This is a genomic window from Pontibacter actiniarum (assembly GCF_003585765.1).
Classification (GTDB): Bacteria; Bacteroidota; Bacteroidia; order Cytophagales; family Hymenobacteraceae; genus Pontibacter; species Pontibacter actiniarum.
The window spans coordinates 631,668-1,093,040 of record NZ_CP021235.1 but is presented as its reverse complement, the minus strand read 5'-3'; the positions used below and the strand labels follow the sequence as shown (position 1 = coordinate 1,093,040).

Below are 461,373 nucleotides of genomic sequence, written 5' to 3'. Positions count from 1 at the left end.
GCTGTTGCCTCTGTCCGTCAGAACCACCTTGTCGTTTCCAGACTCCCGTACCTTATCAACGGCAAAGCGCATGGCCTCCCCAGACAGGAACTGGCCTTTTTTGATGTTCACCACCTTGCCTGTTTTAGCCGCCGCCACCAGCAGGTCTGTCTGGCGACACAGGAAAGCCGGGATCTGCAACACATCCACATATGCTGCGGCCATGGCAGCCTCGTCGCTTTCGTGAATGTCGGTTACGGTGGGCACGTCAAACTCCTTACCTACCTTCTCCAGAATGCGGAGAGCCTTCTCATCGCCAATGCCCGAGAAAGAATCCAGGCGGGAACGGTTGGCTTTGCGGTATGAGCCTTTAAATATCCACGGAAGCTGCAGCTTATCAGAAATGGTTTTGATGCGCTCAGCTATCTGCATGGCCATCTCCTCCCCTTCAATGGCGCAAGGGCCGGCCATCAGGAAGAAGTTGCCGCTGTCTGTATACTTCAGTTTCGGTATCTCGAACATAGTTTCTGTACGTTTATACTTGCCTTGTCGGCCTAGCAAAGGTAGCTAGGTAATTATAAATTAGGAATGATGAATAACGAATTAATAGGCGCGCAGGCAAAAAATTAAGCCTTACTCCGCTGCCTGCTTCTGCAGCAGTATAAACAGCTCACGCCCCTGCCTCGGCGGTATGGAGTTGTAGGCTGTCTCGAAGTGCAAAAAATCGAAATAAGGGCTGAAGTACGCGCGGTACTCCTCCCGGTCTCCGCCAAAGGGTGGTCCCGGGCTGGAGAAGGCGGTATCAAAGAGCAGGCCCATGAGCTTGCCACCCGGGTAGAGGAGCTCTGCGCATTTACGGGCATAGTTTGGCCGCAGGTCGGGAGGCAGGGCACAGAAGAAGGTCTGCTCCACTACCAGGTCGTACTGCCCCTCCAGGGAAAAGAAATCCGCCTGCAGCAGGTGCGCTTTCGGAAAACCAGGCACACGGCTTGCGAATTGCTGTAACGGCGCCTCCGCCAGGTCAGCAACATACACCTGCGTAAAGCCCAGGTTATGCAGGTACTCAGCCTCATAGGCGTGGCCGCAGCCCGGAATTAAAATCCGCAGTGCTTTGTTTTGCAGCTGATCAAAATATTCTCGGAGCGGTGCCGTTATACCTCCAACGTCCCAGCCTGTCTGGCCTTGTTGGTAACGCTGCTGCCAGTATGCTGCGCTAAATTCTTGGTTCATCTATCTACAATTATAGAATCAAATTTATATATTTGATTTTTGCACTAACACCGGTTCCGGTGCCAGCTATAAAACTAACGTTTAACCTTTAGCTAGTCAAACACAAACACTATATAACATATGTCAGCGAATACTCCTGAAAATAGAAGCAACCGCAAATTATTGATCGGAGGCCTCTTGGTGGTGCTTATCAGCATTAACGGCATTCTGATTTACATGAACTATCAGAAAAAAGAGAAAACAGAGGAGCAAGCCGAAATCATCAACGTAAAGAACAGCGAGCTGGAGAACCAGATCAAGATTTACGAGGCACTGAAAGCTGATTTTGAACGCCAGAGCCAGGAGCTGCAGTCGATGGGGCTGGAGAACGACTCCCTCGAAACGAAAATTGCCGCCATCACAGCCGACCTGGACGAACTGCGCGGTTTCAGAAAAAGAAGCTATAGCCTGGCCGACCAGCGCCGCTTCCGTGACAGAGCCACCGCTTTTGAGCAGCAGCTTAAGGAAAAAGACGCCCAGATCGCCAGCCTTAAGCAGGATAACGAGGTGCTCTTCACTGAGAACACAGACCTTAAAACCACGCAAACCCGCCTGGCCGACAGCCTGACCACTATGCAGTCCACCAACGAGGTGCTGAACGAGAAAGTGCGGATGGCTTCCAGGCTGGAAGCGAAGAACCTGAACGTGAACATTATTAACCAGCGCGGCAAAGAGAAGGAAGACGACGACAATGAGTACCGTGCCAAGCGCGTAGACAAGCTGCGTGTGGACTTTAAGCTTGCCAAAAATGATGTTGCCAAGAAAGAGCCGAAAACTGTTTACATGCGCCTGATTGAGCCGGACGGCGCCGCGCTCTACAACCTGACCACCGGTTCAGGAACGTTCCAGATCGACGGAGAAGACATGTACTATACCGCCAAGCGCGACTTCGTTTATGACAATACGCAGCAGCCGCTCAGCTTCACCTACGACAAAAACGCAGCCTACAAGAAAGGGCAGCACACCGTAGAGCTTTATGCAGATGGCTTCCTGATCGGGAAAACGACTTTTGTACTGAAGTAGCATTCGGTTCAGCCAAGGATACAGAAAAGCCCCTGCCGAAAACGGCAGGGGCTTTTTATTTTTAACGGCCGAGCCTGAATTGTAAAAGGCATGCTCCGCATAACACAAAAGCTTACCGGGCAGTGCATAAAAAAAGCCCTTACCTGCGGTAAAGGCTTTAGTCCATCGTTCACATATATTTACTCTAACGTATTTATTAGAATATATTATTCTACAAACATCTTTCGGTCCTGAATTACTTTAAAACTCTCTACCATCTTCACCGACTCATGCACGTCTTCGGTGAAGATAGCTATAAAGGAACCGGGCTCGGCATGCTCCAGGGCAAAGGCAATGGCCCGCATTTCCTCCGGAATCTGGTGCACGGCCTTTTCTGGCGCGGCGTCTTCTATCCCTTGTAGCACCGGTCCCATAATCTCGTCTGCTGTCTTGCCGCGCAGGTCTGAGTCCAGCCTCACGATTACCTCATCAAAGATCTGCCCGGCCACCTGCCCGATCTCATAGAAGTCCTCCGGCCTGCGGTCTCCGACAGCGGCGACGATGCCGACCTTCTTCGTCGCCTCCAGGGCATCCATGTACTCGCCGATGGCTTTCAGGCCGCCAACGTTATGCGCGTAGTCCACCAGTACCTCAAAATTCGGAAACTTAAACAGGTTCATACGGCCTGGCGTCTTACTCGGTGACGGGATGAAGGTGCGCAGCGACGTTTTGATATCCTCCACCTCAAAATGAGAGATATAGCCTGCCAGCGTCGCAGCCAGGATGTTTTCGATGTTGAACTTCGCTTTTCCACCGAACGTGAGCGGCACATCGGCCACACGGTCAATCCTGATTTTGTAGCTGTTCTTGAAGATCGAGATGTAGCCGTTCTCATAGACTGCGGCCAGCCCACCCTTGGCAATGTGCTTCAGAATGCGCGGGTTGTTTTCGTCCATACTAAAGAATGCCACCTTGCAGCTTACATCCTCCGCCATGGCATACACCAGGTCATCATCTGCGTTAAGCACGGCATACCCGTCTTTGCTGACACTTTTCGGGATAACGGCTTTGACTTTGGCCAGGTCTTCCAGTGTATAGATATCGCGCAAACCAAGGTGGTCGGAGCTTACGTTGGTCACGATGCCAATGTCGCACTGCTCAAAGCCAAGCCCGGCGCGCAGGAGGCCTCCCCGGGCGCATTCGAGCACGGCAAAGTTCACGGTTGGGTCCTTCAGCACAAATTCAGCGCTGTAGCTACCAGTTGTATCGCCCTTTTCCAGCAGCTTATCCTGGATGTATATTCCCTCTGTGGTGGTATAGCCTACCTGATAACCCTTGTGCTTAACCATATGCGCAATAAGCCTTGTGGTCGTTGTTTTACCGTTTGTCCCCGTTACGGCAATAATCGGCACCCGTGCAGGCTTACCGTGAGGGAAGAGCATGTCTATTACCGGCTCAGCCACGTTGCGCGGTAATCCAAAGGTCGGCGAGATATGCATCCGGAAGCCCGGTGCAGCGTTCACCTCCAAAACCGCCCCACGGGTTTCGTTCAGCGGAATGGCAATATCAGAGGTCATTACATCAATACCGCACACATCCAGCCCGATCAGGCCGGCAATGCGCTCAGCCATCAATATGTTATAGGGGTCCACCAGGTCTGTGACGTCTGTAGCCGTACCACCGGTACTTATGTTGGCCGTGCTCTTCAGGTAGAGCACCTCCCCTACCGGCAAAACCGACTTGGTGGTCAGGTTAAGGCTTTTGAGTATGTTCTTGGTGTGTTTGTCGATCTTTATCCTGGTGAGCACCTTCTCATGGCCGATACCGCGCCGTGGGTCCCTGTTCTCTCGGTCGATGAGCTGCTTGATGGTAGAGGTGCCGTCGCCGGTAACCATGGCGGGTGTGCGCTTCGCGGCTGCCACAAACTTCCCGTTGATCACCAGCAGCCTAAAGTCGAAGCCTTGGATATACTGCTCCACCATAACCAGCTGGGAGTGCTTCCGGGCCTCTGTAAAGCCTTTGTGCGCATCTTTCGCATTCGTGATATTGATCGTGGCTCCTTTGCCGTGGTTGCCATCCAGAGGCTTAATAACGATAGGATAGCCTAACCAGCTGATCGCACGCTTCAGCTCTTCCTGCGAACTGACGGTGGTGCCGCGCGGCACAGGAATGCCCGCCTCTTCGAGGATGTCCTTTGTGGCGTTTTTGTCACCTGCTATCTCCACAGAGAAACAGGCGGTCTTACAGGTCATGGTGGCCTGGATGCGCTTCTGGTTCACACCGTAGCCCAGTTGTATCAGCGAGTGGCGATTCAGGCGAATGTACGGAATGCCTCTGCTCACGGCTTCGGATACGATGGAATAGGTGCTCGGGCCAAAATACTCGTCCTCCCGGATGTCGTGCAGGCGGGTAATGTCTTCGCTCAGTCTGTACTTTTCCCCGCTTACCAAGGCGCGCGTAATCCGCACAGCGGCGTAGGCGGCGTACTCCCCCGCACGCTCCTCCTGGTAAGAGTACACCACCGTCATGTGGTCTTCTTCGTGGGCGGGATAGCAGCGGCCGTAGCCACTCTCCATCCCGGCCAGTGTCTGTAGCTCCAGCGCTACGTGCTGCACCACGTGCCCAAAGGTTGTGCCTTCGGCTACGGCGTTAAAAAAGCCGCCCTCGACGCCCTCTGCCGCCCTGTGGCGCTGCATTCCCGGGAACATCTTTTTTAAGCGGGACAGAAAGTGAGGGACTTCGTTCGTATACTTCTGGCTCAGTTCTTCCAGGGCCAGCTTGATAACAATAAGCTTGGGGTGCTTTACTGACCAGTAATTTGGTCCGCGCATCACGCGCAAATCTATGATTTTCATGAGTTTGGATTCGCTGAATGGGCTTTATCTCTTATACAGGCTTTAACAGCCATAGTCATGTGTTAGGGGTTGGTCTCCACGCTGGTGTTGTTACCTTCAAACGGTACAATTCTGCTATATAGGCTTTTGTCTATTCAATAGGTTTATTGGCCGTTTCAGCGGGAATCGGCTTTTCTTTAAAGGCAACCGGTACCCCACTGGGTTTAGGAGATTACGGATTTTAGTGCCAAAAGATTAAGCGCAGGCAATAATTTTAAACAGCATGAAAAGTGCTGTACTGCTGAGGGCAGATGAAGGAAGGGAAAGGGCTGAAAACAAAAAACCCCGCTAAAAATTTAGCGGGGTTTTGAGGTAACGAGCGGATTCGAACCGCTGTAGCAGCTTTTGCAGAGCTGAGCCTAGCCACTCGGCCACGTTACCGTGTTGCTTGATTGGAGTGCAAATATACGTAGAGAAATATACTTGTCAAATTTTAACGCGTTATTTTTTGCGTATGATTCCCTCAGGGGCAGCTATACCTTGTGGGCCAACAGGTTATATATTCATTTTTTTTCGCTCCTCTACTGTCATTTGCCTTTACAGCATTAAAAAGAGAGAACCTCTCCTCCTCAGTAACTTTACGTAATAGTTTTCGTGCGTCTATCCCTACACTACTTTAAAAAACTTTCGCGATATTCTTCTAGCCTACTAGTATAGCATTGTGCTCACATGTGCAGTGAAAGCCACTGTCGCGTCAAGTCAATGGGCCAGCCTCATGAGCAAAAACAAAAAAGCCCCGGATTGCTCCGGGGCTTTTCGTTGTATAACAAGCTTAAAGATTAATTAAGCGTTGTTCTCTTCTTCAGAAACTTCGCCTTCGTTAGAGTCTTTTGACTTTTTAGCCGCAGCCTCTAATTTCTTAACACCAGCTTCTTTCTCGTTCTCCAGCATTTGCTCTTTCAGGGCAGAAAGTGCGTCCAGGTCACCCAGTGTAGAGCGATCTGCCTCTTTCTGTACTTTAGGAGCTCTTGCTTCTTTCTTCTCACCTGCTGGCGCAGCTTTCTTCGTAGCTTTAGCCGCTCTTGGAGATGGCTCTACTTCAGTGTGCGTTGCAGTATGAGAAAGGATGATCTTACGATCTTCTTTAGAGAACTCAGTTACTCTGAAGTCCAGCGTTTCGCCAGCCTCTACCTGAGAACCGTCTTCTTTCGTCAAACCTTTAGGGAATGAGAAGCCTTCGATGCCGTAAGGCAGCTCAAGCACGGCGCCTCTGTCTGATTTCTCCAGAACTGTAGCTTTGTGTACAGAACCGATGTTGAATACAGACTCGAACGTATCCCAAGGGTTCTCCTCCAGCTGCTTGTGGCCCAGTGCCAGTCTTCTGTTAGGAACGTCCAGCTCCAGAACAACTACATCCAGGTTTTCACCAACTTTAACGAACTCAGATGGGTGCTTGATCTTCTTAGTCCAAGACAGGTCAGATACGTGTACCAGGCCATCAACACCTTCTTCCAGTTCCAGGAACAGGCCGAAGTTTGTCAGGTTACGAACGATACCAGTGTGTTTCGTACCGATAGCGTATTTCGTCAACACGTCCTCTTTTGTCCACGGGTCTTCAGTAAGCTGCTTAATGCCCAGAGACATTTTGCGCTCCTGACGGTCCAGTGTCAGAACTACTGCCTCAACCTCGTCGCCTTGCTTGATGAAGTCCTGTGGGTTGCGCAGGTGCTGTGACCATGACATTTCAGAAACGTGGATCAGACCTTCAACACCTGGCATCAGTTCCAGGAATGCGCCGTAGTCAGCCACGTTAACGATTTTGCCTTTAACTCTAGAGCCAACCTCAATCTCAGCAGGAAGTGCATCCCACGGATGTGGTGTAAGTTGCTTCATGCCCAGAGAGATACGCTTCTTGTCTTCGTCGAAGTCAAGAACAACGATGTTAACTTTCTGGTCAAGCTGCAATACTTCCTCTGGGTGGTTGATACGGCCCCAAGAAATATCTGTGATGTGAAGCAGACCGTCTACGCCACCAAGGTCGATGAACACACCGAAGTTTGTCATGTTCTTGATAACGCCTTCCAGAACCTGACCTTTTTCCAGGTTGTTCAGGATAGCGGCACGCTGCTGCTCCAGGTCTTTCTCGATAAGTACTTTGTGAGATACAACCACGTTGTCGAAAGCGGCGTTGATTTTCACAACTTTCACTTCCATTTTCTTGCCTACGAACACGTCGAAGTCGCGGATCGGCTTCACGTCGATCTGTGAACCTGGCAAGAAGGCCTCCACACCATGGATATCCATGATAAGACCACCTTTGGTTCTTCTCTTAACCACACCCTCCAGAACGTTGTCGTTCTCAAGCGCGTCGTAAATTCTAGCCCAGGCGCTAACGATTTTCGCCTTCTTGCGAGACAAGATAAGCTGACCGTTTGGATCTTCCTGGTCTTCGATAAATACTTCCACCTGATCGCCTGGCTTCAGGTCCGGCATGTCTCTGAACTCAGAGATAGACACAAGGCCATCAGATTTGAAACCGATGTTCAGGATTACGTCACGATCAGTAACACCAACAACAGTTCCGGTAACAACCTCCTGCTCCTGTACAGTAGTCAGGGTGTCGTCATACATTTTTTCCATTTCGGCTTTCTCAGCTTTGCTGTAGCCAGCACCGAAACCCTGAGACTCAAACTTGTCCCAGTCGAAATTTTCTGGAGAATTACTCATATTGATTTTGCTGCTCTTGGGTAGCCACCGGCTTAGAGCAATGTGGCCGGTTTGGTTTAGTTATACATACCCTGGCACCTGCCCGGGCTCACTCATTCGAATGAACCGCAAAATTAATAAAATAATTCGAGAAACACCATATCTCCTGTATTTTATAACTCTCTTTTGGTAAGCAGGTTGAGGAAATAAGCCGAAGCGCCGGAGAACTTAGTGGCGTGCACTTACCACCTAAAAGCGCTTTCGCCCCGGCTGGCTGTTAGCTGCACTGCTTTGCACGGGCACTACCAACACGTACCGGGCGGCCCTGAAGCTGAAAGCAGAAGCTTGTGTCTCCAGCCCTTACGCCATTCCCACGACACTCCTTTGGCGGGTAAACACCCGGTTAAGCCAGGGCAAGAAACAGCGGGCTCCTTGGCAGCCATTTGATGCATGGCACTCCCTGCCAAAAGCCCAGCAATGCAAATCAGCACATAAACTAATACTGCAAGCAAAGGCAACTTAACCGATTGTTTATAAACAAGCTACATTAACACAGCTAACGCATTTAGCACAGTTTTAATCCAGTTAGTTTTCCACCCCCAGGTATACTTTCCAGTCGCTGTTTTTATGATTGAGGTGAAGCTGCAGAAAGGTTTGGAGCGACGGACGCGTAGGCTTGCGCAGGAGTTTCAGCCCGGCCTCTTCTGGGGTGCGGTCCCCCTTGCGGGCGTTGCAGCGGGAGCAGGCCGTAACGAGGTTCTGCCACTTGGTCTGCCCTCCCCTACAGCGCGGCAGCAGATGGTCCAGGGTAAGGTTTTTAACGGCGCCGCAGTACTGGCAGGCATAGCCGTCGCGCCGCATAACGTTGTGCCGGCTCAGGGCAATACCGTAGTAAGGCACGCGCACATAGCGCTGCAAACGGATAACGGAGGGGACCGGATACACTGCACTTATGGAGTGCAGGAACTCGCCATCGGATTTAGTGACCATCTCTGCTTTGTCGAGGTAGACCAGCAGAAAAGCTTTCTGCACAGAGCAGACAGCAATGGCACTGAAATCCTGGTTCAGGATGAGGACTTTCTCTTTCATAGCCAATTTCTGGACGTACGCATAGCTTTTACGGATTTAACCGCCACTATATAGCGTAAGTTCAAAGAAATCAGCAGGTTTTACAGAGAAATTCTCTTGATAATGCGGAGGGTATGGGAGTAGCGTTTACGCCCGGCGTTGTAAATTCCGTTGTGGTCCAGCGTATCGATGCGCACCTCGCCGTGGGCATGCATAATTTTCTGGCCCTCCAGCACGATGCCGACATGTATGATGCGCCCCTCATCGTTTGAGAAATACGCCAGGTCGCCGGGCTGCGCCTGTGTCACGAAGTGCACTTCCTCGCCGTGCGTTACCTGCTGGTAGGCATCGCGGGGCAGCTGATACCCGCAGATGCCGAACACCTGCTGCGTAAAGCCAGAGCAATCGATGCCGAGAATCGATTTGCCGCCCCACAAGTAAGGCGCTTTGAGAAAGAGGCGGGCCACCTCCAGCACCTGCGCCTGCGAGGCTGTTGCTGCAGTATCAGAGGCAGTGCCGCGGAAAGGATACTGCTCTTCATTTACCCGTATACTCTCACCGTCGAAAAAAGGGAGGTAGCTGCCCAACCCGATTGGCACAGGGGCATCGGCACAGCTAACGAACTGCAGCAGCTCCATGGCCCGCGGGTGCTTTGCCTGCTTCCACTCCTTGTAGTAGGCGGCAGAAACCGGAGTATGCTGTTTAAAGTCAATCCAGCCACGGTACCCGTCTGCAGCTAATTCCAGCTGCAGCCAGTTATCCTCACGCCCCACCACCTCGTAGCACTCGCCAAAGACCAGTTGCGTTACAATTTCAGCCTTATCCGAAGTACCGGCGCGCATCGGCACCACACTCAGCATACCTATTCCGTATTCCACGCTATTTAATTTTTGAATGGGTGAATGTGTGATTGAGTGAAGTATAGCTGAGTATGTGATGAGTTGATCGTGGTCTAAGTATAAACCTTCTGCTTCTTCGAGATATCAGAGCCAGAATTCATACTTGTACTCCCTCATCCACTCAACCCCTCATTCACAATTATCTTTAGTATCCGCTACGAGCCATCTCGCGCTTCACATCCTTCTCTTTAATATCCTGTCGCTTGTCGTACAGCTTCTTACCACGCGCCAGTGCAACCTCAACTTTAGCAAAGCCGCGGTCGTTTACAAAGATGCGGGTCGGTATAATCGTAACACCTTGCTCCTCGGCTCCCTTCTCCAGCTTGCGCAACTCGCTCTTGTTGAGCAACAGCTTTCGGGCACGCATGGGCTCGTGGTTGTAGTGGGTTCCCTCGGTATAGGTAGAGATGTGTACATTGTGCAGCCACAGCTCCCCGTTCGTAAACACACAGTAACCGTCCTGCATATTCACTTTGCCCTCGCGTATCGATTTGATCTCGGTCCCCTTCAGCATCACACCGGCGGTATACTTGTCGATGAACTGGTACTCGAAAGAGGCCTTGCGGTTAACGATGTTTACGTGCTTCTTTATTCTGTCTTTATCTTTCGCCATTTATACTTGCTTCGGCGCCAAAATTTTGGCTAGTTTTTCTTTTTTCAAAATTTTCTGCCCGGTTTCTCCATCGGCCACCAAGCGCTCTCCCACACGGGCCCTGTAACTACAGATCACCTCATGCCCCTCATGCTTCTGCAGGGTGGCTATAAACTCCACTTCCTCCCCTTCAAAAGCGGGGGCTTTGTGGTTGATCGTCAGGAAGGTGCCTATCCCCTCTTCATCCGCACCTTTTATGTCTAGCACAAACAGCCTCCCGGCCCACTCCGCAGCCTGTGCCAGTGCAAACGTGGAGCAAACGGCATGCACCAACCCGTCGTCGAAACGCGCAAAGTCTGCCGCCGTTACCTGCTTTACGTATACTCTGGTGTCTCCGGGTTTTATCATGGCTGCTCGGGTTTTAATTTTCTGCAATTGTCATCCCAAAAGCATCAGCATTAACCGGGGCTCCTCCACGCTGCCGGCACCAGTACCGCAGGTCCTGAACGAACCTTTATCCGGGATGCTTTACTAAAACTTTAGCCTCGGCTCAGGGCTAACGTACTGCGTTGCAAAGTCGCCCTTAAGGTACTGGTAGTGAGCGGCAATGGCAATCATACCTGCATTATCGGTACAATACTGAAAGGCAGGGATATACACATTCCAGTTGTACTTCTCGGCATATTGCTGCAGCGTTTGCCGCAGGCCGGAGTTAGCCGATACGCCACCTGCGATGGCCACCTCCTTAACGCCCAGGTCATTCGAGGCTTTCACTAACTTCTTCAGCAGTGTTTTGATGAGCGTTTTCTGTACGCTGGCACAAATGTCGGCGATGTTTTCCTCTACAAAGCTGGGGTTCTCCTTTGTTTTATCGCGCAGGAAGTACAGCACAGAGGTTTTAATGCCGCTGAACGAGTAGTTATACTCCGGCATGTTGCCCACCGGGAACTCAAAGGCATCCGGGTTGCCCTGTGCGGCCATTTTATCCAGCATCGGCCCTCCCGGGTACGGCAGCCCCAGCATTTTGGCCGTCTTGTCGAAGGCCTCTCCCACGGCATCATCCGTCGTTTGCCCGATGATTTCCATCGTAAGATGGTCCTTAACCAGAACAATTTGTGTGTGACCACCGCTAACAGTTAAACATAGGAACGGAAATTGCGGTGTGGGTTCATCGATGAAGTGAGCCAGGATGTGCGCCTGCATGTGGTTGACCTCGATGAGAGGGATACCCAACCCCAGTGCAAAGGACTTGGCAAAGGAGCAGCCGACGAGCAGCGCTCCCAGCAGGCCGGGCCCGCGTGTAAAGGCAACTGCATTTAGCTCACTTTTTTCTACATTTGCCTTGAGCAGAGCCTGCGTAACCACCGGTATGATATTTTGCTGGTGCGCTCTGGAGGCTAGCTCTGGCACAACACCGCCGTATTGCTCGTGTACAGCCTGTGTATTGACAATATTCGACAACACCTTTCCCCCACGGATGACCGCGGCGGAGGTTTCGTCGCAAGAGGATTCTATCGCTAAGATTGTAGGTTCAGTCATTTTTGGAAAAAGAACAGTCAACAAATTACTTCAAAGTTATAGGAAAAGCTATTCTAAAAATAGTTTTGGGGCTGTTCCTGTTTCTTTTACTGCTGTTTGCCGCCGTTTTTGTTGCCATCCGCTTCCCAGCGGTGCAAACAAAGGTAGCGCAACGAGTGGCAACCTACCTATCTGAAGCCACCAAACATGAAGTAACCATTGGGCGGGTGGATATTGAGTTCTTCAGCAACGTCGTGCTGGAGCGGCTGCAGGTGCAGGACAACCGGAACAAGGAGTTGTTCTACATCGGCCGTGCAGAGGCGGAGATCGACGCTTTCTCCATCTTTAACCTGAACACGCTGACGATAAGCAGCCTTGAGCTGCAGGAGCCCCGGGCTAACCTGGTGCAGTACGCCGGCAGCGACACCTTAAACCTCAGCAGCTTTTTCAATGCCCTTGGTGATCTCTTCGTGAAGGACACCACCAAGCCTGCCGAGCCGTTCAACTTCCAGTTGGGTGAGCTGATCATCAAAGACGGGCAGTTTACCTACGACGACTTTAACGACCCGCGCACAGACTTTGGCATGGACTACAGCCACCTCTCCATCACCGGGCTTAACGGCAGGTTTAATGAGATACAGTTGGAGGACACGATCAGCGTGAGTGTGATGGACCTGCAGGCGGTGGAGACGCGCTCCAACACGCGGCTCCACAACCTGGACACCCGCATGACCTATGCCGCAACCTTTTGGGAGTGGGACGCCCTGGACCTGCAGATAAACAAAAGTAACCTGCAGCACTACGTACGCTTCGACTATAACACCTTCAGCAACTTCACAGAGTTTATAGACAGTGTCACGATGACAGCCGACCTGCAGCACTCCAAAGTGTACTCGCAGGACATTGCTGTGTTTGCCCCCCAGCTGCGCGAGTATAACGAGAACCTGCAGGTAAACTCCCTCAACCTGAAGGGCAAGGTGAAAGACTTTGCCGCCACGGACGTGGACCTGGCCTATGGAGAGCACACGCACATTGTTGGCAGCGTTTCCGCCGACGGCTTACCAAACGCAGAAGAAACCTTCGCCAACCTGCGCCTGAAGCCCTCCACCATCAATGCCCGCGACATCAAGCAGTTCCTGCCTCAGGAGGCGTATGAGATTGCCGCCCGCCTGGGCACCGTGAAACTCGAAGGCAGGTTTCTGGGCTTTTACAACGACTTTGTTGCCAACGGCGACTTTGCGACAGCACTGGGCAACCTAAAATCTGACATCAACCTAAAAATAGACGACAACACCCGCACCTCTTCTTACAGCGGCTTTGTAACCACAAGGGGCTTTAACCTGGGCCGCCTGCTGGCTATCGAGGACCAGGTGAAGACGATCTCGATGAGCGGCCGCCTCGAAGGTTCCGGCTTTACCCTGAGCAGCGCCAACGTGAAGGCAAACGTTAATGTGGAGCAGCTGCAGCTAATGGGCTATAACTACCAGAACATCAAAGCGGACGGCATCCTTAACAGGCAGGTTTTCACTGGGGAAGTATCCATCAACGACCCAAACCTTATTTTTACGGCAAACGGCGAGGTGAACCTGGCGGAGCAGCGGAAGGCTTTTAACATGGTGGCAGACCTGGAGCGCGTAGACCTGCAGGCGCTTCAGCTGACCCAGGAGCCGCTTATTATCAGTGCAGAGGCGAACCTGAACTTTAAGGGCCTCAAGCTTGACGAGTTCGAGGGAACCGCCCAGTTCGACAGTGCGTACGTCAGCTACCAGGGGAACCGCCTGCCGCTGGACTCCGTGCTGATTCGCTCGGATATCACGGAGAACGAGCGAAGCCTGTACTTGTCGTCTGACCTGCTGGCGCTGCGCGTAAACGGCAACTTTGACTACACGACCCTTATTGCCGACCTGCAGGCGCTGGTTCAGGAGTACAAGCTAAACTTCGAAAGCGACCCTGCCGCTACTGCAGCCTACTACAGCCGTAAGCCAAACACAGCTGTAAATGACTACGCCGTAACCTACAGCATGCAGCTAAAGCACGCGAACCCTCTCCTCGACCTGTTTCTCCCGGAGCTGAGCATTTCGGATTCCGCCACCGTGGAGGGCTCCTTCCGCCACAGCAGCACGGCCATACTGGAGCTTTACGCAGCGATAGACACGATCCAATACCAGGACTATGCGCTCTATGGCAACGCCATTGAACTGAACACCTCAAAGCTACAGCAAAACCCCGATGTGCTGGCATCCGCCCTGTTTACCTCGCAGCGGCAGGAACTGCCAAGCGCCGGCAACACCCAAGACTTTTTTGTGGAGGGCATCTGGAGCGAGCGCACCATACAGTTTGCGACCAGCCTGCGGCAGCCGGAGCAAAACAACCGCGCCCTGATTACCGGTGACCTGAACTTCCTTCAGAACCAGGTGCAGGTCGTGTTCGATGAGTCAAACATCACGCTGCAGCAGAACCCCTGGGCCTTTGTGCCGGGCAACACCATCTATATAAGCGAGGGAGGGCAACAGCTGGAGTTCGAGAACTTTGCGCTCGTTAACCAGAACCAGGTGATTCGGGCGGAAGGAACGGTATCCCGGGACCCGGACAGCAGGCTGGTGCTGAACGTGGAGAACTTTAACCTCAACAACCTGAACCCGCTGCTCTCCATGAAGATTGCCGGAGAGGTAACGGCGGAGCTGGTGGCGCAGGACATCTACAACAACGCCAAGGTAAGCGGCGCCATGCAGGTTGACTCCTTTTACCTGGACCAGGTGTACATCGGCAACATCGCTGGCAAAACCGACTGGAGCAAGGCACGCGCCCAGGCGACGGTAGACGTGGGTATCGAGCGCAACAACATGAAGGTCCTTTCGCTCTCCGGCAACTATTACCCGCAGGCAGAGGAAGAGCAGCTGGACCTGCTGGCCGTAATGGACAAGGCCAACCTGAAACTGGTAGAACCGGTGTTGCGCGGGCTTTTCTCTAACCTGGACGGCGACATGGAGGGGCGTATCCGGGTACTGGGCAGCCTCGATTACCCTGTGCTGAAAGGATCGGTCATGGTTTCAAACGGACAGTTCACCTTTGACTACCTGAACACCACCTATCGCTTCAGCGACCGCATCTACTTCGGGCCAAACAGCATCAGCTTCCGCAATGCCCAGCTACAGGACCTCTATGGCAACAAAGCCACCGTGAGCGGAGGTATCGCCCACGACGGGTTCCAGAACATGGTGATCGACCTGGAGGCGCGCTACCGCAACTTTATGGTGCTGAACACCACCGAGGAGCAAAACGAGCTCTTTTACGGCACTGCCTTTGCCACAGGCACAGCCAGCGTATTGGGCCCCGCTGAGAACCTGCAGGTGAACGTAGACGCCCGCAGCGAGGAGAACACGCGCATCGTACTACCCCTGGACTACCAGACGACGGTATCGCGCAAAGACTTTATCAAGTTTGTGAACCACAACAACCGCGACAGCACGGGGGTGGAAGTGGCCGTGGAGGATGAAAAGGTAGACCTCTCGGGCATCAACCTCGACTTTAACCTCGATGTAACCGACGACGCCTATTTCGAAATCATCATCGACCGCACCACCGGCGACGTGATCCGCGGCTCCGGCAACGGCGACATCCAGATGACGATCGACACCCGGGGCGACTTTAACATGTATGGCACCTTTGAGATTACGCAGGGCGCTTATAACCTGAACCTGCTGGAGGGCCTGGTAACCCGGGAGTTTAAGGTAGTACCCGGCGGCACCATTACCTGGAACGGCGATCCAACGGCGGGCATAATGGATATTACCGCCCACTACACCCAAATGGCGTCTTTTGACCGCCTCGTGCAGACAGAGATTTCCGGGCGCTACCCGGTAACGGCTGTCATTGAGTTGGAGGGTCCGCTCCTGGCACCGCAGATACAGCTGGGGCTAAGTTTTGACCAGCTCCCCCAGCAGGTTCAGACACAGATGTACTCCCTCATCAACTCCATCAAGAGTGATGAGAGCGAGCTGAACCGGCAGGTGTTCAGCCTCCTGGTGCTGCAGCGCCTCTCGCCACAGGGTACGCTGGCCTTTGACAGCAGCGTGGGTGCCGGGGCCGTTGGCGGCAGCCTGGGCAGCTTGTTGTCCGGCCAGCTCAACAACCTGTTTAACAGCATCGACAGCAACCTGGAGATAGACATTGGCCTTGGCAACATCGGCCAGGACGCGCTGGCATCGCTGCAGGTGCGCCTGAGCTATTCCTTCTTCCAGGGCCGGCTACGGGTAACGAACGAAACGGGCTTTGGCAACACGGCAGAAAATGCGCAGGGCAACTCCTACGTCGGCGACTGGCTGCTGGATTACTACATTTCGCAGTCGGGCGAGCTGCGTGCGCGGCTTGAGTACAACTCCACGCCAAACATTTACACGGGCCGCATCACCCAGAGCCAAAGTATAAGTGTGCTCCATACCAAGCGCTTTGACAACCTCCGGGAGCTTTTCGGCAGCGAAAAGCGGGAGCGCCGCCGGCAGCGGCTGGAGATGGAGCGCGAACGCATCATCCTTGACTCCGACCCGCGCCTTGAACTATAAAGTACAGCCCGCCCTTCACCGGCGGGCTTTTTTCGTGCCTTTGGGTTTACCGCCTGCACATTTGTTAAATATATTTCTAATTTTGTGATGGAAGGTATAAGGTATGGCAACGAAAGTAAAACACGTTAAGAAGAAAAAACTAGGCAGCTATCCGCATCTCATGGTGGTGTTCAGCATTACGGTGGCCCTCTTTGTCATCGGCCTGTTTGGCTTACTGTTGATACACGCAGGCAAGCTGTCGGAGAAGGTGAAGGAGAGCATCGAAATGCAGGTGTACCTGGACCGTAACCTGACACAGGTGCAACTGGTGCGCCTAAAGAAAACCTTTGCCGCCAAGGAGTACGTTGCCTATCAAAACGACACGGCCCAGGTGCGCTACATCTCCAAAGAGGAAGGCGCCAAAGCCTTCCTGGATGAGACAGGCGAAGACTTCATGGCCTTTCTGGGGGAGAACCCCCTGCGCGACGCCTACACCCTTCGCATAGACGCCGACCACTCCAGCTCCGCCATGCTTAAAAGTATAAAGCTGGACCTGGAGGAAATTGACGGGGTGCACGAGGTGCAGTACGTGGAGAGCCTGATCGAGTCCATCAACGCCAACATTCAGAAAATCAGTATCATCCTGATCGGCTTTGCCGCCATACTGGTGCTGGTGGTTACCATCCTGATCAACAACACGATTAAGCTTGCGTTATATTCCCAGCGCTTTTTAATAAGAAGTATGCAATTAGTGGGAGCAACTTCGTTCTTTATCCAGCGCCCGTTCCTGAACCGTGCTGCCTGGCAAGGCGTGGTGAGCGGCATCCTGGCTTCGGTGCTGCTGTTTGTGCTCATGCAGTATGCCTACACAGAAATTACCGAGTTGCAGCTGCTGCGCAACGATGAGCAAACGTACATTCTGATGGGCGCGCTGGTGGTGATTGGCCTTATCATCGGCTTCCTGAGCTCTTACCGCTCCGTGCGCAAGTACCTGCGCATGTCTTTAGACGAACTTTACTAAAACAATGGAGGATAACAAAAACAGACTTGCGTTCGGCAAGAAGAACTACGTCCTGATGCTGGTGGGGATCGCCCTGCTGGCAATTGGCTTTTTTATCATGACCCTGGACGATGAGCTCTATGGACTTGGTTTCCTGGGCATAACCCTGGGCCCGCTTGTAGTGTTGGCAGGATTTGCCGTTGAATTTTTCGCCATCATGGCCAAGGATAAATCAGAAGAGTAGATGAGTGTATGGCAGGCTATTATATTAGCCATTATTGAAGGTTTAACGGAGTTCTTACCGGTATCCTCTACCGGGCACATGATTATCGCCTCCAGCCTGATGGGCATCAACGAGCTCCCCATTACAAAGATTTTCGAGGTAAACATTCAGTTTGGGGCCATCCTGTCGGTGGTGGTGCTGTACTGGCGCCGCTTTATGCAGGGCATCGATTTTTACAAGAAGCTGCTGCTGGCCTTTATCCCCGCCATTGTGATAGGCTTCGCTCTGATGGACCTGATCGACGCCATGCTCGAAAGCGTAGCCGTGACTGCGGTGATGCTGATGGTGGGTGGTGTGGTTCTGCTTTTCGTGGATAAATGGTTCAGCAACGCCACCAGCGAAAAGGTGACCTATAAGAACGCCCTTGTAATTGGTTTCTTCCAGTGCATTGCCATGATACCGGGGGTGTCGCGCTCAGCAGCCTCTATTATCGGGGGCCTGTCGCAGGGTGTAAACAGGAAAGCCGCGGCCGAGTTCTCTTTCTTCCTGGCTGTGCCAACCATGCTGGCGGCAGCTACTTACAAGCTCATCAAAGACCTGCTAAAGCTGGAAATATCTGACCTCCTTAAATTTGATCTCGTAAAAATTCAGAACAGCTTTGAAGTACTTAACCAGGATGACCTGAAGCTGCTGCTGATTGGCAACATAGTGGCCTTTATCGTGGCAATGTTCGCTATCCGCTTCTTTATCAACTTCCTGACCAAGTACGGCTTCAAAATGTTTGGCTATTACAGAATTGCGCTGGGAATTACCCTGCTGGCCCTGCTGGCGCTCGGCGTAGACTTAACCGTATAACTATGCAATACGATTTTGCCGCTGGCGAAATACTACTTATAAACAAGCCACTCGACTGGACCTCCTTCGACGTGGTGAAGAAAGTTCGCAACACCATCCGCGTGAAGAAAGTAGGCCACGCCGGCACACTGGACCCCTTGGCCTCCGGGCTGCTTATACTTTGCACTGGCAAATTCACGAAGCGCATCGATGAAATTCAGGGGCAGGAGAAGGAATACACCGGGATTATACGCTTGGGGGAAGTCACCCCTTCCTACGACCGCGAAACCGAGGTAACCGAAACACGCGACATCACGCACCTGACAGCAGAGGACATCAAAGCCGCCGCCCATACCTTTGTGGGGGCGATTGAGCAGATTCCGCCTATCTACTCTGCGGTGCAGATAGATGGCAAACGCGCCTATGACCTCGCCCGCAAAGGCAAGGAGGTAGAGCTGAAGCCGCGTGCCGTTACCATACACGCCTTCGAAATCACCAGTATCAACGGCCCTGAAGTTGCCTTTAAGGTAGTATGCAGCAAAGGCACCTACATACGCAGCCTAGCGCATGACCTGGGCCAGAAGCTGGGCGTTGGCGGGCACCTTTCCAAGTTGGAGCGTACCCGCATCGGGGAGTATAAGCTGGAGGATGCACTCACCATTGAAGACATCGTGGCAATCAGGAAAAAGCAGCTGGAGGAAGCGGATGGAAGTAGTTCGTGATATAGCTGACTTTCCGCAGCTGAGCCATGCTGTGGTAACAAGCGGCACCTTTGACGGCGTGCACGTGGGCCACCAGAAGATTCTGCGCCGCGTAATAGAGCGCGCGCGCCAGAGTGATGGCCAAAGCGTGGTGATCACCTACTGGCCCCACCCCCGCCTTGTGCTGTTTCCGGAGGATAACAACCTGAAGCTGCTGTCTACCATAGAAGAGCGAATTGAGCAGCTGCGGAGCTTTGGCATAGATTACCTGCTGATTATCCCCTTCACCAAAGAGTTTTCCCGCACCTCGTCCCGCAGCTTTATTACCGACATACTGGTACGCGCCATTAACACCAAAGTGCTGGTTATTGGCTATGACCACCGCTTCGGCAAGAACCGGGAGGGCAGCTTTGAGCACCTGAAGGCCCGTTCGGCACAGTACGGCTTTGAGGTGGAGGAAATTCCGCGCCAGGATGTGGATGACATCGGCGTGAGCTCCACAAAAATCCGCCGGGCTCTGGAGAGCGGCGACATTGAGACGGCTAACCGTTACCTTGGACGCCACTACAGCATCACCTCCGAAGTGGAAGAAGGGAAAAAGCTGGGCCGCACCATTGGCTTCCCTACGGCCAACATGGCCATGCCTCCCGCACACAAGCTCATCCCCGGAAATGGGGTGTATGCCGTATGGGCAAAAGTTGGCGGAGAGCGGCACGCGGCAATGATGAACATTGGCCTCCGCCCTACAGTGGATGGCAAAGAGTTGACGCTGGAGGTGCACCTGCTGGATTTTACCGGTGACCTCTACGGTAAAACAATGACGGTCGAGTTTGTGGACCAGTTGCGCAAAGAGCGAAAGTTCGAGGGCCTCGAAGCCCTGCAGGCACAGTTGGTAAAAGACAGGCAAGCCACAGAGCAGGCCTTGGCCCACCACTAAAAAAAGCTCAGCTACTCTCCCGCAGGTAGCTGAGCTTTTGCTTTTATACCGCAGGGCAACCCTCTTTCAGCAGCCCCTTTACCCATATAGCCGTATAGCTTCCTTACTCCCTACAAGGGGAGCCCATACTTTCACAGGAATATTTAGCCTCAAGCACTGTAGATAGCCTGACCCTGAAAACTGCTTACCCAAACATGAAGGAGCTAATATTAGTCTATGATTTGCAGGATGAGCAAACGGTACAGACACAGCTGGTACCTTTGTTTAACGCCTCCACTGTAAAGCTAGAGCCTTTTTTCCCTAACCACTCCTACCAGTTTCCGGAGAGCACAGTTGTTACCTACCTGAGTGATGACGCCCTGGTAAAGCTGGTCTCCGTGCTGATGGGCCAAGGGTGTACCTTTAGCTTTCTCCCCCACCCCCACATGGCCGAGGCGACCCAAGGACTGGGCCTGGAGAGCGATTTGGCACAAGCCGTTGCCGCAGTTGAAGGAGCCACGAAAGCTGTCGGCTCCGACCTCCTTCTCTGCAACGGCCGCCCCGTGTTTAACAAAGTGGTTATAGGCAGCAGCCTGAGCTTAATGACGGGAAGCCTCTCCAAAAGCGGTGTTGCCTCACTGATGGAGAAGGTTGTGAGCACGTTTAGGCAGAGCAGCAGTATCATGCCCAGGCACTTCACCCTCACCTCGGATGAGAAGCCCCCTTTGCAGACGGCGGCGGTGGGCGTGGTGGCCGTTCTGCACGCAAAGAACTCCATTCTCGCCCGGACACTGTCAAAGCTCTCCTACACCAACGACGGAAGGCTGCATGTCCTGGTGCTGGCTCCGCGCAGTGTGCTGGAGCTGCTCCGCTTCTACGTTTCCTCTTTATTCGCCAGGAAAAACGCAAACCGCCTTCCCTCCTTCGTTGGCCACATTAAAGCCAAAGCCATCACGATAGATAGTCCCGCACCCCTGGACTACTCCCACGATAACGTGCTGATGAGCGCCCGAAGCATTGAGCTGGAGGTGTGCCCGAATGCTTTCAAGCTCATACCGACAAGGCCGTTGGAGGAAGAAAACCAGGCGGGCGAGCCTACAGAAATGTACCGGGTCGACAGGCTGCCGAAAGGCGAGGCATACTTGAAAGAGATAGTTGCCAAGCCACTTTCTTTCATCAGCCACGCCTCCACCGAAGAATTCCGGGACCTGTTCAACGTCCTTCGGCAGAATGCACAGGTGTCCAAGTCGTTTCTCACCCTCATGGTGCTCTCGACGCTGCTGGCGTCCCTTGGCTTGTTCTCTAACTCCTCACCGGTAATTATTGGAGCCATGATCCTGGCCCCGCTTATGGCCCCTATCATCTCCCTGTCGATGGGTGTGCTACGGCAGGATAAGAAACTGGTGCTCAACAGCGTAAAAACGATCGGCCTGGGGCTGCTGCTTAGCTACCTGGCCGCCGTCCTGCTGACCCTTATGTCGCCGCTGCACGCGATGAACCCGGAAATTGTGGGCAGAATTAAGCCTAACCTGCTTGATCTGGGCATTGCCCTGGTCTCCGGGGTTGCGGGTGCTTATGCCCACGCCCGGGAAGACGTTGCCAAAACGCTTGCCGGCGTGGCGATTGCTGTTGCCCTGGTCCCGCCGCTGGCGGTTTCGGGCATAGGTATAGGCTGGGGCGACTGGTCTGTCTTTACAGGAGCGCTGCTACTCTTCATCACCAACCTTACAGGCATTGTGCTGGCGGGCATTGTCACCTTTATGGTCCTCGGCTTCAGCCCCTTTCACCTTGCCCGCAAAGGCTTGCTTGTTTCGCTGCTGCTGGTGTTGCTGGTGAGCGTGCCGCTGTGGTTTGGCTTTTCCTCAATGCTGCGCGACAGGAGCATCGTAAACTCCCTGGAGGGCTACCATGTGGGAGACATTACCATCAAGGACGTAGCAGTACTGCAGGGCACCAAACCTGTAGTACTCAGTGTGAGGCTTTTGGCAGAGGAACCAGTATCTGCGCAGGACCTCGACTATATCAAAGAAGTAGTGCAGGCAAAGCTACACCAGGAAGTAGAACTCGAGGTCATTATCAGTCTGCGCCGCTAACGCACAGGCCTCCCTGTGGGCGCTGCTGCCGTTGTACGCTGGAGCCGCGGCAGCGCCTGTTGGTCTTGGTGTAGGCTACCGCTGAAACTGGCCTAACCTTTCCGCCGTTTCAACCGAAAAAGGGAAAGCCGTACTTTTATATGGCTATTTTTCTATCTAACTTACCTACAAGCATAAAAATGGCCCGTGGCCGGGAGTCTGCTCCGCCACCGGCACTATATCACTACCACAACACCGTACTATGATAAATAAAACTGTTAAAAATGCACAGGAAGCGCTACAGGGCGTACAGAGTGGCATGACCCTGATGCTGGGCGGCTTCGGACTGTGCGGCATCCCTGAGAACGCCATCCAGGAACTGCTTCGCCTGGGCGTGAAGGACCTTACCTGCATCTCGAATAACGCAGGTGTGGATGACTTTGGCATTGGCTTATTGCTACAGCAGCACCAGGTAAAGAAGATGATCTCGAGCTATGTGGGCGAGAACGCTGAGTTTGAGCGCCAGCTGCTCAGCGGGGAACTGGAAGTAGAGCTGATCCCGCAAGGGACGCTGGCAGAGCGCATCCGTGCCGGCGGCGCAGGTATACCGGCCTTCTTTACCCCTGCCGGCTACGGAACTGAGGTAGGCGAAGGCAAGGAAAGTCGCGAGTTCAACGGCAAAATGTACCTGATGGAAAGCTGGCTGAAAGCAGACTTCTCCTTCGTGAAGGCCTGGAAGGGCGACACGGCGGGTAACCTCATCTACAAAGGCACTGCCCGTAACTTTAACCCGATGATGGCTGCCGCAGGCAAAATTACCGTGGCCGAGGTAGAAGAACTGGTGCCTGCCGGAGAGCTGGACCCGAACATGATTCATACCCCGGGCATCTATGTGCAGCGCATCTTCCAGGGCGAGAAGTACGAGAAACGCATTGAGCAACGAACGGTAAGAACTGCTTAACCCAAACAACGAAACGATGGCTTTAGATAAACACGGCATAGCGAAACGCATCGCAAAAGAAGTAAAAAACGGCATGTATGTGAACCTGGGCATCGGCATTCCGACGCTGGTGGCCAACTACATTCCGGACGGCATTGAGGTGGTGCTGCAGTCGGAGAATGGCCTGCTGGGCATGGGCCCCTTCCCAACCGAGGAGCAGGTGGACGCCGACATGATCAACGCCGGCAAACAGACGATCACCACGCTTCCCGGCTCCTCTATCTTCAACTCTGCCGAGAGCTTTGGCATGATCCGCGGAGAGCACGTGGACCTGACGATTCTTGGCGCCATGGAAGTATCTGAGAACGGTGATATCGCAAACTGGAAGATACCGGGCAAAATGGTAAAAGGCATGGGCGGCGCCATGGACCTGGTTGCCTCGGCTAAGAATATCATCGTGGCCATGCAGCACACGGCCCGCGACGGTTCGTCAAAACTCCTTCCGGAGTGCACACTACCGATTACGGGGATTCACTGCGTAAAGAAGATCGTGACAGACCTGGCAGTGCTGGAGGTGGTAGAAGGCGGCTTTAAGCTGCTGGAGCGCGCCCCGGGAGTGTCTGTTGAAGATATAAAGGCGGCGACCGCGGGCAAGTTGCTTGTGGAGGGCGAGGTACCGGAGATAGAAGCCTAACCTACCCCCCTGACGCTGACCGGAAAAGCGCAGCCGTTTTGCCTGCGCTTTTTTGTTTCTTTTATCAGCTGTATCTTTGTACTATCTGGAGGTGCGGGTATATTATACCATTCCTATACTATCCTCTCGTATACAACATATAGCGTTTAAAAAACTACCCATAACTAATGAGTGAAGAAGAAGAAACTAGCTTTGAACATAGATTGCTGCTCCGCCAGCTGGAGCTGAAGGATTACAGGGAGGTGAAGGAGATTATGGAGATCGTTTACTCCAGCATTGACGGGGCCTGGACCCGCAAAGAGTTCTCTAACCTCCTCAAGAAATTCCCGGAAGGGCAGATTTGTATTGAGGACAATGGCAAAGTGGTTGCCGCTGCGCTGAGCCTTGTGATTGACTACGATGAGTATGGCGACAAGCATACTTATGACCAGATTATAGACAAGGGCTCCTTTAAAACCCACGACCCTGAAGGCGATACCTTGTACGGCATCGACGTATTTGTGCACCCGGAATACCGAAACCTGCGCCTGGGTCGCCGCCTCTACGATGCCCGCAAGGAAATCTGCGAGAAGCTGAACCTGCGCGGCATTATTGCCGGCGGCCGCATACCTGGCTACAAAGACTACGCTAACAAGCTCACGCCAGCCAAATACATCGAAATGGTGCGCAACAAGGAGCTTTCTGACCCGGTGCTTTCATTTCAGCTAAGCAACGGCTTCCACGTGCGCCGCATTCTGAAAGGCTACCTGCCTGACGATAAGGATTCGAAGGCCTACGCGACGCTGCTGGAGTGGATCAACGTATACTTTGAAGAGAAGGAAAAGCTGATTGGCGGCAAGAAAACAGTGGTTCGCATTGGCATTGTGCAGTGGCAGATGCGCGCCGTAAAGGACCTGGACGACTTTATGCAGCAGGTGGAGTTCTTCGTAGACACCGTCAGCTCTTACAAATCCGACATCGTGATGTTCCCGGAGTTCTTCAACGCACCGCTGATGGCGCTCACCAACGAGGAGTCTCCTTCTGAAGCCATCCGAAGTATGGCCGAATACACCGAGGAGATTCGCGAACGCATGGTGCAGCTGGCCCTGTCCTACAACATTAACATTATTGCGGGCAGCATGCCGGAGTATTACGACAACAAACTGTACAACGTAAGCTACCTCTGCCGCCGCGACGGCACCTACGATGCGCAGTACAAACTGCATGTAACGCCGGATGAGTCGCATTACTGGGGTATGCGCGGAGGCCACAAGCTTAAAATATTTGATACCGACATCGGCAAAATAGGCATCCTGATCTGCTATGACGTAGAGTTCCCGGAACTGGCACGTATGTTATCCGACATGGACATGAAGATACTCTTCGTTCCTTTCTGGACGGACACAAAGAACGCGTACCTGCGTGTGCGACTCTGCTCCCAGGCCCGCGCCATCGAGAATGAGTGCTACGTCGCCATAACCGGTAGCGTAGGCAACCTGCCGCGGGTAGAGAATATGGACATTCAGTACTCGCAGTCAGCCGTCTTCTCCCCTTCTGACTTCGCCTTCCCGCACGACGCGGTGATTGCCGAAGCCACCCCAAACACGGAGATGACACTGATAGCCGACCTGGACCTGGACCTGCTCAAGGACCTGAACACCGCAGGTAGTGTACGCAACCTGAAGGATCGCCGAAAAGACCTCTACAACCTGAGCTGGGTGACGAGGAAGGATGAGTAAGTTAACAGTCTATTTCTAAAGAACAAGGCCGCTGCTATACTATAGCAGCGGCCTTGTTCTTTAGAGAAGATAAATTTAGCTCGATTAAATGAGCTTGTTCCTTCGCCTGCGTTCTAAGTTAACAGCGACAATGACTCCAATAACAAAAGCAATGCCCCCACCAACAGCTAAGTATTTTATCAAATTAGGGCCTGTTGGTCTTAGGCGGGGAGTAAAGCTGTTTACAATTTGTATGTTATTAAGTAGATCTAGCTCAGCTTCTAGTTCAGCCTGTTGCTCATACATTTCTAACCCCTCTCTATAAAGATTTGTAGGATCGATTGGCTGACCATACACAAACCCGTTTACAGGCCCAGTAGGCGAAACTACAGTGGTCTTTATACTATCTATAGAAGCAATAGACTCTTTCAATTTGGCAATCTTTCCTTCAATTTCCCGTTGTCTAACATTTTTCTTGCTAGCAAAGTATGGATTATTCTCAAGGTAGGTTACAAGCGCTGGCCCTACAACCTTAAAAAGCTCGTTACTGTACATGGACACCTGAACCTCAAACGGTGAGCCAATCAAGACACTATCTTCTGCAATTCTCTCCTGGTCTAAGTTAAAGAATTCTAGCTCTTTAATTTGCATGGCAGCATCAACCGTAATATCAAGTTCCCTGGCCACTGCTTCATTATTATCCTCCTCAACCATTACAGAAAGCCTTTTAAATTGGTTCTCGACAAACTGGTTTCGGATCTCAGCTAAAACCAACGTCATGGAAGAAGTGTAGTAAGGTTTAGCTGTTTTGTAAATAGAGTAGCCAATCCCAATACCAACCAATACAAACAGAACAAGCAGCAAAGCCCTCCTAATCATCACCCTTAGCACAAACTTTACATTCTTTGAAAACGCTTTGAAGCCTCTACTGATTCTATCAAGTACCAACCTAAGGTCTACCTCATCATGCGAATAAGACCATTCTTCTTTTAGTTTGTTCTGCATTACAACATTAATATATAATATAAATACCTATAGTTAAATCCATAAAAGTAGAGGCGACTGAAGAAGGTGAGCAGCTGTGCTAGTCAAGGAATCTCAAAGTGATGACCGTCAAACCCACTCTACAGATGAATAAAGCAGCAGTAACTTGTTCCTCCATGTTTTGAAGATTAAGGACAAATGTAGTTAGAATCTATTTTTAAATTTATCAAAATGAGGAGTAAAATATTACCTTTGCCGCAGATGACAAGTTTAAGAATCGAGTAACTGCGTCCCCGCTTTGAGACTACATAAGTTCCTGCCTAAAGCACTTCTAAAATACCCATATCGACGACAATAATTTCGTTTCAGTAACACAAAAAAGTTGAAGCTAGCTTGCTGCAAAAAGATTTATATAGTTCTGTTATTCTTAGGAGAATGTTTGAGGTCGCGAGAAAATAAAGCAATGTTGTAACAGTTTGGATAGACACAATTGACATTAATCAATTAGCTTTGTTGATTGTACCCAACTGCAGTGAAGAAGACTTGTGTACGCAACGAATCAAGTACTGCCCGTGTGAGAACTGAAGTCATAAAAGATTAACAGGAATATTAGTTGAGCTTTCTTAGAAACATACTTAATAAGATCAGCACTTTTGCTACAAGTGAATACAGGCCTTTGCTTGAAAACTTCTTTTCTCTTGGATTGATTCAAGGAGCCAATTTTTTATTGTCTATCATTACATTCCCATACATAGTGCGAGTTATAGGAGTAGAACGGTTTGGCATTATCACTCTTTTGCAGACCATTATGCTTTACTTTGTTGTGCTAACAGACTATGGATTCAATTTATCTGCGACCAAGGACATCTCAGTCAACAGAAAGAACATAACCAGAGTCTCCAACATCTTTTCTGAGGTGATCGCTACTAAATTTGTTCTATTGCTCCTATCCTTTTTAATTCTTTCCAGTTCTTTTCTACTATTCCCAAGCTTTAAAGAATATTGGTTGCTAACACTGTTCAGCTTTACTATTGTTTTAGGGCAGCTTCTACAGCCTACTTGGTTTTATCAAGGAATAGAGCAGATGAAGTATATCACCTACATTAACATCCTAAACAGAGCTTTATACGCGTCTGGAATTTTTGTTTTTATAAGTGAGCCACAGGATTACCTTTATATAAACCTAATAAATGGAGTAAGCTTAGTTGTTGGAGGTGTAATAAGCTTAATTATCGTTTTCAGAAAATTTGGTCTGCAGTTCTCTTTCCCTTCGCTTACTCGAATTAGAAGACAGCTGGTAGATGCTTGGAGTATCTTTTTTGCAACTATCATTATTTCTGTTTCTAATAACACCAACATTGTTATTCTGGGTATTTTCGCCAGTCCGCTTATTATAGGATACTATAGTATTGCAGAAAAGGTATTTCAGATTATGCGAACTTTCGCCGCAATCTTATATCAGGTAGTTTATCCTAGAGTATGTATTCTTGCTCAGGAGTCATTTGAGGCGTTGGCTAATTTCCTGCACAAATTATTAAAAGCCATAATGCTGGTGTTCATACCACTGTCTCTAATAGTCTTTGCCTTTGCAGATCATATTGTACTATTTATAGCCGGAAAGTATATAAGTGAAGCGGCTTTAGTTCTAAGAATTATTTGCTTTGGACCATTTATGGCTGCTTTGAATATTCCAGCTAGTCAAACAATGCTAGCATACAAGCTTAACAATTTATATACTGTAGTACTATCAATTGGAGCCGTCATCAACGTGGCGTTAAACTTCACCTTAACATACCATTTTAAAGCCGTGGGTACAGCCTCTAGCATTATGATAACGGAAACTATAAGCACAGGCCTTTTGTATTATGCTCTACATAGAAAGCACCCTCACTACACTTTCTTTCTAAATAAGGCTCCTATGAAAGGAGCAAAGTTATAAGCCACAAAACGTGTACCCTGAACGTAGAAACAAATCATAAATAAATATTCCATGATATCAAATATCGCTGGCGTTGTTGTCCTTTATAACCCTGAAGCAGATGTGTTTGATAATATATCAACCTACTATAACAGCTTAGACAAGCTATATGTGGTTGATAACTCTGAGGTTCCATCAGAAAAGTTGTTGCTTAAATTAAAGAAAAGCTTTTCAAAAGTAGAGTATCATCATCTTGAAAATAACCAGGGTATAGCCAAAGCCTTAAATGTTGCTGCTTCAAGAGCGTTTGAGGAAGGATTTGACTGGCTACTTACAATGGACCAGGATAGCCAAGCCAGTGAAGGCATGGTACCTACACTATTGGAGGTATGTGCTAAAATTCCAAAAGAGAGAATAGGTATTATTGCACCCAAATATATTCTTGAAACAGACTCTTCAGAGCTAGACCAGAACAATATACAAGAAGTTGATGTAGTTATCACTTCTGGCAATTTACTAAACATGTGTGCTTTTAAAGAAGTAGGGCCTTTCCGAGAAGACTTCTTTATTGACTATGTCGACCATGAGTATTGCTTACGCCTCAAATTGAGCAATTACAAAGTAATAAAGAATAACAAAGTTATCCTTTATCATAAGCTTGGTGAATCTAAAAGTCACTCCTTTTTGGGTTATCAAGTAAATGCTTCCCATCACAACTTTTTAAGAAGGTATTATATAACACGAAACCGTTTAGCTGTATTAAAAGAGTTTAAGTCACGATTTCCTCAGTATTATAGGAATGAAAGTACTAACAATATCAGAGAGCTTGTTAAGATTATCCTTTTCGAAAAAAACAAGGTAAGTAAAGTTAAAAGTGTTGTTCAAGGATACAAGGACTTTTATAGCAACAAGTTTGGGAAGTACAATGGTTAAAGCTACAGGAGAACCTCTGGTTTACATCATTTTGGTTAACTATAAAAATTGGCAGGATACGGCAGAGTGCCTTGAGAGTCTCTTTAAGCTGTCTTACCACAATTATAAAGTGGTGGTGGTAGACAATGATTCAAAGAATAATTCTGTTACATATTTAAAAAATTGGGCAGAAGGGCTGTTGTCGGTTTCGTATGATGAGCAATTCTATACATCAACCCCTATTTCTTCATCCCCTATCAGCAAACCAATTTCCTATATACATGCAGATTCTGAAAGTATACATACCCTAAATTCAATTGAGAAAAGGTTACTTCTGATAGAATCAAAGAAAAACCTTGGCTTCGCCGGAGGTAACAATTTAGGCTGCAAACTTGCACTTGCTCACAATGCCGACTACATCTGGCTCCTGAACAATGATACAGTTGTAGAGCAGGAATCTCTCACTCACATGGTAGCAAGGTTTGAGGTTTCAAAGTCTAAAAAGGAGCAGCTAGGCATGTTGGGTTCAAAATTATTGTATTACCATACCCCTAATCTCATTCAGGCGATTTTGGGAAGATATAAACCATTTACTGCTAGCACCGAACATATAGGATTAAACAAAGCCTCCTGTACCACATTTGATAATCTTAAAATAGAAGATGATGACTATGTAGTAGGAGCCTCCATGTTCGTCTCTGCGGAATTTGTCAAAGAAGTAGGCCTTATGTCTGAGGCTTACTTTTTGTATTTTGAAGAAATAGACTGGGTTAAAAGAGGCGCTGCAAAAAATTTTAAGATTGACATTTGCTTAAAAGCCAACATTTACCATAAAGAAGGGGCTGCAATTGGCGGAAGCACAAAAGAGAACAATAATAAGAGTGAATTATCAGACTTTTATAGCATCCGCAACAGGTTGATTATCACAAAGAAGTATTACCCTAGGTTCTTATATCCAGTCTACTTAAGCCTAATAGCTGTTGCTGCTAACAGGGTTCGAAGAAAGCAGTTCAGCAGAATACCTTTGATTCTGAAAGCTTTTAAATCTTTCAAAAAAAATACGCTTTGGAAAGCTCAGATAGACTAGCCTTGCCAGCCCTTAGGAGAAGGGTAGTAGTCTCCACTTATATAATAAAGCTACTAATCTTCGGGCTTTTATATAGTGGATTTATCACAAATTTTTTATCTGTAACACAAATAAACTCAGGAACATTACTAATAGATTTATTGGTAGTACTCTTGCTTTTACACTTATCGTTTAAACTTATAGCTGGCTACTATATAAAACTGAGAATCAATAAAGTATATTTTTACTTTCTGATATTCTGGCTACTGCTACTACTTCTTTCCACTATCAAACTTTTTTTAATAGATTCTACGCCAATAACAGAAGGGTTTCTAGGAGTACGTAATAACTTATTTTATATGGCTCCCTTATTGTATATTCCACTTTTTTTCAAAAGAACTTCTTCAGTTACTGATATACTAAAGCTATTTTTACATTTAGGGCTTTGTCTTACTGTCTTCTCTTTTGTACAGTTTTTCTTGTCCTCGAAGTTACCAGACTCATTACTAGTTCTTAGGGGGGAGTCCGTCTTTGGCTTCTATAACACAGATATAGTTCGACCAACAGCTCTCCTTGGAAATACGATAATTTATGCAAGCTTTACACTGGTCTTGTTTGCATTCTATCTTACTAGGTACCTCTACCATCGTAAAAGAACACACCTGTTCATTATCTTTATGATTGGTTTAGCTAACTTACTTACGTTTACTAGAGCCTCAATTGTAGGTTTAGTAATAGTAGTCCTTGTGTGTGTCTTCCTAAAGTATGCTAGACCCACGTTACTTTTTACAATCAAGATAGTGTGTATCATATTAACGCTATCAACCATAGTCTCTATAGGCTTTTACCTAAATAAGAACTCCTTCTTAGTTCAAAGGCTTACGGGCAAAGAAGCGAGCACCCAAGGATCTACAAACGAACACATTACCCAAATTAAAAACGCTGTGCTATATCTCAAAGAGCACCCTATAGCTGGCGCAGGTGTTGGTTCTCAGGGAGCCAGCGGAGACCCGTCAAAAAAAATCATAACTGATGGTTATTGGTTTCAGGTAATGCTTGAAAACGGGGTTCCGTTAGGGCTACTCTATGTTTTGTTCCATTTTATCTGCCCATTATTTGCGCTTACCTCATTTTATAGAACAGAAGACCTGCTATTGAAAAAGCTTTGTATGGCCTTTGTGGCTGTCAGTGCATATTTCTTTGCTGCCAGCTTCTTAAATTCTGGATTCGCAGGAAGAGCCAACTACATAAGTTATTGGCTTATTTTCGGTACTTTGATAGCACAATACATAATTGTAAAAAAGAGCCAAAATGCCACATCTCGTTATTGATGCTAGGATGATAAACGCATCTGGGATAGGTGTGTATCTTAAAAACCTCCTTCCTATTATCTCCAAGGAGTTCAAGTTGACTTTGCTTGGTGATGAGAAAGATTTAAAACTATACTGTAATTCACCAGGCACAAATGTAATAATAGCCTCAGCTCCAATTTACTCCATTAAGGAGCAGCTACAACTCGCAAGAAAAATACCAAAGTGTGACCTTTTCTGGTCTCCTCATTATAACATCCCACTATTACCTATAGCTGCGCGCAAACGTGTAACAACTATACATGATGTATATCACTTAGCCTACCAGCATACCCTTACGTTGCCACAAAAGGCGTATGCAAATTTTTTCATTCGAGCTGCTGTTAAACTTTCTAATAAACTTATCACAGTCTCTGAGTTCTCTAAAAGTGAGATTGTCAGATACACTCAAGCCAGCAGCGAATCAATTTTTACAATCCATAATGGAGTAGACACTGAAAAGTTTTCAGAAAAACGCCAGATCAGCCATAAACTGTTGAACAAGCAAGCTTCCAAATATATTTTATATGTAGGCAACGTTAAGCCTCATAAGAACTTGGTAACGCTACTAAAAGCATACTCGCAAATACAACAATATGACGTTAGCTGTAAATTATTAATTGTTGGTAAAAAAGAAGGGTTTATCACATCTGATAACCAAATTGCTACGTTGTTGAAGCAAAATACCATTCTCAACGAGGGTGTAGTCTTCACAGGCTTTGTTGAAGAGGATCTTTTACCACAACTTTATCAAAATGCCGTTGCTCTGGTTGTCCCCTCCGTTTACGAAGGGTTTGGCCTCCCTTCTTTAGAAGCAATGGCCAGCGGTTGCCCTGTGATTGCGTCGACAGCTGCCAGTATACCCGAAATATGTGGGGATGCTGCTATGTATTTTGACCCACTAGACCATGAATCTCTCGCCGATAGACTTAAATGTGTTCTTACTTCAATAGCCGAGAGAGAAATATTGGTTACAAAAGGTTACAGTAGAATTAAATCTTATTCTTGGCAAAAATCAGCAGAGAAACACACTGCTACTTTTAAACAAGTTTTAGAGGCAAACTTATAGGTTGTTTTAAAGCAAACACAGATGTTAATCACAAAGAAGGGATACAAACTAAGTAATAGTCAGCTTCTAGATTTTGGTATAATCGGGTTCATCTTGACTATGCCTTTTAAAATACAAATAAATTCTTTGTTCCTTATAATTTCTGCATTATTATGGATTGTTAGCGGTCGTGCATTATCTGACCTTAAGTCATTGCTGAAATTCAAGTTGTATCAATTATACATCCTCTTATACTCCTTGTACATAGTTGGCCTCTTGTATAGTACAAATATGCAAGCTGCATTTTCGGAATTAGAATTGAAGGTTTCGTTGCTGTTACTTCCCCCAATCCTTCACAGTCTGTTTTCACAAGGCCGTGCTAAAAATCGCTATTTATTTATTTTTGTACTTGCCTGTTTTATTGCCGCAGTAAGCAGTCTTTTCATGATCTTTTACAAAATCTATTTTTTGGACATGTACAGACAACCTAATCAGCCACTTCAGATTGATTGGGTATATTTTTCTTTCCATTTACCCAAGCAAATCAACTTTCATGCCCCCTACTTCAGCATGTATGTTATGCTTAGTATATTCATTCTTGCCCATTGGATTCTTAAAGAGGTAAATAATGGCCAAACTTGGAAAATCCTCTTAGGGTTGGTTACAATTTTCTTCTTTTTTACTTTCAACGTTCTTTTATCTTCCCGTACTGCACTCGTATCAGGCACCATTATTTTGCTTATCGGAAGCATTGCTTACTTCTTTTCAAAAAAGAGATACAGCCAAGCTGGCTTAGTATTGAGTTTGTCTTCTATTTTGATTTGTTCACTGTACTTCAACACACCATATTTGAGAAGGAAACTGGAAGGAGGAACTGGTATAACACAGCGGCAACAGCTTTGGCGTGCTGGATTTGAATTGATAAAAGACACCCCTTTTATAGGTGTAGGACCTGGTGATACAAAAGATCGGCTTGCTGTACAGTACAGTAGAATGGGGCTCAGTAGTGAAGCAAAGAACCGGCTAGATCCTCACAACCAGTACATTCAAATGTTTCTCGCATTAGGCGTTATGGGTATTTTAGTGTATACAGTATGTCTGCTTTACCTTCTCTTTACTTCGCTAAGAAATAGTTCTTATCTGCTCACTGCCTTTGTTTTGCTCTACATTCTTTGTGGTACAACAGAAAGTGTTTTTAATTCGCAAAAAGGAGTAGTTCTATTTGCATTCATTGCGGGCGTTCTTGCATTCAGAGAACGCGAAGTACAGTTTGAAAGCTCCTTTTCTTGAAAACGGCTCCCGTCCTCCTTTTAATTTTACACCTTTAGTAGTTCTCTCACTTAACGTTGATGCAAAAAGCACCTTTCAAAATCGCCATAGTACACGAGTGGTTTGTAGAATACGCTGGGTCCGAGCGCGTAGTAGAGCAACTACTACAGGTATATCCAGGAGCTGACCTTTTCTCTGTGATCGATTTTATGCCTGACCACCTACGTAACCACATTCTCCATAAAAAGGCAACTACTACCTTTATTCAGAAGCTACCATTCGCGCGGAAGCACTACAGAAACTACCTAGCCCTAATGCCTTTAGCTATAGAACAGTTGGATGTTTCAGCTTATGATGTAGTAATATCAAGCAGCCATGCAGTGGCGAAAGGTGTAATCACTCATGCTGGGCAGGTACATATCTGCTATTGCCACTCCCCTATTCGTTATGCCTGGGATTTGTATCACCAGTACCTGCGGGAGTCAGGATTAGCAAAAGGACTAAAAGGTTTCATAGCAAAGTCTATGTTGCACTATGTAAGGATGTGGGACTATACCACTGCCAACAGACCTGATCATTATATTGCTAACTCGGGCTACATTGCACGTCGTATAAAAAAGGTCTATAATCGAGAGGCCAGTGTCATTTACCCGCCAGTTGATGTTGAGAACTTCTCTGTGTCTACAAAAAAAGAAGACTTTTACCTTACAGCTTCCAGACTAGTACCTTATAAAAAGGTGGACTTGATTGTCGAGGCTTTTGCAAAGCAGCCTGATAAAAAGCTAATTATAATTGGTGATGGCCCGGACGCAAAAAAGATTAAGTCCAAAATTACTAACAACATTGAATTTATGGGATATCAACCTTTTGAGGTACTGAAAGATCATATGCAGCGTGCCCGCGCCTTTGTTTTTGCTGCAGAAGAGGACTTTGGTATTATTCCCGTAGAGGCTCAGGCCTGTGGCACACCAGTGATTGCTTTCGGTAAAGGAGGCGCATGCGAGACAGTAGTAGAAGGGGTTACAGGAGTTCTGTATCGGGAACAGCACGTGACGTCACTTATAAATGCCATAATAGAGTTCGAGTCTCGCCTCCCAGAGTTTTCACCATCAGTTATTAGGCAACATGCAGAAAGGTTCAGTTCAGCTACTTTCAAAGCTAATATAAAAGCATTTGTAGAAGAGCATGCATCTTAGCGCAAGAGCCACCGATACACCTTTAGTGGTTAGCACTATCGCTATCTCAGATAAGCACCATCTGTCACAAAGTTTTAATCTACACCTTTTATAGAACCCTCCAAAGGAACTTGTTATCTTTGAGCCTGTCTTAAATGACAAAGCTTATGCCTGTCCGTTATTCAAAATATATAAAGCTGATCCACATCATAGGAGATGTTGCGGCAATCGCTATCTCCATAGGTGCCGCTTTTGCACTGGATTCCACAAAGGAGCAACCTTCTTACCTTATTTCATTACTATGTTCGCTACTAGGATGGTTTATTTGTACCGTCTTACTTGGCACATATCATATTTACCGTACCACGACCCGAATTCGGGTTGTGGTAACGGCATTAAAGGCACTACTTCTATACGTTGTTTTGCTTGAAGCAGGCCTTAATATTTCCGGCACCCAATTTATTGAAAGGCACACACTTGTTTACCATTACTGTGTCCTAGTCGGCCTCATCGTACTCTGGCGAATCTCAGTTACTACAGCGCTACGAATCTACAGGCGAGAAGGCTATAATCTTCGCAAGGTGATTATAGCAGGACATAATGAGATGGCTCAGGAGCTAAAGCACTTTTTTAAGGCACATCCTGAGTTTGGCTATAAGTTTCTAGGCTCTTTCCACAATAACACTGACACGAATGATCGTCAGTATATCGGAAAAATAAGTGACATAGAAGAATTTGTAAAGAAAAACGAAGTTGATGAAGTGTACTGCTGTCCATTTGACCTAACAAGAGAGGAAACTTCCTGGCTCATAAATTTCGCTGATAATAATTTGTTGCGCGTGAAGTTTTTGCCCGAGCCAGGAAGTTACACACACCAGCAGTTCAAAATTGATTTTTACGATATCTTACCTGTTTTGATAGTGCGAAGCATCCCGTTGGACGACGCGATAAATCAATTTTTCAAAAGATCATTCGACATCGTATTTTCTCTTACAATAATCACTCTGCTCCTTTCATGGCTATTGCCTGTGCTAGCACTTCTTATCAAGCTTAACTCAAAAGGGCCTGTGCTTTTTAAACAAGTACGTTCAGGTCTGGATAATAAGCCCTTCTACTGCTTTAAGCTGAGAACGATGTATGTAAACACGCGTTCCAATTCACAACTTGCAAAAAGAGGGGACTCCCGCATTACCCCCATTGGTGCGTTCCTGCGGAAGACGAGTCTGGACGAACTACCTCAGTTCTTTAATGTGCTTTTAGGCCAAATGTCCATTGTTGGCCCACGACCGCATATGCTAAAAGCTGATGAAGAATATGCAATGGTGGCAGAAAAGTATAAAGTGAGGCACTTCGTTAAACCCGGCATTACTGGTTTGTCACAGGTTAGAGGATACCGAGGTGACACAACAGAGACATATCAGGTACGGGGCCGTATAAGGTTAGATATTTTTTATCTAGAAAATTGGTCTTTCTATTTGGACCTGAAAATCATCTTCTATACCGTATATAACGTTATCAAAGGAGATAAACACGCCTTTTAGCCTAATCCGGCTAACTTAGCCGAACTCTGTTCGCCTCTCCCTCCCACCTTTGCTTCACTTTTAGTAACTTCGCGGGGAAACCTGCAAAAGCATGAGCAAAGAGAAACCATCTATACCGAAAGGAACCCGTGACTTTGGCCCGGCAGTCGTGGTCAAGCGCAACTATATTTTTGGCGTTATAAAGCGCACCTTCGAAAAGTTCGGCTACCTGCCGCTGGAAACACCGGCCATGGAGCAACTGTCGGTGCTGACAGGCAAGTATGGCGACGAGGGCGACCAGTTGATCTTCAAGATCCTGAACTCCGGCGACTTCCTTGCCAAAACAAAACCAGAGGACGTGGAGCAGGGGGCAAAGCACCTGACACGCAAGATATCAGAGAAAGCGCTGCGCTACGACCTCACCGTGCCCTTCGCACGCTTCGTGGTGATGAACCGCAACGAGATCAATTTCCCCTTCAAGCGGTACCAGATCCAGCCGGTATGGCGGGCAGACCGTCCGCAGAAAGGCCGCTACCGCGAGTTTTACCAGTGCGACGCCGATGTGGTAGGCACCAATTCGCTGCTTTGCGAGGCGGAAATCGTGCAGATGATAGATGAGGTCCTGACATCGTTGGAGCTGAAGGACTTCACAATAAAGATAAACCACCGTGGCGTACTGGCAGGCATAGCCGAGGCTATCGGTGAGAAGGGCCGTGAAGGAGACATTTGCGTTGCCATCGATAAACTGGATAAAATCGGCCAGGAGGGTGTGCGCAAAGAGCTCCTGGAGCGCGGCATTGCGGAGGAAGCCGTAAACAAGCTGGAGCCTCTGTACAACCTGTCGGGCTCAAACGAGGAAAAGCTGGAGCAGCTACAGTCGCTGCTGGGCAACACAGCCGAAGGGCAGCGCGGCCTGAACGACCTGCGGGACGTGTGGCAGTACCTCAGCCAGCTTGGCAGCGGTGCCCTCTCCACACAAAATCCATCCGGGCAACCGCGCCTGATGCTGGATGTAACCCTGGCCCGCGGCCTCTCCTACTACACCGGCTGCATTTTCGAGGTGAAGGTAAACAACGTGAGCATGGGCAGCATCAGCGGAGGAGGACGCTACGATAACCTGACCGGCATGTTCGGCATGCCAGGTGTGTCTGGTGTCGGCTTCTCGTTTGGCGTGGACCGTATCTATGACGTACTGGAAGAGCTGGGCCTGTTCCCGGGCAGCAGCCAGGTAGGCACGAAGGTGCTGATGGTTCAGTTCGATAAAGAGTCAGAGCTGTACTCCCTCCCGCTCCTGCAAAAGCTGCGCGATGCCGGTATAGCCTCAGAGCTTTACCCGGAGGCTGCCAAGCTGAAAAAGCAGATGAGTTACGCGGACCAGAAGAATATCCCGTTTGTGCTGCTCATCGGTTCAGAGGAAATAAAAAGCGGCAAGTTACAGCTGCGCGATATGAAGACAGGAGAGCAGCACGCACTGCATATCGACGAAATCATTGCCCAACTTAACTCCTAAACACCCACATGGCCCAGATACACTATATTTCCAGTGAATTCCTAAGCCTGGAAACGATTGAAAACATCCTGAAGCAAAACTATACGTTGGCGCTTTCGGAGGATGCTGAAAAGCGCATTTTACGGTGCCATGAGTACCTGCAGCAGAAAATCACCGGCACAGACCGCAGCATTTACGGCATCAACACCGGTTTCGGATCCCTCTGCGACAAAAAGATCTCCCCTGCCGACCTCGAGCAGCTGCAGCGTAACCTGGTAATGTCGCATGCCTGCGGAACAGGCGCCGAAGTGCCACAGGAGGTGGTAAAGCTTATGCTGCTGCTCAAGATACAGTCGCTGGCTTACGGGCACAGCGGGGTGCAGCTGCAAACGGTAAAGCGCCTGATAGACTTCTTTAACCGCGATATCTTCCCGGTGGTGTACCAGTTGGGTTCTCTGGGTGCCAGCGGCGACTTGGCCCCGCTGGCGCACCTAAGCCTGCCCCTCCTGGGCATGGGCGAAGTACACTACCAGGGGTACAAGCTGGCAAGCCAGCATGTGCTGGAAATGTTCAGCTGGGAGCCTATCGCCTTGAAAGCCAAAGAAGGGCTGGCCCTGCTGAACGGCACCCAGTTTATGAGCGCCTACGGTGTTTATACTTTGCTGATGGCCAAGCGCCTTTCCCGTCAGGCAGATGTTGTCGGTGCACTGTCGCTGGATGCGTTTGATGGCCGACTGGAGCCGTTTAACCAGCTTATCCACCAGGTGCGCCCACACAAGGGCCAGCTGCAGACGGCCGAAGCCGTGCGTCAAATTCTGGCCGGGAGCGCAATGGCCACCCGTGAGAAGGAGCACGTACAGGACCCTTACTCCTTCCGCTGCATGCCGCAGGTACATGGCGCTTCCAAGGATGCCCTGGCGTACGTGGAGCAGGTTTTCCTGACGGAGATCAACGCCGTGACCGACAACCCCAACATTTTCCCGGACGAAGACGAGATCATCTCAGGCGGTAACTTCCATGGGCAGCCCCTGGCGCTGGCGCTGGACTTCATGGCCATTGCCGTGGCAGAACTGGGGAGTATCTCAGAGCGCAGAACCTACCAGTTGATTTCCGGTCTTCGCGGTTTGCCTGCATTTCTGGTGGCCGAGCCGGGGCTTAACTCCGGCTATATGATCAGCCAGTACACCGCCGCCTCTGTCGTAAGCCAAAGCAAGCAGCTGTGCTCCCCTGCCTCCGTAGACTCTATCCCGTCCTCTAACAACCAGGAAGACCACGTAAGTATGGGCGCCAATGCGGCCACCAAGCTGTACCAGGTGGTGCACAACACGGAGCGGGTATTGGCAATAGAGCTGATGAACGCCGCACAGGCGATGGAATTCCGCCGCCCGATGCAAAGTTCGACACCGCTGGAGCAACTTATAGCGGACTACCGGACCGTGGTACCGTTTGTATCCACTGACAGGGTGCTGCATGATGACATCCAGCAGAGCATCGCCTTCCTTCGGGAACGTGCCTTTTAGTTTTACAGACTTCTAGCTCAAGTATAAAAGCCCCTGCAGCCATCGGTGCAGGGGCTACTTTTTTTGAGGCACAATAAAACTTTTCTGCTGTACTTTAATTAAATAACTTCGTAGAGGCTTCAGAAAGAACACTGTTGAAATACCTGCTAACCATATTTCTTTTACTTATCACTCTTCCCGGCTGGGCACAGGGCGAATGCTTTCAGGCCATACAGGATGGGCAGCCGGTGGAGGTAATCTGTGCCGGGAAACCCGTTTTCTTCCGCGACTGCAATACCAACCAGGACCCGAGCGCCGTCATCTTCTACTCCCCCGGCCCTGGCGCGTTTGATCCCCAAAATTATAGCCAGGATGACCTGCTGGAGGGCGAAGAGTCCGTCACCCTGGCACAACCCGGTACTTATAGCATCACCCAGGTCATCAACATCGCAGGGGCCGGCGGCACAAAAGTTTTCGAAAAAACATACGAGGTAAGGGGCGTGCCGGAGCCAAGCTTTACCTTCCAGAGCTGTGCCAGCGGCGCCGTGTCCTTTACCGTGACCGACACAAACTATGATACCTATACCTTTGATTTCGGAGACGGGGCCACAGCGGCGGTTGCGGCGGGTGGCACCGTGCGCCATACCTACACCTCTCCCGGTACTTACAGCGTTACCCTCAGCGGCAGCTACAACACCGCCGGCAGCTGCGGCAACACCAGTACCCAACGTGTAAGCGCACTCCCCCTGCTAGATCAGGACAATCCCACCCAGCTCGAGAAGCTAACCGTACTGGAGCAGGGCGCTAATGGCAGCATTCAGCTGGAGGTGTCCGGGCTTGTTCCCGGCTACTCTTATATTGTGGAGCAGTACACCGATGATTTCAGGGACCCGTTTAAAGAAATCAGCCTGATTGAGGGCTTTAACAGCAGCACGCTAACCCACACAGTTAATGATGTTAACACGAGCGAAGGCACCTGGTACCTTGTGCGCCCTTTGGATGCCTGCGGAGTGGTTTTCATCAACTCAAATATTGTGAGTGCCATTTCGCTGGGCCTCACCACAAACGAAGAGCAGGTAACACTGCGATGGGAGAACCTGCCGGAGTTTGCACAGTATGAGGTATACCGCAACGGTACTTTACTAGAAACCTTACCTGCCAGCACGCTTTCTTATGTTGATAACGAGGTTACCTGTGGCCAAACATACAGCTACTACATTGTGGGCACAGGCACAGACCCGGAAGGCGATTCATACTCCTCGGTGTCAGCCACCGTGCAAACTGAAGTTACCTCTACGGCAGTGCCGGACCAGCCCTACCTGCTCAGCAGCTTTAACCTCAGCAACCAGGTGGAGCTTACGCTGCAAACAAACGAATCCGGAGGGCTGGTAACCCTGGAGCGAAGTATAAACGGCGCTCCCTATAAGCAGCTGGCAAGGGTGCCGCAGGTAACATATACCGATGCTGCTGCCAGTCCCCAGCCCGTCTGCTACCGTGCAACCTTCACCAACAGCTGCGGCAACACCTCCGCCGTGAGCAATGTCTCCTGCCCTGTCATTTTACAGGCGGAGCAGCAGACTGACGGCAGCGTACAGCTTGGCTGGACGCCCTATACCGGCTTTCCCGGGGGCGTACAACAGTACACCGTGGAGTTGCTGAACGCTGATGGCACCGTTGCTCTCAGCTACCCCGCGACAGGCACCAGCTTTACAGACAGAACCCTCAGCGATGAACTACAGGTTCTCCGGTATCGGGTCAGGGCTACATCGCCCGCGGGCACAGAGGTTTCATACTCTAACCTGGAGGAGATTGAACAGGATGCGCTGCTGTACATTCCGAGTGCCTTTACGCCCAATGGCGACGGGCTGAACGATACCTTCGAAGTGAAGGGAAAGTTTTTCAGCAGCTATCTGCTCCGCATCTACAACCGGCTCGGTAACGTTATTTACGAGGGCACGGAGGCCGACCCCGCCTGGGACGGAACCGAAAACGGGCAAAAAGTCCTGACCGGGGCTTACGCATACGAAATTACCGTGCAAACCAGCTTCGGCACCACCAAACAGCGAAGGGGCACCGTAACGCTGCTGCGGTAGGCTATTCTGCCAGCCGGGCACCTATGATCTGGCTGTACTTTAGGCTTCGTATCTTTAATGCCGTATATTTGCATAGAAGCACAGGAGCCACAAATGGCGGTGCCACCTCTTACTCTAAAATAAAAAACTATGTTTGATATGTTCGGCATGATGGGCAAGATTAAGGAAGCCCAGGCCAAAATGAAGGAAGCGCAGGAAAAGCTGAAAGATGTTACGGTAACGGCAGAGTCTGGTGCAGGTTTGGTGAAAGCCACGGTAAACGGACAGCGCCAACTCCTCAAAATCGAGATTGATGAGTCGATCATGAACGTGAGCGACCGTGAGATGGTAAATGATTTAGTGGTAGCAGCCGTGAACAACGCCATGCTGACTGCCGGTGAGCGCGCGCAGGAAGAGATGCGCAAGCACACCGAAGGCCTTATCCCCAACATCCCTGGCTTAGACCTCGGCAGCTTTGGCCTATAACCCGATGCATGCGGCGGTCGTGATCCTGAACTGGAACGGCCTGCGCTATTTACACCAATTCCTGCCATCGGTAGTGGCTAACAGCGGCAACTGCGAAATTATAGTTGCCGACAACGCCTCTACCGATGGCTCTATTGCTTTTTTACAGGAACACTTCCCGCAGGTGCGCCTCATCCTGCTGCCCGAGAACTACGGCTTCTGCGAAGGCTACAACAAGGCCCTGCAGCAGGTGGAGGCAAAGTATTACGTGCTGCTCAATTCTGATGTGGATGTTCCCCCGGGCTGGACGGAGCCGGTACTGCAGCTGATGGAGCAGGACCCGGAGATAGCCGTTTGCCAGCCAAAGATCCTGGCTCAGCAGCACCCCGGCTTTTTTGAATACGCCGGCGCCGGTGGCGGCATGCTCGATGCCCTGGCCTACCCTTTCTGCCGTGGCCGCCTCTTCGAGACGCTGGAGGAGGACAAGGGGCAGTATAACGATGTACAGGAGGTATTCTGGGCAACAGGTGCCTGCATGTTTGTGCGGGCAGACGTATACCGGCAACTCGGGGGGCTGGAGCCGGCTTTTTTCGCCCATATGGAGGAGATAGACTTTTGCTGGCGCGCCAAGAACGTCGGGTATAAGGTAATGTACAACGGCCACAGCCAGGTATACCACGTGGGAGGCGGCACGCTGCACAAATCAAACCCGCGCAAAACGTACCTCAACTTCCGCAACGGGCTGGCGCTGCTCTACAAAAACACGCCCTCAAAAGAGTTGCTCTCCAGCATGATGCTGCGCGTGTTACTGGACTGGGTAGCAGCCTTCAGAATGGTGCTGGCCGGGCAGAAGAAAGACGCACAGGCCGTGTTAAAGGCCCACGCCGACCTTATCCGCAACAGGAGTTACTGGCGCAGGCGCAGAAAGGAACAGCAGCCGAAGGGCAATTTCCCCCACATCAGCGGCGTTTACAAAGGCAGTATAGTTTGGAAGTACTTTATACAGCAGAAGCGGACGGTGAAGGACCTATAGGTCCCAGACGGTGTTTCGCTCGCGGCGCAAATGTTTGCGTACATTCATCCAGAAGGCCAGCATCAGGTAGAGGAGCACGGGAGAGCCCATCGTCAGGAATGAAACGTAAATAAACGTGAGGCGGATGCTACTGGAAGCAAAGCCTAGCTTCTCCCCCAGCATCGTGCACACGCCGAATGCCTGTGATTCGATATAGTACTGAAGCCGTTTCATTTTAATCAGGTTTAAAATCTAAATTATACGTTGTTCACGAGACATCAAAATAGAAAGACGCCAAATCAGTGAGCTAGTATAACCCAAAACGATTGAACAAGGTTTATGGTGTATACAAATTTACGGCGAAAGCAAAAAACAGGATATGCAACAGTACAAAAAAAACAAAAATTTAATCCTCTTCCTTACACTTTCTCTTAGCGTTGGCGGCACCGGCTGCACCCTGCAACGCATGGTAAAAACAGCCGAAAAGGGCCAGCAAATCACTGTAGAGCCCAACCCGCTGGCTGCCAGCGGCCAAAACGTGAACTTCGAACTGAAGGCGCAGGTACCGGAGAAACTTATCCGGGAAGATGAAGTGTACAAACTGGATGTGTACTACGAGTATGGCCCTCAGCAGCAGCGCGAGAATATCGGAACGTATAACTTTTCTTTCGGCGAGTTTCTCTACGAGGACAAAAAACCGACCATCACCAAACAGCTTTCCTTCCCCTATGACCCGGCCAAAGCCAAAGGGCGCCTGATGGTGCAGGGCCGCGCCATCGATAAGGAAGACGACGATGTGGCCTATACCGACCCAAAGCAGGTGGCCACCGGCATCAACACCACGCCCCTGCTGCTCGTGCGCAGCAACGAGTTTACGTTTACCAATGACAAGTACAGCGAAACCGCCGATGGGCCAGGCAAGCTGATGTTCTACTTCGAGGAGAACGGCGCCACCCTGCGCAACTACCTGGGCTCCAACCTGCAGGCACTGGAGCAGTACGCCCTGGATAACGTGCCGGAGCAGAAGATCAAGATCACAGCCATGCAGTCGCCGGAGGAGAAAGGCAGCAAGCTGGCTGCAAAGCGTGCCCAGGAGCTGGAGCAGTATTACCGCCAAAAGGTAAAGGCCCTGGACTACAGCGGCAAAAAGGTAGAGATCACCACGGAGGTGAAAGAGAGCCCGCTGGCTGCTTTAGCAGAAAAAGTGGAGGCATCCGCCCTGCCGAAGGAGCAGAAGCAGGAAGTGCAGGCTATACTTGAGAGCGACAGAAGCCAACAGCAGAAACTGCAGGCCCTGCAGCAGACAGCGGCCAATGGCTACCTGCAGCAGTATATTTACCCGAGCCTTCGCGCCGCCGAGGTAGAAATCAACTACAACCGCAGCCGCAAACCTGACTACCAACTGTACTTGCTGGCCCAGAAAATTGCCGATGAAGAGGTAACCGCAGACGTGCTTACGGAAGAGGAGCTGCAGCATGCCGCCACCTTAACGCCGCTGCTTGCCGAGAAGCGCAAACTGTACGAGGCAGCCGTAAAGACAACCGATAAGTGGCCCGCCTACTATAACCTGGGCGTGGTTTACAACGAGATGGCCCGAAAGGAATACCGCAAAGAGGCTAAAAAGGCGCTACTGGAAAAGGCTATCCAGAACCTGACCTACGCCGGCTTCCGCAACCCCACCGCCAAAGTATACTATAGCCTGGCCAGTGCCTACCATCAGCGCGAAGAGTTCCTGGAGGCCCTGCAGTACTACGACTACGCCATTAAGCTGGGCGGCGAGGAAGAGCTGCTCCAGCGCATTTTTGCCGATAAAGCAGCCCTGGAAATAGAGATCGGCCAGTACGATGACGCCATCGAAAGCCTTAAGTATGCCGGCGACAGCTATCAGACCAACATGAACCTGGGCCTGAGCTACCTCCTGAAAGAAAACTATGAAGGGGCCGAGGGTTTTTACCAAAAGGCACTGGAGCAGCAGCCGGACGATGGGCTGGCCTACTACAGCCTCGCACTTATCGGCGCACGCACGCAAAACGAGCAGATGCTGGAGCAGAACCTGCGCCGCGCCGTAAACGCAGACAAAACCCTCATGCAGAAGGCCATAGATGATGTTGAGTTTGAAGCCTACCGCGATAAGCCAGCCTACAAAGACGCGCTGATTCGTTAACAGTAGATGCAGAAAACACACCGGCACATTGTAAATTGTCAGAGTTCTCTTAATTTTACCTTCTGAACCGAGAATTAAACATCATATATGCGAAGTATACAGTTTAGAGAAGCCCTGCGCGAAGCGATGTCTGAAGAGATGCGCCGCGACAAGAGCGTGTTTCTGATGGGCGAGGAAGTTGCCGAGTACAACGGCGCTTACAAAGTTAGCCAAGGCATGCTGGACGAGTTCGGGCCGGAGCGTGTGATTGACACCCCTATTGCCGAGCTTGGTTTTGCCGGTATCGGAGTGGGAGCCGCCATGAACGGCCTGCGCCCTATCATTGAATTCATGACCTTCAACTTCTCGCTGGTGGCCATCGACCAGGTGATCAACTCTGCCGCTAAGCTGATGTCCATGTCAGGTGGCCAGTACGGTGCCCCGATGGTATTCCGCGGGCCTACCGGTAGCGCCGGCATGCTGTCTTCTCAGCACTCGCAGAACTTCGAGAACTGGTATGCCAACACTCCTGGCCTTAAAGTGGTTGTTCCTTCAAACCCTTACGACGCCAAAGGGCTGCTAAAAGCCGCCATCCGCGACAACGACCCTGTGATTTTCATGGAGTCTGAGCAGATGTACGGCGACAAAGGTGAGGTTCCGGAGGAAGAGTATATCCTTCCGATTGGCGTAGCCGATATCAAGCGCGAAGGCTCTGACGTAACCATCGTTTCTTTTGGTAAGATGATGAAGGTAGCCCTGGCTGCTGCTGAAGAACTTGCGAAAGACGGTATCAACGCCGAAGTGATTGACCTGCGCACCGTTCGCCCGATCGACTACAAAACGCTGATTGAGTCTGTTAAGAAGACAAACCGCATGGTCGTTGTAGAAGAAGCCTGGCCACTGGCGTCCATCTCTTCGGAGATCGCTTACCACATCCAGAGCAACGCATTCGACTACATGGATGCGCCGGTGAAACGCGTCACCTGCCGCGACGTGCCGCTTCCGTATGCTCCTACGCTGATCGACGCTTCGTTGCCGAACGTAGAGCGCACCATCGAAGCAGTTAAAAAAGTAATGTACAAGAAAGCCTAAGTATACTTTATACTTGCTTTTGATAATACAGGCGGCGGAGCTACAAGCTTCGCCGCTTTTGTTTTAACAGGCCTCTCCCAGCATGACCAAAGCAGAAACCTAAGTATACATCTCACTTGCCACCACTCAAGATCAGTGGTTCAAAATCCATATAGACGCTAGTTAGGCCTTCAGCAGCGCGATGCCCGAGGGCAAGGCCTCGCGGCCGTGAGCGCTCCAAAGCCTGGGGTGAAACGATGAAGAAGTGGGAACTGGAGGATAAGCAGGAGCTGGAAAGGATAGCTTGGTTGAAGATGCAAAAGCAGAGGCAGCTACTGGCACAAGCGGACGCTTGCGCCAGAAAGGTGCAAGTATAGCCAACGCTGTAGCAGGTTTGGCTTTGCGAGCCAGTTGAGTCACAGACTCAACATCATAGTAAGACACGAGTTGAAAACTCGCGCCAGCAGGGAAGTATAAACTACAATCAACAGAGGCAGTAACAGGGCCAGGTAAACTATTTCAGGTATCAACTGAAAGTGTGGCTTTGCAGGCCAGTCGAGTTGCAAACCAGACATAATTGTAAAACACAAGGCTGAAGGCTTGCGCCACGGGATGAGGACGAAAACTACCGTTTCCAAAGTTAAGCTTTCCTATCTTTGTGCCATGCGTGCACGATTTATACTTGCTTTCCTCCTGCTCTTTAGCCTGCCTCGGCTAAGTATGGCACAAGCTCCCTTAGATACCACATCCGTTAACAAAAAGCGGCTGGTTGTGCTAGGGTCTACTTTTGCCATTGGCTATACAGCTATGCTCGTATCACTCAACCACGCCTGGTACTCTAATGAGCAGCGCACGGATTTCCACTTCTTTAACGACAACAATGAGTGGCGGCAGATGGACAAGGCAGGGCATTTCTGGAGTGCCTTCCACGAAAGCCGGGCAGGTATAGACATGCTGCGCTGGGCAGGGGTGCCGGAGAAAAAAGCGATCCTTTACGGAGGCATGTTAGGCGTAGCGCTGCAAACACCAATCGAGATCTTTGATGGTTTCCAAGCCGATTACGGAGCCTCTGTAGGTGACATGGTAGCCAACACCGTTGGTTCTGCAGCCGTGGTGGCCCAGGAGCTGGCGTGGCAGGAAATCCGCATTATGCCCAAGTACTCCTTCCACACTACGAGGTATGCAGGCATGCGCCCGAACGTACTGGGGAGCAACCTTGGGGAGCAGGCCCTGAAAGACTACAACGGCCAAACCTACTGGCTTTCGGTAAATGTAGCTGCCTTTCTGAAAGAGGATTCAAGGTACCCCAAGTGGCTGAACATAGCCGCAGGCTACGGGGCACAGGAAATGTTGTACAATGACCCCGAGGCAAATGCTGCCGCAGGCTTACGGGCATACCGCCAGTTCTACCTCAGCCCAGACCTGAACCTGATGCACTTTAAAGGCCGCAGCAAAGTATGGAACACCGCCCTTTACGTGCTCAGTATCATCAAAGTGCCCGCCCCAACGCTGGAGTACAACAAAAGAGACGGGGTAAAGCTGCACCCGCTGTACTTCTAGGCTAAGCCCCTCTCCTTTCATCATAGTCCTCCACAATTCGTATCTTTGTTAAACAGGTTAGCCCAAAGCCGCCGTTTTATACTTACAGCGCTTACCAAGGGTTAACCAGCAACCAACGTAGAATAACGAAACCATGAACGTAGGAGATAGAGTGCGCCTGATGTCAGGCCGAGAGGAAGGCATTATTACGCGCCTTTTAGACAATAACATTGTAGAAGTAGCCATCGACAACGACTTTACCATTCCGGTGGCCAAACGCGAAGTGGTGGTGATAGCCGCCGAAGAGCAAACATACATGCGCCAGGACGAGAGCGCACCGCAGCCAACGAAGCGGAAAGAGCCTGTGGCCCCGGTACTGGCGGCACAAGGTATCTACCTGGCGCTGGTGCATCAGTCGGATGAGCTGCTGGCGGTGACGGTGGTAAACAACTCTGACTACGATGTGCTCTTTACCAGCGGCGAAGAGCGCGAGAAGAGCTACCGCGGTCTGCAGAATGACAAGCTGGCCCCAAAGGCAACCCGCGTCATCACGCACTACCACCTGAAGGAATTTGAGAAATGGCCGAACCTGCTAATTCAGTTTATCCAGCACCGCAACGGTAGCCCGACTATTTTTGAGCCAGTGGTGAAGCGCGTCCAGTTTAAAGCAAGCTCCTTCTACAAGAGCAAGCGCACTGCTCCAGTGCTGAACAAGGAAGCGTACCTGTTCCAGCTCGACCAGAAGCCGGTAAGCGTTGACCCGAACAAGATCAAAGAGCAGCTGTCGGAGGCCGTGGAGAAGAGCGAGAACTATAAACTCGCAGCCCCGGAGCACGAGGTGGACCTGCACATTGAGAAACTGGTGGAGGACCACAGCGGCATGAGCAACAACGCGATGCTGAAAGTGCAGCTGGAGCGTTTCCAGGATGCCCTCGACAGAGCCCTGGCCTCAAACATGCACGAGATTGTGTTCATACACGGTGCTGGCAATGGCGTGCTGCGCAAAGAACTGCAGAAAGCCCTGAGCCGCACGCCGGGTATCAAGTATTTCGAGGATGCCCGCAAAGAGAAGTTCGGCTACGGCGCTACGCTGGTAAGGCTGAAATAGTTTGGTGAGTTCTGAGTCAAGATTTCTAAGTGCAGAGTAACAAATATTTTGCAACTCAGAACTCGTGACTCAGAACTAAAACCGAACCGCTGAGGATTTATTGTTATCTTTGCCACATAACAAAGTATCAACGGCAAGCCGTCTTATCGCTGCCCTATCGGGGGGAGAGGAAAGTCCGGGCAACACAGAGCATCCTACTTCCTAACGGGAAGGGTCCTGCGCAAGCGGGATACAGCCAGTGCCACAGAAAATAACCGCCAGCCTAGTGCTGGTAAGGGTGAAAAGGTGCGGTAAGAGCGCACCAGCGGCTGGGTGACCAGTCCGGCTGGGTAAACCTTAGGAGTTGAAAGACCAAATAGGCTGACAGCGCCTCGCTTCGGCGGGGCTAAGGGCTGCTCGTCCGATGTCAGTGGGTAGGTCGATGGAGCCTGTGCGCGAGTGCAGGCCTAGATAAATGATAAGACGCACACCTTCGGGTGGAGCGACAGAACCCGGCTTACAGGCTTGCTGTTGATGTTTTGTTTATACTTCTAGACTTACTATTTCAAGCGCGAGCGCCCGCTTGTGCTCAATCCATCTATCATCTGCACTTCTTTTATACTCTAGATACAGGCAGTTAAACCAACTCCATCTTCATCAACATCAAATGCTGGTAGAGCGGCAGAACATAGAGATGAGTTTAGCGCCAGTTACAAAAAGGCATTACATGACGCCATAAGTTACACCGCCAAACTTGCGGCATGCAGGAACACAGACAAATATAAGTTGGCACCTGCAAGGTTAAGAATTGCGCGACCGCTAAACTTTCGGCATGTAGAAACAGTGTAGGCACAAGCGGACGCTTGCGCCATCGTGTGGCATAATACAACATAAAGCGAACACGGAATTTGCAGCACCACGCTGCTAAAGCAAGTATAAAACAGCATTTATACTTACAATTCATCAAAATCCTGCATCTCCTTCTTGTCATCCCGTAAATCCTGATTCAGACATTTTTCCTTATTTTTACAGGAAGCAAAACGAACAAAGAATGGCAACAGCGAAAGACCCGGCTCTGGAGATACAGGAGCTGACGCAACAGATAAACCACCTGAATTACCAATATTACCAGAACAGCGTTTCAGAAGTGTCGGACTATGACTTTGACCAACTGCTGAAGCGGCTGGAGGCACTGGAGGCCCAATACCCGGAGCTGCGCCTGCCGCACTCCCCTACCCAGCGCGTGGGTGGCACCGTTACCAAAAACTTTGACACGGTTTACCACAAGTGGCCCATGCTCTCGCTCAGCAACACCTATTCAGAGGAGGAACTGCGGGAGTTTGACAAGCGCGTGCGAAAAGTAGTGGGCGATGAAGTGGAGTATGTGTGCGAGCAGAAATTTGACGGGGTAGCGATCAGCCTGACCTACGAGAACGGTAAGTTTGTACAAGGCGCCACCCGTGGCGACGGCACCCGCGGCGATAACATCACGGCCAACGTACGCACCATCCACGATGTGCCGCTTCAGGCGCATGGCGAGGGCTTTCCAGAGCTTTTCGAAGTGCGCGGCGAGGTGTTTATGCCTTTCCAGGTGTTTGAGCAACTGAACGTGGAGCGGGAAGAAGCCGGGGAGCAACTGCTGGCAAACCCACGCAACGCCACCTCCGGCACGCTTAAACAGCAGGACTCTGCGGTAGTAGCCAGCCGCAAACTAGGATGCTTCTCCTATAGCTTCCACACGGATAAAACCTTGTTCGACACACATTCCGAGAGCCTTCAGGCCATACAGAAATGGGGTTTCAAAGTTTCCGAAACGTGGCGCAAGTGCGGCAGCATAGACGATGTAATGGCCTACATCAACGAGTGGGAAACCAGACGCCATGAGCTTCCCATTGCCACAGACGGTGTGGTGGTAAAGGTAAACAGCTATGCCTTGCAGGAAGAGCTTGGCTTTACCTCTAAAAGTCCGCGGTGGGCGATTGCCTATAAGTATGCGGCAGAAAACTCCGCCACGAAACTGATTGATATCCAGTACCAGGTAGGCAGAACCGGAGCCGTAACGCCAGTAGCCTTGCTGGAGCCGGTAGCTTTGGCAGGCACAACCGTAAAGCGTGCCTCTGTGCACAACGCCAACGAAATCCAGCGCCTGGACCTGCGCCTGGGCGATACGGTGTTTGTAGAAAAGGGCGGCGAGATCATCCCTAAAATAACAGGGGTTGACCTTGACAAACGCCCTGCCGACAGCCAACCGATCCTCTACCCTACCCACTGCCCTGCCTGCGAAACCGAGCTGGTGCGCTCCGAAGGCGAAGCCAACTTCTACTGCCCGAACGACAAAGGGTGCCCGCCGCAGATCAAAGCCAAGCTGGAGCATTTCATCTCCCGCAAAGCCATGAACATTGATGGCCTGGGCCCTGAAACCATTGAGCAGCTGTATGCAACCGGTTTGGTTACCAACGCCGCCGACCTCTACGACCTCACGTTTGAGCAGCTGGTACAGCTGGAGCGTATGGGAGAGAAATCTGCTAACAACATTCTCAAGAGCCTGGAGAAATCGAAGGAAGCGCCCTATGACCGCGTGTTGTTCGCCCTGGGCATCCGCTTTGTGGGCAGCACCGTGGCTAAAAAACTTGCTCAGGATTTGCCGGATTTGGAGGCTTTACGAGGAGCTACTTTTGAAGAGCTGGTTGCCATCAACGAGATTGGAGAGCGAATTGCCCGCTCTATACTTGCTTACTTCCAGGACCCGGACCATGTGCAGCTAGTGGAACGGCTAAAAGCCGCCGGGCTTAACTTTAAGTCCGAAAACAAAGCCCCGGAAATCCAGAGCAACAAACTGGAAGGCCAGACATTCGTTATTTCCGGTGTGTTTGAGAGCGTGAGCCGTGATGAGTTGCAGCAGCTGATCGTCAGCCACGGGGGCAAAGTGGTAAGCTCAATTTCAAAGAAGCTCTCCTACTTAGTGGCCGGCGATAAAATGGGCCCTTCCAAGCTGGAGAAAGCCGAAACGCTGGGTATTAAAATTCTTTCGGAGGCCGAGTTCCTGTCAATGATTGGGTAGAGAGCACTTCTGAACAACCATAAAAAAGGCGGCACCCTAAAAGAGTGCCGCCTTTTTAGCAAACAAACAACAAACTCTTTCAGGAAATACGTTTTCGGCGAATATCTGCATAACCAAGTATAAACACCAGCAAGCCCGCGCCCATACTTAGCAGCACCTCTTGTGAGAACATGTTCGATACCTCAGGCCCGGTCGGAAAGGCACGAATGGTGACAAAGGGGTAGGCAAAGGGGTAATAGTGAATGTGCTCCCAACGCATCGCCACTACCACCGTAACAATGGCCACGATGCCCACGCCCATACTTAAGGCAAAGCTGCTCCAGCGCATACTCAGCCAGAACTGCACCGCAATAATCACAAAGCTGGCCAGGAACAGCTTAAGCACAGTAAAACAGACGATGCCGAGTCCGGCCATACTTTCAAAGCCAAGGCCGGGGCGCACAAGCGTCAGGAACAGGCCTCCGGCCAGGTAAGCCAGTAAAAATACCGCGTTGCTCAGCAGCACCAGCCCCACCACTGTGGTCGCTTTTGCCGTGTAAATGGTGCTCTTTGGCAGCGGCAGGCTGTACAGGTGCTTCCACCCGTTGGATTTATGCTCAATGCCGTTCGTCAGGCTTGTTAGCAGCGCAATAAAGATAGGCATCAGCAGCAGCGTGTAAATACCAAAGTTCTGCTTTGCGAACTGGTGCCAGGCATTCTGCCCCTCCTGCACCAGGTACTCCCCCTTCGACCAAAAGGCAATCACATACATACTGACCAGGGCACAGGGCGCCAATATGGATAACCAGAGGGAGAAGGTGTTTTTAAGTTTGAGCGCTTCGGCACTCAGGCTGCTGCGGTAGTAAGTTATGGCATTCATAGTTTACTGGATGATTGGATTCTTTACAATGGTTAGGTACTTGAGCCAGTCTTGGAGCCGGGTTAGTGAACGGCATCGGGCGTCGCCTCGCCCTGGGTGATGTTAAGGAAGAGATCCTCCAGGTTTAGCGTGTTTGTACTGAGACTGTACACATCCAGCCCGTTCTCGACCAGCAGCCGGTTTAGCAGCGCCACCTGCCGCTTATCCTGCACCTGAACGCTTACCACATCGGCTTCCTGCGGCAGTAACGGGTACTGGTGGTCCAGGAGCAGCTTGTGGGCAACGGCGTTGTTGCTCGTTTCGAGGCGCAGCACATTGCTCTGGAAGGCCCCTTCGTACAGGTGCTGCAGGCTACCCTGGTACAGGGTGGCCCCCTTGTCGATGATGGCCAGTTCGGTGGCGCACTTCTCAATTTCAGAGAGCAGGTGGCTGGACAGGAAGATCGTTTTCCCGAACTCCCGGTTCAGGCGCAGAATCAGCTCCCGCACCTCCCGGATACCGCTGGGGTCCAGCCCGTTGGTCGGCTCATCCAGGATCAACAGCTCCGGATCGGCGAGCAGCGCGAGCGCGATGCCCAGGCGCTGGCTCATGCCCAGCGAGTATTCTATTGTTTTGCGGCGGGCGTCCTGGCTCAGCCCTACAATTTGCAGCACTTCGGCAATGCGGCTTTTGGGCGCGCGCACCATGCGGCGGTGCATCTCCAGGTTATCGTAGCCGGAGAGGTGGCGGTAGAGCGTGGGCATCTCGATCAGAGCGCCGGTGCGGCTCAGGATGTCAAGGCGCTGCTCCTTCAGGTCCTGGCCGTGCAGCAGCACCTCCCCTTTCGGCACGGGCAGCAGCCCCAGCAAAATACGGATGGTGGTAGACTTACCGGCTCCGTTAGGGCCCAGAAAGCCGAAGATAGCTCCCTGGGGCACCCGCAGCTCCAGGTTCTGCAGCACCGGCCGCTTGCCAAAACTGTAGCTGAGGCCGTGGGTTTCAATGATGTAGGGTTTCATAGTTCGAGGGGTTAGGCATGGTGTCTCTACAAATGAGAAACTTATTTAACCTTTAAAAAAATAGAATATACCAACGCCTTTAAACCATAGACCAAGTATAAGCCCGCATGCCGAAGCCGTTTTATCCCCTAAATCCCACGCTTGGTAGCCACATTCAGCATATTTGTATAGAGATAACCCGGGCTAACATGTAAAATGCCTTACTTTATTTATCTTTAGGGTAGAGAAAAGGCCGCCGCTGACGCACACTTGGCAGCTGGCCTGAAGCAAAAAACGATACTCCCTTGCCAAGCACTGCCGTTGTTCTACCCGAAGTGCCCATGAAAAAGCGCTACGCCATTTCCCTGCACATGATCACCTGGCTGCTGTTTGGCGCCTGGGTGTTTTACTTCCTTTACGGCAACAGCACGCTCTCCTTTGGCAAGGTGCTGGATGTGCTGACGGGCATGCTCTTCAACATCCTCATCTTCTACTTTAACTGGTACGTACTGATACCGAAGTACCTGGCCCGCAACCGCATCCTGCTGTATGCGGCCGCCGTGCTCACGACCCTGCTGGCTATTGCCGTGGTGCGCGCACCGCTGGACTTTTTCGTTTTTGAGGAGTATAACAGAGAAATGACCGCCCTCTACAGCTATGAGCGCATCGTGCAGTACATGATGGGCGGGCTGGTGCTGATCTTTATTTCCTCGGCGCTGAAGGTAACGAGCAACTACATCCGCAACGAGCGCCGTAACAAGGAGCTGGAAACGCAGAAACTGACGGCCGAGCTGGCTTTTCTCAAGTCACAGGTAAACCCGCACTTCCTGTTTAACACGCTCAACAACATTTACTCGCTGGCCTACAAGCAGCACCCCGAAACGCCCGACGCGATCATGAAGCTCTCGCTGCTCATGCGCTACATGCTCTACGAAAGCAACGACACGCTCGTAAGCCTGGAGAAGGAAGTGGATCATATCAATAATTTCATAGATTTGCAGAAGCTGCGCCTGCGGGAGCAGACAAGCATTAAGTTTAACATACAAGGCAACCTGGAGGGCAAGCAGATAGCGCCGATGCTGCTCATGACGCTGGTGGAAAACGCCTTTAAGCACGGCCTGGTCAGCAAGAATGAGATCGGTATCATACTGAACCTGGTGGTGCTGGACGACTCGCTTCTCTTCAGCACCATAAACAACACCAGCCAGCACAAGCGGCGCGAGTTCGGCGGCATAGGCCTGGAGAACCTGCAGCGCCGCCTTAACCTGCTCTACAGCAAGCGCCACGAGCTCACCTCCGAGGAAAAGGAGGGGACCTTTTACGCGACCCTGAAACTATACTTCAAGCCCACAAACAAGATAAAACTATGACAGTCCGATGCATTGCCGTTGATGATGAACCGCTCGCCCTCGATATTATCGAGAGCTATGTAAACAAGCTGCCCTTCCTTAAGCTCGTTAAGACCTGCTCCAGCGCCACAGAAGCCATGCAGGTGCTGCAGGAGGAACAGGTAGACCTCATGTTTCTGGACATTGAGATGCCGGAGCTGACTGGCATTCAGTTCCTGAACATCCTCAAGCACCAGCCGCTCATCATCTTCACCACGGCCTACCCCGACTATGCCCTCGAGGGCTTTAACCAGGATGCCGTGGACTACCTGCTTAAGCCCATCCCCTTCGACCGCTTTCTGAAAGCCGTGACCAAGGCGCAGGAAAGGCTGCAGCGGGGCAACGGCAAAGCAGCGGAGGCCCCGGCCCCTGTTGCCCAGGCGCCTGCCCCCGAGCATGACTTTATGTTTGTGAAGGCCGACTACAAGACCATCCGGGTAGATTTCAGGGACATTCTCTGGATTGAGGGGCTAAAGGACTATATCATCATCCAGACCAAAGACCAGAAGATCATCACGCTGCTCTCCATGAACAAGATGATGGACAAGCTGCCGGACACGAAGTTTCTGCGCGTGCACCGCTCCTTTATCGTATCGCTGCAGAAGATAGACAGCATAGAGAAAAGCCGCATCCGTATCGGCAGTAAAGAGATACCCATCGGCGAAGTGTACAAAGAGCATTTCCTGAAGTGGGTGGAGGAGAACAACATACAATAAACCGGAAATAAGTAACGGAGCGGCCCCGGAAGCACTTTCGTTTGGTAAGTTGCACATCCCTTGCATCAAGCGTGTAACATCATTTGCAGATTCCAATACATAGTTCGTAATTCGTAGTTCATAACTGATGACGATGATTAGAGAGAAACTGAGAGGAACGGGTGTGGCGCTGGTTACCCCGTTCACGAAAGAGCTGGCGGTGGATTACGATGCCCTGCGCAAGCTGCTGGACTTTGTGTTGGATGGCGGCGTGGACTACCTGGTGATAAACGGCACTACCGCTGAGTCTGCCACGACAACGGCCGCCGAAAAGACGGAGATCCTCAAAACTGTGAAAGAGCACGTAAACGGCCGGGTGCCGTTGGTGTATGGCCTCGGCGGCAACAACACGCAACAAGTGCTGGAGTTATTCGGCACCACAGACTTAAATGGCATTACGGCTATCCTTTCGGTAAGCCCCTACTATAACAAGCCTTCGCAGCAGGGCATTTACCAGCACTTTTTGCAGGTGGCCAATGCTTCGCCGGTTCCTGTGATACTCTACAATGTGCCGGGCCGCACCGGCAGCAACATGGCCGGCGACACCACTGTGAAGCTGGCAGCCCACGACAACATTATCGGCATTAAGGAGGCATCCGGCAACCTGGAGCAGTGCATGTACATTGCCAAACACAAACCGGAAGGCTTCATGCTCGTCAGCGGCGATGACCTGCAGACGATTCCGATGACAACTTTTGGGGCCGAGGGCGTGATTTCGGTACTGGCCAACGCTTTCCCGGGTAAGTTTAACGACATGGTTCATCTGGCGCTGGACGGCAAGTATAAAGAGGCCTCTGAGCTGCTGTTGAGCTTTGTGGATATGAACCCGCTGATGTATGAAGAAGGCAACCCGGTAGGTGTTAAGGCCGTGCTGGAGCGCTTTGGCGTGTGCACGGCGCAGGTAAGGCTCCCGATGATGGAGGCCACCTCCGGCCTGAAAGACCGCTTGTACAAGCTTCTCTAAGGCGAGGCGCTGAAGTATAAATCAAGGCATCATAAAAAGCAGGCGGCCTGTTCTTTCGCAAAAGAACAGGCCGCCTGCTTTTTATGATGCTCCTCGGCTCCTTCGGGCCTAGTCGCAGCTGTAGCTGTACTCTACCCTCACCACCTTTTTGTCACCGAAGCTGATTGTAGCCTCAGTCGGGTAGCCCTGGCTGTTGTTAACGTACTTAGTGGTGTAGCTCTGCGCCTTTACCTGAACCGTGTCGTTGGGCACAGTGGCTGTGAAGCTGCTAAAGTTATTTAGATTGGGATGGCCGATAGCCGGTCGCTTGTGCAGGAAAGCGGGCGTGGCAGAGAGCGGAGAGCGGCTGGAGTCCTGCTGAAAGGTGGCATTGTACAGAGCTTTGCCATCACGGCCTTTCACGATAACGTTGACCGGCTTTTTAAGTGGGTAAGATTGGCTGAAACCTCCATTCTGCTGCTGCTTGTTATCCAGGTAATAGTAGTCCGTGCCCGATGTCAGGCGGCCTTGCTGGTCGTAAGAGGCTTTGAAGGCGGCTAGATGGTGCACTACCCCCAGGCCCAGCACACGCTGCACCTCATACTTGGAGAGGCGTCCGTCCGGCCTGTAGCTAAAGGATGTGAAGTCCATCTCCTCACCGGAAGGCTGCAGGTGATGCTCCTTCACCAGCTTTCCGGCCGTGTTGTACTCATAGGTGCGGGTAGTAACCAACTCATCCGCCTCGTAACGCTCTGTTTTAATTATCTGGTTCAGCTCGTTGTACGTGTACTTTGTAACAGCAACTCCGTCATCCGAGCGCACCACCTGCTCCTGCAGGTAGCAGAGGTTCTGTGGCTCCGGCGTAGGCTTGGCGGTAGGAAGCTCCTCCTCGCCGCAGGCAGACAGTAGCGCCAGCCCCAGGAATGGCAGCAGTAATCTTGTTTTCATAAGCACGCTCTTGTAAGGCTACGAAGATACGGCTTCGCCGCCTTTTATACTACCGGCAACTTATATTTACGCCCGTCCGTCGCCACCGCACGTTCCGCGCCGCCTTTCACGGCCTCCAAAGTACAACACGCTGCTTTTTACCACCCGTTGACCAAGCTGTCCCGGCTGCCGACCAAGGCCTGGTAACCTCGTTGCAAGGCTCGCGTATTAAAAGCAAAGAAAAATTTATCATCAAAAAAACCGCTTCTATTCGCCGTACAGGGCATTCTCCATCATCTTAGAAAAATAAATACAGATTATTAAAAATAAAATGAACACTTTTACGAGTGTAAACGTCTTAGTTGTACAATTGAAAATAATATGAACACAGGAAAAGTAAAATTCTTTAATGACGAGAAGGGTTTCGGATTCATTAAAGATGACAGTACAGATCAGGAGTATTTCGTACACGTGACTGGTCTAATCGATGAAATCAGAGAAAACGACGAAGTAACTTTTGACCTGAAAGAAGGAAGAAAGGGACTAAACGCTGTAAATGTTAAACGCGCTTAGTTTGCATATACAAGTATTAAGGAAAAGCCTGACACCTACGTGTCAGGCTTTTTTGTTTAGCAGGGGCAGCAAAGCGACAAGCGTTGCTTTTGCTTTCCGTTGGAGGCCCCCTCCGCTCCTGCCGCAAGCCCGGATGTGTTTCCTACTCTTCGTAGCGGTCGGCTATACTTACGTTCGCGATCTCAGCCAGAAGCCCGGCTATGTTTTGGGCCGCCTCCTCCAGAAACGCCTTCCCTTTCTCTGCAGTCGCCGCCTTAGGGTTCCCGACACCCGTATCGGCTGTTACCATGGACCACTGCCTCTCTGCCCAGGCCCAGCCTTCGCGAATGCCTTTGATCCTGGACTTCCGCTCCTTGCCCTCTCCTGCCTCTTCCAGGGGCAGCACCAAGTCGGGCCTCAGGTGCAGCAGCAGGCTTGTCTCCATTTCATCGGCGTGGTCGCCGGGGATGTCGAAGAAGGCCTTTCTGTCTGCCGCCTGAAACCAGAAGCAACTCACCAGGAACATTTCCGGGTAGCGCAGGCCCAGCTCCCGCAGCATAGGCTTAAAATCGTTTCCGCCGTGGCTGTTAAGCACGAGCAGCTTTTTAATCCCCTGCCGGTTGAGTACGGCAACAAGGTCATCCAAGATGGCCAGCTGTGTGCTCGGGTTCAGGTTCATGTCCAGCTTAATGTCGGCCTGGCCGGTGTTCACGCCGAAAGGTATAGTGGGCAGCACCATTACCTTGGTGCCGTTTTCCCAGGCTATCTTGGCTGCCGCTGCCGAAACAGCATCGGCCTCTATCACATCGGTAGCATACGGAAGGTGGTAGTTATGGGCCTCCGTAGCGCCCCAGGGCAGTACCGCCACATCTATCTGCTGCTCTTTCACAGCTTTCCAGTTCGTTTCTGCCAGTATGTAAGGTCTCATCGTTTTCAAACTTTGGTACATACAAGTATACCGCTTCGCCACGGGAGTAGCAAACGCGATAGGAAAGGCTACGGCTGTCAGGCACCTCACGAATCCTGTTTTATAGTTTAAGAGGTATACTTGTACCAGCTCTCGGTTTTTATTTGTAGCCGAGCCATCCCGCAGCAGTGCCGTCAGCCCAACATGGCCGGCACACCCAGGAGAAGAGGAGGCCCCGCAAGGCTGCTCCGGTAAGTACTGCGTTTTCTTCTGCTCTTAAAGAGAGGAGGTTACCTACCGAAGACAGGCAACGGCACCTGCCACACCTTACGTACAACCAGGTATACTTCTCACAAAACAAACTTAAGACATGCCATTTATCAAAACAGAAGACAAGCAGAAAGGCGAACACGTGTACCTGCATTACCAGGACTGCGGCGAAGGACAGCCCGTCATCCTGATCCACGGCTGGCCGCTGAGCCACCGTATGTGGGAGAGCCAGGTGCAGGCCTTGACAGACGCCGGTTTCAGGTGCATCACTTACGATCGCCGCGGCTTCGGCGAATCGGACCGGCCCTGGTACAACTACGATTACAACGCCCTGACCATGGACCTGCAGGCACTGATACAGCGACTGGACCTTTGGAACTGTGTGTTGGTCGGTTTCTCCATGGGTGGCGGCGAGGTGGTGCGCTACCTCTCGATGTTTGGCAGCGAACGCGTCTCCAAAGCAGTGCTCATCAGCTCCATTATTCCTGTCGTGAAAAAAACAGACGACAACCCGGATGGTGTACCGGAGGAAACGCTGAATGAGATCATGGATTCCCTGCAGAGCAAGCGCGTGACGTTTCTGGCGGAGTTTGGCAAGCAGTTTTACAGCTACAGCAGCAACAAGGACAAACTAAGCGAGCAGCAGCTGCACTACGACTGACTCATCGCCGCCCAAGCCTCCCCAAGAGCCACCACCGAAACCGCCAAGGCGTGGGCCAACACCGACTTCCGATCCGAGCTACCAAACGTAACAGTGCCCACGCTCATTATACATGGCGATGATGATCAGATCGTGCCTATTGAAACCAGCAGCGAGCAATCCTCTAAAGAAATCCGCGATAACAAGTACGTCGTCATCAAAGGAGGGTCGCATGGGCTTTTCGTAACGCATAAGGAGCAGCTCAACAGTTACCTCCTGGACTTTCTGCGCCAGTAATTAACTCAACATGTTACTGCCTTTGCTGTAGCCTCCTCTCCTGCTGTGAGGCAAAGCAGCATGAGGCGGCTTTAACTAAACTAAATGCGATGACACAAGACCAACAACTACGCGAACAACTGGTAAAACTTATGCGCGGTGGCCAGGCTTTCCGGCCACGGGAGGAATTGCTGCAGGGAATAACAGTGGAAGAGGCAGGCAAGCAGTTTGACAACGTGCCCTACACCATCTGGCAACTGCTCGAGCACCTGCGCTTTGCGCAGCACGACATCCTGGACTTCTGCCGCAACCCCAACTATAAGGAGCCCGCCTGGCCCGACGACTACTGGCCCCGGGAAAAGGCCCCGGCAGACCAGCGTGCGCTGGACAAAACGCAGCAGGCTATTGCCCAGGACCTTCACGAAATGGTGAAGCTGGTGCAGGACTCTGCTAACGACTTGTTCACGCCAATTCCGCACGGCGATGGGCAGACGCTGCTGCGGGAGGCAATGCTGGTGGCAGAGCACAGCGCCTACCACCTGGGAGAGATCGTACTTCTGCGCAGGCTTTCCGGGAACTGGGACTAAGCGAGTTTGCCTATGCCACGGTAGCAGGCAAGGTACAGCACGAAAAAAGGCACGCCTGCGCGTGCCTTTTTGGTAAGGTTCGTATAAAATCCGGGTTTTACAGGTTCTTCACCTGAGACTGCTCAATAGCGCCGCTGGCGATTTGCTGCAACTCAGCTTTGTGGTTCAGCACCTTGCCATACACAGCTTTCATTTGTGGCGTGCTCAGGTTAGCCAGTGCCTCAGAGCTGTCGATTTTGTTGTCGATCACGCTGTTAAGCGCGGCCATAAAAATCGTGTGCAGCTCATCAGCAGTCAGGACGTGGCCCATTGGCTGTGTTTCCTGTGCAATGATCCAGCCCAGGCGGGAGGCAGCCAGTCTTTGATTAGGGGTGCCGTGGTGCCCGGCAGAGGTAAAGCTACAGTCACCGATGTTGTAGAACAGCTCGAAGAACTCAGCAGCTCTTTTCCAGTTATAGGTGGCGCCACGCTTATGCGTCATGTAATAACTGGAGAAAACGTCGGCTTCCAGCTCTGTTTTGCGGGTTGCCTCCGGTGTTGACACGCGCTGGCCGTACCATTTGGTGTAGTTGTTAAACTGTACCTGGTGGCCCCACTCGTGCGCCAGAATACCGGCGAAAGTCACTTTCTCATCCACACCGGCATCAGTCATTACCTGCACAATACCGTCTCCGATCACAATCAGGTCACCTGTGGTTGCAAAGCCGTCGAACGACAAAAGCGGAGATGTTTTGAACGCCTCGCTTGGCTCTATTACGTTAGCGATCAGGTAATCGGCGTTACCGTATGCCTGCGCCTCGTTTAGGGTAGTGAAATTAAGGTACACGGCAGCAATCGCATCCCTGTTTTGCAGCGTGCTGGTGTGCTGGCCTTTTAGTGTAATCTCGCCCGGCATATTCCAGAAAGACTCCAGGTTACGCTTGTGCTTAGCGGCATAGTTGGTCAGGTGGCCATCAACGCCAAAAGACTGGTTGGACGCATCCACGTACATGTACAGCTGGTTTAGCTGCGTCATCAGGTCGTACCATTCCCACTCCAGGGCACCAAACTGCCGGGCGTACGGGGTAATCGAGCTGTTGAAAGGGGTAGTACCGCAGGCGCTTGGCTCAACGGCATCGCTGCCGTAGGTGGCAAGCAGCCCCTTGCTAAAAGCATCATAAGAGCAGTCAAACTTTGCGCTAGCGAGAGCAGAGGCATCGATACGGAAATTACCCTCTCCGGCCACCAGGTTGGTGGCAGACGCAGACTTGAAACCAGCCTGAGGCTCTACCAATGCACCCGCATCTTCTTTATCGCAAGACACAGTAAGGAACCCAACACCGCCGCAAAGCAGTGCCATTGTAAATGTTCTTAATTTCATAAGGTGAGATTTGTATTGATTTACAGTATTAATTGTAATAAGGTGTAATTAGTTCTAAGCTAGGATAAAAAAATCTAAATAACAAAGGATTATAAGCATAATTGCGTATAATTTTATCCACACAGAATAAAATAGCTGTCCAAACCAGAAGCTATGAAGCATTGCACTGATGGCGCTAATGAATTGCTTAGAGCTAAACAAAACACAAGTATAGCTACTGTTATAAAGTACCAAACGAGGCAGTCTTTGCTGCATTGCTTGCAGTAGCGGGTGTTCCCTCACGAGCCACACCTTAAAGCAGCAGAAAAACGGAAGCCGCTAGCTAGTTGCAGGTGTAGGTAAAGCGCCGCACCGACCGCTTACCATCCTGGTACACAGATACGACCTCTTCTACCTTGCCATCGGGTGAGATTGTAAAATGGTTATCGTAAGAGCCCTGCTTCTGTGGGTTCCCGTTTTCATCATAGCGGGTTGAGCTGGCGATCAAGTAGTTTGAAGAAGCCCCTGTACCGGTACGGGTTTTATTTTCGCCAATGCCTCCTATGTATGGGTTAGCATAGCTACTGTAGGTGAAACGGTCTTCGGCAAATTTCTTCTCATTGCCATCCAGGTACTCCATGCGGGTCATCTGACCATCCGTATAATGGTAGTTACGGTGCCTTGTAATAACAGTGAAATCTAACCCATTGTTGTAGTACCGCTCGGTAAGGAGCTGGCTACCGGCATTATAGGTAAAATCACAGTACTCCTGCACCTTTTCCGGGTTGTTGCCTGAGTAAAAAACCTCATACCTCACTACATTGCCTTTGGCATCATGAAAGAATTTTTGGTAGGGGCTGAAAGGCCCTTCCTCAGCAACAGAGAGTTGAGTTTCAGTAATGCTCCCCCGCTTGTCATAAACATACTTCAAGAAAAGGGCTTGGGTGATGGTATCGCGCCCTCCTACCGCAAACTTTATCTGGCTGCCGGACAGCACAAGCCGCAGCTTGTCGTCGTACGTGTAGTTGGTATAGCTGGTCTGCTGTTCGTCTTCCATGCTCACCTTAGAAACGTAGCATGCAACTGCCGGGGCAGGGGTATCTTCTTCTTTAGAGCAGGAACTGGTTGCAACAAGTAGCAGGATGGCTACCAGGGCGGGTAAGTATGTTTTCATCTTCTTGTAAGGGTGCAACGTACGAAAGCCCAAATATAGCACAGCAGCAGCAACTAAAGCAAGGCACAAAAAAGCCTGCCACAGAGTGGCAGGCTTCTGAATACCTAAAGCACAAAAGTGCCTAGTAGTTTCTTCCGCCGTACTCGGTGGTGCCGCGGTTAGAGTTGTGGGAGGTGTCGCCTGTGGAACTGCCACGGCCGCCGTAAGTGCCGCTGCCCATGGCCCCATAGCCACTGTAGTTGCCAGACGAGGCCCCAAAGGTGTTGTTACCGAAACCGCCGCCGCGGTGCCCGCTTTGGTAGCCGGTGCCGCCGCCATAATTACGGCCGCCGTAGGTACTGCCCATGCCGGTGCCGCGGCTCTCGCCGTAGTTTCCGGTATCGTAGTTGGGAATGCCCCGGTTAGAGTTCGGGAACGACTCGCCCATGCCGCTGCCGTAGCCTGTGCTGCTGCTTCTGTCGCGGCCGCCGGAGTAGTATGGCTGGTCTTCCTGCCTGTTGCCTCTGCGCTCCGGGGTGTTCAGGGTGTTGTAGCGGTCTGAGGTGCCGTCGTAGCTGGAGATGCCATAGCCTTGGCGCATATCGCCTAGGCTGCGGCGGTCGCTGCCGTAGCGGTCCTGATCTTCCCTATCGTTGGCACGGTAGTTCCTAAACCGGCTCCAGTCTCTTCTGTCGTTATCGTTGTAAGGCATGTTACGGTCGTTGTCGCGGTCTCTATAGCCACTGTAACGGTCGTTGCCCATGCTGCTATAACCGCTGCGGTCGTTGTTTTCGAAGCGTTCGCGGTACTCTCTTTCAAAGCGGTTGCGCATGTCGCGGTCCATGCCACCGCTACGATCCATGTCCCGGTCACGGTACCTGTCACGGTCTCTGTCTCTATCACGGTCATAGCCGTAGCTGTTATCTCTGTCTAGCCTGTCGTAGTCATAAGCTCCCCAGGTGTAACGGTCTCTGTTGTCTCTTTCCATAGCGTTTTTAAATTTAGGTTATACAATGGTTCCCTATTTTTTAACGGCGACATGGCGGCATAGTTTAGCTCTTTTCCAGATGGCCAAAAGCAGAAATAACAACGTTGCTTTTTATGTCCCATATTATGGACGCGGCAGAAAACCCCGAGTCGAGCAATGAGGTAAAGCTGAGCAACACACCCTTTCGTGGCTCCCTGCTGCAAGTAGCACGCTGCAGGAATACCGGCTTATTAGCACAAAAGAAAAAACGAAAAACATGCTGAACAAGCCCTTCCACACCGCCACCTGGTTTCACCTCGCAAACGCGCACAACCTGCCTGGCCCACTGGAGAGCAGCTTTGCCAGCATTTTCCTACTAAAAAATTAGCAGCTATAGGAATGCACAGACAGAAGTTTATATATTTATTTCAAAATATATACCTCAATCTCCTTTCAAAACCAAGACCATACAATGAAACAAACCCTAGTACTGCTCCTGCTGGCCTTCGGCCTGAATCTAACTGCCCAAGCCCAGGGACAAGCCCCGGCAGAACCTCCTGGCCAGGTAAACAGCCAAACCTACGAATATGTAAAGGTGTTCGTGCAAAGCAAACTGATCCGCAACGGCTACACGGCTAATTTGATAAATGGCCGCAGTGACGACGGAAACAGCATTGTAGATGCCACAGGCAAAACACAAGAATTTTCTTCAACCGAGGCCATACTGAACCACTTAGGGAGCCAGGGCTGGGAGTTTGTAGCGTACGTTCCCGATGATGAAGGTAAGCTGTCGCCTCGCCGTTACCTGATGAGAAGGCTGACTAACAGCCCCCTCTAACACGCTCCCCTTTCCAGCCAGGTTCTCCGCTACAGCAGGGAACCTGGCTGAACCACGCATTGGTTCAGCCTTCTCTAAGCTGCCAAAACGGCCTCCGCGAATCTGCTCGCACGCCCCTGCTGCACGCCACGCTGGCGCGGCCAAATTCTCCAGGCACAGGTAAAACAGCCGAAGGTACACTACCACCTTCCCAACCACCTGCTGCTCAGGCAAAAGTATTAGTCTTTGTTTTGACATAGATATAGAAAAGGCTATCTTTTGGCTATGAAGAAACATCGTCTCCTTTTCCTGCTGCTCATGCTACTGTGCTGCGGCCACACAAACTTTGCCGCTGCCGACACGCCACGTGTTACGATCGGTGCTGAACGCCTTTTCACGCCGGACTACCTGCACCTAATAAAGGGCAAGCGCGTGGGCCTGGTTACCAACCACACCGGTTTACTGCCAGACGGCCGCCATCTGGCCGATGTGCTCCACCGGCACCCCGACGTAAAGCTAACGCTGCTCTTCGGACCGGAGCACGGCATCCGGGGCGATGCCGATACCCATGTCGCCAACAGCACCGACGCCAGCACCGGGCTGCCGGTGGTTTCGCTCTACGGTAAAACCCGAAAGCCTACCCCTGCCCAGCTAAAGGAGGTAGATGTGCTTGTGTTTGACATTCAGGATATCGGGGCTCGCTTCTATACTTACATTGCCACCATGAACCACGTGCTGGAGGCCGCCGCAGAAAACAACATTCCGTATGTGGTGCTGGACCGCCCCAATGCTATTGGCGGGGTTTATGTAGATGGCCCGGTCGGAAAGCAAGTCGGCGAGCCGGTTACCGGCCCTGACCAACTGCCAGTGGCTCATGGCATGACCGTCGGAGAACTGGCCCTGATGTTTAACGGGGAGCGCGCCAAACAACAGCTGCCGCAGGCAAGCCTGACGGTAGTGCCCATGCAGCACTACACACGCCAGCAGTGGTACGACCAAACAGGCTTGCCCTGGGTAAAGCCCTCCCCTAACATGCTTACCCTCACCACGGCCGCTGTGTATCCTGCCACCTGCCTGCTGGAGGGCACCAACGTTTCAGAAGCGCGCGGCACCCTGCACCCTTTCGAGCGCATCGGCGCAGCCTGGGCCGACGGAGAAAAGCTGGCCCGCCAACTTAATAGCTACAACCTGAAAGGCGTCCGCTTCAGGCCGGTCCGCTTCACCCCGGACAGCATTGTAGACGGTGTTAAAATATATCCGCCCAAGTTCCTGGGGCAGACCTGCGAGGGCGCGGAAATGGTGATAACAGATCGTAACGCGTTTGCGCCAGCCAAAGCCGGTGTTTACATTCTGCACGCCTTACAAACGCTCTACCCGCAGCAGTTGGAGTGGCGCGAAGCACGCATGGACCGCCTTTGGGGAACTCCCCTGGTGCGCCAGCAACTACAGTCCGGCAAGAAACCCGCTGCTATCGTAAAAGAGTGGAACCGGGGGCTGCAAGCCTTTCAGGAGGTACGGCAGCAGTATTTACTGTATAAGTAGAAGCCAGGTGCAGTCGTAGCATAAGCGGATGCTCTCAGCGGAGAAGCCAAAAGAATCGCTTCAAGCAGAGGCTGTAAGTATGGCTTTTCCGGCCGCATTGCAAACACAACGCAATAATTGCACACACGCCTAATACCTGCGCCGGTACCGGGCCTGATAAAGGAAGGCACAGGCGCAGGTATTAGACGTCACACAGATTCAACAGGAATTAATAATATGCTGTTATATTAGCTAAACAACCTTGTTCCTCTTCCCATGAAAAAAAGCAAAACGCTCCTGCTGGCCCTGTTCAGCTTCGCATCCACCACGCTGCTGGCCCAGCAGCAAAACAACTGGACCTGGGGCGGCCCCCTCGACCCCGAGCAGGCCAAGTATGATGTAAAGCACTATACCCTGCGGCTGGCAGTAGCGCCACAGCAAAAGCGTATCTCCGGCTCCGTCGATGTGCGCGTGAAAGTGTTGGAGCCGACAGACCTTATCCGCCTTAACCTGATTGATGCCTACACGGTGGATGCCGTAAAGGTAAACGGTAAGAAAGCTGGCTTTACCCGCACTCCCGATGGGCTGGATGTACAACTGCGCAAAAAAGTACAGCCGGGGCAGGTAGTAACGGTACAGGTTGGTTATGCCGGCCTGGCACCGGAAGCCGTGCGACCGCCGTGGCAGGGTGGCTTTACCTTTGCGCAGGATGCCAATGGCAAGCACTGGGTAGGACTGTCCTCCCAAAACGAGGGAGCCAAGATCTTCATGCCCTGCAAAGACCATCCCTCCGACGAGCCCGACGAAGGTGTTACGCAGTACATCACCGTGCCTGCAGGCTATGTAGCCGCCGCCAACGGGCTACTGCAAGGCCAGACACAGCAAAACGGCTCTGTTACCTACCACTGGCAAAGCAACTACACCACCAATAACTATGGCATTAACTTTACTGTGGGGGATTTTGTGGCACTACAGCGGGAATACACCACCATCGAGGGAAATAAAATGCCGATGGTCGTTTACCTTCTGCGCCAGAACGAAAGCAAGTTACCGGAGCTAATGGATGTGCTGGAAACCAGCCTGCGAACACAGGAAAAGTACTTCGGCGAATACCCTTTCTGGAAAGAAAAGGCCGGTGTGGTCGAAACACCCTACCTCGGCATGGAGCACCAGACCATCAATGCCTACGGCAACAAGTTCCGCTTTACAAAAGTGGGGCAGACAACGCATGACAACCTGCTGTACCATGAGCTGGGGCATGAGTGGTGGGGCAACAAAGTGAGCGTGCGCGACTGGGCTGACTTTTGGATACAGGAGGGCCTTTGCTCTTACGGCGATTGGCTGTTTGTAGAGGAGCATGCCGGCCACGAGGCTTATCTGAAGCACGTGCAGCAGGTGGCCAGGAGCATCCCTAACCGAACGCCCATCATCCAGCGCGAAAACATGGATTCAGACGAGGCTTACCACGGCGAGATCTATACCAAAGGGGCACACGTCATGCACTCCCTTCGTTTCCTGTTGGGCGAGGAGCTCTTCTTCAAAACCATCCGGGGCTTCCTCTCATCCCCTGCGCATACTTACGCCAACCAGGTAAAAACGGCAGACCTGCAGCAGTACATCACTGAGCATACGGGGCAGGACATCGCGCCTTTCTTTGACCTGTACCTGCGCACAACCGAGGTGCCCGAGGTGCTGGTGCAAAAGCTTGGCGCCGACAGCTACGCCATCAGCATCCCTAACATTAACTTTGCCCTGCCAATGGACGTGCAAACCGATACCGGCACACAACGCCTGACGCTTTCCAAAGAGCCGCAACAGGTGAAATCTGCAGCCCCTCCACTGGTAGATGCACAGGGCTGGTACCTGAAGCGGATACGCACGGAAAAGGGTACACTCTAGAACACAAGCACAGCCGCAAAACAGGCGGCTGCGCTTGTGTTACGTCCAGATAATCGGACAGCCTTAGCTATGCTCCCACAGGTGTGGTTGGTGCTGCTAGCCAACAGCCCCGGACAAAGGAAACAGCCTCTGGGGCAGCTGGGGGTAGATTTCATGGCCTTTCGAATCACCTGTCTGCTTTATCGCCGTATGAGGATCATACATGAAGACAGCAAAGAAAACCATCTTCTACTTTTCGTTAGTGGCAGGCACGCTACTGATCCTGGTCACCCTGCTTTCCCTGATCTACAACGTGGGCTTGTGGTACTTGAAGGTATTGGACTTCCCGAGGGTGCAGGTGTTACTCGGCCTGCTCCTGCTGCTGCTGCTTTTTGTTGCGTCCAATCACCGCTGGAAGCTTCCGTCGGTGCTGTTCCTGGCGGGGCTTTTGGCAAGTATAGCGCTGCAGGCCTATTTTATTCTGCCCTACACCCCGCTAGTCGGAACAACAGTCGCATCCGTGGCTCCCGCTGCTGTGGAAAAAGACAGGCGCTTCAGCTTGCTGCTTGCCAACGTCTGGATGAAGAACAGACAGGTTGAGACGCTTCTCTCCATCATTCAGCAGTCGGACCCGGACATTGTGCTGGTGATGGAAACCGACAAGTGGTGGATTGCGCGCCTTGCTCCTCTCCGGAAAGAATACCCTTATCAGGTGGAGTACCCGCTGGATAACACATACGGCATGGCACTTTATTCCAGGATGCCGCTGGAGAGCACACAGGTCAGGTTTCTGGCGCATCAGACGGTGCCGTCCATCCACACAAAAGTTATACTTGATGCAGGAGCTGTGTTTACCCTCCACGCCATGCACCCTGTGCCGCCCAAGCCAAGCAAGTACCCGGATAATGTCGGAGATGGCGAGAATGAGGTAGCGCTGCTGAAAGTTGGAAAAATGGTGCAGCAGCGGCAAACTCCTACCATCGTGGCCGGCGACTTTAACGACGTGAGCTGGTCAAACACGTCCCGCTTGTTCGGCGTTAAAAGCAGGCTGGGCAACGTGCGCATCGGCAGGGGGCTGTACAACTCGTTTGATGCCACTTCCAACATACTCAGATGGCCACTGGACCAAATTTTCGTTTCTGAGGAGTTCCGGCTGGTGGAACTGCGCAGGCTTCCTGACTTCGGCTCTGATCATTTTCCTTTCTACGCAGAGCTGGCACTGCCAGAGTAAGGGCTCGGATTAGTCAGGGATATTTCTATCTTTGTTAGGCAAGTATCTCCCACTCTTCCACCCCCTGCACATGAAAAAACTGTTACCGATTCTGCTCCTGCTGCTGTTGGCAGCGAAGGAAGCTACCGCCCAACAGGCACCCGCTGTTTTGCCGCTCCGGGAAAGGGCAAGCCTGGAAGACGACTTGCTGCGGGAGCGCCTGGAGAAGCTGCTGCCCGACCTGATGCGCCGCGCCGGCATAGATATGTGGCTGGTGGTGGCACGGGAGTACAACGAGGACCCGGTGGCCAAAACCATGCTGCCCGCCACCTGGCTGGGCGCACGCCGCCGCACCATCCTCCTCTTCTATGACCGGGGCGCAGCCGGAGGCATTAAGAAGCTCGCTGTGGCACGTTACAACATCGGCAACCTAATGCAAGGCGTCTGGGCTCCGGAGCAGGAACCAAACCAGTGGAAAAGGCTGGCTCAGCTGGTATCGGAACGCAGCCCCCGCAAGGTTGGGCTCAACTACTCTCCCCTCTTTGCCCACGCCGACGGCCTCACGAAAGCCGAGTACGACAGCCTGCTGCACTACCTGCCGCCCGCACAGAGGCAAGCTGTGGTGTCGGCAGAAGGCCTGGCTGTGGACTGGCTGCAAACAAGAACAGCCCGCGAGCTGGACCTGTATGAGCAGATCAGCCGCATCGGGCACGACATTATCGCAGAGGGTCTTTCTGAGCGTGTGATACACCCGGGCGTAACGACCACAGAAGACGTTGTTTGGTGGTACCGCGAGCGCGTAGCCGAGCTAAAGCTGAGTAGCTGGTTCCACCCGACCGTAGACCTGCAGCGCGCCAACCCCGGCGCCGGCGACTCTCAGCGCTCTTTTTCAGAGCGCCCTGGTGTGGAGGTCATCATGCCCGGGGATTTGCTGCACGTGGATTTCGGCATTTCCTACCTCGGCCTGCATACAGATGTGCAACAGCTGGCTTATGTACGCAGACCCGGTGAAACAGAGGCACCAGTATACCTGAAGAAAGCCCTGGCCGTTGGCAACCGCCTGCAGGACATCCTGACCTCCAAGCTCCAAGAAGGCAAAACAGGAAACCAGGCGCTAAAGGAGGCACTGACGCAGGCGCAGAAGGAAAGGATTGCCGCCAGCATCTATTCTCACCCTATCGGCTACCACGGCCACGGTGCAGGCCCGGCCATAGGCATGTGGGACATGCAGCAAGGCGTGCCGGGCACCGGTGATTACCCCTTGCGCCACAACACGGCCTACGCCATTGAGCTGAATGCCAAGGTAAACCTGCCCGAGTGGAACAACAAAGAAATACGGGTGATGCTGGAAGAGCAGGCGGTACTCACCCCAAACGGCTTGCGCTACCTGGGCGGCAGGCAAAAGGAGCTGCTGCTGATACCTCGCCCTGCGGCACATTTACAGCACTAGCCTCTGTTTCACACTGCCTCCGGTGCCAATGGAGAGAGGAGGCTAAAAGCGAAGAGGCTCCTGTTGTGCAGGAGCCTCTTCGCTTTTGGTAAGTGTTATATCTTTTATTTTATTGTTGATAGCTATTTCTGCGCTCAGCCTGGGTTTCCAGGGCCTTAAGCTCGTGTTCAGCAGCTTTTAGCCTGTTCTTGGCCGCTTTCTCCCGTTGCTCTGCCTCTTCGGCATAGCGCTCGGCTTCTTTTACTTCCCGCTTAAGTTCGTTTACGCGCCGCTGCTGGGCCGCAACTTCCGGGTCGTTCGACACGCTGCTGTTTCCTGAGAAAACAGAGCACCCAACCAGAAGCGGGAAAAGCAGTATCATGACACCGGAAAAAAAAGACTTATATGTACGTTCTATCATTTCTTCATGCTTTGGTTATTACACTTATTCTTACGGCACAGCGCAGCTTACAGTTATTCCACCGCACCCGGGAGAAAGCAACGGGTGCAAAATATCTTTACAGGATGAAGCCCGAACTGCGCAGAAATACCGCCCCTCAAAGCCGCAGTGAAACAGGCCGCGCGGGGGCTTACTGCCCTGCTCCACCACAAACCGCAGACAGCACTACAGCCTTGCGGCAGTTTACGTATAACATGCACCGCCTGTAAACGCTTGCCTATGAAACAGCTGATCTTCATACTTGCTGCCCTTTCTATACTTGCGGTGCTGGCAGTCAGCACAGGCACAAGGAGTTGGAAGCCCCCTGTTGCCACAGAAGCCCCGGAAAGGTTCAGGGGCGTGAACTGGGTAGCCGGCGACACCGTGACACAGGAACAGCTGCGGGCGCTGCAGCTCCACCACGTCAGCTGGATTGCGCAAACGCCTTTTGGCTGGCAGCACAGCTACAACTCGCCGGAGGTACGGTTAACCAAGGGCAACAGGGCATACTGGGGCGAGCGCGACAGTGGCCTTATCCACACAACCCGCCTGGCAAAGCAACTTGGCCTCAAAACACTGCTCAAGCCCCACATCTGGCTCACAGACCGGAGCGAAGGCAAATGGGTTGGCGCTATACAAATGCAGACAGAGGCAGAATGGCAGCAGTGGTTCTCCAGCTACAGCAAGTTTATACTTCACTACGCCATGCTGGCCGAGAAAGAACAGATCGAGGCGCTGTGCATCGGAACGGAGCTGTACTTGCCTGCCGTGGAGCGCGAGCAGGACTGGCGGCAGCTTATACGGGAGGTGCGAAGCGTTTACCACGGCCAACTGACCTACGCTGCGAACTGGTACAAGGAGTACGAAGAGGTAAAGTTCTGGGACGCGCTTGACTTTATTGGTATACAGGCTTACTTCCCGCTCACGCAACAGCCAAACCCCAGTGTGGCACAGCTCCGGCAGGGGTGGCAGCCGCACATGGCAGCCATTGAAGAGGTACAGCAAAAGTATAAGAAGCCGGTTGTCTTTACGGAGGTTGGCTACAAAAACACCCCCGATGCCGCCATTGAGCCATGGCAGTGGCCTGACCGGCACGCAACCGCACTGGAGCTGTCGGAGGAGACACAGGCCAACGCGTACGAAGCGCTTTACCAGCAGTTCTGGCAGCAGCCCTGGTTTGGCGGCACCTTCATCTGGAAATGGTACCCCCGCCTGCGTACGCACCACCACGACCACCTGGATTTCACCCCGCAGGGAAAGCCGGCCGGCAAAGTTATGGCCCGGTGGTACGACCGGTAAGCTACGAGAGCACGCCCTGCGCCTGCCAGCGCAGGCGGTAGGCATTCATGGCTGTTTTGCCCAGCTTGCTGATGAGCCTGTAGTTGACCACCGCCCCCACCGGGGCACCGATCAACGGAACCATCTGGGCCATCTTTGCCAAGTCGATATAGTCACGGTACTCCTGCTGCAGGCTGCGCCAGTCAAACGCGTCGATGTCTTCGGGCAGCGTCAGCTTTTGCGTTTTCCAATCGGCTATGTGCCGGTAAACCTTCCGGCGGTGCTCTTGCGAACTGAAAGCGAGCTCGAAGATGTGCAGCAGGTACACCCGCTCCCGGTAATCCTTTACATCATAGCCGTAGATGGCGGCAACGTCATACAACAACTTTAGCTTGAGCCCGAGCAGCAGCGGAAAATCCACAAGGCCCAGCAAGATGCCGCCAGCCCCCGTAACGCCCCCCTCTGCCGCCCCCGCATGTTGGTAGTACTTTATCCGTTCCCGCACCATTGCCTCCCGAAGCTCCAGCCCCACCTGTGGCATAGGCTTCGGCGCTATATAGCCCGCCCCAAACAGCACCCCCCGAATCATCTGCTTGATAGCCGTCGTGACCGCCTGGTGCACCTTTTCAGGTATAAAGCTATTGAGCTTTACCTGCGCCTTTCGGGCTAAGGCATTGAACATGGATGGGTAGCGCAGCATTTCTTCCTGCCATTCACGCAGCTCATACAAGGCATGCGCTTCATAAGGTGTGGGCATAGGGTTTGAGTTACAGGTTCCAGGTTATGAAATACGAGCGTTGAGATGCTTATGGTGTGCGCATGTAAAATATAAATTCAGCCTTACCAGAACGCAGCCGTACCACCCGGAACACTCCTAAACCGGAGGTGAAAGTATAAAGCATCTAAACGAGGCGTATGAGCAACTGAGAAGGTATACCTGAAGCCCCCAAAAGAGCGCTCACACCAACCCGATACCCCACGACACTACCGTTCATAAAAAAAGGCCGGCATATCGCCGGCCGTTCTTCTATTTCTATTGGTTCTGTTGCTGCTCTGCTTGCTCGGCGGCCTCCTCTGCCGCTTTCCGCTGCGCCTTTTCTCTCTTCCTGAAGAAGCCCCTTAGCAGGAAGTTGCTTTGCAGCGCCTCCATGTTCTCGTCAAACTTTTCGGTGCTTGTTTCCAGGTTCTGCATTGTTCGCTGCAGCTGGTTGGCAAACTGCTCATCGCTCAGGAGTACCCCAACGGCGTTGTTCTCATTGTTCAGCTTAGCGCTCGCCTCCTGCAGGTTCTGCGTCATCTGGGCGGCAGACTGCGATGCGTTTTCCAGCTGCGCCATCGTCTCCTCCAGTTTGTTAAACACAGTAGTGTCTGTTAACAGTTCGGTGGCCAGGCTGCCTTTGGTATTCAGCTTGTTTGTAAAGCGGCTCAGGTCGCGCGAGGCCTGCACGGTGTTCTGAGAGGTCTGCTCCAGGCTGGCGATCAGGCTCTTGAAGTTCTGGGCCAGGGTGGAGTCTGTAAGCAGTGTGCCAATCGTTCCCTCGCCACGCACCAGCCTGTCGCTTATCTCGCCGAAGTTGCCGGTGATGGTGGTCAGGTTCTTGTTGTTCTCCTGAAGGGTTTTCATGATGTCATCGGTGTTCAGGTTTGCTTCAGAGGCCAGAATGTCCCCGTCCTCGATAGGTTCGGCAGCAGGCGTTCCGCCGAAGATTTCGATGATCTTGTTACCAATCAAGCTCTCCGAACTGATGCGCGCTTTAGAGTTCTGGCGGATGTACTTCTGCGCCTCCTGCTCTATGCTCATCGTTATGGCCACCTGAGACTCGCCGTAAAAGTCAATGTTTTTCACCGTTCCCACCTTCACTCCCGAGAACCAGACATTGTTGCCTACCTTCAGGCCTTCCACATCGTCGAAAACGGTTTTTACCGTAATGCTCTCAATAAACCTTTTCTGCTGGCCGCCCAGCGTTAGTATCCCCACCACAAATATGACGATGGCGATCAGGACAAACATCCCGACCATTATAGCACGTTTATTCTCTGCAGTATTCATTAGCTAGTGTACAAAGTTGTAGTCATAAAACATCTTTACCCGTTCATCCTCCGTGTTAAACACCTCGTCGAAGGTGCCCTGGCGCTGAAACTGCCCCTCCAGCAGCATCACCATGCGGTCGCCCACCGAGCGGGCGCAGGTAAGGTCGTGGGTAATAATAATGGCGGAGGTGTTGAAGCGCTTCTGCACCTCGTTGATCAGGCTGTTGATCTCCATACTGGTGATCGGGTCCAGGCCTGCCGTCGGCTCATCATAGAGCATGATTTCAGGCTTCAGAATCAACGTACGGGCAATGCCGATGCGCTTGCGCTGCCCGCCCGACAGCTCCGACGGCATCTGGTTTATCGTCTGCAGCAGGCCCACGGCCTCCAGCACAAAATGGATCACCCGGTCTCGGTCTCCGGCCGTCATGGACTTGGAGTGGCGGATAAGCGGAAACTCCAGGTTCTCACGCACTGTCATACTGTCGTAAAGGGCACTGTTCTGAAATGAGAAGCCAACCTTTAGCCGCAGCTCATCCAGCTCCCGGGCCGACAGCTTGTCCACCTGCTTGCCCAGCACCCTTACCAGGCCTTCGTCCGGGTTCAGCAAGCCCGAAATGATTTTGATCAGCACTGACTTTCCGGTTCCGGAACGGCCCAGCACCACCAGGTTCTCCCCTTCGTACAGGTCCAGGTCCACGCCCTTCAGCACTTCAAAGTCGTCAAAAGCCTTCTTCAGGCCCCTGATCTCGATGACTTTGTTCTCTCTGTTTATCTTTGGATTGAAGTTCTTCATAGTTCTGCTTACATCGCTCTGAGCAAGTTAATTACCTGCAGTGCCAGCAGCTCCTCTATAAACACCATAAACATGGCTGTTACCACTGATGAGTTAGCTGCCTTACCCACACCTTCCGTGCCTTTAGATGAATTGTAGCCCTTGTAGCAACCCACCATGCCAATGGTAAACCCGAAAATGAACGACTTTATAATGGATGAGAACACATCCAGGAAAGTGATCGCGTCGAACACCTGCGTGATGTAGGTGGCAAAGCTGGTCAGTTCGTTCTGGCTTACGTTGAGGTAGGCCCCCAGTAACGCCACCAGAATGGTGTACATGGCCAGTGCCGGGATCATAAAAGTGGTTGCCAGCACGCGCGTTACCACCAAAAAGTTAAAGGGGTTGGTGGCCGATACCTCCATAGCGTCGATCTGCTCGGTTACCCGCATAGAGCCTAATTCGGCCCCGATGTTGGACCCCACTCGCCCGGCCGCAATAAGCGCCGTTACCAGCGGCGCCAGCGCCCGCACAATAGCGATGGAAACCAGCGAGGGCAACCAGGAGGTGGCCCCGAACTCTGCCAGCGAGGGCCGCGATTGGTTGGTGAACACAATACCGATAATAAAACCGGTAAGCGAGATGAGCGGCAAAGACCTTACACCTATCTCATAGCACTGCCGCACGACCTCTTTCAGCTCATAGGGCGGGACTAAAACTTCCTTAAAAAAGCGGATATGGAAGGCATAAATTCTATACAGTTCCAGAAAAAGCCGGTCCATCCTGCGCGTCAGGACGTATTTCCGTTTCTTTCCGGTATCTGCCTTACTTTCTTGTAATCCCATTAAGAATCTCTTGTTCAGTATTTACCGCAAACTTATCACGTATAGCTTTACGGGTGGCCAAATTTAAAAATTAAATATAGCGATACATATTTACATGACCAGCTCGGTGCATGAATATACCTATACGCCTTTTGCCCCAAACAGTGTTTGCCCCGGCCTGAATAAATATTTACTTTCCAAGATAAGTATAGGCTGCACTTCTACCAGTACCACTGGTAACACCAAACGGCACCTATTATAACTGCTCAACGCACGAAACAGCTAAACTGCCTTTCGCCACGTAGACAGGTAGAAAAACCAAGACTATGAAAAAAGTACTCTATAAAACACTTGCCATGGGGGCACTCTCCGGAATGCGGTCGATGGCGACCCCGGCGCTGCTGAGCAGAGCACTGTGCGAAAACGGAGCAGAGGGCCTGGCGCGTACGCCGCTGTGGTTTCTGCAGCACAAAACTGTAGCCAACGTCCTCTCGGGCCTGGCTGCCACAGAGCTTTTGGGCGACAAAGTGCCCAACGTCCCCGACCGGATCAGGCTGCCGTCCCTGTTATTCAGAACGGCCTCGGGCGCACTGGTGGGTGCGGCATTGTACCTCAACAACCATAGAAAGCCAGCCAAGGGCGCTGCCGTAGGTGCAGCCGCAGCCTTTGCCGCCACCTATGCCAGCTTTTACCTGCGTAAAAAGCTGGGTGAGAAAACCAGCATCGCCGACCCGGTTATCGGCTCCATAGAGGATGCGCTGGTACTTAGCAGCGGGATAACCGCCGCAAGAATGTAACGTTTCCCTTGCCCCCAGCCCCTCCGCAAAGCAGCCCCATGCATCCGGGGCGCCTGCAGGAAAACGGCGGCACCTGTACGTACTTGCCCCTAAATGCAAGGCCTCTGTACCTGTGCGCCTGCGAAGCATTTTCTTTTATACGGATACGCGGCTGCCGTCCTTGCCGTTAGGGTAAGGGCGGCAGCCGCGTATTCAATCTACTTCAGGCTGTTTCCGTAAAACTGCAGCAACTGCCTTGACAAGGGGCTGCGAAATAGCTATACTTAACCAGACATTTAAACAACACTATGCCCAAGATTCTTATCATAGACGACGAGCGGGCCATCCGAAGTACACTCAAGGAAATTCTCGAGTTCGAGAACTATACTGTGGATGAGGCTGAAGATGGAGAAAAAGGACTCCAGTTACTCGGAAAATCAAAGTACGATGTGGTACTCTGCGATATTAAAATGCCCGGCATGGATGGCATTGAGGTACTGGAGAAAGCCATGGAGGTAACTCCCGACTCTCCGTTTATTATGATATCCGCCCACGGCACCATTGATACAGCCGTGGAAGCCACCAAGAAAGGTGCCTACGATTTCCTGCAGAAGCCACCAGACCTCAACCGCCTGCTGGTAACGGTGCGCAACGCGCTGGACAAATCGCACCTGGTGACGGAGACGAAGATCCTGAAAAAGAAGATCTCCAAGACCTACGAAATGGTAGGTAACTCCCCTGCCCTCTCGCGGGTAAAGCAAGCCATTGAGAAAGTGGCCCCCACCGATGCCCGTGTGCTTATAACAGGGCCAAACGGATCGGGCAAGGAGCTGGTGGCCCGTGCCATTCATGAGAACAGCAACCGCAGCAACGGCCCCCTCGTGGAGGTTAACTGTGCGGCCATACCCAGCGAACTGATCGAGAGCGAGTTGTTTGGCCACGAGAAAGGTTCTTTTACCTCGGCTGTAAAGCAGCGCATCGGAAAGTTTGAGCAGGCCAACGGCGGCACGCTCTTTCTGGATGAGGTAGGCGACATGAGCCTCTCGGCACAGGCAAAGGTGCTGCGCGCGCTGCAGGAGCACAAAATTACCCGCGTGGGTGGCGACAAAGACATCCAGGTGGATGTGCGCGTGGTGGCGGCAACCAACAAAAACCTGCTGGAGGAGATAGAGGCGAAGAACTTCCGGGAAGACTTGTACCACCGCCTGGGGGTGATCCTGATCCATGTGCCGCCGCTCAACGACCGGCGCGAAGACATTCCGGACCTGGTGCAGAAGTTCCTGAACGACATCGCCAACGACTACGGCAATAAGCCCAAAACCATTACGCCCGAGGCCCTGGAATACCTGAAAGAGCTGGATTGGCGTGGCAATGTCCGTGAGCTGCGCAACGTGGTGGAGCGCCTCGTCATCATGAGCGGCCCTGAAATTACCGCCGAAGATGCCAAGGCCTACGCCCGCCCCGTGGTGGCGTAACGGCCAGGTTAGGTTTAAAAAGAAGACGCCCCCTGTGCTGCTTGCACAGGGGGCGTCTTCTTTTTCCAGGCTTACAACATTACTTCCTCTTCAGCCTGCAGCAGTGTTTATACTTTTTGCCGCTGCCACAGGGGCATGGTTCATTGCGCCCGATGCGCTTGCCGTAGGGGTTCAGCAGCTCTTTAAAGTTAAGGCGGAAGCGGCGTTTAGGGTTCTGGTCAAAGACCTGCGTTAGCAACTGGTACAGCTTTGGGTGCTTTTCGGCCAGCTGCCCTGGCTTTTCAAAGAAGTACTCTGTTGCTACGGCAAAGAACTCCGCCTCGCTGGTCGCGCCGTAGTTGTCGATGTCGGAGTTGCCCTGCTCAATCTTCTTTATTTCGCGGTACATAAGCTCCTGCCATGGCTGCACCAGCTCATCGGGCAGGTAGGCCGCCGGCGTACCGTCTATTTGCCCATCCGCCTGGTCCAGCATGTGTGCAAACTCATGTATGCCCACATTTTTCCTGTCGGCCATGTCGTTAAAGCCGCGCTCCAGGGCTGGTTTGGAAAGGGTAACGTAGTGGTCGTTCTGGAAAGGGTTCACACGGCCCAGCACCTCACTTACCGCCTCGTTCTTCTCATTCTTATACTTCTTGATGCTGCCCGGGAAGACCAGCACCTCCCCCAGGTTATGGTACTCCCAGTCGCGGAAGCCAAAGATGGGGATGATGGCGCTCGAAGCCACCAGCACCTTGGTCAGGTCGTCTACCTGCACATCTATACCGGTGATGCGCTTCTCTGACAGAAACAGCTGTAGCATCTTTTCGAAGTGCCGCTTGTCCTCCTCCGTCTTCAGCGTGTGGTAAAACCCTACGCGGTCCTGGAGTATTTTACGCCACTCTGCCGGAAACTCCTGCTGGAGCACCTTGCTGCGGCGCCTCTTCTTCCGGGTGGCCCACCTGTAAAAAAGCAGGCAAAGCCCCGCTACAAAAACAATAAAAGCGATGTATCCCATGAGCAGCTAAACGAGAAGCGGTTAGGAAAGATGCTAACCCACGAGCAGATTGCAGCCCCGGATGTCTGAATTGTCAAAGCGGCCGAGCACCTCAAAGCTCCCGTCTGGGTGCAGCCTGCCGATGTCCTTTGTTTCGATGAAGGCGCAGGAGTCCACGTTGGCAAGGTCTATAACGTTAATGCCGCCACTCCGGAGGTCCGGCCGGATGTCGAAGGGGTCGTTCAGGTCGCGGAGGAGCAGGCGCATAGTGTAGCCGGGCCAGAAAATTCCCTCGCCCCTGGAGTAGCCCTGCGAGAGCAGCTCCGTCATACCGTACTCCGAATGGATCGCATCTACGCCAAAGCCCTGCTTTAGCCGGGCATGCAGCTCTTCGCGGATCATCTCGCGGTGGCGCCCTTTCATCCCTCCTGTCTCCATCACAGCCACACCGGAGAAGTCCTCCTGCCCCTGCAACTCCTTGGCCAGGTCCAGGAGCGCATACGAAACGCCCAGCAGCAACACCTTTTTGCCACGCCCCTTGGCCTGCCGCAGTGCCTGCAGCAATTGGTCGTGGTTGTGCAGGTAAAAGCCCTCTTCCTGCTGCCCTGACTTTTTAATAAAATAATCGGCCATGGCCACCAGCGAGGAACCGCCCTGCTGCAGGTAAGAAGGAAGCAGCGCCAGGATGACGTACTCCTGCAGCGGCCCATAAAAATGCTCGAAAATACGCTCCGATACTTGCTGGTACAGGCCCAGGTCCGCCACCAGGTGGCGGCTGCGCGTTTGCTGGGTTGTGCCGCTGCTGTAAAACACCGCCTCCGGCTCAAACTCGCCTGTTGTTACCTGCTGTTCCTTAAAAAACTCGATGGGCAGAAAAGGGATCTGCTCCAGCGCCTGCACCTCCTCCGGGTTTACCTTCAGATTTTCGATGTACCGCCTGTAGACGGGATTGTGCTTAGCCTGAAAACGGAAGAGCGCCAAAGCCGTAGAAATAAAATCAAATGGCTCCTGCTTCCGCAGTAGGCTGGTATGGTGATGTTTAAAATCCATTGAATACAACAAATCCTATATTTCCTGCGTTTGATTTAGTAAATTTAGCTTCATTTTCCGACACTCCACATGAAATACATGCTAAAGTACGGCGCACTGCTGCTAGTAGTGGCCCTGATCGCTGCCGGATGCCGAGAGGAGCCCAACTATAGCGATGTCCCTGAGATTACGTTTGACCGGGTAGAGCAGTACACGTTCACCAAGAACAAGGTAACTTTCGACTCGCTCGTGATCGCTGTGGACTACCAGGACGGCGACGGCAACCTGGGCCTGAGCCGCGGCGAAGGCGGGTCGCAATCCGGCCCCGACTTTGAGCCGCCTTTTAACCCAGGCTCTCAGTACTTCGACAACTTTATAGTAAACCTGCAGGTGAAGCGCGACGGCGAGTATGTTAACTCACCGGTCAACTTCAACGGCCGTTTCCCGAGGCTGTCCAGCGATGAGAAAGAGGAGGCGCTGGAGGGCGAAATCCGCTACACCATCACCAGCTTTACGACAGAAAGCTACCCTTTCCGCGACACGGTCCGCTTTGAGGTGTTTATTTACGACCGCGCGCTGAACAAAAGCAACGTGGTGTACACCGACGACGTGGTGCTGTACCAGGGCCAGTAAGTATAGAAGCCCCCCCGGGCACATGTAAGCTCGGCGAAGCAAGTATAAACAACGTATAAAAAGAAAGCCCCGGCAGCTGTAAACAGCTGCCGGGGCTTTCTTTTTATACGCCTGCTCCCTTAGTAGATGGTAGGGAAGGCTTTCGGATCTGCCTCGTGCATGATCTCATACACCGTTTCAAACACATCCTCCGGGTTTGGCTTGGAGAAGTAGTCTCCGTCTGAGGAGTAAGCCGGGCGGTGCGGCTGCGCCGACAGGCACTGCGGCTTAGAGTCCAGCCATCTCCAGGCTCCCTGCTCATCCACCACCTGCTGCATCATATAGGCTGAGGCTCCTCCCGGTACGTCCTCATCGGCAAACAACACGCGGTTGGTTTTGCGGATAGAGTCCGTAATCACGTGGTCCACGTCAAACGGCAGCAGTGTCTGCACGTCTATCACCTCTGCCGAGATGCCGAACTCCTCCAGTTGCCTGGCGGCCTCCAGCACAATGCGGCACATCGAGCCGTAGGTCACGATTGTGATATCGGTACCCTCGCGCAGCGTCTCCGGCTTACCAAGCGGCACAGTAAACTCGCCAATGTTGTTCGGAATACGCTCTTTCAGGCGGTAGCCGTTGAGGCACTCGATCACAAGCGCCGGCTCATCTGCCTTCAGCAGGGTGTTGTAGAAACCGGCCGCCTGCGTCATGTCGCGCGGCACGAGCACGTGCATCCCTCTAATGCTGTTCAGGATCATCCCTATCGGAGAGCCGGAATGCCAGATCCCCTCCAGTCGGTGGCCGCGCGTTCGCACAATCAGTGGCGCTTTCTGGCCTCCTTTGGTGCGATACTGCAGGCAAGCCACATCATCAGAAAGAATCTGAATGGCATATAATAAATAATCCAGGTACTGAATTTCGGTGATCGGACGCAGGCCGCGCAGTGCCGCGCCTATCCCCTGCCCGATGATGGTGCACTCGCGGATACCAGTATCCGTTACACGCAGCTCACCGTGTTTCTCCTGCAGGCCGGCAAAAGCCTGGTTTACGTCGCCGATAAAGCCTACGTCTTCGCCTATGGCAAACACCCGCGGGTCGCGCTCCAGCATAGCGTCAAAGCATGCCTGCAGCACCTCACGGCCATCCACTACAGGCGAGTTTTCGTCGAACTCAGCCTTTACCTCCTCTATTTGCAGCGCAGCCTCCTCAGACTGGCTGTACAGGTAGGAGTTAAAACGGTCGGCGTTCTCGCCCATGGCCTGCTCCAGCCAACCCACCAGCTCGCGCTTGGCCTGGTTGTTCTCATCGCGCACATAGCGGAGGGCTTTGCGAACGGCTCTAACCGCGTCGCTACGGATAGGGTTAGTGGTTTTGCGCAGCTCCTCGGTAATGGTAGCCACCTCCGTGATGTGCTCGCTGGCAGCAGCCAGGTTGTCCAGCAGGTGCAGTGCCTCCTCGTGGTCCGCCTTGATAGCGCTGGCAAAGGCATTCCAGGCTTCTCCACGCGCGGATTTCACCGTTTCCTTGGCCTCGGCCTCTATCTGGTCCAGTTGCTCGGCGCTGGCAATGTCGCTGCTCAGGATCCACTCCCGCATCTTCTTAAGGCAGTCGTAGTCAGCCTCCCACTCCAGGCGCTCCTTGGACTTGTAGCGCTCGTGTGACCCGGAGGTAGAGTGGCCTTGCGGCTGCGTCAGTTCCTCCACGTGCACCAGAACCGGCACATGCTGCTCGCGGCAAACGCGAACGGCCGCCTCGTAGGTTTCGCAGAGGGCGGCATAGTCCCAGCCCTTTACTTTAAATATCTCGTAGCCCTGCCCGTCCTGGCTCGTGCGCTGGAAGCCTGCCAGAATTTCGGAGATGCTGCCTTTGGTAGTCTGGTACTCCGCCGGCACCGAAATACCGTAGGCATCGTCCCAAACGGATACCAGCATCGGCACCTGCAGCACGCCTCCCGCGTTGATGGCCTCGAAGAACATGCCTTCGGAGGTAGAGGCGTTTCCGATGGTACCAAAGGCTACCTCGTTCCCATTTACGGAAAAGTTTTTCAGATTCTGGAGGCCTTCGTTCTGGCGGTACAGTTTAGAGGCATATGCCAAACCTACCAGGCGCGGCATTTGTGCCGCCGTGGGCGAAATATCCGAGCTGGAGTTTTTCTGCTCCGTCAGGTTTTTCCAGTTCCCCTCCTCATCCAGGGAGCGGGTGCCGAAGTGGCCGTTCATGGCGCGGCCGGCCGTAGATGGCTCCGCCTCCACATCGGTGTGGGCGTATAATTGTGCAAAGTATTGCTGCAGCGTCAGCTCCCCAATGGCAAACATAAAGGTCTGGTCGCGGTAGTAGCCTGAGCGGAAGTCGCCGTCCCTAAAAAACTTAGCCATAGCCAATTGCGCCACCTCTTTGCCGTCTCCGAATATGCCGAACTTGGCCTTGCCCATAAACACCTCCTTGCGGCCGGTGAGGCTGGCCTGGCGGCTTTCCCAGGCGATACGGTAGTCGCTCAGGATTTCTTCAGCAGTTAGTTTCTGAGTTATAGATGCTTCAGCAGTTTGCATGTCGTCTCGATTAAACTAAAAAAGTGTTTTTCCCATCAAAAGTACTGAAGATTCCACTGATTTCAAATTTGGGCGGATATCAGCAGCATCTGGCACGGGATTGGGTAACGTATGTTTGAAAAAAGAAATTTGTATATTTGTTTTGCACTGGATATAACAAAGCATACTTTGCGAAAATTTTGCTTTTACCAGTTTATGATAAGAAAGCTGTACGCATTAACTTTACTATGTCTTATATTTGTGAGTTACACAACAAAGGCACAGGGAAAGCTTATTTTTGAAAAAGAAACCCATGACTTTGGTACGGTAGCAGAGGGCACTCAGGCTACTTACGTATTCCGGGTAAAAAACGTCGGCAAGGACCCTGTGGTTATCCCGGCGGTGCAGGCCTCCTGCGGCTGCACTACCCCCACCTGGACCAAAGAGCCGATCCTGCCCGGCAAAATTGGCATGATTAAAGCTGTGTATAACACAACGGGCCGGCCGGGTCCGTTTCACAAAAGCATCACCGTTTCCTCCAATAACTCTGAGGAACCAACGCATGTTTTGTACATTAAAGGCGAGGTTGGCCCGAAAGATTTAAAAACGGCTTATACTCCGGAACAAAAGGCACTGTCTCCGCGTTTGGCAGTCGGAAGTACAAGCCACAACTTCGGAAAACTTGAAAAAGGACAAAAAGCAGTGGCTAAGTTCAAGATCAAGAATACGGGCCGCCAGCCGCTGATCATCCAGGGCGTGAAGAGTGCTTGCAATTGCATTACGTACCGCACCTCCGTGTCAGAATTAAAAGCCGGCGAAGTGGCCACCCTGGAACTAACGTATGTTCCTGCGGTGTTAAAGGAGCAAAAAGAAATAGTAACCGTTCTTTCGAATGATATTGTCGTGCCGAGCCTCAAGCTAACGCTGAAGGCAGATGTAGTAGAGGGCCAGGCACCTAAAAATATGTTAAGGGAAGGCGCACAGCCGACACCTTTCAGATAGTTTTTTTCATAGTTTTATTTTGTACTAATGGCAGTGATTTTATCGCTGCCTTTTTTCATTTTATACCTCCCCCCGCAGCGAAACCGGCGCGCCATGCCGTTGCACTGTTTCCGCACAATTACCCGCTCCAAATCAAACACTTACAGCACACAGAGGCAGAAACGTTTTATTTCTGTAAACTAATGGTATCTTTGCGCAGCTAAACAAAAACCTGTTACTTTTTAAACTGATCGCAACATGATAATTGGTGTTCCGAAGGAGATCAAGAATAACGAAAACCGTGTAGGGGCAACTCCTGCCGGTGTGATTGAATTGGTGCGCAATGGCCACACCGTTTACGTACAGTCTACTGCCGGTGAAGGCAGCGGCTTTATGGACGATGACTACACGGCTGCCGGTGCTACTATCCTGCCAAGCATTGAGGAGGTTTATGGCATCGCTGACATGATCATCAAAGTGAAAGAGCCGATTGAGTCTGAGTATAACCTGATTAAGGAGAACCAGCTTCTGTTCACGTACTTCCACTTTGCTTCTCACGAGCCTCTGACGAACGCCATGATCGAGCGCAAAGCAGTTTGCCTTGCCTATGAGACAGTAGAGAAAGCAGACAGAACCCTTCCACTGCTGGTGCCAATGTCAGAGGTGGCTGGCCGTATGTCGGTTCAGGAAGGTGCCAAGTACCTGGAGAAGCCGCTGAAAGGCCGTGGCATTCTGCTGGGCGGCGTACCGGGGGTGCGCCCTGCCAAGGTGATGATCCTGGGTGGCGGTGTGGTAGGTACCAACGCAGCTAAAATGGCTGCCGGTATGGGTGCCGACGTGACTATCCTGGACAACAACCTGCAGCGCCTGCGCTACTTGGATGACATCATGCCAGCCAACGTGAACACCTTCATGTCGAATGAGTACAACATCCGCGAGCTGCTTCCAACGCACGACCTGATCATCGGTGCCGTGCTGATCCCGGGTGCCAAGGCTCCTCACCTGATCACCAGAGACATGCTGAAGGAAATGCGCCCAGGCACAGTAGTGGTAGACGTAGCCGTTGACCAAGGTGGCTGCATTGAAACATGCAAGCCAACCACGCACCAGGACCCAACTTACGTAATCGACGACGTGCTGCACTACTGCGTGGCGAACATGCCGGGTGCCGTGCCTTATACTTCTACCCTCGCGCTTACCAACGCAACGTTGCCTTACGCACTGATGATAGCTAACAAAGGCTGGAAGAAGGCGTGCGCAGATAACGCGGAACTGAGAAAAGGCCTGAACGTGGTACACGGCAAGGTGGTTTACCCTGGCGTTGCTGAGGCGTTCGGTCTGGAGTACACTCCTGTAGAGAGCATCCTTTAATCACAGAAGATAGTATTGTCCGGGGCGCCTTTTTGACCATGTCAGAAAGGCGCCCTTATTTTTGCCCGACATGAAGCAGATCGCCTACTACCTGAAAACCTACTACCGGGAGGAGTTCAAATGGAGCTTCTTTCTGGCGCTGGTTGCGTTCCTGGGGCTGTGCCTGTACCTAAACTACAAGTACGACTTCGAGAACAGGTACCTCGACAGCTTCCTGTACACCAGCGAGCACATCCCCCTGATGATCGGGTTTTATGCCTTTGCCTATGTCAGCGCTATCCTGCTGTACGCCTTTTTCTACCGGCGCACCGACTTTCTGCGCAACCCCGCTTTCTGGAGCGTAAGCATACTGGCGCTGGTGATACAGGGGGTGAACAGCTCCTTTTATTACCTGAACCCTGTTTACAAGCAGCTTTTCGACAGCAACACCTATTATTTTGTGCGCAAGTGCAGCAACAACATCATCAGCGAGTTGATCTACTTTTTACCGCTGGTAGTGTTCTGGTTTATGAATGACCGGCACCGGCAGCCGCTCTACGGCTTTAGCAAAGGCAAACTAGACCTGAAGCCATACTTTACGCTGCTGCTCTTTATGCTGCCCCTTCTGCTGTGGGCCTCGTTTCAGGATGATTTTCTGCGTAGCTACCCCAGCTACCATCCCCGCCGCGACACGTCCGATGCCTTCCTGAGCCACTTCTGGACCTATGAGGTATTCTATGGCCTGGACTTTATCGGAACGGAGTTCTTTTACCGTGGCTTTATGGTGATGGTGCTGGCCCGCTACCTGGGTGCGGGCGCTATCATGCCCATGGTGGCCGTTTACACCTTCATGCATTTCGGGAAGCCTATGGGCGAGGCAATCGGCTCGTTTTTTGGAGGAGCCATACTGGGCATACTGGCTTATTACAGCCGCTCCATCTACGGAGGCATCATTGTCCACCTGGGAGTTGCCTACCTTATGGAGCTGACGGCTTTTTTACAACATCTTTTTAGAAAAGGACTTTAATGTTTGACGCTTCTTTAAAACTACTACTGCGCCGCCTGGGCTTGCTACTGGCGCTGTACATGCTGCTGCGCATTGTTTTCTACGCCTTTAACTACCACGCTTTTACTGAGGCAGGCGTAGGCGAAACCATACTGGCCTTTTTGCACGGCCTGCGCTTTGACGTAGCCGCCATCTTTGCCGTTAACAGCGTTTTTATCCTGCTCTCGCTGCTGCCGGCAGGCAATACCCTGCACCCCAGGTACCAGCGCATGCTCAAATGGGTGTTCCTGCTTTCCAACGCCCCCTTTATTGCCCTGGCGCTGGTGGATGTGGAGTTCTTTAAGTTTATCGGTCGGCGCTCCAGCAACGAGATCGTTGCCATTACAGAAGATATTGCAGGGCAGCTGGGGCAGCTGATCAGTTACTATTGGTACCTGCCCCTGGGCTTTGCGCTCCTTCTGTACGGCCTAGCCAAGGTATATCCAAAAGCACCGGCCCAGCCAAAGCCGCAGCCCAACGTATGGGTGCGCAGTCTGCGCCTCCTGGTGGTAGCGGCCTTTGTTGTGTTAGGCATCCGGGGAGGCCTGCAGCTGAAGCCGCTGCGCCCGAGCCATGCCTTCGTACTCGATTCTGCCGCACTGGGCCATGTATCCCTCAACAGCCCTTTTACCTTTATCAAAGGGGTGGGCCAGACCAAACTGGAGGAGAAACACTACTTTGGCACAGACGAGGAGCTGCTGGCGGCCCTGCAGTTTAACCCACAGCAATATGCCGCCCCCAAAAGTGCCCCTAAAAAAGACAACGTCGTTATTATAATTCTTGAAAGCTTTGCCGCAGAGTATGTAGGCGCCCTCAACCAGGGGCAGGGCTACACTCCGTTCCTGGACTCCCTTGCAGCACAGGGCGTTCTCTTCGAAAACGCTTTTGCCAACGGGCGCAAATCCATTGAGTCGCTGCCATCCATACTTGCCGGCGTGCCTTCGCTCATGCAGGATCCCTTTATCACCTCCCCTTACCAGGCAAACAAACTCTACGGGCTGGGTACGCTGCTGCAGCAGGCAGGCTACCGTACGGCTATGTTTCATGGGGCGGCCAACGGTTCGATGGGCTTCAGCGATTTCTCGCGCCGTGCCGGTGTGCAGGAGTACTATGGCCTGGACGAGTACCCGGATGAGCTGCGCAGCCGCGATTTCGATGGGCAATGGGGCATTTTTGACGCTCCTTACCTCCAGTACGTGTCTCGCAAGCTCACAGAGTTTGAGCAGCCTTTTATGGCCACGCTCTTCACGCTCAGCTCCCACCAGCCCTATACCATTCCTGACAAGTATAAGGGCCGCTTTCCAAAAGGCGAACTGGAGATACACGAATCTATCGGCTATGCAGACCAGGCACTACGAGAGTTCTTCGCGACAGCGGCAAAACAGCCGTGGTACAGCAACACGCTCTTCATCCTCACCGCCGACCACACGCAGAAAAGTATAAACCCGGCTTACCAGAATGAGCTGGGGCACTACCGCGTGCCGCTCCTGCTCTTCCACCCGGGCAAAGACCTAGGCAACATCAACGAGGAAAAGATTGCCCAGCACGCCGATATTCCGGCCACGGTGGTGGATTACCTGAACCTGCCGACCAGCAAGCTGCTGCCGTTCGGCCACTCGCTGCTCGACACGGCAAGCACGGGGCAGGCTATTTTCTTCAACGGCAACGCCTACCTGCTGGTGCAGCCCGAGGTGGTAACGGAACTGCAGGCAGACGATGAGGTCCGCTTTTATACTTTCAGTGACCTTGCCCCTGCTCCCGCCCCAGCCCCTGCGGCTGCGCAAAAGCTGAAGGCCCAGCTACAGTACTTCCGCAACGGCATGGTGAACAACAGGCTGTATTTCTGGGAGGACTAAGTGTGCTTTGAGTGGCTAAGCAAAAGAATTCTTGACTAAGTGACAGAGTGGCTGAATGAATCAACGAAACTGTAAATCATGACATTCCAGCGGCCGCAGCTTTCAAAGCCCCTGTTTCGGCTGGTCAAGCGTATGAACTCATAACGCATAGGAAGGTATCCCCTGCAGCGGCTCATACTTTCGGGTCTCAAAATCGACCTGCCAGCAAAAATGCTGCAGCCCGTTGGTGATGACCACATAGGGTGCCTGCAGCGTTTGGTTGTACACCGACACCTGCTTTACCACCTCCTGCGTAATAGGTACATGGGCCGCTTTGCACTCCACCAGCAGGTGCGGCTGGCCCTGGTTGCTGTACACGCACAGGTCAGTTCGTTTCTGCAGTTTATTGTAGCTCATGCCGCGCTCAATGCTGATGAGGCTTTTGGGGTAGCCCAGGGATTGGATCAGGTAGTGTACCATGTGCTGCCGTACCCACTCTTCCGGAGTCAAAACCACGTTTTTACGCCGAAGTATATCGAAAATCAGATAATTAGCGTCAGATTTCGTAACTTTGTAGTCAAATGGGGGTAAATTGAGAGCATCCATGCCGCAATTTAGCCATTTTCTGACGCACCCGCCCCAGTAGCCCCTGCTGCCAAGGCGGTTTTTTTTGTACCTAATCAAAAATAGTAACTTTATGAAGACTAAAGAAGAAATCGTAAACGACTGGCTGCCCCGCTACACCGGTGTGCCACTCGAAGAGTTTGGAGAGTATATCCTGCTTACCAACTTTATCAACTACGTGAGAATGTTCGCCGACCGTTTTGACGTAGAGATCAAAGGCCTTGATAAGCCCATGCAGACGGCCACAGCCAACAACATCACCATCGTGAACTTTGGTATGGGTAGCGCTATGGCAGCCACTGTGATGGACCTGCTTTCTGCCATCAAGCCAAAGGCAGCCCTTTTCCTGGGCAAGTGCGGCGGCCTGAAGAAGAAAACGCAGATCGGCGACTTGATCCTGCCAATTGCGGCCATCCGGGGCGAAGGTACCTCTGATGACTACCTTCCACCGGAAATCCCTGCCCTGCCGTCTTTCCGTCTGCAGCGTGCCGTGTCATCCATGATCAAAAAGCATGAGATGGACTACTGGACCGGAACGGTGTACACAACCAACCGCCGCGTATGGGAGCACGATGAGGACTTTAAGGAGTACCTGCGACAGATTCGCGCGATGGGTGTGGACATGGAGACAGCCACTATCTTCACCGTTGGCTTTATCAATGAGATCCCGCACGGCGCACTGCTGCTGGTGTCCGACAACCCGATGATACCGGAAGGTGTGAAGACATCTGAAAGTGACAAACTGGTTACCTCCAACTATGTGGAGAAGCACCTGAGCATCGGCATCGACTCCCTGCTGGAGTTGATCAACTCAGGCGAGTCTGTGAAACACATGCGCTTTGAATAAGCTACCCTAACCATGATCAACACCCTTAAAACATTTGCCGCCGCCATACTACTTGGCGGCGCTTTGCTTAGCGGCTGTACCAGCACACAAACAGGAGCTGAAACGGCCGACCTGATCGTGTACAACGGCAACGTGTACACGGTGAACGATAACTTCGACAAAGCCGAGGCTTTCGCCGTGAAAGACGGCAAGGTACTGGCCGTAGGCACTTCGGAGGAGATTCGTGGCAAGTATAGCGCTACCGAAGAACTGAATGCGGAAGGCAAAACCATCTACCCCGGCCTGATCGATGCGCACGCGCACTTTTACCGTTACGGCCTGGCCCTGCAGTCGGCTGACCTCGTAGGTACGGCGTCTTTCAGAGAAGTAGTGCAGCTGGTGACGGAGCAGCGTGAGAAGTACCCCAATACGGAGTGGATCACCGGCCGCGGCTGGGACCAGAACGATTGGGCCGTAAAGGAGTTCCCGAGCAAGGACACGCTGGACCAGCTCTTCCCGAACACACCGGTTATACTTACCCGCATCGATGGCCACGCTGCCCTGGCAAACCAGAAGGCACTTGACCTGGCAGGCGTCACCCCCGAAACCAAGATGGTGGGCGGCCTGGTGGAGGTTAAGAACGGCAGGATGACGGGCATTCTGGTAGACAACGCCGTGGACCGGGTAACCTCCAAGATTCCGGATGCCTCGGAAGAGGAAAAGCGCCAGGCCCTGAAAAATGCCGAAGCCAACGTTTTTGCCGTAGGACTTACCTCGCTGGATGATGCCGGGCTGGATAAATCTACAGTAGAGCTGATGGACGACATGCACAAGAGCGGAGACCTGCAGATCCGGGTGTATGCCATGCTGAACCCTACCCAGGAAAACCAGGACCACTATTTCAAAAACGGTCCTTACAAAACCGACAGGCTCAACGTACGCTCGTTTAAGATTTACTCTGACGGTGCGCTGGGTTCGAGAGGGGCTAACCTGATTGAGCCGTACGCCGATAAGCACGGGCACTACGGCTTTCTGCTGGCTTCGGAGCAGGAGTTCCGTGACATAGCCAAAAAACTGCATGAGCACGGCTTCCAGATGAACACGCACGCCATTGGTGACTCTGCCAACCGCCTGCTGCTGGATATCTACGGAGAGGTGCTTGGCGGTAAGAACGACAAGCGCTGGCGCATTGAGCACTCGCAGATCATCAACCCGGCCGATATGGACAAGTTCGGCAAGTACAGCATTGTGCCATCGGTGCAGCCGACGCACGCCACCTCCGATATGTACTGGGCGGGCGACAGGCTGGGTAAAGAGCGCCTGAAGCACGCCTATCCGCTTAAAGAGCTGATGGAGCAGAATGGCTACCTGCCGCTTGGCACCGACTTTCCGGTAGAGGACATCAATCCTTTTTACACGTTTCACGCTGCGGTAGCCCGCCAGGATGCCAAGAACTGGCCGGCGCAAGGCTTCCAGATGGAGAACGCCCTGAGTCGTGAGGATGCGCTGCGCGGCATGACCATTTGGGCAGCCAAGTCTAACTTTGAGGAGGGCGAAAAGGGAAGTATAGAGCCGGGCAAGTTCGCGGACTTTATACTTGTGGACCGTGACCTGCTAACCGTAAAGCCGGAGGAAATGCGCGGCACCCAGGTGCTGAGCACCTACTTAAACGGCAAACAGGTGTACAAAAAGTAAACCGATTTGCTGGAGCGCACTCCAGGCAAGATAAATGAAAAAGCCGCTGCAGATATCTGCAGCGGCTTTTCATTTTAAATAAGTAAAGTATGGTACTGCTAAGCACTAGTAACCTGGGCACTTGGCCGTTGCGGCTCCAGCGACTTTTTGCCCCGCACCAACAGCAGGAAAAGCAGACCAAGGGCAAAGAAGGTGATGAGCGCCAGAATGCTGTAGCGCATGGAGCCTGTAAGCTGCGCAATGGCACCATAGGCCAGCGTGCCCAGCACAATCGAAACCTTCTCCGTCACATCATAGAAGCTAAAGTATGAGGCGTGGTCGATGGTCGTAGATGGAATCAGCTTGGAATACGTTGAGCGCGACAGCGACTGTATCCCCCCCATCACAGACCCCACGACAGCGGCCAGGGCATAAAACTGCAGCTCGCCTTGCGTAAAATAGGCCCCGATGCAGATGCCAATCCAGATAACGACAGCCACAATAAGCGCTTTTATGTTCCCGTACCTAGCCGAAAGTTTAGCAAAGGCATAGGCCCCGGCAACGGCAACCAACTGTATGATCAGCACCGTCAGGATCAGCACCTCGCTTGGCAAGCGCAGCTCCACCTCCCCGAATATCGCCGCCAGGTACATCACCGTCTGCACGCCCATGTTGTAAAAAAAGTAAGCCAACAGAAAGCGCTTCAGTTGCGGCAGCTCCTTTACCTGGTTCAGCACGCCCTTAAGCTCTTTAAAGCCGTTCAGAATCCAGCTGCCTTTTGGCTTACGCTGGTACACGTTACCGGGCAGATGGTAAAAGGAGTACTGGGCAAAGCCAATCCACCAGATGCCTGTGCTCAGGAAGGCAATGCGCGGAGGCAGTGAGGTATTATCGGCGGCAATGCCAAACCAGCCGGGTTTCATGATCATCATCAGGTTAAAGACCAACAGGATAACACTGCCGACATAGCCCATCGAGAAGCCGCGCGCACTCAGCCGGTCGTACTGGTCTTCCGTAGCGATTTCAGGCAGGTAGGCATTGTAAAACACAATGCTACCGCTAAAGCCGATGGTCGCCAGCACAAAAAGTATAACCGACACTGTAAAGGTTTCTTTGGTAAAGAAGTACAAGCCGGCGCAGGAAAGGGCACCCAGGTAGCAGAACAGCTTCAGGAACAGCTTTTTTCTTCCACTATAGTCTGCTATAGCCGTCAGGAAGGGGCTCAGGAAGGCGATAATCAGAAAGGCAGACGATATGGCATAGGTAAACAGCACGGAGCTATCCAGCGAAAACCCCAGAAAATCTACCACCGAAGTGCCATCCGGCTTTCGGGACACGGCACTGAAATAGATCGGGAAGATAGTAGAAGTGATGACCAGCGAATAAACGGAGTTGGCCCAATCATAAAAGCACCAGGCTCTCGTAACGGTTGGATTGTTCTTTTCCATCCTGTAATAATAGCAAAAATCCGCCTTTGTTAGGCTTCTGCTGTGCGCAAGAGCGATAAAAAGCAGAAGCAGGCTACTTTTGTTCCCGCTGTTGGAGTAACTTCAGTACCAGTTCCCACAGGTGCTCGTAGGGCACGATCTCCACCTCGGTGAAGGCGTCTCCGGGCAGAGGGGATGCCTCCAACTGCACGAGCAGCTTCTCGCCCCGCTCCCGCGCCGCTCGTGCCTCCTGCTCCTGCAGGGCCACCTGCAGCAGGCGCAGGAACAGCCGCGGCCGCTCGGCCTTCTCCCCCTTCAGGTACTTGACCCGGTACTTGCGCACCCGCTCGGCCTGCTGCTCCAGGTCCGCCTGCGGCAGCACGCTCAGCACGTCCAGGATCAGGATGGCCAGGTTAAAGCCCGACTTGTCCCTAGAGAGGATGGCCAAGTCACTGATAAAAGGCGCATCCAAACCTGCCTCCTTTACTGCCTGTCCGGCCACCAAAGTATAAAACCTCCGGTACAGCTCCCAGCGCTCCTGGCTGTTTGCCTGTAGCTTCGCCATGTGATCTTCGGACGTCACATCCTGCAGCAGCGCAGCTGCCTGCTCATAGTCCTTATTATGCAACGTCAGCAGCAGGTAGTTTTCCATAAAAGCAAACCAATTCGTGGAGAACCTCCTGAAGTGTGCCTGATACTCTTTTGCTAGCATTAGGCCTACGCTATACTGCCGGCTCTGAAGCAAAGCATATATTTTGATAAAAAGGTTGTAGTGAACACTATACCAGCTTGAGTTCACTTTCCCCTCCTTTACAAGCACCTCTGCGCGTGCGATTTCCTCGGCTATTTCTGCATACTGGCCAGTTTGTTCCAAGTAAAGAATGCTTAGCTTGTTAAAATAATAAAAGATTAGAGAGGAGCCCGACTGCTGCCAGAGTTGCTCCAGGCGAAGCACCGCCCCTGGCAGCGATTCAAAGAGATGTGACCTTTCTGAAATACCGCTACGAGCTTTTAACATAACGCTTTCATAAAGGAGAAGCGCCTCCCTTTCACAATTTTCAACCGCGTAGCAAGCTCTAAGTTGCTCACTGCAGCGATTGTAGTTCTTATAGTCGCTCAGGCTGAAATAAAGAAGCTTCATTTCTTCCAGTATTCTCACTTTCATGCTTACAACTTCATGCTCTGTGGCAACGCGCAAGGCCTGCTCGAGCACCTTTACAGACAGCTTCAATTCTGAAAGGGCTCGCAGTCCGAACGCCTCTGTAAGCAGGGTCGAGCATTGGTACATAGCCACATGGGCTTGTTTGTAGCCTTTTTGAGTGAGGTCGAGGAAACGGAGGTGATTGTACAGTTTTTTCTTGAAGCGCGACTTCAGCATGCGATAGCCACTGGTCAGCTTCACACTTCCGTATAGTCTTCGCGCAGCTTCCTCGTCGGTTCTGACTTCGCCTGCTGCAAGTATGTTAAAAAGTTTCGTCTCCAGCAACGAGTCATCCTGTAGACTTAGCAGAGAGTTAGGGCTAGACCCAAGCTCTGTTACAACCTTTGTTAACCTCTTAAGCTCTTCCATCTGCAGGTTACTTTTCTTGCTTTTGAAGAACTGAAAGCAAATGCTCCCACAGGTGCTCGTAGGGCACGATCTCCACCTCGGTGAAGGCGTCTCCGGGCAGAGGCGCGGCCTCCAGCTGCCCGAGCAGCTTCTCGCCCCGCTCCCGCGCCGCCCGTGCCTCCTGCTCCTGCAGGGCCACCTGCAGCAGGCGCAGGAACAGCCGCGGCCGCTCGGCCTTCTCCCCCTTCAGGTACTTGACCCGGTACTTGCGCACCCGCTCGGCCTGCTGCTCCAGGTCCGCCTGCGGCAGCACGCTCAGCACGTCCAGGATCAGGATGGCCAGGTTGAAGCCCGACTTGTCTCTGGAGAGGATGGCTAGGTCACTGACAAAAGGAGCATCCAAGCCAGCCTCCTTTGCTGCCTGCCCGGCCACCAAAGTATAAAACCTCCGGTACAGCTCCCAGCGCTCGATACTTACAGGTGCGATCTTGCTGAAATAGCCATTGCTCATTACATCCTGCAAAAGCTTGGCTGCCATGCTATACTTCCTACTGTGCAAAGCCAACAGAAAGTAATTCTCCATGTAGGCAAACCAGTTGTAGGAGTCGCGCTGCAGCAGTTCAAGGCGCTCCTCTGCCAGCTTTAGCCCCTCCTCGTACCGGCGGCACTGCAGTAAGGCGTAGACAAGGATATAGCTGTTATACCTTTCGCTGTACCAGTGCTTGTTGAACTCTCCTCTTGCCAAAAGTTCTTCTGCCTGCTGTACAGCAGTTGCTATCGCCACATAGTTGCCAAGTTGCTCAAGATATATGATGCGAATCTTATGTAGATAGCTGTACACTAAGGATGACTGGCTCTTTTGCCAAAGCTTCTCTAGCTCTTCGATGGCGGTAGGTATTGCTTCTACATTACTCGCCCTTTCAATCGTAGACTTCTTTAACAAGAAACGTGTTCTTTCGAATATCGCATTTGCTTGTCTCTCCAGTCCTTGAACATAATAAGCCATTTGGAGCTGTGCATCGAGTGTCTTGTATTCATCAAAATAGTTTAAATCGACACAAGCAGCCTTCATTTCTTCAAGAACTGTTACTTGAAGATCGATCAATCCATTCTCTGTTGTTAATTGTAGTAAATACTCAAGGATTTTAAGGGCAGGCTTGTACTCTGATAAAGTTAACAGTGCTTTTACCTCTGTAAGTTTGGCATAACAGGTATACCGAACCTTATGAATGCTACCAATTTGATCTTCTGGAAATGATAGAAAGTAAAGATGGTTGTACAGTTTCTTTTTGAATCTTGACTTTAACATCCGATAGCTACTTGACAACTTATTATGTCCATAAAGTGCTAGTGCAGCATCTTCATCTGTGTCAACCTCTCCTGTAGCAAGCATATTATAGAGTTTTGTTTCAAGCTTTCTATCGTCCTGAAAGTCAATCAGCGGCTGAGCAACCGCTGAGTATCTGGTGATATAAGACACAATGTTTTTTAGCTCCTTCATTAGTTGTAGCAAGAATAGGCTCTATATGCATTAGTACAAATGCTAAAACAACACAGTAGTACAAAGACTTTTTACTTGTACTCGTTCTCAAGAATAACAAGAATATGTTCCCACAGGTGCTCGTACGGCACAATTTCTATTTCAGCATATGCATCACCTGGGGTAGGTGCTTCAGATAACCGGTGATACAGCTTTTGCCCTTTCTTTCGGCTACTGTCCGCATCAAAGTCTTCTGTTACAGTAAGAATCAGTAGTCTTAAGAAAGTTTTACTTCTTAAACTGAAGGAATCTTTTAAATGCGTAAGAATATACTTCTTAAGGCTCTCAATGCGATAAAGCAAGGCCTCAGTTTCTTTCTTCTTTAAGAAGTACACGAACTGAAGGATGAGTATTGCTACATTAAAACCTTGCTTATCTTTACTATATTCAGGAAGGTATATTAAGAAAGGGTTTTTCCCGGACAAGCACGCACCGTCTGTCTCTGAAAGTAGCAAATTGTAAGCCTCATATAAGCTCCACCTTTCTTTTGCTGCTGCAGATAACTTTAGGTAATTAGAACTATTCTGAACTCTCTGGAGAATTGAAGAGGCCAACTCATACTTAGCACTATGTACAGCTAAGAGGAAATAGTTTTCCAAATAAGCGTACCAATTGGGTGTATTTTCTTTTAGCTCGTGTAAATACTCAGAGGCATAGTGTAGACCACTATTTAACTTTCTCGCTCTGAGGTGAGAATAAATAAGCTCAAACTTATTAAACAGTCTGTTAAACCTAAAGGTATTTATTTTACCTGATTTGATCTTATTTTCTGACTCTATGGTTAAGTCTACAATTGCTTCAAAATTACCGAGCATTTCATTGTATATTAAACTTGCTCTATAGTAAGCATTAAATGCCTCAAAAGAGTCAATCATGCAGTAAATATCATAAAGCCTTTTCAAGTCGCTTCCGAAGGTGGTTATTTGACTTTTCCTTAGCTTCACAGACCTTTTCGCATTTAGTTTTAGTGATTGATAAATTGTCTGTGCTTCGCGCTCGTACAGTTTTATTTTGAGCAATCTGCTTAGATCATCTCTACAAGATTTAAAATCTTTATAGTTACCACTCTCAGTGTAACAAGTTAACTCTAGCTCAGTAGCGTCAATCAAGCAATTATTGAACTCATATTTGATAGCTACTTTTTTTACCTTACCAACTAAATATAAAACGAGGTCAAGTTCATTTAGTCTGAGCAGGGCGTGAGCATGGTGAAGTAGCTTTATGCACTCAAGCTCTGCCTGATGAACTTTTCCTACTTTGTACTTATCAAAATCAACAAAGAATAAGTTATTGTACAACTTCTTCTTCAACCTCACCTTTAGCATCTTGTACCGAACGTCGTTTGGGTTCGTACCATAAAGGTCTTTGGAAGCTACATAGTCATTATTGTACACATTATTTAATGTGTTCTTTAAAAGTGTCGACTCTTTGCCCTGCTTTAGTTCAGATAAACCTGAAGAACTGTTGTTTACTATATGCTTACTTAGCTCTGCCAGAACTTTAATCTCATTCATATTAGATAAGATTTATCATATTTATAATTACTAAGATTCAGGTTACCTTATCGGTAAAGTAAGTTTTTTTATCTTTATAAAAGCTCTGTTATTGCCAAGTAAAGCAAAGTAAAGGATTTGTTTGTTACTTTTATCTATTTTAAATCTAAAATTAGTTTTATAAAACTTCTCTATTATAGTTATTAAAAAGCTTCAATCAAAATATTCTACTTACCTAACACTTTTGCTATAGTTACTTTAATATACATTCTTTCCTTTGTACAGCAGACAAATGCGCTGATCTTTGTATCAGTTATACATTAAAACTAAAAAAAACACAGCAATGGTATCTCTTTTAATCACTCTGCTAATCTCTCTGACTACACCTCAATCAGATACACAAACTACTTCCACTTCAACCACTTCTACTAACCAGACAATCTCTACATTTGGAGGTGCTTCTACATGGAATGAGGCTACAGACTGATTTTTCCCTAACTTGCCTCAAAAAGCTTTTAGCCAAAGGGTAAGTACATGAGGAGAATTAGCCTAGCATTCGTTTGCTTCCTATTACTTTTTACTTTCTGTAGTCAACCAGAGCGGGCGCCTGAAGAGGTACGCGTGCGGTTAGCAGCTGACCCGGAAACGCTGAGCCCTATAAGCTACAGCAGTTCCGGCGCGCTACAGATCATTAACCTGCTGTTTCAGAGCCTCCTGAGCGCTGACCTGGGTACAAATGAGATCAAGCCATTCTTGGCCTCAGGCATGCCCACGGTGGAGCGACAGGATTCCTTGACCCTCTTTACTTACACGATAAGAGATGAGGCGACTTGGACCAACGGCACCCCTGTAACAGCAGAGGATGTGGCTTTTACGTTGAAGGTAGCAAAGGCCCCGTTACTAAATAACGAAGGCCTGAAGCCGCAGCTGGAATTCATTCAGGATATCAGAATGGACAGGGAGAACCCGAAACGCTTCACGTTTGTGTGCGCCGGGTACGCCCCGGAAATGGAGTTGCTGACAGGTGACTTCTTTATTCTTCCGGCTTACCTTTATGACCCTGAAAACCTGCTGCAGCACATTGCTGTGGCCACATTGAGCGGAGATCTTTCTGAGCTAGAAAACGATGAGCAGCTAAAAGCGTTTGCTGCCAGGTTCAACGCGCCCGACTATGGGCGCGACCCAAACCTGCTGCAAGGCAGTGGCGGCTATATTTTGGAAAACTGGAAAAACGGACAATACCTGACGCTGACGCGCAAAAAAGAATGGTGGGGGAATAATACATCTAACACACAACATCTGACAGCCAATCCGCAGCGCGTCAGTTTTCAGGTGATTCCAGACATGACCACAGCCCTGCTGGCCCTCAAAAACAGGCAGCTGGATGTGTTGGAAAGTATTCCTGCTGCTGAGTTCGAGCAACTGAAGCAAAACCAGAGCTTCCTGAAGGATTACGCCCTGCACGCCCCCGACGCCTATGAGTTTATGTACGCCGGCATCAACTCACGCCTTCCAAAGTTTGCTGATAAGCGCACCCGACAAGCCATTGCGCACCTGCTCGACGTGAACAGCGTCATTAAAGTCACGCAGCAAAACTACGCGACACCTACCGTGGGTTTGATTCCGCCTTCGGTTACAAAGTTCTACAACACCAGTTTACAGCCTTACACATTCAGCCCTGCCAAAGCAGCGGAGTTACTGAAGGCAGCAGGCTGGCAGCGGGAAGAGGACGGCTGGTACCAGAACATCCATGGTAAAAAAGAACGGCTAAGCCTGGTGGTGGATTACCGCGCTGGTAACACCAGCTTTGAGAATGCCGCCATTATCCTGCAGCAAAACGCCGCCAAGATCGGTATTCCGGTGCAGGCGCAGGGCCTGGAGGGCAGCTTGATGAGCCAGAACTCCAAGCAGCACCAGTTTGAAGTCTTTTTCAGGTCGCTTTCCGGCAACCCTTTCGCCTTTAACTTCAAACCGCTGCTTCACACCACGTACGCCGAGGTAGGCGGCCTCAACTTCACCGGCTTTGGCACTCCCGAAAGCGACCGCATCCTGGACCAGATAAGCAACACAGTTACCTCTGAGGCTGAAATGGCAAAGCTGTTAAAACGACTGCAGGAGATTATGTACACGGAAGCTGCCTTCATCCCAATGTATTATGAGAAGGAGCGCCTGGCCATCCACCGTCGCTTTGCCAACCCAAAGATATCCGGCCTGAAACCAAATTACGACGTCAGCGCCTTCACTTTAAAAGAAGAGTAAGCCCTGCACAACATGCGTTCATACTTGCTCAGGAGACTACTACTGGCGCTGCCTGCCTTTTGGCTGTTGGCTACGGTGGTGTTTTTACTGAGCAGGATGTTACCTGGCTCTTTCGGAGAGGAACGCATACTTGAGACCGAAGCTGGCTTCTACACAAAAGGGAATGACAGCAGCCGACAGGCGGCCTATGTACAATACCTGCAGAAAACGGGGCAGGACAAGCCTCTTTTTTACTTCAGTCTTTCTCCCTCCCCTCTCCCGGACACGCTGTACCGAGTGTTCCCGGAGGCGAGACGCCAGCAACTCCAACGGCTAACCTTCAGGGGCGGCTCCTGGCCTGCCGTGGCTGCCTTCGACGCAGCCGTTCAACAGCTTGTGCAGCATGCCAGGCAAAACGGGCAACACAACCTGGAGCCGCACCTGCAGGTACTCCGCTACAGTACCGACTCGCACAAATTACGGCTTGCGCTTAAGGCCCTGGCAGGCACCGACACAGATGTTACCACCCAGGCGCTTACCCGGGCAACAGCCACTAAGTTTGGCAGCGTAGAATCACACTTTAGCACTTACGGCTTTCTGCTCCCCACGCCGCGCTGGAACGGCACCGACAACCAATACCGCACATGGCTAACCGGGCTTTTCTACGGAGATTTTGGGCGCTCCTACCGCACCAACAGGCCCGTTGTGGAAATGCTGTGGGAGGCAATTGGCAACACGTTCTGGCTCCTGCTGTGCAGCATGCTTTTTACACTGGCCCTTGCACTGGAACTTAGCGTACAGCTGTCTAAGAGAAAAATGAAGTGGCTGCGGCGCATGGTGCTTCCCTCGCTCTTCGTGGTGGACAGCATTCCACTGTTCGTCTTGGCGCTGCTGCTGCTGGTGCTCCTGGCCAACCCGGACTTTCTGCAACTCTTCCCGGTGTACGGCATGGGATACTTTGCAACAGAGCCGCTGCCGCTCTGGCAGCGCCTGGGGCAGTGGCTACAGTTCATGGCACTGCCCATTATTAGCATGGTGCTCGTAAACCTACCTTACCTTACCAACCAGATTTACACGTCGCTACAAGCCTCCCTAAATGCCAACTATACGCGCACGGCCAAGGCAAAGGGGCTGCCGGAGCACCTGGTTATCCGCCGCCACGCGCTTCGCAACGCGCTGCTCCCTGTTATTACCATCGTCTCGGATTTTTTGCCGGCCCTTGTTGACGGTTCCATAATCATCGAAACCATCTTTGCCATTCCAGGCATTGGCCGCCTGCTGGTGGAATCGGTGCTGGCGCGCGACTACCCCGTCCTGACCACGATTGTGCTACTTGTGCTGGCTGTACGCATGCTGGCCTATGCCCTGGCTGAGGCAGCATACGCCTGGGCTGACCCGCGCATAAAACAGAAACTGGCATGAGGAAAGTATGGCAAAGTATAAAAACGCTCTGGAAAGCGCACCTGGGGTTTAAACTGGCTGTGCTTTACCTGCTCCTGCTGCTCACGTTGGCGCTGTTACTGCCGTTGCTGCCCCTAAACTTCGGCCCAAACTACCTGGACCTGGAGCATGCCTTCCTTTCGCCTTTCTCTTCTGAAGCGCTGGCGTCAGGACATGTGTTCGGAACGGATAATCTCGGGAGGGACCTGCTGGCAAACATGCTGTACGGCGCTCGCACCGCTTTCTTTATCGCACTGCCTGTGATGTCTTTGGCAACATTACTTGGCCTGCTTCTGGGTACCGGAGCCGGCTTTTACGGGGCCAACGGGCTGGTGCTGCCGCGCCACAGGCTCCTGTTCTTTGCCCTGGCCCTGCTGCTGGTGCTGTACTACGGGCTTTACCTGCCGCTTTACGTGTTTAAACTAGGAATGGGGTTAGCTGCGGCAGGCCTGTCTGTTGCCTTTCTGTTAGTGGCTATCGCCCTAAGCTGGGCTGCCACGGCTCTCCTGCTAAAGCGCTTTCCCTTCTGGAGAAAAGCAAACGCCGTTCCCGTGGACCAGTTTGTGCTGCGCCTAACGGAGGCGTTGAGCAGTATTCCGCGTTTTGTGCTGATCCTGGTGCTCGCGTCGTTTGTGCCTCCTTCTGTCGCGTTACTTTCCCTGCTTTTGGTGCTCACCCTCTGGCCCTCCGCCGCGCGTCTTGCGCGTGCCGAGATGCTGCGCATCAAGGGTCTCCCCTATTTTGAGGCGGCCCAAAGTATAGGAAGCTCGCCCCGGCGACTGCTCTGGCGGCACGCTTTGCCTAACCTGCTTGGCCCTGTTCTCGTGGCTTTTACCTTTGGCCTCGGAGGCTTGCTGGCACTGGAATCCACCCTTTCTTTCCTTAACATCGGCGTACCTACCACACTTGTTAGCTGGGGCCGTACCATCTCAAACATCCGGGGCAACACCTCTGCCTGGTGGCTGGTGGCTCTTCCGGGCGGCTTGTTATCGCTAACTGTGCTGGCGCTTTATACATGCAGCCACTATCTCACCAAAGAATTCAGAACAAAAAGCAAGGGATAATATGTTACCTTTTAACGCATAAATTCCACTGAACACCTCTCTTACATTACCAAGAACGGCAGTCAACCAACATCAACCCGAAAACCACAACTCAAACACCCAAACTATCAATGTTACTTTTGCCGTTTAATATTCCTGTTCCTGCAGGAGGGGCATGCTTATACTTGTAGCGTGTTAGAACCCAAAACCCCCAATCGTTCACATGACTACAAAGATCATCCCTTCACCCCAGATGTTGGTTGAGGCCTGCTTCAACAAAGCAGGCGTACCTCCCATTGCCAGCATAAAAACGACCTCCCTGGAGGACGAACCTGCAGGCTACGCTACCATTGACGGCAACATGGTCACTCATATTGCCGGATCAGATGCGGTGAGCAACGGCGCTGGCATTTTCATCGGCGATTACTTTGTTGGCATTGCTGACACGTACCAATCTGTAAGTATAACACCCTTCGTGCGGTACTAGCAGAGGATAAATTTACTATAATCCCCTTTACCCCTTTATAACAAGTTGGTTAAATAGAATTTGTTGGTTGTTTGTGTTTAGATTAGGCAATTAGCCCTGTAGTCCCCCCTGCAGGGCTTTTGCTGCCTAAGCCCTGTTACACTCTCAAGCAGCCACTCCAAAGCCTTCTCCCGATCAAAGAAACGCGCTGTAGAAAGGTTAACCTGCGACTGCGTGTCGATGTGGATGTTGCTACTGATCGCCTCTGTGAAAATGTCCGGGTTTGTGATGCGGGCAAAGCGCTGCACCCTCACCTGGTTCACCTTGGGCATAAAGCAACTCTTCAGCCAGGCCTCATCACCAGCTCTAAAGCCGCGCAGCCTCCGGGTGTCGACCACCAGCAGTACCGTTTGTTTCTGGCTGAGTGTGGCAAGCAAAGCGTTCAACCCCTCCTGCAGCTGCCTGCTTGTAACCGCCTGGTGCCAGATCATCTCAGCCATACTTAAAGCCTCACTGTACCGGATAGTATAGCAGCTATTATCACTGATAAGCATAGATTGTGTTTGTTTCCCCCTGCCCATATAAGGCATAGCTTACTGATACGCAGAAAAATTAAAAAGTTCGGCCTAGGCCAAAAATTGTAAGCTATTTAGGCTTTTTAACAAACTTAATACTGGTATTATGCTGCATTCCGTCTTTTTTCTCAGTCGCTGCACCGCCACCGCCATTAAAGGCAGTAACTTAAACCATGGCAAAGTTACCTACAGCCGCTAGCCATAGCGGCTGACACAGACGAGCAAAGGCTGTGACAGGAAAGAGTAGCCAGGCCACAGCCACCGGCCTTCATGCACCAACTTGCTATAGTTATACTTTGTTTTACTCAGGCGCACAGAGCAGCGGTTTAGGAGCACCTTTACGACCAGCTAACTGTCAGGCGTTTGCAGCACACTTCCTGCTTCTATAGCAACGTATAGCCTTATAGCCTCTTTTGAATAATTTTATAGTTATTTATTCAGTTTTTCAATAAATAATATACTTATTTAAACTTAGCATCGTATAAGGATAAAATATCATAATTCACACTCAGCTTATAAAGAAAGGGAGGCAGCATGGGAACAGTCAGGCACATTCTGCAGAAAAAAGGGAACAGCGTGTTCGCAGTCGCCCCCACCTCCACTGTGTACAGCGCCCTGGAACTGATGGTAGAACGGGACGTTGGCTCTCTATTGGTGACGGAAGATGGCCGTTTCGCCGGTATTTTTACGGAACGGGACTACGCCCGGAAAGTGATACTGAAAGGGAAATCGTCCAGAGAGACCCTTATCCGCGACATCATGAGCGAGCACCCCGTCACCGTAACACAGGACACAACGGTTGAAGCCTGTATGTCGCTTATGACCAGGCGCTACATCCGCCACCTGCCTGTGGTGGAAGAAGACCGGCTGGTAGGCTTAGTCTCTATAGGAGACATCGTGAAGTACATTATCGAGGAACAGAAGTTCATCATCGAGAACCTGGAGCACTATATTACGGGCCACTGACCTGCCGCAACAGTTGCTGCGGCCAGAGGGGCTCTCACAAATATTCGCAGGAGGCGAGAGGGAAATGTATGCTTTAGAAGAAAATAACACGCTGTTGTGGCCGCTGCTTGTCTATGGCGCCATCGTGCTCAGCCTGGTGGGGCTCATCCTTGGCCTCTCCTATGTGCTGGGCTCGCGCCACAACGACCGCGCGACCGGCGAGCCTTACGAAGGCGGTATCGTGAGCGAGGGCACGGCGCGCACCCGCTTTTCATCCCAGTTTTACCTCGTCGCCATGCTCTTTGTCATTTTCGATGTGGAGACGGTTTTTATACTTTCCTGGGCCATCGCTTTTAGAGAGCTGGGCTGGTACGGCTATGCCGGTGTCGCCGTCTTTATGCTGATGCTGGCGGTAGTGCTGGTCTATGAGTGGCGCAACGGCGCGCTGGACTTTGGCCCTGACGGCCGCAAAATACTGGCCGCCTACAAGCGGCTGATGCAGAAGCCGGCAGCCTGATTCTTACTATAGCAGGCTCAAACACAATACGGACTCCTTAACCCACAACGCCCATGAAATGGTGGCTAAGCAAACCCGATGACCCGGTAAGCGCAACCAGCGGCACCAGCTCCTACGAGGAGACGGTACAGCAAAGCGTGATGCTGAGCACAATGCAGGACCTGCTGGCCTGGGGCCGCAAGAATTCGATGTGGCCCTTCCACTTCGGCCTCTCCTGCTGCTTCGTGGAGATGGCCACCAGCATGACACCCAAGTACGACGTCGCGCGTTTCGGGGCGGAGGTGATACGCGGTACGCCGCGCGAAGCGGATGTGATGATCATCGCCGGCACTGTCTTCATTAAAATGGCGCCCATTATCAAGCGGCTGCATGAGCAGATGATGGAGCCCCGCTGGGTGATTTCCATGGGAAGCTGCGCCAACTCCGGAGGGATGTTCGATATCTACAGTGTGGTGCAGGGGGTAGACAAGTTCTTACCGGTGGATGTTTACGTTCCCGGCTGCCCTCCCCGACCAGACGCCTTTATGGAGGGGCTGACGCTTCTGGCCGAGTCAGTGGGCAAAGAAAAAAGGCCGCTGAGCTGGACAATCGGTGAGCAGGGCATCATCCGGCCCGAAAAACCAGACGTGAAGGAAAGGCGGCAGGAGGCCAGAGCAAAAATGGTAAAGTTTAGGTCTCCGGATGAGGTGTAAGCTATGAATTAGTAAGGTATAGCACAGTACCCGGCAACGGCGGCAGGTGAGGCAAAGAGAGCGAAGCAAGCAGCGTTGAGGGCAGGCTAGCTATACAACGAGAGTTGATTGGGAGCAAACGGAGTCGCACAGTATCAAGCGTTACCTGTTCTCTCGGCAATTCCTAAGAGCAAAAAGGCACTCCTTATCAAAAAGAGGTTACTTATCATAAATAATCAACCGCAGAAAGAGTAGCATGAGGTAACATAGTACGGGCATTTTTCAGACTTCACCCATGGAAAACGGGAACAGCACATTAGCGCAACTGCAGACGCGTTTCGGGGCGGATACGTTCACCCCTCAGGCAACAAAGGATGATTTCCTCACCCTCTGGATGCCACACGACAAGATCGTGGACGTGCTGACCTTCCTGAAGAAGGAGCTTCCGCAGCCCTTCCTCCTGCTCTACGACCTGACGGCGGTGGACGAGCGAACCCGCAAAAGAGAAAACGGCCATGCGCCGCACGCCTTTACGGTTATCTACCACCTCTTCTCCTTCGACCGCAACTCGTTTATCCGGCTGAAAGTTGGCTACCGCGATGAGTTTCCGGTAGTGCCCAGCATCAGCAGCCTGTGGGCCAATGCCAACTGGTACGAGCGCGAGGTGTACGATATGTTCGGCATCCGTTTCGATGGGCACCCGCACCTGTACCGCATCCTGATGCCCCGCACCTGGGTAGGCCACCCGCTTCGCAAGGAGCATCCGGCACGGGCCACGGAAATGGGTCCTTTCGCGCTTTATGACGATAAAGTGGACCTGGAGCAGGCTGCCCTTCAGTTTAAGCCCGAAGAATGGGGCCTGCAGCGCCAGAGCGAAGACAGTGATTTCATGTTCCTCAACATCGGCCCGCAGCACCCGGGTACACACGGCGTTTTGCGCATCGTGCTGCAGCTGGATGGCGAGGACATAGTGGATGCCATTCCCGATATCGGCTTCCACCACCGGGGCCAGGAGAAAATGGCCGAGCGCCAGTCGTGGCACACCTACCTCCCTTACACCGACCGGGTGGATTACTTGGGCGGCGTGATGAATAACCTGGCCTACCTGATGGCCGTGGAAAAACTGGCCGGTATCGAGGTGCCGGAACGCGTGAAGGTGATCCGGGTGATGCTGTGCGAACTCTTCCGCATCGCCAGCCACCTGGTGTGGTACGGCACCTTTGCCCAGGACGTGGGGCAGCTCTCGCCGGTGTTCTACATGTTCACCGACCGAGAGAAGATCTTTGACATTGTGGAGGCGGTAACCGGGGGCCGCATGCACCCGAACTGGTTCCGCATCGGCGGCGTGGCCCAGGACCTGCCCAAGGGTTGGGAGACGCTGGTACAAAACTTTCTCAACTACTTCCCGAAACGCCTGAAGGAGTACGATAACATGGTGATGAAGAACAGCCTGTTTAAGGCGCGCACCAAAGGGATCGGCATCTTTACCCTGGAGGAGGCCATTGAGTGGGGCGTGACCGGACCGAACCTGCGCGCCTGCGGCTTTGCCTGGGACTTCCGCAAAAAGCAGCCCTACTCCGGCTACGAGCTATTCGATTTTGAGGTGCCCACTGCCAGCAACGGCGACTGCTACGACCGCGCCGTGGTACGCGTGGCCGAGATGCGCCAGAGCCTGCATATAGTAGAGCAGTGCCTGAAAAACATGCCCTCCGGCCCCTACAAAGCCGATCACCCGCTTACCACGCCACCCATTAAGCAGCACACCATGCACGACATCGAGACCCTGATCACGCACTTTTTAGGCGTGAGTTGGGGCCCCGTGATGCCCGCCGGGGAAGCCATGAGCTGCATTGAGGCGACCAAGGGAGCCAACGGCTACTACGTCACCAGCGACGGCAACACCTCCCCTTACCGCCTGCGCATCCGCACCCCTTCGTTCCCGCACATGCAAATGCTGCCATACATAACGAGGGGCTACACCGTGGCAGACCTGCTGTCTATACTTGGTGCAATGGATTACGTGCTGGCGGATATTGATCGCTAAGTGAGGTTAGAGTTGAACGTTATGAGTTACTACAGATTAAACGCTGGTGCGAGCTTGTAGCTCGAACCGCAAACGCTTTCCTACCTGTGCTGGTACGAGCTATAAGTTCGCACCAGCACAGGTAGGAAGGAAGAATTGAATACAAAGTCTCCGCTGGTTTGGGCCTGAGACGTTCAAACCAGCAGGAGCACAAAATAAAGAGTCGTATTTCTAACGTCCTGATACTTAAAGCAACCATATGCTAACCGCCGAGGAAAAACACCGGATCGACCATGAGATAAGCCTGGTGCCAGCACGCAAAAACGCCGGCATAGAGGCCCTGAAGATTGTGCAGCAAAGCCATGGCTGGGTTTCAGACGAGAGCCTGCAAGACGTGGCGGAGTACGTGGGTATGTCAACGGCCGAGCTGGACAGCGTGGCGACCTTCTACAACCTGATCTTCCGAAGGCCAGTGGGCCGGCATGTGATTCTTCTATGCGACAGTATCAGCTGCTACGTGATGGGCTACGAAGGGCTGCGCGACCACCTGTACAACACGCTGCAAATACAATACGGCCAGACCACAGCAGACGGCCGTTTTACGCTGCTCCCCAACTGCTGCCTCGGCACCTGCGACTGTGCCCCCGCCCTGATGATTGACAACGACCTGTACCGCAACCTGACGGTGGAACAACTGGATGAGATCCTGAGCAAGTATACCTAAACCAAAGCGGGCACTTATGGAGAAGCCCCTGACCCAACACATTGTACCCGGCCGAAAGCCTCTCAGCTTAAAGGAGTATGAGAAAGTAGGCGGTTACCAGTCTGTGCGCAAGGTGCTGCAGGATATGGCACCCGCTGAAGTACAGGCGCTGGTAAAAGACGCCAACCTGCGCGGGCGCGGCGGAGCAGGCTTCAACACCGGCCTGAAGTGGAGCTTTGTGCCCATGGGGCCAGAGGCAGCCACACCCAAGTACCTGGTGGCGAACGCCGACGAGATGGAGCCCGGCACTTTTAAGGACCGCCTGCTGCTGGAGGGGAATCCGCACCAGTTGATCGAAGGGATGATTGTGGCAGCCTATGCCATACAGGCCAGTATCTCCTACGTCTTCTTACGGTGGGCCTACAAACTGGCGGCACAGGAAATCACACAGGCCATACACGAAGCCTACAAGGCCGGCTACCTGGGTAAAAACATACTTGGCACCGGCTTTAGCCTAGAGATGCACCTGCACACCGGGGTGGGCCGCTACATGTGCGGCGAGGAAACGGCTTTGCTCAACGCGCTGGAAGGCAAGCGGGCGAATCCAAGGGCCAAACCGCCTTTCCCGCAGGTAAGCGGCCTGTTTGGCAAGCCCACCATCGTTAACAACGTGGAGACGCTCTGTAACCTGCCGCACATCATCAACAACGGTGCAGAGTGGTTCCGAAAGCTGGGGCTGACGGAGGATGCTGGCACCAAGCTCTACGGCGTGAGCGGCCGCGTGAAAAAGCCCGGCTGCTGGGAGCTCCCCATGGGCACCACCATCCGGGAGATACTGGAGGATTACGCCGGCGGCATGCAGGACGGGTACCTGTTCAAGGGCTTGCTTCCTGGCGGGGCCTCTACTGATTTTCTGGTGGAAGAGCACCTGGACCTGCCCATGGACTACGGCGCTATACAGGCGGCAGGCAGCAGGATGGGCACCGGCACCATGATCATTCTCGACGACCAGACCTGCCCCGTTGGCTTTGTGCACAACCTGCAGCACTTTTTTGCGCAGGAGTCCTGCGGTTTCTGCACCCCCTGCCGCGAAGGGCTGCCCTGGGTTGAGAAAATATTGTTGGCGATTGACAAGGGCGAAGGCAAACCGGAACACCTGCTCACCCTCGATTTCCATACCAAATACCTCGGCCCCGGCAACACCTTTTGCGCGTTGGCGCCCGGTGCCATGGAGCCCCTGCAGAGCGCTCTGAAGTATTTCAGAGAGGATTTTGAACGGCACATTCACGAACACCACTGTCCCTGGAGCAAGAGCAAAGCATGGCAACCATCTATATAGACAACAAGCCCTACGAAGTAACGGCGGGAAAGAACCTGCTCGAAGCCTGCCTCTCTCTGGGCCTCGACCTTCCCTACTTTTGCTACCACCCCGCCATGGGCTCCATTGGTGCCTGCCGCCAGTGCGCCGTAAAAATGTACAGGGATGACAACGACACCACAGGCAAGCTTTTTATGTCGTGCATGGAGCAGGTGCGCGACGGCATGCGGGTTTCTATCGCAGACCTGGAGGCCAGGGAGTTCCGGGCCCACGTGATCGGCTGGCTCATGACCAACCACCCCCACGACTGCGCCGTGTGCGACGAGGGCGGCGCCTGCCACCTGCAGGACATGACCGTGATGACGGGCCACAACTACCGCGCGTACCGCTTCGACAAGCGCACCTACATTAACCAGTACCTCGGCCCCTTCCTCAACCACGAAATGAACCGCTGCATCCAGTGCTACCGCTGCGTGCGCTACTATAAAGACTATGCCGGCGGCAAAGACCTGGATGTGTTTGCCGCCCACAACCATTTATACTTTGGCCGTGCCGAAGACGGGGTGCTGGAGAGTGAGTTCAGCGGCAACCTGGCAGAGGTGTGCCCCACCGGAGTATTTACCGATAAGACGCTAAAGCAGCACTACACCCGCAAGTGGGACCTCACCATGGCCCCATCGGTGTGCCACCACTGCAGCCTCGGCTGCAACACCATTGCCGGCGAGCGCTACGGCACGCTGCGCAACATCACCAACCGCTATAACGGAGAGGTAAATGGCTATTTTCTGTGTGACCGGGGCCGTTTTGGGTATGAATTTGTGAACAGCGCCGCCCGGATTCGTAAGCCTCTGGTGCGCAGCCAACTCCCCGAAGCCACCGACAAGTATACCGCTCTGAAAGCCGCTGCCTCTGCAATAAAAACCGGGCGGGTAATCGGTATCGGCTCACCGCGGGCTTCTGTGGAGTCGAACTACGTGCTGAAAAAGCTGGTGGGCGAAGGCAACTTCCACCACGGAGCCTCAGATACCGACTACGACCTGGCAAACCTGACGCTACAGCTGCTGCAGGATGGCGCCGCCCGCACCCTGTCTCTGCGGGAGGTGGAGAAAGCTGACGCTGTGTTTATACTTGGGGAGGACCTTACCAACACCGCTCCCCTTCTGGCCCTGGCTGTCCGGCAGTCGGCCAGGCAAAAGCCCATTCTGGAGGAGGTGGCCAAGGCGAAGATCCCGGTGTGGCAGGATGCCGCCGTGCGCGAGTTGGTACAGGCGGAGCAAGGGCCGCTTTTTATCGCGCACTACACCCCAACCAAGTTAGACGAGCTGGCCACCCGCACCTATGCTGCCGCCCCCGATGCCATAGCCCGCTTTGGCTTTGCCGTCGCCCACCTCATCCACCCCGATGCACCGGAAGTAGAGGGGCTCTCTGAGGCTGAGGAGGAGCTGGCACAGCAGATAGCCGAAGCCCTGACCGAAGCGAGCAAGCCGCTGATCGTCTCCGGCACGTCCTGCGGCAACGAGCGTGTGCTTAAGGCCGCCTCCAACATTGCCACCGCACTGGTTAGCCGGGGAAAGGCAGCCGGAATAAGCCTAGTGGTACCCGAATGCAACAGCATGGGGCTGGCGATGCTCGGCGGCCACAAACTCGAATCCGCCTTCGAAGCGGTGCTGCACGGCTACGCTGACACTGTTATCATATTGGAAAACGACCTGTACCGGCGTGCGGACGCATCCACAGTTACCGACTTCCTCAACAGCTGCAGGCAAATTATCGTGCTGGACCACCTGCACAGCGCCACCACCGAAAAAGCCGACATCTTACTGCCGGCGGCACCTTTTTCTGAGGCAGACGGCACTCTGGTTAACAACGAGGGCCGGGCCCAGCGCTTTTTCCAGGTACACCCGACCGCAGAAGAAATACAGGAAGGCTGGCACTGGCTGGCCGAGCTCGGCACCATCATCGCGGATGAACAGATCAGCAACTGGCAAGGCTACGACGACATCATTAAGGCCATCTCGGAGGAGGTGCCGGCACTACGGGGGCTCCATAAAACAGCACCGCCTTCCGATTTCCGCATCGCCGGTCAGAGAATCCCGCGTGCGCCCCACCGCTTCAGTGGGCGCACCTCCATGCACGCGGGCAACCACGTGAGCGAGCCGAAACCACCCGAAGACCCGGACTCCCCGCTTTCCTACACCATGGAAGGTACCAGAAGCCAGCCCCCCTCCGCTATGATTCCGTTCTTTTGGGCCCCTGGCTGGAACTCGGTGCAGGCCACCAACAAATACCAGCAGGAAGTAGGCGGCCACCTGAAGGGCGGCGACCCCGGCACCCGCTTGCTTGAGCCAACCGGGGCAGCGTCGTACTCCACTGCCGTGCCGCAAAAGTTTATGCCGCTGGAGGGTCACCTGTACATGCTGCCGCTGCACCACACGTTCGGCTCCGAAGAGATGAGCAACCACGCCCCGGCCATTACGGAGCGTATTCCTGATCCTTATGTCGCGGTCAACGCAGCAGATGCGGCCCGCCTGAAACTAAGCGAGGGCGACCTGCTGGGCTTTACGATAGAGGGAACCAGCTACCGGCTACCCATTAAAACAAGCCATACCATCCCGAGCGGCACCGCCGGCCTGCCCAACGGTTTACCCGGGGTATCATTTAGTGCTTTGCCTGCCTGGGCCATACTTAACCGAAACATCCAATGGAAACAGCAACCCCAAACTATTTTCTGATCATCGGCGGCGTACTGTTCGTGATGCTCAATGTGGCGGCAGCCCTTATCTGGGTGGAGCGGCGCCTGCTGGCCCTGTTCCAGGACAGGTACGGCCCGAACCGTGCCGGCCCCCTCGGCCTGCTCATTGTGGCGGCCGACTCCATCAAGCTGTTCTTTAAGCAGGACTGGATCCCGCCTTTTGCCGATAAGCCCGTGTTTATACTTGCTCCGGCCATTGTGGTGGTTACGGTGCTGATGAGCTTTGTGGTGATTCCGTTTGCGCCGGGCATCGTGGTGGCCGACCTGAACATTGGCCTGCTCTTCTTCCTGGCCATGTCGTCGATGGGTGCTTACAGTGTTATACTTGGCGGCTGGGCCTCCAACAACAAGTACAGCTTGCTGGGTGCCATGCGTGGGGCGGCGCAGATGATCTCTTACGAAGTGTTTATGGGCCTGGCGCTGATGGGGGTGGTGCTACTCAGCGGCTCCTTCAGCCTGGTAACCATTGTGGAGGCGCAACGGGGGCTGTGGTTTTTCATCCCGCAGCTTATCGGCTTTGTGATCTTCTTTATCGCCGGCATTGCCGAAACGCACCGCCTGCCTTTCGATATCCCGGAGGCGGAGAGTGAGTTGATTGCGGGCTTCCACTCGGAGTACTCCGGTATGAAGTTCGGCATGTTCTTCATTGGCGAGTACATGGGCATCACGCTCATCTCCTGCATGATCGTGACCTTATACTTCGGTGGCTGGCTGGGCCCGGATTTCCTGCCGCCTATCGTCTGGTTTATACTTAAAACGGTCTTTTTCCTGATGATCTTTATCCTGCTGCGCGCCTCCATGCCCCGGCCCAGGTACGACCAGTTGATGGAGTTCGGCTGGAAAATCCTGCTGCCGCTCACGCTGCTGAACCTGATGGTAACGGCTGGGGTGGTGCTGTGGCTCTATGAGTGAGTTTTGAATAAGTGAATAAGGATAAATAACGGCACCTCCGGATTTGTAGTCCGGGAAAAGCAACGGCAGGAGCTGTGGGCAAGCAAGCGGGTTGCAAATCCGGAACAGCAGAAGTGCACCAATAAAGCTTACAGGCTGCTGGTGCGAGCCTGTAGCACAAAAGAAGAAAACAGCCTCACGTCGTCCTTCAGACATGGGAGCGTCTTATACTTAAAAACGAAAGGAGCAGCTATGTTTAGTTTGTTGCGCAGTATGTGGCTCACGTTTCTGCACGCTTTTCACAAGCGGGAAACCATCCTGTACCCCGAAGAAAGACTGATACTCCCGACCCGGTGGCGGGGCCGCATTGTGCTCACCCGCGACCCGGACGGCGGCGAACGCTGCGTAGCCTGCAACCTCTGTGCCGCCGCCTGCCCCGTAGACTGCATTGCGCTGCAGGCCACAGAAGATACAAGCGGCCGCCGCTACCCGGCCTTTTTCCGCATCAACTTCTCGCGCTGCATCTTCTGCGGTTACTGCGAGGACGCCTGCCCCACCTACGCCATCCAGCTCATCCCCGACTTTGAGATGGGCGAGTACAGCCGGCAGAACCTGGTGTACGAGAAAAAAGACCTGCTCATTAACAGCGAGGGCAAGTACCCCGGTTACAACTACTACAAAGTGGCCGGCATGGCCATCGGTGGCAAAGGCAAGGGCGAGGCCGAAAACGAAGCCCCTCCGGTAGACATCAAAAGCTTAATCCCCTAAGGCCATGGAACTGACATTTTACATCGCCGCGGCCGTTGCCGTCCTTTCCACCGTCATGGTGATCACGCGCTACAACATGATTCACGCCCTGCTCTACCTGGTGGTGTCCTTCCTGGCAGTGGCCGTTGTTTTTTTCACGCTCGGGGCGCCCTTCATGGCCGCGCTGGAGGTCATCATCTACGCCGGGGCCATCGTGGTGCTCATCATTTTTGTGATCATGATGCTGAACATGCGCCAGGAAGACGTGCAACGGGAAAAGGCGTGGCTACAGCCCTCTACCTGGGTGGGGCCGGCCGTGCTTTCGGCGGTACTGCTGGCAGAGCTGGTGTACATCGTGGTTGCCGCCGATGTTGCCACGGGCGGGGCGGTGGTAGCCGTTGACGCCCGGCTGGTGGGGCTGGCGCTATTTGGCCCCTACATTATAGGAGTGCAGCTGAGCGGCCTTCTTCTAACAGCAGGCATCGTGGGGGCCTACCACCTGGGCCGCCAGAAAAAGAAGGTCATTCACCGCTTTCTGCAGGAAAGGAGCGCAGCCGCATGAGCACGGTATCCTTAGAAGCGGCACTGCTGCTGGCAGGCGTGCTGTTTATGCTTGGCCTGGTCGGCGTGCTCATCCGGCGCAACATCATCTTTATGCTTATCTCGGTGGAGATTATGCTGAATGCGGCCGGTCTGGCTTTTATTGTGGCAGGTACCCGCTGGGTGCAGCCGGACGGGCAGGTGATGTTCATTTTTATACTGACGATGGCCGCTGCCGAGGTGTCCGTAGGGCTGGCCCTCATCCTCCAGATTTACCATCAACTGAAAACACTGAACAGCGACGCTGCCAACATAATGAAAGGATAAGGCCATGGAAAACTTACTTTGGGTTATACCCGCCCTGCCCTTTTTAGGGGCCATACTACTGGTGCTTTTCGGCAGCCGCCTGCCGCGCTCGGGGGTGGCTGCACTTGGTGTGGGCAGCGTGGGCGTTGCAGCGCTTAGCACCGTGCTGCTAGGGCTACAGTTTCTTGCCGAGAGGCCTGCTTTCTATCACCAGGAAGTATGGCAGTGGTTTAACGTGGCCGGGTTCAGGCCTTCCGTGGCCTTTCACCTGGATGCGCTTTCGATGGTCTTCATTTTCGTGATCACCTTCGTTGGCTTTCTTATCCATGTGTATTCCACGGCTTACATGGCCGAGGAAACTGACTTCTCCCGCTTCTTTGCCTGTATGAACCTGTTTGTAGGCTCTATGCTGCTGCTGGTCATGGCTGATAACCTGCTGCTTTTGTACATGGGCTGGGAAGGCGTGGGCCTGTGCAGCTACCTGCTCATCGGCTTTTGGTACAAGGAGCCCGCCAACGGGTACGCCGCCCGCAAGGCCTTTACCATCACCCGCGTGGGCGACACGGCCATGGCCATCGGCCTGTTCCTGCTGTTCCAGCTTTTCGGCACCCTCAACATACAGGCTATACTTACCGATGCCCCACAGGTATGGCAGGTCGGTGCCGGGGGCGCTTTGCTGGTCGCACTGCTGTTACTGGGTGGCGCCGTGGGCAAATCAGGGCAGTTGCCGCTGCAAACCTGGTTGCCCGACGCCATGGCGGGCCCGACGCCCGTATCGGCATTGATACACGCAGCCACCATGGTAACAGCCGGTGTGTACCTGATCGCACGCATGTACGTGATCTTCGAGCTGGCCCCCGTGGCACAGCTAACCGTAGCGGTTGTGGGCGCTGTCACCTTGCTTGTTGCCGGCTTTTCCGCCCTCACCCAGTACGACCTGAAGCGCGTGCTCGCCTACTCCACCATCAGCCAGATCGGGTATATGTTCCTGGCGCTGGGGGTGGGTGCCTGGTCGGCCGGTATTTTCCACTTCATGATCCATGCCTTTTTTAAGGCGCTGCTTTTCCTTTGTGCCGGGGCCATTATACTGGCCCTGCACCACCAGCAGGACATGCGGCAAATGGGCGGGCTCCGCAAAAGTATGCCTGTCGTGTTCTGGACCTTTCTGATCGGAGCGGCTTCGCTGGCCGCGCTGCCTATCATTACCGCAGGCTTTTACAGCAAAGACCAAATTCTGTGGTATACTTTGGCAGGGCCCAGCGGCAGCGTTTGGCTTTATGCCGCCGGGCTTGCCGGCGCCTTCCTCACCTCCATTTATACTTTCCGAATGGTGTTTATGACCTTTTACGGCGCACCCAAAACGCCTGTGGCACATCCACCCGGTAAGGCAATCACTGTTCCGCTCGTTATCCTGGCTGTACTTTCCTTGGCAGGAGGTTTTATAGAGCTGCCGCACAACTTCGGGCACGTGGCGTTGTTTTCAGACCTGCTGGCGCCTGTGCTGCCGGGTATTAGAGCAGCACAGGCGCTGGAGGCGAACGAGTGGCTGTTCCAGGTGCTGGCGGCAGTGGTGTCGTTGGGCGGCGTGTTGGTGGCATACCTGTATTACCAGCAAAGCCCGGCGCTGCTGCAAAGGCTGGAGCGCTCAAACTTTGCGATGCGGCTGCACCGGTTCTGGTTTTCCGGCTGGGGCTTCGATGCCCTGTACAACACCCTGTTCGTGCGCCCATACGTGTACCTGGCCCACCTCAACAAAGGCGATGTTATCGATAGCTTCTACACCGGCGTGGCCCGCCTGGCCGAGGGCTTCCACGTGATGCTCTCCCAAACGCAGAGCGGCGTGCTGCGCAACTACGTGATGGGCGTTGTCGTCGGTGCCATCATGATTCTCACCATAAGCCTACTGCTATGATACTGCTCTGGATGATCGTGATTTTAATGGCTGGCGGGCTGCTGGCGTGGCTCTCCAAAAAGTGGCACCCGGTGCTGCCCCGCTGGATCGCCCTCTTCGCCGTGCTGGCCGACCTGGCAATCGCCCTGTACCTGTGGCTCGGCACACCCGCTGCTGCCTTAGGCGCTTCGCCCTGGCTGGTGCAGTTCGAAATACCCTGGGTACCGCAGTGGGGCGTCAGTTTCATACTTGCCCTGGATGGGTTGAGCCTGCTCATGCTGCTGCTCACCTTCTTCCTGGGCGCGCTGGCAGTGCTCATTTCGTGGCGGGAGATCACCACCAAGACCGGCTTCTTCCACTTTAACCTGCTGTGGGTGCTAGCGGGCATCACCGGCGTTTTCCTGACGCTGGACCTGTTCCTGTTTTACTTTTTCTGGGAGGTGATGCTGATCCCGATGTATTTCCTCATCGGCATCTGGGGCCATGCTAACCGCAGTTATGCGGCTTACAAGTTCTTCCTTTTCACGCAGGCCAGTGGCTTGCTCATGTTGCTGGCCATACTTGGGCTATACTTCATCCACGGTTCTCAAACCGGCATGTACACCTTCAGCTACTTCGAACTGCTGAATACGGCCCTGGCACCGGGTGCGGCACGTTTGCTGATGTTCGGTTTTCTGGCCGCCTTTCTGGTGAAGCTTCCGGTTGTGCCGTTCCACTCCTGGCTCCCCGATGCCCACTCCGAAGCCCCGACGGCGGGAAGCGTGCTTCTGGCCGGGCTGCTGCTGAAAACCGGCGCCTACGGCCTGCTCCGCTTTGTGCTGCCCCTGTTCCCGGCGGCGGCAATGGAGTTTGCTCCCTGGGCCATGCTGCTGGGCGTCGTCGGCATCCTTTACGGCGCTCTTTTGGCATACTCCCAAACCGACTTGAAACGGCTGGTGGCCTACACCAGTGTGAGCCACATGGGTTTTATCATACTGGGCGTGTTTGCCTTTAACGAATGGGCGCTGCAGGGTGTGGTGATGCAGATGATTGCCCACGGCCTCAGCACGGGGGCCCTCTTCGTGATAGCGGGTTTCCTGTACGAGCGCCTGCACACACGCGATGTGCAGCTTATGGGCGGCTTCTGGGCAAAGGCGCCAAAAATGGGCGTGGTGGCCCTGATCTTCGTGATGGCTTCGCTGGGCCTGCCCGGCCTCGGCAACTTTATCGCGGAGTTTCTGACGCTGGTCGGCTCCTGGCAGGCCAACACCTGGCTTACGGTTTTTGCCACCGCCGGCCTGGTCATGGCTACGGTATACTCGCTGCGCATCATGCAGAAAGTGTTTTTTGAGCCAGCGCCGGCAGAGCACCCACTGCCCGACCTGAGCTCCCGCGAAATGCTGATCAGCGTTCCCATGGTGGCGCTCCTCCTCTGGCTCGGGCTTTACCCACAGCCTGTGTTGGATACCGCTCAACCAAGTATAAACCAGCAGCTGCAGGCCTACCAGCAACCGCTTTTGGAGGAAAAGGCAATAGTTGCTGAGGCCCCTGTAAGCCCGGCGAAAGCAGACAGTGTGTACTTGGGGGCAGCCGTAAAAACAAAGCCCTACCTGTCTCCCTGAAGAGTTTAGCTGGCCGTTGCGAATACTCCTGTTACCCTGAAACCTTAAACTGTAAAAGCCATTCCCCATGAGCAAGACCGACTTTCTCCATCTGATGCCGCTGCTTATCCTCACGTTTGCAGTCCTTCTCATCATGCTGGTTATTGCGGCATGGCGGAACCATAAACTCATTTACGTTATCACAGCTGTAACTCTTGTCGCCGCCTTTCTCTCGCTCTTCGAGCTGCGCGGTGCGGTGGCGCACACCATTGAGCCGCTGCTGGTGATAGATGGTTTTGCCGTGTTTTACATGGGGCTGATCCTGGCTTCCGCCTTGCTCATCAGCATGCTTTCGTACGCCTACTTTGAGCAGCAGAAGGAGCAGAAAGAGGAATATTATATCCTGCTGCTGTTAGCCACGCTGGGTGCCTGCGTGCTGGTGATCAGCAAACATTTCGCGTCGCTTTTCCTGGGGCTGGAGGTGCTGAGCGTGGCGCTGTATGCGCTGGTGTCTTACCTGCGGGTGCGGGAGCGCTCCGATGAAGCCGGCATCAAATACCTGATACTTGCTGCCTTCTCCTCCGCTTTTCTGCTCTTCGGCATGGCCCTGGTATACTTTAGCACCGGCACTATGACCTTTGAAGGCATCGCCGCATCCATGGCGGCTTTTGCAGAGCTCCCGCTGTTGCTGCTTGCAGGCTTTGGCCTGATGATCATCGGCATCGGCTTTAAGCTCAGCGTTGTGCCGTTCCATATGTGGACACCAGATGTGTATGAGGGAGCGCCAGCCCCGGTTACGGCTTTTGTGGCAACCGCGTCTAAAGGCGGCGTGCTGGGGCTGCTGATCCGGTTCTTTATGGAAGTAGACGGTTTCCGCTACCCTACCCTGATGCTCCTTTTCACCATTGTGGCCATTGCCTCTATGTTTGCCGGTAACCTGCTGGCGCTGATGCAGCAAAACGTAAAGCGCATCCTCGCCTATTCCTCTATTTCGCACCTGGGCTATTTACTGGTGGCTTTTTTGGCAGGCAACCAGATGGGTGTGGAAGCGGTTACCTTTTACCTGGTGGCCTACTTTATTACCTCTGTCGGGGCTTTCGGTACGGTAGCGCTGCTGTCAGGCGAGGCACGCGACGCAGAGCAGTTGGACGATTACCGTGGCCTTCTCTGGCGCCGCCCCTGGACGGCCACCGTCTTTACCGCCATGCTGCTGTCTTTGGCAGGCATTCCGCTCACGGCTGGCTTTGTCGGCAAGTTCTACGTGCTGGCGGCTGGCGTAAGTACCCAGCAATGGCTCCTGGTGGTGACGCTGGTGCTAAACAGTGTGATTGGCCTGTACTATTACATTAAGATCATTGCCGTGATGTTTCAGCAGCCAGACACGGCGCGGGAGGCAGTGGCGCTTCCACGTCCCTCTGTTTTTGTAGCCAGCATGGGCACCTTAGTGCTCCTGGCGGGCCTGCTGTTGCTCATTGGTGTTTACCCGACAGCCCTGGTGCAGCTTATACAGGAGATGCTGTACACTGCGCCCGCAGTCGTGGCCCGGTAAGCGAACCTCTACCTCCTGGCGGCAGTATCTACTAGTTGAATAATGTTGGTAAAAGAAGGAGGAAGCGGGGATGAAAGTATGGAAAACCTTTGTTTTTGTGGCCACGGCACTGGTCCTCCTCCCCGTGTGTGGCATGGGGCAGCGCAGAAGCTAGGAAGTGGCTGTGGCAGGTGGAGCGGCTTACAACTTTCGGACGCCCCTGCACATAAAGCAGCGCAACGCCCAAAACATAGAAATAGACGCAGACTACCGCACCGAGCCCTTTACCCCACCCGTTTACTACGACATTCGGGTAAGCACCTGGCAAAGTGACCGCGGATGGGAGCTGAAGTTCACCCACCATAAGCTCATTCTCGACAACACGCCGCCGGAGGTGCAGCGCTTCTCCATCACCAACGGCTACAACTTTCTCACCTTAAACCGCCTGTGGCAGTCAAAGGGCCTCACCTGGTCTGCAGGAGCCGGGTTGGTTATCACCCATCCGGAGTCTACCATACGAAACGTACCCTACCCCGAAAACAAAGGCATCTTTAACAAAGGCTATTACATTTCCGGCCCCGCGCTGGAGGCTGCTCTGGCCAAACGCTACTTCTTTGCCGACCGCTGGTTTATACTTGCCGAGGGCCGTATAACAGCATCTTATGTAGAGGTTCCAGTGGCTGACGGTGAGGCCCAGGTGACAAGCCTGGCACTGCACGGCCTGCTGGGTCTGGGCTTCCGGTTTAACAGGTAGAGGGGCGCTAGCGAACTTTCTGTAGCTCCCGCGACAGTACACTTTACTACGGCCGCGGTTTCTTTACCGGCATGCTGGTCAAAAACCTGGTGGCGCTCCCTCTGCAGGCGGCCCGTGCTGAAAGACCATCAGCTTTATGCCTGGTACACAACGCTCACATCATCCTGGGGCAGCTTTTAATATACCCTGCCGCTGTTTCCTGTTGAATTTTAAAGCCCGGTTTCTGCAGATTTTAGTAGTTTTGCGGCCCCTTGTTGGCAGCGCCTTTCTGGCAGATGCCTGCCACCAGGGCGCAAGCGTTGTTTACCAGCAGGCAGGCGGGGTGTATACCTGCTCCGGCGACTGTGCTGAATTTAGCAGATAGAAGGGAAAGATCTACATGGAGAACCAGCCACAGGCCACTACTCACCAGGGCCTTAAAACTACACTTATCGGAATCCTTTTCAGTGCGTTTCTGGCTATCCTGAAAGCAGTGGGAGGCATTTTTGGCCATTCGTTTGCCCTGATTGCGGATGCGATTGAGTCTACGGCTGACATCTTTACCTCTACCATGCTTTGGCTGGGGCTCAAGTGGTCGTCTAAACCGGCAGACCATAACCACCCCTACGGCCATGGCAAAGCGGAGGCTTTGGTGGCGATAGGCATTGCGCTGGCGCTTTGCGCAGCCGCCATACTAATTGGCAGAGAAAGTATAAACAACATTCAGTCGCCCCACAAAAGCCCCGCCCCCTACACCCTCATCATCCTGTTGGTGGTTATCGTAACAAAGGAGCTGCTGTACCGCTTCGTGCACAAAACCGGCCTTGAAGCAAACAGCGAAGCCGTTAAGGCCGATGCCTTTCACCACAGGAGCGATGCCATTACCTCAGGGGCTGCCTTTATAGGCGTTACCATTGGCATCGTGGGTGGCAAGGGCTACGAAGTTGCCGATGACTGGGCGGCTCTCTTAGCTGCTGCCATTATCCTCATCAATGCCTATAAGATTTTCAGGCCAGCCATTGGGGAGCTGCTGGACGAAGAACTGGACCCGGCCCTGAACAGGCGCGTCGCCCAGCTTGCCGGTGAGATACCGGCAGTCGTGAAAGTACAGAAATGCCATACCCGAAAGATGGGTGTAATGAACCATGCCGATATGCACATCTGGGTAGACAAAAACATGACCGTGGAGCAGGGGCATGTGGTGGCACACGCTGTAAAAGACAACATACAGCAGCACCTGCCCCAGTTTATTGATGTCATGATCCATGTTGAGCCTACAGACGCAGTAGACTAGCGCAGGCGCTGTTTCATTGATTCACGAGACTTTTTCGTGTGGCCGAGGCCTTTTTTCGGCGCAGAAATAAAAACACGGGAGCCGCTGCCTTGAAAGGCAGCGGCTCCCGTGTTTTTGCGTAGTGCACATCCTGGCATTTAAGCGCAGCAAAAGAAAAAGCCCGTCACCTTCACGTGGGCCTCCTGCGTAGCCGTTATTTATACCAGTAGTGGTCGTAGAACTTTCTGCGTGGCTTCTTTTTTCCGTACAGGTAGTAAACAGCATACGCCACGCCATAACATGCGATCACCAACCCTATAATTAATGCTTCCATATCTATCTATACGTAAAGGTTTTAAATATAACACATGATAACCGTAGCTTTACCCTAAAAAGAATGCTGATCACATCAAAAATCCAGCTTTCGTAGCCTGAGTACAGCTTTCTCCTCCTTCATTTACTGGCTCACAGTCGGCTTCTTCATCTCCTCCTGAAACTTTTTGAGCTGCTTGTCTATCTGCTTTTTATCCCCCACCACTACCAGCGTCATGTCCTGGGGGCGCAGGTATTTGGCGGTGGTGGCACGCACCTGCTCCGGGGTAACGGCATAAATATCCTGCACCTGGTTTGTCAGGAAGCTCTCCGGCAGGTTATGCAGGTCCAGGAAGTTGAGCTGTCCGATAATACCGCCCGGTGTGGAGTTGCGGAGCACAAAGAGCCCGGCTTCATAGTTCTGTATCCCCTCCAGCTCTTCTGCTGTGGGGGCCTCTTTTCCTAACCTGTTGATTTCGTACACAATTTCCTTCAGCGAGTTGCCTGTGTGCTCTGTCGTTACGTCGGCATTCTCGGCCCAGGAAGCTGCCTTGTAGCGTGTGTTGATAGAGCTGTAGGGAGAGTAGGTGTATCCCTTATCCTCCCGGATATTGCGTGTGATGCGGGAGCCAAAGGAGCCACCCAGCAGGGAGTTGGCAACGCGCAGCTCCATATAATCAGGGTCTGAGGCGCTTGGCACCGGCAAACCCAGTACGATAGTGGACTGCGGTGCACCCGGACGATCCAGCACGATCATCTCGCTCTTGGTAACAGGCTGTACCACCGGAATATTGGGCTCCGGCCCTTTTCGCCAGTCACTGAGCGAGGAGCTGATCGCCTCCTTCATCTCGGAAGAGTCGAACTTGCCGGCCACATAGACGTTGGTGCGCTGGGCCCCGAACTGGTTCTCGTAAAAATTCTGCACCTCTTCCAGTGAGTAAGCGTCTACCTGCTCGTCTGTCGGTAACTCCCGGCCGTAGGGGTGGTTGGGGAACAGTGTCGCCCTGAACTTCTCATCTGCCTGCGTTCCCGGTTGCGCCCGCGCCAGGTTCATCCGCCGTTTAAAGTCGTTCTTCACGCGGTCCAGCTCAGAGGCCGGGAAAGAGGGGTTCTCCAGCACGTCCGCCATCAGGGCTACCAACTCTGGCCCGTACTCAGAGAGGGCTTCGCCCGAAACAATCGTCTGGTTAGAGCCCACGCTCACGTTCAGGTAGCCGCCCATGCGCGCCACCTCCGCGGCAATTTGCTTGGCGCTACGGGTGGAGGTGCCCTCTTCCATCAGCCGGCCCACAATGTCAGCCAGCCCGTTCTGGTCGGGGCCCTCGTGCACGTTGGCGGCCTCTACCACCATACTTACCGTTACCTTCGGCACCTCCCCGAAGGGCACCAGGGTCGCCTCGAGGCCATTAGGCAGCGTAAACTCCTGCTTTGCCGGTAAGGTAAAGTCCTTCGGCTCACCTCCGGCTGGCGGGGTCTGCTTCTGGGCTGTGGCCACGGTTGCCCCCAGCGCCAGCAGCACACTCATCGAAATAGGAAATAGCTTATTCATAGGATATATCTTTAGATCTGAGCCTGTGGGTTTACAATTAGTACAGTGCGGTTTGTAGGCCGCAGATACTCCCGAATGGTTCGCTCCATCAGTTCAGGCGTCACCTTTTTAAACTCCTCCTCCAGCTCGTTGATTTTGGCAGGGTTGTTATCAAACAGCGCAAAGCTTGCCAGCAGGTCTGCCTTGCCGAAGCCGTACATCTGGCCCACCTGGTCATATAGCGAAGAACGCATTTTTACAAGGGCCAGGTCCAGCATCTCCTGGTCTACCCCCTGCTCCTGCAGCCGCTGTATCTCCTTGTCCAGCACAGACACGATGGAGTCAGCCGCCACATCTTTGTCATGCACCAGGCTGCCCATCCAGAGCATCGGCCCGTTGTAGTTAAACATGTTGCCGAGGTCTGCGTTGATGCCTCCGCTAACGGAGCCGGTGTAGCCGCGGTCCTGCACTAAGGCTTGGTGCAAACGGCTGTCGTTGCCCTGCAGCAGGATCTGGTCCAGCAGGCCCATGGCATAGTATTCCGGTGAGTTGCGCTCCGGCATGTGGTAGGCAAAGGCCAGGGCCGGGCGGTTCGCCAGCTTATCGTCTTTGGTGAAGCGCTGCTCCTTTTCCTGCCTCGGCTCCGCCAGGTTAGGGGTTTCCGGAACGGTGGAGGAAGGGATACCGCCGAAGTACTGTTGCACCCACTCCCTTGCCTGAGCCGGCTCAAAGTCTCCCACGACCACCACCACAGCATTGTTAGGCGCATAGAACGTGTCGAAGAAGGACTTCACATCCTCCAGGCTCGCTGCATCCAGGTCTTCCAGGTCGCCGTAGAAGTTGTGGGCGTTGTACCAATTCTTATTGGCGTACTGCGGCATGTCGAGCCACGGGAAGCCGCCATACGGTTGGTTGAGCACGTTCACTTTTACTTCGTTCTTAACCACGCCCTGCTGGTTCGTCAGGTTATCCTCGGTAATCTTAAGGCCTTTCATTCGGTCAGCCTCGGCCCACAGCACCGTCTCCAGTTTATGCGCAGGTACAATCTCAAAGTAGTTGGTAAAATCGTAGCGGGTGGAGCCGTTTAGTATGCCGCCGTTTTTCTGCACCAGCTGTATAAACTCCATTTTGCCCAGGTTCTCAGAGCCCTGGAACATCATGTGCTCAAACAGGTGCGCAAAACCGGTGCGGTCCTTTGGTTCATTTCGAAACCCGATGTTGTAGTACACGGCCACCGTGGCGATGGGCGCTGTTTCATCAGGCGACAGCACGACCTTCAGGCCGTTGTCCAGCGTGTAGTAGATAACCGGCACTTGGTAGCCTGTGCTTTCGGCACTTGGCACCTGGGTGGCAGGAGAAGTTGTTTCTGCTGTTGCCGTAGTGCCACTGGTATCCGGAATGGTAGCCCTGGGACTACAGGAGGCAAACGCCAGCACCAGGCTAACAACACAGAGGCTTTTGGTGCGCCGCAGCAAGTGTAAAGGGATCTTTTTAGAAGACATAGAGCGCTGAGTTTAGCGGTTAAAGATGAATCGACCTTAACATACAGCCTTATACGCTATATAGCACTAAAAATATAAATTTACTTTTAAATAACTATCATATTCTAATCAAAAACTTATAAACCTAAGTAATAGACTCCCAAAGAAGTACAGGCAAAGTAGGAGCGGCTTGCGTAACTGCTCAGCAACCACCCTTGGCAACTGCTGCGGCCCGTACATGACAGAAGAAGAGCACCATACGATTGAAGCTATGCCCGTATATACTTTACCACTGCCCTCCGTTGGCTCTCAGAGTCCGTTCCCTTTGTCCCTTCTTTCTCACCATAAATGCAAACATTCTACATGGAAACACTGACACGCCTGCAGGTTAGCAGCCCGGCCTTTGAGTACGGGGAAAAGATACCTGTGCAACACACCTGTGACGGCAGAAACATTAATCCCACCCTTGAGATTGATGACCTGCCCGAGAGAACGCAAAGCCTTGTGGTGATGGTGAACGACCCGGACGCCCCTAGCGGCACCTGGTCGCACTGGCTGATGTGGGACATTGCGCCGACCAACCTGCTGGAAGAGGGCAGCGCCGCAGGCACACAGGGCCTGAATGACTTCGGTAACCCGAAGTATAACGGCCCCTGCCCTCCTATTGGCACGCACCGCTACTTCTTCAGGGTGTATGCGCTGGACACCATGCTCCGGCTGCCGGAAGCAAGCACAAGAGAGGAGCTTTTGGAAGGTATGGCTAATCACATTCTGGCCAGCGGAGAACTGATGGGCGTTTTCAGCCGGTAAGCATTCGCTTTTTCAGGTGCTTCGGTATTTCTTCGCTAGGTTGCCGTTGTTCATGCTGCACAAAGCCGAAGCCGGGCCTTATACTTCCGGCCTCTGGCCGACACACCCGAAAGCCTGTACTTAAAGCAAGCGGCCAACCTAAGCAGCCTAATCCCGTTTTACTCATTCTAGGCATCCCGCATACACACAAGGGCTGTTGCGGCTCCCGCACGGCCACAGCTATTCCAGCAGCCACCTCACCCAGGCAAAGGAAAGACCATGGCAAACAGGCTCCATGGTGACTAAACAACACATGCTCAACAATCGGCACCCCAAACCTAAGAGATAACCTATGACAACAAGCAACACGCAAAGGCGAGAGAACACAGGCTTTCAGATCCACAAAACGGCCCTGAAAACAGCAAGCGCATCACAGCAGGACCTGCACAGGCTCCCTACCCCGGCCAGGCCGACAGTAGACGCGGCTGATGTTGTGGTACCGGATGGCTACACGGTTGAACCGGTGATGGTGGGCCTCTCCTTCCCCACCGACGTTACCTTCTCCGATGACGGTACCATTTTCGTGAGTGAAGGCGGCAGCTCCTGGCCCACCCGCCCCTACATGCCGGCCCGGGTGATTGTGCGCCATACTTCCGGCAAGACCGAAGCCATTACCATGAACGTACAGGCCGGCCCGCGGGGCATTACCTGGCACGAGGGCGCTTTGTACATGGCGCTGAAGGGAGGCTACCACATGCAAATCGCCAGGTACGACCTGGGCACCGGAGAGCTGAAAATCCTGATCGACGAGTTGCCGAGCGGCGGCTGGCACGAACCGGGCGGCCCCATCTTCGGGCCCGACGGCATGATGTACTTCGGCAACGGATCGGTATCGCAGCAAGGCGTAACGCTGCCGGCCGGCTTTACCGTGGACCTGGCCAAGCACCCTTTCGCCCACGATGTGCCGGGGCAGGACGTGACACTGACAGGTAACAACGTCCGAAGCCGTGACCCGCGGGTACCCTACCCTTACATGACTGAGACGGGTCCTTTCAAGCCCTTCGGCACGCCGGCTAAAAAGGGAGAGGTGATCAAGGGAGAGCTTTTCTGCAACTCCGCCGTCTGGCGCTCCCGCCCGGACGGAAGCGATGTGGAACTGCTGGCCTGGGGCATACGCAACCCCTTCGGTATGGCCCTGAACGATGCCGGAGAGCTGTACGTGGCCGACAACGACTTTGAGGAAAAGGGCGAGCGCGCCATTGCCCACGACCCGGACCGCATCTGGCACGTGAAAAACGCCAGCCAGCCGTTCGGCTCTGTGAAAGAGCCCGCCTGGTACGGCTTTCCGGATATTTGCGGAGACGGCTTGCCCGTGAACCACGAGAAGCACCTGCCCAGCCGCGGAACCCCTGCCGAGCTGCTCCTGGAGAACCCGCCAGAGTGGGCTGGCCCGGCTGTTTTCCTGGAGCAGCCCCACTCCTGCATGTGCCGCATGGATTTTTCCCGCTCCGACGCTTTTGGCCACAAGGGAGAACTTTTTGTGGCTGAGTGGGGTACACTGGCCCCGCTCAACTCCCCGCACCCGGAGGACCTGGACCACGGCTTTCGCGTTATACGGGTAGATGTGGAGAAAGGAACCGCAGAGCCGTTTATGCACAACAAAAAGATGGGCCCTGCCTCCACGCATGGCACTGGCGGCATCGAGCGGCCCGTGTCCTGCAAGTTCAGCCCGGACGGCAAGAGCCTCTATGTGCTGGATTTCGGCGTGGCAAAGGTAACACCGGGAAACATGCTGGCTTTTGCCCATACAGGGGTGCTGTGGAAAGTAACAAGAAAGGAGGAAAACAATGGATAAGGCCATGCAAACGATACTTATAGAGCTGGATAAGGAAACAAGGAGCAAGCAGCTGGACCGCGCCAAAGCCTGGTTTGACAATGTGCTCCTGACACAGGCCTCCTACCGAAAACTGCTGGAGGACACGGTGGAGAAGATAGAAGAGCCGCACATAAAGCAGTACCTCGCCGAAATGGCAGGCCAGGAGCAAAAGCACGAGGAGAAGGCCCGAGAACTGTTCTCCCTCATCGACCGGGAGCCCTCTGACGTACGGCAGCTTCTGGGGGAAGTAATGGGCAAGGCGCGGCAGGCTTTAGGCGACTTTATAGCCGTTGCCGGCGGGGCCAGAGGCCCTTGGCAGGACCTGCACCAGCTCTACCTGTCTAACTACAACTCGATGGGCGCTTTTGCCGTGGCAGAGCAACTGGGCCTGGCCTTGGGCATTCCGCGCATCGTGGACATTACCTTTGCCGTGGTGGCAGAAAAGTCCACGAGCCAACTGCTGCTGCAGGAGTGCGTGCTGGAAATGAGCTCTATGTCCATACTTTACAAGGAGGATTTTTAACCAGCCGGTACTCTTCTAAAAAGCCCGGCCGCTGCAAGTATATACCTCTCGCAGCGGCCGGGCTTTTTTGGGTGCTACAGGTACAAACTACAGCGTGCCGCGCACTCTCTTGGCGGTAATCGACTTTGCTTCTATAAAGATGCGCTTCACCTCGGGGTGCTTTTCAAAAACGGCGGCCTCCAGCCTGGCAATGGCGTTCTCGATCTCAGTGGCAGACAGCTCATCCTGAAAATCAACCTCAATGGCCAGCAGTACCTCGTAAGGGCCCAGGTGCATGGTAAGCGGGGGCGCTATCCGCTCCACGGCCGGGTCAGCGTTGGCGATGCTGTTTATACTTTCCACGGTGCGGTGGCTGGCAGCCTCCCCGATCAGCAGGCCTTTACTCTCCGATGCCAGCAACACTGCCACACCAGCCAGTATCAAACCGATCACGACCGACGCAAGCCCATCGAAATAAGGGTTGTTTAACTGGTGACTCAGGAAGACCCCCAGAAACGCAACCGCCAGGCCCATGATCGCTGCGGAATCCTCGAAGAGCACTGTAAAGGTGGCAGGGTCTTTACTGGCACGAAGGGCGCGCAGAAAGTTTTTCTCCACCCGGGTCTTCGAAAAGTTCTTGTAGGCTATCGTCCATGCAATGCCCTCAAACACCATCGCCACAACCAGGATGATGTAGCTCAGCGTAGGGTCCTCCAGCGGGCTCGGGTTCTGGAGATGCATAATTCCCTCGTAAATGGACATGCCGCCCCCCACGGCAAAAATAAGAATGGCCACGATCAGGGACCAGAAGTACAGCTCTTTGCCATGCCCGAAAGGATGCCCCACATCGGCCGGTTTCTGGCTCTTGCTCAGGCCTAGCAGCAGTAAAAGAGAGTTGCCGGTATCCACCAGCGAGTGGATTCCCTCCGACAGCATCGCTGAGCTCCCGCTGATAACAGCTGCGATAAACTTAATGATGGCAATGGCCAGGTTGGCGGCAAGTGCTCCATAAAGTGGGAGTTTGGAAGGCTTTACGTTCATGCGTGGTCTATAATATATAATTCATAGTTCTCCTTACCGGTGCCTGTACCTACGGCAAAACCAGCACAGGTTTACGAAACAATCCGAAAAGGTAGTTTAGCAGCTGGTACCGCGTTTCGTAGGCTTGCTGCCCCTGCCTCTAAAGCAGCTGCTCTTTTCCGTGCTCTGAGTTGCTGCCTTTTTGCATGGGATGGGACTACCCTGTTACCGCTTCGTTCCTGACCAGCCCAAAGGCACTTAGCCTCTTTCAGATTCACTGCTTCGTTCGCTACAGATGCTGTGCCTGCTGGCAAAAGCAGTTGCGACAATGCCTTGGCTAGCGGAAGCGGTTAACTTGAGAAGCTTGAAGCAGGCACTTGCAGTACAGAGAACAAACGTTAAACATGTTTTTAGGAACGGATTGCACTATAATTCGTTTCCCGCTGCTGCTCAAGAAGCCATAAGAGCGCCTTTTCGCCCTTTAGATGACCATATAAATAACAAACCAGGCACAGGCCGCACCGCCTGAATGGTACAAAAAGCGGAAAGGATCGCTGCGCAGATCAACTACCCAGTGCTATTTCCGTAAAAGCCTCAGCACTCCGCTAACCATACACGCAAACTCTCTCTATGAAAAAATTCGCCATTGCCATTCACGCCGGTGCAGAAACCGTAAAGCGCGAAGACATCAGTAAAGAACAGGAAACGCAGTACCGGGAGGGGCTGCAGGAAGCTCTGGCCGCCGGGAATGCCGTGCTGGAAAAAGGTGGCAGTGCGCTGGATGCCGTTGTCGCGGCCATCGAAAAGATGGAGAATAATCCGCTCTTTAACGCCGGGATAGGCGGCAACCTGAACATCCACGGCGAAACGGCCTTTGACGCAGCCATCATGGACGGGAAAAACCTGAAGTCGGGTTCGGTGGGAAGTATACGCTACGTCAAAAACCCTATCAAACTGGCCCGGGTGGTGATGGAAAAGTGCAGGCACAACTTTATGGTGGATACCGGTGCCGAAGAGTTTGCCCTCAGCCAGGGATTAGAACTGAAGCCGCCTTCCCACTTCGTAACGGAGGAAAAGCTTAAGAGCTGGCACCAGAACTACTACGATGATTACCTGAAAGGGCACGACACCGTGGGAGCCGTGGCCCTGGACCAGAACGGGAACCTGGCGGCGGCAACCTCTACGGGCGGGCTAAACAGCCAACTAAAGGGAAGGCTCTCGGATAGCCCGCTCATTGGGGCGGGTACCTACGCAAACAATCCTTACTGCGCCGTGAGCTGTACCGGAAAAGGCGAAGTGATTATGCGCGGCGTGCTGGCGCACGAAGTATACGCACTGGTAAAGTATGCGGGCGAAGGCCTGCAAACCGCCTCGGAAAAAGCCGTTACCATGCACAAAGCCCTGCTGGACGGAGACATGGGCCTTGTATCCCTGAACCAGCAGCAGGAAGTAGCCTTTGCCTTTAACACCAACATGATGAAGCGCGGGTACAGCCTGGGCGGCGCGGCTCCCCTTGTGGCACTGTGGGATAACGAGCATATCTAAAGGGCAGGCAGTACAGGCAAAGGTTACAAGCAGGAGGATCAGGAGGGGTTGCATGGCGAAGCAGGCCTGCGGCGACTCCGGTGCCTGCACAACCTGCTGCGGCAGAGGCCAGGTGCCAAGCATGTAGCCGTGGTTTCAAGGCATGCTGCGGCAGTAGTCAGCAATGCCAACAGCGCCATCCAGAACCGGGTGGACCGGGAGCGCCTGAACGCCTACTTCAGGGAGATAAACACACTACTTACCGCTACAAGTATAAACAGGCTCTATTCCGGCACCTCTTCCCGGCGTATATACTTCTTGATGCAGTGCACGGAGCCGGAGCTCTCGGCAAAAGGATGAAAGTCACCCAGCATCACCGCGTTAAACCCGAGCCGTTGCCAGAGGGCCTCATTGTCCCGGTCTGTTTCCTGCAACTCCTGCCAGTTGCCATGGCCATAACTAGGAAGCCACACCGTTTTTTCATCATGGTTCTTTATCTCTACCAGCACATTGTTTTAGGTCGCGAAGTACCATTTTCTAACCCGCTCTTCCTCATCGTCCACATAAGTTAGGGGCAGCGGGTTGCGGATTACCTCAAAGCCGAGTTTGCTGATCAGCCTGGCAATGTCGTCGAACGCTTCTGGTGTGGCGAGGTCGGCGCTGTTGTTGCCCAACAGTTTGGCCGCCATCCGCGGGTCCCCGACCAGCACCTGGTACTTCCCCTCCTCGTTTCTGCCGGCCAGTGTAAGAAACATGTCGATATGGAAGATTGGCTGCACCGTGCCTTCCCTATTTTTAAGGTACAGCACTTCCTGCCATTCCTCTCCGTTGCGGGAGAAGGTGCTTACACGCTCCGCCGGCAGTTGCAGCGTAGTCCCGATCAGGTACAGGGTTCTGTCCTTGTCCAGGTGGTGCTGGTACAGTTGCGACAGGCACTTTTTGGCGCTCAGGTTCTTGTCCGGCACCAGTAGCTCTCCCAGGTCAATAAACGTATCGACGGCGTGGTCTGCCCCAAGGAAGAAGAAGTCGTCGCCCGTCAGGATGTTTCCTCCCTCGAATTATACCGGCACTATTGCCCTGTTCCAGCCGAACCGCTGGCTGGCGTAGTAGCTTGCCAGTTCATCGCCGGGCCTACGGTAAGAGTGCTACTGCACCACACACGGCTCCCCATCGTTGTCGTGCACCAGCGCAAAGGCATCTTCAGCCCAAACCGTCACCTCGACCGCGTCCGGGAGCGTCCGGGAGCGTCTGCAGGGTCTTGCGCGGCATCAGCCCCTGCTGCTCCAACCACTGCTGCCAAGGACCTTCTACGGACTCATGAGCCAGAATGTAGATGGCGGTGTAGTCGGTGTAATCGGGCAGCTGGCGAAGGAGGTGTGTTATTGCCTTCCAAAGCGGGTTGCCTTTGCCCCGAACGACGTAAGCGGGAATGGTAAACAGCACCTGCTCCAGCTCCCCATCTGCACTGGAAACCAGGCTAGGGTGCATCGGCAGCGTTAGGTACTCCTGTCACAGGTTGACAGAAACACTCCGCCGGTGCATGGCGGTAGCGTTCAGCACCGGCTCCTCCTCTTGCAGCAGCTCCATGATCTTCGGGTAGTGCCTCGTCTTCAGTTTCGTATCCGGCTGTTGCGTTGGTTTGTTTTCCGTTGATGGTGTTTACTCCTTTCCGCTCCTCACTTCTTTTATTTCCTTGCTTCCGGCCCAAAGCCAAAGTATAATTAAGGCAGACTCCGCCACGGCATCCAACAGGTACACGTCCCATATCACATCGTTAAACGCGTAGTAAACATCAATGCCGGCCAGGCCTGCTGCACCGGCAATTCCGAGGCCTTTTACCTCCCGGGTTACTTGTTTCCGCAAGCCTGCCATAAGCAAGGTGCCACCTATGGCTACAATTAGCACACTTACCGTGTAGAGCAACCAGATGTCCTCTTTGGGTCCGGTCACCCACAGAAAGCTCGGCAGGTGCACAAAGGGCCAGACGCCCGTCAGGAGCCAGAACAGGCTCTGCAGCACTGCCACTATACTGCCACTCGGTTTATAGGACACCGCCACAGGTACAGGTTAAATGTGCAGTTGATCAAACGTAGGCACGGTGTACTTCTCACCGCTTGAGAGTAGGTGAATGCGCAGGCTTCGGACAGAAAAGGGTTCCCCCGTCGTTATTTTGTAGATGTCGGTGCAGTCCATTCCCATGCCGTCCACCACTGTTATCAGCCCGCTTCCAAGCACCTCCATCTCCCTTCCCTCGGTCACGTACACGGCTGTGTCCTCCTCCAGGCCAATACCTATACAGCCGGGGTTGGTCACGATGCACTGGGCCATTCGTACCAGCCGCCCCCGCTGGATGAAGTGCGTATCGAAGGCTACGTTTTTCATGAACTCCAGCCCGGTGGTAACCCGGACATCGCCTTTGATGTAGCCGCCCTGCGTCATCGCCTCATAAATCATGGGGGTGGACAGGGCCATAGCCCCTGCGCTGGTGCCGGCCACAAGTATGTCTTCGTAGGTATAGCGCTCCTTCATGAGTTGGAGCAGCCTTGTGCCGCCCAGGATAGAAGTCAGCTTGAGCTGGCTGCCCCCCGAAAAGAAGATCCCGGCTGCTTTCTCTACTACCTGCAGGTGACTTTCCTCAGCTGCATCGCTGCGGCTGCGGATATCCAGCACTTCCAGGTTATCAATCCCTAGCTCTTTAAACACTTTCTTATACTCTGCCACCATCTTGTCGGGTATGGAGGATGCCGTTGGTACAAGAGCCACGGTTGGGTTGCTGCCTTTCAGCTTAGAGACGAAGAACTTCAGGATCTCCTCACTCTCAAAATCCTGGTTGCGCTCCTGCTCCTCACTTTTATCGCCGTTGCCTTTGCTCTCGTGGCCGCCTATTGCCAGCAGCCGGCCCTTCGGTACGGGAGCCTCTTTGTGGTGCTTATGCCGGTCAGATACTTGATTCTTTGCCATTTCAAAGTTCTGTATGCGTGTTAAAGTATAGTATAAAATGAGAGATCCACTATAAGCGTATCAGGGCTTTTTGTAGCTAACTACCCGTGTTAACACACTGTCTGCCTGGCTGGGCTTGCTGGAGAAAGCGACCCAGCCCTCCTTCTTAGAGTCCTGTGGGGCAAAAGGGATCTGCAACTGCCCTTTCTCCACCTCCTTGCCCCCCTGCATCAGCGCCACCTCTACCAGCACTTCTTCGGCGGTGGCGCCGCCCTTGTTCAGGAGCAGCACATGGTAGCGGTGCGGAGAGTGAGCCGAGGGGTCTGGCTTTACCTCCACAACCAGGTCGGGTGGCGTCGGCTTGTGCACATAGGTCATGTACCCCAGGTAAGCAAGTATAGCCAATACCAGTGTCAGGCTGATGCCGAACACCGCCCACTCCAGCCAGTTTTTCTTGTCCGCGTTGGCTGTTTCCTGATCTTGCTTCCTGTCCATATTTTTTTGTTGCATCTATTTTATCAGAAGGCGGCCAGCCGAGGCCCCGAGGGAGGCAAGCACCCCCAGCACAATCACCTGCGCAAAACCCACCCAAAAGCTTACCCCGTCGAACCGGCCAAAGAACCACAGCACAAAGGCCGATACAGCCAGTGCAATAAGGTAACTCATGCACGTGTCGAAGGCCATATTGAAAAGCAGACCGTTTGGAGACATGCTGGCCGTGCCCCTGAAGTTGCTGAAGAACACCACCACCACGCTCTGGAGCAGCGAGAAGATGGCCATCATCAGCAAGTGCCCCGGCTGCGCCTCTACCCCGAGCATCAGGATCTCTTCGGTGGGTGCCACGTTGCCCCCCACCACCAGGGCCCCGCAAAGCCCCAGCACAGACAAGGCTACTTTGGAGTTGCGGTTGTTTTCCTGGCGCGCTTTCCTGTCGTCCTTTTTCACCTCCTGGCTGGCACCGAGCTGCGCCGTACCAATGGAAACCCCGATAGAAACAGCCATCGCCTCAATCACCACTTTGCCCATAATCTCATCCATAGACATATGAGCCAGTTCGATACGGTTCAGCATCAGGAGCACGCCAAAAGAAATCAGCAGCCCGATCCCCATTTCCTCCACGGAGTCGATAAACACGTTCTGCCAGGAGGCATCCGGGTGCATACCGGCAAAGCGGTTATAGCCAAGCAGCAGCAGGTACGTAACGACCATCAGCACCAGCAGGTCCAGCGGCTCGGCAATAAAGCCGGCCCACCATACCTCCATGGTGTAGAGCAGCGGAAAGCTGAAGAGCAACCCCCCGGCTATACCGCGGGCATACTCTTTAAGTGATTGTGAAACTCTCCTTCCATTTTCGGTTTCGCTCATAACATAAAACCTTCGTTGTGCTACAGGTACTGCAGCAGATTTGCCTCTGATCTTTACGCAGACGCTCCTGGCTGTCGCTCGCTATCCTTGACAGCTGGAAGAGGGGCTGGTATTGCACCTTTTCCAGCAGCTAAAGCGATAATGTGCATACTGCCGAATACGAATATTTGTTTACGTGTAGCTAAATATGGGGCGGTTGCTCGCGCTGTTCTACCTAAGCGGCACTTGCCCAACGCAGCCCAGGCACAGCTCTATACCTTACCTTCTTTGGTTTAAATAGCTTTCCAGAGGTCTCCAAAGCACCACATACCGGACTTGCTCCCGTCTCCCTGGCTGTCGTGTTCCTCGTCAGATACTCACTATTTAAAATGGATAATACCGCTATAGAGGATGCTCCCGCTTTTGCACAAGCTTTGACAAGGGTCCTGATGAATCCGTGCTCGTATTTGCCTTGCTTTAGCTCCATTTTCAGCAGGCGCTTCCAGCTGTTGGAACTCTCGCCGTTTAAACCCGTTGAGGCTGCCCGGGCTGGCTTACCAGAATCAAAAAGGAAAAGGGAGAAGCCATCCTCAGCACCCGTTTAGGTATGGCAACTCCCCTCTCACTGTTCCGGCGCCTGCTGTTACGTACATTCGTACTGTAAGTGCCCAATGCCGGAGCTATTTCTTTTAACGCCGCAGCCTGCGAATAGATGTGCGTTTACACTTAAGAGTATCTCCCGTTTGGCTGTTTGCATACTTCACGCACAGGGCTACGTATAACCCCGGCATCTCTTAAGTAGAAAACCGGCACCTGCGCAAATGCTTTCTCCGAGGCAGACTTTTACCTGGTGGTAAGCCCGGGCGCTTTTTGTGTTAGTGGTCAACCGGCCTGCCATCAAAGCTCCTCCCTATGCCATAGAGTACGACACAGCAACCGATGCAACTGGCTACCTGCTATATCCGCTTATCCAGGTTCTTGCCCAGGTCCTTCACCTGCTTCATAAAGTTCTCCAGGCTTTCGTCGGCATAGGGGCCGTAGGCGTCGGATATGGTTCCTTTTGCGCCAGAGCGTGTCTCGAGCACGTACAGGATAGCCATATCATCAGGAGAGCTTTCTCCCTCGAACCGGTAAAAGTTAACGATCTGCACCTCATCAGGCCCATAGTATTCCTTCTCATCCATCGTGGAGAGGCGGCCATCTGGGGTCACTTTAAAATCAAGGGTGTAGCCTTCTGCGCGCAGGTCCTTCAGCACGCTTACCATCGGGGTCAGTTCAACTTTATCTTCCATCAACGTAGTTCTTTAAGGTTTATTTATACTTATTTGCAGTGGTGCCGGACACCGCGCCTCACCGGAAGCAACACAAAATAAAAGCGCCAGTTGTCTCTACTGGCGCTACGTGTTTTATACTTACCTACTAAAGATGCCCGGGCCAGCTTGCCTTATGCATACGTGAATGCTGCGGCAAATGACTGGGTTCAACGACTGGTTTTATAACCGTAGTTCAGGCCGATGAAGTCTTTATAAGACATTTGCTCGGGAGCCGGCTCCTCATGCACCGGGTAAATTCCTGCCGATGCGCTTCCGTTGTTTGCCGGCTTATCGTTGCCGCGCATGCAGCCACTCGGTTTTGCCCCTGCTTCGTTCCACTGCTCCAGGTGAGGCGCAGCTACAGCGCTGTCCCTTCCTGCCGCAGGTGCCTTTTGCTTTAAAGCTTTTGCTGTTGCCATATCTATAGGGTTTATCGTTTTCTCACTGGCCACAGTTACAATGGCTTTGCAGTGCCTTCGCGTTTAGGCTTGGTGTCGCCTCGGCCTGTGCTTTCTTTTTAGCCTCTGAATGCAAACCTGTGCAGCTACTGCTGTGCTGTAGCTGCAGAAACTCTGTTTGCTACAACCTTCTATACAGTTATACGTTAGGCCCGGAATTATTGCACTGTTTTCCTCCTGTTTTTCAACGAAACAAGACAAAGCCTTTGTTTACCCCGCTTTTCTGGGTAGTAGCCCTGTGGTTGGCATTTGTACATATAGCTAAGCAACCGCCTGCCCAGCCGCCTGCGCCGCACTTACTGCAGCTCTGCGTTGCCACTCTTTTCGCGGTTGATAAAACGCCGGATGCCATCCCCACGCATGCCCATAAGGGCAAAAGTGATACCCGCAGCCAGGGTGAGGGAGGTGATATTAATGCCGAAGTTCAGCAGGTACTCTCCTGCCTTACCAGTATCTGAAAAGCCGAAAACGGTTTGGAGCCCGAACCAGGCCGGATAGATGGAAATGTGGGCCGTCGCGGCAAGGCCTACCAGCTCCCTCCGGCCCGCATCATCAATGGAGCCCAGCGCCGCCGCCGCCCCAATGACGCAGGAGAGCACAAACCCCGATAGAGGCGAACCAAACTCATGAAAGTCGATCGGTGGCTCTGTAAAAAAGGCCACACACACGGCGGCCAGGTAAATCATTGCCGTTGAGACCAGCAGCGCCAGCAGGCCCTGCCTCAAAAACCGCCACTCCTTCAGGCTCGCCCCCAGCCCAACGGCCAGCATGTGGTGGTGATAAGGCAAAAAGAGCAGGCCGGCGATGATCAGGGGCAGCATGCCCTCCACCATTCCGTAGGCCAGTAAAACAGAAGAAAGAAACACCCGCCCCACAAGGCTTATGGTTACCTGCACAAACTGCCAGAGCTCTTCATACACATCGGTGCTGGGCCTGGTGATAGGATACGTTTCCTTGGAAGGGGGAGCCGAAGCAAATACCGACTCCGGGTGCCGGATGGTAAAGGAGAACGACTTCGGGTCATAGAAAGGCGCCACCATCATGGCCTCAATCAGCGCCTTGGCCTTGGGTGTAGCCGTCTCTACCTCTACCACATCCAGCGTAATGACCTGCCGGTCAGGGGTGTGCTGTTTTGCCTGTTGCACCGACACCTGGTCGGCACCAGCCTTAAATGCTACCTCCGTAATGTTCTTCCCTTGCCCCTCCGGGGCCTTTACAGTGATTAAGCGCATATATCTTCTGTGTTGTTCGAAGCGTTAGCTCTGGTTGAGCCTCTTACTTCCTATTGCAAGCAGGTATACTGCATCTTGTGCGGGCTGGTTCTACGCACACGGCTAGCCGCACTGGCAAAGGCAACAGCACAGGCAGCCTACATTTAATTGCTGAGCAGCGCGCCGCTATGTTAGAAGAACCTGTTTACGCGTGTCAGCTCGTTGCGGTACTGCGTCAGGAGCCTGCTTTTGGAGACGAAGCCCTTAAACTTGCCATGCCGCACCACGGGCAGCGACCACAGTTTATACTTGTCGAACTTATCCAGCACATCGGCGGCGGGCTCCTCTATATCCACGGTAACGCTTGGCGGCTGCATCAGGTCTTTCGCAAACTTTGTGTCATAGTTGGAGATGTCGCTCAGTTCCTTGCGGATGTCGTTGAGGGTAATCACGCCTTTCAGGTTTCCCTGCGTATCCAGCACCTGCAGCACGTCTTTCTGGGAGGTGGAGAAATTCTCCAGTACCGTGCGGAAGGTGGCCTCCTCCCGTACGGGCGTGTCATCCTCCTCCACCAGCTGCTTTATGCTCAGCTGGTTCAGCAGAATCCTGTCTACGCGAAAGGCTTTCCCCTGCCCCTTCGGCTGCTCTACGCTCCGGCGCAGGTTCTCCACATAGTACTTCAGGAAGTAAGACACGGCGCACACCAGCATTAGGGGTACAAACAGCTGATAGCTTTGGGTGATCTCAGCCACCAGGAAGATAGCTGTAACCGGCGCGTTCATGACACAGGCAAACACGCTTGCCATGCCCAGGAACATAAACGTGGCGGGGTTAAGGTCCGCTAAAGGAAAGGCCAGCATGACCAGCTTATAGTAAAGGAAGCCCATGAACCCGCCGGTGATTAGCGAGGGCGCGAAGTAGCCGCCCTCCCCTCCCGAGTTCACGCAGATACCGGTGCTGATCGGCTTCACCATCGTAACCAGCAGGATAAAGATCAGGTTGAGCCAAACTGTGCGCGGCAGTGCGGCAAACGGAGAGTTTACCAGCAGCGACTGCTCCTCGGAGTTGAGGAGGGCGTTTATACTTACATAGCCCTCCCCATACATGGGCGGAAGTATAAAAATGATGCTCCCCAGGGCAAGCCCCCCCACCAGTGCCCGCAGATAGGGGCTCTTGATCCGGGAGAAGTACAGGGCGCAGTAACTGTAGGTTTTGAGCAGGTAGCCCGACATCAGCATGCCCAGCACCCCCAGCAGCACCACCAGCGGGATCTGCTCGTAGGCAAAGTCGGTTAGCGGCACCTCGAAGCGCAGGTGCTGGCCCATGATAAACTCAAACAGGATCTTTCCGGCCGCCGCCGCCACCAAAAGCGGAATCAGCAGCGTGGGTGTAAACTCCGGCAGTATCGTCTCCAGTGCGAAAATGAAGCCGCCCATCGGTGCGTTGTACACCGCCGATATACCTGCCGCCACCCCACAGCCGATCAGCAGCGTGCGCAACCGGTAGCCCAGCCCCAGAAAGCGCCCCACGTTGGAGCCGACAGCCGCCCCGCTGGTAATAATGGCGGCCTCTACGCCCGAGCTTCCCCCGAAGCCGATGGTGAGCCCGGTGGTGATGAACTTGGAGTAGATAAGCCGGAACTTGATGATGGAAGCATTCTTCTCGATGGACTCAATAACATGCCGGGTGCCGCTGAAGTACGCTATCTTCCGGAAAACACTGTGGTTAAGGATTGTTACGATCAGAAAGCCGACCAGCGGCAACAGGAAATAAAGCAGCTGCGGCGCAAAGTACACGGCATACTGCTCTATGTAGAAGATAATGGTTTTGATCAGGATGGCTGCCAGCCCCACCACCAGCCCCACCACCACGCTCAACACGAAAGGCATAATGCGGTTGTTGCTCTGTCGCCTCCGCCATTTAAAAAAGGCCAGTTGGTATCGGTTCAGCCTGCTCATGTATGTATGCCCGTCTTTGTCTGGTTTAGTTACCGCAATAGCGCCTGCCTAAGAAGTTTTGCCACCTGACCAGCAAGAACTGTACTTCCGGCCCGCCCTACCGCTTAGGTTTACTACGCGTTTTCATCATAGAAATATAAACAAATGCGATGTAAACACTAGCAGTCCTCTTATTTGCCGGCATTTATACTTAGCCACTGCCGCGGAGGCTCTCTTACTGCACCGGCTGCGCCTCTTAACCACATGCCTGCAGGGGCCGTACAAAAATGGCAGGCACTCTGTACGTAAAACGAAAGCAGCTATGCACGGAAAACTGAAGAAGGAAGGACATTACGAACTGTTTAAGACCACCGAAGGCCACCAGATCCTGACACTGGACAAGAACGAATGGTACGCGGTTGTGGAGACAAGCCAGGGGCATATTCTCGTAAAGTCAGACTCAGACCATGAGAAGGACAAGACCGTGGACGAAGGCAAATACTACCTGGCCGACTTCGAGGATGACCCGGAGTTTAAGGACATGCCGCATTTGTTTCTCAAGGATACCAAAACCAAGTATAAGGAGTTTGTTTTGCCACAGGGCCTTCCCACCACAAGCGACGGTAAAAAGAAGGCTATCCCGACCGATGACAGGCTAAAGGCCGATAAAGTAGAGTACCACGTGAAAGGCTCCGGCGACAAAGGCAGTGAGAAGCAGTACCATCAAGGTGAGCAAGACAGCGGCTCCGATGGAAGTAAGCAGGACCTGTCGGACATGACGAAGGAGGAGCTCTATGAAAAGGCAAAGAAACAGGATATCCGGGGCCGCTCCAAAATGGACAAGCAAGAGCTCAAGAAGCACCTGAAGTAACCTCTGCCTCTGTGCCCCACCTGCACGAAGCTTTAAAATTGAAACACCGTAAGTAGCTTCTTGAAAGGAGGCTTCGCGCCAAAGCCTTTCCAAAGCGCACCGCCTGCCCTGCCTACGTAGCCCATAAGTCTGCCCCTTGCTGCAGCAGCGCTTCCTTTTACCGTGCCGCCAGGTGTTATACCAGCGCTGTTTCCAGGGAAAACAACAGCTCTCTTGCCAACCTTCCTGCTATTGTGCACCCTTTCCTACAGGGGTGCGTAGGCTATACTACAAACAGTGCTGAAAATCAGCATGAACTATTTTACGCATGATTATGGAAGCCAATACGATATTGTTGTTTTTGGGGCTCGGGGGTATGGAGCTTTTTTTGATTATTGTAGCTATCCTGCTTTTGTTCGGCGCCAAGAAAATCCCGGAACTGGCGCGGGGCTTAGGCCGTGGCATACGCGAGTTTAAGGATGCCACCACCGAGGTAGCACGGGATTTGGAGGACTCAGAAAAGGAAAAGCAGCACCCCAAGCCATAGCAGCAAACAAAACGGATTTTACTAAGCTACACCAGCTTATCTAAAAGTAAACAGGCAGCGCCACCGCGAAAATATTTTCGCGGTGGCGCTGCCTGTTTACTTTAGTTTACAGAAGCCTTTCCGGGCTACCAATGATGCTGTTATGGAGTCGGCTGTACAGAACCCGCACGCAGGTGGCGGCTCATTTCCTCTCCTATCTTCAGTAAATCTCTTTTTTCGTCTTCGGTAAAATCATACGGCATGGGCTTAGCGATGCCCAGTGTGCCGTACAGTTCCCCGTCCAGCAGCATCGGCACGGCGATAGAGCCCTCTACCCGCGTTTCCTTTGCGGCGGGCCGGGCAACCCCCGACTCATCCGTTTGCAGGTTACACATTTCTACAGGCGCTCTGCGCTGTGCAGCTATGCCTGCCATGCCCTTGCCTATCGGTATGGCCTCCATCTTGGGCAACAGAAAGGGCGGAATGCCTTTATGCGCCTGCAGGCTTAGCAGCTGCGACCCCTTGTCGAGCGTATGGATGGTACCGGTAGAGCAGTTAAAAGCTGTTATAACGTCTGTGAGCAACTGTTGCCACGCAATAGGCGCCTCGCTGTTCTGTAACGAGGAAAGGATGGATGCAGAAGTAGCTTGCATGTTTGATCTTTGGGTGAAGGTAAACTGTGATTAAAACCTACATAGCGTAGAAACACCTTGTAAAGTTGCGTTTTGCCCCTGCCCCTGCAAAACCCGGTAACTGCGGCAGTTCCAACGCGGCCTCTGTCAGCTCTGCTTTCACAACCGGGCTCCGGTCATTCATCGCATTTCTTCTGCCCAGCCTAACTTGTTGAGACATTGTCGGCTCCCCAACTTTAGAACTGCCTTGGAGTAGAATTTTCAACAAACTTAAATTCACTTCTGCTACCACTGCTATGGGTGTTCATTGTGGGTAACCTGAGAGGGTTATCCACTGTGAACGCCCTGCGCGTTTGCCCTGGCGTACTCCACCGGGCTCATCCCTTGCAGGCTGTCATGGGGGCGGAGGTGGTTGTAGTCCTCCAGCCAACTCTGGGCTATCTGCCGGACCTGGTCCAGCGAGTCGAACAGGTGCGCATCCAGCACATGCTCCCTGAAGGTGCCGTTGAAGCGCTCAATGAAGGCATTCTGCGTCGGCTTGCCCGGCTGGATGTAGACGAACTCAATGCCCTGCACCCGGCTCCACTCCTCCGTCAGCGAGGCAACGAACTCCGGCCCGTTGTCCATCCGGATGCGCTTTGGCTTCTCCCTTCTCCTTATCAGGTGATTCAGCACCCACACCACCCGATTGCTCTTCAAGGAGAAGTCCACCTCGATGTGCAAGGCCTCCCGGTTATAGTCGTCCATCACGTGAAAAGAGCGGAATTTCCTTCCGTTGGCCAGGGCATCGCTCATAAAGTCAACCGACCAGGTGTGGTTCGCCTCCTCAGGCACCTGCAGCGGCTCCTTTACCCGCTCGGGCAGCCGCTTCTTGGCTTTCCTCCTGATACTCAGCCCGATGTTCTTGTAGACCCGGTGCATCCTCTTATGGTTCCAGGGCTTGCCTTCCCTGCGCAGCCGGTGGTAGGCTTTCCAGAAGCCCTCCCGCGGGTGCTGCTCGGCCTTCTGCCGCAGCGCCGCTTCCACGGCCGAGTCGTCCTTTTTGCTCTTGTAGTAGTAGACGCACTTGCTCAGTTTGAGCACACGGCACGCCCTGCTGATGCCTACCTCCGGCAAAGAGGCCACTTCCTGAGCTATCTGTCGCTTCTGGCAGGGCGCTAAAGCTTTTTTTCGATTATCTCCTTTGCTACTTTCAGGTCCAGCGCCAGCTCGGCGTACATGGCCTTGAGGCGGCGGTTCTCCTCCTCCAGCTCCTTCAGGCGCTTGAGCTCGGTGGCGTCCATGCCATTGTAGCGCTGGCGCCACTTGTAGAAGGCTGCCTGGCTCACGCCATGCTCACGGCTGATCTCTGCCGCACTCTTGCCTGCCTCGAACTCCTTGAGGATTTTGGCGATTTGCTGTGGGGTAAATGTTTTTCTCTTCATAAGTAACTGTTCAAAGTTAGAGGTTTTTCTCTACTTCAAAACAGTTCTATTTGCAGGGGAGCTGACAACATGAATTGCGTATGAATGACAGGACACATTGTAACACAGCAAAAAACAAACTTAACATTATGGCAATTTCACTTAAACCCCTTCGCGAGCAGGTTATCGTAATCACCGGTGCCTCCAGCGGTATAGGGCTGGCAACGGCCCGTGCTGCGGCAAAAAAGGGGGCAAAACTCGTACTGGCCTCACGCAACAAGGAGGCACTGGCAGAAATAGAACAGGAGCTCCGCAACGATGGAGCCGAGGTTATACATGTAGTGGCTGACGTAGGTCGCCGCCAGGACATGCAGCGCCTAGCCGATGCAGCCGTGGACCGCTTCGGCGGTTTTGATACCTGGATAAACGATGCTGGCGTCTCCATTTACGGAAAACTGGCCGATGTAAGCGAAGAAGACAGCCGACGCCTGTTTGATACAAACTTCTGGGGCGTTGTGTCCGGATCGCTGCTGGCGGCCCAGCACCTGCGCAACCGGGGAGGTGCCATCATCAACCTTGGCAGCGAGCTGTCAGACATCGCTATTCCCCTGCAGGGGATGTACTCTGCCAGTAAGCATGCCGTAAAAGGCTTCACAGACGCACTACGCGTAGAGCTGGAGGAGGACCATGCCCCGGTTTCTGTCACTCTCATTAAGCCAGCGGGTATTAATACCCCCTACCCTCAGCACGCAAAGAATTATACTGACCAGGAGCTAACCCTTCCACCCCCTGTCTACGAGCCGGAAGAAGTAGCCAACGCAATTTTACACGCGGCCACTCACCCTGAGCGGGAGCTCTTTATAGGTAGCGGCTCCAAAATGATGAGCAGCCTCAACAAGTATGCCCCAGGCCTGGCGGATTGGGTAAACAAGAAGTTTATGACCAACATGCAGTTGCTGGACCAGCCGGCTCAGCACCGCGACGGGTCACTGCACCAGCCCGGCCAAGACGGAAACGTACACGGCAACCATAAGGGGCACGTGATGAAAACAAGCCTTTACACGCGCGCCTCGATGCACCCTGCTATCACCGGTGCCGTAGTGGCAGCCGCCAGCGCAGCGGCCGTCGCCCTGATGAGCAAGCAGCGCAGGAACCAGCGGCACTAGCTTTCGCATCATCACCACCATTAAGACAGCCTCCTCTTTCATACAGCACTTGAGAGAGGAGGCTGTTTTTTATGCGCTTTCTATTCTGTAGCCTCTTCAGTAGCGCCTGTAGCGTACAGCACGACTGTTCCGGGCACCATGGTAGCAGGTACTAGCCCTACCAAGCAACTATACATGTGGCCTTACCTGCCTGGTCTTTGACAGCAGGAAAAGCTGCTTTTGGGAACAACTGTTCACCCCGCTATTTCGTTTAGCTTAGCTTGTAAGCTAGCAACATCTTTGTATGGTTTTGCGTTATTCACCATTCCTATCAATGCCCCAAGCACAACAACCTGACTCCCAGCCTATCAGCGACTCTCTGAGCATCTTCCGGGGAGGAGGCGAAATGGGAGCCCTTATGCGCACCTACGACTGGTCTTCACACCCGCTCGGCAACCCTGCGTACTGGCCACAAAGCCTGAAGGCCAATGTACGATTGATGTTAAACTCCGGCTTCCCCATGTTTATCTGGTGGACAAAGGAGTTATACATGTTTAACAACGATGCCTACTTGCCGGCCTTAGGCAAAAAGCACCCCAAGGCGTTAGGCGCCAGAGCCCAGGATATGTGGGCTGAAATATGGGAGCAGATTGGAGGTATCACAAAGGATATTCTGGAGCATGGCAATGAGTTCTATGCAGAAAACCTGCAGATGTTTCTGGAACGGAAAGGGTTTGCTGAGGAAACCTACTGGACCTTTTCCTACAGCCCTGCCTTTAACGATGCGGGAGAAGTAGAGGGTATTTTTTGCGCCTGCAGCGAGGTAACCACCAATGTACTGGCACAAAGAAGGCTAAAGACGCTTAACGATGTTTCTGACGCGCTCTTACAAGTACAAACACTGGAGCAAGCCGGACAGACAGCCTGCCATGTTCTTGCCCAGAATCAACATGACCTGCCGTTTAGCCTGATCTATTTGATAAACGGAACAGACACAGAAGCGCAACTGGTGGGTAAATCAGGCACCGTTCCAGCCGGGTTTGCCCCACAGCTTGTAGATCTCCGAAAACGAAAGGCTGCCTTCCCGCTCGCACAGGTACAGCGTACGCGTCAAAGAGCCCTCGTAACCCTCCCTTCTGTTGACCCGTCGCTTCCAGGCACGCCGGCAAAAGCGGTTATACTTCCTATACTAAGGCCGGGCCATGAACAGTTAATCGGGTTCTTTGTGGCTGGCTTAAGTCCGCAACAGGAATATAATGAAGCTTACAAGGGCTTTCACAGCTTAGTTGCCGGGCAGATAGCTACCTCCATCACAGGAATACGGACAAAACAGGAGCTACTTCGGCGGCAGGAGTACCTGAGCGAGATTTTCCAACAGGCTCCCGTTGGCATTACGATGCTGCGCGGGCCGCAGTACATAGTAGATATTGCAAACCCTGCTGTATGCGAGATCTGGCGTATCAGCCAGGAGGAAATACTAGGGAAGCCAGTGCTCGAAGCCATACCTGAGGCTGGAGAACAGGGCTTTAAAGAACTACTGGATGGTGTCATGAACACGGGCGTGCCTTTTGTAGCAAACGAGTTACCGCTGGTACTGGAGCGCAACGGCAAACCAGAAAAGGTGTATCTAAACTTCGTGTACCACCCTCTACGCGATGCACAGGGCTTTATTACCGGCATTATTGCTGTTGCCATTGATATTAGCGAGCAGGTAGAAGCACGCCAGGAAATGGAAAGCATCAACAGAGAACTGCTAGCCACCAACGCAGACCTGGATAACTTTGTCTACTCCGCCTCCCACGACCTGAAAGCACCTATCTACAACATCGAAGGCTTGGTGCACGCACTGCAGGAGCACCTGCCGCACGACGCATCAGCCTCTGAAGAAGTACAACAGTTGCTGACGCACATAGAAAGCTCTGTGGAGAGGTTCAAAAAGGTGGTTTCAGACTTAACGCAGGTTGCTAAAATCCAACGCGAAGGCAGCGAAGATGTATCAGCCATAGACCTGGAAGAGGTGATGACTGAACTCCGGGAGGAGTTTGAGCTTACCCTTGCCGCATCTGAGGCACAGCTGGAAACAGACCTCACTGCTGCTACCATAAGGTTCTCTGCAAAGAACATAAGAAGCATTTTATACAACCTCCTGAGTAACGCTCTTAAATACAGGTCACCAGAAAGAAAGCCGCACATTACCGTTAAAACGGTAAACACCCCGGAGCACCTGGTACTTTCTGTTACAGATAATGGGCTCGGCATTGAGCAGAGCGACTATAAAAAAGTATTTTCAATGTTCAAGCGCCTGCACGATCATGTGGAAGGGTCAGGAATAGGTCTTTATATCGTAAAGAGGATTGTCGAGAATGCCGGTGGCTACATTCGCATCCACAGTGAAGTAGGCAAGGGCACCACCTTTAGCATTTATTTCAAGCGCTAGCACGGTGGCACACCTGCTTTACTTGCAGCTTATTGGCTTAGGCCTGCTCCGCATACGGCAACAGCAAGGCCTTCGCCTCTTCATTCCCCTGCTGATAGGCCAGGTCAAGGGCTGTTAAGCCGCGAATATCTCTCACGGTGTGGTCAGCGCCGGCGTCGAGCATCAGCTTAACCAGCTCATTGCGTCCGAACAAAGTGGCAAACATAAGCGCAGTGCCTCCGTTCCCGTTCTGCGCATCCAGGTTTGCCCCTCTTTCTATCAACAGGGTAGCTATGTCGGGATATCCTTGAAAACAAACTCCCATCAAGGCTGTGTTGCCGCCATTGTCCTGCACATTCACATCTGCACCTGCATCTAACAACACACGCGTGGCCTCTAAGTAACCGTTATAGCTTGCAATAACCATTGGGGTATAGCCCCTGCCGTCCGTGACACTCAGGTCAGCTCCTTCCTGTATCTTCTGCTTTAGAAAGTCCACATCGCCTTTTCGGGCTGCATCAAAAATAAGGTGCTTCTCACTTGTCGAATGAAATGTCATAGTTCTTATGTAAGGGTTAATTCGTACAGATGCGTACGTAGGAAAAGAAGAATAGGTGGTACTTTGTGCGCTTCTTAGCTGGAGAACCTGATCCACCCGCGCTTCATCAACAGCTAACCCGTCCGGCCCTGAAAAAGGCAAAGGCCCCGGCGCTCTTTCGCGCCGGGGCCTTTGTGTTTGTTTCCGTTTGCTCTCTGCCACGGGCTTGTTGCTCTGGCGGCTGCTTGCTGTGCTGCTGCACGCGCCACCGCTCCTCCTTCAGGCCCTGCCTGGTGCGGGTGGTGCGGTTTCGGGACGGGGGTAAAAAGGGAGCGCCCCGCTCCGCGGCTGCGGAGGGGGCGCTCTTTGTTGGGGTTGGCGGCCACCTACTCTCCCGGGTGTGACCCCAGTACCATCGGCGCGCCCGGGCTTAACTTCTCTGTTCGGGATGGGAAGAGGTGCTCACCGGGGCCATAGCCACCATTATCTTGCGCACGGCTGTTATGCGTGCCGGATGCTTTATGACATGACTTGTGGGGGAGAAACAAAATCGAGAGCGGCGGGCCGGTGCTGCTGACCGGACGCGCTCGGGCAATTAGTACCGCTCGGCTTTGCCATTCCTGGCTTTACACCTGCGGCCTATCGACGTCATCGTCTTTGACGGCCCTTAAGGGAGATCTCATCTTGGGGCGGGTTTCGCGCTTAGATGCTTTCAGCGCTTATCCCGTCCGAGCGTAGCTACCCTGCGCTGCGGCTGGCGCCACAACAGGTCCACCAGAGGCTCGTCCAACCCGGTCCTCTCGTACTAAGGTCAGGACCCCTCAAATCTCCTACGCCCACAACAGATAGGGACCGAACTGTCTCACGACGTTCTGAACCCAGCTCGCGTGCCACTTTAATCGGCGAACAGCCGAACCCTTGGGACCTTCTCCAGCCCCAGGACGTGACGAGCCGACATCGAGGTGCCAAACCTCCCCGTCGATATGAGCTCTTGGGGGAGATCAGCCTGTTATCCCCAGAGTACCTTTTATCCTTTGAGCGATGGCCCTTCCATGCGGAACCACCGGATCACTATATCCGCCTTTCGGCCCTGCTCGGCTTGTGGGCCTCACAGTCAAGCGCCCTTATGCTATTGCGCTCTGCGCACGGTTACCAAGCGTGCTGAGGGCACCTTTGAAAGCCTCCGTTACTGTTTTGGAGGCGACCACCCCAGTCAAACTACCCACCAAGCACTGTCCCCTGTCTTACAAGGTTAGGCGCCAAGCAACTCAAGGGTTGTATTTCAAGGACGGCTCCACGACGCCTGGCGACGCCGCTTCAAAGCCTCCAACCTATCCTACACATGAGTTACCCAGCGTCAATGCTAAGCTATAGTAAAGGTTCATGGGGTCTTTCCGTCCCGTTGCGGGTACTCGGCATCTTCACCGAGACTACAATTTCACCGAGCTCACGGCTGAGACAGCGCCCAGATCGTTACACCATTCGTGCAGGTCGGAACTTACCCGACAAGGAATTTCGCTACCTTAGGACCGTTATAGTTACGGCCGCCGTTTACCGGGGCTTCGATTCAGAGCTTCGCCTTACGGCTAACCCCCCCTCTTAACCTTCCGGCACCGGGCAGGTGTCAGGCCTTATACTTCATCTCTCGATTTCGCAAAGCCATGTGTTTTTGTTAAACAGTCGCCTGGGCCTTTTCACTGCGGCTTCTGCTATTGCTAGCAGGAAGCGCCCCTTCTCCCGAAGTTACAGGGCCATTTTGCCGAGTTCCTTGGCCGTGATTCACTCGAGCACCTTAGGATTCTCTCCTCGACCACCTGTGTCGGTTTGCGGTACGGGCGGCAAGCCATTTAAACGCTTAGCGGGTTTTCTAGGGAGCCTGATTAGGGACGATCTCCTTGGCCGGGGCCGCGGAGTACTTTCGGGTTTCAGCTAGGTCGGCGTACTTCACAACCGTCCTACTACCTACGCCCTTAAACGCGCTATTCCGTCAGCGCGCCGTCCTTTCACTTCTCCGTCACCGCATCGCTATGACGTGCCGGTACTGGAATATTAACCAGTTGTCCATCGACCTGCGCTTTCGCCTCGGCCTTAGGACCCGACTAACCCTGATCCGATTAGCGTTGATCAGGAAACCTTGGTCTTTCGGTGTGCGGGTTTCTCGCCCGCATTATCGTTACTTATGCCTACATTTGCTTTTCCAAGCGCTCCAACGCCCCTTGCCGGGACGCCTTCGTCGCCCTTGGAATGCTCCCCTACCAGTGTATAAATACAATCCGCAGCTTCGGTGCTGTGCTTGATGCCCGATTATTATCGATGCCCTGTCGCTCGACCAGTGAGCTGTTACGCACTCTTTAAAGGAATGGCTGCTTCCAAGCCAACCTCCTGGCTGTCTAGGCAACTGGACCCCCTTTGTTCAACTTAGCGCAGACTTTGGGACCTTAGCTGGCGGTCTGGGTTCTTTCCCTCTCGGCCTGGGACCTTAGCACCCCAGGCCTCACTGCCGTGTATATCAAATGGCATTCGGAGTTCGTCAGGATTCGGTAGGATGTGACTCCCCCTAGTCCTATCGGTAGCTCTACCTCCATATGACTCCACCACGACGCTGCCCCTAAAGGCATTTCGGGGAGTACGAGCTATTTCTCAGTTTGATTGGCCTTTCACCCCTACCCACAGGTCATCCAAATACTTTTCAACGTAAACTGGTTCGGACCTCCAACTGGTTTTACCCAGCCTTCATCCTGCCCATGGGTAGATCACAAAGTTTCGCGTCTACCCCCCCTGACTGCGCGCCCTGTTCAGACTCGCTTTCGCTGCGGCTCCGTGCTTTCAAACACTTAACCTCGCCAGGGAGGAGTAACTCGTAGGCTCATTATGCAAAAGGCACGCCGTCACCACACGAAGTGGCTCCGACCGCTTGTAAGCGCACGGTTTCAGGATCTGTTTCACCCCGTTATTCACGGTGCTTTTCACCTTTCCCTCACGGTACTGGTTCACTATCGGTCTCTCAGGAGTATTTAGCCTTACCGGATGGTGCCGGTGGATTCAGGCGGGATTTCTCCGGTCCCGCCCTACTCAGGATACCACTAGGGCCAAGCAGCTTACGCACACGGGACTATCACCCCCTATGGTCAGGCTTCCCAGCCTGTTATGCTTCAATACTTGGTCCCACGACGTGGTCCTACAACCCCAGGGCTGCCGTAACAGCACTGGTTTGGGCTAATCCGCGTTCGCTCGCCACTACTTGCGGAATCACTGTTGTTTTCTCTTCCTCCGGGTACTTAGATGTTTCAGTTCCCCGGGTTCGCCCCCCGTAGGGTAGTGTATCTTCAATACACTGGGTTGCCCCATTCGGAAATCTTCGGATCAACTCGTATGTGCCGATCCCCGAAGCTTATCGCAGCTTGTCGCGTCCTTCATCGCCTCTGAGAGCCTAGGCATCCCCCGTGCGCCCTTCTCTGCGTCTTCGGCCGGCCCCACAAGCGTGGGCCGGCCCGCCTCTCTCGCACTAGGGCCCTATCGCTAGGGCCTAGTCTATTTCTTTTGTCTCTCTCCCATCATGTCAAAGAACGTGTTCCAGTTCTAGGTAGCGGCCGCAGCCCTACTTTCCCTGAATCTGAAGCAAGAACCTGTCGTTCCTGCCTTGTGTTTACTCTCGGTGTGGAGAATAACGGAGTCGAACCGTTGACCTCCTGCGTGCAAAGCAGGCGCTCTAGCCAGCTGAGCTAATCCCCCAGGTAATTCGCGGTGGGCCTGCGTGGACTCGAACCACGGACCTCTACATTATCAGTGTAGCGCTCTAACCACCTGAGCTACAAGCCCGCTTCTCTGGCCGGGCCTGGCCGCCCGAGTAAGTGAGTTTTGAGCAATTGCCGAGACAGACGTTAACGTAAGCCTTAGGGGAGCCGAGGGCCGTCCCTAGAAAGGAGGTGATCCAGCCGCACCTTCCGGTACGGCTACCTTGTTACGACTTAGCCCCAGTTACCAGTTTTACCCTAGACGGCTCCTTTGAGGTCACCGGCTTCAGGTCTCCCTGACTTCCATGGCTTGACGGGCGGTGTGTACAAGGCCCGGGAACGTATTCACCGCGTCGTTGCTGATACGCGATTACTAGCGATTCCGGCTTCACGGAGTCGAGTTGCAGACTCCGATCCGAACTGAGACCGGCTTTTTGAGATTGGCGCCCCATCGCTGGGTGGCAACCCTCTGTACCGGCCATTGTAGCACGTGTGTAGCCCTAGGCGTAAGGGCCATGATGACCTGACGTCGTCCCCGCCTTCCTCGCTCCTTGCGGAGGCAGTCTCTCCAGAGTCCCCACCATGATGTGCTGGCAACTGAAGATAGGGGTTGCGCTCGTTGCGGGACTTAACCCAACACCTCACGGCACGAGCTGACGACGGCCATGCAGCACCTTGCTTTGTGCCCCGAAGGGAGGCTCCATCTCTGGAGCGGTCACGCGCATTCTAGCCTAGGTAAGGTTCCTCGCGTATCATCGAATTAAACCACATGCTCCACCGCTTGTGCGGGCCCCCGTCAATTCCTTTGAGTTTCACCCTTGCGGGCGTACTCCCCAGGTGGATGACTTAACGCTTTCGCTTGGACGCTGACAGTGTATCGCCAACATCGAGTCATCATCGTTTACGGCGTGGACTACCAGGGTATCTAATCCTGTTCGCTCCCCACGCTTTCGTGCCTCAGCGTCAGTTTCGGCCCAGCGAGCTGCCTACGCAATCGGGGTTCTTGGCGGTATCTAAGCATTTCACCGCTACACCGCCAGTTCCGCCCGCCTCGACCGAACTCAAGCCCGCCAGTATCAACGGCAGTTCCACGGTTGAGCCGTGGGATTTCACCGCTGACTTAACGGGCCGCCTACGCACCCTTTAAACCCAATAAATCCGGACAACGCTTGCACCCTCCGTATTACCGCGGCTGCTGGCACGGAGTTAGCCGGTGCTTATTCGCATGGTACCGTCAGTTACCCCCGCAGGGGCGTTTTCTTCCCATACAAAAGCAGTTTACAACCCAGAAGGCCTTCTTCCTGCACGCGGCATGGCTGGGTCAGCCTCTCGGCCATTGCCCAATATTCCCTACTGCTGCCTCCCGTAGGAGTCTGGTCCGTGTCTCAGTACCAGTGTGGGGGACCATCCTCTCAGAACCCCTAGCCATCGTAGCCATGGTGGGCCGTTACCCCGCCATCTAGCTAATGGCACGCATGCCCATCTTCCACCGCCGAAGCTTTTACCACGGTCGGATGCCCTCTCGTGGTCACATGCGGTATTAATCCGGATTTCTCCGGGCTATCCCCCTGTGGAAGGTAGGTTGCATACGCGTTACGCACCCGTGCGCCACTAACCAGGTCCCCGAAGGAACCTGATCCGTTCGACTTGCATGTATTAGGCCTGCCGCTAGCGTTCATCCTGAGCCAGGATCAAACTCTCCATTGTAAGAATATGCTTCCTGCGGCATAAAACCGCAAAATGTGTCTGTCCGACCCCGGCTCCCCTTGTGTCTGGCCCCCGAGGGGGCCGCAAGGTCTTACCTTAATTTCTGTCTCAAGCAATCTCTCAAAGAACTTTCCGAGGACCTTCCGTCCCCGCTTGCCGTCCTGCGACGTTATCTTCTTTTTCCTCTCCCCTTCAGAGCCGTTCGCTCCGTGGCGGGGTGCAAAGGTAGCGGCTTTATTTCGAACCGCAAAATTTTTTTTTGAACTTTATTTTCCCGACCTCCGTAGCGCGGCTTGCGTTGGAAGCGGCTGCAAAGGTAAGGGGAAACTTCCGGAAAACAAGAAAAAACTTTCTTTTTTTTCTCTCCCCGGCCCGTCCCTTCAAAGGGTAAGTACCGTTGGCCGTCTCCTTCCGAGGCGGGCTGCAAAGGTAAGCAAAGCTTTCCGTTCCGCAAGGCCCCGGGCCAGTTTTTTTTCAGTCTCTCTTTCTCCGCCGGGGGCCCGAAACCGCGGCCGCAGCCTGTGTTAGCGTCCCCCCTTCTCTCCCGTCCCTGCTGAACCGGGATGCAAAAGTAGCAAACTTTCCCCGCCCCGCAAGCGCGTGGGGGAAAGAAAACCCACAGAAAGGCACAAGTGGCTATACTTCAGCGAGATTATTTTCACTGAGGGGAAAGAAGCACTTATCTTCTGCATTCGCGCTCCGATTCTGGCTGTATGTCGCGGCCATCCATAACATCGTTAATGCTTCACCTAAGTCCTTTTTGTTTAAGCAAATAAAGCTTACCCTCCCCCCTTCCCTACCTCCTCTGGCTCCTTAAACACATTCCTAGTGCTTTTATAGCCTCCTGTTATCCCTGCATCACTGCTCTCCCGCTCTTCTGTCGCCGGCGCAGTAACATTTCATGCCCGTTACCGTCCAACCATAGGAGTTATTTCATCAGGTATTCATTGTACCCCCTTTTTTTAAGCTAGTATATGTACAGGTTACTTTTACTCTTACCCGCCCTTTTAACCAGTGTGCTCTGCTATGCGCAGTACCCGGAGGAAAAGGATGATGACAAGCCTAGGTTAAAGCTTGGCGGGGCAGTTCGCTTCAACTACAACCTCTCTACCTGGAAGGAAGACCAACTGGAGCGGGGCGGTGACTTTGGCTATGACCTCTTTCGGCTTAATGTAGAAGCGGCTTATAAAGGCATCAAGCTAAACGCGGAGTACCGGCATTATTCTGAGGCTTTCGGGGGAGGCTTTCTTAAGCAGGCCTGGTTTCAGTACGACTTCTCTGAAAATTCGCAGCTACAGGTCGGCCTGAACCAGGTGCCTTTCGGCATTCAGCAGTACAACTCTAACAACTGGTTCTTTAACGTGACCTACTATGTCGGCTTTGAGGATGACCACGACATGGGTGTGAAGTATATTCATGACACTGGCCGGTGGCAATGGCAGGCTGCCTACTATAAGAGTGCAGAGGAGTTTGTGTTTGGCTTAGCAGAGCCTAGCCCCAACCGCTACTCCTATGACGTGACCGGCCGCAACAAGGAGAACAACCAGCTTGACTTTAAAGTGGTGCGCCGCCTCGGCGACAGCCTGGCACATGAGCTGGGGGTTTCGCTGCAGGGAGGGCTCCTATATAATATAGACACCGAAGAGAACGGTACCAGGTATGCGGCGGCCGTACACTATGAGTATAAGCCAAGCTACAGCCCCTGGAGCCTAAAGCTGCAGGCCATGCTCTACCGCATGCAACCGAAGTACCCGGATGGTGCAGACCTGGACTTTGTAGAGATGGGCGCCTACGGTGCCAACTATAACGTGGCAGACAAAGGCGAGATGTACACCGCCAGCCTGGCCTATCATTTCCCGATAGAATCCCGCCTGCTACAGGGCATCACCGTTTACGACAACTATGGCTACTACAACAAACGCGTGAGTGGCTTCGAGAATACACACATGAACGTACTGGGCGCTCTATTCACCGCCGGCCCTATGTATATCTATACCGACGCTGCCTTCGGCTACAACCATGCGTGGCTGGGGCCTGAGTGGACAAACGCCTTTGCGCAGGGCACGCCGGGAGACACGGAGTGGCACATGCGCTTCAACGTTAACATGGGATACTATTTCTAAGGACATAATATTTACCCTATGAGTAAAGTAACAAGGAGTGACTCACGAAAATCGCTGGGGCTGGATGTAAACGGCCCGGTTTTCTGGTCTTCTATCATCATTCTGGTTATCACCATAACACTGGTCCTGGTCTTCCGGGAGAGCGCGGAGGTGTTCTTCAGCGAGGTGCAGGCATCGGTTACCTCCAGCATGGGTTGGCTTTTCATCCTGAGCGTAAACGTATTCGTGGTTTTTTGCCTCTACATGGCCTTCGGCAAGTTCGGCGACATCAGGCTGGGCGGCAAAGAGGCAAAGCCTGAGTTCAGCACCTCTTCGTGGTTTGCCATGCTGTTTAGCGCGGGGATGGGCATTGGCCTCTTGTTCTGGAGTATAGCCGAGCCCATCAATCACTTTCAGACACCTCCGCTTGGCGAACCGGGCACGCCGGCTGCAGCCAGGCAGGCGATGAACTTTACCTTCCTGCACTGGGGCTTCCATGCCTGGGCCATTTATGCACTGGTGGGCCTGTCGCTGGCGTATTTCACCTACACCCGAAAACTGCCGCTGACGGTTCGCTCCGTGTTCTACCCGTTTCTGGGCGAGCGCATCCACGGCCTTATCGGTGATATTATAGATACCCTGGCCGTGCTGGCAACGCTGTTCGGCCTGGCTACCTCACTGGGTCTGGGAGTAAAGCAGGTGGCTGCCGGCCTGCACCACGTGTTTCCGGCTATCAGCAGTGACGTTACCACGCAGATCATCCTGATTGCCGGCATCACAGGCGTCGCAACGGTGTCGGTGGTTACGGGTGTGGACAAAGGCGTGCGCATCCTGAGTGAATGGAACATTAGGATAGCCCTGCTGGTGCTGGTGGCGGTGCTGGTGCTGGGGCCGACCGTTTTTATACTTGGCTCCTACGTGCAGAACACCGGATCCTACATCGGCAACTTTCTGCAGCTGTCTTTCTGGAACGAGGCCTACTCCGACCGCAACTGGCAGGGGGGCTGGACGGTCTTCTACTGGGCCTGGTGGATCTCATGGGCGCCGTTTGTGGGAATCTTTATCGCGCGTGTTTCCAAAGGGCGCACTATCCGGGAGTTTGTACTTGGTGTACTGATCGTGCCTTCGCTGCTCTCGTTCCTCTGGATGACGGTTTTCGGCAGCACGGCCTTGCGCGAGGTATTGGCCGGCGAGACCGCCGTGGCCGAGGCTGTTTCGACAGACATTTCCACAGCGCTGTTCGTCTTCTTTGAGCAACTCCCCTTTTCTACCGTCCTTTCGGTTATCGGCATTATACTAGTGACAGGCTTCTTTGTGACCTCATCAGACTCAGGCTCGCTGGTGGTGGACAGCCTGACCTCGGGCGGCAGGCCCGACTCACCGGTGGGTATCCGGATTTTCTGGGCACTGGCAGAGGGAGCCGTGGCGGCAGTGCTGTTGCTAGGCGGCGGCTTACAGGCCCTGCAGACAGCCGTTATTATTACCGGGCTGCCGTTTGCCTTAATTCTGCTCTCTATGTGCTACAGCCTGTACAGAGGCCTGAGCGAGGAGTGGGAAGAGGAGCACAAGCTCGGGAAGGCCCAGCAACGGAAAGACTACCAGCAGCTGGTGGCCGAGGTATTGGCCAAGCGCCACGTAAAGCCGGATGCCAAAGCCGCCGAAGAAGCAAAAAACAACACAACACACCAACCATAGAAGCGATGATTGCAATTGATGCCATGATGGTCTGCCTCGACCTGAGCAACATAGACGAAACACTGGTCGCCTTTACCCGCTCTATCTGCGAGCGGCTGCCGGTAAAGAAGGTATACTTCGTCCATAACGTTAAAACCTCGGAGCTAAGCGATGATTTCAGGGCGCTTTTCGGAGACGTGGACTTAGGCAAAGAGATAGAGGGCAATATAGCTGATATTGTGTCGGAGCACTTTAACAACGCGGCCGACTATGACATACTGGTAAGCGAGGAGCCGAACACGGAGGTGATTCTGGCCGACCTGGTCAAACGCTACAGCATCAAACTGACGCTGCTGGGCAAGCGCATGAGCGACAAGAGTACAGGCGCGCTGGGCACTAAACTCCTCCGGATCCTGCCCTGCAGCGTTTTGGTTTTCCCGGAAACAGCCCGCTTCAACATCGGCCGGATCCTCACCCCTATCGATTTCTCCGATGCTTCCGTGCACGCCCTCAGGCTCAGCAAGAGCCTCTCCGACCAGCTGGCCCTGTACCTGGAGATCATGCATGTGTACAAACTGCCAACGCAGTACTTCCCGCTGATCTCGGAGGAGAAAGCCGTTAAAAAAGCGGAGGAGGTAGTGCAGGAGAAGTTTAAGAACCTTCGGAAAAGGCACAGGGAAATTGTGGACGTGCCTTACACGCTGGTGCGCGCTGCGGGCAAAAGTATAGCCGAGCGCATCGCGATGGAACTGCAAAGGGGAAAGTATGACCTGCTGGTGGTCGGCCTGAAGGGAAGCAACCCGATTCCTTCGCTCAGCCTGGGCAGCGTACCAACCAAGCTCTACAACATGGACATCAACACCCCGATCTGGCTGGTGTATTCCGAAGAGGTGATCAAGTAAGTGGCTATACTTGCGCGGCAGTGGTGGTAATCAGGTTGCTGATGCCGGTTACCACCATGTCTATACCGATCGCGCCTACAAAGAAGCCGTTGATCCGCAGCAGCAGCTCCATGTTCTTGTCGAAAGCCACCTGCACTTTACGGGAGCGCGTGTTCCTGCGAATCTGCTTCAGCCCCATAATCACGCCATAGTTCACGAGCATGATCAGGAAGAGCGACACGACACCCTGCCACAGCACCAGTTGCTCCGCCATCAGAATGGTGAGTGAGATCGTGCCTGCGCCCACCATAAACGGCATGGCAATCTCAGAAGCCAGGTCGTGCAGGTCTCCTTTTATCTGGATAAAGGCCTTTTTACCCTGCACAATAAATATGTAAGCGAGCGAAAACAGCACGATGCCGCCAAATATCCGGAACGACTCAAAGTTGATGCGGAACACCTTTTGGAAAACCACATCGCCAAAAAGCAAAAAGACCAGGAAAATGGACAGGGAGATCATAGAAGCCTTGAGGAATACGGACCTGAAATCCGCATCCGAGAGGTCGTTCATCACGGGCTTGAGGTACAGGAAAAGGGCAAATGGGTTCAGCATCACCAAAAAGCTAAATATTGCTGCTATCATAAAGTCTGGTCGTAGTTTAATGCCCTTGTAGGTACGAAAGGCTCTGAAGATAGATATTGCGGGCTCGCTGTACGGGGGCCTTTGCCTAAGGCAGAGGGACAGTGCGGCACTGCAGAAGAGCTACAGCGGCACCTTGGGGTAGTTCCTTACCTCCACTTCCTCCCCGTTTTTGCTGTTGAGCAGGCGGCTGGGTCTGTTGCCCTGCGCTACTTCATGCGCTTTTCTGTACGCCTCCTGTTTATCCTCGAAAGCCTGGATGAGCTCTCTGTTATGGTCGAGCACGCACCATTGGCGCTTCTCCTCGTTCCACTGCACGCGGTATGTCTTGGCCTCCAGCGTTTTTTTGTCGCGGATCAGGTCCAGTATGATCTTTCCGTCGCTGTAGCTGCCGTCCGGGTACGGCATTGGCAGCAGTGCAAAAAAGATGTAGTACATCGAAAAGTAGGTGAACTGATACGTGAGCATGCCCGGCTCCAGCAGGTTGTTCTCGATCAGATAAATGACCAGCACCGCCGATATCGCGTTGAACAGGGTGCCACCGGAAAAGATAAGGATGTTAGCCAACCGGTGCTTGCGCTTTAGGTTATCAAACGTGCAGACGCCGTACCAAAAATAGTATTTGCGCACCTCCAGCATGCCGATGCGAAACAGCAAACTGCCTGTCCCCACGGTCACCCTGATATTCTTACCGCCCATCAGCCAGGCAAAGAACACATGCCCCGCCTCATGCAGAAAAGAGATAAGGGGAAGGACCAGAAAAAAGGCCAGGAAGAACTTCGGGATATCATTTACTCCAAACATAACCTTCCCTGTTACGCAATCCGGGGCAAGAGATATACATGCTCAAACAGTTTTAAGCGCGCCCACACAAAGTATACTTCTGGCGGCACGGCCAAAATCTTACGGAACGGCGCAGAAACCAGCCCTAACGTACTGGTTATAAGGGTAAAGGTAAAAGCGTAGCCCCAATAAGTGCCGCCCACGCCCCACCATCAGCTAACCATCTTGAACTCAAACACTTGCACAGGAGTTATACGCATCTTTGAAGGAGAAACAAGAGCAGTAACTTTACAAAAGCACAGCGCATCAGCCCACTGGGCCAGCGCTTTAAAAGCCGATGCTGCTGCCAGTAAGCACCATTTATCGCATGAGTAAACCATTCCTGACGCTCCGGTACAGTCCGTCGCTGGAGTACCTTTCAGCCAGTTGGCTGCACCCCATTAGCAGCCCCTTGTATCGCCAGGGCATCCGCACCATTGCTGTGTGCGTGGCCAGGCTGGGCGTAAAGCTGGTGTACAACGACCTCTCCAGAGCGGGTGCGCCCACCAAGCAAGACCAGTGCTGCACAGCCAGCTTTCTGAAACAGGCGCTTGCCAAAACACCGCTCCGCCGCAGCGCCAAAGTAATACCTACCGATGAACCACGTTGGCAGGAGTACAAAAGCTTAACACAACAGGCGAAGGATTTACCTTATGAAACAGGTATATTTAGCTGTGGCACAGAGGCAACCTCCTGGCTTTTTGCTGGTATAAAAAAGAAAAGCTGTGCCCCAGATGACCTTTTAGCAATCCCCATGAGCGATAACCTGCCTGACCTCACCAATTTGCCGCTTTCCAGCAGCTCGCCAGAGCAGCCGGTCAGCACCGGGCCGCCCGCAGAAGGCAACGTGATGCTTTTCAGAACGGACTTCGTTGAAGTCAACCTGTGCCAGCAGCAGCGCATCCTCCTGGTGTGTTGGCTAAGGCCCGTCATCAGTTGGGAGTATAGGCAAGGCATTGAGGAGGCAGGGCGCTTTCTGCTGGAGTACAGGCTGGAGAAGCTGCTCATAAACAACCAGCGCTTAGGCGTTCTGAACATAGATGACCAGAACTGGCTGGCGGCAACCTCCATACGGCTGATCGCCCAAAGCAACCTGAAACGGCTGGCCGTTATCTCCTCCAGCGATATCCTGCAGCAGCTCACCGATGAAACGCTGGATGCACGGGTGAAGAGCGCGGACCTGCAGTTTCATACCCGCTATTTCTTCTGGGAGGATGAGGCGCTCGAATGGCTTGCACTCTCCTTCGAGGCCCCTGAGCTGTAACACCACCCATTTCTGCAGGTGTAGCCGTTGTGCCACCTCCATGTTGCAGTGGCTTAAAAGTATAAGCCGCAAAAGTGTGTGGCCTCAGCACCAGCAGGCACCAGTTATCCCCTTAGCTCGTAAACCAAACCGGAGGCTCACAGAAGTATAAACCAGAATTTGCTTGTGTGACAAACGTCACTGAGCCCGATGCATACATCCTGTACCTTTGTGCTATACCTTGAAAGTTATTACTGGCTTACAGGGATTTACAAGCTATAAAAAACTGGAACCATGAAGATACAACAGTTCGAAGACAAAGGGCTAGCACAATTCGGCTATGCTGTTTTAAGCGAGGCTACCGGTGAGGTGGTACTGATAGACCCCGCCCGGGACCCGCAGCCCTACTACGATTTTGCAAAAGCAAACAACGCCACTATTATCGGTGTGATAGAGACGCACCCGCACGCAGACTTTGTGAGCTCGCACCTGGAGATACACCAGAAAACTGGCGCCACCATTTACGCGCATAGTCTGGTGGGTGCCGACTACCCGCACAAAACCTTCGATGAGGGCGATGAGCTGCGACTCGGAGACGTAAAGCTAAAGTCGCTCCACACCCCCGGCCACTCCCCGGACAGCATCAGCATCGTGCTGGAGCATAACGGCACGGACAAAGCCGTGTTCTCCGGCGATACGCTGTTTATAGGCGACGTAGGGCGCCCGGACCTGCGCGAGCGCGCGGGCAACATAACGGCCAAGCGTGAGGAACTGGCCCGCCACATGTACCACAGCACCCGGGAAAAGCTGATGAAGCTGAACGATGATGTGCTGGTGTACCCGGCGCACGGAGCCGGAACACTGTGCGGCAAGGCGCTGAGCCAGGCAAACAGCAGCACCATTAGAGCTGAGAAGGCGGGCAACTACGCGCTGCAGCCAATGAGCGAGGAGGAGTTTGTGAAAGTCCTGACAGAAGACCAGCCATTTATCCCAAAGTACTTCGGCTACGATGTGGCGATGAACAAGCAAGGCGCTCCTACTTACCAGAGTAGCCTGAAGCAGGTAAAGCGGCTGGAGAAAAACGACCTGCCGAAAGAGCCGGCCCTTGTGGTGGATGCGCGAAGCCAGGACACCTTCAAGAAAGGACATTACAAAGGAGCAATTAACATACAAAACGGCGCCAAGTTCGAAACATGGCTGGGCAGCATTGTCGGGCCACAGGAGCGCTTTTACCTTGTAGCATCCAGCGAAAGAGAACTGGACGACTTAGTTGCCAAAGCCGCTAAGATAGGTTACGAACAGCTGCTAGCAGGCGCTTTGGTACTCGAAGGCGAGGCTAGTGTTTCGTCTCCTGCCCTGGATAAAGAGGCTTTTCGGGAGCATCCGGAGAACTACACCATTGTGGACGTACGGAACGGCGCTGAAGTAAAAGGCCAGGAAATTTTTAACAGCGCCATCCATATCCCACTGCCAGAGCTGCGTGAGCGGGCAAAGGAGGTTCCGGCCGACAAGCCGGTGGTGGTGCACTGTGCCGGCGGTTACCGCTCCGCTGCCGGGAGCAGCATTCTGGAGGCTGCACTGCCGCAGACAAAGGTGCTGGACCTGAGCGAGGCAGTAAACGAGTTCAAAGACGGGCAGAAATAAAAGCGGCCCATCCCTAAAGCCAGTGCAGCCGATACGCCAGCGTACTGGCATTTGTCAGCCTTCACGTTTATATTAACCAGCTGTGCCTGCCGCTGTAGACAGGCACAGCGCGCTGGCAGCGCTTCCGACACAGCATGCGCAAGCGCTGCCAGCATCATTTACAAAACCAACAACATGTTAGAAATAGTAAGACAACCGTGGCCATGGTACACGTCCGGCGCTGTCATTGCCTTTGTTATGGTCCTGCTCCTGTTTTTCGGAAAATCCTTTGGCTTTTCGTCTAACCTGCGCACCATCTGCAGCGCCTGCGGAGCGGGCAAAAGAGTGCAGTTCTTTGATTTTGATTGGCGGGCGCAGAAGTGGAACCTGCTGTTCCTGGTAGGTGCAATAGCAGGCGGCTGGATTTCGGCCACGCTCCTGGCCGGAGACGAAGCGGTCCAGGTTTCACAGGCCACCATACAGGACCTTCGCCAGCTGGGCTTTTCAGCACCCGACGACCTGCAGCCGGAGGAGATCTTCAGCCTGGAAGCCCTGTTTACCGTAAGGGGCTTTCTGCTGCTGCTCGTGGGAGGCTTTATGATAGGGTTCGGCTCGCGCTATGCCGGGGGCTGTACCTCGGGGCATGCCATCAGCGGCCTGTCCAACCTGCAGTGGCCTTCGCTTATCGCCGTGATCGGCTTTTTTATCGGGGGGCTCATCAGCACCTTCATCCTGCTGCCGCTGCTTTTTTAGTTTACCGCCGGCACCTGATTCACCACAACAAAACTACTACCTCATGAAAGGATTAAAATTTATACTGGCCGGCATTCTGTTCGGCATCGTGATGAGCAAGTCGGAGGCCATTTCGTGGTACCGCATCCAGGAGATGTTCCGCTTCCAGTCGTTCCACATGTACGGCATTATCGGCACGGCTGTGGTACTGGGCACGCTCGCCACCTACATCATCAAAAAGTATAAGCTGCGCGACTACCAGGGCAACCCGATTGTATTTACGCCCAAAGAAAAGTCTGTGCCCCGCTACCTGATCGGTGGAACCATCTTCGGGCTGGGCTGGGCCCTCACCGGTGCCTGCCCCGGCCCTATGTTTGTGAACATAGGGCACGCCTACTGGTCTATTCTGGTTGCGGTAGCCGGGGCCATCGGCGGCACCTATATGTATGGGTTGCTCCGCGACCGGTTGCCGCACTAAGACCACGCCAGCGCAAAAGCCCGGGCCATGGGATAGGTTCAAGGCGCACTACACGTTGCAGCGTTTGCCATGTGGTTGGGGCGTTTTGAGGGACCATTGGCTTGTTAGCAGATGCTGCTTCCTGCTGCTACAACTCATTCTGTACATTACTAAAGGAGTTTATACTTTTAACAGACGCTTTCATGTTATGGCTACCTAAGCGTAAGCGGACAAGATTTGCTTTGTCCGCTTACGCTGGTAACATTCAGCAGTCCGGTGCACCATCCACCTCCAGTTATTTAGCCTTCTTTAGCTGCTCGATTTTCTCCAGGTTGCTTTTGCTGTTTTTGAGTGTGGAGGAGTCGTTTGCTGCAGTGGCAAGTTTAATGGCCTTCAGAAACTGTTGTTCTGCCAGTTTCAGATTCCCTTTTTTCAGGAAGGCCTCGCCGTAGCTGTCGAATGCATTGGCAGATTGAGGATAGGTAAGCGTGTTATACTTGAGTGTCAGCAGCGCCAGGGCCACATTGTCAGGGTTGCTGAGTTGCTGGTAGGCAATCGTGTTGATCATGGGTTCATTGAGCCCGGAGTTCTTCAACGCATCAAACACTACAGCTTCAGCCTTTGGCTCTTTTCGTTGCTTCAGGTAAGCAGCTGCCTCTGCCATCTTAGCTTCCAAAGCTGCCATTCTGGCTTCGCGTTCCTGTTGCTGCTTTTGCTTGTTGGCTTCCTGCACCACCTGGCTGATCGCATTAATTACCAGTTCAGGCTCTTCGCGGTGTATGTTGTGGCCGCTTCTGGAGGTGATGATATGTGCGCCGCTGGTAAACTGGCTAAATAACTCGTTGTGCAGGTTACGCCATACTTCCACGCCCTTTGGCTCGTGCAGGAATAACTCCGGGTTGACCCGCTTCTGAACCGAAGTCAGTACAACTGCTGGCACCTGCGGCAGCTTCCCGAAGTCAGGCAGCTCGGCTTTCTCAAATATGGCGTTAATAGCCTCGTTTTCCTGCTTGAACTTGGCGGGCACAAAACTGTTCTGCAGTTCCATGTCTTTTACTGCTTTGGTATAGTCTGCCTTTTTCAGTTCCTGCATCATTTTCTCATGTGCCGGGTCCACAAACACTAAACCCTTCACTTTGTCCGGGTGCTTTGAGGCATAGGCGCGAATGATAAAGGCGCCGTACGAATGGCCTACCAGAATGAAAGGGGCTTTCAGGGTTGCCATTTCGATGAGCGTTTCCAGGTCCTGCACAGCCTGCTCCAAAGTATGCGTGTTCGGGTTAGGTTCAGAGTTGCCTGTTCCGGCTCTGGAGTACAGCATCACCTGGTTTGTTTGCATCACTTCAGATGCCACGTTGCCCCACACTGTATAAGGTGTGCCGAAGCCAGATTCGAAGATAACGGTGTATTCTCCTGTTCCGGCCTGGATCATCTCCAGGGAGTGGTTGCCGACATTTACCAGTTGGGTTTGCTGTGCTTGAGCAAGTGCCAGATTTCCGAGGAAGAAGAGCAGCAGCAGGGTTCTTTTGATCATCATAGTTTTAGTTGTTTAGGTAAGGTTAACCTATTCCGGTATAAGGCTACAGCAGAGGGTTAATATATTGTAGATGCTATATGATAGAGAGAGGTTGCCTGACAGGAGGAGTTTTTATAAAGTACGGGTAGGGGAATCTGTTACTGCCACTGAACATCCTATGAAGCAGAACAGCAAGTATGAATCCGAGATACGGGCACGTTTATACATTCGGCTACCGCTAACGGTGTGTTTATTAATGGCAGAGGCCACTTCTTTATACCACATCACTACCTGCGGACTTGCTTGCTCCTAAATGCCTGATGTTGTAATTTTACCATAGCTGGCAAGAAAGTCACCTGTTGGGCCGGACTGGCACAGCAGTTTCAGGGCTGCCAGTTTATTAGCTTGTAAAAGCATATGAAAGGATACCTGCTTTTGTTTTTCAGCACAGTTCTTCTGCTGTTCACCCTGCCGCAGCCCGGCAATGGTGTGCTACGTGATCCGGGTGAGGCACAAAGCGTGCTGAAGAAAGCCTGCTCAGCAAAGCACCTGGTGAAACGCAGCTGCCGGAAGGGTTGCCTGAAGCACCAGACACCCGCCGGGCGGCAGGATGCAAACGCTGCCACAGATTGCGGCCAGCAGGTATATGCTTTAGTTACGCCACTGCACCAGCACCAGCTGCAGGCACCGCTTATGCTGCATAAACTAAGTATACCGGCTGCAAGAAAGCACCTCTCCCCTAATTTAAAAGCCGAGCCAGACCCGCCGCAACACTCCTAAAGTATACTTGTGCCTATCCGGCGCAGCAGGTAACCTACCGCCTGTGCAGTGAGTGCTTTGTGCAGCAGTTAACGCCACACCTGGAGCACTGTACGTGTAGGCGGAACATGCTCGGGAAGCTTACCTGCAAGGTGCATACAGGCATTCTGTAGCAGCTTTAAGCGCCCCCTTCCGCTGCTTATTCATGCAAGGCAGTGGCGCTGCCTTGGTCTCCGGCTTTAGGAGGCAGGCGACGGCAAAGCGCTTATAAAACGTTAAAAAGAACATCCATTCAACATAAGAAATCAAAATGAACAAGTATAAATTCTCCCTCAAAAATATACCTGCCTGGGCTGTCATGCTGGCTATCTTCGGCACCCTGTACCTAACAGGCCTTCATACCGAGGCAATAGGGCAGGTACAGCGGCTGCTGCTTGCCACAGGAATACGAAAAGCCGATGTGCCGGCAGTGGCCACAGCAGAAAGCGCCGTAGTTTCTTCCGAAACAGCTACAGGAGGCGCAGCAAACAGCGGCCACATGGCAGGCAAAGGCTTTAAGATGAGAACCCTCGATGGCAGCACGGTCAGTTTCGAGAGCCTAAAGGGAAAAGTAATCTTCCTGAACATCTGGGCTACCTGGTGCCCGCCATGTGTGGCTGAAATGCCCAACATACAAAGCCTGTACGAAAAAGTCGGCTCTGATAAAATAGCGTTCGTGATGCTCTCTGTAGACGAAGGCGGCATGGAGAAGGTGCAGAAGTTTATCGCTAAAAAGGGCTTTACGTTTCCGGTGTACATGCCAGCCGGTCAGCTTCCGCAGGAGTTTTACTCCAATGCCATCCCCACTACGTTTATTATTTCTCCGGACGGCCAGGTGGTGGCACGGCAGGAAGGAATGGCGGAGTATGACACCAAGGAAGTACGGGACTTTCTGCAAAGTATGGCAAGGGAGTAACCCTGGCTAAACTGAGCAGGCTGGCCCTAAGCAAGAAGGGCCAGTCTGCTTTCTTTGCTGTCTCACTGCTTTTCTGTACTTTACACAGCACGTATACCTTGCGCTTTACCATCTTACGCACATTTCCGGCCTCCCCTTTTCCCGTACATGGGGAAGTATGGCTGATGTGAGGAGTACCCGTCGCTGAGACAGCCTTTAACCTCTAACCTAACCAGCGCTATGCTTGAAGACCGCCTCCACGCAAGAGAAAAGCTCCTCTTCTTTAACAAGGAATACATTGCTGAGTTTGTCTATGGTGGAATAGACGGTGCCATTACCACCTTTGCAGTTGTGGCAGGTGCCGAAGGGGCAAACTTCAATACCTCTGTTGTGATCATACTGGGGCTGGCAAACCTGATTGCCGACGGCTTTTCCATGTCGGTTGGCAATTTCTTCTCCACCAAGGCTTCGCGCGACAACTTTGACAGGCATAAGGCCACGGAGTATTGGGAAGTAGACAACCTGCCGGACCGTGAAGTCGAGGAAATACGGGAGGCCTACGCAGCAAAGGGCTTTCAGGGCGAGTTGCTGGACCAGGTGGTAGAGGTGATCACTTCAAATAAAGAAGTGTGGGTCGACACCATGATGAAGGAGGAGCTTGGGATGACTCAGGATGATAAAACTCCGGTTAAAACGGCCTCTGTTACCTTTATCAGCTTTGTGCTGATCGGTTCCATCCCACTGCTTTCCTATCTTGTTGCAGGTAGTGGGTTACATGCGGGCAACACGCAGCTGTTCCTGTATTCCAGCATCCTGACGGGTGTGGCCCTGGCACTGGTAGGGAGCCTTAAAAGCCTGGTGACACAGCGGAGCCTGCTCGTGGGCATCGGTGAAACACTCCTGCTCGGGGGCCTTGCTGCCTCGCTGGCGTATTTTGTAGGAGATGTATTGCAGAAGGCCTTTTCATAGGATTAGCTGTGCAGGGTAAGTACGGCACCCGGCGGCGCTTCATCAAACACGGTAGCAGCAAGCCACTCCCCAAAATATACTTCATCAGAAGCTAAAGCAGAAAGTAAAGCCTCTCCCTCCGCACATTATACGTATGCTCCTCCCCTACAGCTTACGCTACAGCCTGTCCACCGCCTCCTCGTTGCCTAACTTTGGAACAGGTGCTTTTACCTTCGCCTGGCCCAGGTTAAAAGTTAGCCCTACCGTTAGCCGTTGGCTGTCAAAAGAGCGGTGCCGTTGCGTGCGGTACACGCCAAAGTTCTGGCTGGTATAGTAGCTGTTCTGCCCCAGCACCTCCTCCGCCCCTACCCGCAGCTGCCCTTTGCCCTTCAGCAGCTGAACCAACAGCCCCAGGTTTACGTTTCCGTTGCTTCCTGTATAGGTCAGCTCCGCCTTCCGTGCAGACCTGTAAGAGCCATTCAGCTCCAGGGTTACGCTGGGGTGCAGCTTGAACGCATGGAGCGACCGAAACGCGCACCAGGCACCTGAGGCGCTGAAGGACTCGCCCAGCACCCGACCCCGGGCGCTGGACCACCCGAATACTGTACCGCTGTTTTCGGTGCTCCACCAGGAAGTTAGCTGCAGCGGGTAAGACACATCCACGGCAAGGTCAGAAGCGCTTTCCAGGTTCTGCAAAGCGGCGTATGTCACCCTCGTCTCAAAATCCTGCCGGATGGGGAACTGTGCGAACCGCCCTTCGCTGGAGGTAAATGTTATGTTGATGCCGAGCTGGCTCAACCTGGTATTGAGAGAAAAAATGTGGTCGTACTGCGGCTTGAGCGATGGGTTTCCCTCAAAAACTGTGTAATGGTTGATGTAGAGCGTGTAAGGCACCAACTCATCGTAAGGCACTCGGTTGATGGTCCGGCGGTAAGAAAAGGCAAGTTCTCCGGCCTCGCCAAACAGGCGCCTGTACCGCAGCGTCGGAAAGGCTTGCAGGTAGTCCTGTTCATAGTGCCCGACATAGCGCATTTTCGTGTGCTCCAGCCGAACACCCAACTGCAACCGGTCCTGTTCCCAGTTCTTACTAAGGATGCCATACCCGCCTGTAATTGCCTCCGCCAGGTGATTGTTGCTAGAGCTCCCGGCCTGTCGCGACAGCCGCCCGCCTTCCTCTGCCTCAAAGTCTATAACCTGCCGGGAGTCCGTTGCTTGGTGTTTCAGCCCCGCCTCCAGTTGCCAGCTTTTACCAAGCGCATAACTGTAATCGGCCTGCGCTACCCAGATATCGAACGCGTAACTGTTGGTCGTTCTGTAGGGCTGCGGTATGCGCAGGGTATCATTGCCTTGCCCCAGCAAGGCAGACGGGAAATACTGCTGCAACTCGCGCCGGACAGGCGTGTAGGTTGCCAGAACATACAGCTCACTGTTGGCGGAATCTCCCAAAAGACTGTAATAGAGATGATAGTTTAGGTGATGGGGTTTATTTGAAAAAGGGCTGTCTGTCAGCAGCACCGAATCTACCGGAAGCCCCATGGTGCTGAACCTGTCGTAGGAGACGAAAGTGCCCTCCGTCTGGTTCTGCTGCCCCTCCACCAGCACGCCCATTTGTTGGTTCCTGCCTACCTGCAGGTTGGCCCCCGCCTGAAAACTGTAGATATCCTGGTAAAAAGTGCGGGTGATCTCCTCCTCTACCAGCCCCCCGGGCAACTCTGCACGCAGTAGCCTGTCCAGGCGATCGTGGGTCTGAAAGTTGAACCGGTTGTACCCTCCCATACCAAAGAGCGTTAGCCCGCGGTGCTTGTAAGTAAGCCTGCCGTTAACGTTCAGCCGCCCGAAATCGCCCTGCGACGCCTCTGTTCTGAGGGTGGCGGTCAGGCCCTGTGCCTGATCTTTACGCGTAACGATGTTGATCACCGCCCCATAGGCCGCGTCGTACCTGGCCGAAGGGTTGGTGATCAGCTCCACCTGCGAAACAGTGCCTGCCGGGAGCGTTTGCAGCACCTCTGCCAGCGCAGCGGCGGCAACAGGCTTGTTGTCTACCAGGATCATCGTCTTCTTCCCCTGCAAGGTCACCTCATTCTCCGGTGACACCTCCACAAACGGCGCGGCTTTAAGCAGTTGCACAGCATTGCCGCTGGCAAGGGCACTGTTCTCCACATGCATCACATAGCGGTCTGTCTCCTGTTCAATCAGTGGCTTTCGGCCCTCCACAACCACCTCCTGCAGGGAGGCTGTACGCTCTTTAAGTTGCAGCACACCAATAGCTGCCCCACGCTTGCCATGGCTCAGGCTAACTACCGGGCTGGCCGCTTTATCATAGCCCACATAGGATACCTGCAGAAAGTACGTTCCGTACGGAACACCCTTGAACAGGTAATAACCACTTTCGTCGGTCAGCCGGGTAGCCAAATGGGTAGAATCTGCCGAAGAAAAAAGAGCCACTGTAGCGTAAGGCACCGGCGCATGCGCCATATCCTCCACCCGGCCGCTTATCTGTCCGTCCTGCCGCGCGTCCTGGGGCGTTAGCGACACCTCAGCACCACCGGCACCTGCTGTCTTCTCCTGCTCCTCCTCCGGAAAAATAGCGTAGTTCTGATTGTCAATGTTACGGAAGCGCAGCCCGAGAGGCCTCAGGATCTCTTCAAGCGCTACAGCTGGAGCCCTGTTCTTTAACTGCTCAGCATTGTAGGAGGCCTCTCTTCCCGCCAAAAGCCCTTGCTCATAGATAAAGTTAATCCCATAAAGCCCTGTTAGCTTTTGCAGCACTTGTGCCAGGGGCAACCTAACTGCCGTGGCAGCTTCGTTTTTTTGGTTTGCCTGCTGGCGTGCCCTGGCGGTGTGGCACATACATAGCAGCAGGCACAGGGCAAGCCCAACAAGGCAGTTTGTTTTCCTGGTGTTCATCATGACTAGGGGTTGGCGTGAGTGCAGCTTAGTTTCGGATAATGAGTTTCCGGGATGCCGGGTCCTTGGTAATGGAAATGCCCAAGGCTGCCGCTACAGCCTGCAGCAGCGCCTCTTCATTCCTGCTCCTGAACCTCCCAGACAGCCTTCTTTGTGCCAGGTCTTCGTCCTTCAGCTCCACCTGATAGCCATAGGTATCTTCGATGTAGGTAAGTATCTCCGCCAGCGGGGTATCCTGAAACACGAGCAGCCCTCCGCGCCAGGCTGAAGCTAGCTGCGGGTCTGCCTGCCACTGCACCAGCTTACTGTTCGCCGGTGTGTAGGCCACCACATCTCCGGGCTTCATCACCACCGGAGACGAAGCGCCCTCTAGGGCCAGCCTGACTTTACCCGTCTGCAGGGCCACCTGGGTGGCTCCTCTGCGCTTTTGCACGTTAAACGAAGTACCCAGCACCTCCACGTCCATATCGCCTGTGTGCACAACAAACCGCTCTCCCGGCTTCACGCTACCCTGCCGGTGCAAGTGGTTCACTTCAAAAAAGGCCTCTCCCTCCAGCCACACCTCCCGGGGCTCGTCCGCGTCCCAGTCGCTGGCATACCTGATCTCTGAATTAGCGTTTAGCGTGACAACAGAGCTATCCGGCAGCACCAGCGTAGCCACCTGCCCGTAGGCCGTACGGAACTGCTTATGTCTGCTGCTGTTGTAGAAGTACAGCGCAAGCGACAACAGCATTAAGGCTACCACAGCTGCCCCTGCCTTTCTCAGCCACTGCGCCGCCAGCGGTACTGACTTGCGGGTAAGGCCGGCTTCCTCTGAGATAGCGCGCCACAGCTGCTGCTGCTCTGCCTGCTCCATCGTGCTGGCTCTGAAGCTTAGCTTTTGGACCAGGCGCCGGGCCTCCTCCATCTGGTAAGCTTTCAGCGGATACTCCTGCTGTACCTGCTCCCAATAGCGATCCTGATCAGCTGAGGGGTGTTGCACCCAGGCAACAAACTGCTTGTCGTTAAGGAAGTCCTCTGTTTCGTAGCTACTGTAGTCGGTGGCGGGGCTGTTCATGGCTGTGCTTTTCCCTAATAAGGGGCCAAAAGGGAAAATCACCCCATGCACAAGAATAAATTTTTGAAAAAATTAAATTTAACCTTAAGGATTGGGAGCACAGGGGGCAAATAATAACTCCCGAAAGGATAGGTAGGTATTACGCTGAGAAAGTTAGCTGAAGGGGAAGACTTTAAATGTAACAGCTGCAGGCCATTACCAAAGCCAGCACCAACAGAAGCATAAAGTGATCCTGGGAGAGGTTGTCACGCAACTCGCTGAGCGCTATAGCCATAAGCTTGTAGGTGGCTTTCACGGAGATGTCCATCACTTCCGCAATCTCCTCATACGACAGGTTCTCGTGGAATTTCAGAAAAACCGCCTCCCGCTGCCGGGCCGTGAGAGAAGCCAAAGCACGCTCCAACCGTTCCCGCGCCGCACTTCTGCGCTCCTGTGCGATCAGCCTTTCCTCTGCGCTCAGCTCTACCTGAAAACTATAGTTAGCAGCAGTCTCGCTGTAAACGGCATAGTTTTGCCGCGTGCCCAGCTGCTTGAAAAGCAAGCGCCTGTATGATTTCAGAAGATAATTCTTCACATTAACCGGCTCCCCCAGAAAGCCACGCCTGTTCCAAACGGTCACGAAGATCTCTTGCACACACTCCTTTACCAGGTCGGTGTCCTGCGTAAACTTTGTGCCATAGTTGTACAGGTCGTTTGCGTAGCGGTCGAAGAGGAATTTAAGGGCATCACCGTCCCCGCCTTTCAGCTGCAGCCATTTTTCCTGGAGAAGAGGGAGGTCATCGGTGTTGTGCATGCGATCAGGACGAAGGAAAGACAGGATTATCCTTTGCTAAGGTATCTTTTTCAAACCAATCTTGCAAATACTCTGGTTGAGGCTGCGGCAGCTTGCCTGTTCTGCAGGGGGTGCTGGCACAAGGCAGGGATTTATCGTAGCCAAAGCCTCGCTTATAAGCTTGTTGAGCCGCGTACTTCTAGTGTCTTAAACGCCTTACCTTCTTAAGGCCTTTTTGATAGCCTTTCCCATCAAACGACCGATCTTCTACTGTAATACCTAAGTCGGTTAGCTTTCCCGACCTGTCTAATTCAAAAAATCTGTACTCTACTGTTCCAGTAAGTATGGTGGCCGCTAATACGCCTCTTATCCCGGTTTTGCGCAGGTTTGGCCACTCAGCATACCTTTGTACTTTCTGATAGGTGTTCTTCTCCTTTATGTAAAGAAACAGGTTATATGTTTCGTTAGCCCTTGCCCCTGCGCCTTGATAAAGCAGCAAATCATCGAAGCCGTCATCGTTCATATCCGCTAACTCCATGTACAGGCTACTGCACCATAAGGAGTCACTGAACAGTAACCCGCCATTCCGAAATAAAGACATCTTTGTGTTTGAGGGAAGGTTGGAAGCTTCGCCTTGCTCAAGCCTTACCTGAAACTGCTGCCCATGAGTTGTCCAGGCAGAGTCAAGGGTATATTCTTGGGCAAAGCAAAAGCTCCCAAACACAACTGATAAGAGCGCTGTTAAGAGAATCTTCATTCGCTAACTTGCCTGCTGCTCAACAAAAGCCTCACAGCCTGCCCAAAGGGTGCACGATATCTGTTGTAGTTAATAAGCCCGATACCTTAGCAGCATCCGCCTCCATCGTAAAACCAGGTAGACGCGGTAAGATGTATATCCTTCCTACCCAGCTTCTCTAAAGCACTGGCAGTTTTATCGCACACGGCCAAAGGCTGGTTGTGCAGCAGGGTGTGCCCTTTTCCATCGTCAAAGAAGTCCTCCTCTCCGAAGTAGATGGCATGCTTTCCTGTAAACACACAGGGGCCATCAGCCGGCATAGGATCTTTGATGGCACAGATTTCCACGCTTTCGATAAAGATCATACTTTCGGTGTCGTACTGGCCCGGCGCCAACACACGGTAAGGGCGCTTAGCCCTCACCTCCACCGTGCCAAAGCCAATACCGGTAATGAAATCGATGTACTGCTGCAGCGGCATAGCCCCGCTAAGGCACAGCGCCCGCAGGCGGTCATCGTTGCGCAGGTTCTCAGGCATGTAATCTTCACTGATGGGGTCCGAGAGCACCAATCTGCCGTGTGGCTTCAGCACGCGGTACATTTCGGCAAGCGCTACCTCCAGCTCTTCCTTTCTGAATATGTTAAACAGGCAGTTCTGGGCCGCCACATCCACCGAATTGTCTTCTACAGGCAACTGCAGGGCATCGCCGTGGCGCAACTCTACAAAATCGCGCTCGAACCAGCTGTTCTCCTGCTCCGCAAGCTGCAGGTTCTCGGCACACACCGCCAGCATTCGGTCTACGGGGTCCACCCCAATTACAGCACCGGGCCTGCGCGTAAAGTATGAGAACTGCAGCAGCTCCATTCCCCCTCCCACGCCAACATAGAGCACCGTGGGGTTATGGCTCAGGTCGCGCGGGTTTACAGTAGAACCGCATCCGTAGTTCATCTCCAGCATTTTAGACGGAACAGCAAGCTCTGGTAGCTGCCAGACAGGCGTGGTGGTGCAGCAGAGCCCTTTCTGCGGATTGTTCGCAGCATCTTCGTACACCAGCTTGGCCGCCTCTAAATAATCACTCATCTTTTATCTTCTTCTGTTTTATCCAATGTAACAAAAAGGCACGGCACCTCCCTGGTAAACAACAGCCCTGGGAAAGTGCTAAGAGCGGACTACCAGCCTGTACTTGCTCTATTTCTGCCGGGTGGTTCGTCCAGACCAGGTGCCGCTAAACTTCTTTCACTTCACCGTTTCTCCGCCGCAACTCGAGCCCGCCCCAGCGGTGCAGCCATAGCAGTGCTGGTTTAGCACGATACTGCGCCTGTCTAAAACTGCCGCGTTAAAATCGCGAATGTGCCGGGGAGAACTTTGCTCCACTTGCAGCTCCAGCATCTGGTTGAAGTCGCAGTCGTACAGGTAGCCATCCCAGCCAACGGAAATGGTGTTGCGGCACATCACTCCCGCAGCTGCCACCGGGTTAAAGGCATTCACCAGCTTCTCCATGTAGGTGTCGTAGTTGCCGCTCTGCACCAGGTAATCCAGAAAGCGGCTAACGGGCAGGTTGGTGATGCAGAACAGGTTATGGAACTCGATACTGTAACCGCTGCGTAGCCTGCGCTTAAACTCCGCCTCCAGCGAGGCCTGCGCGCTCGGCAGAAACGCCCCGGAGGGATTGTACACCAGGTCCAGGACCAGGTCGCTGCCCTCCAAACCGTAACCGACCTCATTCAGCATCTGCAGTGCTTTAATCGACTTTTCGAACACGCCGTCGCCACGTTGGGCATCTGTGCGGGAAGCCTGGAAGTAAGGCAGCGAAGACACCACGTGCACCCCATGCTGTTTAAAGAAAGCTGGCAGGTCGTGGTACTTCTTATTGGCAAGTATGATGGTGAGGTTGCAGCGCACGATCACCTGTCGCCCCAGCTTCGACAGCTCCTCCACAAACCAGCGGAAGTCCGGGTTCATTTCGGGCGCCCCGCCCGTCAGGTCTACAGTGGTTATGTTTGGCGACTGCTGCAGGGCCTCGAGGCACTGATGCATGATTTCGCGCGTCATGATTTCTTTGCGATCCGGCCCCGCGTCCACATGGCAGTGCTTGCACGTCTGGTTACACATTTTGCCCATGTTCACCTGCAGAATAGTGGTGCCGGTGGGTTTGAGCGGGTATAGGCCGTGCTCCTGCAGGCGCCCGGCAAAAGCAGGGAACTGGTCCCCGTGCTGCGTAGGTGCCTGCAGTACGTTTAACTGGAAAAAAGCATCGGACAGCTCATGCTGCCGCCCTTTAAGTGATTTTACCGAAGATCCCATGTACTACATTGTCAGCTCTTTGATCTTGTTCATCATTTGTACCCCGTGCACCAGGGCCGCGCCACCCTTGATGGCGGCCGCAACATGCACCGCCTCCATCATCTGGTTCTCATCGGCACCTTTTTCCAGGCAGTCGGTGCTGTAGGCGTCAATGCAGTAAGGGCATTGTACGGCATGCGACACAGCTAACGCAATAAGGGCCTTCTCACGCGCTGTAAGGGCACCTTCTTTAAACACTTCGCCGTAGTAGTCGAAGAACTTGCGCCCCATTTCCGGCTGCAATTCCGAAATGTTGCCAAACTTGGACAGGTCCGCCGGGTTATAATAGGTCTTTTCCATATAATGTTGCTGGTTAGGTTTGTACTGAACGTGTAAGTGTTTTTGAGAGGCTGAACTGGCTTCCGATGTCCCACCAGGAGGCAAACGCGCCTCCCTTATGAACTGCCGCTTTCTGAACTGGGATAGTATAGCTTTTTGTACTCAAATTTCAGAAGTATGTTTTGTGCTACCCTGCAGCTGCGTTGCAAAAACAGGCGCAATCGATGCCCCTACAGGTGAAGGTACTCCTTTTGAAAAGAGAAGCCAAACCAACCGTACCTTCATACTTGCTTCCGCTCATAAGAGCAAATTGACAAATGGCAGCCCTGTTAGTAGTACTACTAACAGGGCTGCCATTTGTTTACAGTCGCTGGTGCTTTTGTTAAAAGCTACCGCTCATCTGACAGGCTTTTGGTGAGCGAAGCACTATTTCTCATCAAGCCATGCTTCCAGTCCTGCGCCACCCTGTCCCAACCAAAATCATCATAGTTTATATTGCCGCTGCTGTCGAAGCCGAAGAAGTTATGCTCACGCCCCACGTAAGGCATAAATGTAAAGTTCTTTTTCTTATCGCGGATCGCCTCCAGGCGCATGTAATCGAAGAAAGGGGCTGCCATGTCTTTTGTGCCGTATGCCACCAAGACAGGTATTTTCAGTTTGCGCAACGACTCTATCGGAGGAACAGAGAAGCTGTAAACGGACTTGTAGGTTACCTCCCCCTGGATGCTGTTGTTCTCAGGGTCCTTCACCAGTTCCTCCCAGAACTGAAACTGCTTTTCTGTAGCTGTACCCGTTGCGTCGTCATGCTGCCTCAGCTGGGAGATAATGGTCGCCATCCTACCGAAAGGGTTGGTCCCGGAGAAGATAAGGTGAGTCACGTCCTTTGATGCCTCGGCTAGACCGGCTGCCACGGCTGCGCCTTCTGAATGCCCGGCAACAACAACTTTCTCCCCATTAATCCAGCTCTGCTTTTTCAGGTACTTAATAACTGCTTTATCGCGCGCTGTATAATAGCCCAGGTTTGCACGTATAACGTAGCCTTTCGGAAAGGTATTAGTCTCAGGCTCAACGTAGGCCATATCGCTCCGTAGCTTTTTTGCCTCGAGTATAAGCGGCACATCCGGACTGCTGATAATGGCAAGGTGGTAGTCGTCCAACAGTTGACTCGTTTCAAAGGGAAACACCATGTACGGCTTTCCATTCTCCCGAAGTATGATGAGCGGCTTTGGAAGCGAGCCCTGCACGAAGAGGAACAGCGGCTTCTCCTTTTCCTCCTCTCCTTTCTTCGAGAGCACCAGAATATCTACTGTATCCTGCTTATAAAGAGTTTGCAGGTGTCGGAAGCCGAATGCCTCTGGTTTTTTTCCTGAGCTTGTACTGATAAAGAAATAAGTAACAGAAGGAGAAAGAACTGTCTTGTGTACTTCATTATTTTGTTTTTTGCCTAAAGGTCTTGGCTATGAGGTGGTGTGGGCCTTCGGCCGAAGGCTGAGGTTTAGGTTTTGTTAGCAGTAGGGCTTTTAACTTTCTATAACTCTTGTAAATGCTGGCTCTAAAGCAGTTATTATTTTTTTTGAAACGGTTTCGCTAATTACACCACCTGCAACCATATCCAAGCATTTACCAGCAAAAAGTTGATGCCATTTTTTCTTGCCTAGAAAATACAGTCCCTTTAGTTCCTCAAGTTCCTTCTTTAAATCATCATATATTATTTGATACCCCAATTTTAATTCTCCTAAGTCTTTTATTATTGTATCTAGTTTGGCTTCAGCTGATCCCTCTTCTTCAATTGTAAAAGTGTCCTCATTTAGCTGAACACCAAGTCTAGCTAACTCCTGAGCCAAGAAGTAAGTAATGGATTCATGAGCTAAATTTATATGGCAAGTATCTGGTGCAGTACAATTGGGTTTGTGTTGGTCATACACTATATTATTTCCCTCAAGTATGATGTTGAGAAATTTTATCTTATCCAATCGGTTATCTATAGTATAAAGCTGTTCTTTTGCTGCTTCGATAACTTCATCATAATTTCTTATTCGTCCGTTAATGTGACGTTGTACAAATCTGTTGGCAAATTTTGCGATTACATCCATTATTTATTTCTTTTGGCTTACTGCTAACGTTTAGTACAGGCTACGAACGAGGCATAACCGAGTATGGAGCCTGTGCCGTGTTGGTGGTAGTAATTTTTATATTTTTAGGTGTGGCTTTGTTAGCAGTAAAAACAAAATGGTTAATCCACCGCTAAAAGCCAAATGAAACCAGCCAAGTTTTTGTCCTTGTAAGTATTCTTCTTCATGTAAGTGTATATCCCTAAGCACCTGATTGGGGACTGTCAACTTATGTACAAAATAGGTCATCCCAACCCAAACACCCAAGATGAGGAATATCAAGTAGTGTTCAACGATAGACCTTCTTAAACTATACATCCCAAAGATTGCAACAACTATTTCCCAAAGTGTGAAAAGATGTATGGTTAAACAAAAGCCCATTACCATTTTAGCCCAAAAAGCACTAAGTGCGTGTTCTTCACTTCTTATATATCTTTTATAAAACGCAACGATAATCAGGTTAAGGGGATTTAACTCGTTACATTCCTTATCATTCAAAACGGGCATTTACTTTATAGTTATTATTACCACCAACTACTGTATATAAGGAACTCCTCCGGTTATTAGCCCTTTGGCTGGAGTATACAGAACCTTACTTCCACAACCTTCAATTTTCAGGCAAAGTTGTTTCGGGTTCATCTCCTATACAATTTAAAGCTAAATATATTATATTCCTACAGATTATCAAGTGGGCTGCCAAGGCTTTCCAGCCTATGGTTTGTGTCAGATGCGGATAAATGATTGGCCTTCATGTTCCAAAGCGTTTAGAGAGATAACCGGCTGCGAAGAAATGTGATAGATATCGCTCGTGCTTGGTTTATGGGCCTAATAGCACACCTTTCTAACTTTCAGCCGGAAACTACCCGTACAGTTCCCTAAGTACCAGAATATAACCGTAAGGGTACGGCTAGTGTAGCAAAACATGGAAGAAGACGGAAGGGAATGCCTGCAGTGCGGCAGCCTTTTGGCAGGAAGCTCAGACAAGAGATTCTGCTCCGACCAGTGCCGGGCGGCAGCCGGTAATAAGCGCAAGTTTAAGGACGAGAGGGAACAGCTAATGCGCAGCATAAACGTGATGCTGCAAAAGAACCGCCACATCCTCCGGCAAGCCAGCCCGCAAGGGAAAATTACAATCAGAAGGCAAGTACTCCAGGTCTCCGGTTTTGGCTTTCGGCATTTCACCCACCTCTACCGCACCCAGGGCGGCAACAACTACCACTTCTACTACGGCTACCTGCTCCTGCCCGAGGAGAAAGTGCTTATCTTCAACTGACAGCCTTACATGGAGAATGAATAAAGAAAGCCAGCCTCCTCAGGCTGGAGAGAAGCTAAGGTTAGGAAAGGATAAAACAAAAAAAGCCTGCAAACGATGTGTTTGCAGGCTTTTAGCTGATTTGGGTATCACTACCGGCAGAGAGTAAGGGATTCGAACCCTTGATACCCTTTTGGGGTATACACACTTTCCAGGCGTGCTCCTTCGACCACTCGGACAACTCTCTATTGTGGTGCAAATATAGAACAATCTGCACCACTTCTGCAAGTTTGCAGCACTTATACTTTCACAGCACCTACAAACTAATTTCCCCGCGCAGGTTCTGGCACAACAGCATCCGGGTCTGTTCATGGTCCAGCCCCTGCCCCAGCACAAACATCAGTTTGGCGATAGCCGCTTCCGTTGTAATGTCGGCTCCACCCACTACTCCCATGTTTAGCAGGTACTTACTTGTTTCGTACTGCCCCTGGATTACACGGCCTTCGTCACACTGCGACACGTTCAGGATGTGCACGCCGCGTTGCAGGGCGTCCTGCAGGAGCTCCAGGAACCAAGGCGTGGAAGGAGCGTTACCGGAGCCGAAAGTTTCCATAACCACGCCCCGAAGGTCGGGCGCTTGCAGGATGCTCTGCACCACCTGCTTCGTTATGCCCGGAAACAGCTTCAGAATGGCTACTTTGTCACTCATGCGGTTGTGCACTATTAAAGCTTGCTCCGGGTGCGGCAGAATGTTCTCGTGGCTGTACTCTATGTCGATGCCTGTTTCGGCCAGCGGAGGGTAGTTATCGGACTTGAAGGCATCGAAGTGGCTGCTCTCTACCTTTTTCGAGCGATTGCCGCGCAGCAGCAGATTCCGGAAGTAAATACACACCTCCGGCACCACGCTTTTACCATCCTGCCTGGTAGCGGCAATCTGCAGGGCCGTGATCAGGTTTTCGCGCGCATCGGTGCGAATGCGGCCAATCGGCACCTGTGCCCCGGTAAAGATAACGGGCTTCTGCAGGTTCTCCAGCAGGTAACTCATGGCAGAGGCAGAGTAGGCCATGGTGTCGGTGCCGTGCAGCACCACAAAGCCATCATACTTGCTGTAGTTCTCCTCTATCAGGCTTGCGAGCATCAGCCAGTCCTGCACCGATACGTTAGACGAGTCTATGGCCGGCTCAATGTTCAGCACGGTAACCAGATAGTTAAACTGACGCAGCTCCGGCACATGGTCCAGTATCTGTGAGAAGTTAAAAGGCACCAGGTGCTTCTCCTTTTCATCAAACACCATCCCGACGGTACCGCCGGTGTAAATGATAAGTATGGACGCCTCGGGGTGAAGCGGCGCGGCGGTTTCTATATCTACTTTTACAACCTCCATACCTTACAGCTTAAAGAGGTTAAGCGCATTGGCCGTTGTCTTTTCTGCCACTTCCTGCACCGGCTTCTGCAACAGGTCGGCCACGCGCTGCGCGATTAGCGGCAGGTACACGGGCTCATTGCGCTTGCCGCGGTGCGGCGTTGGCGCCAGGTATGGGCAATCGGTCTCCAGCACCAGGTCCTCCAGCTGCACATACGGCAGCACCTTATCCAGGCCGCCGTTCTTAAAGGTCGCCACACCGCCGATCCCCATCAGGAAGCCCAGCTCCTTCACCTTTTCAGCCTCTTCCACGGTGCCGCTGAAACAGTGGAAGACACCTGTCAGGGTACCATCCTGTGCCGCAGCCACAATCTCATAGGCTTCGTTAAAAGAGTCGCGGGTGTGCAGCACGATCGGCAGGCGGTGCTTTTTAGCCAGCTCCACCTGCACCTTCAGGGCCTCCTGCTGCTGGGGCAGGAAGGTTTTGTCCCAGTACAAGTCGATGCCGCACTCTCCCACGGCGGCAAAGCTGCGCTTATCCAGCCACTCCTCCACCAGGTAAAGCTCCCGCTCAAAATCCTTGTCAACAGAGGTCGGGTGCAGGCCCATCATCGGGATGCAAGCCTGCGGATACTTCTGCTCTGCCTCCAGCATGGCATCAATAGAAGTATGGTCGATGTTGGGCATGTAGATTTTACTTACCCCCTCCTGCTGTGCCCGCTCCATGGCTTCGGCGCGGTCAGCATCGAATTTCTCAGCGTAAATATGTGCGTGCGAATCAACTAAATTCATGTATCAGCTATCTTTTACCGCCGGCCCCACGGCCGAGACGGTGTGTTACTTCGATTTAAGCCGCAAGTTAGGAATTTTATACTTGCAGGCGGCCAGGAGTTAGGCAACAGACAGCAGCCAGACATCCTTTCCGGTACCGTGGGCGAAAGATCCGGGGCAGGCGCTACTTGCCATCTCCCTAGTACTTCCGCCCCTTCCACACTGTTTTAACCGGCAGGAAGAAGTACACGATAAGTATGACAGAAGACACGACCAGGTATAGCTCGAAGAAAAGGTACATGTACCAGCGGACGCTGCGGCCGAGGCGGCGCAGGCAAACGTGCAGGTACAGGCTCTGCAGCAGCAGCTTAAAGGCAAAGATGGAAAGCATCACCCCCACCGACGTATACGCGAAGAAGGGCAGCAGAACCGGGTAGTACGCCGAGTGGAGTACAAAGACGACGGCCATGTAGAAGGGCAGGTGCATGGAGCCGCGCATCCAGCGCTTGCGCTGGTGCAGGAAGAGTTTAAAAGTAGCAGCCGGTGTGGAGAGCGCTAGCACCTGGCGGTCGTAGATGTTTCGGAAGCGCCAGCCGCGCCGGAGCACCTGGTTAAAGATGGCGATATCCTCAGTGATGGTAAAGTCTATACTTTCGAAGCCCCCCACCTGCTCATAGGCGCGGCGGCGCAGCAGCATGTTGTTGCCCATGGCGGTAACCGGTAGCCTCAGGTCCGACACTACCTGCATCAGCCCCAGTACATACAGCCAATCCATGGCCTGCAACCGGGCGAAAAAGGAGTCGCCTGCTATCGTCGTGATGCCTGTGACCACTCCCACCTCTTCCGTTAGCGCTGCCAGCATGGCCTTTACCCATTCCGGCGGCACCGCAATGTCGGCATCGGTGTAAAAGAAATACTCTGTCGTGGCCAGCTTGGCCAGGTGCGCCAGCACGTTAGCCTTCCCTTTTGCCTTGCCCAGGGTGTGGGTCACGGTGATACACGTATAGTGTGGCTTGTCCTGGATGAACCGGTCGATCACTGCGCGGGTATTATCGGTAGAGGCGTCATCGCCTATCAGCACCTCCAGCTTGCCCTTGGGGTAGTCCAGCGCCTCCAGTGCGTGCAGACAGCGCAGAATCGTGTGCTCCTCGTTGCGGGCCGCAATCAGGATGCTAACCCGCGGGTGCTGGGTATGCTTAAAAGTATAGCGCTTGCGGTTAAAGACCAGCAGGGCCAGCAGTATCAGAAATAGAGAGAAGTAAAGTATAAAATAGGCTACCGATACAATCATAGGGTCTCGAAGGTGTAGCCCAGCCTGGTAAAATGCTCCAGATAGCGTGGCAGGGCGTACATCATGTTGCGCTTCGCCTTTAGGCTGTCGTGAAATACGATGATGCTGCCGCTTTGGGTGCTTTTTATACTTTGCCGCAGGCACTCCTCCGCCGACAGGCTGCGGTCGTAATCGTTGGTGAGCACATCCCACATGATGAGTTCGTAGTGCGGAGCCAGCACCTGCGCCTGCTTTTTGCTGATACGGCCGTAGGGAGGGCGAAAAAGCCTGCCGCCGTTTGGCTGTAGCTTCTCCAGCTCCTGTTGGCAGTCAGCGGTGTTCCGCACGTATTGCTCCAGGGGTGTCTGCCAGCCTTTCAGGTGGTTAAAAGTGTGGTTCGCGAGCAGGTGGCCCTGCGCCAGCACCTGCCGGGCAATGGCCGGGTGCTTTGCCAGGTTTTCGCCTACACAAAAGAAGGTCGCTTTGGCTTTATAGGTTGCCAGCTGCTCCAGCACCCACGGCGTCACCTCCGGTATCGGGCCATCGTCAAACGTAAGGTACAGCACCTTTCCCTGCACCTCCCGGTGCCAGGTGTAGCAGCTGGACATTAGCTTTTTCAGGAGCCAGGGCGTCTTATAGAAGCGGATCACTTAAAATGCTGGGCTTAGGTGTGCTTATCCCTGGCAAAAGGAGAAGCCAAGCGCTTCCTGCCCTTTACCAACGACTTCGCAAGGTATCAAAATGCTTACTAAAACTACTTAAAGCGGCAGGAAAGCAACGTGATATCGTCGTTGAAGGTTGCCTCCTCGTTGTAGAGGTTAATCTCGCGGAGCAGTTGCAGGTGCAGCATTTTGGAGCTCAGGAAACGGTTGCGCTTCAGAAAGCCGATGGTACCTTCAATGCCGAACTCCGCCTCGTCCTCGTCAAACACCTCTGTCAGGCCGTCGGTGTAGCACAGCACGATCGACTGCTCCGGCACATGCACTCTGCCCACGTTCAGGAACGGCAGCACGTCAAACACGCCGAGCATGGTGCAGCCCTCGTTTAGGAGTTGGTGCGTATTATCCTGGTGAAGCAGGATAGGCGCGTTATGCCCCGCGTTTACGTAGCTCAGCTCCCGGGTTCTGCGGTTGTAGATCGCCACAAAGGTCGTGATGAACTTCTCGGCAATGGCATTGCGGTAGATCAGGTTATTCAGCTCCGACACCACGGTGCTCAGGTCGGTGTTCTGGCGCAGGATCGTGCGCAGCCCGGCCTGGAAATTCGACATCAGCAGCGAGGCCGGCACTCCTTTGCCCGACACATCGGCCACACAAAAGAGAAACTGGTCGGCATCGATCTCCACAAAGTCGTAGTAGTCGCCGCCAATGGAGGAGTGCGGAATATAGCTCGCGTGTATGGCTACGTCGGTATCGTTGGGCAGGCTTTTGGGGAACAGCATAGACTGCACCTCGCGGGCGATCTCAATCTCGCGGCGGATAGACTCCTGCACCAGGCGCTGCCGCGCCATCCGGTGGTTCTCAATGGCCACCAGCATAATGTTACTCACCGTCTGCACAAAGTTCAGGGCATCCAGGTTGTTGTAGTACGGCTGGATTTTACCGATCATCACAAAGGCCAGCACCTTTCCGTTATGCAGGATCGGAATAACGATATCGAAGCAGCGCCACTTCTTGTCTACCTGCAGCTTCGACATCTTGGTGATTTCCTTCACCTGCAGGATCTGCTCGGGGAGCGGCACCCTTGTGAAGTCCTGCTCCGTGCCAGCGCATACTTTGCAGTGCCAGCCCTCGTCATGCACAAAGAGGGTCAGCCGGCTGATCTGCAGCTGGGCCAGCAGCGTGAAGCGGTAGATTTTGTACAGCGCACCCTCCGGCAGGTTATCGTTAATTGCCTGGGTAATCTCAAGCAACGCCGATAGCTCCAGCTTTTTCAGGTTAAGCTCCTGCTGTGGGTTCGGTACTAGTATATCAGACATTCGGTATCGTAACTTTTAGGATCGTCAGCTCTTTTAGGCGGAAACCTGTAACAAAAGCTGTTCTAAAACTTAAGTAAAAGTACAAATAAAAGCTCACTTTAGGGCGATCCTCCACTGGAACGCGCGTTCCGGTGCCCCAACAGCGCACGTTGCACGGCAACGCATACGTGGCTGGCTCAAAGGCTGCCTCCGCTCGATTAACGCAGGCACGGTGCAGTGGGGTTAACGATAATGCGGCGCGGCTTGTTCTGGAGTTTGCCCCCTAAACAATGCGCGGCGCGGTAACCACCAAACCACCAGCTCTTTCTGGCCCAACGCCTTTTATGCACAGCCCCCGGAGGTGCACCCAAGGCACCGCAACGACTACCAAACGTATTGCAAAACACCCTCCGGAAGGAGGAAGTTACCTACAAAACCAGCCTCCAAAATAAGCAGCTGCCCCTCCACATGAAATACCTACTGCTAGGGATATAAAGCGGCATACCTGTTAAATTAGAAAGGCGCCAAATTGTTCAGAGGTTTTGAGCTTTTTTAGCGCACACGCAATTCTACCCTTTGCAGACTGCACCAGGGCTTAAAGCCATACTTATCCATTTTGTTGTCAACCCCTTAACCCGACAAGCATCACAACAACTTTAAGCTACAGCTGCTCCCTTCCCGGCTAACGGGAACGGAGAGGCAAGTGACTCAGCTGCACCTGCAGGCTTTAGAGGTTGCTTAGGCAGGCTTAAATGGAGTTGTGTACAACTAACCCCGCCTTCGTAGCCAGGAAGTAGTACTGCTGGCAGTGCTGCCCGAAGGTGGTTTCGTCGTACGTGTGCTCCGTATCCTGGTCCGGGTACAGGATGCGGACATACCCCTGCTGTATAAGTGACTGAAGGGCAGCGCAAAGCTCGCTATCGGTTAAAGAAAGCGTGCTTTTTAAATCGGGGTACGCCGTTACAAAGTATAACTCGTCCAGTATGTCAAACTCATTGTTGCTCATAGGGTTCTAATGCTTCGGCCTTTCCAGCGATAGTGCCCCAAAAGGCCGAATATAGCTGTAAAGACCACGTAGGGAATGTATACGAGCTGCAGGGGGAGCATGTACCAGAGGTACTTCTGCTGCCCCGTAAAGCCCAGGATCAAACTTAAAAATAAAAAATCGATCGCAAATTTGACAGCATACGCAGACAAAAAGGCCCCTAGCGGCAGGCTGCCCCACAGCACCAGCGGTATAGCCAGGAAAAGCAGGAAGTTGACCAGGAAAACACACAGCGCCACCAGCTGCACCGGCACACTTTGGTAGCTCTTCCACTTGCTGGCCCACCTTACCCGCTGCTGCACAAAGGAAACCAGTGTTTTACGCGCCTCAGTGTAAACTATAGCTTTAGGATTTTTCAGAAATTTCACCTTCCCCGAGAAAGACTTATCCACTTTGTGGAGCAGGAACTCGTCGTCGCCGCTGGCTATGTGCTCGTTGCCGGCAAAGCCCCCTACTTTCTCGAATACATCTTTCCGGTAGGCCAGGTTGGCGCCGTTGCACATGTTCGGTTTGCCTAACGCAATAGAGGCACCTCCAATACCGATCAAGCTGGCGAACTCCACCAACTGCATCCGCTCGAAGTGTGTGGGTGTAGGCCGGAAGCTAACGGGCCCGCTAATGAAATAAGGCCGCTCCGTTTCATAGAGGTAGGCATAGGACCGGAGCCACTCCTCCCCTACCCTGCAGTCGCCGTCGGTGAACACCAGTAGCTCGCCCTGTGCCTGCGCCACCCCGTGCTGCACGGCGGCTTTCTTCCCCTCCTGCTTTACATAATCATGCAACTGAAAAAGTTTAACAGGCAAGGTACTCTCCGCTGCAAACGCCGCAACGCAGGCCGCGGTCTCGTCTTCGGAGCTGTCATCTACCACCAACACCTCCAGCAGTTCTTTCGGGTAGCGCTGCCGGTCCAGGTCTGCCAGCAGGTGCAGGATGTGGTTTGCCTCATTCCGCACCGGAATTATGACGGTGACAGGAGTAACAGGCTGGTAGGCCGCCGGGGCAGGCACAACAGGCATCTTTTGCCAGGCCCACCAGCGGCGTACAATTATCCAGCCGTAAGCCAGCAGCACCAGGGTCAGCAGCCAGGTCATGCCGCCACTCCCTTTCTTGCCAGGCGCAGGCGCAGCACAAAGATCAGCCCTACTACGCTCGGCACCGCAATGTTGAGCAGCCAAAGGCTCAGGCTCGCGCTGAGCACCTGCAGCCGCTCCTGCCCCAACAAGCCAAAAAGGTACATCGCAGACAACTCCCGCACCCCCAGGTCTGAGAGCAGGCTGACGGAGGGCACCACCGACTTCAGAAAAAAGGTGCCGGATACACCGCTCAGGTACTGGAGCGGGCTCAGGTGCACGTTAAAAAGAATCAGCAGCAGGATGAACTGGCCCAGAAACACCGTGTACCGGCCCAGCGACAACCACAGCAGCCGCGTCATCTCCCTGGAGGTGTAGGTGCCCATCACTGCCAGGTAAGGCACGAGCCTGCGCAGGGGCTTTACAGCTGCCACAATGGCCACCATCGCCCTGGCGTTGTAGAGCAGGAGCAGCATGGCCGCGCACAGGGCCAGCAGCAGCACCAGCAGGCTTAGCGCCACTTCCGGGTAGCTTTGCCAGCCCAGCATAAAGATAAAGTACAGCAAGCCACCCGAGCCGGCGAGCACAGTAGCGACCAACTGGCAGAACCTCCCGATAAAAATCGCCCCGATAGCCTCCAGGCGCTGCCTGCTCTTGAGCTCCAGTACGCGCCCCGCGTAGTCGCCGAGGCGGTTGGGGGTGATAAAGCCCAGGGTGAGCCCCACCATGACGGCGCGGTAGGCCTGCAGGAAAGAAATGGGCTCCAGCTTCTGCCCCAGCAGCTGCCATTTGCGGGCCTCAAAGCCCCAGTTCACGGGGATAAGCACGGCCACGAGTGCAAACAGGTAGCGAAGCGGGCTCTGCACGGCCTGCAGCAGGATTTCGCGCCAGCTCAGGAATGCGTCCGGTGCCGTCCAGATCGCCTGGTAGAGCAGGAACAGCGTGAGACCGGCCACCAGCGTTTTCGCCAGAAGCAAAAGGAATCTTTTATGGGGATTGATGTTCAAGATATTGTCTTAATTTTGCACCTCTATGGTTTACTCTTCTGCACTTCCGCCTAATAAACTTATACTTGGCATTGACCCCGGCACACAGGTAATGGGCTACGGCCTGATTGAAGTGACTGGGCCTAAGGTACAAGTGCTACAGTACGGCGTTATCCACTTGAAGAGCTACAGCAACCACGCCATCAAGTTAAAGAAAATTTTTGACCGCATGATACAGCTTATCGACGAGTACCTGCCCGACGAGCTGGCCATTGAGTCGCCTTTTTACGGTACCAACGTGCAAAGTATGCTCAAGCTGGGCCGTGCGCAGGGCGTGGCCATCGCTGCCGCCCTCTCCCGCGACATTCCTTACGTAGAGTACGCCCCGAAGAAGATCAAGCAGTCGATCACCGGAAACGGCAATGCCTCCAAGGAGCAGGTAGCGGCCATGCTGATGCAAATCCTGAAGATACAGGAAGCCCCCAAGCTGCTCGACGCAACCGATGCGCTGGGTGTGGCACTCTGCCATCATTACCAGAAAGGCAACAATGCCAAGCAGGGCGGCAAGTCGTGGAAGAGCTTTTTAACGGATAACCCCGATAGGCTGGCTAGTAAATAGCGCCTTTTCATACTACTTATTTGTTCTAATTTACCATGCCCCTGGCGCAAGCGTCCGCTTGTGCCTTGATTGCCTCTGTTTATACTTAAACACTCCTGCTGGCGCAAGCCTTCAGACTTGTGTCTTATTATAATGTCGAGTCTGTGACTCAACTGGCTCGCAGAGCCACACCTGTACAGCTTTGGCCGTACTCTCTTCTGGCGCAAGCGTCCGCTTGTGCCTCCGACTGCCCCTGCTTATACTTCCATTGCCACTGCTCTCCGCATCTACAGCCAAGCTACCCTTTCGATCTTCCGTTCATCCTGCAGCTCCCAAGTCCCTAACGTTTCACTTTATACTTTGGGGCGCTCATGCCCGCGAGGGCTCGTCCTGGGGGTAGGGGCCCTCGATAAGGGCATCGCGCTGTGTGCCTGAAGCTGCTCCGGGGGTAGCGGCCCTCTATTAGCTCCGCTGCAGGCTGCCCTTACGGGCACCGCAACAGGCACAAGGCGCTCAACCCAAGGACTGGGAACAACACAGTTAGCCACTGCATCGCTCCATAAATCATAAAATTATAGCGCAAGGCCGGCCTCTCCTGAAGCGCTTCAGGGGCAAAGCAAAAAGCAGGTAGCAACAAAAAAGCCGGCACTTGTGCAGCACCGGCTTCCTAAAATATTATCTCCATCTATTTACGAGGCATGGTAGGCCTCTCTTATTTTAGAGGCTACTTCTTCGAACTCTTCCTGGCTGAACTTCTTCTTGTTGGCAAAGTTCATGTCCTGCATGCTGTTGAGCGGGATAAGGTGCACATGCGCGTGCGGCACCTCTATCCCCACCACGGCCACACCTATGCGCTTGCAGGGGATGGCTTTCTCTATGGCGGGGGCTACCTTCTTGGCGAAGGCCATCAGGCCCAGGTACAGGTCATCATCCAGGTCGAAGATGTAGTCTACCTGCTGCTTCGGTATCACGAGGGTATGGCCCTTTGCCGTCGGGAACACGTCCAGAAACGCAAGGTAGCGGTCGTCCTCTGCTATTTTGTAAGCAGGAATCTCTCCGTTTACGATCTTTGTGAATATCGAAGCTTCCATAGTCTATCGGCTGATTTCTAATATCTCGAACTGAATTTTACCGGCTGGCACCGTAATCTCGGCCACATCGCCTACCGACTTGCCCAGCAGGCCCTTCCCGATCGGCGACTTAACGGAGATCTTACCGGAGGCAAGGTTTGCCTCTTCCTCGGCTACCAAAGTATAGTCAACGATCATGTTGTTCTTCAGGTTTTTGATTTTCACCTTCGACAGGATCAGTGCCTTGCTTGTGTCCAGGTTCGACTCATCAATCAGGCGGGCATTGCCTACCACTTCCTCCAGCTTGGAGATCTTGAGCTCCAGGTGGCCCTGGGCATCCTTGGCGGCATCATACTCGGCATTCTCACTGAGGTCGCCTTTGTCGCGCGCCTCCGCCAGCTGGCGTGCCACCTCGGCACGGCCCTTTGTCTTGAGCTCTGCTAATTCGTCTTTCAGCTTTTGCAGTCCCTCAGCAGTGTAATAATTGATGTTGCTCATAGTTCGGTTTTCACGTTTTGAAACACAAAAACAAAAAGAACGGCTATGGCGTGCATAACCGTTCTTTTTGCCAAATATGTAAAATAATTTAATTCTTTTCCAGTGCGGCGGCAGGTATATTTAAGGTTGCCGCCAAGTATAGCATAAGCCTGACTTTTTGCAATTCAAAAGTACCGGAGGGCTCCTCCCCCACAGCAATCATGTAAGGCAAAGATAAAAATATTTACGTTACATGGCCTAATTTATTTCTGGCGCCTTCCTGCCGGGAGGCCGAGAACCAGCACTGCTTTATACTTGCCGCGCCGGCAGAAGTGCTGCCTAAAGGCCCGCACCATGGCGCACCACGCCCCTGTCCAACTTTATCGCTGCCCCGCTTGGCAACGGGGCACTCCCTGGTTGCTTTAGCTGTGCAGCAGCTGCTTTATCTTGCCAACCAGCACTTCGTTGATCTTCACGTAAGACTCATGCGTCCAGCCGGCGATGTGTGGCGTCAGGATAACGTTTGGTGCGGCAGAGAGGTAGTCGAAGTCCTGCAGCTGCGGCGCCGTAAGCGTTGCCAGCTTCTCATTCTCCAGCACATCCAGGGCGGCTCCTTTTATACTTCCGGCCTTCAGGTGCCCCACCAGTGCCTGCTGGTCCACCACATCCCCGCGGGAGGTGTTCAGAAACCAGACCGGCTTTGAGAAGGCACGGAAGAAGGCGTCATCCGCAAAGCGCAGGTTCTCCTTTATATAGGGGATGTGCAGGCTGACCACATCCGCCTGCGCCTGCAGCTCCTCCAAAGACACGCGCGCCACAGGCGAGGCCACCTTGCCCGGGGCAAAACGGTCATACGCCAGCAAACGGCAGCCGAAGCCGGCTAGCACCCGCGCAAAGCTCTGCCCCATGTTTCCGAAGCCAATAATGCCGACGGATTTCCCGCCAAGCTCCTCGCCCCTGTTTTCCTCGCGCAGCCATACTTTGCGCTGCACCTGGCTGTGGCTCCGGGAGACACCGCGCAGCAGCGACAGCAGCAGGCCCAGCGTAAACTCCCCCACCGCCTGGCTATTGCCCTCGTTGGCGGCCAGCAAGGCGATGCCGCGCTCCTCAAGCGCCTTTACATCGATATTGTCTACGCCGGCACCGGCACGCGCTACGAAGCGCAGCCGGTCGGCCAGCGCCAGGGTCTCCGCCGTGATCCGCATCTTACTGCGCACCACCAGCCCGTCGAAGCCCTGCAGCGCCTCCCGCACCTCCTCCGGTTTTATAGCCGGCCGGTAGTCAGCGTCCACGTTTATACCTTGCAGCATGGGAAAGATGCTCGGGTGGATCTCATCTATGATGAGGACTTTTATACTTTGAGGTAACTTATCAGTCATGGTCTGCTAAAATACGGTGGAAGGATGCCCTTTATAATATACTTTGATCTTTACGCCGGAAGCCAGCAAGGCATCCAGTACGGTCCTGAGCTCCTGCTGGTGCGCCTGAGACTCAATGTAAAACGGGTAAGTATGGTTTTGATCCTGAAAGCGAAAGGAAATACGGTTATTCACGCCACGCTCAACAGAAACCGTATAGATGGTAAATTGCCTCTCTCTGTCAAAGTCATTAACTTCCACCACAAGGTTTTCTACCGCTGCATAAGGGAAAAGCCTGCCCCTGGCACGAACACCTTCTGACGCGAAGGTGAGGTACCTGCCTAAAGAGCCGTAGAGCTTTTGCCTGCCACTATCTACATAGTACCGCTGGAAATAAAACAGTGCAGCAGCCGGCACAAAAAACACAACCGCATACCATTCCTCAGGCCATAGTACATATAAAATCAACCCGCAGAGAAATATTATGAGGCTGATCGGCTGTAGGTCAGGTTTTTCACTGCGCTTATTATACTCCCTTGTCTTAAACAGGTCAGCCATACGTTGTCACAAGCTGTACAGCAGGTGCGCCACCCCAAAGTAAATGGCGAGCCCAAGCAGGTCGTTGGCGGTGGTAATAAAAGGGCCTGCGGCTACAGCCGGGTTAATGCCGAACTTGTCCAGGATCATCGGCGTGATGGTTCCCATGAGGGAGGCCAGCATCACCACCGAGAAGAGCGCCATGGACACCACCAGCGACAGGGAAATATCGCGGCGGAAGAGGTAGGTGAGGGAAAACACCAGCAGCGAGATGATGGCAGCGTTGAGAAGCGCCACCAGCAGCACCTTCAGGAAACGCTTCCCGATGTTATCAAACATCACCTCGTTGGAAGACAGGGTCTGGATGATGATGGAGGACGACTGGATGCCTACGTTACCGCCCGTGGCCGTAATGAGGGGCACAAACAGCGCCAGCGCAGGCAAAAGCGCAATATCGTTTTCGAACATGCCCATGAACTGGGCCGCCAGCATTCCGCCGACCATCCCGATAACCAGCCAGGGTAAACGCGCCCGGGAGATGCGCAGCACGCTGTCGTCCTCCTCCACGTTTTCAGAGATACCCGTCATGAGCTGTCGGCTGAGCTCGGCCTGCTCCTGCATCACGTCCACCACGTCATCAATGGTGATACGGCCCAGCAGGCGCCCCTGTATGTTCACCACCGGGATGGCCTCCAGGTCGTAGCGCTGCATCACGTTCACGACCTCGCTCTCATCCTTGTAAGACTCAATGGAGATAACATCCTCGCTGTAGATGTCCTTCACCTGGGTATCGTCTTTGGAGAGCAGCAGCTTCTTCACACTCACACGCCCCAGCAGGGTGTCGCGGTTATCGACCACATACACCGTGTAAAAGCGCTCCACCTGCTCGGCCTGCCGCCTGATCTCGTCTATGCACTGCCGCACGCGCCAGTTCAGGTTCACCTTAATGAGCTCTTTGGCCATCAGGCCGCCGGCGCAGTCTTCCTCGTAATGCAGCAGGTCCAGGATCGCGGCGGCTTTCTCCTCGTTGTCGAGCAGGGCAATCACCTCCTCGCGCGTCTGCACCGACTGCTCGTTCAGGATGTCCACGGCGTCGTCGGAATCCATCAGGTTGACATAGCGGGCAATCTCCTGGCTGGTGAAGCTATCGAGAAACTCATTCCGGATATCATCGTCCAGGTCGCTGAGGATTTCGGAGCCGAGCTCCGAGGGCAGCAGGTCCAGCAGGTAGCGCGCCTCGTTGGAGTCCAGCTCGTAAAGCACCGTGGTAATGTCGGCGGGGTGCATGTCGGCCATCGTACTAAGGATAAAATCCCTGTCCTGGCGCTCTATTGCCTCCTCTACCTGGTCAACATACTCACGTGTGATCTCTACCTGCATCCTGCTACTGTTTATTCTGCTCTATCAGCTGTGTCAATTCTATAAAATCCTGCACCGAAAGCTGCTCGGCACGCTTGTCGAAAACCGGCTGGGCCAGCACTTCGGGCGGCAAGTTATAAATTCGGAGTGAGTTGCGCAGTGTTTTGCGGCGCGTCCCGAAACTCTGCTTCACCACCTGGTGGAACATTTTCTCGTCGCAGGCCAGCTTCTCCACGTTGTTGCGCACCAGGCCAATAACGGCAGACTTCACCTTGGGCGGCGGGTTAAAGACGTGCTCGCTCACGGTAAACTTATAGTCGATGGTATAGAAGGCCTGCAGCAGCACGCTCAGAATGCCATAGGCTTTGGAGCCGGGAGGCGAGGCCAGCCGCTCGGCCACCTCCTTCTGGATCATACACACCACCTCGGGCACCACATCGCGGTGCTCCAGCACTTTAAAGAAAATCTGGCTCGATATGTTGTAGGGGAAGTTGCCGATGATGGCGAACCGGCCCGGGAACAGCGTGCTCAGGTCCGTTTTCAGGAAATCGGCGGAGATAATGCGCTCGCCAAGCTCCGGAAAGTGCTGCTGCAGGTAGGCGATCGACTCGCGGTCGATGTCCACCACGGTGGTGCGGTACTCCTTGTGCTGCAGCAGGTACTTGGTGAGCACGCCCATGCCCGGGCCTATCTCCAGCACATCCGGCACATTGCCCGGCAGCGTCAGCTGCTCCACTATCTTCATCGCTATGTTCTGGTCTACCAGGAAGTGCTGGCCCAGGTGCTTCTTGGGTCTTACGTTGCTCACGTTGTGTTGCTTATGGTCTTGCGGCCGCAAAGTATACTTTTCGGCGCAATCCCGTTATACCTTTATTGTATACGAAGCCGGACCACTGTAGCTGCCCGTGCCGTTTTTCGCATTACGTATTATACTTACTATATTGCAGCCCAAAGATACGAACGAGAGATGCCAACACAACTTAAATACGATACAAGCTTAGCTAAAAATGCCCACCTGGCCCTGATTACAGCGGCTGACAAGGCCGGGCAGCTAACAGAACTGCAGCCAGAGGAGCAGCAGTATGTACAGCAGCAGGTAAAGCAGGAGGCAAAGCTCATCTCCCTGAACCGCTACTCACACCGCGTGTACGTAGTGGTGGCGCCGGAGGCGAAGTCAGAAAACGCCCAAAAGGAGGCTGCCCGCCAGGCAGGCCATGCTTTGCTCAAGCAGCTGAAGTCGGATAAGATAGAAAACATCACCATACGGGATACAACGGGCAACGGAGCCGGGCTATACCTGGCCGAGGGGCTGTACCTGAGCAACTACACCTACCTCAAGCATAAAACCAAGGACGCCAAAGCAGGCCCGCTGCAAAGTATAACCATCGCCGATGAGCAGGTGACCGAGGCGCAGGTACAGGAGCTGGCAAACGTGCTGGAGGCCGTGCTGCAGACCCGCGACCTGGTAAACGAACCGCACAGCCACCAGTCGGCCACGCAGTTTAGCGAGCAGCTGGAGGCGCTGGGCGAAGAGGCCGGCTTTAAAACCGAGGTGCTGGACGAGGTAAAGATACAGACGCTGAAAATGGGCGGCCTGCTGGCCGTAAACCAGGGCAGCGAAGAGCCTGCCACCTTCACGATTATGGAGTGGAAGCCGGAGAACGCCAAAAACACCAGGCCTTATGTGCTGGTGGGCAAAGGCGTGGTGTACGACACAGGCGGGTTAAGCCTGAAGCCGACGCCAAACTCCATGGATTTCATGAAGTCTGACATGGCCGGTGCCGCCGCTGTGGCCGGCATTCTGTACGCCGTGGCCAAAAATAAGCTGCCGCTGCACGTGATCGGCCTGGTGCCTGCCACCGACAACCGCCCCGGCGGGCAAGCGGTGGCCCCCGGCGACGTGATCACCATGTTTGACGGCACGACCGTGGAAGTACTGAACACCGACGCCGAAGGCAGGCTGCTACTAGCCGACGCCCTGAGCTTTGCCAAGAAGTATAACCCGGAGCTGGTGCTTGACTTTGCCACCCTTACCGGGTCTGCCATGCGCGCCATCGGCAAAGAAGCCGCTGTGGCCATGGGCACGGCAGGTGACGACATTATGAGCAATCTGAAAAAAGCCGGGGAAAGCGTGCACGAGCGTATCGTGGAGTTTCCGCTTTGGGATGAGTATAAAAAACAGCTGGAGTCTGACGTGGCCGACATTAAAAACCTGGGCGGGGCCGACGCAGGCGCCATCACGGCAGGCAAGTTCCTGGAAGTGTTCACCAGCTACCCTTGGGTGCACTTCGACATTGCCGGCACTGCCTACCTGCACAGCGAAGACTCCTACCGGGGCAAAATGGCGACCGGCACGGGCGTACGCCTTGTTTACAACTACCTTAGCGCATTGGCACGATAACCAAACATGGATAACAAGTATAAAGTAAAATTAGGCATCAGCATCGGCGACACAAACGGCATCGGGCCGGAGGTGATCATCAAAACGCTGTCTGACAACCGCATCCTGAACTACTGCACACCGGTTATTTACGGTGCTGCGGATTTACTGAACAAAGTGCGCAAGGCACTGGGTGCCGACCACTTCAACTTTCAGCAGGTTGACTCGGCACAGGCGCTGGTGCCCCGCAAAGTGAACCTGGTAAGCTGCTGGGACAATGGCCTGGAAGTAAACCCCGGCACCCCGACAGCGGAATCCGGGAAGGCGTCGCTGGACTCGCTGCTGGCGGCCTCACGCGACCTGAAAGCCGGTTTGCTCGACGGACTGGTGACGGCCCCGATCAACAAGGACAACATACAGGCGGAGGAGTTTAAATTCCCGGGCCACACAGAGTTCCTGACCTCCTACTTTGACGCGCCGGAAAGCCTGATGCTGCTCGTGAGCGGCGACCTCCGCGTAGCCACCGTAACCGGCCACATGCCGCTGCAGGAGGTACCAGGCAGGATAACGGAGCAACTGCTGATCCGCAAGCTGACCATCCTGCTGGAGTCGCTGCGCACAGACTTCGGTATCCTGAAGCCGCGCGTGGCCGTGCTGGGCCTTAACCCGCACGCCGGGGAGCAAGGCCTGCTGGGCAAAGAGGACCAGGAGGTAATCCGCCCTACGATTATGCAGATGAAGGAGCGCGGGCACCTGGTGTTTGGCCCCTACCCTGCCGACGGCTTCTTTGGGATGCAGCAGTACCGGCAGGTTGACGCCGTGCTGGCCATGTACCACGACCAGGGCCTGATTCCGTTTAAAACGCTGGCCTTTGAGAGTGGCGTAAACTACACCGCGGGCTTACCTGTGGTGCGCACCTCCCCGGACCACGGCACGGCCTATGACATTGCCAGCAAGCACATTGCAAATGAAACCTCTTTCCGCGAGGCGCTGTTCCTTGCCTGCGACATCATCCGGAAGCGGCAGATGGAGGCAAAACCTGCTTTATAAATAGAGCGGAGTATTTTATTTCTCAGAATAATGTTCTAATTTTGCGTCTTGCAATAAAGAGTCGGTTGTGATGAAGCTAAGAGATTACGAAATCGGCATTGCCAAACTCAGCAACAAGAAACATGTGTACGAGTTTGTGCTAGACGACGACTTTTTCGAAGAGTTCGGGAAAGAGATCATCCTTGGCGGGCATATGGCCGCTGAAGTGGAGTTGGATAAGACAGAGTCGCTGCTTACCTTTCACTTCAATGTCAGGGGGCATGTTCGCCTGACCTGCGACAGAAGCCTGGAGGAGTTTGACTACCCGCTGGAGGTGGAGGCAACATTCCGCATCAAGTACGGAGACGAGAACCTGGAGCTGGATGACGACCTTTGGCAAATTACATCAAACACGCAGTCCATCAACATTGCGCAGCACCTGTACGATTACATCGGGTTGGCGCTGCCGATGAAGAAGCTGCACCCGCGCTTTGTGGAGGAAGACGAGGACGAGGAGGACGACGACCAGGACATCCTGATCTACAGCTCCCGCACCGGCGCCGACACAGACGAGGATGAGGACGACGAGGACGATGCGGACCCGCGCTGGGACGCCCTCCGAAACCTGAACTAACAGAATTTCAGAAGTATAAAGTATAAACGTAAGTAAATTTTCAACTAAAAATGGCACATCCTAAACGTAAGATTTCGAAGACCAGAAGAGATAAGAGAAGAACTCATCAAGGCCTCTCTGAAAAAGCCATTGCACTTTGCCCTACAACGGACACGCCTCACCTGTACCACCATGCATATGTGGTAGAAGGCGACCTGTATCACAAAGGCAAATTGGCAATCAAAAATTATACAACGAACGCCCAGTAAGCAGTAGCTTACCCTAGTTTAAGTTCTGTATAATTTAACACCCCCTGTAAATGAGAATCGCTTTAGACGCCATGGGCGGTGACTTTGCACCTGAGGCTGTTGTCAAGGGTGCTATCCAGGCCGCTCAGGAGTTAGACGCTGGCGCATCCATCGTGCTCATAGGCAAGGAAGATGTCGTCAACGACCTGCTCAAAGAATATGGTTACACGGGCAGCAACATAACCGTTGTGAACGCGAGCCAGGTAATTGAAATGGGTGAACACCCTACCAAGGCCCTGACCCACAAGCCCGACTCCAGCATAGCCGTTGGCTATGGCCTGTTAAAGATGCAGAAGGTTGACGCTTTCTGCAGTGCCGGCAACACCGGTGCCATGCTGGTAGGAGCCATGTTCAGCGTAAAAGCCGTTGAGGGTATTCTGAGGCCATCCATCGCAGGTCTTGTGCCTAAGCTAAAAGGTGGCTTGGGGATTATACTGGATGTCGGGGCTAATGCAGACTGCAAGCCGGAGGTTTTGGAGCAGTTCGGCGAGCTTGGCTCTATTTACGCCAAGTACGTGCTGGACATCCAGAACCCGAAAGTAGGCCTCATGAACCTTGGCGAGGAAGAAGGAAAGGGTACCATGCTGACGCAGGCCGCTTACCAGCGCCTGAAGGCGAACCCGGGCATCAACTTTATCGGCAACATAGAAGGGCGCGACCTTTTTAACGATAAAGCGGATGTGATCGTTTGTGATGGCTATACAGGCAACATCATCCTGAAGATGGCGGAGTCGCTGTATGACATCCTGAACGAGAAGGGTATCCACGACCCCTTCTTCGACAAATTCAACTACGAGGCCGAAGGCGGCAGTCCAATTCTGGGTATCAACGGCAACGCCGTGATAGGCCATGGTGTTTCCAGCCCGAGGGCTATCTGCAACATGGTGCTACAGGCTCAGAAAATGGCTTCGTCCAAAATCTCAGAGCGTTTCCGTAAGAACTTTAGCGAATAAGTAGCGGCAGCCCGCAAATTGCTTCAAAGCTTGGCATAGTCTGTTTAAAGATTCTTTTTAAAGAAACTGACAGGTTATGCCAAGTTTTTTTTATTAAATTGCCTGCCTTAATCTTTATCACCTTAACAATTTAGCAAATGAGTAAGATTACTGCTGCCATTACTGGCGTAAGTGGTTATGTACCAGAATACGTGCTCACCAACAAGGAGCTTGAGACGATGGTGGAAACCAACGATGAGTGGATCACCTCCAGGACGGGTATCAAAGAGAGGCGCATTCTGAAGGGCGAAGGCCAGGGTACATCCCACATTGCGGTACCGGCAGTTAAAGAACTACTCAAGAAAACCAACACCAAGCCAGAGGAAGTCGACTTGCTGATCTGCGCCACCACTACCCCGGACATGGTTTTCCCGGCAACGGCAAACCTGATCACAGCGGAGGTAGGCGCGGTAAACGCTTTCGGTTACGACCTGCAGGCTGCCTGCTCCGGCTTCCTGTACGCCCTGGTAACAGGCTCTAAGTTTGTGGAGTCGGGCCAATACAAAAAGGTGATCGTGGTGGGGGCGGATAAGATGTCTTCCATCATTGACTATACAGACCGCGCTACCTGCATTATCTTCGGTGATGGCGGCGGAGCCGTGATGCTGGAGCCGAACACAGAAGGCCTGGGCATCCAGGACTCCATCCTGAAGTCGGACGGCACGGGCGCACAGTTCCTGCACATGAAAGCCGGCGGCAGCCGCAAACCTGCCACTGTTGAAACGGTACAGGCCCGTGAGCACTATGCGTTTCAGGAAGGCCAGCAGGTGTTTAAGTTCGCCGTGAAAGGCATGGCCGATGTATCCGCCGAGATCATGGAGCGCAACCACCTGACCGGGGAAGATGTTGCCTGGCTCGTGCCGCACCAGGCAAACAAGCGTATCATCGAGGCGACGGCCAACCGCATGGGCCTCGATAACGAGAAGGTGATGCTCAACATCCATAAGTTTGGCAACACCACAAGCGGCACTATTCCGCTTTGCCTGTGGGAGTATGAGAACCAGCTGAAGAAAGGCGATAACCTGATTCTGGCTGCTTTCGGCGGTGGCTTTACCTGGGGTGCCATTTACCTGAAGTGGGCCTACGACCCGAAGTAATCTCCTTACATTAAGTATAAAACGACAAGAGCGGCATCCCTTTGGAGCCGCTCTTGCCGTTTAGGCTGCTTTTTGAATCGCCTTCCTATTGGCTAAACACCCTCGCTGGCGCAAGTGCCCGCCTATACCAGCAGGGAGAGCTTTAAAAAGCAGTGTATAAAAAAGGGGAGCCAGCTATACGCTGGCTCCCCTTTTTTATGTTGTAACGCTAGTGCACTAAGGCATGTAAGACAGCTCCACACGGAAGCGCTCATCCACGGCTCCCAGCTTCTGATACGCCTTTTTGGAAAGGCGCACCACCACTTTATCGTTTGCACCAGTCTCCGGCAGCTTACCGATTACCCGCACGTAAACAACTTGGCCGTTCATAGCGTTCTTTACCTGCATAATGGTGCCTACCGGTGCTGTTTTGTGCAGCGCCAGGTACTTGTTTGTATCGTTCGATTTGGCGTCAATCATCTCGGCCATCCCGCTTTCCATCATCTTGTTTACACCCTTAGACGGGTTAGGGTCTTTGTACTCCTCCTCTTCGCGCTCGTTGGCAGTCAGGGTGATGGTTTTGCCGGGGGCGGCAGTTGTAGCCGCCGCAGGTGCTGCGGTAGCTGGCGCAGTAGAGGCAACAGGCGCGTTGGCGGCACTGCTTTGCGTCATCTCGTCATCCGGCTCCGGCATGTACATCGGCTTCTGGGTAGGCTGTGCGACGCCGGTGCCCACAATCAGTTTCTGCCCGATCTCAATTGTGTTATCCTGCAGGGTGTTCCAGAACTTCAGGTTCTCCACAGACACATTGTACAGGCGCGAAATAGAGTAAAGCGTCTGCTGCGGCTCTACCGTGTGCATCTTATTGCCGATCTGGTTAACGGTGTAGGTGCGGTTGCTGGCAGCAGGCGCGGCGCCCGTGTTTGCCGCGGCAGTAGCCCCCACTGACACAAAGCCGCGCGGGATAAGCACGATCTGGCCTATCATGATGGACGTTTGTACTTTGGGGTTCGCTTCCACAATCTGCGTTACCGGCACGCCGTACTTCCGGGAGAGCGCATACAGCGTTTCCTTCGGCTCCACTTTATGTTTCACAAACAGCTTTCCGTTTTTCTGCTCTGTGCCTACAGAGTCGCGGCGCGCCGCTAAATCAAAGGCATTAGCCGAAAGAGATAGCACAGGCACTGCTACAAGGGTGAGTAAAAGAGATCGTATCATAATTGGCTAGGCTAAAAGTCGAAAAACCTGTAGAATGTCTTTATTCTGGATGAAATGTAAATTGTGCTTAAAGATAAAAAAAGTATCTGAACCAATGCCACTTAATCCACTGCCAAGTTGCACTTTTTGGTGCAAAACTCCTTCCAGATCGAAAATGGCTAGTTCATTACGTAGTTTGCCCGCGGCCTCCTCCGTGTAAAAGCTCACCACCAGGTTTGCACCGGTTTCGGCATACTCTATGGCCTTAACGGCCTGCACCCGCAGCTGCGCCCCTAGGAAGGCCCGCACCTCCTCAAAATAAGGTTCCCCTTCCCGGTACAGCACCGGGTAAAGACAGTATCGGTAACGGATGGGGCTAAACTGCGCCACTGCCGCAGCCGCCTGCCACTGGCTCAGGGTAACACCTGTGGGCTGCCCGGTTGCTAACGCCAGCACCTGCAGCGGGGCCTCGGGCTGCTCCGGGTCATAGGCCACGAGCCCTGCGGCCGAGATGCCATAGAAGGCCAGTTCGGGCACTTCCCACCCCTTGCTTCCGTCCGCCTCCGCAATGGCCACAATGCCTTTGTGCTGCCCCAGCTGCCTGTTCCCGTACCCGTGCAGGTATAAAATGCCCTGCTCCGCGTCTTCCAGCCCCTGCCACCAGGCCTGTACCTGCGGCAGCGGCAGCTCTTTTAACGTATACTTCTCCGTATCCAGGGTATAGAAGCGCGTCAGCAGCACCTCCGGGTCGCGCACTTCCAGGGCAATGTTGCCGGTCGTGCTATCCAGCCGAATGCGCCACACCGCAGCCTTAAAATCGTATGTAAACAATGGAGGTATGATATGCCGTCGGATTTTACTATATTATCTCCTGATATTGGTTTCTTACCAGTCCACAAATTTATGAAAAGCTATCCAAAGCACCGGCATCAGCACACCTACTATCTGCTGCTCTGCCTACTCCTGCTGCCCTTCTTCTCGCTTGCCCAGCAGGCGGCGAGGCCCAAAGTGTTTGTCATGGAGGTGAAGTCGGAGATTGACCCGAGAACCAACCGCTACACGGAGCTGGCTCTGGAAGAGGCGACCGAAGTGGGTGCCGACCATGTGCTGCTGGTGCTGGATACCTTCGGCGGCGCCCTAAACGACGCCGACGAGATCCGGAAGCGCATTCTGGAGTACCCCAAGCCGGTGTATGTGTTCATCAACAAGAACGCCGCCTCGGCCGGTGCGCTTATCTCCCTGGCCTGCGACAGCATTTACATGGCCCCCGGCGCGAACATTGGCGCCGCCACCGTAGTGGGGGCCGACGGCGCGGCAGCCCCGGGTAAGTACCAGAGCTACATGCGCTCCATTATGCGCTCCACCGCGGAGGCCAACGGGCGCAACCCGCACCTGGCCGAGTCGATGGTGGAGGCCAGCGTAGACAGCACCCTCTCGGCCGGGCAGGTTCTTACGCTCACCACAACGGAGGCGATCAAGTACGGCTTCTGCGACGGGGTGGCTGTTAACGTGGAGGGAGTGCTGGAGGAACTGCATTTGCAGGATGCGCAGCTCATCAACTACGAGCTGAGCACCACCGACCGCATCGTGTCCTTTTTTCTGAACCCGTTTATCAGCGGCATCCTGCTGCTGGTTATTGTGGGTGGTTTATACTTTGAGCTGCAGACGCCGGGCATAGGCTTCCCACTATTGGCGGCCCTGGTGGCCGGCGTGCTGTACCTGGTGCCATACTACCTCAACGGCCTGGCAGAGAACTGGGAAATCCTGATGTTTGTGGCAGGCATTGTGCTGATCATGCTGGAACTGTTTGTCGTGCCCGGCTTCGGCATTACAGGCATCAGCGGCATTACGCTCACCGTTGTATCGCTGGTGCTGGTGATGGTCAACAACCAGGCTTTCGACTTTACGTTTGTGCCTTCTGAGAACCTGATGAAAAGTATGGTGTCTGTGCTGGCGGGCATGATAGGCGCCGCTGTGGTGATCGCCTTCACCTGGAACCGCCTGCTCAACAGCCGCTCTATGCAGCATGTGGTGCTGCAAAACACGTTTAACAGCCGCGAAGGCTACCGCTCCGCCAACACAGCCGAGCACCTGGTGGGCAGAACCGGGGTCGCCTACACCCGCATGGCCCCCTCCGGGCGCATTATGATAGACGACGTACTCTACGATGCACAGGCCCGCGAAGGCTTTATCGAAAAGGGCGATACCGTGCAGGTGATTGATCAGAGCACCTTCGCACTCCGGGTGAAGCGAGTAGAAGTAAAATCAACATAAAACAGTGTTAAAAGCCCCTCACGATGCAAATAAGACGCACACTTCTGTACCTGGCCCTGCCACTGCTTTGCCTTGCCTCCTGCCAAAGCACCACGCCACAGGATGAATCAGCTATGCAACAGAACACCACTGCCACGCTACACTGGACCGGTGAAATAGCCGCAGACGGGTGCGGCTTTGAGGTGGAGATAGACGGCGAGCGCTACCTGCCCGAAAACGAGGAGGCCATACCTGCCAGCTTTAAAGAGCGCGACAGCAGCCGGGTGCAGCTCTCGTACGTGCCCCTGCCGGAGCCGATCGACCGCCGCTGCGGCATGCTGCCCCAGCCTCGCGTGATGCCGGCTGTTCGGGTGCTGGCGGTGGAGGCGTTATAATATCAGCGGGGCATGCAACCTTTTACCTCCCGTATGGCTCCCTTTAGTATGGCACCCGATCTATACTATGAAAAAACTGCTGTACCTCAGCCTGAGCATACTTGCGACCCTTATGCAAATGACCTCCCGAAGCCCCGAAGGCGAAAAGTAGCACCGCATGGCCCCGCTTTCTAACCTGCCCCGGAGGAGTCACCTCTGTTTCAGTAGCGGCACACCACCTTTTGCCGGCGGCTCTACAGCCGGTCTGCACGAAAAGGGGGCGCAGGCAAGAAAAGAAACCGGGCCTGGTTTGAACGCTGGTTTTACGGTGGCACTTGCGTATCTTTGGGTATCATCTTAACCCATACAAGCAATGGAAGTACTCGGCATTATCCCGGCGCGTTACGCCAGCACCCGTTTCCCTGGCAAGCCCCTCACCGACATCAAAGGCAAAACCATGATTCAGCGGGTATACGAGCAGGCAAAGCAGTCTGGCCTGGCCGAGGTTCTGGTGGCAACAGATGATGAGCGGATACGGGAGCATGTGCAAAGCTTTGGCGGCAAAGCCGTCATGACCGGTACGGAGCACCAGAGCGGTACCGACCGCTGCTTTGAGGCTTATAAGCGGCATGATCAGCCTTACGAGTACATCATCAACATACAGGGCGATGAGCCTTTTATCCACCCGGAACAGATAGACCTGGTAGCCAGGTGCTTCGAGCACCCCCACACGCAACTGGCCACCCTGATCAAGAAGATAGAAACGCCGGAAGAGCTGTTCAACATCAACGCGCCGAAGGTTGTTATCAGCCAGCATGGCGAGGCGCTGTACTTTAGCCGCCAGCCCATCCCCTACTGCCGCAACATACCGAACGATATCTGGCACAAGCAGCATACCTACTACAAGCACATCGGTATTTACGGCTACCGCGCCGATATACTGGAGCAGATCACGCAGCTGCCGCCCTCCTCGCTGGAGCTGGCTGAGTCACTGGAGCAATTGCGCTGGCTGGAAAACGGCTTCCGCATCACCACTGCCCTCACCCACCATGAAACCATCGGCATCGACACGCCCGAAGACCTGCAGCGGATCGTGGACAAGGCCTAGGCACGTGTGAGCGCGGCGATGTACGTTGTGTAGCAGAAGGTAGCGCCGGTTTGCAGTGCGTCTTCCTCACGCTTTAAAGATTTCTGTTCCTTATGAAGAATTATTCGTTGCTGCGGTTTGTAAAGCTGAACCTGTACTTTTTTGGCATGTACAGCCTGCTAACGGCGGTGTGGTACGCGCTGAGCGGAAAGTTTACAGCAGGTGCAGCTGGCGCCGCACTGCAGGAGATAGCACAGGACGGCGCGCTGTTCGCGCTGCTCTTCAGCCTTGCCATGCTGCTGCTGTACCGCCGCACGGAGCTGCGCCTGCCTACCCAGGCCTACACACTGCAGCAGCTGCAACAGTACCTGGCAGCCGCCGGTTACCTGCAGGTGCAGGCCAAAGGAAAAGAGCAGCTGCTATTGGTTTACAAACCTGTACCTCCCCGCGCCCCTGCACTTGCCGGTAAGGTGTTTGTACAGCAAACGGCCAATTTCTTTGTGTTGCAGGGGCCCGCAAAGCTTCTGAAAGAGCTGCAAGGAAAGTAAAGAGCGACAGAAAGTACGACGCTTTAGCCCTCTTTCCCCTAAACTCACCCCCCTGACTTCTTGGCTTTATAGCCTGCGGTTTGCAGCACCTGCAGTACCTTGTCGCGGAAATCACCCTGGATAAGGATTTCGCCGTCTTTGGCAGAGCCGCCAACGCCGCACTTGCTCTTGAGCATCTTCCCGAGGTCCTTCAGGTCATCGTCTGTGCCAACAAAACCCGACACCAGCGTTACCTGCTTGCCGCCCCTTGATTTTTTATCGAGCAGCACTTTCAGGTTCTGCTGCTGAGGGGGCAGTGTTTCCTCCTCCTGTTCGCTCTCGTAGTTGTAGTTAAAGTCCTGGCTGGTAGAGTATACCACACCCTGGCGGCCTTTCTTATTTTTATCGCTCATAGTCTTTCTTTTATACTTGTAAACTGTATAACTGCAGGGCTAGGTACGCTTCAGCTACCTTGTCCTCGTGCACGGCTATTAAAGCCCTGTTCCTGCTTCCACACCCATCACTTCTCAAGGCACCAGCACCTTGAGCGAAAGCGGCAGCATCTGTACGTCAAACGCCTCTGCCTTACCCAGGTACTCGCCGTCGGCATGGAACATCATCGCCTCCTCGGTCTGCACCTGCACGTGCTCGGTTTTAAAGTACTCGGCGCTACCACTGTTGGCAAGCTGCTTGGTAAGCATGCAGTAGCTCAGGTGCAGGGCTTTGATAAAGTCCAGCTTGCGCACCAGGCACACATCCAGCAGCCCGTCCTGAATATCGGCCATAGGGGCAATGTAGGCGTTGTTGCCGTACTGCGCGGCATTGGCGAAGGCCATTACAAAGCAGTCTGTGTCCAGCTCCTGGCCGTTTATACTTGCTTTTACGGGTAAATGCGTGTAGCTGCGCACTTCTTTCATCACGAGCTCCACATACGTTTGCAGGCCCCGCTTTTTGTTTCCGGCAAACACCGAGCTTATGTAAGCGTCGAAACCAATTCCGGCTGTGGTGAAAAAGGGGTGCCCGTTGATGTTACCACTGTCAATGGTGGTGATGTGCCCTTTGTTCAGCACCTGCAGCGCGCCATCCAGCGCCATAGGCAATTGCAGGTGCCGCGCCAGGCCGTTGCCGGACCCTTTGGGAAGTATCCCCAGCGCCGTCTCCGTATGAATCAGCCCGCGGGCCACCTCATTCACCGTTCCGTCGCCGCCTACGGCCACCACGACCTCGCAGCCTTTCTCAGCGGCTTCGCGGGCCAGCTCCGGAGCATGCCCTGCATGCGTGGTGAACACAATGTCGTGGTCATACTTCTGGTGATCAAGGTGCTGCTGAATGCGGGCGGCCACATCCACGCTGCTTTTGGGGCCGGAAGTGGGGTTAACGATAAATCGGATGTGCGGGCGTTTGCTCATGTCTGTTGGCGGAATGGCCTGTCCGGCAAAATTACCCTTTTCAGACGGATATAAAAAAGCCTGACGCTGGCATGGCGTCAGGCTTTGCTACTGCGCTACCGCAGTTACTTCAGGTGGAAGGTCAGCACCGGGATATGGGTGTGGTTCACCAGGTCTTCGGCAATGCTGCCACTCAGTAAATGAGCGAGGCCTGTGCGACCGTGGGTTGCCATCATGATCAGGTCCGCTTGGATGTCCTCGGCGAAGTGCAGAATGCCGTCCTCTTCCATCACATCGTTGTAGACGTTGATGGTATAGTTCTTCAGGCCATACTTCTGGGCGGTGTCCTCAAGCTTCTGCCGCAGGTTGCCGCTCGACTCAAAAGCGCCCGGCGTATTGATGTATACTAAGTGCATGCGCGCCCCGAACAGCTGCTGGAAAGCCTTGAACCGATCCATGGCATGGCGGACTTCGCGTTTAAAGTCGGACGCCAGCACTATCTCGCCCACCTCAAAGTTGGGGTAACGGTGCTTTACCGTCAGAACCGGGCAGTCGGCGGAGCGAACGACTTTTTCTGTGTTGGAACCAATCAAGAACTCATCCAGGCCGCTTGAGCCCTTCGACCCCATCACAACCAGGTCCACCTCATCGTCCTGTATCGTCTGTTTGATCTTATTGATGGGCCTGTCCACATCCACCTCCTGCACCACATCCACGCCTTCGTGCGGAAAGGTATCCAGCAGCGACTGCATGCGCCCTTTCGTTGCCTCGAGCAGCTGCATCATAAATACCTGCTCCATGTTGCCGTTGCCGACCATGGTGTCGCCTGTGGCGCTGAAGTTCGGGGTGTAGGAGACCGGCTGCACCACGTGCAACAGCTTGATGGCCGCCCCGGTGCGTTTTGCAATGGCCAGTGCTACTTCGTAGGCGTTCCGTGCCTCCTCCGAAAAGTCTGTGGGTACTAAGATTCTTCTCATGGTTTGTGCGGTTTTATGGATGATCTGATTCATTCTCAGTATAAAAGTATAGCCACCGTTTAATATTAACGATGATATATGTCACTTTATACTCTATTGCCACACGTGTTGTTTAGGAGTGTAAAAAGCAAAAGCCCACCCTACAGGAGGGCGGGCTTTTGCCAGTATGGGTAAGCAGCGCTTTGCTTAGCCGATCTTTGCGATCAGGTCAGCTGCTCTGTTTGAGTAACCAGTCTCGTTATCGTACCAGCCTACCACTTTCACAAGTGTTTCGTTGGCTGAGGTCATCTCTGCGTCGAAGATGCAAGAGTGCGGGTTTCCTACGATGTCAATAGAAACGATCGGGTCCTCTGTGTACTCCAGCACGCCCTTCATGTCGCCTTCTGCCGCTTTCTTCATAGCCGCGTTGATTTCCTCTTTCGTTGCCGGCTTCTTCAGAACCACAGTAAGGTCCGTCAGGGAACCGTCCGGAATTGGAACACGCATCGCCACACCGTCCAGTTTGCCTTGCAGGTGCGGAAGCACCAGGCCTACTGCCTTAGCAGCACCTGTAGAAGTTGGAATGATAGAATAAGCAGCGGCACGTGCACGACGCAGGTCTTTGTGCGGTGCATCCTGTAGGTTCTGATCAGCAGTGTAAGCGTGTACAGTAGTGATGTAGCCTTTCTCGATGCCGAAGGTATCGTCCAGCACTTTTGCCATTGGCGCCAGGCAGTTTGTGGTGCAAGAGGCGTTGGAAACGATGGTCTCCTCCCCTGTCAGCACCTCCTCGTTCACACCCAGCACAACCGTTTTGATGTTGCCTTTCGCAGGGGCCGAGATAACCACTTTGCGGGCACCAGCCTCGATGTGGCCACCGGCACTCTGCTCATCCACGAAGCGGCCAGTAGACTCCAATACTACGTCTACGCCAAGCTTGCCCCAAGGCAGGTTCTTCGGCTCGCGCTCCGCTGTGATCTGGATTTCTTTGCCGTTAACGGTGATGCCATTCTCAGAAGCCTCCACCGTACCGTTGAATCTGCCGTGAACGGAGTCATACTTCAGCAGGTGCGCCAGTGTCTTAGTATCTGTCAGGTCGTTGATAGCAACCACCTCTACGTTATCTTTTGTAAGCAGGGCCTTAAAAGTAAGTCTGCCGATTCGGCCGAAACCGTTAATTGCAACTTTAATTTTAGACATGGTATCTAGTTTATTGAGAGTTTGATAATGTTGCGAAGTTACGATTTAGCATAGTGGAAAACCAATATTTTTTTCCTTGCTGATTCAGAATACCTTACGCGAAAAGTGTAAAAATATTTGCCGGAATGTTTTGCATGAATCAAAAGAGCCGTATATTTGCACCACAATTAGACAGAACGGCCCGTTCGTCTAGGGGTTAGGACGCCAGATTTTCATTCTGGTAACAGGGGTTCGATTCCCCTACGGGCTACAAAAAAGGCCTTCAGCTAACGCTGAAGGCCTTTTTTCTTTAGCTAACGCTGAAGAAGCATCTCATCCACTTTTCTCACCTTAATGATTAGTTTCTATTGGGTATTGCCTCCCCATGCTTTGCGCCACCAGGGCCTTGAGCAGGCTTGTGAACTGGGGCATGCATAGTCCATCATATCCTTTTCGAACTTAAGCAGGTAGCCATCAACTTTTGTCTTTACCTCCTCAAGATGAATTATACCCTGCAATGCAAGAAGCTCTTCTACCTGATGAGTTGGAAAGTCGCCTCTAAGTTTTATCGCTAAGCGTTCAGCATACCCTTCCTGCTTTGCTCCGGCATACAGTAGAGTGTGGTTATCATACCCCCTGTTTTGATAGAAGTATTTGTGAAACTGGTAGTGAGGTCCATTTAAGTTGTTAACAGCAAACCTACCATCTTCTTTGATGAAGTTATTATTATAGGCAATCCAGGAGAAGAGAATTTTCATAGCATAACATTCAGGTTCTTAGCCTTAGTAAAGAGATAGTTGCTTTGGCTTATCCTACAGTCTATCCCAGCAGCAAAATTTTAACATAGAACTATGTAAATTTATTAATAACACTTTATATATTTGGACTACTATACTTCCTTTTACTGTAAAGCATCATATATATCAGAAAAGCTAAATATATTGAAATGTGACACTCATGCTGTAGCTTTTGATATATTTAATTTGATAAATACTGCTGTACTTACTAACAGGGGTGTATTTAATTGTTGGCATGACTTTGCTATCACAAACCGCAACCAAAACAAACTTATAATGCAGCTTACATCTACACACATCAGCTTTGGCTATAGGAGAAGTGGCCTTAGTCCTACATGCTCTCAAAGATTCTTCCAACGGCAATTCGCCAATAACTTTTACATAGAGCGCCTGCAGCTCATGTATTCTTTTTCTTAGATACTTGGCTGCTTTTTCGGGAAGCTCATATAATACGCCTCAAGGCACCTCTCCTGCAACTTGTGTTTCACTTAAGTCAATATTTATATACATTTTTCAGCTTACTACTTTAAATGACTCTCCATGCTTAACGAAGCTATTGAACAACAGGTAATTCATAACAATCTTGAAATCTTTGAAAGGATTGAGAAGGAGATCAGGGTCGCATCTTCTGAAATATTGGTGGCCGCTGCGTGGTTTACAGACAATGACCTTTTTACATTATTAGGAGCAAAAGCAGATCAAGGTGTAAAAGTGGAGGTTATTGTTGCAGACAATAAGGAAAATGAGAAGTTAGACTTTCAGGAGCTTATCAGGAAAGGAGCAACAGTCTTAAAAGTAAAGAATGTTGGCTATGGAATGATGCACCAGAAATTTTGTGTAACAGATCGAAAGATTGCTCTCCACGGATCATACAACTGGTCTGTAAACGCCAAGAAAAACAACCATGAAAGCATTATTGCAACTAACCATAAAGGCACAGTGGATAGCCTTGTTTCAAATTTTCTTGATATAAAACAAAAGGCCAATGAAATGAAGGCAGAGCCTGAAAAGAGAAATATAAAGTCACTCCTTACTTCCATCTTTGCGAAGAAAAAAGACTCTGCTTTCGATGACACAGCAGAGGAAACTATTTCTCCATCATTTAGTCATAAACCAGCTGAAGTACAAGTTGAAAAAGTGTCTCAAGATTTCAGAACGGAGTATGAGAAAGTTTTGGACTCTATGATCGCAGCTGAAGTAAGCAATTTTGACAGAGGCTTACTCAGACAACAGGGCTACGACAGAGCAAAAGCAAACAACGGTGACGCACAAGTTCTCACAAAAGCGCTAGATAGCGTCTATTCTGTTTTCATCAATGAAATAAATGTGGTTGAGGACAAGAAGAATAGACTCATTACCAAAATCGAAGAACAGAAGACAAAAAGTATAATTGCCCAGAAAGAAACTCTAGAGTTACAGCTAAATACGATAGAAGAGGAATGTGAAATCAGCAAAGAGAATCTAACTACCAAAATAGCCAATCTAAACTCTCAGATAACTATCAACGACAAGGAGGTTGAAGGAATAAAGAAAATTAAAATTCCTGCTGTAGAAGAACTGATCAGAGGACTGGAAGAAAAGGTAAAGATTGCTGAGAGAGAGTTTATTAAACCAGCTTTAAGGTTATTTGAGCTTATACCTGTAGCTATTCTCACTGCTGGTCTGCTCTTGTACATCATAATGTTCTACTCATCTGCCGCCTACATTCTTCTTTTTAGTGAGTTAGATGCTAAGCTTCAGGAGATGAGTGGTAGCCCTATTGAGCCAGCCGAAGTATTCAATCCGGAGGCAATTAGTAACGCTCTTGGTAAAGGATGGTCTGCCACTTTCTTTATCTTCCTGTTTGTCTTTCTCCCTCTAGCGTTTGCATTGGCAGGTAGGTTTACGCAAAAATGGAAGTCAATTGTAGGAATGGTTCTTATCGATATTGCCATTGCTTATAAAGTAGCTCAATCTGTACACACAGTAAATTATTTAGGAGGCAACGTTGATGTTAAATGGGAGCCTCTAATGGTATTTAAAGACGTTAACTTCTACCTTGTGTTTGTGCTTGGTGCTGGTGGTCTCATCTTTTTCTCTTATGTTTTTGATAAACTGATGAGCTACTTCGAGGAGCGCAATCCTAATATGAATTTTATCAAGAATCAGGTATACCTTAACCAGCTCAAAGATGAAATTCAAGGTCATAATGTAACTGTAACATCTTTGAAAGAAGAAATTGAAGGCTTTGAGAAAAGCAGCATTCAGTGCAGGACTGAAATACTTATATGTGAGGCAGAACTAGACATGCTTCCGAGTAAGCGCTTGGGATTGATAGAAAAGAAGAAAACAGAAAGTGCCATTAAAATTCAGCACATAGATATCACCACAGATATCTATAAGAGCCACATAGAAAATGACAACTTGCCAATCTCTGTTGATTCCATGAAGGACAGAATTAATGTCTTCCTTGAAGGCTGGAATGATTTCCTGCACGATGAGTACGCAGTTGCCAAAGCTATCGAAAAATCAAGCTTGGCAGCACAAGTTATATCTGATTGGCAGGAACAAAAACTCAACAACAATACACTCGATAGAAGAATTAAAGCTTAAAGTAGATTATGAAGTTTATTAATACCCTAACAGTATCAGCAATTTTACTCTCCGGAATGCTTTCGGCCTGCTCAACAGACGAAGTAAAAGGGAGTGAGTTAGAGCTAAGCCCAAAGGAGACACCTACTCCCTCTCCGGCTATTATCACTCATTATAACTTTATTATTACTCCAGACCTTTCGAACAGGCTAGGAAGTCATAAGCCTGTTAGTGACACAAGAATAGTAAACTCGTTACTACAGGATATACTACCTAATGTGCTAGTTGACAAACGTAAAACAAACCAGAAAGACACTTATGGTGTATCCTTTATCAGTAAAGCAGCTATTAATCAATACAGCGCAAATGTTGAAGATCTTAAAATTGACTTTAACAGATTTAAGAAGCAAGTAGACCGTATTGACTATGTAAAGGGTAGAAGCTCTGGCGCCACACTTTCAGGTGATCAGCAAAAGTTTGTAAGCGAGTTTGATCGTATCTTAAAAGTTGCTTCCAAGGCTCCAGATGGAGCCGACCTTTGGACCTATTTTGATCAAGGAATTGATAACAATACCGTCAATACCAAAGTTGACAGCTTTGAATATGGTGGCAAACATTTCTCTCACAGCTTCCGAAATATTATGATTTTGCTAACGGATGGATACATAGAAGCTGGCATGTATGGCAAGCAAGCATGTGTTTCTGGTAACCAATGTTATTATCTAAGCAGTCAGCGCATAAAGTCCTTTAGGGAAGCTTACAAGAAATCAGGTGAAAGTGACATGAAGTTGTTCTTCTCGAAGAACAACTATGGCATTATACCAGCTAAAAATCCCAATTTAAAAAGCTTAGAGATACTAGTGCTTCAAATGGAGGATAGGTCTCTTAATCAAGCAGGAAGTGCAACGCAGCATCCTACAGACATGGAAATCATGAAACTTTTCTGGAGTGACTGGCTAGAAAAATCTGGGGTCAAAAGGTTTGATTTAAGACCAGTATTAGCATCCGAAGATGACACTAAGAAAGTGATAAAAGAGTTTATTGGAGCGTAATACGGGCCTTACCTCGTCAGTTATTTAAAGGAAAGACTTACTCTTCCACCCCTTGGAATGCTTCTAAGGCTGCTAAATCACTGTGGATAAAGTTAGATAATTCACTCCTTCGGTCTACCAAGAGGGAAAAGTGATTTTCAAAATCGCTTTTCCCTCTTTCTTTTTGCACCAAAATCTGCGCTTTGATACAGGATGTGAACGAAACGCAACGCGTATGGAGTTTATACTAATAGTTAAACGTCCACTGTTCTTCTGTTTCAGCTACTTCCGAGTTCAAAATCCACTAAGGCGCATCATCTAAAGTTTGTTCCTTCTTGCTAAATTTGCCAGCCAAAAGTGATCCGATAAAACACACGCATACTTGTTACACCAGTTAGTACCCACAGATAAATGCTTCACACCACTTCGTGATGCAGGCCTACTCGCTTCTTTGCCAGAAAAATTTACTTACCCGTATAAGTATAAACCTCATGCCCTTAGCTTACAGGCTTCTGCAGAACTACAGGAGTACCTTCAGCATCAAAATGAGTGGGAGCATAACTTTGGTTTGAAAAGCGGCCAGGAAGGAAAAGTCATCGGAAAGATGTTTGGTGTGCTGGTGGTACAGACTACACAAGGCGAGATAGGTTACCTGGCGGCTTTTTCGGGGAAGCTGGCTGGAGGCTACCATCATGCTAAGTTTGTGCCGCCTGTTTATGACGCGCTCACAGAAGGCAGCTTCCTTAACAACGGGATGCAAGAGCTGACACGCATAAACGAGGAAATTAGCTCCCTGAAAGAAGCACACACAGCGGTTAACCAGCACAAAATCGCAGAGCTTCAACAAGTCCGCAAGGAAAACTCGATTGCCCTTCAGGCAATGCTTTTTAATCAGTACTACTTTCTGAACCAGGCCGGAGAAGAAAAAAGCTTACGTGAAATTTTCAGGAACAACGCCGGCAGTAACCCGCCTGCCGGAGCCGGGGAATGTGCTGCTCCAAAACTGCTGCATTACGCGTTTAAGCACCACATGAAGCCGCTGGCACTGGCTGAGTTCTGGTGGGGCTTATCTCCTAAGTCTGCCTTCTGGAAACACGGTGCGTTTTACCCCGCCTGCCGCGAGAAATGCGCCCCTATCCTGGCACACATGCTGCAAGACCTGGTTGTTGATGACATGCCATCCTAAAACAGCCTAACTACTTACTCCGAGAGGTTTCGCTATCACTGCATAGAGAGAGTGTGTAGCGGCTTGCTGGAGGGAGTAAGTATAAATTACCTGTTCCTTCATAGCAACCTCGCCCCATAAACAAATTCATTTTGATTTTTGAACAGCCAAGCGGGAGCTACTGGAGGCCAATCTTCCAGCACCCTAACTTTTCCTACCAACACGGCCGTTTTACTAAAAAAGGGCACAGATACGGGTTTTGCTTTATTAGTAGTCAGCGACAATTGCTTTACACCACAGCATACGTTCTTGCGATGCCCCACGGCATTTAATAATGAAACCGCCAGCTGTTCTGAACGAGAAAGCCTCTACTTAGTCTTCCGTTTTGGGCACCCTGTCCACCTCATCATCCTTTTTAGATGTGTCGCGTTTAGCTTTTTTTGCCGCGGCTTTCAAGGAGTCCTGATGTTCTTTCCTTTCTTTAAATTCTTTTTGGCGTTGCTTCTTTTGTTGGTCTCTTGATCTGGTACTCATTGCCTACCTCTATTTATTTTTGCTGCTTTTTGACCTTGTTAAGCCCTAATTTCTACAATATTCTCTTTTATACGAGTAAAAGGAAATAAACTGCTTTTGCACTAAAGGTAACGGGAGCTGCTTAAGACAGGATTGACCCAAAGAAATAGATCACCGAAGTTAAGGCACTTTTTTGTGTATAGAAGGCTCAGAAAGCAGAAAAAAGCTGGTGGAAGATACGAGACGATAAAGGCAACTTACGAGTCGAGAGGGCTAGCTAACGCCACACGACCCAACCAACTGCCTCTGCTGCGTAAATTATTACAAGAACCTCTCTGCTGATAATTAAATTTAAACCGCATTTTTGAACAATCTTATACCAAGCCTGTAATAAGGGCATTATCCGTAGCCACCATGTATTTTATGAGATTTATACTTCTATTTGCCTTTCTACTACCGGTGTTTGCCTTTGCCCAAACAGGTGTTATTACCGGCACGGTGCGCGACCGGAATACCCAGGAGCCGTTGATCGGTGTATCGGTGCAGGTGGTGGATAGCCAGCAAGGCACCGTCACCAACGAGCAAGGCGCTTTCAGGATAGAGAGTATTCCGGTGGGTAGCTATACGGTGCAGAGCTCTTATATCGGCTATCAGCCGCAGTCGAGGTTTAACGTGAATGTGACGGTGGGCAACGTACAGATCCTGAACTTTGAGTTGGCGCCAGCCGCCAGCCAACTGCAGCAGGTAGAGGTGGTGGCCAACCGCAGGCAAAGTGCCGCCGTGGCCGACCTGGTTACGCCGCTGTCGGTGCAGAGCCTGACGACGGAGGAAATCCGCAGCAACCCTGGCGGCAACTTCGATATTTCGAAGGTGGTGCAGGTGCTGCCAGGTGTGGCCTCCAACGGCACCGGGGGCGGCAGCCGCAACGACCTGATCATACGCGGAGGCGCTCCAAACGAAAACGTGTATTACCTGGATGGCATCGAGATTCCGCTTATCAACCACTTTACCACACAAGGCAGCTCCGGTGGGGCCACCGGCATACTTAATGTTTCGTTTATAGAAGACCTTAAATTAAGCTCTTCTGCCTTTGATGCACGTTACGACAATGCGCTGGCCTCGGTGTTCGAGTTCAGGCAGCGCTACGGCAACCCGGAGCGTTTTTCGGGCAACATACGCCTGAGCGGCTCCGAGTTCGCCACAACTTTGGAGGGTCCTGTGGGCAAAAAAACCACCTACCTGGTATCAGCACGCAGATCCTATTTAGAGTTCCTGTTCAAACTGCTTGACCTGCCTATCCGCCCCAGCTACTGGGATTTCCAGTATAAAATAGACCACAAACTAAACGATAAAACATCTATCTCCTTTATAGGCGTAGGTGCTATTGATGATTTCTCGTTTGGGGTGCCGCGCGAGAGTACGCCTGAAAACGAGTACATCCTGCGCTCCACTCCTTATATCAACCAATGGAATTATACCACTGGTGTAGCTGTGAAAAGGCTCATCAATGATGGCTACGTGAACCTGGCCCTGAGCCGAAATGCCTTCGACAATGGCCTGAAAAAGTATGAAGCCGCCGAAGAAGGCGAAAACCAGGCGCTGACGCTGAACTCCAGCTCGCGCGAGACTGAAAACAAGCTGCGCCTGAACGTGAACAAGTATAAAAACGGCTGGCGGTATGCTTATGGTGTGTCGGGCCAGTATGTGCAGTTTACCAACGACATTTACAGCGTTATCCGGAAAGAGCTGCGCGATGAGCAGAACAACCTGGTGCAGCCGGGCGTAATCCTAGACTACGACACCAACCTGGATTTCTTCCGCTACGGGGCTTTTGGGCAGGTGTCCAGATCGGTGCTGGATAACAAGCTGGGGCTGTCGCTGGGCATTCGTACCGACATGAACTCCTTTACCGACGAGGGAAATAACCCACTGGAAACGCTGTCGCCGCGCCTGGCGGTATCTTACCTGCTCAACGACAAGTGGACTGTTAACGCCTCTTCGGGCATTTACTATAAACTACCTGTCTATACTGTGCTGGGCTACCGGGAAGACGGCCGCTACCTGAACAAGCAGGCTGATTATACCCGGTCTATCCATTATGTGCTGGGCACGGAGTTTCTGCCACGCCCAGACCTGCGCTTTACCCTGGAGGCCTTTTACAAAGACTACGGCAATTACCCTGTTTCCATTAGAGACGGCATATCACTGGCAAACCAGGGCGGCGACTTTGGCGCTATCGGCAACGAGGCCGTTGCTACAAACGGCAAAGGCAGGGCTTACGGTGCAGAGTTTTACCTCCAGAAAAAATTGACAGGCACCGTGTTCTCGGTACTATCTTATACTTACGTAGTGAGTGAATTTGCCGGACTGGATGGCAACTACGTGTCCAGCGCCTGGGATTACCGCCACCTAGTGTCCGGCTTGCTGGGCAAGAAGCTGCCGCGCAACTGGGAGTTCGGAGCCAAGTATAGATTTGCCGGTGGTGCGCCAGCTACCCCATTCGACCTGGAGGCATCTCAGCGCAACTACGCCTCTTTAGGGACAGGCATACTCGACTACGCCAGGCTAAACTCAGAGCGCCTGCAACCCTTCAGCCAGCTCGACGTGCGCATCGACAAGAAATGGAACCTCAACCGCATCACCTTAGACCTGTTCCTGGATATTGCCAATGTACTGGGCAGCAACACGCCCGGCTTTGAGCGTTATACGTTCCAGCGCACCGAAGACAACTCAGGCTTTGCCACCACAGACGGTAACCCGCTGCAACTAGACGGCAGCAACGCCATACCCGTGGTACTGGAGAACAACGACGGCAACCTGGTGCCAACCTTAGGATTTATAGTTGAATTTTAAGCATTTGCGTAACGTATAACTTTCAGACAACCGCACCTATACTATGAAAAACATCAAAACACTGGCCGTACTGAACACCTTATTTTTCCTGGTGCATTTGGTACCCTCGCAGCTTACGCAGTTCGGAGTTTTCAATAGCCAGACCATTGGTGATGTGTCGGCTCAGTACCCGGCGCTGTTTACACCTGCAGGCATCACCTTTTCGATCTGGGGCGTTATTTACCTGGGGCTATCCATCTTCTGTATTTACCATCTGATAAAAGCATTTAAAGCGTCTCCTGAACATGAGGCTAACATAGACCTGCAGCGCCTGGGCAACCTGTTTATGGTAAACAACCTGGCCACCGGCCTCTGGACTATTGCCTGGGTAAACGAGTGGCTGGTGATCTCGGTGCTGCTTATACTTACCCAGCTGGTAACGCTGCTGCTGATACACCTGCGGCTGAATATTTTTAACGCTGCCCGCTCTGCTGCCTCACGCTGGTTTACGCAGGTGCCGCTCAGTTTATACTTTGGCTGGATCATCATTGCCACTGTTGCCAACATCAGCTCTGCCTTAGTTGGTTTAGGCTGGGATGGCTTTGGGCTGAGTGAGGGACTTTGGACTACGATCATGATTGTGGCAGCCACGCTGATTGTAGTGTTTGTGGTATTTGCAAGGTCTAACCCTTATGTTGGGCTGGTAGGCGTGTGGGCGCTCTACGGTATCATTCTGAAGCACCGCGACCTAAACGCAGAGGCAAGTTCACAGATTATTACCACAGCCTGGATTGGTTTAGCAGTAGTTGCCCTGGCAGCTATACTTATCTTCTTCAGGAACGCGAGCAGCAGCCGGCAAAGCGTAGCACCAATTTCCAGCAAAGCATAACATCACTTTAAGGGGATGCTTTCTTTGGCGTACCTCCCACAGCTGCCCGCCCGCACCTCCTGCAGCCCTACCACAGGCTTTGTCTTCCGCTGGCTGCCACAGGTTGCCGACTGGCGAAGCTTTGCTCCGGCCTCAGAAAATTGCATCCTTTTTGGCCTGAAAAAGTATAAGGTTTAGCACCGGACGAGCCAGCGTGTCTCATACGAGCAGACAACACAGGCAGAAGAAGAGTACCTCAACTACCATCCAACGCCTTCTCAACATAAATCTTGCCTAAGGGTACGCCAGGCACCACTGCCGTTGGCAGGCGGCCACGGTACTGCTCCGGCAAAAGAACAGGCTTGTCCGGCACCTTAAATAACTGAACTATGAGCCCTAGAGCAACACAAACATATTTTACGTCCGAAGACCTGGAGGCAACAGACGACAGGTCTTTACAGGATATTTACCACAACTTCACCGAAAAGGTCGGAGACTCAAATTACCCCTGTGTGGGTGCCAAAGCGGCCTTTAACTCCCGGCAGATCCGGGTAGGCGTGTACGGCAGCATGGCCACCGCCGAAAGCACCGCGCAGCTAGGCCGGGACCTGCAGCGTTACATAGCTGAGACGCTGGCCTCCGAGAGCGAGTACATGACCATGATCGCTGTTTTCAAGGAAGAGGCACCTACCTCCGAACTTGCGTTTGAACAGCAGCTGTGGGCACAGCTACAGCTGCTCCACGACAGCGACAAGAGCCAGCACCCCTGGGACCCCGCGGTGAGCAGCAACCCGAATGACACAGACTTTAGCTTCAGCTACAGCGGCACGGCCTTCTTTGTAGTGGGCCTGCACCCCAACGCCAGCCGGAAAGCCCGGAAGTTCGGCTACACGGCCATGGCCTTCAACCTGCACGGGCAGTTTGAGCAGTTACGGGCAAAAGGCGCCTACGACAACATGAAAAAGGTGATCCGCGACCGGGAGGTAGCCTACGACGGAAGTATAAACCCCATGCTGCAGGACTTCGACGAGGGGCTGGAGGCCCCGCAGTACAGCGGCCGCCACGTGGGCGAACACTGGAAATGCCCTTTCCTGGCAGGTAAACGATAAACACGCAACTAAAAAAAGCCACGCAACAAGAAGAAATGATAGAAACGATAGCCAGGCAAACCGGCGCCGCATTTAAGCTACAAAAGGGAGACAGGTTGAAAGTGATCGACCCACAGGGCGAGCAGGTAAGCGATATGGTGCTCTTTAACGCAGCGGATAAACGCGAAAAGCTTTCCTCCGGAAAAACGCTGGACTTTGAGGAAACCATCCTCATTACCAAAGGCCACCACCTCTGGAGCAACCGCAGCCACCAGATGATGGAGATACTGGAGGATACCAACGGCCGCAACGATTTCCTGCTGGCCCCCTGCAGCCCCGAGACCTTCCAGATCATGTACGACAACCCGGAGTACCACCCCAGCTGCTTCGAGAACCTGTACACCAACCTGGCAAAGTATGACATCGCGCCTGATGACGTCCCCACGGCGTTCAACATTTTTATGAACGTGCAGTTTGCGCCCGATGGCAAGCTCTCGGTGGACCCGCCTACCAGCAAGGCCGGCGACTATGTGCTGCTGGAGGCAAAGATGGACCTTATTGTGGGGCTAACCGCCTGCTCGGCAGAGCAATCGAACAACTACAGCTTTAAGCCTATTCAATACGAGGTTATCCGGGCAGAGAAAAAATAGTGCCCGCGAAACAGCCGCTTGCATTTGCATAGGTCCGGCCAAAATCGCGTTATTTACCAGGCGAAAAATACCCGCTTTGTCAGCGTGTAAAAAACGGACCACAAAACAGCAACATTCTTTAAAACGGTAAGCGACTATTTAATGGCTACAGGACTTCTCGCTCTTTTAGATGACATATCTGCACTGGTAAAAGTAAGTGCAGCCAGCCTGGACGATGTGCCGACCCAGGTGGCAAAAACAACGGGCAAGGTATCCGGCATCGTCATTGACGACACAGCAGTAACGCCCAAGTACGTTGTGGGCCTGGACCCCTCACGGGAGCTTTCGATCATCTACCAGATTGCCAAGAAGTCCCTGCTCAACAAGTTGCTTCTGCTAAGCCCCGCAGCGCTGATCCTGGGTTTCTTTGCGCCCTGGGCCATCCCTCCCATCCTGATGCTGGGCGGGGCCTACCTTTGCTTCGAAGGCTATGAGAAAGTACACTCCATGTTTGCTACGCACCACGCCGATACGCCGCAAAGCGCAGGGGATGACCTGAAAGTAATCACGCCTGAGGAGCTCGAGAAAACTCGCGTTAAAAGCGCCGTGCGTACCGATTTAATCCTGTCCGGTGAGATCGTTGCCATCACCTATGCTACCGTGGCAGACAAGCCCTTGGTCAGCCAGATTGCCGTGATGCTGGCCGTGGCCATATTCATTACCATCGCCGTGTATGGGTTTGTGGGTTTGGTGGTGAAAGCGGATGATATCGGGCTGCACATGGCCAAAGAAAATCACCACCACCGCGTCAGGGCAATCGGGCACGGTATTGTAAAGTTCATGCCGCATTTCCTGAGTATCCTGGGCTATGTTGGCACGGCAGCCATGCTGTGGGTTGGGGCGGAGATCATCGCACACGGCATCCCTTTTACGAGCCATGCCCTGCATGAGCTGGAGGTGGCCCTAGCGAACGTGCCTGCCCTTGCCTGGCTGGCCAAAGCCTTCGTTTGCGCGATAGGAGGCCTGATCTTGGGCGGCGTGATCGAAAAAGTGGTGGTGGCTGCCCGTAAGCTCTTCTAAGGTCTCCACGGCAACAGAAGCACCTGTAGAGCAGAACAGACTTCACGTCAGTCTCAAAACAGGGCTGCTCTCCATACAAAAAGCCTTCAGCGCACGCTGAAGGCTTTTTGTATGGCCGTAAGTCTTACCACAGGCGCCTAAGCATAAGACACCTACAAGGGTAAGCTATTCGTGCAGCTTTTTAGGTATTTCGCCGCAGGGTCCTTCGTACCTGATAAATATATTAATCCAAAGCGACCGCGACAGCCTGAAGATAACCGGCAGGAACCCAACGACCACCACCACCACAATGCCCATCATCATCGCCATAGTAACCTCCTCCACAAACTGGTAAAGTATAAAAAGAGACACTAAGAAGATCGCCACGTTAAAGGCGAAGCTAACGTACATGGCGCCGTAGTAATACCCCGGCTCAGGCTCGAAAGACTGCCCGCAGCAGGGGCAGCTTTGGTGCATGTCTGCAAACTTCGTGCTGTACATGGCCTCTTTAAACATGCTTCCCTCACGGCATCTGGGGCATTTACACGCCACAATGCTGTATAGTAATGAATTTCTCTGGCTCATTTCTCCAAACTTGTTTACTCACACAAAGGTACGATATCACCTTACTATTCTTACGGGACAAAAGCTCCAATATACTGTACTTTTCAGACCAAAAAACGAAGCGCTTGCAGCAGCATCCGCGCCTTCTCGGAATACCTTGCTAACTTGGCCGCCAAAACAGCTCGTATGCAGAAGGAACACTTGCCCATTTACCAGATCCAGGACTTCAACGCCCTAGCCCAAAAGGAGCAGTACTTCTACTTTAGCTCATTTGCCGCCCACCTGCAGGAGCACCTGTTTATCCGGGAGCCGCACAAGCACAGTTTCTACATCATTCTGTTTGTAACCCGCGGCACAGGCTCCCACACCATCGACTTCAGGGAGTACACTGTCCGGCCAGGCTCCGTCTTCTTCATGACTCCGGGCCAGGTACACAGCTGGACGCTTTCGCCGGATGCCGATGGCTTTGTCATCTTTTTCACCCCGGATTTTTACGCCAAAGAGTACCCCCACCGGAAGCTGTTTGACTTCCCCTTCTTCAACGCACTGCTCAACAAGCCCCTGCTAACCCTTTCCGAGGACGAGGAGGCGGCGCTAACGGTAAGCATCCGGCTGCTGGAGCAAGAGTACCGGCAGCAAATGCCCATGCAGGACACCATGCTCAGCAGGCTGCTAGACGTGCTCCTGATTAAGCTGACGCGCATGTTCCTGTCACGCGAGGCTGAAACAGAAATACCGGGCAGCGAGCACGCGCTTCTGCAAAACCTGGAAAGGCTGATCGACCGGCACTACAAAGAGCACGCGCCTGTGGGGTTTTATACAGATCAGCTAAACGTTACGGCGAAGCACCTGAACGCCGCCTGCAGAAGGTCTTTAGGCAAAACAACCATTGAGCTTGTACAGTACCGCACCCTGCTGGAGGCCAAAAGGCTGCTTGTACACGCCGACCTGACAATCAGCCAGATCGCGGCAGAGCTTGGCTACTTTGACAACACCTACTTCTTCCGTTTCTTCAAGAAACTCACCGGCCTCACGCCGGAGCAGTTCAGGGCTGCCCACAAGTAGCCGTAGAAAGAACAGGGAAAACTGCTCGGGGAAGCAGGGCTGCTACGCAAGCACTCATACGTTGCACGGTTTTTCCTGCCGGCACGGTGGCCGCTTCGCACGCTTTCCTTACCTTGCCGTATGAAACACGCAGGCGCTGAGCAGCTCCCCATCCAGGACTTACTAAACCAGAAGGCACTCACCATTATGCCCCTGGAGACATATGCCAGTGAGCTGTCGGAGGTGCCCCATAGCCACGACGCCTACATGATCATGTATGTGCAGGAAACAAAGGGGGGCGATAACCTCATAGATTTCCAGCACTACCCTCTACAGGCTGGCCGGGTGTTTCTCCTGCGGCCAGGGCAGGCGCACCAGCGGCAGTCGCGGCAGGAGAAGGGCGTGCTGGTTTCTTTCTCCGAAAGGTTTCTGCAGGAAACCGGGATGCGGGCGCACGACACCTTCGTTATTTTCAGCTCCGTATACCAGCACCCCTACCTCGACCTGCCGGATAAACTAAGGCAGATCTTCGAAGAGCTGGTAAGCCTTATGATAAAGGAACTGCAGGAGCCACAGCCGGACATGGCCATTCTTTCGCGCTACCTGTACGTGCTGCTGCAGTACCTGCTGCGGGAGTGCCATGTACAGATCGAGAAGATTACGCCGGCGCGGCAAAGTGAGCGCCTGTTCCGCCTCAGCAGCCTGGTAGAGAGCCACTACCGTGAGCACCGCAGCGTTAACTTTTACGCTGACGCCCTCAACATCACACCGAAGCACCTCAACAGCCTCTGCCGGCAGTACCTGCGCACCACCGTGGCCGACATGCAGCACGAGCGCCTGCTGGTGGAGAGCAAGCGCCTCCTGTTTTTCAGCAGCTTGTCTGTTAAAGAAATCGCCTACGAGCTCGGTTTTGACGATGCCTCCTACTTTGTGCGCTTCTTTAAGCGGATGACTGGCCTGACGCCCACACAGCTAAGGAACGGAGGTTCTGAAAGTACCATGCTTGCCGCAGAAAATCCTGCTACCTGAGGGGCTTGCCGCCATAGCTTTGCAGAAATGTATTTTTTATGCAAACCAACAGCAACCTCAAAGCCATTGTACTCGGCTGCATAGCCTGCGTCTTTTTCAGCTCTACCTATATCCTGAACAGCTTCCTGTCTGCTAAAGGCGGGCACTGGGCCTGGACCGCCGGCTTACGCTCGTTCTTCCTGATGCTCCTGCTCGTGGCCATACTTTCGGCAAAGGGGCAGCTGCGGCACCTGCTGTGCGCCATGCGCCAGAACCTACAGGTGTGGCTCTTGTGGGGCGGGGTAGCGTTCGGCCTGTCCTACTACTTCCTGACCTTTGCAGCCTCCTTCGGGCCGGGTTGGCTGGTGGCGGGCGTTTTTCAGTTTACCATAGTGGCGGGCATACTGCTCTCCCCTTTCCTGTACAAAGACCACCGCGCCAGAATCCCGCTCAAAGCCCTGCTGCTCTCGCTGTTGATCATGGTGGGCATCGCCTGCATGCAGTGGAGCCAGAAGAACGGGAGCTATACGCCGCAACAGCTTTGGTGGTGCATTAGCCTGGTGCTGCTCGCCGCCTTTACCTGGCCCCTGGCTAACCGGAAGCTTTTACTACACGTGGAGGAGAGCGGCCACGAGCTCAGCGCCATCCAGCGAGTTGCCGGTACGGCCATCGGTAGCTTTCCCGCGCAGCTCTTACTCATGCTGTACGGCTATGCGAAGGTTGGCCTGCCCGGCCAGGAGCAGTTGCTGGCAGTACTCCTTATCGCTTTAAGCTCCGGGGTAGTAGGGTGTATCCTGTTCTTTAAGGCGATGCACCTGGCCCGGCTGGATGCCGGTTCCCTGGCGGCAGTAGAGGCAACGCAGTCCGTGGAGATAGTTGTAACAGTGCTTGGAGAAGTGCTGCTGCTAGGCATTGCATGGCCCAACTGGCTTGGCAACACCGGTATGCTGCTTGTCACCGTCGGGCTTATACTTTACAGCATCCCCTCCCGGCACAAGGCGCTACAGCCTGCTTAGTTTATACGTGGCATGTCGTTTTGATGCCTGCCTATGCCGTTACCATTTACACGGGAAAGGCCTTCAGCATAACTGAAGGCCTTTCCCGTGTAGCTGTTTCACCTGCCGTACAGCCAGGGTGGCTTCTGTTCCTGTTTGGTTATTCAAAATCCATGCGCTGGATGCGCACGGCATTCAGGATGGCCAGGAAGGCTACGCCTACGTCTGCAAATACCGCTTCCCACATCGTGGCCATCCCTCCGGCACCCAGAATAAGTACAATGGCTTTTACGCCGAAGGCCAGGGCAATGTTCTGCCACACAATCTGCTTCGTCTTCCTGCCTATGTTAATGGCCGTTGCGATTCTGGCGGGGTGGTCAGTTTGGATCACCACGTCTGCAGTCTCAATGGCGGCGTCGGAGCCAAGGCCGCCCATGGCCATCCCCACGTCTGCCAGCGTGATCACGGGCGCATCGTTGATCCCATCGCCCACAAAAGCCACTGTTCTGCCTTCCGCCTTCAGCTCTTCCACTTTACGGACCTTGTCCTGCGGGAGCAGCCCGCCATAGGCCGCGTCCAGCTGCAGCTCCCGGGCTACCTTCTGCACGATTGTATCCTTATCCCCAGAGAGCATCACCAGCCTTTTCACGCCCAGCTTCCGCATGCGCTGGATAGCCTGTGGCGCATCTGCCTTTGTTTTGTCGGCAATGGTAATGTAACCAGCATAGGCTCCATCCACGGCCACCATGACAATGGTCTCTACAATTTCGTTCAGGCCCGGCTCGTAGCGAACGTTATACTTGTCCAGCAAGCGTCCGTTGCCCACCAGCAGCTGCTTCCCGTCTACCTCCCCTTTCAAGCCATGCCCGGAGATTTCTGCAACATCCTTTACCACGTGGCGCTGATGAGCAGCCCCCGCTTCGGCCACCACTGCCTGGGCAATGGGGTGGGAAGACTTACTTTCCAGCGCGGCAACAGCGGACAAGAACCAGGCCCTGTCCGGCAGCACCGTCTCTACCTGCTGCACCTGGAACACGCCTTCCGTCAGGGTACCCGTCTTGTCCATCACCACCGTGTCTACCTGCGCCATCAGGTCCAGGAAATTGGAGCCCTTAAACAGCAGGCCGTTGCGCGAAGCCGCACCGATCCCCCCGAAATAGCCGAGCGGAATAGAGATAACCAACGCACAGGGGCAGGAGATTACCAGGAAGATGAGCGCGCGGTACAGCCATTGGTTAAAGTCATAATCCTCCACAAAGAAATAGGGCAAAAAAGTGAGCCCCACGGCCAGAAAGAAAACAATGGGCGTGTATACTTTGGCGAACCGGGTGATGAACTGCTGCGTTTTGGCCTTGCGGCTGCCAGCCTCTTCCACCAGCCTCAGAATCTTGGATAGGGCGCTGTTCTCATAGGCGGAGGTTACCTGCAGCTCCACCACGCGGTCCAGGTTGATCATGCCTGCCAGCACCTGCTCCCCTTTGGCTTTGGTATCAGGCTTAGACTCCCCTGTGAGGGCGGCGGTGTTAAAGGAGGACCTCTCGGAAAGCAGCACGCCGTCCAGCGCCACCTTCTCCCCGGCCTTTACCTGCACCACATCGCCCACCTGCACTCCTTTGGCTTTCACCGTCACGATTCCTTGCTCCGACACCAGCCCTACTTCATCCGGCCTGTTGTCTATCAGCGCTTTGATGGAGCGCCGGGAGCGCAGCACCGCCGCCTCCTGAAAGTGCTCCCCGATAACATAAAACAGCATTACCGCCACGCCCTCGGCATACTCCCCGATGTAAAAGGCCCCCAGCGTAGCCATGCTCATCAGGAAGAACTCATTAAAGAAGCTGCCCCGAAGGCTCTTGATGGCGTGCCACACAACGCGCCAACCCACCAGCACATACGCCACACCGTAGGTCAGGAGCCGCACATAGCCGCTGAACCAGGGCGTGTCCAGGAAGTCGAGCAGGATGCCCGCCAACAGCAGGAAAAGGCTGATGGCCGTGGGCACGTAAGACGCCTCTGCCTCCTCTTCCGCCTCTTCGTGCCCTTCTGCTCCTGCCGCTTTGGCCTTACCGCCGGGGGAGCAGCACGTATCGCCTACGGTTGGTCCGGGGGCCTCCGCCGTGCGGGGCGAAGTGATTTCCAGTGGTTTAAAATCCTCTTCTATATTTTCATTCGATGTCTTTTTCTTCGTCATATCCTTCTTCTAAAAGATTCTTCCTGGTGCAATTGCTGCTTTCCTCTTCTAGCTTACGGAGGTGCCCACCAGTAGGTGCAGCTGGCCCTAAAGCCCTGGAGGCAAGTGCAGCAGGGTTTAATGCCTTAATGATGGTGCCCTCCCTCGCCTTTTTTCATTTCGGCAAAGAGATAATAGGCCCCCTTGGTCACGATCTTGGCGCCAGCGGAGAGCTCCGGTAACTGCGTGATCTGCACAAAGCCCTGCTCCCGCTCGCCCGTCACTACCTGCACGCGCTTAAAGGAGGTGCCGTGTACTTCCCCGGCCTCATCATGGCCGCCCTCTTCCTCCTGTGCGTGGGCATCATCCGCCTGTATGAAAACGTACGACTTTCCTTCATCCTCCACGATTGCCTCCTCCGGCAGCGCCTGCACCTGCTGTTTGCCTGTGTAGATCTTGGCCTCCACGTACATGCCGCGAATAAAGCTTCCGTGCTCCCCCTCGATATGGCCATGCACCTTTACGGTTTTGCTTTCCTGGTCAAAGGATTTCCCGACCAGGTATACTTCGCCGTCATACACCTGCTGCCCTACACTTGGCACAGTAAAGTGGATGGGCTGCCCGATCGACACCTTGTTTACGTCCTGCTCAAACACGTTCAGCTCCAGGTGCATGTGGCGCGGGTCAGCCAGCTCATACAGTTCCTGCTCAGAGCTGGCGAACTCGCCGTTGTGCACGTTCAGTTTGGTGATATAACCGCTCAGCGGAGCCCGCACCGGAATGGTGCTGGAGATGTTTCCCTTCGCCACACTTGCCGGTGAGATGCCCAGGTAACGCAGTTGCTTTTCAAGCGCGTTTTTGCGGGAGCGTGCGTTTTCGTAGGCAGCAGTGGCGGCCTGGAACTGCTTCTTGGAGTTCACCTGCGCGGAGTCCAGCCTTCGCTGGCGCTGATACTCGGCCGCCAGGTAATCCAGGTTACTGAGCACGTTCTGGTACTCCTCCTGGTAACGTACAAAGTCCATGTTCTCTAACACGGCCAGCACCGTCCCCTTTTTCACGTAGTTGCCCACCAGGTAATTCGCCTGCCGCACAAAGCCGCTGCTAGGCGCTGACACCGCCGCCAGTTTCTGCGGAGGCAGGTCCAGCGTGCCGTTGGCTTTCACAAAGGCCGACACATTGATACTATCGAGGGAGCCGTACGCCAGTTCGGCTGCGGCCAGCTGCACATCGCTCAGTTCCACTACTCCCTCTTCGCCGCCCTCTTCCGCATGGCCGCCTGCCTCTTCTTCGTGTGCGTGCTCCTCCTCGGCCACTGGCTCCGGCTGCCCGCACCTGAACACCAGAAGGGATAAAAGTATAAGCACCAGACTATTCTTTATTGCGCGTTTCATCGTGTTCTTTATTTGTTGATTTCTGATAGTTGATAGATACCTGAGAGATCGCCAGCCAAACGGTTCAGCTCGATGATCGCCAGGTTGTACTGTTGCAGGCTCTGCAGGTACTCTTCCCGCAGCTGCGTGGCCTGGTCCAGGCTCTGGATGTAGGCGATGTAGTCTACAGCGCCCTCCCGGTAGCCAAAGCCAGCCGTGCGCTCCTGCTCCTCGGCAAGCTGCAGGCCCTCCTTTTCATAGAAGCTCAGAGCGGCCTGTGCCTTCTCTAAGGCCGCCACAGCCGCCGCCCACTCCCGCCGGAGCGCCAGCGTTTGCTCCTCCAGCTGCTTTTCTGCAATCGTGCGCTGGATGCGCGCGGCCTGTGTCCTTCCTTTCTGTGCGAAGAAAGACAGCAGGGGAATGTCCAGCCCCAGCCGGTAGAGGTAAAAGCCCTCCTGCCCGTTAACCGTCTGGTCGCTGTAGCCCAGGTTAATCTGCGGCAGAAACTGCGACCGCTCCACTTTATAAGCCGCCGCCGCCACGTCCAGCCCCTGGGCATGGTACGCTATGGCCGGGTTCTGCTGCAGTACTCCCTCATTAAGCGTAAACGCCCCGGCAAACTTGTAAAGCCCGGCTCCGCCTGAGGCAATGGCGGCATCGGTATTCATCCAGGTCTTCAGGCGTTGCGTCGCCGCTTTGTAGTCAGCCGAGGCTTGCGCATACCGCAGGGCGATCCTTTTAGCCTGGCTCGCGGCAGAGAGAGCTTCCAGCTTGCCGGTTTCGCCTGTTTCGAAGCGCAGGCGCGCCGCGGCGGCAAAGCGCTGGTAGGTACTGTCCAGTTGCCCGGCAATTCGGAGCCTGCTCTCTGCCAGCAGCCACGCGCTGTATGCCTGGCTTACACCCGCTACCAGCTCGTTTGCTGTCATTTGGCTATACTTTATACTTTGCTCCAGCTGCTCCTGGCGGTACTGCGCCTTGCGGAGGTAGGTGGTGGGGAAGTCCAGCTGCTGCTGCACGCCAAAGGAGGCCACGCCCTTGAGTTCATCGCCGTTGGTCTCTTCCCGCTGATGGTACAGGCTGGTCCTCCCGAAATCGTAGGCCGTGCTTTGGAGCGCCCTTTGCTGCGCCACCTGCAGCTCTGCCTGCTCTAGCCCCGGGTAATTTGCCAGCGCAGCCTGTATCGCCTGCTCCAGGCTTAGCACCTGCACCTTGCCCGCGGCCTCCTGTGCCTTGGCGGGCTGCAGGCTGCACAGCAGGCCAGCCCCCATCAGCAGCAACAGCGCAGCAGGCTGTGCCTTCGGGCGGAAGCCTCTTTCCAGGTAGTAGTATAGAATCGGCAGCACCACCAGTGTCAGCAGTGTGGCGGTTACCAGCCCGCCGATCACCACTGTGGCAAGCGGCTGCTGCACCTCCGCCCCTGCGGAGGTGGAGAGCGCCATGGGCAAAAAGCCCAGCGAGGCCACCGAGGCAGTCATGATCACAGGGCGCAGGCGTGTGTGCGTCCCTTTTAGGATACGCTCCCGAATATCTTTAACCCCTTCTTTTTTCAGGCTGTTAAACTCCGAAAGCAGCACAATGCCGTTCAGCACCGCCACGCCAAACAAAGCGATAAAGCCCACCCCCGCCGAGATACTGAACGGCATGCCCCGCAGCCACAGCGCCAGTATACCGCCAATAGCCGACATCGGCACCGCTGTAAAAATGAGCAAGGCCTGCTTCATAGAGCCGAACGTAAAGAACAGGAGCACCAGGATCAGCAACAGTGCGGCAGGAACCGCGACAGAAAGCCGCTGGGTGGCCTCTATCAGGTTCTCAAACTGGCCTCCGTACGTAATGTAGTAGCCCGGCGGCAGCTCAAGCTGCTCATCCAGCACCTGCTGGATGTCCTGCACCACGCTCTCCACATCGCGGTTCCGCGTATTAACGCCCACCACGATCCGGCGCTGGGCATTGTCGCGGGAGATCTGGGCCGGCGCCTCCTCAAAGCGGATGTTCGCCACCTCCTTTACCGGCACCTGGCCGCCGGAGGGCAACGGGATATACATGTCCCGCACGTTGTCTATCTCCTGACGAAAGCTCTCCTGGAAGCGCACCACCAGGTCGAAACGCCTCTCGCCCTCAAACACCACCCCTGCCGTGCCACCGGCAAAAGCCGTGTTGATGGCGGTGTTCACGTCTTCTACGGCAAGGCCGTACTGGGCCATTTTGCCCCGGTCGTAGTTGATCTGTATCTGCGGCAAGCCCGTTAGCTGCTCCACCACTGTGCCACCAACCCCTTCTATGCGGCTGATAAGCTCGTTGGCCTCGTTTCCCTTCCGGAACAGAACATCCAGGTCCTCTCCGTAGATCTTCACGGCAATATCCTGGCGCACACCGGTAATCAGCTCGTTAAAGCGCATTTGGATAGGCTGCGTGAACTCTGTGCCCACACCGGGTACGGAGTTAATCACCGCCTCCATTTTCTCGAACATCTCCTCTCTTGAGGTGGCACTCACCCACTCTTCCTTGTCCTTCATTACAATGATGATATCGGCCAGCTCCATGGCCATAGGGTCTGTCGGGATTTCCGATGTCCCTATTTTAGTGACCACCTCCTTCACCTCTGGGAAATCATGCATCAGGCGATCCTGAATCTTTTTTGAGACGGCGACCATCTGCCTGATGGAAGTGCCGGTAGGCAGGATTTGGTGGGCGGCAATGTCGCCTTCATCCAGCTGGGGAATAAACTCCCCGCCCATGCGGGAAAAAACGACCAAGCTTGCGGCAAAAATAAGCACGGCCACCAGCAGCACCATTTTCTTTGCCCCAAGGGCGAAGCGGATCACCGGCTCGTACAGGCGGTGGAAAAAGTCCATGATCTTATCCGAGATGTTCCGTTTGACCACGATCTTCTTCTTCAGCACAAGGGCAGACATCATGGGCACATAGGTGAGCGAAAGGATAAACGCCCCCAGGATGGCAAAGCTGACGGTCTGCGCCATCGGCCCGAACATTTTACCCTCAATGCCCACCAAGGCAAGTATAGGCAGGTACACAATCAGGATGATGATTTCCCCGAAGGCCGCCGATTTGCGGATGTGCCGGGAGGCTGCCCCCACCTGCGCGTCCATCTCGTTTTGCGTGAGGCGCTGCCCGTTAAAGGAGCCGTAAAGCCGGTGGATGATGGCCTCCACAATGATCACGGCACCGTCTACGATCAGGCCAAAGTCTATCGCGCCCAGGCTCATCAGGTTAGCCGACACCCCAAACACATGCATCATGCCCAGGGCAAACAACATGGAGAGGGGGATGACAGAGGCCACCACCAGGCCGGCGCGCCAGTTGCCCAGCAGCAGGACCAGCACAAACACCACGATAAGCCCTCCCTCTACCAGGTTCCGGGTAACGGTGGCAATGGCGCGGTCAATCAGACTGGACCGGTCCAGGAAAGGGTCGATGTGGATGCCCTCGGGCAGGCTTTTCTGAATCTGCGCCATGCGCTCCTTCACCGCCTGCGTAACCTGGTAGGAGTTCTCCCCCTTCAGCATCAGCACCAGGCCGCCCACTGTCTCTCCCTCGCCGTTGCGGGTGATGGCCCCAAAGCGGGTGGCATGGCCAAACTGCACCTTCGCCACATCGCCTACCAGTATGGGCGTGCCGTTTACATTCCTGATGAGCACGCTCCTGATATCGTCCAGCGAGCTGACCATGCCCTCCCCGCGGATAAAGTAGGCCGTGTTCGCCCGCTCAATATAGGAGCCGCCCGTGTTCTGGTTGTTTTGCGCAATGGCCCGGTACACGTCGGCCACCGTCAGGTGGTAGCTCCGCAGCTTTTCCGGGTCAATGGCTACCTCGTACTGCTTCAGGTAGCCGCCAAAGCTGCTTACCTCTGCCACGCCAGGCACCCCGGCCAGTTGCCGCTTCACAATCCAGTCCTGGATGCTGCGGAGCTCCATCGGGCTGTACACCGTATCGTAGCCCTCCTCCTCCACTAGCGTGTACTGGTAAATCTCGCTCAGGCCGGTTACCATGGGGGCGAGCTGCGGTGTGCCGAAGCCTTCCGGAATATTTTCCGACGCGGTTTTAATCTGCTCACTCACCAGCTGCCGGGCCAGGTAAGGGTCTACATCCTCTTCAAACACAATGGTGATCACAGAAAGGCCAAACCGGGAAATGGAGCGGATCTCCTCCACGTCCGGAATAAAGGACATGGCCGTTTCCATCGGGTAGGTGATAAACTGCTCCACCTCCTGGGTGGCCAGGTCGGGGGCCTGGGTAATTACCTGCACCTGGTTGTTGGTAATATCGGGCACCGCATCAAGGGGAATCCTGTTAAGGGAGTAGGTGCCCCAGCCGATCAGGGCCAGCACAAACAGCCCTATGACCAGCTTATTCTTGATTGAAAAACTGATGATCTTATCAAACATTCATTTAAGGTTAAATTAAATCCATACAGAAACCAGCAAAACCGAACAGCCAGGTTAGTGGCGGCTGATTTTGTGACGAAAGGGCGTACGTATCCCCTGGATGTGGATTTAGGCTTTTGGCGGGTGCCAGAAAGAGAAAGAAGGAGAAGCAGCGCCTGCAGAAACATAGATGCTTAAGCAAGGGGACTGCGGGCCCTGCTGCGGCTCTGAAAGGGCCGGAACCTGGAACGTCAGCGAAATGCCCCCGCAGCAGTTACACTCGCACAAAGGGGAGCAGAGGTCTTCGCCTGCGGCCCCGTCGTGGTGGTAATTGTCTGCCTGCACCGTTGCAGTAGCGTCTGGGGCAAGCACCTCCTCCTTGTCCATGCACGGGAGGCAGGCCATAGCGAAGATCAGAATACCCCAGATGACGGTTAGGAAGTTCATTAAGGCAAAGTTACAAAACAATTTATAGATACCCTTACCCTGCTTTATGAAATGCCTGCAGCTGCTGCGGCCGGCTTTAGCAAGTATACCGCAACGCCGCCGGAGGCTTTACAGCGAGGCGTCCGCCACGTACTGACTCGGGTTCAGGCCTGTCTTCAGCTTAAAGAAGCGGCTAAAGTGCGAGGCGGTGTCAAACTTAAGGTGCTCTGCAATCTCTTTAATGCTCAGGGAGGAGTAAGAGAGCAGGTACTGCGCCTCCCGCAGCAGCCGTCTGTGGATGATCTCCAGGGCACTCTCCCCGGTCTCCTTTTTCACAGACTCACTCAGGTGCTTGGCGGATATGTTCAGCTGGTCGGCGTACTCGCTCACCGTGCGCTTGGTCAGGAAGCTCTCCTCCACCAGCATCCGGAAGGCGTGGGTTAGCTGGTACTGGCGGTTCATGTTCTTGGTGAAGCTCAGCAGGCACGCCTCACAGGCCCGGTTCATTTCGTAGAGCAGCTGCAGAGTCTGCAGCCGGATGATGTTCAGGTGGAAAGCCCCTCCCCTGTCAAACTCGTCGCTGATCTTCTCCAGACCGCTCCGGATGGCCTTAAAGCTGGCGTCGTCCAGGGTGTACATCGGCGGGTAGTCCGGGTTCATCTGCAGCAGGTTGTCCACCACGGAGGCGCTGATAAAACTCTCGTACAGAAACTCGCGCTTGAAGAGCAGCATGTACAGGAGCAGGTCGTCGGAGGAGTTCTCGTAGGAGTTTATAACGCCGGGGGAGATAAAATGGACCGTTTGGGGCTGCACCTCAAAGGTAAACTGCCCAACGGTTTTCGTGCTGCTGCCCCGCAGGCACAGGATCAGGGCATAGTGGTCTGTTTTGATGGGCGAGCCGTGGGTCGCCCCGCCCTCGTTGCTCAGCACAGCAAAGTCACCGCCGTAGTCCAGGCTGGTATACTTGTTCATCCCGAAGGTCTGCTGTGCGCTTTTCTGCTGCGACATATAGTACCTGATGGTGGACTTGATGCCCAGCATAGGTGCCACAGCAGCATGGGAAGTGAGTGAATCAGGCATTTCCTGTCTTTAAACGTGACGTTAGCAGCCCCAAAGGTAACAGCCGGGGGCCAAAAAGCCGCAAGCCCGGCTGCACCTTGCTAAACGGTGTAGGGCCACAAAAGGTACACGCCCCAAGGCTGGCCGCGACGGCCGAACGGCTGTACCAGCGCATACGTTAACCACAGTGCAACTTGAACCTTACAGCCTGTTTCGGGCCTTTTTATAAACGAAATACCCCTCCAGCAGAAACCGGTAACGTATACATCCGTAAAATTGGTCTTTGTTAAGGGAATATTGGTATTGAGCCCCGCGGTTATTTCCTACAATTTTGCAGCTACAAAAGTAAAACTATTCAACAAGTATTATGGCAACAACAAAATGGAACTTAGACCCGACGCACAGCGAGCTGGGCTTTAAGATCAAGCACATGATGATATCCAACGTTACAGGTAAATTTACGCAGTTTGATGTAACGGCAGAAACAGAGGATACCGATTTCTCGAACGCACAAGTGGTGGCCAATGTAGACGTCGCCTCCATCAATACCAACAACGAGCAGCGGGATGAGCACCTGCGCAACGCCGATTTCTTCGGCACGGAAGCGCACCCTACCATGAAGTTCGTTTCTACCAAAGTAGAGAAGATCGACGAAGATACCTTTACCCTGCACGGGGATCTGACAATAAAGGACACCACCAAGCCCGTAAAGCTTACCGTGGAGGATAACGGCACAGCCACAGACCCTTGGGGAAACGTGAAGGCAGGTTTCTCCATCAGCGGTAAAATCAACCGCAAAGACTGGGGCATCAACTACAACGCTGCCCTTGAAACAGGCGGTGTGATGCTGGGTGAGGAACTGAAAATCCAAGGCGAAGTGCAGCTGGTAAAGCAGGCCTAAGCTTTTTGCATCTTATAAAGTATAAAAGAGGCAGCCCCGGACCTGGGGCTGCCTCTTTTTGTTAACGCACCTAAAGCGCGCTCGCAGGTGGAGGTTTATTTGCGCCGGAGCATGTTGATGCGCGTCTTCCGCATTTGACGCGTTGCCAGGTACTGCAGCTTTTCGTTGTACAGCAGCACACCGCCCAAAGCCCCCACCACGCTCCCGATCAGGATGTCAAAGAAGCGCGCTTTGATCAGCTGGGTCGGGTCTGCGGTTAACGCGGTGCCCGTCTCGGCCAGGAAGATGGTGAGTATGGTGATAAAGATAACGGCAAGGGCATAGTTGCGCACCACCAGGAACTCCACAATTATTTGCAGCAGGATAATGCCGATGCAGATGGCCAGCAGGGACGGGTTGAGCAGCAGAACGGCCCAGGTCAGGCCCAGACCGATGAAAGTGCCTAAAATGCGCTGGGCACTCCGCTGCCAGATGTGGCTCACGCTAACGCCCTGCATAACGGCGGCACACGAGGTAGGAACCCAGTAAGGGGTGTCCAGCTCCAGCAGGTAAGCCAGCAGCAGCGAGAGGCCGACAAAAAAGCCGAACGTTACCGACTCAACAAAGTTAACGTACCGGTTTTTAGACAGGGTAATCACCTCGTTGTCTGCCGGCGACTTGCGCAGGGTAATGATGCTGTAGATAAGCCCCAGGGTGCAGGCAAACATGGTCCCGATTCCTGCCAGCCCGATGTTATGGGGTACGGTCGCCAGGTTATGCGGCATCGAAATGGCCACAGACGCAGTCATGATAAAGAAAAAGTTACCGGGCGGGCGCACCATTTTAAGGTAGTACAGCACCAGGTGCACCGTAAAGGCATAGATGCCAAGCACAAGGGAGGCGACCAAAGGATCAAAACCGAAAACAAACCCCACGGTGAACGACACCATAATGCCAAAGGAGCAGGCCATCAGTACAATCATCCTTCGGGCGATGTTCTGGGACTGAATGTAAAGTATAACCAGGGCTGCCATGGAGGCCAGTTTGCCACTCTGCATGTTCCCGGTAAAGTAGCCCACCAGCACGGGCACACCGATACAAAGCCCCGCCACAACGGGCAAGTGCCACTTCCTGTCTGTTTCTTTTAGTGCAAAGAGTTCTTTAAGCATGGGGTTGATTCTCGTAAACGGATGGTTGCCGCACGCAACAGCACGCTGCCAGCAGAAAACCGGAAGAGCAAATATACGGCCTCTCCCCGCCATAGTAAAGCCAGTGACCATCCTCCACCGCACTTGCCGCGCCACACGTTATTCCTTCGCGCCTGCCGCTGTGCTTTGCATGAGGCACTTACGGGGCTATGCGCTGTTTCTCTTTTGTACGTATAAAGAAGCGGCATAACTTACCCTTTTGCACACCCTGCGCCGCTGCAGGGGAAGCTCCTTACGGGCTACGGCTTCCTTCAGAGGCTCCGCACCAGCCGGCAGAAAAGTGCCGGCACCGGTGGCACCGGCACCGGAGCAGGGTTTATCCGCACCGCAAAACCCGAACCTTGCCGCAGCACCAAGGATATCGCATGTAAAATGCTTAATTTAGCCTACCGTAACCGGAGACGGATACATTAAAGGAAAGTTAAAATTAAGCAGCCCCACGGGGTTTAGAAGTTGAACAACAAAATTCACAATCAAATCAAGGCCATCGCTATTTACCAGATAGTTGGCGGCGTGCTTGGCATTGCACTTACAGTTTGGGTAATGTTTAGCGGAGAGATGGCCGTTACGCAGCAGGCCTTGCGCGTGGGCCTGTTTGCGGGAGGGCTTTACGTTTTCTCCATACTTTGCGGCCGCATGCTTTTTCGGAACCAGAAGCGCGGGCTGGTCCTGTCGCTCATAAACCAGTTGCTGCAGGTAATCTACTTCTCGTTTGGCGCCTATGGTTTTCAGTATGTGGCGGGCCTGCGGATAGGTGTGGGCGTGGACATGGTGGCTGGCTGGATCTTCAAGTTCCGCCTGGCCCTCTCCTCTTTCCACTTCAGCATCGGCACCGACCTGGGGCAGCGGTTCATAGGCGTTAACCTGGTGGCCCTGTTCCTGATTTTCTGGATTGAGCGGCTGCTGGAGCAGCTAAAGGAAAAACGGTAAACCCTAGTAGGTATAAAAAAGAAGCCCCGGCCAGTGTTGGCCGGGGCTTCTTTTTTATACCTGCGTCAGCTAACTGTGCTGATGCTGATGTTTATACTTATGGGTTAACATACTCAGGTGAACCGCCGCCGTCTTCCGGTCGGTTGTTAGCCTGCGCACGCAGCTCTGCCAATCCTTTCTTACCGTAGGCCAGTCGGGTAATAACCACGTACAGCACCGGCACCACAAAGATGGCCAGGAACGTAGCGGCAAGCATACCGCCAATTACTACCCAGCCGATCGTCTGGCGAGACACCGCACCGGCACCCGAAGCGAGCGCCAACGGAACCACACCAAGTATAAAGGCCAGGGAGGTCATGATGATCGGCCGCAGACGCAGCTTCACCGCCTCGATGGTTGCCTCAAGCAGCTCCATGCCACGGTCCACACGCTCTTTGGCGAACTCCACAATCAGAATGGCGTTTTTCGCAGCCAGACCAATCAGAGTGATCATACCAACCTGGGCGTATACGTTGTTATCCAGCTTAGGTAGCAGCGTAAGCGCCAGAATGGCACCAAACATACCCAACGGAATAGCGAACAGGATCGAGAACGGCACCGACCAGCTTTCATACAGCGCGGCCAGCAACAGCAGTACAAGTATAATCGACAGCGAGAAGATGTAGATCGTACTGCTTCCTGCTGCAAGTTCCTCGCGGCTCAGCCCCGTAAACTCGTAGCCGTAACCTGCCGGCAATACCTCTGCGGCCACTTCTTCCAGTGCCTGCAGGGCCTGGCCACTACTGTAGCCAGGGGCGGCGCTACCGTTAATATCCACGGAGCGGAACAGGTTGTAGTGCGAAATCACAGCGGCTCTCTCTTCCACCTCCGTAGTTACCAGGGCGCTCAGCGGCACCGACTCACCTTGCCTGTTCATCACATAGTACTGTCTCAGGTCGCCGATATCCATTCTGTAGGATGTATCTGCCTGTGCTACCACGCGGAAGTTCCGGCCGTATCGGGTGAAGTCGTTCACGTAGCGGCTACCCATGTACGTTGCCATGGTAGAGTATATATCCGCAATGTTTACCCCCAGTCGCTTCGCCTTCTCACGGTCTACCTCTACGTGGTAGCCCGGCGTTCTGGCGTTAAAGAAGCTATAGGCCATCGCAATCTCAGGTCGGGCGTTGGCTGCTCCCAGGAACTGGCCCATCACCCTCTCCAACTCCTTCACATCGCCGGCCTGGCGCTGCTGCAGCACAAAGCTGAAACCGCCTGACTGGCCAAGGCCTGGAATCGCAGGCGGCGCTACCACCAGTACGTTTGCCTCTTTCAGTGCGGCAAAGCGCTGCTGCAGGGTAGCCATTACACCGGCCAGCTGGTCAGCTTCGCTCTCTCTTTCGTCCCACGGCTTCAGCTGCAGGAAGTAAGTACCGCTGTTCGACTTAAAGGAGAAGTTAATGGCGTTCAGGCCGGAAATAGCCGTGTAGTTCTTCACGGCAGGCACTGTAGCCATTATCTCACCCATTTCCGCAAGTATGGCTTCGGTTCTGCTCTTAGAGGAGCCTTCCGGAAGTTCCACGGACACAAACAGACGTCCCTCGTCCTCAGTAGGTATAAAGCCCGATGGCTTGGTCACAAACATACCTGCGGTACCCACATAGATACACACCAGGATGATCAGCACCAGCGGCGTGGCCTTGATGCTCTTGCGCACACCTACCGAGTAGGACTCCGTAACGCGGGCAAACCAGTTGTTAAACTTATAGAAGAACTTGTTGATGCCCCTGGAGTCAGGGTTCACGTTCATCGGCTTCAGCATCAGCGAGCAAAGCGCAGGCGTTAGCGTAAGGGCCACAAAGGCAGAGATAAGCACCGAGATGGCAATGGTAATGGCGAACTGCTGATACAGACGGCCCACAATGCCCGGGATAAAGCCTACCGGAATAAACACCGCTGCCAGTATCAGGGCAATGGCAATTACCGGAGCCGTGATATCTTTCATGGCCTTGCGTGTTGCCTCGCGTGCCGAGATGCGCTCATGGTCGATGTAATGCTGCACCGCTTCCACCACCACAATGGCGTCGTCCACCACAATACCGATCGATAACACGAAGCCGAACAAGGTCAGGGTGTTGATGGTAAAGCCAAGCGGGATGAAGAAGATAAAGGTACCGATGATAGAAACTGGTATCGCCAGGATCGGCACCAGCGTTGCACGCCAGCTCTGCAGGAACAGGAACACCACGATGATCACCAGGATGAGGGCCTCAATCAGGGTGTGCACCACCTCGTTGATCGACACCTGCACCACAGACACTGTCTCGAACGAAACAATGTAGTCCACATCGGCTGGGAAAGACTTTTTCAGCTCATCCAGGGCTGCGTAGATACCTTCGGCCGTTTCCAGGGCGTTACTGCCCGGTGCCTGGTAAATCAGCATCATGGTGGCCGGGTTACCGTTAATGGTAGCCGAACGGCCATAGTCAAACTGGCCGAACTCGATTCTCGCCACATCGCGCAGGTACACAACAGAGCCGTCGGCCGGGTTGGTGCGCACAATAATGTCGCCGAACTCGTCCTGCGTCTGCAGGCGGCCTGTCACCGTGATCGGGTACTGGAAAGCCTGGTTGTCGTACTGCGGGGCGGCACCCACGGTACCGGCAGCCACCTGCACGTTCTGCTCCTGAATGGCAGCCATAATCTCGCTGGCACCGATGTTGTACTGCGCCAGTTTATCCGGCTGCAGCCACAGGCGCATACTGAAGTCCTGCCCGATGGAAGTAATGTCACCCACACCCTCCACACGCATCAACGCGTCTTTTACATAGATGTTGGTGTAGTTGTCCAGGTACTGCACGTCATGGGTTCTGTCCGGCGAGTAAATACCGATCACCATCATGATACTCGGGTTACGCTTACGCACCGTCACCCCGAGGCGTCTTACCTCTTCCGGCAGGCTTGGCTCCGCAATGCTGGCGCGGTTCTGCACGTCCAGCGTGGCAATGTCAATGTCGGTTCCTACCTCGAAGGTAACCGTCATGTTCAGCTGGCCGGTACTGGTGTTGGTAGAGGTAATGTAAGCCATACCCGGCGTACCGTTGATCTGCGTTTCTACCGGTGTAGCCAGTGTCTGCTCCACCGTCTGCGCGTCGGCCCCTGTATAGTTCGCAGTTACCGACACCGTAGGCGGTGAAATATCCGGGTACTGCGTAACAGGCAGGTTCATCATAGCCAGCACCCCCACCAGCACGATCACTATAGAGATCACTATAGAGGTGACGGGCCTTTTTATAAATACATCTGAAATCATGTTGCTCAATTAATTTTTTTGGAAATTACTGCTTGCCGCCGGCTGCCTGAGGCTGGCCGCCCTGCGGGGCGCCTACCTGTACTTTGGCGCCCTGGCGCAGTCGCTGGATACCTTCCACTACGATCTGCTGCCCTTCTTTCAGGCCTTCGCGCACCACCACGTTTCCGTTCACGCGCGTGCCCAGCTGCACGTTCTGCTGCACCACAGAGTCTCCCTGCACTACATACACATAGAACTCGCCCAGCTGCTCAGCAACAGCCTTGTTCGGTATCACCAGCTGATCCCCGATATCCTGGTTCAGCACGTTCACCGTCACCGTCATGCCCGGTATCAGCACGGCGTTCGGGTTCGGGAACTGCACACGCACCGTAGTCGTGCCAGACTGGCGCCCGATGGCTCTGTCAATGGCTAACAGTTTGCCGTTGTGCGGGTACTTTTCACCGTTGTTCAGGGTAAGGGTGAAGAGTGAGTCCGGCTGGTTGCCCTGCTGCAGCTTTACGAAGCGCGGAATCTCCTGCTCGTTAATGGCGAAGTCCACAGCGATGGGGTCCATCGAAGAGATGGTGTTCAGCAGCGGCTGCCCAGGCGAAACCTGCGCTCCCACGCGCACCTGCGAGATGCCGATGGTACCGCTGAATGGTGCGTTGATCACGGCGTAGCCAACGTCTGTGGAAGCGCTCTGCACCTGTGCCTCAGCCGAGGCCACCTGTGCCTTGGCCGTCTGCACCTCCGTGCGGGCGTAGTCTACCTGCTGTTTGGCAATCGCGTCGCGCTCAGCCAGCCTTTCGTAGCGCTCCAGGTCTTTCTGCACCCTGGCCAGGTTAGCTTTGGCGCTCTGCAGGTTTGCCCGGGCCTGCTGTAAGCCTGCCTGGTACTTGCTCTGGTCTATTTCGTAAAGCTTTTGGCCCTGCTTTACGCGCTGGCCATCCTCCACATAAATGTTGGTGATGTAGCCGGACACCTGCGGGCGAAGCTCCACTTCCTGCAGCGGCACCACCGTTCCGGGATAGGTATCTTTACCTGTAACACTTTGCTCCGACACCTGGTAGGTGTTCACAGGAACCGCCATCGCGGCAGGGTTCATCTGCTGCTGGCCTGCCTCATCTCCACCGCAGGATGAAAGTATAACCGGGCTAATGACGGCTGAAAGCAGCCATGCGTATCTATTCTTCATTATTCTTAGTTTCTCTGATTTTATCGATTGATGTCTATGCTACCCAAGGCACGCTGGTAATCCAGCTTGCTGGCCAGCAAATTGTACAAGGCGTTGTAGTAGTTGAGCTGCGTGGCGCGGAGTTCGCTTTCTGCCACCACAAGGTCCACATACGCCTTCACACCTTCGTTGTACTGCAGCTTGATGATATCGTACACCTCCTGCGCCAACTCCAGGTTGTTTTGCAGCGTGCGCCACTCCACGTAGTCGCTTTTATAGTCGGCAAGGGCAGCCAGGTACTCTGTGTTGATCTCCTTGCGGGTGTTCTCTATCTCGATGTCCAGGCGCTGCTCCCGCAGCTGGGCGATCTTCAGGTTCTGGTACCTTCTGCCCCCCTGGAAGATCGGCAGGGAAACCTGCAGGCCCACCCCGGAAGTTGGGTACGACTGGCTATACAGCTCGGAGAACTCATCGTTAAAGTACAGCCAGTTGTAGTTGGCGTAGGCTGATACCGTTGGCAGGAAGTTCCACTTGCGATAGGCGGTGTTCAGCTGCAGCAACTGACGCTGCGTCTGCAGCTGCTGCAGTTCGATGCGGTCTGCGAAGTTCACGATCTGGGTCGTGTCTATCAGCACAACCTCCTCCATCCGGCCGTAGTCGTAGGCCAGGTTCAGGTCCTGCTCAATCGGGAAGCCCATCAGCTGCTTCAGGTAGGCCACCTTCGCCTCGATGCTCTCGGAGGCGCGTTTTATGTCGCTGCGGATGTTGGCCAGGGTAATGGCCGCGCGCTGGTAGTCTGTTTTATCTACCAAGCCTACCTCATACCTGCTTCTGGCGTCGTTGTACTGCTTCTCCTGGCGCTCCAGGTTCACAAGCAGTATCTGCAGTTGCTCCCGTGTGAGCAGCACATCGTAGAAGGCCTTGCTAACGGCTACAACCGAGTTAACCTTCGTGTTGATGATCTGCTGCTCGAGCTGCTCCCTGGTGTAGCGCGCCGCTTTGGAGGCCAGCAAAAGCTCACTGCTGTAGAGGGTCTGGGTTGCCTCCAGCTGCAGGTTAGAAGTATACTTTTGGCCCAGCGTAACGATGTTATCACCGAAGGGCTGCTGCTGCAGTTTAATGTTGTGCGTACCGCCGTAGTTCGCGTTTATCTGCGGAAACCAGCCGGCCAGGTCGGCCCTGATCTCCCGCTGCCCGATAGCTTCGTCGAGGAGCGCCTGTTCTACTTCGGCCCTGTGCTCCAGCGCAAAAGCTACACACTGCTCCAGCGTCAGGCTGTCGGTAGCCACAACCGCTGTCTGCTGTGCCCGCAGCAAAGTCGGGAAGAGCAGGCACACCGTAAGCAATAGCTTTAGTTGTTTTGTTAATTTCATGTATGCAATTGATGTACTGAACTTTAATTAAGACTTGTTAACGGTTGCAGCCACTGCTCGGTGGCTACTTTTGAATCTTTCATAGGCACATTTTTTTCATAGTTAAGCGTTTAAGAGATTATATGTTTAAACATTATTGATAAAAAGCGTATTTCACTGACATACAGAAGTATAAAGGCGTTTTTACCTGTCCCGCATGCCGTCCCAGAGAATCTGCGGGATAACCTCCAGTTCGCCGTCCTGCACCTCCCACCGGCCGGTTACCTGGACCTTAACCGTGGAGATGATGTTGCTGTGGGCCAGCACGCCCAGGATCTTAGGGCTTATGTCGCGCAGGTGCCCCTCCTGGATGCCCCGCTCGAAGAAACGGAACAGCAGGCGGTGAAACTCATCCTGCCCCAGCACGGCGATCTCTGTATTGTAGGGGGAGTTAGTAAACTGCTCGAAGAACTTTAACACGTTCTGGTTCTCCTTATAGAAGGAAAAAAGACTGAACCAGAGGTTAAAGAAGCAGTCTTTGAACGGCAGGTCGCTCTGCACTTCCTTCAGCACCACTTCCACGGCCTGCTTGCGCACGTACTCGAACAGCTCGCAGATCAACTTCTCCTTGCTCTCGAAGTAGTGGTAGATGGTACCGGCCGCTACCCCTGCCCGCTTTGCCACCAAACTCATGGGCGTACCATGAAAACCGTGCTCTGTTACCAGCTCCAGCGTGCTTTCAAAAATCGCTTTTTTCTTTTCTGCTATCGGTTCCATGAGCGCTCCCTCCTTAACTGAATGTTCATTCGATTAACAAAGGTAGGAAGATAAGTCTAAAACCGTCAAGCGAATTTCAAATTTTACGCCAGCGGCCCGGCACTCCCTGCCGCCGGCCCGGGCGCCGGTAAACCCGAACAAGTGAAAAAAACGTACATCTATACATAGCTATCTTTTGCATAAAAACCTTACGCCATGAATGTTGCACACGAAATCCACCGCCCTGACCGAGTAAACAGCGCCAACAATCCTCTGTGGATGGACGGCTTACGCGTCGTTCTCGGGCTTTTTCTGTTTGTAAAGGGTATTATGTTCCTGGAGCACACGTCTGATGTGTTCTACATCTTCAGCTCCAGCCAGGAGATTCTCTCGGCCGGAAGGGCAAGTTTGCTGACCAGTATCGTGCACATTGTTGGAGGGCTTATGATTGCCTTCGGCGCGCTGACACGCCTGGCCGTGCTCTGCCAGTTCCCGATCCTGATCGGGGCGATGCTGATTGTAAACCCGCAGCGCGGGGTAAACCTGGGTAACGGCGAGTTGCTGCTTTCAGCGCTCGTAACAGCGCTGCTGCTGTTCTTTATGATCGTGGGCCCGGGCCGCTACTCCGTCGACAACAAGGTGTTTCGTCCGAAACAACGTGCGGCTTAGCCAGACCAACGCTGCTAAGCTGGCTGGTTAGGCAAAGTATGCCGTGCAGAGCCACCCGTCGCTATGTACCCTCGCTGCCTGCCTTAAGGCGCCCGGTTGCGTTGGCATAGGAGCCGGGGCCAGGTACACCTGTGCGAAAAAACGAGGGCACCGCCCCCATCTCTGCTGGAGCGGTGCCCTCGTTTTCCCAAAGAAGCGCCGATGCGTAACGGTTACTTTTTAACTTCGGCAGGGGTATCTTGCTGCTTAAAGTAGACCCTGAAGGTAGAGCCCACCCCCTCCTTACTGTCCACCATAATACTGTCCCCGGAGTTATCGAGAATCCTCTTCACAAGGTACAGGCCAATGCCGGACCCCTCTACGTGGCCGTGGGCACGCTTAAACAAAGAGAAGATCTTCCCGACCTGCCGCGGGGCAACACCCAAGCCATTATCCGCCACCGAAAGCACATAGTCCCCGTCACTGGTAATGCTGCTGCTTATCTTTATAATCGGCTTGCGCTGCGGGTCAGAGTACTTCACGGCATTGGACACGAGGTTAAACAGAATGCTGCGCAGGTTTTTCCGCGGGTAGCTCAGCCTGTCAAACGCAAGGTCCTCGATAGCGATTTCGGCTTTGCTCCTCTTCAGCATCGGGTCCAGGCTGCCCTTTATCTCTTCCAGCAAGCCGGGGATGTGCACGCTTTCAGCGGTTGCCTCCGCGTGGTTAAGTTTGGTAACGTCGGACAGGTCAGCGATAACGTCTTTCAGCTTGCCGATAGAGCCCTCCATCAGGCGCAGGATGGCCTCATGCTTCCCCCGGTCCTGGCCCAGGTCCTCTTCCAGCGCCGTCAGCAGGCCCTCGAGGTTGGTGATCGGGGCCTTCAGGTCGTGCGAGGCAGCGTAAACGAAGTTATCGAGCTCGTTGTTGATCTTCACCAGCTCTTTGTTCTTCAGCATGAGCTCCTCATTGCGGCGGCGCTCCGTCAGGTCGCGGGTAATTTTGGCAAAGCCCAGCAGCCTGTTGTCTGAGTTATAGACCGGTGTGATCACCACGTTCGCCCAGAAGGCATTCCCGCCCTTGCGGATACGCCAGCCCTCATCCTCAAAGTGGCCGAACTCCAGCGCCTTTCTCAGCTCATACTGCGGAAAGCCTTTCTCGATCGCCTCGCGCGTATAAAAAGTAGAGAAGTGCCTTCCGATGATCTCCTTTGCCGCGTAGCCTTTTATCCGCTCCGCCCCCACATTCCAGCTCATCACGATGCCCTCCGGGTTCAGCATCAGAATAGCGTAGTCCTTCACGCTGTCTATCAGCAGGCGGCTTTTTTCCTCGCTTTCCTTCAGCTCCTCATTTATCTGAAACAGCTGCTGCTCCATCCGCAGTTTTTCCGTCAGGTCGCGCGTAATTTTTGAGAAGCCTATCAGCTCCTTATCGGCGTTGTAAATAGCCGTGAGTACGGTGTTGGCCCAGAAGGCGGTGCCGTCTTTGCGGTAGCGCCAGCCGTTATCCTCAAAGCTGCCGTTTGCCTTTGCCTGCCTCAGCTCATGATCCGGGAAGCCCTGCAGAATCGATTCGCGGTTATAGAACTTGGAGAAGTACTTCCCGATAATCTCCTCGGCTTCATAGCCTTTCATGCGCCTGGCCCCCTCATTCCAGGTAGCCACGTTACCGGCGGGGTCCAGCATAAGAATAGCATAGTCGGTCACGCCCTCGATCAGGAGCCGGAACCTTTCCTCGCTTTCCTTCAGCTCCTGGTAAGCCCGGTACAGGTCATCATCCTCCTTCTTCTTCTCCGACAGGTCACGTACGACGACAGAGTAGCCGCTCAGCTCCGCATCCGGGTTGTACACCGGGGCAATCACCACATTGGACCAGAACACAGAGCCGTCCTTCTTGACGCGCCAGCCCTCATCCTCATACCTCCCTCTAATTTTGGCCTCTGCCAGCTCTTTGGCGGCGCTGTCAGTTGCCTTATCCTCGGCTGTATAGAATACGGAGAAATGCTTTCCAATGATCTCTTCCGCTTCGTACTGTTCTACCTGCCTGGCGCCGGTGTTCCAGGTAACCACATGGCCTGTGGTGTCAAGAAGGAAGATAGCGTAGTCGGCGATACTTTCAACTAAGATCCGGTATTGGTCCAGCGTAGTTTCACTGGGGCTGTAGGACGATACGGCGTCAGGTTCTACGTTCATAGTGTGATGTCATGTAAAGTAAGGGAAGCGGCTTTACCTGTTTCGGCACTTAGCGCGTTTAGTTAGGGAATACACTCAGCGGCTATACGTAAAAATAGGCTTTATGAGTAAACTCCCAAGCGAAAGATACAAATCAATTATGTTAATGGCTAAACAACAAATAAATAGAAAGGATTTTTAACTGCGCTGGTACAGCTAAAGCAGCAGTGGTGGGCAGCTGGTGTGCCTCTCCGCCCCCAGACACGCCACAGTGGCAAGGCTCGTTAGCCGCCACAGCTACCCCCAAAAAGCAACAGCGCAAAAAGGCATCTGATAACAAGCATCTTACCGCTTCCTTCCTTATATTTACCTAACGAGTGCCCCTCGCTTCCTTAAACCGATCGCCATATGAAAGTAATGTTCTCTGCCCTACTCCTGGGCTTCAGCGTCCTGCAGGGTTGCTCAGCTCCGGCCGAGGCCCCGGCAACGGCAACCAACACGACCGCACCTTCTTACCTGGACAGCTCCGGCAGAGAGGATGAGTTGAGCGGCGGAGCCAGAATGATCCAAATCACGACGCCAAAAGGAGCCTTCAATGTCTGGACAAAGCGGGTCGGCAACAGCCCTACCATGAAAGTGCTGCTGCTACACGGCGGCCCCGGTGGCACACACGAAGCCTTTGAGTGCTTCGACAGCTACCTGCCAAAGGAAGGCATCGAGTACTATTATTACGACCAGCTGGGCTCCCACTACAGCGACCAGCCCCAGGACACCAGCCTCTGGAACACGGCACGCTTTGTAGAGGAGGTGGAGCAGGTGCGCCAGGCGCTGCACCTCGACAAGGACAACTTTTACCTGCTGGGGCACTCGTGGGGCGGCATACTGGCCATGGAGTACGCCTTAAAGTACCAGCAGCACCTCAAAGGGCTGATCATCTCCAACATGATGTCGAGCGTGCCGGCCTATAACGCGTATGCCGAGGAAGTACTGGGCCCGCAGATGGACCCGCAGGTGCTGGCCGAGCTGAAGCAGATAGAGGCCAACGGGGATTTCTACAACCCCCGGTACATGGAGTTGTTGCTGCCGAACTTTTACACCAAGCACGCGCTGCGCATGCCGATAGAGAGGTGGCCGGACCCTGTAAACCGTATGTTCAACCACATGAACCAGACAGTGTATGTGCAGATGCAGGGCCACAGCGAGTTCGGTATCACCGGCAATGCTTCCCTGAAAAACTGGGACCGCTCTGCCGACCTTCCTAAAATCACCGTCCCGACCTTAACCATCGGCGGCCAGCACGACACCATGGACCCTGAACACATGAAGTGGATGGCAGGCCAGCTACCCAAGGGGAGCTACCTGCACTGCCCCTCCGGTAGCCACATGGCCATGTACGACGACCAGAAAACATACTTTAGCGGCCTGACCAAGTTCATCAAAGCCGTAGATGAGGGCTCTGAAAAGCCCTAGCCCCCTTCCCCCCTGCCGGGCAGATGGACCTGTAAAACACCACAGCGCCTGCCCGGGCTTTCCGGGCAGGCGCTGTGGTGTTGCGGGCACACGGTTTCAATGCGCACCGTTAGTGGTTAGCGGGCAGCAAGGCTCCTTAGCTTACCAAAGCCATACTTCTGGCCTGCTCCCGGTAGGCCTCCTTGCCAAATCTCCTGAGGGTACGGTAGTGCGACTGCAAGGCCGCGAAGAATGTGGGGCTCTCCAGGTAAGGCAGGTCGAACTCTGCGGCTGTTTTCCGCACAATGGCGGCTACGGCCGGGTAGTGCACGTGGCATACCTTCGGGAAGAGGTGGTGCTCAATCTGCCTGTTCAGGCCGCCAAGCAGGAAGCTGGCGACTGCGCTCTTGGGGGCAAAGTTCGCCGTGGTTCGCATCTGGTGCTCGGCCCACGCCTCCTCCACATTTCCCTGTTCGTTCGGCACCGGGAAGTCGGTTCCCTCCACCACGTGGGCCAGCTGAAAGACCAGCCCCATCACCACGCCCTCTGCCAGGTGCATGGCCAGGAAACCCAGGGCCGCCTGCCACCAACTCAGGTGTAGCACCAGCACGGGCACTCCTATAAAGAGGAAGTAATGCAGTATTTTATAGAAGAACAGGTTGAAGTATTCTTTTTTAGGGTGCTTTGCACGGTGCTGCCCGATCGATTTCTGAAAGAACTTCACGTAGTCCTTGCGCAGCACCCAGGACAGCGACGCCAGGCCATACAGCCAGAACGCATACAAATGCTGGTAGCGCTGCACCCTGTTCACTTTCTCACTTTCGTCCAGCCGGATCAAACCGGGCGCCACTTCAATGTCTTCGTCGTGGCCGGGAATGTTGGTGTAAGTATGGTGTACAATGTTATGGGAGATGTTCCAGAGGTAGGGGTTGGCCCCAATCAGGTAAAAAAAGTAGCTAAGGCCCTTGTTTACCCTGCTGTTTTGGGAAAACGAGCCGTGGATGGCATCGTGGCAAACGTTAAAGCCGATAAAGGCGGCAAAGGCCCCAAGCAGCACGGCCAGGCCCAGCATAGCCCAAACGCCAAACCACCCCGAAAGTATGAGCAGGTACAGCGATAAGAACCCGGCCAGAAAGAACACGGCTTTGGTCCACATCAACCCATTTCCGTTTTTGGAAAGGTTGTTTTCCTTGAAGTACAGCTCCACCCTTTTGCGGGTGGTGGCAAAAAAGGCAGACTGGTTGGTGTTAATGAATTTTACTTTGTGGGACATGTAGGTGCTTTAACTGAGGAAATTTAAAATGGAATGACTTCTTCAATCTGTAATTCCAGGGCCTCAATCACTGCAACAACACGAATAAAAAAAGGAAAAAGAACCGGCATTGGTGCCGAGCAGGCAGCCGGATACCTATGCGGGCGCAAAACCTAACGGTTAAAACATCAACGGAACCTCCTATAATGCTGTTTTAGGCTTTTAAACCCCGCATTGCTCTTGTGCCAAAAGCATGCCAAGCTGCAGCCTCGCCCCATAACCAGACACCGTGGCATACCGACACAGCGGCAGGCGACGGGCGCATCTTTCCTAGCCGTAAGGGCTCCGCCGTCAGCCAGGGCAACTGGCCGTGGCTGGGGCGCTTTTTATGGCTGCCCATGCCCTGCCAGCTATAAAGAATTAATTTATTTTAATGCACTGATGCGGCATTGTAAATTATTTGGCGTAAATTGTCAAAAATAATGAACATATACACCGCTAAAAATGTAGTAGGTGTATAACAAACAAAATCACATGAATAACGGAACAGTAAAATTCTTCAATGACTCGAAAGGGTTCGGGTTCATTAAAGAAGCAAATTCAGATCAGGAGTATTTCGTACACGTATCAGGTTTGGTACACGAGATCAGAGAAAACGACGAAGTAACTTTTGACCTGCAAGAAGGAAGAAAAGGACTAAATGCGGTTAACGTTAAGCGTGCTTAGTTTTAACATATTAGTTACTATAAAAAAGCCTTACATGCGTAAGGCTTTTTTATTTACTTCCGGGTGATTGAGAGCCCTCTCTTCATCCTTCTGTTTCCATTCCGTTTGACATCAAATCTTGTAACCTCCTCTAATGAACAGAAAATATCTAGTAGACACAACAACGCGCGAGTACCTTTGCGTAGCTCTTAAGAAGGGCCAGGACTGGGTTCCGAACAACCAGGACGTCCTACAGCGCTTTATGAGCTCCCGCTCCAACAGCATCCTCCCAGAAACAGAACTGCTGTCCGGCGAATTCAACGACAACTCCTTCTTTGAGAAGTGGATTCGTAACGGCACCAACTTCTTGTTCCAGTACTAGGCAGAGGACTGTAACACTTTAGGGTCCGCAGGAAGTATATTAATAAACATCAAAGATCAAGAGCACATTATGGGCAAATCACAGGAAACTTTCAGTAAAAAAGAAAAAGAGAAGAAAAAGCTAAAGAAAAGACAAGACAAAGAACAGAAGAAGGAAGAGCGCAAAGCCAACTCCAATAAAGGAAAAGGCATAGACGAAATGCTCGCCTACGTGGATGATGAAGGTAACATCACCACAACGCCTCCGGACCCGACCAAAAAGAAGAAGGTTGTAAAGCAGGAGGATATTCAGATCGGCGTGCCGAAGCAGGAAGACCTGGACCCGGCGGACCTGATCCGAAAGGGCACCATCACGTTCTTTAACACCTCCAAAGGCTATGGTTTTATAAAAGACCATGAGACCCAGGAAAGCATTTTCGTACACCAGAACGAGATATCGGGCACGGTGAAGGAGAATGACAAAGTCAACTTCGAAGTGGAGAAAGGCCCCAAAGGCCTCAACGCAATTAATGTGAAGGTTATCGCATAAGTAACGCTGCCTGGCGCTCCCAACCCCAGGACAAGCAGTTATTCCGTTGCCCGTAATTCCATTATACAAGCCACTGTACGCACACGGAAGATGCTGATCCCCTCGGTGTCGGCACATTTCAAATACTCCCAAAAAGCAAAAGCCCGTCATTCACTTGCGGGCTTTCGCTTTTTACGCCTCCGCGCGCGGCAGGCAGGCTCGCTTCTTTCCTGCTGTGCCCCGGCCATACCTCGCCTGGCGCAAAACCAGTTATACTTTTTGCTCAAAATCCCGACCTTTGTAGCCTTATGCCTACAACAGACTTACTTCACCACCTTCCGGACCTACCCGTTAAAGAAGCACTGCCGCGGCTGCTGCAGGTCCTGAACACATCAAACCGTGCCGTGCTGGAAGCCCCTCCCGGCGCCGGTAAAACCACGCTTGTGCCGCTGGCCTTGCTGGAAGCCGACTGGCGGGGTGACGGGAAAATCCTGGTGCTGGAGCCGCGCCGCCTGGCAACGCGGGCTGCTGCCGAGCGTATGGCCGACCTGCTAGGGGAGCCTGTAGGGCAAACGGTGGGTTACTGGGTACGCATGGACCACAAGGTATCCCGGAAAACCCGTGTAGAAGTCGTGACCGAGGGCATCCTGACCCGCATCATCCAGGACGACCCGGCCCTGGAGGGGGTGGCGGCCATTATTTTTGATGAGTTTCATGAGCGCAACCTGCAGGCAGACCTGGGGCTGGCCCTGGCCCTGGACGCACAGGCTGTGTTGCGCCCCGACCTGCGCCTGCTGGTGATGAGCGCGACCCTGGATGCCACCGCCATCGGGCAGTGGCTGCAGGCACCGGTCGTGCAAAGCGAAGGGCGCCTGTTCCCGGTGCAGACGCACTTTCTCTCCCCTGCGGAGGTGGCAGCCGCCGGCAACTACCCCTCGCAACGCCTGGCCACTCTAACGCCCAAGGCCATCCGGCAGGCCCTTAGCCAGGAGGCCGAAGGCGATCTGCTGGTTTTCCTGCCGGGCATGGGCGAGATAAAGAAAGTGGCGCAGCAACTGGAAAACACCCTTGGCCCCGCCATAGAGCTGCACCTGCTGCACGGCGACCTGCCTCTCTCGAAGCAGGTTGCCGCCATCCAGCCCTCTCCCAAAGGCAAACGCAAAGTGGTGCTGGCCACAAGTATAGCCGAAACGAGCTTAACCATTGAGGGCGTTACGATTGTGGTTGACGGCGGCTTTGCGCGCGTGCCCCGGTTTACGCCCCGCACCGGCCTGACGACCCTGGCCACCGTGCCCGTGTCGCAGGCCGGGGCAGACCAGAGGCGCGGACGAGCAGGCAGGCTTGGCCCCGGCGTGTGCTACCGCCTGTGGTCCACGGCCGACCAGATGCAGCTGCCGCCCCGGCAGAGCCCCGAGATCCTGGACGCCGACCTGACAGGCCTTGTACTGGAGCTGGCTTTGTGGGGCGTGAAGGATGCGACGACCCTCAACTGGCTCGACTCTCCCCCGGCCGCTGCCCTCGCCCTGGCAAAAGACCTGCTACAGCGGCTCGAAGCCCTGGATGCTGCCGGAAACCCCACGCCGCACGGCAAGGCGCTGGCCTCGCTGGGGATACACCCGCGGCTGGGGCACCTGGTTATGCGCGGCCATGAGCTGGGCTTCGGAGCAACGGCCTGTGCCCTGGCAGCCCTGCTGTCGGAGCGGGATGTGCTGAAGCCCCTGCAGCTGGGCTGGGGCGAAGGCATACCCGACCTGCAGCTCCGCCTGGAACTTATAGCCGGTAAAAGCCCCGTCACGCCAGGTTTTGTGGTGGATGAGAACGCCTTGCGGCGCGTAAAGGAGCAGGCACAGAACCTGCGGCAGCGGTTGCGCGATGCCACAGGCAACCTACACCCGGAGCTGGCGGGCTTGCTAACCGCCCTGGCCTACCCCGACCGCCTGGCGCAGCGCGAAGCCCCGGGCCGTGTGCGGCTGGTAAGCGGGCAGCGGGCCAGCCTCGCCACCGAGTTATTCGGCGAAGCGGAGTTTTATAGTATAGCGCACCTGGATTTGGGCAAGCAGCCGCGTATCCTGCTGGCGGCTCCGCTGGCTAAGTCAGATTTGCTGGAGCACTTTTCGGAACAGGTGGAGGTACTGCAGGAGGTGCGCTGGCACGAGGGGTCGCAGCAGGTGGTGGCCCGCCACCTGACACGGCTGGGGGCTTTGTTAGTGGAGGAAAGCACGGTTTCCAAACCAGACGCCGACAAGGTAGCAGCAGCGTTGCTGCAGGCTTTGCAAGAAAAGGGAGTGGAACGCCTGCCATGGTCGGAGGAGGCGCTGCGTACGCGGCAGCGTTTGGCTTTTCTGCACCGGCTGGAGCCGGAAAACTGGCCGGACACCTCTGATGCAGCGCTGGCAGCAAGTATGGATAGCTGGCTTGCCCCGCACCTGCACGGCCTGCGCACCCTGGACCAGGTGGCCAGGCTAGACTTTAAAGAAATACTGCTTGCGGAGCTGGCCTGGGAGCAGCGGCAGGAAATGGAGCGGCTGGCGCCGTCGCACCTGCAGGTGCCCAGCGGCTCCCGCATTGCCCTGGATTACTCGGATGCTGCGTCTCCCGTGCTGGCTGTGCGCCTGCAGGAGGTGTTTGGACTGCTGGACACCCCGCGTGTTGGCGGCGGCAAAGTACCGCTGCTGCTCCACCTGCTCTCCCCTGCCTCACGCCCGGTACAGGTAACGCGCGACCTGCGCAGCTTCTGGAGCAACGGCTATTTTGAGGTGCGCAAGGACCTGCGTGGCCGCTACCCCAAACACCACTGGCCGGATGATCCCCTCACGGCCCCACCGACACGGGGCACGAAGAAAAGGCCGGGCTAAGAACCGGGGCCGGTGCACTTAGCCCAGCCCCGGCGCCATACTCCATCCTGAGGGCACAACTACGCCCTCAGGCCGTGCCTTTGTGGCCGCCGTTAGTCTTTGGCTTTATGAACAGGCGCGCGTGATCTATTTGCCTCTGAAAATGAGTTCTTTTAGTAAAGAGTAAGCCGTACAGCCGAAGCAACACCCCGGTGCTGTAGCGAGAGCAGCAAACTACCAGCCACCCCGGGCCTGTCACCAGCCTGTGCCGCTTCCGGCTACTCAGCCTACCAGCAAAAGCCACGGCTGCCTCTCATCACGTCAAAGCCTTACTGTTCTGTATATCAATCCACTCCGGCCCTTCCCCGGCGTGAAAGGGACCGTAGTAAAGTACAAACCGATAGGCGGTGCTCCTTTATTTGGCGGCTGCGGAGCATGCTATTCTAAAAAAATTCCCCTATTTTAAGGTTCTGAATTCCCGATTCACTATAAAAACTAGTTTAAACCATACGCTACACCTCACCACTCCTGCCTAACTACACACCATGGAACACATCATCAGCTTTATAAACGACATCGTCTGGAGCAATGCCCTCATCATACTTTGCCTCGGGGCAGGTATATATTTTTCAATCGTAACCAGGTTTGTGCAGGTGCGCTACATCCGCGAAATGCTTCGCCTGCTTTTCCATGGGGAGTCGTCTCAGAAGGGCGTGAGTTCCTTTCAGGCCTTTTCCATTGCCATTGCCGGCCGGGTGGGCACAGGCAACATTGCCGGTGTCGCCACGGCAATTGCCATGGGCGGGCCGGGTGCGGTTTTCTGGATGTGGGTGATTGCCTTCCTCGGTAGCGCCTCTGCCTACATCGAAGCTACCCTGGGCCAGATATACAAGCAGGTAAAAGACGGCGAGTACCGTGGCGGCCCCGCTTACTACATCGAGAAAGGCCTGGGTGTAAGGTGGTATGCCGTTGTTTTCGCCATTGCCACCATCATCAGCATGGCCCTGTTTTTACCGGGCGTGCAAAGCAACAGTATCGCCTCCGGCATCAACACAGCCTTCGGGGTGCCGATGGCCGTAACGGGAGCAGCGGTTACGGCGCTTCTGGCCCTGATCATTTTCGGTGGCGTAAAGCGCATCGGTAAAGTAGCCGAGGTAGCCGTTCCGTTTATGGCAGGTGCCTACATCCTGATGACGGTGGTGATTATTGCCATGAACGTGACGGAAGTGCCTGCCATGATCAGCCTGATCGTCCGCTCCGCCTTCGACGTTGAGCCTGCTTTTGCCGGTGTGTTCGGTATGGCGATTTCGTGGGGCGTGAAGCGCGGCATTTACTCTAACGAGGCCGGGCAAGGTACAGCCCCGCATGCCGCAGCGGCCGCGGAAGTTAGCCACCCGGCCAAACAGGGGCTGGTACAGGCTTTCTCGGTGTATGTGGATACGCTTTTTGTTTGTACGGCCACGGCCTTTATGATCCTGTTTACAGGGCAGTACAACGTGGTAAACCCGGAGGGAGGCTTTATTGTGGAGAACCTGCCCGGGGTGGCCTTTGGCCCTGAGTTTACGCAGCAGGCGGTGAATACCTACTTCCCTTCGCTGGGCAGCGGCTTTGTCGCTATCTCCCTGCTGCTGTTTGCCTTCACCACCATCATGGCCTACTACTACATTGCCGAAACCAACCTGAGCTACCTGAATGCCAAGGGCAACAAGTGGATGCTGTGGGCGCTGCGGGCCCTTATTCTGGCCGCTACCTTCTACGGCTCTGTGAAGACGGCAGAATCGGCCTGGATGCTGGGCGACATTGGCGTGGGCATTATGGCCTGGCTGAACGTGGTGGCGATCCTGCTGCTGCGCAAACCGGCGCTGCGTGCCCTCAAAGACTACCAGGCCCAACGCAAAGCCGGACTCGACCCGGTGTTCCACCCGAAGCAGCTGGGCATCCAGAACGCAGATCAGTGGGACAAAACAGCCGAAGAGAACAAAGAACTACAGGCCGTTTAGCACCAGAGTTTTTTACCGGGGAAGCCCTTGCCCAGCGCACCACCGCCTGTGCAGGGGCTTTTCCTTTTCAGCAAACACCACACACTTTCTATCACCATGAACCGCTATACCTCCCTGTTAAACAGTAAGCTCGTGAGGCTGATCCTGCTTGTTTTAGCCATGTATGTCATCTACAGGTTTGGGGAGAGTGTGGGGGAGTTTCTGTATTATGTCAGCCACTCGTAAGAAGCTGGGCCCTGCCTGCTGTTGATTTGGAGGAATAATCTATATCTTTACACCATCCATCAATAAAAAAACACCATGTATACAGGATTACAGCATTTACACTCCTACATGACCTATCTCGTGCTGCTTGGGCTCCTCGTCAGCCTGGCGGTAGCATTCGGCGGTATGTTCGGCAACAAGCCCTTCGCAGACAAGCACAGGAAACTAAGCCTGTTCGGCCTGATTCCGGCGCACCTGCAGTGGGTAATCGGCGTGATTTTATACTTTGTATCGCCGCTTGGCCTCTCTAACTTTTCCGGAGAAGCCATGGGAGACTCTGTTTCCCGCCTTTACATCTTAGAGCACCCGCTTACGATGATCATCGCCGTGGTGCTGATCACGGTAGGCTATTCCCGCGCCAAGCGCCAGATCGGAACAGAGAAAGGATTTAAGAGCATTGCCATTTTTTATGCGCTGGCCCTGATCCTGATCCTGATCCGCATTCCGTGGAACGCCTGGCCAAATAACTAAGCCGGAAAAGCTGGCACAGTGCCGGAGCTAGCCTTGTAGGTTGCTCACCGGCGCTGCGGCTTGCCTCATAGTATACTTACACAAAAGCGCCCTTGCTACGTATAGCAAGGGCGCTTTTGTGTAGGGGCAGGCTTTCTTTATCCTGAAACATACCAGGAAACAACAAGCCGTTAGAATTGATTCTTTACACGGTAAGCACGCTGTTGGTGCCGCCGAACTCGTTGGGAACTTCGCTATCGGCCTCCGGCTCGTTGCGCCACTCGGTCCCGTTTACCAAGTACTTAAACTCGTGCTGCGTGTTCTTCGGCAGCGACTGCACCGTCTCAAACGTGCCTCCCTTTTTCCTGTTCATCTCAATCGGGTTGTCCCAATCGTTGTTAAGGCCTACCACCTCTACCCTTTCTGCGTTTTCGATGCTTACTGTAAACTTAACCTTGCATTGGTCCTTGGTTTTCAAATATGTTTTCTGAATCATCTTTTTAAGGTTTTAATCCTACGATTAAAGCTTCTACGTTCTGCTTTGCAGAAGGCCAGCGGGCGTTCTCTTTTGGTTTGCGCCGTTCCGAGGCCGGTATTCGTTTGGGTAAAAAAACAGGATAAGCAATACGGATTAGTGCTTTATTTCCGGGACACGCCGTATTAAGGCTGCTTTACGGGCAAAAGGTACGCAATGTTGTTGGCTCCTGCTCGTGGAAAGGTGGCAGGCAAAAAAAGACGCTCGCGGTGTCCGAAGGGTTCGCGAGCGTCTTTGTAGGTTAATGCTTCTCTATTCTAACATTTTGAAATGAATACAAATGCTGTTGCAGTAGTCATAAATGCTACTTATGCAAGTACAATCCTGTCTATCCATTAATCCTGCCAATCCTTTTTCATCCTGCAAATCCTGATTCAGACAATTACCTCTCCCACTTCACTTCCGGAAATACTGCTTCCAGCTGTCGCTTGATAACGCGGTAATTGCCTTTCCAGAAAGAAGCCAGATCGGACACGGTGGTGATCGGCTTTAGCTCCGGGGTGAGCAGGTGCAGCTCTACTTTCATTTCGCCGGCATCTACGGTGGGGCTTTCTTCCCAGGCCAGGATGTCCTGCAGGCGTATTTCCAGCTTTGGTTGCTCGCCCTGCGCCTTGTACTCCAGCTCTATACTTGATCCATCTAGCAAATTTATACTTGCAGGTGCCAAAACCTCCAGCCTCTCACGCTGTGCCTCATCCAGGTACTTCTTTTCCAGTATCGGCAGCAGCTCCAGTTCCATCAGCTCGTCGGGGTGCTCGATGTCGGAAAGGTGTGGGCGCAGCCAGTCCCAGTTGGTCATGAGCAGGGTGCTGGTGCTTACGTCGGGCCAGCCTTCTGCCGGTCGCCATTTACGCAGGCTCAGCACGCGGTTTTGCCACTGCGTTAGCTCTTCGTTAAAGTCCAGCAGGTGCTCGCCTTCCAGTTTAATGGCTTCGGAGATGGCAGGTATGCGGTGCTTCTCGTCGGGTGGTGGCAGCGGCTTGCTTTGCAGCACAATGCTACCGATGCGGGTATCCATCGAAGCCGTTAATTCGCCGTCGTTCACATCCCAGTGGTAGCTTTCCTGCTGCTTTACGAGCGGAGCCAGGTCGCGGGGGTTGAGCGGTGAAGCCAGGAAAATGCGGCCGGGGTTATCGCCAGTGCCTGCGTGCAGGTGCGCAATAGCCAGCCAGGACTCGTGCGCCAGGTCGTCGCGGTGACCGGCAGAAGCATATTGGCCACTAGCCAGCTGGAACTGCGCATTATTGCCGGGGCGGGCGTAAGCAATACGCTCCGGGTAGCAATGCGCCAGCAGTACGCCTGTTTCATAGTCATCAAAGCTGCCGTTCTCGGGATCTACCTCAAACAAAGAGCGGTACGAGCGAGCTATCTTCTCTATCTTGCTGAAACGCTTGCCCTGCCCCTGCTCTTTCCGGTAGCGACGCAGCGCTTCTACTCTTAAATTAATGTCGATGCCGGCGTTGCGGTCCAGCGGGTCGCGCTCTTCCAGCACGGAGGCAATGTCGCTTGCTAGCGCCACCTGGTCGGTTTCTTCGGCTTTGAGCAGCATGTGCGCAATACGCGGGTGGCAAGGCAGGGCGTGCATGCGCTTGCCATGCTCTGTGATGCGGCCATGCTCCAGCGCCTGCAACTGGTGCAGCATGTCGGTGGCATATTGCAGGGCAGCACGCGGCGGCGGGTTCAGCCAGGTAAGGCCACGGATATCGGTAATGCCCCACTGCGCCATGTCCAGCACCAGCGACGACAGGTCTGCTTCCATAATCTCGGGCGTACGGTGCGGGGCCATGCGCTCATGCGTGGTTTTGCTCCACATGCGGTAGGCGGTACCAGGGCCCAAACGTCCGGCGCGACCGGCACGCTGGTCGGCGGCATCCTTGGAGATGCGCACCGTTTCGAGGCGCGACAAACCAGACTTCGGATCGAAACGGGAGGTTTTGCCGAAGCCCGTATCCACCACCACCGAAATACCTTCTATGGTTAAGCTGGTCTCGGCTATACTTGTAGCCAGCACCACTTTGCGCCTGCCCTGGCGGTCGGGCATAATGGCGGCGTACTGCTTGCCGAAGGGCAGCATACCAAACAGCGGGTGTATCTGGAAATTGCGCAGCTCCCTGCGCAGGATAGTTTCTACTTTTCGGATGTCGCCTTCGCCGGGCAGGAACACCAGGATATCTCCCTCCTGCTCCTGCGCTGCCTGCTTTATAACTTTTGCCGTCATTTCGGGCAGCATGCGGTCGTCGGCATCGCCGGTGTAATGCGTTTCGATGGGGTATTGCCGCCCCATACTTTGTGCCACCGGGGCCTTGAGCAGGCTCGTGAGCTGGGGCATATCCAGGGTAGCCGACATCACCATAATGCGCAGGTCCGGGCGAAGCGTGTGCTGCGCCTCCCGGCTCAGGGCCATGGCTACATCGGCATGGATGCTGCGCTCATGAAACTCGTCGAAGATCACAATGCCGATGCCCGTCAGCGCACGGTCGCTGTGGATCATGCGGGTGAGGATGCCTTCGGTGACGACCTCGATGCGGGTGCGCTCGGAAATGCGGGTCTCAAAACGAATGCGGTAACCGACGCTCTGGCCTACCTCCTCGCCCAACAGCTGCGCCAGGCGCTCGGCAATGGTTTTGGCCGCCAGGCGCCGGGGCTCCAGCATCACGATCTTCTGGCCGGTCAGCCATACTTCATCAAGTATAGCCAGCGGCAGCAAAGTGCTTTTACCGGCTCCGGGAGGGGCGTTTACGATCAGCGTATTCTGCGCCGCCAGGTGCTCCCTAACGGCAGGTATGATTTCCCGAACGGGTAAGTCTATGGTAAATGGGTTGAAAGGCAAGGGGGTAATATATAAAATCTAGTTTTTGATGTCGCAACAGATTGGCTACTATATACACCTATTAGTATAGTACTATCTAACAAAAATAATTATTAGAGTATCAAATCTTCTTCAAAAGATTTGATACAACAGCTCCATATTTAATCACCAGAGTATTGAAAAAAGCAGGTTCAACATCAATAATAAATGATAGATACCCTGTTAAATAGGATACCTGCTCAGGGTTCAGGAGCTTCTTGTTGTACTGGTAAAGTAACATTTTAATAAACTCTTTATTTTCTCTTCCTATAGAAACTTTACCTTGTGGCGTGATTATAAGGCCTGTAACCATCCTCTTACTTTTTCTAGACATAAACTTTGTCTTAGAACTATTGATGGTCAACTTTGGGTGATTATAATTAATAAGGACAGATTTCAGCTTTTTTAAGAAATCTTTACAGCCATTCTTTTTTGATGTTGAAAAGACAATATCATCTGCATAGCGAGTGTATAAAGAATTGGAATCAACTTTCAGAGCTTCTCTAGCCAGTAACTCATCAAGTTCAAACATAACTATGTTACTTATTAGAGGAGAAGAAGGAGCACCAATAGGTAAGCCATTTTTGAATAATACTAACTCCAATACTTTATAATCATCTAAAGATAATTCTAAACTTGAGTTTTCTAAAACTTTCTTCAAGTCAGAGAAAGAAATCGAAGAAAAGAAATTTTTGAAATCAATTCTTATTGAATAAGGAAATTTTGCATGTTGCTCTGCATTTCTTTTTATGGGTGCTTTTACTCCTTTTATATAACCTACCGCAGCATTATGAACCTGCAGCTTTTTCAAAATTAAATCTATCAATATATACTGTACTGCCTTTACCTGTTTTGATGGATGATATATCGTTCTAGTTCCTGTGGTTTTTTTAGGAATTTTATAAATTCTATAGTTGTTCTGAGCAGTATTGATAAGATTTTTTGTTTCGTTGAAACTTAGCCCATATATATTAGATATTTTTTCAATAATCTTCATTCAAATGGCTAATTCGGGATGTTGAGTATTTTGAATAATAGTTTAGAACTTTCGCTCTTAAATCAATAATATTTAAATCAGGGAAACTATAGAAGTAAGTATCATGCTTGTAAGTATTTATGTAAAAGTCTACTTCCTTTCTTATAAGACCTACAGAAATAAGAAAACTTAACTCAAAATTGATTTTCAAGAACTTGTCTGTATCATAGATATACCTAAGTATATATAATATTTCCTCGAACTTTACTGGGGAGAAAAGTGTAACTAAATCTCTTACAAGCATTAGTCTGAATTTCTTAAAATTAGCACCGTTGAACTTGTCATATGTATCAAACTCAACTTTTACTGATCTCTTTCTCTGCAGGTTCTTGCTTAAACTTTTCTCAATTTCACCTATTGAAGCAAGTATTGATTCAAATTTTGCGTGAATAACAGGAGAGAATTTAGATTCTTTTTGAATCTTGGCTAAAGGTCCTTTATTTATAAATGAATCTTCATTCATAAATGCTCTCTCATTTATAGCCAAAATCTTTTTCACTAATTCGCTTTTCAAAGAGAAAGCACCCAACTCGGCTATTGCACCAGGACTTTCTAAAATAATAAGTACACAATCAGTATAAGAAGCCAACTCATCTTCAAGAGTTAATAAGTCAACGGGTGAATCTCCAAAGCTACGATAGAAATCTTCTGCTAACAGGAATAAATAGTCTTGTAAATGCTTTTTAGTGTAGTCATAAAAAGAATCGCGTGCTGTTGTTCTCTGCGTATTAGATTTCGCTCCAAAAAGAAATACAATCTGAGACTCTGCCTTTATATACGCTCTTTGACTAACAATTGACTTTTTTATTTCACTGATGATATCATTTTCAACTTTTATTCTGTCAAACCTTTTAACTCTCATTTTTAAGGGGAAGTATAAGGTAGCAACTACATAGAGCTACCTATTTATTAGAATCGAATTACAAAGGGAAGCAAGCTAATAAGCTGTTGCTCCCCTTGGGGAGCAACAGCTTATTAGCTTGCTTCCAAAGGTAAAAAATACAATAAGTGTCTGGTTTACACCCGACAAAACTTTAATTAAATTAAAGTTTAAAAACTAATTCAATTCTAATAAATAGGTAGTAATGATTAGTAGAACAACTAAGAATTCAATCTAGCATCATTGAACTACATATCAAAGATAAAAATAATTGATGCTAATCAAAATATTTAAAAGAGCAAGAAGTTCCCCCGCTGGCGCGAGCTTGCAGCTCGTGCCTTTTCTTTTCCACGCAGCAATACCTTCAGCACGAGTAACAGTACGAGCTACAAGCTCGCACTAGCACAGAACCACACTAGGCACCTTATACCAGCAGCCAAGCAATTTGCTAAAACCTGAAAGCAGCTGTATATAGTATAATCCATTACATGAGCAGGAAGTATAAATTCCATAACCAGGAAGGGCTATACTTTGTGAGTTTTGCGGTAGTCTATTGGATAGACGTGTTCACGCGGGAAGAGTACTTTGCCATACTTACCGATAGCCTGGACTACTGCCGTAAAAACAAAGGCATGGAGATCTATGCCTGGTGCATCATGCCTAGCCACGTGCACCTCATCTTCCGGGCCAAGGCCAACAACCCGAGCGTGCTGCTGAAGGAGCTGAAAACCTATACTTCCAAACAGCTGCAAAAAGCCATTGCTGAGCACAACCAGGAGAGCAGGAAAGAGTGGATACTGTGGCTGATGGAGCGGGCTGGTCTGAAAAACAGCAACGTAAAGCACCGGCAGTTCTGGCAGCAGCATAACAAACCTATTGAGTTGTTGAGCGCTGCCGTGATAGACCAGAAAATCGATTACATCCACAACAACCCTGTGGAGGCTGGTTTTGTGACGGAACCGGACCATTGGAAGTATAGCAGCGCGATAGACTTTAGCGGTGGCAAAGGGGTGCTGGAGATGGATCTCGTGTAGCATAAAGTCACGAGCTACAAGCTCGCGCCAGCGGTGGATCGTCAATTAAACTTAGACTACATGGATCGATATCATCTACATTTTGATAGTCATCAAAGAATCGGACAAGGATATCATTATCTTCGATAGGTGTATCTAAACCTTTCACAACTCTATCCACGCCTGTAACTGGATTGCTCAGGCATTTCTCATAAAATTAAATTTTATACTTTTCGAACATAGCATCAACATCTTAAAACGAACTTCTGAGACAACTGCATGGTGCAAGCCTTTACGATGCTCTTACAAAAGCTATCCATTCATCAAGTAGTTGCTTTAAATCAACTAGTTTAACTTCGTATTTCTCGTTGATGATTGCATTTGGAGGCTGTATGTGGACGCCATCGCTAAACAGTGCCCCATCTACAGAATAGAACGCATCAAAATCTTGCCCAGCCACTGCTAGCTTAATTTCATCAAGCAGATACTCAGGCTCTCTATCACTTAACTGGTTAAGCAAGCTGCATAGAAAATAAGATTCAGTCGTGATTTCAGATTGCCCGCAGTAAACCCGGTTCTTAATTTTATTAAAAGTTAGTTTATACTGCTCGCGCTTTGTCATTAGTTAAGCTTCTAAAGCTATAAAGGTAAGAATTGCGAGAAAGTCTGTGCACGTCAATCTTAAATTATCATCTAGATTTCTCCTCACTGGCACATATTTGCAGCTCCTGCTTTTAGAAAGCTATGTTTTCAGAAAGAGATAGAATTTAGCGGTGGCAAAGGGGTACTAGAGATGAAATTGCCTGAAGAGTGGAGGCACGAGCTGCAAGCTCGCGCCAGCAATGAGATTTTTAAGTCAGTAAAACCACTGTTGCAAAGCTAGGGCTGCGCCGATTTAATTCTTAAAGCAGCTTATCGTATTAGAATTCATGTTAGAAGCTTTCCCGCTTCATTTCTAATTCATAATTTCTAATTTTTAATTTGGCACAGCACTACTCTTCGAAGCCTTCCCGAAAATCTTTCAGATGGGCGTAACATACGGGGCTGCTGTTTTCTTTCCGCTCTGCTTTTTCCTTTACCAGTTCCTCATAGTTGTCTGGGGTAGCCAATATCCTGCACTTAGGATAAAGCACTATTCCCCGCCTGATGATCTTGCTGTTCGGCTCTATCTCCTCCGCGTTTACCCCTTCGGCCCTATACACATGAATCGTGAAGAAATGGTAGTTCGTTTTCTTCGCATAGCCTTCTGCCGTTATCCTGCCGGTTATCGTCCGCTCGCCGATAAAGTCTGATGTCTCCCCTTCTACATAAGGCGTGTACACCGACTCCGCCCATGCTACTTTACAACCTACTGTCAAGTTCATATTTATGTGATGTGCTTTATTTGCTTTACGTGTATCGTGCCGCAACATATACATTTCTGGGCGCAACCTGGAGGTATACCCAACACCGCAAGCTGGCCTTTGCTGGCGCGAGCTTGCAGCTCGTGTCATGTCTTTTCTAAGCAGCTACAACTTTAGCAAGAAAACAGTTGGGCTACGAGATAGCACAAGCGCCATCCAAGCTCAGGAAACAGCAGTACATAAAGCGTTGGGATGTCTACTGCTACAATACAAAACCCACCCCAGCTGTAAAGTTTAAGATGTGAGCATTCTGGCCGGTTGCAAAGCTGTATTGCTGCCTGCCCGCATAATAGTCTGAAGAAAGCATCAGGCACCAGCGGTTTGCTATTTTTTGACGATAACCTACCCCAAGCGAAGCACTTAGAGTAGATTTCTCAGATTCTGAAGCAGCATCATCTGATTTAGCTTCTTCACGGGTGTACAAGCGCCCCAGCCTGGCTTTAAAATCCACTGACGAGTTATCTGTTAGTTGCAGGGTGTACATCGGGCCGATCATTAGAGTACCGTAGCTCAGTTCAACTTCTGTTGGGACAGTATAAGTAGTTCCTTGGTTATTAACTGTAGCATCCAAGTCAAAGATATGCGCACCTCCCGCCCATGTTCCGGTCACTCCAAAGCCTTTACCAAAAGTATAGCCAACATTGAGCAGATTCAGATTCAGTCCGGTTCCGGCTTTAACGTTATTATTACCTACTAAAAAGCTTGGCCCCAGCCCTACGCCAATATACCCTTTATTTGGACGGTCCTGGGCTTGCAAGGGCACCTGATACGCTACCAACAGCACCAGTGCAATTCTGATCAGGCGAGAAATCTTTTGCATTATTTTAGCATTAAACTGTATAGTACAATATAGCTCTTATATTCTGTTTTTGAGGCTGTTGAAGCAAATAATTTAAGCTGCACAATTTGCTATGATATCTTGATAAATCTTCGTTCCCCACGCTTGCAGCTCCTGCCTATACTTTCCACGCAGCTATACCTTTGGCAAGTGTAGCAGTGCTATATCACCCAAACTAACACCGTGTGCTGTGCTAACAGATTGGCTTTTCTTAATGAGTAAATTCTAACGATAGCTTAAAAAAAATGCTTTATTCTCAGAAGTAGCCATGCTACTGCAACTATAGAAGCCATTCCTATCATTCTATTTCCGAAACTATAAACAAAGGTGTCGGCAGCCGCACCAGAATTCTTGTTTTTGAGGGCTTTAAAAGATTCTGGTTCTCTTCCCTTTAGGGTATCAAAACAAACAGTATTACCCATCGAACAAGCAGTTCTATGTATTCAAACAGAAAGCCGCTGATGATTAGCTGAAGTATGCTTTCTGGTATCCGTTATGATCTTTCGCTGCTAAACAAGATTACCAGCTCACCTTTTGCCCTGGATGATAAGTTGCTTTGGCTCTTTTCTCCACGTCTTCGCGGTAGTAGGCTACGTCTTTAAACTGCCTATCGGCATAGCGCTGTGCCTGGTCATCGAAGTGCGGAGAGGCAGGGTTTCCGCTCTGGCCGCCAGCGAGCATGGTCTTGGCTTTCACTTTATCACCAAACTCCACTACCGCCACAAAGCTGTTGCCGGAGGTGCCGTACAGGCGCTTGGTGTTGTAGGTATTGGCTCCAAAAGAAGCCAGCGCTCCCCAGTTGCCCGACGCCATGCCTACCGGTATACTTGGAACCGCATCGTTGAACGGCTGCTGTATGTCGCCGGTAAGGCGCTGGTAGCGGTTGATTTCTCCCCAGGGCGTGTTCCATTGGCCAAAGTCATTCTCCAGTTGGGTGATGGTCTCGCTGAAAATCTTCAGGCGCTCCGCTTCCGGTGCAGTGTTGGTATAGTAGTCGAAACGCTCCATCAGGTTCAGGCCTTTCGGGGCACTGCCATTACGCAAGGCATTGGTGGCATAAAAATGCGCCAGCGACATCGCTACCGATTCTTTAGACACGGCATAGTTCCAGTTGCGCAGCTCATTTATGGCCTGCTTCAGTTTCGGGTCGTTTGGCTTTTGGGTATCGTAAGCTTTTACCAGCCCCGGTAGCAGCACCTCAAAGCCCGGTAGGTATGGGTCGTAAGCCAGCTCTATTAGTTTATCCAGCGTCAGGTTATCTGCTTTTTGAAGCAGGCGGACAGCATGCACGCCCCGGAAGTTTTCAGGCGATGGCGCCATGTATACCGGGTAATCTTCTTTTTTCGGGCTATACTCAGCTGCGGCAGTGAAGGGTGTGGAGTTACAGTTCTGTATCCAACCATTTGCCGGGTTTATGAGCCGTATCGTTTCCTCCAGCGGGTGCAGGCCGTTCCAGTCGGTTTTAGGGTTGCTGCCATCTACTGGCTTGGAGTAGTCAAAAGAGGTATCGCGTTTCGGGAAGAAGTTACCGTGGTAATAGGCAATGTTACCTTCCGCATCGGCATACACGGTAGCGTTAGAGGAGTTCGTGCGTAGCTGCATCATCTCGTTAAACTCCTTCAGGTTGCTTTTCTTGGTGCGGGTATAGGACTGGACCAGCGCATCCACCGGCTTCCACATCAGGGCCGTAGCTACCCATTTGTCGCCGTTTTTGTGCGTGATGGGTCCGTGGTGCGTGCGGTAGGTGGTAAAGGTTTTTTGCTTCAGCTCACCCCCATCTTTGTAAGCCAGCGTTACCTTGCCCGTCGTGACAGGGCGCAGCTCCTCACCATACTTGTAAAACAGCTTGCCATCCTGCTTTACAATCGTTTCCTCAAACTCATCAATCACATCGGCGTAGGCAGAAGTATGCATCCAGCCGGTTTTCTCGTTAAAGCCCTGGTACACGAAAAACTGTCCCCAGGTAACTGCTCCATAAGCATTCAGCCCCTCTTCGCTCACCGCATGCACCTCTCCTCTAAAGAAGAAAGACGTATGTGGGTTAATCAGCAGCATCGCATCGCCGGAAGCCGTGTGCTTGCCTGCAATCGCAAAACCGTTCGAGCCTTTTGGTTCTTCCAGAATTCCCGGCTTCACCAATCCATAACTATTCATTCCAAGCGATTTATCTTCCCCATAGAAAGCCTTGATGCCTTTGGTAGAAACACTCTCGATATCGCCGCCGATGGAGCCTTCGCTGAAGTACATCGGCATCCAGGGCTCAAAGCGCGTCAGCAGCTTTGGCTTTACCTCCGGGTGCGTGTGCAGGTAGTAATTGATGCCATCGGCAAAAGCCTGGCAAAGCTTTTTCAGCCACTCCGGGCTCTGCTCATACTGGGCTTTAGCTTCTGCCTCTGTCATGTAGAGGCGGGCACGCAGGTCACTGTACAGCATCTCCTCCCCTTCAACTTCTGCCAGTCGGCCGGTAGCCCACAGGTAGTTGCGCTCCACCCGGTTAAAGTCATCTTCGCACTGGGCATACAACAGCCCAAAAACCGCATCGGCATCTGTCTTGCCATACACGTGCGGCACGCCAAAGTTGTCGCGCATAATGGTCACGCGGGCAGCCTGCTCCTCCCACGTTGCCACCTCTGTTTTGGAATCCGCTTGCTCTTTAACAGCACAGGAAGAAAAATTCAGGAACAAAAGCAGCAGGAGCAGCTGGGGTTTTAAAGTATAGCGCATAGGTTAGTCTGGTGAAAGGAAACGATGAACCAATTTAAGGATAATTTTAGAAACCTCCTGCCTGTCAGCTCCATCGCTGGTGCGGGTTTATAGTAGCTGTACGAGCTGCGTAAAAAATAATAGCAGCAATTGTATGCTTACTACAGTGGAGGAAGGGGCTTTATACTTCAGTTACTGTGTTTGCGATTAATTCACTTTTCTTGTCTCACTTAGGCTCTTGCCTTGTAGCGTCAAACGCTCGCGGGACCTTCGGACACCGCGAGGTCTTTAAATTGCTTCTTCTACCACAGATGAACATCTGTGCCAGAGGGGTAAAAAAATGATCAAGTGAAAATTATGCTTGTTGCCTCTGTTTCGTCAAGTAGCAATTATTCTCAAATTGTTTGCTGGACGAGTACTGTTAGGTGATTTTTTATCAAAGAGTTTTTTGTAGTAACATCGGGCTTAAACAGTAAACAGAAGCACCCACAAATGCGCAGGATTTCGTAAATAGCATTATGAGCCGAACAGAAACGATTGAGGAGTTTTATAAAACCAAACTGAACTGGGTGCCTGATAACATCCGCAGGGAGATCGGGCATTTCAACGTGTTTAAGCTCGACGACTTTGTAGGCTGCCACTCCAAACCTATTCCATATAGCCGCAAAGATTACTTTAAGATCAGCCTGATTATCGGCCGGAACAAAGTACATTATGCCGATAAAGTGGTAGAGATACAGAAACAGGCGCTGCTGTTTGCCAACCCGCAGATTCCTTATAACTGGGAGCAAATTGATGAGCAGCAGTCAGGTTTCTTCTGTGTTTTTACGCCAGCCTTTTTCCATCACTTCGGCAATCTGAACAACTATGAGATGTTCCGACCCCACGGAAACCCGGTGTTTGAACTGACCGACGAGCAGGCTGCTAAAATAAAGGCTGTGTTTGAGCGCATGTTCGAGGAAATCAATTCTACTTATACGCACAAGTATGATGCACTCCGAAACCTGGTGTTTGAGATTCTGCACCATACTGCCAAAATGCAGCCTGCCCAACAGGCCGAAAAGCAGCACACCGATGCGTCACACAGAATAGCTGTGCTGTTTCTGGAGTTATTGGAAAGACAATTTCCGATAGAAGATACCAGGCAGCGGGTTATCTTGCGATCTGCCTCCGACTTTGCCGACCAGCTCTCCATCCACGTGAACCACCTGAGCCGGGCCGTTAGGAAAACCACGCAAAAAACCACCTCCGACCTTATCAGCGAACGCCTGCTGCAGGAGGCCAAGATCCTTTTAAAGCACACCGACTGGAACGTGTCTGAAATTGCCTTTGCACTCGGTTTTACAGAGGTGACTCATTTCAATAACTTCTTCAAGAAAAAACTTCAACTCAACCCTACCCAGTTCAGAAGTGTTAGCATTTCGTAAGGTAAGGTTAGTTTTTCGTTACCCTGACCGGCTACTGCCACGCTACCTTTGTTCCATCACTAAAATCATAAAACTATGGACGCAAAGAAAGTATGGTTTGTCACTGGGGCTTCCAAAGGACTGGGGCTCACCTTCGTTAAAAAGTTATTAGCAAACGGTTATCGTGTAGCGGCAACTTCCCGCAACGTGCAGTCGCTTGAGCAAGCGGTAGGAGAAGCATCAGACCTGTTTCTACCCCTGGCAATGGACGTGACCGACAACGATGATGTAAAAGCAGCTATTGCCAGCTGCGTGCACCACTTTGGGCGCATAGATGTGGTGGTAAATAATGCCGGCTACAGCTTGATAGGCACTTTAGAAGAACTGAGTGATGCAGAAGTAAAGGATAACTTTAATGTAAATGTATTCGGGTCGCTGCACGTTATCCGCCACGCTTCGCCATACTTACGCCAGCAGAAGTCAGGGTATATTTTCAACATCGCCTCTATTGGCGGATACACGGGAGGCTATCCTGGGTTTGGTATCTACTGCGCCACTAAATTTGCGGTAGCAGGCCTTACAGAGGCACTTGCCGAAGAAATGAAGGACTTTGGCATACACGTATCGGTGGTGTATCCGGGTTATTTCCGTACCGATTTCCTTTCAAGCGGTTCCGTTAAAACAGCCGCCAACCCTATAGCGGCCTACGAAAGTGCCCGTGCCGTAGAGCAGGCACACCTCCACGACATTAACGGCAACCAACCCAACGACCCTGAAAGAGCTGCCGAGATCCTGATAGAACTAAGTGAGCAGCCAGCACCACCCGTGCACCTGTTCCTGGGCAAGGATGCGTATGCGGCTGCCACGCAGAAGAATGACCTTATCCGGCAAACGATGGAGGAATATAAAGCAATGGCAACTTCCACTGAATTTGTTTAGCGCTAAAACTGGCGTGGGAGTAATTTCCGTGTCTTAAAGTAATGTCGCGTCTGCGACTCGCTAGACGGCAGAGGTCAGTTATACATTGGCACATGGATGAAGTTGTGCCCTTAGTGACGCTACTGAGAAGTTAATCGTTGCTGGGTTCTGCGAGCCCGTGAAGTCGCAGACTCAACATTATTGATAAGTCACGAATCTGAAGATTTGCGCCAGCACCACCAAAATAGGACACTCCAGCGCCCCAGCTTATTGCACGCTCCATTTCTGGCGCGGATTTTTAATCCGTGCCTCAGTAGCATGTTGGATTTGCAATCCGACTGGGCCAGCGGTCCAACACACAGCCACGCATGAGTACAGCCGCTAACAATCAAAATAAATCAACCTGAAACGACCTCCTCAAGGGAAGGTAAGCGCTTCCTGTTCAGAAACAATCAAGCAAGTTATACTTCAAAAAAAGATTACATGGCAACAACCATAGAAGAAACCAAAGCCTACATCGGCATGTGGGTAACAGCCGATGGCTACATCCGCCACGAGCTGCTGCCGGGCAACCGCTACGACGAAGCACGCGGTAACAGGAAAAGTGCTTACCAGGGGAGTTACAACGTAACCGGCAACCACATCGACTATAAAGACGACACGGGCTTTACCGCTGACGGAGAGTTCCGAGAAGGCATTCTCTACCACGCCGGGATGGTGCTGTATAAGGAGGAAAACTAAAAAAGACGTGACGGAGGGAAAGGAAGCGTATTTTATACTTTGTAAGGCTGCCTCCCTTCCTCACATTTATGCCTCCGCTGGCGCGAGCTTGTAGCTCGTGCCTTTTTCGTTTGTCCCCAGCCACACCTTCAGCACGTGCAGCAGTAAGAGTTAAAATCACCCTCCACTAGCGCAACACGCCCCACTCCCCGGCAGGCTATAAGGCAACAACCACTATTCTGTACCAGCTGCAGCATGCCACGCAAATGTCCAGGACAAGCAACACTTTGTCCATTGAGCGCGGGCCTGAAACACCGGAAATTTGTATTGCTATTAGAGGTTTAAGCATCATCTGCCCCATAGAAAAAAAATGTGTTGAGGCAGAGAAGCTTAAGGGGTGCTTTTGCTGGTGCATACAACCCGGGACCCTTCTAGCGCATCTTCAGCAAAATAAAACTAACCAACCTATGAAAAAGTTATTACTCGCGGCGGCCCTCCTGGCGGGCAGCTACTCCTCGCCTGTGCAGGCGCAGGTTTCGAAACAAAAGGATAAGGAGGCGCGCGCGCAGGTTATGCTCCTGGGCACGTTTCACTTCGCCTACCACAACAAAGACATCATCACGACCGACAAAAAAGACCAGATCGATATCATGTCTGAGCAAAGCCAGCGCGACATTGAGAAGATTGCCAGCAGGGTGGCCAGGTTTAAGCCCACTAAGATTGCCCTGGAACTGATGCCGGAGGAACAGCCCAGGATAGACTCGCTGTACCAGGCCTACCTCGACGGCCGCTATGAGCTGGAAACAAGCGAAGTGTACCAGTTGGGTTTCCGGCTGGCCAAACAGCTGGGGCACCCGCGCGTGTACTGCATCAACGCCTGGGGCAACCTCGATGGCTACGAAACCCCGGGAGGTAAAGACCTGGAGCTGCGGGAGGATGTAAAGGAACGCCTGGCCCCCTTCTGGAAGTACCTACGCCAAACCGCACTGGCCCGCGACTCCGTGGAGAAGCTGGCGGGTAACCAGCCGAGTACTGTTTACAGGCTAGTTCAGGACTGGAACAAGCCGGAGTCCATCCGCCGCAAGCATGAAAATTTTTTCCGGGAGGCCTTTCAGTACGAAGAGCAGCCCTACGACTACACCGGTGTAGACTGGTACAGCGCCACCTGGTTTAACCGTAACCTGCGCATCTTCCGAAACATCCAGCGCATTACCGAGAGCCCCGACGACCGCATTCTGGTGATCTACGGCGGCGGCCACCTGGCCCTGCTGCAGGAAGCCGTGGAGAGCTCGCCCACGCACCGGCTCGCACCGGCCCATAAGCTGTTGAAGTAGCAACCTGCCCTGCATAGCACCCCTTGCTGCTGCGCCTGCCAGGCATGAGCTTCCGGCTCATGCCTGGCAGGCGCTTTGCTTTTACGGCGTCTATAGTAGTCGTAAAAGCTGCCTTTTCAGACAGAGAGTGCTTCTCCCATCAAGAAAACTCACCTCCTCCCCCCTTCAAAAAGTATGCTCTCCTGCAGGTGTAGCCCAGGCCGCGCATTTGCAGCTTTTTAGCCAAATGATTCACAGCTACTTCTACAGCCTCTTTCTTTTTTAGCAACCTTCTGATAAACCCTTCGCTTTGCAGCACGTACTATGGAAGCGAAAAAACTCAAAGCCCCACACTATCGGTAAAGATCTACGCTTCTAGTTTAAACCCTTTATTTACTTAAATTGTACTTTATATGAAAAAGCTCATATGTATTCCTTTGTGCCTTTCCCTTTTCTTTACCTCCTGCAACGATGAGGACAGCGAAACCGTCATCCCAGCGGTTTCAGAGATTGATGCTGACATGCGCGGCGACTGGACCAACACTTCTGTGAAGCGTATTTACTATTCAGATACCGATACCGTGATGTATGCCGACTCTGTAAAACGCCAGGCGTACTTCAACTTCAACGGCCAGCGCATGACGGTAACCCTGCCAGGAAGCTCCGATAAAGACGTATGGACCTATAGTTTCCCGGATAAGAACGACTCTACTTTCATACAGCTGCACCAGGACACGGTTACCACAAACTACACCGTAACCGCTTTATCAGACACCGCCATGGTTTGGGTAGAAGAAAGACCTTGGGCCGGTTTCCCGGAAGAGGTGCCGGACGAGGATAAAACAACATCCAGGGTAGGTGTTTATACCTGGAGATTTGTTCGTGGAAAATAGCGAAACAACAAGCACATAACTCTGCTTACTGGCGCGGGCTAAAAGCCCGCGCTTTTTTTATGCTCCAAAGGATCTGCTTTGCGGCACTGCTCCGTGTATCCTACAGCCACCGAGTACCGTTGCATGAAGTATAGAACATATAAAAGCATACGAATGAAATACTTACAAAAATATTACTTCCTCCTACTTCTTCTCACCACGCTGTCGCTAACGGGGTGCCGGACCAGTACCAGCGCCACAGATGCGGCCACCGCAGAAGGCCAGCGCCTGTCCCCGCAAAGGGTGGATATCAGGGGCACGATCGTTACGAGCCGGTACGACCAGGGGCAGGTTATGCTGGAGGTTGAAGCCTTTGGTGCCTCGCCGGAATCGCGCTATAACAGGGCCTACGTGCTCGTACTGCCAACCACGCAAATCATCGGCCCGGACGGGCAGTCTATCAGCCTGAGCGAAATACGGCAGGGGCAGCACGCCGCCGTGTTGATACGAGGCGGCGGCCAGGGAAACCAGGTGGGCATGGGGGTGGCCCGCAAAGTATGGATCGAAGACACGTACTAACTTATACTGCGATGTAAGCCTCCCAGAAGCCTGTGCTCCTCCTCTTGGCGACCTCCTTTGCGGCGCTCGCAGGCACAGCAAAGCTGGTAGGAAGTATGCCAAGCACAGTAAACGGAGACAAAAGCGGTAGGAACAGCAGCCACCTCCGGCGGTAAAAAAATCGAGAGCAAGTGCGCCTCGTCACCTCAAGGTTGGCCTGGACTGCCCCAAAACAACACAGCCGCTGCCTGTTTGGCAGCGGCTGTGTTGTTTGTATCATGCCCGCTTAGTAATAGCGGTTGGCCTGGTACCTGTCTCTGTCGGAATCACGCCAGTCGAGGTCGTTTCTGCTTTCGTAGCGCGATCTTCTGGTGTCACCTCCGGAGCCGGGATAGTAGTTCTGCTCCCCTGCGCGAGGGTAGTCGTTTCGGTTAGGAGCGTTGTTGTAGCGGTCAGAGGCGCCGTAATTCTCCATTCTGTCGCCATAGCCCCGGCCGCTGCTGTAGCGGTCCTGCTCTCCCCTGTTACTGTCCCAGAAGCCGCTGTACCTGTTATCGCGGTCACGTCCGGTGTTGTCGGAGTATCCTCTGTTTCGGTCCCAGTAGTCATCCCGCCGGTTGCGGGTATCGTTTCCGTAGTCGCGGTCTTCCCTGCTGAGGCGTTCATAGGCGTTTCCCATGTTGCCTTCGTGGTAGGTGTGCTGCGGGTGGTACTGGTCACGGTGACCTCTCTCACGCTGGTAGTCCCGTTCGAACCTGTCGGTTAAGTTGCGGGCACTGTGGTAGTGCTCATCATCGCGGTTATAGCCATCGTACCTTCTGTAGTCAAGTCCTGGTTCGCTGTTGTAGCGGATTTCTCTATCTCGTCTGTTCATAGTTTGTGGTTTTGTTTGTTCAAAAAATTCACTCTCTATAGTAAACGGTGATAGCGCCTGCCGGTTTAACTCCTGCCACGTAGCCCTCCGTGGCAAACTGCAGCGGGCATTCAGCAGCGGCTGTGCACGCCGGAATAATGCTAAACACTCCACCTCCTAAAAGAGAAAAGGCACGCCACTTCTGCAGCATGCCTTTCTATGTTTAGTACCTTTCTTTGCTTGCCAGCGCAAGCAAGGATATTTCTCACTTCACATCGTAGGTAAGCAGCGGCACCTGCCCCAAGCTTTCCAACTCCGTCAGGATCAGACCGACACCTTTTGCAAAATAATAGTGGGCGGTATTGGGGTCAACTACCTGCATACCTCCATAGAAATAAGTTGTGGCCACCTTCACATGAATCACGTCCTGGTAAGTTTTGCCTTCCACGGTTTTAGAGCTGCCTTTTTCCATGATGGTGGAAACCCTCTTCGTTTCGGCACCCTGAATTGTGTGCATCTGCTCCCAGGATTCCCCAACAGGAACATTGTCCTTCAAAACATCTATTTTGAGATTGCCTGAGTTGGGTACCAAGCCCATAGCCGTATACACGCCCTTTTCCTTTCGCAGGTAGGATGTAGATGTTTGCGTGCCCTGGGTAACCTCCAGTTCATAAAAGGTTTTCCCATCGATCACCTTAGTTTCACCCGTTATACGATACGAGTAGGGCATGATTCCGCCATAGGCCCAGGTGCTTCCTTTGGTAGTTGGCAGGTAGTCCAGCTCAGCAGCTGGCTCCGGGTTCTCCTCGTCTTCTTTGTCACCACAGGATACAAAGGCACCTAACAGGAGGCACCAGATCAGGATAAATTTAAGTTTGCTCATTGGTAAAAGTTATTATTTGGCGCAATATATTAAATAAGAAATACAGCAATAGTGTTATTTATTAAAATTTAAACGCCCTTGCTCCCGGCCTCTCAACCATGGGCACACGCACCGGAAACTCACGCCAAAGCGTTCCTCGAACCGGCTACAGCCCAAGCCCTGTTTTATACTTGGTATGAAGCGGTTAGAGGAAGGCTGTTCCTGCCAGGCGGTCCTGAGCGGCGGAGTGTTGCAGCGGTAGCCGGCCTGCCGCAGGTGCTTGCAATTTACCCTCAGAACTCGCACAGGAGGGAGATTTGCCCTTGCCTGTTCCGGCGGGCCGCATAAATCTGCTTATATTCGTGCATGGCAAAAGACTCCTACACAACTACAGCGAAACAGTTTTCCGGCTTTGTAACGGTGCGCGGGGCACGCGAGCATAACCTCAAAAACCTGGACCTGACCATTCCGCGCGATGCCCTGGTGGTGTTCACCGGCGTGTCTGGCTCCGGCAAGTCCTCGCTGGCCTTCGGTACGCTCTACGCTGAGGCACAGCGGCGCTACCTGGAGTCGGTTTCGCCATATGCCCGGCGGTTGTTTCACCAGATGGCAGTACCGGAGGTAGACTCGATTGAGGGACTGCCGCCAGCTGTGGCCCTGCAGCAGCAGCGCGGCACCGCGACCACACGCTCCTCGGTCGGGAGCGTCACCACGCTGTCGAACCTGGTGCGCATGCTGTACTCGCGGGCCGGTGACTACCCGCCGGGCCAACCAATTATTTACGCGGAGGCCTTCTCGCCGAACACTGCCGAAGGAGCCTGCCCTGCCTGCCACGGCCTGGGCCGCATCTACGAGGTAACCGAAAAATCAATGGTGCCAGACGACTCCCTCACGATCCGGGAGCGGGCCATTGCTGCCTGGCCAACGGCCTGGGGCGGCCAGAACCAGCGCGACATCCTTGTAACGCTGGGTTATGACGTGGACCGGCCCTGGCGGGAGCTGCCCCAGAAAGAGCGCGACTGGATTCTGTTTACCGATGAGCAGCCTGTAGTGCCCGTTTACCCGGGCTATACCCCGGAGCAAACACGGCGCGCCCTCCAGCGGAAGGAAGAGCCGAGTTACATGGGCACCTTCAGCAGCGCCAGGAGGCACGTGTTCCATACTTTTGCCAATACCAACAGCGCGCAGATGAAGAAGCGCGTGATGCAGTTTATGCTGAGCACCGACTGCCCTAACTGCCAGGGCAAGCGCCTGCGCCCGGAATCACTGTCTGTAACCTTTGCCGGCTACGACATAACGGAGCTGTCGCGGCTGCCACTGAAGCGAATAGCGAGCATACTGGTCCCTTATGCCGAGGGTACAGCCACAGGCCGCACGGAGCAGGCGGCCGCACACCCGGAGCAGGCCCTGGTGGCGCAGCGCATTGCCCAGGACCTGGTGGCGCGCCTACACGTGCTGCTCGACCTGGGGTTGGGCTACCTGTCGCTGGAGCGCAGCACACCTACCTTATCGCCGGGAGAGCTGCAACGCCTGCGACTGGCCACGCAGCTCTACTCCCACCTGTTCGGGGTGGTGTATGTGCTCGACGAGCCATCGGCCGGACTGCACCCCTCCGATACCCTGGCACTGCTCAAGGCCTTGGAAGGCTTAAAAAAGGCGGGCAACTCGCTGTTCGTGGTAGAGCATAACCTCGACGTGATCCGGCATGCCGACTGGCTCGTGGATGTGGGGCCAAATGCAGGCGAAAAAGGGGGCGAGGTGCTCTACAGCGGCACACCGGAAGGGCTGCAGCAGGTAGCCGCCTCCCACACGGCACACTACCTTTTTGGCAGCGCGGCACTACCCGTGCGCGCCCCGCGCCACCCAAGCGGCTGGCTGCGCCTGAGCGGCGTGACGCGTAATAACCTGCAGGACCTTGAGGCGGAGTTCCCGTTAGGCGTGTTTACAACGGTAACCGGTATTTCGGGCTCCGGCAAATCCAGCCTGGTGAGCCAGGCACTGGTCGAGCTGGTGTCGGAGCAGCTAGGGCAGGCAATGCCGACAGAGGAAGAAGAAGGCGAGCCACTCGAGCGTGCCGAGCCAGAGAAATCCGGCGGGCAGATCACCGAAGGAATGGCAAGTATAAAGCGGCTGGTGCGGGTAGATCAGAAACCGATCGGCCGTACGCCCCGCTCCAACATGGCCACCTACACCGGGTTGTTCGACCACGTGCGCAAGCTGTTCGCAGCAACGGACATGGCCCGTGCCCGCAAGTATGACGCAGGCCGCTTCTCGTTTAATGTAGCCAAAGGACGCTGCGAAAACTGCCAGGGCGAGGGCTTTGTGATGGTGGAGCTGCTCTTTCTGCCGAGCGTGTACGCCCCCTGCCCCGTTTGCCACGGTGCCCGCTACAATGCCGAAACCCTGGAGGTAACCTATCGGGGCAAGAACATTGCCGAGGTGCTGGCCATGACCGTGGATACGGCATGGGAGTTCTTTGGAGAGGAGCCGCCGGTACACCGGGCACTTACGGTGCTGCGCGAGGTGGGGCTGGGATACCTGCGCCTTGGGCAGCCTGCCACAGAGCTTTCCGGCGGGGAGGCGCAGCGCATTAAACTGGCCACCGAACTGCAGCGCGCCCAGCGCGGCAATACCCTTTACGTGCTCGACGAGCCAACCACCGGCCTCCACCCTGCCGACGTGGAAAAGCTGATGGTACAGCTCGACAACCTGGTGGAAGCCGGCAACACCGTCATTGTAGTGGAGCATACCATGCGTGTCGTGGCGGGCAGCGACTGGGTTATAGATGTGGGTCCGGGTGCAGGCGAGGAAGGCGGAAAGATTGTGGCGGCTGGCACGCCCGAACAGGTCGCAAACGCAGCTGAGAGTAAGACAGCCCCATTCCTGAAGCGCTTGCTTCCGGAAACGGCTACGAGGGACTGAGACGCTCCACCCGCGCGTTGCCAGTTTAAGTGCAGGTGCAGACCCAAGCATTCTAGCAGAAAAGCCTTCGGAGTAGCTCATCCTACTCCGAAGACGCGTATCTTCACGGCTGTTTACGACACGGACAATACCAAAGTCATTGCGATACTTTTTCCACATCGGCTACCAGGGGGCAAACTACAAAGGCTGGCAGCGCCACCCTTACGGGATAGGCGTGCAGCAGGTGCTGGAAGAGAGCCTGGGCAAAATCCTTAAGGCACCCGTCGCTATAGTCGGGTGCGGGCGAACGGATGCCGGAGTACACGCCAGCCAGTTCTTCTTCCACCTGGATGTAGCGGAGCCCTGGGCCTTTGATATGCTTTTCCGGCTAAACAAAGTATTGCCGCCTGACATTGCCGTTTTCGACATCCTGCCGATGGAGGGCCTGCCGCACGCCAGGTTCGATGCCACCCAGAGAAACTACGACTACTTCATCCACACGTACAAAGACCCATTTCTGAGCCACACGAGCTCGCTGTACCTGGTCAACAACCTGAACCTTGAGGCCATGAAGGCGGCAACGGCGTTGCTCCCCCGCTACAGCGACTACAGGTCTTTGTGCCTCGCGCCGGCAGAGCACGAGAGCACCATCTGCCACGTAACGGCGGCCCGCTGGCTCACAGACAGCCGCGGCGACAGGCTTCGCTTTCAGATAGCCGCCAACAGGTACCTGAGCAGGATGATCCGCATACTTGTAGGCCAGCTCCTGAAGGTAGGCAGCGGCACACTGAGCCTGGGGGAGTTTGAAAGCTACCTTTCCACGGAAAATGCGCCAAAGCACCTGAGCCCTGCCCATCCGCAAGGCCTGTACCTATCCAAGGTCAGCTACCCGTACCTGGACCTCCCCCCGCGCAGCGCCTTCTCTGCCCCTCGGGAGAGCCATACTGCACCGGAATGGCAACCGGTTTAAAATACTTCGACCGATACTTTTACCCCTAGGCCAGGCAGCGGTTGTTCTGTAGCTGGACCTTTCATGAAGCACTCAACTGCGGGTGCCGCCGGTAACACTGGCTACCGAACTACCTGCCTTGGTTGGCACTATGCCTGAAGCATTGCCGGGCGGAAGACTTCTACTCCCCTTTTACCTATAAGTCCCCGGGGCCTTTGCCAACGATACTGCCGGTAAAGAAGAGGAGGATAACGAGGCCTGCGGCCGTGCCGTAGATATGCATCTGCAGCAGTTAGCGCAGGAAACAACTCGGATGGATAACGAAACAGATACAAATATGGAAGACACTAACAAGGAGAAGAACAGTGCAGCACAACCGTCTCTGGTAGAACGTATAGCCGAAAACCTGGGAGGCACAGCCAGCGCCGCACGCATTTTCGGTACTCCGGTAGAGCGTGACGGCGTAACCGTTATCCCTGTCGCGCGGGCAGTGTACGGCTTTGGAGGCGGAGGCGGTGGCGGCAGGAAAGGAGATGACGAAGGCGCTGGTAGCGGCGGTGGCGGCGGAATGATGCTCACCCCTATCGGCTACATCGAAATGAAGGACGGAAACACTCGGTTCCGCACCGCCCGCGATCCGCAGGCGGCAATGAAAATCGTGGCGGTTAGCGGTTTGTTTGCATACCTCACGGTACGGAGCATTTTTAAACTTCTCAGGCGCTAAAGCAGGCCGCACCGGCACTTGGCTGTGGCCTTACGCTAGCTATAAAAAGCCCATGCATTTCGGTGTGTGGGCTTCCTTTTTCCGGCGCTCAGAAAGTGTAATAACCTGATGCCCTTTAGCACCCTTATACAATACACTAACGGCAGCCTCATCCTCCACCAACAATCCTGATTTACAAGCAATTGACTAACCTCTTCTTTTTAAGCGCCGTACACGAACAGTACGACACAAGTTAAACACTTAAACTAACCAAGCTATGGCAATCGTAAAAGTAATAGAGGTAATTGCAGGATCAGAAAAGAGCTTTGACGACGCAACGCACAAAGCGCTCGAAGAAGCAGCAAAATCTGTGAAGAACATTAAGTCCATCTACATTAAAGAGATGACTGCGAACGTGCAGGACAATAAAATTGTCTCCTACGGCGTAAACGCCAAAATCTCTTTCGAGGTAGACACACTGAAATAACACTCAGGCAGGAACGCAAGAAGGGAACACCACCTCCTTTCTTGCGTTCTTCTTACCTCTCCCTTCTGTATCTCCCCCTACACAACTAACAAGCGCCAAAGCACTTACGGCACAACACAGAACTGCACGTGCTGCCCCGCTTAATACTTTCCAGAAAGAAACCAAGTACAGGCACATTTGAAAACAGCCGCCCCGGCTGCCGTATTACAGGTAGTTTTGCTTATTTTCACTGCCTTATACCTGCTGCCTATGAACCGCTTTATACCGACAGAACACTCTGCAGAGCTGCTCCAAGCCATCCAACAGAAGGGCATCCCGACGGAGTATGACCGGGAGAAGCACCGACTGGCCCTGTTAAACGAGCAAGGTGATGCGCAGGTATACTTCCGCTTGCCGATTACGCTGCCGCCACCGGGCACAGACGCCACACAGGTAAACTACGTCATCCTGCTGATACAGTCGGGCAACTGCGCGCTGGGGTACTTTGAGCAGGGCCTTAACCTTGACCACAAGGTGTTCCGCTCCTACATGGTGCGCAAGAAGCAAGGGAAAAGCCAGATCAAATACCTTAAAACCAAAGGCAAATCACGGGCAGGCTCACGGGTGCGCCTCGGCGAAACGGTAGAGTTCTTTGAGAACATCAATGAGCGGCTGCAGGCATACTTTGAGCACCACGAGGTACACCGCATCGCCATCAGCTGCTCCAAAACCCTAATCCCCTACCTGTTCAGCTCGAAAGTGGCCACACCCTTCACCAAGCACGACCCGCGCCTGCTTAAAATACCCAAGCACATCCACACGCCCATTTACGAGGTGCTGCTGGATGCCAACAGGTTTCTGCTGCGGGGCGAGCTAACCTATGAACCGGCAGAACAGGAGCTGGTAGCGGAGCTGCTGAGACTGGCAGGAATTACGGCACTTGAGGAGGACCAGGAGGAGGAGTATGAGGACTACGAGGGGTACGGGGATGATGAGGACTAGCCAGGTACAGGTCCGGTAGCCATAGGGCCCGGGCAGGTACAGCTACTACCGGCACCTGCCCGGGTCTAAAATTAAGCTTTTACTTTCCCTGCTGCCGCAGTTTCTCCAGCTCCTGCATGTCTTCATCAGAAAGCGCGATAGAAGCCGCCTTGTGGTTTTCTTCCAGGTGCTTTACTTTGGATGTGCCCGGAATGAGCAGGATGTTCGGGGCCCGGTGCAGCAACCAGCTCAAAGCCACCTGGTACGGTGTGGCCTCATGCCTTTGGGCCACGTTTTTCAGCGGCGCCAGCTCGTCAATATTGCCGGCATTAATCGGGTTCCAGGGAATAAAGGCCATATCCTGCGCGCGGCAGTAGTCCAGCTCCTCCTCCCAGTCGCGGAAGTCTACGCTATACTTGTTCTGCACAGAAACAACCTTCACGTACTCCTGCGCTTTTTTAATCTGCTCCACATTTACCTCCGAAAGACCGATGTGCTTCACCAGGCCCTCTTCCTGCACCTGCTGTAAAAACTCCAGCGTTTTCTCATAGGGCACGTCCGGGTCCACGCGGTGCAGTTGGTAAAGGTCAATCCTGTCGCATTTGAGGCGCTCCAGGCTACCGTGCAGTACCTTTCGCAGGTGGTCGGGGTGCGCGTTCACGTGCCACTCTCCGGGCCCTGACCTGGTAAAGCCTCCTTTCGTAGCGATCAACAGGTCCTTGGGGTAAGGGTGCAGCGCCTCCGCAATCAGCTTCTCCGACACATCAGGACCGTAGCTGTCTGCCGTGTCAATAAAGTTGATGCCCAGCTCCACTGCCCGCTTCAGTACCCGGATCGCCTCGTCTCTGTCTTTGGGAGGGCCCCATATGCCTTCTCCGGTAATGCGCATGGCCCCATAGCCCATTCTGTTTAGGGTTAAGTCGCCGCCTATCGTGTATGTTTTCGGAAAGGATGGTTTGTTTGTATCTGCCATAGTCTTCGTTTGTTTTCTGATTGTGTCGTTTCTCCCTTGGTTCTACGGAGAGGCTAGCAGGTAGTTAAGCTATACTCTGCGCGGGCCTTCTTGCTGCTTTACACCACCCTTGGCAGGCAAGTTCCGCTTGTCCGGCAGCTGTTGCCATACTTACCGCTCCCGCTCTTCATACCTAACGCCTTTCAGCTTCTTACTGACAGCTGCCGCACCTGTTAGTTGGCTTAAAGAAGCACCTGCGGGGAGGTTAAAACAGGAGAAAGTGACACAGGTCATTTATTTGAAAGAGCCAACAGGCGAACTTTGCACCGCACAATAACATTACGCTACTAACACCAAACCTTCGGACGGCATGAAAGGCACTATACAAAAACAGTTTACAGGCAAAGTGGCACTGGTTACCGGCGCTTCATCGGGTATTGGCAAAGCCACGGCGCTGCAGTACGCGCGTGAAGGCGCCAAGGTGGTTGTTTCCGATATCAAAGAAGACGAAGGGCTGAAGGTGGTGGAGGAAATAAAGCAAAGTGGTGGTGAGGCGGTATTCGTGGCCGCTGACGTGGCCAAACCCGAGGACTGCGAGAACCTGGTAAAACAGGCGGTGGCACACTACGGGCAGCTTAACATTGCCTTTAACAACGCCGGTATTGGCGGGGAGGCGAAACCCATTGGCGAGATGGACGTGGAGAGCTGGAACAGGGTAATTGCGGTAAACCTGAGCAGCGTGTTCTACTGCATGCACTATCAGGTCAAGCAAATGCTGCAGAACGGTGGCGGGGCCATTGTAAACAACTCCTCCATACTCGGCCAGGTAGGCTTTGCCAACTCTGCTGCCTACGTGGCGGCCAAGCACGGCGTGGTGGGCCTGACTAAAAACGGAGCCCTGGAGTACGCCGCCAAGGGCATACGCGTAAACTTGGTAGGGCCGGCCTTTATCAAAACGCCGCTCCTAACCGAGGCTGGCATGGAAAACGAAACCCTGCAGATGCTGGCGCAGCTACACCCTATCGGCAGGCTCGGCGAAGCAGAAGAGGTGGCAGAACTGGTCATCTGGCTGAGTTCTGATAAAGCCTCCTTTGTGACCGGGGCCTACTATGCCGTTGACGGGGCTTACCTGGCGCAATAGCCTCAACAGCTCGTGCTGGTGCGGTGGCCGTAAGCATGCAATGCCAACAGGCTAAAGAGCGTGTACACCTGCTTTTTTGGTGGCACACATGCTGCTGAACCACCCTCACGAGTTCAAAAATTCGGTAAAAGCCTGCCTTTTCACCCTCTTTCATAACATTTTAGGGCGACCTGCAGTTTAGAGAAATCACTGCCGCAGCGGCAGCACTTGCCTGTAGCGGGCCTTCGCGCGCCTGGCTTTTACCTGCCAAGGCCCCTAAACAGCGACCTGCGTAACATCGTAACAGGAATAAGACCTAGATAGATGGAAGAAAATATCAACACACCCCCAAAAAAGACAGCTCCCCTTTACGCCCCGCAGAACGAGCAGGAGGCGTGGATTGCTATCATGAACGCCTTTATCGCCGTTGACGGTAACGTTGCCGATGAAGAACTCGATGTTTTGTCTGACACCCTGGCCAAAAACCCGCTGTTCCAGGGGCATGATGTGCTGGCTTACAGCAGAAAAGTATTCTACAAACAGGCACAGCTGGGCAGCAAGCAAATGATAGATAACTCGGTGGAGTGGATTGCGCCCGAGCATAAGCCCCGCCTCTTTGCCCACACCATACAGCTGGCCCTCTCCGACGGTGTTGTTATCGACAAAGAAGCTGAGCTTGTGAAGTACCTGTATTCCGCTCTTGACCTGGAGGAGGAACTGGCGCACCGGCTTATTGATGAGGTGCTACTAGACCATAACGGCAGCGACGCCCCCGCCCCGACCGGCACCCCGCTCACCCCTCGTTAAGCAGGCGCTTGCCGCTGGATGCCAGCCCTGGTACAACCCTGGGCCCGGATTACAGTATCTAAAGCTTCTAACGTACTTTAATATGGATACTCCCGAAGAAATGATGGATGAGGCGGGCACTACCTTACCAAATCCAAAAGCTGTAATACCCAATGCGCTGCAGGATGTGAACGTGCTTTTTATGGGGCCTGTGGTAGACGGTTATTTCCAACCCGTGCCCGATAAAGTGAATACGCCGCCCCGCTGGGAACAGGGGAGCTACAGCATTACGGCAGACAAGTGGCCTCCCCCTAGCCTTTCCCCAAACCTGATGGACCTTACGCCCTACAATGGCTACGCGATCATGGTCATGGCCTCCGCCTGGGACAAAGAAGTTATCAGCCAGGCCAGGATCTTTGGCGTACTTTCCACCATGGCAAACGACGTCATAGCAAATTTCGCCTATGACTGCCTGCAGGAAAAAGAGGAGGAAATAGCAGCGTACATTTCAGGAATCAGCAACTAGTTGCGCGTAACAGCAGCTGTTAGGCGCTGTATGCCGGCAAGAAAATAATAAAGCCTCCCGTTCTTGTGTCTTTTCAAGCACTTGAACAGGAGGCTTTTACTGCAGCTAGCCTACAGGCGAGTTCGCTGCGTGTTTAAATCGCCGGATCAGCAGGTGTGTTAGGGTTCGTTAGCCGCTCCTGGTCAGGGTAAGGATAATAGTTTCTGTTACGCTCAGGGTCCTCATCCAACGGCCCGGGGCGATCGAACCGGCGGCTGTCTTCCCAGCGTTGGCCAGTTAAGAACAGTTCGGCAGCACGTTGCTGGTACACTTCAACCAGCAGTGCCTCTTTGGTTACAGGCCCACTGTATGCCGGCAAGGCGGCATTAACGCCGAACAGGTCGCCCGACTCCTGGGTTCTTACTTCGTTGATCAGCGCTAAAGCCTCCTCGAGAGAGCCATTGCTACGTAGTATAGCCTCCGCCTTAATCAGCTTTATCTCATCTGGCAGATATACTGGTATGCTGGAAGTTGGGGTATCGAAGAAACCCTTTAGCGTCTTAACCGGGTCACCTGCCACAACAGCTTCCGGCGTTGTCAGGTAGAAGTCATAGCGTGCATCTCCCTCCTCAAAGAGCGTTGCAGGCAGCCCAAAGTTATCGCGTGGCCTGAAGTACTTCAGCACGAAGAGCGTGTTGTAAATCGGGTTAGGGCTTTGCGTACTGTAGGCGAACTCTGAGGTAACAGACAAGTCCACAAGATTGGCGTTCGTGAGTGCCGCTTCATAATTCCCGGCATAGAGGTTGTACCTCGCGTTATAAGCATAAAGCGTGTTCTTTAGTTTAAACGCAGGGCCTGCCACTAGTGTCGTGAACTCTTGTGAGGCAGGCGTAGCATTAAGTAAGGCAATTCCTTCATTCAGATGGTTAATCGCTTCTGCCAACACCTGGGCCCTGGGCTTAAAAGTAACCTGCCCGTCTACGTCTATACTTGTTTCCGTATTTGCCTGTTCAAAAGCCATTGCCAGGTTTCCCAAAGCAATAGCTTTGAATAAATGCGCATGCGCCAACACGCCGCTCAATGTTCCTTCTTCTAAAGACGAGATTTCAGGAGCATTCTCCAGAACTTGCTCGCTCATGCTCATGATGCGCTGCATCCTGGACCACAAGCCAAGTATGTTTCCGTTAAAGGTAGGCAACGCCGTTCCCCCCTCCTCTAATTCCAGTACGTTTGTAAAAGTGGCCACTCCTTTCAGCTCTCGGGCCGTTACACCCGGATAAAGATAAGCAGCCTCCAGCCCGGAGGTTGAGTAGAACTGCCTTAATCCTACACTCAAGGCCAGGATACCGTCGCGTGAGTTAAGAACTTCCAGGTCGTTGGCAGCATTCGGGTTGGGAATATCGAGTTCGCAGCCGCTGGTAAAAAGCAAGCCCCCCGATAAGAGGCTTATTTTAAGGTATGAAGCTATATTTTTCATGTCTTTTTCAATTTGAAGTAAAGGCAACTAGAACGATACATTAACACCCAAAGCATAGGTTCTTGGGATCGGCACTTCCACAAAGTCAAAGCCACGAACAGCTGTTGTCTGCCCTGCTGCATTCACCTCTGGATCATATCCACTGTAATCGTCGATAGAGAAAAGATTGCGGCCAGCTAGAGTTAAGCGCATGTTGTTTCCGCCTAAAAACGCTGGCTTAAAGTCATACGCCACAGAGAGCTCTCTCAGCTTGATGTATGATCCGTCCTCAATGTAGTTCTCGAAGATACCGAACAGGGCAGCTGAAGTACCTTTAGGTACCTCTCCTCTCAGTTCCGGTTCATAGCCAGCCAAGCCGCCGTAAAAGTCACGCTCACCTACACGGCGGGTAAAGTTGAATACCTCGAAGCCATAAGCCGCGTCGAACTGGGTACGGAATGAAAAGCCTTTCCCAACTGTCAGCTCATTGATGAAGGAGCCGGTCCAGTCTGGATTCGGATCTCCGATAACCTTTTTACTTGTTGCTCCAGTTGGCTGGCCCGTTTCAGGGTCACGGCCCTCTTTTTCTGCCTGTGGCAGCCCCTTAGGTGTCAGCAGCAACGATCCATCGGGATTGCGGGCGAAGTATGTGCTATAGAATGCCCCCAGCGGATAGCCATCGACTGCAGCTACCTGGCTAAACCCACCCGGGAACAGCAGCAAGCCACCAGGAATGTTGTTCACCTCGTTCTTGTTCTTGGAGAATGTCACAGTAGAGGTCCACTTGAAGTTCTCGTTCTGTACGGGTGCTCCCGTCAGCATTAACTCAAAGCCCTTATTGGTCAGAGTACCCACGTTCCTGTATTGGTTCAGGAAACCTGAAGAAGGGGTTAAGTTGACAAACAGCAATAAGTCCTTCACATCTTTGTGGTAGTAGGAAAACTCAAGCCCTAACCTTCCATTCAGGAAACTCATATCGGCACCTATTTCAGTCTCTACTTGTCTCTCCGGTTTAATGCCAGAGTTACCTAAAAGTGTAGAGGAAATTACGCCGGGCAAGCCTGGAAGAGAAACAGGAACGTAGTTCGTGTAGCGGTCAAAGGCACCGATAGCCGTTAAGTTACCAGCCTGCCCGTAAGACGCACGCACTTTTAGAATGGGAATCACTTGCGACAGGCCTTCCCAGAACTTTTCGTTAGAGATGAGGTAGCTGCCACTCACTTTTGGGTAGAACTGCCACCTGTTGTCTTCACCGAAAACAGAGGACACATCGTATCGGCCAGCCCCGGTAAGGAAGAGCCTGTCGCCAATGCCAAAGGTCTGCTGCGCAAAGAAGCCGAAGATGTTGATGTCACTTCTTAACTCACTAGAAATAATGGTGGCTCCGTTTGAAGTTGTTTCCGCTATCGGCCCGAGTTGCGTGGCAGTAATACCTGTGGCATAGACCTTATCTACTTGCACAGTAGCTCCCACGCCAGTTGTGGACTCCAGCCAGTCTGCCAGAGTGGCTCTATAAGAAGCGTTCAGGTCGTTGTTTAAAAGATAAGTCGTTCGGTCGGCACGGCGTGAGTATCCGGTATCGTACGACGGTGTTGTGTTGCCCACCGGTATAAACCCTGTGGCAATCTGTGTGGCGTTATCGTAGCCCAGCGTATAGTTGATGTTCAGGTTAGGGATGGGCGTGAGCATCAGCTGCAAATCCCCGATAAAGCGGTTTGTCCGTTGGCCGAACTTAAACCTCTCTATTGCCTCCAGCGGGTTTGTTCTTCTGAGAATGCTGGTGGGCGCCGTTGAAGGAAACACCCCGTTTACCGGCTCAGGATTGATGTAGTTGTTACTGAAGATAAAGCCAGTAAGGGCCCCGTACGCTTCGCTTAAGCCACCGTTCGGGATTTCCTCGCTTGTGCTTAGCACATAGTTAGCCCCCACTGACACAGACATCCAGTTGTTCAGCGTCTGGTCGATGCGAATGCGCGCCCCTCCCCGGTTAAAGTTGGTATTGTCAATGATTCCCTGGTTGCTCAGGTAGTTGCCGCTCAGGTAGTACTGTGTGTTTTCACTGCCGCCTGACACGGATAAGTTATTCTCTGTTCCGAAGGCGGTGCGGAAGATCTTGTCCTGAAAGTCATACCGCTGCACAGGCTCTTGCGTGAGATTACCTGGGTCGGTATCCACAAAGCGGAAAGGGTAGTCGTTGTAATCCAGCGTCTTCCGGACCTCACTTACTCTGAACTGCGTAGAGGCAGCAATTTTTGGCTTACCTGCCTTGCCGCGTTTGGTAAAGATCTGTACGACACCATTGCTTGCGCGTGAGCCATAGATAGCCGCTGCGGCTGCTCCTTTTATGATCTCAATACGCTCTATGTCATTAGGGTTGATATCTACCAGGCGGTTTTGGGCATAGCCGCCCAGGTCGATGAGTTCAGGGGAGTTGTTGTTGATGATGACGCCATCCACAATGTACATGGGGTCGCCTGAGCCTACCACGGTACTTGTACCGCGCAACCGCACACTGATACCACCGGCTGGGTTACCAGAGTTCTGCGAAATCTGAGCACCAGCTACTTTTCCTGCCAGGGCCTGGTCTACAGACGTTGCCACACTGTTTTGCAGAGAAGCGGCAGAAACGGTAGAAATAGCATTCCCCAGTTGCTTCTTACTGGTCGCCACGGATGTGCCCGTAACAACCACTTCATCTAAGCCAACAACGTCTTCGCTAATCTGGGCATCAACAACCACAGTAGCAGCAGAGCCAAGTGTAACAGGCTTTGTCTCCGGCTTAAAACCAATGTAAGAGAACGTGAGGTTATAAGTTCCGGCACCCTGCGTTGTTGTCAGGCTGTACTTTCCGTTTGCATCGGTGGCCGTTGCACTATTGCTGTTCTGAAACTTTACAACAACTCCCGGCAGCGGAACCTTTGTTCGGGCATCCGTAACGGTGCCCGTCACGGTGTAACGCGTACTTTGCGCAAAAGCGACCTGGCCTAGCAAGACCAGCATGAGCGCGCACATTAAAGTGACCTTCAGGTTAGACCACCCATTAAAGTAGAATTCTCTCATAGGAAACTAGTTTACACTGTACATGAATGTTAGTTGGATTTGTGTTTCTTTATTCAGGAAGGCTTATTTTGCCCATGTGCACCGAAGGGATGCGCATTTTCCCCGGGCCAAAGTCAAGCTTGTCGCCCACCAGGCACTCATTGGCAAGGGTGGCAAAAAGCACGGCCTCTTTCGCATCCGGGGATACTCCCAGTTCAGCTGTATCTCTGATCACCACACCCGTAAGGCGTTGCTCTATGTTCCGTATCAACAAAGGGTTGTGCATACCGCCCCCACTCAGGAACACCTCAAAGCGCTCCGCGCCCAGGGTTCTTTTCAGTGCGTTACAGATGCTAATGGCCGAGAACTGGTTTAAACTTGCCATCACATCCGCTGGAGAAAGCTGCGCTGTACCCGATCTCTGTTGGGCCTGCTCCAGGTAGGCAAGGTTAAACAGCTCAGGCCCTGTTGTTTTCGGGAAGCCCTGTTCAAAAAAAGGATGATCTAATAAAGCCGCTACCAACCCGTCGTTAGCAGTGCCTGAGAGAGCTAGTTCGGAGTCTGCATCAAAAAACCTGTCGGGGAAACGGGACTGGATATAGGCATCCATTAGGGTATTGCCGGGCCCCACATCCGTAGAGAAAATCCGTGTGGTATCAAGGTCTCCTGGCAGAAAGGTAAAGTTGGCAATGCCTCCAATGTTAAGCATAATGCGGTTTTGCCCTTCCTCCGAAAACAGGAGGTAATCACCGTACACGGCGAGTGGTGCCCCTTCGCCACCGGCGGCAATGTGTTTTTGCCTAAAGTCACTCAGCGTTACAATGCCTGTCTTAACGGCAATGTGATCTCCATCTCCTATTTGTAAGGTGGCGTCAGGCATGCCGTCTATCTTATGCAGGGAGGCTGGGGCATGATAGATTGTTTGCCCGTGGCTGGCGATCGCATCCACTTCAGACGGCTCCACCTGCCACTGTTTCAAGCTGGCGTTTATCAGGTCCGCATGGTACCTGCCTACATAGGCATTCATGAGGCAGACGCTTTCAAGGTCAACCTGCCTTTTGGAGAAGATACTTTTTACCTGCTTCTTAAACTCACTGCTGTACGGGGTGGTGGTAAACGCGCGAAGGAAAACGCTGGTGTGCGTGCCATGCCCGACAAAATCACAAAGGGCTATGTCTAGCCCATCCAAAGACGTACCTGACATCAACCCAATGATAGTCCGTCTTTCTTTGCCGGCAATGTTTACCAGGCGCTGCATGTTTTTATTCATAGTGGCTTGTAAGGGAAGAGCTGTTAGTTTCTTTAGAACCGCTGCTGGCAGCGGTTCTGAGATGTTATTCCGAAACTATTAAATTCTCTAATTCATACAACATATACAAGCCATATTTATTTTTACCCTCTGTTAAAGGAGATTCGCATAACACAAACAAAGAAGGGGTGGCAGCAGCGAGGCTATGTTACCCCCTGTACCTGCGGCTGATTTTGTGTACTGCTATAACGACACGCTTTACTCGCCGGGCGGCACATAAGTATGAGGTGCTGGAAGAATTAACCAGCAGTAGCGGCCCAGGCGAAAGAAGATTTGAAACGTACTATGAATATGAGAAAGGGCTAGCCCCTATGCTCTCCCTTTCGGGCGGCGTCCACACTCCAGATACCGGCCCCGTGCGCAGCAATGTACAGAAACAGGAAACAGTAGAGCACAGCCGTTTCGCCCTCATTCATGACCGGGTTCCAGCCTTGGGGAGCATGCGCTTTAAAAAAAGCCACGGCCATCTCGCCGCTGGCAATAAAAGCCGCCCAACTGGCAAAAAAGCCAAACAGGATCATAAGGCCGCCCACCAGTTCAATAATTCCGGCAAAGCCCATGAGGGAGACCAGTTCCACGGTATTGCCGTCTCCCGGCCAGCCAAGCAGTTTCTGGCTTCCGTGCATTGTAAACATGCCGCCCGCCACGATGCGCAGGATGGCGTAGAGTTGTGGGCTGTACTTTCCGAGATACTTTTCCATGGCGCCTGTTTTAAGTTGTTTGCACTTAGGCTTCTTTACCTAAGTATAAAAACCGGTGTTCCCTAAAAACAACAACGCGTAAGCCAGGAACAAAGTTAAGCAAGTATAGCCGGGCGAGGTATATGAGGTTAAGCTGAAAGCCTGTTCCTGGTGCAGCCGCCTAATATAGGTGCAACTGTGGCCCAGGCAGTATAGAAAAGCAGCACAGGCAAAGCCGAGTCAGCTTTTTGAGAGCCGTGGCGGTGGCTATAGGCTGAACAGCACATTTGCCTGCAGCACAGACTCATCCAGCCCCTCAATGCCGGCTACGTTGTTCCAGTAACGCCACTCAGAGCCCAGGAACACCTTCCCCGGTTTAGCCCAGAGGTTGCCCAGGTCCAGGAAAAGCTGGGGCTGTGTAAGGTATTGGGTACTGCCGGGGCCACGGTCGCCAATGAAGTCCATGAAGCCACGGAACCGCAGGCGTACTTTCTCCGAAACAGGCAGCGGAACATCCCAGCTCGGGGTAAACTGGTAGGTGCCGCTGTAGGCCCGGCCATCCTGCCTGTAATAGTAGGCCTCAAGCTGGAGCAGACCGGGGCCCGGTATCCTGAACTTAAATGCGGACCCGGCCAGGTAAACAAAGAAATCCTCGGCACCTCCGAAAAGCACGTTTACCCCGCCCGCCAGCAGCACATCACTGATTGGCCCCAGCGTTAACTCCTGCCCCGTGGCGCGGCTCAGGCTCACTTTAGGGTACCACTCCAGGTACAGATCCGGGCTTGCCAGGCTAGCGCTGTTCGATAAGTCTGCAAAGCCAAACTGCTCCAGCGCCCCATAGTCTCCAAAGTGCTCGAAAGTGACGGTGGCCAACTCACCGGACCGCTCCAGGTTACGCCCGTACAGGAGCTGCACATTAGAGCCGCCTTTGTAGATGACCTGCGCAGTGGCTGGGTTATGCAGCAGCAAACACGCGAAAACCAGCAGCAACAGGTATAGTTTAGCGGTAACGCCAGCTGGCGTGGTGAGACGAGGGACCATAAGGTATAAGATTGCGTGTAACGGGCTTACTTGTGCTGCTAAGTTATGGCCTTAGATCAAATTTCAGCAATAAAAAATTGCCTACCCTTTTCTCATAGTACGCTGATTTATACTTTACTGGCCTTTAGCCGAGAGCCGGCAGGCAAGGCTAAACTTACGCCAAAGCAAAAAGCACCTGAATAAGACCTATACGGCCTTCTTCAGGTGCTTTTCTTCACAGCGTTCTTTGTTATTCTTTCTTGCGCGAGAGCAGCAGTATGGCCGCAGTCGTTACGGCCGCTGTCACGGCAAACGATTTGATCATTTCCTGTTTGTTATACTTCCAGGAGGCATTCATGCCCCGCTCTGCCCAGATGTTTGGCACCTTGCCGCGCTTCAGGTCATCCAGAATGCCTTCCACCACATCTACACGGTCTGCCATTATAAGCGGCAGCCAGTGGGCAAAGCTGCCCTCGCCATACTTAAAGGCATAGCGCCGGATCATGCCGCTGAGGCCTTTCGGCGGTTTTGAGGTGCCGAAGACAGCCGTCACGTTTGGCCGCTCTATTGAGTGCAGCACTTCTACATCGATAGGCTGCTGCGGCGGCCGGTCCCAGTTATACCCGCCATGGTCCTCGTTGGAGCGCTTCCGCATCGGGTAGGTCGGGTCGTTCTTGGGATCGGCATCAATTCCCCAGCCTTTTATATGTGCATAGTCTTTCGTATTTGTTTCCATAGTGGTTCTTTTTACATTTTAGCTGATGGCGGAACAAGCACTGTTTTGATGCAGTTATCCAGCTTGTCCGAAAAAATTCGATAGGCGTCGGAGATATCCTCCAATGGGATGTGGTGCGTGATCATCTCCCTTGGGCTGAAAACGCCGTTTTGAATGTGCTCGATCATTCTTGGCAGCAGGCGCTTCACCGACGCCTGGTTCCCCCGGATCGTTACCCCTTTGTTTAGCGCATTGCCAATCGGGATAAGGTTACCGGTAGGGCCGTACACCCCGACAATAGAGACCACGCCGCCTTTTTTAACAGAGTTGATGGCCCACTGCAAGGCTGTGGCAGAGCCCGCCTGCATCAGCGTTTTACGCCCGGTAATGGTTTGCAGCTTACTACCTGCCGCCTCGGCGCCTACCGCATCAATACAAACATCGGCCCCCAGGGAGTCTGTTTGCTTCTTCATAAACACCACCGGATCTGTGATAGACCTGAAGTCATAGGCCTCGCACTGTGCAAACTTGCGCACAAAGTCCAGGCGGTATTCTTCCTGGTCGAACACGATCACACGGCCTGCCCCAAACAGCCAGGCGCTCTTTGCAGCCATGATACCGATTGGGCCTGCGCCGAATATGGCGACCGTATCGCCCTTTTGTATGCCTCCCATTTCTGCCGCCTGGTAACCTGTTGGCACTACGTCCGTCAGCAATACGGCATCGTCCGGGTGCATCCAGTCCGGGATAACAGTTGGGCCGACGTTCGCATACGGCACACGTGCATACTCTGCCTGGCCTCCGTTATAGCCACCCGCTATGTGGGAGTAGCCAAAGATGCCTCCTACTGCGGTAGCCTGTGGGTTGGCCTCGTGGCAGTTGCCGTACAGCTCCTGCTTGCAAAAAGTACACTCCCCGCAGGCAATGTTAAAAGGTACAATCACCTGGTCGCCCACCTTCAGTTTGTGTACGTCCGGGCCAACCTCCTCTACCACTCCGATAAACTCGTGGCCGAAGGTTTCGCCCACGCGTGTGTCCGGCACGTTGCCGTTGTATAAATGCAGATCAGACCCGCAAATACAGGAGCGGGTTACCCGAACAATGGCATCCTGGGGATGCAGTATCTCGGGCATAGGCTTGTTTTCAATGCGGACCCGTTGCGGTCCCCGGTAATCCATTGCCAGCATAAGTTTGTTTCCTTCCGTTAATGTACAAAATATGTATCAGGTTCTCTGGTTCTGTGCTTGCAGCTATTTTAGTTAAGAAACAGCTGTTGTTTCACAGCTAATAGATACTATTTTGCACTTTCAAAGTTTCAGAAACTGCACTTATACCATACAGCACTATATCTATATAATACAATATTAGCCTGTGTAACCCAATCTTAACCCAACAGCACAACACGTTTAAAATCAATGTATTACCTAAGTATAAAACCAAACCAGCATACGATGTGCTGAAGGAACAAAAGCGTGTAGCGTACTGGCCCAGATGGTATCTCCTGTACTTTCGGTGCGTTAGAAGCCTGCCGCCGCATCGTCGCCACGGGGATCAGCGCCGCCCTCCAGGCGGCCGTCTGGCAACACCAGGATGCCGGCAGCCCTGCCAATGCCACCCGATGGCTTAGGTACAATTTTGTGCCCCTTCCACCACAGCTCTAAACTGGTGCGCGGACCTAAGCCCCCCCACTCCGAAAGCACCCAGTCCGGCTTCCACTGGTGGTGAAAGCGCCCTGCGTTAACGGCCCCCTGCATCGGGAAGCCGTGCTCCGTTACGTTGAGGATGATCTGGTAAACGGTGGTGATAATGGTGGAGCCGCCCATCGCGCCTATTACCATGTACAGCTGCCCGTCCTTTTCCAGGATGGTAGGTGTCATGGAGCTTAGCATGCGCTTGCCCGGAGCGATGGCGTTAGCCTCGCCCCCAATCAGGCCGTAGCTGTTAGGGTAGCCGGGCTTCACGCTAAAATCGTCCATTTCGTTGTTGAGCAGAAAACCCGCCCCGGCCACAAACACCTTGGAGCCAAAGCTGCTGTTAAGGGTGGTGGTGACCGACACGGCGTTGCCAGCGGGGTCTACAATGGAGTAGTGGGTTGTGTGGGGGCTTTCGGCTGGCGCCGGAACACCAGCCGATATCAGGTCACTATCCGTTTCCTCCTCCAGCGAAAAACCCTCCATCCTGCTTTTAATGTAGCTCCTATCCAGTAAAGCCTCTACCGGTACATCGTAATAAGCGGGATCGCCCAGGTGTTTGGCACGATCGGCGTACACCCTCTTCTCAGCCTCTATCATCAAATGGGCCGAGGCAACGGTGTTCCAGCCCCAGGCATCCAGCGGGTAGTCCTCTGAAATGGTCAGCAACTGTAGCAGCGCAATACCGCCGCTGGAGGGCGGAGGCATGGAAATTACCCGGTAGTCCTCCAGTTGCGCCGTCAGGGGCTCACGCCACACCGCCTCATAGGCCGCAAGGTCTGCCATGGAGATTATCCCCCCGCCTCGCTGCATCTCAGCCACCAGCAGCTCTGCCGTGGGGCCTTCGTAGAAGCCTGCCCTGCCCCGGTCCCGGATCCGCTCTAGGGTGTTGGCCAGGTCTTGCAAGCGCAAGGTATCGCCCGCACGCCAGTGGTCGCGAAGTATAAACCCGGGCCGCACGGGGTTGTAACGGATAAAGTCGAGCCGTTGCTCGTTCAGCTTCTGCGCCTCCTTTTCGGTGAGCGGAAACCCCTTGGCAGCGAGTACAACGGCTGGCTGCACCAGCTCGTGCCAGGGCATGCTGCCGTACTTCTCATGGGCCTGCACCATACCGGCCACGGTGCCGGGCACGCCCGCTGCCAGGTGCCCCTTCAGGCTCAGGTTCTCAACCACCTCCCCTTCCTCGTTCAGGTACATGTTGCGTGTTGCGGCGGCAGGGGCCCGCTCACGGTAATCCAGGGCATCCACGGTCCCATCCTGCTGCCGCAGCACCATAAAGCCGCCGCCCCCGATGTTTCCGGCATCCGGGTACACCACTGCCAGGGCAAACTGAACGGCAATGGCGGCGTCCACGGCATTGCCACCGCGCCGGAGAATGTCTGCGCCCACCGCCGAGGCAAGCGGGTGGGCCGTTACCACCATCGCCTGGTCGGTCACAAGGCCTCTTTCATCCAGGTCGCGATCCGTGCAACCAGCTATTCCAATTACTATTAAGAGATAAATGAGTCTTTTGCGTATCAAATCTGCGGGGTTTGTTGCTGCTTAAACTGTCTTCTTTACCCTTATAGAGCGCAGCAGGTTTTACGGATGCCGCTGCAGCTGCCTTCACCCGCATCGCTGCGGGCTGAGATTAAAGGTTCTGCAGCAGAACTGTATTTGCCTGTTGCCGTTTTTAGGGAAACAACAGCGTTACAACCTATGCCATTTAAGCAACCACCTGTACTGTACAACGAAGAAGGTAAGCCCCGCACCGTTGGCTTTGAACTGGAGTATGCCAACCTGGGCATAGATGCGTCTGCCAAGATCGTGCAGGCGCTGTACGGAGGCCGCATTGAGCAGGAGAGCCGCTTCCGGCTGCAGGTGACCGACACCGAGCTGGGCGACTTTACAATAGAGTTTGACCTGACCCTGCTGACGGAGCAGCGCTACAAGAAGGCTTTTGAAGCCTTCAACATACAGGTTGATACCATCAAAGTAGGGAACGGCACCCTGCAGGACGAGGTGGAGACGGCGCTGGAGAGCATCGTGGGCAAGATTTTCCCTTATGAGATCGCCTGCCCGCCTTTGCCGTGCACCCAGCTACAGCAGCTCGAGAAACTGCGGGAGGCCCTTTACAGGCACCATGCAGAAGGCACAACCTCTTTCGTGACCAACGCCTTTGGCACGCACATCAACGTAGAGCTGCCCGATACCGAAACCGAGACCATTCTCACCTACCTCAGGGCCTTTGTCCTGCTTTACCCCTGGTTGCTGTATGTGGGCCACACAGACCTGGCACGCAAAATAAGCCCCTTTATAGACCCTTACCCGGAGGCGTATGTGGAGTTGGTGCTGCTGCCTGCCTACCATCCCAACCTGCGGGACCTTATACACGATTACCACACCTTTAACCCCAACCGCAACCGCCCGCTGGACATGTACCCGCTGTTTGCCGCCCTCGAGGGGGAGCTGCTGAAGCAGTACAGCGACATCGGGAAAGTGAAGGCACGGAAGACCTTCCACTACAGGCTACCCAACAGCTCTATTGCACAACCAGACTGGACCCTGGCGCAGGAATGGAACAACTGGATTAGGGTTGAGGAGCTGGCCCAGGACCGGGAAGCCGTGCGGCAGTTAAGCCAGGAGTACCTTTCCCTGAAGAAGCACACGCTGATAGGCTTTGAAAACAAGTGGATTAAACGAATAGAGCAATGGCTGCCATGAGGCAAGTACAAAAGATAAACCGCGGCAGGCCCACCATCGGTGTTACAGGGCCAGACAAAGGAGGCGAAGCCGCCTGGTTGTTCACTGCGCTGTCGGTGTGGCTGGCGGGCGGAAAACCGGTGCGGATCACCCCGGCCAGGCCCCGCACGGCAGACGGCCTGCAGGCCCTGATTGTTGGCGGCGGGGCCGACGTAGACCCCAGTACCTACGAGCAGGCGCACGTGATCGAGGATTACCTGCAGCAGACCATACGCCAGCCGCACACAAACATTTTCAAGCGGATCGGGCGCTTCGCCCGCTGGCTGTACTTCCCGGCGCTGTTTTTCGTGCGAAAGCTGCTGAGCCGGAAGCCGCAGTTTGGCCTCGACCGCGACCGCGATCACCTGGAGCTACAACTGATTGACCAGGCGGCCAAAAAAGACCTTCCTTTGATGGGCATCTGCCGTGGTGCGCAACTGCTCAATGTATACTTCCGGGGTACGCTCTACAAGAGCATCAACACATTTTATACCGAGGCCCCCAACCCGGCAAGTATCTTCCCGGTGAAGGAGGTAAGTATAGAGGCGGGCAGCAAGCTTGGCTCCGTGCTGGGTGTGCAGCGGCTAGAGGTAAACGCGCTGCATAACCAGGCCGTGAAAGAGCCGGGCGAGGGCATCGCCATTGTCGCACGGGAGCCGAACCAGGTGGTGCAGGGCATTGAGCACCTGTCGCACGACTACATGGTGGGGGTGCAGTGGCACCCGGAGTACCTGCCGCAGTTTGCTGTACACCGCCGCCTGTTCAAAGCCTTGGTGCAGCAGGCACGCGAGGTAAGCCAGCAGATAGAAGAGCGGGACATGCAGGAAGCGTTGGCGCACCCCAACCCGACATTGCTGCAGAAGCTAGAGGCGCAGACAGAGAAAGAGTAGCCACTCCGGCCCTTACGGAGACGATCCTGCCGCAAAGGCAAAAGCAGCTGTTGCCGGGCAAAAAAGGGATGGCTGTAGGAATCAGGAGATGCTTATACGCTGCATAACGGCTTTACAGGGAGCGGCAGATGTTACCTCCACCCTGTGCGGCGTGTGAAGCGGCACGGCAAAATAATCGCCTGCCGCCAGCGGGTATTTTTTCTCCCCGAGGATCATGTTACAGGTGCCTTCCACTATCAGAAAGCTTTCGTGCTCCTCGTGGTGCACTTCGAAGTCAGACGCGCTTCTGATCCAGGCGATGGCTGTGGTGGCGGCGGGAGTATAGCCTATGATTTTAGCATACACGCTATCTGCATCCACAGGTAGCTCCATATCCTGGCGGCTCAGCCAGGGCTCAAAGTCCTCCGGCCTGGACGCGCTGGTGATGCGTGGCGGGGAGGCAGGCAGCTCTCCGTGCTTCATGCGCTCCATGTAGTCAATGGTGGCAAGCACCAGGGCTTTAACGGTGTTTCTGGGCTCCACGGCGTGTGCCAGGGCGTAGTCGCCGAGAGCCTGGCTAGCTGCGTTCAGCTCCTGCCGGACTTCAGGGTGTGCGGCAGCCATGCGCTCTACTTCACGGACCTCCTCCGGAGTGGCAGCACCCAGGACATAAAGCTCCAAAACCCCGGATGCTATAAATTCTCTGATAGGGCTCATGCCGGTTTTCCTGCTTTTAAATGAATGAATGCCTTCTGTAGTGTTTGTCTTAGTTTCTGTTCGGTTATACCCAGCGCGGCGGCCGCTTCTGGGCAGCTGCGGCCCTTCAGGTAGATCAGCTCCAGTACGGCCCTTTCCTGTGGCTCCAGGTGGCAGAGCGGGCTCTCCCCCTGGTTTTGCGGCTTTCCTGCCTGGGCGCCCTCCGGAGCAGGCTTAGCAGCGGCCTTTTTCAGGGAGTTGCACTTGCCAGCCTTCACGGCCTCCAGGGCCATGCCACGGGCAATGGCCAGGGCCCAGGTCAGAAACCTGTTTCTGGAGTAGTCATAGACCTCTATCCGCGACCAAACGGCGACAAAAGTTTCCTGCAGCACCTCCTCCGCCACTTCCGCATCCTCTACTATCCTGGAGATTACCCCTAGCATGACCGGGGCATAGGCATCGTAAAGCTGGCCCAGCACCTCACGATTTCCCTGCTGGAGGGCTTCTATAAGGTATTGCTCTCCCTCTCCATCAAATTTAGTTCCTGACATAGATCTTTCCGCTCCACACGGCCTTCCGCAAAACAACCAAGTGTGTCTTTAAAATTAAGTAACTCTGCTTAAATAACCTAACCCGGCGGCACCTGCTGCCCCCGCTTCGGTTTGGTTGCCGATTGCCAGCAGTTGCCACTGCCCGATACTGACGTTATACTTCTGTCGGTCAGCAGGGTTGCTGTGGCTGGGGGGGGGCGTTGGCGGCACTGGCGTTTGCCGCTAAGCGGAGGCTGGTTAGTGCTGGGCAGGTGCAAACCACGCGACGGCACTAGCTGAGATAGCTGCGGGTATCTCGTGCCCACCGGCAAACTCTGTATACTTTAGTGCCACGCCCTGCCGCCGCAGCTGTGATGCAATACGCCGGCTACAGGGGGCAATGGGCAGCACAGGGTCATCCACCCCATGCGAGATAAACACAGCTGGCTTCCCCCTTGTCTGGAGGGTGTAGGCAAAGCCGGGCGAGAAGGCGATGACGTGCGTAAACAGGTCGCCGTTTGTCAGGCCAAGGCAAAGGGCATAGGAAGCACCGTCCGAAAAGCCCCCGATAGCCAGCTGTTGGTGGTCAATGGCATACGTGTCAAAGGCGAGCGCAAGTGCCTGGTCCAGGTAGATGGCATCCGGGCCAAAGGCGTCGCTGGCAATAATATCCCAGGAGTAGGCACGTGCCGCAGGAGCGATCAGGATGATGTTGTGCGCATCGGCGTACGGCTGCAGCAAAGACAAGCCTTGCGTGGCAGGAGCGCCGGCACCGTGCAGCATCACTGCCAATGCAGCTGGTTTGCTGCTGTCGTACCCTGGGGGCACGTAGATGAAGCCGTCCTTTTGGCTGTCCAGCCCTAACGGCTGCACGCCCGTTGCAACGCCTGCCCTGCCGGTGGGTTTGCCGGGCTTGGTGGTTATCCTGCCGGTGCTGTACTTGCCTCTTTTTGTAACCATTTCTTCCGTGCCTGTATGGTTCCTTACCTTTATGTACGGTACCGGTGAGGGGAAGAGACATCAAAAAAGGAGCTCGTGGGCTCCTTCTCTGTTTGTTCTTCTGTAATCGCTTTATAGGTGGTTTAGTACCTGTCTGAGGTGTCTGCTTCGCCAGCTGCAGCAAAGTGCGTTGCCTGCTTGATGTTTTTCTCTTTGCCATCCGCATCTTCATAGGAGCGCTCCTCCACCTCCACTGACAGCGTCTTGCCCTTCAGCTCTTTGGAGTCGACCTCTTTCTTGTCTATTCCCACTGCCTTTAGAAAAGCAGCCAGGATAGGCTGCCCCGGCTCGCTCAGGTAAAAGCGCTGGTTCACGAAGCCATCCTCGTTTTCCAGGCGGCAATTAATGAACGGAACGTTTTTGTTTTCGCTCTTGCCTTCTTCCACTTCTGTTATCTTCACCACATGCCTACCCTCCGGCAGAAACGGTTTTTCATCTATCTTCAGCTTCATAATTCCTTCTTTTGTTTTGCTAATTTTATACGCAAATCAACACCCTTAGTTATACTTCAAGTATAAAACCCATACTTATTACTAATATAAATAGCAAACAAAATACTCTAGCACCTCGAAAGCATACCCAAGTTGGTTTTAAACCCCTGACAATCAACCATCTTCATTCGGTTATCCGTAAACTTTAAGAGCCGGACGAACCCGGTGTAAGTGAAACAGATGTTAAACCTTAGCAAAGAAAAAGACTATGGCTGATAAAAAAGATAAGAGCAATGAGTTAAAGAACAAAGCTGACACAGACGGTATTGTAAACGCCGGGCGTCAGCGGGCAGGGCAAACAGGGCCCATAGCCGGCGGTGCCGATAACACGCGCGGAGAAAACAAGCCAAGCCGGGAAGGCACCAGCGGCGGGGCCAAGAAGGGCAAGGAGAGCGCCAGCCCCGATACACCAAAGGGCAAGCGACCGTAGCACCAGCCTAACATAAAAAGCAAACTTTAAACCTCACCATAAGAATACCAGCCAGGGCAACCCGGCTGGTATTCTTATGATGGACCTGTACAGGTGTGCAAAGCCTCCTGCACTGGCCGCCATAAAAAACAGCCGCCGCTTATACTTGATAAGCGGCGGCTGTTTTTTATGGCGGCGAATTTTACGCGCCGGCTTCGTAACACGGCACGCTGGCCTTACCAGCCTCTGTCGCGGTAAAAGCGATCGCGGTCCTCGTTTCCTTGTCTGCCGAAGCGTTCGTTATCGGATCTGTAGCGCGGCTCCTCGTTGCGGTAGGCATTGCGCTCCCTGCTTTCATAGCGGTTGTTGTCCTGGAAGCCTCTTCTTTCATAGCTGCCTTCCCCACGGCCGTAGCCTCTCTCCTCGCGGCCCATATCGCGGAAGCGCGGGTTCTGATAGCTGTCGTCGTAGTAGTTGAAGTTTTGGTTGGGCCTGTTTTCGTTGATGTAGCCACCGTCGCTGGTGCGGCCAAAGCTGTCGGAGAAACGGCGGTCGCGGTTGCGGTAATGTTCCCTGTCACCGTAGCCGTCATACCTTCTGCTGTCGTCCCAGTGCCTGTCGTGCTGCGTAATCCGCGGGCCCTGGTCGCCGGAGAGGCCGTAGTAGGAGTGCCCGTAGGCAGAGCCTCCGCCAGCGGTGCTGCCGCCCTCTCCGTAGCGCGTGCCTCCACTGAAGTCGCCGTAGGCGTGTGCGGCATTGGTGTCGCAGTGGCCGCGCTGCCTGTGGCTGTCCCCGCTGTTGTTTCCGGGTTGGCCGGTGTAGCCGTACTTGCTCTCCGGGTTATAGTGCGACAGGCTGTTGGTGTTACCGGTCAGCGCGTTGCCGTGCTCATCAAAATCGGCGTAGTGGTTTTTATTTTGGAAGTTATCGTTTTTTCCTCTGTTCATAGCTTCTGATAGTTAAGGTTTATTGCACTCCCCTTACTAACGAAGCCCGCCGCCGCATGTTTTGCATCTGGCCTGTCAGCGCTTTCCGGACAAGCTGCCGGGCACTTTTTTTCAGCCTCTTTACCCTGTGCCGCTCCCTACAGTTTATGCAGCTGAAAGTACCCTAAATGCAGCGCGTCTTCCTCCGTTTCACTGCTCTTGGTTAGCTGCAGGCTGTACTTCTCCTTTACCTCCTGCGGCAGGATGTCCTGCACCTTAAAGAGTTCGTCCACATCCACACCGAACTTATCATCGATGTGCGAGGCAGCGCCCTTAAAACCGGTGTGCTTGTAAAAGGCGGTCTGCCTGGCCTGCTTCGCGGCGTCGCCCTGGTCTTTGGCTACAGCCAGCATCTTGTAGTGGAACTCGTCAAACTCGCCGGGCTTGTAACCGCCCAGGTTCAGGAAAAAGAGCTTGTCGGCTCCTTCTTCGGGTACACCGGCGGCGGCTTCTCTCGGCACTACGCGCACCCGGTAACCGTTGACCAGGTTTACCTCGCGCCAGGCATCCACGTGTATGTTTCCCTTTGCCTCAGGCCAGAAGGCTTTAATCTCCGGCACCAGGTCCTTTACCGTATACCCTACACTGAAGAACATATCATGCTGTTCGGTGTTTCTGCCTGCGGGCCTGCACCCCAGCATCAGCATAAAAAGCTTAAGATTCTGCATAATGCAAGTATAGCAACAAACTGGCAGAATCGCTTTAACTTTATACTTCTTATCTTCGCAGCAAAAGTATGGCCGGCTGCCCGCTTGGGCGCGCACAACTGTAGCAAGCTGAAGCAGGCCGGCAGGAGCCTTACATAGCCAGAACGCATATGAAATTAGTAGGAAATATACAGGATATCCGGGGCAGCCGGAACACGAAGAACGAGGGCATCGCACTGCACATCGACAGGATAGAGTACGTTACCCATAAAAAAGACGGCCGCTTCTTTCAGCCCTTCGACCTGGAGGTTGAGCTGGAAACGCCGCTGGTGATTACCGGCGACTGCCTGGCCCGCACCGACAACAAGCACCTGGAAGAAGGCGAGTACGAGTTTCTTGTGTACGACAAAGTAGACGACGGCTACGAGCTGAACGAAAGCAAGCAGCTATCCATCGAAACAGCCTACGACTACGATGCCGACGTTACCATTCTCCGCTCTGTTTACTATACCGTAACCGTCTCGAACGAGGAGTTTAAGCAACTAAAAACCGAACAGGGCAAGGCCAGGGCTGCCAAGAAAGGCAAAGGCAGGAAGCGTTAAGCCGCCCCTGCTACTTCCCTTTGCGGCCAAGGTAAAGGCCGTAGATAGCCAACCCTGCCGCCGCTGCAAAAACCACATACTGCTTCTCTTTGGTAGATAGCCCGTTGTAAAAGTCCAGGCCGCCCTTGCCGGGGTTCTGCAAGAGGTCTGCCAGCGCGCCGGGGTTTTGAAGCAGGCTTTTCAGGGATTGGTTTGTGTGGCTGTTCTCCATTATAGCTTTGTTTTATAGTGTCCAAGTAGGTACGTCACTCCTGCTGTAATAGATATGCGCAGCTGCCAAACGCCTGCCTTTGCGTGGCACCCTATCCCCGAGCGGCCAACTATTCCGGTCAGAAATTTGTTAAACAGAACCCGGGGCGGCCTGTAGCCCTCCCGGCTCAGAGAAAGAACCCACTTAACCGAAACCCATGCAGCGACTAAGCTCAAAAGAATATAAAAACGAATTTGTACAGCATTTCCCCGGGGATGAAAGCGGCGACCTCCGGCCCCGCCAAACCCCGGGCGTCCTCTACAGCAAAGCCATCCCCACGCCGGTGGCGCAGCCCACCCTGCTGGCTTGGTCCGAGGACTTGGCCGAAAAGCTGGGCATCCGGAAACCTGAGGGGCAAGAGGACATCGACATCCTGGGCGGCAACCGCGTGGCAGACTCCATGCACCCTTACGCCGCCTGCTATGCCGGGCACCAGTTTGGCGGCTGGGCAGGCCAGTTAGGCGATGGCAGGGCCATTACGCTGGGCGAGTGGGAAACGGCAACAGGCCAAAGCTGGGAGCTGCAGCTGAAAGGGGCCGGCCCCACCCCCTACTCCCGCCGTGCCGACGGCAGGGCCGTGTTGCGCTCCTCGGTTCGGGAGTACCTGATGAGCGAGGCCATGCACCACCTGGGCGTGCCTACCACCCGTGCCCTGAGCCTTGTTTCTACCGGCGACCAGGTACTGCGCGACATGTTTTACAACGGCAATGCGGCCTACGAGCCCGGGGCCATCGTAATGCGGGCTGCCCCAAGCTTCCTGCGCTTCGGCAACTATGAATTGCTGGCCGCCCGCAAGGAAACAGCTAACCTGCAACAGCTGGTCGACTGGACAATATCCCGCTATTATCCGCACATTCAGGGCGAAAACAGGGTAATAGACTGGTATAAGGAAGTGATTGCACGCACTGCAGACCTGATGGTGGAGTGGATGCGCGTGGGCTTTGTGCATGGCGTTATGAACACGGACAACATGTCTGTCCTCGGCCTGACGATAGACTACGGCCCTTACTCGTTTGTAGATGACTATGACCCGGACTTTACGCCCAACACCACCGACCTGCCGGGCCGCCGCTATGCCTTTGGCAAACAGCCGTCCATCGGCTACTGGAACCTCGGCTGCCTGGCCAGTGCCCTGCTCCCCCTGGCCGACAAGGATGCGCTAGTGGCCGCGCTGGAAACCTACAAAGACACCTACTGGCAAAGCTATTATGCCATGATGGGCAAAAAGCTGGGGCTGGATAACGTAAGGCCGGAGGACGTGCAGCTCATTACCCGGTTCGATGAAACGCTGGCAAGTATAAAGCCCGACATGACTATTTTCTATCAGCTGCTCATCGACCTGCCACTGTACATGGGCACAGCCGAAGAGGTGGCAAAGCATTTCGAAGACAGCTTTTACCAGGAGCCCGCACCAAACGAGAAGGAGGCGCTTTTTGCCTTGATAACATCGTACCTGGAGCGCCTGAACACGAACAGCATTACACGCCAGGCCTCCCAGGAGCGGATGCGAGCCAGCAACCCGCGCTTTATACTTCGGAATTACCTGCTGCACCAGGCCATTGAGGAGCTCGAGCGCGGAGAGCAGCAGCTTTTCGTAAAGCTACAGCAGGCGATGAAGGAGCCGTATTCTGATACGTTTGATGAGTTCTTTGCCAAGCGTCCGGACTGGGCTACCCAGAAAGCCGGTTGCTCCATGCTCTCCTGCAGCTCATAACCTGATGCAGACGGCTTCTGCTCCTGCAGCGCCATGCTGTACTTGTTAAATGCCCGTGCCAAAGTATGATTTAGCAGCGAGAGCCGCTCCAATGCAGGAGCGGCTCTCGCTGTTTTTAAAGTATGGCAAGGTTACCGCCTGTCGCTCAGCAGGGCCCTCGACTCGACAAGCCGCACAAACTCTGCACGGTAGCCTTCTGCATCCTTGCCAAGTGCGCTCTGCGCCAGCGCCAGCACCTGCGCATACGTGGCCGTGCCTTTAAACGCTGAATCGCGGAGCAACATGCCAAAGGCTGCCACAGCCCCTGCAAACCGAAGGTTATCAGATGCCTGGCTCACCTCGGTTGCCGCCCCGGACACCGTGGTGGAGAGAAGCTTGCTCTTACTGCCGCCCGGCTCCTTGTAGCGCAGCTTCAGCGTCAGGATTTCGTTTGTGGCAGCGGCCTTTGCACGCAGCTTTGACTCCTGGTACCTGAGCTCATCCACAGAACCGGCACTGCCGCCTTTGGCACCCGCCGGCACAATCTCATAAAGCGCCGTTACCGTATGCCCTGCTCCCAGCTCTCCGGCATCTTTCTTATCGTCGTTAAAGTCTTTGCTTTGCAGCGTGCGGTTTTCGTAGCCGATCAGCCGGTAAGACTTTACCTTGGCCGGGTTAAACTCCAGCTGCAGCTTCACGTCTTTGGCAATGGTAAAGAGCGTGCCGCCGAACTCGTTCACAAACACTTTCTTTGCCTCCAGGATGTTATCAATATAGGCGTAGTTGCCATTGCCTTTATCGGCCAGCTGCTCCATGCGCGAGTCCTTCAGGTTGCCTGTCCCAACGCCCAGCACGGTCAGGGCTATGCCCGTCTCGCGCTTTTCTTCGATCAGGCGGGCCAACTCGCCGTCGCTGCTCACGCCCACGTTAAAGTCCCCGTCTGTCGCCAGGATAACGCGGTTGTTGCCGCCTTCCATAAACTGCTCCTGCGCCACCTGGTAGGCCAGCCTTATACCTGCACCGCCCGCAGTGGAGCCGCCCGCCTCCAACTGCCCCAGTGCCTGCGCTATTTTCTCTTTCTGATCCCCGGAGGTGGCCGGAAGCGCCAAACCGGCGGCACCGGCATACACCACAATGGCCACCTTGTCCTGCGGGCGCAGCTGGCTTACCAGCAGGTTTAAGCCAACCTTCAGCAGCGGTAGTTTGTTGGGCGTCGCCATAGAGCCCGACACATCCAGCAGGAACACCAGGTTGGATGGCGGCAGGTTATCGGTCGGGATGTCCTTGCCCTGCAGGCCAATGTGCAGCAACTGGTTTTCTTTATTCCAGGGGCAGGCGGAGAGCTCGGTGTACACAGCAAACGGCTCCTCCCCTTTCGGCTGCGGATAGTCATAGGTAAAGTAGTTCACCATCTCCTCGATGCGCACGGCGTCTACCGGGGGCTTCTGCCCGTTGTTCAGAAAGCGGCGCACGTTGCTGTAGGAGGCGCGGTCCACATCGATGGAGAAAGTAGAAAGCGGCGACTCTTTAGCGTCCTGAAAGGTACTCTCTTTCAGATAATCGTAGTTCTCGGTGTTGTGCAGCGCCGCCTGGTCGTAGGCCATGTAGCCAGAAGAATACTGCTGTGGCGCAGAGACAACAGCACTTGTTGCCACACCACGGATGGTGATACCCTTAGGCCTTCCGTGAGCTGTCACCACCACTTCTTCCAGTGCCTGCGTGTCCGCCTGGAGCTGTACATCCACCACACGCTTCTTCCCCACCTTTACTTCCTGGGTAATGTAGCCGATGAACCCGAAAACAAGTACGGTTTTTTCGCTTTGCACCCGCAGGGTATACTTCCCGTACTGGTCGGTTACGGTGCCGGCTTGTGTCCCTTTCCCGGTTACCGTTACGCCGGGCAGGGCAGCGCCATTGGCGGCGTCGGTTACGGTGCCGGTCACCTGAAGTGTCTGCGCCTGTGCCTGCAGCCCCAGCATCAGCAGGGCGAGCAGCAATGTGTAGAGGTGTTTTTCCATGGTTTTGTGCTTTTGTTTCCTATAGGATGCAGCCGCCACAGCTATTCCATAACTCTATCTGAAAAAAATTTACTTTCTTTAGGGAAAGTATACTTCAGATGCTGCCCTTCTTCCTCAAGCTTTTCACCAATGCCAAGCCGCCTCCCTCTGATGCGGAGTTGCTGCGCCTGTACCGGCAGACGGGTGAGCTGGAGCACCTGGGCGAGCTCTTCCAGCGGCACTCGGAGATGGTGTACCTGGTGTGCCTGAAGTACCTGCGCGAGGAGGAGGAAAGCAAGGACGCCACCATGCACCTGTTTGAGCACCTGGCCACCGCGCTGCTGCAGCACGAGGTAAGCAACTTTAAAAGCTGGCTCTACGCCACCGCCAAAAACCACTGTCTCATGCAGTTGCGGGCAAAGAAAGGGCAGCCCGGCACAGGCCTGGATGAAACTTCGGCCCTGTTTGTGGAAAACCAGGAGCCGCTGCATCTTTCAGAGGCGGAGCAGCGCGAGGAAACGGAGCAGCTTTTGCAACAGGCCCTGCAACAGCTGCCCCCAGCGCAGTATACTTGCGTAGAGCTGTTTTACCTGCAGCAGAAAAGCTATAAAGAGATTGCCGACCTGACCGGGCATGAGCTGAGCAAAGTGAAAAGCTACATCCAGAACGGCAAACGGAACCTGAAAATTTACATGGAGAAGCACCATGCACCACGATAAGCACCACATACTTTGGCCAGAAGGCGAACACCCTTCGCTGGCGCTGCTGCGGCAGTACCAGCAGGGCGACCTGCCCCCTGCCCTGCACCACCAGTTGGAGCGGCACCTGTTGGGCTGTGAGCTGTGTGCCGATGTGCTGGAAGGCATGGCGCTTTCAGAGGCCGAGCAAACCAAAGCCGCTGTAACGGATATCAACAGAAGTATAAAAACCAAGGTAGAGCAGGGCAAGAAGAAGCCCGACCCTGTTTTCTGGCAGGCAGCTGCGGCCGTACTTGTACTTCTGGCCTCGGCTGTACTCGTCATCTACTACAATTACCGGGAGCAACAGCCGGCACAGGAGCTAGCAACCGTAGGAGCTGTAGTAAAGCCTGCCGAAGCGCCACTACTTGACCTCTCCCCACCCGCAGCAGCTACTGCACCCGATACTCCGGGCACAGCTGAAACTCCGGCGGCAAGTAGAGCAGCAATTACGCAGGTTGAAACGTATGCTCCCCCGGTGGTAAAGCGGGATAAGGAGCAAGTACCTGCCCAAGAGGCGATAGCGGAAGGGGAAATTGTATGTGACGTGTTGGTGGAGGATATTCAGAAGTTTGCAGAAGAAACGCCACCGGATCGTAGTTTTTTGGCAGGCATTGATGATGCGGTCGAAAGCACACCTGTGCCGTTTGACTCGTCCAATGCCTCTCTGCTGAAAGAAGAGGCCGCTACCATGGCGCTGGCTCCCGAGCCTGTGAATGCAGGCAAGGCCCTGGCTGGCAAAACGAAAGGCATCACCATCCGGGGCTTCAGCTCTTTAAAAGCAGCTGCCACGGCCGCAGACCAAAAGCAGGTTAGCGGGCAGGTGCTCTCGCCGGAGGGGGAGCCGCTGCCGGGCGTAGTGGTCTTATCGAAAGGAACGCCGGCTGCCACCTTAACAGATGCGGACGGCAGGTATACCCTGGCAGTGCCGGAGCAGGAGCAAACGCTGCTTTTCTCCTACATCGGGTACGAAACGGCGGAGAAAGTCTTGGCTAAAAACGACACCGCGGCCACCATCTCCCTCTCCCCGGACAAACTGGCTCTAAGCGAAGTAGTGGTAACCGCTTACGGAGTGGCCGAGCCCGCACCGGCAGCAACTCCGGCCCACCCCACGGTGGGCAGGCGCAAGTATAAAAAGTACCTGCAGGAAAGCAGCCGGGAGGTACCGGAGCAGGGGAAAGTAATTATCGCATTCACGGTTGGTACCGACGGTAAGCCGCAGCAGTTGCGCGTCGTTAAAGGCCTCTGCCCCGCCTGCGATGCCGAGGCGCAGCGCCTCATTCAGGAAGGGCCGCGCTGGAAGCCCGCTACCCAAGACGGACAGCTGGTTGCCAAGGAAGTCAGGGTTACTGTTCGCTTTAAGTAGACAGGAATCCACTGCTCCCCTGGCCCCTGCTGGCGCAAGTCTTCAGACTTGTGCCTTACTATGATGTTGAGTTTGTAACTCAACTGGCTTGAAAAGCCATACTTTTTGGCCTCCGCTAACAACCTCCCTGGCGCAAGCGTCCGCTTGTGCCTCCAACTGCCTTGGCTATACTTGCTACAGGTATACTTGCATAGCCATTACTTTCTACAACCTCAACCTAGCTATCCTTTCTAGCTTCCGTTCATCCTGTAGCTCCCACGCACCTATCGTTTCACCTCATGCCTTGGAGCGCTCATGCCCGCGAGGGCTCGTCCTGCCTCGTTAGCGCTCGTCACCGGAACCTCTCGAGGCGCTCAACCCAAGGACTAAAATCAGGTCTGGTAGCCAAGGCTGGCAAAATCTGAATCCTCTTTCCTGCTTTGGTAGGTCAAGCAGCGTCGTCAGGCTGTTGCAGGAAAAGGAGAATGGATCACCCATTAAAACAAACAGCCTCCATACTTCGCTTCGAGCATGGAGGCTGGTGTATTCCTAAGAATTGCGCCGCATCAGGAGGCAAACACCTCCGCCTCATTTTTAAAGGCTTTAAACTCCAGCGGGTTGCCGCTCAGGTCCAGAAAGAACATCGTGAGCTGCTCCCCTGTCTTTCCTTCGTAGCGGGTGTAAGGCTTCACCACAAACTTGATATCATGCTTTGCCAGCCGCGCCTGAAGCTCGGTAAACTCCCCATACTTGAGGATACAGCCAAAGTGCGGCACCGGCACACTAATGCCGTCTACTTTACCGCAATAGTCAAGCGCAGGAATATCAGCGCTCACGTGCGCCGACAGCTGGTTACCGAAGAAGTCAAAGTCGATCCAGTGCTCGGTGCTCCTGCCTTCGGCGCAGCCCAGTATATCCACATAAAACCTGCGGGTAGAGGCAATGTCCTTTACCTTAAAAGCGTAATGAAATGCGTTCATGTTAGTATCCCTTTTGTGATGAAACAATGTTCTGCAGCGGTTTCCCGCTCTTCAGCCTGTCGTAGTTTTCTAGCACCTGCGGCACTACCGAGGCGGGGTCTGTCTTGCTGGCCATGTGCGGCGTCACAAACACCCTGGGGTGCTTCCAGAAAGGGTGCCCCTGCGGCAGCGGCTCCTGCTCAAACACATCCAGGGCGGCACCGGAAAGGTGCCCTTTGTCCAGCATCTCCAACAGGTCCTCTTCCACCACATGCTCGCCCCGTGCCACGTTGATAACATAGGCGCCCTGCGGCAGTTTGGCTAACGTGTCCTTGTTCAGTATGCCCTTCGTTTCCTCGGTGAGCGGCAGCAGGCACACCAGCACCTCCGCCTCTGCCAGAAAGCCATCAAATGCCTCCTGACCGGTGTATACCGCTACCTCGTCCAGCTTCTTCTCCGACTTCGCCCAGCCGCTTACCTGGAAGCCGAGCGCGGTGAGCACCTTGGCCACGTGTGCCCCCAGTTTGCCCAGGCCCATAACGCCCACGCGCACCTCCTTCGCCCGCTTGTAAGGCAGTGGCTGCCAGGTTTGCTCCGCCTGCTGCGCCTTGTACTCCTGCAGCGTGCGGGTGTAGCTCAGCACCTGCGCCGCCACAAACTCGCCCATGTCCTGCGTCAGGTTTTCGTCTATGATCCTGGTAACCGTTACCTGCTCCGGTATGTTCGGGTCTTTCAGGATGTGGTCTACCCCAGCTCCCATGGAGGAGATGCACTTCAGGTTCGGGTACTCCTGAAAAGCACCGATCGGGTGGTTCCAGGCCAGGGCAAAGGCCACGTCCTGGTGGTTTCCGGTGTCGGGGTGAATTCTCAGATCCAGGTCGGGGCGCTTTTCTTTCAGCGCCTCGACCCACGGCTCCAACTCTTTGCCTTTACTTACTATTATGATGGACATGTAAGGTCGATGTTTGATATTGATGATGAACAAAGATAGCCTTTGCCGATGAACCCTCTCAGTTATCGGTGCGTTTTCTCAGCAGTAACCACACAACAGGCCCCGCATGCTACGCTGGATAGACGTCATAAAATTCGCCAAGTACAGTAACCCCGAACCGGACCGGAGGGTAGAGAAAACCGACGAGGAGTGGCAGCAGCTCCTGACGGAAGAGCAGTACCGGGTAACCAGGCAGAAAGGCACGGAGCGGCCCTATAAAAACGCTTACTGCCGCTCGTTTGAGCCCGGCCGCTACGCCTGCGTGTGCTGCGGCTCCCTTTTGTTCGGCTCCGGCGAAAAATACCGTTCTCCCCTTTCCGGCTGGCCCAGCTTTACGCAGCCCATCCGTAAGGGAGCAATAAAATACACCTTCGACGACAGCCATAAAATGAACCGGGTGGAAGTGCTGTGCAATGTATGCGACAGCCACCTGGGGCACATCTTCAACGACGGCCCCGCCCCCGGAGGCCTGCGCTACTGTGTGAACTCGGCAAGTATCACGCTGCTGGATAAGGACGCGTAACGCAGGGGAAATCACTTGCTCTGGCCCAAATATGGCTATTTTATATCTTTTCAAAACCTTAGTTCGTAGATGGAGTAAAAGGCACTTATCTATACTTAGGTTATCTGAGATAGACGCGTTTTAATGTTGAACCAAAAACTATGAAATATGAAAAAGCTAATCTTAGCAGGTACGATTGTAATGGGATCACTTAGCCTTTACTCTTGTGGAGGTAACGAAGAAGTAGGCACCACTGCAGATGACGAGATGGTCATTGACCGCGACACTGCAGTATCTGAACTGGAAGTAGAAAGAACGGTGGTTGAAACTGACACGGTTACAGAAACTGAAACAGTTGACCCGGGAGTAAACCAGTAATATAAAGTATAAACATAACAGCTATACGTATGTTAGCTGTACCATACTTACAGTGGCAGGATGTATCCGTCTGACGACGGGGCATCCTGCCACTTTTTTATGCCCCGGCGCCGGAGGTTGCGGACGCCCGACAAACCAAAAGGCAACAAGCGTGTTCTCCGTTTGTTACATGTTACGCCCGCAGCTGCGGCGAAGGTAAAGCTCCGGGCTGCACACTTATTACACAGCAGCTGCTAAAGAAACAGACAATGCCCCAAAACCGCGAAACAACCTACCAGGCCGCCCGTGCCGTGGCACAGCAACTCGAAGCGCATTTCGACAAGCACCTAACCACAGCACGCCACCAGGGAGACACCAACTTAGCCGAAGCCCCCCGTGCGAAAACCATCGAGCTTATCCTGGACACCGCTTTCTGGGCAAGCCTGCGGCACGAAGAAGGCAGGCCTCCGCGAATTTCGCTGGCTTTCCTTTCGCCAGAGCAGGCGGAGCAGCCCCTGCTGTTTCAGCAGCACCTGCCCTTTTCTTCCTATGTGCTCACCAAGCTGGGGCCGGGTGTGGAGCGCCCGGGCATCCACCTGGGCGTTTGGCTGAAGGAGGGCGAGCTATGCGTGTGGGGAACGACGCGCAGCATCCCGAGCCTGTGTTTTGTGGTGGATGTTTCTGAGCCGGGGCTACTGGTAATCAAGCACAAGCGCATCGATGGCTTCGGCAAGTTCGCCAACGTTGCCGTGCTGAAAGGCGACCAGGTAAAAATGATAGACGAAGAGCAAAACAGCATGCCCGACTGCCCCAACATGCTCTCTTCCCTACTGGGCTTCACGACCCGCTCCTCCTGGCACGACGGCATTAATGTGCTTGTGCAGCTGGCGGTGTCTATGCGCGAGCACCGCCGTGGCGGCTTGCTGCTGGTGGTCCCTTCTGATAGCAAGACTTGGGAAGAATCGATCGTGCACCCCATTCTCTATGCCGTTACGCCTGCTTTTGATGGGTTGGCGGCCCTGATGCGGCAGGATGAGGAGGAGAAAAGCCAGCCGGCGTGGCAGGCGGCGCTGCGCCGGGAGGTGGATAGCCTGGCCGGGCTCACCGCCATCGACGGGGCCACCATCCTCAACGACAGGTATGAGCTCCTGGCCTTCGGCGCCAAGATTGGCCGGCCCATGAAAAGCGTGCCCGTCGAGCGAGTCACTATCACAGAACCCGTACTCGGTGGCGGGGCCGCCACGGTGCACCCCTCCCAGATCGGGGGCACGCGGCACCTCTCGGCCGCGCAGTTTGTGCACGACCAGCACGATGCCCTGGCCCTGACTGCCTCCCAGGACGGCCGCTTCACCATCTTTTCCTGGTCGCCGTGCGAACAGAGGGTGCAGGCGCACCGGATCGACACGCTGCTACTCTAAAGGCTGTTGCGGTAGTCTATTTTAAACCGCTCCAGGTTAGGCTCATACTTGCGTTTGCGCTTCAGCTCGTGCTGGTAAACCGCCTGGCCGAGGTTTTTCATAAACGGATAGGCCACATCATCGAAATTGTACTGATCGTCGTTGAGGATATCGTCTTCGTTTGCGTAAATAACGGCTGTCAGCATAAACTCCACCTTGTTCTCGAAATCAACCACGTAGGCATTGTCGATCATAAAGCCGTAGGCGTCGCCGATCTTGTTGAAGATGCGGATGTTCTCCGGAATCCGCTCCTTGTCTTGCCCGAACATCAGAAACTTAACGTAGCTGTCCGGGTACTCCTGTGCGTCATACTTAGGGTAATCGCTCTCGCGCGGCAGCATCGACATGTACTTGTAAAGAAAAGCGTAATCCTCCGGGCTTAGGTTAAAGCGCTGCTCGGCAGGCACGGCCTCCGGGAACAGCAGGCTCCTGAGCACCCCCTGCAGCACCTCCACCGAGATGTAGTTTTTGGCAGAGAAGTCCATCGGCTCGTTCACCAGTCTGTCGCCCTGGTAATAGCCTTTGGCGAGATAGGCCTGCGGTAAAGGGCTGGGCTTTGGATTGGCGTTGTTGGCCATTGGCTGCTGGTACACCACCTGACCGTCTTTGTAAAAGGTAAAAGGGTTGGTATGCTGGTTTTCGTCCGGGCTCAGGAAAATAGAGAGCCGGTGCGACAGCCGTACATCCCGGAAGCCTTTCTCGTGCAGCCCTTCGTTGAGGCGCTTCTGCCCCAAAAACTCGTAGAGGCGGTTATAGGCATCGTTGTCGCTCACCAGCAACACCTTCTTGATGTAGTGCCCGATAGACGGCAGGTTGTCTGCCGAGCTGCTGTCTGCCGTTACAGCAGACTGCCCGGCGTAGGCGCTGTCGATCTTTAGGGAAGTATACTTGTTCAGCCCCTCCTTCCCCAGCTCGTTCAGCTTCTCCAGCGCCAGGGCGGCGGCAGGCAGCTTAACCGTGCTGGCCGGGTAGAAATATTCCTTGGGGTCAACGCGGTACGAGTAAGAGGTAAAGTTGGGGTTGTTCTGCGCGTCCCGGTCAATCTGAGTGTACAGGATCTGCACCCGGTACTTCTCCGGGTTTTTCAGGATCTTATCAAACTGATCGGGGTGCTGCTTCATAATCTTCTGCACCAGCTTCTTCTTTTTTACCTGTTGCCCCATGGCGGGCAGGTGAGTCAAGGTAAGGGCGCCAAGCACCAGGAGGCCGGAGAGGATCGGCAGGCTCTTCTGCCAGCGGAGAGGGAATCGTTTCATACACAAGTGGTTTTCTGCTGCTTTAAGTTACAAAGCTTTTTTGATTTGCCATCCTTAGCAGCTGTTTTATAGGTGGCGCGAGTGCTTTAAGAGAGACCCGGCAGAGGCCGCACCTCCCCCACCTGAGGCGGCCGCCTGCACTTCTTTGGTGACAGCAAGTACAGGAGTGGTAATGTGCCACCTGGCGAAAGAGAGGGAAGTTTCCGGTTCAACAAGTATAGCTATGGCGAATTCGGTTAATTTAAGCACCTTTATCCGTCCCGAAAAGATTACCCGTAAACTGTACTTGTTGATGACTTCTTTCCATACCGAAGGCCAGGCACTGCCCATTGCGCAGGTGGCCCAGCAGGCATTTGAACAGCACGCTGCCTATAAAGAACCGAGCCTCCGCCACCGGCGGTTTAAGCACCACGACATTGTTCCGCTACTCGAGCAGCTCCGGCACCACCCGCTCTTCGAGGTGCAGGTGGTGGGGAAGTCGGTGGAGAAGCGCGATATTTACCTGGTGAAGGCCGGCACCGGAAAAACGAAAGTGATGCTCTGGTCGCAGATGCACGGCGACGAAGCAACCGCCACCATGGCCCTGTTCGACCTGCTCCACTTCCTGCAGCAGGCTGACCAGATGGACCCTGTGCGCCAGCAGATCCTGCGCGATACCACACTCTACTTTATACCCATGCTGAACCCCGATGGAGCCGAGCGCTTTACACGGCGGAACGCACTGGAGATAGACCTGAACCGGGATGCCCAGCGGCTCCAAAGCCCGGAGGCGGAGCTACTCAAAAACCTACGTACCCAGCTAAACCCCGCCATTGGCTTTAACCTGCACGACCAGAGTATTTACTACACAGCGGGCGGCACCTCCAAGCCGGCCACGGTCTCTTTCCTGGCCCCAGCTTTCGACCATGCCCAGACCGTTGACGCGGTGCGTGGCCGTGCTATGCGCACCATCGTGGGCATGAACGAAGCCCTCCAGCAGCTCATTCCGGGGCAGGTAGCGAAGTTCTCTGATGAGCACGAGCCGCGGGCCTTCGGCGACAATATCCAGAAATGGGGCACCAGTGTGATCCTGGTTGAGTCGGGCGGCTACCACAACGACCCTGAGAAGCAGTACATCCGCCGGCTCAACTTTGCCGCCCTGGTGTCGGGGCTGCACCTGATTGCCGGGCAGGGCTACGACGCTTACGAACTGGAGGATTACTACAGCATCCCGGAAAACCAGCGCAACCTCTACGACCTGGTTATCCGGAACGTGCGCTACCAAACTTCCGGCCGGGAGGTGCTGCTGGATGCAGGCATCCTGCGCGAAGAGGTGGAGACGCCTGCAGCGCAGGGCTTCTATTACCGAAGCATCGTGGAGGAGCTGGGCGACATGAGCACTTTCTACGGCTACGAAGAGCTGGACGGAGACGGGCTGCAGCTGGTGCCGGGCAAGGTGTACGAGGAGCCTTTCGACAACATCGCCGCCCTCCCCGCCGAACGCGCCAGGGAACTCCTCGCCAGCGGGTACACCACCGTGCGGCTGGCAGACCTCCCGGACCCACAGCACCCTTTCGCGCTCCCGCTAAACGCGCTTAGCCTGACCGGTGAGGCGGACCACGGCTTAGGCATGGGCCGTGGCGCAGACTTTACGCTGCAGGATGCCCGTGGCACGGTGCGCTATGCCGTTGTCAACGGGTTTGTGCATGACCTGGCGGCAGAGAAGCCCTCCCCGTTCTACGGGCTGGTGCTTTGAGGAGGCGCTGCCCCCTTTCCCGGTATAAATTTTCAGAAACCGTTGGCTCCGCAAAGGGGCCAATGGTTTTTCTTCTGGCGGCTTTGTATCTTACGGGCTATAATCTAACCAACCCAACCTTTTAGTCAATGGTTTTAAACTACCTGTGGGCAGCCTTCTTCCTGATTGCCTTCGTTATAGCACTCTTCCAGCTCATCTTCTTCCAGGACGTTGATATATTCCAGAAACTGGTTGCCAGCACCTTCGACAACGCCAAACTCGGCTTTGAAATCTCCCTGGGCCTGACCGGCGTGATGACCCTTTGGCTGGGCCTGATGAAAGTGGGCGAGCGCGGTGGCGTAGTGGCTATACTTGCCCGGTGGGTAGGGCCGTTTTTCCACCGCCTGTTTCCGGAGATACCGAAAAACCACCCGGTGTTCGGCTCTATCCTGATGAATTTCTCTGCCAACATGCTGGGCCTGGACAACGCCGCCACACCGCTGGGGCTCAAGGCCATGAGGGAAATGCAGGAGCTCAACCCGGACAAAGAAACCGCCTCCAACGCCCAGATTATGTTCCTGGTGCTCAATACCTCCGGCCTGACCATTATCCCAATCAGCATCATGGTGTTCCGGGCGCAGTTGGGGGCCGCCGACCCCTCCGATATCTTTATCCCTATCCTGCTGGCCACTTTTTTCTCCACGGTGGTTGGCCTGATCTCGGTGGCGCTCTACCAGCGCATTAACCTTTTCGACCGGGTGATTGTAGCTTACCTGGGTACACTGCTTGTGCTCATCGTGGGGCTGATTTACTACTTCACCACCATTCCGCAGGAGCAGGTTAGTGTGATCTCCACCGTCGTCAGCAATGTGATACTCTTCTCCATCATCATCTCGTTTATCGGGCTGGCACTCATCAGAAAAGTAAATGTGTACGAGGCCTTTATTGAGGGGGCCAAAGAAGGCTTTTCAGTAGCCATCACCATCATTCCTTACCTGGTGGCGATATTGGTGGCTATTGGGGTGTTCCGGACCTCCGGTGCGCTGGACATGGTGGTAGACGGGATCGGTTACCTGGTTGGCCTCACCGGCATGAACACGGACTTTGTACCGGCCCTGCCAGTGGCCTTCATGAAGCCTTTGAGCGGCAGCGGCGCCAGGGGGTTAATGGTAGAGGCCATGACCAGCTACGGCGTTGATTCGTTTGTGGGTCGCCTGGCCTCGGCCATCCAGGGCTCCACCGAAACCACTTTTTATGTGCTGGCGGTGTACTTCGGCTCCGTGGGTGTCCGTAAATCGCGCTATGCGCTTACCTGCGGCCTTATTGCCGACCTGGCCGGAATTGTGGCGGCTATCTTCATAGCCTACCTGTTCTTCCACTAAGCCTGTCTAGGCGCATTGCCTTGCGTAGAAGAGAGGCAAAACAAGCGCGGCCGTTGCAAGTTAGAACGGCCGCGCTTGTTTCTTTTATATGAAGTATAAACGCTTCCCTGTTAAGCCTGTTCTTTTTGTATGTAGAGAATGAAGAAGAAACCGCGTACTGCGTCGGGTTTACGGCCAGTAAGCTTTTTAAGGGGAAAAGGCCGGTTAACAGGAGCCACGGCATGACCAGCCACAGCGGTAAGCTCTATAAAACAGTAAAGGCTCCCATGACAGGAGCCTTTACCAATTTTTTGAAAAGAATCTTCATTCATTTTCAACTTTTAGCCACTTATACTAACGTAGATGTTGATGCTTTGTTGCGTCATCCTTCTAAAATAGTAGTCTTTTTTTCTGCCACTCCACAAGCCACTGATTTACAGGCAGCAGGATACGCCTCCGCTTTTCCAACAAAACGACTCCGCTGTACGGCGGCCATGCCTGCCCCAGTAAGTTAGGTTCCTTCTGCAGATCCCTTTGCTCGCACTCGTTGCGGTTCTGTGCCGCTGCAAGTTAAACGCCAAGGCCTGTTGTGGCCGTCTGCCCCTGTGGCCACAGCAGGAGCAGCAGGTACAACATTTTGCCACTGCGCTAGTATATTAACAAAGCTTAATCTTCTCCGGCACTGCCTGCAGGAGTGCTCTGCCCCTTGCGCCGCCGCTACGAAGACCCAATGTTTCACCTTTCACCATGCACATGCCCACACTTCAGCACTGTTCAAACCGGCTTTTACACTTCTTCGTTTTAGGTTGCTTTCTGCTCCTGGTTGGTTGTGACAACTATCCCCGGGACCCCGAACACACCCTCGAAAACGTGAAAGGGCACGTGCTTCGGGTAGGGGTTGCCAGCAACGGGAAGTGGGCACAGGCGGATGGCGCCTCCCCTTCCGGCATTGAGGTAGAGCTGGTGAAAGGCTTTGCAAAGGAGCTCGGGGCCGAGATAGAGTGGCTGCCAGACGCGCAAAGCAACATTCTGGAGAAAGTAGAGGTTCATGAACTCGACATGGCAATCGGCGGGTTTACCAAAACATCTCCCTGGGTAAAGCACCTGGCCTTTAGCCAACCCCACCACACCGAGAAAATAAAAGTCGGGACTTTGCCCTCCCGCACGCTACCCGAAGAAATAGAAGACCTCCCGGTGCACGTGCGCAGAAACAGCCAGGCGGCGGTTTACGTCAAAAAGAAGGAGGGGCAGCCTGTGTATGTAGATCAGTTGCAGCCGGGCCCATACCTAGTGGCAGCCACAGAGGAAGAGCTACAGCAGCTCGGCCTCCGGGTATCGGATTACACGCTTCACAAGGAGGAATATGTGGTGGCCATCCCTAAAGGAGAAAACGCCTTTTTGATGCGCCTGGACAAATACATAGACAAGCATAGCCATGAATAAAGACATATACCTACCGACACAGTGGCACGAACTGCCCGCAGACCTTAAAAAGCAGTTCACTAAAGCGAAGAAGCTCGAGTGGCTGACAATTGCCTACCTCATTTCCGTGGTCATCGTCATGTTCCTGACCATGAGTTCGTCGCAGGCAATGAAAGCGGCCTGGCTTGAGGACATGCTGAGCATGGTGCCCGCCACCTGCTTTCTGGTAGCCAGCGGGCTGTTCAACAAGAAACCCTCGGTCAAGTATCCCTACGGCTATCACCGTGTGTTCTCCATCGCCTACCAGCTGGGAGCCTTTGCCCTGCTGGCGATGGGCCTCTACATCTTCTACGACTCCCTTGTGAGCCTGCTGCGGGCAGAGCACCCGACCATAGGGGCGATAACGCTCTTCGGCCGCGAGTGGTGGATGGGCTGGGTAATGCTGCTGGCGCTTTCCTGGAGCGCAGGTCCGGCGGTGCTCATCGGGCGTAAAAAGCTGCCCTACGCCAAGCACCTGCACAACAAAGTACTTTACACCGACGCCAACACGCAGAAGGCCGACTGGCAAACCGCCTCCGCCGCCATGCTGGGTATTATAGGCGTGGGCTTCGGGCTTTGGTGGGCAGACTCCGTGGCGGCGCTTTTTATATCCCTTAGCGTAATCAAGGATGGCTACACCAGGCTGACGAGCTCCGTGAAAGACCTGGTAGACCAGATACCGACGCACGTGCAGAACGAGCAGGTGCACCCCCTCGTTGGCAAAACCTACGACTACTTTAAAGACCTTGTGTGGGTGAAGGATGTGCGGATCAGGATGCGGGAGGCGGGCGAGATTTTCTTCGTGGAGGTTTTTGTGGTACCCACCTCCACGGACAACCTACTGGAAAACATGGAGGCAGCCTACCACGGCGTGAAAAAGCTGGACTGGAAACTGCACGAAGTCGTTATTAACCCGGTGCGGTCGCTGGAGCAACATGCTGGCGACAGGGCCGCCGCTAAAGCGCTCCGAGAAACCAGTTAGGCAAAACCGCTCTCTTGCCACAGCCTTCGGCGTATGTCATAAGTATAAACACAGCTTTCCTAAAAGCAGAGCGACCAAAACATGATGAGAAAAAACCGGATACACTGGCTGTACAGCCTCCTGCTAATCGCCAGCTCCCTTACAATGAGCAGCTGCGACTATGATGACGCCGATGTGATGCGCCCCAGCTCCTGGGCCGGGATATTCGTGGTCGTGGCCGTCCTGCTGTTCTTCTACTACCTGATCAAGCTGTACCGCAGGAAGTAAGCCATACTTGCAGAAGTACGGCCTGCTTTCCAGAATGCCTCAGAAAAGGCCACACACGCGCAGCAGGTGCACCACAAAAGCACCCGGAGGAGTTTTCGCTCACGTCGATTAACTTTACGCCATGGAAATACAGGGAAAATGGACAAGGGACGAAGAAGGATACATGTCCTTTGAAACGCCGGAGTTGCAGCGCCTTTACGAGCTAGTCACCGATAGGTACCACCAGGTGTACAACCGCCACCTCCAGGAGTTCGACGATGAAGACGAGGCCTATTACAAAGCCCGGAGCGAGGGCTATGAGATGCTCACGGACTATAAGGAAATAAACGGTGCTGAAGAGTTTGCGACCACTTATATCACGCCCTCGCATGTCGCCGAGGTGTGGTACGACCTGGACGCGTTTACGCAGAAAAGAATCTACGACAGCGGCTGGCTCAGGATTTACACCACCTGACTTTTAGAGCCGTATTGGCACTCTCACCGCCACCTAACGTTGCACCGCCACTCTTAGCGAAGCGCGCGTTACACACCTTTCTTCTCTCACTTATACTTATACTTATACTTATACTTATCTGGAACTACGGCTGCCGGGCCCAAAGCCAAGCCTCCTCATCACTCACCTGAGGCACAATTGCTTTTCCCGCCCAGGCGCTTGCAGCAGGCTAATCCCCGGCACAAAAAGCCACAGCTGTGCCTTTCCCGTACAAACAAGCTGAACATCAAACAGACGTAAGGCTTAACATACATGCAAAAAGGACAGTTACTGGCATTGGGAAGTATAAACAAGGACATACAGGTACGGGTGGACCGCTGGCCGAAACCGGGTGAAACCCAACAGGCCGATGACCTGCTGATGCTCAGCGGAGGCAAAGCGGCCAACCGGGCCTACATGGCCTGTAAACTCGGGGTCCCCTCAGTTTTGATCTCCCGCCTGGGAGATGACCCGGAAGCCGAGGAGGCGCTGCAGCCACTGCGCGAGATGGGCGTTAACCTGGAGCACACCAGGCGTGTACCCGGCCAGCGCACCGGCCTGGCCATGATCGCTGTGCGCCCCGATGGCGACAAAAGCATTCTCGCTGCCGGCAACGCCAACCAGCACTGGGAGCAGGACGCCCCTGCCCTGGTGGAAAAAGTGATTTCGGCCGCTCCCGCAGGCTCTGTGCTTACACTGGACCTGGAGATACCTGCCTTTGTTGTGAGGCAGGCAATCAAAGCCGCCAGGGCCAGAGGCTTTCAGATCGTGCTGGACCCCTCGCCCACCAACCAGGTCGAGGCCAGCTACTATAAAGCGGCAGACTTTATCACCCCGGACAGATCGGAGGCGGAACAACTGGTGGGCTTTGAAATAAAGAGCAAAGAAGACGGTTTTCGGGCCTGTGAGGCCATCCTTCAGAAAGGAGCCCCGAACGCACTCGTGAAGATGGGGGAGCTGGGCTATGTGATGATCACCGACGGCACCCGGGAACATATTGCGGCTCCCGACGCACATGTGGTAGACAAAACCGGGGGCGGAGATGCGTTTGCCAGCGCATTTGCCTGCGCCCTTCTGGAAGGGAAAAGCGCGTCAGGCGCACTGCGGTTTGCGGCAGCGGCATCCTCACTGGCCGTGGAGGCATATGGCTCACAGCCTGCTTACCCCGACCGGGAGGCAATCGAGAAGAAAATGGCCGAATCCGGCGCCGCTATAAGTCGATGACGTTCCGGATATCTATCTGCTCGGTGTACGGGTGCAGGATCGCCATAGGGTTGGCCGTGGCCTGAAAGGAGCTGATGACCTCTACCCCATCCTTTTCCCAAAGCTCATAAAAATTATGCTGCAGCGAGTAGAGGGTGATGGTCCAATCCTGCTGCTCCCGCTGGGCCAGTGCTGTACCGTGTTTGGTCAGCACCTCAACTTTGCTCCAGTCCGGGAGCCGGTGAAAGAGAGAATGTTCAAGCATGCTGTTTCCTTGTCAGATTTATTTATAAGCAGGCGAAGGCCAAATAAGTTTCATCTACGGCATAGCGGGTAAAGCGTGTCAGGCACCCTGTATACCTTACCGTTACCGCGTCTACTGCAGCAGAAGCCTCCTTTTAAACAAGCCGGAGCTGCCGCCTCCTGCTACCGCGCAACATAACGAAAATAACGCAGCCGGTAAAAGCGCCCCTGCCCAAGTATAACGGGAAACAGGTAGTACTGTCGTCTACGGCTGGTACTCACGCTTTGCCTCAACTGCTTTTTTGTAACTGATACTGTTACGCTTATGCAAGTTTTATACTTATATTGAGGGATGAAACATCAAGGCAACACCATGCAGCGCATTCTCTCTCTCCTCCTGCTTGCGGCTTTCTTCTCATCCTGCCAACAGGCGAAGAAGCAGGCAGCCGACAGTAAGGCCATAACCTATGACCTGCTCATAAAAGGGGCTACGGTGGTAGATGGGACAGGCCTGGCGCCCTACGCGGCCAACATCCTGGTAGCCGGTGATTCTATTGCCTTGATCGACAGGGACACCACGGCTAATTACACAGCTGACAGAGCCATAGAGGCACGGGGCCTGGTGCTTACGCCGGGCTTTATCGACACCCATGCCCACGGCGATCCCATGGCAACGCCTGACTTCCGGAACTTCCTGGCGATGGGCGTAACCACCATTGCGCTGGGCCAGGACGGGTTTAGCCCGAGCCAGGAAGACCTGCGTGTCTGGATGGACAGCGTGGCTGCTGTAGAACCGGCAGTGAACATTGCCATGTTCGTTGGCCACGGAACGCTCCGGCTGCTTTCCGGCACCGGCTACGACTCCATCCCTTCCGAAGAAAACACTGCCAGGATGCAGCAGTTGTTGGCGCAGGCACTGGACGCCGGCTGCTACGGCATGACCACAGGCCTGGAGTACATGCCAGGCTATTACGCCGGCAGTGCCGAGTTAAACAGGCTGGCCCAGGTAGTAGGAGAAAAAGGCGGCCTGATTATGAGCCACATGCGGAACGAGGACGATGCCTACGTAGAGGCCTCAATAAAAGAGCTGTTGGCGCAGGGGAAACACTGCCCCGTGCATATCTCCCACATCAAGGTGGTTTTCGGCAAAGGCGAAGCACGGGCAAAGCACATACTGCAGCTGTTGGACAGCGCCAGGGCCACCGGCACCAACGTAACGGCAGATATCTACCCCTATACCGCCAGCTACACCGGCATTGGCCTGCTCTTCCCGGACTGGGCACTGAAGCCGCACGATTACCAGCAGGTGCTGGCGACACAAAGAGACGCACTCAGCACTTACCTGCGCAACAGGGTGACTCTACGCAACGGGCCCGAGGCCACCTTACTTGGCTCCGGCCCTTACAAAGGCAAAACGCTGGCGCAAATAGCAAAAGAACTGAACAAGCCTTTCGAAGAGATTTTGATGGAGGACATAGGCCCTTACGGTGCCAGTGGAGCCTACTTCGTAATGAACGAACCGCTACAGGACGCCCTGCTAACCGACCCGCACGTGATGATCTGCACCGACGGGAGCCCCACCATGAACCATCCGAGGGGTTTTGGTGCCTTTGCCCGGGTTATCGAGACGTATGTGCAGGATAAAAAGGTTCTGCCGCTGGAGGAGGCCATCTGGAAGATGAGCGGCTTGCCGGCAAAAACCATCGGCCTGCCGGACCGTGGTACTATCAAAGCAGGCAACAAAGCGGACCTGCTGCTCTTTAAGCCATCTGATGTAAAGGAAAACGCCACTTACGAAAACCCTTACCAACTGGCCTCGGGCTTCCGGTACGTTATCGTGAACGGAAGGATGGTAAAGGAGGGCGATAATTTCAGCCCGGGGCGGGCAGGAAAGATGCTCCGCAAGCAGCCTGTGCAGCAGTAGCTGGCTGGCGAACTGCGTAAATGACGTTGCTAGTGTAAAGCTACCTCCCCAAAGTCGAGGCTGATCTGCCCCTGGCCTACTGTGGTGGCTGCCTGCCTCGAAAAGCTGCCGGTGATGCGGAAAACGGGCGTCTCCTCAAAGCGGGAGGCCACGGTGATCTCCGTGCCATCGGCATGCGCCGTAAACAGCTCCCGAACCAGGTTGGGGCAGTTATTGTCTTTGGACAGGTGCGCGAGAAGCAAGTGGCTCATAAAAGCTGGCTTGTACCCGGCGAACAGCGCCAAAGCCTGCCGGTTAGACAAGTGCCCCCTGCCGCCGCGGATGCGGTTCTTCAGATAATACGGGTACCGCCCCCTCTCCAGCAGGTCCTCATCGTAGTTGGCCTCCAGAAAAGCGGCGTGGCACTGCTGAAAGTGGTGGATCAGGTTATCACAGGGAGCGCCAATATCTGTAAACACCCCGACGTTAATACCTTTATAGCCCACCACAAAGCTGTGTGGGTCTGCCGCATCGTGCCGTTTGACAAATGCCGTCACCGTTAGCCCGCCAACTTGCACCGGTTCATCGGCACTGAACGGGATCACCTGCACATCCCCCAGGTCGAGGCGGGCGTTCTGGAGCGTGGCTAGGGTTATGTACACGGGTAAGTTGTACTTTTTGGCCAGTACCGCAATGCCGCGGATGTGGTCTGAGTGCTCATGCGAGATAAAGATGGCCTTCACCCTGGCAAGCGACAGGCCCAGCCGCTTCATGCGCTTCTCAGTTTCCCGGCACGAGATACCGGCATCAACCAAGATTGCCTCGCGGTGGTTGCCAACGTAGTAGCAGTTGCCGTTACTTCCTGAGTTAAGAGATGTGATGTAGAGCTGCATGAAGTGCAAAGAAACCGAATTAATACGTTAGGTTCAACGGCAAAGGGGTTGCCAGTAGTTCAATACAGGCGGTAAATAAACCGAGCGCGCAATTTTTGCTCCCGAAGGAGTTATTCTGTAAATTTTTTCGTTAATTTTGTAATAGCTCCTGCTACCGGGTATGTACCTTTGTAGCGGAAACAACTATCAACCATGAAACTGTACCGCCAGATCCTATTGCTAACCCTCACGCTGCTGGTGCTCGTCTCCTCGACGGGTGTGGCTGTGGGCATGCATATCTGTGGCGGTGAGGTGCGTGACGTTACCTTCTTTGGGGCTAAGGCAGATTGCCCGATGGAGCAAAAACAGCAGAAAAAGCTGCCGCCTTGCCATGCTGCCAAAGAGCAGAAAGCCGACAATAACGCCTGCTGCCAGGATCACCAGTTACAGGTGAAGGAGCTGGGCGACGCTTTCAGCCACAAAATAACGACCCTTACCCAATACCAGCAACTGCAGCTCTTTGCTGTGGTTAAGGCTGTTGTACTGCAGTTTTATACTTCCCAGGAGGCTGAGGCGCCACGCTACGCCCTTTACAAGTCTCCGCCGCTGGCCCGCAACATACCGGTGCTGGTGCAGTCTTTCCTTCTATAACCTTACAGAACCGGGTGCCGCTTTGGCACGCTGATTAGCTGTGGCATACTTTTGCCATCGGTTGCGGCTTTGCCATACCTGTACATCATACTTTGGCACCCTCCCCCGCTGCCACTCCCCGTGGCTTTATACTTTCTGTTTAGGTTTAGAACATCATTTCCATGATCGAGAAGTTAATATCCTTTTCGCTTCGCAACCGTGTATTCGTGCTGCTGATTTCGGCTGTACTCTTTGGCTGGGGCCTCTATTCGGTGCAAACAAATAAAGTAGACGCTATCCCCGACCTGTCGGAGAACCAGGTGATCGTATTCACTGAGTGGATGGGCCGCAGCCCGCAGATTATTGAGGACCAGGTAACCTACCCGCTGGTCACCAACCTGCAGGGCCTGCCCGAGGTGAAGTATGTGCGCGGCTCCTCCATGTTCGGCATGAGCTTTATCTACATCATTTTTGAAGACGACACCGATGTGTACTGGGCCCGCTCCCGCGTGCTGGAGCGCCTGAACTCGGTTGGCAACGCACTGCCGGAGGGCGTTACCCCTACCCTTGGCCCCGATGGCACCGGCGTAGGGCACGTGCTCTGGTATACCTTTGATGCCCCGGGCATGGACCTGGGTGAGCAGCGCGCCGTGCAGGACTGGTATGTGAAGTTTGCGCTGCAAAACGTGGAGGGCGTGAGCGAGGTGGCCTCTTTCGGCGGTTTCCAGAAGCAGTACCAGGTAACGGTGGACCCCAATAAACTTACCTACTATAACCTCACCGTGCCGCAGGTGATCCAGGCCGTGCGGGCCAATAACAACGAGGCCGGTGGCCGCAAGTTCGAGCGCTCCGACATTGGCTACATCATCAAAACCACGGGCTATCTGAAATCGGCAGAGGAAATAGAGAACATCGCCATCACCACCAACAACACCATTCCGGTGCGGGTACAAGACGTGGCCACGGTGCAGATGACCGGCGAAAGCCGCCTCGGTATCTTCGACCTGAATGGCGAAGGCGAGGCAGTGGGTGGCATTGTGGTGATGCGCTACGGCGAGAACGCTGAAGAGGTAATCTCCAACGTGAAGGAGAAAATGGCCGAGGTAAGCAAAGGCTTGCCGGAAGGCATGGAGTTCAACATCGTCTACGACCGCAGCGGCCTCATCAACGAAAGTATCGCTTCTGTAAAAAACACGCTGATCGAGGAAATGATCGTGGCCTCTGTGGTCGTGTTCCTCTTCCTCTTCCACTGGCGCAGCGCCCTGGTGATCATCATCCAGCTGCCGCTCTCCGTCGCTATCGGCTTCATCCTACTCAACGCCTTCGACATCTCCTCCAACATCATGTCGCTCACCGGTATCGCCCTGTCCATCGGCGTAATCGTGGACGATGCCATTGTGATGGTGGAGAACTCTTACCGGCACCTGGCGGAGGCGAGTAAGAGAAATTCTGAATGAGTGATTGAGTGAATGTGTGAATTTTTAAGGAATGAGGAATGAGTGAATTGGATAGAACACCGAAAGACCAATTTGTAGAGCAGTTCCGACAGCGAACCAAAAAACTCGCGCTCGATGTGATTCGCTTCAGCCAGGGTTTACCTAAATCGGAAGAGGTTACTGTAATGAAGCGTCAAATCTTACGATCAGCCACATCTGTCGGAGCAAATTACAGAGCCGCCTGCAGAGCGAGGTCTTCAGCAGAACTTTACTCGAAGATAAGTATAGTGATTGAAGAGGCCGATGAGACTTTGTTCTGGCTGGAGCTTCTGGAAGAGTCAGGTGCTACAAGTAAGTCAACTACAGCACCATTAGTGAAAGAGACAACCGAAATATTGTCGGTGCTGGCAAAGGCCAGAAAAAACACCACCCGGTAAAGATTCGCTCATTCACTCAATCACTCATTCAAAATTAGAATGCAATGAACTTAGATAAAGAAACAAGACTCTCAATCATAGAAAAGGCCTCCAAGCAGGTTGGCCCCAGCGTGTTCTGGAGTACGATCATCGTGATCACCTCTTTCCTGCCGGTGTTTCTGCTGACGGGTCAGGAGGGCAAGCTGTTCAGCCCGCTGGCCTGGACGAAGACGTTTATACTTATCGTGGATGCGGTGGTGGCGATTACGCTGACGCCGGTGCTCATCTCCTTCTTCCTGAAAGGGAAATTCCGCGATGAAAGCAAAAATCCGGTAAACCGGGGACTGGAGCGGGTATACGGGCCGGTGCTAAAGTGGTGCCTGAAGTGGCGCAAAACCACCATCGGCATTAACGTGCTGGCGTTGCTGGTGTCCATCCCGATGCTCATGAGCCTGGGCACCGAGTTTATGCCGCCGCTGAATGAAGGCTCTATCCTGTTCATGCCCGTAACGCTGCCGGATGTATCGAACGCCGAGGCGAAGCGCATTCTGCAGGTGCAGGACAAGATCATCAAATCGGTGCCGGAGGTAGACCAGGTGCTCGGCAAGGCGGGCCGCGCCAGCACAGCCACCGACAATTCCCCGATAAGTATGATCGAGACCATCATCATGCTGAAGCCGCACTCAGAGTGGCGCGAGGGCATCACCAAAGAGGATATCATCCAGGAGCTGGATTCTAAACTGCAGATTCCGGGCGTGGTGAACGGCTGGACACAGCCCATCATCAACCGCATCAACATGCTCGCCACCGGTATCCGTACCGACGTGGGCGTGAAGGTATACGGCCAGAACCTGGACTCGATCTATGCGGTGTCGGAGAAGGTAAAGTCGGCGCTGGAGACGGTGCCCGGCGTAAAAGACCTGTACGTGGAGCCTATTACCGGCGGCAAATACCTGGAGATCGACATTAACCGCGAAGCCCTTGGCCGCTACGGCCTGACCATTGATGATGTGAACATGACGATAGAGTCTGCTTTGGGCGGGGCAAGTATAGGCAACACCATTGAGGGGCGTGAGCGATTCTCGATTAACGTACGCCTGGCCCAGGAGTACCGCAACAGCGTGGAGCGCATCAAACGGATTCCGCTGCAAACGGCTGCTGCCGGCACCATTCCGCTCTCTGCCGTGGCAAGTATAAACTTTACGGATGGCCCGCCCATGATCAACTCTGAAAACGCGCAGCTGCGTGGGGCCGTGCTGTTTAACGTGCGCGAGCGCGACTTAGGCGGCACCGTGGAAGAAGCCATGGAGAAGATAAATGCCGAGGTAACAGGTATACCGGAAGGGTATTACCTGGAGTGGAGCGGCCAGTGGGAGAACCAGGTGCGGGCAAGCCAGACGCTGCAGTTCATCATTCCGCTGGTGCTGGTCATCATCTTCCTCATTTTATACTTCTCCTTTAAATCGCTGAAGGAGGCGCTGCTGAACCTGGTAACTATACCTTTTGCCCTGGTTGGCGGCGTGTTTATAGTATACTTCTATGGCGTGAATTTATCGGTGGCTGTGGCAGTGGGCTTTATCGCCCTGTTCGGCCTGGCCATAGAAACGGCCATGGTGATGGTAGTATACCTGAACGAGGCCATGAAACAACTGGTGGATGAGAAAGGCAACTCTTCCGACACCATCACCAAGCAGGACATCCGCGACTATGTATTCATGGGAGCCGCCAAACGCCTGCGCCCGAAGATCATGACCGTGTCTGTGGCGCTGTTCGGCCTGATCCCGGTGCTTTGGGCAACCGGTGTGGGCACCGACGTGATGCTGCCGATCGTGCTGCCGATGATTGGCGGGGTGTTTACCTCCTCCATTCACATTCTGCTGGTAACGCCGGTGGTGTTTGAGATGACAAAAGAGTATGAACTGAAGAAACACGGAAAACTGGAGATATACGATGTTAAGCATTAAGAGATATACACTTCAAATTCCCCCTCTGAAGGGGGCAGGGGGATGTTTTGCATCTGCTGTCACGCTGCTGCTGTTACTGCTTGTTGGCCTGCCTGCCTCAGCCCAGCAGCAGCCGGTAGCGCTGGACAGCGTCCTGCAAGCCATCCGCAGCAGCAACCCCATGCTGCAGCAGTACGACCTGCGGGCCAAAGCACAGGATGCCTACGCCGAGGGTGCCACCGGCTGGATGGCTCCCATGGTAGGTGGCGGCGTTTTCATGCTGCCCTACCCCGGCCAAAGTATAGAGCGCGACGAGAAAGAGGGCTCTTACATGATTTCGGCAGAGCAGGCCATACCTAACCCGGCCAAGCAACGGGCCAAGCAGGCGGTGTATGACTCGCGTGCAGCCATTGAGCAGGCGAAGGCGGAAGTGCTCTACAACCAGCTACGCGCACAGGCAAAAGCCGCCTACTACAACTGGGTCGTGCTGGAGAAGAAGCTGGATGTGCTGCAGGATAACGAGCGCATTATGGCCTATATGCTCCAGTTGGCCCGCATACGCTACCCTTACAGCCAGGGCAAGCTGGGCAGCATCTACAAAGCGGAAGCGCGCCTGCACGAGGTAGAGAACATGCAACTGATGACTCGCAACGAGATTCTGCAGCAAAACGTGACGCTCAACACCCTGATGAACCTGCCAAAGGAGCTTGCGTTTAAAATAGACACGCTGATAAACGTACCGGCTCCCGTTGCTTTAGCGGCTGATACAGCCTACCTCAACCAGAACCGCAGCGATATTCAGCAGCTCGACCGCACCATCGAAAGTATGCGCCTGGGTGTGGCGCAGGAGCGGCTGGAGCGCAAGCCCGATTTCCGCCTCCGCTTCGACCACATGACGCCCCGCAACAACATGATGCCGAACCAGTTCACGGCCATGGGCATGGTGTCCATTCCGATCGCGCCCTGGTCCAGCAAGATGTACAAGGCCAACACCAAAGCCATGAACCTGGAGATTGAGGCCATGCAGCGCGAGCGCGAAAACATCCTGAACGAGGCGCAGGGCATGGTCCGCAACATGGCGCTGGAACTGAACGCCAAGCGGGAGCAGGTAGAGAACTTCCGCACCAAAATCCTCCCGGCGCTTAAAAAGAACTACGATGTCACGATGCTGGCCTACGAGCAAAACACCGCCCAACTACCGGAAGTGATCGACGCCTGGGAAGCCCTGAACGCAGCCCAGCTGGAGTACCTGAACAACCTGCAGGCCCTGTACCAACTGGCCGTAAATTACGAGCGTGAGATAGAAAAGTAAAATGGGTGACTGAGCGAATGAGTGCATGAGTGAATCACTCTTTTATTCACACAATCACTCAGTCACTCATTCAAAATTAGACAAAGATGAAACGATACCTGAACATACTCTTCCTGCTGCTGCTCGTGGCCTTCGGCGCCTGCCAGAGCGATCCGCATAGCGAGGCAGCGGCGGAGACGACCTATACGTGCCCTATGCACCCGCAGATCGTGCAGGATGAGCCGGGCACCTGCCCTATCTGCGGCATGGACCTGGTGCCAACTTCGGCACATGGCGTGGAGATAGAGATCACCGAGGACCTGGCTTTCCTGCTGCAGCCGACAAATGAAACGGTGGTGGCAAACATCAACACCATCAAGCCAGCGCGCAAAGCTGTTCCGGCCACGGTAGAGATGGAGGGCCTGATCACCTACGATGAGCGCCGCATCTACTCCATTCCCGCGCAGGTGGGCGGCCGCATTGAAAAGCTGTTTGTGAAGTATAATTACCAGCCGATCAACAAGGGGCAAAAGCTGATGGAGGTGTATAGCCCGGAGCTGGTAACGGCGCAGAAGGAGCTGCTCTACCTGGTGCAATCGGCCCCGGAGGATAAGGCGCTGCTAAAGGCTGCTAAACAGAGGCTGCGCCTGCTGGGTGCCACTGAGGCACAGGTTAACCGCCTGATCCGTTCCGGCGAGGCCAGCTATACCTTCGCTATCTACAGCCCCTACGATGGCTATGTGGTCGGCCTGAACACCACCGCGCCGTCCGCTACGCCAAGTGCTACCGCTGTTACAGCACCCGGTGGCGCAGGTGGCATGGGAGCCGGCAACACAAATCCGGGCATGGCAGGCTCAGGTGCGGCTACCCCGGCGGCAGGCAGTGAGCTGCAGCTGCGCGAGGGCATGTACGTGAGCACCGGCCAGCCACTGCTGCGCGTGGTAAACCCCAACCAGCTGTGGGCTGAGTTTAACGTACCTGCCGGTGAGGTGACGGCTATTGCCAAAGGTGCCCCGGTGCAGGTAACTTTTCCGCAACTGCCCGGCGAAAAGCTGGAGGCACAGGTAGATTTCCTGCAGCCTTTTTACGAGGCTGGCGAGAACTTTGCCAAAGTACGGGTATACCTGCCGGGGCAACAGCAGCTGGCGCGGATAGGGCAACTGGTTTCAGCTACAGCCAGTTATACTACGGCCCCAGCCCTGTGGGTACCCCGCGAGGCTGTGCTGGACATCGGCACCCGCTCCGTTGCCTTTAAAAAGACAAACGGAGCCTTTAAACCCGTGGCAGTAACCGTCGGCACGGTAGAGGGCAACCAGGTCCAGGTTGTAGACGGTCTGGAGCAAACGGACATAATTGCCGCCAACGCCCAGTTTATGGTGGATAGTGAGAGTTTTGTAAAGATAAATGAGTGATTGAGCGAATGAGTGCATGAGCGAATCACTCTTTTATTCACACAATCACTCAGTCACTCATTCAAAATTAGACAAAGATGAAACGATACCTGAACATACTCTTCCTGCTGCTGCTCGTGGCCTTCGGCGCCTGCCAGAGCGACCAGCATAGCGAGGCAGCGGCGGAGACGACCTATACTTGCCCCATGCACCCGCAGGTGGTGCAGAGCGAGCCGGGCATCTGCCCTATTTGCCACATGGACCTGGTGCCTGTGGCGCAGAATGGAGCCGATAAGGGGGAGCTGATGCTGAGCGAAAGCCAGATCGCCCTGGGCAACATCAAAACCAAACGCGTGAAGCTTGGAGATGTTAGCAGCAACACCATCCTTACCGGCAAACTGGTGCTCGACGAAACCCAGACAGACGTAATCAGCAGCCGGGCGCAGGGCCGCGTAGAAAAACTGTACATTAAGGAGACGGGCCAAACAGTGCAAAAAGGGCAACCGCTGTACGAGCTGTATTCCGAAGAGCTCCTGACCTTACAGCGCGAGTACCTGCTGGCCCTGAAACAAAACCAGGAGCTGGGCGAGGAGAACCCGCGCTTCGCTTCGTTTCTGGAGGCAGCCAGGAAAAAACTACTGCTTTATGGCCTTACAGAAAGCCAGATCAGAAGCCTTGCCAGAACCGGAAGCCTAGATGCGCGTGTTACTTTTGTAGCCCCTACCGCAGGTGTAATAACCGATGTGGCCGCCGCCGAAGGCCAGTACGTAGCCGAAGGGGCAGTGCTGTACCGGGTGGGGAAGCTGGGTAAGATCTGGGTGGAGGCCGAGCTGTACCCGCAGGAAGTAGCCAACGTGCAGGCCGGCGACGAGGTGCTGGTGTCGGTGCAGGGCTTTGCCGAGGAGGCGGTTCCGGCCAGCGTCACCTTCATCAGCCCGGAGTACAGGCAGGGCAGCCAGGTAGCCGTACTTCGCGCCGAGCTGCCGAACAAAAACGAGCAGTACCTGCCCGGAATGCAGGCAAACGTCAGCTTGCCGGGTAAAAACGGCTCCGACCTGGTGCTGCCAAACGACGCCGTGATTCAGGATGCCAGCGGTAGCCATGTGTGGGTGCAGACGGGTAAAAACACTTTTCGGGCGCGTATGGTTACTATCGGCGAAGAAAGCGCGGACAACGTAGCCATCCTCTCCGGCATCCAGGAAAACGATAAAGTGGTTACCTCGGGCGCTTACCTGCTCTACAGTGAGTTTGTGTTGAAGAAGGGCGCAGACCCGATGGCCGGGCATAATCATTAACTTTGAAAAGCGGGCTCCAAAGCGCTTCCTTTGCGCAGAGAGCCAACGCTGTACAAGAAACTGAAACCAAATCTAATTATTCAATACGCAACGTTATCAACCATGAAAAAGACATTTTTTGCAGCAGCCGTTGTCGCTGCGTTTGCCTTTACGGCATGTTCTGAAAACAGTACAGACAACACAGAGGTAGCGACGGAACAGCATGAGGGAATGGCCCACGGTGACATGGAGGCAGGCCCCACCGCAACGACTGTTGTCGTGGAAACGCCTGACTTTACATCCGTGGCAGAGCCGTTTCAAACACAGGTGGAGGAGCTTGTAAGCGAGTACCTTGACCTGAAGGAGGCGCTGGTAGCCTCTGACGCAGAAGCGGCCAAGGCGGCGGCAAGCGAAGTGCTGCGGGTGGCCAAAGCCATGCCCATCGCCAACCTGACGACCGACGAAAAAGCCTATGCCGAGGAGAAAACGGCCGAGGTGGTAAGCAGCGCCCAGAAAATTGCCTCCGCCAGTGATGTTGCGGCACAGCGCGAAAACCTGGAGCTTCTCTCCGAGGCGGTGTTCTCCATGGCGAAAGCCTACGGCGCAGCTGATGGCACGCTTTACTACCAGCACTGCCCGATGGCCCTGGACGGCGAGGGCGGCTACTGGCTCAGCTCCAACGAAGAAATTCGCAACCCATACTTTGGCGAAGGCATGATGACCTGCGGCAGCACCGAAGAAATCTTTAAGAACTAAGTACAGAAAATTCATTTTAAAGGCAGGGCGGCTCAGGCGGCCCTGCCTTTTTTGTTTCCCGGGGTGCCGGCCTTTCCCCCCGGAGCCGCTCCTCCCTTTGCTTCAGTTGCTTATCGGCCCATCCGAAAAAAAAAATTCAGCCACAGGCAACCTCCTGCCGCTGCCCCTCATCTATAAACATGTACAGCAAAGTTACTGCACCAGCCCGCCGTCTGGAGGCATAGCCAGTTCAAAGAAGATTTCCGGGAGTTCGTCGAAAAGGTGGCCGGACACAGCAACAGTACCTTGCTATACAAAGTACCTTACAATATATTTGCAACAGTAAATCACACATCAACAACGCCAAACAAAATACAACTATGAAAAAAATGTACCTGATCGTCGCGCTGCTTTTCATGTGCTGTAGCAGCTTTGTGAATGCACAAACAGAAGGCATGCTGCGCGGGCAAGTAGTGGAGGAAAGCGGGCAGGCCGTGGGCTTTACCAACGTGGCCGTGCTGGAAGCAACGACCGAAAAAGTAGTTACCGGAGCCATCGCTGACATGGACGGTGTTTTTCAGATCAAGACGCCGGCAAAGGGCACCTATAAGCTGAAGGTGAACGGCCTGGGCTACCTGACGTTTATCTCCCCTGTGTTTGAGGTAAACTCCCCGGGCTTCAGCAAGGACTTTGGCCGCCTGCAGGTAAAGCCGGACACGAAAACGCTGAGCGAGGTAGAGGTAGTGACGCTGCGCCCCACCGTCACTACGGAGCCGGATAAAATGGTGGTGAGCGTGGAGAACACCGCCATGGCCGAGGGTAACACCGCCTACGACGTGCTCACCAAATCGCCGGGCGTGTGGGTAGACCAGGACGGTAACATCCAGCTCAACGGCAAGGGCGGCGTGCAGGTAATGCTGAACGGCCGCCGCTCCTACCTCTCCGGCAAAGAGCTGCAGAGCCTGCTGCAAAGCATGTCGGCCGAGAACCTGAAAAACCTGGAGCTTATCACCAACCCATCGGCCCGCTACGACGCGGAGGGCGCCTCGGGCATCATCAACATCAACCTGAAAAAAGGGCAGGACTCGGGTATGAACGGCAGCGTGTACGCCGGCTACCAGTACAACAGCCTGAGCACCTACACCTCCGGCGCCGAGATCAGCCATAAGAAAGGCAAGTTCAACTCTTTCGGGAGCGTGAACCTGAACAGCCGCAAGCGCTACCGCGATATGGAGATGGACCGCGTTTTCCTGGGCAAGGACGGATCGGCAACGGAGTTTGACCAGACTGGGTATGAGCAGAATGAGCGCGTGGACCCGTCGCTGCGCATCGGCACCGACTATGACCTGAACGACCGCCACAGTGTGGGTGTCATGGCCAACCTGTACTATAACAGCAACAGCATGTCGTTCGACACGGAGTCGTACCTGCGCAACGGAAAGACGCAGTTCATCGACGCGAAAAACCGCAACGAAGGTACCTACGCCAACGGCACCTTTAACCTGCACTACGTGGGCAAGCTGGACACCACGGGCACCACTCTCTCTGCCGACCTGGACTACGTGCACATCGGGAGCGAAGACGAGGCCTCTTTCTACAACATGTACTTTACACCGCCTGCCACCACGCCCGACTCAGTGGAGCTGCTCCGCAACGACAATCCCACCAAGTACGACATCTTCTCGGCTAAAGTGGATTTCACGAAAAAGCTGGGCAAGAAGACCAGCCTGGAGCTGGGGGCAAAAGCAAGCCATGTAAAGTCAGACAACGAGCTTCGCTTTTATGAGGTGCAGGACGAGCGGGAGATGTTCGACACCAAGCGCAGCAACCACTTCGTGTATACAGAGGATATCTATGCGGCCTATGTCAGTTTGAACGCCACCCTCAGCGATACCTGGAGCCTGCAGGCGGGCCTGCGTGCAGAGCAGACCGAATCAAGCGGTAACTCGCTGACAAAGAAGGTAAAAACGGACCGCAGCTACCTCGACTTCTTCCCCACCCTGTTTGTGCAGCAGAAGGTAAGCGACAACTACCAGATCGGCTACAAGTACAGCCGCCGCATCAACAGGCCCTACTATGAAAACCTGAACCCGTTCATCTTCTACCTGGACCCCTACACTTATGCCCAGGGCAACCCGCTGCTCAAGCCGCAGTACATCAACTCCTTTGAGATGACGCATACCCTGAAGCAGACCTATAACCTGGTGCTGGGCTACGCAGTTACGCAGGACTATATCGGTGAGATACCCGAGCAGGACCCGGAGACAAACACCACCGTGTTTCAGCAGCGCAACATCAACGACCTGAAAAGCGCTACCGCCACGCTGGTGGCCCCGGTTAAGGTGTCGGAAAAGTGGGAGATCAGCAATAACGTGACCGGCATGTACCAGGAGTACACCAACATTACCAAAGACCAACAGGTTATCGTGAAAGACCAGCTATCCCTTATCGCCAACACAAACCATACTTTGCTGCTGCCAAAGGGCATACGCCTGGAGGCCGGCGCCAACTACCAGAGCGCAGTGGTGTACGGCCTGTACAATGTGGAGCCGCAGTGGTGGCTGGACGCTGGCCTGAAGCGCAGCTTTATGGATGATAAGCTGAGCCTGGCCCTGAACGTGAGCGACATCTTTAAAAGCCGCGTGCTGAAGGTAGACACAGAGCTGAACGGCAACATCAACGCCATTGAGCAGTACCAGGGCCAGCGCGGCGTGCGCCTGAACCTGCGCTACCGTTTCAGCAAGGGCACCAAGTTCGAAGCCCGGAAACGTAATACCAACCTGGATGAGCTGAACCGCACCGGCGGCAACTAATAATTCCCTACTACCCCTATAACCCAGAAGGCCTGCGGTCGCCGAGTTGGGCTGCAGGCCCTCTGGTACAGTACAGCCAGGGTAAGCGAACAGGTAAAGTATAAACTACAAAGGTCCGGCAGTTTGCCGGACCTTTGTAGTTTCGCTGCCAAGCTAAGTATAGCTACCTGATTTTTACGACACGCATATAGTCTACCATGGCCTGGTTCACCTCGCCGTTCATGTTCTCGTTGTTTGGCTCAAAGGTCAGCGAGATGGTGTGGCTGCCCTTCTGCAGCGGCACTTCCACGGCATTGGTAAAGCCCCAGTTGCTCCACTCATCCGTTCCGCGCTGCGGCAAAACAATGGTTCCGACAAACTCACCGTCTTTCTGCAGGGTACGGAGAGCGGCTTTGTTATTCGTGTTGATCGGGCCGTTTCCGTTGGCGTAGCGGAAGTCAACAGCGTACACGCCATCCTCCGGAACAGTTACCTTTACCTGCACCTGCTTGTTCTGCTGCTTGCTCAGCTCCACAAAACCGGCCCCGGAGTAATCGCGGTACGTGTAGGCGGCTTTCGGGGCGAACTTCTCCAGCTCGTACACCTGCTTATGCTTTTCGGGCACAACCACTACAGGTTCGCTCCCGAACGAGGTAACCCCGTGCTGGTCCACGGCCAGCACCATGTACTCGGCGTAGCTGTTGGCGTCCACATCCAGGCTGGTGCTTTCCGTCTTCTCCAGGTCCTTCCCGTTCTTTACCACCTGGTAGGCTACGGCGCCATCCACGGCTGGCCAGCTGAGTTTACCCGAAGTATACACGGCCTTCGGCGTTTCCAGTGATGTGTACAGGTCTACGTGCTGCACCTCCCCTCCCGCTTCGTTATTGGCCAGTTCTATTCTGATGCTGTGTTCGCCGGTGAGGTTTGCCGCCACCTCGGCTTTCTGCAGCGGCTTTCCATCCATAGTAACAGACTTTATCTCGTTGCCGTAGCCGCTCATCTCAATGTTAAGCACTGCATTTCTGTACCTGTAGTTGGTCAGCTTTCGGTTACCGGCAAAGGCCTTCGGCACAAACGGCTTCAAGGTCAGTTTGTCTGCCTCAAAGTTGATCCCGAAGAATACTTTGTAGACCATGCTCAGGTTGCCGGCCAGGCTCCACAGCATGTTACTGGAGTTCACCTGTGTTCCGGCATAGTCGCCGTTGGCGGCCACAAAGTTCTCCTTGTTCGTCAGGAACAGGGCTGCCGGACGGTAAATGGCGCTGATGCTCTCGGTCAGGGCCTTGTCGTTGCCTGCCTTGGCCGCCGCCAGGCTCCAGTACGACTGCACAAACGGCCAAATGCCGTTGTTGTGGTACGGCGGAATGCCCGGAATCTGCGGGAAGATATTGGGGATGCCGTAATCCGTGATCGGCGTACGGGCCACCACCGTTTTGCTGCGTGCTGTATCCGCCACACCAAACAGTACCGTCAGCGCCTCGCCCAGCGCTTCCGCCCTCGGCGACAGGATTTTATAGTTCCGGCCGTACAGGTACTGGCCGTAGTAGCCTTTCTCCTCCTGCCACAGGTGCTTGTTTATACCTTCTTTGATGGTTTGGGCGATGCCGTTATACCTTGCCGCCGCCGCTTGGTCGCCGAGCTTTTCGGCCATCATCGCCGCAACTTTGTTGGCCTGGAAGTGTGCTGCGTTGGTGCCCAGGTTCTCTGACGCATAGATGTCGGCAGGCTCCATCCAGCGCGGATATGACTGCTCCCGCCAGTCCAGAAACGACGACTCGCCCCGCACCAACCCCGTCTCAGGGTCATATGCGTTCATCATGTCCTCTCCGAGCGACTTGGCGATGATCTGGTAGGTATCGCGCAGCCACTGCTCATCGCCTGTGGCCTTGTATACTTCCCAGGCAGCGGTGGCCCAGATCATGCGGTCGGTGGAGACAGGGTACGCCCCCCCGGTGCCGGTATCCTGCACAATGCGTCCGTCTTTCACCTTGCGCATCAGGCTGTACTTAGACACCTGCGGCTGCAGCTGCGCCATCGACAGGATAATGCTGTAGCTGATGTCACGCGTCCAGACGCCGGCCCACTCCTTACCGGTGCGGAAGGTGCTGTCCGGTTCCACGGCATTGATCATCTCCTCCAGGGCCATGTTGTACAAGGCATCGGTTACAGCGTAGTCCGAAGTGTACTGCGGAAAAGCGGCAATGTCTTTGGTTAATGCCCAACGCGTAGCCGTCGATTTATCGTCTTCCGGGGCGTTTAGCGTCAGGGTGACCTCGTAGATACCGTCTCCGTCAGCGTCCTTTAGCTCCATCTGCTCGTTTCCGCCCAAGTTGTCGAAGTCCCAGCTCAGCGGATCGGCACCACCGGCAATGTAAACGCCTTTGAAGTCCTCTTTGTAGATTTTGTCTCCCGTCGGTGTGGTGTAGTAGCCCTGCTTTTCCAGCGCCTGCAGCACGGGGTTCATATCCAGGCGCACGGTCAGGTTGGTGCTTGGCTCCAGGTACACGTCGCTTGGCACCTCAGACGGGTCGTTCAGCTGCTGGCCAAAAGTGATAACAGGGGTTTGGCAATCGCCGCCAAGGCAGTTAAAATGGTGGTCGGTGCCGGCCTTCATTTCGTTATCGCGCCCGTTGATGGCGAACTTAAACGTAATCCGCGGACTCTGGAAAGCGTTGGCCGGGCTTTTATAGTTAGAGGTCAGCTCGGTGGGCGACACCGCGCGCGCCACGTGCTCGCCCTGCACCACGCTGTCCGGGTAGATAGTGTAAGCCTGCGACTGCCAGATAGGCTCGCTGTGGGTACTGCCGGTGCCCGGCTTCTGTGTTTGGCAGGCGCCCAGCGTGAGCAAAGAGAAAAGTATACTTGACCTAAGGGTGACTTTTTTCATGGATGTTATAGAATAAAGAATCAACTGTACCCTGCCCGGTGGCTTCAGGCGCAACGGGCAGAATGCCTGAAATTACGAAATTTAGGGGTATTTGTCGGTCGGGAGATGAGAAAGCACAGTGCCGGGACTATCCTTTCTCCGGCGCAGAAGTTACATTTGCCCCAGGGCAGGCGCTGAGCAGTAACCGCATAGCGCCACCGATACCGTTTACCGAAACTTTGCGTATGAACTAGCATCATGACTAAAAAAACACCCGCTACAGACCACTACGCCCTTACCGTAACAGAAATTCGCCAGGAGCTGCCGGACTTCAAAACCTTTGTGCTGGAGCCCGACAAGCCGCTCCCCTACAAGGCCGGGCAGTACCTGACGCTGGTGCACACCGACCAGAACCAGGATGTCCGCAGGTCCTACTCCATCACCTCATCGCCTGCGCTGCAGGAGCCGCTAAGCATTGGCGTGAAGCGCATTGAAAACGGCTTTTTCTCCAGGAGGTTGGTAGACGACGTGCAGGTGGGCGACCGCGTATATGCGGCGGGCGCCGCCGGGCTCTTTACCCTGCCAGACGACATGCACGCGTACCGGCAGGTCTTCCTGCTGGCGGCCGGCAGCGGCATCACCCCTGTTTATTCCCTGCTCAAAACGGCCCTGCACGCACAGCCGCACCTGCACGTTACGCTCATATACAGCAACAAAACCCCGGAGCATGCCATTTACAAAGCAGAGCTGGAGCGGTTAGCCGCTGCCTTCCCAGACCGCCTGCGGATTCAGTTTCTGTTCAGCAACTCCCCTGACCTGGCGCGGGCAAGGCTGTACAAAGACCTGTTGCAGGAGTTTGTGCGCCAGTTTGCCACGGCGCCCCTCCACCAGGCACTGTTTTACATCTGCGGCCCGCTAAACTACATGCGCATGTGCTTTTACGCCCTGCGCCAGCTGGATGTACCGCTGGAAAACATCCGGAGAGAGAACTTCAACACCACGAAGGTCTCCCTCAAGCAAATGCCGCCCGATACAGACGCGCACCGGGTAACACTCCACCACCGGGGGGAGACGCACAGCATAACGGTGGAGTACCCCACCACGATCCTTCGCGCCGCCCGTAAAGCCGGTATCAACCTGCCCTACAGCTGTGAGGCGGGTAAATGCGGCAACTGTATTGCCCGTTGCTCCAGCGGCACAGTATGGATGTCGTACAACGAAGTGCTGACGGAGCGGGACCTGGAAAAAGGCCTTACCCTCATGTGTGTGGGCTACCCCGTGGGCGGGCCAGTAGAACTGGAGGCCTAGCGGCAGCCTTACGGGGGCAAGAGCTTTACCCTGCTCCCCCGGCTTTTCCGCCTGAATTTTGTACCTTTAGGCCTGCGGTTCGTTCCGCTTTTTTAACTGTAACTAAACCACACCAACTATGAGCTCTGAAGTACGCAGCCTGGAACCGAAGGCGCTTTGGGATAATTTTGCTGACCTGAATGCGGTGCCCCGCCCTTCCAAAAAAGAAGAGCGTGTCATTAAGTTCATCAAGGATTTCGGCCAGAAGCTAGGCCTCGAGACCTACGAAGATGAGACGGGCAACGTCATCATTAAAAAGCCGGCTACCGCAGGTATGGAAAACCGCCAGACCATCGCCATGCAAAGCCACCTGGACATGGTGCACCAGAAAAACAACAATACTGATTTTGACTTCGACACGCAGGGCATTAACATGTATGTGGACGGCGACTGGGTGAAGGCCAAAGGCACCACGCTGGGCGCTGATAACGGAATCGGGGTAGCCACGATCATGGCTGTACTTGCCTCCAAAGATATTCCGCACCCGGCTATTGAGGCCCTTTTTACAGTAGACGAGGAAACCGGGATGACTGGTGCGCTTGGGTTAAAAGGCGGCCTGCTCGACGCCACGATCCTCCTGAACCTGGACACAGAAGACGACCGTGAGCTGACCATCGGCTGTGCGGGCGGCGTGGACATTACAGCCACAGGCACTTACGAGCAGGAAACTGCCAAGGCGGATATGGCGGGGTACAGGCTAACGGTTAAGGGCCTTACAGGCGGCCACTCCGGTATGGACATTATACTGGGGCGCGCCAACGCCAACAAGCTGATGAACCGCCTGCTTCACCATGCCTCCAGGCAGTTCGACCTGCGCATCAGCGCCATAGACGGCGGAGGGCTTCGCAACGCTATTCCGCGCGAGTCTTCGTCTGTTGTGGCTATTGCTGCAGGTGATAAGGCTGCTTTTGAAAAGTTCCTAGACGAGCAACGCGCTATTCTGTCACAAGAGTACAAGTCTACGGACCCTAACCTACAGGTGCAGCTGGAGCCAGCTGATGCCCCGGCACAGGTAGCGACAAAGGCCTTTGCTGATACTTTGCTGCGCGCCCTCTACGCTACACCAAATGGCATTTACCGCATGAGCCCGGAAATTCAGGGACTGGTGCAGACGTCGAACAACGTGGCGCGCGTGGAACTGAAGGACGGCAGCTACAAGGTCCTGTGCCTGACCCGCAGCTCCGTTGACTCCGAGAAAGAGGACTTGGCAGCGGCTATTCAGTCGGCGCTGGAGCTGGCTGGAGCCGAGGTAACCCTGAGTGGCGCCTACCCGGGCTGGGCACCGAAACCAGACGCCGCCATCATCAAGCTTATGAGCGATTTGTACCGCAGCAAGTTCAACAGCGAGCCAGATGTTAACGCTTGCCATGCCGGCCTCGAGTGCGGTATACTTGGCGCTAACTACCCGGGCATGGAAATGATCTCCTTCGGCCCGAACATCCGCGGCGCCCACTCCCCGGACGAGAAAGTGCAGATCAGCTCCGTTCAAAAGTACTGGGGCTTCCTGATGGATACCCTGCAGCGTGTGCCGGAGAGATCTTAGACTCTAGACGTTAGACATTAGAACGCTATTAGATTAGGTCGTTAAAAATCAGGAAGCCACTCAAGTTTGAGTGGCTTCCTGATTTTTAACGACCTTTAGAAAGTCTTTTATTTAACGTCTATTTTCTAGCGTCTATTATCTAGCGTTTAACTATTAAACAACTCCTCATAGTACTGGTGCGCCATGCGGTTTGCCTCAAATTTCGGCACGACATCCCGCATGCTTTGCTTCATAATGTACCGCCAGCGATCGTGGTTGTGGTAATACACCGGCACGATCTCCTTCTCAAAAATACGCATCAGGTTGTTATAGTCTTCATCGTCCTGCACCTCGTTTGGCTGCGTAACGTCTGCGACAGGAAGCACAAAGCTGTTTTCGCCGTGGCGGGCGTACTCCGGTAACCAGCCGTCCTGCACCGACACGTTTACGCCGCCGTTCATAGAGGCTGTCATGCCGCTGGTACCGGATGCTTCGCGGGGCCGGCGGGGCGTGTTGAGCCACACATCGCAGCCCTGCTTGAGCTTGCGCGACAGCTCGATTTCATAGCCTGTCAGCACCGCCACGTTGTCTAGCTGCTGTGATATCTTCACCAGCTTGTTAAACACAGTAATGGCTCCGTAGTCGAACGGGTAAGGCTTACCGGCCCAGATAACCTGCACCGGCATCTCCTTGTTGTTAATGAAGTCTACGAAGCGCTGCATGTCGCGCACCAGCAGGTCCGCGCGTTTGTAGGCGGCAAAGCGGCGCGCCCACACCACCGTCAGCACATCAGGCCGAAAAAGCTTGCCGGCCTGGTCGGCTACTACGGCGAACAGCTGGCGCTTCAGCTCAAACTTGCGCCGGTCCATGGCCACGTCATCATCCCGCTCCTGGGCCTGCCAAAGCTCCGAATCTGCCCAGAACGAGAAGTTCTGCGCGTTGGTGATCGATTTGATCTCGCACACCCCCTCGTTATCGTACCACATGTCGCGGGCCACCTCGCCGTGCAGCTGCGACACACCGTTGGCCACCTTGGCCAGGCGCAGTGCCGCGAGCGTGTGGTCGAACAGCTGCCCGTGCATGCCTGTTAGCTCACGCGCCTCATCCAGCGATATGCCGTTAAAGAAGCTCATTTTGTGCAGCAGGTAGATGTCGTGCTCCTCGTTGCCCGCCTTTTCAGGAGTGTGGGTCGTAAACACCAGGCGCTTTCGTATCTCGTCGAGCTTGCCGTAGTCTTCGAACAGCTTAAAGGCAAGCGGTAGCGCATGCCCCTCGTTCATATGGTAAATCTCGGCACCTCCCAGCGCCTCCACCACCTTAGCCCCGCCTACTCCCAGCACGATGCTCTGCGCAATACGGGCTTGCTCCTCCGGGTCGTAGAGGCGATGCGTAATGGTGCGGGCCAAATGGTCGTTCTCCGGAATGTCAGTCGTGAGGAAATACATCGGCACGGTACCGAAAATCTCCGGTTTCAGCACCATGGCCTTCACCAGCACCGGATGCTCGTTCACCAGCACACGCACCGTAATCCCCGAGTCCTCCAGAAAAGAATAGAACTTCTGCTGGAAATGCGGCCGCATGGTCTGGTCCTCGTTGCGCTCCTGGTCATAGTAGCCGTACTTCCACAGCATGCCGATACCCACCATGTTTTGCCGCAACTCATAGGCGCTGCGCATGTGCGAGCCTGCCAGAAAGCCCAGGCCGCCGGAGTAGATCTTCAGGGCCTGGTGAATGCCGTACTCCATGCAGAAGTAGGCCACGCGCTTTTTATAGTTGTCGTTGATCTCGTATGGGTGGTACCACCTGTTATATTGTGAAGCCATAGAAACTCTCGCTTTTAATTGTAAATCAGCCAGCACAGGCTGCAGGGCAGCCCCGAAAAACTGGCACATACTATCAACCTACGCAAGTTTAGGCTTTATAGATTGTTATCTTTGCCTTTGAGGGCACGGCGCCTTTTGGTATTCGGTTTGCTCCGCTATATTTGCAGTCACCAAGTAAAGCATATTTTTAGTTCTCAAAATTAGGAACCAAAAGAACCTTTTTATACCTTTGTGATGTTCTCATTACAAGAAGGGAGAACTAAGAACTATGAAATTAAGTGAAAAGCAACAGGAGTTAATAGAGCGAATCGGCATCTTCCACGAGAGGACCGGCATTCAGCCTGTTGCAGGACGCATTATGGGGCTGCTTTATGTATCTGATAAGCCGGAGCTGAGTTTTGATGAAATACGCGAAACGCTCGGGATAAGCAAGAGTGCGACCAGCAATGCGCTAAACCTGCTTCAGCAGCTGAACAGGCTCAATTATATTACCTTTAACGGAGACAGAAGACGCTATTTCAGGCTAAGCCTGCGCAAGTGGCGTGACTCTTTCGCCAAAGAAATAGACAGCATCACAGACTTCTCTGTTACGCTGCAGGAAGTAGTGGCGGAACGCACAAAAGAAACTGTGGAGTTCAACAAGGATATCATGGAGTTGGCAGAGTTCTTGAAGTATCTGCATAGCGAGATTCCACTTTTGTTGAAGCGCTGGGAGGAACAGAAAAAGTAATTTTTTTTGCTCCCTTTAGTTCTCTAAATTCAGAACTAATTAAATATAAATAGAACAATAAAAACGAGATATACCGTGATTAAGAAGTTTTTTTTCATAGGAGCAATGGCACTGATGATGCGTCCTGCTTTCGCCCAGGAGCCTGCCACAGGCGGTGTGCAGGAGCTGACGCTGGAACAGGCCATTCAGTACGCCCTGAGCAATAACCAGGACGTTAGGAAAGCATCTTACGATGAGCAAATCGGAAGCCAGCAGATCAGAGAGGCCCGTAGCCAGGGACTTCCGCAGGTAAACGCTACCGGTGGACTAGATTATTACCCTGCGCTGCCTACACAGATTTTACCAGGTGCCTTAGCCGGAAAGCCCGGTGAAGACATTCCGGTTAAGTTTGGTAAAGACTATACCGCGAGCGGAAATGTGAAGTTAACACAGTTACTGTTTAACCAATCCTACTTTGTAGGCCTGAAGGCCGCCAAAACCACACAGGACCTGTACCGCCTCCGAAGAGAAATGGCGCAGGAAGACCTGATCTATAACATCGGTACAGCCTATTACCAGACATTGCAGACAAAGGAGCAGTTTCAGAACATCGAGGCTAACCTGGAGCGTCTGGCTGAGCTGGAGCGTATCATGACGCTGCAGTACAAAAACGATCTGGTGCCGAAGGTAGAGCTTAACCGCGTGAAGGTGAACACAACCAACCTGCAAAACCAGCTACAGACGCTTACCACTACCTATGAGCAGCAGAAGAACATGCTTAAGTTCTTTATGAACATGCCGCTGGAGCAGGATGTGGAGCTGAGCGGCAGTACAAGCCCGCTTGACAATATGGTTGCAGAGGTAATTACAGCAGAGCAGGCACTTGCCCAGAAAACGCAGTATGACCTGCTGAACACGCAAAAGCAGCTTCAGGGCTACAGTATTAAGAATATACAGGCTGGCTACTACCCTACCCTGTCTGCCTACGGCCAGTATGGCTATAACACACAGCGCGATGAGCTGTTTGGCTCCGATGTACCGTGGTTCAAAACATCAGTGGTAGGTCTGCAGCTTAACATCCCGATCTTCGACGGCTTCAAAAAAGACGCCCAGATCAAACAGGGACAGCTGGAAATGAAAAAGATCAACGAGGACATCTCCAAGCTGGAAACGAACACCGCCGTGGAACTGACCAACGCACTGGCCCAGTTGAGGAACAGCCAAAATTCAATAGCAGTGCAGGAAAAAAACGTGGAGTTGGCCCAGGAGGTGTATGAAACCACCAACAACCTGTACAAAGAGGGCATCTCCCCACTCACGGACCTGCTGGACGCAGAGGTAAGCCTGAGAGAGGCCAAAACAAACCTGAATAACGAGAAATTAAAGTATAAAGTCGCTCAGCTGAACTACCTGAAAGCAAGAGGCGAACTAGAAACACTAACTAAATAAGACAACATCAAAAGAAACATGAAGAAGATAATCTATATCGTCGCTGTACTGGTTGCATTAGGGGCTATTGGCTATACATTAATGAACAACAAGAAGGAAATGGCCGCCACCGCTGCCATTGCCGAGCGCAAGAGCGAAAGCATCCCCGTTGCCCTGACCACACCTAAGGTTGGCGCAGTAGACAAGTCTTTTACAGCACAAGGTAACTTTATACCAGAGCAGGACCTGACGCTTCTCTCTGAAACGCAGGGCCAGGTGCTGAAGATCTACAAGCAGAACGGTGACCGTGTAAAAGCAGGTGAAATGCTGGCGCAGGTGGATGCTCAATTACTGCGTGCCGAACTGGTGCGTGCACAGGCAAACTACACCAAGAGCAAGCGTGACCTGGAGCGTTTCGAGAACCTGGCCGAGGGTGATGCCATCACGAAACGCCAGCTGGAAGATGCCAGACTAGGCTTCAGCAATGCAGAGGCTGCCCTGATCACGGCTAAGAAAAGACTGGCTGACGCCAGCATCAAAGCGCCAATCTCGGGCCGCATCAACGAGAAGTTCATTGAAGTCGGCTCTTACCTGAGCCCGGGTACAAAACTGTTCAACATCGTGAACGTGGATAACCTGAAGATGAACGTGAAGGTGCCTGAAAGCCAGGTTGGCCTGATACGCGACGGACAGAAAGTGCAGATTAAAGCAGATGCCGTTGGTGGCGAAACATTTGAAGGCACCGTGAAGGCCATTGCCGCCAAAGGCGATAACTCGCTTAACTACAACGTGGAGCTGCAAGTGAGCAACCCTTCTGATAACCCGCTGAAAGCCGGTATGTATGGCACAGCTTACTTTGAAGTTGCAGACCAGCGTAAGGCCCTGCTGATCGAGCGGGAGGCAATCGTCGGTAGCTTACAAAACCCACAGGTATTTGTGGTGAACAATGGCAGCGCCTTCCTGAAAGACATCAAAGTTGGTGGCACGCAAGGCAATAAAGTAGAAGTGACAGGCGGTCTGGAAGCTGGCGATAAAGTGGTGCAGTCTGGCCAGATCAACCTGAAGAATGGCACAAAAGTGACTGTGCTTTAAGGGCATACTTCTTTTAAACTATAAGAAAACAGATTAGATGAATATCACGAAAATATCCATACAACGCTCAACGATTGTAGTAGTGATCTTCGCCATACTTACCTTATTGGGTCTGGCAAGCTACTTCTCGTTGAACTACGAGCTTCTTCCGAAGTTCTCTCCGCCGGTATTAACCGTGTCTACCTTCTACCCTGGCGCTTCGCCATCAGAAGTGGAGAACTCGGTGACCAAGGAGATTGAGGACGCTCTCTCCTCGCTGGAGAACGTGGATGAGGTAAAAAGTACTTCACAGGAAAGCTTCTCGGTGATCGTTATCCAGCTAAAGCAGGGTACTGACGTTGACCAAAGCTTGCAGGACGCACAACGTAAAATCAACGCCATACTTGGTGAACTCCCTGAAGATGCAGATCCGCCGTCACTCGGTAAGTTCGACTTTAGCGATATGCCGATCATGCAGGTTGGTGCTACCGCTAAAATGTCTCCTACTGCGTTCTATGACCTGATCGAGAACAAAGTAAAACCAGAGCTTTCTCGTGTGCCAGGTATGGCGCAGATCAAAGTGCTGGGTGGCCAGGAGCGTGAGATTAAAGTAAACCTGGATGCGGATAGACTGCAGGCATACGGCCTCTCCATCTCGCAGGTACAGCAGAAAATACAGTACTCTAACCTTGACTTCCCTACTGGTAAAGTAAAGAACGAAGAGGGCCAGACACTGATCCGCTTAGCTGGTAAGTATGAAACAGTAGACCAACTACGCAATCTGGTGCTGAAAGAAGACGCCACTGGTGCTTCTGTACGCCTGAGCGATGTGGCTGAAGTACAGGATGCACAGAAAGACGTAGAGGTACTGACACGCGTTAACTCGCTTTCCTCTATCGGTCTTTCTATCCAGAAGCAATCAGATGCCAACGCCGTGGAAGTAAGTGAACTGACACGCAAGGCACTGGACCAACTGGAGGAAACCTATGCAGCTGAAGGACTCAGCTTTACAGTTGCCAAAGACAGCTCTGAGTTTACACTAGAGGCTGCTGATGCCGTAATCCATGACTTGTTCCTGGCGATTGTACTGGTGGCCGTAGTGATGCTGCTGTTCCTGCACTCGCTGCGCAACGCGGTGATCGTTATGATCTCTATCCCGGCTTCCCTGATCGCTACGTTTATCGCGATGAACCTGCTGGGTTACTCTCTTAACCTAATGACGCTGCTGGGCCTTTCACTCGTGGTAGGTATTCTGGTGGATGATGCCATTGTGGTAATCGAGAACATCTACCGACACATGGAAATGGGCAAAAAGCCAGCGCAGGCCGCTTATGACGGTATCCGCGAGATTATGGCTACGGTAACTTCCATCACACTTGTAATCGTGGTTGTGTTCGTACCGATTGCCTTGTCTACAGGTCTGGTATCAGATATCCTGCGTCAGTTCTCCGTGGTAGTAGCTATCTCTACAATGCTGAGCTTATTCGTAGCCTTTACGTTGATTCCGTTGCTGGCAAGCCGCTTCTCCAGACTGGAGCACCTGTCAGACAAGAACTTCTTCGGAAGGTTTATACTTAGCTTCGAGCGCTTCCTGGACCGCGTGATTGACGGTTTCACAGCTGCCTTGAAGTGGGCCTTTAACCACAAGTTCATCACAATGGCGGCAACAGTCGTGTTACTGGTGGCTTCCATAGCACTTGTTCCTGCTGGTTTTATCGGTAGTGAGTTCGTGAGTGCCGGTGACCGTGGTGAATTTATCGTACAGTTGGAGCTACCTAAAAACGCGACAGTAGAGCAAACAAACTTTGCTGCCCGCCAGGTAGAAGGTTACCTGGAGCAGTATCCGGAAGTAACGAACCTGTTCACGACAGTAGGTACCACTTCTTCAGCACAGGCTGGCCAAAACACAGCTTACATGGCCGAGGTGAACGTGCAGCTGGTAGATGCCACTGAGCGTGTGCTATCTACTAACGCCTTCTCTCGTGAGATGAAAGTTGGCTTGGAAGAAACCATACCTGGTGTTAAAATCACGATGGTGCCTGTAAGTATGGTAGGCGGTGGTAACCAGTCTCCTATCCAGGTGATCATGACAGGCTCTAACCTGGACACGCTGATGGCTTTCTCAGACAGAGTAATGGCCGAAGTGGAGCAGGTACAGGGTACTGCCGAGGTGAAAAAATCAGTGGAAGATGGTAACCCGGAGATTGCCGTGTCGGTGGACCGTGATAAGATGGCAAGCCTTGGACTGTCGCTGGAGCAGGTAGGTGCTGGTATGCAGACTGCATTTAGCGGTAACACCAACGCCCAGTTCCGCGGCTCAGAAAGAGACTACGACATCAACATCCGTCTGGATGACTTCGACCGCAGAAACACAGCTGACATTGGTAACCTTGCCTTTACAAATAACAAAGGCGAGCAGATACGCCTGAGCCAGTTTGCAAACATTGAGCAGTCTTCCGGCCCATCTAAGCTGGAGCGTAAAGACCGTGTAAGTTCAGTGTCTGTTAACTCACAAGTTATCGGTAGGCCAACAGGTTCGGTAGGTACTGAAATTCAGGAGCGCCTTGCTAACATGGATACACCAAACGGAGTTTCTATTGCCTACGGTGGCGACCTGAAGAACCAGAGCGAAGGTTTCGGTACACTGGGTCTTGCCCTGATGGCTTCGATCGTCTTCGTGTACCTGATCATGGTGGCCCTGTATGATAGCTATGTGTATCCGCTGGTGGTACTGTTCTCTATTCCGCTTGCGATTATTGGTGCCTTGCTTGCCCTGGCGCTGTCAGCATCAACACTGAGTATCTTCTCTATACTTGGTATCATCATGCTGATCGGTCTGGTTGCCAAGAACGCCATTATGGTGGTAGACTTTACCAACAACCTGAAGTCTGAGGGTGTGGAAGTGAAAGAAGCCCTGATTGAAGCGGTAAGAATACGTTTCCGCCCGATCCTGATGACAACCTTGGCGATGGTGATTGGTATGTTGCCGATTGCCCTGGCAAGCGGACCAGGTGCTGAGTGGAAGAACGGTCTGGCCTGGGCGCTGATCGGTGGTCTGAGCTCCTCCATGTTCCTGACCCTGATTGTGGTTCCGGTTATCTACTACCTGTTCGACCGCATTATGGCCAAGCTTGGTATGGACAAGAAAACAGTGATAGAACTGGAAGACAAGTCTATGGAAGAGCTAGAGCGTGAAACAGCTGAGTTGGAAAACAACAAAATGAGCCACTCTCATGCTTATTAATAAAGAATACCTGTTCTTCATACTTATTTAGTTGGTTTGAGATTGCGGAGGCTTTTGGCCTTCGCAATCTTTATTACACCAGCCCAAGCAGCTTTTAAACAGCAGCTCTATGCAAAGCAGCCGCTGTAAATGCATCTTAACCATTTACCCTTACACGCCATGATTACTATACAGCATACTACTCAGGCAATTGAGAATGAAGTGATTCAGATCATCAGCACCCTCACCAGGGTACACCCGAACAGGCTGTCACAGGTCCGCGACCTGACACAGCTCGGGCTTGATATCATCGATGTGGTAGACATTATCCTGGAGGTGGAAAAGGCATACGGCCTCACCATTCCGGACGAGGTGCCGGTTTACTCTGTCGATGATTTTGTAAGCTTTGTTTACAACCAAAGTATAAAGCAGGCCAGCTAGGCCGCGAACCTACACCACGCAAAAAGCCGCAGCCAACACTGCGGCTTTTTGCGTGGTCAGGAATTACCGAAAAGCCTGATGTGCACGCGGCCCACTTGCCTTTGCCCAGGCAAGGCCTCCCGCTACACCGCCACCTCAAGGGCTGCAGCAGAAAATCTAGCGGGGAAGATAAGAGCAAGAGTAACCGGCACAGGTTGAGCCTCCAATAGCCCCACCTGTGCCGGTTTAATGCCTTCGTCGGAACTGGCGGTGAACTTTGGCCCGACAGGCCGCTGAGCCGTACAGGAAAAGAGTAACCTGCTTCAGGCTAACCTTGGACGCTAAAGAAGTGCAGGTTTAACACGTACTTCCCGTGTAGTATAAAAGCCAAAGGCCTGCCTGCCATTCCTTTTCCCGGCTAACGGAGTTGCTCTACGGCTCCCCTACTGCCTCTTTACCGTGGCCTTACTCTTGCATAGTGCAGCACGGCGATCTTCTTCAGGTGCTTGAGCTCGCTCTCCAGCCGGGGCAGAACGCAGGCGGAGTTAACGACAAAGTATAAAATACAAAAGCCACCCGTTTCTGGGTGGCTTTTGTGTTTTATACTTTGCTCCGGATTAACCTCTGGACAGTTGCTTCAGGTACGACACATGGGATACAACAGCCATGCGCATGCCGGGTATGTTATGGTACGGAATGCCGAATTCGGCGCAGGCCTGGGCTACGATCACGCTCAGGGCCGGGTAGTGCACATGCGACACCTTCGGGAAAAGGTGGTGCTCCACCTGGAAGTTGAGCCCGCCCGAAAACCAGGTAACCAGCTTGTTGTTGGTGGCAAAGTTAGCAGTGGTTTTAAGCTGGTGCACCGCCCATTCGTCTTCCAGCTTGTTTGTAACCGGAGAAACAACCGGGAAGTGGGTTTCACGCACGGTGTGCGCCAGCTGAAACACGATACTCATCACAAAACCAGCTACAAGGCCGTAAACCAGGAACCCAAGCGCCCAAGGCAGCAGCCCAACTGTATAAATCGGCAGCGCCACAAAAAACGCCAGGTGGAAAACCTTAAAGGTCCAGAAAATAATGTGATCCGAGGCCTTCATTTTCTTTAGCGGCATCGTACCCACCTTTTTGGTGAAATACTTCTGGTAATCAGAGAAAAACACCCAAAAGAAGAAAAGCAGTGAATAGGCGGCCCAGAAATAGAAATGCTGGAACCGGTGTATCTTCCGAAACTTCTGCGTTTCGCAAAGCCTTAAAAACGGACCGGCATCCAGGTCATCGTCTACGCCATCTACGTTGGTGTAGGCATGGTGAATTACATTGTGCTTGGTATTCCACATAAATTCGTTAGCCCCCAGCACATTCAGAAACATGCCCGCCATTTCGTTCAGCTTCTTTATTTTGCTGAAGCTGCCATGGGAGCCGTCATGGGAGATGTTAAAGCCGATGCCCGCCGTGATAATCCCCAGCACAGCACACTCCAGCAGCGCAAGCAAAGCACTTTCAGGCGTAAAAAACACAAGGTGTACGTATAGCAGAAGCAGGCCCAGGGTAAGTATAATGGCTTTGGTGTAGAGCTTATAGTTACCGGTAGTGGAAATACCTGTTGTTTGGAAGTATTCCTGTGTCCTGCGTTTTAACTCCGCATGAAAGGATTGTTTTTGTGTCTGAAATTTGGGCGCAGCCATAAAGATTATTTGAGTTGGAATAAAGTGTAGAAAGCGATGGAATAAGACCGCGTCACAACTGGATATAAAGGTAACACATATTTTCTAACTATAGTTTGGCCTCCCCGGGCCGGCGCGTAACCACTTTACCGCCAAGCGCTAATTATCACACCCGGTTTCCTGTACGCCTAAAGCACAGGCGGCGCATGTAAATAAACGCAGCCGCCCCCTTTACTGGTGTGTTTCCCTCTAAACTTCCAGAATATACACCGCTGGGTCAAACCCCTCCTTCATCAGGATGGGCTTCGACACGTTAAACACCTTCACCCCTTTGGACGTCTCGCCCTCCAGCGTGCCAATGTGCGCGTGCCCGTGAAAAGCGGCCACCACGCCGCGTCGGTTTATCGGCTCTGCCAGCCGGGAGGAGCCCAGGAACGGAAAAATCTGCTCCGGCTCGCCCTCCACTGTGGCCCTGATGGGGGCGTAGTGCAGCACGGCGATCTTCTTCAGGTCCGTGTGCTCGCTCTCCAGCCGTGACAGGGCACCATCCAGTTTCAGGGCCTCGTCTACAGCTTCCTGCACAAAGCTTTTGATCATCGTCTCGCCGAACATGCCCAGCATGCCCTTGTCGAAGCCGCCGCCAAAGCCCTTGACACCGGCAAAGCCCACATCGCCTATCACAATGCAGTCGCCGTCCAGCAGGTGCACGTTCTCCTTTACCAGCGTCTTCCGAATCCCCTTGTGGTGGTCGCGCTCATAATCGTGGTTTCCCAGCACCGCCACTACCGGAATGGAGCATGACTTCAGCTCGTGCGCCAGCACTTCAGCCTCCGAAGTACGCCCGGTGTCCGTCAGGTCGCCGCAAAGCAGCAGCACATCCGCCACCTGCGACACCTGCGCAAAGTATTCCTCCCATTTCCCGCGGTCCGTCTCCCGCACATGTATATCTCCTACTGCCGCAATTCTTGTTTTTGTCTTTTTTGTGTTAGCCATAGATTATACAGATCTTATCGTCACTACCTTATAGTCCCATTCGGTAATGTCGGTTGCATATTGGGTTTGGTCGATGAGCGGGCCCCGGCAGATCTTCTCTTTGGGCGGAGGCATGTCAAACTGCTCCTGCGCCCTGCTCAGCAGCTCATCGAACAGCCACTTCGGTATGATATCGCGCTCCGACGGGTACACAAACTGAAACGATAGCAGCTGTGCCAGCAGCAGTTGCCAGTGCACGTCCATGTGCTGCCAAAGCCACTTCCAGTCGAGCTTATCGCCGTAGCGAAGTATGATGTGGTTGATGTCGGCGCCGTCGTAGCGCTCGCGGTTCTGCACATACAGCTTCGACCAGATCAGCGCCTCCGCAGGAATCACTTTTACCTTTATCCCCAACAGCTCGCTTGAGGTAGAGCGCTCCAGCCAGCTGTCGTCCACGGCGCAGTGGTTGCCGGGGTTGTTAAAGATGATATCCATGAAGTGCTCCCCGCTGAAGGCCTTGGCAAGCCAGCGCGCGTCGGTGAGCTCTGTTTCGTAGTCCTGCTCTTTGAAAGCCTTGAGTATGCGCGGGGTGTCGCTGTTTTTGCAAAACACGTCCAGGTCCTTGGTGTCGCGCATGATATCGGTGTACAGGCGCAGGGCAAAGCCACCGCCCACCATAAAGTCGGCGTTGCTGCCCGCCAATATGCCGAGGGCTTCACGGTAAAAATCATGGGCCGCCTGGCGGTGTATCCCATCTTGTAGTTCTATTACTTTAGCCATTCTGATTTCTGCATAAGGTTAAAACAAAGCCACCCGATTGTAACAGGCAGCCGGCCGCCGGCGCTAAACACAGGCTGAAGAAACAGCTCAATTTTGCACTTCGCTAACCACAGCAGCGTAAGACTGTTGTACTAAATTATTGCCCCCTTTGTTGCCTGCACAACTCTAAAAGGCGCCATTCCTTCCTGCCTGGTGCTCAAACAGCCATTGCAGGAGCTTACACAATTGAACTTTTCTAACAATATTATTTAAGCGGCTTATTTGTCACGAAGAAAGGGAGGTTAGCCGTGGCCAGGTTATTTTTCCCGTCGCGGATGTATACGTACAGGCGGTAGGCGCCTTCCTGCTTTGGGGTTCGCAGCCACACTTTGCTGCCCTCCTGCTTTTGCAGCACGTGGGGCACAGCGGCTGGCTTCTGCTCCTTATCAGCGTTTCCGTCTTTCCGGGCAGACTCTGGCAGCACCTCCCACTGCAGCCGCAGCGGTTCGCCCTCGGGGTCAAAGGCAAAGGCTGCCCCTTCAAAGGTCTGCTCCGGGCGCAGGTACACCTGGTCGAAGGCGAACTTGTCATCCAGTTTCAGGTAGGCGATGTAGGGAGACTCGTTCAGCGTGGTGGTATCGCCCCAGAGCCGGCGCATTTCCTGCACCATAGCGGTCTCCTCGCCCTGTTCGTTTATCATGCTGAACCAGGTGGGCGTTGTCTCCTGCTTATTTCCCCACATAAACACATAGGAGCCGAGGCAGTGGCTGGTATCCGCCAGCACCGACTGCTCGTAGCGCTGCCGGGCAAAGGTGGCCTTCTCCGAGCTCGTCTGCTCTATGGGTGCCATCCACCAGGTATAGTACGCTTCCCAGTAGCCCCTGGCCCCAAACTCGGAAATAACGTAGGGGCCCTTCCAGTCGGTGGCAGCCAGCTCTTTAGGCAAATTGTGCATCGCCCCGAAAGAGTTGATAGAGAGAATATCGAGGGCCGGGCAGCGCTCCGCGATTAGGTTTACCACCTTGTGCGGCACGTTCATCACGGTGGTGGTGGTGGGGTGGTACGGGTCCACTTCGTGGATCATCTCGGCGATACCGTTCACGGCATCCCACACTTTCACGTTGGAGCCTTCGGCATACAGTTCGTTGCCCACGCCCCACATCAGCAGCGCCGGGTGGTCTTTGTACTGGAGCACAATCTTTTTCAGCTCCTCCCGCTGCCGGGCCACCAGTTCTTTGTCGTAGTAGTTAAAGCCCTCCCGCTCCCGCGCCATCCAAAGCCCGAGCGTAACGCTAAGGCCGTGCTTTTGCGCCGAGTCCAGCACCTGCCGGGCGTTATCGGTGTGCCACACCCGCACCGAGTTGCCTCCGTACTTGCTTAAGCGGTCATAATACCTGTAACCGGCCGCTCCTTTAATAAAGTACGGCTGGCCGTTGCGCAGGAGCACAAACTGCTCGCCCTGCTTCACGACCTCCACTTTCCTGCCCCTCGGCTCATACTTGTCCGCAAAGTCAGGCTTCCCGCTACAGCCAGGCAGCAGCAGGCATAACAGGCTATAAAGCAGCGTTGAAAGCAGAAGCTTCTGTGGCAAAGGGAGGCGCATATGTATGGGAAGGAATTAGACAGATTTATTAGTGGAGTCAGGGGGTTTACGCATAACATTTCTGCTTGTTTCAAGTATACAGGGCAGATTACCAATGCTCTTTATGCTGCCCTAACCATAGGGATGGCTCCCGCAGGAGAACTTGCCCTCACCACTTTTGTACTCTTAACATATTCTAAAGCAAAGGTTTTACATGCAACTCCCTTTCTTTAAGTCACCCGCTACTGAACAAGTGTCAGCACCGCCTCTCCTGCGCCGGGATGTGCGCACCATACGCTTTATGATCTGGATGGGCCTGGTTACGATGGGGCTCTTCCTGTACTGGTTCATCGACGGGGACCACATAGGCTATGCCCCTTTGTACTGGCTCCTGACGACGGCGCTCCTGTTCAAGCTACTGCGCACCCTCCACGAGTGGTACCACTACTACACCGTCAGCATACCCGAGCGGCCGGCGCTGCGCACCAACTTCACAGTAGACATCCTGACCACGTACTGCCCGGGAGAGCCCCGCAGTATGATCATCAACACGCTGGAGGCCATACAGAACATCCGGTACCCCCACACCGCCTACCTCTGCGACGAAGGCGACGACCCCATGCTAAAGGCCGCCTGCGAGCGGCTGGGGGTGGTGCACGTTACGCGCACCGAAAAAGTGGACGCCAAGGCCGGCAACATAAACAACGCGCTGAAGCAGGCCAGCGGGGACATCTGCCTGATCCTCGACCCTGACCATGTGCCGCAGCCGGAGTTCCTGGACGAGGTGCTGCCATACTTCGAAGACCCGGAGGTGGGCTTTGTGCAGGTGGTGCAGGGCTACAGTAACCAAAAAGAAAGCCTGGTGGCCTACGGTGCGGCAGAGCAAACCTACAGCTTTTACGGCCCCATGATGATGGGCATGAACAGCTACGGCACGGTGCAGGCCATCGGGGCCAACTGCACCTTCCGCCGCAAAGCGCTGGACAGCATTGGCGGGCACGCAGCGGGCCTGTCAGAGGACATGCACACGGCCATGCAGCTGCACGCCAAAGGCTGGAAATCGACGTACGTGCCGAAGATGCTGACGCGGGGGCTGGTTCCGGCAACGCTGGCGGCTTACTACAAGCAGCAGATCAAATGGGCGCGCGGCACCTTCGAGTTGCTGTTCACGGTGTACCCGAAGCTGTTCCGCCACTTTACAACCCGCCAAAAGATACACTACTTCACGCTGCCGCTGTACTACCTCTTCGGCCTCTTCAACCTGATCGACTTCCTGATTCCGGCCATGGCGCTGGTGCTGGCGGAGTTTCCGTGGTACGTGTCGCTTGGTGAGTTTCTGGTGATGTTCACGCCCTTCTTCTGTATCTCCATCTGCATCCGCCATTTTGCGCAGCGCTGGTACCATGAGAAGAACGAGAAGGGCTTCCACCTGTTCGGGGGCATTTTGCGCACAGGCACCTGGTGGGTGTTCCTGCTGGGGCTGGTCTACTCTATCCTCCGCATCCGGGTGCCGTACATCCCCACGCCAAAAGACGACAAGCCGAAGAACAACCTGCTGCTGAGCCTGCCCAACATACTGATATGCCTGCTCAGCATCGGCGCCATAGCCTTTAGCCAGGTAGAGTACGGGCACCTTTACAACAACCCCTATGTGCAGATGATGGCCCTGTTCGCGCTCACCAACGTGGCCATAGTAGGCAGTATCGTGGTGATTGGGCAGGAGCAGTTTATGGAATGGGTGCGCCGCCGCTTCCTGCACGCTGCAATGCTGCAGCCCCTGCTGATGCCGCTGCGTTACGCCGTATGGCGTACGCGGCACGGCTTCTACGACAGCATCCGGTACGTGGCGGTTGCTGTCGTTTTAATCGCCACCGTTGTCTCGCTCACGTTCATCTTCGGCAGGGAAGAGGTCATACGCTACTGGTCTGCAAAAGCACCGGGCACCAGCCTTGCGCCTGACGCCACTGCCGCCTCCGCCACGCACTGGCACCGCTAACCGCCGAAAGGAATTTGCCTCAACCCCCGCCGCCCCTATCCGTTAAGATGATAGAATAAATCGCTTTTTTAACCCAAAACATGAAAGCTATGAACAGAGACTATTCGAACCGCAGCAACAGAGACGAAAACCGCGGTTACCAGACACACCGCTCAGAGCGCTACAGGCACCCGGAGCAGGACAGCAACTACCGCTTTGACAACTACGGTTCCTCTGCCCGCGGCGGCTACGGCAACGAGGGCAACACCGGCACCTGGGGCAACCAGGGCAACGAGATGGGCGGCTCGCGTAACACCAGCAATCAGGATATATACGGCACCTACAGCTCATCGCGCAACTACGGCAACATGGGCAGCTACGGCGGCGCACAGGGCTTCGGGTCGTCCAGAGGCGGCCAGCACAGCCAGGGCAGCGACTACAACTTTTACAGCGGCAGAGGATCTGCAGACCAGGCAAGACAGAGCAACCTGAGCAGCCCGGGCAACAGCATGAACTATAACCCATCCGGGCAAAGCCGCCAGCGCAGCCACGGCTACGAGAGCGACTATGACAGCCATGGCTCGTCCTTCCGCAACGAGAGAGACAGTGGCCTCTACGGCTCAGACGTCTCCAGAAGATTCCAGGGCAGAGACCAAGGCCGCTACAGCTTCGACAGCGACAACTACAACCAGGGCAGCGGCAGCTACCGCAGCGGAGACCAGGGCCGCGACAACCAGCGCATGGGCTACGGCACGCAGAACTACGGTGGCTCCGAGGGCAACTACATGGGCAGTGGCTACAGCCGCAGCTCAAACCGCGACTATAACACCGGCAACTATGGCTCGCAGGGCAGCTACGACCGTGGCAATACCGACATGAACTACGGAGAGCCTTACGGCATGAGTGGCTTCAGCGGCAGCCGTGGCACAGACTACCCGAACGATACATACGCCCGCGACAGGGACAACACCAGCATTCAGCACCGGGACAGCGACTACGACTACAACCGGAACCGCAGCTTTAACCCCTCTAACAGGGACCGCGGCTACATGGGCAGCCAAAACCGCACCCGCACATGGGACCGCGACCACAACCGCAACTCGGACAGGTTCTAGCCTGCCTGAATCATACATAAAAAAGGCGCAGCCGCTTTGGCTGCGCCTTTTTTATGTATACGTACCGTCTGTGTCTGTGCATTTGGGAAGCCCTGGTTGAAAAATCACACCGTTCCGACAACCGCTCTATTACATACCTGGCGGCACCAGCCACCCCGATCCAGGCATGTGCAACTTGTGCCCCCTCTAAAGCAATGGTTCCGGCAGACAAAGTATAAACGCGACAACAGAAGCTATATGATAGCACCTCCCGGCTATTCGAGTAGCCCCCTTACAAGCGGCAGGCACAGCGCCTATTTTATACAGACACCGCGTAAATCCCGCATGCTACCGTAAAACACGTTGCAGTCCACAGAACCGGTAATGCCCTCTATGGAGCCGCCATCGGTATGCTGCCAGAAGGCCAGTTTACGGGTGTTGCTTTTCTCTATCTGGAGCCTTGGCACACGGTAATGGGCAATCCAGAGCGGATAGCTGTCGAAATGCCCGGCCAGATAATCCTCGTAAAACTTGAAGTTGGTATAGATGATGGGCTTTATGCCGTACGCGTTCTCCACCTTCTCCAGCCACACCTTCAGGTCCTGGCGCAGCTGTGCCACCGGCTTGCGCCCGCGCACCTCCACATCCAGCACCGGCGGCAGATCGCCGCTTTGCAGCTGCACGCTGGAAACAAAATGCTGGGCCTGCTCTTCCGGGTTCAGGTACGGGAGGTAAAAGTGATAGGCCCCCCGGATAATGCCGGCAGCTCCGGCACCGGCCCAGTTCTCCTCATACTTCCTGTCCTTGAGCGAAACGCCCTCCGTGGCCTTCACAAAGGCGAAGACAACCTCATTTTCGCGCACTTTCTGCCAGTCTACCTCTTTCTGGTAGTGGCTCACGTCCACGCCGTACACGGTATGCCCCTCCGGCCAGACCGGCTCAGGCTTGTCAACGAAGTACTCCACGTAGAGCACCAGCAGGATAATGCCCAGCAGAATAGCCAGGCCAGCCCAGAAGCGCCTTGGCGGCTGTTGCTGCTGCTTCTTGCGCGGCTTCGCGGTACGAACCGCGCGCTTGGCAGGCACCTTAAAAGGTTTCTCTGCAGGTGCTTTCTTTAACGGTGGTTTCGTGTTTGCTGCCATATCTCCCTCTGTTGCAAAGGTATATTTCCGGACAACAATTTGCTACACCTTCCGCTAAGAAACCAGTTCGCGGTACGGCAGGCCCGTTAGGTGCTCCAGCTGCTCGCCCTCCGTTGTCAGGTAGCCCTGCATCAGGTTCGCCGTGAGGCAGGAGTGCACCGGCAGCACCCCCATCAGGTCTCCGACGCTGTACTTCTTAAACTGCTCCGGCGAGGCCTTCACCACCCCGTGCTCCTGCGAAAGCGACACCACCTCGATGCCCTCCACCGGCCCTGACCACCCCTGAGGCGTGAGCTCCACAATGCGGCCGTAGATAGACGAGGCATCCTCCTGCAGGATAACATCCTTGGAGAAGTGCACACTGCCGCCGTAAAGTATGATTTCGCCACGCTCCGGATGCTTAGCCACCACCGGGCAGGCCATACACACTGCGATATCGTCGAAGGAGCAGGAGCCGATGCGCTGCTGCGTCAGGTCGTAAAACACGAAGTTGCCCGGGCGTATCTCATCCACCCCGCGCAGCGAGTCGATAATGCTGCAGGAAGGCGTGTCGCCGATGGACAGCTGCAGGTTCGGGAATTTGGACTTATAGCGCTCGCGCAGCAGGTGCAGCTGGTAAACAGAGGTGTTGTAGATGGTTTGGATGGCGTAGACGTCGTTTTGCTTGTAGGTATGGCCGTCGTGCACCACAAAGCCGGTAAACTGCAGTTTGTCCTGCTCCCGTATCTTCTGCACCACGCTGTCGAGCTCGGCGTAGTTGGTAGCCAGAATACCCGTGCGGCGGTAGCCCGTATCGATCTTGAGCGACAGCTGCACCGGGTGGCGCAGTTGCTGTGCGAGAGCTGTGACCGTGTCGAGGTTTACGGCCACGAGGTGCAGGTTTACCCGGGCGGCCAGTTCGTTTATCGCGTCCATCTCCAGCACGTTCACCGGGAAGGCCACCATGATATCCTTCCAGCCGTGGTTGGCAAAGTAGCGGGCCATCCGCACCGACGATACCGTGATCGCCTGCACACCAAACTCGCGGAACCACTCCCCCACCTGCGCCGACTGATGCGTTTTAAAGTGCGGCCGGAGCCTTACCCCGTTTTGCTTCGCTTTGTCAGCCATGCGACGGATGTTTCTGATCGTTTTCTGTTTATCCAGTAGTAGTGTAGGTGTTGTAATTCTCATAGTATAATCGATGCAACTAGGTGGCAAATCCTGTGAAGTTACACAGATTTGGGCAAAGAAACACACCCACAGCCGCTTTATGGTGACAAATGTCATTTCCTAAGCCGCTGATACTCCTGACCTTTGCCGCAGTTAAAGTATAAAGAGAGGAGACCCCAAGATGCAAGTTACGCTGAACACCACCCCTGCCGAGCTGCTGGCTAAGTATGACGTACCGTCGCCACGCTACACCAGCTACCCCACCGTGCCTTACTGGGACGAGAAACCCCTGCTACAGACACAGTGGCTACAGCACGTACAGCAGGCGTTCCGGAAAACCAACAGCACGGAAGGCATCAGCCTGTACCTGCACCTGCCTTTCTGCGAGCAGCTTTGCACCTACTGCGGCTGCAACAAGCGCATTACCAAAAACCACGCAGTAGAGGAGCCCTACCTGCAGGCGCTGCTGCAGGAGTGGGAGCAGTACCTGGCTGTTTTCGACGAAAAGCCGCGGATCACGGAGCTGCACCTGGGCGGCGGCACCCCCACTTTCTTCAGTGCCCAAAATCTGAAAAAGTTGCTGGAAGGGCTGCTGGAAAAGGCTGAGGTAACCCCTGAGGCGGAATTTAGCGTGGAGGTGCACCCCAACGCCACCAACGCAGAGCAGCTGCAGGTCCTGTATGACCTGGGGTTCAGAAGGCTTAGCGTGGGCATTCAGGACTTCGACCCGCGTGTGCAGTTTGTGATTAACAGAATCCAGACGTTTGAGCAAACCAAGGAGATCTTTGATGCGGCCCGTGCCATGGGCTATACTTCCATCAACGCCGATATTATCTATGGCCTGCCTCACCAGAGCGCCGATTGCGTGCGCCACACGATTGAGCGGGTAAAAGAGCTGCACCCGGAGCGAATCGCCTTCTACAGCTACGCCCATGTGCCCTGGAAAAGCAAGGCCCAGCGCCGCTACTCCGAGGCAGACCTGCCTGCACCGGCAGAGAAGCGCGGCCTCTACGAACTCGGCCGCACCCTCCTGCAGGAGGCAGGCTACGTGGAAATCGGGCTGGACCACTTTGCCTTGCCGGAAGATGAACTGTACGTTGCCTCTGTGCAAGGCAACCTGCACCGCAACTTTATGGGCTACACCCCACGCCACACCGAGCTGTTGATCGGCTTGGGTGCCTCCAGCATCTCAGACACCGGCACCGCGTTTATGCAGAACATAAAAGAGGTGGAGGCCTACGAAGAAGTCGTCTTTACCGGCATACTTCCGCTGCTGAAAGGCCATGAGCTGACCGGGGAGGATTTACGCATCCGCCGCCACATTCTAAACCTGATGTGCCGCCTTGCCACCAGCTGGCCGGGCGAGGAACAGGAGTACCTGAACCAGGCGCTGGTACGCCTGCAGCCGCTTGCCGCCGATGGCCTGGTGACCTACGACAGCAACCACATCCAGGTGCTGGAGGAAGGTCGCCCGTTCCTGCGCAACGTCGCCATGTGCCTCGACCTCAGGCTGTGGGCAGATAAACCTACCACACCCGTTTTTAGCAGATCTGTTTAAGCTTGAACTGAAATATTGTGAAAGAGACGCCGAAGTAGCGTCTCTTTTGCTTTTACGCCCGCCAAAGGCTGCGCTTTTCAGCGCATAGCCACGCCGGCGGAACAAAGGTGTAATAATTACCCAAGCACAAAAAGCCACTACAGCAGCTGCCAGAACCGGAGCTAGCACAAACACAGATTTGCCCCTTGCGCCGGGAGAACACGCAGCAATTAAACATTTCGCCGTACCTTTGCGGAAAGAAACGTTGCTATGAGTTACTTCTACGTAAAGGCGCTGCATATCATCTTTGTGGTTACCTGGTTTGCCGGGCTGTTCTACATTGTGCGCCTGTTTATATACTTTGCCGAGGCCGCTGAAAAACCGGAGCCGGAGAAAACCATACTTCAGCGGCAGTTAGCCCTGATGCAAAAGCGCCTCTGGTACGGCATTACCTGGCCCTCGGCTGTGCTTACCCTTATTTTCGGGCTCTCCATGCTGTACCTCTACGGCTCCGTACCCGGCTGGCTGGTCTGGAAGCTCAGCTTTGTGGTCGGGCTGTATGTGTACCACTTTCTCTGCCACCGCATTTTTAAACAGCAGCAGCAGGGCCTCCTGAAGTATAGCTCCACGCAGCTCCGCATCTGGAACGAGGTGGCCACGCTCTTCCTCATCAGCATTGTCTTTCTGGTGGTGCTCAAGAGCTCGCTTAGCATGCTGTGGGGCATTTTAGGGCTTATTCTCTTCTCAGCCATACTTATGCTGGCCATCCGCATCTACAAAAGAACGCGGGAGGCAAAGAATCAGTAAAAATAAGAAAGATGCCGCTGTGGCAGTGTGTGCTGGCTGCAGAGACTGCCACAGCGGTACGCTCCCGGCGTTTGGCGCTTCTTCGGAACCGCCTTGTGCCTCTCTGCCCCTAACGGTTTAACTTTTTAACTTAAAGCCTTACCTTTGCATGTATGAATAACGCACTGAAGGCAAACGAGAGAGAACTCATCAAACTGATTCGCTTCTTTAGCAAGCGCGCCACCCAGTTGATGGAGACAGGAGAACTGACGGCAGCGCACGAGCAGCTGACGCAGGCGTGCCAGAACCTGGAGACGCAGTTGCTAACGCATGCCAGCAACCGCACGGCCATCCTCACGAAACGTGAGCGCCTGGAGAAACTAATCGAGGACAATGCCCAGTGCCCTAAGTGCCACAAGGCCGACATGCTGAAAAAGCAGGGTGTTACCACCAACGAGCACGGCTGGAAGTGCAACACCTACCGCTGCCGCCGCTGCAACACGAGCTTTACCTGGAACCGCCCCAACAACCCCTGGCACATGGTGGCGTTTCTGGAGCTGTACATAAAGGAACTTGAGGGCACCCTTACCGCTGATATGGAGCCTTCGCTCCGCCAGCACACCGAGGCCGCCATTCCACAGCTCCAGGACAGCCTTTTCCGCCTGCAGCCCGTGCTTCAGGACTCGGATGAGGAGGTGCAGGCGCTGGAGGAGAAAGAGCGGGAGATGGACAAGCTTATCCACCAGTTTAAGAACTACCTGCTCATCGAGAAAATAAAACTCGACACCTACCAGGAGTAGCGTCGGGAATTTCCCCGTTCCGTAGCCGCTGGCAGGGTGCCTATACGCCCTTCAAATACAGCGCGGCGCTAAATCCCCTGCACCAGCCAATACCAGAACGCGAGCGTGATGAAGGAAATGGGAATACCGAACCCGATCATCATGTTTGCCAGCCGCGGTTTTAGGCCATAGGAGGCGGCCACTATGCTAGCCGTGATCATAGGCGCCATGGCTGCCTCTATTACGCACACCTGCACCATTTCGCCGCTCACCCCAAGCCCCCAGTGGTAGAGGGCCAGGATCAGGAGCGGCGCCAGCAGGAGCTGAAAAGCCAGCCCGAGTGCCAGAAAGCCCCAGTGCCTGCTTCGCCGCTCCAGCCGCAACTGCAGCCCCACCGAAACCAGTGCCAGCGGCGACACCGTGCTCCCCAGCCGCTGAAACACATCTTTCATATCCTCTGAGAAGTGCAGGTTAAGCACGTTGAGCAGCAGGGCCAGCATAAAAGTGAGGAAGGGCGGGAAAAAGAATATCTTGCGGGCGATGGCCTGGGCGCTTGCCTGGCCCTTGGAGAACACCGCCGCCAGCGCGATGCCCAGCGTAGAGAGCACCATAAACGAGCCCGGCTGGTCTATGAGAATGGCGGTTTTCAGCCCTTCTTTGCCATACAGCGCCTCCACCACCGGAAAACCGATAAAGGAGGTGTTGCCGAGCCCGGCGGTAAGTATAAGGCAGCCGATAAGTTTACGCGACCACCCGAACATCCTGCCCAGGCCCCAGAAAAACAAAGCCGCCGCCGCAAAGCAGATCCAGGCCACCCCCACCGGCAGCAGCACCGCAGGGCTCAGCACCACTTCCGGAATAAAGTACAAGGCCAGGGCCGGCAGCGAGATGTAGATAATAAACTGGTTGAGCACCAGCGGAGCATTCATCGGGAAATCCTTTACGCGCTGTAGCAGCACGCCAAGCCCCAGGCACCCGAATAAAAGTATAAAGCTGCTCATCGTTGTTTTTTCAGGAGTGATGACGCGTTAAACGCCTAAAGGGCAAAGGTAAACCTGCCACGCCAGAAAACAGAACGGCTCGCCTGGTTTCCAACAAAAAAGCAGAGGCGCTGCCCCTGCGCCTCTGCCTGCCCTGTTTTTCCGCTGTGCTACTGCAGCACGACCCGCCGCACCACGCGTGTATCGCCGGACACAATGCTCAGGAAGTACACACCGGCTGCTAGCCCCTCTGTCTCCAGCTCCGTATCTTTTTGCGTGCCTTGGACCCGGTGTGTCACGTCCAGCACGTTTGCTGACTGCGCGTTTGTAAGTATAAACCGTACCTCCGGGTTTTTGAGCCCGTTTATCCGGAGCTTTAGGTTTCCGCGCGCCGGCACCGGGTATACCTGCACGGCCCGTTGCAGCTGTTCCTGCTCCGCAGAAGCCAGTGGCCCGGTGTAGGTTAGCCTGTAAATGGCGCCCTTGGCATCATCAGAGATATATAAGCTGCCCTCCTGGCCGATGGCGATATCCACGGGGCGGGCATAGGACTGGGTGGAGTCGCTGTTGAGAAAGCCGCCCACCAGGTCTATGTAGTCTCCCGGCTTACCGTTTTGCCACGGGAAATAGATAATCTTATACCCGGTTGCTTTGGAGCGGTTCCAGGAGCCGTGCAGTGCAACCAGGGCGCCGTTGCGGTAAGGCTCCGGCATTGGAGTGCCCTGCGTAAACAGCAAGCCCAATGGGGCGGTATGCGCCTGTATCCCCCGGCTGATGCGGTCCATGCCGCTGCAGTCTACGCTGCCGTTTGGGTTTAGCTGCACATCGTTGATGAACGGCATGTTCTCCATCCCCTCCCGCTGGTCGGGGTTACAGAAGGGCCACCCGTAGTTGCCCCCGTCGTGCACCAGTGTAAACTCCTCCGGCGGGTTGTTGTCCACGTAGCTCTGCACGACTTTCCCATAGTTGCCGGAGCCGTCGTTGAAAGGGTAGGCTATTTGGTCGCGGTTGTTAACGGTAACCCACAAATCGTTCGTACCCGGCACAAAGTCCAGCCCCTCGGCGTTCCGAAGCCCCTCGGCAAACAGGCGCCCGTTCGTGCCGTCGGCGTTGTAAATGTAGATGGCACCACGCTTCGGGTTGCTCTGCGTGTCTTCCACACAGGCGTTGCAGGTAGAGGCAATAGAAACATAGAGGTTGTGGTTGGAGTCGAGCGCGATGTTTTTGAGCACGTGGCCGTAGTTACCCTTCAGCTCCGGCAGGCTCTCATCGGGGAGGTTATCGATCAGCACTTCCTTGTTCTGCCCCTGTTCATCGCCGTTGCTGTACTTGTAGCGGATGATCTTATTCTTCTCCGCGATGTACACGTATTGCTGGTCCCCGATCTTGTGGAACACGATGTCGTGGGGGCGCTCCAGACCGGAGGCGTAGTTAATTTGCTGGGGCACGTCGTTCTCCCGCTCCCGCACAATCCGCACCACGCCGTCCCAGGGCATCGACACAAACAAGTCTCCGTTGGGGGCCACGGCCATGAAACGGGCACCGCTTACGCGGGCGTACAGCTCCAGCTTAAAATTTTTGGGGATGGTGGCAAAGCGGTCCACGTCAAAAGGCTCCTGCCGCAGGGCCTCCGGCACCTCCACCTTTACGGTTTCGGTAGCGGCTGGCGGCACAGCCTGGGCAAAGGTAGCGGCCGGTGTGGCAAGCGCCGCGGCAGTAAGAAAAGCATTCAGTAGTTGTTTCACAAACATAGGCTGTAGCGTTAAGTAATCCTCTACTTGTATTGCTTTTTCCGGGAAAGGTTTCGGGCGGGGCCGTGTTTTTGATTTGGGGCAGGGAAGCGGGCCCTTGCGGCTCCCAAAAGCAAAAGCGGCTGTACATGTTTGCCAGGTACAGCCGCTCTAAAGAACACTTCCGGTACGGGTTAAATGGCCTTGGCCTTTTCTTTTAGCCATGCCAGTTCATCCTCCTGCAGGTGCGGGCCGAGGTTTTCTACCACCTGCTGGTGGTATTCGTTCAGCCACTTAATCTGGTGTGCCTCCAGCAGCTCTTTCTTAACAGGCGCAGTGTCTATCAGCGCCATGGTCAGGTGCTCAAAAGTATAGAACTCCCCGAACTCATTTTGCTCGTCCTGCACGGTGAGGACCAGGTTTTCGATTCGGATGCCATGCTTGCCGTTGCGGTAAAGCCCCGGCTCTACGGAGGAGATCATGCCCAGCTCCAGGTCAACGGCCGTTGGGGTGGGGTTAAGTACATGCGGCCCCTCGTGCACGTTCAGGAAGAAGCCGACGCCGTGGCCTGTGCCGTGGCCATAGTTGCGGGCGTAGTCCCAGAGCGGCTTGCGGGAAATGGCATCGATCTGGTAGCCCTTGGAGCCCTTCGGATAGCGCGCCGTGGCACCGTCGATCATGCCTTTCAGCACCAGCGTATAGTCTATGCTTTCCTCCTCGGTAAGGTTGCCCAGCGATACCACCCGGGTAATGTCGGTCGTGCCCGAGGTGTACTGCCCGCCTGAGTCCAGCAGGAACAGGCCGTCCGGCTGCAGCTCTACATCGCTCTCAGGAGTGGCTTTGTAGTGCGGCAGCGCCCCGTGGGCCTTGTAACCGGCTATGGTATCGAAGCTTTCGCCCACAAACCCCTCCTGCTCCGCACGAAACTCCCGCACCTTGTCTGCAACGGAAAGCTCTGTGATCTTTGTCTTGCCGATGTTCTCTTCCAGCCACTTAAAGAAGCGCGTTAGGGCCACGCCGTCCTTCACCATGGTTTTGCGGGTATGCTCCACCTCTACCTCGTTTTTAACCGCTTTGAAGAACGTGGTCGGGTTTGTGTCCTGCACCACGCGCACCTCCTTCGGTAGCTGCTTGTACAGGGCGTAGCAATTGCGGCGCGGGTCAATCAGGATGCTGTCGGCCGGAATGGCGGCAATTGCCCGCTCGATCATATCATAGGTTTCCAGCTCTACGCCGGCCTTTCTCAGTTTCTCCTGGTCCTCTTCGGAGAGCTTGGTGGTATCAACAAACAGCATGGCCTTGTCCTGGCTGATGAGCGCAAAGCCCAGTACCACCGGGTTGCACTTCACATCGGAACCCCGCATGTTAAAGAGCCAGGCCAAGTCGTCGAGCGAAGAGATCAGGTGGTAATCGGCACGGTGCTTTTTCAGCGCCTTGCGCAGGCGCTCCAGCTTGCTTTCCAGCGTTTCCCCCACTACATCTTCTCCCAGAAGGTATGCCGGCGCCGCAGGCAGCTCCGGCCTGTCCTGCCAAATCGGCTCCAGGTAGTCGCGGTCGCTGTTGATCTTCAGGCCGATCGGGGTTAACTGCGTCTCCAGCAGCTGCGCCAGGCTCACCGAGATAAGCTTCGCGTCAAAGGCCACGGTGGCTCCTTCCGGCAGGCGCTCTGCCAGCCAGTCGATATACTCCGGTGCGTTCTGCACGCGCAGCTTTGCCAGCTCAAACCCCGTCCCCTGCAACTGCTCATTTCCCTGCACAAAATAGCGGGCATCCGTCCATAGGTGGGCTGCATCTTCGGTGATCACCAGCGTACCTGCCGAGCCGGTGAAGCCGGAGGCGAACTCAATGCACTTGTACCTGTCTGGCACATATTCACTTATATGGGGGTCTGCCGACGGAATGATGTAGGCGCTCACGCCCTCACCCTTCATCTGGCTTCGGATGGCTGCTAATCTTTCTTTGTAGGTCATGTATGTTTCTTTTTCGGTTTGAGGCAAATTAAGGAAAGCAGACGAGAAATGCTTGGGAGATGGCAGTAAACCGCGCTTACTGCACGGCTGGTGCCTTCTTCTTTTTGCTTCTGTGCCCCCTGATGCCGCTGTCTATGGAGTAGCGGTTATACTTGTGCTCAAAGGCGTACAGTAATGCAAAGTACACGCCGTAGAACATCTGGGTTGCCACGGCGTTCCAGTTTTCCTGCAGGCTGGAGCCGAAGATCAGCGCCACCATCAGCAGTACGCCCACCGTAGACACAGCCCTGGTAAAGAGCCCGATCAACAGCAAGGCTCCGATATTGAGCTCCAGGTACGGCAAAAAGTAGGCAAACTGCTGCACAAGCGCCTGCGGCAGCCAGGTGGCTTTAAAACTCTCCGCCATGCCCTCGCTGAACTGGGTTAGCTTGGGCAGGCGCAGCAGGCCGTGGCCAAACATGCTCATCCCGAGGGGCAGGCGGGCAAGGAGATAACTGAAGGCTGCGTTTTTCATGGATAAAAAGTCATTACGGAAAAGCGGCCGGTTTGTAACGCGCAGCTCATAAATATTAGCAAAAGCCAGGTTTGCCCTAACAGAAGGGCACCCTTGCAACTGCCTTTCCCGCACCGGTTACAGGGCTAACAGTACCTGTCTTTATACCCTCAGGCTTCCAAGAGCTGCGTCCTCAGTTGGCAGCAACAGGCGCTGTACGGTTGTGCTACCGCAAGTATGGTATATTTCCAGCTTTTGCAAGGGCCTCTTAAAAGCTGCGGCTAACGGTTAAACACAATCACCTATAAACAAACCACTTACACCCATACGAATTCAACTGCAGCTGGCACACCGGCTGGTAGAAGAACTCGCAGTGGCTGGCCTGCCTTGCACTGCAGCAACTGGCCTGGCTGTTGCCCCTACGGCTGATAGCCTCCCCTCCTGCTGCCGTACCTCTAATATGCTACGCCAGCTACCTGTAATTATAATTAACAAATAGCACTATTCAGGTGAAACAAGCCTTATTGTCAGGATAAAATAAAACTATACCGATGCGTTAATTTATTTTAAAAAGAATGTAACCTCTTTGTAAATATTTCCGTAGCGCGGCCATACAACCTATGTTTCTTTTTTATACATTGTACCTATAGTTAGTCAAAGGAAACATGGAGTACAATATTGTTATCGCACCAGACCTCGAGGGGTTGGCATTAGAGGTGGCAGGCTTCCTGCCACAGGGTTGGAGATTAAAAGGTGGTATTGTAGAGCAGGGTAATAGCTATGCTCAACAGCTCATACGCCACCCAAAGGACTCTATAAGGGCTCAGCAGCAGCGTAAGCAGCCAGCAGCCAAGCAAAGACGCACCAGGTGGATTGAATAACCGCCTGTAGATACACCGCAACCTTTAGCCAGGGAAAAACCATTTCCAGCCAGCCCCAGGGCAGCGCCGGAAATGGTTTTTTACTTTCACCGGCTTGCCGCCGCTATTTCTGTCCTACTCTCCCGCCGCTCCGGCACCCCACTTCCTCCCCCAGCTGCCGCCACAGGGCCCTTCTTCATTAAATATTCGAAATATTACCCTCAAATAGCATCTTTTTAGGCGCGTAAAAGTATATAAGCCTAAGCCGATTTTTCCGGCCGTTCTAAGTAATTAATCTAAAATCTTAAATGAAAGCGAATTACACATACACCACACGCGTGTCTGTGTGTTCACCCTTAACCCCAAATCATGAGAAATATCACTTGCTTTCTCTTGCTCATCTTATTGGCTTCTTCTTGTGTATCGAAAAAAGAACTCGTATACCTGCAAAATCCAAACTTCAAGCCATACGTCCCCACTGAAATCCAAACAAGGTTCTCTGCCTACCAGCTGCAGTCCAACGATGTACTGTCCATCAAGGTGCTGAGCGTGGACCCGGATATGTCCAATATCTTCAACATCGTGAACCCTAACAACGCTTTTGGCGTATCGGAGCCCGGCAGCATGTACCTGAGCGGGTACACGATCGACAACGAGGGCTTTATAAACCTGCCCACGGTAGGCAAGCTGAAGGTAGAGGGGCTCACCACCTCACAGACCCAGGAGCTGATTCAGACCAACCTGAACCGCTACATCATGGACGCCACCGTTGTGGTGAAGCTGCTTAGCTTCAAGATCAGCGTTTTAGGTGAAGTACGCAACCCGGGCTACTTCTATATCTACAACGAGAAAGCCAACCTGCTCGAGGGCCTTAGCCTGGCCGGCGACCTGACGCAGGGAGCCAACCGGGGCAGTATAAAACTAATACGCCAGAAAGAGGGTAAGTCTGAGGTGGTCTTGCTAGACCTCAAAGACCCCAACCTCGTACAATCTCAGTACTATTACCTGATGCCCAACGACGTGATTTACGTCGAGCCCCTGGAAACGGAGCTGAAACGAAGCAACCTGGTCGTAGTAAATGCCGTGCTGGGGGTAATCTCTACCGGGGCGCTATTATACAATTTGTTTAAGTAGACGAATGAAGAAGAATAAACAAGAGCACGAAATAGACTTAAAAAGCTGGTTCTTTAAATTTAAGTCTAAATGGTATTTGTTTGCGGTTTTTGCTGTGGTAGCTCTGGCAGCCGGTTATGTGTATGTAAAGAGCTCGTCTCCCGTATTTGAGTACAAGTCTACCCTGCTGCTGGGCGACCAGCAGACAGGCTCCAAAAAGGCACAGGAGCTGCTGGAGGTGCTGCAGGTGCAGAGCAAAGGCATTAAAGTAGAAGACGAGGTCGGCCTGTTGCAGTCGGCAGAGATGGTGAAGCAGGCCCTGCAGAAGCTTGATTTTACCGTGGCCTACTATAAAGTACAGGACCACTGGCTTAACAGCTTCTCAGACCTGATTGTGGAGGAGCAGTACGAAACCGCCCCCTATGTGGTGGACCTGGACACGAGCACCTATCAGCTGGTGGACATTCCGATTAAGGTGCGCCTGCTGGACGAGAACACTTACCAGCTGCTGATAGAGCGCGAGAACGTGCCCCGTTACGACTTCAAGACGCACTCCACCGTGGAGTCTATCCCGCTGGTGAGCTTTAAAAAGACGCTGAAGTTCGGGGAGCCTTACCAGGACAAGAACCTGAGCCTGACGCTGAACCGCAGCGATGTGGAGGACCCGAAGCCGGGCAAGGAGTACTTCTTTGTGATCAACAGCCTGGAAAGCCAGGTAAAGCAACAGCAGGCAGCCCTGAGCGTGGCTCCTATAGACCGCGAGGCCCGCGTGCTGGTGCTTAAGAGCAAAGGCCCTATTCCGGACAAGCAGATCGCCTTTCTGAACACGCTGATGTCGGAGTACGTGGCCAACGACCTGAAGGAGAAGAACCACAACGGCCTGAAGACACTGGAGTTCATAGACAGCCAGCTGGCGGGCCTTTCGGACTCACTGCGCCAGAGCAAGCAGGCCCTGTCGTCTTTCCGCTCCAACAACCGCATCGCCAACATCAACGTTCAGTCCAACATCAACTACGAGAAGCTGTCGCAGCTGGAAGCGGAGCGGGCGCGCCTGAACACCGACAAAACGTATTATGAGAACATCCTCGACCAGATAAAGAACGGCAACGGCATCGCCCAATCGGTATCGCCTACGGTAGCCGGCATACAAAGCCCTATTCTGAACAACCTGTTCCTGCAGCTGGCGGAGCTGAACCAGAAAAAGGCGGGCTACAGGGTGAATGCGACCGAAGACAACCCGATGCTGCGCAAAATAGAGGGAGAGATTGCCAGCACCCGCGGCGCTATTATCGCCAACCTGCAGAACCTGGTGGAGTCGGCCGAGATATCCATTAACGATGTGAACGGCCGCATTGGTAAAATAGAGTCGAACCTGGCCTCGCTGCCCGAGAACGAGCGCAAGCTCATGGACCTGCAAAGCCAGTCGGAGTTTATTGACAAGAAGTATGACTTCCTGATGGAGAAGCGCGCCGACGCGGCTATTGCCCTGGCGACTAACGCCACAGACAAGAAGATCGTGGACCACGCCTCTATGGTAGGCAACGCTCCGGTAAACGTAAAGCCGAAGATGATCTACCTGCTGGCCCTGCTGATTGGTTTGGCCATCCCTGCCGGTTTCATCGTGCTGATGGATAACGTGGACAACACCATTCAAGGCAAAAACGACCTGGCGAACATCACCAACATCCCGTTCCTGGGGGTTGTGGCGCATGGCTCCAAGTCGGATAAACTGGCCGTGCTGAACAACCAGCGCTCAGCCATCGCCGAGTCGTTCCGCTCCATACGCATTAACCTGCAATACCTGATGGCCGAAAAAGACTTCCGGGTAATTGGCCTGACATCGTCTGTATCCGGGGAGGGCAAAACCTTCTGCTCCGTGAACCTCAGCTCAGAGATGGCCATGTCGGGTAAGCGCGTGGTGCTGATCGAGGCGGATATGCGCAAGCCGACGTTCGGCAAGTATTTCCCGGTAGCCGAGTCGTACGGGCTCTCCTCCTTCCTGACGCAGGGGCAGCCCCTGGAGGAAGTGGTGCAGAAAACAGCCGTCGAAAACCTGGATATTATCCCGTGCGGCCCTATCCCGAGCAACGCCTCCCATTTGCTGGAGCTTCCGAAAATGCAGGAGCTGCTGGAGCTGCTCAAAACACAGTACGACTATGTGGTTATCGACACGCCCCCGATCGGGTTTGTGTCAGAGTACTTTGTGCTGATGCGCCACCTGGACGTGAACCTCTACGTGGTGAAGCACAAGTATACCAACAAGGATATGCTGACCGAGATAAACGAGCTCTACAACTCCAAGCGGATCAAGAATATCTACATGGTTATGAATGACCTGAACTATAACAAAACGTACGAGTACGGCTATAAGAAGAACGCCAAGTACTATTACGCCTAAGCCATTACACAGCAGGTGCAGCCACAGCGGCTGCACCTTGTCTGCTACTATCTTACCGTATCACAGATGAGTAAAAATTTAGCCTCCAAAGCTGTCAGCGGCCTGAAGTGGGGATCGGTCTCTACCATAGCCAACGCAGTCATGCAGATCGGCTACACGTCGGCTATGGCGCGCCTGCTGGCCCCGGAGGCTTTCGGTCTGGTGGCCATTGCCGGGGTTATCCTGCGGTTCGGAAGCTACTTTGCCCACCTGGGCCTGTCGCAGGCCATTATTCAGAAAGATGAGCTGACGGAGGAAAACATCCGGGCAGCCTTTACCTCATCAGCGCTTCTTGGGCTCGCCTTCACGGTCTTAATATGGGTGCTGGCTCCCTTTGCCACGCTGTTTTTCGAAAACGAAGTGTATGCCAGCGAGCAAGTGACCCCTATAGTACGCCTCATGTCCCTGGCGCTGCTCATAGGCGGCTTGTCTTCAACAGCCTCTAGTTTGTGTGAGCGCAACATGCGCTTTAAGGAGCTGAGCATTGTGGAGACGCTTTCGTATGTTATCTCTTACCTGGGGGTCGGGATCATACTGGCGTACCTGGATTACGGTGTCTGGAGCCTTGTGATCGCCACACTTACCCAGGCGGCACTGGTGGCCCTGGGGGCTTACTTTATAGCAAGGCACAGCATCCTGCCCCTTTTCAAGTGGGAGTCTTACAAGCCGCTGTTTAACTATGGCAGCAAGATGTCCGTCATCAGTTTCCTGGAGTTCCTTAGCCAGGACATGGCAACCATCCTGATCGGTAAAACACTGGGGCCGTACAAACTTGGTATCTACGACAGAGCGCACCGGCTGGTGAACCTGCCGATGTACATGCTTACCCGCACCATCAGTCGCGTCATCTTTCCGTCGTTCAGCAAGTTGCAGGCAGAAACTTCAAAGCTGGCAAACGCCTATATTTCCAGCACCACTCTGCTGGCGACCATTATCATACCCACCTGCCTGGGTTTGCTGGTGGCGGCGCCCGAAGTGGTGTACATCCTTTTAGGCGACCAGTGGGGCGACTCAATTCCTGTGCTCCAGGTGCTTTGCCTGGCTATACCGCTAAGCTTTATCACCATGTTTGCCGGCATTGTGTGTGACGCCAAGGCCGTCCTCAACCTAAAAATCGTGCTCACCCTGGTGTTTATAGGTGTGATCACAGGCTTCTTCTTTCTTCTCAGGCAGTACGGCCTGGTAGGCTTTGCCTTTGCCATACTTGCCGGGGAGCTGGTCCGTATCCTCTTTTACCAAACGGTGCTTAACCGCATCTTAAAGCTCAGCTACACAAGGCAGCTGCAGGTATACATACCGGGGCTAGTAAACGGCCTGATAATAGCGGCTGCAATTTATGCGCTTAGTACAGTGCTTAGGGGGGCGGGCCTCTCGCATGTGCTTGTCCTGGGGGCCCAAATCGCCACGGGGGCTGTTCTCTTTATAGCCCTGACACTGTTCTTCCCGCACAAGACGCTCAAGAGTCAGATCAACACGCTTCTGTCTAAGCTTGGGATAGACGAAAACCCGACCAGTTATTACGGCAGGCTTATTTCAAAATACAGGAAAACTGTCATCAACAGTACAGAAGGATAAAATTTAGCTTATGGTTATTGGAGTTTCAGGACCGGTAGATATTGATTTGTTGGAGTGTGACTTTGGAAATGCGCCTATCCCCTCCACTAACGCTTTCCCATTGGTATCCCACTTTATAAACGGACTTATAAAGAGGGGGCACCATGTAGTTGTGTACACAAACTCCGGTGAGCTAACCGAGCCAACAGTAATACGCAGCAAACAGGTAACACTGTGCATCTGCCCAACCAAGCCGCAGCCCGGCAGAAGATTCTTCAAGTTTGAGCGGGAGCAGCTTGAGGCTATCATACGCCAAAACCCGTCTGACGTCATCTATGCCTACTGGACCTATGAGTACGCCTGGGCCGCCATCGAGAGCGGCATCCCTACGGTTGTGAGCGTACACGACAACGCCTTTAAGATTCTGCTGAACCAGCCAGACATGTTCAGGTTGGTGCGCTACCTCATGAATGTCGTCGTGTTGCACAAGGCGCAGTGGCTTGTGGCCAACTCGGCCTATACCTTCCGCAACCTTTCTGCCAGCAGCAAAAAGAAGGCGGTTGTGATCAATAACTTTTTCTCGCCGCACCTAGGCCAGCTGATACCGGAAGGCACACCCAAGGAAAACTATATAACATCAGTTGTAAACGGGTTCACCAAGCGGAAGGGCATTCCGAAAGCGCTTCATGCCTTCGCCAGGCTAAGAGAGAAGTTCCCGGAGCTGGAGTACCATTTACTGGGTGTAGACATGGAACCGGGGGGGGCGGCGCAGCAATACGCCCAACAGCATAACCTCCAGGAGGGTGTGCGGTTCCTGGGGCCGGCTTCGCAGGCAGAGCTTATGCAGCACATGGCTAAGGCAAAGGTGCTTTTGCACCCATCGGTCGAGGAGTCGTTCGGGATGGCCGTGCTGGAGTCTATGCTGGCGCACACCCCGGTGGTTGGGGGCAAACGCAGCGGTTTTGTGCCGTACCTGCTAAACCACGGCGATGCAGGCGTACTGTGCGATGTGACATCGGCAGCAGCTATGGCTACTGCAGTGGAGAAGCTCTTGCTTGACCGGGAGCTATCCGGGCAGGTTGCTAAAAAGGCAAACGCTTTTGCCAAAGCAAACTTCTCTGAGGAAGTCGTGATCAACAAGCACCTGGACATATTCAAGTCGATCCTTAACATAGGGAATACGTATCCTCCTATGTTAGCCAAAGAGAAAGCTGAGGGTTATCTGTTTAACACCTGAACAAGATCGCATCCGATAACATGAAGATAAACTACAGTGTCATATTCACAATTCCGCTACTCATGGTCATGTTCCTTGACCCGATGTACCTGGAGTTGATTTCCGGAGATAATGAAAACACGCTGGGCGCCATACTTAACGTTTTGGTGAAGCTGAACACAGGTGTGGCTTTCCTCTACAGCGTCTACCGCTTTAAGACCATGTCTCCTTTCATGCGGTTTGTGTTCGTGCTGGTCACGATTTACCTGTTCGGGATGATTTTGGAGTCGTACTACAAGTACAGCAGCTTCTTAATTTATCCTCACGTGTTTCAGCGGCTCCTGCTGTTCTACTTTGTGTTTTTCATTTACACATTTTACAAAAACAACGATTACCTGCAGCTCCGGCATATTATCAACATCATACTGATCGGCTTTGTACTAAATATTGTCCTCATCCACCCCGAAGCCCTTAGCATAGCCTCTTTCACAAACCATGAAAGGGGCGTAAATGCCAGTACCATGTACATGATCGTGATACCGTTCCTGTACTTTGCCAGCAAATACCTGTTCGAGGGCGGCGCCTATAACCTGATGATGAGCTTTTTAGTGGTCTTTGCCATCATATTCTTTCAACACAGGACCATATGGGTTTGTATGACGGGTATCATGGCAGTGTATGTGTACCTGGTGAAGTTCAAGGCCTCCAAGCCGGTAAACTTCGGCAAGCTCATTCCTATTGCGTTCGTTATGGTTGTGCTCGGCATTGTGAGCAGCGCCTTCCTGTTCTCCACCCATCCCGAAATCATCACAAAAATACAGGAGAACTTTTCTGATATTGAGAACGCCAGTGAGCAGGGCACCGGCGGGTGGAGGTACAACCAGTTCTTGTCGTACCTGCCCTTTATCCAGGACAACTTCCTGATGGGCATGCGCTTCGAAGGATTTGAGCTGCCCATCCAGTTTTACCGCGATGATATTGACGCACCTGTCTTTGAGGACGGCAACGGCCACCACTTCCACAGCTTTTATGTAGACGTCCTGTTTTACATTGGCTTTGTAGGCATGGCGATGTTTATGATGATGCAGATATACGCTGTAAAAAAGGGCTTTACGCGCAAATCGCTTGATGAGAAGCAGATCGTTATACTTGCTTTTATAACCAGCGGCTTTGTATACGGCATCTCCTACATCCTGCCTTTTTTCTTCTACGCCTTCCTGGGCCTGGCCTTGGCCTACATGGAGCAACAGCCGGAGACCCACTCGTTTATACTGGAATCGGCACGGCGCCGGAAGAAAAAGCTGCAGTCCCTTCGAAGTACAAAAACTAGTTCAAATCACACGGTAACTTCCTACTAAGAATAGCAGTACAAGTATATATCTTAACCCTTACACTTGTATGAGTACCTCTATACCGCAAGAACCACTGCACACCCCGGTGTTGCTAATTATATTTAACCGCGCCCATACCACACAGCAAGTATTCGACCGCATCCGGCAGGTAAAGCCCAAGAAGCTCTACGTGGCCGCCGACGGCCCGCGCCCGCACGTGGGCACCGATGCCGAGCGCTGCGCCGAGACCCGCAGGATCGTAGAGCAGGTGGACTGGGACTGCGAGGTGAAGACGCTGTTCCAGGAGCAGAACCTGGGCTGCGGCGTGGCTCCCTCCCGCTCCATCTCCTGGCTTTTTGAGCACGAGGAGTACGGCATTATACTCGAAGACGACTGCATCCCGTCCCGGAGCTTCTTCTGGTTCTGCCAGGAGCTGCTGGAGAAGTATAAATACGACACCCGCGTGATGCACATCAGCGGCAACAACTACCTGGACGGCTGGCGCCGCGACTCCGACTACTCCTACTACTTTTCCGACAAGGTGAACAGCTGGGGCTGGGCTACCTGGCGCCGCGCCTGGCAACTCTACGACTTTCACCTGGGCAGCTACCCGGAGCTGAAGCAGAAGGGCTACCTTAACGGCATCTTCCTGAACAAGCTGGAGGAGCAGTACAGGCTAAGCAAGCTGGAGGAAACCTTCACCAACATCCAGAAAGGGGATGTGTGGGATTATCAGTGGGAATTTACCGTATACAGTAACTCCGGCCTCTGCATTGTGCCGGAGGTAAACCTGGTGCGCAACATCGGGTTTGGCGAGGATGCCACCCACACCTTTAACCTGCACGACAAAAAAGCGCAGGTGCACGAGCAGGAGATAGACTTCCCGCTGCGCCACCCGAAGTTCGTGATCCGGGATGTGGAGTCGGACCGCCGCAACTTTAACAAAATGATGCGCGACAAAGCGAGCGCCAAGTTAAAAGCCCTATTCAGCTTTAGCCTATGAAACTTCTTCTATCAGCATATGCTTGTGAGCCGCACCGCGGCACGGAGCTGGGCAACGGCTGGAACTGGGCGCTGAACACAGCCAAGCTCGGCCACGAAGTGTGGTGCCTCACCACCGTAGAAGGCAGGGAGAGCATTGAGAAGGAAGTGGAGAGGCTTGCGCTGCCCAACCTGCACATGGTGTTTGTGGAGCTGCCCGCCTGGATTGATAAAGCCTTTGAGTACCACCTGGGCTTTTACCCGCACTACATGTACTGGCAGCACCGGGCGTACCAGGTGGCAAAGGAGCTGGACAGAACAGTGGACTTCGACCTGGTGCACCACGTAACCATAGGCAGCCTGCAAATGGGCACGGCACTGTGGCGCCTGAACAAACCGCTCATCTTCGGGCCAACCGGAGGCGGCCAGGAGGCCCCAAAAGCACTTAAAAAGTACTTCTACAGCGGATGGAGAACGGAGGTCATGCGTAAGGTGATCAGCGAGCTGCTGCTGGCCCTGAACCCGAACGCCCGCAAGGCCATGCGCCACGCCTCGCTCGTGCTCACCACCAACCAGGACACCTATGACATGGCCCAGCGCATCGGCGCCCTCAACCCGAAGATGTTCTTGGACACAAGCCTGCCGGAGGACTTTTACCCGGAGGCGTACCCGGAGCGCATCCCCGACGAGCCGCTGAAGATCCTGTGGGTGGGCCGCCTGTTTGCCCGCAAAGGCCTGCCGCTGGTGCTGGAGGCGCTCAGCAAAGTGCGGCCCGATGTAAAGTTTGAGCTAACCATACTTGGTGACGGCCAGATGCGCGATTACGTCCCCCGCTGGATAAAAGAATACAACCTGCACGACAAGGTGAAGTGGAAAGGCCAGGTACCCTGGGATGAGGTGAAGCGCGCCTACACCCAGAGCGACCTCTTCCTGTTCTGCAGCCTGCGCGACTCCAGCGCCGCGCAGTTCCTGGAGGCTATGGCTTACGGCCTGCCCATCGTTACCCTTGACCTGCACGGGGGCAAGAACCTCGTGCCGGACGATGCGGGTATAAAAGTGCCTGTCACCACTGCAGCCCAAACCGTGAAAGACGTAGCAGCCGCCGTGGAAAAACTGCACGACCAGCCGCTGCTGCGCCGCCAGATGGGCATGGCAGGCTACCAGTTTTCCAAGTCCCAGACCTGGACGGTGAAAACACAACACATCAACGAGTTTTACAGTAAGTATACCCAGGCTCAGCCTGCCGAGCTTACCATTGAACATTAGCCCTTATTGCATATGCTATACATTGTTATACCTGTTTTCAACAGAAAGAACTTTACCAAAGAGTGCCTGCTCTCCCTGCAGCGCGGCACCAACCAAAACTATAAAGTGATTGTGGTGGACGACGGCTCCACCGACGGCACCGCCGATATGCTGCGCGAGGAGTTCCCGGAGGTGGAGATTCTCTTCGGCGACGGCAGCCTGTTCTGGACCGCCAGCGTAAACATGGGCATTAAACACGCCCTGCAGCTAGGCGCCGACTACGTCATGACGCTGAACAACGACCTGGAAGTAGCCGAAGACTACATCGAGAACACCTATAAATGGATAGCGCAGAAGCCGCAGGCCGTTATCGGAGCACTCGAGATGGACGCCGGCACCCGCGAACCTGCCTTTGGCGGTGAAATCGTGGACTTTAAGCTGAACAAAGTACGCCACCTGCTGCAGGAGCTGCCAAAGGAGCAGCAGGTAGGGCTGCACGCCGTGTCGCAGCTGCCGGGTCGCGGCCTGCTGATCCCACGCGCGGTGTTTGAGAAGATCGGCCTGCTAGACCAGGACCAGTTCCCGCACTATGTGGCCGACTACGACTTTACACACACCGCCCTGCGCAACGGCTTTGAGCTGTACGTAAACTACGATGCCAAGCTTTATACTTACCCGGAGGAAAGCGGTGAGCGTAAGAACCGGCAGAGCAAGTCGTTTAACAACTTCTACAAGCACCTGTTCGACATCAAGGGCGGCGGCAACCTGCGCGACTTCACCCGCTTCACGCTCAAAAACTGCCCTCCTCCCTATATACCGTACTACCTGGCAAACGGCTATGCCCGCAGGATTTTTGGCTATATGCTAAAATAAATGCAACTAGGCACAAGTATACCGACCAGCCCTCGCCACCACAGCCTCCTGCTGAGAACCGGCAAGGGCTGGTTGTACTTTATACCTGCCCTTCTGTTTTCTTTAGCGCTGTTTGCCCTCCTAAGAGCCCTTCCCTTCTCTCCCAAGGCAGCCTCTGCCAACTACGAAGGCCCTCTTATCATCACCAAGGGAGGAACCTACAGCGGCAACTGGGAGTCTAAAGACTCGGACGTGGCCGCCGTGGAAATCCGGACGAAGGAGCCCGTGGTTATTGAGCATGCCAACATACGCGGGGCCGGCTTCCTGATTCTTAGCCAGGGCTACGGCGCCAACGTCACCGTGCGCCACACCAAAGGCTTCGGGCTCCCGCCCACCCCGTACAGCAGCTATAAAAAGCCGCGCCGCTTTCTGGCGGTAGATGTTTTTTCGAATGTCGTGGTGGAGCATTGCTATATGGAGAAAACGGCCGGCATCTACCTCGGTGTGGAGTATACCGGAAACGGCTCCCCGGGTCAAAGTATAAAGATCAGGTATAACAAGGTGCGCGATATTAACGGGCAGGTGTACCAGGGCAAAGCCATCGCGCAGTTTGTGCAGTTTAACTACCGTGGCGAGGTTCCTTACGCCGAAATCGCCTGGAATGAGGTAATCAATACCCCCGGGGCCTCTGCCGTGGAGGACAACATCAACATCTACAACTCCCGCGGAGCGCCACACGCCCCCATCCGCATCCACAACAATTACATCGAAGGCGCTTTCCCCTACCCGCTGCACTTAGAGCAGTACTCCGGTGGTGGCATCCTCACCGACTCTCCGGGCACTGACTCCCTGACGTCAACCGCTTACGTGCAGGTGTACGACAACCAGTTGGTGGGCCTTGGCAACTACTGCCTGGGTATAGCCGGGGGCAACCATATCGAAATGCACCACAACCGGGCTGTCGTGGCCGCCGTGTTCAACGACGGTAAGCCTTACCACTTCTGGACTGGCGGTATATGGGCAAAGGACTACTATAAGATGCAGAACACCTTCGCCAACAGCATGCACCATAACACACTGGCCGTGCTGGGCAAAGACCGCACCTGGCGCAACGAGATTTTCGACAGCACCTTTGCCGCTGCGGCTGAATATGCCAACGATGTGCTGCCCGACAGCGTCACTAAAAGCCTGGAGCAGCAGGAGTACAAGCTATGGCAGGAGAAACTCCGAAGCCAGGCCCTTACAATTGGCCCACAGCAGCACCCATAACACAGGACAACATCCACACATTGTGGAATTTTCACCCCACTTCTGCCCCCTCAGGGCGTTCTTTTAGACCTCATATTGAAAGTGTGGAAAGTTTCCACACTTGAAAAGTACAAATACCAGTCTGTTTTTAATTAAAATATAGCTATATTTTGCTTTAGCTATAAAACTGCACTTTTCAAATCATACCTAGAACTCTACTTTGTACACCGCATTGCACTTACACCGCAAATGTGTGTATAAATTCCACGCTTTTACCCATATTGTGCAATATAAACGTAACGTGAAAACAAATTATATTTCACGGACGAAGCAGGCGAAAAACCCTTCATACAAGCTCAAAACCCATATTTAACATAAGATATCAATTACATAATTTCAAGGAGCATATAATTTTTTATAGAAATTTTAACGGCGGGTTATGATTTGTAAAAATTTCGTATCTATATTTGCAACGGTCAATATATGAACACATTAACTCTACAGAGCCACTTAGATGTGGAGAACAAATTAAGACAAAACCCTGAATTCGGAGCTAAAGCCAAAGGTAACGACGGGGTTTCACCAGAAAACAAAACATAAAAAAATCTAAATTCTCAACTTTTAGCCAAAGGAAATGAATTCACTAACCTCTAACCTGAACAGGAGGGCCGGTCGAGTTATTATCGCTCAGCTTTTCGCCTACATTTTGTTCGTGCTTCTTCCTGCTACGGTAAATGCACAAACCTACAGCGGTCCTTTAGTAATTACCAAGGGTGGTACCTACAAGGGAAACTGGGAGTCGAGAAACTCTGATGTAGCCGCAATTGAGATTAGAACCAGCGAGCCAGTTGTTATTGAATACTCTAACATTCGCGGAGCCGGTCCACTTATCAGAAGCTTAGGCAACAGAATCAACCTGATTGTACGCCACACAAACGGCTACGGTCTTGCGCCAACACCTTACACCGATTATAAGAAAGCGCGTCGCTTCCTGGGTATTGACGTTTTCAAAAGCGTAGTGGTTGAGAACTGCTACATGGAGAATACAGCAGGTATCTATATTGGCCAGAGCTATGAGGGTAACGGTACTTCTTCAGAAACTATCAAAATCCGCTATAACGTAGCGAAGAACATTGATGGCCGTGTTTATGGAGGAACAACCTTTGCCCAGTTCGTGCAGTTCAACTTCCGTAAGCCGATCAGCCATGCAGAGGTTGCCTGGAACCAGGTGATCAACACTCCGAACAACTCTGCTGTTGAAGACAACATCAACATTCACAACTCCAGAGGTACGCAGTCTTCCCCGATCAAAATCCACAACAACTACATCGAAGGCGCTTACCCTGTACAGGCAGAGAGCAAGTCTTACTCTGGTGGCGGCATCATCACTGACGGTGATGGAGACATCAATTCGTGCCCTGCTTACATTGAGGCACACGACAACCAGCTGGTTGGCCTTGGCAACTACTCTATGGGTATTGCCGGTGGTAACAACATCCGCTACCACCACAACAGAGCCCTGAACGCAGCTACTTTCGACAATGGCTCAAAGTACAACATGTATACTTCCGGGTTCTGGAGCAAAGACTACTACAAGAAGAACACTACGTTCTCTAACTCTGTAGACAACAACGTGGTAGGTGTTATGGCCTGGGGCTATACCAACAACCGTAACGACGTTTCGGTAGCTGAAGACGCTGACTTTAAGAGCAACAACTTTCTGCCAGGCAGCATATCGAAGCAGATGGAGAAAGATGAGTTTGCTGCATGGCAGTCTAAGCTGAGCAAGAACGGGATCGTGCTTGGCCCTAATGGCTCTGCCACCCCTGCCCCAGCTAACCAGGCTCCTTCTGTAGCCATCACGACTCCTACAAACAACGCTTCAGTTACACAAGGTGCTTCTATCGTGATTCAGGCCAACGCAACCGACGCGGACGGCTCTGTAACGAAAGTGGAGTTCTACCAAGGCACTGTTAAGCTGGGCGAAGACACCAGCGCACCTTTCAGCTACACTTGGAACAACGCAGCAGCAGGAACTTACTCCCTGACAGCAAAAGCTTACGACAGCAAAGGCGCTTCAAAAACGTCTTCACCAGTAGGTATAGCAGTGACAAAAGCAGCTGTTACGGAGCCAGTGGAAGCCCCGGTTTCCCAGACACCACCGACAGAAAGCACTTCATCAACTGGCTCAGGCAAGATTGTGCTGGAGCACTGGAAAGGTGTGCAGAGCGAAAGCCTGAACGACGTGCCGGTGAACGCCACCCCGAGCAGCACCAAGGAGCTGACCCTGTTCGAGGCCCCTTCTAACGTGGGCGACAACTACGGCCAGCGCATCCGCGGCTACGTAACGGCGCCGGAGAGCGGCCAGTACACTTTCTGGATCGCAGGCGACAACCACGCCGCCCTTTACCTGAGCACCTCCGAGGACCCTGCCGCCAAAAAGCAGCTGGCCCACGTGAACGGCTGGACAAACCCGCGCGAGTGGACAAAGTACCCGACGCAGCAGTCGGTGAAGGTGACACTGGAGGCAGGAAAGCGCTACTACATCGAGGCACTGCACGTAGAGGGAGCAGGCGGCGACAACATAGCCGTGGCATGGCAGCTGCCTAGCGGCGCCAAAGAGGCTCCGATCGCCGGCAACAGACTGTCTGTTTTTGGAAGCAAAGCCCCTGAAACGGTAGCACCTTTAGTTCCTGCAGGCAAGATTGTGCTGGAGCACTGGAAAGGTGTGCAGAGCGAAAGCCTGAACGACGTGCCGGTGAACACCACCCCGAGCAGCACCAAGGAGCTGACCCTGTTCGAGGCCCCTTCTAACGTGGGCGACAACTACGGCCAGCGCATCCGCGGCTACGTAACGGCACCGGAGAGCGGCCAGTACACTTTCTGGATCGCAGGCGACAACCACGCCGCCCTTTACCTGAGCACCTCCGAGGACCCTGCCGCCAAAAAGCAGCTGGCCCACGTGAACGGCTGGACAAACCCGCGCGAGTGGACAAAGTACCCGACGCAGCAGTCGGTGAAGGTGACACTGGAGGCAGGAAAGCGCTACTACATCGAGGCACTGCACGTAGAGGGAGCAGGCGGAGACAACATGGCCGTGGCATGGCAGCTGCCTAGCGGCGCCAAAGAGGCTCCGATCGCTGGCAACAGACTGTCTCCGTTCGGAGAGTCTTTCCAGAGCATCTCTGCCATGCAGACTTCTGAAATAACAGACTCTACTCCGTTCTTCACACAGACCTCAGCTTACCCTAACCCATTCCGTGATGTGGTAACGCTGGACTTTGCCGACAAGAAGGTAGAGCTGCAGGAAGTAGTGGTGCTTAGCCAGACAGGCAGCGTAGTGTACGAAGAGACAAAGCTGACACTGGTAAACAACAAACTGTCTATCGACCTTGCCAACCTGAAATCAGGCATGTACATCCTGAAGTATACAGACAAGGCTGGTAACACAGACAGCATTAAGATCATCAAAGAGTAAAAGAGCAACATTCAACTTTATAGCCAAAGAAAAGGCCCTGCAAATATTTGCAGGGCCTTTTTATTTTCTAGCTGCAGCTCAGTTACCTGGCTACCATCACCTTGCGGCTCAGTTTTCTTTCTTTTGAGAACAGCAGGAGGTTGTATAACCCGGTACTTAGCTCGCTGTTAGGCGTTACCGTAACCCGAATAACCCCCTCCGGACTTGCAGTCACCTTTTGTTTCAGCACAGTTTTACCTGTAATGTCTATCAAGGTGATGTCTGCTTCCTCACCAGGCAATAGCTCGGATGCAAAGATGTTGAGCTGCTGCCCAGGCGTTGGGTTCGGGAACACTTCGAATGTGCCTGTAAAGGTTTCGTTATCGGTGATGCCAAGCGGGGCCTGACCGCAGTACGTACCGCTGCCGCCGTTAAAGTTAGTTGCTACCTCTTCGGCTGTAATGGCTCTGCTGTATACTTTAACCTCATCCACGTCGCCGGCATAGTGGAAGTACGGGGAACGGTCCAGGTAACCAATGTTCACGGCTGCGTCATCCACAAAGTCGTTGGCGTACTGCACCTGCTGCTCATGCAACATCTCGCCGTCCACGTAGAGCCTGTTCATGTTGCTCTCGCCATCGCGCATGGCCATAATGTAGTGCCAGTTACCGTCGTTTATCTGAGGGCCGGTGCCTCCGAACTCAACACCGGCATGCGCAGCATCCTTGAGCGCGAAAGCGGCATGGCCACTCTTATCCACCCCAATCCACCAGTGCACTCCCGAATCGGTGTCAGTGGCGTCACGGCCTACAATCACCATGTTACCCAAGTCAGTTGCGCTGCTTCTCATCCAGAAGCCAATGCTGAAGCTTCCGTTTGCAGGCCAGTTAAAGGTAGAAACCTGGTTATAGTCGATGCCTGAATCAGTTCCGTTAAAACGCTGGGCCCCTTCAAAGAAGCCGTCGCTTACCGGCTCAGGGCAGGTCTGGCATACAGCTTTGGCCGAGGTAGCAATGTCTGTATAGGCACCTTCTTCCGTCTCATCCATCTCGAAGTAATGTATCAGGCCAGGCAAGCAGTCCGACAGGTTGGCAACGCCACCGTCTCCGACTTTCACCATGATCGCCTCAGAGGTCACACTGTGCCCGTCCGTATCCGTTGCCTTCGCCGTGATGGTGTAGGTGCCTTCCGTCGCATTGGTCCAGGTGTAGCTAAACGGACTGGCATCGACGGTGGCGATTAGGTTAGAGCCCTCAAAGTACTCTACCATTTGCCAATCGCGCGAGGCATCCGCAAAGTCGGACGAAAGCTCTATCGGGTCCCCTACCCCAAACGATTCGCCGTCTGCCGGAGACGCCAGGGAAATGGCTGACACAATGCCGCCGCTGCAGTCCGGGTAAACGTCCACATAATCCGAGGAAGAAAGCCCTCCCGTATCTGTTACCTTCAAGCTGAAGCGGTAAAAGTAAGTATCTCCGTCGCAGCCTACTGCAGCTACAGTGGCAGAGGTCTCGTGCTTCGTATCAACCGGCTCAGGGTGAGAGTGCGTGTTGTGGTGTAGCGCCACCTGCCACTCATACGCCAGGGCCTCATCGGCATCCTCCTCATCGGTTACCTCGGCACGCAGGTCATAGGTGCTGAGCTGGTTCATTGGGTACTGCACATTTTCCGCAGGGCTTACAATGTTTACAACCGGCGGTGTGTTGTTAACGGTAATTTCAAGTTTGTTTCTGGAGGACAGGCCTTCGGAATCTGTCACAGTGAGGGTAACAGTAAATGTTTTGGCCTCCTCAGCTGTAAAGGTGTGGCTGGGATTTGCCTCGGTTACCGCAGCAGAGCCATCGCCGAAGTTCCAGGAGTAGGTCAGGTTCTGGCCTTCCGGATCGGTTGAGTTGCTACCGGTGAAGTTTACCGTAAGCGGGCTTGCTCCATAGAGTTTGTCTGCCTCGGCAACAGCTTTTGGAGGGGTATTGCCGTCGTAATAAGACACTTTCATGATCTGTGAGCCGTAGTTGATGTAGTACAGCTCTTCTGTGGCCGGGTTCATGGAGAAAGCCGTTACCGTGGCCCCTTCATCAATAAAGTTCTGAATGGCCGTGGGCTTGTTGTTCTCGTCGAACTTGAGCACCTTGATCCAACCGGCACCGTAGTCGCCGAAGAAGTATGAGTTCTGGTATTCTGCCGGCATGTTGCTGCCTGTGTACCAGATACCTCCTGTGGAAGAACTACCGTAGAATGGCTCCCCTGTTACCGGAGACCCAGGCTCTCCTACGTTCACCACTGCGGCATCTTCGCCATTGAAAGTGCCTGTTCTGGTGACAGCCACCGGCGTTTCTTTGTCTGTGATAGCGGCGTTGGCCCAGTCGATGGCTGGCCTGGCATGCACAAAAGTATGCACGTTGTCAGGGATAGGCGTGTTCCAGTCGCAGTAGTGGCCAAAGTACGGCCTCCCCGAGGCTTTAGGCTGGGCAATGAGCTCTAGGAACATGTAGGTTTCTTTTTCGCAATTAGCCTGCCCATACAGCGGGTTTGCGATATTCGGCGTAAGCAGAGGAGTGCCGTCATAGTAGTTTGTCTGCTTCTCAAGCCCTTCGTAGAGCGGCCAGCCAAAGTTAAGCCCTCCTTCCGTGGCTACATTGATTTCCTCCCAGTTTTGCCAGCCCACATCGCCAATGTAGAGATCTCCGGGGTTGTCGCCCCCGCCTGTGCCCGGGCGTATCGTGAAGCGGAACGGGTTGCGCAGGCCAAGTTCCCACACCCGCGACTCAGCGGCACGCGGGTTGGCGCTGTTGTAAAAGGGGTTGGAGGGCAGGCCGTTTCCTGTGGCAGGGTCAATGCGCATGATTTTACCGTTCAGGGAATTTACCTGCTGCGCCCGGAAAGCGCCCACGTTGTTTACCTGTGTCAGAATTCCGTCCTGCAGGGCCTGCTCTACAAAGTTATCGGTCGGCACGCCTTCTTTCCAGCCGGTGTCCTGGCCATTGGCCGTTGCGCCGTCTCCGGCAGAAACCAGCAGTGAGCCATCCTCCCCAAACACCAGGGAGCCAACGCCATGCGACACGTACATAATTGGAATACCCGTCGAAACGCTCTCGCCGAGCAGCACCTTACGGCTTCCCATGTCGGTGGTCAGGCCATCCTCACGAACCTGATAACGGGTTACACGGCCTATGGTGGCGTTGTTGTACTCATTGCTGTTCGGGTTATAGCTACCCGTGCCGTAGTGCAGCAGGTGGTGGCGGTCCACTACGTACAGCAGGTAAATGTAGCGGTTGCTTTTGAAGTTCGGGTCAAGGGCAAAGCCAAGCAGGCCGTGATCGCCCCAGTTGCCTACTTCCTCGGAAATATCGAGTAGCGGCTCCTCCAGCTTTTCGCCGTCCTCCACGATCCATACTTTTCCGGCCTTTTCCCACACATACATGCGGTCGCCGTCGTCGGAGAAGGCCATGCCCACGGCGGCATCCCAATCTTCGCCCACCTGCTCTTCCACAAAGCCCGTAGGTTGTGCCAGGGCGCGCGGCGTGCTAAAGCCAAGGCTAAGTACACAGGTAAGGAGTATCGTAAAAATGAGATTGCATGAGTTGGGATAAGCATGCCTGTACTTCAAGAGCAGAGGATTAGTTCCCCGCGCTTTGTAAAGCTTTTTCATAAGAGATCAAAATTGTTAAACATGTTAGGGTCGTGAAAGAGGCTGCCTTTGGGGGGGGAAGGCCTCTTCAGCATCAATTGCATTTGCACAGCCAAGGTTAGAGAAGAAGCTGCAGTTGATTTAGATACGAGCAAATAGTGCTATAGTTCTATCTATAAAGATTGATTTTCAAGTTTAAACACCAGCTCTCCTCCAAGGGAACGCAGCGCTTACCGGCGCACCATTAACTTGCGGCTAATCACACGCTTGCTCGACACAACGGTTAAAGTATAAATCCCCTGCCTGTACTCGTCCGTAATCGGCACGAGCACAACCAGTTGCCCATAGTCATCCACCTGCACCTGCTTCTGCAGGAGCCTGCGCCCACGCAGATCCGATACAAAGAACATCACCTCCTCGCCCGCCGGCAGGTTTGAAAGCTCAGCCGTTACCTCTCCTTCTATCACGGGGTTTGGGTAAACCTTAAAGAAGGTAGCCGACGGCCCCCTGTTCTCGACCATAATGATGTTGGAGTAGGTGTACTTGCCATCCTCCTTCACGATTTTAAGCCTGTAGTAGCTCCTCTCCGGCAGCGGGGCTATATCTGTAAATTTATAGGCAAGGGGGTTGTTACTGTTGCCTGCGGCCTCCACCTCACCCAGCTTTTCGAATGTCTCCATGTCCGGCGCGCGCTCCACCTCGAAGTGCGACAGGTTGGCCTCTGCAACCGTTTCCCAGGTCAGAAACGTGGAGCCGCCGTTGTACTCGCCCTCAAACCGTACCAGCTCCGTAATGGCATCGTACACACTGTTGAAGCGGTCTGCTATTTCTGCGGCCGAAAGCACCCTCCCAAACAGCTTTACCTCGTCCAGTATGCCTTCGTAATGATAGCCGCCACCGTCGTTGAGGTAGCCGATGTTCACCGGCGACCTGCTGGCAAAGCCACTGCTGTAGCTATGGGTACCGCTTGTGACCTTCGCGCCATCCACGTACAGCTCTGTGAGGCCGGAGCCACCGTTCCGGACGGCCACGATCTGGTGCCACTTGTCGTCGTTTAGCTTCGGGCCGCTGCCGCCTACAAAGATGCCTTGCCACTCCAGGTCCAGGAGCTGAAAGCCGGCGCGCCCTTCCCCATCCAAGCCTATCCACCAGTGTGCCTCGGAGTCCTTGGCGTCGCGGCCGATCAGCACGCGGTTGCCGGAGGTGCTGCCGTTGCTGCGCAGCCACAGCTCGATACTAAAGTTCTCATCGGATTCCCAGTCGAAGTTGTAGCTCTCGTCCACGTTCAGGCCGTCGTCCTGCCCGTCGAACTGCTGCCCGCCAGACACCACGCCGTTCACGGGCTTCGGCCGTGAGGCATCGCTGCTGGCCGCAAAGTATGGGGTATAGAAGTCCTGGTAGCGGGTGCCGCTGATTTCGTGCAGCATCCAGTGGTGCAGCAGCCCCACCTTCTCCCCAAGGCTTTTTTTGACCTCCACCGTGAGGTCCTGCCTGTCGGATCCGGCGCTGTTGGTGGCCGTTACGCTTACCTTATACTTGCCTTCTGTGTCTGGCACCCAGCGGATCTCCCCGGTTGTACTGTTGATGCGCATCCCAGCCGGTGCCTCTGCCAGCGCAAAGGCAGGGCGCGGGTTGCCCACCGCCTTTACATCATACTGATACTCCTGCCCCACCACGCCGTGCGTTACCGCCTCCGACATAATTACCGGCTTTACCTGCTGCGGCCCGCAGTAGCTGCCGGCCCCGTTGCTGTAGCGCTGGCGCATCTCGGCTTCGGAGAGCGCCCTGTTGTACACCATTACCTCATCCAGTAGCCCTTTGTACCCAAACCCGTTGTTCAGGTCCAGAAAACCGATGTTAACCGGAGAACTGCTTTCGAAGTTGTCGGTATAGTCGTATTGAAAGGTGCCGACGGTGTAGCCATCCACGTACAGCTTGTTCAGGCGCAGGCGGCCGTCGCGCACGACAGCGATGTGGTGCCACTCCCCGTCATTGATCTGTGTATCTTCCCCCACGATACTGAAGCCACCGTGGCCCCGGTCATAAAGCTCGAACTGCGGATGCCCGTTTGTGCTCATGCCCACCCACCACAGCATATCGGAATCCTTTGCATCTCGGCCGATGAATACCTGGTTTTCGGAGGAGGAGCCGCTGGCTTTCATCCATAGCTCCATGGTGAAGCTACTGTTCGGGCCCCACTCAAAATGCTGCACCTCAGCAACCGACAGCCCTCCCCGGCCGCCGGCAAACGCCTGGGCGCCGGAGAAAAGGCCGGCAGCTGGCGAAGGGCAGCTGGTACAGGAGGCCGTGGCAGAAGAGGCGTAGTCGGTATAGGTGCCGGAGGCATTTTCGTCCAGTCCGAAATAGTGCACCAAACCATCGGGGCAGGAGGCCTGCGCCACTGCCGCAGGGGCTGCCATGCAACAGAAAAGCACCAGCAGCAGCGGCCAAAGGAAAGCGCGCCATGAGCTCTTGCCTGTCAGCGAAGTATGTAAAGGGTAGGAATATGTCATGGATTCTGTTCTGTTGAGAAACACGCCCAAAAGCAGGCTCCCCTGCGGGAGCAACCACTGGCACACGCTGGAGAAGCAAGCCGTTAAGGGCTAAGTAACTGGCTTACAGGGGTGGGCGCATACCCAGCATCTACTAGGGTATAGTACGCCAATTGTATATATGAGTTTAAATAAATACAGCTATACTTTTCAGAATTTACCGGACCAGTAACCGGAATGTTTGCGTTCTGGCAGGGGAAGTAAGTTTTACGATGTACAGCCCTTCCGGGAGCGGCTCCGGAAATTGCACTATGGCGTTTATTTCGCCCTGTGCCCCCGCATTTACACGTTGCTGGTGTACTTGTTTGCCAAATGCATCCAGGAGTGTAATCGCCAGCGGGGTAGCCTGGGCAAACCCATTGGCAGACAAGCGGATGTTCTCCCGCCCGTCCGTAAGGCTCGGGTACAGCATGGCGGTAGGCTCCATGGCACCGGCTTTGCGCACGGCTACCACTTTGGAGTAGGTGTAGGAGCCGTCGTGATCCAGCTGCTTCAGGCGGTAGTAGAGAAGCCCAGCCGGGGCACCGCCATCCAGGAAAGTGTAGTCGAGGCGGCGGTTGCTGTTCCCGGCCCCTGCCACAGTGCCAACCCTGGTATACGACTGCCCCTCCTGCATCCGCTCCACCTCAAAGCGGTCGTTCTCATCTTCTGACGCCGTACGCCAGTCCAGGCGTACTCCCTGACCTGCGGCGGCGGCACGAAACTGCACCAGCTCGACCGGAAGAGGAACGACGGCAGACGCCAGCATAGGGGCGAGGGCGTTGTACCACACAGTCGCCATCTTATCGTAACCCGTCTGGGCGGCATGGCGATAGTCGTCCATTTCACCAAGTATACCGTCGTACCGTACGTTAGACCACCAGTAGGCTATTCCTGCCCCGTCCTGCATATCAACTAACTCCAGGTTATCCCCTTCGGCAATTCTGTTGTTCACCAGGCTTTCCAGCTTAACATTGTAGTTTAGCACACCTTGTGCATCGTTAGGCTTGAGGCAGTTCCAGGTATCGTTGGTATCCGGGTCTCCATCCTCAAAGCAAACCATCTGAATAATCTTTGCCACCACAACGGTCACTTCTTTATTGTTTGCCCGTTCATACTCATCCACTTCATCCAAAAGGGTGTTCAGGTTTTGCATCACGTTCTCGGCGTCGCTGGCGTCGTTGGTACCAATGTGTAGCAGAATAATGTCCGGGTTGTTTCGCGCATCACTCAAGTAGGGCCCTGCTGTAAAACCGGCTTCATTCACCGGTTTCGTGTAGCTGTTGGTGTCATCGTAGCCTCCTGTTTGCAGCAGACTGGCAATGTCTCCGACCCGCGCACCAGGAAACCCGGCGTGATCAACATCCACCATCAGGGAAGAGCCTGAGTTAAGGGTGCCGACAAAATCAAAACTAAAGCCTGCTTCTTGGATGGCTGCACCCAAGTTCCTACGGTAAGACACCTTTGTTTCCGGGTCCTCTACCCCTCCCCCTCCAAACGTGTTGGAGTCGCCTAGCGGCATGATGCGCACCGTCCTATAGGTGTTTGCCTTGCCAGTAACGGGGGCACTGTAGGCTGACGCAGTCCCGTCTGCGGCAGTGGCTTTTATCCTGTAAGAAACCTCCTGCCCTACTACCAGTCCTTCATCCCTGTACGAAAGCACGTTGCCCGGAACGGACGCCAACAAAGTATAGGAGGCTCCGTTTGGGCCAGTACCGGACTTCTCGATGACATAGCTATCGGCTCCGGCAACGGGTTGCCAACGCACCATAATTGCCTGCACAAGAGAGGCCCGGGCCGTAATTCCTGTTGGAGGAGCTAAAGCTGCCGCAGCGGAGGCGCCCGCCGCACAGCAGACAAGAAACAACGTTAAAACAGCACGGTGCCGTAGAGGGATGTGAAAGAACATAAGGCTACTGGGATTGGGGTTACTGTTGCAGGCCTTGCTAACGAAGGGCCTATGCTTTGGTTACAGCCATCACCTTCTTTAAAACAAGTACCATATCACTTATATCCTACTGCTACACAGCCGGTTTATACTTGAGCAGGTTATCCCACTGCTATATTCCTATTCAACAACATCCCCCACAATGGCCGTAACAGCACATAGAGGATACATTACCAGACAGTTAGCTGCTTACTGTGCTGTTGCTTTCCGCTGTTGAAAAGCGAATAGCTCAAGGTCAGCTCGTTAGTGGCTTTATCGATCGCTTTAGCGCTCTGTGTCGGAGTTTCGTAGGAGTAGCCCACCGACAGCTGGTCCAGGTGCAGACCTGCCCCCAGGGTATAGGCTAAATCGTTCCTGTAGCCGCCGCTAACCCAAAACAGGTTATTGTAAACAGCCTTCACCTGCCCCTCCACAGTAGACTTGAACTCCTGGTCGTACTGATAGAGGCCGTTGACGGTAAAACCTATGTCATCCGTTACTCCCATTCTGTAGCCAGCAGAGGCCACGTGCTTGCGCCTGCTGAAATCACTCAGGTAGTCACTACCCGTGGAGAGCAGTTTACCGTCCGTTACATTCTGCAGGGCATAGCCGAGGTAAAAGCGGGCCGAGGTAAGGGACAGGCCCAGGTTTATATCGCCCCTGCCGCTGCGGTTTTCCTGCCCGATAATCTTGCTAAACCGCGGGTCGTTTTCCTGGTCCAGGGTCAGGCTGTTGCCGTCGAGGTGCTGCGCCGTGTAAGTCAGGGCCGTTCCCCAGCGCAGGCTAAAGTCCTCAGACAGCCTGATAGCGGCCCCGTAGCTCAGGTTTACCTGCATTTCTTTTGCCGGCCCGAACTGGTCGTGCAGCAGCGTGAGGCCCAGCGCGTGTTTGGCACTTTGATCCGACACTGCCTCCCGGCGGCTGCGGCCGCTAAAATAGCGGCCTTTCTTTTGCGAAAGCATGGCCATATCCAGCTCTGCTGAGGCCAGTATCGTTTTCGGAGCATCTTCAAAGCCCGTCCACTGGTTGCGGTAGAGGCTCTTCAGTACAGACCCTTCATAGCCTGTCAGCGATGGGTTAAAAAACTGCTTGTAGTGAGAGAAATTCGCCAGCTGCTTTCTGCCCTGGGCATGCGCCTGCAAAAAAACAAACACACTGCAAACTACTAGTATAAGCCTTTTCATTCTGTACTATTTAAGAACTGTTACTACTCCTTTTTGAACCAGGTCGATGTCTTTTACCTGGATGACATAAAAGTAGGAGCCCTCCGACACCCGGCCGTTGGCCCCTTTGCCGTCCCAACCCTCCTCCGGATCGCTTGTGTGGAACACACGGGTACCGGCCCTGTCGTAAACATCCACTTCCACCTCGTTGTAGTAGCGCAGCTCGGGCACCTTCCAGGTATCGTTAATGCCGTCGCCGTCCGGCGAGAAAGCATTGACCAGCTTTATCTCATGCTGCGGATTGTAGAGCGACTTGGTCAGGGAGAAAGCCCGCTCAATGGCGTTATCATACGGGTCGGTGCTGCGCACGCGGATGGTGAAACGGGCCTTGCCAGACAAACCCTGGTTTGACTTCAGGTACAGCTCGTTGTTGTTTCTTATTCCAAACAGGCTGTTGTCATCGCTTCCCTCCCCGGGCACCAGCGCATAGGTAAAGTCGGTGTCGTCGATATCCGTCGTCGTGAAAGTTCCGATTACCTCTTCAGGCTCGACATCGGGCTTAAACACATCGGTGCTGAGCGCCAGGGCGCTAGGTGGCTGGTTCGGTGCCACCTCTACCGTTACCCTGGCTGTTCTACGCTCTGTGTTGCTGGTGTTCTCTTTCAGCTCTAACTGACCTATAAGCACGTAACTACCCGGAATGCTACCGTTGTAGTCGCCTTGACCCCACTGCACCCGTAAGTCTTCCTTCTCTCCGGTTGTGTAAGTCACTTCTACCTGTTCTGGCAGGGATATTTCGGATAACTCGGTTTTGAACGGCACCCGGATGGTTGCCAGCTCCTGAACCGCGGCCACGTTTCGCGTTAGCTTTTCTACCTGGGCCGTTACCTCGCGCCCTTGGTTGCCGGCCTCATCCACCAGGTAGAACCGAAGCGTTAACAGGCCATCCTGCAGGCCGGACAGGTTAAGGTTATTGATCCTGAAGTCTGATGCTGAGACAACTGCCGTACCAGTAACCGCTTTGCCACCGTTACTGCTGCCTATACTATAAAAGTAGGTCGTACCCTGCTCAGCCCCGGATACGTGCACCGGCACCTGCTCCTGGTTGGTGAAATCGATCTTTTCTGTTCCGAATACCGCAGCATAGCCCTGTGGGGCCGTGCCATCGTAGGTTATTTCAATCCTGTTTGAGGCTGTATTGCCGTTGGATGCGGCATCCTGCATCTTGTCCGCAGGTATTTGTACCCGCACAAGACCATCCGCCTGCGGCTTAACAGTAAAAGTGTACTCTCTGTCGTTCAATTTCTTCAGTTCCTCTGCGGAGGCATTGGACAGCACAAGGTCTGCTAACTCAAAGTCGCTAACGGCCTCGCTGATACGAACTGTGACAGGGAAAGCAGCATTTGTGAGCGCGGGGGCATCGGTACTGATGGCAACGGCAGGCTGATCGGCATCATAGACAAGGCTGAGCGTGTTTGATGCCAGGTTGCCGTTCAGCGCTAAATCTTTTGCCACGTTTTCGGCCACCGCCACTTTTACCTCGCCGCCAGCTCTGGGGCTGATAAGAACGGAGTAGGTATCGTTGCTCTCCTTCTGCAAAGCTGAGGCAGCACCGTTGGTAACAGCCACATCCCCCGCCTCAAAGCCCGTGACGGCCTCGCTAAACTGAACCGTCACCCTGAAAGGAGCATTTACCGGCGCTGCGGCAGCTGTGCGAAGCACCACTGCTGGCGGCTGCACATCATACACGCGCTGCAGGCTGGCGGAGGCTTGGTTCCCGTTACCAGCCGCATCAAAGGCATTGTTGGCAGCCATGCTTACCCGCACCTCCCCGTCTTTGGATGGGTTTACCTGTGCAGAATAGCTAGACGGGCTGCGCTTCACAAAATCACTTGCGGTACCGTTTGCGACGGCTAGGTCGGAGAGGTCAAACCCGGAGACAGGCTCATCAAACGTGATCTCGAGCTCAAAAGGCCCGTTTACCACGGCAGGCGCACCTGACTGCAAGGTCACTTTTGGCCGTGTGGCATCATACTGTAGTTCCAGGGTGTTAGAGGCCTCGTTCGGGTTACCGGCCAGGTCCGTAGCTTTCCCAGAGGGCAGCACGATGCGCACCTCTCCATCCGCAGCAGGTGTGACGGTAGCCGTGTAGGCATCCTTACCGGACGAAGCAAAGTTCTCCAGCCCCCCGTTTGACACGGTGAAATCTGCCGCAGCCAAACCGTACACTTCCTCTGTGAATGTGATACGTACCTCAAAGGCGCCTTTTACGGGAGAAGTAGCGTCTGTTGTCACGCGCACCTGCGGTGCCGTGCGCTCGATTTGCACCGTAAATTCGGCGCTGGCGTCACTAACGTTACCGGCCGCATCGGTGGCAGTGGCAGTAAATGTATAGCTGCCGTCGGTCAGGGCGGTGCTTTCGTGGCTTAACTCCCAGTCTCCGGCAGCGTTGGCTTTTGTTTGGCCGATCGCCTTCCCGTCTTTCTGCACGGCTACTACCGCCCCGGCCTCTGCCCTGCCAAGCAGCTTGAGTGTGTTATCGGATGTGATACGGTCCTCTTTTTCAGGGCCTCTGTCTTCGGAAACGCCTGTAAAAGCCGGAGCCGAAGGCGCTTTCGTGTCTATCTGCCAGGCATGTGTGGCTGGAGATGCATCTTTGTTGCCGGCGGCATCAACGGCACGCACGGCTAAGGTGTGCGCCCCCTCAGAAAGGTTGGAGGCCGTGTATGGGTTCTGCACCTGTGCAAAGGAAGCACCGTCGAGGCTTACCTCATAGGTAACGGCTGTTTCATTGCTGGAGAAGCTAAACACGGCTTTGTTACTCTGTGTAACGGCATCCGGGCCAGTGGCAATTGTGGTTTCAGGTGCTCTGGAATCGACGGTAAAGCTTCTGGTGGTGCTTGCTGGGCTGCTGTTTCCGGCGGCATCGGTGGCCTTGGCCGTAAGCTGTTGCTGCCCCTCGGCAAGCCCTGTGGCGGGCACAAAGTTCCATTTACCGTCTGCCCCTGCTGTTACGGTTCCCAGCTGCGTAGCCCCGGCATACACCTGCACTTTACTGCCTGCTTCCGCTGTACCAGCTATGGTTGGCTTGTTTGTTCGTAGCACAGCGCCCTCAGCAGGCGCGGCAATAACAGGTGCGGCAGGCGCTTTCGAATCGATCACCCAAGTATAGGAGGCCGGTGAGGCATCCACGTTGCCGGCTTCGTCTCTGGCACGCACCTGTAGTGTGTGCTCCCCGTCCGGCAGGTTATTCGCAGTAAAAGGGGTTGCAGCGTTCACAAACGGGCCGCCGTCCATACTTACCTGGTAGGTAACGCCTTCTTCGTTGCTGGTAAAGCTAAAGGCGGCTGAGCTACGGTTGCTCACCGCTGCCGGCTTGGAGGCAATGGAGGTTTCCGGCGCCTGTGTGTCAGGTGGTGTCTGCGGCACTACGTTCAGCAGCTTATCCAGCTCTTTAAACCACACGGGAGCCATTTTGTCGTAGCCTACCTGGGCCGGGTGCAGTGGGTCTGCCATATCCCCGCCTTTATCCCGGAAGTTGTAAACAATGCCGGCATCGGCCATGTCCACCAGAATAAGTCTGTCGCCGTTACGCATGCGCTCCCGGGCAAGTGTCTCCAGCTTGGCGTTGTAAAAGTCGATGATGTCGTTTTTGCTGTAGGTGTCGCCGCGGTAGCAGAACTGTTCGGTGCAGACGCTTTTAATGATCTTCGCCAGGATCACCGTTACCTCTTTCCCCGAGCTCTTCTCATAGGTATCTATCTCATTTAAAACGCCCTCCAGCTCCTCCAGGGTGGTTTGGGAGTTATCGACGCCATCGTTGCTTAGCTCATTGGTGCCCACGTGCAGCAGAATGATATCAGGGTGGTAAACCTCCAGGTACCGGGCCTCATAGTTCAGGCCCATGTGCTGGTTATCGTACCAGCGTTTATAGGAACCGTGCTGCAGCAGCGTGATCAGGTCTTTGTTGCGGGCACCGCCAAACCCGGCGTGATCCGTGTCGGTTACGTACGCACTGCCTGATTTTTCGCTGCCAACGTAGTCGTAGCGCCCTTTGGAAACAGAACCGTTGAGCAGCTGCTCCAGCTTGGCCCGGTAGGCGGCCTTTTGCTCCGTTGGGACGCTGCTGCTCCCGCCCTCGGTGTTGGAGTCGCCCAGGGGCATGATGTTAAAGCTGTGGCCCTGCTCATGGGTGGTGGCACTCACGGTACTGCTGTAGGCTGACTGGCCGCTGCTGCTGGTTGCCTTTAGGCGGTAATAGACTTTCTGCTTGTAATAAAGGCCTGTGTGGCGGAAGCTGCGGGCAGTGGCGCCAAGGGTCTGTAAGGCGGTGAAGGAGCCGGCCGCTCCTGTGTTTGACTTTTCCAGCTCGTAGCCTGTGGCGCCCGGCACTGCGGCCCAGCTTAGGGTAATGGCGCCTACCAAAGAAGGCTTTGCCTGCAGTTGAGGTGCCGCCAGCGCATATGGCGCAGTGGCACCCCCGTGCAAAGGAAGTGGTGCAGACACAGCTTGTAAACATAAGCCAAACAGCACGACAAAAAGTACCTGGCGTAGGTAAACGTATAAGGGCATAGGATGATCAAATGTTGTTGCGGATGATGTAGCTCCCTATATAACGACATTCCTATACCTTGGTTGCCGCAGCCGAGGCACGGCAGCTACAAAAAATACATTTTAAAATACCGCCGCGCCCCAACACCAATGTTAAAACACCGTAAAAAGCTGCTATGCTGCCTCCATTCGACCCCTATACTTTAAAATTCATATCTATAAGAAAAAATATATGCCGGCGGCCACAACCTTTTAGTGCAACTTCTATATAATATAAAACCGACATAACCTTAATGAGCCACCGCCTCCTCTACGTACATGAGAAGCAAGACAATGCCTGCTGCTGACTGGACCTTAGTACACCCTTAAACCGATTAACCCATGCTTTTCAACTCTACTGAATTTTTCATATTCTTCCCGGTAGTAGTTACCCTGTACTTCCTGACGCCCTTTAACCGCCGCTGGATTATCCTGCTGCTGGCCAGCTACTACTTTTACATGTCCTGGAAGCCGGCCTACACCATTATTCTGGTCGTTTCCACGTTAATTGACTACACCTGCGGCCGCATGATGGGCCGTTACCCGGACGAAGAAAAGCCCAAGCGGCGCCCCTGGCTCTACCTGAGCCTCTTTGCGAACCTGGGCGTGCTGCTGCTGTTCAAATACTACAACTTCTTTAACGACAGTGCCCGCGACCTGGCCCTTGCCCTGGATGTGCCCTACGCCATGCCTGCCTTTGAGCTGCTGCTGCCGATGGGTATCTCCTTCTACACGTTCCAGACGATGAGCTATAGTATAGATGTGTACCACGGCCGCATCAGGCCAGAGCGGCACCTGGGGGTCTTCGCGCTGTTCGTGTCCTTCTTCCCGCAGTTGGTAGCGGGCCCCATCGAGCGGGCCGGCAACCTGCTGGGCCAGCTGCACCAGGGGCACGAGTTTAAGTATGAGCGGGTGGTGGCCGGCCTGCGGCGCATGGGCTGGGGCTTTTTCAAGAAAATAGTGATTGCCGACAACCTGGCCATGATGGTGAACGCCGTTTACAACAACCCAACGGAGTATGACGGCATCTCGCACATCATCGCCACGGTGTTTTTCGCCTTCCAGATCTACTGCGACTTCTCGGGCTACTCCGACATTGCCATCGGCGCGGCGCAGGTCATGGGCTTTAACCTGATGGAAAACTTCCGCAGCCCATACTTTTCCAAGAGCATCTCGGAGTTCTGGAACCGCTGGCACATCTCCCTCTCCACCTGGTTCCGCGACTACCTGTACATTCCGCTGGGCGGCAACCGGGTAGTGAAGTGGCGCTGGTACTATAACCTGTTTATCACGTTCCTGGTAAGCGGGCTCTGGCACGGCGCCAACTGGACCTTTATGGTTTGGGGTGCCCTGCACGGGTTTTACCTCGTGTTTGCCATCGTCACGGCCAAGCAGCGCAACGCGCTGGCAAGCAAGGTCGGCTTAACCCAGCGCCCACAACTTTACAAGTGGGTACAGGTGCTGACGGTTTTTTTCCTGGTGTGCTTTTCTTGGATATTCTTTAGAGCCAACAACATTGCGGATGCGTTCTATATTATCGGCCAGAGTGCCTCCGTGCTAACCAACCCAAGCCAGTTGCTGGCCCTCGACTGGAGCCACGCTGTATTCATGGATCAAGGTTTTAAAATATTTGCCGTTTCTATTTTAGCCATTTTGTTAATGGAAACCGTACATCTTATACAGCGCAACGGTAGCGTGTCACAGCTTATCATGCAGCGCCCGGCGTGGGTGCGCTGGAGTGTGTACTACATGGCTATTATTGCGGTGCTGCTGTTTGGGCAGTTTGGGCACCAGGAGTTTATCTATTTTCAGTTTTAAGAAATTATGACAAAATCAATACAAGACAAAGGTGTGAGAAAGCTACTCCGGAAGCTTACTCTCCTGGCGCTGCCGTTTATACTTTGGCCGCTCATAGAGGTGTTTGTCCTGCCCATGAACTTCTTTACCTTCCGCATCTGGGAGACCATCTCTGTGAACTCCATGCGTGTGATGTCGGGCCCTTTTTACCCGAACGTGCACATGCAGATGGTGGAGGAGGGAGAGCTTGCCCCGCGCACGCCTTACGCACAGAAGCGTGAGGTGGAGTGGTACACCGACGCCTACGGCTACCGCAACCGCGATACAAAGAACGATGTGCTGCTTATCGGTGACTCCAACATTACGGGCGCCAAGCTCTCTCAAGACGAAACGCTGGCCTCTGTGCTGGAGCAGCACCTGCACCGCCCCGTGTACTCCTTCGCCCCCGCCACTGTCAACCGCTTCCTGGCCACAGACCGCTTTGAGGAGGTGCCACCCAAGCTGGTGATCGTATCCAGCATTGAGCGGCGCATACCGGAGCTGCCTGCGGTCGGCGAGAACGGCATCAACTCCGAACTGCGCGACTTCACAGGAAATATCATCAGCTCCTCCCCTGCCCTGACGTACCTGGCCGTTACGGCCGACCGCATCTCAAAGCTGGGGCTCTACCGCCGCACCCTGGCGGACATGGAGCGGGTAGCGGGCAAGCGGGAGTATATCAACTACAATAATGAGTTCTTTATGGAAGGCGACTATGCCAACCGTGAACTCTCGGAAGAAGAAGTGAACCGCATCGCCGATGTGCTGGAGGGCTACCGGGATGTGCTGCAGGAGCGGGGCATCGAGTTCGTGTTTCTTCCCATCCCGAACAAGGAAAATATTTACTATAAACTGCTGCCATCGCAGAAGCAGGCCACGTTCCTGCCTCGCCTGATGGACAAGCTGCAGGAGCGGGGCGTCGCCTACGTGGATCTGCAGCCAACATTCAAGACGCTGTACCAGCAGAAGCAGGTGCCGCTCTACCCTACTGATGACGCCCACTGGAACGAAGTAGCCGTAAAAGTAGCCGCCAACATACTGGCCAAGCACGCCACCGTGGCGCAGCTACAGGCAACTCCGGAGCAAAAAGAAGACAGACTACTGGTTAATTTCAGAGAATCAGAATAGCAGCCCTAGCTGCACATGCACTAAAAGATACAATAACCTATATACCCATAACACATGAAGGCTTACTATAACAAGGGGACTAAAAGGTTGAAGAAATTGTTAGGACGAATTGTACCTCACAACACACACTACAGACCTGGCGACGTTTGCCGTATTAACCTGGAACAGCTGACTGCCAATAACGCGCGCGAAGTCAGGGTCCATCCCATTTATCCGTCCCTCACCACAGAACTAAACATTTCGGACCACTTGTACGAGGCTTGCTCCGAGTACTGGAAACCAAAGAAAAAAGTACAGACCGATTACACGGTGGTAGAGGTACCCAACGGCCGCATCTACACCGATAACGAAAGCAGCGTGGCGGTGGTATCGCAGTACAACCGGCTTGTTGAGAACGTGTCGCTGAGCCTGACGAACGGCAAGGTATCGGAGCCAAACCTGAACAACATATTTGAGCAGCGCTACTTTACCCCTCCGGCAATATACAAGGGCACGGTGTTCTCGCTGCTAACAGGTGGCGCGGGCCTGAACAACATCGGGCACTGGTTTTTAGACGTGCTCCCGCGCCTGCACCTGCTCCGCAAGAGCGGCCTGTACGATAAAGTAGACTGGTTTTATGTGCCGAGCCTGCGTTACAGCTACCAGACAGAGACGCTGGAGCTGCTGGGTATCCCGCAGGACAAGATTATCTCCGGTGATAAGCAGTCGCACATTGCCGCCGATTGTATTATTGCCTCTACGGCGCCGCGCGGCAACCACACGCTAGTGCCGAAGTGGCTCTGTGACTTTATTCAGGAGTCGTTCCTGCCGTACGCCGAGGAAGAGTCGGATCTGATTACGCCGGAAAGCCCGTACCTGTACATTAGCCGCTCCGACTCTAAAATACGCAACGTACTGAATGAGAAAGAACTGCTCGATACGCTGGAGCCTTATGGGTTTAAAACCGTTGTATCGAGCCAGCTAAGTATAAAAGAGAAGATAAAGCTGTTCTCCAAGGCAAAAGTAGTGCTTGGCGCGACCGGTGCCGGCCTCATCAGCATGTTCTTCTGCAAGCCGGGCACTAAGATGATCGAGATTTTTAACGAAGGCTTTGTGATTGAGCCCTTCTACGACATCGCCACTAAAATTGACCTGGACTATGAATACATCATCTGCAAAGGCAACAAGCGCGTGCGAGACGCAGGCCAGGGGCAGCGGGAGCACCTGCTGGTAGAAACCGACCGGGTGGTGGCTATCCTGGATGAGATGAAAAAGAGTAAGACGGCAAGGCGGGCAGAAGTAGCTTAGCACAACCGTCTCAGGACCTAACTAGAGGCCTGCCTCTGCAGCAATAGTGGCTGTGGGGGCAGGCTTTGCTTTTAGCCCGATGGCTTTTTGGTAGATGTGCAGCAGCTTCTGGTAGTTTACCTCCGGAGTATAGTTCTCCAGGTAATCCTGACGCGCATTTTTGCCCAGGCTGCTGGCATAAGCACTGCTTCGCTCCAGCTCCCCTACCTTAGCCACCAGGTCTTCAGCGTTGCCAGGCGCAAAGTGCAGCCCGTTTCGCCCATGCTCCACCAGATACTCTCCCCCTCCTATCTTTGCCGCAATCACCGGCGTGCCTGCCGAAAAGGCCTCTATAATGGACATGCCGAACATTTCCGGCCACTCCGACGGGAAGATCAGGCCCTCAGCAGCCTTTAGCTCCTGTATCACCCTGTCCCGCTTCTGGTACCCGATGTACTCGAGGCCCGGGTGTGTTGCGGCATGTGCCTCCACGGCTTCCCGCAGCGGGCCATCGCCTATCACCCTCAATTTAAAAGGATGCTGTGCATGTGCCTGAAGCAAAGTGCCTATACCTTTCTCCGGAGACAGCCTGCCCACGTACAGGAAGTAGCCGTTGCGCTTCTCTGCCCCTAGGCCCAGGTCTTCGGTAAAGTTTGGCTTCACGGCAAGTTGGGCTGGGTGCGGCCGAAGGCTTGAATCCTGGAACAGCTTTGCACCTCCGGGGGTAAGGGTAATAAACAGGTCCACTTTGTTGCGCCAGGTGCCCAGCAATTTATGGAGGCCGGTCGTCAGGACCACCGACGCCGTTTGAAAGCGCGAGTTGCGGTAGGCCTTTTCCATGATAGCGGCATAAGGGAACAGCTTGTGCGCATTCTCCAGGTGTACTTTCCCGTTATAGTGCAGGTAGGCGCTTGGGCAGATAAGCCTGTAGTTGTGCAGTGTCATCACAACCGGGATGTTATGCTTCTGGCAAACATAGAAAACGGCCGGGGATACAAGCGGAAAGAAATTGTGCACGTGCACCACATCCGGTTTGAAAGCCAGCAGTTGCTGCTCCACAGCCTGTGCGCTTTTATAGTTGTACACGACCCCCAGAGCCGCCTGCAGCTTGTCGAAGGCGCTGTTTACGTTGTTGTTCGAAAAGGTAAGCTTCTCCACCGTGTGCCCGTGCTCCTCCAGCAGGGCAGCCTCTGAGAAGAAAACCGTGTCTTCGCCGCCAGTTTGCTTGTAATGGTTGTGAACGAGAAGTATGCGCATGTGTAAGGCTGTGTCAGGATAAGTTTTTGATTGCTTTTTGCAGGTCTTCAGGCGTGCCTACATCCAGGCAGCTGCCATTCTCAAAACATACGCTTTGCACTAAAAGACCGTTCTGTATGGCCGCCTGCACCACCTCCCCCAGGCTTAGCTCAGCGCCCGAAGTATAAACCTCTGCCTCCCAGCGCTCCAGGTACTGGTGCATAAATTCGGTAAAGCGCGGCCCCCAGCAGGCGATGGCCCAGCCGTAGGTCAGATCAGAGGTGGCGGGTTTATGAAGTATGGCGTTTACTTCTCCGCCAGTTTTCAGGTCCACCATGTCCCACTTGTGCGGGTAGCGTACCCCGAAACACCCCAGCACCACATCGGCCTGCGTTTCCTCCTGCCGCTGCAACAGCCGGGCAAAAGCGTCTTCCGGTGCTATCAGAATGTCCGGGAAACCGAACACAACCCGCTGCCGCCGCACAAAAGTATACGCCTGGTCCAGCGAAAAGGGGCAGCCAAAGGGGCGCTGCATGAGGAGGTAAGCCAGTTGCAGGCCTAACTGGCTGCCGTCGCCGTAGTAGTTGGGAATGTCCCACTTGCCCTTGCGCAGGATAAAGTACACCTGCTCTGCCCCGGCGCGCTGCATGTGCTCCAAGAGGTACTGCGATACGACCTTCGGGTGCGGTTCCCCATGCTCCGGGTGCGCCTCAAACCCCACCGGCAAAAGCTCTTTGCTGCATGGGATGGGTGCAAGCCGCGACCCCAGCCCGGCGGCCGGAATCAATCCTACTGTGTCTGCTGGCATGGTTTCTAAAAAAAGCCGCGCACCGCTACCTAAGGCTTGCGATGCGCGGTTAAGAATGGTTTAGTTTAAAAGGATGCGAAGAATGCTAGGACACCGATGCCGTTGCGTTTGAGAAGCCTTGCAGCACTCTTTCTCTCTCAGCATCATCAGAGGCGGCGAAATAAGCGGCTTGCTGCTCCAGCAGCCTGTCCACCAGTCGCCCTTCCGGCAGCACCACATCATCATAAGTGATCACCTGGTCTTTCGGAATATCGCGCTTCAGCACACAGCCTTCTGCAACGCCAATCGGCAACAGCCTTTCGGCCGCTGTCGTGTCGGCGTTTTCGCACAGGCCGTAGGTCATGTAGTGGCCGATGCCGTCCAGCACTTCGCCAGCCTTCAGGTCTATCTTAGCGGCTGATACCACTGCTACCTGCGGCGCGCCCACCGGCGTCAGGGCCGCATCGTGGAACAGCACGGCACGCGCCACAGTAGCCGGCACTTCGAAGTGGCACAGGTGGTACGGCGTGTAGAACAGGTACAGAGGCCCTTCGCCCAGCTTGTACAGGTTCAGGTAGTGCTGCTGTATCGGGTTGTCGTGGGTACCCAGTACAAACACGCCCGGTCCCGGCTCTGCCCCTACCACATAATCCACTATCCCTGGTCCTTCTGTCAGGTCTTCCAGCGGGTACAGGTTGTGCACACAGTCTTTCAGCGATGTGCCACTGGCCACGGTTGGCCCGTGCATGCCGCGCTTGGCCACACGCATACCGGTACCGTTGGCGATAATCGCCTGCTCAAAGGAGATCTTGCTGCCGTCGGCAAACGAAGTCACCATCGACGGCTGCTGGCCCCACTTCTTGGCAAAACCCTCCTGGGTGGTCGGGTTGCGGTAGGGGTCGTGCAGGCCTTTGATGTTGCCGCACAGCACCGGCTTCACGCCGAGCCCCTTCACAAAGCGGTACAGGTTCATGGTTACGCCCGGCTGGTCGCCGTCGGCGTTGGTGAACACCACACCGGCTTTATCGGCATATACTTTCAGCATTGGCCCCACGGTACCGTCCACCTCGGCATTCATCATAATGATGTGCTTTCCGTTTTGGATGGCGCGCATGGCTACGTTGGTGCCGAACTCCACAGCCCCGGTAACCTCAATCACGGCGTCTATTCCCTCGGCCTCGCACAGCAGCATGGCGTCTTCGGTCACGCTGTACTTACCCTGGCGAATATTTTCCTCCAGTTCGGCCAGCGTACTCACCTCCTGCACCTCCTCTATCTCGGCCTGGTTGTAGGCTTGCCTGGCTTTAGAGAGCGTTCTGTTGGAGATGGCCACCAGTTCCATCCCTTTTGTATATTTACTGATCTGCAGCGCGATGCCCCGGCCCATGAACCCGGCTCCCACCATGGCCACACGAATCGGGTTACCTTCGGCATGGCGCTTGGCCAGAGCGGTATCAACTATTATCATCTTGAAGTATAAGTTTTAGATTTGAAGAAGCGAAAGCTGCCGGTTTACACCAACAGCTTTCCTGTAGATTTTTCCTGCTCATCCACAAAGTCCGGATGGGCCTGGTCTTTTTCAGATATCACGACTGGCTCGATCGGCCACTCAATGTTGAAGGCCGGATCATTCCAGCGGATGCCGCGCTCGGCACCGGGGGTGTAGAACTCTGTCACCTGGTATGTCACATCCGTGTTATCCTCCAGCGTGATAAAGCCGTGCGCAAAGCCCTCGGGCACAAACAGCATGCGGTAGTTATCAGCCGTCAGCTCCACCCCTATCCACTGCTTGTAAGTTTCGGAGCCCGGGCGCATATCGATGATCACATCGTAAATGGCACCACGTGTGCAACGCACCAGCTTCGACTCCTCGTTGGGCGCCAGCTGCATGTGCATGCCGCGCAGCGTGCCTTTCTTCTTGTTATAGGATACGTTGGTTTGCCTTACGTCATTGCTCAAACCATGCTCCTCAAACTCCTTTTGGCAGAAGGAACGGCCAAAGAAGCCGCGCTCGTCCTCCAGGCGCTTTACATCAATGATAAAGGCCCCTTTTAACTTTGTTTCTGTAAAAATCATGTTGTGTTATACTTAGGCAGTCTCTAGTTCGGCGTTGGATACCCTGGATGTGTTTCGCTGCCACTGCAGCTGCTCGTTGATCTTACCTGTGTCCTGCAGGCTGTTGAGCACCATCAGGCGCATCAGCTGCGAGTTACGGAAGTCCCCGTCTTTGAAATCCATGGCTTTCAGCCCTTCGTGCAGTTCCTCAATGGCCTGGATCAGCGAGTACTGCGGCTGGTGGTTTGGCGCCAGCTGCTTAAACAGGTCGAAGTTTACTTTGTAGGAGCGCTTGTCCGGGGCTGCGTCCTGGTTCACCGACACATCCACGCCCGGCATTACCTCGGCCACGGCGTTAGCCAGTTCATACACCTGGTAGTTCCACTCGTTGGACCCGGTGTTCACGGCCAGATACTCGCCGCCGTTGGAGGCTTCTCTTGTAACGGCCCACTCAATAGCGCGCGCCATGTCTTTTACGTGGATCAGCGGGCGCCAAGGGGTGCCGTCGCTCAGGATGCTGATCTTGCCTGTCGTCACGGCTCCGGCCACAAAGTCGTTGAGTACCAGGTCCAGGCGCAGGCGGTCGCTCATGCCGCAGGCAGTGGCGAAGCGCAGGCAGGTCACCGTAAAACCGTCGCCGGCCAGCGGCTGCAGCTCTTTCTCGGTGGCTACTTTGGAGCGGGCATAGGCGGTGAGCGGGTTCAGTTCCGACTCTTCTGTTTTGGCCTGCTCGGAGGCAGCGCCATACATGCTGCAGCTCGAGGCAAACACGAAGTTCTTTACACCGGCAGCCTTAGCCATTTCGGCAATACGCACGCTCGACTTATAGTTTACCTCCATGGTCACGTCCTCAAACTTCTTGCCCATCGGGTCGTTGGAGATGGCAGCCAGTTGCACCACGGCATCCACGCCCTCCAGCACCTCGGCTGGCATGGTGCGCACATCACCGTACAGCTGCACATCCAGCTGGCTCTCAGGCAGCACGGGAGCGTTGGTCAGGCAAGAGGCAAAATAGGCCATGTCGTAGCCTACAAGGGTGGCTTCGGGGTAGGCAGCGCGCAGGCGCTCAACCACGCCCGGGCCAACATACCCCATATTTCCGGTTATCAGTATTTTCATTTGATGTTGTGTATATAGTAAGAAAAGGGTTTGGGTTCAGTTTGCAGGAAGCACAGGCTAGTTCACCGCGCCTGACAGCATCTTGTGCCACACGTTCCAGGGCGCCTTGCCGCTCTGCCACAGGTCCTCCAGCACATGCTTATCGCGCAGGGTATCCATTGGCTGCCAGAATCCGCGGTGGCGGTAGGCAGAGAGCTCACCTTCCTCGGCCAGCGACTCCAGCGGGCCGCGCTCCCAGATCGTGCTGTCATCCTCGATGTAGTCGAACACGCTTGGCTCCAGCACAAAGAAGCCGCCGTTAATCCAGGGCATGTCGCCGCCCGTCGGCTTTTCCTTGAACTGCGGCACCTTGGTTGCCTCCGAAGACAGGGTAAACGCACCGAAACGGCCCGGCTGCTGCACCGCTGTCAAGGTGGCTTTCGTGCCCTGTGCCTTGTGGTAGGCAATGGCCTCGGCTATGTTCACGTCGCTTACGCCGTCGCCGTAGGTCAGGCAGAAGGTATCATCGCCCACATAGTCCTGCACGCGCTTCAGGCGGCCGCCAGTCATGGTGCCCTCGCCCGTGTCCACCAGCGTCACTTTCCATGATTCTGTGTGGTTTTTGTGAACCTCCATGCTGTTTTTGCGCATATCGAAGGTCACATCAGAATTGTACAGGCAATAGTTGGCAAAATATTCTTTGATGATGTGGCCCTTGTAGCCGCAGCAAATCACAAAGTCGTTAATGTTGTAGTGGGAGTATATCTTCATGATGTGCCAAAGGATAGGCTTGCCTCCGATTTCCACCATTGGCTTTGGGCGCACACCACTTTCTTCGCTTATTCTTGTACCGTAACCACCGGCAAGTATAACTGCTTTCATCTATAGTAAAGGGTTAAAGGGATAAAACATTGGGTTCAGGCGGGCAGGAGAAATATTGTACTACTTCTTCAGCCGTGTTTTCTGATTGATACGAAGATTTCTATATTTTGATGTTAGGGAAGAGATTTTTCCTGAGGAATTTATACCTGGGCGGCTACGGCTGTGTACTGGCATGGGCTGACTTTACGTAAGCAGATCGCGTGGAGGTATCCAGCTGCGACGGGCCAACGACACTGAAAGAACGCTTGTTGGCGTACTTTACCTTGTTATAAAACTGCTGCACCGCCTGTCGGTAGCGGCTGTAAGGCTGCCGATGGCGGTAATAGTGCTCTGTGAATGTTCTCCACCTCATCTTTTCTTCCTCCCGAACTTCTTTATGACTATTTAGTGAGTTGCAGCCTTCGGTTGCTGCGCTTGCTCAGCATCAGCTTGGCCACTTCAAACAGAAACAGCGTGTTTGTCACCAGGTAGCGCTTCCACAGGCGGCGCGGCTCCTGCCACAGGCGGTAGGTCCACTCCAGGCTCAGGTCGCGGGCCCACTTTGGCAAGCGCCTCTCCAGCCCGGCATAGGTCATGTACGCCTGCCCCACTCCCAGCATGCAGGCTTTCACCTGCCCCTTGTGGTCTGCCATCCAACGCTCCTGCTTCGGGCACCCCAGCGCCACAAACACAAGGTCTGCACCAGAGTCGTTGATCATCTTGGTGATAGCGGTGTCCTCGATGTGCGTGAGCTTCCGGAAGGGCGGCGAGTAGTGCCCGGCTATGCGCAGATCCGGCAGGTCCTTTTTGGCCTGGGCCACAACTGCCTCCAGCACATCGTCGGTTGACCCGTAGAAGTATACGGACTTGCCCCGCACGGCGGCCTCCTGCAGCAGGCGCGGCATAAGGTCCATGCCCGGCACGCGGTCCTGATGCTGGCCGTAGAGCAGCTTCATCAGTTTAGACAACGGCCCCCCATCCGGTGAGGCGATGTCGGCATTGTTCAAAAGGTCCTGAAAGTCCTTGTCATTGCGGGCCTCCATCAGCATGTGCACGTTGGCAAAGCATACGTAGGAGGACTCTTTATTATCTGTTAGCCAGAAAACCTGGTTCACGAAGTCTTCAAAGGTACCTGCCGAGATAAGGGAGCTGAGGAGCTGGCGCTTCTCTTTGATGGGTGGCTCGGCCGCCACCTTTTTTTCTTGTAGTGTATCAGTAAGCATTCTTTTCTCCTTTTACCATGTTCCAGACAGTGAGGAAGATAATTTTCATATCCATCATAAAGCTCCAGTTGGCCATGTACATCACATCATACTCCACCCGCTTTTCCATCAGGTGCACCTCTTTGGTTTCGCCGCGGAAGCCGCTCACCTGGGCATAGCCCGTGATGCCCGGCGTCACGAAGTGACGCACTTTATACTTGGATATAACTTTTGAGTAATGGTCCAGCTGAGACACCAGGTTCGGGCGCGGCCCTACCACTGACATGTCGCCTAGCAGCACGTTAAAGAACTGAGGCAGCTCATCAAGGTTGGTTTTGCGCATAAAGGCCCCCACCCGCGTTATTCTTGGGTCGTTTTTGGTGGCCTGCAGCTCGGTGTTGTTATTCACCCGCATGGTGCGGAACTTGTAGCACACGAACAGCCTGTTCTTTTTGCCCGGGCGCAGCTGCTTAAAGAAAACCGGCCCCTTGGACTCCAGCTTAATAGCCAGCGCGATGATCGGGAAGAGGATCGGGAAGACCAGCAGGATCACAACCAGCGAGAACAGCACATCGAACGCCCGTTTCACGACACGGTTGGAGGCCATCTCTAACGGCTCGTTACGCACGCTGATCATCGGGATGTTGTGGTAGAAGTACATGTTAACCTCTTTCTGCACAATGGCGCTGAAATCCGGCACGATGCGCAGGTACACAAAGTTGTCTTCTGCGAACTGAGTCAGCTCGTCGATCTGCGCTTTGTCATTCAGCGGCTTGGTATAGTAGATTTCATCAATGCTGTGCTGCAGGCAGTACTCCTTCAGGTCCTCCATGGTGCCGCACACCTGGCTGTTATACGGGTTGTTTTCATCCACTTCATCGTCGAAGAAGCCCATGAACTTGGTTCCGAACTCGTCGTTGTTGCTCATTGTCTGGTGCAAGGCTCTGGCGGCAGATCCGGTGCCCACGATCACGTAGCGGGTGTGCGCCATCCCAGAATTGGTGCAGTAGCGGTACACCTGCTGCAACAGCAACCGGCTAAAGCCAATCAGCAAGGCCGTGGACAGGTACGTGTACAGCAGCAGCAGGCGGGAGAGTTCTTCCAGGTTAAAGACCACGATACAGCTTGCCAGGATAAAGGCATGCATGATAAAGACGTTAATCAGGTTGGCAAGCCGCTTGTCCATGGTGAAAAGGCCGTCAACCCTGAAAACAAAGTTTGAGAAGCCAGAGACGATCCACCACACCAGCGCAAACAACACGAAGAAGACGTTGTACTGGTAATCAAGGTCCAGGCTGCCGTAGCGGATTAGGTTGGAGAACTTGAACGCGAATGCGATAAGCGTAACGTCCAGGATTAACAGAAGAACTCTGTTAAAACTGTAATAGTGTCTATATTTATTCATCTTGGTCTTGTACTTATTTAATCATATAATAACCCTTCGTGTCTTTTTCTGCACTGCCCTCTGGTTCTCTTCACATGCTGCCGCTGTAGCAGACCTAGCGCGTTAAGACATCTACACCAGTTGTTAAGCTTCGTTAAACTTTTGCTTTTTTCTTGAAGCCGTTGCCTTGCGAACAACCTCCGGCGGTTCAGCTTAACCGCCCTCGTGTCGTTCTTCTGTTATAGGGGAAAATACGGCTTACAAATGGTAAGGTTTATGATTTTACTAAGTTCCATTGAAAAAAAGTAATTAAATAATATATCAAAAACACAATGTTTATATATACTATAATTGCTCTATTTGAATAAAAACCTGCTTCAGAAGTACAATTTGGCTCTTCCAACGCATAATCCGGCGCAAAGCTTCTTTTATAACTATATATATATAATTCATTCTATCTTGCCTGTGCGGGCATGCCTATTTACCCAGATGTGTGTGTCGGTTACCCTAAAGCCATTTTAGAACAGGGTGCGGCTAGTTTTTAAAACAACAAAATTGTACAATAACACACCACCCATAGTATAATTACCTCACCCCGGGAATGCCACCAAAGTTATACAAGGAGTAAAACCCAGATTACCTATATAGAAAGGGTGAAACACCGGGTACGCGGCACCCTAAGGACAGGTTCAGCCAAGGTACAGGGTAAACAGAAAGCTGCCACTTGTACTCCTCCGGCTGCCAAAACATGGATGACACCTTCAGATACAGCATAGAGGCGCTGTGAAACAGGCGCAACGAAAACAAACGAGAGGACGCTGCTACGCAAGTAATTAAAAATTGGTTTCGTTATATTTAAAAAAGTTCAGAAATATCTCTCCCCTTTTGAACTTTACTACCCCTAAATTCAATTAACCTGTCTATAGCAGCTTCAGCTTTAGTAGCCGTGCCAGCTGCCATAAATATTTTGCCCTGTATTTCCGCCGGGCAACCCAAGGCTGCCCGGCGGCCGACAGAACAGCTACTGGCTGAGCATTACAACCAGAACGTGAACTTAAAAGCTAAACTTATAAAGTAGATTTACAGCCAAAGTATATGCGCCAATTTGCCAAAGGCTTCTCCTGCCTGCTCCTGCTGCAGCTGTGGAGTGCCTTCTCAAGCTATGCCTCTTCCCAACCATGCGCCCCTACCGTAACAACCTCCGGTGACCTCTGCAGCACCGGTCAGGTAAACCTTACTGCCAGCCCTGCTGCCACTTACCTGTGGTCTACCGGAGCCACTACACAAAGCATCGCCGTTACCAAAGAGGGCAGCTACACTGTCACCACGAAACAGGAGGATGGCTGCGAAGGCACCTCCGAGGAGGTTACGGTGACGGACGGCCCGGACGCCACCGTGGTGGACCCCATCAGCTTCTTTACCTCCTGTAGCTATGCCGGAAATGTAGCCACGTTTGAGCTCACCATAGAGAATGCCTCTGTCACCAAGGAAACCAACACCCGCTATGAGATAAACTGGGGCGACGGCAACACAACCACCCTGGGACCGGAGTTTGAGACAGCCACCCACACCTATAGGTCAGGAGGCTCTTTTAGCTTGCGCGTAACGGCGTATGACGCACATGGGTGCAAAGGCACGCACGAGGAGCGTGTGTTCATAGGCAGTAACCCCAGCCTGGGCATCTCCAGCCGCGGTAACACAAACGACTGTGCCCCTGCCACCTTTATCTTTGACATTGATAAGGAGATCGTAAAAAACAACTCCCCGCAAACGGTTTATACTTTCCAGTTCGACGACGGGTCAGCCCCGATGGTGTTCTCGCATGCCAACCTGCCTGCAACCATTGAGCACACATTTACAGAATCCTCGATGAGCAAGCCAGGGCGTGCTTTCACCCTGACAGCCACTGCCACCAACCCCTGCGGCACCACTCCCGCCACCGTGGGAGGCATAAAGGTATCCAAAGGTCCTATTGCCGACTTCGCCATCGGCAAAGCCTGCTTAAACACGCCTATCAAACTAACGGACAAGACCATTGAAGGCTTTAACGCAAACGCCAATGCCGGCACCAACGCCGGTAGCTATATCGTAGACTGGGAGATCTCCCCGGCACAGGGCTGGGAGTATACCTCCGGCACCAGCAAGACCAAAAGCCCATCGGTTAAATTTACGCAGCCGGGCACCTACAGTATCGTTATGACGGCCACCCCTACGGGACTTAACACAAAATGTACATCAAGTACAGTGAACAAGGTCATCGTGATTGAAGAGCCGCCGGTTGCTGATTTCACCCTCAGCGGCGACGATACATGCGCATCGGCCGTTTTCGCGGCCAACAATACCTCCACCGGCCCAACAGCCAACTATACCTGGCGGGTAAGCCCGGCCGAGGGGTGGGAGTTTACACAGGGTACCAAGTCAACATCCAGAGATGCCGCCTTCCAGTTTAACAAGTCCGGCACCTACACCATTTCCCTGACAGCCAGCAACAGCTGCCAAACCACGCTGAAGGAGACGACCATCACCATAAAAGCAAAGCCGCAGGTAAAGCTGCCGGCACCGCAGGTGTACTGCGGGCCGCAAACCCTTGCCTTTACAGCCGAGAACGCTGCGCACGCACCAACTTACGATGCCCAACTGGGTACCATCAGCCAGTACGCCTGGTCTGTTTCGGGCCCGGGTGCAACTACGTTTGAGAACGGAACCGACGCAGGCTCGGCCTACCCAAGCATACACTTTACCGAGGCAGGCACTTATACGGTCAGCGTGGTGGCCACAAATGAGTGCGGCAGCTCTGAGGCGGCCACGCAGCAGGTTGTCATCAACCCGCTGCCAGAGCTGAAGGTAACTTCTACCGAACCGGCGCTCTGTATCGGCGGCAGCACCACCCTGACTGTGGAGGGCGCCGATACCTATACCTGGGCACCGGCCACCGGCCTGAACACCACTAAGGGAGCCAAAGTGGTTGCCAATCCAACCGAGACAACCACCTACACCCTTACCGGCACCAACGCCGCGACCGGCTGTACCAATACCACCACTTTTACCGTGGAAGTAAACCCGCTACCAATAGTAGCAGTAAGCGCCAGTGCCAGCGAGATTTGTGTGGGGCAAGGCGTGGCTACGCTGGCAGCCACAGGCGCTGACACCTATACCTGGGCCCCGGCAGATGGCCTGAGTGCCACGGAAGGCGCCAGTGTAGAAGCAAGCCCCGCTGCCACCATCACCTACACCGTTACAGGCTATAACAGTGCCACCGGTTGCAGCAGCACGACTTCGGTAACCGTAACCGTAAACCCCTTGCCGGAGGTAAATGCCGGGCCGGACCTATCTGTTTGTGATGACCCTACCCCTTTGCAGTTGAAGGGCAGCCCGGCTGGTGGTGTCTGGAGCGGAGAGCAGGTAAGTGCGGAGGGCAGCTTTATCCCGAACGGCAAAGGGAATTATGTGCTTACCTATACTTACACCGATGCCAAAGGCTGCTCCAACTCCGACCAGATGACGGTTGTTGTGACGGATGTGGCACAGGCTACGGTGGCAGAAAAAGAAATCGAGCGTTGCCTGAACGACGGCTCCTTCGTGCTGGGGGCTAGCCCGGCAGGAGGTAAATGGAGCGGTTCGCGGCACCTGACCGAAGATGGCACCTTTACACCGGCAGAGGTTGGCACCTATACTTTAACATACACCTACTATACCGGCACCTGCTTTACCACCGACCAGACGCAGGTAACTGTGAAGCCGCTTCCGACTGCGCCAGTGGTAACCGGTGTAAAAGACATTTGCTATAACACCAGCACCACGCTCGCCACCAAAATCCAGGCAGGCAAAGTAAACTGGTATACGCAGCCGCAGGGCGGCACCCTGATCGGCACGACAGCGGCAGGCACTAGCTTTGAAACAGGGCAGCTAAAGCAAACCACTACCTTCTTTGCAGAACACGTGGCCGAAAACCAATGCGCCAGCCCCCGCACGAAAGTAACCGTGGTGGTGCGACCGGAGATTGCGGCCCCTGTTGTGGCTCCTGTTATCATCTGTGGAGCCGGCAAAGCCACACTGGTAGCACAAGGCACAGCCGGTACCTACAACTGGTATGACAAGCATGGCAATATACTGGTAACCAATGGCGGCAAAGTATACGAGCCGCAGGTAATCGAGAGCACCGTTTTTTATGCAGAGGCCGTGGTAGGAAATTGCGCCGGCCCTCGTGCAGAAGCCCGTGTAACCGTTAACCCGGTGCTCGGCAACAATACGTTGGATGCCGCAGGACCGGTATGCGAAGGCAAGCCCTTTACCCTGACCGGCTCTGAACCCAACGGCGGCGGGGGCCCAACAACCTTTACGTACCAGTGGGCGAGCAGCACGGATGGCGTTACGTTCACCGCTGTTACAGGAGCGACCGCCAACGCCTACAACTTAAAAGCGGGACTGGCTAAGCCGACCTGGTTTAAGCGTACTGTCTATTCCGACGGCTGCGAGCTGGCCTCCGACCCAATCAGGGTAGAGGTGATCCCTGCCATCACCAAAAACCAGCTTTCGCCTGTTCCGGCTATCTGTGCGGGTCAGGTGCCGGGTGAGATCAAGGGAGTGCTGGTAGGCGGCACCGCGCCTTATACTTACACCTGGTACGTGAGCACCGACAACACCACCTTCGAAGAGATCAAAAACAGCAATACGCCGAACTATCAGCCTGAGGCCCCGCTTGATGGCAACACCTGGTACAAACGCGTAGTTAAGTCTGGCTCCTGCGACGAAAGCGTCAGCAACATACTGATGGTAACGGTAGCGCCTGCGATCAGCAAGAATAGTATTCGCGGCAACCAAACTGTATGCGAGGGCGATAACGCTACACTAACCGGAGAGGCGCCGCAAGGCGGCAACGGCCCCGGCACCTATACTTACTACTGGGAGTCCAGGGTGGCTGGTGGAGAGTACCGGGAGATACCGGACAGCCGCGGCAACAGCACCAAAGACTGGACAGCCAATAACCTCACGCAAACAACTACTTTCCGCAGGATCGTGATGTCAGGCACCTGCAACGTGAGCACCAGCGACCCGGTGACAGTTACGGTAAACCCAAAACTGCTGAACCTGATCACGGGAGACCAGGAAGTGTGCCAGGGCGGCACGCCAACCCTGCTGAGCAGCCTGACGCCTACTTCCGGCGGTGAGGCTGGCAAGTATGCGTACACCTGGGAGTACAAGTCGGAAGGAGACACGGACTTTATGCCGGCGGCGGGCAACAATACCCGCGCAGACGGCAGCTACCAGCCGGGGCCACTCAGCAAAACCACCCTTTTCCGCCGTAAAGTTACGTCCGGTGGGTGCATCAGCTACTCCCCTGCTGTGAAGGTAACGGTAAACAGCCCAATCCAGAACTACAACATCAAGGCCTCGCAGAGCATTTATGCTGGCACAAAGCCGGCCAAGCTTACCGGCCTGAACACAACGCCACTGGCTGGCGGCAACGGCAAGTACAGCTACCGCTGGGAGTCCCGCACCAATGGCCAGGACTTTCAGCCGGCACAGGGTGCCAACGAGAGTGCGGAGTACGTGTTCCCGACGGGACTGTACACCGACACCTGGTATCGCCGCGTGGTGATATCCGGCGGATGTGAGGCTATTTCCAATGAGGTGGTGATCACAGTGATTGCCGAGATTGCCAACAACGTGGTGAAATCGGACCAAACCATCTGTACCGGCAGTGTACCGGCAACGCTGGAGGGGGAGCTTCCGAAAGGCGGTGAGGGTAACTTCAATTACCGCTGGGAAAGCAGCACGAAGGGCGACAAAACAGGTTTCGTAACCGCCCAGGGACTGGACGGTGCGCCAAACGATGCACAGAGTTTCCAGCCGGGGCCGGTAAGCCAAAACACCTGGTTCCGCCGTATCGTCACCTCCGGTGCTTACACAGACATCAGCAACCCTGTACTTGTAACCGTAAAGCCTGAGCTGAGCAATAACGTTGTTTTATCCAGCACGCAGGTGGTGTGCTATGGAGAGGCTCCGGCCACGCTCAGCGGCTCCGAGCCGGAAGGCGGCAGCGGCACTCCGGCATTCCTGTGGGAGTTCAGCGGCACCCGCGACGGCATTTACAAGCCAGCACCGGGCCAGAACAACAGAAAGGACTACACGCCATACCCGCTAACGGACAACACCTGGTTCAGACGCGTGGTGACCTCGGCCTCCTGCGGCTCCCTTACGAGCAATGCCGTAGAGGTAAGGGTAACACCACTGCCAGAGAAGCCTGTGGCACAGGGAGCCAACATATGTGCCGGCCTCAGCACAACACTTACAGCCACCGGGAAAGGCGGCAGGCTGGAGTGGTTCGCAAGTGCGGCAGGCGGCAACCCGGTGGCAACAGAAAATTCGTTTACAACGCCTGTGCTCCAGTACACCACCACTTACTACGTGCAGGAGGTGGCGCAGAACTGTGCCAGCGAACGGCAGGCGGTGACGGTGACGGTAACGGAGCCCAAGCTAAGCGCGGGCCCTGATGTAACGGTGGTAAAAGGCAGAAGCGCACAGCTGGAAGCCAGCGGAGGCCTGACTTATACCTGGTCGCCGGCTGAGGGGATGAACAACCCCAACATTTCCAACCCTACCGTTACTCCGGATAAGACGACCGTCTACACCGTGACAGCCACAACAGAGGGCGGCTGTACTTTCAGCGATGAGGTGGTGGTGCGTGTACTGCCGTTTGTGGATATCCCGAACACGTTCACTCCGAACCAGGACGGCATTAACGACACCTGGGAGATTGAGAATATCGACAAGTACACCAACTGCAAAGTCCAGATCTTTAACCAGTGGGGCAACATGGTGTTCAGCTCAGACGGGTACCAGGCTCCTTGGGACGGCAGCCAGAACGGCAAGCCGCTGCCCATGGCAACCTACTACTATGTCATCAAATTAGATACAAATGAAAAGCCGCTGACCGGCAGCATAACCATCGTTAAATAACCGCCCCCTATGAACAGACTTTTAGCCCTTGGCTTCATGCTTTTTGCCGTGGCAGGCAGTGCCATGGCGCAGCAGCGGCCGCAGTACACGCAGTATTCGTTAAATAACTACCTGGCCAACCCGGCCATTACCGGCATCGAGGACTATGGAGACCTGAAGCTTGGTACGCGCCAGCAGTGGTCCGGCCTGGAGGGTGCGCCGCAGTCGTACTACGCCACACTGCACATGCCGATCCATAAGAGCTCCAGCTCCTACAATGGCGGTCGCACTGGCAACGTGGCAAAGGAGGCGAGCACAAAGCAGAACGTGTACCGCCGCGTGCGCCCGCACCACGGTTTGGGGCTGATGGCGATGTCTACGGAGACGGGGCCTCTGAAGCGCGGAAGCATCTCAGCCAGTTACGCCTACCACCAGCCTCTGTCGCGCACGCTGCGCATTGCTGCCGGCGTACAGCCGGGCCTCATCCAGTACAGCCTGGACCCGGCCCGGGTGAAGCTGGCCAAGAACAGCATCAACGACCCGGCCATTTACGACGGGCGGGCCAATGAGACCAAGTTCGACCTCAGCCTGGGCCTCTGGCTCTACTCCCGCAATTTCTACGCCGGTGTGTCGGGTGCGCAGCTGGTGCCGAGCAAACGAAAGTTTGTGGAAGCCAACACCCCGGACGACAACGACGGCTCCCTGCAGCAGCACTACTTCCTGACAAGCGGCTACCGCTTTGATGTGTCTCCTTATATTTCGGTGGTCCCCTCCATGATGGTCAAGATGGCGCAGCCAAGCCCGGCCTCGGTAGACGCCACTGTGAAAGTGCTTTACGCCAACAGGCTCTGGGCGGGCGTTACTTACCGGCACGAAGAATCCGTGGCGGCTATGGCCGGCATTAACATCAACCACCTGTTTGACCTGGCCTACTCCTACGATGCCAGCACATCGCCGCTGGGCCAGGCGAATGCCGGAAGCCACGAGGTGGTGCTCGGCTTTAAGCTCCGTAACACAAGAAAGGTTATATGCCCGGAATGGGCTTGGTAATATTAATAATGGTTTAGTTTGAGAGTAGAAACGGGGCAGCTATTTTAGCTGTCCTTTTCTTTTTTTGCGGCTTGCCACAGGCACAACTTTTTAGCAGCAACCACAGTACGGCCATGTATAAATGCATCGTATATGGTACTGAAAAAATCCCTGGCTATCTTTTTAGGCATTGCCTTCCTGTCTTTTGTGGCGGTACAGTACAACGACCCGGACCCGCTGGTGTGGATGCTCCTGTATGGAGTGGCAGCCCTGCTATGTTTCCTGTCGGCTTTTAACCGGGCGCCCCGCACTGTCCTGTGGGTAGGGGCCGTATTGTATGCCCTGGGAGGAGTGTACATGTGGCCCGCGCTTTTCGAGGGGATCAGCATCGGCAGCGGCAACATCAAAAACATAGAGGAGGCCCGGGAGTCGTTAGGGCTTTTCCTGTACAGCCTGTCCTTTGCCAGCCTGGACCTGCTTGCGAGGCAACAGCTGCGCCGCCAGCTACGGCTGCAGCAACTGCAAAAAGCAAAATGGGCTCACTGAGAATACCTCAGCAAGCCCATCCTTTAATTACTCCTATACTTATACTTGTGCTTTTAGAGCTGCTCCGCTTTAAAGCCTGCCTTCTCCACGGTGCTCCGGATCGTTTGGGCATCGGCGGTGTCGGCTTTTACCTCCAGTACCTTGTTCGGGTTATCGGTATCCACTTTCCACTCCTGCACGCCCTCCAGCTTATTCAGGTGAGGTGTTACGGCTTTCACACAGCTTCCACAGTTGATGTTGGTTTTGAATTTATAGGTTTCCATTTGCTTTTCAGTTTTATTTATTTAACATATTAATCACACTTTATACTTTCTTGACACGCAGGCGCAGGCTGTTCGTTACGACCGATACCGAGCTCAGGGCCATGGCGGCACCCGCAATCATCGGGTTCAGCAGAAAGCCTGTGAACGGGAACAGGACGCCTGCAGCCACCGGAATACAGATCACGTTGTAGAAGAAGGCCCAGAACAAGTTCTGGCGGATTGTCTGCACCGTTGCCCGCGATAGCCGAACAGCCTTAGCCACCTGCGTCAGGTCTGAGCGCATGAGGGTAATGCCCGCCACATCCATGGCAACGTCTGTCCCCTGCCCCATGGCTATACTTACGTCCGCGGTGGCCAGGGCCTGTGCATCGTTGATACCGTCTCCCACCATGGCCACTACCTTGCCTTCGGCTTGCAGCTTTTTCACAAACTCAGCCTTGTCGTTTGGCAGCAGCTCGGCCTGGAAATGCTCCACGCCTACCTGCCTTGCCACAGCCTCGGCAGTTTGCCTGTTGTCGCCGGTCAGCATGTATATTTCCAGACCGGCCTCGTGCATGGCCTTGATGCCTTCGGCGGCGGCGGGTTTAATAGGGTCGCTTACGGCAAACACAGCGAGGGCCTGTTGGGCATCGGCAAAGAAGATAACCGTCTTGGCGTCCTCCTGCAGCTGCCTTGCCGCCTGCAGCAGGTGTGCCGGCAGCTCCACGCCCTGCTGCTGCAGCAGCTTCTCGTTACCGGCAAAATAACGCTTCCCGTCGTACTCCGCCTCAATCCCCAGGCCTGTCAGGCTGTTAAAGTAGGCGGGCTGCAGGGCCTTCTGCCCCTGCTCTTTGTAGAACGTGTAGATGGCCTGCGCGATCGGGTGCTCCGACTGCGCCTCCATGGAGAAGAACAGTGTTTCCAGCCGCTGCTGCATCACTGTGTCCTGCGCCCACACCACATCGGTAACAGAGGGCTTGCCCAGCGTGATGGTTCCGGTTTTATCAAGTATAACCGCATTTACCTTGTGGGCGTGCTCCAGGCTCTCCGCGTCTTTGATCAGGATACCGTTTTCTGCCCCCCGGCCCACGCCTACCATTATAGCCGTTGGCGTGGCGAGTCCCAAGGCACAGGGGCAGGCAATCACCAGCACCGAGATAGTAGATAGCAGCGCCTCCGTCAGGTAAGCCTCGCCACCCAGCACGAGCCAGGCTGCAAAAGTAAGTATGGCGATGCCCAGCACCACCGGCACAAAGATGCCGGCAATCCTGTCCACCAGTTTCTGCACCGGTGCCTTGCTCCCCTGCGCCTCCTGCACCAGCTTAATAATGTGCGCCAGCATGGTTTCGCCGCCCGTTTTCTGCGCGATGAGCTGCAGACTGCCTTTTTGGTTGATGGTGCCGGCATAGAGCATATCGCCCGGCTTTTTCTGCACCGGCAGCGGCTCACCGCTGAGCATGCTTTCGTCGACGTAGGTCGTACCAGCGGCTACCTCCCCGTCCACCGGGATGCGCTCGCCGGGTAAAAGCACCACGCGGTCTCCCACCTGTACTTCCTCGATCTTTATCTCCAGCTCCGTTTCGTTTCGCAGCACCCGCACCGTTTTAGGCTGCAGGCCCATCAGCTTCTTGATGGCGGAGGAGCTACGGTCTTTTGCCCCCTCCTCCAGGTACTTACCTAAAAGTATAAAGGCGATGATCACGGCCACTGCCTCGTAGTACACGTGCGGCATCAGGCCCCTGCTCAAAAAGAACTCCGGGTACACCGTGTTAAACACACTGAAAATAAAGGCGATGCCCGTGCTGAGCGCCACCAGTGTATCCATGTTCGCCCGAAAGTGCTTTGCCTGGGCCCAGGCACCTGTAAAGAAGCGCTGCCCCGCCCACAGCAGCACCGGAGCGGTTAATACCAGCATCGCCCAGTTGCCCCAGCTAAAGGTATCGTGAAAGAACATGCCCAGGACGAACACCGGCAGGGCCAGCACGCCCGCCACGATAGTTTTCCGCTTCAGCCCGGCCAGCGCCTTCGCCTGCCGCTCCTCCAGCTCTTCCTGCGTTTTCTGCTCTATCAGGATATCAAAGCCTATCTCCTGCACAGTCTCACGCAGCTGGGCAGGCGTTACCTGCCCCTCATGGTACGCCACCTGCACGGTTTTGCCTGCAAAGTTTACATTTGCCTCCTCCACGCCCTCACGCGAGCGGAGCATACTTTCAATGCTGTTGGCGCAGGAGGCACAGGTCATTCCCTCCACCGGGTAGGTGACCTTGGTTAGTGTTTTATCAGCTATAGTCGCCATTTCTTCAATGCTTTATTTCATAACAAAGATACGCCCACCTTTGCGCCAATCTGTTACACAATTCCCGAATAGGGTTACATAGTTATCACCTATGGCAAAGGCATCCCTCTATCTAATATTATTTTGTCTTTTTATTATAAAATTCATATTTTAAAAAATAAACAAGAAACATAACCTGTACTTACCACCCTTATTTTCACGCATTTAACACAAGTAGAGTTGCTAAAAGCATTTCCCTTTGTGAAAAAATTATTTTTCCCTATATTTAACATCTTAAAAACACACAATTAACTATTGCACTAAACTAATACAGGTATTGTCTTTATTACCATAGAGCACCTGTTTACTTACGATAGCTTTGCTGAAGATGGAGCGAACAAGAAAGATAGAAAGCGATGCTAGCCGCCGGCGCACGATCCAGTTTATAGGGATATCCTTTGTGAGCCTGGTTGTCCTGCTGTTCTCCGTTTGCCTGTTTTCCTATATTAAGGCTAACCAGGTGCAGCAGGAGTACAGTATAAAACTGCAGCAGGCGTACAAGAGGCTGGAGCTGGTGAACGAGCTTTTCAGCAATAAAGAACTCTCTCAGAACCTCGTGCGGGAGCATGTTTACACCCGCGACCGCGCCTTGAAAAAAGCCGTGCGTCAGCAGCTTGAGCAGTCGCACGAAGATAACAGAGCCATTGTAGACAAGCTTGAGACACTGCTGCAGCAGAAGGAGCGGAAAGCCCTGCTCCGGGAGCTGGCGCAGGAGCGCAGCAGTTACTATAGCCACGTAGACAGCCTGCTTGAGCTAAGCGAAAGCAACCGCACCCAGGAGGCACAGGCGTACACGGGCGCGTACCTGGCTCCTTTCTACAGCAAACAGCAGACACTGCTCATCCGTCTGAGCAACGAGGCTACCGAGTCATCCCAAAAAAGGACAAAGGAAGCGATACAGGCCTCCTCCTCCATCGTGGACTCTTACTCTTTTTTGCTAATCCTGGCGGTGGGTGCTGCGGTGGGTGCTGCCTACATGCTGAGCAGGGTGTTCAGGCGGCTGAGGCTGGAAAACGAGCTGCTCAATGCAGAGGTGCTGGAGCGGCAGGAGCTACAGCAAGCCCTTCTGGACAGCCAGCAGGCGTACCGCAGGCTGTTTGACAGAAACCCCGTTCCGATGTGGGTGTATGACCAGCACTCGCTTAAGTTTATGGAGGTGAACGAGGCGGCAATAAAGGAGTACGGCTATAACCGGGAGGAGTTCCTGGCGATGTCGATCCTGGATATCAGGCCGGATGGAGAAAAGGAAAAGATCCAACGGCGTATGCTGCACATCGACAAGGCGGCTGATGCCACCAGTTACGACTTTGTGCACATGCGCAAGGACGGCTCTACCTTTAAAGTGGAGCTGAAGTCACACGCTTTGCCTGAACGGGCTGATAGTTACCCCAGGCTGGTGGTGTCGGTTAACGTGCAGGAGCGGGAGGAAACGATGGCCAAGCTGGAGAAAAACGAGCAGCAGTTACGCGAAGTCAGCTCCAGCATTCCGGGAGCCGTGTACCAGTTCCTGGTTGACACGGAAGGAAGGGAGTCCTACCCTTTTATCAGCGATGGTGTTTTTGAGCTTTACGGTGTCACGGCTGAGGAAGCCTACCAGGACGCCGACAGGCTCTTCGCCCCGGTTCACCCGGATGACCAGAAGGCGATTGCACATGCCACGGAGATCTCCACCCGTGACCTCACCCCCTGGTTAGCGGAGTTCAGGGTGTGGCACCCCAAGCAGTGCAAGTGGAAGTGGATACGCGGGCACGGCTTGCCCACCCTGAAGCCGGACGGAAGCGTGTTGTCTAACGGTACGCTCATCGATATCACCAGCCAGAAAGAGGCCCAGGCCCAACTGGTGGCAAGTGAGGCGAACCTGCGCACGCTCCTGGACAGCTCATCCCAATCCATCTACCTGCTCAACAAGAAAAGGGAACTCGTTGCCTTTAACAAGGCGGCCGAAGAGGAGGTAAAAAAGCACCTGCTTAAGCCGCTCCGCAAAGGCCAGGACCTGCTCTCTTTCGTGGACCAGGCGCAGCAGCAGCAGTTCTTCGAGAATCACCTTACCGCCATGCAGGGCCAGGCAGTGCTCTACGAGCAGGGCAGCGGGGACTACTGGTATGAAATAGCCTTTAAGCCTGTTTTTGACAGCACAGAAAAGGTGATTGGGGTCACGCTGAGCATCCACGACCGCTCAGAGCAAAAAAAGGCCATTGAGGTAATAAAGAAGAATGAGGCGCAGCTCGCAAAGGCGCAGCAGATAGCCAAGCTCGGCAGCTGGGAGTACGACCTGGCAAAGGATATGCTAACGATCTCCCGTAACTTGTACGACATCTATGAGCTGCCTTACAAAACCTTTACCCCCACGTTTAGGAACATTGCCGCCCGCTTTTACCCCGACGACAGAGCGCGTGTGCTCGAACAGTACCAGCAGGCCCTGGCTACCCGCAGCGACCTGATTTCGGAGCATAGAATCGTGACGGAGAGCGGACAGGTCAAGTACCTGGCTCAAATTGGGGAAGTCGTGTGTGATGAGGAGGGCAAGCCTGTGAAAGTGGCAGGCACAACACAGGATATCACGGACCGGAAACGCTCCGAACGGGAGGTAATAGAAACGAAGAACCTGCTCCAGTCAACTATCGGTAACATTCCGGAGATCATTTTCTCAGCCGATGGTACCCTGAAGCTAAACTACCTCAGCCCAAAATGCCGCGAGATAACCGGCTTTACAGAGCAGGAGTTACTCGAAAACGACAACCATTGGCTCAGCATGGTGCACGACGCAGACAAAGAGGCGCTGCTCCAGCTAGTGGTGCCTAAGCTTAAGGCCGGCGTTAAAACGAACCAGGAGGTGTGCATCACCACCCGCGACGGTCAGACCAAGTGGCTGTTACTGCGTATCTCCCCCATGCTCGACGCCAACGGCCAGCTGGTGCGGGTCGACGGTTCTGCCTCCGACATGACACAGTACAAAGAGGCTGAGCAGAAGAAGCAACAGCTGACCGAGCAGTTGGTAAAGCAGAACCAGAACCTGCAGCAGTTTGCCTATATCGTGTCGCATAACCTGCGCACGCCCATTGCCAACATGCTGGGCCTGGCCTCCATTTATGACCAGGAGAACCCTCATGCGCCCGTCAACGGGCGGGTGGTGGATAACCTCGTGAAATCGGCGCAGCTGCTCGACACCACCATCCGTGACCTGAACGAGCTGCTCACCGTGCGCAGCCAGGCAGAGGCCGTACAGGAGCAGGTAGACTTTCACCATCTACTGGAAGAGGTTTGCGTGGCCCTCGAAAAAGAAATAGCACAAAGCGGCGCCAGTGTTTCCTGCTCTTTTGAGGATGCGCCCAGCGTTGTAACGGTAAAGAGCTTTGCGAGCAGCATCATGTTCAACCTGGTATGCAACGCCATAAAGTACAGACACCCCGAGCGAAAACCCCGTGTAGATGTTACAACTTACAGGGTAAATGGCTACCTTTGCCTACAAATACAGGACAACGGCCTCGGCATAGACCTTGAGAGGCAGCGCGATAAGGTGTTTGGACTGTATAAGCGCTTCCACCCGAAGATCGAGGGAAAGGGAATAGGACTGCATTTAGTAAAAACACAGACAGAACTACTTGGTGGAAAGGTGGAAGTGGAAAGCCAGCCGAATCTCGGCACCACCTTCCGGGTATACTTCACACAGTTACAATACCATGAGCACCCTAAATAAAGTAATGCTGATTGATGACGACCAGATAAACAACTTTGTCTGCGAAACCATCATCAAGAGTGAGAACTTCGCGAAGCAGGTCATCAGCTTTGAGTGGGCGGAAGATGCCCTGAATTACCTGAAAGAGGCAAGGAGCGCTGCTCCACAGGACTTTCCGGAGCTTATATTCCTGGATATTAACATGCCCGGCATGGACGGGTGGCAGTTTATTGAGGAGTACCGGAAGCTACCGGAATCCCTGACCCAGCGCTGCTGCCTGTTTATGCTGTCTTCTGCGGTTGATAGAAAGGACATTATCACGGCGAAGAACATGCTCGAGGTAAAAGACTTTTTCTCAAAGCCCCTGTCCAGCGAAATACTGAACATCATTCGGGAAGATTACATGAGGTGAGTTCTGCCCCCTCTCCAGAAAGTGACGGCTACTGCATTGCAGTGGCTTTTTTTGTGCCATCCCCCCACCCGTTTTGGCTAGTGCTTCGTACAACAAAACAACAAGTATGATATATCTTAATATATAAATATAACAGGTTTTAATTTAACAGAGCAAAACTAAATATATTTTTTACCTATATATTTTACAACTATAAGAGAATAAGGTCCGTAAGCTAGAGAGACTTCAAAAAGGCTATATGCCTATATAGAACTTGTTTGAAGGTAAATCTTACTGTTTAACCCTAGCTTATACCCTCATGAAAAAGTTTTTACTAGTTACGTTCACCTTCTTCCTGTTTGGCACCCCTCTGTTTGCCCAGTCAGTTTTCACGCTTAACCCAGAGGCTGAAGCGCGCTGCACCGAGCTCACCCGTAAAATGACCGCTGAACTGCGGCTGAATGAATTTGAATACATTAAACTGAAAGCCCTTAACCGCGAGCGCATGGCCAAAACCGACGAGCTGACGCGCACCTACAGCGACAACCTCCCTCTGCTGGAACAGAAGCTGCAGGAACTCGCGCAGGTCTATGACCAGAAGATCGTAACCTTCCTGAAGCCGGACCAGAAGCAGCTGTATGCCCACTACAAGCAGGAAATGCCAAAGGCACAGTTCGTAGCCGCCGGCGAAGGGTATTAACCCGCAACGATACTTGCCGAGATGATGAAGGCCTGCTACCCGTCGGCCTTCATCGAAAGGTACATCCTATAAAACACCGCAGGGGGAGCTAACTAGCTCCCCCTGCGGTGTTTTATAGGATGTCTTCAGTGCCTATCTGCGGCCGTAATCTGCGTTGTCGGGCTTTTCTTCATCATCCCCCAGCGGTTGGTCGCCCCGGCGTATTCCGGCAACGTCATCGTCCATACCGGTATCACTGCCTTCGTACTCAAAGCCTGGCCCTTGCGCGAAGGACTCGCGGCTTTTAGGGTCGTTGGCTCCATAGCCGGTGGTTTCGTTGCCCCCGATGTGCAGGTTTTTCAGCTTGTCTTTCTGGCCCGGCCGCTCCGTGAACCCCTCCGGGCCCATGTTGCGCTTTGCAGACGGGTCTGGGCGGTTGCCCGGTGCCACACGGTCGCTATAGTTGCTATTCACGTTTTTCTCCTCTGTTTCGGAGGCCTTTCTTTTATCTTCTTCTTTACTCATCGCTTTCAGTTGATTTAGTTACTGTTTTGTATACGCTTGCCCAGTGCACATGTTCAGTAACCGCCCCGATAGCTTTACATAATAAACCAACCAACGCCAACCGCTACGGCGTATCGTTCAGTTGCCAGTCATAGGTGTAGTAACCGAGGCTGTAGCCTGCCGGCAGCGGCTTTGCGCGAAAGCGGTTGATGTAGGCAGCTATACTTGGCGCCTCCCGCAGGAAATCGCTTTTGTACCAGTTAAAGATCTCCGACACCAGCACCTGCTTTTTCGAGGGCTGCACCTTAATGAAGCTGTTGCTCCGCAGGGCCTGCTCGGCCTGCTCCTGCAGCTGCTGCTCCACCTGCTGCGGGGTAAACGCCTCGTTGCGCAGCGGCGGACAGGATTTGGCGGCGCACACGAGGGCAAAGTGAATGCGGGCGTCCTGGTAAGGCTGTAGCAGCTTCTGCTTCTCCAACTCGTTCAGCGTCATGGGCTGGCCTGCAACCGTATGCTTCTTCTGGTCAAAAAAGCCCTTGACGTCCATCACCGACTTGAGCGGGTACTGCTCCAGCACCTGCTGCAACACCAGCAGGTTATAGGCGTTCAGGTAAAAGGCTTTCTTTTCGGAGGCCGATGCCCCCTTTAGCCCGTAGCTCTTTACCTGCGCAACCAGCCGCTGCAGCGCTGCCCTGTCTTGGCTCAGGCTCTTGTAGTTTACCTGCCCCTGCCGCACGTGGCGCTGCAGCAGATCGGTGTAAGAAGTATAGAAATCGGCCTGTGCGGCGGTCGCCTCCGGGCCCGAAAGTAAAACAGCAAGGCCCGCAACCAAAGCGAGCAGGTACAGCATCGTGTGTTTCATAGAAGTATAAAGTATAGGCAGGCCTACCACCAGGCAACTGCGGGTACAGAGAACCAACAACCGCACCATTCTGTTATCTTTGCCACAAAGTATACCACAATGGCACCTCTCTTGCTTTAGCAGTGTTCAGCGTGGAGAACGAAATGCATATAACCGCACATGAAACTATCTAAAATATACGACCCCAGGGAGATGAACTCCTACCAGTTTGTGGCTGCTACAGGCTTGGTCATGACCATTGTGGCCAACCTGATCATGCTCTTCCTGGGCAAAGCAGTGGACAACTACAATGCCCTGTACCTGTGCTGGGCTGTTTTCTTTACGCTCGGCACCGTAGCCAACTTTAACAGCAAACCAAGCGACCACGATCACCACCACCATCACTAGGCCCGTAACAGCCTTTGCCCTTGTCGCTGCGGCTACTTCAGGAACTGCAGCAGGGCCTTGTGAAACTTTTCAGTAGCCGTCAGGTGCGGTATATGCCCCACACCCTCCAGCTCAACAAGCCTGGCGTTTGGTATGGCCTCGGCTGTACGCTTTCCTAGTTGCGGGTACTGCCCGTGCTCCTGCAGCTTCTGCTTGTCCTTTATATAGCCTTTCCCGACGATGGTCCTGTCCTCCTGCCCTATCACCAGCAGCGTGGGCACCTGTAGCTGGTCAAACTCGTACACCACCGGCTGCTGATAGATCATGGCGTAGGTCAGGGCAGATGCTTTGGCCACTTTCGGGTAGTCCGGGTGGCTGATCTGCGCCGCCGGCACCTGCACCCATTCATCATAGGCAGGCTTCCAGGAGGTGTAGTAGGTCTGGTGATAATCGCGGATAGACTGCGGCGTGCGCTTCAGCTCTGACTGGTACAGCGCATCCAGCGTTTTGTAAGGTACAAAAAGGCGGTAGTCCTCCAGCCCGATAGGGTTTTCCAGCACCAGTTTTGTAGTCATCTCCGGGTAGAGCAGCGCGAAGCGCGTAGCCAGCATACCGCCCATTGAGTGGCCCACCACCGCTACCTGCTGCACGCCCAACTGCTGCAGCAGCTCCCGCGTGTTCTGCGCCAGCTGGTGAAAGCTGTAGTATACCTCCGGCTTCGCCGACTTGCCAAAGCCTACCTGGTCCGGCACAATTACCCGAAAGCCGTTTTCGGACAGAAACCTGATGGTTTGCTGCCAGTAAGCCCCCAGGAAGTTCTTGCCGTGCAGGAGCATGACCGCCTGTGGGTTCTGCACTTTGCCGGCTGGCGCCACATCCATGTAGGCCATTTTGTAGGTTTGCCCCTCCACCTCCGCATCAAAGTACTTCACTTCGTAAGGGTAATTGTAGCCCTCCAGCGTGGCGTTCAGCTTCTCCGGTACCTGCTGCGCCTGCGCCTTGCAGACTAGCAGCAGGAGGCACAACAGCAGTAAAAGGTTCTTTTTCATGTTTTAGTTGTTTGTACAAGTATGCATACAGCTTTTAGAGGGATTTGTTTTCATGCCCCTACCGGCCAATAGCCTATAAGAAAAATCAAAAATATTTACCTCGCTGTTACAACAACATTAGAATTTCACATTCCTGTTCTGCTATATTTAAAGCCTTTTAATCATAAAAATAAAACAAACTTTTAGCCATGAAGAAATTCTACTTTTCTGCTGCCCTTGTGCTTTGCCTTTCGCTCAACAGCTGCGGACCGCAGATCTACCAGGCAGCCTCTTTCAGCCAGGTAAAGCAAAACCACAAGGTGCTTGCCATCATGCCTTTCGACGTAACCATTGAGTCGAGAAAGCTGCCGAAGGGCGTAACTGCCGAGATGATGCAGGACCAGCAGCGCGACTACGGGTATGGCATGCAGAACGATGTGTACGGCTATTTCCTGCGTGAGATGAGCAAAAACCGCTACAGCGTTTCTTTCCAGGACGTGGCCAAGACAAACGCGCTCCTGAGCGAAGCAGGCATTACGTACGATGACCTGAAGTTGGCCTCTAAAGAGAAGATCTGCCAAATACTTGGCGTGGATGCCGTGGTTTCCGGTAACGCAGTGATGTCCAAGCCGATGTCCGACGGTGCGGCTGTGGCCGTTGGCCTGCTGGTTGGTGCCTGGGGCCCTACCAACTCCGTTAACACCTCCATCACCATTCACGAGGCCCAAGCTGGCGATCTGATGTGGAAGTATGACTACGAGGCTTCCGGCAGCGTGTTCAGCAGCCGCCAGTCGCTGTCTAACGCCCTGATGAAGAACTCTTCCAAAAAATTCCCTTACAAGAAGTCATAGTTAGCTACGTTAGCCAAAAAACAAAACCCCGCTGCTTCACCTGCGCGGGGTTTTGTTTTTGCGGCCTCTCTAAAACAAAGAGGCCCGTTGCCAATGCAGCGGGCCTTGTAAATCACCAAATCACTAAACTCTACACTATTAGAACGTGAAGCCTACAGAGGCTTTCACAACCCTGTTGTAAGTATCGAAGCTGCCGTTATCGTCTATAGGGCTAACGCCGTAGTCGTAGCCGGCGCTGACGTTAAAGCCGTTGGCAAACTTGTACCCCAGGCCGCCTGTCACGGCGAAATCAATATCGCGGAAGCCGTTTTTCATGTCCCACTCCTGGTTCAGGGCTTTAAAGCCCAGGGCCCCCGCCTCAGCCGACACCTTGTTAGACACCAGGTACGACACCTGCGGACCTGCAAAAATATGGAAGCCCTCGCCTACGTATACTTTAGCCAGCACGGGCAGGTCTATGTATTCTGCCTTGTTTGTGATGGTTACGTTGGTGTTCAGAAAGTCCACCGCCTCAATCGGCACTTTTCCCTTCAGCACGGTGCCTTTCTGGGAGTAGAGCAGCCCTGGCTCGATCTCAAAGCCCGGCGCCACGGGGATGTTTACATACCCGCCCACATGGAAGCCGGTGCGCATCTCCTGGCTCACCGAGCCGTTTGTCATATCGACCAGGTCCTGTACGCTTTTCATGGTTTCGCCGTCCCAGTCAGCCAGGTTTACACCGGCCTTGATGCCAAACCGCACCTGGCCGGGTGTGCTGCTGCTGTAGCTGGTTTGGTTTCCGGAGCGCACAGGGCGCTGCTGGGCATTTACAGAGGCTGTTGCCAAACCGATGGCCGCAGCTATAAGTATGAATATCTTTTGCATGGTAGTAGTAAATTTTGAGTAATGTTCGTCTCCTTTTGTGTAAGCTGCGCTGCTTGCAATGGCTGAATGGAAAAACCGTGCCAGAAGTGGAACTTTTTTCTGACTTAGCGAGCAAACTATTTTACAACATATTAAAAATCAGCAGTATAAAATTTAACCACAGGCTGCAAAACATTTCTGAAGCAACCTTTACAGCAAGTAGGCAGGCAAAGGGCAGCGGCAATGAGCGGGTAAATTAGTAGCTTTGCCCCTCAACCGAAGCCAATACACAGATGAAGGATAGAACACAGGTGCGCCTGAAGAGGCTGGCCGTGCACCGGGTCGGAAATAAATCGAAGGAGGAGGGCGTAGTGGCCTCACAGGAGCTGGTGGACCTGCGCGATGAGCAGCTGTATGACCTGTTGGTAAACTACTTCCTGTCGCCGTTTAAGCAGGAGGAGTTTTTCCGCTTCACCCACACCTCTGACATCGCCCTGAACGAGATGTTCGCCTATTCGGCCCTTATCTTTAAGGAGCCCCATAACTTCCACGAGTACTCCGTGCACATCCTCAACCACCTCTATGAACAGTCAGACCACCCGAAGGTAAAGAGCGGGGAGCTGTATGTGGTGCATTTTGAGGGTTGCCTGATGGAGGAGGAGTTCGTGGAGGCGATCGGCATCTTTAAATCAGAGAACAAGGATACCTTTCTGACCTTCCAGGATGAGGCCGAGGACCTGAACGTGAACTACCACTTTGGGGTGAACCTGAAGAGCGTGGACAAAGGCTGCATGATCTTCAACACCGAGGCCGAGGACGGGTTCAGGGTAAAGCTGGTGGACGCCAACAGCCAGGACGCTGTTTTCTGGAAGGAGCACTTCCTGAACGTTACCGAGCTGCAGGACACTAACTACAGCACCAAAACCGTTCTGAACCTGTGCAAGGATTTTTCGGAGGAAGTATACGCCCGCACCGATAGCAAAAAGGCGCAGGTCGATTTTATCAGCCGCTCCGTAGACTACTTCTCGAAGAGCGAGACCTTTGACCTGGAGGAGTTTACCAGCAGCGTGATCGACGAGCCGGAAACGAAGGAGCGCTTTATGAACTACAGCCAGGCCTTTGCCGAAGAGCGCGACATTGAGGGCTTCACGGATTTTGCCATCAACAAGAACACGGTGCGCAACATGAAGCGCAAGTTCCGCAATTTCATTAAGCTGGACACCCAGATTGAAATCAAGTTCAGCGGCTACAACCCGGAGCAAAGCGAGCAGTACGTGGAGCGGGGCTTCGACAAGGAGCGCAACATGCACTTCTACAAAGTTTACTTCTACAACGAGAGCTAGCCGAACTATAGCCCGCCGGGCTTTGTTTTAGGAGCCGGTTCAAAACAGGAACAATAATTGCCTGATACCTCAGGAAATAAAACCAAGAGACATGAAAAGATTAGCCTTCGCCATACTTTTAGCAGCTGCCACCACGGCTACTTTTGCCCAGGGGCCCGCCGACAGGCAGCAGACACAGGCAGCCAAGGCCGAACCTTCGCTGGAGCAGCGCGCCGAGGCCATTACTGCCTCGTTTGCAAAGAACCTGCGCCTGAATGCGCAGCAAACCCAGAAGGTGTACACCATTAACCTCAGCAGCCTGCAGCACGCCGAAGACGCCAAGGCCAAGTATAAAAACAACCCCAAGAAGCTCGTCCACCAGATGGAAATCATCAGCCAGACGCGCCTCTCGCAGCTAAAGGATGTGCTGACGCCAACGCAGTTTCAGCAGTACCAGCAGCGGCGCGAGGAGAAGATGGGCGTGCCCCGCGAGGCACAGAGCAACCCGGCCGCCCGGCAGCAGAGCATTCTGCAGCAGGAGAGCTACTAAGCATCAAACGCATGGCCAAGGCCATGCGTTTTCGTTTTAGAATACCCATTTTATAGTACCCGGCGGCTTTGCTAGGTGGCACCGGCAGTGTTGGCCGTGTACAGCCCCGCCTCCTGCACGGGGTTTTCCTGCTGCACCTGTGCCGGCTGCTCCTGTTGCAGCTTCTGCCGCTGGTGGGCCGTTACCACGGCACCGGGAGGCTTAAACAGGATCAGAAAGGCCTCTTTCAAAGACGCCGCGTGCCTGATGTCCTGCCAGATATCCACCCACTCATGGAAAACGAGGTACACCGGGTTAAAGGAGGTAACCGGCTTGGTGAGGCCATACTTTACCTGCTCCCGCTCCGGCTCGAAAGTGCCAAACATCCTGTCCCAGATGATGAACGTGGAGCCGTAGTTTTTGTCGATGTAGCCAGGGTTGGAGCCATGGTGCACGCGGTGGTGCGAGGGCGTAACAAAGATGTACTCCACCGGCTTTGGCAGCTTCCGCACCAGCTCTGTATGCACAAAGAACTGGTACAGCACCGCCACCTGGTGGCAGATAAAAAAAGTAAAGGGGTCGATGCCAAGCAACGGCACGGGCAGGAAGAACACAAACTTGATGTGCTGCGTCCAGCCGGTACGGAAGGAGACGGAGAAGTTCATGCGCTCCGACGAGTGGTGCGTAACGTGCGTTGCCCACCAGAAGCGCTGCTCATGCGCCACCCGGTGCGCCCAGTAGCGGCAGAAGTCAATGGCCACAAAACAGATCACGAAGGTCCACCACCCTCTTGGTATCGCCCAGGGCACTGCGTTGTAAATAACCAGGGCGAGGCTCAGCATCCATACTTTCAGCACGCCGCTCAGCACAGTGTTCACAGCCCCGATCGTCAGGGCCGAGAAGAACTCTGTTCTGTGATAGGAGCTTCTCTTCCTGTAAACGCCGTAAAGCCACTCCCCCACCACCGAAAGCACAATCACCGGGATGGCGTAGTGCATGATGGTCAGGTCATCCAGCTTCTCTAAGTCCTCAAACGTAAATAATTCTTTTTCCATAGTTGCAGCATGGTTTTACCGCCCTAACTGTAGCCTCTTTCAACGTCCGTTTGCCCAAAGGGTTAAGCGGCCGGCAGCCCAGGCAAGGGCAAAAGCCGGTAAGCAGATGCCGGATGTGCTGCCAGCGCTTGCCAGGGAGCAAAAGAAGTTGCCACAGTATTCGTAAATTGCGGCAAAAAGCCACACTATGCGCATCAGAAAGAAAGTTAACGCCAAACTGCCTGCCCAAGGCTCACGCTTTGCCGCTCTGGATATGTTTGTAAAGGCCGCAGAGAAAGAAAAATGGACGGAGCAGGAAATCCAGTACGTGATAAACGAGGTGGTAGAGGCACGCGACGACAAAGAAGCCTTCGAGATCCTCGGCGACTACTCGATGTAAAAAAGCAGGGGCAGCTACCTTCCCGATAGCTGCCCCTGCGCAGGCAAGTCGTATCAAAGCTTACACCTGTGTTTCCTGCGGCTCCAGTTGCAACTCCTGCTGGTGCTGCTGCAGTACCGCTATAATAAAGCTGATGTGCTCCTTCAGGTCTACGCCGAACAGCTCGGCCCCTAGCTTTACCTCCTCCCGGTCTACGGAAGCGGCAAAGCTCTTTTGGCCCAGTTTCTTGATAACGGACTTTGCCTCCAGCCCCTGCAGCCTTGTCGGCCTTACCTGGGCGCAGGCCACTACAAAACCGGTGAGCTCATCGCAGGCCAGCAGGCCCTTGTCCAGCAGGGTGTTGTAGGGCACGCCCCATTTGGTGTAATGGGCAGAAATGGCATGTGCCATCTCCTCCTCCCCCCGCTCGCGCAGTTGGCCCACAATCACGTTCGGGTGCTGGTCCGGGTAGGCTTCATAGTCGGCATCGTGCAGCAGGCCGGTTATGCCCCACTGCTCCCCGCTCTGCCCCAGCCTCTCGGCATAGGCGCGCATCACAAGCTCCACGGTGCGGGCGTGGCGCAGCAAACTGTCGCCCTTGGTCATGCTGTGCAGTAGGTCTTTCGCTTCTTGGTATGTGATCATCTCCGGGTTTGATTTGTTTTCAGATGACCTAAAATAGCGATTATCCCGCACGCGCCAAAGTTATGCCTATACTTCGGGGGGTTTACCTTTGGGCGGGGCTTCCGGAGAGGCCTTTTGCTGCAGCACTGCCTGCAGCTCCGAGCGCAGCAGCTTTATTTCCTTCTCCAGCGACCGCACCTGCTTGGCGCCTGCCACCTCCGCCTCTTCACTGGCCGCATCGCGGTCGATAAAGAAGGTGGCAAGAGTGGCCGTAAAGTACCCGAACACGGCAAAACCATACATGGCCAGCAGCAGGCACAAGATCCGTCCCTCCGGCGTCACCGGAAAATAGTCACTGCCAATAGAGGTGAGAAGCATCACCGTCCACCACAGGGCATCGCCGTAGCTTTTAATGCCATACTCGCTCTCGAGGGCGTACATGCCGGCGGCCCCGGCTGTGGTCACCACCAGCGTCAGGGCCAGCACATAGCCGAAGGCGCGCCGCTTCATGGCCTGCCCCAGGCTGCGCATGCCGCGGTTTATGGAGCCGATCACCTTTACCAGCCGCAGCCCCCGTGCGGCCCGCACAGAGCTTACCAGCCGAAAGGCACGGGTGATGCGAAACAGGCGCAGGGCCGGCACCGCCAGCGAAATTGTCGTCAGCACGTTGTGGCGCAGGAATGGCAGCTTGTGCGGGGCAAGTATAAACTTGATGATGAAGTCAAGTATAAACACCCCCCAGATAACGTTGCTCACAAGCTGCAGCACCGGGTTCAGCGACCAGATAAGCTCTACTACCAGCAGCACAAGCCAGATTAACCCCAGCACCACCATCGGCAGCTCCAGGGCATCCTGCAGCGTGTTCAGCAGTTCGTAGCGCTCCCGCTGCAGTAGCCGCTTTTCAGCCCCCTTACGCAGATTTCGTTCCCCCATTGGTATCCTGTAGAAGTTTGCGCAGCGGCCGGCGCTGCGCTTTTCTGCTTAGGGTACGGCTACGGAGCTACTTCGTTAGGCGCGTCCTAGTCCAGCTTGGCTATCTGCACGTTCTTCCAGAGGCCCATGACCCTGTCCTTCCTGCCCACCAAAATGTCTATCTGCTTGTGCATGCGCCGGTTCATCACATCGCGCACCACATACAGGCCATCTAGCTCCTCAGAGATGCCGGTTACCCACAGGGAGTCTCCGAACTCAATGCTGCCGCCCCACTTGCTGTGCAAGTCACGGGAAACGGCGATCCAGCGGTGCTTTTTGGGGTTGTGTTTGTTAATGCGGGAACCGTCAGCCGTGATGTAGGGTGTGGAGTCGGTTTGGCCTGGCTCCGGGTGGTATACAGACGCTTTAACAGTAAGCGTGGGGGTTGTGGAGGATTCTGAAACTGGGTATGTGTTGTTGGCAGGTTCTTCGGGTGGCCAACTCAGGGGCTTCTCTTCGATCTTCGGAGCGGGGGACTCAGCCTTTAACAAGGAATTTTCTTCAGCTAGCGCAACTACAATTGAGAGCACGGCTGCAAGCAGTTTAATCCTAAACATGAGCAATCCATTTCGTGAAACATCGATTTAAAAAATAATAACCCGCTTAAACGGCAGTTCACCGGAATGGTTTTGCGAAGTTGCATTATTCATGCTAAGCGCCATTTATTGTAAAATACCGCTACACAACAAAATAGTTATAAAACACATTTATATCATCATAGTTATATACCTGATTTCATACTTTGAACGCCTGTTTTTCTACCCGCCGCCGACACCCGCCGCCGCTGTTTCTCCCCGCACCTGCACAGCCAGGTACACCTCTGCTCTACCTCGTTTAGGGGCCGCCTGCCGTACCGCCGGGGGCTGTAGTCAATCGGGAAAGGGAGTAGGCGCAGGTGCAGCCAGAAGTAGGGCTGGCGTAGGTTAAGCCGCTGTTTTATACCTTTTTGCAGGAAGGAAGGTGCCGCCGTGGACTGCCGTAGAAACGCGAAGTACAAAAAACACAAGAGCCAGCGGTTTGGCTGGCTCTTGTGTTTAGGCGGGATACTTATTTCTTCTTGATGTACTTATCATACACGATGTAGCCGATAAAGGCGGCCAAACTCACCGCGGACACCCAGATGAGCCCGGTCTTCAGGCGCTGGTTATTCTCGCCGAGCCAGGCCAGCAGAATGGTGAGGGGCACGATGCCTGCCAGGGTGGCGGCAATAAACTTAAAGTAGCCCATCTTGGCCAGACCGGCCACAAAGCTTACCGCGTCATTGGACAGGAAGGGCGAAATCCGCGCAATGATCACCGCCCAGACGCCGTAGTTGTTCACGAAGTCGGTAATCTTCCGCTCCGACTTCTCCCCGATCAGCTTTCTGACGCCGGCCTCCCCAACGCCGTGCCCGATCCAGTAGCCGATAGAGGAAGCCACCACCACGGCTCCGATCGCAATCAGAGAGCCCCAGAAAGAACCGTAGGCAATAATAGCCACCAGCATCAGGGCCACCACGTTGATCACGAGCAGGAACATCTGCGCCACCATGGCCAGCACAATGAAGAACGGCCCCCAGAACCCAAACTGGCTCACCCATTCCGAGATGCGCTTCTCATCACCGCTCGTCAGCACATCCCAGCCATTGTTTACCTCCTGCTGAAAGCCGGGGAAGACAAAGTATGACGCTACAATGGCGGCAATAAGCAGGCCCGTAATGATCAGCGGAACCTTGCTCTCCTTCGTTTCTCCCTGTTCGTCGCCCTTTTTTTCACCATCCGGCTGCCCCGCGTGATGCCGGCTGCGGTCAAGCTTTTCGGGGTCCATGTGCTTTTGCCCCTCTTTTACCCGGCGATGGTGCTCTTTTGTATCTTTTTGCTTCTCGCTCATATGCTCTAGTTGTACTATTTCTTCTCTTTAGACGCAATAGAACGGTGCTTTGTTGGCTTTGTCGCGAAAGTCACGGCGGGATCATAGGTATAGGAATAACTGGCTGTGGGGCTGTGGGGCTGCACGCTGTAGCTGATATACAGGTGCTGGTAATTCGGGCCGATCGTGCTGCTTACATGGCGCTGTACCACGCCCGGCTCCAGAGGCCGGTGCAGCGGCTTTGGGTTGCCCTCGCCGTAGACAATGGCCGCCACCAGCCCCGCCACCAGGCCCGCCACATGCCCCTCCCACGACACCCGCTCCTCGTTCGGGAAGAGCCCGTAGAACAGGCCGCTGTAGAGGAACAGCACCGCCAGCGATACCGCCATAGCGCCACGGTTCTGCCGCAGAAAACCGTTGAACAGCAGAAAACCCGCCAGGCCGTACACCACGCCGCTTGCGCCAATGTGGTACGCCTGCCGCCCGATAAGCCACGTCAGCAGCCCGCTAAGCAGGTACACCAGCACCATCACCCGTACCGCCACCTTGCGGTGCAGGTACAGGATAAACCCGGAAAGCAGCGCTACCGGAAACGTGTTGGAGAGCAGGTGCAGCAGATCGCCATGGATCAGCGGCCCGAAAAAAACACCGATCAGCCCTAGAAACTGGCGTGGCATCACCCCCAGAAAAGCCAAGTTGGCATCGGTCAGGTAGCTGAGCAGGCTGATAAGCCACATGAGCGCCACAAACAGCAGGCCCGGCAAAAAGCTGTAGCCGAAGTGCGGACCACCTTCCTCTAAGGTGTACGTGTGGTCTCTGGGAGTAAAAAAGGGCATAGCACTAAGATGATTTTCCTAAATATAACTCAAATGAACAAAAACAGGCTCGATATCCTTTATCTAACCAGCACATTCTAACGTAAAGCATGGGCTGGCGGTGCACGGCCATTTTGCCCGTACCGGCCCTGCTACTATCAAACTGCCCCCTCTGCCAGGCAAGGATATAAGACAGGTGGCGTTATAACAAAACAATGCAACGGAACAAACCTCACTCTGCAACACTTAAACCTTACCCGATGTGGCTCCTGCCCCTGTTGGCGCTGCTGCTGTACGCCTGCGAAGGATCTGATGCACAGCGCAAGACTTACGCTGGCCAACAGCAGCAGTTTTTTCCGGTGGAGCGTGTGCCGTATGAGCGCCCTGCCACCATTATCGACGCGCTGGAGAACGAACCCTCCTACTGGGTAGACTCCGTTTTCAATACACTGACGCCTGAAGAGCGCATCGCGCAGCTAATTATCGTAGAGGCCTTCTCGGATCAGGGGCCGGCGTATGAAGCCGATGTGATGCGGCTGGTCAAAGAGTACAAAGTGGGCGGCCTGATCTTTTTCCAGGGAGGTCCGGTGCGGCAGGCAAGGTTAACCAACAGCTACCAGGCTGCCTCTAAAGTACCCCTCTGGATTGCCATGGATGCCGAGACAGGCGTGGGCATGCGCCTGGACTCTGCCGTTCACTACCCCTCGCAGCAGATGCTGGGTGCCGTGGCCGACAACGGGCTGATCTACCAAATGGGGGCAGAGGTCGCCGAGGAGTTCAAGCGCCTGGGCATGCACATCAACTTTGCCCCCGTGGCGGACATCAACAACAACCCCAGCAACCCGATTATCGGTTACCGTGCCTTTGGGGAGGACAGGCTGGACGTAACCGCCAAGAGCCTGGCCTACATGCAGGGCATGCAGCATGGCGGTATCATGGCTGTGGCAAAGCATTTCCCGGGCCACGGCGACACCGACGTGGACTCGCACCACGACCTGCCTGTTATCCCTTTTGGCCGGCAGCGCCTCGACTCACTGGAGCTCTACCCCTTTAAGGAACTGATAACGCACGGGGTGGGCGGCATCATGGTGGCGCACATGCACATCCCCCAGTTAGACTCCACCCGCAACCTTCCCTCCACCCTGTCGGAGCCAATCGTGACGGGCCTGCTGAAGCAACAGCTGGGCTACAAAGGGCTTATTTTTACGGATGCCATGGTCATGAAAGGGGTTACGAAGTACTTTGACCCCGGGGAGGCCGAGGCGCGTGCGCTGATGGCCGGCAACGATGTGCTGGAGCGCCTTAACAGCGTGCCCAAGGCCATTCGCGCAGTGAAGGCGGCCATAGCCCAGGGGTACCTGACGCAGGAGGAGATAGACCGCCGGTGCAAGCGCGTACTGACGGCCAAGCAGTGGCTGGGCCTGGATAAGTATAAGCCGGTGCCCCTAGAGAACTTGGTGGAAGACCTGAACCCGGCAAGGGCCGACAGCACGAACAAGGCGCTGGCTGAGGCCGCACTCACCCTGCTCAACAACAAAAAAAGAATGCTGCCCCTGCGCCAGTCGCAGCACCTCACCATCGCCACGGTTTCCATCGGGGCAAAGCAGCCTACGGTTTTTCAGCGGCAGGTAAAGCAGCTCGGCGCCCGCACCACAGATTTCTACATCTCGCGCAAAGCCAGGGAAAATGAAACGCGGAAGCTCTGGAAGAAACTGAAGAAGTATGATGTGGTACTGGTTGCCCTCTACGGCCCCAGCATCAGGCCTAGCAACAACCTCGGCTACTCCACGGGTGCCACGGAGCTCGTACAGAAGCTGGCAACTTCTAAAAAGGCCGCCATCACCCTGTTCGACAATGCCTACGCGCTCAACCAGTTTCCGGATATCGAGCAAAGCCGGGTGCTGTTGCTGGGCTACCAGCCGCACTTTCATGCGCAGGCGGCGGCGGCAAAACTGATATTCGGGCGGATTCCGGCACGGGGCGAGCTACCGGTAACGGTAAACCGCTTCTTTGCCTACGGCGACGGCATAAGTATGGACAAACCGTTTCTGGCCGGGCCCTGAAGCATCCTGATACACGCAATTGCGTAACTAGAGCAGAAATGTAATTTACTAACGATGATGCTTTATGATAAGGCTTAAACGAACACTGAAATACAGCCTCCTGCTATGCCTGGCTGTCATCTTCTGGCGCTGCGACGGAGGGCGCCAAGTGGAGGGCAATGAAGAAACCGCCGCCAACCTGAGCGAAGAGGAAGATACCGCCGTGGTGATAAGAACCGGAGAATCGGCAGAGCAGGAGCTGGAGGAGTTCAGGGGCTGGCTTAACCAGCAGGCGGACAAAGGAGATACCGCCATTCGCCAGGAGTGGCCAAAGGTGCGTGAAGAGCTTCGCCGCCGCAACGCCGAGCTGGAGCAAAACTTCGACAGCCTCTCCGAAAAGTCACAGCAGGAGTACCGTGACCTGCAGGGCCGCTACCAAAGGTGGGAGGAGCGCCAGGAGCGGCGCCAGCAACAACCCCTGGAACAGCGGAAAATCGCACAGTGGCAGGAGCAGCTGCTACGCGAGTACAGCGACCTCAGCCAAGTCAGCGCTTCCCAACTGCGCGAGGCCTACCTCACGTTTATGGGCACGGTGCGCGCCAAGCGCCGAAACTGGACCCAGGACGATTGGGACTATGTAGACCATGTGTACAGCCAGCTGAACCAGCGCCGCCGCCAGTTGGAGAATGAGATCCGCACGGCCGACAACCTTAAAATCCGCAGCCTGCAGGCCGAGTACCTGGCTTTGGAAGGCAGTGCCGACACAAAGGACATGCTGCAGAACACAAAGAAGTAAGGAGTGAAAAGTATGGCTGAAGCAGCTTCGGCCATACTTTCCTTCTACTATGAGACAGTGCCGGGGGCGGTACTACCTGCTTAGCCTCCTGAGCCGCGCCCACTGCTGCGCCACAATTGTTTTGGCATCCTGAGAGACAAGTGCCTCCAGCTCCTCTGCCGATAGCCGGACGATCTGGATGTGCTCATGCTCGTGGCTGTTGCCGCCGCCGCTGTGCTGCTGGTGCGATACCTCGGCATAATACAGCTGCACGTGCTCCGTGGAGCCGCCCGGCGAGGAATAGAACGTATGCAGGAGCTCCAGCTTATCCACGTGGTAGCCGATTTCCTCTTCTATCTCCCGCTTTATACTTGTCTCGGGCTCTTCCCCCTCGTCTACCATGCCCGCCACAATTTCCACCAGCTCCGATTCAGAGCCAATGCGAAATTGCTTCGTCAGCACGTACTCCTGCCTTTCCGTGTCGAACACCAGGGCGGCCACGGCATGGCCGCGATCAAACTGCTCGCGGGTGAAGGTTTCCCCCTCCTGCTCCACCGTTAGTTTATAGATTTTAAAGTAGCCGTTGTAGGCTTTCTCTCTGTTCTTGATTTTCATGTAGTGTGTGTTTGGCCCCTGTAGCAGGCTTGCGTAAAAGTATAAAAAGTCCTGCTACGGCCGTAGTGCTGTCAGTATAAACTGTTACTCGTTGTTTTTCTCTGCCGCTTTCTGTGTACGCTCCGTCAGCCCCGACTGCGACAACCTGGACTCGCTCTCGTAGCCCCTGACCCGCTCCTTCCCTATGCCGCCCTCACCCGGCAACACTTTGTTCACCAGGCCGAAAACGCTGGTTACAAAGGAAGGCGACAGGCCGTGCAACAAGGCTCCCAGTTTGGCAGGGATGGTGGTGGTGACCTGGGTGTCGCCATGGCGCAGGCCATCCAGTATCTTTTTGGCTGTAGCCTCAGCACTCATGGAAGTCAGCGGGCTTGAGTCCATGAGCTTGAAGAGGGCGTACTCTTCCTTGTGATGCCCTTTAACGATGGCGTGGCGGGGGCTACCTGTCTGAATGAGACCCGGAGTGGCGGTGGTTACAATGATGTTATACTTGTCCAGCTCCGCCCGCAACCCCTCAGACAGGCCCACCAGCGCAAACTTGCTTGCACTGTAAGGCACCAGGTGCGGCACGCTTATCTTGCCGCCTATCGACGACACGTTGAGAATACGCCCTTCGCCGCGCGCCTTCATACTTGGCAGCACGGCCAGAATGGTGTGTACAGGTCCCCAGTAGTGTGTTTTGATCGCCTCGTCGAACTCCTGCACCGTCATCTCCGTAACGGGGCCTGCATGAATAATGCCGGCGTTGTTTATCAGCACGTCGATAGGGCCAAACTCGTTCAGCACATTCGTCACAACATCCTGTACCTGCTGCTGGTCTGTTACGTCGCACTTTTGCACCAGCACATTAGCACCCTTACCGGCCAGTTCCATCCGCGCGTTCTCCAGTTCATCCTTATCACGGGCGCAAAGCACCAGCCGCGCCCCTTCCTGCGCCAACTGCCTGGCCATTACCAACCCCAGGCCCCTGGAGCCGCCCGTTATCAGGACTACTTTGCCGTTAAAGTCATAGGCGTTTAACTTCCGGCGCACAGCTCTTGCCGCGAGCAGCGCGCCTGTGCCGGCAGCCATCCACCAGAAGGTATTCTTGTTATTTGCTTTCATCTGTCTGTGGTTTAAAAATAAGGGCAGGCACTGTAAAAGCGCCTGCCCTTACCTGTACGGCAGCAGAAAAAGCGGGGTTAAGTATACTTACCGCCCCTGTGGCTTTTTAGAGAATATTTTGTTTTTGAGCACCGGCGTGTACTGCAGCTTCACGATGGCCACTCCGTAGTGATCCTTGTTTCCGGGGTTACCGATACGCGGGCCAATGTTGTCGAGGTAATCGGTGGTGGTGATGTGGTAGATCAGCTCCGGGGCAATGCTAAACTCATTGTTGATGCGGAAGCGGAGGCCGCCGCCAAACGGAATAACAGCCGCAACGGCGGGATACTTACGTTCGGGGTCGTAGGTTGTCTGGGAGTCATCAAGGCTGCTCTGGCCCGGAAAAGAAGTCGGTGTGTAGTACACGGCCCCAACCCCCGCCCGAACGTAGGGCACGACAAAGCGCTTGCGGCTGGAGCGGTAGTTCCCGGAGCCGGCGTAGCTGTCCAGCAGGTTCAGCACAACCGTGCCGCTCACCTCAATCACTTCAGACTCAAAGGAAACGTTGCGCGGGCGGCGCGGGTCTTTCTCGGTGGCACCTAACTTCACATAGTCCACGGTGCCGCTTATACCCAGGTTGGTGGTGAGCTTGTACAGCGCCCCCACACTTACGGCAGGTCCGAACTCATTACAGCCCCAACTGCCGCAGATATCGCTCTTAACAGCCGCTATACCGGCACCCAGCAGCACCACGATGCTGCCTGTTTCGCGCTCGCTGGTGTTGTTCCTTCTGCTTCTGTAGTTGTACTGCGCCTGTGTGTCCAGCGGGAACAGCATAAGTATAGAAAGCAGAAGCGTTAAGCAGCACAGGTTCCTGTTCATAGCCAAGACAGGTTTAAAAAATGATGGTTTAGTTGATCCAAGGTGTTATGGTACTTTACAAATGATAAGATCCGCCTGCAAGTAGGTAGCAGTATAACACAGTGTGCCAGGCATCCGGCTGTACGCACAGCGGGAGAGGCTTCCGGCCCACCCCTCTTTACGGTTTACCGGGGATAAAGATGGTGCTTAGACAATAATTGCATCAGAATATTAGAATAGTAAAATTATCCCATATTTAAACCTGATCCGCTGCTGCAGCTGGTACAATCAACCCGGCTCTGGCAGCGCCTCTCCCGCTGCCTGCAGGCCGGGAAAAGGGCGGCTTACACAGCGGGCTTAGAGGCGCAGGGCCATACTACTGCAACGATATCTTCGCCAGCTTGGTATCCATCACCTTCAGGAAGTCCAACACGAGGGCGGCCGCATCCGGGTAGAAGGCAGTGTTCACATGTTCGAACTCGTCGGTGGGCTGATGGTAATGCGGATGGTCCTCTACCCCAAAGTACACGTAGGGGATGCCCTTTTTGTGAAACATGAAGTGGTCTGACTGGCCGGTCCAGTCGTCGTGGCCTTGCTCGGGGCGGTCGTGGCCCAGCACCAGCCTGGCCTGCCTGCGTGGTTTCACCTTCTCAAGCAACGGCCTGAGCTGGGGATAATGGTACGCACCGCTGGCATAGAGCTCTCCCTTGCCGTTGATGCTGAGCATATCCATGTTCACGTTGAGCAGTATGTTCTGCAGCGGCACCGGCGGGTTGTCAAGAAAAGCCCTGGCCCCCTGCAGCCCCAGCTCCTCCCCGTCGAGTGCCGCAAAGATCAGTGTGTGCCTGGGCGGGTGTTCTTTAAAGTAAGCGGCGGCGGCCAGCAAGGCCCCCACACCGGAAGCGTTATCGTCGGCGCCGTTATAGATCTCGCCGCCGCGCTGGCCCACATGGTCGTAATGGGCTGTCACCACAATGGCTTTATCTAACTTGCCCGGGATGTAGCCGATCAGGTTCACGGCCTGCGGCACCTGCGCCCGCTGCGTGTCAATCTCGAAAAGCTGTTTGTAGTCTCCGTTAAACGGCAGCAGGCCAACCTGCTGAAAACGCTGCAGCAGATACGCCTGCGCCATGGCACTGCCCTCTGAGCCGCTTAAGCGCCCTTGCATGGAGTCGGCGGAGAGCACCTGTACGTCCTGCAGCAGGCTGGCGGCATCTAAAGGGGTACGTTGGGCCATGCCCAGAAGCGGGGCGGCCAGCAGGATAGCGAACAAGGGCGTTTTCTTCATCGTCAGGAATTATACTGTAAGATAGCACAGATGGCCGTAGCCGCCAAATGCCTTCGAAACACGCACCGGGAAAAGCAGCAAAACGGAAAGAGCTGCAGGGCAAAGCCCGGTCTCCCGCGGCTTGCCCTGCAGCTCTTCTCACTGTATCAGGAATACCTTTGCTTCTTATTTATACTTTGGCCATGCCACCCAGCTGCGAAGCCCGATAGGGCGCAGCCAGCGCACCTCCAGCGGCCGCTCCATCTCCAGCGCAAAGCCGCCTTTATGCTCCATGATTTTCCCTTTTGGTTTCCAGCCAAGTTGCATGTGCGCTTTTACTGTTGCGGTCAGCTCCATCAGGTTTTTGTCTTTCAAAACTTCTTGCTCCAAGTTCATCGTTAAAAACACCTCTAAAAATGATACATCAATGATAAAAGAAAACTTGCAAGGAGCGTGCCACGTCGGGCACGGCCTGTAAGATTTACTATGCTAAAAGCATCCCAGAGGGCAATTGGTTCCATAAAAAGAAAGCCAGGCAGTGTGCCTGGCTTTCTTTTTATGCTAAATGCTATTCTTTTATCTTGATGTAGGTCGGTAGCTCAAACGGCCCCACGGAGGTAGCAATGGTGGGCTTGATCTGGAGCGTTACCTTGGGCCGGTTCGCTTCGCCCTGGTGAAGCAGCGTGGCCAGCCGCAGCAGCTTGTTCAGGTCCGGGCGGCCATTGCCGTCATCCGCAAAGGCAAGCGGCGAACTAACGGTAATGCTGTTGTAGCCGTTCTTCAGCTCCACCGGCTCGCTCACCACCCCACTCAGGGTATGCTGGTCGCCCACAAGCAGTTGCCACTTCAGCTGCGTTACCGTCATGGTGCGCTCCTGGCTTCCTTCCGGCAGCACCACATCCAGGCCGATAGTAGACACGGCGTTGAGCTTGTTCTCCGAGAAGGCTGTATACAGCACGGCCGCATCATTGAACGAAAAGTCCTGTGGCCCTTTCTTCTTGAGCAGGTCTACCCCGTTGAGCTCTACCTGGTCTATGCTCTTCAGGCTATACTCCGCTTCCTTAAAAGCCTCTAAATCATTCTTTGTGCTACACGCAAAGCTGAACACAAGCAGTGCCAGCAGTAAGGCGTACTTTCCAATCTTATTTCTCATACTTATGGTTACTTCCTAATCACTTTTCCGGAGCCGGAGATGCTTGAGCTAACGTGAGGGTCGCCCACATAGTATACGCGGCCGCTCCCGCTGATCTCCACATCCAGGCGCTCCTCTACCTTTACCTCTGTCTCCCCTGAGCCGGATATGCCTACCTCTGCCACACGGGAACCCAGGTCAAACCCTTTGTAGTTGCCCGAGCCAGAGATGTTTATATCCTGCCGCTCTGCCACGCCTGCTGCACGAATTGTGCCAGAGCCGCTGATATGTGCCGTCAGGGTCTCGGCTGCCAGCCGCAGCAGTACATTTCCCGAGCCGGAAACGCTCGCATCGAACTCGCGGCTCTCAAACACATCCTCCAGCTCCAGCGTGCCGGAGCCCCCTACGCTGGCCTTGTTTAGGGAAGGTACGGTAAGGTACACCTCCACGGCCTCATGCTTTCGCAGGCAACGCTCAAACTCAATGTCCCACACACCGTTGTCCACATCGGTTTCCAACTCATCCAGAACATTGGCCTGCCCGCGCACCTCCACACGCTGCTCATTGCCCCGGCTAACGTAGACTTTCGTATCGCCGCTTACTGCCACCCCGCTTAAGGCGGGCAGCGCCAGCGTACGCGACTCCACGTCGCCCTCTCCTGAAAGGCAGTAACCTTCGTCGTCGCAGGAGGACATGAGCAGGGCCGCCGTTGCCAGCAGCAACGCGGGCAGTGTAGAGATTTTCATGGCTTTACAGGTTTAGTGGCTACAGACTGCAAGATATCAAATATAAGCAAAGGCCACACTGTTAATTAGTGTGGCCTTTGCCTGCCCTAGGAGAGGTGCCCTACCCGCTGGCCCTGCCTGTTGACCAGAATGCCCTTGCTGTTGACAAACACCGTTTTCAGGTACTCGCTCTCGAAATAGTAAGGGTAGTCCGGGTTGCCGGTTTTGGCCAGCCTCCCGATTACTTTCGGCCCATCCTCCGTCAGGTGCACCAGGTTCAGGCGGGGGGTCAGGTAAAACTGCTCCTGCGGCGCCTTGCTGAACACCACCCGCGAAAGCACGGCGCGGCTACCCAGGCTACTGCTGCTGCGCGATACTGTGGCCGAGCGCTGCGGCTGCTGTGCCGGGCGGGAGGCAATGGCGCGCTGGTCCGGCTGCGGCCCCTGCGCACTTGCCAGCAACTGCTCATTGGCGCTGCGCCAGCCTTTGCTGACAGAGGCCAGGCGATAGTTTCTGCCCGGATGCGTGGATGAGGTCTCGTCTTCGGAGAGCAGGTTAATGGCGGCTTGCGCCTCAGCCAGGCTTGCCCCCATCTTACGTAGCACAAACCCGGAGAACTCGTCGGCCTCCAGTTCGTCGGCAGGGTTGCTGCCGCTTCTGCTCAGGGTATGCCCGTTCAGGTGATGGCCGATTTCGTGGGCAAGTATACTTACGCCGGCCCAGTCGGTGTGCACGGCATTGTTGATAGAAGCAAGGAAGCGCTCATTGTAGAGAATATAGCGCTTGCCGTTATAGACCACGGCAGCAGCGTTGTCAATTTCGGCGGCACGCAACTCAAAACGAGGCTTCAGCCCCACTACCTGAATGATTTCCTGCACGATATCGCGGGCCCCGGCGGTAGTGGCTCTGGTGGCAGCTGGCACAGCCGTGGTGGCAGCTACAGCCACTTGCCCAAACAAAGGAGCCAGCGCTACCCCCAGCGCAAAAGTAAGTTTCTTGTAATATGGCATATATAATATATTGATAATGATGCAGCTACACCATTTAAACGCAGGAGCCGCAGCGGCTAGTATCAAAGCAAGTACTTTGCCAAAATATAGGCCGATCAGAATTTAAGAACCGCCCGCCGGGAAGCCTGGGCAAGCTGTTGCTGCCGCTCCATACTGTTTTACCGATGGAGGGGCCGCGCCTAAAGGCAGGCAGTTGGCTGCCCCTTTGCTTCTGTACGCTAAACTTTGTACTTTACATTCAGTTAAAGAACCTGGATATGAACGCAATAGAACAAACGCAGCAGGCCATCTACCGTGCGCCCAAGCTGAACGTCTATGTAACTCCTGCGCTTCGGGTGCTTACGATCCAGCCAAAGGGCAACGTACCCTCTGCTATTTACCGTGCGGGGATGACTGCGGCCGCTGAGACAGCCATCAACTCAAAGCTGCTGCACTGGCTCGTTAATGCCAAGGCAGGCGGCATTGTCACACCCGCTGATCAAATCTGGACAAGTGATGTGATTGCCCCGCGCCTGGCTGCCGCGTCCTGCGTCAGGAAAATGGCCTTTGTTGAGCCGGACGACCTGCACACCAAGCTGATCCTGGAGGACATGATGAACAAGGCCAGCGACCTGTTTTCCTTCGAGATGCAGTTTTTCGCTCATGCACAGGATGCCCTTGTTTGGTTTACCGACACAGAAACAGATACCTGCTTTTAGCAACTGCGCTGCGCCCACCGGGCTTCCCCCCTGCTGGGCAGCAGCTGCATCGCTCCGGCACTTGCCCTGCATAGGCTTATAATTACCAGCACACGCTATTTCCACTCCCTGACACTCCCCTGCTGGCACAGGGGCTGTACGGCAATAAAGCAAAAGCCGCAACCAAAGGCTTGGCTGCGGCTCCCGTATCAGTACCGGCACCGCTATCACGGGGTGAACACAACCCGCATACAGTTGTCGGTCTTCTCCTTAAACATTTTGTAGCCCTCGGGCCCCTGGTCCAGCGTCCATTTGTGGGTAAGCAGGTAGCTAGGGTCTACCCGGCCCTCCGCCACTACCTCCAGTAGCTGCGGGATGTACTTTTGCGCAAACATCTGGCCCATCCTGAAGGTGAGCGCCTTGTTCATGGCCGCCCCCATCGGGAATTTATCCAGCAGCCCCCCGTACACCCCCACAATGGAAACCGTGCCTCCTTTGCGGCACGCCATTATCGCCTGGCGCAGCACAGCCGGCCGCCCGGTTTGCATACGCAGCGTCTGCTTGGCTTTGTCGTAGTACTGCTCTATACCTGTTGTGTGCGCCTCCATCCCAACGGCATCAATGCAGCGGTCCGGCCCACGGCCTCCTGTCATCTCCTTCAGCGCCTCCAGCACATCCACTTCCTCGTAATTCAGCACTTCGGCCTTTCCGTGCGTCTTTGCCTTTTCCAAGCGGTCTTTAAACCGGTCGATGGCAATAACGCGCCCTGCGCCCAGGAGGTAGGCGCTCTGTATGGCCATCTGGCCCACACCGCCTGCGCCCCATACGGCCACGGTGTCACCGGGTGCAATGCCGCACATGTCGGCAGCCATAAACCCCGTCGGAAAGGCATCACTCACAAAAACCAGCGACTCATCCGGCAGCCCCTCCGGCAGCTTGAAGGAGCCTGTCTCGGCGAACGGTACCCGCACCAGTTCCGCGTGGCTACCGGCGTAGCCTCCGAATGCGTGGGAGTAGCCAAAGATCCCGGCTGTGGGGTAACCGTAGGCTTTCTCTGTTATCTCCGGGTTGGGGTTGGAGTTATCGCACAAGGACCACTGGTCTGTCTGGCAGAACTCACAGCCGCCACAGCCAATAATGGAGCCTACCACCACACGGTCGCCTTTTTTCAGCTTCTTCACGCCTGCTCCAACCTCTACCACTTCCCCGATAAACTCATGCCCGATTATGTCCCCGGCCTTCATAGACGGGACGTACCCGTCGAGCAGGTGCAGGTCAGAGCCGCACACCGACGACATGATCACCCGCACAATGGCATCCTGCGGGTTAAGTATAGATGGGTCCGGTACCCGCTCCACGCGCAGGTCGTTCACGCCGTTCCAGCAAAGTGCTTTCATAGTTTGTTTTCTTTAAGTCCGATAAAAGATTTTGAGTGCCTTCAGCTTCGGCCTGACGGCTGCCCCTCAACGGTGGCAACCTCCCCTGCCTCCATCAGCTGCTTAAACCGGTGCAGGTCGTTGAGCACCATCTGCTTAAAGACCGGGTTGAGCAGCTTGGCGATTCCGCCTCCCACATCTCCGGCGGGCGGGCGGTAAGAGATGGTGGCCTGTATCACGGTGCCTCTGTCGGCGGGAGCATCCATAAACCGTACTTCCCCTGCGTTGTCCACACTGGAGCCGGGCAGCGAGCGCCAGGCCAGCAGGTTATTCTCCTCTTCCTGCACAATGTCTGCGTCCCAGGCCACGGTGCCGATGCCTTTAGGGATTTTAGCGACCCAGTGGGAGCGTTTGGGGCCGAGCTGCCGCACCTCCTTCAGGTGGTTCATAAACTGCGGCAGGTTCTCCAGCTGGCGCCAGAACTGGTACACCTCCTGGCGCGGCCTCCGGATGGTGAGGCTGCGGGTGATCTCTATCGAGATGTCTTTGCTGCCTGCGGTGTCGCGGCCGGCGGCACTGTTAACGGGGCAGTAGCCGGTGGCGCCCCTGTAAAGTAATGCCCCCCCCGCTGCGGCCATGGCCAGGCCTGCCGCACCGGGCTTCCGCATTCCGTAAAAAGTGAGTAACGCACCGCCGACCAAGGAGGCAATACGTTCGTTTCTCCCCACGTTTATATGGCTGGAGCCACTGGCAGGCGGTGCAATGTGCTCCGTGTGCAGCGTTTCCGACATGTTTTGGTTGTATGTATCCATAAGCTAAAGTTTCTTCATGGATACGTGGCGATTTACACAGGCCGTTGTGTGCACAACTAAATAAAGTGGCAAGCCTACTGAATTATAACGCAAAAAGGCGGCTCCCGCTAGTGCAGGAGCCGCCTCTGAAATATTGAGCCTGAAAGATGCCCCGGCCTCACAGGGCCTGGGGGCGTCTTCGTCTTAGCGGTGTTAGTTGATCGGGAAAGCAATGCCCACCTGTACGGCAAGCTGCTCAAGCGGTGTGTTGTACTTGATCTGGGCCACAAGGTCCAGGTTGTCTTGCAGCGGGTAAATAAGGCCGGCTCCAACGTTAACGCCCACTTTGTTGTCGGACTCAGAAATAGCCCCATATCCCTCTACATCCATCTCCACCTTGGCAAAGCCCACAGCAATACCAGCTAAGCCGTAGAATGCCAAGCCGTTGTTGTTAGCAAAGTAATAACGGCCATCCAGGTTAAGAGAGCTTGCGCGTACGCTTGCCGTGGTGCCATAAGCTTCTGCCTCAGACTTAAAGAAGTAGGTAAAGCTCGGTGCTGCGCTGATCTGCTCTGTAAAGAAGTACTCACCGCCTACGTTAATGCCAACGCCGCCCTTTTCAGAGCCATCGTCGTCCATGCCCGACTTAGAGCCATACACCAAACCGGCGCCCAATTTCAATTTTCCCGGGCCTTGCGACGCCACAGCTTGATTTTGAGCCACAGCCGCACCTGCAACCATTGTTGCGAAAGCTAAAGAGAGTAAGAATGTTTTCATAGACTATAATTTTAAATTCGTTAAAGATTACAGTGCAAATATATAACTTATATATAAAAAGCAAAATATATTACATCGGCTATAATTTACAGCACGAGAAGCCCCTCAATTATCTATATACAAACAACTTAACGCACCATCACCAAACTTCACACAGTGCCCTATGGTAAGGAGTAGCTCCCGCGGGAGTGAAAGGCAGCTCTGTTTCAGTGCAAAAGCAAAGGCGGCTCCCGCTGATGCAGGAGCCGCCTTGAGTACAGGTAAAAGAAAAGGTTATTTTACGCCAAACAGGTATGCTAAAGAAATGCCAAAGCCTCTGTTTTTCAGGTTCCCGTCAGTATCATCCTCAATAATACCGCTGAACCCATGCCCATAGCGCACGTCCAAGTTTAGAGCGCCCGGACCTACATTGTAGCTCAGGCCAACGCCAACGCTTGCACCCAGTTCAAAGCGATTGAAGCCTTCTCCTACCTCTAAATCCTCCGTTTCTTCATCTGCTTTCACTTTCCCGCTCATCAGATACCCCAGTGTTGGGCCAGCTGTCGCAAAGCCTTTCAGCGGGCCTTCACCCACCGTTACTTTCGCCAGGATCGGAACCTCCAGATAGCTGTACTTCACCTTTACGTCCGGAGCCGACTCTTCAGAGAAGAAGTCATCTTCAAAGTCAAAGGCATTCACCTTATAGCCTTTTTGCACATAGAGTAGCTCGGGCTGCAGCGAGAACATGTCGTCGATACCAACGTTGACAACCGCGCCAAACTGAGCACCGGTGTTGTACTTCAGTAGTTCGCTCACCGCCTCCTTGTCATCATCACTTGCATCGCCCCCCAGGCGCTGTGTGGCTATGTTAACACCCACACGCGGACCAATAGTCACAGTTTGTGCCTCGGCCGCAAAAGTCAGCCCCAAGGCTGCCGCAACAGTCAGTAAAAATTTGCTTTTCATAGGTTAAGTTTAATTTATAGCAAAGCTACTATATATAAACAACATTGCACCTATAGCAGAACCTGTATATTTATAAAAGGAAATGCTGTCTGATTCTTTTTCAAGCCCCTTCACTAAGTTTATCGTACACCAGTGGCAAACATGCTCCGTAATGTGCTAACTTACGGCTAGTTACCGTTACAACACCAACAGAAAACAAAACAACGTACAATCACACAGTATCCCTTCATGAAAGGCCTTTTCTATCGTTTTATCCTATTTCTAATCTCCGGAACAGCCTTTGCCCAGGCAGCATACGCACAGGCGGCGTGCACAAGGCAGGCCATCTATCCCGCTACCAAACTGCAGCAATACAGTACAATTCGAACCAGGGAGGCTGCTGACGCCGGCAAGGTGGCCGTTTACTACGTGGTTCCGAAAGACGCCACCTACAGTCAGGAGGAGTATGAGGCGGTAAAGAAAATCAGCCGTGAGCTGCAGGCCTGGTTCCGGGCCAACACCGGCGGCGTTACCTACACCTTTGCCAGCCCCGACACAGTGATCGTTTACAACAGCAGGCACCAGACAGACTACTATGCCGCAGACTGGTGGAACCTGCTACTAACGGAGATGCAGGAGCAGGGTGAGCCCGTTTTTGAAAACGGCACCGTGGCCAGCGTGTGGGTAAAAAGCCAGGAGCAGGACGGGCTGATGCTGGGGGCCCCTGGCTGCGGTGGGGCCTGTGGCGTGGCCATGGCCGCGATTGAAAACATACCGGCCTTCAACGCCAACTGCCCCGGTGGCACTGGCGAGGGCGCCTACCCCTGCGTGCCCCACGGTGTAATGGGCCACAGCCTGGGCCACGCCTTCGGCCTGGTACACCCGTACAATGTGGAGGAAACCAAAGATGTGGCAGGCCTGAGCCTGATGCAAACCTACTGGAACTACCCCGGTACCGCCGTGGAAGGCCAGCAGCCCTGGGGCCTGCTCACAACAGAACGAAACCATCTCCAGGAAAGCATCTTCTTTCAGCAGGGCGTGCCTACCCCGCCTCTCTATGAGCCCAACCTGGTGAACCTACCGGCCACTGACGCCGCCCCGGACATCGTACTTGATGTAGAAACCGATAGCCTCACTGTGGTATTCACCAACAGCACACCGGACGCCACTCTCTTTTACTGGACCTTTGGCGACGGCAGCACCAGTAACGAGCAGTCTCCGAGCCACACCTATCAGCGCGGGGGAAGCTACACGGTTACCCTCTACGCCAGCAGCGACAGCGCCGTGATTACGAGGCAAACACTGGAAGTGCAGCTGGCTGAGCCGCTTGCAGCCGGCGATGAACTGGCGCCGGGCAGCATTAGGGCTTACCCTAACCCGAGCCAGACCGGCCTGTACCAGCTACACCTGCCGCCGCAGCCGGTAAACGTGACGCTGACCGTCAGCAATGTGCTGGGAGCAACGGTGTTCAGCACCACCATACAGGCGCTCCAGCAGGACACGCAGCTAGACCTGCGCAAGTATGGCCAGGGCACCTACTTCGTTCGGCTGGCGCTTCAGGATAAAAGCTACGTGCTACGGCTGGTACGGCTGTAAGGCCAAGCTCTTAAAAGCAGAAGGCCCGGCTAAAGTATAGCCGGGCCTTCTGCTTTTAAGAGTATCAGACAGGTTATTTAAACATGCCTTTTAATTTGGCAAGTTTCGCCTGGAAATCATCCATCGGTTCTTCTTCGCGCTCCTTGCGGCCGCCCTTGTTGCTGTTATTGCCCCGGCTGCCACCTCCGGCTGGCTTGGCCGCGGCAGGGTCACCTTTCATACTTAGGGAAATGCGCTTACGTGCCTCATCCACCTCCAGCACTGTTACCTCTACCTTCTGCCCTACCTTCACCACTTCGTGCGGGTTGCTCACAAAACGGTCCGACAGGTGGCTCACGTGTACCAGGCCATCCTGGTGCACGCCGATATCCACGAAGGCGCCAAAGGCGGTGATGTTGGTTACGATGCCCGGCAGCTTCATGCCCGCACGCAGGTCCTTGATCTCATTTACGCCCTCTGTAAAGCTGAACGCCTCAAACGTTTCGCGCGGGTCACGGCCCGGCTTTGCTAGTTCGCTGATGATGTCCTGCAACGTCGGCAGACCAACGGTATCGGTTACATAGTTTTTAAGGTTGATCTTTTTGCGCAGCTCGTCGCTCTTGATCAGGTCCTGCACCGTTACGCCCAGGTCTTTGGCCATCTGCTCCACGATCGGGTAACTTTCCGGGTGCACGGCAGAGGCATCGAGTGGGTTCTTCGCATCGCGGATGCGGAGGAAGCCAGCGGCCTGCTCAAAGGCTTTATCACCCAGGCGGGCCACTTTTTTCAGCTCTGTACGTGTTTTGAACGGCCCGTTCTGGTTGCGGTACTCCACAATGTTCTGTGCCAGGGCAGGGCCAAGACCAGATACATAGGTCAGCAGTTGCTTGCTGGCTGTGTTTACCTCCACACCTACTGCGTTCACGCAGCTCATCACCACGTCATCCAGAGAGTGCTTCAGCGCCGACTGGTCCACATCGTGCTGATACTGGCCCACGCCGATGCTTTTTGGGTCGATCTTCACCAGTTCAGCCAGCGGGTCCATCAGGCGGCGACCAATCGAAACTGCCCCGCGCACGGTTACGTCCTGGTCCGGGAACTCCTCGCGGGCTACCTCAGAGGCAGAGTAGATAGAGGCACCGCTCTCGTTCACCATCACTACCTGCACCGTTTTAGGCAGGTTCAGGCCTTTTACAAAAGCCTCTGTTTCGCGGCTGGCGGTGCCGTTGCCAATGGCGAGGGCCTCCACCTCAAAGCGGTCCACCAGGTATTTCACGTTCTGGGCGGCCTCCATGGCTTTGCCCTGGCCCGTGTGCGGGTAAATCGTTTCGTTGTGCAGCAGCTTGCCCTGCTTGTCCAGCACCACCAGCTTACAGCCCGTTCTGAACCCGGGGTCCAGGGCCAGCACTGTTTTCTGGCCTAGCGGGGAAGATAGCAGCAGCTGGCGCAGGTTATCGGCAAAAACACGGATGGCTTCTTCATCCGCACGCTTCTTGGAGCTCAGGCGAACCTCGGTCTCCATGCTCAGTTTTAGCAGGCGCTTGTAGCAGTCTCTGGCAGCCAGGCGTACTTGCTCTGAGGCAGCATTGCTGCCCTGGACAAACATATCCTCCAGCTTCGCCAGCGCGGCTTCTTCGTCGGGCTGCGCCGTCAGCATCAGCACCATTTCCGTTTCGCCGCGGCGCATGGCCAGGATGCGGTGCGAAGGCGCTTTCTCAATCGGCTCCTCCCACTCGAAATAGTCTTTGAACTTCTGGCCTTCCTCTTCCTTGCCCATCATTACGCGGCTCTTGAACACGCCCTGTTTCTCGAAGATCTGGCGGATGGCGGCACGTGCCTCGGCATTCTCGTTCATCCACTCGGCCATAATGTCGCGGGCGCCGGAAAGGGCCTCGTTCACATCCTTCACCTCTTTCTCCTCCGAGATAAAGTTGCTTGCCTCTGCCTCCACATCAAAGCTCTCCTGCTGGAAAAGGCGCTCTGCCAACGGCTCCAGGCCTTTTTCGCGGGCGATAGTGGCACGGGTGCGGCGCTTTGGCTTGTACGGCAGGTAGATATCCTCCAGCGCGGCCATGGTTTCGGCGGCCATGATCTGGGCCTCCAGCTCCGGCGTCAGCTTCTCCTGGTCGCGGATAGACTTCAGAATGCTTTCGCGGCGCTTGTCCAGCTCGCGCAGCTGCTCCAGCCTGTCGCGCACGCCGGCAATCTGCACCTCATCCAGCGAGCCGGTGGCCTCTTTGCGGTAGCGGGAGATAAACGGCACGGTAGCCCCCTCGTCGAGCAGGCGGGCAGTGGCCTCTACCTGCTTAATGGTGATGGACAGCTCGGAGGCTATCTTTAAAAGGTGTTCTAAATTAGGTTCCATATATTGATATAAGACAATAGTCTGGTTCTGCGCGGCGGCAACGGGCGGGAGGGTAAATGCAGCATGTAAAGGCTTTTTCCCTTGCTCCTCCTGCCACCACTGCCTTTGCTCCGGTTTTTAACGTTAGTTCAGGACTGTAGAAACGTCAAATTTAAGCCTTATTGCTTAACCTGAAAACATAATCTGGTGAAAAGGCGGCAAACGGCTGTACAGGTACGCGGGAAAGGCGACACTTGCAGTATGCTGCCCTTGCCGCTGGCGGCATGAAGGGAGGCCTGCCGCGGCGCGAACACCTGTAAACTCCACCGGCTCACCTGCTTCCTGGTAAACAAGGGAAAGTTGCGCTCCCCCTCCCCTACAATTTTGCTACCTTTGCAGGGCAATCCATTGCCAACCTTTAACCTTGTACCATGGAAACTGCAAACCATTTCTCCCGCATCGGCCACTGGACAACGGCGTACCTGACGGACATGGGCATGCCCCTCAACGTGGCCGTGTATGTAAACATGCTGTTGTTGCTTGCCCTGCTGCTGCTGCTGCTGTATACTTCCAAAATAGCCACGCGAACGGCTTTAAGAGGCACGGCGCACCGCTTCGCCGCCAAAACCTCCACCCAGTTCGACGATTACCTGATCCAGAACAGGGTCTTCAGCCTTATCGCCCAGGCGGTGCCGCTGGTAATTGTGGTGCAGGCCCTGCCCATTGTATTTGCAGATTTCGAGGCGTGGATAAAGCCCCTGCGGACGCTCGTAGACGCCTACATTGTGCTCCTGTCGATCTGGACGCTCCAGGCCCTGCTGCGCACCTGCCGGGACTTTATGAAGACGACGGCGCTGTTTAAGGACAAGCCCGTGGATAGCTTTGTGCAGGTACTCACCATCTTTTTATACTTTGTAGGGGGGCTGCTTATATTCTCGCTGCTAACGGGCAAGTCGGTGTGGGCCTTTATCACCGCCATGGGTGCGGCCTCTGCCATACTCCTGCTCGTTTTTAAAGACACCATACTTGGCTTTGTGGCCAGCATACAGGTTTCCACCAACGATATGGTGCGCATCGGCGACTGGATTACCATGGAAAAGTACGGCGCGGACGGTACGGTTGTGGAGATAAACCTGACCACCGTGAAGGTGCAGAACTTTGACATGACCATCACCACCATCCCCACCTACTACCTTATATCCGACTCCTTTATAAACTGGCGCGGCATGCAGGCAGCAGGCGGCAGGCGCATCAAGCGCTCCATCCACATCAAGATCTCAAGTATAAAGTACCTTTCGGAGGAGGATGTGCAGCGGCTGAGCAAGATAGGGCTGGTGAGCGAATACCTGCAGGAGCGCCAACAGGAGATAGCCGCCTACAACAAGGCAAAGCACGTGGACAAGCACCTGCTCATAAACGGCCGCAGCCTGACTAACATCGGCGTCTTCAGGAGGTACATTGATGCCTACATCCAACAGCACGAGTTCACGCACAAGCACATGACCATGATGGTGCGGCAACTGGAGCCTACCACCACCGGCATGCCGATTGAGCTTTACGTGTTTACCAACGAAGTGCGCTGGGAGAAGTACGAGCTGATTATGGCCGACATTTTCGACCATCTGCTGGCAGCGGTGCGCTATTTTGACCTGGAGGTGTTTGAGTACCCGGCGGCAGACGACGTGCGCCAGCTCTTTGGCAAACCGGGCACTGACAAAAACAGCCTGTACGCCGCTATGGAGGCCATGAAAAACTAAGGCAGGATTTTTGATGAAATGCCCCTAGCTTTGCAGCAGCCTCAGCCAAGCCAGGCGGCAGCCCTGCTTAAGCTAAACACCCCA

390 protein-coding genes, 5 tRNA genes, 3 rRNA genes and 1 other RNA gene (2 of these 399 running past the window's edge) are annotated in these 461,373 nt (G+C 53.9%); 211 read left to right on the top strand and 188 right to left on the bottom strand.

Annotation, left to right across the window (positions count from 1 at the left end):
- Positions 1 to 501, bottom strand: partial view of a 3-deoxy-8-phosphooctulonate synthase gene (gene kdsA, locus CA264_RS04730; RefSeq protein WP_025605044.1) — the 5' portion only. 309 nt of this gene lie to the left of the window's left edge; only the first 501 of its 810 coding nucleotides appear in the window; it begins with the start codon at positions 499 to 501; the stop codon falls past the left edge of the window.
- A gap of 111 nt (positions 502 to 612) precedes the next feature.
- Positions 613 to 1,209, bottom strand: a complete 597-nt coding sequence (locus CA264_RS04725; RefSeq protein WP_025605043.1) for a methyltransferase domain-containing protein — start codon at positions 1,207 to 1,209, stop codon at positions 613 to 615.
- A 120-nt stretch (positions 1,210 to 1,329) separates the two neighbouring features.
- Between CA264_RS04725 and CA264_RS04720 the strand changes: the two genes are divergently transcribed.
- Positions 1,330 to 2,271: a hypothetical protein gene (locus CA264_RS04720; protein WP_025605042.1), complete on the top strand. Its 942-nt coding sequence runs from the start codon at positions 1,330 to 1,332 to the stop codon at positions 2,269 to 2,271.
- Between the two features lie 206 nt (positions 2,272 to 2,477).
- Here CA264_RS04720 and cphA read toward each other — a convergent pair whose 3' ends face one another.
- The 8 genes from cphA to tsaD all read right to left on the bottom strand — a co-directional run bounded on the left by cphA (position 2,478) and on the right by tsaD (position 11,888).
- On the bottom strand, positions 2,478 to 5,105 hold the full coding sequence (gene cphA / locus CA264_RS04715) for a cyanophycin synthetase (RefSeq protein ID WP_025605039.1): 2,628 nt from the start codon (positions 5,103 to 5,105) through the stop codon (positions 2,478 to 2,480).
- A gap of 349 nt (positions 5,106 to 5,454) precedes the next feature.
- Positions 5,455 to 5,525: transfer RNA gene (locus CA264_RS04710), tRNA-Cys, on the bottom strand.
- Positions 5,526 to 5,927: 402 nt separating this feature from the next.
- The gene (gene rpsA / locus CA264_RS04705; protein ID WP_025605037.1) at positions 5,928 to 7,811 is read right to left on the bottom strand and encodes a 30S ribosomal protein S1; all 1,884 of its coding nucleotides are present in this window, start codon (positions 7,809 to 7,811) and stop codon (positions 5,928 to 5,930) included.
- A 564-nt stretch (positions 7,812 to 8,375) separates the two neighbouring features.
- Positions 8,376 to 8,879 (bottom strand): HNH endonuclease, encoded by a 504-nt coding sequence (locus tag CA264_RS04700; protein ID WP_025605035.1) that lies wholly within the window; start codon positions 8,877 to 8,879, stop codon positions 8,376 to 8,378.
- An 80-nt stretch (positions 8,880 to 8,959) separates the two neighbouring features.
- Positions 8,960 to 9,736, bottom strand: coding sequence for a C40 family peptidase (locus CA264_RS04695; protein WP_025605033.1), 777 nt, complete (start codon positions 9,734 to 9,736; stop codon positions 8,960 to 8,962).
- A 166-nt stretch (positions 9,737 to 9,902) separates the two neighbouring features.
- Positions 9,903 to 10,370, bottom strand: coding sequence for an SsrA-binding protein SmpB (smpB, locus tag CA264_RS04690; protein WP_025605031.1), 468 nt, complete (start codon positions 10,368 to 10,370; stop codon positions 9,903 to 9,905).
- Complete coding sequence (locus CA264_RS04685) at positions 10,371 to 10,757, bottom strand: thioesterase family protein (RefSeq protein WP_025605029.1); 387 nt, start codon at positions 10,755 to 10,757, stop codon at positions 10,371 to 10,373.
- A gap of 123 nt (positions 10,758 to 10,880) precedes the next feature.
- Positions 10,881 to 11,888: a tRNA (adenosine(37)-N6)-threonylcarbamoyltransferase complex transferase subunit TsaD gene (tsaD, locus tag CA264_RS04680; protein WP_025605027.1), complete on the bottom strand. Its 1,008-nt coding sequence runs from the start codon at positions 11,886 to 11,888 to the stop codon at positions 10,881 to 10,883.
- A gap of 2 nt (positions 11,889 to 11,890) precedes the next feature.
- Here tsaD and CA264_RS04675 point away from each other — a divergent pair, with 2 nt between their 5' ends.
- The 10 genes from CA264_RS04675 (at position 11,891) to CA264_RS04630 (ending at position 25,506) form a co-directional block, all read left to right on the top strand.
- On the top strand, positions 11,891 to 16,429 hold the full coding sequence (locus CA264_RS04675) for a translocation/assembly module TamB domain-containing protein (protein ID WP_119570419.1): 4,539 nt from the start codon (positions 11,891 to 11,893) through the stop codon (positions 16,427 to 16,429).
- A gap of 103 nt (positions 16,430 to 16,532) precedes the next feature.
- A complete protein-coding gene (locus CA264_RS04670; RefSeq protein ID WP_025605023.1) occupies positions 16,533 to 17,429 on the top strand; it encodes a cell division protein FtsX in 897 nt (298 codons plus the stop codon).
- Between the two features lie 4 nt (positions 17,430 to 17,433).
- Positions 17,434 to 17,652: a DUF3098 domain-containing protein gene (locus tag CA264_RS04665; protein WP_025605021.1), complete on the top strand. Its 219-nt coding sequence runs from the start codon at positions 17,434 to 17,436 to the stop codon at positions 17,650 to 17,652.
- Entirely contained in the window at positions 17,653 to 18,486 is an 834-nt protein-coding gene (locus CA264_RS04660; RefSeq protein ID WP_025605019.1) for an undecaprenyl-diphosphate phosphatase, read from the top strand.
- Positions 18,487 to 18,488: 2 nt separating this feature from the next.
- Entirely contained in the window at positions 18,489 to 19,187 is a 699-nt protein-coding gene (gene truB / locus CA264_RS04655; protein ID WP_025605017.1) for a tRNA pseudouridine(55) synthase TruB, read from the top strand.
- Positions 19,171 to 20,103 (top strand): bifunctional riboflavin kinase/FAD synthetase, encoded by a 933-nt coding sequence (locus CA264_RS04650; RefSeq protein WP_025605016.1) that lies wholly within the window; start codon positions 19,171 to 19,173, stop codon positions 20,101 to 20,103. The genes truB and CA264_RS04650 overlap by 17 nt, the downstream gene beginning before the upstream one ends.
- 194 nt (positions 20,104 to 20,297) lie before the next feature.
- Positions 20,298 to 22,175 carry a TIGR00341 family protein gene (locus CA264_RS04645; protein WP_025605014.1) on the top strand — a complete coding sequence of 626 codons (1,878 nt, stop codon included), beginning with the start codon at positions 20,298 to 20,300 and terminating at the stop codon, positions 22,173 to 22,175.
- A gap of 241 nt (positions 22,176 to 22,416) precedes the next feature.
- A complete protein-coding gene (locus CA264_RS04640; RefSeq protein ID WP_025605013.1) occupies positions 22,417 to 23,115 on the top strand; it encodes a CoA transferase subunit A in 699 nt (232 codons plus the stop codon).
- Between the two features lie 16 nt (positions 23,116 to 23,131).
- Positions 23,132 to 23,788 (top strand): 3-oxoacid CoA-transferase subunit B, encoded by a 657-nt coding sequence (locus CA264_RS04635; protein ID WP_025605011.1) that lies wholly within the window; start codon positions 23,132 to 23,134, stop codon positions 23,786 to 23,788.
- Between the two features lie 167 nt (positions 23,789 to 23,955).
- Positions 23,956 to 25,506, top strand: coding sequence for a bifunctional GNAT family N-acetyltransferase/carbon-nitrogen hydrolase family protein (locus CA264_RS04630; protein WP_025605010.1), 1,551 nt, complete (start codon positions 23,956 to 23,958; stop codon positions 25,504 to 25,506).
- Between the two features lie 84 nt (positions 25,507 to 25,590).
- On the opposite strand, the gene CA264_RS04625 is transcribed toward CA264_RS04630, so the two are convergent.
- The gene (locus CA264_RS04625; protein ID WP_025605009.1) at positions 25,591 to 26,490 is read right to left on the bottom strand and encodes a hypothetical protein; all 900 of its coding nucleotides are present in this window, start codon (positions 26,488 to 26,490) and stop codon (positions 25,591 to 25,593) included.
- A gap of 592 nt (positions 26,491 to 27,082) precedes the next feature.
- Here CA264_RS04625 and CA264_RS04620 point away from each other — a divergent pair.
- From CA264_RS04620 to CA264_RS04560, 13 genes are all read left to right on the top strand, one after another.
- Positions 27,083 to 28,408 (top strand): flippase, encoded by a 1,326-nt coding sequence (locus CA264_RS04620; RefSeq protein ID WP_025605007.1) that lies wholly within the window; start codon positions 27,083 to 27,085, stop codon positions 28,406 to 28,408.
- Positions 28,409 to 28,459: 51 nt separating this feature from the next.
- Complete coding sequence (locus CA264_RS04615; protein ID WP_036775471.1) at positions 28,460 to 29,320, top strand: glycosyltransferase family 2 protein; 861 nt, start codon at positions 28,460 to 28,462, stop codon at positions 29,318 to 29,320.
- Entirely contained in the window at positions 29,313 to 30,386 is a 1,074-nt protein-coding gene (locus CA264_RS04610) for a glycosyltransferase family 2 protein (RefSeq protein WP_025605004.1), read from the top strand. Before CA264_RS04615 ends, CA264_RS04610 begins: the two co-directional genes overlap by 8 nt.
- Before the next feature lie 338 nt (positions 30,387 to 30,724).
- Positions 30,725 to 31,696: an O-antigen ligase family protein gene (locus CA264_RS21770; RefSeq protein ID WP_157593642.1), complete on the top strand. Its 972-nt coding sequence runs from the start codon at positions 30,725 to 30,727 to the stop codon at positions 31,694 to 31,696.
- A complete protein-coding gene (locus tag CA264_RS04600) occupies positions 31,677 to 32,783 on the top strand; it encodes a glycosyltransferase family 4 protein (RefSeq protein ID WP_025605000.1) in 1,107 nt (368 codons plus the stop codon). Before CA264_RS21770 ends, CA264_RS04600 begins: the two co-directional genes overlap by 20 nt.
- Before the next feature lie 270 nt (positions 32,784 to 33,053).
- Positions 33,054 to 34,052, top strand: a complete 999-nt coding sequence (locus CA264_RS04595) for an O-antigen ligase family protein (protein ID WP_162912056.1) — start codon at positions 33,054 to 33,056, stop codon at positions 34,050 to 34,052.
- Between the two features lie 59 nt (positions 34,053 to 34,111).
- Entirely contained in the window at positions 34,112 to 35,227 is a 1,116-nt protein-coding gene (locus tag CA264_RS04590) for a glycosyltransferase family 4 protein (protein WP_025604997.1), read from the top strand.
- A 134-nt stretch (positions 35,228 to 35,361) separates the two neighbouring features.
- Positions 35,362 to 36,747, top strand: coding sequence for an undecaprenyl-phosphate glucose phosphotransferase (locus tag CA264_RS04585; protein WP_237151173.1), 1,386 nt, complete (start codon positions 35,362 to 35,364; stop codon positions 36,745 to 36,747).
- 91 nt (positions 36,748 to 36,838) lie between these two features.
- A complete protein-coding gene (gene hisS, locus CA264_RS04580) occupies positions 36,839 to 38,236 on the top strand; it encodes a histidine--tRNA ligase (protein WP_025604995.1) in 1,398 nt (465 codons plus the stop codon).
- An 8-nt stretch (positions 38,237 to 38,244) separates the two neighbouring features.
- Positions 38,245 to 39,735 (top strand): histidine ammonia-lyase, encoded by a 1,491-nt coding sequence (gene hutH / locus CA264_RS04575; RefSeq protein ID WP_025604993.1) that lies wholly within the window; start codon positions 38,245 to 38,247, stop codon positions 39,733 to 39,735.
- A 134-nt stretch (positions 39,736 to 39,869) separates the two neighbouring features.
- Positions 39,870 to 41,807, top strand: a complete 1,938-nt coding sequence (locus tag CA264_RS04570) for a T9SS C-terminal target domain-containing protein (protein ID WP_025604991.1) — start codon at positions 39,870 to 39,872, stop codon at positions 41,805 to 41,807.
- Between the two features lie 129 nt (positions 41,808 to 41,936).
- Complete coding sequence (locus CA264_RS04565; RefSeq protein WP_025604989.1) at positions 41,937 to 42,272, top strand: YbaB/EbfC family nucleoid-associated protein; 336 nt, start codon at positions 41,937 to 41,939, stop codon at positions 42,270 to 42,272.
- Positions 42,262 to 43,284: a glycosyltransferase family 2 protein gene (locus CA264_RS04560; RefSeq protein ID WP_335682345.1), complete on the top strand. Its 1,023-nt coding sequence runs from the start codon at positions 42,262 to 42,264 to the stop codon at positions 43,282 to 43,284. The genes CA264_RS04565 and CA264_RS04560 overlap by 11 nt, the downstream gene beginning before the upstream one ends.
- Here the strand turns inward: CA264_RS04560 and CA264_RS04555 are convergent.
- Complete coding sequence (locus tag CA264_RS04555) at positions 43,279 to 43,497, bottom strand: PspC family transcriptional regulator (protein ID WP_025604986.1); 219 nt, start codon at positions 43,495 to 43,497, stop codon at positions 43,279 to 43,281. The two genes, CA264_RS04560 and CA264_RS04555, sit on opposite strands and share 6 nt — an antisense overlap.
- A gap of 145 nt (positions 43,498 to 43,642) precedes the next feature.
- On the opposite strand from CA264_RS04555, the gene CA264_RS04550 reads away from it, so the two are divergent.
- From CA264_RS04550 to ligA, 6 genes are all read left to right on the top strand, one after another.
- Positions 43,643 to 45,427, top strand: a complete 1,785-nt coding sequence (locus CA264_RS04550) for a tetratricopeptide repeat protein (RefSeq protein WP_025604984.1) — start codon at positions 43,643 to 43,645, stop codon at positions 45,425 to 45,427.
- Positions 45,428 to 45,514: 87 nt separating this feature from the next.
- Complete coding sequence (locus CA264_RS04545) at positions 45,515 to 46,498, top strand: pyruvate dehydrogenase complex E1 component subunit beta (protein WP_025604981.1); 984 nt, start codon at positions 45,515 to 45,517, stop codon at positions 46,496 to 46,498.
- Positions 46,499 to 47,284: 786 nt separating this feature from the next.
- Positions 47,285 to 48,037 (top strand): DUF2279 domain-containing protein, encoded by a 753-nt coding sequence (locus CA264_RS04540; RefSeq protein WP_237151172.1) that lies wholly within the window; start codon positions 47,285 to 47,287, stop codon positions 48,035 to 48,037.
- A 133-nt stretch (positions 48,038 to 48,170) separates the two neighbouring features.
- Positions 48,171 to 49,124, top strand: a complete 954-nt coding sequence (locus tag CA264_RS04535) for a Smr/MutS family protein (RefSeq protein WP_025604977.1) — start codon at positions 48,171 to 48,173, stop codon at positions 49,122 to 49,124.
- Positions 49,125 to 49,254: 130 nt separating this feature from the next.
- An RNA gene (rnpB, locus tag CA264_RS04530) (RNase P RNA component class A) lies at positions 49,255 to 49,639 on the top strand.
- A gap of 515 nt (positions 49,640 to 50,154) precedes the next feature.
- On the top strand, positions 50,155 to 52,164 hold the full coding sequence (ligA, locus tag CA264_RS04525) for an NAD-dependent DNA ligase LigA (RefSeq protein WP_025604975.1): 2,010 nt from the start codon (positions 50,155 to 50,157) through the stop codon (positions 52,162 to 52,164).
- 79 nt (positions 52,165 to 52,243) lie between these two features.
- Here the strand turns inward: ligA and CA264_RS04520 are convergent, their stop codons facing one another.
- Both CA264_RS04520 and CA264_RS04515 read right to left on the bottom strand, forming a co-directional pair.
- The gene (locus tag CA264_RS04520) at positions 52,244 to 53,023 is read right to left on the bottom strand and encodes an ABC transporter permease (protein ID WP_025604973.1); all 780 of its coding nucleotides are present in this window, start codon (positions 53,021 to 53,023) and stop codon (positions 52,244 to 52,246) included.
- A gap of 62 nt (positions 53,024 to 53,085) precedes the next feature.
- On the bottom strand, positions 53,086 to 54,021 hold the full coding sequence (locus CA264_RS04515) for an ABC transporter ATP-binding protein (protein WP_025604971.1): 936 nt from the start codon (positions 54,019 to 54,021) through the stop codon (positions 53,086 to 53,088).
- A gap of 320 nt (positions 54,022 to 54,341) precedes the next feature.
- Between CA264_RS04515 and CA264_RS04510 the strand changes: the two genes are divergently transcribed.
- From CA264_RS04510 to dapA, 3 genes are all read left to right on the top strand, one after another.
- Entirely contained in the window at positions 54,342 to 55,370 is a 1,029-nt protein-coding gene (locus CA264_RS04510) for a sensor histidine kinase (protein ID WP_025604969.1), read from the top strand.
- The gene (locus CA264_RS04505; protein ID WP_025604967.1) at positions 55,367 to 56,104 is read left to right on the top strand and encodes a LytR/AlgR family response regulator transcription factor; all 738 of its coding nucleotides are present in this window, start codon (positions 55,367 to 55,369) and stop codon (positions 56,102 to 56,104) included. Before CA264_RS04510 ends, CA264_RS04505 begins: the two co-directional genes overlap by 4 nt.
- 133 nt (positions 56,105 to 56,237) lie before the next feature.
- On the top strand, positions 56,238 to 57,107 hold the full coding sequence (gene dapA / locus CA264_RS04500) for a 4-hydroxy-tetrahydrodipicolinate synthase (RefSeq protein ID WP_025604966.1): 870 nt from the start codon (positions 56,238 to 56,240) through the stop codon (positions 57,105 to 57,107).
- Positions 57,108 to 57,215: 108 nt separating this feature from the next.
- On the opposite strand, the gene CA264_RS04495 is transcribed toward dapA, so the two are convergent.
- On the bottom strand, positions 57,216 to 58,034 hold the full coding sequence (locus tag CA264_RS04495) for a hypothetical protein (RefSeq protein ID WP_025604963.1): 819 nt from the start codon (positions 58,032 to 58,034) through the stop codon (positions 57,216 to 57,218).
- Between the two features lie 360 nt (positions 58,035 to 58,394).
- On the opposite strand from CA264_RS04495, the gene CA264_RS04490 reads away from it, so the two are divergent.
- The gene (locus CA264_RS04490) at positions 58,395 to 58,586 is read left to right on the top strand and encodes a cold-shock protein (protein ID WP_025604962.1); all 192 of its coding nucleotides are present in this window, start codon (positions 58,395 to 58,397) and stop codon (positions 58,584 to 58,586) included.
- Between the two features lie 142 nt (positions 58,587 to 58,728).
- On the opposite strand, the gene CA264_RS04485 is transcribed toward CA264_RS04490, so the two are convergent.
- Positions 58,729 to 59,493 (bottom strand): creatininase family protein, encoded by a 765-nt coding sequence (locus CA264_RS04485; protein ID WP_025604961.1) that lies wholly within the window; start codon positions 59,491 to 59,493, stop codon positions 58,729 to 58,731.
- 349 nt (positions 59,494 to 59,842) lie between these two features.
- On the opposite strand from CA264_RS04485, the gene CA264_RS04480 reads away from it, so the two are divergent.
- The 3 genes from CA264_RS04480 (at position 59,843) to CA264_RS04475 (ending at position 61,245) form a co-directional block, all read left to right on the top strand.
- Positions 59,843 to 60,403 carry an alpha/beta fold hydrolase gene (locus tag CA264_RS04480; protein WP_237151171.1) on the top strand — a complete coding sequence of 187 codons (561 nt, stop codon included), beginning with the start codon at positions 59,843 to 59,845 and terminating at the stop codon, positions 60,401 to 60,403.
- Between the two features lie 3 nt (positions 60,404 to 60,406).
- A complete protein-coding gene (locus CA264_RS22165; RefSeq protein WP_257791739.1) occupies positions 60,407 to 60,679 on the top strand; it encodes an alpha/beta fold hydrolase in 273 nt (90 codons plus the stop codon).
- 89 nt (positions 60,680 to 60,768) lie between these two features.
- The gene (locus CA264_RS04475; RefSeq protein ID WP_025604960.1) at positions 60,769 to 61,245 is read left to right on the top strand and encodes a DinB family protein; all 477 of its coding nucleotides are present in this window, start codon (positions 60,769 to 60,771) and stop codon (positions 61,243 to 61,245) included.
- 97 nt (positions 61,246 to 61,342) lie between these two features.
- Here CA264_RS04475 and CA264_RS04470 read toward each other — a convergent pair whose 3' ends face one another.
- The 3 genes from CA264_RS04470 to CA264_RS04460 all read right to left on the bottom strand — a co-directional run bounded on the left by CA264_RS04470 (position 61,343) and on the right by CA264_RS04460 (position 64,725).
- Positions 61,343 to 62,605, bottom strand: coding sequence for a hypothetical protein (locus tag CA264_RS04470; protein ID WP_157593641.1), 1,263 nt, complete (start codon positions 62,603 to 62,605; stop codon positions 61,343 to 61,345).
- Between the two features lie 322 nt (positions 62,606 to 62,927).
- Positions 62,928 to 63,758: a hypothetical protein gene (locus CA264_RS04465; RefSeq protein ID WP_025604956.1), complete on the bottom strand. Its 831-nt coding sequence runs from the start codon at positions 63,756 to 63,758 to the stop codon at positions 62,928 to 62,930.
- 121 nt (positions 63,759 to 63,879) lie between these two features.
- Positions 63,880 to 64,725 (bottom strand): hypothetical protein, encoded by an 846-nt coding sequence (locus CA264_RS04460; RefSeq protein ID WP_025604954.1) that lies wholly within the window; start codon positions 64,723 to 64,725, stop codon positions 63,880 to 63,882.
- Positions 64,726 to 65,176: 451 nt separating this feature from the next.
- Between CA264_RS04460 and CA264_RS04455 the strand changes: the two genes are divergently transcribed.
- The 5 genes from CA264_RS04455 (at position 65,177) to CA264_RS04435 (ending at position 71,580) form a co-directional block, all read left to right on the top strand.
- A complete protein-coding gene (locus CA264_RS04455) occupies positions 65,177 to 65,542 on the top strand; it encodes a hypothetical protein (protein WP_025604953.1) in 366 nt (121 codons plus the stop codon).
- Positions 65,543 to 65,806: 264 nt separating this feature from the next.
- Positions 65,807 to 67,063 carry an exo-beta-N-acetylmuramidase NamZ family protein gene (locus tag CA264_RS04450; protein ID WP_025604951.1) on the top strand — a complete coding sequence of 419 codons (1,257 nt, stop codon included), beginning with the start codon at positions 65,807 to 65,809 and terminating at the stop codon, positions 67,061 to 67,063.
- Between the two features lie 255 nt (positions 67,064 to 67,318).
- Positions 67,319 to 68,941: a M1 family metallopeptidase gene (locus tag CA264_RS04445; RefSeq protein ID WP_025604950.1), complete on the top strand. Its 1,623-nt coding sequence runs from the start codon at positions 67,319 to 67,321 to the stop codon at positions 68,939 to 68,941.
- A gap of 202 nt (positions 68,942 to 69,143) precedes the next feature.
- Entirely contained in the window at positions 69,144 to 70,151 is a 1,008-nt protein-coding gene (locus tag CA264_RS04440) for an endonuclease/exonuclease/phosphatase family protein (RefSeq protein ID WP_025604948.1), read from the top strand.
- A 70-nt stretch (positions 70,152 to 70,221) separates the two neighbouring features.
- Entirely contained in the window at positions 70,222 to 71,580 is a 1,359-nt protein-coding gene (locus CA264_RS04435) for a M24 family metallopeptidase (RefSeq protein ID WP_025604946.1), read from the top strand.
- Between the two features lie 109 nt (positions 71,581 to 71,689).
- Here the strand turns inward: CA264_RS04435 and CA264_RS04430 are convergent, their stop codons facing one another.
- Positions 71,690 to 71,980 (bottom strand): hypothetical protein, encoded by a 291-nt coding sequence (locus tag CA264_RS04430; RefSeq protein ID WP_084196151.1) that lies wholly within the window; start codon positions 71,978 to 71,980, stop codon positions 71,690 to 71,692.
- Positions 71,981 to 72,238: 258 nt separating this feature from the next.
- Here CA264_RS04430 and CA264_RS04425 point away from each other — a divergent pair, with 258 nt between their 5' ends.
- Entirely contained in the window at positions 72,239 to 73,297 is a 1,059-nt protein-coding gene (locus CA264_RS04425; RefSeq protein WP_036775418.1) for a glycoside hydrolase family 113, read from the top strand.
- 1 nt (position 73,298) lies between these two features.
- On the opposite strand, the gene CA264_RS04420 is transcribed toward CA264_RS04425, so the two are convergent.
- The 4 genes from CA264_RS04420 to CA264_RS04405 form a co-directional block, all read right to left on the bottom strand.
- Positions 73,299 to 74,033 (bottom strand): EcsC family protein, encoded by a 735-nt coding sequence (locus tag CA264_RS04420; RefSeq protein ID WP_025604942.1) that lies wholly within the window; start codon positions 74,031 to 74,033, stop codon positions 73,299 to 73,301.
- A 276-nt stretch (positions 74,034 to 74,309) separates the two neighbouring features.
- Entirely contained in the window at positions 74,310 to 75,326 is a 1,017-nt protein-coding gene (locus CA264_RS04415; protein WP_025604941.1) for an MlaD family protein, read from the bottom strand.
- A gap of 3 nt (positions 75,327 to 75,329) precedes the next feature.
- A complete protein-coding gene (locus CA264_RS04410; RefSeq protein WP_025604939.1) occupies positions 75,330 to 76,103 on the bottom strand; it encodes an ABC transporter ATP-binding protein in 774 nt (257 codons plus the stop codon).
- Between the two features lie 8 nt (positions 76,104 to 76,111).
- The gene (locus CA264_RS04405) at positions 76,112 to 76,864 is read right to left on the bottom strand and encodes an MlaE family ABC transporter permease (RefSeq protein ID WP_418313992.1); all 753 of its coding nucleotides are present in this window, start codon (positions 76,862 to 76,864) and stop codon (positions 76,112 to 76,114) included.
- A gap of 368 nt (positions 76,865 to 77,232) precedes the next feature.
- Here CA264_RS04405 and CA264_RS04400 point away from each other — a divergent pair, with 368 nt between their 5' ends.
- The gene (locus tag CA264_RS04400) at positions 77,233 to 77,703 is read left to right on the top strand and encodes a DUF4126 family protein (RefSeq protein WP_025604936.1); all 471 of its coding nucleotides are present in this window, start codon (positions 77,233 to 77,235) and stop codon (positions 77,701 to 77,703) included.
- A gap of 287 nt (positions 77,704 to 77,990) precedes the next feature.
- Positions 77,991 to 79,157 carry a sigma-54-dependent transcriptional regulator gene (locus tag CA264_RS04395; protein WP_025604935.1) on the top strand — a complete coding sequence of 389 codons (1,167 nt, stop codon included), beginning with the start codon at positions 77,991 to 77,993 and terminating at the stop codon, positions 79,155 to 79,157.
- Positions 79,158 to 79,236: 79 nt separating this feature from the next.
- On the opposite strand, the gene CA264_RS04390 is transcribed toward CA264_RS04395, so the two are convergent.
- Together CA264_RS04390 and CA264_RS04385 are read right to left on the bottom strand one after the other, a co-directional pair.
- Positions 79,237 to 80,151, bottom strand: coding sequence for a zinc-dependent peptidase (locus CA264_RS04390; RefSeq protein ID WP_025604933.1), 915 nt, complete (start codon positions 80,149 to 80,151; stop codon positions 79,237 to 79,239).
- 33 nt (positions 80,152 to 80,184) lie between these two features.
- Positions 80,185 to 81,180: a long-chain-fatty-acid--protein ligase gene (locus CA264_RS04385; protein ID WP_025604932.1), complete on the bottom strand. Its 996-nt coding sequence runs from the start codon at positions 81,178 to 81,180 to the stop codon at positions 80,185 to 80,187.
- A 69-nt stretch (positions 81,181 to 81,249) separates the two neighbouring features.
- On the opposite strand from CA264_RS04385, the gene CA264_RS04380 reads away from it, so the two are divergent.
- Positions 81,250 to 81,792: a hypothetical protein gene (locus CA264_RS04380; protein ID WP_025604931.1), complete on the top strand. Its 543-nt coding sequence runs from the start codon at positions 81,250 to 81,252 to the stop codon at positions 81,790 to 81,792.
- A 119-nt stretch (positions 81,793 to 81,911) separates the two neighbouring features.
- Here CA264_RS04380 and CA264_RS04375 read toward each other — a convergent pair whose 3' ends face one another.
- Positions 81,912 to 84,320, bottom strand: coding sequence for an alpha-ketoacid dehydrogenase subunit alpha/beta (locus CA264_RS04375; protein ID WP_025604930.1), 2,409 nt, complete (start codon positions 84,318 to 84,320; stop codon positions 81,912 to 81,914).
- A gap of 111 nt (positions 84,321 to 84,431) precedes the next feature.
- On the opposite strand from CA264_RS04375, the gene CA264_RS04370 reads away from it, so the two are divergent.
- The 4 genes from CA264_RS04370 (at position 84,432) to CA264_RS04355 (ending at position 89,531) form a co-directional block, all read left to right on the top strand.
- Complete coding sequence (locus tag CA264_RS04370; protein ID WP_237151169.1) at positions 84,432 to 85,301, top strand: DUF1573 domain-containing protein; 870 nt, start codon at positions 84,432 to 84,434, stop codon at positions 85,299 to 85,301.
- Between the two features lie 237 nt (positions 85,302 to 85,538).
- Positions 85,539 to 86,651, top strand: coding sequence for an alanine dehydrogenase (gene ald / locus CA264_RS04365; protein WP_025604926.1), 1,113 nt, complete (start codon positions 85,539 to 85,541; stop codon positions 86,649 to 86,651).
- Between the two features lie 70 nt (positions 86,652 to 86,721).
- On the top strand, positions 86,722 to 87,657 hold the full coding sequence (locus CA264_RS04360; RefSeq protein ID WP_025604924.1) for a CPBP family intramembrane glutamic endopeptidase: 936 nt from the start codon (positions 86,722 to 86,724) through the stop codon (positions 87,655 to 87,657).
- Positions 87,657 to 89,531: an LTA synthase family protein gene (locus CA264_RS04355; RefSeq protein ID WP_025604922.1), complete on the top strand. Its 1,875-nt coding sequence runs from the start codon at positions 87,657 to 87,659 to the stop codon at positions 89,529 to 89,531. The genes CA264_RS04360 and CA264_RS04355 overlap by 1 nt, the downstream gene beginning before the upstream one ends.
- A gap of 138 nt (positions 89,532 to 89,669) precedes the next feature.
- Here CA264_RS04355 and CA264_RS04350 read toward each other — a convergent pair whose 3' ends face one another.
- Positions 89,670 to 90,116: a type I restriction enzyme HsdR N-terminal domain-containing protein gene (locus CA264_RS04350; protein WP_025604920.1), complete on the bottom strand. Its 447-nt coding sequence runs from the start codon at positions 90,114 to 90,116 to the stop codon at positions 89,670 to 89,672.
- Between the two features lie 91 nt (positions 90,117 to 90,207).
- Here CA264_RS04350 and CA264_RS04345 point away from each other — a divergent pair, with 91 nt between their 5' ends.
- Both CA264_RS04345 and CA264_RS04340 read left to right on the top strand, forming a co-directional pair.
- Complete coding sequence (locus CA264_RS04345) at positions 90,208 to 90,981, top strand: AMP nucleosidase (protein WP_025604918.1); 774 nt, start codon at positions 90,208 to 90,210, stop codon at positions 90,979 to 90,981.
- A gap of 12 nt (positions 90,982 to 90,993) precedes the next feature.
- Complete coding sequence (locus CA264_RS04340) at positions 90,994 to 92,655, top strand: amidohydrolase (RefSeq protein ID WP_025604916.1); 1,662 nt, start codon at positions 90,994 to 90,996, stop codon at positions 92,653 to 92,655.
- A gap of 98 nt (positions 92,656 to 92,753) precedes the next feature.
- Here the strand turns inward: CA264_RS04340 and CA264_RS04335 are convergent, their stop codons facing one another.
- The 4 genes from CA264_RS04335 to CA264_RS04320 form a co-directional block, all read right to left on the bottom strand.
- The gene (locus CA264_RS04335; protein ID WP_025604914.1) at positions 92,754 to 94,082 is read right to left on the bottom strand and encodes an MFS transporter; all 1,329 of its coding nucleotides are present in this window, start codon (positions 94,080 to 94,082) and stop codon (positions 92,754 to 92,756) included.
- A gap of 73 nt (positions 94,083 to 94,155) precedes the next feature.
- Entirely contained in the window at positions 94,156 to 94,773 is a 618-nt protein-coding gene (locus CA264_RS21765; protein ID WP_157593640.1) for a hypothetical protein, read from the bottom strand.
- A gap of 865 nt (positions 94,774 to 95,638) precedes the next feature.
- Entirely contained in the window at positions 95,639 to 96,394 is a 756-nt protein-coding gene (locus tag CA264_RS04325; RefSeq protein WP_169728049.1) for a hypothetical protein, read from the bottom strand.
- Positions 96,395 to 97,182: 788 nt separating this feature from the next.
- Positions 97,183 to 98,664 (bottom strand): hypothetical protein, encoded by a 1,482-nt coding sequence (locus CA264_RS04320; protein ID WP_025604908.1) that lies wholly within the window; start codon positions 98,662 to 98,664, stop codon positions 97,183 to 97,185.
- A gap of 600 nt (positions 98,665 to 99,264) precedes the next feature.
- Between CA264_RS04320 and CA264_RS04315 the strand changes: the two genes are divergently transcribed.
- The 4 genes from CA264_RS04315 to CA264_RS04300 all read left to right on the top strand — a co-directional run bounded on the left by CA264_RS04315 (position 99,265) and on the right by CA264_RS04300 (position 103,851).
- Positions 99,265 to 100,902, top strand: coding sequence for an ABC transporter substrate-binding protein (locus tag CA264_RS04315; protein WP_025604906.1), 1,638 nt, complete (start codon positions 99,265 to 99,267; stop codon positions 100,900 to 100,902).
- A 12-nt stretch (positions 100,903 to 100,914) separates the two neighbouring features.
- Positions 100,915 to 102,303: an ABC transporter permease gene (locus tag CA264_RS04310; RefSeq protein ID WP_084196149.1), complete on the top strand. Its 1,389-nt coding sequence runs from the start codon at positions 100,915 to 100,917 to the stop codon at positions 102,301 to 102,303.
- The gene (locus CA264_RS04305; protein ID WP_025604903.1) at positions 102,300 to 103,385 is read left to right on the top strand and encodes an ABC transporter permease; all 1,086 of its coding nucleotides are present in this window, start codon (positions 102,300 to 102,302) and stop codon (positions 103,383 to 103,385) included. Before CA264_RS04310 ends, CA264_RS04305 begins: the two co-directional genes overlap by 4 nt.
- Positions 103,386 to 103,587: 202 nt before the next feature.
- Complete coding sequence (locus tag CA264_RS04300) at positions 103,588 to 103,851, top strand: hypothetical protein (protein WP_036775406.1); 264 nt, start codon at positions 103,588 to 103,590, stop codon at positions 103,849 to 103,851.
- A gap of 77 nt (positions 103,852 to 103,928) precedes the next feature.
- Here CA264_RS04300 and CA264_RS04295 read toward each other — a convergent pair whose 3' ends face one another.
- Entirely contained in the window at positions 103,929 to 104,330 is a 402-nt protein-coding gene (locus tag CA264_RS04295; RefSeq protein ID WP_025604899.1) for a hypothetical protein, read from the bottom strand.
- Between the two features lie 609 nt (positions 104,331 to 104,939).
- Between CA264_RS04295 and CA264_RS04290 the strand changes: the two genes are divergently transcribed.
- From CA264_RS04290 to CA264_RS04215, 16 genes are all read left to right on the top strand, one after another.
- Positions 104,940 to 105,371 carry a CBS domain-containing protein gene (locus CA264_RS04290; RefSeq protein ID WP_025604897.1) on the top strand — a complete coding sequence of 144 codons (432 nt, stop codon included), beginning with the start codon at positions 104,940 to 104,942 and terminating at the stop codon, positions 105,369 to 105,371.
- A 64-nt stretch (positions 105,372 to 105,435) separates the two neighbouring features.
- Positions 105,436 to 105,867, top strand: a complete 432-nt coding sequence (locus tag CA264_RS04285; protein WP_025604895.1) for an NADH-quinone oxidoreductase subunit A — start codon at positions 105,436 to 105,438, stop codon at positions 105,865 to 105,867.
- A gap of 53 nt (positions 105,868 to 105,920) precedes the next feature.
- Entirely contained in the window at positions 105,921 to 106,559 is a 639-nt protein-coding gene (locus tag CA264_RS04280; RefSeq protein ID WP_025604893.1) for an NADH-quinone oxidoreductase subunit B, read from the top strand.
- A 274-nt stretch (positions 106,560 to 106,833) separates the two neighbouring features.
- Positions 106,834 to 108,582, top strand: coding sequence for an NADH-quinone oxidoreductase subunit C/D (gene nuoC, locus CA264_RS04275; protein WP_025604891.1), 1,749 nt, complete (start codon positions 106,834 to 106,836; stop codon positions 108,580 to 108,582).
- Between the two features lie 238 nt (positions 108,583 to 108,820).
- The gene (gene nuoE, locus CA264_RS04270) at positions 108,821 to 109,285 is read left to right on the top strand and encodes an NADH-quinone oxidoreductase subunit NuoE (RefSeq protein ID WP_025604889.1); all 465 of its coding nucleotides are present in this window, start codon (positions 108,821 to 108,823) and stop codon (positions 109,283 to 109,285) included.
- 16 nt (positions 109,286 to 109,301) lie between these two features.
- On the top strand, positions 109,302 to 110,603 hold the full coding sequence (gene nuoF, locus CA264_RS04265) for an NADH-quinone oxidoreductase subunit NuoF (protein WP_025604888.1): 1,302 nt from the start codon (positions 109,302 to 109,304) through the stop codon (positions 110,601 to 110,603).
- A complete protein-coding gene (gene nuoG / locus CA264_RS04260) occupies positions 110,585 to 113,314 on the top strand; it encodes an NADH-quinone oxidoreductase subunit NuoG (RefSeq protein ID WP_025604887.1) in 2,730 nt (909 codons plus the stop codon). The genes nuoF and nuoG overlap by 19 nt, the downstream gene beginning before the upstream one ends.
- Entirely contained in the window at positions 113,284 to 114,246 is a 963-nt protein-coding gene (gene nuoH, locus CA264_RS04255; protein ID WP_025604885.1) for an NADH-quinone oxidoreductase subunit NuoH, read from the top strand. Before nuoG ends, nuoH begins: the two co-directional genes overlap by 31 nt.
- A gap of 231 nt (positions 114,247 to 114,477) precedes the next feature.
- A complete protein-coding gene (nuoI, locus tag CA264_RS04250) occupies positions 114,478 to 114,993 on the top strand; it encodes an NADH-quinone oxidoreductase subunit NuoI (RefSeq protein ID WP_025604883.1) in 516 nt (171 codons plus the stop codon).
- 4 nt (positions 114,994 to 114,997) lie between these two features.
- Complete coding sequence (gene nuoJ, locus CA264_RS04245; RefSeq protein WP_025604881.1) at positions 114,998 to 115,534, top strand: NADH-quinone oxidoreductase subunit J; 537 nt, start codon at positions 114,998 to 115,000, stop codon at positions 115,532 to 115,534.
- Complete coding sequence (gene nuoK, locus CA264_RS04240; RefSeq protein ID WP_025604880.1) at positions 115,531 to 115,839, top strand: NADH-quinone oxidoreductase subunit NuoK; 309 nt, start codon at positions 115,531 to 115,533, stop codon at positions 115,837 to 115,839. Before nuoJ ends, nuoK begins: the two co-directional genes overlap by 4 nt.
- Before the next feature lie 4 nt (positions 115,840 to 115,843).
- On the top strand, positions 115,844 to 117,730 hold the full coding sequence (nuoL, locus tag CA264_RS04235; protein WP_025604878.1) for an NADH-quinone oxidoreductase subunit L: 1,887 nt from the start codon (positions 115,844 to 115,846) through the stop codon (positions 117,728 to 117,730).
- Complete coding sequence (nuoM, locus tag CA264_RS04230) at positions 117,727 to 119,310, top strand: NADH-quinone oxidoreductase subunit M (protein WP_025604876.1); 1,584 nt, start codon at positions 117,727 to 117,729, stop codon at positions 119,308 to 119,310. Before nuoL ends, nuoM begins: the two co-directional genes overlap by 4 nt.
- Positions 119,311 to 119,377: 67 nt before the next feature.
- A complete protein-coding gene (locus tag CA264_RS04225) occupies positions 119,378 to 120,838 on the top strand; it encodes an NADH-quinone oxidoreductase subunit N (RefSeq protein WP_025604874.1) in 1,461 nt (486 codons plus the stop codon).
- 163 nt (positions 120,839 to 121,001) lie between these two features.
- Positions 121,002 to 121,571 carry a hypothetical protein gene (locus tag CA264_RS04220; protein ID WP_157593638.1) on the top strand — a complete coding sequence of 190 codons (570 nt, stop codon included), beginning with the start codon at positions 121,002 to 121,004 and terminating at the stop codon, positions 121,569 to 121,571.
- A gap of 379 nt (positions 121,572 to 121,950) precedes the next feature.
- Entirely contained in the window at positions 121,951 to 122,844 is an 894-nt protein-coding gene (locus tag CA264_RS04215; protein ID WP_025604870.1) for a cation diffusion facilitator family transporter, read from the top strand.
- Between the two features lie 436 nt (positions 122,845 to 123,280).
- On the opposite strand, the gene CA264_RS04210 is transcribed toward CA264_RS04215, so the two are convergent.
- Both CA264_RS04210 and CA264_RS04205 read right to left on the bottom strand, forming a co-directional pair.
- The gene (locus tag CA264_RS04210) at positions 123,281 to 124,684 is read right to left on the bottom strand and encodes a M16 family metallopeptidase (protein ID WP_025604868.1); all 1,404 of its coding nucleotides are present in this window, start codon (positions 124,682 to 124,684) and stop codon (positions 123,281 to 123,283) included.
- A gap of 11 nt (positions 124,685 to 124,695) precedes the next feature.
- A complete protein-coding gene (locus CA264_RS04205; RefSeq protein ID WP_025604866.1) occupies positions 124,696 to 126,165 on the bottom strand; it encodes a M16 family metallopeptidase in 1,470 nt (489 codons plus the stop codon).
- Positions 126,166 to 126,507: 342 nt separating this feature from the next.
- Between CA264_RS04205 and CA264_RS04200 the strand changes: the two genes are divergently transcribed.
- The 3 genes from CA264_RS04200 (at position 126,508) to CA264_RS04190 (ending at position 129,332) form a co-directional block, all read left to right on the top strand.
- Complete coding sequence (locus tag CA264_RS04200; RefSeq protein ID WP_036775432.1) at positions 126,508 to 126,954, top strand: YbhB/YbcL family Raf kinase inhibitor-like protein; 447 nt, start codon at positions 126,508 to 126,510, stop codon at positions 126,952 to 126,954.
- A 331-nt stretch (positions 126,955 to 127,285) separates the two neighbouring features.
- Positions 127,286 to 128,788, top strand: coding sequence for a PQQ-dependent sugar dehydrogenase (locus CA264_RS04195; RefSeq protein ID WP_025604863.1), 1,503 nt, complete (start codon positions 127,286 to 127,288; stop codon positions 128,786 to 128,788).
- A gap of 4 nt (positions 128,789 to 128,792) precedes the next feature.
- Positions 128,793 to 129,332 (top strand): hypothetical protein, encoded by a 540-nt coding sequence (locus CA264_RS04190; RefSeq protein WP_157593637.1) that lies wholly within the window; start codon positions 128,793 to 128,795, stop codon positions 129,330 to 129,332.
- An 87-nt stretch (positions 129,333 to 129,419) separates the two neighbouring features.
- Here CA264_RS04190 and CA264_RS04185 read toward each other — a convergent pair whose 3' ends face one another.
- On the bottom strand, positions 129,420 to 130,352 hold the full coding sequence (locus CA264_RS04185; RefSeq protein ID WP_025604859.1) for a cation diffusion facilitator family transporter: 933 nt from the start codon (positions 130,350 to 130,352) through the stop codon (positions 129,420 to 129,422).
- Between the two features lie 609 nt (positions 130,353 to 130,961).
- On the opposite strand from CA264_RS04185, the gene CA264_RS04180 reads away from it, so the two are divergent.
- Positions 130,962 to 131,876: an isoaspartyl peptidase/L-asparaginase family protein gene (locus CA264_RS04180; RefSeq protein ID WP_025604857.1), complete on the top strand. Its 915-nt coding sequence runs from the start codon at positions 130,962 to 130,964 to the stop codon at positions 131,874 to 131,876.
- Between the two features lie 263 nt (positions 131,877 to 132,139).
- Here the strand turns inward: CA264_RS04180 and CA264_RS04175 are convergent, their stop codons facing one another.
- From CA264_RS04175 to CA264_RS04125, 11 genes are all read right to left on the bottom strand, one after another.
- Complete coding sequence (locus CA264_RS04175; RefSeq protein WP_025604855.1) at positions 132,140 to 132,364, bottom strand: hypothetical protein; 225 nt, start codon at positions 132,362 to 132,364, stop codon at positions 132,140 to 132,142.
- A 6-nt stretch (positions 132,365 to 132,370) separates the two neighbouring features.
- Positions 132,371 to 132,820 carry a hypothetical protein gene (locus tag CA264_RS04170; RefSeq protein ID WP_025604853.1) on the bottom strand — a complete coding sequence of 150 codons (450 nt, stop codon included), beginning with the start codon at positions 132,818 to 132,820 and terminating at the stop codon, positions 132,371 to 132,373.
- Between the two features lie 235 nt (positions 132,821 to 133,055).
- Positions 133,056 to 133,343, bottom strand: a complete 288-nt coding sequence (locus CA264_RS04165) for a hypothetical protein (protein WP_025604851.1) — start codon at positions 133,341 to 133,343, stop codon at positions 133,056 to 133,058.
- A 171-nt stretch (positions 133,344 to 133,514) separates the two neighbouring features.
- A complete protein-coding gene (locus CA264_RS04160; RefSeq protein ID WP_036775399.1) occupies positions 133,515 to 133,913 on the bottom strand; it encodes a hypothetical protein in 399 nt (132 codons plus the stop codon).
- A 9-nt stretch (positions 133,914 to 133,922) separates the two neighbouring features.
- On the bottom strand, positions 133,923 to 134,816 hold the full coding sequence (locus CA264_RS04155; protein ID WP_025604847.1) for a cyanophycinase: 894 nt from the start codon (positions 134,814 to 134,816) through the stop codon (positions 133,923 to 133,925).
- A 60-nt stretch (positions 134,817 to 134,876) separates the two neighbouring features.
- A complete protein-coding gene (locus tag CA264_RS04150; protein WP_036775430.1) occupies positions 134,877 to 135,290 on the bottom strand; it encodes a hypothetical protein in 414 nt (137 codons plus the stop codon).
- A 15-nt stretch (positions 135,291 to 135,305) separates the two neighbouring features.
- The gene (locus CA264_RS04145; RefSeq protein WP_025604844.1) at positions 135,306 to 136,160 is read right to left on the bottom strand and encodes a TIGR02587 family membrane protein; all 855 of its coding nucleotides are present in this window, start codon (positions 136,158 to 136,160) and stop codon (positions 135,306 to 135,308) included.
- 935 nt (positions 136,161 to 137,095) lie between these two features.
- A complete protein-coding gene (locus CA264_RS04140; protein WP_025604842.1) occupies positions 137,096 to 137,431 on the bottom strand; it encodes a hypothetical protein in 336 nt (111 codons plus the stop codon).
- A 188-nt stretch (positions 137,432 to 137,619) separates the two neighbouring features.
- Positions 137,620 to 137,871, bottom strand: coding sequence for a hypothetical protein (locus CA264_RS04135; protein ID WP_157593636.1), 252 nt, complete (start codon positions 137,869 to 137,871; stop codon positions 137,620 to 137,622).
- A gap of 335 nt (positions 137,872 to 138,206) precedes the next feature.
- Positions 138,207 to 139,142: a hypothetical protein gene (locus CA264_RS04130; protein WP_025604838.1), complete on the bottom strand. Its 936-nt coding sequence runs from the start codon at positions 139,140 to 139,142 to the stop codon at positions 138,207 to 138,209.
- 170 nt (positions 139,143 to 139,312) lie between these two features.
- Complete coding sequence (locus CA264_RS04125; protein ID WP_025604836.1) at positions 139,313 to 141,079, bottom strand: chloride channel protein; 1,767 nt, start codon at positions 141,077 to 141,079, stop codon at positions 139,313 to 139,315.
- Between the two features lie 301 nt (positions 141,080 to 141,380).
- Here CA264_RS04125 and CA264_RS22055 point away from each other — a divergent pair, with 301 nt between their 5' ends.
- Both CA264_RS22055 and CA264_RS04115 read left to right on the top strand, forming a co-directional pair.
- Positions 141,381 to 141,929, top strand: a complete 549-nt coding sequence (locus tag CA264_RS22055) for a Rho termination factor N-terminal domain-containing protein (protein ID WP_025604834.1) — start codon at positions 141,381 to 141,383, stop codon at positions 141,927 to 141,929.
- Between the two features lie 313 nt (positions 141,930 to 142,242).
- A complete protein-coding gene (locus tag CA264_RS04115) occupies positions 142,243 to 142,455 on the top strand; it encodes a Sec-independent protein translocase subunit TatA/TatB (protein WP_025604832.1) in 213 nt (70 codons plus the stop codon).
- A 140-nt stretch (positions 142,456 to 142,595) separates the two neighbouring features.
- On the opposite strand, the gene CA264_RS04110 is transcribed toward CA264_RS04115, so the two are convergent.
- Together CA264_RS04110 and CA264_RS04105 are read right to left on the bottom strand one after the other, a co-directional pair.
- Complete coding sequence (locus tag CA264_RS04110; RefSeq protein WP_025604831.1) at positions 142,596 to 143,087, bottom strand: GAF domain-containing protein; 492 nt, start codon at positions 143,085 to 143,087, stop codon at positions 142,596 to 142,598.
- 306 nt (positions 143,088 to 143,393) lie between these two features.
- Positions 143,394 to 144,490 (bottom strand): IS3 family transposase gene (locus CA264_RS04105; protein WP_119570418.1). Its coding sequence is split into 2 segments (ribosomal slippage): positions 143,394 to 144,229 and positions 144,229 to 144,490, totalling 1,098 coding nucleotides; the frame shifts between segments, so codons are not numbered across the junction.
- Positions 144,491 to 144,618: 128 nt separating this feature from the next.
- Here CA264_RS04105 and CA264_RS04100 point away from each other — a divergent pair.
- Both CA264_RS04100 and CA264_RS04095 read left to right on the top strand, forming a co-directional pair.
- Positions 144,619 to 145,635, top strand: coding sequence for an SDR family oxidoreductase (locus tag CA264_RS04100; RefSeq protein ID WP_025604829.1), 1,017 nt, complete (start codon positions 144,619 to 144,621; stop codon positions 145,633 to 145,635).
- 313 nt (positions 145,636 to 145,948) lie between these two features.
- A complete protein-coding gene (locus tag CA264_RS04095) occupies positions 145,949 to 148,051 on the top strand; it encodes a sensor histidine kinase (protein WP_025604827.1) in 2,103 nt (700 codons plus the stop codon).
- Between the two features lie 37 nt (positions 148,052 to 148,088).
- Here CA264_RS04095 and CA264_RS04090 read toward each other — a convergent pair whose 3' ends face one another.
- The 6 genes from CA264_RS04090 to CA264_RS04065 all read right to left on the bottom strand — a co-directional run bounded on the left by CA264_RS04090 (position 148,089) and on the right by CA264_RS04065 (position 154,009).
- Positions 148,089 to 148,589, bottom strand: coding sequence for an ankyrin repeat domain-containing protein (locus tag CA264_RS04090; RefSeq protein ID WP_025604825.1), 501 nt, complete (start codon positions 148,587 to 148,589; stop codon positions 148,089 to 148,091).
- Positions 148,590 to 148,941: 352 nt separating this feature from the next.
- Positions 148,942 to 149,053: ribosomal RNA gene (gene rrf, locus CA264_RS04085) — 5S ribosomal RNA — on the bottom strand.
- Positions 149,054 to 149,143: 90 nt separating this feature from the next.
- Positions 149,144 to 152,035 (bottom strand): 23S ribosomal RNA (locus CA264_RS04080).
- 191 nt (positions 152,036 to 152,226) lie between these two features.
- Positions 152,227 to 152,300 (bottom strand) — tRNA-Ala (locus tag CA264_RS04075).
- Between the two features lie 13 nt (positions 152,301 to 152,313).
- Positions 152,314 to 152,387 (bottom strand) — tRNA-Ile (locus CA264_RS04070).
- Positions 152,388 to 152,487: 100 nt separating this feature from the next.
- A 16S ribosomal RNA gene (locus CA264_RS04065) occupies positions 152,488 to 154,009 on the bottom strand.
- The 16S, 23S and 5S rRNA genes sit together here with 2 tRNA genes alongside, the layout of an rRNA operon.
- 974 nt (positions 154,010 to 154,983) lie before the next feature.
- Here CA264_RS04065 and CA264_RS04060 point away from each other — a divergent pair.
- From CA264_RS04060 to CA264_RS04050, 3 genes are read left to right on the top strand one after another with little or no spacing between them, the layout of a single operon-like run.
- Positions 154,984 to 156,132 (top strand): hypothetical protein, encoded by a 1,149-nt coding sequence (locus CA264_RS04060; RefSeq protein WP_025604817.1) that lies wholly within the window; start codon positions 154,984 to 154,986, stop codon positions 156,130 to 156,132.
- An 18-nt stretch (positions 156,133 to 156,150) separates the two neighbouring features.
- A complete protein-coding gene (locus CA264_RS04055; RefSeq protein WP_025604815.1) occupies positions 156,151 to 157,806 on the top strand; it encodes a BCCT family transporter in 1,656 nt (551 codons plus the stop codon).
- Between the two features lie 5 nt (positions 157,807 to 157,811).
- Complete coding sequence (locus CA264_RS04050; protein WP_025604814.1) at positions 157,812 to 158,687, top strand: universal stress protein; 876 nt, start codon at positions 157,812 to 157,814, stop codon at positions 158,685 to 158,687.
- A gap of 4 nt (positions 158,688 to 158,691) precedes the next feature.
- On the opposite strand, the gene CA264_RS04045 is transcribed toward CA264_RS04050, so the two are convergent.
- Together CA264_RS04045 and CA264_RS04040 are read right to left on the bottom strand one after the other, a co-directional pair.
- A complete protein-coding gene (locus CA264_RS04045) occupies positions 158,692 to 159,309 on the bottom strand; it encodes a MarC family protein (protein WP_071784563.1) in 618 nt (205 codons plus the stop codon).
- A 120-nt stretch (positions 159,310 to 159,429) separates the two neighbouring features.
- Entirely contained in the window at positions 159,430 to 160,110 is a 681-nt protein-coding gene (locus CA264_RS04040) for a site-2 protease family protein (RefSeq protein WP_025604811.1), read from the bottom strand.
- A 346-nt stretch (positions 160,111 to 160,456) separates the two neighbouring features.
- On the opposite strand from CA264_RS04040, the gene CA264_RS04035 reads away from it, so the two are divergent.
- From CA264_RS04035 to CA264_RS04020, 4 genes are all read left to right on the top strand, one after another.
- Positions 160,457 to 161,392 carry a hypothetical protein gene (locus tag CA264_RS04035; protein WP_157593634.1) on the top strand — a complete coding sequence of 312 codons (936 nt, stop codon included), beginning with the start codon at positions 160,457 to 160,459 and terminating at the stop codon, positions 161,390 to 161,392.
- 273 nt (positions 161,393 to 161,665) lie between these two features.
- Positions 161,666 to 163,015 (top strand): MBL fold metallo-hydrolase, encoded by a 1,350-nt coding sequence (locus tag CA264_RS04030; protein ID WP_025604808.1) that lies wholly within the window; start codon positions 161,666 to 161,668, stop codon positions 163,013 to 163,015.
- 174 nt (positions 163,016 to 163,189) lie between these two features.
- The gene (locus CA264_RS04025; RefSeq protein ID WP_025604807.1) at positions 163,190 to 163,747 is read left to right on the top strand and encodes a YeeE/YedE family protein; all 558 of its coding nucleotides are present in this window, start codon (positions 163,190 to 163,192) and stop codon (positions 163,745 to 163,747) included.
- Positions 163,748 to 163,790: 43 nt separating this feature from the next.
- The gene (locus tag CA264_RS04020; protein WP_025604805.1) at positions 163,791 to 164,204 is read left to right on the top strand and encodes a YeeE/YedE family protein; all 414 of its coding nucleotides are present in this window, start codon (positions 163,791 to 163,793) and stop codon (positions 164,202 to 164,204) included.
- A gap of 274 nt (positions 164,205 to 164,478) precedes the next feature.
- Here CA264_RS04020 and CA264_RS04015 read toward each other — a convergent pair whose 3' ends face one another.
- Positions 164,479 to 165,720, bottom strand: coding sequence for an alpha/beta fold hydrolase (locus CA264_RS04015; RefSeq protein ID WP_025604804.1), 1,242 nt, complete (start codon positions 165,718 to 165,720; stop codon positions 164,479 to 164,481).
- 396 nt (positions 165,721 to 166,116) lie between these two features.
- Between CA264_RS04015 and CA264_RS04010 the strand changes: the two genes are divergently transcribed.
- The 3 genes from CA264_RS04010 to CA264_RS04000 all read left to right on the top strand — a co-directional run bounded on the left by CA264_RS04010 (position 166,117) and on the right by CA264_RS04000 (position 168,361).
- Positions 166,117 to 166,479, top strand: coding sequence for a hypothetical protein (locus CA264_RS04010; RefSeq protein WP_025604802.1), 363 nt, complete (start codon positions 166,117 to 166,119; stop codon positions 166,477 to 166,479).
- Positions 166,480 to 166,768: 289 nt separating this feature from the next.
- A complete protein-coding gene (locus CA264_RS04005; protein ID WP_025604801.1) occupies positions 166,769 to 167,413 on the top strand; it encodes a TlpA family protein disulfide reductase in 645 nt (214 codons plus the stop codon).
- 219 nt (positions 167,414 to 167,632) lie between these two features.
- Positions 167,633 to 168,361: a VIT1/CCC1 transporter family protein gene (locus tag CA264_RS04000; RefSeq protein ID WP_025604799.1), complete on the top strand. Its 729-nt coding sequence runs from the start codon at positions 167,633 to 167,635 to the stop codon at positions 168,359 to 168,361.
- Between the two features lie 156 nt (positions 168,362 to 168,517).
- On the opposite strand, the gene CA264_RS03995 is transcribed toward CA264_RS04000, so the two are convergent.
- The 10 genes from CA264_RS03995 to CA264_RS03950 form a co-directional block, all read right to left on the bottom strand.
- Complete coding sequence (locus tag CA264_RS03995; RefSeq protein WP_025604798.1) at positions 168,518 to 171,250, bottom strand: outer membrane beta-barrel family protein; 2,733 nt, start codon at positions 171,248 to 171,250, stop codon at positions 168,518 to 168,520.
- A 25-nt stretch (positions 171,251 to 171,275) separates the two neighbouring features.
- Positions 171,276 to 172,304, bottom strand: a complete 1,029-nt coding sequence (locus CA264_RS03990; protein WP_025604797.1) for a FecR family protein — start codon at positions 172,302 to 172,304, stop codon at positions 171,276 to 171,278.
- 172 nt (positions 172,305 to 172,476) lie between these two features.
- A complete protein-coding gene (locus CA264_RS03985; RefSeq protein WP_025604795.1) occupies positions 172,477 to 173,097 on the bottom strand; it encodes an RNA polymerase sigma factor in 621 nt (206 codons plus the stop codon).
- Positions 173,098 to 173,275: 178 nt separating this feature from the next.
- Complete coding sequence (locus CA264_RS03980) at positions 173,276 to 173,833, bottom strand: hypothetical protein (RefSeq protein WP_025604793.1); 558 nt, start codon at positions 173,831 to 173,833, stop codon at positions 173,276 to 173,278.
- Between the two features lie 86 nt (positions 173,834 to 173,919).
- Positions 173,920 to 174,891 carry an arsenosugar biosynthesis arsenite methyltransferase ArsM gene (gene arsM, locus CA264_RS03975; RefSeq protein ID WP_025604791.1) on the bottom strand — a complete coding sequence of 324 codons (972 nt, stop codon included), beginning with the start codon at positions 174,889 to 174,891 and terminating at the stop codon, positions 173,920 to 173,922.
- Positions 174,892 to 175,047: 156 nt separating this feature from the next.
- Positions 175,048 to 176,115 carry an arsenosugar biosynthesis radical SAM (seleno)protein ArsS gene (gene arsS / locus CA264_RS03970; RefSeq protein ID WP_025604789.1) on the bottom strand — a complete coding sequence of 356 codons (1,068 nt, stop codon included), beginning with the start codon at positions 176,113 to 176,115 and terminating at the stop codon, positions 175,048 to 175,050.
- 3 nt (positions 176,116 to 176,118) lie between these two features.
- Positions 176,119 to 176,454: an arsenosugar biosynthesis-associated peroxidase-like protein gene (locus CA264_RS03965; RefSeq protein ID WP_025604788.1), complete on the bottom strand. Its 336-nt coding sequence runs from the start codon at positions 176,452 to 176,454 to the stop codon at positions 176,119 to 176,121.
- Between the two features lie 368 nt (positions 176,455 to 176,822).
- The gene (locus CA264_RS03960; protein WP_025604786.1) at positions 176,823 to 177,728 is read right to left on the bottom strand and encodes an alpha/beta hydrolase family protein; all 906 of its coding nucleotides are present in this window, start codon (positions 177,726 to 177,728) and stop codon (positions 176,823 to 176,825) included.
- A gap of 225 nt (positions 177,729 to 177,953) precedes the next feature.
- Positions 177,954 to 178,526: a hypothetical protein gene (locus CA264_RS03955; RefSeq protein ID WP_025604784.1), complete on the bottom strand. Its 573-nt coding sequence runs from the start codon at positions 178,524 to 178,526 to the stop codon at positions 177,954 to 177,956.
- 96 nt (positions 178,527 to 178,622) lie between these two features.
- Positions 178,623 to 179,051 (bottom strand): hypothetical protein, encoded by a 429-nt coding sequence (locus CA264_RS03950; protein WP_025604782.1) that lies wholly within the window; start codon positions 179,049 to 179,051, stop codon positions 178,623 to 178,625.
- Positions 179,052 to 179,466: 415 nt separating this feature from the next.
- Between CA264_RS03950 and CA264_RS03945 the strand changes: the two genes are divergently transcribed.
- The gene (locus CA264_RS03945; RefSeq protein ID WP_025604780.1) at positions 179,467 to 179,817 is read left to right on the top strand and encodes a hypothetical protein; all 351 of its coding nucleotides are present in this window, start codon (positions 179,467 to 179,469) and stop codon (positions 179,815 to 179,817) included.
- A 138-nt stretch (positions 179,818 to 179,955) separates the two neighbouring features.
- On the opposite strand, the gene CA264_RS03940 is transcribed toward CA264_RS03945, so the two are convergent.
- The 9 genes from CA264_RS03940 to CA264_RS03900 form a co-directional block, all read right to left on the bottom strand.
- Positions 179,956 to 180,043 (bottom strand) — tRNA-Ser (locus CA264_RS03940).
- A 69-nt stretch (positions 180,044 to 180,112) separates the two neighbouring features.
- Positions 180,113 to 181,180, bottom strand: a complete 1,068-nt coding sequence (locus CA264_RS03935) for an asparaginase (RefSeq protein WP_025604779.1) — start codon at positions 181,178 to 181,180, stop codon at positions 180,113 to 180,115.
- Positions 181,181 to 181,183: 3 nt separating this feature from the next.
- Positions 181,184 to 181,951: a TatD family hydrolase gene (locus CA264_RS03930; RefSeq protein ID WP_025604776.1), complete on the bottom strand. Its 768-nt coding sequence runs from the start codon at positions 181,949 to 181,951 to the stop codon at positions 181,184 to 181,186.
- 178 nt (positions 181,952 to 182,129) lie between these two features.
- Complete coding sequence (locus CA264_RS03925; RefSeq protein WP_025604775.1) at positions 182,130 to 183,221, bottom strand: glycosyltransferase; 1,092 nt, start codon at positions 183,219 to 183,221, stop codon at positions 182,130 to 182,132.
- Entirely contained in the window at positions 183,218 to 183,850 is a 633-nt protein-coding gene (locus tag CA264_RS03920) for a polysaccharide deacetylase family protein (protein WP_025604773.1), read from the bottom strand. Before CA264_RS03920 ends, CA264_RS03925 begins: the two co-directional genes overlap by 4 nt.
- A 104-nt stretch (positions 183,851 to 183,954) precedes the next feature.
- Positions 183,955 to 185,178, bottom strand: coding sequence for a PP2C family protein-serine/threonine phosphatase (locus tag CA264_RS03915; protein ID WP_025604771.1), 1,224 nt, complete (start codon positions 185,176 to 185,178; stop codon positions 183,955 to 183,957).
- Positions 185,179 to 185,905: 727 nt separating this feature from the next.
- Entirely contained in the window at positions 185,906 to 186,163 is a 258-nt protein-coding gene (locus tag CA264_RS03910; RefSeq protein ID WP_025604769.1) for a hypothetical protein, read from the bottom strand.
- Positions 186,160 to 187,293: a glycosyltransferase gene (locus CA264_RS03905; protein ID WP_025604767.1), complete on the bottom strand. Its 1,134-nt coding sequence runs from the start codon at positions 187,291 to 187,293 to the stop codon at positions 186,160 to 186,162. The genes CA264_RS03910 and CA264_RS03905 overlap by 4 nt, the downstream gene beginning before the upstream one ends.
- On the bottom strand, positions 187,290 to 188,279 hold the full coding sequence (locus CA264_RS03900; protein WP_025604765.1) for a lysylphosphatidylglycerol synthase domain-containing protein: 990 nt from the start codon (positions 188,277 to 188,279) through the stop codon (positions 187,290 to 187,292). The genes CA264_RS03905 and CA264_RS03900 overlap by 4 nt, the downstream gene beginning before the upstream one ends.
- A 25-nt stretch (positions 188,280 to 188,304) precedes the next feature.
- On the opposite strand from CA264_RS03900, the gene ruvC reads away from it, so the two are divergent.
- Positions 188,305 to 188,877 (top strand): crossover junction endodeoxyribonuclease RuvC, encoded by a 573-nt coding sequence (gene ruvC / locus CA264_RS03895; RefSeq protein ID WP_036775070.1) that lies wholly within the window; start codon positions 188,305 to 188,307, stop codon positions 188,875 to 188,877.
- A gap of 668 nt (positions 188,878 to 189,545) precedes the next feature.
- Here ruvC and CA264_RS03890 read toward each other — a convergent pair.
- From CA264_RS03890 to rsmA, 6 genes are all read right to left on the bottom strand, one after another.
- Positions 189,546 to 189,947 (bottom strand): HIT family protein, encoded by a 402-nt coding sequence (locus CA264_RS03890; RefSeq protein WP_025604761.1) that lies wholly within the window; start codon positions 189,945 to 189,947, stop codon positions 189,546 to 189,548.
- A 3-nt stretch (positions 189,948 to 189,950) separates the two neighbouring features.
- Positions 189,951 to 190,424, bottom strand: coding sequence for a transcription elongation factor GreA (greA, locus tag CA264_RS03885; protein ID WP_025604759.1), 474 nt, complete (start codon positions 190,422 to 190,424; stop codon positions 189,951 to 189,953).
- Between the two features lie 401 nt (positions 190,425 to 190,825).
- Positions 190,826 to 191,782, bottom strand: coding sequence for an NAD(P)-dependent oxidoreductase (locus tag CA264_RS03880; RefSeq protein WP_025604758.1), 957 nt, complete (start codon positions 191,780 to 191,782; stop codon positions 190,826 to 190,828).
- Between the two features lie 6 nt (positions 191,783 to 191,788).
- Positions 191,789 to 192,319 (bottom strand): hypothetical protein, encoded by a 531-nt coding sequence (locus CA264_RS22050; protein ID WP_025604756.1) that lies wholly within the window; start codon positions 192,317 to 192,319, stop codon positions 191,789 to 191,791.
- Between the two features lie 6 nt (positions 192,320 to 192,325).
- Positions 192,326 to 193,678 carry a magnesium transporter gene (gene mgtE / locus CA264_RS03870; RefSeq protein ID WP_025604755.1) on the bottom strand — a complete coding sequence of 451 codons (1,353 nt, stop codon included), beginning with the start codon at positions 193,676 to 193,678 and terminating at the stop codon, positions 192,326 to 192,328.
- A 4-nt stretch (positions 193,679 to 193,682) separates the two neighbouring features.
- Complete coding sequence (gene rsmA, locus CA264_RS03865; RefSeq protein WP_025604754.1) at positions 193,683 to 194,465, bottom strand: 16S rRNA (adenine(1518)-N(6)/adenine(1519)-N(6))-dimethyltransferase RsmA; 783 nt, start codon at positions 194,463 to 194,465, stop codon at positions 193,683 to 193,685.
- Positions 194,466 to 194,624: 159 nt separating this feature from the next.
- Here rsmA and CA264_RS03860 point away from each other — a divergent pair, with 159 nt between their 5' ends.
- The 6 genes from CA264_RS03860 to CA264_RS03835 all read left to right on the top strand — a co-directional run bounded on the left by CA264_RS03860 (position 194,625) and on the right by CA264_RS03835 (position 200,076).
- The gene (locus tag CA264_RS03860; RefSeq protein ID WP_025604753.1) at positions 194,625 to 196,058 is read left to right on the top strand and encodes a leucyl aminopeptidase family protein; all 1,434 of its coding nucleotides are present in this window, start codon (positions 194,625 to 194,627) and stop codon (positions 196,056 to 196,058) included.
- 6 nt (positions 196,059 to 196,064) lie between these two features.
- Entirely contained in the window at positions 196,065 to 197,087 is a 1,023-nt protein-coding gene (pdxA, locus tag CA264_RS03855; RefSeq protein WP_025604751.1) for a 4-hydroxythreonine-4-phosphate dehydrogenase PdxA, read from the top strand.
- A 70-nt stretch (positions 197,088 to 197,157) separates the two neighbouring features.
- The gene (locus tag CA264_RS03850; protein ID WP_036775068.1) at positions 197,158 to 197,700 is read left to right on the top strand and encodes a YceD family protein; all 543 of its coding nucleotides are present in this window, start codon (positions 197,158 to 197,160) and stop codon (positions 197,698 to 197,700) included.
- Between the two features lie 50 nt (positions 197,701 to 197,750).
- Positions 197,751 to 197,948, top strand: a complete 198-nt coding sequence (gene rpmF, locus CA264_RS03845; protein ID WP_071784562.1) for a 50S ribosomal protein L32 — start codon at positions 197,751 to 197,753, stop codon at positions 197,946 to 197,948.
- A gap of 50 nt (positions 197,949 to 197,998) precedes the next feature.
- The gene (gene plsX / locus CA264_RS03840) at positions 197,999 to 198,940 is read left to right on the top strand and encodes a phosphate acyltransferase PlsX (protein ID WP_025604748.1); all 942 of its coding nucleotides are present in this window, start codon (positions 197,999 to 198,001) and stop codon (positions 198,938 to 198,940) included.
- Positions 198,941 to 199,077: 137 nt separating this feature from the next.
- Positions 199,078 to 200,076, top strand: coding sequence for a beta-ketoacyl-ACP synthase III (locus tag CA264_RS03835; protein WP_025604747.1), 999 nt, complete (start codon positions 199,078 to 199,080; stop codon positions 200,074 to 200,076).
- Between the two features lie 216 nt (positions 200,077 to 200,292).
- On the opposite strand, the gene CA264_RS03830 is transcribed toward CA264_RS03835, so the two are convergent.
- Together CA264_RS03830 and CA264_RS03825 are read right to left on the bottom strand one after the other, a co-directional pair.
- Positions 200,293 to 201,273, bottom strand: coding sequence for a LysM peptidoglycan-binding domain-containing protein (locus tag CA264_RS03830; protein ID WP_084196144.1), 981 nt, complete (start codon positions 201,271 to 201,273; stop codon positions 200,293 to 200,295).
- 6 nt (positions 201,274 to 201,279) lie between these two features.
- The gene (locus CA264_RS03825) at positions 201,280 to 202,083 is read right to left on the bottom strand and encodes a DUF4905 domain-containing protein (RefSeq protein WP_025604745.1); all 804 of its coding nucleotides are present in this window, start codon (positions 202,081 to 202,083) and stop codon (positions 201,280 to 201,282) included.
- Between the two features lie 72 nt (positions 202,084 to 202,155).
- Here CA264_RS03825 and CA264_RS03820 point away from each other — a divergent pair, with 72 nt between their 5' ends.
- From CA264_RS03820 to CA264_RS03805, 4 genes are all read left to right on the top strand, one after another.
- Positions 202,156 to 203,526: an NfeD family protein gene (locus tag CA264_RS03820; RefSeq protein WP_025604744.1), complete on the top strand. Its 1,371-nt coding sequence runs from the start codon at positions 202,156 to 202,158 to the stop codon at positions 203,524 to 203,526.
- Between the two features lie 23 nt (positions 203,527 to 203,549).
- On the top strand, positions 203,550 to 203,900 hold the full coding sequence (locus CA264_RS03815) for a hypothetical protein (RefSeq protein ID WP_025604743.1): 351 nt from the start codon (positions 203,550 to 203,552) through the stop codon (positions 203,898 to 203,900).
- A gap of 352 nt (positions 203,901 to 204,252) precedes the next feature.
- Complete coding sequence (gene kdsB / locus CA264_RS03810; RefSeq protein WP_025604741.1) at positions 204,253 to 204,987, top strand: 3-deoxy-manno-octulosonate cytidylyltransferase; 735 nt, start codon at positions 204,253 to 204,255, stop codon at positions 204,985 to 204,987.
- Between the two features lie 92 nt (positions 204,988 to 205,079).
- Complete coding sequence (locus tag CA264_RS03805; RefSeq protein ID WP_025604740.1) at positions 205,080 to 205,514, top strand: hypothetical protein; 435 nt, start codon at positions 205,080 to 205,082, stop codon at positions 205,512 to 205,514.
- A 44-nt stretch (positions 205,515 to 205,558) separates the two neighbouring features.
- Here CA264_RS03805 and CA264_RS03800 read toward each other — a convergent pair whose 3' ends face one another.
- The 4 genes from CA264_RS03800 to gap all read right to left on the bottom strand — a co-directional run bounded on the left by CA264_RS03800 (position 205,559) and on the right by gap (position 209,037).
- On the bottom strand, positions 205,559 to 205,906 hold the full coding sequence (locus CA264_RS03800) for a translation initiation factor (protein ID WP_025604738.1): 348 nt from the start codon (positions 205,904 to 205,906) through the stop codon (positions 205,559 to 205,561).
- A 114-nt stretch (positions 205,907 to 206,020) separates the two neighbouring features.
- Entirely contained in the window at positions 206,021 to 206,902 is an 882-nt protein-coding gene (locus CA264_RS03795) for a diacylglycerol/lipid kinase family protein (protein ID WP_025604737.1), read from the bottom strand.
- Positions 206,903 to 207,006: 104 nt separating this feature from the next.
- Positions 207,007 to 207,858, bottom strand: a complete 852-nt coding sequence (locus CA264_RS03790) for a universal stress protein (protein ID WP_025604735.1) — start codon at positions 207,856 to 207,858, stop codon at positions 207,007 to 207,009.
- Between the two features lie 186 nt (positions 207,859 to 208,044).
- Positions 208,045 to 209,037, bottom strand: coding sequence for a type I glyceraldehyde-3-phosphate dehydrogenase (gene gap / locus CA264_RS03785; protein WP_025604733.1), 993 nt, complete (start codon positions 209,035 to 209,037; stop codon positions 208,045 to 208,047).
- A gap of 178 nt (positions 209,038 to 209,215) precedes the next feature.
- On the opposite strand from gap, the gene CA264_RS03780 reads away from it, so the two are divergent.
- Positions 209,216 to 209,287 (top strand) — tRNA-Glu (locus CA264_RS03780).
- A 94-nt stretch (positions 209,288 to 209,381) separates the two neighbouring features.
- Here the strand turns inward: CA264_RS03780 and CA264_RS03775 are convergent.
- Positions 209,382 to 209,774 carry a hypothetical protein gene (locus CA264_RS03775; protein WP_025604731.1) on the bottom strand — a complete coding sequence of 131 codons (393 nt, stop codon included), beginning with the start codon at positions 209,772 to 209,774 and terminating at the stop codon, positions 209,382 to 209,384.
- Between the two features lie 579 nt (positions 209,775 to 210,353).
- Here CA264_RS03775 and CA264_RS03770 point away from each other — a divergent pair.
- The 3 genes from CA264_RS03770 (at position 210,354) to CA264_RS03760 (ending at position 214,601) form a co-directional block, all read left to right on the top strand.
- A complete protein-coding gene (locus tag CA264_RS03770) occupies positions 210,354 to 212,405 on the top strand; it encodes a phospholipase D-like domain-containing protein (RefSeq protein ID WP_025604729.1) in 2,052 nt (683 codons plus the stop codon).
- 8 nt (positions 212,406 to 212,413) lie between these two features.
- Positions 212,414 to 213,436, top strand: a complete 1,023-nt coding sequence (locus CA264_RS03765; protein WP_157593631.1) for a hypothetical protein — start codon at positions 212,414 to 212,416, stop codon at positions 213,434 to 213,436.
- A 430-nt stretch (positions 213,437 to 213,866) separates the two neighbouring features.
- Positions 213,867 to 214,601 carry a hypothetical protein gene (locus tag CA264_RS03760; protein WP_025604725.1) on the top strand — a complete coding sequence of 245 codons (735 nt, stop codon included), beginning with the start codon at positions 213,867 to 213,869 and terminating at the stop codon, positions 214,599 to 214,601.
- Positions 214,602 to 214,952: 351 nt separating this feature from the next.
- Here the strand turns inward: CA264_RS03760 and CA264_RS21755 are convergent, their stop codons facing one another.
- Positions 214,953 to 215,114: a hypothetical protein gene (locus CA264_RS21755; protein WP_157593630.1), complete on the bottom strand. Its 162-nt coding sequence runs from the start codon at positions 215,112 to 215,114 to the stop codon at positions 214,953 to 214,955.
- 402 nt (positions 215,115 to 215,516) lie between these two features.
- On the opposite strand from CA264_RS21755, the gene CA264_RS03755 reads away from it, so the two are divergent.
- Both CA264_RS03755 and CA264_RS03750 read left to right on the top strand, forming a co-directional pair.
- The gene (locus CA264_RS03755; RefSeq protein WP_025604724.1) at positions 215,517 to 217,946 is read left to right on the top strand and encodes a TonB-dependent receptor; all 2,430 of its coding nucleotides are present in this window, start codon (positions 215,517 to 215,519) and stop codon (positions 217,944 to 217,946) included.
- A 43-nt stretch (positions 217,947 to 217,989) separates the two neighbouring features.
- Complete coding sequence (locus CA264_RS03750; protein WP_025604722.1) at positions 217,990 to 218,814, top strand: hypothetical protein; 825 nt, start codon at positions 217,990 to 217,992, stop codon at positions 218,812 to 218,814.
- A gap of 2 nt (positions 218,815 to 218,816) precedes the next feature.
- Here the strand turns inward: CA264_RS03750 and CA264_RS22045 are convergent, their stop codons facing one another.
- Positions 218,817 to 218,960, bottom strand: coding sequence for a hypothetical protein (locus tag CA264_RS22045; RefSeq protein ID WP_157593629.1), 144 nt, complete (start codon positions 218,958 to 218,960; stop codon positions 218,817 to 218,819).
- 222 nt (positions 218,961 to 219,182) lie between these two features.
- On the opposite strand from CA264_RS22045, the gene gntA reads away from it, so the two are divergent.
- The 3 genes from gntA (at position 219,183) to CA264_RS03735 (ending at position 221,590) form a co-directional block, all read left to right on the top strand.
- Positions 219,183 to 219,902, top strand: a complete 720-nt coding sequence (gntA, locus tag CA264_RS03745; RefSeq protein ID WP_025604720.1) for a guanitoxin biosynthesis heme-dependent pre-guanitoxin N-hydroxylase GntA — start codon at positions 219,183 to 219,185, stop codon at positions 219,900 to 219,902.
- Between the two features lie 35 nt (positions 219,903 to 219,937).
- On the top strand, positions 219,938 to 220,531 hold the full coding sequence (locus tag CA264_RS03740) for a DUF1989 domain-containing protein (RefSeq protein WP_025604718.1): 594 nt from the start codon (positions 219,938 to 219,940) through the stop codon (positions 220,529 to 220,531).
- A gap of 141 nt (positions 220,532 to 220,672) precedes the next feature.
- Positions 220,673 to 221,590 (top strand): DUF808 domain-containing protein, encoded by a 918-nt coding sequence (locus CA264_RS03735; RefSeq protein ID WP_025604717.1) that lies wholly within the window; start codon positions 220,673 to 220,675, stop codon positions 221,588 to 221,590.
- Positions 221,591 to 221,755: 165 nt separating this feature from the next.
- On the opposite strand, the gene CA264_RS03730 is transcribed toward CA264_RS03735, so the two are convergent.
- Positions 221,756 to 222,154 (bottom strand): DUF983 domain-containing protein, encoded by a 399-nt coding sequence (locus tag CA264_RS03730; protein ID WP_025604715.1) that lies wholly within the window; start codon positions 222,152 to 222,154, stop codon positions 221,756 to 221,758.
- A gap of 165 nt (positions 222,155 to 222,319) precedes the next feature.
- Here CA264_RS03730 and CA264_RS03725 point away from each other — a divergent pair, with 165 nt between their 5' ends.
- The 3 genes from CA264_RS03725 to CA264_RS03715 all read left to right on the top strand — a co-directional run bounded on the left by CA264_RS03725 (position 222,320) and on the right by CA264_RS03715 (position 225,201).
- The gene (locus tag CA264_RS03725) at positions 222,320 to 223,198 is read left to right on the top strand and encodes a helix-turn-helix domain-containing protein (RefSeq protein ID WP_025604714.1); all 879 of its coding nucleotides are present in this window, start codon (positions 222,320 to 222,322) and stop codon (positions 223,196 to 223,198) included.
- Positions 223,199 to 223,318: 120 nt separating this feature from the next.
- Positions 223,319 to 224,206: an AraC family transcriptional regulator gene (locus tag CA264_RS03720; protein ID WP_025604713.1), complete on the top strand. Its 888-nt coding sequence runs from the start codon at positions 223,319 to 223,321 to the stop codon at positions 224,204 to 224,206.
- Between the two features lie 38 nt (positions 224,207 to 224,244).
- Entirely contained in the window at positions 224,245 to 225,201 is a 957-nt protein-coding gene (locus CA264_RS03715) for a multidrug resistance efflux transporter family protein (protein WP_025604711.1), read from the top strand.
- A 139-nt stretch (positions 225,202 to 225,340) separates the two neighbouring features.
- Here CA264_RS03715 and CA264_RS03710 read toward each other — a convergent pair whose 3' ends face one another.
- From CA264_RS03710 to CA264_RS03690, 5 genes are all read right to left on the bottom strand, one after another.
- On the bottom strand, positions 225,341 to 227,368 hold the full coding sequence (locus CA264_RS03710) for a heavy metal translocating P-type ATPase (protein ID WP_025604710.1): 2,028 nt from the start codon (positions 227,366 to 227,368) through the stop codon (positions 225,341 to 225,343).
- A gap of 125 nt (positions 227,369 to 227,493) precedes the next feature.
- On the bottom strand, positions 227,494 to 228,738 hold the full coding sequence (locus CA264_RS03705; RefSeq protein WP_025604709.1) for an efflux RND transporter periplasmic adaptor subunit: 1,245 nt from the start codon (positions 228,736 to 228,738) through the stop codon (positions 227,494 to 227,496).
- An 8-nt stretch (positions 228,739 to 228,746) separates the two neighbouring features.
- Positions 228,747 to 233,123, bottom strand: a complete 4,377-nt coding sequence (locus CA264_RS03700) for a CusA/CzcA family heavy metal efflux RND transporter (protein WP_025604708.1) — start codon at positions 233,121 to 233,123, stop codon at positions 228,747 to 228,749.
- Positions 233,124 to 233,231: 108 nt separating this feature from the next.
- Entirely contained in the window at positions 233,232 to 233,549 is a 318-nt protein-coding gene (locus CA264_RS03695; protein ID WP_025604706.1) for a DUF6660 family protein, read from the bottom strand.
- 108 nt (positions 233,550 to 233,657) lie between these two features.
- Positions 233,658 to 234,608 (bottom strand): AraC family transcriptional regulator, encoded by a 951-nt coding sequence (locus tag CA264_RS03690; RefSeq protein ID WP_084196142.1) that lies wholly within the window; start codon positions 234,606 to 234,608, stop codon positions 233,658 to 233,660.
- A gap of 346 nt (positions 234,609 to 234,954) precedes the next feature.
- On the opposite strand from CA264_RS03690, the gene CA264_RS03685 reads away from it, so the two are divergent.
- Positions 234,955 to 235,488 (top strand): YceI family protein, encoded by a 534-nt coding sequence (locus CA264_RS03685; RefSeq protein WP_025604702.1) that lies wholly within the window; start codon positions 234,955 to 234,957, stop codon positions 235,486 to 235,488.
- Between the two features lie 95 nt (positions 235,489 to 235,583).
- Here the strand turns inward: CA264_RS03685 and CA264_RS03680 are convergent, their stop codons facing one another.
- On the bottom strand, positions 235,584 to 236,636 hold the full coding sequence (locus CA264_RS03680) for an FUSC family protein (RefSeq protein WP_025604700.1): 1,053 nt from the start codon (positions 236,634 to 236,636) through the stop codon (positions 235,584 to 235,586).
- Between the two features lie 492 nt (positions 236,637 to 237,128).
- On the opposite strand from CA264_RS03680, the gene CA264_RS03675 reads away from it, so the two are divergent.
- Complete coding sequence (locus CA264_RS03675; protein ID WP_025604698.1) at positions 237,129 to 237,605, top strand: hypothetical protein; 477 nt, start codon at positions 237,129 to 237,131, stop codon at positions 237,603 to 237,605.
- Positions 237,606 to 237,702: 97 nt separating this feature from the next.
- Here CA264_RS03675 and CA264_RS03670 read toward each other — a convergent pair whose 3' ends face one another.
- The 4 genes from CA264_RS03670 to CA264_RS03655 form a co-directional block, all read right to left on the bottom strand.
- Positions 237,703 to 240,897 carry an efflux RND transporter permease subunit gene (locus CA264_RS03670; protein WP_025604696.1) on the bottom strand — a complete coding sequence of 1,065 codons (3,195 nt, stop codon included), beginning with the start codon at positions 240,895 to 240,897 and terminating at the stop codon, positions 237,703 to 237,705.
- Between the two features lie 25 nt (positions 240,898 to 240,922).
- Entirely contained in the window at positions 240,923 to 242,071 is a 1,149-nt protein-coding gene (locus CA264_RS03665; protein ID WP_025604694.1) for an efflux RND transporter periplasmic adaptor subunit, read from the bottom strand.
- Positions 242,072 to 242,091: 20 nt separating this feature from the next.
- Entirely contained in the window at positions 242,092 to 243,423 is a 1,332-nt protein-coding gene (locus CA264_RS03660; RefSeq protein WP_025604692.1) for a TolC family protein, read from the bottom strand.
- Positions 243,424 to 243,606: 183 nt separating this feature from the next.
- On the bottom strand, positions 243,607 to 244,179 hold the full coding sequence (locus CA264_RS03655) for a TetR/AcrR family transcriptional regulator (protein ID WP_025604690.1): 573 nt from the start codon (positions 244,177 to 244,179) through the stop codon (positions 243,607 to 243,609).
- A 195-nt stretch (positions 244,180 to 244,374) separates the two neighbouring features.
- Between CA264_RS03655 and CA264_RS03650 the strand changes: the two genes are divergently transcribed.
- The gene (locus CA264_RS03650) at positions 244,375 to 244,827 is read left to right on the top strand and encodes a DoxX family protein (RefSeq protein ID WP_025604688.1); all 453 of its coding nucleotides are present in this window, start codon (positions 244,375 to 244,377) and stop codon (positions 244,825 to 244,827) included.
- A gap of 212 nt (positions 244,828 to 245,039) precedes the next feature.
- On the opposite strand, the gene CA264_RS03645 is transcribed toward CA264_RS03650, so the two are convergent.
- Positions 245,040 to 246,998, bottom strand: a complete 1,959-nt coding sequence (locus tag CA264_RS03645; RefSeq protein ID WP_025604686.1) for a PAS domain-containing sensor histidine kinase — start codon at positions 246,996 to 246,998, stop codon at positions 245,040 to 245,042.
- A gap of 387 nt (positions 246,999 to 247,385) precedes the next feature.
- Here CA264_RS03645 and CA264_RS03640 point away from each other — a divergent pair, with 387 nt between their 5' ends.
- Positions 247,386 to 248,447 (top strand): proline iminopeptidase-family hydrolase, encoded by a 1,062-nt coding sequence (locus CA264_RS03640; protein ID WP_025604685.1) that lies wholly within the window; start codon positions 247,386 to 247,388, stop codon positions 248,445 to 248,447.
- Between the two features lie 136 nt (positions 248,448 to 248,583).
- Here CA264_RS03640 and CA264_RS03635 read toward each other — a convergent pair whose 3' ends face one another.
- Complete coding sequence (locus CA264_RS03635) at positions 248,584 to 249,699, bottom strand: fatty acid desaturase family protein (RefSeq protein WP_025604682.1); 1,116 nt, start codon at positions 249,697 to 249,699, stop codon at positions 248,584 to 248,586.
- Between the two features lie 513 nt (positions 249,700 to 250,212).
- Here CA264_RS03635 and CA264_RS03630 point away from each other — a divergent pair.
- From CA264_RS03630 to CA264_RS03605, 7 genes are all read left to right on the top strand, one after another.
- Complete coding sequence (locus tag CA264_RS03630) at positions 250,213 to 250,404, top strand: cold-shock protein (protein WP_025604680.1); 192 nt, start codon at positions 250,213 to 250,215, stop codon at positions 250,402 to 250,404.
- 133 nt (positions 250,405 to 250,537) lie between these two features.
- Entirely contained in the window at positions 250,538 to 250,765 is a 228-nt protein-coding gene (locus CA264_RS03625; RefSeq protein ID WP_025604679.1) for a hypothetical protein, read from the top strand.
- Between the two features lie 69 nt (positions 250,766 to 250,834).
- Positions 250,835 to 251,293 carry a cold-shock protein gene (locus tag CA264_RS03620; protein WP_025604677.1) on the top strand — a complete coding sequence of 153 codons (459 nt, stop codon included), beginning with the start codon at positions 250,835 to 250,837 and terminating at the stop codon, positions 251,291 to 251,293.
- A 287-nt stretch (positions 251,294 to 251,580) separates the two neighbouring features.
- Positions 251,581 to 254,127: an ATP-dependent helicase HrpB gene (hrpB, locus tag CA264_RS03615; RefSeq protein WP_025604676.1), complete on the top strand. Its 2,547-nt coding sequence runs from the start codon at positions 251,581 to 251,583 to the stop codon at positions 254,125 to 254,127.
- Between the two features lie 524 nt (positions 254,128 to 254,651).
- A complete protein-coding gene (locus CA264_RS03610; RefSeq protein WP_025604674.1) occupies positions 254,652 to 256,106 on the top strand; it encodes an alanine/glycine:cation symporter family protein in 1,455 nt (484 codons plus the stop codon).
- Between the two features lie 96 nt (positions 256,107 to 256,202).
- Positions 256,203 to 256,331 carry a hypothetical protein gene (locus tag CA264_RS22335; protein WP_257791731.1) on the top strand — a complete coding sequence of 43 codons (129 nt, stop codon included), beginning with the start codon at positions 256,203 to 256,205 and terminating at the stop codon, positions 256,329 to 256,331.
- Between the two features lie 75 nt (positions 256,332 to 256,406).
- On the top strand, positions 256,407 to 256,841 hold the full coding sequence (locus tag CA264_RS03605; RefSeq protein WP_025604672.1) for a hypothetical protein: 435 nt from the start codon (positions 256,407 to 256,409) through the stop codon (positions 256,839 to 256,841).
- A gap of 184 nt (positions 256,842 to 257,025) precedes the next feature.
- Here CA264_RS03605 and CA264_RS03600 read toward each other — a convergent pair whose 3' ends face one another.
- The 4 genes from CA264_RS03600 to CA264_RS03585 all read right to left on the bottom strand — a co-directional run bounded on the left by CA264_RS03600 (position 257,026) and on the right by CA264_RS03585 (position 262,101).
- Positions 257,026 to 257,316 carry an isoamylase early set domain-containing protein gene (locus CA264_RS03600; RefSeq protein WP_025604670.1) on the bottom strand — a complete coding sequence of 97 codons (291 nt, stop codon included), beginning with the start codon at positions 257,314 to 257,316 and terminating at the stop codon, positions 257,026 to 257,028.
- 421 nt (positions 257,317 to 257,737) lie between these two features.
- Entirely contained in the window at positions 257,738 to 260,185 is a 2,448-nt protein-coding gene (gene hrpB, locus CA264_RS03595; protein ID WP_025604668.1) for an ATP-dependent helicase HrpB, read from the bottom strand.
- 100 nt (positions 260,186 to 260,285) lie between these two features.
- Positions 260,286 to 261,200 carry a retron St85 family RNA-directed DNA polymerase gene (locus tag CA264_RS03590; protein WP_025604667.1) on the bottom strand — a complete coding sequence of 305 codons (915 nt, stop codon included), beginning with the start codon at positions 261,198 to 261,200 and terminating at the stop codon, positions 260,286 to 260,288.
- Positions 261,187 to 262,101: a retron St85 family effector protein gene (locus CA264_RS03585; RefSeq protein WP_025604665.1), complete on the bottom strand. Its 915-nt coding sequence runs from the start codon at positions 262,099 to 262,101 to the stop codon at positions 261,187 to 261,189. The genes CA264_RS03590 and CA264_RS03585 overlap by 14 nt, the downstream gene beginning before the upstream one ends.
- 506 nt (positions 262,102 to 262,607) lie before the next feature.
- On the opposite strand from CA264_RS03585, the gene CA264_RS03580 reads away from it, so the two are divergent.
- Positions 262,608 to 263,153 (top strand): REP-associated tyrosine transposase, encoded by a 546-nt coding sequence (locus CA264_RS03580; RefSeq protein WP_025604663.1) that lies wholly within the window; start codon positions 262,608 to 262,610, stop codon positions 263,151 to 263,153.
- Positions 263,154 to 263,424: 271 nt separating this feature from the next.
- On the opposite strand, the gene CA264_RS03575 is transcribed toward CA264_RS03580, so the two are convergent.
- The 4 genes from CA264_RS03575 to CA264_RS03560 all read right to left on the bottom strand — a co-directional run bounded on the left by CA264_RS03575 (position 263,425) and on the right by CA264_RS03560 (position 268,097).
- A complete protein-coding gene (locus CA264_RS03575) occupies positions 263,425 to 263,754 on the bottom strand; it encodes a hypothetical protein (RefSeq protein ID WP_025604661.1) in 330 nt (109 codons plus the stop codon).
- 370 nt (positions 263,755 to 264,124) lie between these two features.
- Entirely contained in the window at positions 264,125 to 264,496 is a 372-nt protein-coding gene (locus CA264_RS03570) for a hypothetical protein (RefSeq protein WP_157593627.1), read from the bottom strand.
- A 241-nt stretch (positions 264,497 to 264,737) separates the two neighbouring features.
- Positions 264,738 to 265,355, bottom strand: coding sequence for an outer membrane beta-barrel protein (locus CA264_RS03565; RefSeq protein ID WP_025604657.1), 618 nt, complete (start codon positions 265,353 to 265,355; stop codon positions 264,738 to 264,740).
- Between the two features lie 537 nt (positions 265,356 to 265,892).
- A complete protein-coding gene (locus tag CA264_RS03560; protein ID WP_025604655.1) occupies positions 265,893 to 268,097 on the bottom strand; it encodes an acylase in 2,205 nt (734 codons plus the stop codon).
- 497 nt (positions 268,098 to 268,594) lie between these two features.
- On the opposite strand from CA264_RS03560, the gene CA264_RS03555 reads away from it, so the two are divergent.
- From CA264_RS03555 to CA264_RS03530, 6 genes are all read left to right on the top strand, one after another.
- Positions 268,595 to 269,503, top strand: a complete 909-nt coding sequence (locus CA264_RS03555) for a helix-turn-helix domain-containing protein (RefSeq protein ID WP_025604653.1) — start codon at positions 268,595 to 268,597, stop codon at positions 269,501 to 269,503.
- A 75-nt stretch (positions 269,504 to 269,578) separates the two neighbouring features.
- On the top strand, positions 269,579 to 270,421 hold the full coding sequence (locus CA264_RS03550; RefSeq protein WP_025604651.1) for an SDR family NAD(P)-dependent oxidoreductase: 843 nt from the start codon (positions 269,579 to 269,581) through the stop codon (positions 270,419 to 270,421).
- Between the two features lie 462 nt (positions 270,422 to 270,883).
- Positions 270,884 to 271,141 carry an Atu4866 domain-containing protein gene (locus CA264_RS03545; protein WP_025604649.1) on the top strand — a complete coding sequence of 86 codons (258 nt, stop codon included), beginning with the start codon at positions 270,884 to 270,886 and terminating at the stop codon, positions 271,139 to 271,141.
- Between the two features lie 446 nt (positions 271,142 to 271,587).
- Complete coding sequence (locus CA264_RS03540; protein ID WP_025604648.1) at positions 271,588 to 272,454, top strand: DUF5694 domain-containing protein; 867 nt, start codon at positions 271,588 to 271,590, stop codon at positions 272,452 to 272,454.
- 392 nt (positions 272,455 to 272,846) lie between these two features.
- Positions 272,847 to 273,326, top strand: a complete 480-nt coding sequence (locus CA264_RS03535) for a hypothetical protein (protein ID WP_025604647.1) — start codon at positions 272,847 to 272,849, stop codon at positions 273,324 to 273,326.
- A gap of 153 nt (positions 273,327 to 273,479) precedes the next feature.
- Complete coding sequence (locus CA264_RS03530; protein WP_025604646.1) at positions 273,480 to 273,884, top strand: hypothetical protein; 405 nt, start codon at positions 273,480 to 273,482, stop codon at positions 273,882 to 273,884.
- A 265-nt stretch (positions 273,885 to 274,149) separates the two neighbouring features.
- Here the strand turns inward: CA264_RS03530 and CA264_RS03525 are convergent, their stop codons facing one another.
- Both CA264_RS03525 and CA264_RS03520 read right to left on the bottom strand, forming a co-directional pair.
- Positions 274,150 to 274,737, bottom strand: a complete 588-nt coding sequence (locus CA264_RS03525) for a hypothetical protein (RefSeq protein WP_025604645.1) — start codon at positions 274,735 to 274,737, stop codon at positions 274,150 to 274,152.
- A gap of 244 nt (positions 274,738 to 274,981) precedes the next feature.
- On the bottom strand, positions 274,982 to 275,599 hold the full coding sequence (locus CA264_RS03520) for a hypothetical protein (protein ID WP_025604643.1): 618 nt from the start codon (positions 275,597 to 275,599) through the stop codon (positions 274,982 to 274,984).
- 345 nt (positions 275,600 to 275,944) lie between these two features.
- Here CA264_RS03520 and uvrA point away from each other — a divergent pair, with 345 nt between their 5' ends.
- The 5 genes from uvrA (at position 275,945) to CA264_RS03495 (ending at position 281,599) form a co-directional block, all read left to right on the top strand.
- Complete coding sequence (gene uvrA / locus CA264_RS03515) at positions 275,945 to 278,500, top strand: excinuclease ABC subunit UvrA (RefSeq protein WP_025604641.1); 2,556 nt, start codon at positions 275,945 to 275,947, stop codon at positions 278,498 to 278,500.
- A gap of 139 nt (positions 278,501 to 278,639) precedes the next feature.
- The gene (locus CA264_RS03510) at positions 278,640 to 279,449 is read left to right on the top strand and encodes a tRNA pseudouridine synthase A (protein ID WP_025604638.1); all 810 of its coding nucleotides are present in this window, start codon (positions 278,640 to 278,642) and stop codon (positions 279,447 to 279,449) included.
- Between the two features lie 316 nt (positions 279,450 to 279,765).
- Positions 279,766 to 280,152 (top strand): spore germination protein GerW family protein, encoded by a 387-nt coding sequence (locus CA264_RS03505; RefSeq protein WP_071784569.1) that lies wholly within the window; start codon positions 279,766 to 279,768, stop codon positions 280,150 to 280,152.
- Positions 280,153 to 280,408: 256 nt separating this feature from the next.
- Positions 280,409 to 280,618, top strand: coding sequence for a dodecin family protein (locus CA264_RS03500; protein WP_025604634.1), 210 nt, complete (start codon positions 280,409 to 280,411; stop codon positions 280,616 to 280,618).
- A gap of 249 nt (positions 280,619 to 280,867) precedes the next feature.
- Positions 280,868 to 281,599, top strand: coding sequence for a hypothetical protein (locus CA264_RS03495; protein ID WP_025604632.1), 732 nt, complete (start codon positions 280,868 to 280,870; stop codon positions 281,597 to 281,599).
- A 79-nt stretch (positions 281,600 to 281,678) separates the two neighbouring features.
- On the opposite strand, the gene CA264_RS03490 is transcribed toward CA264_RS03495, so the two are convergent.
- A complete protein-coding gene (locus CA264_RS03490; RefSeq protein WP_025604631.1) occupies positions 281,679 to 282,551 on the bottom strand; it encodes an aldo/keto reductase in 873 nt (290 codons plus the stop codon).
- A 349-nt stretch (positions 282,552 to 282,900) separates the two neighbouring features.
- On the opposite strand from CA264_RS03490, the gene CA264_RS03485 reads away from it, so the two are divergent.
- The 3 genes from CA264_RS03485 to CA264_RS03475 all read left to right on the top strand — a co-directional run bounded on the left by CA264_RS03485 (position 282,901) and on the right by CA264_RS03475 (position 284,962).
- On the top strand, positions 282,901 to 283,671 hold the full coding sequence (locus CA264_RS03485; RefSeq protein ID WP_025604629.1) for an SDR family NAD(P)-dependent oxidoreductase: 771 nt from the start codon (positions 282,901 to 282,903) through the stop codon (positions 283,669 to 283,671).
- Positions 283,672 to 283,974: 303 nt separating this feature from the next.
- Complete coding sequence (locus CA264_RS03480; protein ID WP_025604627.1) at positions 283,975 to 284,457, top strand: tellurite resistance TerB family protein; 483 nt, start codon at positions 283,975 to 283,977, stop codon at positions 284,455 to 284,457.
- An 82-nt stretch (positions 284,458 to 284,539) separates the two neighbouring features.
- Positions 284,540 to 284,962, top strand: a complete 423-nt coding sequence (locus CA264_RS03475) for a hypothetical protein (protein ID WP_025604625.1) — start codon at positions 284,540 to 284,542, stop codon at positions 284,960 to 284,962.
- Positions 284,963 to 285,095: 133 nt separating this feature from the next.
- Here CA264_RS03475 and CA264_RS03470 read toward each other — a convergent pair whose 3' ends face one another.
- The 8 genes from CA264_RS03470 to ggt all read right to left on the bottom strand — a co-directional run bounded on the left by CA264_RS03470 (position 285,096) and on the right by ggt (position 296,273).
- Entirely contained in the window at positions 285,096 to 286,418 is a 1,323-nt protein-coding gene (locus CA264_RS03470; protein ID WP_025604624.1) for a RagB/SusD family nutrient uptake outer membrane protein, read from the bottom strand.
- A 27-nt stretch (positions 286,419 to 286,445) separates the two neighbouring features.
- Entirely contained in the window at positions 286,446 to 289,457 is a 3,012-nt protein-coding gene (locus CA264_RS03465; protein WP_025604622.1) for a SusC/RagA family TonB-linked outer membrane protein, read from the bottom strand.
- A 49-nt stretch (positions 289,458 to 289,506) separates the two neighbouring features.
- Positions 289,507 to 290,706 carry an anhydro-N-acetylmuramic acid kinase gene (locus CA264_RS03460; RefSeq protein ID WP_025604621.1) on the bottom strand — a complete coding sequence of 400 codons (1,200 nt, stop codon included), beginning with the start codon at positions 290,704 to 290,706 and terminating at the stop codon, positions 289,507 to 289,509.
- A 341-nt stretch (positions 290,707 to 291,047) separates the two neighbouring features.
- Positions 291,048 to 291,446: a DoxX family protein gene (locus CA264_RS03455; protein ID WP_025604619.1), complete on the bottom strand. Its 399-nt coding sequence runs from the start codon at positions 291,444 to 291,446 to the stop codon at positions 291,048 to 291,050.
- 246 nt (positions 291,447 to 291,692) lie between these two features.
- Positions 291,693 to 292,466 carry an outer membrane protein OmpK gene (locus CA264_RS03445; protein WP_157593626.1) on the bottom strand — a complete coding sequence of 258 codons (774 nt, stop codon included), beginning with the start codon at positions 292,464 to 292,466 and terminating at the stop codon, positions 291,693 to 291,695.
- Positions 292,467 to 292,695: 229 nt separating this feature from the next.
- The gene (locus CA264_RS03440) at positions 292,696 to 293,181 is read right to left on the bottom strand and encodes a hypothetical protein (RefSeq protein ID WP_025604615.1); all 486 of its coding nucleotides are present in this window, start codon (positions 293,179 to 293,181) and stop codon (positions 292,696 to 292,698) included.
- 11 nt (positions 293,182 to 293,192) lie between these two features.
- On the bottom strand, positions 293,193 to 294,347 hold the full coding sequence (locus tag CA264_RS03435) for a zinc-dependent alcohol dehydrogenase (RefSeq protein WP_025604614.1): 1,155 nt from the start codon (positions 294,345 to 294,347) through the stop codon (positions 293,193 to 293,195).
- Positions 294,348 to 294,677: 330 nt separating this feature from the next.
- Positions 294,678 to 296,273 (bottom strand): gamma-glutamyltransferase, encoded by a 1,596-nt coding sequence (gene ggt / locus CA264_RS03430; protein WP_025604612.1) that lies wholly within the window; start codon positions 296,271 to 296,273, stop codon positions 294,678 to 294,680.
- A 276-nt stretch (positions 296,274 to 296,549) separates the two neighbouring features.
- Between ggt and CA264_RS03425 the strand changes: the two genes are divergently transcribed.
- Together CA264_RS03425 and CA264_RS03420 are read left to right on the top strand one after the other, a co-directional pair.
- Entirely contained in the window at positions 296,550 to 297,554 is a 1,005-nt protein-coding gene (locus tag CA264_RS03425) for an amidoligase family protein (RefSeq protein ID WP_025604610.1), read from the top strand.
- Positions 297,551 to 298,462 (top strand): gamma-glutamyl-gamma-aminobutyrate hydrolase family protein, encoded by a 912-nt coding sequence (locus CA264_RS03420; protein ID WP_036775305.1) that lies wholly within the window; start codon positions 297,551 to 297,553, stop codon positions 298,460 to 298,462. The genes CA264_RS03425 and CA264_RS03420 overlap by 4 nt, the downstream gene beginning before the upstream one ends.
- Before the next feature lie 81 nt (positions 298,463 to 298,543).
- Here the strand turns inward: CA264_RS03420 and CA264_RS03415 are convergent, their stop codons facing one another.
- The 4 genes from CA264_RS03415 to CA264_RS03400 all read right to left on the bottom strand — a co-directional run bounded on the left by CA264_RS03415 (position 298,544) and on the right by CA264_RS03400 (position 301,118).
- Complete coding sequence (locus CA264_RS03415) at positions 298,544 to 299,158, bottom strand: cupin domain-containing protein (protein WP_025604606.1); 615 nt, start codon at positions 299,156 to 299,158, stop codon at positions 298,544 to 298,546.
- The gene (locus tag CA264_RS03410; RefSeq protein ID WP_025604605.1) at positions 299,155 to 299,688 is read right to left on the bottom strand and encodes an RNA polymerase sigma factor; all 534 of its coding nucleotides are present in this window, start codon (positions 299,686 to 299,688) and stop codon (positions 299,155 to 299,157) included. Before CA264_RS03410 ends, CA264_RS03415 begins: the two co-directional genes overlap by 4 nt.
- Positions 299,689 to 299,925: 237 nt before the next feature.
- The gene (locus CA264_RS03405) at positions 299,926 to 300,627 is read right to left on the bottom strand and encodes an alpha/beta hydrolase (protein WP_025604603.1); all 702 of its coding nucleotides are present in this window, start codon (positions 300,625 to 300,627) and stop codon (positions 299,926 to 299,928) included.
- A gap of 122 nt (positions 300,628 to 300,749) precedes the next feature.
- Complete coding sequence (locus CA264_RS03400) at positions 300,750 to 301,118, bottom strand: hypothetical protein (RefSeq protein WP_025604601.1); 369 nt, start codon at positions 301,116 to 301,118, stop codon at positions 300,750 to 300,752.
- A 247-nt stretch (positions 301,119 to 301,365) separates the two neighbouring features.
- On the opposite strand from CA264_RS03400, the gene CA264_RS03395 reads away from it, so the two are divergent.
- On the top strand, positions 301,366 to 301,587 hold the full coding sequence (locus CA264_RS03395; protein WP_025604599.1) for a hypothetical protein: 222 nt from the start codon (positions 301,366 to 301,368) through the stop codon (positions 301,585 to 301,587).
- Between the two features lie 215 nt (positions 301,588 to 301,802).
- Here the strand turns inward: CA264_RS03395 and CA264_RS03390 are convergent, their stop codons facing one another.
- Together CA264_RS03390 and CA264_RS03385 are read right to left on the bottom strand one after the other, a co-directional pair.
- The gene (locus tag CA264_RS03390; protein WP_025604598.1) at positions 301,803 to 302,513 is read right to left on the bottom strand and encodes a hypothetical protein; all 711 of its coding nucleotides are present in this window, start codon (positions 302,511 to 302,513) and stop codon (positions 301,803 to 301,805) included.
- 137 nt (positions 302,514 to 302,650) lie between these two features.
- Entirely contained in the window at positions 302,651 to 303,220 is a 570-nt protein-coding gene (locus CA264_RS03385; protein WP_025604597.1) for a DUF1543 domain-containing protein, read from the bottom strand.
- A gap of 149 nt (positions 303,221 to 303,369) precedes the next feature.
- On the opposite strand from CA264_RS03385, the gene CA264_RS03380 reads away from it, so the two are divergent.
- The gene (locus CA264_RS03380) at positions 303,370 to 303,801 is read left to right on the top strand and encodes a hypothetical protein (protein WP_025604595.1); all 432 of its coding nucleotides are present in this window, start codon (positions 303,370 to 303,372) and stop codon (positions 303,799 to 303,801) included.
- 10 nt (positions 303,802 to 303,811) lie between these two features.
- Here CA264_RS03380 and CA264_RS03375 read toward each other — a convergent pair whose 3' ends face one another.
- On the bottom strand, positions 303,812 to 304,012 hold the full coding sequence (locus CA264_RS03375; protein ID WP_025604593.1) for a hypothetical protein: 201 nt from the start codon (positions 304,010 to 304,012) through the stop codon (positions 303,812 to 303,814).
- Between the two features lie 196 nt (positions 304,013 to 304,208).
- On the opposite strand from CA264_RS03375, the gene CA264_RS03370 reads away from it, so the two are divergent.
- Positions 304,209 to 305,765, top strand: a complete 1,557-nt coding sequence (locus CA264_RS03370) for a protein adenylyltransferase SelO (RefSeq protein WP_025604591.1) — start codon at positions 304,209 to 304,211, stop codon at positions 305,763 to 305,765.
- Between the two features lie 131 nt (positions 305,766 to 305,896).
- On the opposite strand, the gene CA264_RS03365 is transcribed toward CA264_RS03370, so the two are convergent.
- On the bottom strand, positions 305,897 to 307,762 hold the full coding sequence (locus CA264_RS03365; RefSeq protein ID WP_025604589.1) for a vWA domain-containing protein: 1,866 nt from the start codon (positions 307,760 to 307,762) through the stop codon (positions 305,897 to 305,899).
- Positions 307,763 to 307,860: 98 nt separating this feature from the next.
- Between CA264_RS03365 and CA264_RS03360 the strand changes: the two genes are divergently transcribed.
- Positions 307,861 to 308,460 (top strand): RNA polymerase sigma factor, encoded by a 600-nt coding sequence (locus CA264_RS03360; protein WP_025604587.1) that lies wholly within the window; start codon positions 307,861 to 307,863, stop codon positions 308,458 to 308,460.
- Positions 308,447 to 309,844 (top strand): energy transducer TonB, encoded by a 1,398-nt coding sequence (locus tag CA264_RS03355; RefSeq protein ID WP_025604585.1) that lies wholly within the window; start codon positions 308,447 to 308,449, stop codon positions 309,842 to 309,844. The genes CA264_RS03360 and CA264_RS03355 overlap by 14 nt, the downstream gene beginning before the upstream one ends.
- 545 nt (positions 309,845 to 310,389) lie before the next feature.
- On the opposite strand, the gene CA264_RS03350 is transcribed toward CA264_RS03355, so the two are convergent.
- Entirely contained in the window at positions 310,390 to 310,803 is a 414-nt protein-coding gene (locus CA264_RS03350) for a VOC family protein (RefSeq protein ID WP_025604583.1), read from the bottom strand.
- Between the two features lies 1 nt (position 310,804).
- Positions 310,805 to 311,734 (bottom strand): 2-hydroxyacid dehydrogenase, encoded by a 930-nt coding sequence (locus CA264_RS03345; RefSeq protein ID WP_025604581.1) that lies wholly within the window; start codon positions 311,732 to 311,734, stop codon positions 310,805 to 310,807.
- 106 nt (positions 311,735 to 311,840) lie between these two features.
- Between CA264_RS03345 and msrB the strand changes: the two genes are divergently transcribed.
- The 3 genes from msrB to CA264_RS03330 all read left to right on the top strand — a co-directional run bounded on the left by msrB (position 311,841) and on the right by CA264_RS03330 (position 314,050).
- A complete protein-coding gene (gene msrB, locus CA264_RS03340; protein ID WP_025604579.1) occupies positions 311,841 to 312,296 on the top strand; it encodes a peptide-methionine (R)-S-oxide reductase MsrB in 456 nt (151 codons plus the stop codon).
- Between the two features lie 147 nt (positions 312,297 to 312,443).
- A complete protein-coding gene (locus tag CA264_RS03335; protein WP_025604578.1) occupies positions 312,444 to 312,653 on the top strand; it encodes a hypothetical protein in 210 nt (69 codons plus the stop codon).
- A 248-nt stretch (positions 312,654 to 312,901) separates the two neighbouring features.
- Complete coding sequence (locus tag CA264_RS03330) at positions 312,902 to 314,050, top strand: putative sensor domain DACNV-containing protein (protein ID WP_025604577.1); 1,149 nt, start codon at positions 312,902 to 312,904, stop codon at positions 314,048 to 314,050.
- Here the strand turns inward: CA264_RS03330 and CA264_RS03325 are convergent.
- Positions 314,047 to 315,345 carry a serine hydrolase gene (locus tag CA264_RS03325; protein WP_025604576.1) on the bottom strand — a complete coding sequence of 433 codons (1,299 nt, stop codon included), beginning with the start codon at positions 315,343 to 315,345 and terminating at the stop codon, positions 314,047 to 314,049. The genes CA264_RS03330 and CA264_RS03325 overlap by 4 nt on opposite strands.
- Before the next feature lie 223 nt (positions 315,346 to 315,568).
- On the opposite strand from CA264_RS03325, the gene CA264_RS03320 reads away from it, so the two are divergent.
- From CA264_RS03320 to CA264_RS03285, 8 genes are all read left to right on the top strand, one after another.
- Positions 315,569 to 317,080 (top strand): M14 family zinc carboxypeptidase, encoded by a 1,512-nt coding sequence (locus CA264_RS03320; RefSeq protein ID WP_237151168.1) that lies wholly within the window; start codon positions 315,569 to 315,571, stop codon positions 317,078 to 317,080.
- A gap of 128 nt (positions 317,081 to 317,208) precedes the next feature.
- On the top strand, positions 317,209 to 318,441 hold the full coding sequence (locus tag CA264_RS03315) for a nucleoside recognition domain-containing protein (protein ID WP_025604572.1): 1,233 nt from the start codon (positions 317,209 to 317,211) through the stop codon (positions 318,439 to 318,441).
- A 125-nt stretch (positions 318,442 to 318,566) separates the two neighbouring features.
- On the top strand, positions 318,567 to 318,935 hold the full coding sequence (locus CA264_RS21745; RefSeq protein ID WP_036775058.1) for a hypothetical protein: 369 nt from the start codon (positions 318,567 to 318,569) through the stop codon (positions 318,933 to 318,935).
- A gap of 238 nt (positions 318,936 to 319,173) precedes the next feature.
- Positions 319,174 to 319,863 carry a transporter substrate-binding domain-containing protein gene (locus CA264_RS03305; protein ID WP_162912055.1) on the top strand — a complete coding sequence of 230 codons (690 nt, stop codon included), beginning with the start codon at positions 319,174 to 319,176 and terminating at the stop codon, positions 319,861 to 319,863.
- Positions 319,856 to 320,863 carry a cation efflux transmembrane domain-containing protein gene (locus tag CA264_RS03300; protein WP_025604566.1) on the top strand — a complete coding sequence of 336 codons (1,008 nt, stop codon included), beginning with the start codon at positions 319,856 to 319,858 and terminating at the stop codon, positions 320,861 to 320,863. Before CA264_RS03305 ends, CA264_RS03300 begins: the two co-directional genes overlap by 8 nt.
- A gap of 81 nt (positions 320,864 to 320,944) precedes the next feature.
- Complete coding sequence (locus CA264_RS03295; RefSeq protein ID WP_025604564.1) at positions 320,945 to 321,130, top strand: CcmD family protein; 186 nt, start codon at positions 320,945 to 320,947, stop codon at positions 321,128 to 321,130.
- A 121-nt stretch (positions 321,131 to 321,251) separates the two neighbouring features.
- Complete coding sequence (locus CA264_RS03290) at positions 321,252 to 321,584, top strand: hypothetical protein (protein ID WP_025604562.1); 333 nt, start codon at positions 321,252 to 321,254, stop codon at positions 321,582 to 321,584.
- Between the two features lie 291 nt (positions 321,585 to 321,875).
- On the top strand, positions 321,876 to 322,826 hold the full coding sequence (locus CA264_RS03285) for a ribokinase (protein ID WP_025604560.1): 951 nt from the start codon (positions 321,876 to 321,878) through the stop codon (positions 322,824 to 322,826).
- Here CA264_RS03285 and CA264_RS03280 read toward each other — a convergent pair.
- A complete protein-coding gene (locus CA264_RS03280) occupies positions 322,813 to 323,070 on the bottom strand; it encodes a hypothetical protein (RefSeq protein ID WP_025604559.1) in 258 nt (85 codons plus the stop codon). The genes CA264_RS03285 and CA264_RS03280 overlap by 14 nt on opposite strands.
- A 330-nt stretch (positions 323,071 to 323,400) precedes the next feature.
- Here CA264_RS03280 and CA264_RS03275 point away from each other — a divergent pair, with 330 nt between their 5' ends.
- Positions 323,401 to 324,972: an N-acyl-D-amino-acid deacylase family protein gene (locus tag CA264_RS03275; RefSeq protein WP_025604557.1), complete on the top strand. Its 1,572-nt coding sequence runs from the start codon at positions 323,401 to 323,403 to the stop codon at positions 324,970 to 324,972.
- A 29-nt stretch (positions 324,973 to 325,001) separates the two neighbouring features.
- Here CA264_RS03275 and CA264_RS03270 read toward each other — a convergent pair whose 3' ends face one another.
- Positions 325,002 to 325,844, bottom strand: a complete 843-nt coding sequence (locus CA264_RS03270) for an MBL fold metallo-hydrolase (RefSeq protein ID WP_025604555.1) — start codon at positions 325,842 to 325,844, stop codon at positions 325,002 to 325,004.
- A 192-nt stretch (positions 325,845 to 326,036) separates the two neighbouring features.
- Between CA264_RS03270 and CA264_RS03265 the strand changes: the two genes are divergently transcribed.
- From CA264_RS03265 to CA264_RS03225, 9 genes are all read left to right on the top strand, one after another.
- Complete coding sequence (locus CA264_RS03265) at positions 326,037 to 326,474, top strand: HYC_CC_PP family protein (protein WP_025604553.1); 438 nt, start codon at positions 326,037 to 326,039, stop codon at positions 326,472 to 326,474.
- A gap of 161 nt (positions 326,475 to 326,635) precedes the next feature.
- Positions 326,636 to 327,910, top strand: a complete 1,275-nt coding sequence (locus tag CA264_RS03260) for an efflux RND transporter permease subunit (protein WP_025604551.1) — start codon at positions 326,636 to 326,638, stop codon at positions 327,908 to 327,910.
- Between the two features lie 38 nt (positions 327,911 to 327,948).
- Positions 327,949 to 328,326 carry a four helix bundle protein gene (locus tag CA264_RS03255; RefSeq protein WP_051364295.1) on the top strand — a complete coding sequence of 126 codons (378 nt, stop codon included), beginning with the start codon at positions 327,949 to 327,951 and terminating at the stop codon, positions 328,324 to 328,326.
- Positions 328,327 to 328,370: 44 nt separating this feature from the next.
- On the top strand, positions 328,371 to 330,269 hold the full coding sequence (locus CA264_RS03250; RefSeq protein ID WP_051364294.1) for an efflux RND transporter permease subunit: 1,899 nt from the start codon (positions 328,371 to 328,373) through the stop codon (positions 330,267 to 330,269).
- A complete protein-coding gene (locus CA264_RS03245; protein WP_025604547.1) occupies positions 330,256 to 331,560 on the top strand; it encodes a TolC family protein in 1,305 nt (434 codons plus the stop codon). The genes CA264_RS03250 and CA264_RS03245 overlap by 14 nt, the downstream gene beginning before the upstream one ends.
- A gap of 86 nt (positions 331,561 to 331,646) precedes the next feature.
- Complete coding sequence (locus CA264_RS03240) at positions 331,647 to 332,951, top strand: heavy metal-binding domain-containing protein (RefSeq protein WP_025604545.1); 1,305 nt, start codon at positions 331,647 to 331,649, stop codon at positions 332,949 to 332,951.
- Positions 332,952 to 333,028: 77 nt separating this feature from the next.
- Complete coding sequence (locus tag CA264_RS03235; protein ID WP_025604543.1) at positions 333,029 to 334,225, top strand: efflux RND transporter periplasmic adaptor subunit; 1,197 nt, start codon at positions 333,029 to 333,031, stop codon at positions 334,223 to 334,225.
- A 102-nt stretch (positions 334,226 to 334,327) separates the two neighbouring features.
- Positions 334,328 to 334,960 (top strand): DUF3347 domain-containing protein, encoded by a 633-nt coding sequence (locus tag CA264_RS03230; RefSeq protein WP_025604542.1) that lies wholly within the window; start codon positions 334,328 to 334,330, stop codon positions 334,958 to 334,960.
- Positions 334,961 to 335,319: 359 nt separating this feature from the next.
- Positions 335,320 to 337,752, top strand: coding sequence for a TonB-dependent receptor (locus CA264_RS03225; protein WP_025604540.1), 2,433 nt, complete (start codon positions 335,320 to 335,322; stop codon positions 337,750 to 337,752).
- Positions 337,753 to 337,915: 163 nt separating this feature from the next.
- On the opposite strand, the gene CA264_RS03220 is transcribed toward CA264_RS03225, so the two are convergent.
- Positions 337,916 to 340,618 carry an alpha-L-rhamnosidase-related protein gene (locus CA264_RS03220; RefSeq protein ID WP_025604538.1) on the bottom strand — a complete coding sequence of 901 codons (2,703 nt, stop codon included), beginning with the start codon at positions 340,616 to 340,618 and terminating at the stop codon, positions 337,916 to 337,918.
- A gap of 237 nt (positions 340,619 to 340,855) precedes the next feature.
- Here CA264_RS03220 and CA264_RS03215 point away from each other — a divergent pair, with 237 nt between their 5' ends.
- A complete protein-coding gene (locus CA264_RS03215; protein ID WP_025604536.1) occupies positions 340,856 to 341,905 on the top strand; it encodes a ferredoxin--NADP reductase in 1,050 nt (349 codons plus the stop codon).
- Between the two features lie 118 nt (positions 341,906 to 342,023).
- On the top strand, positions 342,024 to 343,487 hold the full coding sequence (locus tag CA264_RS03210) for an aminoacyl-histidine dipeptidase (protein WP_025604534.1): 1,464 nt from the start codon (positions 342,024 to 342,026) through the stop codon (positions 343,485 to 343,487).
- Positions 343,488 to 343,633: 146 nt separating this feature from the next.
- Here the strand turns inward: CA264_RS03210 and glgP are convergent, their stop codons facing one another.
- Complete coding sequence (gene glgP, locus CA264_RS03205) at positions 343,634 to 345,289, bottom strand: alpha-glucan family phosphorylase (RefSeq protein WP_025604532.1); 1,656 nt, start codon at positions 345,287 to 345,289, stop codon at positions 343,634 to 343,636.
- Positions 345,290 to 345,557: 268 nt separating this feature from the next.
- On the opposite strand from glgP, the gene CA264_RS03200 reads away from it, so the two are divergent.
- The 5 genes from CA264_RS03200 (at position 345,558) to CA264_RS03180 (ending at position 352,161) form a co-directional block, all read left to right on the top strand.
- Complete coding sequence (locus CA264_RS03200; protein ID WP_025604530.1) at positions 345,558 to 346,019, top strand: GbsR/MarR family transcriptional regulator; 462 nt, start codon at positions 345,558 to 345,560, stop codon at positions 346,017 to 346,019.
- 75 nt (positions 346,020 to 346,094) lie between these two features.
- Positions 346,095 to 347,447 (top strand): TolC family protein, encoded by a 1,353-nt coding sequence (locus CA264_RS03195; protein WP_237151167.1) that lies wholly within the window; start codon positions 346,095 to 346,097, stop codon positions 347,445 to 347,447.
- Between the two features lie 18 nt (positions 347,448 to 347,465).
- A complete protein-coding gene (locus tag CA264_RS03190; RefSeq protein WP_025604527.1) occupies positions 347,466 to 348,518 on the top strand; it encodes an efflux RND transporter periplasmic adaptor subunit in 1,053 nt (350 codons plus the stop codon).
- Between the two features lie 37 nt (positions 348,519 to 348,555).
- Positions 348,556 to 351,741: an efflux RND transporter permease subunit gene (locus CA264_RS03185; protein WP_025604525.1), complete on the top strand. Its 3,186-nt coding sequence runs from the start codon at positions 348,556 to 348,558 to the stop codon at positions 351,739 to 351,741.
- Between the two features lie 159 nt (positions 351,742 to 351,900).
- The gene (locus CA264_RS03180) at positions 351,901 to 352,161 is read left to right on the top strand and encodes an acyl carrier protein (protein ID WP_025604524.1); all 261 of its coding nucleotides are present in this window, start codon (positions 351,901 to 351,903) and stop codon (positions 352,159 to 352,161) included.
- A gap of 596 nt (positions 352,162 to 352,757) precedes the next feature.
- On the opposite strand, the gene CA264_RS03175 is transcribed toward CA264_RS03180, so the two are convergent.
- From CA264_RS03175 to CA264_RS03160, 4 genes are all read right to left on the bottom strand, one after another.
- Complete coding sequence (locus tag CA264_RS03175) at positions 352,758 to 353,828, bottom strand: fatty acid desaturase family protein (protein WP_025604522.1); 1,071 nt, start codon at positions 353,826 to 353,828, stop codon at positions 352,758 to 352,760.
- Between the two features lie 228 nt (positions 353,829 to 354,056).
- Complete coding sequence (locus CA264_RS03170; protein WP_119570417.1) at positions 354,057 to 354,800, bottom strand: metallophosphoesterase family protein; 744 nt, start codon at positions 354,798 to 354,800, stop codon at positions 354,057 to 354,059.
- Positions 354,801 to 354,803: 3 nt separating this feature from the next.
- Entirely contained in the window at positions 354,804 to 355,559 is a 756-nt protein-coding gene (locus CA264_RS03165) for a nucleotidyltransferase (RefSeq protein ID WP_025604518.1), read from the bottom strand.
- 244 nt (positions 355,560 to 355,803) lie between these two features.
- Positions 355,804 to 357,141, bottom strand: coding sequence for a glycoside hydrolase family 2 TIM barrel-domain containing protein (locus CA264_RS03160; RefSeq protein ID WP_025604516.1), 1,338 nt, complete (start codon positions 357,139 to 357,141; stop codon positions 355,804 to 355,806).
- Between the two features lie 193 nt (positions 357,142 to 357,334).
- Between CA264_RS03160 and CA264_RS03155 the strand changes: the two genes are divergently transcribed.
- Positions 357,335 to 359,116, top strand: coding sequence for a glycosyltransferase (locus CA264_RS03155; RefSeq protein WP_025604514.1), 1,782 nt, complete (start codon positions 357,335 to 357,337; stop codon positions 359,114 to 359,116).
- 89 nt (positions 359,117 to 359,205) lie between these two features.
- Positions 359,206 to 360,210, top strand: a complete 1,005-nt coding sequence (locus CA264_RS03150; RefSeq protein ID WP_211233378.1) for a hypothetical protein — start codon at positions 359,206 to 359,208, stop codon at positions 360,208 to 360,210.
- Positions 360,211 to 360,503: 293 nt separating this feature from the next.
- On the opposite strand, the gene CA264_RS03145 is transcribed toward CA264_RS03150, so the two are convergent.
- On the bottom strand, positions 360,504 to 361,331 hold the full coding sequence (locus CA264_RS03145) for a glycoside hydrolase family 25 protein (RefSeq protein WP_025604511.1): 828 nt from the start codon (positions 361,329 to 361,331) through the stop codon (positions 360,504 to 360,506).
- A 54-nt stretch (positions 361,332 to 361,385) separates the two neighbouring features.
- Positions 361,386 to 362,504 (bottom strand): alanine racemase, encoded by a 1,119-nt coding sequence (locus CA264_RS03140; RefSeq protein ID WP_036775056.1) that lies wholly within the window; start codon positions 362,502 to 362,504, stop codon positions 361,386 to 361,388.
- A 160-nt stretch (positions 362,505 to 362,664) separates the two neighbouring features.
- Between CA264_RS03140 and hemN the strand changes: the two genes are divergently transcribed.
- From hemN to CA264_RS03125, 3 genes are all read left to right on the top strand, one after another.
- Positions 362,665 to 364,041, top strand: coding sequence for an oxygen-independent coproporphyrinogen III oxidase (gene hemN / locus CA264_RS03135; protein WP_036775055.1), 1,377 nt, complete (start codon positions 362,665 to 362,667; stop codon positions 364,039 to 364,041).
- A 249-nt stretch (positions 364,042 to 364,290) separates the two neighbouring features.
- Positions 364,291 to 364,827, top strand: coding sequence for a CopD family protein (locus tag CA264_RS03130; protein WP_025604507.1), 537 nt, complete (start codon positions 364,291 to 364,293; stop codon positions 364,825 to 364,827).
- A gap of 152 nt (positions 364,828 to 364,979) precedes the next feature.
- Complete coding sequence (locus CA264_RS03125) at positions 364,980 to 365,606, top strand: hypothetical protein (RefSeq protein ID WP_025604505.1); 627 nt, start codon at positions 364,980 to 364,982, stop codon at positions 365,604 to 365,606.
- Between the two features lie 68 nt (positions 365,607 to 365,674).
- Here the strand turns inward: CA264_RS03125 and CA264_RS03120 are convergent, their stop codons facing one another.
- The 4 genes from CA264_RS03120 to CA264_RS03105 all read right to left on the bottom strand — a co-directional run bounded on the left by CA264_RS03120 (position 365,675) and on the right by CA264_RS03105 (position 370,779).
- Positions 365,675 to 366,586 (bottom strand): AEC family transporter, encoded by a 912-nt coding sequence (locus CA264_RS03120; RefSeq protein ID WP_025604504.1) that lies wholly within the window; start codon positions 366,584 to 366,586, stop codon positions 365,675 to 365,677.
- A 149-nt stretch (positions 366,587 to 366,735) separates the two neighbouring features.
- Positions 366,736 to 368,316: a PQQ-dependent sugar dehydrogenase gene (locus CA264_RS03115; RefSeq protein WP_025604503.1), complete on the bottom strand. Its 1,581-nt coding sequence runs from the start codon at positions 368,314 to 368,316 to the stop codon at positions 366,736 to 366,738.
- A gap of 173 nt (positions 368,317 to 368,489) precedes the next feature.
- Positions 368,490 to 370,265 (bottom strand): aminopeptidase P family protein, encoded by a 1,776-nt coding sequence (locus CA264_RS03110; protein WP_025604501.1) that lies wholly within the window; start codon positions 370,263 to 370,265, stop codon positions 368,490 to 368,492.
- Between the two features lie 76 nt (positions 370,266 to 370,341).
- Entirely contained in the window at positions 370,342 to 370,779 is a 438-nt protein-coding gene (locus CA264_RS03105; protein WP_025604499.1) for a DoxX family protein, read from the bottom strand.
- Between the two features lie 644 nt (positions 370,780 to 371,423).
- Between CA264_RS03105 and CA264_RS03100 the strand changes: the two genes are divergently transcribed.
- From CA264_RS03100 to CA264_RS03050, 11 genes are all read left to right on the top strand, one after another.
- Complete coding sequence (locus tag CA264_RS03100) at positions 371,424 to 371,639, top strand: hypothetical protein (RefSeq protein WP_025604498.1); 216 nt, start codon at positions 371,424 to 371,426, stop codon at positions 371,637 to 371,639.
- Positions 371,640 to 371,987: 348 nt separating this feature from the next.
- The gene (locus CA264_RS03095; protein WP_025604496.1) at positions 371,988 to 372,752 is read left to right on the top strand and encodes a polysaccharide biosynthesis/export family protein; all 765 of its coding nucleotides are present in this window, start codon (positions 371,988 to 371,990) and stop codon (positions 372,750 to 372,752) included.
- A 4-nt stretch (positions 372,753 to 372,756) separates the two neighbouring features.
- On the top strand, positions 372,757 to 375,129 hold the full coding sequence (locus tag CA264_RS03090) for an exopolysaccharide transport family protein (protein ID WP_025604494.1): 2,373 nt from the start codon (positions 372,757 to 372,759) through the stop codon (positions 375,127 to 375,129).
- A gap of 66 nt (positions 375,130 to 375,195) precedes the next feature.
- Positions 375,196 to 376,743 (top strand): lipopolysaccharide biosynthesis protein, encoded by a 1,548-nt coding sequence (locus CA264_RS03085; RefSeq protein WP_025604492.1) that lies wholly within the window; start codon positions 375,196 to 375,198, stop codon positions 376,741 to 376,743.
- 10 nt (positions 376,744 to 376,753) lie between these two features.
- Positions 376,754 to 377,959, top strand: coding sequence for a glycosyltransferase family 4 protein (locus CA264_RS03080; protein ID WP_025604490.1), 1,206 nt, complete (start codon positions 376,754 to 376,756; stop codon positions 377,957 to 377,959).
- A gap of 20 nt (positions 377,960 to 377,979) precedes the next feature.
- Positions 377,980 to 379,296, top strand: a complete 1,317-nt coding sequence (locus CA264_RS03075; RefSeq protein WP_025604488.1) for an O-antigen ligase family protein — start codon at positions 377,980 to 377,982, stop codon at positions 379,294 to 379,296.
- 40 nt (positions 379,297 to 379,336) lie between these two features.
- The gene (locus CA264_RS03070; RefSeq protein WP_051364293.1) at positions 379,337 to 380,272 is read left to right on the top strand and encodes a hypothetical protein; all 936 of its coding nucleotides are present in this window, start codon (positions 379,337 to 379,339) and stop codon (positions 380,270 to 380,272) included.
- A complete protein-coding gene (locus CA264_RS03065; protein WP_025604484.1) occupies positions 380,269 to 381,516 on the top strand; it encodes a glycosyltransferase family 4 protein in 1,248 nt (415 codons plus the stop codon). Before CA264_RS03070 ends, CA264_RS03065 begins: the two co-directional genes overlap by 4 nt.
- A 12-nt stretch (positions 381,517 to 381,528) precedes the next feature.
- Entirely contained in the window at positions 381,529 to 382,368 is an 840-nt protein-coding gene (locus tag CA264_RS03060) for a glycosyltransferase family 2 protein (RefSeq protein WP_025604483.1), read from the top strand.
- Positions 382,369 to 383,616, top strand: coding sequence for a hypothetical protein (locus tag CA264_RS03055; protein WP_025604482.1), 1,248 nt, complete (start codon positions 382,369 to 382,371; stop codon positions 383,614 to 383,616). It abuts the gene before it with no gap.
- 613 nt (positions 383,617 to 384,229) lie between these two features.
- Entirely contained in the window at positions 384,230 to 387,073 is a 2,844-nt protein-coding gene (locus CA264_RS03050; protein ID WP_084196138.1) for a PA14 domain-containing protein, read from the top strand.
- Between the two features lie 82 nt (positions 387,074 to 387,155).
- Here CA264_RS03050 and CA264_RS03045 read toward each other — a convergent pair whose 3' ends face one another.
- The 5 genes from CA264_RS03045 to CA264_RS03025 form a co-directional block, all read right to left on the bottom strand.
- Positions 387,156 to 390,701 (bottom strand): PQQ-dependent sugar dehydrogenase, encoded by a 3,546-nt coding sequence (locus CA264_RS03045; RefSeq protein WP_051364292.1) that lies wholly within the window; start codon positions 390,699 to 390,701, stop codon positions 387,156 to 387,158.
- Positions 390,702 to 390,910: 209 nt separating this feature from the next.
- Positions 390,911 to 393,193, bottom strand: a complete 2,283-nt coding sequence (locus CA264_RS03040; RefSeq protein ID WP_237151166.1) for a LamG-like jellyroll fold domain-containing protein — start codon at positions 393,191 to 393,193, stop codon at positions 390,911 to 390,913.
- A 196-nt stretch (positions 393,194 to 393,389) separates the two neighbouring features.
- Positions 393,390 to 394,982, bottom strand: a complete 1,593-nt coding sequence (locus CA264_RS03035) for an SGNH/GDSL hydrolase family protein (protein WP_162912054.1) — start codon at positions 394,980 to 394,982, stop codon at positions 393,390 to 393,392.
- 347 nt (positions 394,983 to 395,329) lie between these two features.
- Positions 395,330 to 396,322 carry a PorP/SprF family type IX secretion system membrane protein gene (locus tag CA264_RS03030; protein ID WP_025604473.1) on the bottom strand — a complete coding sequence of 331 codons (993 nt, stop codon included), beginning with the start codon at positions 396,320 to 396,322 and terminating at the stop codon, positions 395,330 to 395,332.
- Positions 396,323 to 396,328: 6 nt separating this feature from the next.
- A complete protein-coding gene (locus tag CA264_RS03025; protein WP_084196137.1) occupies positions 396,329 to 400,873 on the bottom strand; it encodes an Ig-like domain-containing protein in 4,545 nt (1,514 codons plus the stop codon).
- A gap of 360 nt (positions 400,874 to 401,233) precedes the next feature.
- On the opposite strand from CA264_RS03025, the gene CA264_RS03020 reads away from it, so the two are divergent.
- Genes CA264_RS03020 through CA264_RS03010 form a run of 3 tightly spaced genes read left to right on the top strand, consistent with a single transcriptional unit; the run spans position 401,234 to position 405,142 of the window.
- Positions 401,234 to 402,709, top strand: a complete 1,476-nt coding sequence (locus tag CA264_RS03020; protein WP_025604469.1) for an MBOAT family O-acyltransferase — start codon at positions 401,234 to 401,236, stop codon at positions 402,707 to 402,709.
- Positions 402,710 to 402,715: 6 nt separating this feature from the next.
- Complete coding sequence (locus CA264_RS03015) at positions 402,716 to 403,855, top strand: alginate O-acetyltransferase AlgX-related protein (RefSeq protein ID WP_025604467.1); 1,140 nt, start codon at positions 402,716 to 402,718, stop codon at positions 403,853 to 403,855.
- A 54-nt stretch (positions 403,856 to 403,909) separates the two neighbouring features.
- Positions 403,910 to 405,142, top strand: coding sequence for a glycosyltransferase family 61 protein (locus CA264_RS03010; protein WP_084196136.1), 1,233 nt, complete (start codon positions 403,910 to 403,912; stop codon positions 405,140 to 405,142).
- 21 nt (positions 405,143 to 405,163) lie between these two features.
- Here CA264_RS03010 and CA264_RS03005 read toward each other — a convergent pair whose 3' ends face one another.
- From CA264_RS03005 to CA264_RS02965, 9 genes are all read right to left on the bottom strand, one after another.
- The gene (locus CA264_RS03005; protein ID WP_025604463.1) at positions 405,164 to 406,378 is read right to left on the bottom strand and encodes a glycosyltransferase family 4 protein; all 1,215 of its coding nucleotides are present in this window, start codon (positions 406,376 to 406,378) and stop codon (positions 405,164 to 405,166) included.
- 13 nt (positions 406,379 to 406,391) lie between these two features.
- On the bottom strand, positions 406,392 to 407,165 hold the full coding sequence (locus CA264_RS03000; protein ID WP_025604461.1) for a nucleotidyltransferase family protein: 774 nt from the start codon (positions 407,163 to 407,165) through the stop codon (positions 406,392 to 406,394).
- Between the two features lie 85 nt (positions 407,166 to 407,250).
- Positions 407,251 to 408,612, bottom strand: a complete 1,362-nt coding sequence (locus tag CA264_RS02995; protein WP_025604460.1) for an NAD(P)H-dependent oxidoreductase — start codon at positions 408,610 to 408,612, stop codon at positions 407,251 to 407,253.
- Between the two features lie 44 nt (positions 408,613 to 408,656).
- Entirely contained in the window at positions 408,657 to 409,220 is a 564-nt protein-coding gene (rfbC, locus tag CA264_RS02990) for a dTDP-4-dehydrorhamnose 3,5-epimerase (protein WP_025604459.1), read from the bottom strand.
- Positions 409,221 to 409,232: 12 nt separating this feature from the next.
- On the bottom strand, positions 409,233 to 410,318 hold the full coding sequence (locus CA264_RS02985) for an NAD-dependent epimerase/dehydratase family protein (RefSeq protein ID WP_025604458.1): 1,086 nt from the start codon (positions 410,316 to 410,318) through the stop codon (positions 409,233 to 409,235).
- A gap of 57 nt (positions 410,319 to 410,375) precedes the next feature.
- Positions 410,376 to 411,179: a glucose-1-phosphate cytidylyltransferase gene (gene rfbF / locus CA264_RS02980; protein WP_025604457.1), complete on the bottom strand. Its 804-nt coding sequence runs from the start codon at positions 411,177 to 411,179 to the stop codon at positions 410,376 to 410,378.
- Between the two features lie 154 nt (positions 411,180 to 411,333).
- On the bottom strand, positions 411,334 to 411,531 hold the full coding sequence (locus tag CA264_RS02975) for a hypothetical protein (RefSeq protein WP_025604456.1): 198 nt from the start codon (positions 411,529 to 411,531) through the stop codon (positions 411,334 to 411,336).
- Positions 411,532 to 411,559: 28 nt separating this feature from the next.
- On the bottom strand, positions 411,560 to 412,381 hold the full coding sequence (locus tag CA264_RS02970) for a WecB/TagA/CpsF family glycosyltransferase (RefSeq protein ID WP_051364291.1): 822 nt from the start codon (positions 412,379 to 412,381) through the stop codon (positions 411,560 to 411,562).
- On the bottom strand, positions 412,371 to 413,765 hold the full coding sequence (locus CA264_RS02965) for an undecaprenyl-phosphate glucose phosphotransferase (RefSeq protein ID WP_025604452.1): 1,395 nt from the start codon (positions 413,763 to 413,765) through the stop codon (positions 412,371 to 412,373). The genes CA264_RS02970 and CA264_RS02965 overlap by 11 nt, the downstream gene beginning before the upstream one ends.
- Positions 413,766 to 414,839: 1,074 nt before the next feature.
- Between CA264_RS02965 and CA264_RS02960 the strand changes: the two genes are divergently transcribed.
- The 3 genes from CA264_RS02960 (at position 414,840) to CA264_RS02950 (ending at position 422,258) form a co-directional block, all read left to right on the top strand.
- Complete coding sequence (locus tag CA264_RS02960) at positions 414,840 to 420,704, top strand: T9SS C-terminal target domain-containing protein (RefSeq protein ID WP_025604450.1); 5,865 nt, start codon at positions 414,840 to 414,842, stop codon at positions 420,702 to 420,704.
- Between the two features lie 9 nt (positions 420,705 to 420,713).
- Positions 420,714 to 421,733, top strand: coding sequence for a PorP/SprF family type IX secretion system membrane protein (locus tag CA264_RS02955; protein WP_025604448.1), 1,020 nt, complete (start codon positions 420,714 to 420,716; stop codon positions 421,731 to 421,733).
- 132 nt (positions 421,734 to 421,865) lie between these two features.
- On the top strand, positions 421,866 to 422,258 hold the full coding sequence (locus CA264_RS02950; RefSeq protein WP_025604446.1) for a transmembrane 220 family protein: 393 nt from the start codon (positions 421,866 to 421,868) through the stop codon (positions 422,256 to 422,258).
- A 53-nt stretch (positions 422,259 to 422,311) separates the two neighbouring features.
- On the opposite strand, the gene CA264_RS02945 is transcribed toward CA264_RS02950, so the two are convergent.
- The gene (locus CA264_RS02945) at positions 422,312 to 422,521 is read right to left on the bottom strand and encodes a heavy-metal-associated domain-containing protein (RefSeq protein ID WP_025604444.1); all 210 of its coding nucleotides are present in this window, start codon (positions 422,519 to 422,521) and stop codon (positions 422,312 to 422,314) included.
- A gap of 40 nt (positions 422,522 to 422,561) precedes the next feature.
- Positions 422,562 to 424,796, bottom strand: coding sequence for a heavy metal translocating P-type ATPase (locus CA264_RS02940; protein ID WP_025604442.1), 2,235 nt, complete (start codon positions 424,794 to 424,796; stop codon positions 422,562 to 422,564).
- A 367-nt stretch (positions 424,797 to 425,163) separates the two neighbouring features.
- On the opposite strand from CA264_RS02940, the gene CA264_RS02935 reads away from it, so the two are divergent.
- From CA264_RS02935 to CA264_RS02925, 3 genes are all read left to right on the top strand, one after another.
- Positions 425,164 to 428,532: a PAS domain S-box protein gene (locus CA264_RS02935; RefSeq protein WP_157593625.1), complete on the top strand. Its 3,369-nt coding sequence runs from the start codon at positions 425,164 to 425,166 to the stop codon at positions 428,530 to 428,532.
- The gene (locus CA264_RS02930) at positions 428,516 to 428,923 is read left to right on the top strand and encodes a response regulator (protein WP_025604438.1); all 408 of its coding nucleotides are present in this window, start codon (positions 428,516 to 428,518) and stop codon (positions 428,921 to 428,923) included. Before CA264_RS02935 ends, CA264_RS02930 begins: the two co-directional genes overlap by 17 nt.
- Before the next feature lie 298 nt (positions 428,924 to 429,221).
- Entirely contained in the window at positions 429,222 to 429,602 is a 381-nt protein-coding gene (locus tag CA264_RS02925; protein ID WP_025604437.1) for a hypothetical protein, read from the top strand.
- A 132-nt stretch (positions 429,603 to 429,734) separates the two neighbouring features.
- Here the strand turns inward: CA264_RS02925 and CA264_RS02920 are convergent, their stop codons facing one another.
- Entirely contained in the window at positions 429,735 to 430,106 is a 372-nt protein-coding gene (locus tag CA264_RS02920) for a hypothetical protein (protein WP_025604435.1), read from the bottom strand.
- 103 nt (positions 430,107 to 430,209) lie between these two features.
- The gene (locus CA264_RS02915) at positions 430,210 to 430,947 is read right to left on the bottom strand and encodes a DUF547 domain-containing protein (RefSeq protein WP_025604433.1); all 738 of its coding nucleotides are present in this window, start codon (positions 430,945 to 430,947) and stop codon (positions 430,210 to 430,212) included.
- A gap of 159 nt (positions 430,948 to 431,106) precedes the next feature.
- Here CA264_RS02915 and CA264_RS02910 point away from each other — a divergent pair, with 159 nt between their 5' ends.
- Positions 431,107 to 431,334 (top strand): hypothetical protein, encoded by a 228-nt coding sequence (locus CA264_RS02910; protein ID WP_025604431.1) that lies wholly within the window; start codon positions 431,107 to 431,109, stop codon positions 431,332 to 431,334.
- A gap of 32 nt (positions 431,335 to 431,366) precedes the next feature.
- On the opposite strand, the gene CA264_RS02905 is transcribed toward CA264_RS02910, so the two are convergent.
- Positions 431,367 to 432,362: an alpha/beta fold hydrolase gene (locus tag CA264_RS02905; RefSeq protein ID WP_025604429.1), complete on the bottom strand. Its 996-nt coding sequence runs from the start codon at positions 432,360 to 432,362 to the stop codon at positions 431,367 to 431,369.
- A gap of 188 nt (positions 432,363 to 432,550) precedes the next feature.
- On the opposite strand from CA264_RS02905, the gene CA264_RS02900 reads away from it, so the two are divergent.
- Entirely contained in the window at positions 432,551 to 433,192 is a 642-nt protein-coding gene (locus CA264_RS02900) for a hypothetical protein (protein WP_025604427.1), read from the top strand.
- A 138-nt stretch (positions 433,193 to 433,330) separates the two neighbouring features.
- Here the strand turns inward: CA264_RS02900 and CA264_RS02895 are convergent, their stop codons facing one another.
- A complete protein-coding gene (locus CA264_RS02895) occupies positions 433,331 to 434,056 on the bottom strand; it encodes a porin family protein (protein ID WP_025604425.1) in 726 nt (241 codons plus the stop codon).
- A gap of 272 nt (positions 434,057 to 434,328) precedes the next feature.
- Here CA264_RS02895 and CA264_RS02885 point away from each other — a divergent pair, with 272 nt between their 5' ends.
- Both CA264_RS02885 and CA264_RS02880 read left to right on the top strand, forming a co-directional pair.
- Complete coding sequence (locus CA264_RS02885; protein WP_025604421.1) at positions 434,329 to 435,378, top strand: nucleoid-associated protein; 1,050 nt, start codon at positions 434,329 to 434,331, stop codon at positions 435,376 to 435,378.
- A gap of 91 nt (positions 435,379 to 435,469) precedes the next feature.
- Positions 435,470 to 435,907 carry a hypothetical protein gene (locus tag CA264_RS02880; RefSeq protein WP_025604419.1) on the top strand — a complete coding sequence of 146 codons (438 nt, stop codon included), beginning with the start codon at positions 435,470 to 435,472 and terminating at the stop codon, positions 435,905 to 435,907.
- 71 nt (positions 435,908 to 435,978) lie between these two features.
- Here the strand turns inward: CA264_RS02880 and CA264_RS02875 are convergent, their stop codons facing one another.
- Entirely contained in the window at positions 435,979 to 436,941 is a 963-nt protein-coding gene (locus CA264_RS02875) for a sterol desaturase family protein (protein WP_025604418.1), read from the bottom strand.
- Positions 436,942 to 437,128: 187 nt separating this feature from the next.
- On the opposite strand from CA264_RS02875, the gene CA264_RS02870 reads away from it, so the two are divergent.
- Complete coding sequence (locus CA264_RS02870) at positions 437,129 to 437,320, top strand: hypothetical protein (protein ID WP_025604416.1); 192 nt, start codon at positions 437,129 to 437,131, stop codon at positions 437,318 to 437,320.
- Between the two features lie 60 nt (positions 437,321 to 437,380).
- Here the strand turns inward: CA264_RS02870 and CA264_RS02865 are convergent, their stop codons facing one another.
- The 5 genes from CA264_RS02865 to CA264_RS02845 form a co-directional block, all read right to left on the bottom strand.
- Positions 437,381 to 437,944 (bottom strand): HD domain-containing protein, encoded by a 564-nt coding sequence (locus tag CA264_RS02865; RefSeq protein WP_025604414.1) that lies wholly within the window; start codon positions 437,942 to 437,944, stop codon positions 437,381 to 437,383.
- Positions 437,945 to 438,010: 66 nt separating this feature from the next.
- Positions 438,011 to 438,856 carry a potassium channel family protein gene (locus CA264_RS02860; RefSeq protein ID WP_051364290.1) on the bottom strand — a complete coding sequence of 282 codons (846 nt, stop codon included), beginning with the start codon at positions 438,854 to 438,856 and terminating at the stop codon, positions 438,011 to 438,013.
- Positions 438,857 to 438,942: 86 nt separating this feature from the next.
- On the bottom strand, positions 438,943 to 439,386 hold the full coding sequence (locus CA264_RS02855; RefSeq protein ID WP_157593623.1) for an RlpA-like double-psi beta-barrel domain-containing protein: 444 nt from the start codon (positions 439,384 to 439,386) through the stop codon (positions 438,943 to 438,945).
- A 556-nt stretch (positions 439,387 to 439,942) separates the two neighbouring features.
- Positions 439,943 to 440,764 carry a TVP38/TMEM64 family protein gene (locus CA264_RS02850; RefSeq protein WP_025604408.1) on the bottom strand — a complete coding sequence of 274 codons (822 nt, stop codon included), beginning with the start codon at positions 440,762 to 440,764 and terminating at the stop codon, positions 439,943 to 439,945.
- A gap of 14 nt (positions 440,765 to 440,778) precedes the next feature.
- Positions 440,779 to 441,579, bottom strand: coding sequence for a rhomboid family intramembrane serine protease (locus CA264_RS02845; RefSeq protein WP_025604406.1), 801 nt, complete (start codon positions 441,577 to 441,579; stop codon positions 440,779 to 440,781).
- 194 nt (positions 441,580 to 441,773) lie between these two features.
- Here CA264_RS02845 and CA264_RS02840 point away from each other — a divergent pair, with 194 nt between their 5' ends.
- Both CA264_RS02840 and CA264_RS02835 read left to right on the top strand, forming a co-directional pair.
- Positions 441,774 to 443,621, top strand: coding sequence for a glycoside hydrolase family 3 protein (locus tag CA264_RS02840; RefSeq protein ID WP_036775053.1), 1,848 nt, complete (start codon positions 441,774 to 441,776; stop codon positions 443,619 to 443,621).
- A gap of 64 nt (positions 443,622 to 443,685) precedes the next feature.
- Complete coding sequence (locus tag CA264_RS02835) at positions 443,686 to 444,396, top strand: hypothetical protein (RefSeq protein WP_025604403.1); 711 nt, start codon at positions 443,686 to 443,688, stop codon at positions 444,394 to 444,396.
- 72 nt (positions 444,397 to 444,468) lie between these two features.
- Here CA264_RS02835 and CA264_RS02830 read toward each other — a convergent pair whose 3' ends face one another.
- From CA264_RS02830 to CA264_RS02795, 8 genes are all read right to left on the bottom strand, one after another.
- Positions 444,469 to 444,990: an NUDIX domain-containing protein gene (locus tag CA264_RS02830; RefSeq protein ID WP_025604401.1), complete on the bottom strand. Its 522-nt coding sequence runs from the start codon at positions 444,988 to 444,990 to the stop codon at positions 444,469 to 444,471.
- A gap of 84 nt (positions 444,991 to 445,074) precedes the next feature.
- Positions 445,075 to 446,094, bottom strand: a complete 1,020-nt coding sequence (locus tag CA264_RS02825) for an SDR family NAD(P)-dependent oxidoreductase (protein ID WP_025604399.1) — start codon at positions 446,092 to 446,094, stop codon at positions 445,075 to 445,077.
- Positions 446,095 to 446,181: 87 nt separating this feature from the next.
- On the bottom strand, positions 446,182 to 446,955 hold the full coding sequence (locus tag CA264_RS02820) for a thrombospondin type 3 repeat-containing protein (RefSeq protein ID WP_025604397.1): 774 nt from the start codon (positions 446,953 to 446,955) through the stop codon (positions 446,182 to 446,184).
- Between the two features lie 355 nt (positions 446,956 to 447,310).
- Positions 447,311 to 448,222 carry a M28 family peptidase gene (locus CA264_RS02815; protein ID WP_025604396.1) on the bottom strand — a complete coding sequence of 304 codons (912 nt, stop codon included), beginning with the start codon at positions 448,220 to 448,222 and terminating at the stop codon, positions 447,311 to 447,313.
- Between the two features lie 165 nt (positions 448,223 to 448,387).
- Positions 448,388 to 448,597, bottom strand: a complete 210-nt coding sequence (locus tag CA264_RS02810; protein ID WP_025604395.1) for a hypothetical protein — start codon at positions 448,595 to 448,597, stop codon at positions 448,388 to 448,390.
- A gap of 172 nt (positions 448,598 to 448,769) precedes the next feature.
- On the bottom strand, positions 448,770 to 449,354 hold the full coding sequence (locus tag CA264_RS02805; RefSeq protein ID WP_025604393.1) for a hypothetical protein: 585 nt from the start codon (positions 449,352 to 449,354) through the stop codon (positions 448,770 to 448,772).
- 8 nt (positions 449,355 to 449,362) lie between these two features.
- The gene (locus CA264_RS02800) at positions 449,363 to 450,079 is read right to left on the bottom strand and encodes a head GIN domain-containing protein (RefSeq protein ID WP_025604392.1); all 717 of its coding nucleotides are present in this window, start codon (positions 450,077 to 450,079) and stop codon (positions 449,363 to 449,365) included.
- 86 nt (positions 450,080 to 450,165) lie between these two features.
- Positions 450,166 to 451,068 carry a M48 family metalloprotease gene (locus CA264_RS02795; protein ID WP_025604390.1) on the bottom strand — a complete coding sequence of 301 codons (903 nt, stop codon included), beginning with the start codon at positions 451,066 to 451,068 and terminating at the stop codon, positions 450,166 to 450,168.
- Between the two features lie 257 nt (positions 451,069 to 451,325).
- On the opposite strand from CA264_RS02795, the gene CA264_RS02790 reads away from it, so the two are divergent.
- On the top strand, positions 451,326 to 451,766 hold the full coding sequence (locus CA264_RS02790) for a hypothetical protein (RefSeq protein ID WP_157593622.1): 441 nt from the start codon (positions 451,326 to 451,328) through the stop codon (positions 451,764 to 451,766).
- Between the two features lie 206 nt (positions 451,767 to 451,972).
- Here the strand turns inward: CA264_RS02790 and CA264_RS02785 are convergent, their stop codons facing one another.
- From CA264_RS02785 to CA264_RS02770, 4 genes are all read right to left on the bottom strand, one after another.
- Positions 451,973 to 453,142, bottom strand: a complete 1,170-nt coding sequence (locus tag CA264_RS02785) for a zinc-dependent alcohol dehydrogenase (RefSeq protein WP_025604386.1) — start codon at positions 453,140 to 453,142, stop codon at positions 451,973 to 451,975.
- A 41-nt stretch (positions 453,143 to 453,183) separates the two neighbouring features.
- Complete coding sequence (locus CA264_RS02780; RefSeq protein WP_025604384.1) at positions 453,184 to 453,933, bottom strand: SRPBCC family protein; 750 nt, start codon at positions 453,931 to 453,933, stop codon at positions 453,184 to 453,186.
- Positions 453,934 to 454,125: 192 nt separating this feature from the next.
- Entirely contained in the window at positions 454,126 to 454,689 is a 564-nt protein-coding gene (locus CA264_RS02775; RefSeq protein ID WP_084196134.1) for an outer membrane protein, read from the bottom strand.
- A gap of 273 nt (positions 454,690 to 454,962) precedes the next feature.
- Positions 454,963 to 455,634 carry a porin family protein gene (locus tag CA264_RS02770; RefSeq protein WP_025604380.1) on the bottom strand — a complete coding sequence of 224 codons (672 nt, stop codon included), beginning with the start codon at positions 455,632 to 455,634 and terminating at the stop codon, positions 454,963 to 454,965.
- Between the two features lie 228 nt (positions 455,635 to 455,862).
- On the opposite strand from CA264_RS02770, the gene CA264_RS02765 reads away from it, so the two are divergent.
- Positions 455,863 to 457,209, top strand: a complete 1,347-nt coding sequence (locus CA264_RS02765) for a PKD domain-containing protein (RefSeq protein ID WP_025604378.1) — start codon at positions 455,863 to 455,865, stop codon at positions 457,207 to 457,209.
- 73 nt (positions 457,210 to 457,282) lie between these two features.
- Here the strand turns inward: CA264_RS02765 and CA264_RS02760 are convergent, their stop codons facing one another.
- The gene (locus CA264_RS02760; protein WP_025604376.1) at positions 457,283 to 459,553 is read right to left on the bottom strand and encodes a Tex family protein; all 2,271 of its coding nucleotides are present in this window, start codon (positions 459,551 to 459,553) and stop codon (positions 457,283 to 457,285) included.
- Between the two features lie 410 nt (positions 459,554 to 459,963).
- Here CA264_RS02760 and CA264_RS02755 point away from each other — a divergent pair, with 410 nt between their 5' ends.
- Together CA264_RS02755 and CA264_RS02750 are read left to right on the top strand one after the other, a co-directional pair.
- On the top strand, positions 459,964 to 461,289 hold the full coding sequence (locus CA264_RS02755) for a mechanosensitive ion channel family protein (RefSeq protein WP_025604374.1): 1,326 nt from the start codon (positions 459,964 to 459,966) through the stop codon (positions 461,287 to 461,289).
- Positions 461,290 to 461,372: 83 nt separating this feature from the next.
- Position 461,373: a 1-nt sliver of a neutral/alkaline non-lysosomal ceramidase N-terminal domain-containing protein gene (locus CA264_RS02750; RefSeq protein WP_025604372.1), read on the top strand. The gene runs 1,385 nt beyond the window's last position; a 1-nt sliver of its 1,386-nt coding sequence is all that appears in the window; only part of the start codon is in view: it crosses the right edge, with 1 base visible at position 461,373; its stop codon lies beyond the right edge, outside the window.

What these genes read in the sequence shown, in the direction of transcription:
- CA264_RS03395 (WP_025604599.1), top strand. Translation starts at nt 301,366, where the DNA reads ATGGCTGATAAAAAAGATAAGAGCAATGAGTTAAAGAACAAAGCTGAC.
- CA264_RS02925 (WP_025604437.1), top strand. Translation starts at nt 429,222, where the DNA reads ATGAAAAAGTTTTTACTAGTTACGTTCACCTTCTTCCTGTTTGGCACC.
- CA264_RS04215 (WP_025604870.1), top strand. Translation starts at nt 121,951, where the DNA reads ATGGAGAACCAGCCACAGGCCACTACTCACCAGGGCCTTAAAACTACA.
- CA264_RS03625 (WP_025604679.1), top strand. Translation starts at nt 250,538, where the DNA reads ATGAACAGAAAATATCTAGTAGACACAACAACGCGCGAGTACCTTTGC.
- CA264_RS02950 (WP_025604446.1), top strand. Translation starts at nt 421,866, where the DNA reads ATGGTACTGAAAAAATCCCTGGCTATCTTTTTAGGCATTGCCTTCCTG.
- CA264_RS03775 (WP_025604731.1), bottom strand. Translation starts at nt 209,774, where the DNA reads ATGAAAATTCTCTTCTCCTGGATTGCCTATAATAATAACTTCATCAAA.
- CA264_RS04495 (WP_025604963.1), bottom strand. Translation starts at nt 58,034, where the DNA reads ATGAAAACAAGATTACTGCTGCCATTCCTGGGGCTGGCGCTACTGTCT.
- CA264_RS03245 (WP_025604547.1), top strand. Translation starts at nt 330,256, where the DNA reads ATGTTAAGCATTAAGAGATATACACTTCAAATTCCCCCTCTGAAGGGG.
- CA264_RS04375 (WP_025604930.1), bottom strand. Translation starts at nt 84,320, where the DNA reads ATGCAAACTGCTGAAGCATCTATAACTCAGAAACTAACTGCTGAAGAA.
- CA264_RS03700 (WP_025604708.1), bottom strand. Translation starts at nt 233,123, where the DNA reads ATGTTTGATAAGATCATCAGTTTTTCAATCAAGAATAAGCTGGTCATA.
- CA264_RS04010 (WP_025604802.1), top strand. Translation starts at nt 166,117, where the DNA reads ATGAAAGGATACCTGCTTTTGTTTTTCAGCACAGTTCTTCTGCTGTTC.
- CA264_RS02850 (WP_025604408.1), bottom strand. Translation starts at nt 440,764, where the DNA reads ATGAGCGAGAAGCAAAAAGATACAAAAGAGCACCATCGCCGGGTAAAA.
- CA264_RS02895 (WP_025604425.1), bottom strand. Translation starts at nt 434,056, where the DNA reads ATGCAAAAGATATTCATACTTATAGCTGCGGCCATCGGTTTGGCAACA.
- CA264_RS03925 (WP_025604775.1), bottom strand. Translation starts at nt 183,221, where the DNA reads ATGATTGTATCGGTAGCCTATTTTATACTTTACTTCTCTCTATTTCTG.
- CA264_RS02870 (WP_025604416.1), top strand. Translation starts at nt 437,129, where the DNA reads ATGCGCATCAGAAAGAAAGTTAACGCCAAACTGCCTGCCCAAGGCTCA.
- CA264_RS04510 (WP_025604969.1), top strand. Translation starts at nt 54,342, where the DNA reads ATGAAAAAGCGCTACGCCATTTCCCTGCACATGATCACCTGGCTGCTG.
- CA264_RS03095 (WP_025604496.1), top strand. Translation starts at nt 371,988, where the DNA reads ATGAGAAATATCACTTGCTTTCTCTTGCTCATCTTATTGGCTTCTTCT.
- CA264_RS02945 (WP_025604444.1), bottom strand. Translation starts at nt 422,521, where the DNA reads ATGGAAACCTATAAATTCAAAACCAACATCAACTGTGGAAGCTGTGTG.
- nuoL (WP_025604878.1), top strand. Translation starts at nt 115,844, where the DNA reads ATGGAAAACTTACTTTGGGTTATACCCGCCCTGCCCTTTTTAGGGGCC.
- CA264_RS03630 (WP_025604680.1), top strand. Translation starts at nt 250,213, where the DNA reads ATGAATAACGGAACAGTAAAATTCTTCAATGACTCGAAAGGGTTCGGG.
- CA264_RS04630 (WP_025605010.1), top strand. Translation starts at nt 23,956, where the DNA reads ATGAGTGAAGAAGAAGAAACTAGCTTTGAACATAGATTGCTGCTCCGC.
- CA264_RS03505 (WP_071784569.1), top strand. Translation starts at nt 279,766, where the DNA reads ATGGAAGACACTAACAAGGAGAAGAACAGTGCAGCACAACCGTCTCTG.
- nuoC (WP_025604891.1), top strand. Translation starts at nt 106,834, where the DNA reads ATGGAAAACGGGAACAGCACATTAGCGCAACTGCAGACGCGTTTCGGG.
- CA264_RS02760 (WP_025604376.1), bottom strand. Translation starts at nt 459,553, where the DNA reads ATGGAACCTAATTTAGAACACCTTTTAAAGATAGCCTCCGAGCTGTCC.
- CA264_RS03045 (WP_051364292.1), bottom strand. Translation starts at nt 390,701, where the DNA reads ATGAAAAAGCTTTACAAAGCGCGGGGAACTAATCCTCTGCTCTTGAAG.
- CA264_RS03060 (WP_025604483.1), top strand. Translation starts at nt 381,529, where the DNA reads ATGCTATACATTGTTATACCTGTTTTCAACAGAAAGAACTTTACCAAA.
- CA264_RS04090 (WP_025604825.1), bottom strand. Translation starts at nt 148,589, where the DNA reads ATGACATTTCATTCGACAAGTGAGAAGCACCTTATTTTTGATGCAGCC.
- CA264_RS03015 (WP_025604467.1), top strand. Translation starts at nt 402,716, where the DNA reads ATGACAAAATCAATACAAGACAAAGGTGTGAGAAAGCTACTCCGGAAG.
- CA264_RS04290 (WP_025604897.1), top strand. Translation starts at nt 104,940, where the DNA reads ATGGGAACAGTCAGGCACATTCTGCAGAAAAAAGGGAACAGCGTGTTC.
- CA264_RS04445 (WP_025604950.1), top strand. Translation starts at nt 67,319, where the DNA reads ATGAAAAAAAGCAAAACGCTCCTGCTGGCCCTGTTCAGCTTCGCATCC.
- nuoG (WP_025604887.1), top strand. Translation starts at nt 110,585, where the DNA reads ATGGCAACCATCTATATAGACAACAAGCCCTACGAAGTAACGGCGGGA.
- CA264_RS04600 (WP_025605000.1), top strand. Translation starts at nt 31,677, where the DNA reads ATGCCACATCTCGTTATTGATGCTAGGATGATAAACGCATCTGGGATA.
- CA264_RS03105 (WP_025604499.1), bottom strand. Translation starts at nt 370,779, where the DNA reads ATGAAAAACGCAGCCTTCAGTTATCTCCTTGCCCGCCTGCCCCTCGGG.
- CA264_RS02770 (WP_025604380.1), bottom strand. Translation starts at nt 455,634, where the DNA reads ATGAAAAGCAAATTTTTACTGACTGTTGCGGCAGCCTTGGGGCTGACT.
- CA264_RS03370 (WP_025604591.1), top strand. Translation starts at nt 304,209, where the DNA reads ATGCAGCGACTAAGCTCAAAAGAATATAAAAACGAATTTGTACAGCAT.
- uvrA (WP_025604641.1), top strand. Translation starts at nt 275,945, where the DNA reads ATGGCAAAAGACTCCTACACAACTACAGCGAAACAGTTTTCCGGCTTT.
- CA264_RS04595 (WP_162912056.1), top strand. Translation starts at nt 33,054, where the DNA reads ATGCAAGCTGCATTTTCGGAATTAGAATTGAAGGTTTCGTTGCTGTTA.
- CA264_RS04060 (WP_025604817.1), top strand. Translation starts at nt 154,984, where the DNA reads ATGTACAGGTTACTTTTACTCTTACCCGCCCTTTTAACCAGTGTGCTC.
- CA264_RS03550 (WP_025604651.1), top strand. Translation starts at nt 269,579, where the DNA reads ATGGACGCAAAGAAAGTATGGTTTGTCACTGGGGCTTCCAAAGGACTG.
- CA264_RS03255 (WP_051364295.1), top strand. Translation starts at nt 327,949, where the DNA reads ATGAGTGAATTGGATAGAACACCGAAAGACCAATTTGTAGAGCAGTTC.
- CA264_RS04205 (WP_025604866.1), bottom strand. Translation starts at nt 126,165, where the DNA reads ATGTCTTCTAAAAAGATCCCTTTACACTTGCTGCGGCGCACCAAAAGC.
- CA264_RS04410 (WP_025604939.1), bottom strand. Translation starts at nt 76,103, where the DNA reads ATGAAGAACTTCAATCCAAAGATAAACAGAGAGAACAAAGTCATCGAG.
- CA264_RS03535 (WP_025604647.1), top strand. Translation starts at nt 272,847, where the DNA reads ATGAAAAAGCTCATATGTATTCCTTTGTGCCTTTCCCTTTTCTTTACC.
- CA264_RS04395 (WP_025604935.1), top strand. Translation starts at nt 77,991, where the DNA reads ATGCCCAAGATTCTTATCATAGACGACGAGCGGGCCATCCGAAGTACA.
- CA264_RS02930 (WP_025604438.1), top strand. Translation starts at nt 428,516, where the DNA reads ATGAGCACCCTAAATAAAGTAATGCTGATTGATGACGACCAGATAAAC.
- CA264_RS03635 (WP_025604682.1), bottom strand. Translation starts at nt 249,699, where the DNA reads ATGTCCCACAAAGTAAAATTCATTAACACCAACCAGTCTGCCTTTTTT.
- CA264_RS03410 (WP_025604605.1), bottom strand. Translation starts at nt 299,688, where the DNA reads ATGTCAGGAACTAAATTTGATGGAGAGGGAGAGCAATACCTTATAGAA.
- pdxA (WP_025604751.1), top strand. Translation starts at nt 196,065, where the DNA reads ATGGATAACAAGTATAAAGTAAAATTAGGCATCAGCATCGGCGACACA.
- CA264_RS03590 (WP_025604667.1), bottom strand. Translation starts at nt 261,200, where the DNA reads ATGAAGATTATTGAAAAAATATCTAATATATATGGGCTAAGTTTCAAC.
- arsS (WP_025604789.1), bottom strand. Translation starts at nt 176,115, where the DNA reads ATGGGATCTTCGGTAAAATCACTTAAAGGGCGGCAGCATGAGCTGTCC.
- CA264_RS04440 (WP_025604948.1), top strand. Translation starts at nt 69,144, where the DNA reads ATGAAGACAGCAAAGAAAACCATCTTCTACTTTTCGTTAGTGGCAGGC.
- CA264_RS03905 (WP_025604767.1), bottom strand. Translation starts at nt 187,293, where the DNA reads ATGACCTGGCTGCTGACCCTGGTGCTGCTGGCTTACGGCTGGATAATT.
- CA264_RS03270 (WP_025604555.1), bottom strand. Translation starts at nt 325,844, where the DNA reads ATGCAGCTCTACATCACATCTCTTAACTCAGGAAGTAACGGCAACTGC.
- CA264_RS03660 (WP_025604692.1), bottom strand. Translation starts at nt 243,423, where the DNA reads ATGAAATTAACAAAACAACTAAAGCTATTGCTTACGGTGTGCCTGCTC.
- mgtE (WP_025604755.1), bottom strand. Translation starts at nt 193,678, where the DNA reads ATGCAGGTAGAGATCACACGTGAGTATGTTGACCAGGTAGAGGAGGCA.
- CA264_RS03500 (WP_025604634.1), top strand. Translation starts at nt 280,409, where the DNA reads ATGGCAATCGTAAAAGTAATAGAGGTAATTGCAGGATCAGAAAAGAGC.
- CA264_RS04520 (WP_025604973.1), bottom strand. Translation starts at nt 53,023, where the DNA reads ATGAATGCCATAACTTACTACCGCAGCAGCCTGAGTGCCGAAGCGCTC.
- CA264_RS03160 (WP_025604516.1), bottom strand. Translation starts at nt 357,141, where the DNA reads ATGCGCCTCCCTTTGCCACAGAAGCTTCTGCTTTCAACGCTGCTTTAT.
- CA264_RS04055 (WP_025604815.1), top strand. Translation starts at nt 156,151, where the DNA reads ATGAGTAAAGTAACAAGGAGTGACTCACGAAAATCGCTGGGGCTGGAT.
- CA264_RS03945 (WP_025604780.1), top strand. Translation starts at nt 179,467, where the DNA reads ATGGAAGAAGACGGAAGGGAATGCCTGCAGTGCGGCAGCCTTTTGGCA.
- CA264_RS03445 (WP_157593626.1), bottom strand. Translation starts at nt 292,466, where the DNA reads ATGGTCCCTCGTCTCACCACGCCAGCTGGCGTTACCGCTAAACTATAC.
- hemN (WP_036775055.1), top strand. Translation starts at nt 362,665, where the DNA reads ATGCAAGTTACGCTGAACACCACCCCTGCCGAGCTGCTGGCTAAGTAT.
- CA264_RS04540 (WP_237151172.1), top strand. Translation starts at nt 47,285, where the DNA reads ATGCTCGTATCACTCAACCACGCCTGGTACTCTAATGAGCAGCGCACG.
- CA264_RS03035 (WP_162912054.1), bottom strand. Translation starts at nt 394,982, where the DNA reads ATGGTGCGTTGGCAACCCGTTGCCGGAGCCGATAGCTATGTCATCGAG.
- CA264_RS04470 (WP_157593641.1), bottom strand. Translation starts at nt 62,605, where the DNA reads ATGAAATTAAGAACATTTACAATGGCACTGCTTTGCGGCGGTGTTGGG.
- CA264_RS03695 (WP_025604706.1), bottom strand. Translation starts at nt 233,549, where the DNA reads ATGAACTTCCTAACCGTCATCTGGGGTATTCTGATCTTCGCTATGGCC.
- hutH (WP_025604993.1), top strand. Translation starts at nt 38,245, where the DNA reads ATGGCCCAGATACACTATATTTCCAGTGAATTCCTAAGCCTGGAAACG.
- CA264_RS22335 (WP_257791731.1), top strand. Translation starts at nt 256,203, where the DNA reads ATGAACCGCTATACCTCCCTGTTAAACAGTAAGCTCGTGAGGCTGATC.
- CA264_RS03730 (WP_025604715.1), bottom strand. Translation starts at nt 222,154, where the DNA reads ATGAGCCAGAGAAATTCATTACTATACAGCATTGTGGCGTGTAAATGC.
- CA264_RS04490 (WP_025604962.1), top strand. Translation starts at nt 58,395, where the DNA reads ATGAACACAGGAAAAGTAAAATTCTTTAATGACGAGAAGGGTTTCGGA.
- greA (WP_025604759.1), bottom strand. Translation starts at nt 190,424, where the DNA reads ATGAGCAACATCAATTATTACACTGCTGAGGGACTGCAAAAGCTGAAA.
- ruvC (WP_036775070.1), top strand. Translation starts at nt 188,305, where the DNA reads ATGGTTTACTCTTCTGCACTTCCGCCTAATAAACTTATACTTGGCATT.
- CA264_RS04515 (WP_025604971.1), bottom strand. Translation starts at nt 54,021, where the DNA reads ATGAAACCCTACATCATTGAAACCCACGGCCTCAGCTACAGTTTTGGC.
- CA264_RS04195 (WP_025604863.1), top strand. Translation starts at nt 127,286, where the DNA reads ATGACAACAAGCAACACGCAAAGGCGAGAGAACACAGGCTTTCAGATC.
- CA264_RS03765 (WP_157593631.1), top strand. Translation starts at nt 212,414, where the DNA reads ATGAAGTTTATTAATACCCTAACAGTATCAGCAATTTTACTCTCCGGA.
- CA264_RS03990 (WP_025604797.1), bottom strand. Translation starts at nt 172,304, where the DNA reads ATGAACAGCCCCGCCACCGACTACAGTAGCTACGAAACAGAGGACTTC.
- kdsB (WP_025604741.1), top strand. Translation starts at nt 204,253, where the DNA reads ATGGAAGTACTCGGCATTATCCCGGCGCGTTACGCCAGCACCCGTTTC.
- CA264_RS04025 (WP_025604807.1), top strand. Translation starts at nt 163,190, where the DNA reads ATGTTAGAAATAGTAAGACAACCGTGGCCATGGTACACGTCCGGCGCT.
- glgP (WP_025604532.1), bottom strand. Translation starts at nt 345,289, where the DNA reads ATGGCTTCACAATATAACAGGTGGTACCACCCATACGAGATCAACGAC.
- CA264_RS04380 (WP_025604931.1), top strand. Translation starts at nt 81,250, where the DNA reads ATGAAATACATGCTAAAGTACGGCGCACTGCTGCTAGTAGTGGCCCTG.
- CA264_RS03805 (WP_025604740.1), top strand. Translation starts at nt 205,080, where the DNA reads ATGAAGAATTATTCGTTGCTGCGGTTTGTAAAGCTGAACCTGTACTTT.
- CA264_RS03705 (WP_025604709.1), bottom strand. Translation starts at nt 228,738, where the DNA reads ATGAAACGCGCAATAAAGAATAGTCTGGTGCTTATACTTTTATCCCTT.
- CA264_RS03010 (WP_084196136.1), top strand. Translation starts at nt 403,910, where the DNA reads ATGAAGGCTTACTATAACAAGGGGACTAAAAGGTTGAAGAAATTGTTA.
- CA264_RS02970 (WP_051364291.1), bottom strand. Translation starts at nt 412,381, where the DNA reads ATGCTTACTGATACACTACAAGAAAAAAAGGTGGCGGCCGAGCCACCC.
- CA264_RS03880 (WP_025604758.1), bottom strand. Translation starts at nt 191,782, where the DNA reads ATGACTGATAAGTTACCTCAAAGTATAAAAGTCCTCATCATAGATGAG.
- ald (WP_025604926.1), top strand. Translation starts at nt 85,539, where the DNA reads ATGATAATTGGTGTTCCGAAGGAGATCAAGAATAACGAAAACCGTGTA.
- CA264_RS04300 (WP_036775406.1), top strand. Translation starts at nt 103,588, where the DNA reads ATGACTACAAAGATCATCCCTTCACCCCAGATGTTGGTTGAGGCCTGC.
- CA264_RS03290 (WP_025604562.1), top strand. Translation starts at nt 321,252, where the DNA reads ATGGAAATACAGGGAAAATGGACAAGGGACGAAGAAGGATACATGTCC.
- cphA (WP_025605039.1), bottom strand. Translation starts at nt 5,105, where the DNA reads ATGAAAATCATAGATTTGCGCGTGATGCGCGGACCAAATTACTGGTCA.
- CA264_RS04145 (WP_025604844.1), bottom strand. Translation starts at nt 136,160, where the DNA reads ATGAGCGAAACCGAAAATGGAAGGAGAGTTTCACAATCACTTAAAGAG.
- CA264_RS04650 (WP_025605016.1), top strand. Translation starts at nt 19,171, where the DNA reads ATGGAAGTAGTTCGTGATATAGCTGACTTTCCGCAGCTGAGCCATGCT.
- CA264_RS02790 (WP_157593622.1), top strand. Translation starts at nt 451,326, where the DNA reads ATGAACGCAATAGAACAAACGCAGCAGGCCATCTACCGTGCGCCCAAG.
- ligA (WP_025604975.1), top strand. Translation starts at nt 50,155, where the DNA reads ATGGCAACAGCGAAAGACCCGGCTCTGGAGATACAGGAGCTGACGCAA.
- CA264_RS04100 (WP_025604829.1), top strand. Translation starts at nt 144,619, where the DNA reads ATGGCAATTTCACTTAAACCCCTTCGCGAGCAGGTTATCGTAATCACC.
- CA264_RS03295 (WP_025604564.1), top strand. Translation starts at nt 320,945, where the DNA reads ATGATGAGAAAAAACCGGATACACTGGCTGTACAGCCTCCTGCTAATC.
- CA264_RS03320 (WP_237151168.1), top strand. Translation starts at nt 315,569, where the DNA reads ATGGCGAATTCGGTTAATTTAAGCACCTTTATCCGTCCCGAAAAGATT.
- CA264_RS04420 (WP_025604942.1), bottom strand. Translation starts at nt 74,033, where the DNA reads ATGCCCACACCTTATGAAGCGCATGCCTTGTATGAGCTGCGTGAATGG.
- CA264_RS02920 (WP_025604435.1), bottom strand. Translation starts at nt 430,106, where the DNA reads ATGAGTAAAGAAGAAGATAAAAGAAAGGCCTCCGAAACAGAGGAGAAA.
- CA264_RS04280 (WP_025604893.1), top strand. Translation starts at nt 105,921, where the DNA reads ATGAAATGGTGGCTAAGCAAACCCGATGACCCGGTAAGCGCAACCAGC.
- CA264_RS04115 (WP_025604832.1), top strand. Translation starts at nt 142,243, where the DNA reads ATGGAAGCCAATACGATATTGTTGTTTTTGGGGCTCGGGGGTATGGAG.
- CA264_RS04615 (WP_036775471.1), top strand. Translation starts at nt 28,460, where the DNA reads ATGATATCAAATATCGCTGGCGTTGTTGTCCTTTATAACCCTGAAGCA.
- CA264_RS03180 (WP_025604524.1), top strand. Translation starts at nt 351,901, where the DNA reads ATGATTACTATACAGCATACTACTCAGGCAATTGAGAATGAAGTGATT.
- nuoJ (WP_025604881.1), top strand. Translation starts at nt 114,998, where the DNA reads ATGGAACTGACATTTTACATCGCCGCGGCCGTTGCCGTCCTTTCCACC.
- CA264_RS03740 (WP_025604718.1), top strand. Translation starts at nt 219,938, where the DNA reads ATGATAGAAACGATAGCCAGGCAAACCGGCGCCGCATTTAAGCTACAA.
- CA264_RS03190 (WP_025604527.1), top strand. Translation starts at nt 347,466, where the DNA reads ATGAAGAAGATAATCTATATCGTCGCTGTACTGGTTGCATTAGGGGCT.
- CA264_RS03640 (WP_025604685.1), top strand. Translation starts at nt 247,386, where the DNA reads ATGAAAGTAATGTTCTCTGCCCTACTCCTGGGCTTCAGCGTCCTGCAG.
- CA264_RS03830 (WP_084196144.1), bottom strand. Translation starts at nt 201,273, where the DNA reads ATGATACGATCTCTTTTACTCACCCTTGTAGCAGTGCCTGTGCTATCT.
- CA264_RS04610 (WP_025605004.1), top strand. Translation starts at nt 29,313, where the DNA reads ATGGTTAAAGCTACAGGAGAACCTCTGGTTTACATCATTTTGGTTAAC.
- CA264_RS03485 (WP_025604629.1), top strand. Translation starts at nt 282,901, where the DNA reads ATGAAAGGCACTATACAAAAACAGTTTACAGGCAAAGTGGCACTGGTT.
- CA264_RS03815 (WP_025604743.1), top strand. Translation starts at nt 203,550, where the DNA reads ATGCAAATAAGACGCACACTTCTGTACCTGGCCCTGCCACTGCTTTGC.
- CA264_RS03335 (WP_025604578.1), top strand. Translation starts at nt 312,444, where the DNA reads ATGAAAAAGCTAATCTTAGCAGGTACGATTGTAATGGGATCACTTAGC.
- CA264_RS02845 (WP_025604406.1), bottom strand. Translation starts at nt 441,579, where the DNA reads ATGCCCTTTTTTACTCCCAGAGACCACACGTACACCTTAGAGGAAGGT.
- CA264_RS02960 (WP_025604450.1), top strand. Translation starts at nt 414,840, where the DNA reads ATGCGCCAATTTGCCAAAGGCTTCTCCTGCCTGCTCCTGCTGCAGCTG.
- CA264_RS03720 (WP_025604713.1), top strand. Translation starts at nt 223,319, where the DNA reads ATGAAACACGCAGGCGCTGAGCAGCTCCCCATCCAGGACTTACTAAAC.
- CA264_RS04635 (WP_025605011.1), top strand. Translation starts at nt 23,132, where the DNA reads ATGGCTTTAGATAAACACGGCATAGCGAAACGCATCGCAAAAGAAGTA.
- CA264_RS03415 (WP_025604606.1), bottom strand. Translation starts at nt 299,158, where the DNA reads ATGAGCCCTATCAGAGAATTTATAGCATCCGGGGTTTTGGAGCTTTAT.
- CA264_RS03100 (WP_025604498.1), top strand. Translation starts at nt 371,424, where the DNA reads ATGGAGTACAATATTGTTATCGCACCAGACCTCGAGGGGTTGGCATTA.
- CA264_RS04350 (WP_025604920.1), bottom strand. Translation starts at nt 90,116, where the DNA reads ATGGATGCTCTCAATTTACCCCCATTTGACTACAAAGTTACGAAATCT.
- CA264_RS04725 (WP_025605043.1), bottom strand. Translation starts at nt 1,209, where the DNA reads ATGAACCAAGAATTTAGCGCAGCATACTGGCAGCAGCGTTACCAACAA.
- CA264_RS04305 (WP_025604903.1), top strand. Translation starts at nt 102,300, where the DNA reads ATGAGGAAAGTATGGCAAAGTATAAAAACGCTCTGGAAAGCGCACCTG.
- CA264_RS03955 (WP_025604784.1), bottom strand. Translation starts at nt 178,526, where the DNA reads ATGGATGTAATCGCAAAATTTGCCAACAGATTTGTACAACGTCACATT.
- CA264_RS03795 (WP_025604737.1), bottom strand. Translation starts at nt 206,902, where the DNA reads ATGAGCAAACGCCCGCACATCCGATTTATCGTTAACCCCACTTCCGGC.
- CA264_RS03380 (WP_025604595.1), top strand. Translation starts at nt 303,370, where the DNA reads ATGAAATTAGTAGGAAATATACAGGATATCCGGGGCAGCCGGAACACG.
- CA264_RS03030 (WP_025604473.1), bottom strand. Translation starts at nt 396,322, where the DNA reads ATGAAAAGGCTTATACTAGTAGTTTGCAGTGTGTTTGTTTTTTTGCAG.
- CA264_RS04210 (WP_025604868.1), bottom strand. Translation starts at nt 124,684, where the DNA reads ATGAATAAGCTATTTCCTATTTCGATGAGTGTGCTGCTGGCGCTGGGG.
- CA264_RS03755 (WP_025604724.1), top strand. Translation starts at nt 215,517, where the DNA reads ATGAGATTTATACTTCTATTTGCCTTTCTACTACCGGTGTTTGCCTTT.
- CA264_RS04020 (WP_025604805.1), top strand. Translation starts at nt 163,791, where the DNA reads ATGAAAGGATTAAAATTTATACTGGCCGGCATTCTGTTCGGCATCGTG.
- CA264_RS03055 (WP_025604482.1), top strand. Translation starts at nt 382,369, where the DNA reads ATGCAACTAGGCACAAGTATACCGACCAGCCCTCGCCACCACAGCCTC.
- CA264_RS03140 (WP_036775056.1), bottom strand. Translation starts at nt 362,504, where the DNA reads ATGAGAATTACAACACCTACACTACTACTGGATAAACAGAAAACGATC.
- CA264_RS02805 (WP_025604393.1), bottom strand. Translation starts at nt 449,354, where the DNA reads ATGAGAAATAAGATTGGAAAGTACGCCTTACTGCTGGCACTGCTTGTG.
- nuoK (WP_025604880.1), top strand. Translation starts at nt 115,531, where the DNA reads ATGAGCACGGTATCCTTAGAAGCGGCACTGCTGCTGGCAGGCGTGCTG.
- CA264_RS03250 (WP_051364294.1), top strand. Translation starts at nt 328,371, where the DNA reads ATGAACTTAGATAAAGAAACAAGACTCTCAATCATAGAAAAGGCCTCC.
- CA264_RS03025 (WP_084196137.1), bottom strand. Translation starts at nt 400,873, where the DNA reads ATGCCCTTATACGTTTACCTACGCCAGGTACTTTTTGTCGTGCTGTTT.
- CA264_RS04040 (WP_025604811.1), bottom strand. Translation starts at nt 160,110, where the DNA reads ATGTTTGGAGTAAATGATATCCCGAAGTTCTTCCTGGCCTTTTTTCTG.
- CA264_RS04640 (WP_025605013.1), top strand. Translation starts at nt 22,417, where the DNA reads ATGATAAATAAAACTGTTAAAAATGCACAGGAAGCGCTACAGGGCGTA.
- CA264_RS03265 (WP_025604553.1), top strand. Translation starts at nt 326,037, where the DNA reads ATGAAACTGTACCGCCAGATCCTATTGCTAACCCTCACGCTGCTGGTG.
- CA264_RS02815 (WP_025604396.1), bottom strand. Translation starts at nt 448,222, where the DNA reads ATGAAGAAAACGCCCTTGTTCGCTATCCTGCTGGCCGCCCCGCTTCTG.
- CA264_RS02935 (WP_157593625.1), top strand. Translation starts at nt 425,164, where the DNA reads ATGGAGCGAACAAGAAAGATAGAAAGCGATGCTAGCCGCCGGCGCACG.
- CA264_RS02780 (WP_025604384.1), bottom strand. Translation starts at nt 453,933, where the DNA reads ATGGATACATACAACCAAAACATGTCGGAAACGCTGCACACGGAGCAC.
- CA264_RS03570 (WP_157593627.1), bottom strand. Translation starts at nt 264,496, where the DNA reads ATGAACTTGACAGTAGGTTGTAAAGTAGCATGGGCGGAGTCGGTGTAC.
- CA264_RS04320 (WP_025604908.1), bottom strand. Translation starts at nt 98,664, where the DNA reads ATGAATGAGATTAAAGTTCTGGCAGAGCTAAGTAAGCATATAGTAAAC.
- CA264_RS04405 (WP_418313992.1), bottom strand. Translation starts at nt 76,864, where the DNA reads ATGGACCGGCTTTTTCTGGAACTGTATAGAATTTATGCCTTCCATATC.
- CA264_RS03120 (WP_025604504.1), bottom strand. Translation starts at nt 366,586, where the DNA reads ATGAGCAGCTTTATACTTTTATTCGGGTGCCTGGGGCTTGGCGTGCTG.
- CA264_RS03375 (WP_025604593.1), bottom strand. Translation starts at nt 304,012, where the DNA reads ATGGAGAACAGCCACACAAACCAATCCCTGAAAAGCCTGCTTCAAAAC.
- arsM (WP_025604791.1), bottom strand. Translation starts at nt 174,891, where the DNA reads ATGAGTGATTATTTAGAGGCGGCCAAGCTGGTGTACGAAGATGCTGCG.
- CA264_RS04370 (WP_237151169.1), top strand. Translation starts at nt 84,432, where the DNA reads ATGTTTGAAAAAAGAAATTTGTATATTTGTTTTGCACTGGATATAACA.
- CA264_RS03385 (WP_025604597.1), bottom strand. Translation starts at nt 303,220, where the DNA reads ATGCAGAATCTTAAGCTTTTTATGCTGATGCTGGGGTGCAGGCCCGCA.
- CA264_RS04545 (WP_025604981.1), top strand. Translation starts at nt 45,515, where the DNA reads ATGCGAAGTATACAGTTTAGAGAAGCCCTGCGCGAAGCGATGTCTGAA.
- CA264_RS03070 (WP_051364293.1), top strand. Translation starts at nt 379,337, where the DNA reads ATGAGTACCTCTATACCGCAAGAACCACTGCACACCCCGGTGTTGCTA.
- CA264_RS03165 (WP_025604518.1), bottom strand. Translation starts at nt 355,559, where the DNA reads ATGGCTAAAGTAATAGAACTACAAGATGGGATACACCGCCAGGCGGCC.
- CA264_RS04565 (WP_025604989.1), top strand. Translation starts at nt 41,937, where the DNA reads ATGTTTGATATGTTCGGCATGATGGGCAAGATTAAGGAAGCCCAGGCC.
- CA264_RS03330 (WP_025604577.1), top strand. Translation starts at nt 312,902, where the DNA reads ATGCCCCAAAACCGCGAAACAACCTACCAGGCCGCCCGTGCCGTGGCA.
- CA264_RS03460 (WP_025604621.1), bottom strand. Translation starts at nt 290,706, where the DNA reads ATGAATAAAAACATGCAGCGCCTGGTAAACATTGCCGGCAAAGAAAGA.
- CA264_RS03275 (WP_025604557.1), top strand. Translation starts at nt 323,401, where the DNA reads ATGAAACATCAAGGCAACACCATGCAGCGCATTCTCTCTCTCCTCCTG.
- CA264_RS04660 (WP_025605019.1), top strand. Translation starts at nt 17,653, where the DNA reads ATGAGTGTATGGCAGGCTATTATATTAGCCATTATTGAAGGTTTAACG.
- CA264_RS04095 (WP_025604827.1), top strand. Translation starts at nt 145,949, where the DNA reads ATGCCCCAAGCACAACAACCTGACTCCCAGCCTATCAGCGACTCTCTG.
- CA264_RS03315 (WP_025604572.1), top strand. Translation starts at nt 317,209, where the DNA reads ATGGTTTTAAACTACCTGTGGGCAGCCTTCTTCCTGATTGCCTTCGTT.
- CA264_RS21770 (WP_157593642.1), top strand. Translation starts at nt 30,725, where the DNA reads ATGGCTCCCTTATTGTATATTCCACTTTTTTTCAAAAGAACTTCTTCA.
- CA264_RS04390 (WP_025604933.1), bottom strand. Translation starts at nt 80,151, where the DNA reads ATGGGATACATCGCTTTTATTGTTTTTGTAGCGGGGCTTTGCCTGCTT.
- CA264_RS03170 (WP_119570417.1), bottom strand. Translation starts at nt 354,800, where the DNA reads ATGGCTAACACAAAAAAGACAAAAACAAGAATTGCGGCAGTAGGAGAT.
- dapA (WP_025604966.1), top strand. Translation starts at nt 56,238, where the DNA reads ATGATTAGAGAGAAACTGAGAGGAACGGGTGTGGCGCTGGTTACCCCG.
- CA264_RS03725 (WP_025604714.1), top strand. Translation starts at nt 222,320, where the DNA reads ATGCAGAAGGAACACTTGCCCATTTACCAGATCCAGGACTTCAACGCC.
- CA264_RS03530 (WP_025604646.1), top strand. Translation starts at nt 273,480, where the DNA reads ATGAAATACTTACAAAAATATTACTTCCTCCTACTTCTTCTCACCACG.
- CA264_RS03210 (WP_025604534.1), top strand. Translation starts at nt 342,024, where the DNA reads ATGAGCTCTGAAGTACGCAGCCTGGAACCGAAGGCGCTTTGGGATAAT.
- CA264_RS03400 (WP_025604601.1), bottom strand. Translation starts at nt 301,118, where the DNA reads ATGAAGCTGAAGATAGATGAAAAACCGTTTCTGCCGGAGGGTAGGCAT.
- CA264_RS03800 (WP_025604738.1), bottom strand. Translation starts at nt 205,906, where the DNA reads ATGAGCGATAAAAATAAGAAAGGCCGCCAGGGTGTGGTATACTCTACC.
- CA264_RS02915 (WP_025604433.1), bottom strand. Translation starts at nt 430,947, where the DNA reads ATGAAACACACGATGCTGTACCTGCTCGCTTTGGTTGCGGGCCTTGCT.
- CA264_RS04355 (WP_025604922.1), top strand. Translation starts at nt 87,657, where the DNA reads ATGTTTGACGCTTCTTTAAAACTACTACTGCGCCGCCTGGGCTTGCTA.
- CA264_RS03655 (WP_025604690.1), bottom strand. Translation starts at nt 244,179, where the DNA reads ATGGAACCGATAGCAGAAAAGAAAAAAGCGATTTTTGAAAGCACGCTG.
- CA264_RS03280 (WP_025604559.1), bottom strand. Translation starts at nt 323,070, where the DNA reads ATGCTTGAACATTCTCTCTTTCACCGGCTCCCGGACTGGAGCAAAGTT.
- CA264_RS04455 (WP_025604953.1), top strand. Translation starts at nt 65,177, where the DNA reads ATGAAACAAACCCTAGTACTGCTCCTGCTGGCCTTCGGCCTGAATCTA.
- CA264_RS03435 (WP_025604614.1), bottom strand. Translation starts at nt 294,347, where the DNA reads ATGCTGGCAATGGATTACCGGGGACCGCAACGGGTCCGCATTGAAAAC.
- CA264_RS03155 (WP_025604514.1), top strand. Translation starts at nt 357,335, where the DNA reads ATGCAACTCCCTTTCTTTAAGTCACCCGCTACTGAACAAGTGTCAGCA.
- CA264_RS03365 (WP_025604589.1), bottom strand. Translation starts at nt 307,762, where the DNA reads ATGGAAAAACACCTCTACACATTGCTGCTCGCCCTGCTGATGCTGGGG.
- CA264_RS03575 (WP_025604661.1), bottom strand. Translation starts at nt 263,754, where the DNA reads ATGACAAAGCGCGAGCAGTATAAACTAACTTTTAATAAAATTAAGAAC.
- CA264_RS02840 (WP_036775053.1), top strand. Translation starts at nt 441,774, where the DNA reads ATGCAACGGAACAAACCTCACTCTGCAACACTTAAACCTTACCCGATG.
- gap (WP_025604733.1), bottom strand. Translation starts at nt 209,037, where the DNA reads ATGTCTAAAATTAAAGTTGCAATTAACGGTTTCGGCCGAATCGGCAGA.
- CA264_RS03985 (WP_025604795.1), bottom strand. Translation starts at nt 173,097, where the DNA reads ATGCACAACACCGATGACCTCCCTCTTCTCCAGGAAAAATGGCTGCAG.
- CA264_RS02995 (WP_025604460.1), bottom strand. Translation starts at nt 408,612, where the DNA reads ATGATAATAGTTGATACCGCTCTGGCCAAGCGCCATGCCGAAGGTAAC.
- CA264_RS03345 (WP_025604581.1), bottom strand. Translation starts at nt 311,734, where the DNA reads ATGTCCATCATAATAGTAAGTAAAGGCAAAGAGTTGGAGCCGTGGGTC.
- CA264_RS22050 (WP_025604756.1), bottom strand. Translation starts at nt 192,319, where the DNA reads ATGGCTGACCTGTTTAAGACAAGGGAGTATAATAAGCGCAGTGAAAAA.
- CA264_RS04130 (WP_025604838.1), bottom strand. Translation starts at nt 139,142, where the DNA reads ATGCGCTTAATCACTGTAAAGGCCCCGGAGGGGCAAGGGAAGAACATT.
- CA264_RS04225 (WP_025604874.1), top strand. Translation starts at nt 119,378, where the DNA reads ATGAGCAAGACCGACTTTCTCCATCTGATGCCGCTGCTTATCCTCACG.
- CA264_RS21755 (WP_157593630.1), bottom strand. Translation starts at nt 215,114, where the DNA reads ATGAGTACCAGATCAAGAGACCAACAAAAGAAGCAACGCCAAAAAGAA.
- CA264_RS04485 (WP_025604961.1), bottom strand. Translation starts at nt 59,493, where the DNA reads ATGAGACCTTACATACTGGCAGAAACGAACTGGAAAGCTGTGAAAGAG.
- CA264_RS04135 (WP_157593636.1), bottom strand. Translation starts at nt 137,871, where the DNA reads ATGGCAACAGCAAAAGCTTTAAAGCAAAAGGCACCTGCGGCAGGAAGG.
- CA264_RS03665 (WP_025604694.1), bottom strand. Translation starts at nt 242,071, where the DNA reads ATGAAGAATAGATACGCATGGCTGCTTTCAGCCGTCATTAGCCCGGTT.
- CA264_RS04185 (WP_025604859.1), bottom strand. Translation starts at nt 130,352, where the DNA reads ATGAACGTAAAGCCTTCCAAACTCCCACTTTATGGAGCACTTGCCGCC.
- CA264_RS03090 (WP_025604494.1), top strand. Translation starts at nt 372,757, where the DNA reads ATGAAGAAGAATAAACAAGAGCACGAAATAGACTTAAAAAGCTGGTTC.
- CA264_RS03020 (WP_025604469.1), top strand. Translation starts at nt 401,234, where the DNA reads ATGCTTTTCAACTCTACTGAATTTTTCATATTCTTCCCGGTAGTAGTT.
- CA264_RS02785 (WP_025604386.1), bottom strand. Translation starts at nt 453,142, where the DNA reads ATGAAAGCACTTTGCTGGAACGGCGTGAACGACCTGCGCGTGGAGCGG.
- CA264_RS04585 (WP_237151173.1), top strand. Translation starts at nt 35,362, where the DNA reads ATGACAAAGCTTATGCCTGTCCGTTATTCAAAATATATAAAGCTGATC.
- CA264_RS03425 (WP_025604610.1), top strand. Translation starts at nt 296,550, where the DNA reads ATGCCATTTAAGCAACCACCTGTACTGTACAACGAAGAAGGTAAGCCC.
- CA264_RS03565 (WP_025604657.1), bottom strand. Translation starts at nt 265,355, where the DNA reads ATGCAAAAGATTTCTCGCCTGATCAGAATTGCACTGGTGCTGTTGGTA.
- CA264_RS02800 (WP_025604392.1), bottom strand. Translation starts at nt 450,079, where the DNA reads ATGAAAATCTCTACACTGCCCGCGTTGCTGCTGGCAACGGCGGCCCTG.
- CA264_RS04165 (WP_025604851.1), bottom strand. Translation starts at nt 133,343, where the DNA reads ATGCACCCTAGCCTGGTTTCCAGTGCAGATGGGGAGCTGGAGCAGGTG.
- CA264_RS02830 (WP_025604401.1), bottom strand. Translation starts at nt 444,990, where the DNA reads ATGAAAATCAAGAACAGAGAGAAAGCCTACAACGGCTACTTTAAAATC.
- CA264_RS03935 (WP_025604779.1), bottom strand. Translation starts at nt 181,180, where the DNA reads ATGGAGGTTGTAAAAGTAGATATAGAAACCGCCGCGCCGCTTCACCCC.
- CA264_RS03390 (WP_025604598.1), bottom strand. Translation starts at nt 302,513, where the DNA reads ATGAACAGAGGAAAAAACGATAACTTCCAAAATAAAAACCACTACGCC.
- plsX (WP_025604748.1), top strand. Translation starts at nt 197,999, where the DNA reads ATGAGAATCGCTTTAGACGCCATGGGCGGTGACTTTGCACCTGAGGCT.
- tsaD (WP_025605027.1), bottom strand. Translation starts at nt 11,888, where the DNA reads ATGACTGAACCTACAATCTTAGCGATAGAATCCTCTTGCGACGAAACC.
- CA264_RS03965 (WP_025604788.1), bottom strand. Translation starts at nt 176,454, where the DNA reads ATGGAAAAGACCTATTATAACCCGGCGGACCTGTCCAAGTTTGGCAAC.
- CA264_RS04645 (WP_025605014.1), top strand. Translation starts at nt 20,298, where the DNA reads ATGAAGGAGCTAATATTAGTCTATGATTTGCAGGATGAGCAAACGGTA.
- nuoH (WP_025604885.1), top strand. Translation starts at nt 113,284, where the DNA reads ATGGAAACAGCAACCCCAAACTATTTTCTGATCATCGGCGGCGTACTG.
- CA264_RS04590 (WP_025604997.1), top strand. Translation starts at nt 34,112, where the DNA reads ATGCAAAAAGCACCTTTCAAAATCGCCATAGTACACGAGTGGTTTGTA.
- CA264_RS03110 (WP_025604501.1), bottom strand. Translation starts at nt 370,265, where the DNA reads ATGACCTACAAAGAAAGATTAGCAGCCATCCGAAGCCAGATGAAGGGT.
- CA264_RS03915 (WP_025604771.1), bottom strand. Translation starts at nt 185,178, where the DNA reads ATGTCTGATATACTAGTACCGAACCCACAGCAGGAGCTTAACCTGAAA.
- CA264_RS03225 (WP_025604540.1), top strand. Translation starts at nt 335,320, where the DNA reads ATGAAAAAAATGTACCTGATCGTCGCGCTGCTTTTCATGTGCTGTAGC.
- CA264_RS04340 (WP_025604916.1), top strand. Translation starts at nt 90,994, where the DNA reads ATGATCAACACCCTTAAAACATTTGCCGCCGCCATACTACTTGGCGGC.
- CA264_RS22045 (WP_157593629.1), bottom strand. Translation starts at nt 218,960, where the DNA reads ATGCAATTTTCTGAGGCCGGAGCAAAGCTTCGCCAGTCGGCAACCTGT.
- CA264_RS03670 (WP_025604696.1), bottom strand. Translation starts at nt 240,897, where the DNA reads ATGATTTCAGATGTATTTATAAAAAGGCCCGTCACCTCTATAGTGATC.
- CA264_RS03890 (WP_025604761.1), bottom strand. Translation starts at nt 189,947, where the DNA reads ATGGAAGCTTCGATATTCACAAAGATCGTAAACGGAGAGATTCCTGCT.
- CA264_RS04150 (WP_036775430.1), bottom strand. Translation starts at nt 135,290, where the DNA reads ATGGACAGGAAGCAAGATCAGGAAACAGCCAACGCGGACAAGAAAAAC.
- CA264_RS04550 (WP_025604984.1), top strand. Translation starts at nt 43,643, where the DNA reads ATGCAACAGTACAAAAAAAACAAAAATTTAATCCTCTTCCTTACACTT.
- hrpB (WP_025604676.1), top strand. Translation starts at nt 251,581, where the DNA reads ATGCCTACAACAGACTTACTTCACCACCTTCCGGACCTACCCGTTAAA.
- CA264_RS04720 (WP_025605042.1), top strand. Translation starts at nt 1,330, where the DNA reads ATGTCAGCGAATACTCCTGAAAATAGAAGCAACCGCAAATTATTGATC.
- CA264_RS03710 (WP_025604710.1), bottom strand. Translation starts at nt 227,368, where the DNA reads ATGACGAAGAAAAAGACATCGAATGAAAATATAGAAGAGGATTTTAAA.
- CA264_RS04310 (WP_084196149.1), top strand. Translation starts at nt 100,915, where the DNA reads ATGCGTTCATACTTGCTCAGGAGACTACTACTGGCGCTGCCTGCCTTT.
- CA264_RS03610 (WP_025604674.1), top strand. Translation starts at nt 254,652, where the DNA reads ATGGAACACATCATCAGCTTTATAAACGACATCGTCTGGAGCAATGCC.
- CA264_RS04360 (WP_025604924.1), top strand. Translation starts at nt 86,722, where the DNA reads ATGAAGCAGATCGCCTACTACCTGAAAACCTACTACCGGGAGGAGTTC.
- CA264_RS03440 (WP_025604615.1), bottom strand. Translation starts at nt 293,181, where the DNA reads ATGGAAACAAATACGAAAGACTATGCACATATAAAAGGCTGGGGAATT.
- CA264_RS04335 (WP_025604914.1), bottom strand. Translation starts at nt 94,082, where the DNA reads ATGGAAAAGAACAATCCAACCGTTACGAGAGCCTGGTGCTTTTATGAT.
- CA264_RS04555 (WP_025604986.1), bottom strand. Translation starts at nt 43,497, where the DNA reads ATGAAACGGCTTCAGTACTATATCGAATCACAGGCATTCGGCGTGTGC.
- CA264_RS04625 (WP_025605009.1), bottom strand. Translation starts at nt 26,490, where the DNA reads ATGCAGAACAAACTAAAAGAAGAATGGTCTTATTCGCATGATGAGGTA.
- CA264_RS02965 (WP_025604452.1), bottom strand. Translation starts at nt 413,765, where the DNA reads ATGAATAAATATAGACACTATTACAGTTTTAACAGAGTTCTTCTGTTA.
- CA264_RS03790 (WP_025604735.1), bottom strand. Translation starts at nt 207,858, where the DNA reads ATGAGAAGAATCTTAGTACCCACAGACTTTTCGGAGGAGGCACGGAAC.
- CA264_RS22055 (WP_025604834.1), top strand. Translation starts at nt 141,381, where the DNA reads ATGCACGGAAAACTGAAGAAGGAAGGACATTACGAACTGTTTAAGACC.
- nuoI (WP_025604883.1), top strand. Translation starts at nt 114,478, where the DNA reads ATGTTTAGTTTGTTGCGCAGTATGTGGCTCACGTTTCTGCACGCTTTT.
- CA264_RS03125 (WP_025604505.1), top strand. Translation starts at nt 364,980, where the DNA reads ATGAATAACGCACTGAAGGCAAACGAGAGAGAACTCATCAAACTGATT.
- CA264_RS03475 (WP_025604625.1), top strand. Translation starts at nt 284,540, where the DNA reads ATGGATACTCCCGAAGAAATGATGGATGAGGCGGGCACTACCTTACCA.
- CA264_RS03995 (WP_025604798.1), bottom strand. Translation starts at nt 171,250, where the DNA reads ATGATGAACACCAGGAAAACAAACTGCCTTGTTGGGCTTGCCCTGTGC.
- CA264_RS02875 (WP_025604418.1), bottom strand. Translation starts at nt 436,941, where the DNA reads ATGGAAAAAGAATTATTTACGTTTGAGGACTTAGAGAAGCTGGATGAC.
- ggt (WP_025604612.1), bottom strand. Translation starts at nt 296,273, where the DNA reads ATGGTGGTAACGGCCCACCCGCTTGCCTCGGCGGTGGGCGCAGACATT.
- CA264_RS03735 (WP_025604717.1), top strand. Translation starts at nt 220,673, where the DNA reads ATGGCTACAGGACTTCTCGCTCTTTTAGATGACATATCTGCACTGGTA.
- CA264_RS03560 (WP_025604655.1), bottom strand. Translation starts at nt 268,097, where the DNA reads ATGCGCTATACTTTAAAACCCCAGCTGCTCCTGCTGCTTTTGTTCCTG.
- CA264_RS03235 (WP_025604543.1), top strand. Translation starts at nt 333,029, where the DNA reads ATGAAACGATACCTGAACATACTCTTCCTGCTGCTGCTCGTGGCCTTC.
- CA264_RS02775 (WP_084196134.1), bottom strand. Translation starts at nt 454,689, where the DNA reads ATGAAAACATTCTTACTCTCTTTAGCTTTCGCAACAATGGTTGCAGGT.
- CA264_RS03835 (WP_025604747.1), top strand. Translation starts at nt 199,078, where the DNA reads ATGAGTAAGATTACTGCTGCCATTACTGGCGTAAGTGGTTATGTACCA.
- msrB (WP_025604579.1), top strand. Translation starts at nt 311,841, where the DNA reads ATGCTACGCTGGATAGACGTCATAAAATTCGCCAAGTACAGTAACCCC.
- CA264_RS03820 (WP_025604744.1), top strand. Translation starts at nt 202,156, where the DNA reads ATGAAAAGCTATCCAAAGCACCGGCATCAGCACACCTACTATCTGCTG.
- CA264_RS03580 (WP_025604663.1), top strand. Translation starts at nt 262,608, where the DNA reads ATGAGCAGGAAGTATAAATTCCATAACCAGGAAGGGCTATACTTTGTG.
- nuoE (WP_025604889.1), top strand. Translation starts at nt 108,821, where the DNA reads ATGCTAACCGCCGAGGAAAAACACCGGATCGACCATGAGATAAGCCTG.
- CA264_RS02900 (WP_025604427.1), top strand. Translation starts at nt 432,551, where the DNA reads ATGAAGAAATTCTACTTTTCTGCTGCCCTTGTGCTTTGCCTTTCGCTC.
- CA264_RS02755 (WP_025604374.1), top strand. Translation starts at nt 459,964, where the DNA reads ATGGAAACTGCAAACCATTTCTCCCGCATCGGCCACTGGACAACGGCG.
- CA264_RS04435 (WP_025604946.1), top strand. Translation starts at nt 70,222, where the DNA reads ATGAAAAAACTGTTACCGATTCTGCTCCTGCTGCTGTTGGCAGCGAAG.
- rpsA (WP_025605037.1), bottom strand. Translation starts at nt 7,811, where the DNA reads ATGAGTAATTCTCCAGAAAATTTCGACTGGGACAAGTTTGAGTCTCAG.
- CA264_RS03685 (WP_025604702.1), top strand. Translation starts at nt 234,955, where the DNA reads ATGGCAACAACAAAATGGAACTTAGACCCGACGCACAGCGAGCTGGGC.
- CA264_RS04045 (WP_071784563.1), bottom strand. Translation starts at nt 159,309, where the DNA reads ATGATAGCAGCAATATTTAGCTTTTTGGTGATGCTGAACCCATTTGCC.
- CA264_RS03130 (WP_025604507.1), top strand. Translation starts at nt 364,291, where the DNA reads ATGAGTTACTTCTACGTAAAGGCGCTGCATATCATCTTTGTGGTTACC.
- CA264_RS04015 (WP_025604804.1), bottom strand. Translation starts at nt 165,720, where the DNA reads ATGATGATCAAAAGAACCCTGCTGCTGCTCTTCTTCCTCGGAAATCTG.
- CA264_RS03860 (WP_025604753.1), top strand. Translation starts at nt 194,625, where the DNA reads ATGCCAACACAACTTAAATACGATACAAGCTTAGCTAAAAATGCCCAC.
- CA264_RS04180 (WP_025604857.1), top strand. Translation starts at nt 130,962, where the DNA reads ATGAAAAAATTCGCCATTGCCATTCACGCCGGTGCAGAAACCGTAAAG.
- CA264_RS04400 (WP_025604936.1), top strand. Translation starts at nt 77,233, where the DNA reads ATGAAAAAAGTACTCTATAAAACACTTGCCATGGGGGCACTCTCCGGA.
- CA264_RS03040 (WP_237151166.1), bottom strand. Translation starts at nt 393,193, where the DNA reads ATGACATATTCCTACCCTTTACATACTTCGCTGACAGGCAAGAGCTCA.
- CA264_RS03240 (WP_025604545.1), top strand. Translation starts at nt 331,647, where the DNA reads ATGAAACGATACCTGAACATACTCTTCCTGCTGCTGCTCGTGGCCTTC.
- CA264_RS03555 (WP_025604653.1), top strand. Translation starts at nt 268,595, where the DNA reads ATGAGCCGAACAGAAACGATTGAGGAGTTTTATAAAACCAAACTGAAC.
- CA264_RS03605 (WP_025604672.1), top strand. Translation starts at nt 256,407, where the DNA reads ATGTATACAGGATTACAGCATTTACACTCCTACATGACCTATCTCGTG.
- CA264_RS03175 (WP_025604522.1), bottom strand. Translation starts at nt 353,828, where the DNA reads ATGGCTGCGCCCAAATTTCAGACACAAAAACAATCCTTTCATGCGGAG.
- CA264_RS04110 (WP_025604831.1), bottom strand. Translation starts at nt 143,087, where the DNA reads ATGCAAGCTACTTCTGCATCCATCCTTTCCTCGTTACAGAACAGCGAG.
- CA264_RS02835 (WP_025604403.1), top strand. Translation starts at nt 443,686, where the DNA reads ATGATAAGGCTTAAACGAACACTGAAATACAGCCTCCTGCTATGCCTG.
- CA264_RS04685 (WP_025605029.1), bottom strand. Translation starts at nt 10,757, where the DNA reads ATGATAAAACCCGGAGACACCAGAGTATACGTAAAGCAGGTAACGGCG.
- CA264_RS04125 (WP_025604836.1), bottom strand. Translation starts at nt 141,079, where the DNA reads ATGAGCAGGCTGAACCGATACCAACTGGCCTTTTTTAAATGGCGGAGG.
- CA264_RS03585 (WP_025604665.1), bottom strand. Translation starts at nt 262,101, where the DNA reads ATGAGAGTTAAAAGGTTTGACAGAATAAAAGTTGAAAATGATATCATC.
- CA264_RS03540 (WP_025604648.1), top strand. Translation starts at nt 271,588, where the DNA reads ATGAAAAAGTTATTACTCGCGGCGGCCCTCCTGGCGGGCAGCTACTCC.
- CA264_RS03200 (WP_025604530.1), top strand. Translation starts at nt 345,558, where the DNA reads ATGAAATTAAGTGAAAAGCAACAGGAGTTAATAGAGCGAATCGGCATC.
- CA264_RS04005 (WP_025604801.1), top strand. Translation starts at nt 166,769, where the DNA reads ATGAACAAGTATAAATTCTCCCTCAAAAATATACCTGCCTGGGCTGTC.
- CA264_RS03470 (WP_025604624.1), bottom strand. Translation starts at nt 286,418, where the DNA reads ATGAAAAATATAGCTTCATACCTTAAAATAAGCCTCTTATCGGGGGGC.
- CA264_RS03000 (WP_025604461.1), bottom strand. Translation starts at nt 407,165, where the DNA reads ATGCCAGCAGACACAGTAGGATTGATTCCGGCCGCCGGGCTGGGGTCG.
- CA264_RS04670 (WP_025605023.1), top strand. Translation starts at nt 16,533, where the DNA reads ATGGCAACGAAAGTAAAACACGTTAAGAAGAAAAAACTAGGCAGCTAT.
- CA264_RS04505 (WP_025604967.1), top strand. Translation starts at nt 55,367, where the DNA reads ATGACAGTCCGATGCATTGCCGTTGATGATGAACCGCTCGCCCTCGAT.
- CA264_RS03075 (WP_025604488.1), top strand. Translation starts at nt 377,980, where the DNA reads ATGAAGATAAACTACAGTGTCATATTCACAATTCCGCTACTCATGGTC.
- CA264_RS02820 (WP_025604397.1), bottom strand. Translation starts at nt 446,955, where the DNA reads ATGAACAGGAACCTGTGCTGCTTAACGCTTCTGCTTTCTATACTTATG.
- CA264_RS03325 (WP_025604576.1), bottom strand. Translation starts at nt 315,345, where the DNA reads ATGAAACGATTCCCTCTCCGCTGGCAGAAGAGCCTGCCGATCCTCTCC.
- CA264_RS02985 (WP_025604458.1), bottom strand. Translation starts at nt 410,318, where the DNA reads ATGAAAATACTGATAACCGGAAATATGGGGTATGTTGGCCCGGGCGTG.
- CA264_RS03850 (WP_036775068.1), top strand. Translation starts at nt 197,158, where the DNA reads ATGAAGCTAAGAGATTACGAAATCGGCATTGCCAAACTCAGCAACAAG.
- CA264_RS04465 (WP_025604956.1), bottom strand. Translation starts at nt 63,758, where the DNA reads ATGAAAACATACTTACCCGCCCTGGTAGCCATCCTGCTACTTGTTGCA.
- CA264_RS03145 (WP_025604511.1), bottom strand. Translation starts at nt 361,331, where the DNA reads ATGGCAGCAAACACGAAACCACCGTTAAAGAAAGCACCTGCAGAGAAA.
- CA264_RS04430 (WP_084196151.1), bottom strand. Translation starts at nt 71,980, where the DNA reads ATGATAGAACGTACATATAAGTCTTTTTTTTCCGGTGTCATGATACTG.
- CA264_RS03420 (WP_036775305.1), top strand. Translation starts at nt 297,551, where the DNA reads ATGAGGCAAGTACAAAAGATAAACCGCGGCAGGCCCACCATCGGTGTT.
- CA264_RS04460 (WP_025604954.1), bottom strand. Translation starts at nt 64,725, where the DNA reads ATGGAAAGAGACAACAGAGACCGTTACACCTGGGGAGCTTATGACTAC.
- CA264_RS02825 (WP_025604399.1), bottom strand. Translation starts at nt 446,094, where the DNA reads ATGAAAGCAAATAACAAGAATACCTTCTGGTGGATGGCTGCCGGCACA.
- hisS (WP_025604995.1), top strand. Translation starts at nt 36,839, where the DNA reads ATGAGCAAAGAGAAACCATCTATACCGAAAGGAACCCGTGACTTTGGC.
- CA264_RS03285 (WP_025604560.1), top strand. Translation starts at nt 321,876, where the DNA reads ATGCAAAAAGGACAGTTACTGGCATTGGGAAGTATAAACAAGGACATA.
- CA264_RS03770 (WP_025604729.1), top strand. Translation starts at nt 210,354, where the DNA reads ATGCTTAACGAAGCTATTGAACAACAGGTAATTCATAACAATCTTGAA.
- CA264_RS02955 (WP_025604448.1), top strand. Translation starts at nt 420,714, where the DNA reads ATGAACAGACTTTTAGCCCTTGGCTTCATGCTTTTTGCCGTGGCAGGC.
- CA264_RS03950 (WP_025604782.1), bottom strand. Translation starts at nt 179,051, where the DNA reads ATGCCCGTTTTGAATGATAAGGAATGTAACGAGTTAAATCCCCTTAAC.
- CA264_RS04190 (WP_157593637.1), top strand. Translation starts at nt 128,793, where the DNA reads ATGCAAACGATACTTATAGAGCTGGATAAGGAAACAAGGAGCAAGCAG.
- CA264_RS04155 (WP_025604847.1), bottom strand. Translation starts at nt 134,816, where the DNA reads ATGGCAAAGAATCAAGTATCTGACCGGCATAAGCACCACAAAGAGGCT.
- nuoM (WP_025604876.1), top strand. Translation starts at nt 117,727, where the DNA reads ATGATACTGCTCTGGATGATCGTGATTTTAATGGCTGGCGGGCTGCTG.
- CA264_RS03545 (WP_025604649.1), top strand. Translation starts at nt 270,884, where the DNA reads ATGGCAACAACCATAGAAGAAACCAAAGCCTACATCGGCATGTGGGTA.
- CA264_RS03455 (WP_025604619.1), bottom strand. Translation starts at nt 291,446, where the DNA reads ATGGAAAAGTATCTCGGAAAGTACAGCCCACAACTCTACGCCATCCTG.
- CA264_RS03065 (WP_025604484.1), top strand. Translation starts at nt 380,269, where the DNA reads ATGAAACTTCTTCTATCAGCATATGCTTGTGAGCCGCACCGCGGCACG.
- CA264_RS03300 (WP_025604566.1), top strand. Translation starts at nt 319,856, where the DNA reads ATGAATAAAGACATATACCTACCGACACAGTGGCACGAACTGCCCGCA.
- CA264_RS04000 (WP_025604799.1), top strand. Translation starts at nt 167,633, where the DNA reads ATGCTTGAAGACCGCCTCCACGCAAGAGAAAAGCTCCTCTTCTTTAAC.
- CA264_RS04345 (WP_025604918.1), top strand. Translation starts at nt 90,208, where the DNA reads ATGAAGACTAAAGAAGAAATCGTAAACGACTGGCTGCCCCGCTACACC.
- CA264_RS03405 (WP_025604603.1), bottom strand. Translation starts at nt 300,627, where the DNA reads ATGGTTACAAAAAGAGGCAAGTACAGCACCGGCAGGATAACCACCAAG.
- CA264_RS03360 (WP_025604587.1), top strand. Translation starts at nt 307,861, where the DNA reads ATGCTGCCCTTCTTCCTCAAGCTTTTCACCAATGCCAAGCCGCCTCCC.
- CA264_RS02765 (WP_025604378.1), top strand. Translation starts at nt 455,863, where the DNA reads ATGAAAGGCCTTTTCTATCGTTTTATCCTATTTCTAATCTCCGGAACA.
- CA264_RS02910 (WP_025604431.1), top strand. Translation starts at nt 431,107, where the DNA reads ATGAAACTATCTAAAATATACGACCCCAGGGAGATGAACTCCTACCAG.
- CA264_RS03495 (WP_025604632.1), top strand. Translation starts at nt 280,868, where the DNA reads ATGAACCGCTTTATACCGACAGAACACTCTGCAGAGCTGCTCCAAGCC.
- CA264_RS03525 (WP_025604645.1), bottom strand. Translation starts at nt 274,737, where the DNA reads ATGAACAGACGAGATAGAGAAATCCGCTACAACAGCGAACCAGGACTT.
- CA264_RS03080 (WP_025604490.1), top strand. Translation starts at nt 376,754, where the DNA reads ATGGTTATTGGAGTTTCAGGACCGGTAGATATTGATTTGTTGGAGTGT.
- CA264_RS04475 (WP_025604960.1), top strand. Translation starts at nt 60,769, where the DNA reads ATGACACAAGACCAACAACTACGCGAACAACTGGTAAAACTTATGCGC.
- CA264_RS03115 (WP_025604503.1), bottom strand. Translation starts at nt 368,316, where the DNA reads ATGTTTGTGAAACAACTACTGAATGCTTTTCTTACTGCCGCGGCGCTT.
- CA264_RS04385 (WP_025604932.1), bottom strand. Translation starts at nt 81,180, where the DNA reads ATGGATTTTAAACATCACCATACCAGCCTACTGCGGAAGCAGGAGCCA.
- CA264_RS03750 (WP_025604722.1), top strand. Translation starts at nt 217,990, where the DNA reads ATGAAAAACATCAAAACACTGGCCGTACTGAACACCTTATTTTTCCTG.
- CA264_RS04035 (WP_157593634.1), top strand. Translation starts at nt 160,457, where the DNA reads ATGAGTAAACCATTCCTGACGCTCCGGTACAGTCCGTCGCTGGAGTAC.
- CA264_RS02880 (WP_025604419.1), top strand. Translation starts at nt 435,470, where the DNA reads ATGAAAAGATTAGCCTTCGCCATACTTTTAGCAGCTGCCACCACGGCT.
- CA264_RS04050 (WP_025604814.1), top strand. Translation starts at nt 157,812, where the DNA reads ATGATTGCAATTGATGCCATGATGGTCTGCCTCGACCTGAGCAACATA.
- CA264_RS02885 (WP_025604421.1), top strand. Translation starts at nt 434,329, where the DNA reads ATGAAGGATAGAACACAGGTGCGCCTGAAGAGGCTGGCCGTGCACCGG.
- CA264_RS03305 (WP_162912055.1), top strand. Translation starts at nt 319,174, where the DNA reads ATGCCCACACTTCAGCACTGTTCAAACCGGCTTTTACACTTCTTCGTT.
- CA264_RS03520 (WP_025604643.1), bottom strand. Translation starts at nt 275,599, where the DNA reads ATGAGCAAACTTAAATTTATCCTGATCTGGTGCCTCCTGTTAGGTGCC.
- CA264_RS04030 (WP_025604808.1), top strand. Translation starts at nt 161,666, where the DNA reads ATGAAGATACAACAGTTCGAAGACAAAGGGCTAGCACAATTCGGCTAT.
- nuoF (WP_025604888.1), top strand. Translation starts at nt 109,302, where the DNA reads ATGGAGAAGCCCCTGACCCAACACATTGTACCCGGCCGAAAGCCTCTC.
- CA264_RS03910 (WP_025604769.1), bottom strand. Translation starts at nt 186,163, where the DNA reads ATGAGCAACAATGAGTTTGACATACTGGACGAGTTATACTTTGTAACG.
- CA264_RS03355 (WP_025604585.1), top strand. Translation starts at nt 308,447, where the DNA reads ATGCACCACGATAAGCACCACATACTTTGGCCAGAAGGCGAACACCCT.
- gntA (WP_025604720.1), top strand. Translation starts at nt 219,183, where the DNA reads ATGAGCCCTAGAGCAACACAAACATATTTTACGTCCGAAGACCTGGAG.
- CA264_RS03085 (WP_025604492.1), top strand. Translation starts at nt 375,196, where the DNA reads ATGAGTAAAAATTTAGCCTCCAAAGCTGTCAGCGGCCTGAAGTGGGGA.
- CA264_RS03215 (WP_025604536.1), top strand. Translation starts at nt 340,856, where the DNA reads ATGACTAAAAAAACACCCGCTACAGACCACTACGCCCTTACCGTAACA.
- CA264_RS04665 (WP_025605021.1), top strand. Translation starts at nt 17,434, where the DNA reads ATGGAGGATAACAAAAACAGACTTGCGTTCGGCAAGAAGAACTACGTC.
- CA264_RS02865 (WP_025604414.1), bottom strand. Translation starts at nt 437,944, where the DNA reads ATGATCACATACCAAGAAGCGAAAGACCTACTGCACAGCATGACCAAG.
- CA264_RS03150 (WP_211233378.1), top strand. Translation starts at nt 359,206, where the DNA reads ATGAACAGAGACTATTCGAACCGCAGCAACAGAGACGAAAACCGCGGT.
- CA264_RS04535 (WP_025604977.1), top strand. Translation starts at nt 48,171, where the DNA reads ATGAACGTAGGAGATAGAGTGCGCCTGATGTCAGGCCGAGAGGAAGGC.
- CA264_RS04200 (WP_036775432.1), top strand. Translation starts at nt 126,508, where the DNA reads ATGGAAACACTGACACGCCTGCAGGTTAGCAGCCCGGCCTTTGAGTAC.
- CA264_RS04700 (WP_025605035.1), bottom strand. Translation starts at nt 8,879, where the DNA reads ATGAAAGAGAAAGTCCTCATCCTGAACCAGGATTTCAGTGCCATTGCT.
- CA264_RS03690 (WP_084196142.1), bottom strand. Translation starts at nt 234,608, where the DNA reads ATGCCTGATTCACTCACTTCCCATGCTGCTGTGGCACCTATGCTGGGC.
- CA264_RS04415 (WP_025604941.1), bottom strand. Translation starts at nt 75,326, where the DNA reads ATGAATACTGCAGAGAATAAACGTGCTATAATGGTCGGGATGTTTGTC.
- CA264_RS02795 (WP_025604390.1), bottom strand. Translation starts at nt 451,068, where the DNA reads ATGCCATATTACAAGAAACTTACTTTTGCGCTGGGGGTAGCGCTGGCT.
- CA264_RS03220 (WP_025604538.1), bottom strand. Translation starts at nt 340,618, where the DNA reads ATGAAAAAAGTCACCCTTAGGTCAAGTATACTTTTCTCTTTGCTCACG.
- smpB (WP_025605031.1), bottom strand. Translation starts at nt 10,370, where the DNA reads ATGGCGAAAGATAAAGACAGAATAAAGAAGCACGTAAACATCGTTAAC.
- CA264_RS03350 (WP_025604583.1), bottom strand. Translation starts at nt 310,803, where the DNA reads ATGAACGCATTTCATTACGCTTTTAAGGTAAAGGACATTGCCTCTACC.
- CA264_RS02975 (WP_025604456.1), bottom strand. Translation starts at nt 411,531, where the DNA reads ATGAGGTGGAGAACATTCACAGAGCACTATTACCGCCATCGGCAGCCT.
- CA264_RS03620 (WP_025604677.1), top strand. Translation starts at nt 250,835, where the DNA reads ATGGGCAAATCACAGGAAACTTTCAGTAAAAAAGAAAAAGAGAAGAAA.
- CA264_RS04295 (WP_025604899.1), bottom strand. Translation starts at nt 104,330, where the DNA reads ATGGCTGAGATGATCTGGCACCAGGCGGTTACAAGCAGGCAGCTGCAG.
- CA264_RS03185 (WP_025604525.1), top strand. Translation starts at nt 348,556, where the DNA reads ATGAATATCACGAAAATATCCATACAACGCTCAACGATTGTAGTAGTG.
- CA264_RS03480 (WP_025604627.1), top strand. Translation starts at nt 283,975, where the DNA reads ATGGAAGAAAATATCAACACACCCCCAAAAAAGACAGCTCCCCTTTAC.
- rpmF (WP_071784562.1), top strand. Translation starts at nt 197,751, where the DNA reads ATGGCACATCCTAAACGTAAGATTTCGAAGACCAGAAGAGATAAGAGA.
- CA264_RS04140 (WP_025604842.1), bottom strand. Translation starts at nt 137,431, where the DNA reads ATGGAAGATAAAGTTGAACTGACCCCGATGGTAAGCGTGCTGAAGGAC.
- CA264_RS04285 (WP_025604895.1), top strand. Translation starts at nt 105,436, where the DNA reads ATGTATGCTTTAGAAGAAAATAACACGCTGTTGTGGCCGCTGCTTGTC.
- CA264_RS03600 (WP_025604670.1), bottom strand. Translation starts at nt 257,316, where the DNA reads ATGATTCAGAAAACATATTTGAAAACCAAGGACCAATGCAAGGTTAAG.
- CA264_RS03715 (WP_025604711.1), top strand. Translation starts at nt 224,245, where the DNA reads ATGCAAACCAACAGCAACCTCAAAGCCATTGTACTCGGCTGCATAGCC.
- CA264_RS21765 (WP_157593640.1), bottom strand. Translation starts at nt 94,773, where the DNA reads ATGCTAGCAAAAGAGTATCAGGCACACTTCAGGAGGTTCTCCACGAAT.
- CA264_RS03230 (WP_025604542.1), top strand. Translation starts at nt 334,328, where the DNA reads ATGAAAAAGACATTTTTTGCAGCAGCCGTTGTCGCTGCGTTTGCCTTT.
- CA264_RS02940 (WP_025604442.1), bottom strand. Translation starts at nt 424,796, where the DNA reads ATGGCGACTATAGCTGATAAAACACTAACCAAGGTCACCTACCCGGTG.
- CA264_RS03260 (WP_025604551.1), top strand. Translation starts at nt 326,636, where the DNA reads ATGATCGAGAAGTTAATATCCTTTTCGCTTCGCAACCGTGTATTCGTG.
- CA264_RS03645 (WP_025604686.1), bottom strand. Translation starts at nt 246,998, where the DNA reads ATGAACGTAGAACCTGACGCCGTATCGTCCTACAGCCCCAGTGAAACT.
- CA264_RS03465 (WP_025604622.1), bottom strand. Translation starts at nt 289,457, where the DNA reads ATGAGAGAATTCTACTTTAATGGGTGGTCTAACCTGAAGGTCACTTTA.
- CA264_RS03050 (WP_084196138.1), top strand. Translation starts at nt 384,230, where the DNA reads ATGAATTCACTAACCTCTAACCTGAACAGGAGGGCCGGTCGAGTTATT.
- truB (WP_025605017.1), top strand. Translation starts at nt 18,489, where the DNA reads ATGCAATACGATTTTGCCGCTGGCGAAATACTACTTATAAACAAGCCA.
- CA264_RS04480 (WP_237151171.1), top strand. Translation starts at nt 59,843, where the DNA reads ATGCCATTTATCAAAACAGAAGACAAGCAGAAAGGCGAACACGTGTAC.
- CA264_RS04450 (WP_025604951.1), top strand. Translation starts at nt 65,807, where the DNA reads ATGAAGAAACATCGTCTCCTTTTCCTGCTGCTCATGCTACTGTGCTGC.
- CA264_RS03930 (WP_025604776.1), bottom strand. Translation starts at nt 181,951, where the DNA reads ATGAATTTAGTTGATTCGCACGCACATATTTACGCTGAGAAATTCGAT.
- CA264_RS03650 (WP_025604688.1), top strand. Translation starts at nt 244,375, where the DNA reads ATGAATGTTGCACACGAAATCCACCGCCCTGACCGAGTAAACAGCGCC.
- rfbF (WP_025604457.1), bottom strand. Translation starts at nt 411,179, where the DNA reads ATGAAAGCAGTTATACTTGCCGGTGGTTACGGTACAAGAATAAGCGAA.
- CA264_RS02860 (WP_051364290.1), bottom strand. Translation starts at nt 438,856, where the DNA reads ATGGGGGAACGAAATCTGCGTAAGGGGGCTGAAAAGCGGCTACTGCAG.
- CA264_RS03680 (WP_025604700.1), bottom strand. Translation starts at nt 236,636, where the DNA reads ATGCTTAAAGAACTCTTTGCACTAAAAGAAACAGACAGGAAGTGGCAC.
- CA264_RS04425 (WP_036775418.1), top strand. Translation starts at nt 72,239, where the DNA reads ATGAAACAGCTGATCTTCATACTTGCTGCCCTTTCTATACTTGCGGTG.
- CA264_RS03980 (WP_025604793.1), bottom strand. Translation starts at nt 173,833, where the DNA reads ATGAAGATTCTCTTAACAGCGCTCTTATCAGTTGTGTTTGGGAGCTTT.
- CA264_RS03005 (WP_025604463.1), bottom strand. Translation starts at nt 406,378, where the DNA reads ATGCGCATACTTCTCGTTCACAACCATTACAAGCAAACTGGCGGCGAA.
- CA264_RS02810 (WP_025604395.1), bottom strand. Translation starts at nt 448,597, where the DNA reads ATGAACTTGGAGCAAGAAGTTTTGAAAGACAAAAACCTGATGGAGCTG.
- rfbC (WP_025604459.1), bottom strand. Translation starts at nt 409,220, where the DNA reads ATGATTTTTACAGAAACAAAGTTAAAAGGGGCCTTTATCATTGATGTA.
- CA264_RS02905 (WP_025604429.1), bottom strand. Translation starts at nt 432,362, where the DNA reads ATGAAAAAGAACCTTTTACTGCTGTTGTGCCTCCTGCTGCTAGTCTGC.
- CA264_RS03490 (WP_025604631.1), bottom strand. Translation starts at nt 282,551, where the DNA reads ATGGCAGATACAAACAAACCATCCTTTCCGAAAACATACACGATAGGC.